This is a genomic window from Mycolicibacter hiberniae, from assembly GCF_010729485.1.
Lineage (GTDB): Bacteria > Actinomycetota > Actinomycetes > Mycobacteriales > Mycobacteriaceae > Mycobacterium > Mycobacterium hiberniae.
Genome location: NZ_AP022609.1, coordinates 3,308,427 through 3,769,799 on the forward strand (window position 1 = coordinate 3,308,427; position 461,373 = coordinate 3,769,799).

At 68.5% G+C, this 461,373-nt stretch carries 402 protein-coding genes, 3 tRNA genes and 7 pseudogenes (2 of these 412 running past the window's edge); 201 read left to right on the forward strand and 211 right to left on the reverse strand.

Going from position 1 to position 461,373, the window contains the following annotated elements; all coding sequences use genetic code 11:
- The 10 genes from panD to ftsH all read right to left on the reverse strand — a co-directional run.
- Positions 1 to 212 carry the 5' portion of an aspartate 1-decarboxylase gene (gene panD, locus G6N14_RS15670; RefSeq protein WP_085134046.1) on the reverse strand. The gene continues 205 nt to the left of window position 1, outside the view, so only the first 212 of its 417 coding nucleotides appear in the window; the start codon lies at positions 210 to 212; its stop codon lies off the left edge, out of view.
- Entirely contained in the window at positions 212 to 1,165 is a 954-nt protein-coding gene (panC, locus tag G6N14_RS15675; protein ID WP_085134047.1) for a pantoate--beta-alanine ligase, read from the reverse strand. Before panC ends, panD begins: the two co-directional genes overlap by 1 nt.
- Positions 1,162 to 2,064, reverse strand: coding sequence for a Rossmann-like and DUF2520 domain-containing protein (locus tag G6N14_RS15680; protein ID WP_085134048.1), 903 nt, complete (start codon positions 2,062 to 2,064; stop codon positions 1,162 to 1,164). Before G6N14_RS15680 ends, panC begins: the two co-directional genes overlap by 4 nt.
- A 126-nt stretch (positions 2,065 to 2,190) precedes the next feature.
- On the reverse strand, positions 2,191 to 3,513 hold the full coding sequence (locus G6N14_RS15685; RefSeq protein WP_085134049.1) for a DUF6779 domain-containing protein: 1,323 nt from the start codon (positions 3,511 to 3,513) through the stop codon (positions 2,191 to 2,193).
- Between the two features lie 105 nt (positions 3,514 to 3,618).
- Entirely contained in the window at positions 3,619 to 4,104 is a 486-nt protein-coding gene (locus G6N14_RS15690; protein ID WP_085134188.1) for a DUF3180 domain-containing protein, read from the reverse strand.
- Positions 4,104 to 4,652: a 2-amino-4-hydroxy-6-hydroxymethyldihydropteridine diphosphokinase gene (gene folK, locus G6N14_RS15695; protein ID WP_085134050.1), complete on the reverse strand. Its 549-nt coding sequence runs from the start codon at positions 4,650 to 4,652 to the stop codon at positions 4,104 to 4,106. Before folK ends, G6N14_RS15690 begins: the two co-directional genes overlap by 1 nt.
- A complete protein-coding gene (gene folB / locus G6N14_RS15700) occupies positions 4,649 to 5,038 on the reverse strand; it encodes a dihydroneopterin aldolase (protein WP_085134051.1) in 390 nt (129 codons plus the stop codon). The genes folK and folB overlap by 4 nt, the downstream gene beginning before the upstream one ends.
- Entirely contained in the window at positions 5,031 to 5,867 is an 837-nt protein-coding gene (gene folP, locus G6N14_RS15705) for a dihydropteroate synthase (protein WP_085134052.1), read from the reverse strand. Before folP ends, folB begins: the two co-directional genes overlap by 8 nt.
- Positions 5,864 to 6,442, reverse strand: coding sequence for a GTP cyclohydrolase I FolE (gene folE / locus G6N14_RS15710; protein ID WP_085134053.1), 579 nt, complete (start codon positions 6,440 to 6,442; stop codon positions 5,864 to 5,866). The genes folP and folE overlap by 4 nt, the downstream gene beginning before the upstream one ends.
- Positions 6,443 to 6,458: 16 nt before the next feature.
- Positions 6,459 to 8,861, reverse strand: a complete 2,403-nt coding sequence (gene ftsH / locus G6N14_RS15715) for an ATP-dependent zinc metalloprotease FtsH (protein WP_085134054.1) — start codon at positions 8,859 to 8,861, stop codon at positions 6,459 to 6,461.
- Between the two features lie 163 nt (positions 8,862 to 9,024).
- Between ftsH and G6N14_RS15720 the strand changes: the two genes are divergently transcribed.
- The 3 genes from G6N14_RS15720 to G6N14_RS15730 are packed head-to-tail and all read left to right on the forward strand — an operon-like array spanning position 9,025 to position 12,217.
- Entirely contained in the window at positions 9,025 to 9,999 is a 975-nt protein-coding gene (locus G6N14_RS15720; protein ID WP_109559680.1) for an alpha/beta fold hydrolase, read from the forward strand.
- A complete protein-coding gene (locus tag G6N14_RS15725) occupies positions 9,996 to 11,201 on the forward strand; it encodes an LLM class flavin-dependent oxidoreductase (protein WP_085134056.1) in 1,206 nt (401 codons plus the stop codon). Before G6N14_RS15720 ends, G6N14_RS15725 begins: the two co-directional genes overlap by 4 nt.
- A complete protein-coding gene (locus tag G6N14_RS15730; protein WP_085134057.1) occupies positions 11,201 to 12,217 on the forward strand; it encodes a zinc-binding dehydrogenase in 1,017 nt (338 codons plus the stop codon). Before G6N14_RS15725 ends, G6N14_RS15730 begins: the two co-directional genes overlap by 1 nt.
- Positions 12,218 to 12,277: 60 nt before the next feature.
- On the opposite strand, the gene G6N14_RS15735 is transcribed toward G6N14_RS15730, so the two are convergent.
- On the reverse strand, positions 12,278 to 13,132 hold the full coding sequence (locus G6N14_RS15735; RefSeq protein ID WP_085134058.1) for an SCO6745 family protein: 855 nt from the start codon (positions 13,130 to 13,132) through the stop codon (positions 12,278 to 12,280).
- Positions 13,133 to 13,197: 65 nt separating this feature from the next.
- Between G6N14_RS15735 and G6N14_RS15740 the strand changes: the two genes are divergently transcribed.
- On the forward strand, positions 13,198 to 13,938 hold the full coding sequence (locus tag G6N14_RS15740) for an SIMPL domain-containing protein (RefSeq protein ID WP_085134059.1): 741 nt from the start codon (positions 13,198 to 13,200) through the stop codon (positions 13,936 to 13,938).
- 591 nt (positions 13,939 to 14,529) lie between these two features.
- Here G6N14_RS15740 and G6N14_RS15745 read toward each other — a convergent pair.
- From G6N14_RS15745 to dacB, 7 genes are all read right to left on the reverse strand, one after another.
- On the reverse strand, positions 14,530 to 15,378 hold the full coding sequence (locus G6N14_RS15745) for a transglutaminase family protein (RefSeq protein ID WP_085134060.1): 849 nt from the start codon (positions 15,376 to 15,378) through the stop codon (positions 14,530 to 14,532).
- The gene (locus tag G6N14_RS15750; RefSeq protein WP_109559681.1) at positions 15,375 to 16,367 is read right to left on the reverse strand and encodes an alpha-E domain-containing protein; all 993 of its coding nucleotides are present in this window, start codon (positions 16,365 to 16,367) and stop codon (positions 15,375 to 15,377) included. The genes G6N14_RS15745 and G6N14_RS15750 overlap by 4 nt, the downstream gene beginning before the upstream one ends.
- A complete protein-coding gene (locus G6N14_RS15755; RefSeq protein ID WP_085134189.1) occupies positions 16,367 to 17,911 on the reverse strand; it encodes a circularly permuted type 2 ATP-grasp protein in 1,545 nt (514 codons plus the stop codon). The genes G6N14_RS15750 and G6N14_RS15755 overlap by 1 nt, the downstream gene beginning before the upstream one ends.
- A 277-nt stretch (positions 17,912 to 18,188) precedes the next feature.
- Positions 18,189 to 18,716, reverse strand: a complete 528-nt coding sequence (gene hpt, locus G6N14_RS15760; protein ID WP_234808791.1) for a hypoxanthine phosphoribosyltransferase — start codon at positions 18,714 to 18,716, stop codon at positions 18,189 to 18,191.
- A gap of 123 nt (positions 18,717 to 18,839) precedes the next feature.
- Positions 18,840 to 19,802, reverse strand: a complete 963-nt coding sequence (gene tilS / locus G6N14_RS15765) for a tRNA lysidine(34) synthetase TilS (RefSeq protein ID WP_085134063.1) — start codon at positions 19,800 to 19,802, stop codon at positions 18,840 to 18,842.
- Positions 19,781 to 20,827: an Rv3626c family coenzyme F420 biosynthesis-associated protein gene (locus G6N14_RS15770; RefSeq protein ID WP_407663127.1), complete on the reverse strand. Its 1,047-nt coding sequence runs from the start codon at positions 20,825 to 20,827 to the stop codon at positions 19,781 to 19,783. The genes tilS and G6N14_RS15770 overlap by 22 nt, the downstream gene beginning before the upstream one ends.
- The gene (gene dacB, locus G6N14_RS15775; RefSeq protein ID WP_085134064.1) at positions 20,818 to 22,194 is read right to left on the reverse strand and encodes a D-alanyl-D-alanine carboxypeptidase/D-alanyl-D-alanine endopeptidase; all 1,377 of its coding nucleotides are present in this window, start codon (positions 22,192 to 22,194) and stop codon (positions 20,818 to 20,820) included. Before dacB ends, G6N14_RS15770 begins: the two co-directional genes overlap by 10 nt.
- A gap of 80 nt (positions 22,195 to 22,274) precedes the next feature.
- Here dacB and G6N14_RS15780 point away from each other — a divergent pair, with 80 nt between their 5' ends.
- Complete coding sequence (locus G6N14_RS15780) at positions 22,275 to 22,763, forward strand: inorganic diphosphatase (protein WP_085134065.1); 489 nt, start codon at positions 22,275 to 22,277, stop codon at positions 22,761 to 22,763.
- A gap of 49 nt (positions 22,764 to 22,812) precedes the next feature.
- Here the strand turns inward: G6N14_RS15780 and G6N14_RS15785 are convergent, their stop codons facing one another.
- Positions 22,813 to 23,805 (reverse strand): TerC/Alx family metal homeostasis membrane protein, encoded by a 993-nt coding sequence (locus G6N14_RS15785; RefSeq protein WP_109559682.1) that lies wholly within the window; start codon positions 23,803 to 23,805, stop codon positions 22,813 to 22,815.
- Positions 23,806 to 23,930: 125 nt separating this feature from the next.
- Here G6N14_RS15785 and G6N14_RS15790 point away from each other — a divergent pair, with 125 nt between their 5' ends.
- The 4 genes from G6N14_RS15790 to G6N14_RS20565 all read left to right on the forward strand — a co-directional run bounded on the left by G6N14_RS15790 (position 23,931) and on the right by G6N14_RS20565 (position 26,537).
- Positions 23,931 to 25,160 (forward strand): polysaccharide biosynthesis protein, encoded by a 1,230-nt coding sequence (locus G6N14_RS15790; RefSeq protein ID WP_085134191.1) that lies wholly within the window; start codon positions 23,931 to 23,933, stop codon positions 25,158 to 25,160.
- 15 nt (positions 25,161 to 25,175) lie between these two features.
- Entirely contained in the window at positions 25,176 to 25,886 is a 711-nt protein-coding gene (locus tag G6N14_RS15795; RefSeq protein ID WP_085134067.1) for a polyprenyl-phospho-N-acetylgalactosaminyl synthase PpgS, read from the forward strand.
- 15 nt (positions 25,887 to 25,901) lie between these two features.
- Positions 25,902 to 26,291 (forward strand): DUF2304 domain-containing protein, encoded by a 390-nt coding sequence (locus tag G6N14_RS15800; protein WP_085134068.1) that lies wholly within the window; start codon positions 25,902 to 25,904, stop codon positions 26,289 to 26,291.
- A gap of 72 nt (positions 26,292 to 26,363) precedes the next feature.
- Positions 26,364 to 26,537, forward strand: a complete 174-nt coding sequence (locus tag G6N14_RS20565; protein WP_165756866.1) for an Rv1535 domain-containing protein — start codon at positions 26,364 to 26,366, stop codon at positions 26,535 to 26,537.
- On the opposite strand, the pseudogene G6N14_RS15805 reads toward G6N14_RS20565, so the two are convergent.
- Both G6N14_RS15805 and G6N14_RS15810 read right to left on the reverse strand, forming a co-directional pair.
- A pseudogene (locus tag G6N14_RS15805) lies at positions 26,455 to 30,935 on the reverse strand (cation-translocating P-type ATPase); the annotation flags it as partial. The gene G6N14_RS20565 and the pseudogene G6N14_RS15805 sit on opposite strands and share 83 nt — an antisense overlap.
- Positions 30,936 to 31,107: 172 nt before the next feature.
- Positions 31,108 to 32,046, reverse strand: coding sequence for an NAD-dependent epimerase/dehydratase family protein (locus tag G6N14_RS15810; protein ID WP_085134069.1), 939 nt, complete (start codon positions 32,044 to 32,046; stop codon positions 31,108 to 31,110).
- A 32-nt stretch (positions 32,047 to 32,078) separates the two neighbouring features.
- On the opposite strand from G6N14_RS15810, the gene G6N14_RS15815 reads away from it, so the two are divergent.
- The 3 genes from G6N14_RS15815 to G6N14_RS15825 are packed head-to-tail and all read left to right on the forward strand — an operon-like array spanning position 32,079 to position 39,270.
- Positions 32,079 to 33,947, forward strand: a complete 1,869-nt coding sequence (locus G6N14_RS15815; RefSeq protein WP_234808783.1) for a hypothetical protein — start codon at positions 32,079 to 32,081, stop codon at positions 33,945 to 33,947.
- Between the two features lie 56 nt (positions 33,948 to 34,003).
- Positions 34,004 to 37,924 (forward strand): Pls/PosA family non-ribosomal peptide synthetase, encoded by a 3,921-nt coding sequence (locus G6N14_RS15820; RefSeq protein ID WP_275986782.1) that lies wholly within the window; start codon positions 34,004 to 34,006, stop codon positions 37,922 to 37,924.
- A complete protein-coding gene (locus G6N14_RS15825) occupies positions 37,921 to 39,270 on the forward strand; it encodes a M1 family metallopeptidase (RefSeq protein ID WP_085134193.1) in 1,350 nt (449 codons plus the stop codon). Before G6N14_RS15820 ends, G6N14_RS15825 begins: the two co-directional genes overlap by 4 nt.
- A 29-nt stretch (positions 39,271 to 39,299) precedes the next feature.
- On the opposite strand, the gene G6N14_RS15830 is transcribed toward G6N14_RS15825, so the two are convergent.
- Positions 39,300 to 40,580, reverse strand: coding sequence for a TQXA domain-containing protein (locus tag G6N14_RS15830; RefSeq protein WP_085134071.1), 1,281 nt, complete (start codon positions 40,578 to 40,580; stop codon positions 39,300 to 39,302).
- Between the two features lie 288 nt (positions 40,581 to 40,868).
- Here G6N14_RS15830 and G6N14_RS15835 point away from each other — a divergent pair, with 288 nt between their 5' ends.
- The 4 genes from G6N14_RS15835 to epsC are packed head-to-tail and all read left to right on the forward strand — an operon-like array spanning position 40,869 to position 45,021.
- Positions 40,869 to 41,792, forward strand: coding sequence for a family 2A encapsulin nanocompartment shell protein (locus G6N14_RS15835; protein ID WP_085128729.1), 924 nt, complete (start codon positions 40,869 to 40,871; stop codon positions 41,790 to 41,792).
- Positions 41,737 to 43,455 (forward strand): family 2A encapsulin nanocompartment cargo protein cysteine desulfurase, encoded by a 1,719-nt coding sequence (locus G6N14_RS15840; protein WP_407663128.1) that lies wholly within the window; start codon positions 41,737 to 41,739, stop codon positions 43,453 to 43,455. Before G6N14_RS15835 ends, G6N14_RS15840 begins: the two co-directional genes overlap by 56 nt.
- Positions 43,456 to 43,489: 34 nt before the next feature.
- Positions 43,490 to 44,425, forward strand: a complete 936-nt coding sequence (gene cysK / locus G6N14_RS15845) for a cysteine synthase A (RefSeq protein ID WP_085134073.1) — start codon at positions 43,490 to 43,492, stop codon at positions 44,423 to 44,425.
- An 8-nt stretch (positions 44,426 to 44,433) separates the two neighbouring features.
- Entirely contained in the window at positions 44,434 to 45,021 is a 588-nt protein-coding gene (epsC, locus tag G6N14_RS15850; protein WP_085134194.1) for a serine O-acetyltransferase EpsC, read from the forward strand.
- Here the strand turns inward: epsC and G6N14_RS15855 are convergent.
- From G6N14_RS15855 to G6N14_RS15865, 3 genes and pseudogenes are all read right to left on the reverse strand, one after another.
- Positions 45,018 to 45,797: pseudogene (locus tag G6N14_RS15855) on the reverse strand (class I SAM-dependent methyltransferase); the annotation flags it as partial. The gene epsC and the pseudogene G6N14_RS15855 overlap by 4 nt on opposite strands.
- 218 nt (positions 45,798 to 46,015) lie before the next feature.
- Positions 46,016 to 46,091, reverse strand: a tRNA-Thr gene (locus G6N14_RS15860).
- Between the two features lie 29 nt (positions 46,092 to 46,120).
- Positions 46,121 to 47,347, reverse strand: coding sequence for a DNA polymerase III subunit delta' (locus G6N14_RS15865; protein ID WP_085134195.1), 1,227 nt, complete (start codon positions 47,345 to 47,347; stop codon positions 46,121 to 46,123).
- Between the two features lie 28 nt (positions 47,348 to 47,375).
- Between G6N14_RS15865 and G6N14_RS15870 the strand changes: the two genes are divergently transcribed.
- Complete coding sequence (locus G6N14_RS15870) at positions 47,376 to 49,052, forward strand: adenylate/guanylate cyclase domain-containing protein (RefSeq protein WP_109559665.1); 1,677 nt, start codon at positions 47,376 to 47,378, stop codon at positions 49,050 to 49,052.
- A gap of 1 nt (position 49,053) precedes the next feature.
- Here G6N14_RS15870 and topA read toward each other — a convergent pair whose 3' ends face one another.
- From topA to G6N14_RS15885, 3 genes are all read right to left on the reverse strand, one after another.
- Positions 49,054 to 51,861 carry a type I DNA topoisomerase gene (gene topA, locus G6N14_RS15875; RefSeq protein ID WP_085134075.1) on the reverse strand — a complete coding sequence of 936 codons (2,808 nt, stop codon included), beginning with the start codon at positions 51,859 to 51,861 and terminating at the stop codon, positions 49,054 to 49,056.
- 117 nt (positions 51,862 to 51,978) lie between these two features.
- Positions 51,979 to 52,590, reverse strand: coding sequence for a hypothetical protein (locus G6N14_RS15880; protein ID WP_085134076.1), 612 nt, complete (start codon positions 52,588 to 52,590; stop codon positions 51,979 to 51,981).
- Between the two features lie 135 nt (positions 52,591 to 52,725).
- The gene (locus tag G6N14_RS15885; protein ID WP_003925183.1) at positions 52,726 to 52,929 is read right to left on the reverse strand and encodes a cold-shock protein; all 204 of its coding nucleotides are present in this window, start codon (positions 52,927 to 52,929) and stop codon (positions 52,726 to 52,728) included.
- A 312-nt stretch (positions 52,930 to 53,241) separates the two neighbouring features.
- On the opposite strand from G6N14_RS15885, the gene G6N14_RS15890 reads away from it, so the two are divergent.
- Together G6N14_RS15890 and G6N14_RS15895 are read left to right on the forward strand one after the other, a co-directional pair.
- On the forward strand, positions 53,242 to 55,602 hold the full coding sequence (locus tag G6N14_RS15890) for a DNA 3'-5' helicase SftH (protein ID WP_085134077.1): 2,361 nt from the start codon (positions 53,242 to 53,244) through the stop codon (positions 55,600 to 55,602).
- A gap of 288 nt (positions 55,603 to 55,890) precedes the next feature.
- The gene (locus G6N14_RS15895) at positions 55,891 to 56,946 is read left to right on the forward strand and encodes a PAS domain-containing protein (protein ID WP_085134078.1); all 1,056 of its coding nucleotides are present in this window, start codon (positions 55,891 to 55,893) and stop codon (positions 56,944 to 56,946) included.
- A gap of 36 nt (positions 56,947 to 56,982) precedes the next feature.
- Here the strand turns inward: G6N14_RS15895 and G6N14_RS15900 are convergent, their stop codons facing one another.
- The 7 genes from G6N14_RS15900 to ssd form a co-directional block, all read right to left on the reverse strand.
- Positions 56,983 to 57,294 (reverse strand): Rv3654c family TadE-like protein, encoded by a 312-nt coding sequence (locus G6N14_RS15900; protein WP_163787199.1) that lies wholly within the window; start codon positions 57,292 to 57,294, stop codon positions 56,983 to 56,985.
- A 16-nt stretch (positions 57,295 to 57,310) separates the two neighbouring features.
- Positions 57,311 to 57,658, reverse strand: a complete 348-nt coding sequence (locus G6N14_RS15905) for a TadE family type IV pilus minor pilin (protein ID WP_109559666.1) — start codon at positions 57,656 to 57,658, stop codon at positions 57,311 to 57,313.
- Positions 57,659 to 57,664: 6 nt separating this feature from the next.
- Positions 57,665 to 57,832 (reverse strand): DUF4244 domain-containing protein, encoded by a 168-nt coding sequence (locus G6N14_RS15910; RefSeq protein ID WP_085134197.1) that lies wholly within the window; start codon positions 57,830 to 57,832, stop codon positions 57,665 to 57,667.
- A gap of 100 nt (positions 57,833 to 57,932) precedes the next feature.
- Positions 57,933 to 58,520: a type II secretion system F family protein gene (locus G6N14_RS15915; RefSeq protein WP_085134079.1), complete on the reverse strand. Its 588-nt coding sequence runs from the start codon at positions 58,518 to 58,520 to the stop codon at positions 57,933 to 57,935.
- Positions 58,517 to 59,323: a type II secretion system F family protein gene (locus G6N14_RS15920; RefSeq protein ID WP_085134080.1), complete on the reverse strand. Its 807-nt coding sequence runs from the start codon at positions 59,321 to 59,323 to the stop codon at positions 58,517 to 58,519. The genes G6N14_RS15915 and G6N14_RS15920 overlap by 4 nt, the downstream gene beginning before the upstream one ends.
- Positions 59,320 to 60,495, reverse strand: a complete 1,176-nt coding sequence (locus G6N14_RS15925) for a TadA family conjugal transfer-associated ATPase (protein ID WP_085134081.1) — start codon at positions 60,493 to 60,495, stop codon at positions 59,320 to 59,322. The genes G6N14_RS15920 and G6N14_RS15925 overlap by 4 nt, the downstream gene beginning before the upstream one ends.
- Positions 60,480 to 61,547: a septum site-determining protein Ssd gene (gene ssd / locus G6N14_RS15930; RefSeq protein ID WP_407663172.1), complete on the reverse strand. Its 1,068-nt coding sequence runs from the start codon at positions 61,545 to 61,547 to the stop codon at positions 60,480 to 60,482. Before ssd ends, G6N14_RS15925 begins: the two co-directional genes overlap by 16 nt.
- A gap of 542 nt (positions 61,548 to 62,089) precedes the next feature.
- Between ssd and G6N14_RS15935 the strand changes: the two genes are divergently transcribed.
- Positions 62,090 to 62,860 carry an HAD-IB family hydrolase gene (locus G6N14_RS15935; protein ID WP_234808792.1) on the forward strand — a complete coding sequence of 257 codons (771 nt, stop codon included), beginning with the start codon at positions 62,090 to 62,092 and terminating at the stop codon, positions 62,858 to 62,860.
- Between the two features lie 427 nt (positions 62,861 to 63,287).
- Here G6N14_RS15935 and G6N14_RS15940 read toward each other — a convergent pair whose 3' ends face one another.
- A complete protein-coding gene (locus tag G6N14_RS15940; protein ID WP_085134200.1) occupies positions 63,288 to 64,034 on the reverse strand; it encodes an oxidoreductase in 747 nt (248 codons plus the stop codon).
- Positions 64,035 to 64,074: 40 nt separating this feature from the next.
- Here G6N14_RS15940 and acs point away from each other — a divergent pair, with 40 nt between their 5' ends.
- Entirely contained in the window at positions 64,075 to 66,039 is a 1,965-nt protein-coding gene (gene acs, locus G6N14_RS15945) for an acetate--CoA ligase (protein WP_234808786.1), read from the forward strand.
- A gap of 9 nt (positions 66,040 to 66,048) precedes the next feature.
- Here acs and G6N14_RS15950 read toward each other — a convergent pair whose 3' ends face one another.
- The gene (locus G6N14_RS15950; protein WP_085134084.1) at positions 66,049 to 66,765 is read right to left on the reverse strand and encodes a chymotrypsin family serine protease; all 717 of its coding nucleotides are present in this window, start codon (positions 66,763 to 66,765) and stop codon (positions 66,049 to 66,051) included.
- A gap of 212 nt (positions 66,766 to 66,977) precedes the next feature.
- On the opposite strand from G6N14_RS15950, the gene G6N14_RS15955 reads away from it, so the two are divergent.
- Together G6N14_RS15955 and G6N14_RS15960 are read left to right on the forward strand one after the other, a co-directional pair.
- Positions 66,978 to 67,538 carry a phage holin family protein gene (locus tag G6N14_RS15955; protein ID WP_085134085.1) on the forward strand — a complete coding sequence of 187 codons (561 nt, stop codon included), beginning with the start codon at positions 66,978 to 66,980 and terminating at the stop codon, positions 67,536 to 67,538.
- A complete protein-coding gene (locus G6N14_RS15960; protein ID WP_085134086.1) occupies positions 67,538 to 68,497 on the forward strand; it encodes an alpha/beta fold hydrolase in 960 nt (319 codons plus the stop codon). The genes G6N14_RS15955 and G6N14_RS15960 overlap by 1 nt, the downstream gene beginning before the upstream one ends.
- Positions 68,498 to 68,516: 19 nt before the next feature.
- Here the strand turns inward: G6N14_RS15960 and marP are convergent, their stop codons facing one another.
- From marP to nth, 4 genes are read right to left on the reverse strand one after another with little or no spacing between them, the layout of a single operon-like run.
- Positions 68,517 to 69,710: an acid resistance serine protease MarP gene (gene marP, locus G6N14_RS15965; RefSeq protein WP_085134087.1), complete on the reverse strand. Its 1,194-nt coding sequence runs from the start codon at positions 69,708 to 69,710 to the stop codon at positions 68,517 to 68,519.
- Positions 69,707 to 70,507: an NUDIX hydrolase gene (locus G6N14_RS15970; protein WP_407663130.1), complete on the reverse strand. Its 801-nt coding sequence runs from the start codon at positions 70,505 to 70,507 to the stop codon at positions 69,707 to 69,709. The genes marP and G6N14_RS15970 overlap by 4 nt, the downstream gene beginning before the upstream one ends.
- Before the next feature lies 1 nt (position 70,508).
- Complete coding sequence (locus tag G6N14_RS15975) at positions 70,509 to 71,132, reverse strand: TlpA family protein disulfide reductase (RefSeq protein WP_085134089.1); 624 nt, start codon at positions 71,130 to 71,132, stop codon at positions 70,509 to 70,511.
- Positions 71,133 to 71,147: 15 nt separating this feature from the next.
- Entirely contained in the window at positions 71,148 to 71,828 is a 681-nt protein-coding gene (nth, locus tag G6N14_RS15980; RefSeq protein ID WP_109559667.1) for an endonuclease III, read from the reverse strand.
- Between the two features lie 132 nt (positions 71,829 to 71,960).
- Between nth and G6N14_RS20570 the strand changes: the two genes are divergently transcribed.
- Together G6N14_RS20570 and crp are read left to right on the forward strand one after the other, a co-directional pair.
- A complete protein-coding gene (locus tag G6N14_RS20570; RefSeq protein WP_165756864.1) occupies positions 71,961 to 72,101 on the forward strand; it encodes a hypothetical protein in 141 nt (46 codons plus the stop codon).
- A gap of 103 nt (positions 72,102 to 72,204) precedes the next feature.
- The gene (gene crp, locus G6N14_RS15985; RefSeq protein ID WP_013830875.1) at positions 72,205 to 72,879 is read left to right on the forward strand and encodes a cAMP-activated global transcriptional regulator CRP; all 675 of its coding nucleotides are present in this window, start codon (positions 72,205 to 72,207) and stop codon (positions 72,877 to 72,879) included.
- Between the two features lie 78 nt (positions 72,880 to 72,957).
- Here crp and G6N14_RS15990 read toward each other — a convergent pair whose 3' ends face one another.
- The 3 genes from G6N14_RS15990 to G6N14_RS16000 are packed head-to-tail and all read right to left on the reverse strand — an operon-like array spanning position 72,958 to position 74,364.
- Entirely contained in the window at positions 72,958 to 73,734 is a 777-nt protein-coding gene (locus tag G6N14_RS15990) for an MBL fold metallo-hydrolase (protein WP_085134091.1), read from the reverse strand.
- Between the two features lie 7 nt (positions 73,735 to 73,741).
- The gene (locus G6N14_RS15995) at positions 73,742 to 74,206 is read right to left on the reverse strand and encodes a RidA family protein (protein ID WP_085134092.1); all 465 of its coding nucleotides are present in this window, start codon (positions 74,204 to 74,206) and stop codon (positions 73,742 to 73,744) included.
- Positions 74,203 to 74,364 (reverse strand): Sp36 family protein, encoded by a 162-nt coding sequence (locus G6N14_RS16000; RefSeq protein WP_105295166.1) that lies wholly within the window; start codon positions 74,362 to 74,364, stop codon positions 74,203 to 74,205. Before G6N14_RS16000 ends, G6N14_RS15995 begins: the two co-directional genes overlap by 4 nt.
- Before the next feature lie 47 nt (positions 74,365 to 74,411).
- Between G6N14_RS16000 and G6N14_RS16005 the strand changes: the two genes are divergently transcribed.
- Positions 74,412 to 75,434 (forward strand): ATPase BagA, encoded by a 1,023-nt coding sequence (locus tag G6N14_RS16005; RefSeq protein WP_179960844.1) that lies wholly within the window; start codon positions 74,412 to 74,414, stop codon positions 75,432 to 75,434.
- Positions 75,431 to 76,588, forward strand: coding sequence for an ATPase BagB (locus G6N14_RS16010; protein WP_085134093.1), 1,158 nt, complete (start codon positions 75,431 to 75,433; stop codon positions 76,586 to 76,588). Before G6N14_RS16005 ends, G6N14_RS16010 begins: the two co-directional genes overlap by 4 nt.
- Before the next feature lie 30 nt (positions 76,589 to 76,618).
- Here the strand turns inward: G6N14_RS16010 and G6N14_RS16015 are convergent, their stop codons facing one another.
- Positions 76,619 to 76,954, reverse strand: coding sequence for a WhiB family transcriptional regulator (locus tag G6N14_RS16015; protein WP_085134094.1), 336 nt, complete (start codon positions 76,952 to 76,954; stop codon positions 76,619 to 76,621).
- Positions 76,955 to 77,360: 406 nt separating this feature from the next.
- Between G6N14_RS16015 and ponA2 the strand changes: the two genes are divergently transcribed.
- From ponA2 to G6N14_RS16040, 5 genes are all read left to right on the forward strand, one after another.
- On the forward strand, positions 77,361 to 79,781 hold the full coding sequence (gene ponA2, locus G6N14_RS16020) for a transglycosylase/D,D-transpeptidase PonA2 (protein ID WP_085134095.1): 2,421 nt from the start codon (positions 77,361 to 77,363) through the stop codon (positions 79,779 to 79,781).
- Positions 79,782 to 79,817: 36 nt separating this feature from the next.
- Complete coding sequence (locus tag G6N14_RS16025) at positions 79,818 to 80,783, forward strand: metallophosphoesterase (protein ID WP_085134096.1); 966 nt, start codon at positions 79,818 to 79,820, stop codon at positions 80,781 to 80,783.
- Positions 80,780 to 81,892: an L-cysteine desulfhydrase Cds1 gene (gene cds1 / locus G6N14_RS16030; protein WP_085134097.1), complete on the forward strand. Its 1,113-nt coding sequence runs from the start codon at positions 80,780 to 80,782 to the stop codon at positions 81,890 to 81,892. Before G6N14_RS16025 ends, cds1 begins: the two co-directional genes overlap by 4 nt.
- Positions 81,893 to 82,227: 335 nt before the next feature.
- Positions 82,228 to 82,301: transfer RNA gene (locus tag G6N14_RS16035), tRNA-Pro, on the forward strand.
- A 128-nt stretch (positions 82,302 to 82,429) separates the two neighbouring features.
- Positions 82,430 to 82,831 carry a hypothetical protein gene (locus tag G6N14_RS16040; RefSeq protein WP_085134201.1) on the forward strand — a complete coding sequence of 134 codons (402 nt, stop codon included), beginning with the start codon at positions 82,430 to 82,432 and terminating at the stop codon, positions 82,829 to 82,831.
- Here G6N14_RS16040 and G6N14_RS16045 read toward each other — a convergent pair.
- Entirely contained in the window at positions 82,828 to 83,292 is a 465-nt protein-coding gene (locus G6N14_RS16045) for a GatB/YqeY domain-containing protein (RefSeq protein ID WP_085134098.1), read from the reverse strand. The genes G6N14_RS16040 and G6N14_RS16045 overlap by 4 nt on opposite strands.
- Positions 83,293 to 83,317: 25 nt before the next feature.
- Between G6N14_RS16045 and G6N14_RS16050 the strand changes: the two genes are divergently transcribed.
- From G6N14_RS16050 to G6N14_RS16070, 5 genes are read left to right on the forward strand one after another with little or no spacing between them, the layout of a single operon-like run.
- Positions 83,318 to 84,649, forward strand: a complete 1,332-nt coding sequence (locus tag G6N14_RS16050; RefSeq protein ID WP_235674206.1) for a glycerophosphodiester phosphodiesterase family protein — start codon at positions 83,318 to 83,320, stop codon at positions 84,647 to 84,649.
- Positions 84,650 to 84,659: 10 nt separating this feature from the next.
- A complete protein-coding gene (locus tag G6N14_RS16055; RefSeq protein ID WP_085134100.1) occupies positions 84,660 to 85,268 on the forward strand; it encodes a DUF4129 domain-containing protein in 609 nt (202 codons plus the stop codon).
- Positions 85,269 to 85,288: 20 nt separating this feature from the next.
- Positions 85,289 to 86,374, forward strand: a complete 1,086-nt coding sequence (locus G6N14_RS16060; protein WP_085134202.1) for a DUF4350 domain-containing protein — start codon at positions 85,289 to 85,291, stop codon at positions 86,372 to 86,374.
- The gene (locus tag G6N14_RS16065; protein WP_085134101.1) at positions 86,371 to 87,348 is read left to right on the forward strand and encodes an AAA family ATPase; all 978 of its coding nucleotides are present in this window, start codon (positions 86,371 to 86,373) and stop codon (positions 87,346 to 87,348) included. The genes G6N14_RS16060 and G6N14_RS16065 overlap by 4 nt, the downstream gene beginning before the upstream one ends.
- Positions 87,345 to 88,664, forward strand: coding sequence for a DUF58 domain-containing protein (locus tag G6N14_RS16070; RefSeq protein ID WP_085134102.1), 1,320 nt, complete (start codon positions 87,345 to 87,347; stop codon positions 88,662 to 88,664). Before G6N14_RS16065 ends, G6N14_RS16070 begins: the two co-directional genes overlap by 4 nt.
- A 19-nt stretch (positions 88,665 to 88,683) precedes the next feature.
- On the opposite strand, the gene G6N14_RS16075 is transcribed toward G6N14_RS16070, so the two are convergent.
- Positions 88,684 to 89,676, reverse strand: a complete 993-nt coding sequence (locus G6N14_RS16075; protein WP_085134103.1) for a stage II sporulation protein M — start codon at positions 89,674 to 89,676, stop codon at positions 88,684 to 88,686.
- A gap of 59 nt (positions 89,677 to 89,735) precedes the next feature.
- Here G6N14_RS16075 and G6N14_RS16080 point away from each other — a divergent pair, with 59 nt between their 5' ends.
- Positions 89,736 to 90,566 carry an RDD family protein gene (locus G6N14_RS16080; RefSeq protein WP_085134104.1) on the forward strand — a complete coding sequence of 277 codons (831 nt, stop codon included), beginning with the start codon at positions 89,736 to 89,738 and terminating at the stop codon, positions 90,564 to 90,566.
- Positions 90,567 to 90,605: 39 nt separating this feature from the next.
- Here the strand turns inward: G6N14_RS16080 and G6N14_RS16085 are convergent, their stop codons facing one another.
- Positions 90,606 to 91,337 carry an HNH endonuclease family protein gene (locus tag G6N14_RS16085; RefSeq protein WP_085134105.1) on the reverse strand — a complete coding sequence of 244 codons (732 nt, stop codon included), beginning with the start codon at positions 91,335 to 91,337 and terminating at the stop codon, positions 90,606 to 90,608.
- On the reverse strand, positions 91,338 to 92,855 hold the full coding sequence (glpK, locus tag G6N14_RS16090; RefSeq protein ID WP_085134106.1) for a glycerol kinase GlpK: 1,518 nt from the start codon (positions 92,853 to 92,855) through the stop codon (positions 91,338 to 91,340).
- Positions 92,856 to 93,156: 301 nt separating this feature from the next.
- Between glpK and G6N14_RS16095 the strand changes: the two genes are divergently transcribed.
- Positions 93,157 to 95,574 (forward strand): DUF7159 family protein, encoded by a 2,418-nt coding sequence (locus G6N14_RS16095; protein WP_163787202.1) that lies wholly within the window; start codon positions 93,157 to 93,159, stop codon positions 95,572 to 95,574.
- Positions 95,575 to 95,591: 17 nt separating this feature from the next.
- On the opposite strand, the gene egtE is transcribed toward G6N14_RS16095, so the two are convergent.
- The 12 genes from egtE to G6N14_RS16155 all read right to left on the reverse strand — a co-directional run bounded on the left by egtE (position 95,592) and on the right by G6N14_RS16155 (position 107,037).
- On the reverse strand, positions 95,592 to 96,674 hold the full coding sequence (gene egtE / locus G6N14_RS16100; protein WP_085134108.1) for an ergothioneine biosynthesis PLP-dependent enzyme EgtE: 1,083 nt from the start codon (positions 96,672 to 96,674) through the stop codon (positions 95,592 to 95,594).
- Entirely contained in the window at positions 96,671 to 97,636 is a 966-nt protein-coding gene (gene egtD, locus G6N14_RS16105; RefSeq protein WP_085134109.1) for an L-histidine N(alpha)-methyltransferase, read from the reverse strand. Before egtD ends, egtE begins: the two co-directional genes overlap by 4 nt.
- Positions 97,633 to 98,325 (reverse strand): ergothioneine biosynthesis protein EgtC, encoded by a 693-nt coding sequence (gene egtC / locus G6N14_RS16110; protein WP_085134110.1) that lies wholly within the window; start codon positions 98,323 to 98,325, stop codon positions 97,633 to 97,635. The genes egtD and egtC overlap by 4 nt, the downstream gene beginning before the upstream one ends.
- Positions 98,325 to 99,605 carry an ergothioneine biosynthesis protein EgtB gene (egtB, locus tag G6N14_RS16115; RefSeq protein ID WP_085134111.1) on the reverse strand — a complete coding sequence of 427 codons (1,281 nt, stop codon included), beginning with the start codon at positions 99,603 to 99,605 and terminating at the stop codon, positions 98,325 to 98,327. Before egtB ends, egtC begins: the two co-directional genes overlap by 1 nt.
- Entirely contained in the window at positions 99,602 to 100,888 is a 1,287-nt protein-coding gene (egtA, locus tag G6N14_RS16120; protein WP_085134112.1) for an ergothioneine biosynthesis glutamate--cysteine ligase EgtA, read from the reverse strand. Before egtA ends, egtB begins: the two co-directional genes overlap by 4 nt.
- Positions 100,889 to 100,950: 62 nt before the next feature.
- The gene (locus tag G6N14_RS16125) at positions 100,951 to 101,583 is read right to left on the reverse strand and encodes a sensor domain-containing protein (RefSeq protein ID WP_109559688.1); all 633 of its coding nucleotides are present in this window, start codon (positions 101,581 to 101,583) and stop codon (positions 100,951 to 100,953) included.
- Positions 101,584 to 101,605: 22 nt separating this feature from the next.
- Positions 101,606 to 103,054: a catalase gene (locus G6N14_RS16130; protein WP_085134114.1), complete on the reverse strand. Its 1,449-nt coding sequence runs from the start codon at positions 103,052 to 103,054 to the stop codon at positions 101,606 to 101,608.
- A 121-nt stretch (positions 103,055 to 103,175) separates the two neighbouring features.
- Positions 103,176 to 103,553: a hypothetical protein gene (locus G6N14_RS16135; RefSeq protein ID WP_109559669.1), complete on the reverse strand. Its 378-nt coding sequence runs from the start codon at positions 103,551 to 103,553 to the stop codon at positions 103,176 to 103,178.
- Between the two features lie 83 nt (positions 103,554 to 103,636).
- Entirely contained in the window at positions 103,637 to 103,963 is a 327-nt protein-coding gene (locus G6N14_RS16140; RefSeq protein ID WP_085134116.1) for a hypothetical protein, read from the reverse strand.
- A 64-nt stretch (positions 103,964 to 104,027) separates the two neighbouring features.
- Complete coding sequence (gene selD / locus G6N14_RS16145; protein ID WP_085134117.1) at positions 104,028 to 105,008, reverse strand: selenide, water dikinase SelD; 981 nt, start codon at positions 105,006 to 105,008, stop codon at positions 104,028 to 104,030.
- Positions 105,005 to 106,123, reverse strand: coding sequence for a PDR/VanB family oxidoreductase (locus G6N14_RS16150; RefSeq protein ID WP_407663173.1), 1,119 nt, complete (start codon positions 106,121 to 106,123; stop codon positions 105,005 to 105,007). Before G6N14_RS16150 ends, selD begins: the two co-directional genes overlap by 4 nt.
- A gap of 17 nt (positions 106,124 to 106,140) precedes the next feature.
- Entirely contained in the window at positions 106,141 to 107,037 is an 897-nt protein-coding gene (locus G6N14_RS16155) for a metal-dependent hydrolase (RefSeq protein ID WP_085134204.1), read from the reverse strand.
- Positions 107,038 to 107,156: 119 nt separating this feature from the next.
- Between G6N14_RS16155 and G6N14_RS16160 the strand changes: the two genes are divergently transcribed.
- The 3 genes from G6N14_RS16160 to selB all read left to right on the forward strand — a co-directional run bounded on the left by G6N14_RS16160 (position 107,157) and on the right by selB (position 110,379).
- A tRNA-Sec gene (locus tag G6N14_RS16160) sits at positions 107,157 to 107,251 on the forward strand.
- A 21-nt stretch (positions 107,252 to 107,272) separates the two neighbouring features.
- Positions 107,273 to 108,580, forward strand: a complete 1,308-nt coding sequence (selA, locus tag G6N14_RS16165) for an L-seryl-tRNA(Sec) selenium transferase (RefSeq protein ID WP_085134118.1) — start codon at positions 107,273 to 107,275, stop codon at positions 108,578 to 108,580.
- Positions 108,581 to 108,582: 2 nt separating this feature from the next.
- On the forward strand, positions 108,583 to 110,379 hold the full coding sequence (gene selB / locus G6N14_RS16170; RefSeq protein WP_085134119.1) for a selenocysteine-specific translation elongation factor: 1,797 nt from the start codon (positions 108,583 to 108,585) through the stop codon (positions 110,377 to 110,379).
- An 11-nt stretch (positions 110,380 to 110,390) separates the two neighbouring features.
- On the opposite strand, the gene G6N14_RS16175 is transcribed toward selB, so the two are convergent.
- Positions 110,391 to 110,897 carry a hypothetical protein gene (locus G6N14_RS16175; protein ID WP_133054890.1) on the reverse strand — a complete coding sequence of 169 codons (507 nt, stop codon included), beginning with the start codon at positions 110,895 to 110,897 and terminating at the stop codon, positions 110,391 to 110,393.
- A 134-nt stretch (positions 110,898 to 111,031) separates the two neighbouring features.
- Positions 111,032 to 111,607 carry a VOC family protein gene (locus G6N14_RS16180; RefSeq protein ID WP_046318043.1) on the reverse strand — a complete coding sequence of 192 codons (576 nt, stop codon included), beginning with the start codon at positions 111,605 to 111,607 and terminating at the stop codon, positions 111,032 to 111,034.
- 86 nt (positions 111,608 to 111,693) lie between these two features.
- Between G6N14_RS16180 and G6N14_RS16185 the strand changes: the two genes are divergently transcribed.
- From G6N14_RS16185 to G6N14_RS16195, 3 genes are read left to right on the forward strand one after another with little or no spacing between them, the layout of a single operon-like run.
- Entirely contained in the window at positions 111,694 to 112,335 is a 642-nt protein-coding gene (locus tag G6N14_RS16185) for a TetR/AcrR family transcriptional regulator (protein ID WP_085134121.1), read from the forward strand.
- A gap of 40 nt (positions 112,336 to 112,375) precedes the next feature.
- The gene (locus G6N14_RS16190; protein ID WP_085134205.1) at positions 112,376 to 113,326 is read left to right on the forward strand and encodes a 2-hydroxyacid dehydrogenase; all 951 of its coding nucleotides are present in this window, start codon (positions 112,376 to 112,378) and stop codon (positions 113,324 to 113,326) included.
- Positions 113,327 to 113,358: 32 nt separating this feature from the next.
- Positions 113,359 to 115,566 (forward strand): acyl-CoA dehydrogenase family protein, encoded by a 2,208-nt coding sequence (locus G6N14_RS16195; protein ID WP_085134122.1) that lies wholly within the window; start codon positions 113,359 to 113,361, stop codon positions 115,564 to 115,566.
- A 90-nt stretch (positions 115,567 to 115,656) separates the two neighbouring features.
- Here G6N14_RS16195 and G6N14_RS16200 read toward each other — a convergent pair whose 3' ends face one another.
- Together G6N14_RS16200 and fadD2 are read right to left on the reverse strand one after the other, a co-directional pair.
- Complete coding sequence (locus G6N14_RS16200; RefSeq protein ID WP_085134123.1) at positions 115,657 to 116,544, reverse strand: type IV toxin-antitoxin system AbiEi family antitoxin; 888 nt, start codon at positions 116,542 to 116,544, stop codon at positions 115,657 to 115,659.
- A 159-nt stretch (positions 116,545 to 116,703) separates the two neighbouring features.
- On the reverse strand, positions 116,704 to 118,374 hold the full coding sequence (fadD2, locus tag G6N14_RS16205; protein ID WP_085134124.1) for a long-chain-fatty-acid--CoA ligase FadD2: 1,671 nt from the start codon (positions 118,372 to 118,374) through the stop codon (positions 116,704 to 116,706).
- A gap of 68 nt (positions 118,375 to 118,442) precedes the next feature.
- Here fadD2 and G6N14_RS16210 point away from each other — a divergent pair, with 68 nt between their 5' ends.
- Positions 118,443 to 119,681, forward strand: coding sequence for a DNA polymerase domain-containing protein (locus G6N14_RS16210; RefSeq protein ID WP_109559689.1), 1,239 nt, complete (start codon positions 118,443 to 118,445; stop codon positions 119,679 to 119,681).
- On the opposite strand, the pseudogene G6N14_RS16215 reads toward G6N14_RS16210, so the two are convergent.
- The 5 genes and pseudogenes from G6N14_RS16215 to G6N14_RS16235 all read right to left on the reverse strand — a co-directional run.
- A pseudogene (locus G6N14_RS16215) lies at positions 119,678 to 120,241 on the reverse strand (AMP-binding enzyme); the annotation flags it as partial. The gene G6N14_RS16210 and the pseudogene G6N14_RS16215 sit on opposite strands and share 4 nt — an antisense overlap.
- Positions 120,240 to 120,602, reverse strand: a complete 363-nt coding sequence (locus tag G6N14_RS16220; protein WP_165756865.1) for a nuclear transport factor 2 family protein — start codon at positions 120,600 to 120,602, stop codon at positions 120,240 to 120,242. The gene G6N14_RS16220 and the pseudogene G6N14_RS16215, both read right to left, overlap by 2 nt.
- A 111-nt stretch (positions 120,603 to 120,713) precedes the next feature.
- Complete coding sequence (locus G6N14_RS16225) at positions 120,714 to 121,475, reverse strand: SDR family NAD(P)-dependent oxidoreductase (protein WP_085134126.1); 762 nt, start codon at positions 121,473 to 121,475, stop codon at positions 120,714 to 120,716.
- A gap of 29 nt (positions 121,476 to 121,504) precedes the next feature.
- Positions 121,505 to 122,530, reverse strand: coding sequence for a phosphotransferase family protein (locus G6N14_RS16230; protein ID WP_085134127.1), 1,026 nt, complete (start codon positions 122,528 to 122,530; stop codon positions 121,505 to 121,507).
- On the reverse strand, positions 122,527 to 123,738 hold the full coding sequence (locus G6N14_RS16235) for an acyl-CoA dehydrogenase family protein (protein ID WP_085134128.1): 1,212 nt from the start codon (positions 123,736 to 123,738) through the stop codon (positions 122,527 to 122,529). Before G6N14_RS16235 ends, G6N14_RS16230 begins: the two co-directional genes overlap by 4 nt.
- Before the next feature lie 155 nt (positions 123,739 to 123,893).
- Here G6N14_RS16235 and G6N14_RS16240 point away from each other — a divergent pair, with 155 nt between their 5' ends.
- The 12 genes and pseudogenes from G6N14_RS16240 to G6N14_RS16295 all read left to right on the forward strand — a co-directional run bounded on the left by G6N14_RS16240 (position 123,894) and on the right by G6N14_RS16295 (position 138,682).
- Positions 123,894 to 124,796 carry a type II toxin-antitoxin system RelB family anti-toxin gene (locus tag G6N14_RS16240; RefSeq protein ID WP_109559690.1) on the forward strand — a complete coding sequence of 301 codons (903 nt, stop codon included), beginning with the start codon at positions 123,894 to 123,896 and terminating at the stop codon, positions 124,794 to 124,796.
- A gap of 3 nt (positions 124,797 to 124,799) precedes the next feature.
- Positions 124,800 to 128,408 (forward strand): hydantoinase B/oxoprolinase family protein, encoded by a 3,609-nt coding sequence (locus tag G6N14_RS16245; RefSeq protein ID WP_109559670.1) that lies wholly within the window; start codon positions 124,800 to 124,802, stop codon positions 128,406 to 128,408.
- Between the two features lie 75 nt (positions 128,409 to 128,483).
- Positions 128,484 to 129,425 (forward strand): ABC transporter substrate-binding protein, encoded by a 942-nt coding sequence (locus tag G6N14_RS16250; protein WP_085134130.1) that lies wholly within the window; start codon positions 128,484 to 128,486, stop codon positions 129,423 to 129,425.
- A gap of 96 nt (positions 129,426 to 129,521) precedes the next feature.
- Complete coding sequence (locus tag G6N14_RS16255; protein ID WP_085134131.1) at positions 129,522 to 130,172, forward strand: 5-oxoprolinase subunit B family protein; 651 nt, start codon at positions 129,522 to 129,524, stop codon at positions 130,170 to 130,172.
- Between the two features lie 34 nt (positions 130,173 to 130,206).
- The gene (locus tag G6N14_RS16260; RefSeq protein WP_085134132.1) at positions 130,207 to 131,088 is read left to right on the forward strand and encodes a 5-oxoprolinase/urea amidolyase family protein; all 882 of its coding nucleotides are present in this window, start codon (positions 130,207 to 130,209) and stop codon (positions 131,086 to 131,088) included.
- Between the two features lie 3 nt (positions 131,089 to 131,091).
- Positions 131,092 to 131,646 (forward strand): GNAT family N-acetyltransferase, encoded by a 555-nt coding sequence (locus G6N14_RS16265; RefSeq protein ID WP_085134133.1) that lies wholly within the window; start codon positions 131,092 to 131,094, stop codon positions 131,644 to 131,646.
- 442 nt (positions 131,647 to 132,088) lie between these two features.
- Positions 132,089 to 133,294, forward strand: coding sequence for a sodium-dependent bicarbonate transport family permease (locus G6N14_RS16270; RefSeq protein ID WP_085134134.1), 1,206 nt, complete (start codon positions 132,089 to 132,091; stop codon positions 133,292 to 133,294).
- Between the two features lie 238 nt (positions 133,295 to 133,532).
- Complete coding sequence (locus tag G6N14_RS16275) at positions 133,533 to 134,936, forward strand: MFS transporter (RefSeq protein WP_085134135.1); 1,404 nt, start codon at positions 133,533 to 133,535, stop codon at positions 134,934 to 134,936.
- 99 nt (positions 134,937 to 135,035) lie between these two features.
- Positions 135,036 to 135,326 (forward strand): annotated as a pseudogene (locus G6N14_RS16280) (winged helix-turn-helix domain-containing protein); the annotation flags it as partial.
- Positions 135,323 to 136,015 carry a sirohydrochlorin chelatase gene (locus tag G6N14_RS16285; RefSeq protein ID WP_085134137.1) on the forward strand — a complete coding sequence of 231 codons (693 nt, stop codon included), beginning with the start codon at positions 135,323 to 135,325 and terminating at the stop codon, positions 136,013 to 136,015. The pseudogene G6N14_RS16280 and the gene G6N14_RS16285, both read left to right, overlap by 4 nt.
- A gap of 140 nt (positions 136,016 to 136,155) precedes the next feature.
- Positions 136,156 to 137,547, forward strand: a complete 1,392-nt coding sequence (locus G6N14_RS16290) for a nitrate/nitrite transporter (RefSeq protein WP_085134208.1) — start codon at positions 136,156 to 136,158, stop codon at positions 137,545 to 137,547.
- A gap of 1 nt (position 137,548) precedes the next feature.
- Positions 137,549 to 138,682: a uroporphyrinogen-III synthase gene (locus G6N14_RS16295; RefSeq protein WP_085134138.1), complete on the forward strand. Its 1,134-nt coding sequence runs from the start codon at positions 137,549 to 137,551 to the stop codon at positions 138,680 to 138,682.
- Here G6N14_RS16295 and nirD read toward each other — a convergent pair.
- Together nirD and nirB are read right to left on the reverse strand one after the other, a co-directional pair.
- Positions 138,679 to 139,047, reverse strand: coding sequence for a nitrite reductase small subunit NirD (gene nirD, locus G6N14_RS16300; RefSeq protein WP_275986713.1), 369 nt, complete (start codon positions 139,045 to 139,047; stop codon positions 138,679 to 138,681). The two genes, G6N14_RS16295 and nirD, sit on opposite strands and share 4 nt — an antisense overlap.
- A gap of 5 nt (positions 139,048 to 139,052) precedes the next feature.
- Positions 139,053 to 141,614, reverse strand: a complete 2,562-nt coding sequence (gene nirB, locus G6N14_RS16305) for a nitrite reductase large subunit NirB (protein WP_085134140.1) — start codon at positions 141,612 to 141,614, stop codon at positions 139,053 to 139,055.
- A 227-nt stretch (positions 141,615 to 141,841) separates the two neighbouring features.
- On the opposite strand from nirB, the gene G6N14_RS16310 reads away from it, so the two are divergent.
- The 5 genes from G6N14_RS16310 to G6N14_RS16330 all read left to right on the forward strand — a co-directional run bounded on the left by G6N14_RS16310 (position 141,842) and on the right by G6N14_RS16330 (position 146,367).
- Complete coding sequence (locus G6N14_RS16310; RefSeq protein ID WP_085134141.1) at positions 141,842 to 142,285, forward strand: Hsp20/alpha crystallin family protein; 444 nt, start codon at positions 141,842 to 141,844, stop codon at positions 142,283 to 142,285.
- Positions 142,286 to 142,452: 167 nt separating this feature from the next.
- The gene (locus G6N14_RS16315) at positions 142,453 to 142,749 is read left to right on the forward strand and encodes an Rv0250c family protein (RefSeq protein WP_046319882.1); all 297 of its coding nucleotides are present in this window, start codon (positions 142,453 to 142,455) and stop codon (positions 142,747 to 142,749) included.
- Between the two features lie 70 nt (positions 142,750 to 142,819).
- Positions 142,820 to 143,650 carry a succinate dehydrogenase subunit SdhC gene (locus G6N14_RS16320; RefSeq protein ID WP_085134142.1) on the forward strand — a complete coding sequence of 277 codons (831 nt, stop codon included), beginning with the start codon at positions 142,820 to 142,822 and terminating at the stop codon, positions 143,648 to 143,650.
- Between the two features lie 42 nt (positions 143,651 to 143,692).
- Entirely contained in the window at positions 143,693 to 145,612 is a 1,920-nt protein-coding gene (locus G6N14_RS16325) for a fumarate reductase/succinate dehydrogenase flavoprotein subunit (RefSeq protein WP_085134143.1), read from the forward strand.
- Complete coding sequence (locus tag G6N14_RS16330) at positions 145,612 to 146,367, forward strand: succinate dehydrogenase/fumarate reductase iron-sulfur subunit (RefSeq protein ID WP_085134144.1); 756 nt, start codon at positions 145,612 to 145,614, stop codon at positions 146,365 to 146,367. Before G6N14_RS16325 ends, G6N14_RS16330 begins: the two co-directional genes overlap by 1 nt.
- 24 nt (positions 146,368 to 146,391) lie before the next feature.
- Here the strand turns inward: G6N14_RS16330 and G6N14_RS16335 are convergent, their stop codons facing one another.
- Positions 146,392 to 147,252, reverse strand: coding sequence for an inositol monophosphatase family protein (locus G6N14_RS16335; protein ID WP_085134145.1), 861 nt, complete (start codon positions 147,250 to 147,252; stop codon positions 146,392 to 146,394).
- A 63-nt stretch (positions 147,253 to 147,315) separates the two neighbouring features.
- Positions 147,316 to 147,792, reverse strand: coding sequence for a flavin reductase family protein (locus G6N14_RS16340; RefSeq protein ID WP_275986757.1), 477 nt, complete (start codon positions 147,790 to 147,792; stop codon positions 147,316 to 147,318).
- 280 nt (positions 147,793 to 148,072) lie between these two features.
- Here G6N14_RS16340 and G6N14_RS16345 point away from each other — a divergent pair, with 280 nt between their 5' ends.
- The 3 genes from G6N14_RS16345 (at position 148,073) to G6N14_RS16355 (ending at position 151,750) form a co-directional block, all read left to right on the forward strand.
- Positions 148,073 to 149,908, forward strand: coding sequence for an acyl-CoA dehydrogenase (locus G6N14_RS16345; protein ID WP_085134146.1), 1,836 nt, complete (start codon positions 148,073 to 148,075; stop codon positions 149,906 to 149,908).
- 134 nt (positions 149,909 to 150,042) lie between these two features.
- Positions 150,043 to 151,011 (forward strand): GlxA family transcriptional regulator, encoded by a 969-nt coding sequence (locus G6N14_RS16350; RefSeq protein WP_085134147.1) that lies wholly within the window; start codon positions 150,043 to 150,045, stop codon positions 151,009 to 151,011.
- A gap of 10 nt (positions 151,012 to 151,021) precedes the next feature.
- The gene (locus G6N14_RS16355) at positions 151,022 to 151,750 is read left to right on the forward strand and encodes a DJ-1/PfpI family protein (protein ID WP_085134148.1); all 729 of its coding nucleotides are present in this window, start codon (positions 151,022 to 151,024) and stop codon (positions 151,748 to 151,750) included.
- 138 nt (positions 151,751 to 151,888) lie between these two features.
- On the opposite strand, the gene G6N14_RS16360 is transcribed toward G6N14_RS16355, so the two are convergent.
- Complete coding sequence (locus G6N14_RS16360) at positions 151,889 to 153,223, reverse strand: acetyl-CoA C-acetyltransferase (protein ID WP_085134149.1); 1,335 nt, start codon at positions 153,221 to 153,223, stop codon at positions 151,889 to 151,891.
- Positions 153,224 to 153,359: 136 nt separating this feature from the next.
- On the opposite strand from G6N14_RS16360, the gene G6N14_RS16365 reads away from it, so the two are divergent.
- Positions 153,360 to 154,724 (forward strand): 3-oxoacyl-ACP reductase, encoded by a 1,365-nt coding sequence (locus tag G6N14_RS16365; RefSeq protein WP_085134150.1) that lies wholly within the window; start codon positions 153,360 to 153,362, stop codon positions 154,722 to 154,724.
- An 88-nt stretch (positions 154,725 to 154,812) separates the two neighbouring features.
- On the forward strand, positions 154,813 to 155,655 hold the full coding sequence (locus G6N14_RS16370) for a MaoC/PaaZ C-terminal domain-containing protein (RefSeq protein ID WP_085134210.1): 843 nt from the start codon (positions 154,813 to 154,815) through the stop codon (positions 155,653 to 155,655).
- 16 nt (positions 155,656 to 155,671) lie between these two features.
- Here G6N14_RS16370 and G6N14_RS16375 read toward each other — a convergent pair whose 3' ends face one another.
- Together G6N14_RS16375 and G6N14_RS16380 are read right to left on the reverse strand one after the other, a co-directional pair.
- A complete protein-coding gene (locus G6N14_RS16375; RefSeq protein ID WP_085134151.1) occupies positions 155,672 to 156,298 on the reverse strand; it encodes a TetR/AcrR family transcriptional regulator in 627 nt (208 codons plus the stop codon).
- A gap of 74 nt (positions 156,299 to 156,372) precedes the next feature.
- Positions 156,373 to 157,551: a glycoside hydrolase family 3 N-terminal domain-containing protein gene (locus tag G6N14_RS16380; RefSeq protein WP_085134152.1), complete on the reverse strand. Its 1,179-nt coding sequence runs from the start codon at positions 157,549 to 157,551 to the stop codon at positions 156,373 to 156,375.
- Positions 157,552 to 157,676: 125 nt separating this feature from the next.
- On the opposite strand from G6N14_RS16380, the gene G6N14_RS16385 reads away from it, so the two are divergent.
- Entirely contained in the window at positions 157,677 to 157,850 is a 174-nt protein-coding gene (locus tag G6N14_RS16385) for a DUF2613 domain-containing protein (protein WP_013827163.1), read from the forward strand.
- 109 nt (positions 157,851 to 157,959) lie between these two features.
- Positions 157,960 to 162,149 (forward strand): annotated as a pseudogene (locus G6N14_RS16390) (alpha-(1->3)-arabinofuranosyltransferase domain-containing protein).
- Here the strand turns inward: G6N14_RS16390 and G6N14_RS16395 are convergent.
- Positions 162,146 to 162,934, reverse strand: a complete 789-nt coding sequence (locus G6N14_RS16395; protein WP_234808787.1) for a hypothetical protein — start codon at positions 162,932 to 162,934, stop codon at positions 162,146 to 162,148. The pseudogene G6N14_RS16390 and the gene G6N14_RS16395 overlap by 4 nt on opposite strands.
- 245 nt (positions 162,935 to 163,179) lie before the next feature.
- On the opposite strand from G6N14_RS16395, the gene G6N14_RS16400 reads away from it, so the two are divergent.
- The gene (locus tag G6N14_RS16400; RefSeq protein ID WP_085134154.1) at positions 163,180 to 164,562 is read left to right on the forward strand and encodes an NADP-dependent succinic semialdehyde dehydrogenase; all 1,383 of its coding nucleotides are present in this window, start codon (positions 163,180 to 163,182) and stop codon (positions 164,560 to 164,562) included.
- Positions 164,563 to 164,568: 6 nt separating this feature from the next.
- Here G6N14_RS16400 and wrbA read toward each other — a convergent pair whose 3' ends face one another.
- Positions 164,569 to 165,171, reverse strand: coding sequence for an NAD(P)H:quinone oxidoreductase (wrbA, locus tag G6N14_RS16405; protein WP_085134155.1), 603 nt, complete (start codon positions 165,169 to 165,171; stop codon positions 164,569 to 164,571).
- Between the two features lie 58 nt (positions 165,172 to 165,229).
- Positions 165,230 to 166,324 carry an LLM class flavin-dependent oxidoreductase gene (locus tag G6N14_RS16410; RefSeq protein ID WP_085134212.1) on the reverse strand — a complete coding sequence of 365 codons (1,095 nt, stop codon included), beginning with the start codon at positions 166,322 to 166,324 and terminating at the stop codon, positions 165,230 to 165,232.
- Between the two features lie 150 nt (positions 166,325 to 166,474).
- On the opposite strand from G6N14_RS16410, the gene G6N14_RS16415 reads away from it, so the two are divergent.
- Entirely contained in the window at positions 166,475 to 166,933 is a 459-nt protein-coding gene (locus G6N14_RS16415; RefSeq protein ID WP_109559671.1) for a MarR family winged helix-turn-helix transcriptional regulator, read from the forward strand.
- 53 nt (positions 166,934 to 166,986) lie between these two features.
- Positions 166,987 to 167,964, forward strand: a complete 978-nt coding sequence (locus G6N14_RS16420) for a phosphotriesterase family protein (protein ID WP_085134157.1) — start codon at positions 166,987 to 166,989, stop codon at positions 167,962 to 167,964.
- A 12-nt stretch (positions 167,965 to 167,976) separates the two neighbouring features.
- On the opposite strand, the gene G6N14_RS16425 is transcribed toward G6N14_RS16420, so the two are convergent.
- On the reverse strand, positions 167,977 to 168,552 hold the full coding sequence (locus tag G6N14_RS16425) for a TetR/AcrR family transcriptional regulator (RefSeq protein ID WP_085134158.1): 576 nt from the start codon (positions 168,550 to 168,552) through the stop codon (positions 167,977 to 167,979).
- Positions 168,553 to 168,769: 217 nt separating this feature from the next.
- Positions 168,770 to 169,363 (reverse strand): TetR/AcrR family transcriptional regulator, encoded by a 594-nt coding sequence (locus G6N14_RS16430; RefSeq protein WP_109559672.1) that lies wholly within the window; start codon positions 169,361 to 169,363, stop codon positions 168,770 to 168,772.
- A 216-nt stretch (positions 169,364 to 169,579) separates the two neighbouring features.
- Between G6N14_RS16430 and G6N14_RS16435 the strand changes: the two genes are divergently transcribed.
- On the forward strand, positions 169,580 to 170,908 hold the full coding sequence (locus G6N14_RS16435) for an oxygenase MpaB family protein (protein ID WP_085134159.1): 1,329 nt from the start codon (positions 169,580 to 169,582) through the stop codon (positions 170,906 to 170,908).
- Here G6N14_RS16435 and G6N14_RS16440 read toward each other — a convergent pair.
- The gene (locus G6N14_RS16440; RefSeq protein ID WP_085134160.1) at positions 170,845 to 172,035 is read right to left on the reverse strand and encodes an acyltransferase family protein; all 1,191 of its coding nucleotides are present in this window, start codon (positions 172,033 to 172,035) and stop codon (positions 170,845 to 170,847) included. The two genes, G6N14_RS16435 and G6N14_RS16440, sit on opposite strands and share 64 nt — an antisense overlap.
- Before the next feature lie 104 nt (positions 172,036 to 172,139).
- Between G6N14_RS16440 and G6N14_RS16445 the strand changes: the two genes are divergently transcribed.
- Complete coding sequence (locus G6N14_RS16445; protein ID WP_163787204.1) at positions 172,140 to 173,408, forward strand: cell envelope lipid trafficking protein PgfA; 1,269 nt, start codon at positions 172,140 to 172,142, stop codon at positions 173,406 to 173,408.
- 7 nt (positions 173,409 to 173,415) lie between these two features.
- Complete coding sequence (locus tag G6N14_RS16450; RefSeq protein WP_085134162.1) at positions 173,416 to 175,104, forward strand: MmpA family trehalose lipid delivery protein; 1,689 nt, start codon at positions 173,416 to 173,418, stop codon at positions 175,102 to 175,104.
- On the opposite strand, the gene G6N14_RS16455 is transcribed toward G6N14_RS16450, so the two are convergent.
- Genes G6N14_RS16455 through G6N14_RS16465 form a run of 3 tightly spaced genes read right to left on the reverse strand, consistent with a single transcriptional unit; the run spans position 175,101 to position 177,486 of the window.
- The gene (locus tag G6N14_RS16455; RefSeq protein WP_264079973.1) at positions 175,101 to 175,880 is read right to left on the reverse strand and encodes a PhzF family protein; all 780 of its coding nucleotides are present in this window, start codon (positions 175,878 to 175,880) and stop codon (positions 175,101 to 175,103) included. The two genes, G6N14_RS16450 and G6N14_RS16455, sit on opposite strands and share 4 nt — an antisense overlap.
- Positions 175,881 to 176,312 (reverse strand): thiol-disulfide oxidoreductase DCC family protein, encoded by a 432-nt coding sequence (locus tag G6N14_RS16460; RefSeq protein ID WP_109559673.1) that lies wholly within the window; start codon positions 176,310 to 176,312, stop codon positions 175,881 to 175,883.
- Positions 176,313 to 176,331: 19 nt separating this feature from the next.
- Positions 176,332 to 177,486, reverse strand: coding sequence for a glycosyltransferase family 4 protein (locus G6N14_RS16465; RefSeq protein WP_085134163.1), 1,155 nt, complete (start codon positions 177,484 to 177,486; stop codon positions 176,332 to 176,334).
- Positions 177,487 to 177,599: 113 nt separating this feature from the next.
- Here G6N14_RS16465 and G6N14_RS16470 point away from each other — a divergent pair, with 113 nt between their 5' ends.
- From G6N14_RS16470 to G6N14_RS16480, 3 genes are all read left to right on the forward strand, one after another.
- Positions 177,600 to 178,370, forward strand: a complete 771-nt coding sequence (locus G6N14_RS16470) for a class I SAM-dependent methyltransferase (protein ID WP_085134164.1) — start codon at positions 177,600 to 177,602, stop codon at positions 178,368 to 178,370.
- 54 nt (positions 178,371 to 178,424) lie between these two features.
- Complete coding sequence (locus G6N14_RS16475) at positions 178,425 to 179,906, forward strand: aldehyde dehydrogenase (protein ID WP_085134165.1); 1,482 nt, start codon at positions 178,425 to 178,427, stop codon at positions 179,904 to 179,906.
- A gap of 66 nt (positions 179,907 to 179,972) precedes the next feature.
- Complete coding sequence (locus tag G6N14_RS16480; RefSeq protein WP_085134166.1) at positions 179,973 to 180,743, forward strand: hypothetical protein; 771 nt, start codon at positions 179,973 to 179,975, stop codon at positions 180,741 to 180,743.
- Between the two features lie 25 nt (positions 180,744 to 180,768).
- Here G6N14_RS16480 and G6N14_RS16485 read toward each other — a convergent pair whose 3' ends face one another.
- The 3 genes from G6N14_RS16485 to G6N14_RS16495 are packed head-to-tail and all read right to left on the reverse strand — an operon-like array spanning position 180,769 to position 184,148.
- Positions 180,769 to 182,604, reverse strand: a complete 1,836-nt coding sequence (locus tag G6N14_RS16485; RefSeq protein WP_085134167.1) for an acyl-CoA dehydrogenase — start codon at positions 182,602 to 182,604, stop codon at positions 180,769 to 180,771.
- A 51-nt stretch (positions 182,605 to 182,655) separates the two neighbouring features.
- Positions 182,656 to 183,282, reverse strand: coding sequence for a S1 family peptidase (locus tag G6N14_RS16490; protein ID WP_085134168.1), 627 nt, complete (start codon positions 183,280 to 183,282; stop codon positions 182,656 to 182,658).
- Positions 183,282 to 184,148, reverse strand: a complete 867-nt coding sequence (locus G6N14_RS16495; RefSeq protein ID WP_085134169.1) for an arylamine N-acetyltransferase family protein — start codon at positions 184,146 to 184,148, stop codon at positions 183,282 to 183,284. Before G6N14_RS16495 ends, G6N14_RS16490 begins: the two co-directional genes overlap by 1 nt.
- A 142-nt stretch (positions 184,149 to 184,290) precedes the next feature.
- Between G6N14_RS16495 and G6N14_RS16500 the strand changes: the two genes are divergently transcribed.
- Both G6N14_RS16500 and fadD12 read left to right on the forward strand, forming a co-directional pair.
- Positions 184,291 to 185,031, forward strand: coding sequence for a 1-acyl-sn-glycerol-3-phosphate acyltransferase (locus G6N14_RS16500; protein WP_234808794.1), 741 nt, complete (start codon positions 184,291 to 184,293; stop codon positions 185,029 to 185,031).
- A 5-nt stretch (positions 185,032 to 185,036) separates the two neighbouring features.
- A complete protein-coding gene (gene fadD12 / locus G6N14_RS16505) occupies positions 185,037 to 186,668 on the forward strand; it encodes an acyl-CoA ligase FadD12 (protein ID WP_085134170.1) in 1,632 nt (543 codons plus the stop codon).
- A 4-nt stretch (positions 186,669 to 186,672) separates the two neighbouring features.
- On the opposite strand, the gene G6N14_RS16510 is transcribed toward fadD12, so the two are convergent.
- Positions 186,673 to 188,091, reverse strand: a complete 1,419-nt coding sequence (locus G6N14_RS16510; RefSeq protein ID WP_085134171.1) for a WS/DGAT/MGAT family O-acyltransferase — start codon at positions 188,089 to 188,091, stop codon at positions 186,673 to 186,675.
- 51 nt (positions 188,092 to 188,142) lie between these two features.
- Positions 188,143 to 189,375 carry an alpha/beta hydrolase gene (locus G6N14_RS16515; RefSeq protein ID WP_085134172.1) on the reverse strand — a complete coding sequence of 411 codons (1,233 nt, stop codon included), beginning with the start codon at positions 189,373 to 189,375 and terminating at the stop codon, positions 188,143 to 188,145.
- Between the two features lie 89 nt (positions 189,376 to 189,464).
- On the opposite strand from G6N14_RS16515, the gene G6N14_RS16520 reads away from it, so the two are divergent.
- Genes G6N14_RS16520 through G6N14_RS16530 form a run of 3 tightly spaced genes read left to right on the forward strand, consistent with a single transcriptional unit; the run spans position 189,465 to position 192,588 of the window.
- Positions 189,465 to 190,352, forward strand: a complete 888-nt coding sequence (locus G6N14_RS16520) for an alpha/beta hydrolase (protein WP_085134173.1) — start codon at positions 189,465 to 189,467, stop codon at positions 190,350 to 190,352.
- A 3-nt stretch (positions 190,353 to 190,355) separates the two neighbouring features.
- Positions 190,356 to 191,423, forward strand: a complete 1,068-nt coding sequence (locus G6N14_RS16525; RefSeq protein WP_234808788.1) for an acyl-CoA dehydrogenase family protein — start codon at positions 190,356 to 190,358, stop codon at positions 191,421 to 191,423.
- Position 191,424: 1 nt separating this feature from the next.
- Positions 191,425 to 192,588, forward strand: a complete 1,164-nt coding sequence (locus G6N14_RS16530; RefSeq protein WP_085134174.1) for an acyl-CoA dehydrogenase family protein — start codon at positions 191,425 to 191,427, stop codon at positions 192,586 to 192,588.
- Between the two features lie 6 nt (positions 192,589 to 192,594).
- Here G6N14_RS16530 and G6N14_RS16535 read toward each other — a convergent pair whose 3' ends face one another.
- A complete protein-coding gene (locus tag G6N14_RS16535) occupies positions 192,595 to 193,563 on the reverse strand; it encodes a MaoC family dehydratase (RefSeq protein WP_085134175.1) in 969 nt (322 codons plus the stop codon).
- 27 nt (positions 193,564 to 193,590) lie between these two features.
- Here G6N14_RS16535 and G6N14_RS16540 point away from each other — a divergent pair, with 27 nt between their 5' ends.
- The gene (locus tag G6N14_RS16540) at positions 193,591 to 194,736 is read left to right on the forward strand and encodes an acyl-CoA dehydrogenase family protein (protein ID WP_109559675.1); all 1,146 of its coding nucleotides are present in this window, start codon (positions 193,591 to 193,593) and stop codon (positions 194,734 to 194,736) included.
- A 21-nt stretch (positions 194,737 to 194,757) separates the two neighbouring features.
- Here G6N14_RS16540 and fadD4 read toward each other — a convergent pair whose 3' ends face one another.
- The 4 genes from fadD4 to G6N14_RS16560 all read right to left on the reverse strand — a co-directional run bounded on the left by fadD4 (position 194,758) and on the right by G6N14_RS16560 (position 200,780).
- On the reverse strand, positions 194,758 to 196,275 hold the full coding sequence (fadD4, locus tag G6N14_RS16545) for a fatty-acid--CoA ligase FadD4 (protein ID WP_085134176.1): 1,518 nt from the start codon (positions 196,273 to 196,275) through the stop codon (positions 194,758 to 194,760).
- Between the two features lie 125 nt (positions 196,276 to 196,400).
- Complete coding sequence (locus G6N14_RS16550; protein WP_085134177.1) at positions 196,401 to 198,224, reverse strand: phosphoenolpyruvate carboxykinase (GTP); 1,824 nt, start codon at positions 198,222 to 198,224, stop codon at positions 196,401 to 196,403.
- A gap of 160 nt (positions 198,225 to 198,384) precedes the next feature.
- Positions 198,385 to 199,851, reverse strand: coding sequence for a hypothetical protein (locus tag G6N14_RS16555; protein WP_085134219.1), 1,467 nt, complete (start codon positions 199,849 to 199,851; stop codon positions 198,385 to 198,387).
- The gene (locus G6N14_RS16560; protein WP_179960845.1) at positions 199,848 to 200,780 is read right to left on the reverse strand and encodes a GTPase domain-containing protein; all 933 of its coding nucleotides are present in this window, start codon (positions 200,778 to 200,780) and stop codon (positions 199,848 to 199,850) included. The genes G6N14_RS16555 and G6N14_RS16560 overlap by 4 nt, the downstream gene beginning before the upstream one ends.
- Positions 200,781 to 200,922: 142 nt before the next feature.
- Between G6N14_RS16560 and trmB the strand changes: the two genes are divergently transcribed.
- The 3 genes from trmB to G6N14_RS16575 all read left to right on the forward strand — a co-directional run bounded on the left by trmB (position 200,923) and on the right by G6N14_RS16575 (position 205,324).
- Positions 200,923 to 201,678 carry a tRNA (guanosine(46)-N7)-methyltransferase TrmB gene (gene trmB / locus G6N14_RS16565; protein ID WP_085134221.1) on the forward strand — a complete coding sequence of 252 codons (756 nt, stop codon included), beginning with the start codon at positions 200,923 to 200,925 and terminating at the stop codon, positions 201,676 to 201,678.
- A gap of 53 nt (positions 201,679 to 201,731) precedes the next feature.
- A complete protein-coding gene (locus tag G6N14_RS16570; protein ID WP_234808795.1) occupies positions 201,732 to 202,358 on the forward strand; it encodes an NYN domain-containing protein in 627 nt (208 codons plus the stop codon).
- A 74-nt stretch (positions 202,359 to 202,432) separates the two neighbouring features.
- Positions 202,433 to 205,324, forward strand: coding sequence for a trehalose monomycolate exporter MmpL3 (locus G6N14_RS16575; RefSeq protein ID WP_163787206.1), 2,892 nt, complete (start codon positions 202,433 to 202,435; stop codon positions 205,322 to 205,324).
- Here the strand turns inward: G6N14_RS16575 and G6N14_RS16580 are convergent.
- On the reverse strand, positions 205,284 to 206,441 hold the full coding sequence (locus G6N14_RS16580; RefSeq protein ID WP_085136069.1) for an AI-2E family transporter: 1,158 nt from the start codon (positions 206,439 to 206,441) through the stop codon (positions 205,284 to 205,286). The two genes, G6N14_RS16575 and G6N14_RS16580, sit on opposite strands and share 41 nt — an antisense overlap.
- Positions 206,442 to 206,552: 111 nt before the next feature.
- Here G6N14_RS16580 and G6N14_RS16585 point away from each other — a divergent pair, with 111 nt between their 5' ends.
- A complete protein-coding gene (locus G6N14_RS16585; RefSeq protein WP_407663174.1) occupies positions 206,553 to 207,755 on the forward strand; it encodes a lysylphosphatidylglycerol synthase transmembrane domain-containing protein in 1,203 nt (400 codons plus the stop codon).
- Between the two features lie 16 nt (positions 207,756 to 207,771).
- Here G6N14_RS16585 and G6N14_RS16590 read toward each other — a convergent pair.
- Positions 207,772 to 208,128 (reverse strand): annotated as a pseudogene (locus tag G6N14_RS16590) (hemophore); the annotation flags it as partial.
- Between the two features lie 323 nt (positions 208,129 to 208,451).
- Here G6N14_RS16590 and G6N14_RS16595 point away from each other — a divergent pair.
- Positions 208,452 to 211,430 (forward strand): MMPL family transporter, encoded by a 2,979-nt coding sequence (locus tag G6N14_RS16595; protein WP_085136067.1) that lies wholly within the window; start codon positions 208,452 to 208,454, stop codon positions 211,428 to 211,430.
- The gene (locus tag G6N14_RS16600) at positions 211,427 to 211,921 is read left to right on the forward strand and encodes a transcriptional regulator (protein ID WP_085136066.1); all 495 of its coding nucleotides are present in this window, start codon (positions 211,427 to 211,429) and stop codon (positions 211,919 to 211,921) included. Before G6N14_RS16595 ends, G6N14_RS16600 begins: the two co-directional genes overlap by 4 nt.
- Positions 211,922 to 211,939: 18 nt before the next feature.
- On the opposite strand, the gene G6N14_RS16605 is transcribed toward G6N14_RS16600, so the two are convergent.
- Together G6N14_RS16605 and G6N14_RS16610 are read right to left on the reverse strand one after the other, a co-directional pair.
- Positions 211,940 to 212,653: a hypothetical protein gene (locus G6N14_RS16605; protein WP_085136065.1), complete on the reverse strand. Its 714-nt coding sequence runs from the start codon at positions 212,651 to 212,653 to the stop codon at positions 211,940 to 211,942.
- The gene (locus G6N14_RS16610) at positions 212,650 to 213,363 is read right to left on the reverse strand and encodes a hypothetical protein (RefSeq protein ID WP_085136064.1); all 714 of its coding nucleotides are present in this window, start codon (positions 213,361 to 213,363) and stop codon (positions 212,650 to 212,652) included. Before G6N14_RS16610 ends, G6N14_RS16605 begins: the two co-directional genes overlap by 4 nt.
- Positions 213,364 to 213,414: 51 nt before the next feature.
- Here G6N14_RS16610 and G6N14_RS16615 point away from each other — a divergent pair, with 51 nt between their 5' ends.
- The gene (locus G6N14_RS16615) at positions 213,415 to 215,400 is read left to right on the forward strand and encodes a M13 family metallopeptidase (protein WP_085136063.1); all 1,986 of its coding nucleotides are present in this window, start codon (positions 213,415 to 213,417) and stop codon (positions 215,398 to 215,400) included.
- 37 nt (positions 215,401 to 215,437) lie between these two features.
- Here G6N14_RS16615 and G6N14_RS16620 read toward each other — a convergent pair whose 3' ends face one another.
- The 4 genes from G6N14_RS16620 to G6N14_RS16635 all read right to left on the reverse strand — a co-directional run bounded on the left by G6N14_RS16620 (position 215,438) and on the right by G6N14_RS16635 (position 218,896).
- Positions 215,438 to 216,586, reverse strand: coding sequence for a L,D-transpeptidase (locus G6N14_RS16620; RefSeq protein WP_109559842.1), 1,149 nt, complete (start codon positions 216,584 to 216,586; stop codon positions 215,438 to 215,440).
- A 159-nt stretch (positions 216,587 to 216,745) separates the two neighbouring features.
- A complete protein-coding gene (locus tag G6N14_RS16625; protein WP_085136062.1) occupies positions 216,746 to 217,957 on the reverse strand; it encodes an MFS transporter in 1,212 nt (403 codons plus the stop codon).
- 79 nt (positions 217,958 to 218,036) lie between these two features.
- Positions 218,037 to 218,330, reverse strand: a complete 294-nt coding sequence (ricR, locus tag G6N14_RS16630; RefSeq protein ID WP_085136061.1) for a copper-sensing transcriptional repressor RicR — start codon at positions 218,328 to 218,330, stop codon at positions 218,037 to 218,039.
- A complete protein-coding gene (locus G6N14_RS16635; protein ID WP_085136060.1) occupies positions 218,327 to 218,896 on the reverse strand; it encodes a DUF305 domain-containing protein in 570 nt (189 codons plus the stop codon). The genes ricR and G6N14_RS16635 overlap by 4 nt, the downstream gene beginning before the upstream one ends.
- Positions 218,897 to 218,972: 76 nt before the next feature.
- Here G6N14_RS16635 and ilvD point away from each other — a divergent pair, with 76 nt between their 5' ends.
- Positions 218,973 to 220,694 carry a dihydroxy-acid dehydratase gene (ilvD, locus tag G6N14_RS16640; protein WP_046321651.1) on the forward strand — a complete coding sequence of 574 codons (1,722 nt, stop codon included), beginning with the start codon at positions 218,973 to 218,975 and terminating at the stop codon, positions 220,692 to 220,694.
- A gap of 286 nt (positions 220,695 to 220,980) precedes the next feature.
- Entirely contained in the window at positions 220,981 to 221,130 is a 150-nt protein-coding gene (gene mymT / locus G6N14_RS16645; protein WP_082109807.1) for a copper-binding metallothionein MymT, read from the forward strand.
- A gap of 114 nt (positions 221,131 to 221,244) precedes the next feature.
- Here mymT and G6N14_RS16650 read toward each other — a convergent pair whose 3' ends face one another.
- From G6N14_RS16650 to G6N14_RS16660, 3 genes are all read right to left on the reverse strand, one after another.
- Entirely contained in the window at positions 221,245 to 221,754 is a 510-nt protein-coding gene (locus G6N14_RS16650) for a TIGR04338 family metallohydrolase (protein ID WP_085136059.1), read from the reverse strand.
- Complete coding sequence (locus G6N14_RS16655) at positions 221,751 to 222,503, reverse strand: DUF2786 domain-containing protein (RefSeq protein WP_085136058.1); 753 nt, start codon at positions 222,501 to 222,503, stop codon at positions 221,751 to 221,753. The genes G6N14_RS16650 and G6N14_RS16655 overlap by 4 nt, the downstream gene beginning before the upstream one ends.
- Before the next feature lie 97 nt (positions 222,504 to 222,600).
- A complete protein-coding gene (locus G6N14_RS16660) occupies positions 222,601 to 223,440 on the reverse strand; it encodes an alpha/beta hydrolase (RefSeq protein WP_109559834.1) in 840 nt (279 codons plus the stop codon).
- Between the two features lie 48 nt (positions 223,441 to 223,488).
- Between G6N14_RS16660 and G6N14_RS16665 the strand changes: the two genes are divergently transcribed.
- Both G6N14_RS16665 and G6N14_RS16670 read left to right on the forward strand, forming a co-directional pair.
- Complete coding sequence (locus G6N14_RS16665) at positions 223,489 to 224,232, forward strand: glucose 1-dehydrogenase (protein ID WP_085136057.1); 744 nt, start codon at positions 223,489 to 223,491, stop codon at positions 224,230 to 224,232.
- Between the two features lie 68 nt (positions 224,233 to 224,300).
- Positions 224,301 to 225,425 carry an NDMA-dependent alcohol dehydrogenase gene (locus G6N14_RS16670; RefSeq protein ID WP_085136056.1) on the forward strand — a complete coding sequence of 375 codons (1,125 nt, stop codon included), beginning with the start codon at positions 224,301 to 224,303 and terminating at the stop codon, positions 225,423 to 225,425.
- A gap of 4 nt (positions 225,426 to 225,429) precedes the next feature.
- On the opposite strand, the gene G6N14_RS16675 is transcribed toward G6N14_RS16670, so the two are convergent.
- A complete protein-coding gene (locus G6N14_RS16675) occupies positions 225,430 to 225,903 on the reverse strand; it encodes an LppA family lipoprotein (protein WP_085136055.1) in 474 nt (157 codons plus the stop codon).
- Positions 225,904 to 225,986: 83 nt separating this feature from the next.
- Positions 225,987 to 227,900 (reverse strand): putative alpha/beta hydrolase, encoded by a 1,914-nt coding sequence (locus G6N14_RS16680; protein ID WP_085136054.1) that lies wholly within the window; start codon positions 227,898 to 227,900, stop codon positions 225,987 to 225,989.
- Between the two features lie 124 nt (positions 227,901 to 228,024).
- Here G6N14_RS16680 and G6N14_RS16685 point away from each other — a divergent pair, with 124 nt between their 5' ends.
- A complete protein-coding gene (locus G6N14_RS16685) occupies positions 228,025 to 228,747 on the forward strand; it encodes a pirin family protein (RefSeq protein ID WP_085136053.1) in 723 nt (240 codons plus the stop codon).
- A 10-nt stretch (positions 228,748 to 228,757) separates the two neighbouring features.
- Here the strand turns inward: G6N14_RS16685 and G6N14_RS16690 are convergent, their stop codons facing one another.
- Positions 228,758 to 229,456: an Rv1363c family protein gene (locus G6N14_RS16690; RefSeq protein WP_085136052.1), complete on the reverse strand. Its 699-nt coding sequence runs from the start codon at positions 229,454 to 229,456 to the stop codon at positions 228,758 to 228,760.
- 81 nt (positions 229,457 to 229,537) lie between these two features.
- Positions 229,538 to 230,083 carry a hypothetical protein gene (locus tag G6N14_RS16695; protein ID WP_085136089.1) on the reverse strand — a complete coding sequence of 182 codons (546 nt, stop codon included), beginning with the start codon at positions 230,081 to 230,083 and terminating at the stop codon, positions 229,538 to 229,540.
- 424 nt (positions 230,084 to 230,507) lie between these two features.
- Between G6N14_RS16695 and G6N14_RS16700 the strand changes: the two genes are divergently transcribed.
- Genes G6N14_RS16700 through G6N14_RS16745 form a run of 10 tightly spaced genes read left to right on the forward strand, consistent with a single transcriptional unit; the run spans position 230,508 to position 241,104 of the window.
- Positions 230,508 to 231,377 (forward strand): MlaE family ABC transporter permease, encoded by an 870-nt coding sequence (locus G6N14_RS16700; protein ID WP_085136051.1) that lies wholly within the window; start codon positions 230,508 to 230,510, stop codon positions 231,375 to 231,377.
- 1 nt (position 231,378) lies between these two features.
- Positions 231,379 to 232,236: an ABC transporter permease gene (locus tag G6N14_RS16705; protein ID WP_085136050.1), complete on the forward strand. Its 858-nt coding sequence runs from the start codon at positions 231,379 to 231,381 to the stop codon at positions 232,234 to 232,236.
- Between the two features lies 1 nt (position 232,237).
- On the forward strand, positions 232,238 to 233,830 hold the full coding sequence (locus tag G6N14_RS16710; RefSeq protein ID WP_085136049.1) for an MlaD family protein: 1,593 nt from the start codon (positions 232,238 to 232,240) through the stop codon (positions 233,828 to 233,830).
- Positions 233,827 to 234,906: an MCE family protein gene (locus G6N14_RS16715; RefSeq protein ID WP_085136048.1), complete on the forward strand. Its 1,080-nt coding sequence runs from the start codon at positions 233,827 to 233,829 to the stop codon at positions 234,904 to 234,906. The genes G6N14_RS16710 and G6N14_RS16715 overlap by 4 nt, the downstream gene beginning before the upstream one ends.
- Positions 234,899 to 235,948 (forward strand): MCE family protein, encoded by a 1,050-nt coding sequence (locus tag G6N14_RS16720; protein WP_085136047.1) that lies wholly within the window; start codon positions 234,899 to 234,901, stop codon positions 235,946 to 235,948. Before G6N14_RS16715 ends, G6N14_RS16720 begins: the two co-directional genes overlap by 8 nt.
- Positions 235,945 to 237,141, forward strand: a complete 1,197-nt coding sequence (locus G6N14_RS16725) for an MCE family protein (RefSeq protein ID WP_234808938.1) — start codon at positions 235,945 to 235,947, stop codon at positions 237,139 to 237,141. Before G6N14_RS16720 ends, G6N14_RS16725 begins: the two co-directional genes overlap by 4 nt.
- 38 nt (positions 237,142 to 237,179) lie before the next feature.
- Positions 237,180 to 238,391 carry an MCE family protein gene (locus G6N14_RS16730; RefSeq protein WP_109559833.1) on the forward strand — a complete coding sequence of 404 codons (1,212 nt, stop codon included), beginning with the start codon at positions 237,180 to 237,182 and terminating at the stop codon, positions 238,389 to 238,391.
- A complete protein-coding gene (locus G6N14_RS16735; protein ID WP_085136045.1) occupies positions 238,388 to 239,638 on the forward strand; it encodes an MlaD family protein in 1,251 nt (416 codons plus the stop codon). The genes G6N14_RS16730 and G6N14_RS16735 overlap by 4 nt, the downstream gene beginning before the upstream one ends.
- Positions 239,639 to 239,657: 19 nt before the next feature.
- Positions 239,658 to 240,308 carry an Rv1363c family protein gene (locus G6N14_RS16740; RefSeq protein ID WP_085136044.1) on the forward strand — a complete coding sequence of 217 codons (651 nt, stop codon included), beginning with the start codon at positions 239,658 to 239,660 and terminating at the stop codon, positions 240,306 to 240,308.
- Between the two features lie 10 nt (positions 240,309 to 240,318).
- The gene (locus tag G6N14_RS16745; protein ID WP_085136043.1) at positions 240,319 to 241,104 is read left to right on the forward strand and encodes a mannan-binding protein; all 786 of its coding nucleotides are present in this window, start codon (positions 240,319 to 240,321) and stop codon (positions 241,102 to 241,104) included.
- A gap of 17 nt (positions 241,105 to 241,121) precedes the next feature.
- On the opposite strand, the gene G6N14_RS16750 is transcribed toward G6N14_RS16745, so the two are convergent.
- From G6N14_RS16750 to G6N14_RS16825, 16 genes are all read right to left on the reverse strand, one after another.
- Entirely contained in the window at positions 241,122 to 241,790 is a 669-nt protein-coding gene (locus G6N14_RS16750) for a YoaK family protein (RefSeq protein WP_085136042.1), read from the reverse strand.
- Between the two features lie 31 nt (positions 241,791 to 241,821).
- Positions 241,822 to 242,574, reverse strand: coding sequence for a mammalian cell entry protein (locus tag G6N14_RS16755; RefSeq protein WP_085136041.1), 753 nt, complete (start codon positions 242,572 to 242,574; stop codon positions 241,822 to 241,824).
- Complete coding sequence (locus G6N14_RS16760) at positions 242,541 to 243,089, reverse strand: Rv1363c family protein (RefSeq protein WP_085136040.1); 549 nt, start codon at positions 243,087 to 243,089, stop codon at positions 242,541 to 242,543. The genes G6N14_RS16755 and G6N14_RS16760 overlap by 34 nt, the downstream gene beginning before the upstream one ends.
- Positions 243,086 to 244,051 carry an RDD family protein gene (locus G6N14_RS16765; RefSeq protein ID WP_085136039.1) on the reverse strand — a complete coding sequence of 322 codons (966 nt, stop codon included), beginning with the start codon at positions 244,049 to 244,051 and terminating at the stop codon, positions 243,086 to 243,088. Before G6N14_RS16765 ends, G6N14_RS16760 begins: the two co-directional genes overlap by 4 nt.
- Positions 244,048 to 244,704, reverse strand: a complete 657-nt coding sequence (locus tag G6N14_RS16770) for an Rv1363c family protein (RefSeq protein WP_165756882.1) — start codon at positions 244,702 to 244,704, stop codon at positions 244,048 to 244,050. The genes G6N14_RS16765 and G6N14_RS16770 overlap by 4 nt, the downstream gene beginning before the upstream one ends.
- The gene (locus tag G6N14_RS16775; RefSeq protein ID WP_085136038.1) at positions 244,674 to 246,266 is read right to left on the reverse strand and encodes an MCE family protein; all 1,593 of its coding nucleotides are present in this window, start codon (positions 246,264 to 246,266) and stop codon (positions 244,674 to 244,676) included. The genes G6N14_RS16770 and G6N14_RS16775 overlap by 31 nt, the downstream gene beginning before the upstream one ends.
- Positions 246,260 to 247,411, reverse strand: coding sequence for an MCE family protein (locus tag G6N14_RS16780; RefSeq protein WP_085136037.1), 1,152 nt, complete (start codon positions 247,409 to 247,411; stop codon positions 246,260 to 246,262). The genes G6N14_RS16775 and G6N14_RS16780 overlap by 7 nt, the downstream gene beginning before the upstream one ends.
- Before the next feature lie 17 nt (positions 247,412 to 247,428).
- Positions 247,429 to 248,994, reverse strand: coding sequence for an MCE family protein (locus G6N14_RS16785; RefSeq protein WP_085136036.1), 1,566 nt, complete (start codon positions 248,992 to 248,994; stop codon positions 247,429 to 247,431).
- Positions 248,991 to 250,595, reverse strand: a complete 1,605-nt coding sequence (locus G6N14_RS16790; RefSeq protein ID WP_085136086.1) for an MCE family protein — start codon at positions 250,593 to 250,595, stop codon at positions 248,991 to 248,993. The genes G6N14_RS16785 and G6N14_RS16790 overlap by 4 nt, the downstream gene beginning before the upstream one ends.
- The gene (locus G6N14_RS16795; protein ID WP_085136035.1) at positions 250,592 to 251,620 is read right to left on the reverse strand and encodes an MCE family protein; all 1,029 of its coding nucleotides are present in this window, start codon (positions 251,618 to 251,620) and stop codon (positions 250,592 to 250,594) included. Before G6N14_RS16795 ends, G6N14_RS16790 begins: the two co-directional genes overlap by 4 nt.
- Complete coding sequence (locus tag G6N14_RS16800; RefSeq protein WP_085136034.1) at positions 251,617 to 252,828, reverse strand: MCE family protein; 1,212 nt, start codon at positions 252,826 to 252,828, stop codon at positions 251,617 to 251,619. The genes G6N14_RS16795 and G6N14_RS16800 overlap by 4 nt, the downstream gene beginning before the upstream one ends.
- A gap of 5 nt (positions 252,829 to 252,833) precedes the next feature.
- A complete protein-coding gene (locus G6N14_RS16805) occupies positions 252,834 to 253,703 on the reverse strand; it encodes an ABC transporter permease (RefSeq protein WP_085136033.1) in 870 nt (289 codons plus the stop codon).
- A gap of 1 nt (position 253,704) precedes the next feature.
- Entirely contained in the window at positions 253,705 to 254,442 is a 738-nt protein-coding gene (locus G6N14_RS16810) for an MlaE family ABC transporter permease (RefSeq protein WP_109559839.1), read from the reverse strand.
- Positions 254,443 to 254,763: 321 nt separating this feature from the next.
- A complete protein-coding gene (gene fadD5 / locus G6N14_RS16815; protein ID WP_109559832.1) occupies positions 254,764 to 256,344 on the reverse strand; it encodes a fatty-acid--CoA ligase FadD5 in 1,581 nt (526 codons plus the stop codon).
- A gap of 233 nt (positions 256,345 to 256,577) precedes the next feature.
- Complete coding sequence (locus G6N14_RS16820; protein WP_085136031.1) at positions 256,578 to 257,018, reverse strand: SRPBCC family protein; 441 nt, start codon at positions 257,016 to 257,018, stop codon at positions 256,578 to 256,580.
- A gap of 36 nt (positions 257,019 to 257,054) precedes the next feature.
- Positions 257,055 to 257,537, reverse strand: coding sequence for an acyl-CoA thioesterase (locus G6N14_RS16825; protein ID WP_085136030.1), 483 nt, complete (start codon positions 257,535 to 257,537; stop codon positions 257,055 to 257,057).
- Positions 257,538 to 257,551: 14 nt separating this feature from the next.
- On the opposite strand from G6N14_RS16825, the gene G6N14_RS16830 reads away from it, so the two are divergent.
- A complete protein-coding gene (locus G6N14_RS16830; protein ID WP_085136029.1) occupies positions 257,552 to 258,667 on the forward strand; it encodes an alcohol dehydrogenase catalytic domain-containing protein in 1,116 nt (371 codons plus the stop codon).
- Here G6N14_RS16830 and G6N14_RS16835 read toward each other — a convergent pair.
- Genes G6N14_RS16835 through G6N14_RS16865 form a run of 7 tightly spaced genes read right to left on the reverse strand, consistent with a single transcriptional unit; the run spans position 258,648 to position 265,074 of the window.
- Positions 258,648 to 260,150 carry a flavin-containing monooxygenase gene (locus tag G6N14_RS16835; RefSeq protein WP_085136028.1) on the reverse strand — a complete coding sequence of 501 codons (1,503 nt, stop codon included), beginning with the start codon at positions 260,148 to 260,150 and terminating at the stop codon, positions 258,648 to 258,650. The genes G6N14_RS16830 and G6N14_RS16835 overlap by 20 nt on opposite strands.
- The gene (locus tag G6N14_RS16840; RefSeq protein ID WP_085136027.1) at positions 260,132 to 260,863 is read right to left on the reverse strand and encodes an SDR family NAD(P)-dependent oxidoreductase; all 732 of its coding nucleotides are present in this window, start codon (positions 260,861 to 260,863) and stop codon (positions 260,132 to 260,134) included. Before G6N14_RS16840 ends, G6N14_RS16835 begins: the two co-directional genes overlap by 19 nt.
- Entirely contained in the window at positions 260,860 to 261,609 is a 750-nt protein-coding gene (locus G6N14_RS16845; RefSeq protein WP_085136026.1) for an HpcH/HpaI aldolase family protein, read from the reverse strand. The genes G6N14_RS16840 and G6N14_RS16845 overlap by 4 nt, the downstream gene beginning before the upstream one ends.
- Complete coding sequence (locus tag G6N14_RS16850; protein ID WP_085136025.1) at positions 261,606 to 262,574, reverse strand: zinc-binding dehydrogenase; 969 nt, start codon at positions 262,572 to 262,574, stop codon at positions 261,606 to 261,608. Before G6N14_RS16850 ends, G6N14_RS16845 begins: the two co-directional genes overlap by 4 nt.
- A gap of 3 nt (positions 262,575 to 262,577) precedes the next feature.
- Positions 262,578 to 263,753 carry a cytochrome P450 gene (locus G6N14_RS16855; protein WP_085136085.1) on the reverse strand — a complete coding sequence of 392 codons (1,176 nt, stop codon included), beginning with the start codon at positions 263,751 to 263,753 and terminating at the stop codon, positions 262,578 to 262,580.
- A gap of 50 nt (positions 263,754 to 263,803) precedes the next feature.
- Positions 263,804 to 264,520, reverse strand: coding sequence for an NIPSNAP family protein (locus G6N14_RS16860; RefSeq protein WP_085136024.1), 717 nt, complete (start codon positions 264,518 to 264,520; stop codon positions 263,804 to 263,806).
- Complete coding sequence (locus G6N14_RS16865; RefSeq protein WP_085136084.1) at positions 264,520 to 265,074, reverse strand: hypothetical protein; 555 nt, start codon at positions 265,072 to 265,074, stop codon at positions 264,520 to 264,522. Before G6N14_RS16865 ends, G6N14_RS16860 begins: the two co-directional genes overlap by 1 nt.
- Before the next feature lie 158 nt (positions 265,075 to 265,232).
- Here G6N14_RS16865 and G6N14_RS16870 point away from each other — a divergent pair, with 158 nt between their 5' ends.
- The gene (locus G6N14_RS16870) at positions 265,233 to 265,928 is read left to right on the forward strand and encodes a DUF427 domain-containing protein (RefSeq protein ID WP_085136023.1); all 696 of its coding nucleotides are present in this window, start codon (positions 265,233 to 265,235) and stop codon (positions 265,926 to 265,928) included.
- Here G6N14_RS16870 and G6N14_RS16875 read toward each other — a convergent pair.
- Positions 265,923 to 266,822, reverse strand: a complete 900-nt coding sequence (locus tag G6N14_RS16875) for an acyl-CoA thioesterase (protein WP_085136022.1) — start codon at positions 266,820 to 266,822, stop codon at positions 265,923 to 265,925. The two genes, G6N14_RS16870 and G6N14_RS16875, sit on opposite strands and share 6 nt — an antisense overlap.
- An 82-nt stretch (positions 266,823 to 266,904) precedes the next feature.
- On the opposite strand from G6N14_RS16875, the gene G6N14_RS16880 reads away from it, so the two are divergent.
- From G6N14_RS16880 to G6N14_RS16890, 3 genes are all read left to right on the forward strand, one after another.
- Complete coding sequence (locus G6N14_RS16880) at positions 266,905 to 267,771, forward strand: SMP-30/gluconolactonase/LRE family protein (protein ID WP_407663175.1); 867 nt, start codon at positions 266,905 to 266,907, stop codon at positions 267,769 to 267,771.
- A 10-nt stretch (positions 267,772 to 267,781) separates the two neighbouring features.
- Entirely contained in the window at positions 267,782 to 268,588 is an 807-nt protein-coding gene (locus tag G6N14_RS16885; RefSeq protein ID WP_085136020.1) for a thioesterase family protein, read from the forward strand.
- A gap of 183 nt (positions 268,589 to 268,771) precedes the next feature.
- Positions 268,772 to 269,305 (forward strand): TetR/AcrR family transcriptional regulator, encoded by a 534-nt coding sequence (locus G6N14_RS16890; RefSeq protein ID WP_085136019.1) that lies wholly within the window; start codon positions 268,772 to 268,774, stop codon positions 269,303 to 269,305.
- Here G6N14_RS16890 and G6N14_RS16895 read toward each other — a convergent pair.
- Positions 269,302 to 270,642, reverse strand: coding sequence for an FAD-binding oxidoreductase (locus G6N14_RS16895; RefSeq protein WP_085136083.1), 1,341 nt, complete (start codon positions 270,640 to 270,642; stop codon positions 269,302 to 269,304). The two genes, G6N14_RS16890 and G6N14_RS16895, sit on opposite strands and share 4 nt — an antisense overlap.
- Before the next feature lie 60 nt (positions 270,643 to 270,702).
- Here G6N14_RS16895 and G6N14_RS16900 point away from each other — a divergent pair, with 60 nt between their 5' ends.
- Complete coding sequence (locus G6N14_RS16900; RefSeq protein ID WP_085136018.1) at positions 270,703 to 271,602, forward strand: alpha/beta hydrolase; 900 nt, start codon at positions 270,703 to 270,705, stop codon at positions 271,600 to 271,602.
- Here the strand turns inward: G6N14_RS16900 and G6N14_RS16905 are convergent.
- On the reverse strand, positions 271,557 to 272,246 hold the full coding sequence (locus G6N14_RS16905) for a TetR/AcrR family transcriptional regulator (RefSeq protein WP_085136082.1): 690 nt from the start codon (positions 272,244 to 272,246) through the stop codon (positions 271,557 to 271,559). The two genes, G6N14_RS16900 and G6N14_RS16905, sit on opposite strands and share 46 nt — an antisense overlap.
- Before the next feature lie 134 nt (positions 272,247 to 272,380).
- On the opposite strand from G6N14_RS16905, the gene G6N14_RS16910 reads away from it, so the two are divergent.
- A complete protein-coding gene (locus tag G6N14_RS16910; RefSeq protein WP_109559829.1) occupies positions 272,381 to 272,524 on the forward strand; it encodes a hypothetical protein in 144 nt (47 codons plus the stop codon).
- Positions 272,525 to 272,622: 98 nt separating this feature from the next.
- Complete coding sequence (locus tag G6N14_RS16915) at positions 272,623 to 273,438, forward strand: tyrosine-protein phosphatase (protein WP_085136081.1); 816 nt, start codon at positions 272,623 to 272,625, stop codon at positions 273,436 to 273,438.
- Between the two features lie 32 nt (positions 273,439 to 273,470).
- On the opposite strand, the gene G6N14_RS16920 is transcribed toward G6N14_RS16915, so the two are convergent.
- From G6N14_RS16920 to G6N14_RS16930, 3 genes are all read right to left on the reverse strand, one after another.
- Positions 273,471 to 274,334 (reverse strand): SDR family oxidoreductase, encoded by an 864-nt coding sequence (locus G6N14_RS16920; RefSeq protein WP_085136017.1) that lies wholly within the window; start codon positions 274,332 to 274,334, stop codon positions 273,471 to 273,473.
- 126 nt (positions 274,335 to 274,460) lie between these two features.
- Positions 274,461 to 275,396, reverse strand: a complete 936-nt coding sequence (locus G6N14_RS16925; RefSeq protein WP_085136016.1) for a class I SAM-dependent methyltransferase — start codon at positions 275,394 to 275,396, stop codon at positions 274,461 to 274,463.
- Between the two features lie 67 nt (positions 275,397 to 275,463).
- A complete protein-coding gene (locus G6N14_RS16930; RefSeq protein WP_234808937.1) occupies positions 275,464 to 276,033 on the reverse strand; it encodes a TetR/AcrR family transcriptional regulator in 570 nt (189 codons plus the stop codon).
- Positions 276,034 to 276,219: 186 nt separating this feature from the next.
- On the opposite strand from G6N14_RS16930, the gene G6N14_RS16935 reads away from it, so the two are divergent.
- Positions 276,220 to 276,810: a TetR/AcrR family transcriptional regulator gene (locus G6N14_RS16935; RefSeq protein WP_085136014.1), complete on the forward strand. Its 591-nt coding sequence runs from the start codon at positions 276,220 to 276,222 to the stop codon at positions 276,808 to 276,810.
- On the opposite strand, the gene G6N14_RS16940 is transcribed toward G6N14_RS16935, so the two are convergent.
- Positions 276,797 to 277,711: a DNA-3-methyladenine glycosylase family protein gene (locus tag G6N14_RS16940; protein ID WP_085136080.1), complete on the reverse strand. Its 915-nt coding sequence runs from the start codon at positions 277,709 to 277,711 to the stop codon at positions 276,797 to 276,799. The genes G6N14_RS16935 and G6N14_RS16940 overlap by 14 nt on opposite strands.
- Positions 277,712 to 277,775: 64 nt before the next feature.
- On the opposite strand from G6N14_RS16940, the gene G6N14_RS16945 reads away from it, so the two are divergent.
- Complete coding sequence (locus tag G6N14_RS16945; protein ID WP_085136013.1) at positions 277,776 to 278,165, forward strand: nuclear transport factor 2 family protein; 390 nt, start codon at positions 277,776 to 277,778, stop codon at positions 278,163 to 278,165.
- Here G6N14_RS16945 and G6N14_RS16950 read toward each other — a convergent pair.
- From G6N14_RS16950 to G6N14_RS16960, 3 genes are read right to left on the reverse strand one after another with little or no spacing between them, the layout of a single operon-like run.
- Positions 278,162 to 278,542, reverse strand: a complete 381-nt coding sequence (locus G6N14_RS16950) for a DUF427 domain-containing protein (RefSeq protein WP_085136012.1) — start codon at positions 278,540 to 278,542, stop codon at positions 278,162 to 278,164. The two genes, G6N14_RS16945 and G6N14_RS16950, sit on opposite strands and share 4 nt — an antisense overlap.
- The gene (locus G6N14_RS16955; protein WP_085136011.1) at positions 278,539 to 279,552 is read right to left on the reverse strand and encodes an NAD-dependent epimerase/dehydratase family protein; all 1,014 of its coding nucleotides are present in this window, start codon (positions 279,550 to 279,552) and stop codon (positions 278,539 to 278,541) included. The genes G6N14_RS16950 and G6N14_RS16955 overlap by 4 nt, the downstream gene beginning before the upstream one ends.
- Positions 279,549 to 280,055 carry a nuclear transport factor 2 family protein gene (locus tag G6N14_RS16960; RefSeq protein WP_085136010.1) on the reverse strand — a complete coding sequence of 169 codons (507 nt, stop codon included), beginning with the start codon at positions 280,053 to 280,055 and terminating at the stop codon, positions 279,549 to 279,551. The genes G6N14_RS16955 and G6N14_RS16960 overlap by 4 nt, the downstream gene beginning before the upstream one ends.
- A gap of 134 nt (positions 280,056 to 280,189) precedes the next feature.
- Here G6N14_RS16960 and G6N14_RS16965 point away from each other — a divergent pair, with 134 nt between their 5' ends.
- From G6N14_RS16965 to msrA, 6 genes are read left to right on the forward strand one after another with little or no spacing between them, the layout of a single operon-like run.
- Positions 280,190 to 280,729, forward strand: a complete 540-nt coding sequence (locus tag G6N14_RS16965) for a VOC family protein (protein ID WP_163787208.1) — start codon at positions 280,190 to 280,192, stop codon at positions 280,727 to 280,729.
- 11 nt (positions 280,730 to 280,740) lie between these two features.
- The gene (locus G6N14_RS16970; protein ID WP_085136008.1) at positions 280,741 to 281,574 is read left to right on the forward strand and encodes an enoyl-CoA hydratase/isomerase family protein; all 834 of its coding nucleotides are present in this window, start codon (positions 280,741 to 280,743) and stop codon (positions 281,572 to 281,574) included.
- On the forward strand, positions 281,571 to 282,224 hold the full coding sequence (locus G6N14_RS16975) for a TetR/AcrR family transcriptional regulator (protein ID WP_085136007.1): 654 nt from the start codon (positions 281,571 to 281,573) through the stop codon (positions 282,222 to 282,224). The genes G6N14_RS16970 and G6N14_RS16975 overlap by 4 nt, the downstream gene beginning before the upstream one ends.
- Positions 282,211 to 283,353: an alpha/beta hydrolase gene (locus tag G6N14_RS16980; protein WP_085136006.1), complete on the forward strand. Its 1,143-nt coding sequence runs from the start codon at positions 282,211 to 282,213 to the stop codon at positions 283,351 to 283,353. The genes G6N14_RS16975 and G6N14_RS16980 overlap by 14 nt, the downstream gene beginning before the upstream one ends.
- Positions 283,311 to 284,540, forward strand: coding sequence for a cytochrome P450 (locus tag G6N14_RS16985; RefSeq protein ID WP_133054920.1), 1,230 nt, complete (start codon positions 283,311 to 283,313; stop codon positions 284,538 to 284,540). Before G6N14_RS16980 ends, G6N14_RS16985 begins: the two co-directional genes overlap by 43 nt.
- 17 nt (positions 284,541 to 284,557) lie before the next feature.
- The gene (gene msrA, locus G6N14_RS16990; protein ID WP_085136004.1) at positions 284,558 to 285,061 is read left to right on the forward strand and encodes a peptide-methionine (S)-S-oxide reductase MsrA; all 504 of its coding nucleotides are present in this window, start codon (positions 284,558 to 284,560) and stop codon (positions 285,059 to 285,061) included.
- Positions 285,062 to 285,067: 6 nt separating this feature from the next.
- On the opposite strand, the gene G6N14_RS16995 is transcribed toward msrA, so the two are convergent.
- Positions 285,068 to 286,408: a cytochrome P450 gene (locus G6N14_RS16995; protein ID WP_407663177.1), complete on the reverse strand. Its 1,341-nt coding sequence runs from the start codon at positions 286,406 to 286,408 to the stop codon at positions 285,068 to 285,070.
- A 119-nt stretch (positions 286,409 to 286,527) separates the two neighbouring features.
- Between G6N14_RS16995 and G6N14_RS17000 the strand changes: the two genes are divergently transcribed.
- Complete coding sequence (locus G6N14_RS17000) at positions 286,528 to 287,136, forward strand: TetR/AcrR family transcriptional regulator (protein WP_085136002.1); 609 nt, start codon at positions 286,528 to 286,530, stop codon at positions 287,134 to 287,136.
- A gap of 1 nt (position 287,137) precedes the next feature.
- Here the strand turns inward: G6N14_RS17000 and G6N14_RS17005 are convergent, their stop codons facing one another.
- Both G6N14_RS17005 and G6N14_RS17010 read right to left on the reverse strand, forming a co-directional pair.
- A complete protein-coding gene (locus tag G6N14_RS17005) occupies positions 287,138 to 288,247 on the reverse strand; it encodes a fatty acid desaturase family protein (protein ID WP_234808935.1) in 1,110 nt (369 codons plus the stop codon).
- A gap of 13 nt (positions 288,248 to 288,260) precedes the next feature.
- A complete protein-coding gene (locus G6N14_RS17010) occupies positions 288,261 to 289,310 on the reverse strand; it encodes a ferredoxin reductase (protein WP_085136001.1) in 1,050 nt (349 codons plus the stop codon).
- A 69-nt stretch (positions 289,311 to 289,379) separates the two neighbouring features.
- Between G6N14_RS17010 and G6N14_RS17015 the strand changes: the two genes are divergently transcribed.
- The 6 genes from G6N14_RS17015 to G6N14_RS17040 all read left to right on the forward strand — a co-directional run bounded on the left by G6N14_RS17015 (position 289,380) and on the right by G6N14_RS17040 (position 297,169).
- Positions 289,380 to 290,099, forward strand: coding sequence for a TetR family transcriptional regulator (locus tag G6N14_RS17015; protein ID WP_234808934.1), 720 nt, complete (start codon positions 289,380 to 289,382; stop codon positions 290,097 to 290,099).
- Between the two features lie 4 nt (positions 290,100 to 290,103).
- On the forward strand, positions 290,104 to 291,150 hold the full coding sequence (locus tag G6N14_RS17020) for a glycoside hydrolase family 183 protein (RefSeq protein WP_085135999.1): 1,047 nt from the start codon (positions 290,104 to 290,106) through the stop codon (positions 291,148 to 291,150).
- Between the two features lie 161 nt (positions 291,151 to 291,311).
- On the forward strand, positions 291,312 to 292,733 hold the full coding sequence (locus G6N14_RS17025) for an alkaline phosphatase family protein (protein WP_085135998.1): 1,422 nt from the start codon (positions 291,312 to 291,314) through the stop codon (positions 292,731 to 292,733).
- A gap of 53 nt (positions 292,734 to 292,786) precedes the next feature.
- On the forward strand, positions 292,787 to 294,256 hold the full coding sequence (locus G6N14_RS17030; RefSeq protein ID WP_085135997.1) for an alkaline phosphatase family protein: 1,470 nt from the start codon (positions 292,787 to 292,789) through the stop codon (positions 294,254 to 294,256).
- 158 nt (positions 294,257 to 294,414) lie between these two features.
- Positions 294,415 to 295,860 (forward strand): alkaline phosphatase family protein, encoded by a 1,446-nt coding sequence (locus tag G6N14_RS17035; RefSeq protein WP_085135996.1) that lies wholly within the window; start codon positions 294,415 to 294,417, stop codon positions 295,858 to 295,860.
- 190 nt (positions 295,861 to 296,050) lie between these two features.
- On the forward strand, positions 296,051 to 297,169 hold the full coding sequence (locus tag G6N14_RS17040) for a nitronate monooxygenase (RefSeq protein WP_085135995.1): 1,119 nt from the start codon (positions 296,051 to 296,053) through the stop codon (positions 297,167 to 297,169).
- Positions 297,170 to 297,183: 14 nt separating this feature from the next.
- On the opposite strand, the gene G6N14_RS17045 is transcribed toward G6N14_RS17040, so the two are convergent.
- The gene (locus G6N14_RS17045; protein WP_085135994.1) at positions 297,184 to 297,795 is read right to left on the reverse strand and encodes a GNAT family N-acetyltransferase; all 612 of its coding nucleotides are present in this window, start codon (positions 297,793 to 297,795) and stop codon (positions 297,184 to 297,186) included.
- 415 nt (positions 297,796 to 298,210) lie between these two features.
- Here G6N14_RS17045 and G6N14_RS17050 point away from each other — a divergent pair, with 415 nt between their 5' ends.
- The 9 genes from G6N14_RS17050 to G6N14_RS17090 all read left to right on the forward strand — a co-directional run bounded on the left by G6N14_RS17050 (position 298,211) and on the right by G6N14_RS17090 (position 306,178).
- A complete protein-coding gene (locus G6N14_RS17050) occupies positions 298,211 to 298,543 on the forward strand; it encodes a VOC family protein (RefSeq protein ID WP_275986728.1) in 333 nt (110 codons plus the stop codon).
- A gap of 77 nt (positions 298,544 to 298,620) precedes the next feature.
- On the forward strand, positions 298,621 to 299,103 hold the full coding sequence (locus tag G6N14_RS17055; protein ID WP_109559837.1) for a hypothetical protein: 483 nt from the start codon (positions 298,621 to 298,623) through the stop codon (positions 299,101 to 299,103).
- 96 nt (positions 299,104 to 299,199) lie between these two features.
- The gene (locus G6N14_RS17060) at positions 299,200 to 299,685 is read left to right on the forward strand and encodes a hypothetical protein (RefSeq protein WP_133054919.1); all 486 of its coding nucleotides are present in this window, start codon (positions 299,200 to 299,202) and stop codon (positions 299,683 to 299,685) included.
- A 178-nt stretch (positions 299,686 to 299,863) separates the two neighbouring features.
- Positions 299,864 to 300,244: a hypothetical protein gene (locus G6N14_RS17065; RefSeq protein WP_179960846.1), complete on the forward strand. Its 381-nt coding sequence runs from the start codon at positions 299,864 to 299,866 to the stop codon at positions 300,242 to 300,244.
- A gap of 104 nt (positions 300,245 to 300,348) precedes the next feature.
- Complete coding sequence (locus G6N14_RS17070) at positions 300,349 to 300,828, forward strand: hypothetical protein (protein ID WP_179960847.1); 480 nt, start codon at positions 300,349 to 300,351, stop codon at positions 300,826 to 300,828.
- 385 nt (positions 300,829 to 301,213) lie between these two features.
- A complete protein-coding gene (locus G6N14_RS17075) occupies positions 301,214 to 301,696 on the forward strand; it encodes a hypothetical protein (RefSeq protein WP_133054918.1) in 483 nt (160 codons plus the stop codon).
- A 263-nt stretch (positions 301,697 to 301,959) separates the two neighbouring features.
- Positions 301,960 to 302,445, forward strand: coding sequence for a hypothetical protein (locus G6N14_RS17080; protein ID WP_133054917.1), 486 nt, complete (start codon positions 301,960 to 301,962; stop codon positions 302,443 to 302,445).
- A 1,709-nt stretch (positions 302,446 to 304,154) separates the two neighbouring features.
- Positions 304,155 to 305,228, forward strand: a complete 1,074-nt coding sequence (locus G6N14_RS20970) for a DUF5631 domain-containing protein (RefSeq protein ID WP_234808942.1) — start codon at positions 304,155 to 304,157, stop codon at positions 305,226 to 305,228.
- A complete protein-coding gene (locus G6N14_RS17090) occupies positions 305,225 to 306,178 on the forward strand; it encodes a hypothetical protein (RefSeq protein WP_085135988.1) in 954 nt (317 codons plus the stop codon). Before G6N14_RS20970 ends, G6N14_RS17090 begins: the two co-directional genes overlap by 4 nt.
- A gap of 20 nt (positions 306,179 to 306,198) precedes the next feature.
- Here G6N14_RS17090 and G6N14_RS17095 read toward each other — a convergent pair whose 3' ends face one another.
- The 11 genes from G6N14_RS17095 to glf all read right to left on the reverse strand — a co-directional run bounded on the left by G6N14_RS17095 (position 306,199) and on the right by glf (position 325,314).
- The gene (locus G6N14_RS17095) at positions 306,199 to 307,752 is read right to left on the reverse strand and encodes an acyl-CoA carboxylase subunit beta (protein ID WP_085135987.1); all 1,554 of its coding nucleotides are present in this window, start codon (positions 307,750 to 307,752) and stop codon (positions 306,199 to 306,201) included.
- On the reverse strand, positions 307,749 to 313,076 hold the full coding sequence (gene pks13 / locus G6N14_RS17100; protein ID WP_179960893.1) for a polyketide synthase Pks13: 5,328 nt from the start codon (positions 313,074 to 313,076) through the stop codon (positions 307,749 to 307,751). The genes G6N14_RS17095 and pks13 overlap by 4 nt, the downstream gene beginning before the upstream one ends.
- 24 nt (positions 313,077 to 313,100) lie before the next feature.
- Positions 313,101 to 315,011: a long-chain-fatty-acid--AMP ligase FadD32 gene (fadD32, locus tag G6N14_RS17105; RefSeq protein WP_085135985.1), complete on the reverse strand. Its 1,911-nt coding sequence runs from the start codon at positions 315,009 to 315,011 to the stop codon at positions 313,101 to 313,103.
- 242 nt (positions 315,012 to 315,253) lie between these two features.
- Positions 315,254 to 316,321 (reverse strand): carboxylesterase Culp6, encoded by a 1,068-nt coding sequence (culp6, locus tag G6N14_RS17110; RefSeq protein WP_085135984.1) that lies wholly within the window; start codon positions 316,319 to 316,321, stop codon positions 315,254 to 315,256.
- A 104-nt stretch (positions 316,322 to 316,425) separates the two neighbouring features.
- Positions 316,426 to 317,319: an esterase family protein gene (locus G6N14_RS17115; protein ID WP_085136078.1), complete on the reverse strand. Its 894-nt coding sequence runs from the start codon at positions 317,317 to 317,319 to the stop codon at positions 316,426 to 316,428.
- A gap of 172 nt (positions 317,320 to 317,491) precedes the next feature.
- Entirely contained in the window at positions 317,492 to 318,466 is a 975-nt protein-coding gene (locus tag G6N14_RS17120; RefSeq protein ID WP_235674207.1) for an esterase family protein, read from the reverse strand.
- 295 nt (positions 318,467 to 318,761) lie between these two features.
- On the reverse strand, positions 318,762 to 320,777 hold the full coding sequence (zomB, locus tag G6N14_RS17125) for a terminal beta-(1->2)-arabinofuranosyltransferase (protein WP_085135983.1): 2,016 nt from the start codon (positions 320,775 to 320,777) through the stop codon (positions 318,762 to 318,764).
- Positions 320,755 to 321,678, reverse strand: coding sequence for a decaprenyl-phosphate phosphoribosyltransferase (locus tag G6N14_RS17130; RefSeq protein ID WP_085135982.1), 924 nt, complete (start codon positions 321,676 to 321,678; stop codon positions 320,755 to 320,757). The genes zomB and G6N14_RS17130 overlap by 23 nt, the downstream gene beginning before the upstream one ends.
- Positions 321,675 to 322,229, reverse strand: a complete 555-nt coding sequence (locus G6N14_RS17135; protein ID WP_085135981.1) for a phosphatase PAP2 family protein — start codon at positions 322,227 to 322,229, stop codon at positions 321,675 to 321,677. Before G6N14_RS17135 ends, G6N14_RS17130 begins: the two co-directional genes overlap by 4 nt.
- Positions 322,226 to 324,121, reverse strand: coding sequence for a glycosyltransferase (locus G6N14_RS17140; RefSeq protein ID WP_085135980.1), 1,896 nt, complete (start codon positions 324,119 to 324,121; stop codon positions 322,226 to 322,228). Before G6N14_RS17140 ends, G6N14_RS17135 begins: the two co-directional genes overlap by 4 nt.
- Complete coding sequence (glf, locus tag G6N14_RS17145; protein ID WP_085135979.1) at positions 324,118 to 325,314, reverse strand: UDP-galactopyranose mutase; 1,197 nt, start codon at positions 325,312 to 325,314, stop codon at positions 324,118 to 324,120. Before glf ends, G6N14_RS17140 begins: the two co-directional genes overlap by 4 nt.
- A 277-nt stretch (positions 325,315 to 325,591) precedes the next feature.
- Between glf and G6N14_RS17150 the strand changes: the two genes are divergently transcribed.
- Positions 325,592 to 326,440 (forward strand): hypothetical protein, encoded by an 849-nt coding sequence (locus G6N14_RS17150; RefSeq protein ID WP_085135978.1) that lies wholly within the window; start codon positions 325,592 to 325,594, stop codon positions 326,438 to 326,440.
- Between the two features lie 166 nt (positions 326,441 to 326,606).
- Positions 326,607 to 328,340, forward strand: coding sequence for an N-acetylmuramoyl-L-alanine amidase (locus G6N14_RS17155; protein ID WP_085135977.1), 1,734 nt, complete (start codon positions 326,607 to 326,609; stop codon positions 328,338 to 328,340).
- A gap of 61 nt (positions 328,341 to 328,401) precedes the next feature.
- On the opposite strand, the gene G6N14_RS17160 is transcribed toward G6N14_RS17155, so the two are convergent.
- The 3 genes from G6N14_RS17160 to G6N14_RS17170 are packed head-to-tail and all read right to left on the reverse strand — an operon-like array spanning position 328,402 to position 330,840.
- The gene (locus G6N14_RS17160) at positions 328,402 to 329,232 is read right to left on the reverse strand and encodes a Cof-type HAD-IIB family hydrolase (RefSeq protein WP_085136076.1); all 831 of its coding nucleotides are present in this window, start codon (positions 329,230 to 329,232) and stop codon (positions 328,402 to 328,404) included.
- A gap of 33 nt (positions 329,233 to 329,265) precedes the next feature.
- A complete protein-coding gene (locus tag G6N14_RS17165) occupies positions 329,266 to 330,042 on the reverse strand; it encodes a lysophospholipid acyltransferase family protein (RefSeq protein ID WP_085135976.1) in 777 nt (258 codons plus the stop codon).
- A 9-nt stretch (positions 330,043 to 330,051) separates the two neighbouring features.
- Entirely contained in the window at positions 330,052 to 330,840 is a 789-nt protein-coding gene (locus G6N14_RS17170) for a lysophospholipid acyltransferase family protein (protein WP_085135975.1), read from the reverse strand.
- A gap of 83 nt (positions 330,841 to 330,923) precedes the next feature.
- On the opposite strand from G6N14_RS17170, the gene G6N14_RS17175 reads away from it, so the two are divergent.
- Together G6N14_RS17175 and G6N14_RS17180 are read left to right on the forward strand one after the other, a co-directional pair.
- Positions 330,924 to 332,483: an MBL fold metallo-hydrolase gene (locus tag G6N14_RS17175; RefSeq protein ID WP_085135974.1), complete on the forward strand. Its 1,560-nt coding sequence runs from the start codon at positions 330,924 to 330,926 to the stop codon at positions 332,481 to 332,483.
- A complete protein-coding gene (locus tag G6N14_RS17180; protein ID WP_407663134.1) occupies positions 332,480 to 332,815 on the forward strand; it encodes a PH domain-containing protein in 336 nt (111 codons plus the stop codon). Before G6N14_RS17175 ends, G6N14_RS17180 begins: the two co-directional genes overlap by 4 nt.
- 70 nt (positions 332,816 to 332,885) lie before the next feature.
- On the opposite strand, the gene G6N14_RS17185 is transcribed toward G6N14_RS17180, so the two are convergent.
- Positions 332,886 to 334,448: a phytoene desaturase family protein gene (locus G6N14_RS17185; RefSeq protein WP_085135973.1), complete on the reverse strand. Its 1,563-nt coding sequence runs from the start codon at positions 334,446 to 334,448 to the stop codon at positions 332,886 to 332,888.
- Positions 334,449 to 334,514: 66 nt separating this feature from the next.
- A complete protein-coding gene (locus tag G6N14_RS17190; RefSeq protein WP_085135972.1) occupies positions 334,515 to 335,147 on the reverse strand; it encodes a TetR/AcrR family transcriptional regulator in 633 nt (210 codons plus the stop codon).
- Positions 335,148 to 335,232: 85 nt separating this feature from the next.
- On the opposite strand from G6N14_RS17190, the gene G6N14_RS17195 reads away from it, so the two are divergent.
- Complete coding sequence (locus tag G6N14_RS17195) at positions 335,233 to 335,769, forward strand: DUF2834 domain-containing protein (RefSeq protein WP_085135971.1); 537 nt, start codon at positions 335,233 to 335,235, stop codon at positions 335,767 to 335,769.
- Here G6N14_RS17195 and serS read toward each other — a convergent pair.
- Positions 335,730 to 336,992 carry a serine--tRNA ligase gene (gene serS / locus G6N14_RS17200; protein WP_085135970.1) on the reverse strand — a complete coding sequence of 421 codons (1,263 nt, stop codon included), beginning with the start codon at positions 336,990 to 336,992 and terminating at the stop codon, positions 335,730 to 335,732. The genes G6N14_RS17195 and serS overlap by 40 nt on opposite strands.
- 74 nt (positions 336,993 to 337,066) lie before the next feature.
- Here serS and G6N14_RS17205 point away from each other — a divergent pair.
- From G6N14_RS17205 to G6N14_RS17215, 3 genes and pseudogenes are all read left to right on the forward strand, one after another.
- A pseudogene (locus G6N14_RS17205) lies at positions 337,067 to 338,164 on the forward strand (septum formation family protein); the annotation flags it as partial.
- 17 nt (positions 338,165 to 338,181) lie between these two features.
- The gene (locus G6N14_RS17210; RefSeq protein ID WP_085135968.1) at positions 338,182 to 338,532 is read left to right on the forward strand and encodes a metallopeptidase family protein; all 351 of its coding nucleotides are present in this window, start codon (positions 338,182 to 338,184) and stop codon (positions 338,530 to 338,532) included.
- A gap of 54 nt (positions 338,533 to 338,586) precedes the next feature.
- Complete coding sequence (locus G6N14_RS17215) at positions 338,587 to 338,775, forward strand: hypothetical protein (protein WP_085135967.1); 189 nt, start codon at positions 338,587 to 338,589, stop codon at positions 338,773 to 338,775.
- 2 nt (positions 338,776 to 338,777) lie between these two features.
- On the opposite strand, the gene G6N14_RS17220 is transcribed toward G6N14_RS17215, so the two are convergent.
- Complete coding sequence (locus tag G6N14_RS17220) at positions 338,778 to 339,467, reverse strand: histidine phosphatase family protein (RefSeq protein ID WP_085136074.1); 690 nt, start codon at positions 339,465 to 339,467, stop codon at positions 338,778 to 338,780.
- The gene (pheA, locus tag G6N14_RS17225; RefSeq protein ID WP_085135966.1) at positions 339,464 to 340,327 is read right to left on the reverse strand and encodes a prephenate dehydratase; all 864 of its coding nucleotides are present in this window, start codon (positions 340,325 to 340,327) and stop codon (positions 339,464 to 339,466) included. Before pheA ends, G6N14_RS17220 begins: the two co-directional genes overlap by 4 nt.
- Before the next feature lie 132 nt (positions 340,328 to 340,459).
- On the opposite strand from pheA, the gene G6N14_RS17230 reads away from it, so the two are divergent.
- The 4 genes from G6N14_RS17230 (at position 340,460) to G6N14_RS17245 (ending at position 343,929) form a co-directional block, all read left to right on the forward strand.
- Positions 340,460 to 341,299, forward strand: coding sequence for a DUF2470 domain-containing protein (locus G6N14_RS17230; RefSeq protein ID WP_085135965.1), 840 nt, complete (start codon positions 340,460 to 340,462; stop codon positions 341,297 to 341,299).
- Positions 341,300 to 341,315: 16 nt separating this feature from the next.
- Positions 341,316 to 342,068, forward strand: a complete 753-nt coding sequence (locus G6N14_RS17235; RefSeq protein ID WP_085135964.1) for a CPBP family intramembrane glutamic endopeptidase — start codon at positions 341,316 to 341,318, stop codon at positions 342,066 to 342,068.
- A gap of 26 nt (positions 342,069 to 342,094) precedes the next feature.
- Complete coding sequence (locus tag G6N14_RS17240) at positions 342,095 to 343,276, forward strand: LCP family protein (RefSeq protein ID WP_085135963.1); 1,182 nt, start codon at positions 342,095 to 342,097, stop codon at positions 343,274 to 343,276.
- 116 nt (positions 343,277 to 343,392) lie between these two features.
- The gene (locus G6N14_RS17245; protein ID WP_085135962.1) at positions 343,393 to 343,929 is read left to right on the forward strand and encodes a ferritin; all 537 of its coding nucleotides are present in this window, start codon (positions 343,393 to 343,395) and stop codon (positions 343,927 to 343,929) included.
- Positions 343,930 to 343,945: 16 nt separating this feature from the next.
- Here the strand turns inward: G6N14_RS17245 and G6N14_RS17250 are convergent, their stop codons facing one another.
- Both G6N14_RS17250 and G6N14_RS17255 read right to left on the reverse strand, forming a co-directional pair.
- Entirely contained in the window at positions 343,946 to 344,758 is an 813-nt protein-coding gene (locus G6N14_RS17250; RefSeq protein WP_085135961.1) for a glycerophosphodiester phosphodiesterase, read from the reverse strand.
- Positions 344,759 to 344,762: 4 nt separating this feature from the next.
- Positions 344,763 to 345,833 (reverse strand): DUF4328 domain-containing protein, encoded by a 1,071-nt coding sequence (locus G6N14_RS17255; protein WP_085135960.1) that lies wholly within the window; start codon positions 345,831 to 345,833, stop codon positions 344,763 to 344,765.
- A gap of 397 nt (positions 345,834 to 346,230) precedes the next feature.
- Here G6N14_RS17255 and G6N14_RS20575 point away from each other — a divergent pair, with 397 nt between their 5' ends.
- From G6N14_RS20575 to G6N14_RS17305, 11 genes are all read left to right on the forward strand, one after another.
- A complete protein-coding gene (locus G6N14_RS20575; RefSeq protein WP_165756880.1) occupies positions 346,231 to 346,389 on the forward strand; it encodes a hypothetical protein in 159 nt (52 codons plus the stop codon).
- A gap of 197 nt (positions 346,390 to 346,586) precedes the next feature.
- The gene (locus G6N14_RS17260) at positions 346,587 to 347,207 is read left to right on the forward strand and encodes a superoxide dismutase (protein ID WP_085136073.1); all 621 of its coding nucleotides are present in this window, start codon (positions 346,587 to 346,589) and stop codon (positions 347,205 to 347,207) included.
- Between the two features lie 200 nt (positions 347,208 to 347,407).
- A complete protein-coding gene (locus tag G6N14_RS17265; protein ID WP_046317289.1) occupies positions 347,408 to 347,938 on the forward strand; it encodes a hypothetical protein in 531 nt (176 codons plus the stop codon).
- 102 nt (positions 347,939 to 348,040) lie between these two features.
- A complete protein-coding gene (locus G6N14_RS17270) occupies positions 348,041 to 348,730 on the forward strand; it encodes a TMEM165/GDT1 family protein (RefSeq protein ID WP_085135959.1) in 690 nt (229 codons plus the stop codon).
- Positions 348,731 to 349,068: 338 nt separating this feature from the next.
- Positions 349,069 to 349,467, forward strand: a complete 399-nt coding sequence (locus G6N14_RS17275; protein ID WP_085135958.1) for a helix-turn-helix transcriptional regulator — start codon at positions 349,069 to 349,071, stop codon at positions 349,465 to 349,467.
- Positions 349,468 to 349,531: 64 nt separating this feature from the next.
- Positions 349,532 to 350,191, forward strand: a complete 660-nt coding sequence (locus G6N14_RS17280) for a DUF6474 family protein (RefSeq protein ID WP_085135957.1) — start codon at positions 349,532 to 349,534, stop codon at positions 350,189 to 350,191.
- The gene (locus G6N14_RS17285) at positions 350,188 to 350,862 is read left to right on the forward strand and encodes a YcnI family copper-binding membrane protein (protein WP_109559824.1); all 675 of its coding nucleotides are present in this window, start codon (positions 350,188 to 350,190) and stop codon (positions 350,860 to 350,862) included. The genes G6N14_RS17280 and G6N14_RS17285 overlap by 4 nt, the downstream gene beginning before the upstream one ends.
- Positions 350,859 to 351,395, forward strand: coding sequence for a copper resistance CopC family protein (locus tag G6N14_RS17290; protein WP_085135956.1), 537 nt, complete (start codon positions 350,859 to 350,861; stop codon positions 351,393 to 351,395). Before G6N14_RS17285 ends, G6N14_RS17290 begins: the two co-directional genes overlap by 4 nt.
- Positions 351,396 to 351,485: 90 nt before the next feature.
- Positions 351,486 to 351,950 (forward strand): hypothetical protein, encoded by a 465-nt coding sequence (locus tag G6N14_RS17295; protein WP_085135955.1) that lies wholly within the window; start codon positions 351,486 to 351,488, stop codon positions 351,948 to 351,950.
- A gap of 6 nt (positions 351,951 to 351,956) precedes the next feature.
- The gene (gene rraA, locus G6N14_RS17300; protein ID WP_085135954.1) at positions 351,957 to 352,430 is read left to right on the forward strand and encodes a ribonuclease E activity regulator RraA; all 474 of its coding nucleotides are present in this window, start codon (positions 351,957 to 351,959) and stop codon (positions 352,428 to 352,430) included.
- Positions 352,431 to 352,444: 14 nt separating this feature from the next.
- Positions 352,445 to 353,164: a YggS family pyridoxal phosphate-dependent enzyme gene (locus tag G6N14_RS17305; RefSeq protein ID WP_085135953.1), complete on the forward strand. Its 720-nt coding sequence runs from the start codon at positions 352,445 to 352,447 to the stop codon at positions 353,162 to 353,164.
- Between the two features lie 6 nt (positions 353,165 to 353,170).
- On the opposite strand, the gene G6N14_RS17310 is transcribed toward G6N14_RS17305, so the two are convergent.
- Complete coding sequence (locus G6N14_RS17310) at positions 353,171 to 354,640, reverse strand: flavin-containing monooxygenase (RefSeq protein ID WP_085135952.1); 1,470 nt, start codon at positions 354,638 to 354,640, stop codon at positions 353,171 to 353,173.
- 76 nt (positions 354,641 to 354,716) lie between these two features.
- Here G6N14_RS17310 and G6N14_RS17315 point away from each other — a divergent pair, with 76 nt between their 5' ends.
- On the forward strand, positions 354,717 to 355,352 hold the full coding sequence (locus tag G6N14_RS17315; protein ID WP_085135951.1) for a TetR/AcrR family transcriptional regulator: 636 nt from the start codon (positions 354,717 to 354,719) through the stop codon (positions 355,350 to 355,352).
- Positions 355,353 to 355,359: 7 nt separating this feature from the next.
- Here G6N14_RS17315 and G6N14_RS17320 read toward each other — a convergent pair whose 3' ends face one another.
- Entirely contained in the window at positions 355,360 to 355,782 is a 423-nt protein-coding gene (locus G6N14_RS17320; RefSeq protein ID WP_085135950.1) for a hypothetical protein, read from the reverse strand.
- Between the two features lie 113 nt (positions 355,783 to 355,895).
- Between G6N14_RS17320 and G6N14_RS17325 the strand changes: the two genes are divergently transcribed.
- Positions 355,896 to 356,765, forward strand: coding sequence for an LLM class F420-dependent oxidoreductase (locus G6N14_RS17325; protein ID WP_085135949.1), 870 nt, complete (start codon positions 355,896 to 355,898; stop codon positions 356,763 to 356,765).
- Positions 356,766 to 357,133: 368 nt separating this feature from the next.
- Here G6N14_RS17325 and G6N14_RS17330 read toward each other — a convergent pair whose 3' ends face one another.
- Positions 357,134 to 357,724, reverse strand: a complete 591-nt coding sequence (locus G6N14_RS17330; protein WP_085135947.1) for a TetR/AcrR family transcriptional regulator — start codon at positions 357,722 to 357,724, stop codon at positions 357,134 to 357,136.
- An 85-nt stretch (positions 357,725 to 357,809) separates the two neighbouring features.
- Between G6N14_RS17330 and G6N14_RS17335 the strand changes: the two genes are divergently transcribed.
- The 5 genes from G6N14_RS17335 to G6N14_RS17355 are packed head-to-tail and all read left to right on the forward strand — an operon-like array spanning position 357,810 to position 362,089.
- The gene (locus tag G6N14_RS17335) at positions 357,810 to 358,343 is read left to right on the forward strand and encodes a DUF4242 domain-containing protein (protein WP_085135946.1); all 534 of its coding nucleotides are present in this window, start codon (positions 357,810 to 357,812) and stop codon (positions 358,341 to 358,343) included.
- On the forward strand, positions 358,340 to 359,386 hold the full coding sequence (locus G6N14_RS17340) for an acyl-CoA dehydrogenase family protein (protein ID WP_179960848.1): 1,047 nt from the start codon (positions 358,340 to 358,342) through the stop codon (positions 359,384 to 359,386). The genes G6N14_RS17335 and G6N14_RS17340 overlap by 4 nt, the downstream gene beginning before the upstream one ends.
- Complete coding sequence (locus tag G6N14_RS17345) at positions 359,362 to 360,105, forward strand: ABC transporter ATP-binding protein (protein ID WP_085135945.1); 744 nt, start codon at positions 359,362 to 359,364, stop codon at positions 360,103 to 360,105. The genes G6N14_RS17340 and G6N14_RS17345 overlap by 25 nt, the downstream gene beginning before the upstream one ends.
- Positions 360,102 to 361,271, forward strand: a complete 1,170-nt coding sequence (locus tag G6N14_RS17350; RefSeq protein ID WP_109559822.1) for an ABC transporter substrate-binding protein — start codon at positions 360,102 to 360,104, stop codon at positions 361,269 to 361,271. The genes G6N14_RS17345 and G6N14_RS17350 overlap by 4 nt, the downstream gene beginning before the upstream one ends.
- Entirely contained in the window at positions 361,268 to 362,089 is an 822-nt protein-coding gene (locus G6N14_RS17355) for an ABC transporter permease (RefSeq protein ID WP_085135943.1), read from the forward strand. The genes G6N14_RS17350 and G6N14_RS17355 overlap by 4 nt, the downstream gene beginning before the upstream one ends.
- Before the next feature lie 15 nt (positions 362,090 to 362,104).
- Here the strand turns inward: G6N14_RS17355 and G6N14_RS17360 are convergent, their stop codons facing one another.
- Positions 362,105 to 363,556, reverse strand: coding sequence for a glutamate synthase subunit beta (locus tag G6N14_RS17360; protein WP_085135942.1), 1,452 nt, complete (start codon positions 363,554 to 363,556; stop codon positions 362,105 to 362,107).
- Positions 363,549 to 368,153 carry a glutamate synthase large subunit gene (gene gltB, locus G6N14_RS17365; RefSeq protein WP_085135941.1) on the reverse strand — a complete coding sequence of 1,535 codons (4,605 nt, stop codon included), beginning with the start codon at positions 368,151 to 368,153 and terminating at the stop codon, positions 363,549 to 363,551. Before gltB ends, G6N14_RS17360 begins: the two co-directional genes overlap by 8 nt.
- A 263-nt stretch (positions 368,154 to 368,416) precedes the next feature.
- Here gltB and glnA point away from each other — a divergent pair, with 263 nt between their 5' ends.
- Positions 368,417 to 369,841 carry a type I glutamate--ammonia ligase gene (glnA, locus tag G6N14_RS17370; RefSeq protein ID WP_163787212.1) on the forward strand — a complete coding sequence of 475 codons (1,425 nt, stop codon included), beginning with the start codon at positions 368,417 to 368,419 and terminating at the stop codon, positions 369,839 to 369,841.
- A gap of 118 nt (positions 369,842 to 369,959) precedes the next feature.
- Positions 369,960 to 371,000: a MinD/ParA family ATP-binding protein gene (locus G6N14_RS17375; RefSeq protein WP_179960849.1), complete on the forward strand. Its 1,041-nt coding sequence runs from the start codon at positions 369,960 to 369,962 to the stop codon at positions 370,998 to 371,000.
- Here G6N14_RS17375 and G6N14_RS17380 read toward each other — a convergent pair.
- Together G6N14_RS17380 and G6N14_RS17385 are read right to left on the reverse strand one after the other, a co-directional pair.
- Positions 370,988 to 371,443 carry a MaoC family dehydratase gene (locus G6N14_RS17380; RefSeq protein ID WP_085133862.1) on the reverse strand — a complete coding sequence of 152 codons (456 nt, stop codon included), beginning with the start codon at positions 371,441 to 371,443 and terminating at the stop codon, positions 370,988 to 370,990. The two genes, G6N14_RS17375 and G6N14_RS17380, sit on opposite strands and share 13 nt — an antisense overlap.
- Positions 371,444 to 371,459: 16 nt before the next feature.
- Entirely contained in the window at positions 371,460 to 372,674 is a 1,215-nt protein-coding gene (locus tag G6N14_RS17385; protein ID WP_085133861.1) for a CoA transferase, read from the reverse strand.
- Positions 372,675 to 372,875: 201 nt separating this feature from the next.
- On the opposite strand from G6N14_RS17385, the gene ag85C reads away from it, so the two are divergent.
- Positions 372,876 to 373,868 carry a diacylglycerol acyltransferase/mycolyltransferase Ag85C gene (ag85C, locus tag G6N14_RS17390; protein WP_085133860.1) on the forward strand — a complete coding sequence of 331 codons (993 nt, stop codon included), beginning with the start codon at positions 372,876 to 372,878 and terminating at the stop codon, positions 373,866 to 373,868.
- A 196-nt stretch (positions 373,869 to 374,064) separates the two neighbouring features.
- Here ag85C and G6N14_RS17395 read toward each other — a convergent pair whose 3' ends face one another.
- Both G6N14_RS17395 and G6N14_RS17400 read right to left on the reverse strand, forming a co-directional pair.
- Positions 374,065 to 374,742 carry a YoaK family protein gene (locus G6N14_RS17395; protein WP_085133859.1) on the reverse strand — a complete coding sequence of 226 codons (678 nt, stop codon included), beginning with the start codon at positions 374,740 to 374,742 and terminating at the stop codon, positions 374,065 to 374,067.
- 14 nt (positions 374,743 to 374,756) lie between these two features.
- Positions 374,757 to 375,803 (reverse strand): S1C family serine protease, encoded by a 1,047-nt coding sequence (locus G6N14_RS17400; RefSeq protein WP_085133858.1) that lies wholly within the window; start codon positions 375,801 to 375,803, stop codon positions 374,757 to 374,759.
- Positions 375,804 to 376,023: 220 nt separating this feature from the next.
- Between G6N14_RS17400 and G6N14_RS17405 the strand changes: the two genes are divergently transcribed.
- Genes G6N14_RS17405 through G6N14_RS17415 form a run of 3 tightly spaced genes read left to right on the forward strand, consistent with a single transcriptional unit; the run spans position 376,024 to position 379,460 of the window.
- Entirely contained in the window at positions 376,024 to 378,132 is a 2,109-nt protein-coding gene (locus tag G6N14_RS17405; protein ID WP_085133857.1) for an elongation factor G-like protein EF-G2, read from the forward strand.
- 38 nt (positions 378,133 to 378,170) lie between these two features.
- Positions 378,171 to 378,653, forward strand: a complete 483-nt coding sequence (locus G6N14_RS17410) for a hypothetical protein (RefSeq protein WP_085133868.1) — start codon at positions 378,171 to 378,173, stop codon at positions 378,651 to 378,653.
- Between the two features lie 48 nt (positions 378,654 to 378,701).
- Positions 378,702 to 379,460, forward strand: a complete 759-nt coding sequence (locus tag G6N14_RS17415) for a L,D-transpeptidase (protein ID WP_407663178.1) — start codon at positions 378,702 to 378,704, stop codon at positions 379,458 to 379,460.
- Positions 379,461 to 379,536: 76 nt separating this feature from the next.
- Here the strand turns inward: G6N14_RS17415 and G6N14_RS17420 are convergent, their stop codons facing one another.
- From G6N14_RS17420 to G6N14_RS17435, 4 genes are all read right to left on the reverse strand, one after another.
- Positions 379,537 to 379,713: a hypothetical protein gene (locus G6N14_RS17420; protein ID WP_163787214.1), complete on the reverse strand. Its 177-nt coding sequence runs from the start codon at positions 379,711 to 379,713 to the stop codon at positions 379,537 to 379,539.
- Positions 379,714 to 380,043: 330 nt separating this feature from the next.
- Positions 380,044 to 383,559 (reverse strand): carboxylic acid reductase, encoded by a 3,516-nt coding sequence (gene car / locus G6N14_RS17425; RefSeq protein ID WP_085133856.1) that lies wholly within the window; start codon positions 383,557 to 383,559, stop codon positions 380,044 to 380,046.
- 140 nt (positions 383,560 to 383,699) lie between these two features.
- Positions 383,700 to 385,691: an SGNH/GDSL hydrolase family protein gene (locus G6N14_RS17430; RefSeq protein WP_234808766.1), complete on the reverse strand. Its 1,992-nt coding sequence runs from the start codon at positions 385,689 to 385,691 to the stop codon at positions 383,700 to 383,702.
- 226 nt (positions 385,692 to 385,917) lie between these two features.
- Positions 385,918 to 386,715 (reverse strand): rhomboid family intramembrane serine protease, encoded by a 798-nt coding sequence (locus tag G6N14_RS17435; protein ID WP_085133854.1) that lies wholly within the window; start codon positions 386,713 to 386,715, stop codon positions 385,918 to 385,920.
- A 40-nt stretch (positions 386,716 to 386,755) separates the two neighbouring features.
- On the opposite strand from G6N14_RS17435, the gene G6N14_RS17440 reads away from it, so the two are divergent.
- On the forward strand, positions 386,756 to 387,403 hold the full coding sequence (locus tag G6N14_RS17440) for a class I SAM-dependent methyltransferase (RefSeq protein ID WP_234808761.1): 648 nt from the start codon (positions 386,756 to 386,758) through the stop codon (positions 387,401 to 387,403).
- 42 nt (positions 387,404 to 387,445) lie between these two features.
- The gene (locus tag G6N14_RS17445; RefSeq protein ID WP_085133852.1) at positions 387,446 to 387,883 is read left to right on the forward strand and encodes an Rv1352/Rv1906c domain-containing protein; all 438 of its coding nucleotides are present in this window, start codon (positions 387,446 to 387,448) and stop codon (positions 387,881 to 387,883) included.
- A gap of 13 nt (positions 387,884 to 387,896) precedes the next feature.
- Here G6N14_RS17445 and G6N14_RS17450 read toward each other — a convergent pair whose 3' ends face one another.
- Positions 387,897 to 388,511: a TetR/AcrR family transcriptional regulator gene (locus tag G6N14_RS17450; RefSeq protein ID WP_234808760.1), complete on the reverse strand. Its 615-nt coding sequence runs from the start codon at positions 388,509 to 388,511 to the stop codon at positions 387,897 to 387,899.
- A gap of 249 nt (positions 388,512 to 388,760) precedes the next feature.
- Between G6N14_RS17450 and G6N14_RS17455 the strand changes: the two genes are divergently transcribed.
- Positions 388,761 to 389,432: a maleylpyruvate isomerase family mycothiol-dependent enzyme gene (locus G6N14_RS17455; RefSeq protein ID WP_085133851.1), complete on the forward strand. Its 672-nt coding sequence runs from the start codon at positions 388,761 to 388,763 to the stop codon at positions 389,430 to 389,432.
- A gap of 2 nt (positions 389,433 to 389,434) precedes the next feature.
- Here G6N14_RS17455 and G6N14_RS17460 read toward each other — a convergent pair whose 3' ends face one another.
- Positions 389,435 to 390,058, reverse strand: a complete 624-nt coding sequence (locus tag G6N14_RS17460) for a hypothetical protein (protein ID WP_085133850.1) — start codon at positions 390,056 to 390,058, stop codon at positions 389,435 to 389,437.
- Positions 390,059 to 390,126: 68 nt separating this feature from the next.
- Here G6N14_RS17460 and G6N14_RS17465 point away from each other — a divergent pair, with 68 nt between their 5' ends.
- A complete protein-coding gene (locus tag G6N14_RS17465) occupies positions 390,127 to 392,226 on the forward strand; it encodes an MMPL family transporter (protein ID WP_179960850.1) in 2,100 nt (699 codons plus the stop codon).
- On the opposite strand, the gene G6N14_RS17470 is transcribed toward G6N14_RS17465, so the two are convergent.
- The 3 genes from G6N14_RS17470 to G6N14_RS17480 all read right to left on the reverse strand — a co-directional run bounded on the left by G6N14_RS17470 (position 392,190) and on the right by G6N14_RS17480 (position 395,235).
- Entirely contained in the window at positions 392,190 to 393,647 is a 1,458-nt protein-coding gene (locus G6N14_RS17470) for an aldehyde dehydrogenase family protein (protein ID WP_085133849.1), read from the reverse strand. The genes G6N14_RS17465 and G6N14_RS17470 overlap by 37 nt on opposite strands.
- Positions 393,648 to 393,775: 128 nt before the next feature.
- Positions 393,776 to 394,720, reverse strand: a complete 945-nt coding sequence (locus G6N14_RS17475) for an oxidoreductase (protein WP_085133848.1) — start codon at positions 394,718 to 394,720, stop codon at positions 393,776 to 393,778.
- Positions 394,721 to 394,731: 11 nt separating this feature from the next.
- Positions 394,732 to 395,235, reverse strand: a complete 504-nt coding sequence (locus G6N14_RS17480) for an SRPBCC family protein (RefSeq protein ID WP_085133847.1) — start codon at positions 395,233 to 395,235, stop codon at positions 394,732 to 394,734.
- 111 nt (positions 395,236 to 395,346) lie between these two features.
- Here G6N14_RS17480 and G6N14_RS17485 point away from each other — a divergent pair, with 111 nt between their 5' ends.
- Complete coding sequence (locus G6N14_RS17485) at positions 395,347 to 396,546, forward strand: epoxide hydrolase family protein (protein WP_234808759.1); 1,200 nt, start codon at positions 395,347 to 395,349, stop codon at positions 396,544 to 396,546.
- 35 nt (positions 396,547 to 396,581) lie between these two features.
- Here G6N14_RS17485 and G6N14_RS17490 read toward each other — a convergent pair whose 3' ends face one another.
- Genes G6N14_RS17490 through G6N14_RS17500 form a run of 3 tightly spaced genes read right to left on the reverse strand, consistent with a single transcriptional unit; the run spans position 396,582 to position 400,478 of the window.
- Entirely contained in the window at positions 396,582 to 397,178 is a 597-nt protein-coding gene (locus G6N14_RS17490; RefSeq protein WP_085133846.1) for a TetR/AcrR family transcriptional regulator, read from the reverse strand.
- Positions 397,179 to 397,182: 4 nt separating this feature from the next.
- A complete protein-coding gene (locus G6N14_RS17495) occupies positions 397,183 to 400,044 on the reverse strand; it encodes an MMPL/RND family transporter (protein ID WP_085133845.1) in 2,862 nt (953 codons plus the stop codon).
- Positions 400,041 to 400,478, reverse strand: a complete 438-nt coding sequence (locus G6N14_RS17500) for an MmpS family transport accessory protein (RefSeq protein WP_109559646.1) — start codon at positions 400,476 to 400,478, stop codon at positions 400,041 to 400,043. The genes G6N14_RS17495 and G6N14_RS17500 overlap by 4 nt, the downstream gene beginning before the upstream one ends.
- Positions 400,479 to 400,782: 304 nt before the next feature.
- Between G6N14_RS17500 and G6N14_RS17505 the strand changes: the two genes are divergently transcribed.
- The 10 genes from G6N14_RS17505 (at position 400,783) to G6N14_RS17550 (ending at position 412,941) form a co-directional block, all read left to right on the forward strand.
- Positions 400,783 to 401,142 carry an Rv1443c family protein gene (locus tag G6N14_RS17505; protein WP_275986888.1) on the forward strand — a complete coding sequence of 120 codons (360 nt, stop codon included), beginning with the start codon at positions 400,783 to 400,785 and terminating at the stop codon, positions 401,140 to 401,142.
- 128 nt (positions 401,143 to 401,270) lie between these two features.
- Positions 401,271 to 402,737: a cytochrome ubiquinol oxidase subunit I gene (locus tag G6N14_RS17510; protein ID WP_085133843.1), complete on the forward strand. Its 1,467-nt coding sequence runs from the start codon at positions 401,271 to 401,273 to the stop codon at positions 402,735 to 402,737.
- Positions 402,738 to 402,779: 42 nt separating this feature from the next.
- Complete coding sequence (gene cydB, locus G6N14_RS17515) at positions 402,780 to 403,820, forward strand: cytochrome d ubiquinol oxidase subunit II (RefSeq protein ID WP_085133864.1); 1,041 nt, start codon at positions 402,780 to 402,782, stop codon at positions 403,818 to 403,820.
- A gap of 80 nt (positions 403,821 to 403,900) precedes the next feature.
- The gene (gene cydD, locus G6N14_RS17520) at positions 403,901 to 405,490 is read left to right on the forward strand and encodes a thiol reductant ABC exporter subunit CydD (RefSeq protein WP_234808765.1); all 1,590 of its coding nucleotides are present in this window, start codon (positions 403,901 to 403,903) and stop codon (positions 405,488 to 405,490) included.
- Positions 405,474 to 407,117: a thiol reductant ABC exporter subunit CydC gene (cydC, locus tag G6N14_RS17525; RefSeq protein ID WP_085133841.1), complete on the forward strand. Its 1,644-nt coding sequence runs from the start codon at positions 405,474 to 405,476 to the stop codon at positions 407,115 to 407,117. Before cydD ends, cydC begins: the two co-directional genes overlap by 17 nt.
- A 71-nt stretch (positions 407,118 to 407,188) precedes the next feature.
- The gene (locus G6N14_RS17530; protein ID WP_085133840.1) at positions 407,189 to 408,217 is read left to right on the forward strand and encodes a fused (3R)-hydroxyacyl-ACP dehydratase subunits HadA/HadB; all 1,029 of its coding nucleotides are present in this window, start codon (positions 407,189 to 407,191) and stop codon (positions 408,215 to 408,217) included.
- Between the two features lie 458 nt (positions 408,218 to 408,675).
- Positions 408,676 to 409,950, forward strand: coding sequence for a PPE family protein (locus G6N14_RS17535; RefSeq protein ID WP_085133839.1), 1,275 nt, complete (start codon positions 408,676 to 408,678; stop codon positions 409,948 to 409,950).
- Between the two features lie 68 nt (positions 409,951 to 410,018).
- A complete protein-coding gene (locus G6N14_RS17540; protein ID WP_085133838.1) occupies positions 410,019 to 411,338 on the forward strand; it encodes a PPE family protein in 1,320 nt (439 codons plus the stop codon).
- Positions 411,339 to 411,386: 48 nt separating this feature from the next.
- The gene (locus G6N14_RS17545) at positions 411,387 to 412,559 is read left to right on the forward strand and encodes a sodium-dependent bicarbonate transport family permease (RefSeq protein ID WP_085133837.1); all 1,173 of its coding nucleotides are present in this window, start codon (positions 411,387 to 411,389) and stop codon (positions 412,557 to 412,559) included.
- A gap of 13 nt (positions 412,560 to 412,572) precedes the next feature.
- On the forward strand, positions 412,573 to 412,941 hold the full coding sequence (locus tag G6N14_RS17550) for a DUF732 domain-containing protein (RefSeq protein WP_085133836.1): 369 nt from the start codon (positions 412,573 to 412,575) through the stop codon (positions 412,939 to 412,941).
- An 8-nt stretch (positions 412,942 to 412,949) separates the two neighbouring features.
- Here G6N14_RS17550 and G6N14_RS17555 read toward each other — a convergent pair whose 3' ends face one another.
- The 4 genes from G6N14_RS17555 to G6N14_RS17570 all read right to left on the reverse strand — a co-directional run bounded on the left by G6N14_RS17555 (position 412,950) and on the right by G6N14_RS17570 (position 416,732).
- Entirely contained in the window at positions 412,950 to 414,074 is a 1,125-nt protein-coding gene (locus G6N14_RS17555; protein WP_085133835.1) for an acyl-CoA dehydrogenase family protein, read from the reverse strand.
- The gene (locus tag G6N14_RS17560; RefSeq protein ID WP_085133834.1) at positions 414,074 to 415,306 is read right to left on the reverse strand and encodes an acyl-CoA dehydrogenase family protein; all 1,233 of its coding nucleotides are present in this window, start codon (positions 415,304 to 415,306) and stop codon (positions 414,074 to 414,076) included. Before G6N14_RS17560 ends, G6N14_RS17555 begins: the two co-directional genes overlap by 1 nt.
- Positions 415,307 to 415,374: 68 nt before the next feature.
- The gene (locus G6N14_RS17565; protein ID WP_085133833.1) at positions 415,375 to 415,869 is read right to left on the reverse strand and encodes a nuclear transport factor 2 family protein; all 495 of its coding nucleotides are present in this window, start codon (positions 415,867 to 415,869) and stop codon (positions 415,375 to 415,377) included.
- Positions 415,866 to 416,732, reverse strand: a complete 867-nt coding sequence (locus G6N14_RS17570) for an LLM class F420-dependent oxidoreductase (protein WP_085133832.1) — start codon at positions 416,730 to 416,732, stop codon at positions 415,866 to 415,868. The genes G6N14_RS17565 and G6N14_RS17570 overlap by 4 nt, the downstream gene beginning before the upstream one ends.
- Before the next feature lie 111 nt (positions 416,733 to 416,843).
- Here G6N14_RS17570 and G6N14_RS17575 point away from each other — a divergent pair, with 111 nt between their 5' ends.
- Together G6N14_RS17575 and G6N14_RS17580 are read left to right on the forward strand one after the other, a co-directional pair.
- Positions 416,844 to 417,683, forward strand: a complete 840-nt coding sequence (locus tag G6N14_RS17575; RefSeq protein ID WP_085133831.1) for an SDR family NAD(P)-dependent oxidoreductase — start codon at positions 416,844 to 416,846, stop codon at positions 417,681 to 417,683.
- The gene (locus tag G6N14_RS17580; RefSeq protein ID WP_085133830.1) at positions 417,664 to 418,263 is read left to right on the forward strand and encodes a TetR/AcrR family transcriptional regulator; all 600 of its coding nucleotides are present in this window, start codon (positions 417,664 to 417,666) and stop codon (positions 418,261 to 418,263) included. Before G6N14_RS17575 ends, G6N14_RS17580 begins: the two co-directional genes overlap by 20 nt.
- Positions 418,264 to 418,282: 19 nt before the next feature.
- Here the strand turns inward: G6N14_RS17580 and G6N14_RS17585 are convergent, their stop codons facing one another.
- Entirely contained in the window at positions 418,283 to 419,059 is a 777-nt protein-coding gene (locus G6N14_RS17585) for a DUF1906 domain-containing protein (RefSeq protein ID WP_085133829.1), read from the reverse strand.
- A gap of 81 nt (positions 419,060 to 419,140) precedes the next feature.
- The gene (locus G6N14_RS17590; RefSeq protein ID WP_085133828.1) at positions 419,141 to 420,160 is read right to left on the reverse strand and encodes an acyl-CoA thioesterase; all 1,020 of its coding nucleotides are present in this window, start codon (positions 420,158 to 420,160) and stop codon (positions 419,141 to 419,143) included.
- Between the two features lie 180 nt (positions 420,161 to 420,340).
- Here G6N14_RS17590 and G6N14_RS17595 point away from each other — a divergent pair, with 180 nt between their 5' ends.
- Entirely contained in the window at positions 420,341 to 421,099 is a 759-nt protein-coding gene (locus G6N14_RS17595; protein ID WP_085133863.1) for a DUF1906 domain-containing protein, read from the forward strand.
- A gap of 240 nt (positions 421,100 to 421,339) precedes the next feature.
- Here the strand turns inward: G6N14_RS17595 and G6N14_RS17600 are convergent, their stop codons facing one another.
- The 3 genes from G6N14_RS17600 to G6N14_RS17610 form a co-directional block, all read right to left on the reverse strand.
- Positions 421,340 to 428,608 carry a beta-ketoacyl synthase N-terminal-like domain-containing protein gene (locus G6N14_RS17600; RefSeq protein WP_163787217.1) on the reverse strand — a complete coding sequence of 2,423 codons (7,269 nt, stop codon included), beginning with the start codon at positions 428,606 to 428,608 and terminating at the stop codon, positions 421,340 to 421,342.
- A gap of 21 nt (positions 428,609 to 428,629) precedes the next feature.
- Entirely contained in the window at positions 428,630 to 435,394 is a 6,765-nt protein-coding gene (locus G6N14_RS17605; protein WP_163787219.1) for a type I polyketide synthase, read from the reverse strand.
- 249 nt (positions 435,395 to 435,643) lie between these two features.
- Positions 435,644 to 437,296 carry a PfaD family polyunsaturated fatty acid/polyketide biosynthesis protein gene (locus tag G6N14_RS17610; protein ID WP_234808948.1) on the reverse strand — a complete coding sequence of 551 codons (1,653 nt, stop codon included), beginning with the start codon at positions 437,294 to 437,296 and terminating at the stop codon, positions 435,644 to 435,646.
- A 335-nt stretch (positions 437,297 to 437,631) separates the two neighbouring features.
- Between G6N14_RS17610 and G6N14_RS17615 the strand changes: the two genes are divergently transcribed.
- The 3 genes from G6N14_RS17615 (at position 437,632) to G6N14_RS17625 (ending at position 440,769) form a co-directional block, all read left to right on the forward strand.
- A complete protein-coding gene (locus G6N14_RS17615; RefSeq protein ID WP_085136178.1) occupies positions 437,632 to 438,513 on the forward strand; it encodes a lysophospholipid acyltransferase family protein in 882 nt (293 codons plus the stop codon).
- Positions 438,514 to 438,576: 63 nt separating this feature from the next.
- Positions 438,577 to 439,140, forward strand: a complete 564-nt coding sequence (locus G6N14_RS17620; RefSeq protein ID WP_085136177.1) for a TetR/AcrR family transcriptional regulator — start codon at positions 438,577 to 438,579, stop codon at positions 439,138 to 439,140.
- A 126-nt stretch (positions 439,141 to 439,266) separates the two neighbouring features.
- Positions 439,267 to 440,769, forward strand: a complete 1,503-nt coding sequence (locus G6N14_RS17625) for a bifunctional phosphatase PAP2/diacylglycerol kinase family protein (protein WP_085136176.1) — start codon at positions 439,267 to 439,269, stop codon at positions 440,767 to 440,769.
- Positions 440,770 to 440,774: 5 nt separating this feature from the next.
- Here the strand turns inward: G6N14_RS17625 and G6N14_RS17630 are convergent, their stop codons facing one another.
- The 6 genes from G6N14_RS17630 to G6N14_RS17655 all read right to left on the reverse strand — a co-directional run bounded on the left by G6N14_RS17630 (position 440,775) and on the right by G6N14_RS17655 (position 448,286).
- Complete coding sequence (locus G6N14_RS17630) at positions 440,775 to 442,154, reverse strand: acyl-CoA dehydrogenase family protein (protein ID WP_085136175.1); 1,380 nt, start codon at positions 442,152 to 442,154, stop codon at positions 440,775 to 440,777.
- A 173-nt stretch (positions 442,155 to 442,327) separates the two neighbouring features.
- Positions 442,328 to 443,305 (reverse strand): PE-PPE domain-containing protein, encoded by a 978-nt coding sequence (locus tag G6N14_RS17635; protein ID WP_085136174.1) that lies wholly within the window; start codon positions 443,303 to 443,305, stop codon positions 442,328 to 442,330.
- A 123-nt stretch (positions 443,306 to 443,428) separates the two neighbouring features.
- The gene (locus tag G6N14_RS17640; protein ID WP_085136173.1) at positions 443,429 to 444,619 is read right to left on the reverse strand and encodes a cytochrome P450; all 1,191 of its coding nucleotides are present in this window, start codon (positions 444,617 to 444,619) and stop codon (positions 443,429 to 443,431) included.
- Positions 444,620 to 444,629: 10 nt separating this feature from the next.
- Positions 444,630 to 446,204: a bifunctional 3-(3-hydroxy-phenyl)propionate/3-hydroxycinnamic acid hydroxylase MhpA gene (gene mhpA, locus G6N14_RS17645; RefSeq protein ID WP_085136172.1), complete on the reverse strand. Its 1,575-nt coding sequence runs from the start codon at positions 446,202 to 446,204 to the stop codon at positions 444,630 to 444,632.
- Positions 446,205 to 446,217: 13 nt separating this feature from the next.
- Positions 446,218 to 447,156, reverse strand: coding sequence for a fumarylacetoacetate hydrolase family protein (locus G6N14_RS17650; protein WP_085136171.1), 939 nt, complete (start codon positions 447,154 to 447,156; stop codon positions 446,218 to 446,220).
- The gene (locus tag G6N14_RS17655) at positions 447,153 to 448,286 is read right to left on the reverse strand and encodes a VOC family protein (protein WP_085136170.1); all 1,134 of its coding nucleotides are present in this window, start codon (positions 448,284 to 448,286) and stop codon (positions 447,153 to 447,155) included. The genes G6N14_RS17650 and G6N14_RS17655 overlap by 4 nt, the downstream gene beginning before the upstream one ends.
- 101 nt (positions 448,287 to 448,387) lie before the next feature.
- Here G6N14_RS17655 and G6N14_RS17660 point away from each other — a divergent pair, with 101 nt between their 5' ends.
- From G6N14_RS17660 to G6N14_RS17675, 4 genes are all read left to right on the forward strand, one after another.
- Positions 448,388 to 449,080, forward strand: coding sequence for a TetR/AcrR family transcriptional regulator (locus G6N14_RS17660; RefSeq protein ID WP_085136169.1), 693 nt, complete (start codon positions 448,388 to 448,390; stop codon positions 449,078 to 449,080).
- Between the two features lie 163 nt (positions 449,081 to 449,243).
- The gene (locus G6N14_RS17665; RefSeq protein ID WP_085136168.1) at positions 449,244 to 450,227 is read left to right on the forward strand and encodes a PE-PPE domain-containing protein; all 984 of its coding nucleotides are present in this window, start codon (positions 449,244 to 449,246) and stop codon (positions 450,225 to 450,227) included.
- A 32-nt stretch (positions 450,228 to 450,259) separates the two neighbouring features.
- Positions 450,260 to 451,774 carry a serine hydrolase domain-containing protein gene (locus G6N14_RS17670; protein ID WP_407663140.1) on the forward strand — a complete coding sequence of 505 codons (1,515 nt, stop codon included), beginning with the start codon at positions 450,260 to 450,262 and terminating at the stop codon, positions 451,772 to 451,774.
- 58 nt (positions 451,775 to 451,832) lie between these two features.
- Positions 451,833 to 452,852, forward strand: a complete 1,020-nt coding sequence (locus tag G6N14_RS17675; protein ID WP_085136167.1) for a CobW family GTP-binding protein — start codon at positions 451,833 to 451,835, stop codon at positions 452,850 to 452,852.
- Between the two features lie 29 nt (positions 452,853 to 452,881).
- Here G6N14_RS17675 and G6N14_RS17680 read toward each other — a convergent pair whose 3' ends face one another.
- From G6N14_RS17680 to G6N14_RS17695, 4 genes are all read right to left on the reverse strand, one after another.
- Positions 452,882 to 453,712, reverse strand: a complete 831-nt coding sequence (locus G6N14_RS17680; RefSeq protein ID WP_085136166.1) for an alpha/beta fold hydrolase — start codon at positions 453,710 to 453,712, stop codon at positions 452,882 to 452,884.
- A 9-nt stretch (positions 453,713 to 453,721) separates the two neighbouring features.
- A complete protein-coding gene (locus G6N14_RS17685; RefSeq protein WP_133054922.1) occupies positions 453,722 to 453,928 on the reverse strand; it encodes a hypothetical protein in 207 nt (68 codons plus the stop codon).
- Between the two features lie 354 nt (positions 453,929 to 454,282).
- Positions 454,283 to 455,173, reverse strand: coding sequence for an alpha/beta fold hydrolase (locus tag G6N14_RS17690; protein ID WP_085136196.1), 891 nt, complete (start codon positions 455,171 to 455,173; stop codon positions 454,283 to 454,285).
- A gap of 135 nt (positions 455,174 to 455,308) precedes the next feature.
- Complete coding sequence (locus G6N14_RS17695; RefSeq protein ID WP_085136165.1) at positions 455,309 to 456,697, reverse strand: oxygenase MpaB family protein; 1,389 nt, start codon at positions 456,695 to 456,697, stop codon at positions 455,309 to 455,311.
- A 203-nt stretch (positions 456,698 to 456,900) separates the two neighbouring features.
- Here G6N14_RS17695 and G6N14_RS17700 point away from each other — a divergent pair, with 203 nt between their 5' ends.
- Positions 456,901 to 457,878, forward strand: coding sequence for a PE-PPE domain-containing protein (locus G6N14_RS17700; RefSeq protein WP_234808947.1), 978 nt, complete (start codon positions 456,901 to 456,903; stop codon positions 457,876 to 457,878).
- A 121-nt stretch (positions 457,879 to 457,999) separates the two neighbouring features.
- On the opposite strand, the gene G6N14_RS17705 is transcribed toward G6N14_RS17700, so the two are convergent.
- Positions 458,000 to 459,628 carry a glutamate synthase-related protein gene (locus G6N14_RS17705; protein ID WP_085136164.1) on the reverse strand — a complete coding sequence of 543 codons (1,629 nt, stop codon included), beginning with the start codon at positions 459,626 to 459,628 and terminating at the stop codon, positions 458,000 to 458,002.
- Positions 459,629 to 460,076: 448 nt separating this feature from the next.
- Positions 460,077 to 461,373 carry the 3' portion of an alpha/beta hydrolase gene (locus tag G6N14_RS17710; protein WP_234808946.1) on the reverse strand. 188 nt of this gene lie beyond the right edge of the window, so the window shows 1,297 of its 1,485 coding nt (coding positions 189–1,485); its start codon lies off the right edge, out of view; it ends in the stop codon at positions 460,077 to 460,079.

The following is a 461,373-nucleotide window of genomic DNA, read 5'->3' on the forward strand; positions in this document are numbered from 1 at the left end:
ATCCCGATCACGCCGCTGCCCCGCTCGCCGGTGATGGCATAGGTCACCAGTCGGGCGCCGTTATCGATGTCGACGATCGTCACCTGTTCGCCTTCAAGCAGGTCGGCAGCGTCCATCAGGTCGGCGTCGATGGTCACCGAACCCACGTAGTGCAGATCGGCGTGGGTGACCGTGGCACGGTGAATCTTCGACTTGAGCATCGTCCGAAACATCAATTCCTCCGGGTTGATACGGGAAATACATCCGAACCGACCGACGCCACCTCTGCGTCGATGGGACATCCGAGGGTGATGGCCGCGTTGTCGAGCAGCCGGGTGGTGCCGACTCGGGCGGCGATCAGCAGCCGCCCGGGCCCGTTCACGGGCGCCGGGCCCAGGTCGGTGCCACGGACCTGCAGGTAGTCGACGTCGACGCTCTCCACCGCGGACAGCACCGCGGCCGCGGCGTCCAGCGCCGCCTGGGCGCCGTCGGCTGCCGCGCGCTCACCGGCGGCCAAGGCGGCCGACAGGGCGGTCGCGGCCTCGCGCTGGGCGGGGTCGAGGTAGCGGTTGCGCGACGACATTGCCAGGCCGTCGGCTTCGCGCACGGTGGGCACACCCACCACCGTCACGTCCAGGTTCAGATCGGTGACCATCTGGCGCACCAGCACCAGCTGCTGATAGTCCTTCTCCCCCAAGAACACCCGGTCCGGATTGACGATCGAAAGCAGTTTGGCGACCACGGTGAGCATGCCGGCGAAGTGGGTCGGGCGTGCGGCGCCTTCGAGTTCGGCTCCCAGCGCGCCCGGGTTCACCGCGGTGCGCGGGCCGTGCGGGTACATCGCCGCGGCGGTGGGGGCGAAAACCAGTTCGACGCCCGCGTCGCGCAGCGCGGCCAGATCCTGGTCCAAGGTGCGCGGATAGGCCTCCAGGTCTTCACCGGCCCCGAACTGCAGCGGATTGACGAAGATCGACACCGCCACCACCGAGCCGGGCACCCGCTGCGCCGCTGCGACCAACGACAGGTGGCCCTCGTGCAAGGCGCCCATGGTCGGCACCAACATGACCCGGCGACCGGTGGCGCGCAGGGCACGGCTGACGCGGGCGACGTCGTCGGGCCGGTCGTAGACGTTGAGTCCCCCGGCGGTGAAGGCGGGCCCCGGGCCCCGGTGCGGGTGGGAGCTCATCGCGCCAGGACCTCCAGTACGTCGTCGGGTGCACCGGCCCGGTGCGCCGTGCGTAGCGCGTTGGTCCGATAGGCCTCAGCCAGGTCCGGATCGACGCCGGTCAACGCCCGCAGATGCCCGGCCACGGTCTTGGAGTCGCCGCGGGCCACCGGCCCGGTCAGCGCTGACCGGCCGTCGCGCAGGGTGTTGGCCAGCGCTGCACGCACCAGCGGTCCGAGCACCCGCTCGGCGATGCCGTCCGGGTCTTCGGCCATACCGGAGCCCAGCCGCGCGGGCAGCGCCGCCCGCAACGCCGTCAGCGCGTCATCGATCACCGTGACCACGTGGTTTCCGCCGTGACACAACGCGGCGTGGTAGAGGGTGCGCGCGGTTTCGTCGACCCGAAACGGTTCAGCGCCGATCTCACAGGTCAGCGCCTCGGCGACGGCGAAGCCGACCTCGTCGGCGGCGGTGATGCCGAAGCAGCTTTCCGACAACCGGTCGATGTCCTCGTCGGAGCCGGTGAAGGTCATCGCTGGGTGGATGGCCAGCGGCAGGCAGCCCTGTTCGGTCAACGGCGCAAGCACCCCGATACCGGTGGCGCCGGAGGTGTGCACGACGATCGTTCCCGCCCGCACCGCGCCGGTGGCCGCCAAGCCGGAAACGATGCCGGCCAGTTCGGTGTCGGGTACGGCGAGCAGGAGCAGTTCCGCGTCGGCCGCCACGTCGGGAGCCGGCAGCACCAGGCTGTCCGGAAGGCGGCGCCCGGCCCGTTGCCGGGACTCCTCGGAGATGGCGCTGCACGCGACCACGACGTGCTCGGCGCGCTCGAGCGCTACGCCGAGTGCGGTGCCGACGCGGCCGGCCGAGATGACGCCGACCTTGAGCCGGGCGGGCCGCAGTCCGTCGAACTGCGCCATGCAGACGACCTCACAGGTTCTCTCGATATTCGTTCCAGTCCCGCTCTGCGGGTACCGGACGGTCGCCGGAATTCTATCGCGATCCGCAGCTGCCTCGGGAGTGACGTTGGTCGCAGTGCCTGCCGGTCAGTCTTCGCGGCGGCGGCGCCGACGGCCCTCGACGGGCCCCTGCTGCAGGCGGGCCAGCAGATCGGCCACCGACTGACCGCCGGTACCGGGTTCATCAGCGTGGCCGTGTCGTCCCTGGGTGGCAGCCTCGGGTTCGGCCTCCGGCGATCCGGCGGCCGCCCCTGCCGGGGACTCGACCGGCGGGAGCCGGAAGTGGTCGCCGTCCGATTCGGCAGCGTGGCGCGAGCGCGCCCGCCGGCGCCCCTGCCCCTCGGGGCCTGCCGGCTGCGCGCCGCTGTCGGAGTCGGCTGGGCCGGCGTGACGACCGTGCCTGCTCGGCCTCTCCTCGCTGCGCTCCGGCGCCGGCCGCCGGAGCGATTCTGCCGCCGCATCTGCCGACCAGTTGCTGCCCGGCGCGCCGGGGGGAAGCCACTCCCCTTCGGCACCAACAGGTTTCCAGCTGGGGGCCGAGGACGAAACCCAGGGCGGTGATGGCGGTGGCGGTGGTGGTTCGGGCTCGCGGCGTGTTTCGGCAGCGACGAAGGGCTGTGGCGGCTGCGCCCAGCCCCCGGCGGCCGGTGGCGGCGCAGTGTCCTCGGAGGCCCGGCGGGGCGACTCGTCCGCCCTGCGGCGATGCGAGCCACGGCGGCCATCGGCGTACGAGGGCGCCTGCGGGGACTCCTGGGGCGATTCCTGGGGCGGGGTGCTGCCGGCGGCCGGAATCCGCACCTCGGGTACGTCGATGATCGGATTCTCCGCGGTCTCGGTGACCGAATCCGGCGGATAGCCGGTGGCGGCCGACGACGTGGCGCGGGTGGGTCCGCCGGGAGCGGATTCCCCGCCCGAGCGCGCCCAGTCGCTGTAGGCACGAACCGGTGTGCGCTCCGGCTCGAGAGCCGGCCGCTGACTCAGATCTGCGTCGAACAGAATCTCCAGGTTGGTGCGCAGCGCGGCCAACTCGGCGCGCAGCGCCGCGACCTCGTCGGCGGCCTGCGCGCGCAGCTCGGAGGCAAGCTCGCGGCGCAGCTGGGACTCCACCGTGAGCTCGTACTCGCGCCGCGCCGAGATCTCCCGATCCAGTTGCAGGTCATAGACCAGTTTCAGGTCACGTGCGCGGGCCTGGTCGACATCGCTTTGCCGCCGATAGATCACCGAGACGAACGCCGCCGCGACCGCAGCCCACAGCGCGATGATGACCGCGAGCTTGAGCAGCTCCACCCGGTTGGTGAACACCAGTGCCGAACTGGCAGCGATCGCCAGGATCAGCAACGCCGTCATCAACGTCCAGCCCGGCCTGCGGCCTCCGCGCCGACCCGGGGCGCGGAACAGGACCGAATTCATCTGCGCGGCTCCACCTCGTCGCTTCGTCCCGTTTCGTCGCTGGCGCGCATTGCCCGACTGTACCTGGGCGAGGTCAGTCAGCGTGTCGCCCCGCACCGGCGATTCTCACCCGGGTTGATTTCCGGGCAGCTCGGTGGGCGGGCCCGGATCGTGCGGCGATTTACAGCAGTTCTGCAGCCACAACGCCGCGATGAGCAGCGCGAGGGCGCTGGCGGCCGCCACCACCGCACCCGAGGTGTCCTCGGCGGCGACCTGCAGGGTGGAACGGCGCGGCAGCAGGTAGCCGAGCACGCCCAGCCAGAAGCCCAGCACCAGCGACCCCATCCACGCCGATGCTTTGGCCACCACCACGGTGCGCGCCACCGCCAGCGGATGCAGCCGCCGCGCCCCGGCACCGATCTGACCGTCGGCGATCTTGCGTCCGACGTAGCGGCCCCAGCCGGCCTCGGCGATCGTGACCGCCAGCAGCGATATGCCGGTCCACACCGTGATCGGGGGAAACCCCCGGTACAGCAGCGGGACCGCAAGGTAACTCAGGATCGCGACGGCAACCGCCGCCGCGGTCACGTCGCGGGTGCGGGTCGGCCCCATCAGTTGCTCCCGACGCGCGCCGGCCACTCCCGGCGGTGCAGCACCAGATCCGTCAACGCCACCCCGTCCCGCTCGGCGGGATCGAGGTCATCGAGAAGGTCCTGCACCGCCCGGGACCGGTCTCCCACGGTCAAGCGCGCGTCCGGTTCCACCGACAACCAGGGCACCAGGACGAAGGCGCGCAGGTGGGCCCTGGGATGCGGCAGGGTCAGCTCCTCGTCGTCGGAGCGCACCGGCATGCCGTCGGCACGCCGGCAGCTGATCACGTCGACATCCAGGGTTCGTGGCCCCCACCGCTGCGTCCGCACACGTTCGGCCGCCTGCTCCAGTTCGTGCGCCCGGCGCAGCCAATGCCGCTCGTCGGCGGCCGGGTCATCGACGACGAGCACCGCGTTGAGGAAGGGGCCCTGTGGCACGCCGCCCCACGCCTCGGTCTCATATACCCCCGACACCGCGCGCACCGCGCTGCCCAGGCCGTCGACCGCCGACTGCATCCACGCCAGTCGGTCCCCCAGGTTGGAGCCGATGGACAGCACCGCTCGGCTCACGCCGGGACCACCCTGCCGCGCCGGTCGCCCCGCGAGCGCCGTGCCACCACCGCCACGTCGGCGAAGGTAAGGGGAATGGGCGCCTGCGGTTTGTGCAGCGTCACCTCCACGGCTTGCACCCGCATGTCGCCCATCACCTCCTCGGCGATCTCGGCGGCCACGGTTTCGATCAGATCGCGCGGCGGCCCGGCGACAATGTCCGCCGCGCGCTGCGCCAGCAAACCGTAATCGTAAGTGTCGGAAAGGTCGTCGCTGGCCGCGGCGACGGTGAGATCCATCCAGACGGTGATGTCGACGACGAAATCCTGACCGTCGGCCCGCTCATGAGCGAACACCCCGTGGTTGCCCCGCACCGTCAAGCCGCTCAACTCGATCCGATCAGTCACCGGCCCCGCCTCCTTGCCTCCAGGCTTCGACGACTCGAAGCGCATCGGCCGAGGCCCGCACATCGTGCACCCGAACGCCCCAGGCGCCGTGTAGGGCGGACAGGGCCGAGACCACCGCCGTGGCCGTTTCGCGTTCGTCAGGCGACCGCGGCGTGCCGTCCTCGCCGGACAGCAGCGTACCGAGAAACCGCTTGCGGGACGCCCCGATGAGCACCGGCATACCGAGTTCGACCAGTTGCGGCAATTGGTGCAGCAGCGCCCAATTGTGTTGCGCGGTTTTGGCGAAGCCCAGTCCGGGGTCGATGATCAGCCGGGTCGGGTCCACGCCGGCGGCCACCGCCCCGGCGACGGCGGCGAGTAGGTCCTCGCGCACCTCGGCGGCGACGTCGCGGTAACAGGGCGCGCGGTGCGGGTCTTCGGGGTCGACCGGGCGCCAGTGCATGAGCACCCATCGGGCTCCCGACGAAGCCACCAGCGGCGCCATGTCGGGGTCCGCCGCTCCCCCGGACACGTCGTTGACGATCGTGGCACCGGCGTCGAGCGCCGCCTCGGCGACGGCGGCGTTCATGGTGTCGATGCTGACGGTAATACCGTGGGCGGCGAGTTGTTTCACGACCGGAACGACGCGCTGCGCCTCTGCCCGCGGATCGACGCGCACCGCGCCGGGGCGGGTCGACTCACCCCCCACGTCGATGATCGCGGCGCCCTGGCCCGCCAGTTCCAGGCCGTGCTCGACAGCACGATCGAGGTTGAGGTAGCGCCCGCCGTCGGAGAACGAATCGGCGGTGACGTTGACCACCCCGACGATCTGGACGCGTGTCGGGCTCACTTGCGCAGGATGAGTTCCAGGGCCTCGGCGCGCGACGTGCTGTCGGATTTGAACTGCCCCCGAACCGCAGAGGTGGTGGTGATCGCACCGGGTTTGCGCACTCCCCGCATCGCCATACACAGGTGCTCGGCTTCGACCACCACGATGACTCCGCGCGGGTCGAGCTTGCGCATCAGCGCGTCGGCGACCTGCGCTGTCAGCCGCTCCTGCACCTGGGGCCGCTTGGCGTAGAGGTCGACCACCCGGGCCAGCTTGGACAGGCCGGTGATCCGGCCGTCGTGGCCCGGGATGTAGCCGACGTGTGCGACGCCGTGAAAAGCCACCAGATGGTGCTCGCAGGTCGAGTAGAGCGGGATCTCCTTGACGATCACCAGCTCCTCGTGCTGCTCGTCGAAGGTGGTCTCCAGCACCTCATCCGGATCGGTGTAGAGCCCGGCGAACATCTCCCGATAGGCCCGCGCCACCCGGGCCGGGGTGTCGAGCAGGCCCGCCCGGTCGGGATCTTCGCCGACGGCGAACAGCAGCTCGCGTACGGCAGCCTCCGCGCGCGCCTGATCGAAAATTGCCGACGACATCGTCGACCCCGCTTTCTCAGTCACCCGACGGCTGCTCGGACCGATTCTTCTCGGCGCTGCGACCGCCGCCGTCGGCCTCACCGGACGGTACCGGCGGTGCCGGCGGCTGGCCGCCACCGGGGTACGGCTGGTGCTGCTGATACGGCGGGTACTGCTGAGCGGGCGGGTAACCCTGGCGCGGCCAATGCTGGGGCGGATACCAGTAGCCGCCCTGCTGCGGGGGCTGCGGGGGCTGCGGGGGCTGCGACTGCTGCTGTGCGGGCGGCCAGCCGGGTGCCTGCCAGCCCGCCGGGGCGCCGTAGTCGGGCTGGGTGGCCGGGGGCACCGCGTCGCCGCCGGCGGGCACACCGTTGCTCCCGTTGGGGCCGGCCTCGGCCGCCCTGGCCGCCGCCTCCCGCGTCGCCTGGGCGATAGCCGCCTTGAACGCCGGTTCGGGCTTGGGCTGCGGCCACGGTTCGCCGCGCTCCATCGCCAGCTCGCCGGGTGTCTTGATCGGCGGCTTGTCCGACGGGGTACGCCCGCCGAAGTCGTCGAACGCGGTCAGCCGGGGTCGTTTGACAACGCCGTCGAAGATCTTCTCCAAGTCGGCGCGGTGCAGCGTCTCCTTCTCCAACAGCTCACCGGCCAGAATATCGAGGACGTCGCGGTATTCGGTGAGGATCTCCCAGGCCTCGGTGTGGGCCGCCTCGATCAACTTGCGGACCTCGTCGTCGATGCCGCGGGCCACCTCGTGGGAGTAGTCGGGCTGAGTGCCCATAGCCCGGCCCACGAACGGGTCGCCATGGTTGCTGCCGTAGCGCACCGCGCCGAGTTTGGCGCTCATGCCGTATTCGGTGACCATGGCGCGCGCGACCGCGGTGGCTTTCTCGATGTCGGAGACCGCTCCGGTGGTCGGCTCGCGGAACACCAGCTCCTCCGCGGCGCGCCCACCCATGGCGAAGACCAGCTGGGCGATCATCTCCGAGCGGGTGCGCAGCCCCTTGTCCTCTTCGGGAACCGCGACCGCATGCCCACCGGTACGGCCGCGGGCCAAAATGGTGACCTTATAGACCGGGTCGATGTCGGGCATCGCCCACGCCGCCAGGGTGTGGCCGCCTTCGTGGTAGGCGGTGATCTTCTTCTCGTGCTCGCTGATGATCCGGCTCTTGCGCCGGGGGCCACCGATCACCCGGTCGACAGCTTCTTCCAGCGCAGCGCCGGTGATCACGGTGCCGTTCTCGCGCGCCGTCAGCAGTGCCGCCTCGTTGATCACGTTGGCCAAATCGGCGCCGGACATCCCTACGGTCCGCTTGGCCAGGCCGTCCAGGTCGGCGTCGGGCCCGATGGGCTTGCCCTTGGCGTGCACGCGCAGCACCGCACGCCGCCCCGCGATGTCGGGGTTGGTCACCGGGATCTGGCGGTCGAAGCGGCCGGGCCGCAGCAGCGCGGGGTCGAGGATGTCGGGCCGGTTGGTGGCCGCGATCAGGATCACCCCGCCTCGATCACCGAAGCCGTCCATTTCGACCAGCAACTGGTTGAGGGTCTGTTCGCGCTCGTCGTGGCCACCGCCCATGCCGGCGCCACGCTGGCGGCCCACCGCGTCGATCTCGTCGACGAAGACGATGCACGGGCTGTTCTGTTTGGCCTGCTCGAACAGGTCCCGCACCCGGGAGGCGCCGACACCGACGAACATCTCCACGAAGTCTGAGCCGGAGATGGTGAAGAAGGGCACGCCTGCCTCACCGGCGACCGCGCGGGCCAGCAGGGTCTTGCCGGTGCCCGGCGGGCCGTAGAGCAGCACGCCCTTGGGAATCTTGGCGCCCAGGGCCTGGTAGCGCGCCGGGTTCTGCAGGAAGTCTTTGATCTCGTAGAGCTCCTCGACCGCCTCGTCGGCGCCGGCGACATCGGCGAACGTGGTCTTGGGCATGTCCTTGCCCAGCTGCTTGGCACGGGATTTGCCCATGCCGAAGCCCATCCGGGCGCCGCCCTGCATGCGGGAGAACATCACGAACAAGCCGATCAGCAGCAGCATCGGCAACATGTAGATCAGTAGTGATCCGAGCAGGCTGCCCTGGTTCACCGTGGTGTTGATCTCGGCTTTTTTGGCGGTCAACGCGGTGTAGAGCGGAACCGCGTACCCAGTCGGGTACTTGGTGATCAGTTTGTCGACCTTCTCCGACCGGCCGGACTTGTCGGCGTTGCCGGACTGACCGGTCACTTCGACGCTGGTGAGCGGGTTCTTGAGCACCAGGCGCAGCTGTTGCTCGCGGTCGTCGAGCTGAGCGCTCTTGACGTTGCCATTGTGGATCTGGGCCACCGCGACGGAGGTGTCGACCGGCTTGTAGCCGCGCGTGTCGTCACTGAAATAGAAGAACGACCAACCGAGCAGCAGGATCACTGCGATCGCGGTGACGGTTCGGATCACATTTTTGCGATTCATCAGACATCGGCCGGACGCGGCCAAATCCTTCCAATTACATGCAGCTGGGCATGTTCAGGCTACCGTCCCCCGGCACAAACGGGCCCAGGGCGGCCACCGCAGACCCACTGAACCCTGTTCCATCCCGACCGGGTTGTGGTTTGGTGTGACGGTGTCTCCGGCAATCCAGCGCGCAACCGAACGTTTCGTCGACACCAACGGCGTGACCCTGCGGGTCACCGAGGCGGGCGAGCGGGGCGCACCGGTGGTGTTGCTGGCGCACGGATTCCCCGAGCTGGCCTTTTCCTGGCGACATCAGATCCCGGCGCTGGCCGATGCGGGTTTCCATGTGCTGGCCCCCGACCAGCGCGGTTACGGCGGCTCGTCGCGGCCGGAGGAGATCGCCGCCTACGACATCGCGGCACTCACCGGCGATCTGGTCGGCCTGTTGGACGATGTCGGCGCGCAGCGTGCGATCTGGATCGGCCACGACTGGGGCGCCCCGGTGGTCTTCAGCGCCGCGCAGTTGCACCCGGACCGGGTGGCGGCGGTGGCCGGCCTCAGCGTGCCGCCGGTGCCCCGATCGCAGGTGCCGCCGACCGAGGCGTTCCGCGCCCTGTTCGGCGAGAATTTTTTCTACATGCTCTATTTCCAGGAGCCGGGGGTGGCCGACGCGGAACTGGCCGCCGACCCGGCCCGGACCATCCGCCGGATGGTGGGCGGCCTCAGTCCCAGCGACCGTGAATCGGCGCTGCTGATGACCGCTCCCGGACCGATGGGCTTCATCGAGCGGATTGCCGAGCCGGCCGGACGTCCGGACTGGATCAGCGGCGAAGAACTGGACCACTACATCGCCGAGTTCACGCGCACCGGTTTCACCGGCGGACTGAACTGGTACCGCAACCTCGACCGCAACTGGGAGATCATGTCTAATCCGACCGCCGCCACCATCGACGTACCCGCCTTGTTCATCGCCGGGACTGCCGATCCGGTGCTGACCTTCACCCGCCGCGACCGCGCAGCCGAGCTGGTGACGGGCCCCTACCGCGAGGTGCTGATCGACGGCGCCGGCCACTGGCTGCAACAGGAGCAGCCCGACGAGGTCAACGCGGCACTGCTGGAGTTCTTGGCCGGCCTTCCGACCGGAGCCGCAGCGTGACCGCCCGGCCGCTGCGCTTCGGGGTTTTCATCACCCCGTTCCATGCGCTGGGTCAATCGCCCACCGTCGCGTTGGAATACGACCTGGAACGCGTGGTCGCGCTGGACCGTCTGGGCTTCGACGAGGCGTGGTTCGGTGAGCACCACTCGGGCGGCTACGAACTGATCGCGTGCCCCGAGGTGTTCATCGCGGCGGCCGCCGAACGCACCAAGCACATTCGGCTGGGCACCGGTGTGGTATCGCTGCCCTACCACCACCCGCTGATGGTGGCCGACCGCTGGGTGCTGCTGGATCACCTGACCCGCGGGCGGGTGATGTTCGGCGCCGGCCCGGGAGCCCTGCCCACCGACGCCCACATGATGGGCATCGACCCGGTCGAGCAGCGCCGGATGATGCAGGAATCTTTGGAGGCCATCCTGGCGCTGTTCCGGGCCGAGCCGGGCGAACTGGTCACCCGGCATTCGGACTGGTTCACGCTGCGCGACGCGGCCCTGCATATTCGGCCCTACACCTGGCCGTATCCGGAGATCTCCGCCGCCGCAATGGTTTCGCCATCCGGACCCCGACTGGCCGGCGCGCTGGGAACCTCGCTGTTGTCCCTGTCGATGTCGGTGCCCGGCGGGTTTGCCGCCCTTGAGAACACCTGGGAGGTGGTGCGCGACCAGGCGGCCAAAGCCGGCCGCGACGAACCGGACCGCGACACCTGGCGGGTGCTGAGCATCATGCACATCGCCGACACCCGCGAGCAGGCGGTGGCTGACTGCACCTATGGCCTGCAGGATTTCGCGAACTACTTCGGTGCGGCCGGGTTCGTACCGCTGGCCAGCGAGGTCGAGGGCTCACCGCAGACGCCGACCGAATTCGTGGAGGCCTATGCCGCGGCCGGAAGCTGCTGCATCGGTACGCCCGATGACGCGATCGGACACATCACCGACCTGCTGGAGCGCTCCGGCGGATTCGGCACCCTGCTGTTCCTCGGGCATGACTGGGCCTCACCGGAGGCGACCTACCACAGCTACGAGCTGTTGGCCCGCAAGGTGATTCCGCATTTCAAGGGCCAACTCGCCGCACCCAAGGCCTCACACGAGTGGGCCAAGGGGATGCGCGACACGCTGTTCGGCCGGGCCGGCGAGGCGATCAAGAACGCCGTGGTCGAGCATGTGACCGAGACGGCGCCCCCCAAAACGGATAATTCACGCTGATGCGCGCAGCGGTGCTGCGCGATGGGCGGATGGTCTACCGCGACGACCTGCCGGATCCGTCTCCGGGCCCGGGCCAGGTGCTCGTGGAGGTGACCGCCTGCGGTATCTGCGGATCGGATCTGCATTTCGCATCGCACGGCGCGAAGGTGCTGGCCGCAACGCAGTCCATGTCCGGCAGCCCTTCGGCGCAGGCATCGGTCGACTTAGGCGCCGACATCTTCATGGGCCACGAGTTCAGCGCGAAGGTGCTGCAGGCCGGACCCGCCACCGACACCTTTCCCGGCGGAACGCCGGTCACCTCTATTCCGGTTCTGCTGGGAGCCACGGGCGTTGAGCCGATCGTCTACTCCAACACCACGGTCGGCGGATACGCCGAGAAGATGCTGCTGTCGGCTCCGCTGCTGCTGGCGATCCCCAACGGGCTGGACCCGCGCCACGCGGCCCTGACCGAGCCGATGGCCGTGGGGCTGCACGCGGTCAACAAGGCCGCGGTGGCCCCCGGCGAAACCGCACTGGTCTTGGGCTGCGGCCCGATCGGGATGGCGATCATCGCCGCGTTGCGAAACGCGGGCGTCCACGAGGTCGTCGCTGCCGACTATTCGGCCGCCCGGCGGAAGCTGGCGACGGCCATGGGCGCTCATCGCACCGTGGACCCGGCCCAGGGATCGCCGTTTGACACCGTGACCCCGAAAGTGATCTTCGAGGCGGTCGGCGTGCCGGGCATCATCGACGATGTGCTGCGGCGAGCGCCGGTGGGCAGCCGGCTGGTGGTCGCCGGGGTGTGTATGGAACCCGACACCGTGCACCCCTTCTACGGCATTGCCAAGGAGATCAGTGTGCAGTTCGTCTTCGCCTACGAACCGGCGGAGTTCGCCGCATCACTGCGCGCCATCGCCGAGGGCGAGATCGACGTGGCACCGCTGATCACCGGCGAGGTCGGACTCGACGGCGTGAGTGCGGCGTTCGACGAACTGGCCGACCCGGACCGGCACTGCAAAATCCTGGTCACCCCGTAGGCATACGCGACGGCCCGCTGCGCCCGGCTGCGCCGCGCTTGCGACCGCCGCCAGGGCTGATCAGCCCTTGGGGAAAGCGCCCGCGTCGACCAGCTGACCCGACCACCCGCCGACCAAATCGGCCAGCTCGCTCAGGTCGTCGCCGAGCCGGGCGACGATCGGGGCACACGCGGCATCGGTAGCGGTCTCGACGGCCTCGCGAGCGGCACGCCCCGCATCGGTGATCACGCCGTCGCGCGCCAGGCCCCGCTCGGCCAGTCGCGCCTCGCCGCCGGCCAACTCCTCTTCACTCCACGCTCTGGTCCGGACATAGCTGCGCGGCGCCAATCCGCGGTAGAGCTCGGTGATCAGCCCGATCTCGACGGCGTCGAACCCCGCTGCGACCCAGGCGTTGACGTGCGCGTCGCCGCGGAACTCCCGGAGCCGGTCGGCCAACAGCCAGGCGTCGGACAGCGGGTCGCCGGTCAGCCCGACGCCCACCAGCCCGGCGAACAGCGGCTTGCCCGCAACCGCGAGGCCCTCCGCGGCGCGGCGCAGCAATTCGACCGCCCGGTCGAGGCCCTCGGGAGCCGCCCCCAGGACGCGCCGCAACTGAGCCGTCGCGCCTTCGATTCGCGCCGCCCGGATGGTCGGCGCGTCGGTCAGCGTCCAGCCGTAGTCGACGGCGGGAACCACCACCGCAGGATTGAACACAGCGAATGCCGCGGCGATCAGCTCGCCCGGCGCCTGCCCCATCGCGGAACCGCGGCTGCAGAAGTACGCTGGCCCGTCCGGCATTTCGACCCTGTCGACGGTCGCCGGGCTGGCGCCGAAACCGAGTGCCGCATAACCGCGGTGGCACTCCGGCGAGAAGTAGACCTGGCCGACGAACGGCTCGATGGCGGCGGACAGTACTCGCGACGGATCGGAGGTCATCGCATCAGTGTGCCTCATGGATCTTTTTCCGCGGGGTGTGCGTCGACTCCGCTAGGGTTCCTAGCATGCCGACACACAGCGCCCGGACGATTCTCCGCTGGTCGATGACGCTGGCGCTGGCGGGCGTCTCCGCGCTCGCCGTGGCCGGCTGTGACGCCACACCGGGCGGCGATTCCGACATCGCGCGGCAGGTGACCGTGGTGGGCACCGGCGAGGTCCAGGGCGTCCCGGACACCCTGACCACCGAGGCGGGCATCGAGTTCGTCGCCGGCGACGTCACCAGCGCGATGAATCAGACCAGCGAGCGCCAGCAGGCGGTCATCGATGCGCTGGTGGATGCCGGCGTGGACCGCAAGGACATCAGCACCACCCAGGTCAGCCTGCAACCGCAGTACGGCAATCCCGACGCCAGCGGGTCGGCGAACATCACCGGATACCGGGCCGGCAACACCATCCGGGTCAAGGTCGAGCGCGATTCCGCCTCCCAGGTGCTCGCGGTGATCGTGCGGGCCGGTGGGGACGCCACGCGGATCAATGGGGTGTCCTACTCCATCGAGGACGATTCGGCGCTGGTGCGCGACGCCCGGGAACGGGCCTTCCACGACGCCCGTGACCGCGCCGAGCAGTACGCGCAGCTGTCGGGCCTGCGACTCGGTCAGGTGATCGCGATCTCCGAGGTGGCAGGCGAGGCGCCCCCGACGCCGGTGGGCATGCCGATGCCGCGCGCGATGGCGTCAGCTCCCCCGGTCGAGCCCGGCCAGCAGACCGTGAGCTTCACCGTGACGGCGGTGTGGGAGCTGAGCTGAGCACCGCCGTGGACTCGCTGCGTCGGCCGCAGCGAGTCTGACGGGCGGTCCGGCACCGGTTTCCTCTGAGGCGGCGTTCACCGAGATCCGCCCGCGCCGGCGAAGTCCTCGGGAACGTTCCCCGCACCGCATCCGACCCATCCAGTGGTGCGGGGTTGGTCGCCTGCGCGTGGGAAGTCCGCGTCATCGGCGCGACCGCGCCCGGCGCCGGGTCCAGTCCGCACGGCTGGCCTCACATCAAGCGGACATCAGGAAGGAATGACGTAGCGGATGGTTGGCGAGTGAGCTCGGGTGCCGCCGGTGACGCCGCCGCAGCGCACCGCTGTCGCCACCGGAATTCGCCGCCGCGCCGTCGCCATCATTCTCGGCTGGATTGCCTTCGTCGTCGTGCTGGGCACCGTGGTGCCGCCGCGCACGGCGGAAGATCCCCAGCTCTCCGGGGGGGCCGGTCAAGCGCATCGCCGGGCTCGCCCGATTCCTGTCTCGAGGCCGCCGCACCCAAGCCGCCCACCCGGCCTGAGCTTGGATGCAGGACCCGCATCGCGGCGGGTCAACCGGTGAGAAGCGCCACCGCCCGGCCAACCGCCGTCATCAGGCCAGCCGGGTGATCTCCACAATCACGTCCAAGTCCGTTGCCTCGCCGCCGATGTAGGTGCCTTTCAGCGGGGTCACATCCGAATAATCGCGGCCCAGACCCACTGACACGTGCCGTTCGGTGATCGGCATGTCATTGGTCGGGTCATAACCCGACCAGGCTCCGGTCCACGCCTCGATCCAGGCGTGGCTCTCCCCCTCTACCGTTTCCCCGATTGCACCGTCGGCCTTGGGGTGCAGGTATCCCGAGACGTAACGCGACGGGATACCCACGCTGCGTAACAAGACCAACGTCAGGTGTGCGTAGTCCTGGCAGACGCCCTTCTTCTCAGACCATGCATCGATCGCCGAGCTGTGCACTCCGGTGGTCCCGGGCACGTAATCCATCTCCGAGTAGACCCAGGAGCACACCGCTCGCACCGCCTCGCGCGGCTGTAGCCCCTTGGTCAACCGCCGGGCGGTGGCGGCCAACGTTCGGTTGCGCGGCACATATGCGGTGTAAGTGAGCAATTCGTGATATTGGTCGATCACATACCCGCCGGCCAGATCGCACCAGTCCACCGGCTCGGCGTCCTCGGGATAGACGTCGGGCTCGGTCTCCACCACCGAGGTGCCGGACACCTCGAGCTCCTCATGTGGCGCATGCAGGTCGAACGCCGTCACCGCCGTTCCCCAATAGTCGACGTATCGGTACGCCCGAGTCGCGGGAACCGTCTGCACCCGGCTGGAGATCACGTTCTGCCGGTTGCCGCTGCGGGGCGTGATTCGCGCCTCGTTGTACGACGAGGTCACCGGTGCGTTATAGGCGAACCCCGTCGAGTGCACCACCCGCAGTCGCCAGCTCACCGGTCACCCTCCGCAACCAACTGGCCGTCGTAGTCGCGGCCTCCGCTTGCTCCGGCCCCGGTCCAGGAAACATACGGGGTCACATGGAAATACTGTTGAGTCACCGCCTCGGTGACGTCCTTGCAGGTCTCCTGCAAACCGGTCAGGCGGTCGTGCAGGTCTTCTAGAAGCAGCCCCGGCGGCATGAATTCCAGCGCGCTGCGCGCGCGGCCGATCAGGCGCTGCGCTTCAGCCCGGGCGCCGACCCGACTGTCATTGCGGCTGTCGAGGGCCATCAGGCACTGCTCGGCCAGCGTGATGGCATGGAAGACCGAACGGGGAAACAACCGATCCAACAACATGAATTCCACCACCCTGTTCGCATCGAGAGCACCGCGATAGGTCCGCAGATAGGTGTCGTGGGCACCGGCCGACCGCAACACCGTGACCCAAGCCGGCGATCCGGACCGATCGCCGGCACGAGACAGCAACATCCGCACCGTCATGTCGACTCGCTCGACGGAACGCCCCAGCAGAAGAAAGCGGTAGCCGTCGTCGCGACTCATCGTCGCGTCCGTCAGGCCGGCGAACATCGCCGACCGATTCTTCACATACGACAGATACTCATAAGGCCCCAGCCGCCGAGCGGCCCGCTCGGCTTCGGTCAGGCCGTTGAAGGTGGTGTTGAGACATTCCCACATCTCGCTGGAGGTGACTTCCCGTGCACCACGCGCATTCTCACGTGCCCGCGCGATGCTGTCGGCGATCGACCCCGAGCCCGCACCCGCGTACGCCACTCGTTCGGTCAGAGTCCAGACACTTTGGACCTGACAGTCGTCAGGACAGTCGAGTCCCAGCACCTGCATCACCAGCCGACAGGTGCGGTCCGGGTCCACCGTGGCGTCTTCGAGCAACTGGTGCACGGCGACATCCAGGATGCGCGCGGTGTCGTCGGCACGCTCGACGTAGCGGCCGATCCAGAACAACGACTCAGCGTTGCGCGCCAGCATCATCGGCCATCACCCCAATCGGCCACCTGCTGCTGTTGCTGTTGTTGTTGCTGCAGGTCGGTTCCGGGCAGCGCAGGTCCCTGATCCGATGCGTTTTCGATCGCCAGATCCTGGTGGCGGACCAGCTGATCGCCGGACAACTCGTGTCCGTTGTCCGCCCTGCGGGGCGCCAGGACCCAGGTGTCCTTGGAACCTCCGCCCTGGCTCGAGTTCACCACCATCGAACCCTCCGTCAGCGCCACCCGGGTCAGGCCCCCGGGCAGCACCCACACGTCGTCACCGTCGTTGACGGCAAAAGGACGCAGATCAACATGCCTGGGGGCCAGTCGATCTCCCACCTTGGTGGGTACGGTGGACAGCTGCACCACCGGCTGCGCGATCCAGTCGCGCGGACTTGCCTTGATCCTCTTCGCCAGAGCGTTGAGTTCCCGGCGGGATGCCTGCGGACCGAACACGATGCCGTACCCGCCGGAACCCTCGACCGGCTTGATCACCAACTCGTGGATCCGATCCAGGACTTCCTCGCACTCGTCGTCCAGCCAGCAGCGCAGCGTGTCGACGTTGGAAAGAATCGGCCTCTCGCCCAGGTAATACCGGATGATCTGCGGAACGTAGGTGTAGATGAGCTTGTCGTCGCCCACCCCGTTGCCCACCGCGCTACTGATCACCACGTTTCCTGCGCGGGCAGCGTTGACCAGGCCCGGCACGCCGAGCACCGAATCGGGCCGGAACTGCAGCGGATCCAGATACTCGTCGTCAATACGCCGGTAGATGACGTCGACGCGCTGTTCCCCCTCCGTGGTGCTCATGTACACGAAGTTGTCGCGGCAGAACAGGTCTCGTCCCTCGACAAGTTCGACGCCCATTTGACGGGCCAACAGCGAATGCTCGAAGTAGGCCGAGTTCGACGCCCCGGGCGTCATCACCGCCACGGTGGGATCGGCCTCGTTGGACGCCGCGGCCGCCCGCAACGCCCGCAACAGGTGAGTGGCGTAGTCACCGACCTGCCGCACCCGGTGCGTGGCGAACAGATCAGGAAAGACCCGGGCCATAGTGCGACGGTTCTCCATCACATAGGACACGCCGGACGGCGACCGCAGGTTGTCCTCGAGAACCCGGAATTCGCCCTGATGATCGCGCACCAAGTCGATTCCCGCGACATGGATTCGCACGCCGTTCGGCGGCTTGATGCCGGCGGCCTGACGGTGGAAGTGGGCGCACGAGGTAACCACGCGCTTGGGGACCACCCCATCACGCAGGATCTCCTGATCGTCATAGATGTCGTCCAGGAACCGCTCCAGGGCGCGCACCCGCTGCGCTATCCCGCGCTCCAGTTTGGTCCACTCGGTCGCCGAAATCACCCGTGGCACAAGGTCAAGCGGGAAGGGCCGTTCTTGTCCGGACAGCGAGAAGGTGACACCCTGCTCGATGAATGCGCGGCCCAGCGCATCGACGCGGGCCTGCAGCTCCTCGTTGTCGGCGGGAGCCAACGCGTTGAAGATGCCCCGATAGGCGGTCCGGGGATTGCCGTTGTTGTCGAACATCTCGTCGAAGCTGTCACGATAGCTGTCGTCGGTCCGCTGATAGCCCGAGAAGATCGACTTACCATTGCGGGCCCGGGCACTTCGCGTTGATGTCGACACAGCCTTCACACCTACCGATCTGTCACAGATCCGCTACCGGGACAGCCCGGAGCTCTGAACGCGGCATCGTTGGCGTGTTGGGTGATCCTATCGACACGGCCTTCGTCGGGCCGGTCAGGGCTTCCCATGCGTTTGCGTCTGCGGCGGCGATCCGTTCGCGCCGATGGGAATCGGCCGCTCAGCCCTGGTAGACCCGCGGGTCCAGCATCCCGATGTAGGGCAGGTCGCGGTAGCGCTCGGCATAGTCCAGGCCGTAGCCGACCACGAATTCGTTGGGGATGTCGAAACCCACGTAGGCGATGTCGACGCCGGCACCCAGCGCGTCGGGTTTGCGCAGCAGGGTGCAGACCCGCAGCGACCGGGGCCGGCGCGCCGCCAGGTTGCGCAGCAGCCACGACAAGGTCAGTCCGGAGTCCACCACATCCTCGACGATCAACACGTCGCGGCCGCTGATGTCGCGGTCGAGGTCCTTGAGGATGCGCACCACTCCCGACGACGAGGTCGACGAGCCGTACGAGCTGACCGCCATGAACTCGAACTGGGTGGGCAGCGGGATCGCCCGGGCCAGGTCGGTGACGAACAGCACCGCACCCTTGAGCACGGTGATCAGCAGCAGGTCGCCGCTCTCGCGGCTCTCGGCGTAGTCGGCGGCGATCTGGCCGCCGAGTTCGGCGGTGCGGGCCCGGATCTGCTCTTCGGTCAGCATCACCGATTTGATGTCACCGGGATACAACTCGGGTCCCTGCCCAGGCGAGATCGCAGCCACCCGAACAGCGTGCCATGGCGGGAGTTCGACAACCAACTGCGGCGGCCAATTCGCGACCCGGGCTCAGACCGGTTCGTAACGCAATTGCAGCAGGCCGTCACCGCGTACCGCGAACAGCCGCTGGCCGGGCTGGTCCGACCCGACCGCCACGCCGCCCTGCCCCCGCCATGCGGTGATCAGCCGGTCCACCGCGCGAATCTGCAGGTCGGTCAGACCGCGCCCGCCCCCGCCGAGCAGCCAGCGCCGGATGACGGCGCGGCGCACCGGCCCCGCCAGCACCGCCAGCTCCGCGACAGCCAGGCCGGCGCCGGATCCGGCGCCGGTCAGGGCCTGCTCGGCCAGGCCGTCGATCAGGTCGGTGTTCTCCCGCAGGGCTCTGGCGGTGCGGGCCAGGGCCTCGGGCACCCCGCCGCCCAGCACGTCCTCCAGCAGCGGCAGGACCTCGGCACGCAGCCGCACCCGGGTGAAGCGGGGGTCGCTGTTGTGCGGGTCCAGCCACGGTGTCACCCCCAGTTCGGCGCAGGCCTGGGCGGTCACGGAGCGCCGCACTCCCAGCAGCGGCCGGCACCAGGGCGGGTCATGCGGCCGCATGCCGGCCATCGACCGTGCGCCCGAACCGCGGCCGAGACCGAGGAGCACCGTCTCGGCCTGATCGTCGAGGGTGTGTCCCAGCAGGACGGGGTCGCAGCCGCCGGATTCGGCCAGCGCGGCGTAGCGCGCGGTGCGGGCCGCGGCCTCGGGGCCGCCCTGAGTTCCCACCGTCACCGCGATGACCTGCGCATCGACGCAGCCCAATTCCAGGGCCTGGCGACGCGCGGTGGCGGCGACCTGCGCCGAGCCGGGCTGCAGACCATGGTCGACGATCAGCGCGGTGGTGGGCCGCATCCGGGCGGCCACGGCGGTCAGCGCCAGCGAGTCCGGCCCACCGGACAGGGCCACCGACCAGCGGCCGCCCGGCGTCAGATACTGCTCGGCGAACGCCCCCAGCGCGCCGCGCAGGCGGGCTACAGCACCCGGTCGATCCACGCTTGCGGCTCTTCGATCTCGGCGGGCAGGGGAAGTGTCTGTGGACCCGTCCACACCGCGTTGAACCGCGCCATGCCGACCCGGCCGACCACGGCGTCGACGAATGCCTTGCCCCGGGTGTACTGGCTCAGCTTGGCGTCTAGGCCCAGCAACGCACGCAGCAGTCGTTGCAACGGCGGTTGGCTGCGCTGCCGGCGTTCCTCGAAACGACTGCGGATCGTCGTCACCGTCGGTACTGCCGACCCGACCGCGTCCATCACATGGTCGGCATGGCCCTCGAGCAGTGTGCCCAGCATCAGCAGCTGGTCCAGCGCGGTGCGCTGCGGTTCGGACTGCACCGCCCGCACCAGGCCCAGGATTCCCGGCGGGCCCGTCTCCCCGGATTCGCCGTGGTTGCCCCGCAGGTAGCCGACCAGCCGGCCCACCACCTGGGTGAGATCCGGGCTGGTCTGGCCGGTCAGCACCGCCAGCGCATCGGACATGTAGCCGGCCAGCCATGGGTTGACCGTGAACTGCACGCGGTGCGTGACCTCGTGCAGGCACACCCACAGCCGGAAGTCCGCCGGCGTAACCCGAAGCTGGCGCTCGACGGCGACCACGTTGGGATACACCAGCAGCAGCTCGCCGCCGCCGGGGAAGAACGGGTCGTACTGGCCGAGGATGCTCGAGGACACGAACGCCAGGACCGCACCGGTCTGCGCCCCGGTCAGCCGGCTGGCGAGGAAGCCGGCGGGCCGGTCGGTGCCGCCCATCATCACCTTCATCGATTCCGCCGCGGCGGTGATCCACTGCCGCCGGTCGACGACCCTGGCCTCGGGGATGGCGGCGCTCGCCGCCGCGGCGCCCAGGCCGGTGACCTCGCGTACCAGGGGTTCTGCCGCGCGGGCGCTGGCGTAGAGCTCCTCGACGACCTGGCGGCGCGTGTACTCGGTCATCGGCGGCGCCGGGCGTGCCAGCCGGCCCCCGACCGTCGCGGCGAACTCCCAGTCCACCGCACTCCCGACCTCGGATCCGCTCATCGGCATCCGCAGGTTCGCAGCACCGCTGCCAGCGCGTCGATCGCCGTCCGCCCGGTGGGGCCGGCGTCGTTGGAGATGAAGGCGAACGTCAGCACGCGCTGGTCGCGGTCGGTGACGATGCCGGCCAGCGCGTTCGTGCGGCTCAGCGAGCCGGTCTTGGCGCGCAGCCAGCCGGCCGCACCACGCCCGGTTTGCGGATTGAGGAACCGCTCGGACAGCGTGCCGCTCCCGCCGGCGACCGGCAGCATGTCCAGCAGCGGCCGCAACTCCGGTAGGTCCGGCCCGGCCGCCGCCTGAATCACCGCGTCGAGGATCCGGGCCGACAACCGGTCATCGACCGACAGTCCGCTGGAATCGGACAGCCTCGCCCCGCTGACCGCGATGTGGGCAGTGGCCAGCCGGTTGGTCACCGCGTCGACCGCACCGGCGAAGGATCGGGGGCGGCCCATCGCCGCGGCCACCTCCCGCCCGATGCATTCGGCCATCACATTGTCCGAGGCGTTCATCATCTCGCCGAGGCGGACCACCAGCGGCGCCGATCGGACCGCGCCCAGCTCCCGGCCTGTCACCGGCGCCGAGGCGATGCTCACCCGGTCGGGGTCGACGCCCAGGGCGGCGGCCAGCACCCGGCCGGCGTCCAGCGCCGGTGTCAGCGACCGGCGGGACTCGACGGTGGTGGGCTGGACGCGGCCGCCGTCGACCATCACCGCCTCGATGGGGGCGATGTCGCCGCCTTCGATGTCCGCGGAATCCCAGCCGGCCGCCATGGTGGGGCCGGTGAACGCCGACACGTCGACCTGAACCTCGGTGACGTCGACCCCGCTGTTGCGGACCTGTTCGGCCAGATCGTCGATGCGGGCGGCTTCGCGATACCAGGTGTCCGCACCGGCCTCGGCCGTCGACAGCGTCGGATCGCCGCCGCCGACCAGCACCACAACCCCGGGCGCAGCGCCGGCCGTCACCCGGGTGGTGACCCGGGCGTCGCGGTCCAGCGCCAGCAGGGCGGCGGCCGCGGTCAGCACCTTGTTGGTCGATGCCGGCAGCACCGGAAGGTCTTCCTGCTGCGTCCACAGGGCTTTGCCGGTCAACGCATCGGTGATCCGGCCGGTGAGCCGGCCCAGGTTGGGGTCGGCCAGTGGCCCGGCCAGGGCTGCGGCCAGGCCGCTGCCGGCCGGCACCGGGGCGTCCTCGGAGACCGGAACCACCCCGGGAGCAGCGGTCGCCGTCGGCGTCGGCGCGACCACTCGCGCACCGGCACCGGACTCGTCCGGAAGCACGACCGCCGCCATGACCACCACCGCGCCGGCCAGCGCCAGGACCGCGGCCGCGATACCCAGATGCGTGGTGGAGTGTCGCCACCGAGTGGGTTGCATGTCTCTCCTGCCTTCTCAGGCGCAATTGTGCCCGACGGGCGGTCTCCGGGCGGCAATGCGACCCGCTCTACACTGACCCGGTGCAATTCGACGTGACCATCGAAATCCCCAAGGGCCAGCGCAACAAGTACGAGGTCGACCACGCCACCGGGCGGGTCCGTCTCGACCGGTACCTGTACACGCCGATGGGCTACCCCACCGACTACGGGTTCATCGAAGACACCCTCGGCGAGGACGGCGACCCGCTGGACGCGATGCTGCTGCTGCCGCAGTCGGTGTTCCCTGGTGTGCTGGTCGAGGCACGGCCGGTCGGCATGTTCCGGATGACCGACGAGGCCGGCGGTGACGACAAGGTGCTCTGCGTGCCGGCCGGCGACCACCGCTGGAACCACATCACCGACATCGGCGACGTGCCGTCGCACGAACTGGACGCCATCAAGCACTTCTTCGTGCACTACAAGGACCTGGAGCCCGGCAAATTCGTCAAGGCCGCCGACTGGGTGGGCCGGGCCGAAGCCGAGGCCGAGATCACCCGGTCGATCGAGCGGTTCAAGTCCTCCGGTCACTGAGCGGCACGGCTCCGGCCGCTCGATCCCTGGCGGCGCAGACGCCGGCGGCTTAGGCCGCTGTGGCGGACCCGCGGGTCCGGTACAGGCTGGCCGCCGTCGTCAGCGCCAGCACGCCCACCACGACGCCCAGGCTGACCGGGGTGGGAATCTCCGGCACGTTGAAGGGCCGCCCGGAGTGGATGAACCACACATCGTTGGTGCGCAGCGCGTGCAGCACCATCCGCACCCCGATGAATCCCAGGATGACCGCCAGCCCCTGGGACAGATACACCAGCCGGCCCAGCATGTGACCGAGGATGAAGAACAGCTGCCGCAATCCCATCAGGGCGAATGCGTTGGCGGTGAACACCAGGTAGGGCTGGCGCGTCAGCCCGTAGATCGCCGGGATGGAATCCATCGCGAACACCAGATCGGTGGTGCCCAAGGCCAGCGCGACCAGAAACATCGGGGTGATGGCCCACGCCCCGGCTTTGTCCCGGACGAAGAACCGCACCCCCGAACCCCATCCGTCGGTGGCGTTGAGGTGGGTGCGGGCAAAGCGCACCACGGCGTTGTTGCCCCCCTCGCGCTCGCCGTCGCCGGTGGGATCGTCGTGGCGCAGCAGTTTGATGGCGGTGTAGGCCATGAAAGCGCCGAAGACGTAGAACGTCCAGGACAGCCGCTGCACCGCGACCCCACCCAGAGCGATGAACACCGCCCGCAGCGACAGCGCCATGACGATGCCGACGAACAGCGCTTCCTGCCGGAACTTCCTGGGGACGTTGAAGCTGTTCATGATGATGACGAACACGAACAGGTTGTCCACCGACAGGCTGTACTCGGTCAGCCAGCCGGCGAAGAACTGCATGCCGTACTTCGGGCCGTGGTAGTTCCAGACCCACACCCCGAAAGCCACTGCGAGGCTGAGGTAAAACGTCAGCCACCCGGCGATCTCCCGGATCGAAGGCTCGCGCACCCGCCGGCCGATGATGAGCAGGTCGAACCCGAGCACCGCCCCCAGACCCGCGAATGTCAGCAGCCATTCCAGCAGCGACGGGTCCAACGGCGCGCCTCCGATCATCAGTGGTTAGTTCAGTGGGCCGCCCGACCGTACCCCGCCCCCCGCTTAGTATTTTCGCCGTGGTGACCGATGTCGGGGGTACCGGATCCGCCGGGTTTCCCGGTGGCATGACCACCGGCCCCGTCGGCCGGGCCAGTATGGCCCGGGTCGGCACCGCGACCCTACTCAGCGCCCTGTGCGGCTACGCGGTGCTGTACCTGGCCGCGCGGGACTTGGACCCCGCCGGATTCTCGGTGTTCGGCGTGTTCTGGGGCGCGTTCGGACTGGTCAACGGCGCTGCCAACGGTTTGCTGCAGGAGACCACCCGCGAAATCCGGTTCGCCCGGGAGATCCAGGCCGACCGCGCCTCCACGCCGCACACCCATCCGTTGCGGGTAGCCGGGCTCAGCGGGCTGGTGGCCGCGGCGCTGGTGGCCGCCAGTTCGCCGCTGTGGAGCGGGCACGTGTTCGTCGAGGCGCGCTGGCTGTCGGTGGGCCTGCTCAGTTTCGGCCTGGCCAACTTCGCGGTGCACGCCACGTTGCTCGGCACCCTGGCCGGGGCCGACCGATGGACGCCGTACGGCGCACTGATGGTCACCGATGCGGGCATCCGGGTGGCCGTGGCCGCCGCGACCTTCCTGATCGGCTGGGGTCTGGTCGGGTTTCTGTGGGCGACTGTGGCCGGTGCGCTGGCCTGGCTGCTGCTGCTGGCGGCCTCACCCACGGCACGCTCGGCGGCTCGGCTGCTGACCCCGGTGAGTACCGCGGGGTTCCTGCGTGGCGCGGCGCATTCGATCACCGCGGCCGGGGCGAGCGCGATCCTGGTGATGGGATTCCCGGTGTTGCTGCAGGCCACCTACGGTGAATTGGGCGCCGCGGGCGGTGTGGTGATCCTGGCTGTCACGGTGACCCGGGCACCGCTGTTGGTGCCGTTGACCGCCATGCAGGGCAACCTGATCGCGCACTTCGTGGATCAGCGCGGCCGCCGCCTGCGGGCGCTGCGAACACCGGCGGCGGCGGTGGCCGCGCTGGGCGCGGCCGGAGCGGTGGCGGCGGGCCTGCTCGGTCCGTGGCTGCTGCGCACGGTCTTCGGCCCGGAATACCACGCCGGGGGGTGGCTGCTGGCCGAACTGACCGTGGCCGCCACGGCGATAGCGCTGCTGACGCTGACCGGCGCGGCAACGGTCGCCGCGGCCCTGCACCGCGCGTACGCGCTGGGCTGGGTGGGGGCGGCCGTGGCCTCGACCCTGCTCCTGTTGCTCCCGCTGGATCTGCCCACCCGGGCGGTGGTGGCCCTGTTGTGCGGGCCCGTGGTGGGAATCGCGGTACACCTGGCCGCGTTGCGCACCGATTCCTGACCCCGGTGAGCGTGTATTTTCTCCGATATAGACAACCGCTACCCCGATGTCTGGATCATCGTTCCGGCGTTCAACGAGGCGACCGTCGTCGGTGACGTGATCGCCGGGATTCGCGCGGTGTTCGACTTCGTGGTCTGTGTGGACGACGGAAGCACCGACAACACCGCCGAGGCCGCCCGGAGCGCGGGCGGCTACGTGGTGCGCCATCCGATCAACCTCGGCCAGGGCGCCGCCATCCAGACCGGCGTCGAGTTTGCGCGCGCCCAGCCGGGCGCCCGGCTTTTCGCCACGTTCGACGCGGACGGCCAGCACCGGGTGGGCGACCTGGTGCGCCTGGTCGACCGTCTCGACACCGCCGGCCTGGACATCGTGATCGGCACCCGGTTTGCCGCTCCCGCTGCCGCCACGACGGTGCCGCCGCTCAAACGGCTGGTGCTGCGCGCCGCGGTGGTCCTCAGTCCGCGAATCCGCCGGCTGGGACTCTCCGACGCCCACAACGGGCTGCGGGTGTTCAACCGCCGGGTCGCCGACCGACTCGACCTCACCATGACCGGGATGAGCCACGCCGGGGAGTTCATCGCTCTGATCGCCGAGAACCGCTGGCGGGTGGGGGAAGAACCGGTCGAGGTGCTCTACACCGACTATTCGAAGTCGAAGGGACAACCACTGCTCAACGGCGTCAACATCTTGTTCGACGGTCTGCTGCGCAGGAGGATGTCGCGATGAGGGGGATATTCACCGATGAACTGGATCAAGGTGCTGCTGATCGCGGCGGTCTTGGGGCTGTTGATCTACCTGCTGTTATCGCGCAGGTCGGCGCAGTCGCGGGCGTGGGTGAAAGTGGGCTACCTGATGTTCGTGGTGGCCGGCATCTATGCGGTGCTGCGCCCGGATGACACCACGGTGGTGGCCAATTGGCTGGGGGTGCGCCGCGGCACCGATCTGATGCTCTATGTGCTGGTCATCGCGTTCGCGTTCACCACCCTGAGCACCTATATGCGGTTCCGCGACATGGAGCTGCGATACGCCCGGCTGGCACGGTTGATCGCGCTCGCCGCGGCCCAGCCGCCCGAGTCCAGCCCAGCGGGGCTTACCGGCGAGGCGAAGCTGCCGCCGCGCAAAACACAGTAATTCGGCAACAGTTGTCTTGGGGGTCACGACGGGTTTGCCGCCCGTCCGATTTGTACCCGCACCGTGGCAGGTATGCGGGCCAAAACAGTCCTGGCAGAACCCCTGGCGGAAGTGACGGCGTTGCTGCTGACCAAGCCGACCCGACACCTCTACGCCGCGTTGTGGCGGGCGGGCCTGCTCGAGGTCGTTCTGGCCGCCCGGGCCAGCCCACCGGCCGAGGAGACATCGCTACGGCCGACCGGTTGATGCGCGCGCTCAGCGCACCAGTTCCAGCCGCCGGGGCTGCTCCACCGCGGGGGTCTGCGTTACCGGCTCGGGGGGAGCCTGCTCGGTCGACAGCCGGCTCGCCACAGCCACCGCGGCAGTGGCAGCCGCGGCGGTGCCGACACCCTGCGCCCAACCGATCGGACCGACCGGTGTGCAGCCCAACAGCTGACTGACCCCGGGCGTGGAGACCATCGCCGCGAACAGCACGAAGGAGCCCGCCGCGGTCGCCAGCACCATCGGCGCCCGCGAGTCGACCACGGTCTGACCGAGTTCGGTGCTCACCAGCGAGATCAGCGCCACCGTCGCGGCCCGCTGCGGGCTGCCCGGCAGTCCGGAGAAGTTCGCCATCGCCCACGCGGCGGTGCCCGCCGCGGCGGTGACTCCGCCGCGGAACGCGACCGCCCGCCACAGGCTGCCTTCGTCGAGTCCGCGCACCGCGCCGCCGATCGGACCGGCCGGGGTGCTCACCGCCACGGCGGTGGCCGGCAGGGCGTCGGTCAGCGTGTTCATCAGCAGCAGCTGCCGGGTGTTCAGCGGCGAGTTCCCGGTGACCGCGGTGCCGATGACCGAGAACAACACTTCCCCGACGTTGCCGCCGAGCAGGCCGGAGATGGCCAGTTGCACGCCGCGCCACAGCCGCCGGCCCTCGTCGATGGCGTCGACCAGCGCACCGATCTTGCCGTCGGTCAGGACGACGTCGGCGGTGGCGTGCGCCGAGTCGCTGCCGTGCGCGACGACACCGAGCCCCACCGTGGCGGCCCGGATCGCGGCGGCGTCGTTGGCGCCGTCGCCCACCATCGCCGAAACCCGGCCGGCGCGCTCCAGCGTCTGGACGATCTGCACCTTGTTCTCCGGCGACATCCGGGCGAAGATCACCCGCTCGCGCACCACGCGTTCTTGTTCCTTGCGGTTCAGCGCGTTCCATTCCGAGCCGGTGATGACCTGCTCGGCGTCCACGCTCACGCCCATCTCGGCGGCGATCGCGGTGGCGGTGATCGGATGGTCGCCGGTGATCATCCGGATGTCGACGCCGCGGGCGGCCAAATCGGCGAGCAGCTTCGGGGCGTCCGCGCGCGGGGTGTCGGCCAGGCCGAGGAACCCGATGAGCGTCAGCCCAGAAGAACTGAGCTCGGTGATCCGGTCGGTTCCCTCGCGGTCATCCCCGACCGAACGCGCTTGGGCGGCAGTTAATTTGGCCTGGGCGACCGCGATCACCCGCAGTCCCTGGGCGGCCATGGCGGCCACCTGCTTCTCCACCTGAGCTCCGGCGTTCCTGCAGGCTCCCAGCACCACCTCCGGTGCGCCCTTGACCAGCAGCTCCGACCCGACGACCGATGCCGAGAAGGCCCGGCCGGAACGGAACGGAAGGTGTGCGTCGGGTTCGGTCCAGGGCCGGGCACCGGGCGCGGCCGCCGCGCCCTCGACGATCGCCTGGTCGGTGGCGTGCGCGTGCGCCGCCCCGTCAGGCGCCGGCGCCGCCTGCGCGGCCGTGCCGAGGACGTCGTCGTCGGTGTATCCGGCCAGCGGGCGCACCGTGGTGACCCGCAAGCGGTTCTCGCTGAGCGTTCCGGTCTTGTCGAAGCAGACCACGTCGACCCGGCCGAGCGCCTCCACAGAACGCGGGATCCGCACCAGCGCACCGGATTTGCTCAACCTCTGCGACGACGCATGCTGGGCCAGGGTGGCCATCAACGGCATGCCCTCCGGGACGGCGGCGATCGCGACGGCGATGGCGTTGCCGAGCGCCTGCCGAAGGCCGCCCTGGCGCAGCAGCCCGAGCGCCCCGACGGCCACCCCGCCGGCGGCACTGTAGGGGAAGGTCCGGTGTACCAGCTGGGACAAGTGGTGCTGCAGTCCGACTTCGGGCAGCTCCCCGGAGGCCAATTCGGCGGCCCGGCGGGTCTGGGTGTCTGCCCCCACGGCGGTCACCAGCGCGATGGCCTTGCCGGCAATCACCGTGGTGCCCGCATAGAGCATGCAGCTGCGCTCGGCCAGTTCGGCGCCGGGAGTCGGGTCCAGCTGCTTGCCGACCGACAGCGATTCACCGGTCAACGACGACTCGTCGACCTCGACGTCGGACACCTCGATGACCCGGGCGTCGGCGGGAACCACCTCGTTGCTGCGAACCTCGATCAGGTCCCCGGGCAGCAGCTGCTCGGCGGGGATCTCGTGATAGGTCGGGTTCCCGTCGGCATCCATCAGCACGACCCGGGCCGGCGGGGCTTGACGCGCCAGCAGGTCGTTCAGCCGGCTTTCGGCCCGCAGCCGCTGGTAGGCGGCCAGCATGGCGTTGCCGGTGAGCACCGTCCCCACCATCACGGCGTCGATCGGTGAGCCCAGCATGGCGGTCGCCACCGAGCACAACGCCAGGATCGGAGTCATCGGGTCGGACAGTTCGGCGCGCACCGCGTGGACGTAGGGCCAGAACGTGCCGTGCGATTCCACGTCGGCCGGCGCACGTTCGGTCAGCGACGCAGGCGATTCGCCGCCCTGCGACGTCCCCAGCAGTTCGCGCACCTGCTCGACCGACATGGCGTGCCACTCGTAGGCCGGGGCCGGCTTCGGCGCGTGGGCGCGCAGCACCCGGCGGGCCAGCAGGTACCCCGACAGCATCCCGGCGCCGGCGCCGATGGTGACCGGGCCCGGGCCGCGGCTCTGTCCTGCCCCCACACCCGGAATGGTCGCCCGAACCCCACGGACGAGTAGCAGCCCGGCGATGGTCGAGGCCCCGATCGAGATCGCGACACCGCGCTCGGTGGCGTCCCGGGCCGCCGGAAGCGCACGAAGCACCTGCCACGCCCCGGCCAGATCGGCCAGCAGCAGGTCGGCATAGAAAGGCGGAGGCAGGGTGTCCTCTTCGCTCGTCGGCATGACCCCCAGCGCCAGATCCGCCGACGCCAGCGCCTGTGCCGCTTCGGTCGACAGCACCGCCACGGTGCGACCGGCCTGCTGCAGGTCGGTGACGGCGTCCGCCAGCGCGGCGTCCATGTCGGCGGTCTCGCCGCCGTGCACCGGGCGGATGTCGTCGAAGGCGGGACGCAGCTCGCCGAGGATTTCGGTGTCCACCGTGACCAGCTCCACCCCCGCGGCACGCCCCTGGAGAATCACCGCGGAGGCCAGCGCATGGTGGGCGGGCAGGATCAGCGCTTCCACCGGCTGTTTGCGGGTGGTCCCCCGCGCTGTCATCCGGGGCACCCGGTGCCAGCCCGGGCGCAGAGCCGCCTTATCAAGCAGGCTCTGCGCGTTCTCCCAGGCCTGCGGCAGTTCGTGTTCGGTCGCGCCGCGAATCTGCACCACGCGGCGTTGCTCGCCGGTCAGCGCCCGCGGATCGATGACCACGGTGTCGATCTTGTCGAGGCGGCGCAGGCTGTCCGGCCGCAGCGGCAGCACCCCGTGCGCATCGGCCAGTCCCTGCCCCAACGTCGCGGCGAACGATTCGCAGCTGGTGCGCACCGCCTTGGGCGAGGTGGCCAGAATCGCGCTCGACGTCATGTCCAGGTTGCGGGTCACAGCGGCCACCGCGGCTGCGGCGGCCGCCTGCGCCAGCGCGGTGCGCCTCAGGTGGCGCTCTGCCGGGCCGTCGGCGGGCGGAATCGGGCGCGCCGTGGCAAACGCCTCGGAGACGTCGCTGAAGCGCGCCAGTTGCGGTTCGTAGCGACTCCACGCCAGCGCCGCAGCCCGGGTTTCGGAGGCTTTGAGGCCCTCCACCAACAGGTCGACCGCCAGGATCGCCGGGGACATGGTGATGACGTGCGATCCCAGCGAGACCAGTGAGAGCACCGTGTCGGCTCGCCCGGGACCGATCCAGCTTTCCAGCGTCTCCCGGGCCAGCGGCTGGTACCGGGCCACCGACGCGGCTGCGTCGAAGATCTTGGGCGCGGCGGGCCAGCGCAGCAGCGTGCCCGCGGTGGCGATCGCCAGGCCCACCGCGTTGACGCCGAACGTGGCGCCCTTGGCGGCCAGCAGCAGACCGTCACCGGGCAGTGCGGCGGTTTCGGTTGCGGACAGTTCAAGGCCCTGTTCGACGGCCGCCACGGCGGCACACAGCTCGGCCAGCGATGCCTGTTCGCCGATCTCGACGATCACCCGCGACAGCGGACGGTTCAGCCGTACCGAGTTGACCTCGGGCCGGGCCTGCAGCGCCTCGAGCACCGCGGATCCGACATCGCGACCGATCTCCGGGTCGTCGAGCCCACGGACCTCGATCCAGGCACGGCCCGCGCCGCGCCAACTGCGCCGGCTGGTGGTCAGATCGCTGCGCTCGCCGGACAGCCGCTTGGCGCCTTCACGCAGGGGAATCGCCGCGAGGTCCAGGCCGGCAGATGCCACCGCGCCGACTGCGCCGATGCCGAAACGGCCAAGTGCGAAAACGTCCATCGACTTCCTCCAGCGTAACTGCGGCGCTGGAGGTCTCTTCCGCCGGGGAGACCGGCCCACAGCCCCGGCCACCCGATGACGGGTGACGTGATGACGACACTGCGATTTGGGGAATACTCCCCTCCGACAGGCCAGTATGCCACAACGGCGGACCAGATCGCCGCAGCGAAAGTCAGGTCGCAGACCGGAAATAGGCCACCGTGCGGGCCACTCCGTCGGCCAGCGCCACCTGCGGTTGCCAACCGAGCACCCGCCGCGCCCGATCGATGTCCAGGCAGGAGCGTCGCAGGTCGCCCAGCCGGGCCGGGTGGAACTCCGGGTCATCCGGTGCGCCCACCGCGGCTGCCACCGCTGAATGCAGTTGGCGGTCCGAGGTTTCCACGCCGGTGCCGACGTTGAAGCGCTGCCGGTCGCCGGCCTCGCCCGAGGCCCGCACGAAGGCGTCCACCACGTCGTCGACGAACACATAGTCACGGGTGTTGGAGCCGTCCCCGAACACCTTGGTCGGCGTTCCGTTCAGCAGGGCCTGAGCGAAGATCGCCACCACACCCGCCTCGCCGTGCGGGTCCTGGCGGGGCCCGTAGACGTTGGCCGGCGCGATGTGGGAACACTGCAGCCCGTAGAGGTGGCCGAAGGTGTTGAGGTAGATCTCCCCGGCCACCTTGCCGGCGGCGTACGGCGAAGCCGGGTCGGTCGGGACGTCTTCGCTGGTCGGATAGCTCGGCGGGGTGCCGTAGATCGACCCGCCGGAGGAAGTGTGCACGATCTTGCGCACCCCAGCGGCCCGGGCCGCCTCAGCGAGGCGGATCGTTCCGAGGACGTTGACCGAGCCGTCGAAGGCCGGGTCGGCCACCGAGTGGCGCACATCGATCTGGGCGGCCAGGTGAAAGATCACCTCGGGCCGGTGTTGGGCCAGGGCGGCACCGAGGTCCGCGCTGACGATGTCGGCCTCGACGAAGCGGAAGCCGGTGTCGTCGGCCAGATGCTCGAGGTTGGTGGCTCGACCGGTGGCGAAATTGTCCAGCCCGATCACCTCGTGCCCGTCCGCCCGCAGGCGGTCGACCAACGTCGATCCGATGAACCCGGCTGCCCCGGTTACCAGTGCTCGCACGCGCCCACCATACCGACAGGTAAGAAAGACAGATGACCGCCGGCGACGACACAGCAGTGCCGGCCCGGCGCGCAGCACCCGACGATGCGGGTGGCACGGGCCGGTACCTGCGCCCGGGGCTGACCGCCCTGCCGTGGGTCTACTGGGCAGCCGTGGCATTGATCGCCGCCCAACTGGCGGTCCGGGCAGTGGTCGCCTTCGGAGGCTATTTCTATTGGGACGACCTGATCCTGATCGGCCGGGCCGGCACTCACCCCCTGTGGTCGCCGGCCTATCTGTTCGACGACCACGACGGTCATGTGATGCCGGGCGCCTACCTGGTAGCCGGCGCCCTGTCGCGTCTGTGGCCGCTGCAGTGGGCTGCGCCGGCGGTCAGCCTGGTGCTGCTGCAACTGCTGTTCTCCGGAGCGCTGTTGCGCGTGCTGTGGGTGATTCTCGGCTGGCGGCCGGTGTTGCTGGTGCCGCTGACCTTTGCACTGTGGTCCCCGCTGGGCCTGCCGGCCTTCGCCTGGTGGGCGGCAGCGCTGAACTCGTTACCGTTGTGCGCGGCTCTGTCTTGGGTGTGTGCGGACGCGATTGCCTTGGCACGCACCGGAAAACAGCGCTACCTGCACACTGCGATTGCGGTCTACCTGGGCGGGCTGCTGTTCTTCGAGAAGGCCGCCATCATCCCGTTCGTCGCGTTCACCGTGACAGCACTGCTGGGCTACGTCCGCGGAGCGCCGCTGACCGGCGCGATCACCGGGGCGTGGCGCTCCAGTGCCCGGTTGTGGACGGCCGCGCTCGCGGTGACCGCGGCGTGGATCGGGGTCTATGTGTCGGTGGTCAATCAGAAGCGCTGGAGTTTCGACCTCGAGATGACCGGCGACCTGCTGTGGCGGTCGATCACCCACGGCGTGGTCCCAAGCCTGGCCGGCGGCCCGTGGACGTGGGCCCGCTGGGCGCCGGCCTCGCCCTGGGCCCTGCCGGGACCGGTGACGATGGCACTGGGCTGGCTGGTGCTGGCCGGACTTGTCGCGGTGTCGCTGGCGGGCAAAAGGCGCCTGGGTCCGGTGTGGCTGGCCGCGGCCGGCTACCTGGCGGCCTGCCAGGTGCCGATCTATCTGATGCGGTCTTCGGCGTTCACCGCGCTGGAACTGGCCCAGACCCTGCGCTATCTGGCCGACTTCGTGGTGGTGCTGGCGATCCTGGGCGCCGTCGGACTGTGCGCCCCCAACCGGGAATCCGCGCGGTGGCTGGCCCCCTCCCGCGCGCGCACTGTGGCGGTGACGGCCCTGGCGGCGGCGTTCACCGCCAGCAGCCTGTATTCGACGGCGACCTTCCTGGCCTGCTGGCGTGACGATCCGGCCCGTGCTTATCTGCAGAACGCCCGGCAGGCTCTGGCCGCCGCCCGGGTCGCCTCGGACGCGCCGCTGCTGGACCAGGAGGTGGACCCGTTGGTGCTGGGACAGGTCGTCTACCCGGAGAACCTGGCCAGCCACATGTTCGCCCTGTTGCACGACCGGCCGGAATTCGCCTCGACGACAACGCAGTTGCGGATGCTGACCAGTTCGGGGTCGCTGACCGACGCCCAGGTGACCTGGGTCCGTGCCCTGGTGCCCGGGCCGGTGCCGCATTGCGGATACCTGGTGCAGCCGGACCGGCCGGTGACCTTGCCACTCGACGGTCCGCTGTTGCCCGCGGACTGGACGGCCGAGATCAACTACCTGGCCAATGTCGACGGCGCCATGACGATGTCGTTGTCCGAGGGACCGCAGGTCCGGGTCCGGGTGCGACCGGGTCTCAACCGTGTCTTCGTCCGGCTCCCCGGCGCCGGAGACGGGCTCAGGGTGGGCGCCGACACCGCGGCGCTGTCGGTGTGTATTGCCGTCGGCCCGGTCGGCTACGTCGCGCCGAGGTGACGATGTCATGCTGCACGCCGCCACCGCGCTCGGTACGTTCTACAGGCGTGCCCGCACTGCAAGTTCCCGCACAGTTTCTGCGCGGTTCCGCTGCGCCGTCTCCCCGCACCCTGATCGACATTCTGTGGGAGACCGCTGCCCGCTACCCCGATGCGCCCGCCATCGATGACGGCAAGGTGGTGTTGACCTACGGCGAGCTGATCGAGGACGTCCAGGACAGCGTCGCCTGGCTCGCCGCCCGCGGCCTGGGCCGCGGTGACCGTATCGGCATCCGGATGCCGTCGGGCAATTACGCGCTCTACGTGGCGATTCTGGCCACGCTGGCCACCGGTGCGGCCTACGTTCCGGTGGATGCCGACGATCCCCCCGAGCGCGCCGAGCTGGTGTTCGGCGAGGCGCAGGTGGCGGCGGTGCTCACCGAGGCGGGGCTGACACGTGGGCCCGGGGCGTCGCGCGGCTGGCGGGCCACGGCGCCGCAGCCCAGCGACGATGCCTGGATCATCTTCACCTCGGGGTCCACCGGCACGCCTAAGGGCGTGGCGATCACGCACCGCAACGCCGCGGCCTTCGTCGACGCCGAAGCGCAGCTGTTCTTGCAGGACAACCCGATCGGGCCGGGCGACCGGGTGCTGGCCGGTCTGTCGGTCGCGTTCGATGCGTCCTGCGAGGAGATGTGGCTGGCATGGCGCTACGGCGCCTGCCTGGTGCCGGCACCGCGGTCGCTGGTGCGCAGCGGCATGGATCTGGGTCCCTGGCTGGTGGCCCGGGACGTGACGGTGGTGTCCACCGTGCCCACCCTGGCCGCACTGTGGCCGGCCGAGGCCCTGGAAGCGGTCCGGCTGCTGATCTTCGGGGGCGAGGCCTGCCCGCCGGAGCTGGCGGCCCGGCTGGCGGTGGACGGCCGCGAGGTGTGGAACACCTACGGCCCCACCGAGACCACCGTGGTGGCCTGTGCCGCGCAGCTCGACGGCAGCGGTCCGGTTCGGATCGGGCTGCCGCTGGTCGGCTGGGACCTGGCGGTACTGGGCGCCGACGGAGCGCCGGTGGGCGACGGGGAGACCGGCGAACTGGTGATCGGCGGGGTGGGGTTGGGCCGCTACCTGGATCCCGACCGGGATGCCGAGAAGTTTGCGCCGCTGCCCGCCCTGGGCTGGTCGCGGGCCTACCGCAGCGGGGACCTGGTGCGACTGGACGCCGCAGGGCTCACCTTCTGCGGCCGGGCCGATGATCAGGTCAAGATCGGCGGGCGACGCATCGAATTGGGCGAGGTGGACAGCGCACTGGTGACGCTGCCCGGTGTCAGCGGCGGTGCCGCGGCCGTGCGGACCAGCGCCACCGGCGCCCCGCTGCTGGTCGGTTACCTGGTCAGCACCGACCCGGACTTCGACCTGGGGGCAGCACGCGCGGAGCTGACCCGTCGGCTGCCCGCCGCGTTGGTTCCCCGGCTGGTTCTGGTCGACGAGCTGCCCACCCGCACCTCGGGCAAGGTGGACCGCGACGCACTGCCCTGGCCCGTCGGGCCGGAGTCCGCCGGGCCGGGCATGACCGGTGCCGACGATCCGGACAGCACCCTGGGCTGGCTGGCCGGATTGTGGCGCGACGTGCTGGGCGCCCCGGCCGATGACGAACAGGCCGATTTCTTCGCCCTGGGCGGTGGATCGCTGCAAGCCGCACAGCTGGTGGCCGCGGTGCGGCAGCGCTACCCGCAGACCACCGTCGCCCAGCTCTACGACCGTCCCCGGCTCGGTTCGCTTGCGGGGTTCCTCGATGACCTGGGCCGCGGCGACCGCGGGCCGCAGGCCGCTCCGGCGTCGCGCGCGGTGGCCCCTACCCCGCCGTTGACCCAGGCCGCGCAAGTGCTGCTGTCGGTGCCGCTGGCAACGCTGTCCGGCCTGCAGTGGGTCACCTGGCTGGCGCTGATCAACAACATCGTGGCGGCGGTGCACCCGTTGCCCTGGCTGGTGCGGCTCGACTGGTGGTGGGTGGTGGCCGCCTTCGTGCTGTTCGTCACCCCGTTGGGCCGGATGGGTATCGCCGCGCTGGGGGCGCGCCTGTTGCTGGCCCGCCTGGAGCCGGGGACCTACCGGCGCGGCGGACCGGAGCATCTGCGGGTCTGGATCGCCGAGCGGCTCGCCACCGCCAGCGGCGCCGAGAACCTTTCCGGCGCACCGTGGCTGGTGTACTACGCACGGGCGCTGGGCAACAAGATCGGCGAGGGTGTGGATCTGCACTCGACCCCGCCGGTGACCGGGATGTTGACGCTGGGCAACCGCTGTTCCATCGAGCCGGAGGTGGACCTGTGCGGGCATTGGATCGACGGCGACCGGTTCCACGTCGGCCGGATCGCGGTCGGCAATGACGCCAGCATCGGCGCCCGCACCACGCTGCTGCCGGGCGCTTCCGTGGGCAAGGACGCCGACGTGGCACCGGGGTCCGGAGTGATCGGCGAGGTGAAGAAAGGCCAGTACTGGACCGGCTCGCCGGCTATGAAATCCGGTAAGGCGCACCACCCTTGGCCGGATCACCGGCCGCCGACGCGCCCGCTGTGGGTCGCGGTGTACGGACTGACCTCGCTGCTGCTCGGCGCTTTGCCGCTACTGGCGGTGGGCGCCGGACTGGCGGTGGTGGGCCGTGCCGTGCGGGACTGCGCCAGTCTGGCCGATGCCGTTCGGCCGGCGCTGCTCGCGACCCCGCCGGCCGCGTTGGTCGCGATGTTGAGCTACGCCGCCCTGACCGTGATCGGGGTGCGGCTGTTGTCGATCGGTCTGCACAGCGGCTACCACCCGGTGCGCAGCCGGGTCGGCTGGCAGCTGTGGGCCACCGAACGCCTGATGGACGCCGCGCGCGACTACCTCTTTCCGCTCTATGCGGGGCTGATAACACCGTGGTGGCTGCGACTGCTGGGCGCGAAAGTCGGTCGGGGAACCGAGATCTCCACCGCATTGCTGATCCCGAAGTACACCACGATCGCCGACGGCGCTTTTCTCGCCGACGACACCATGGTCGCCTCCTATGAGCTGGGCGGCGGCTGGATTCATGTCGCACCGGCAACAATCGGCAAGCGCGCGTTCCTGGGGAATTCCGGGATCACCCAGCCGGGCCGGCAGGTACCCGACAATGCCCTGGTGGCGGTGCTGTCGACTGCGCCGCACAAGGCCAAGACCGGCTCGTCGTGGCTAGGCAGCCCACCGGTGCGGTTGCGCCGCAAGGCCGCCGACCTCGATGTCGAACGGACCTTCCGCGCACCGCGCAGACTGTGGGTGATGCGCGCGGTGGTCGAGACCTTCCGGTTGATCCCTGTCATCGTCACATTCGCGATCGGTGTCGCCGTGCTGGGCGTGCTGCAGTGGGGAGCAACACGATTCGGCTACGGCTGGACCGCACTGGGAAGCGGCGTGGCGCTGCTGGCCGCGGGCGCCGGGGCCGGGGCCAGCGCAGTGCTGGCGAAATGGCTCATCGTGGGCCGGATCCGGGCTTGCCAGCGGCCCCTGTGGTCGTCGTTCGTGTGGCGCAACGAGGTCTCCGACGCGTTCGTGGAGACGGTCGCCGCCCCATGGTTCGCCCGGGCCGCCACCGGCACCCCGGTGATGAACCTGTGGTTGCGCGCTCTGGGAGCCACCATCGGCCGGGGCGTGTGGTGCGAAACGTACTGGCTGCCCGAAGCCGACCTGGTCACCCTTGACGCCGGCGCAACGGTGAACCGGGGTTGTGTGGTGCAGACCCACCTATTCCACGATCGCATCATGCAGATGGACACCGTCACGCTGGAGGCGGGCGCCACATTGGGACCCAACTGTGTGGCATTGCCCGCGGCCCGGCTGGGCGCCGGGGCCACCGTGGGGCCGGCCTCGTTGGTGATGCGCGGCGACCAGGTGCCCCCCGCCACCCGCTGGCAGGGCAATCCGATCGCGCCGTGGCCGTTGCCGGGCAAGAAGCCCGGCTCTGCGGCATCGGCGAGGCAGGAGCCGGCGGCGTGAGCAAACCGGCCAAGATTCCCGCGACGCCGGCCCCGGCCGCGGTGGGCGATCCCTACCTGCCCGACAGCGGAAACGGCGGCTACCGGGTATCGCGTTACGAACTGGACTTGGAGTACAGGGTCAGCAGTAACCGGCTGGCGGGCACCGCGACCATCACCGCGGTTGCACTGGCCGCGCTGCGCGAAATCACCCTGGACCTCGCCGACACGCTGTCGGTGGCAAAGGTATGGATCAACGGCAGGCCGCCGGCCCGGTTCGCCACCTCGGCGGCCAAGCTGCGAATCACCCTGGCCGCCACGGTGCCAGCCGGTGCCGCCCTGGTGATCTCGGTCCGGTATTCCGGATCGCCGCGTCCCAGCGAAACCGTTTGGGGGGAAGTAGGTTTCGAGGAGCTCTCCGATGGCGCCCTGGTCTCGGGTCAGCCCAATGGCGCACCGACATGGTTTCCCTGCGACGACCATCCCTGCGCCAAGGCCAGCTACCGGATCCAGATCAGCACCGAAAGCTCCTACTACGCGCTCGCCAACGGCGAACTGATCTCGCGGCGGGTCCGCGCCACCCGCACCACCTGGACCTACGACCAGCCGGAGCCCACGCCCACCTATCTGATCACCCTGCAGATCGGCCGGTACGTGACCCGCCGGGTACCCGGGTCGGCCGTAGCCATTCGGGCGGTGCTGCCCGCCCGCCTGCAGACCGAGTTCGAGCGGGATTTCGCACGCCAGTCGCAGATGATGCAGCTGTTTGTGCAACTGTTCGGGCCCTACCCGCTGGCGGCCGGCTACACGGTGCTGGTGACCGACGACGACCTGGAGATCCCCCTGGAGGCCCAAGGGATTTCGATCTTCGGCGCCAACCACTGCAACGGCCGCGGCTCGTCGACGCGGCTGATCGCCCACGAGTTGGCCCACCAGTGGTTCGGAAACAGCGTCACCGTGCGGCGCTGGAGCGACATCTGGCTGCACGAAGGATTCGCCTGCTACGCCGAGTGGCTGTGGTCAGAGCATTCCGGTGGGCCGAGCGCCGACCAACTGGCCCGGCGCTACCACCGACAGTTGACCGGCTTGCCGCAGGATCTGCTGTTGGCCGATCCCGGACCGGTCGAGATGTTCGACGACCGGGTGTACAAACGCGGCGCGCTCACCCTGCACGTGCTGCGCGGCCGACTGGGCGACGACGCCTTCTTCGCCTTACTGCGCGACTGGACCTCGCGCTACCGCCACAGCAACGCCGGCACTGAGGATTTCACCGCGCTGGCCGCCGGATACAGCGCACAACCGCTGCAGTCGTTCTGGCAGGCCTGGCTGTATTCCACTGCCGTTCCCGGGCTGTCGGCACTCCGCTGACAGCCCGGGCGGGTCCTATCCCCCGCGCCCTATCGGCGCGGGTAGCGCCGGGCCCGCAGGGCGCCGGTCTGCCGCGGCGCCCAGGCGACCTGGAAGTCGACCACCAGTGCAGCCGGGACCGCCAGCGCCACCGGGGTGTAGTTCTGCGACTGCTCGTCGCCGGCTATGCCGGTGAGAACCCGGCCGCCGTAGCCGTCCTCGGTGCCGGGCACCGTGACGCGGACCCGCGCCGAGACCGCGCCAGGCCGCGCACGCAGGAAGAAGACGCCGCCGGGCGGTACCGGATCGGCCAGCTCGGCACCGTCGGCGTCCAGGACAACGGCGCCCTCGGCACTGACTGCGGCGGAGTCCGCGACGGCCAGGCGCAACGGCCCCACCACCCCGTCGGCCACGGTGGCCGCCGAGACGTCCAATCCGGGTGCTGTGGTACGCGCCCGTGCCGCCCCCGCCACCAGATAGCGGTAGAGGGCCACGATCCGGTCGGGATTGCGGTAGGTGCTGGTGCCGTCGGGCCAGAATCCGACGTCGCCGATGGTGGCTGCCCCCGATCCGGCCACCGCCAGGCGGTAGTACCGATGTCCGCCGGCGGTGGCCCCGACGCCGAGCGCCTTGCGCTGGATCCCAGGGGTTTGGGCGGTCAGCCGCGACGACAGCACCTCGCGCCAGGTCTGGCCGTCGTCGGATTTGTGCAGCGTCACCTCCACCGGCTGCGCGGCGACCAGTTCGACGGTGTACCCGCCCAGTTCGAGGGCCTCGTCGAACTCGACCGTCACCCCGTCGGGCTGGCGCAGCACCCGCGCGGGCTCGGTGCGGGCACGGGTGTCCAGCTCTAAACCGTTGGTCAGCCGCCAGATCGCCGCCTGGGTGGCCGCTATCGCCTCGTGCTCGGCGATGTTCCCGCGGCCCAGATACCCGGCCTCCCGCAACCGCCGGCTCACCTCGACGGTGTTCAGCCGCGGCACGGAGTTGCGCAGGATCCAGTCGACCTGAACCTCGCGGGCGTCCCGTTCGGCGGCCCCCAGGTGGGGAACAGCCGACCAGGTGTCGATCCGGTAGGCCGAGGGGCGGGTCGGCGCAATACCGTGAAAGTCCAGCGAATACGCCGCGATACCGGGGTTGAGCCGAATCAGATCGGTGCGCGCGCTCGTGCCGTCGGTGAACACGATGCGGTCCACGGTGTGCGAATAGGTGCCGCCGTGGTAGCGGGTCATCCGGTCGATATCGACCGCCGGTCGCGGATGGACCCTGCGGCGCACAGTCACCGCGGGCTGGGTATCGGGCAGCGGAAGAACGGAGGCAGAAACGGTCATGCCGAGTCGACTTTCTGGTCTGATGCGCGCACGGCAGCACCTGACCGGAAACCGGGGACGGGCTGCGACGCTAAGGAATCAGGGCGTCAGAGAATCAACGACAACAACACGCGGCAAGGCGGCACGAAACGTGCGGCTGCGGCTGCGTGATGTTCGACATACACATACCCTACGACATGTACCGCAGCGGCGCGAGTTGCCATGATTTCAATTCGCCATGAGCGCAACTGGTGGGCAAAACCGACCGATGGTCCATGATTGGCGCCGTTACTCATCAGGAGGAAATCAATGACGTCCGCGCAGAACGAATCTCAGGCCCTGGGGGACCTTGCCGCACGGCAACTGGCCAATGCGACCAAGACTGTCCCGCAGCTGGCCACCATCACGCCGCGCTGGCTGTTGCACCTGCTGAACTGGGTTCCGGTGGAAGCCGGCATCTACCGGGTCAACCGAGTGGTCAACCCCGGTCAGGTGGCCATTCATGCCGAGCAGGGGGCGGGCTCTGCAGAACCGCTGCCGCAGACTTTCGTGGACTACGAGACCAGCCCGCGCGAATACACGCTGCGGTCCATCTCGACGATTCTCGATGTGCACACCCGGGTCTCCGACCTGTACTCCAGCCCGCACGACCAGGTCGCGCAGCAGCTGCGGCTCACCATCGAGACCATCAAGGAACGCCAGGAGTTCGAACTGGTCAACAACCCGGAGTACGGCCTGCTGGCCCAGGTGACCCCGGAGCAGACCATCTCGACCATCACCGGGCCGCCCACTCCCGACGACCTGGACTCGCTGATCACCAAGGTGTGGAAGACGCCCGGGTTCTTCCTGACCCACCCGCTGGGCGTGGCCGCCTTCGGCCGCGAGGCCACCCGCCGCGGCGTGCCCCCGGTGGTGGTGAACCTGTTCGGCGCGCAGTTCATCACCTGGCGCGGCATCCCGATCGTGCCCAGCGACAAGGTTCCGGTGGAAGACTCCAAGACCAAGATCCTGCTGGTGCGAACCGGCGAGGAGCGCCAGGGCGTCGTCGGGTTGTTCCAGCCCGGCCTGGTCGGCGAGCAGGCCCCGGGTCTGTCGGTCCGGTTCACCGGGATCAACCGGTCGGCGATCGCGTCCTATCTGGTCACGCTGTACAACTCGCTGGCCGTGCTCACCGACGATGCGCTCGCTGTGCTCGACGACGTCTCGGTGGACCGTTTCCATGAGTACGAGTGACCCCGGGCCGGTAGCTGCCGGGGGAAACCCGCCGATCAGCGCGGCCGAGCTGGAGATCTTGGCCAATCAGCTCTACGCCCTCGGCGCTCAGCCCGGTCCGGACTCACCCCCGCAGACCACCGCGGTGGCACCGCGGGGCGGGGCGGGCGATCCGAGCGGACTGCTGCCGGCCGGCGTGGGCGACCTCGCGGCGTTCGCGGTGCCGTCCGGCATCGTGCCGACCGTGCCGGGGGTCCTGTCCGGTTATCCGGCCGCCGGCCCGGCCGTCCCGGTCGCTCCGCGCGGATCGGCCCCGGACTGGCCGGCCGGCAGTTCGGCGGTTCCCCACCTGGAGCTGCCCGCGGCTCCGGCGCCGGCAACCGGCGGCGACGAGGCGAACTACTACTTCTTGTCGCGCCCGGCGCCGGCCACCCAGCCGGTTCCGGTGACGCCGGACACCCATGAGGTTTTCGACGTCAACGCGGTGCGGGCCGACTTCCCGATTCTGCGTGAGACCGTCAACGGCAAACCGCTGATCTGGTTCGACAACGCCGCCACCACGCAGAAGCCGCAGGCCGTGATCGACCGGCTGGCGTACTTCTACGCCCACGAGAACTCCAACATCCACCGGGCCGCGCACGAGCTTGCGGCCCGCGCCACCGATGCCTACGAGGATGCCCGCGACACCGTCCGGCGGTTTGTGGGTGCGCCCCGCAGCGAAGACATCGTGTTCGTGCGGGGCACCACCGAAGCGATCAACCTGGTCGCTTACGCATGGGGCGGCAAGCATCTGCGCCCCGGTGACGAGATCGTCATCACGCACCTGGAGCATCACGCGAATATCGTTCCGTGGCAGATGATCTCGAAACAGACCGGCGCGATTCTGCGGGTGGCCCCGGTGGATGACGCGGGCAACCTACTGTTGGGCGGGTTCGAGGATCTGCTGGGTCCGCGGACCAAACTGGTTGCCGCCACGCACGTCTCCAACGCGTTGGGGACCGTCACCCCGGTGCACGAGATCGTCGAACTCGGGCACCGCTACGGCGCCCGGGTGCTGATCGACGGGGCGCAGTCGATCCCCCACATCCCGATCGACGTACAGTCGTTGGGAGCGGACTTCTTCGCGTTTTCCGGGCACAAGATCTTCGGCCCCACCGGGATCGGTGTGCTGTACGGGACCGAAGAGGCCCTGGCAGAGACGCCGCCATGGCAGGGTGGAGGCAACATGATCGCCGACGTCACCGTTGAGCGTTCGCTGTACCAGCAACCGCCCAACAAATTCGAGGCGGGCACCGGCAATATCGCCGACGCCGTCGGCCTCGGTGCGGCGCTGCGCTATGTGGAGCGGGTGGGGGTCGAACGTATCGCCGCCTACGAACACGCGCTGCTGGAGTACGCCACGCCGCGGTTGGCCGCTATACCGGGCGTGCGGATCGTCGGGACCGCCGACGAGAAGGCCAGCGTGTTGTCGTTCGTGTTGGCCGGCCACGACCCGGCCGACGTCGGCAAGGCCCTCAACGCCGAGGGCATCGCGGTGCGCGCCGGGCACCACTGCGCGCAACCCATCCTGCGCCATTACGGGCTGGAGGCCACCGTGCGTCCGTCGTTCGCGTTCTACAACACCTTCGAAGAGATCGACGTGTTCATCAGGGCCGTCCGGCGCATCGCCGAGGGGAGCGCGTAGCACCGATGGCGGTTTCGGCGAGAAAGGGCAATTGATGGGCAGGATCTATGACAACGTCACCGAGCTGGTCGGCCACACGCCACTCGTGCGGCTCAATCGGCTGACCGAGGGTTTGGGCGCCCAGGTGGCGGCCAAACTCGAGTTCTACAACCCCGCCAACAGCGTCAAGGACCGCATCGGCGTCGCGATCATCGACGCCGCGGAGAAATCCGGCCAGCTTCGCCCCGGCGGCACCATCGTCGAGGCCACCAGTGGCAACACCGGTATCGCCCTGGCGATGGTCGGTGCCGCGCGCGGCTACAAGGTGATCCTGACCATGCCGGACACCATGTCGACCGAACGGCGGGTGATGCTGCGGGCCTACGGCGCCGAGATCGTCCTGACGCCCGGCTCCGAGGGGATGGCCGGCGCGGTGGCCAAGGCCAAGCAGATCGTCGCCGACACGCACAACGCCTTGTCCGCGAATCAGTTCGCCAACCCGGCCAACCCGGCCATCCACGAACGCACCACCGCAGAAGAGGTGTGGAAGGACACCGACGGCGCGGTGGACATCTTCGTCGCCGGTATCGGTACCGGCGGCACGCTTACCGGCGTCTCGCACGTCCTCAAGTCACGCAAGCCGGAAGTCCAGATCGTCGGGGTGGAACCCAAGGACTCGGCGATCCTGAACGGCGCCGACCCCGGTCCGCACAAGATCCAGGGTCTGGGACCCAATTTCATCCCCGAGGTGCTCGACCGCAATGCCTACGACGAGATCATCGACGCGCAGTTCGACGACGCCATCCGGGTGGCTCGCGCACTAGGCACCCAGGAGGGCATTCTCGGCGGCATTTCGGCCGGCGCCAATGTGTGGGCTGCCCTGGAGCTGGCCAAACGCCCCGAGAACGCGGGGAAGCTGATCGTGGTGGTGATCCCCGACTTCGGTGAGCGCTACATCTCGACGCCACTGTTCGAACACATTAGGGAATGATCACGCCCATGACAGGCGTGTGGAAGACGTTGCGCGAGGACCTGCGCAACGCGCGAGACCATGACCCGGCCGCGCGCGGGGACGTCGAGAACGCCCTGGTCTATTCCGGCCTGCACGCGATCTGGTCGCATCGGCTCGCGCACCGACTGTGGGCCAGACCGGCACTGCGCGGGGTGGCTCGCGTGCTGGCACAGGCCACCCGGTTCGCCACCGGCATCGAGATCCACCCGGGTGCGACCATCGGCCGGCGCTTCTTCATCGACCATGGCATGGGCGTGGTGATCGGCGAGACCACCCAGATCGGCGATGACGTCATGGTCTACCACGGGGTGACCCTCGGCGGGCGCTCGCTGAGCCACGGCAAGCGCCACCCGACCATCGGCAACGGCGTCACCGTGGGCGCCGGAGCCAAGGTGCTGGGCCCGATCACCATCGGGGACGGCAGCGCCATCGGGGCCAATGCGGTGGTCACCCAGGACGTCCCGGCGGACTGCATCGCCACGGGCATTCCGGCTTCGGTGCGGCACCGCACCGAGAAGCAGCGGGAGCCGCTGGTCGACCCGACGAGCTACATCGACCCGGCGATGTATATCTAAGACCCGGCACCTGCGCCGGGTATGGGCTCCGCGGCGATCACATAGTCGCGACCGTGCCGCAGGCCGCCCTCGCGCTCGTGCAGAGCCAGCGCTCGCTGCTGCAGATCGTCGACGTAGCGCAGCATCGAGGCGGCCAGCTCCGGCGAGCCGAACCGTTCGGCCCGCCGCCGGCACATGTCGAGCTGGCCGTGGACGTGCCGGGGGCCGTAACGGATGGGGAAACGGCGGAACTGCACCGTGCGCAGGCCCGCCAGAGCCAGCTGCCGCAGCACCCACTCCAGCGGATACTCCCGGTAGGGCCGTTCGCCGGCCAGCAGCAGGCACGCGTCGCGAACGCGGCCGATCTCCCAGATGATCCGGCCGCTTTCGGTGTTCGGCGGGTACTGCACGTAGGGCTCCAGGCCGGTGACGTAGAGCCGGCCGCCGTCGGCGACCAGGGGCCGCAGCCGCTGGAAGACGTGGTCCTGCCAGTAGGGCGCGAAGCCCTCGATGGCGCCGACGAGGTAGTCGGCCAGCACCGTGTCGAACGTCTCGCCGGCGAGCAGGCCGCCATCGATCCAGTTGCCCACCAGTATCCGATCCTGCGGCCGGACGCTGTCCCCGAGTGCGGCGCGGCTGGCGTCGGCCATCCCGGAAGCGGCGGTGATCGCGGTCCAGCTTTCGGTCGGCAGCGTCTGGATCCATTGCAGGGACTTCACGCCGGCACCGGAATCGAGCATGCTGCCCCAGGGGCGGTCGCCATGCAGTGTCTCGATGTAGCGAAACAGTGCGGACACTGCGGGTGCGGGGTTGGCGGACAACGGAATTGCTCACCTTCCGCGGCGTCGCGCGCACGTGCAACGCCGGTTGGTCCCGCCTGGGTGTGTGCGCGTGACTGAGCCTAGCGTCGCCACCCGGCTAATGAAAATCATTGTCATCAAAAGCGCGCCGTGTCATCCAGCTGACCAAAGCGGGTGAGGCGCCCGGGGCACGGTGCCTACTGGACCTGCCATTGTGGAGCCACCTAGGAGAATCGAACTCCTGACCTATTCATTACGAGTGAATTGCTCTACCGACTGAGCTAAGGTGGCGCGCCCGGCCTGAACCGGGCCGGGTCAGTCTACAGGTCGTCTCGCAGTGCTTGTCCGACGGTGGCCACCATGGCGCCCACAGCGAAGCGGGGCTTGACGTTGGCCGCAAGCGCCTCGCGGCATTCGAGCACTGCCTCGATGCAGCGCAACAACCGGTCCGGCGGTGCGTGAGCCGCGATCGCGGCGGCCGCGTCGGTCATGTCCGGGTGGCTGGGCCGGGCCACGCCGGCCGGGGCCATGGCGACCAGCAGGGCGTCGCGGAAATAGGTGGCCAGGTCGATCAGCGCGCGGTCCAGCGCATCCCGCGAAGCCCGCTTGTGGCGGGAATTCTGCCGGCGCTCCAGGTCCTTGATCAGTCCGGCGGTGCCACGCAGGGTTCCAGCGGTGCCCTTGCCGGTGCCACCAGCCCCCAACGCAGTGCGCAGCTCATCGGTCTCGGCCTCCGAGCGTTCGGCGGTCAGGTCCCGGGCCTCGGATTCCGCCGCGGCCACCAGGTCATCGACCGCGGCGAAGGCCCGCGACGGAGTCGCGGCGTCCCGTGCCAGCGAAAGCGCCCGCTGCCGGCGCTGCCGGGCTTCGGAATCGGTGGCCAGCCGCCGAGCCCGCCCCACATGGCCGCCGCTGACCGCCGCCGCCCACTCCGCGGTCGCCGAGTCCAGGCCGTCGACCTCCATCAGCACCTGAGCGACCGCCGCCAGCGGTGGGGTCACCAACGCGACATGACGGCACCGGGACCGCAACGTGATCGCGATGTCCTCAGGATCCACCGAGGGCGCGCACAACAGGAACACCGTCGAAGGCGGCGGCTCCTCGACCACCTTGAGCAGGGCGTTGGCCGCGCCCTCGGTGAGCCGGTCGGCGTCCTCGATCACCACGATCTGCCAGCGCCCGGTCCCGGGCCGCCGCGAGGCGGCCTGCACGATGGCCCGCATCTCGTCGACACCGATGGACAGCCCCTCCGGCACGACACGCCGGACGTCGGCGTGGGTGCCGGCCATCGTCGTGGTGCAGGCCCGGCACCGGCCGCAACCGGGGCCGCCCTGCTCCTCCTCGGCGGTGCATTGCAGCGCCGAGGCGAAACACACCGCCGCGATGGACCGGCCCGAGCCGGGCGGGCCGGTGATCAGCCACGCGTGCGACATACCGCCCGCGGACATCGCCCCGGGCGCCCCGGGCTGCCGGGATGCCCGCACGGCTGACAGCAGTTCGGCCTCCACCGTCTGCTGACCCACCAAGCGGGTGAAAACTCCGGACATCACGGTCACAGTAGTGCCTGAACCGGACATGCCAACGCCATCAGCCTCGGTCATTCCTCGTCTCGCCCGATACGGTGTGCTGGTGAGCACCACGACCCTGGTCGGGCGGATCGAGCGATTCGTCCGCTGGGTTGTGCGCACACCCTGGCCCGTTTTCACGCTGAGCATGCTGCAGGCCGACATCATCGGCGCACTGTTCGTGTTCGGCTTCCTGCGGTTCGGCCTGCCCGACGAGGACCGGATCAACCTGCAGGACCTGCCGCGGCTGAATCTGGTGCTCTTCGGCGTCGTGCTGTTGTTCCTGTTCGGGCTCGGCTTTTCGATCAGCACCGCGTTGCTGATGCCGGTGTTCCGCTGGCAGCGCCGGGAGGCGCTGCTGGCCGATCTGGACACCCATGGCGACTCCGATCCCGCGGACACCGAACTGGCGCGATCCCGGGCGCTGCGGATGCCGTTCTACCGGTCCTTGATCAGCATCGGCTACTGGGCGGTGGGCGGGGTGGTGTTCGTCGCCATCAGCTGGCCGGTGGTGCACCACGTCGTGCCCGTGGTGGTCACCGCCACGGCCCTGGGGGCAGCGGCCACCGCGATCATCGGCTACCTGCAGTCCGAGCGGGTGCTGCGGCCGGTGGCCGTCGCCGCCCTGCGCGACGGCACCCCGGAGAACCTGCGGGCACCCGGTGTCATCCTCCGCCAGCTGCTGACCTGGCTGCTGTCCACGGGCGTGCCGGTGCTGGCGATCGTGCTGTCGGTGTTGGCCGGCAAGGCATCCCTGCTCAACGCCTCACCGGACAAGTTGTTCACCCCGATCCTGCTGATGGCACTGGCCGCCCTAGTCATCGGGCTGGCCGGCACCGTCCTGGTGTCCATGTCGATCGCCGACCCGCTGCGACAGTTGCGGTGGGCGCTGGGCGAGGTGCAGCGCGGCAACTACAACGCGCACATGCAGATCTATGACGCCAGCGAGCTGGGCCTGCTGCAGGCCGGTTTCAACGACATGGTGCGCGACCTCGCCGAGCGGCAGCGGCTGCGCGACCTGTTCGGGCGCTATGTGGGCGAGGATGTGGCCCGGCGTGCCCTGGAGCGCGGCACCGAATTGGGCGGCCAGGAACGCGACGTGGCGGTGCTGTTCATCGACCTGGTGGGTTCCACGCAGCTGGCCGCCACCCGGCCGCCCAGCGAGGTCGTCAACCTGCTCAACGAGTTCTTCCGGGTGGTGGTCGAAGCGGTGGGGCGCCATGGCGGTTTCGTCAACAAGTTCCAGGGTGATGCCGCACTGGCCATCTTCGGTGCGCCCATCGAGCACCCGGACGCCTCCAGTGCCGCCCTGGCGGCGGCCCGCGAGCTGCACGACGGCCTGCTGCCGGTGCTCGGTTCCGAGGAGTTCGGCATCGGGGTGTCGGCCGGGCGGGCGATCGCCGGGCACATCGGCGCCCGGGCCCGTTTCGAGTACACCGTGATCGGCGACCCGGTCAACGAGGCCGCCCGGCTGACCGAACTGGCGAAGTTGGACGACGGCCACGTGCTGGCGTCGGCGGTCGCGGTCAGCGGCGCGGTGGACGCCGAGGCGTTGTGCTGGGAGGTCGGCGAGATCGTCGAACTGCGCGGACGCACCGTACCGACGCAGCTGGCACGGCCGTTGAACCTGGCAACGCTGGAAACCATCCCGGCCGAAGACGCCGAGGCCTCGGCAGCCGCCGACTGAATCAGCGCTTGGCGGCCTTCTTGGCGGTTGCCTTCTTCGCGGGCGCCTTTTTCGCAGGCGCCTTGCGGACGGCCTTCTTCGCAGCCTTCTTGACCGGGCCCCGCGCCCGCCGATCGGCGAGCAGCTCGGCGGCACGCCCATCGGTGATCGAAGCCACCTCATCGCCCTTGCGCAGGCTGGCGTTGGTCTCGCCGTCGGTCACGTACGGACCGAACCGGCCGTCCTTGATCACCATCGGCTTGCCGCTCGCGGGGTCGGCACCGAGCTCGCGCAGCGGCGGAGCCGCCGCGGACTGGCGCCCCCTGCGTTTGGGCTCGGCGTAGATCTTCAGCGCCTCCTCCAGGGAGATGTCGAAGATCTGCTCCTCGCTCGCCAGCGACCGGGAATCGGTGCCGCGCTTGAGGTACGGCCCATAGCGACCGTTCTGTGCGGTGATCTCGTCGCCGGACTCGGGATCGACGCCCACCACCCGCGGCAACGAGAGCAGCTTCAGCGCATCCTCGAGCGTCACGGTGTCCAGACTCATGCTGCGCAGCAGCGAGCCGGTGCGCGGCTTCGGACCGGTCGGCTTCTTCCCCTTCTTGGCCGTCGCGCCGGACTCGTCGTCCGGGGGCGGCGGCAGAACTTCGGTGACGTAGGGGCCGTAGCGGCCGTCCTTGGCGACGATCTCGTGACCGCTGTCGGGGTCGATGCCCAGCGATCGGCCCTCTTGCGGGGTGGCGAAGCGTTCTTCGGCCAGCGCCAGGGTCAGTTCGTCGGGCGGCAGGGAGTCGTCCAGGTTGGCCCGCTGCGGGGTCGGCTCGCCGTCGTCGCCGGTGACCATGCGCTCCAGGTAGGGGCCGTTCTTGCCCACCCGCACATAGATCGGCCTGCCCTGCGCGTCGTCGAACAGCCGGATCGAGTTGATCTCACGGGCGTCGATGCCCTCCAGGTTCACCCCGACCAGCTTCTTGAGTCCCCCGGCCCGGGCGATGGAGTCCTCGACCCCGTAGTCGCCACCGAAGTAGAAGTTGTGCAGCCAGTCGACACGGCGCTGACGCCCCGCGGCGATCCCGTCGAGTTCGTCTTCCATCGCCGCGGTGAAGTCGTAGTCGACAAGCCGGCCGAAATGCTGTTCGAGCAGCCCGATGACGGCGAACGCCACCCAGGTCGGGACCAGCGCGCTGCCCTTCTTGTAGACGTAGCCGCGGTCTTGGATGGTCTTGATGATCGAGGAGTAGGTCGACGGCCGGCCGATGCCCAACTCCTCGAGCGACTTGACCAGCGACGCCTCGGTGTAGCGCGCCGGCGGGTTGGTGGCGTGGCCATCCGGGGTGGCCTCGGCGGCGTCCACCCGCTGCCCCTGGGTCAACTGCGGCAGCCGCCGCTCCGCGTCGTCGGCTTCACCGCCGGCCAACTCGTCGACGGTCTCCACGTAGGCCTTGAGGAAGCCCGGGAAGGTGATGGTCCGGCCGCTGGCGGCGAACGTCACCTGCTTGTCGCGCGATTGGCCGCCGATCCGCAGGCTCAGCGTCGTGCCGCGGGCGTCGGCCATCTGCGAGGCGACGGTGCGCTGCCAGATCAGCTCGTAGAGCCGGAACTCGTCGCTGCCCAGTTCGTTGCGCACCGCGTCGGGGGTGGCGAACGTCTCGCCGGCCGGCCGGATCGCCTCGTGGGCTTCCTGGGCGTTCTTGACCTTGCGGGTGTACTGCCGCGGCGACGGCGAGACGTACTCCTCGCCGTAGAGCTGACGGGCCTGGGTGCGCGCGGCGTCGATTGCCGACTGCGACAGCGTGGTCGAGTCGGTACGCATATAGGTGATGTAGCCGTTCTCGTAGAGCCGCTGGGCGATGCTCATCGTCCGTTCGGCGGAGAACCGCATTTTGCGGCCGGCTTCCTGCTGCAACGTCGAGGTCATGAAGGGTGCGTAGGGCCGCCGGGTGTAGGGCTTTTCCTCCACCGACGTCACCGACAGGGATGCACCGGCCAGCCCGGCCGCCAGTGCGGTGGCCGCCGCTTCGTCGAGCACCCGCACCTCGGTGGGCTTGCGCAGTGCCCCCAGCGAGTCGAAATCACGACCGCTGGCCACCCGGAGGTCGTCCACGGCGACCAGTCGGGCGGTGAAGATGGGCGGCGAGGCAGTGGGGTCGGAGACGCTGGCGTCCAGTTGAGCCACCACGTCCCAGTAGGAGGCGCTGCGGAACGCCATCCGCTCGCGTTCGCGCTGCACGATGATGCGGGTGGCCACCGACTGGACCCGGCCGGCCGACAGCTTCGGCGCGACCTTCTTCCACAGCACGGGGCTGACCTCGTAGCCGTACAGCCGGTCCAGCACGCGCCGGGTCTCCTGGGCGTCCACCAGGTCGATGTCCAGGTCGCGCGGGTTCTCCGCGGCGTTGCGGATCGCCGGCTCGGTGATCTCGTGGAACACCATCCGTTTGACCGGAATGCGCGGTTTGAGCGTCTCCAGCAGGTGCCAGGCGATCGCCTCGCCCTCCCGGTCACCATCGGTGGCCAGGTAGAGCTCGTCGACGTCCTTGAGCAGACCCTTGAGCTCGGTGACGGTGCTCTTCTTATCGGGGCTCACGATGTAGAGCGGTTCGAAGTCGGCGTCGACATTGACACCCAGGCGCGCCCAGGGTTCGGTCTTGTACTTCGCCGGCACATCGGCGGCATTGCGCGGCAGGTCCCGAATGTGCCCCCGCGAGGACTCGACTACATAGTTACTGCCCAGGTAGCCCGCAATTTTCCGTGCCTTGGTGGGCGACTCGACAATGACGAGCCGCCGCACGGGTGAACTTGTGCCGCCGTTGCGGCCGGGGTCAGCCAACTGCGCTTACACTCCACTTCTGTCCGCACCGCCACGTCACGCCGCCGGTGGCGGACAACTGACAATCTCGCACTCACTCCCGTGCCGATGCAAACTGGCGCTGCGCAGTGCATTCTCTCAAAACCCGTCCGCGTGGCCCGGGATGACGGCTCCGACACGCGGCCACTGACTCAATGCGTCGGGGTCTGGGGGCGATTCCCCGACGTTTTCGACCAGTCGCATCAACCGGCGCCGGCCGGTGATCCGCAACGCCGGGCGGCCCCCACGGCTGCCGATCAGCGTGGGCGCGATCCCAGCCCGCATCAGGGCCGAGGCCAACGGCGCGAAGGTGTCCGGCGCGTGCGGGTCGAGCCCGAGCAGGTACCGGTCGCCTTCCGCGGTTCCCGCCGCCAGCGTCCACGCCCGCAATTCACGCGGACCCGGCAGCCATTGCGGCGGAACGGTCTTGACCGCCCCGCGGGTCCACGCCGAAGCCAAAGCACGCAACCTCGGGTCGACCGCGGTCCGCACCAGCGGGGTGTCTTCGTCGGTGCGGGTGACTTCGGGCCGTAGACCGGCCTCCTCGATCAACTCGGCCAGGGCCGCCGCTCGCCATTGAGCTTCGACCACAACCGAGACCCGCGCGCCGTCCCCCGACACGACGATCTGCCCCGGACCAGCCAGCACCCCGGTGAGGTCGGCGACGCTGGGCGGCACCGACTCGGCCGAGAAGAAGGAAAGCTGGCTCACGTCACCGACAGTAAGCCGGTCGACCGTCCGGCGGCCTCCGGGTCGGGCTTTGCGGCCCGACCCGCCCGAAACGAAACCCCCCGGCGGTGCTCCGTTCGCGGGAGCTGCCCGGGGGGTGTCGTCGAATCCAGTGGCTTAGATGGAGCGGACGCCCGTGGCCTGGGGGCCCTTAGGGCTCTGTCCGACCTCGAACTCCACCCGCTGGTTTTCCTCGAGGGTGCGAAAGCCGGACCCTTGGATTTCCGTGTAGTGGACAAAGACGTCCGCCGACCCGTCCTCGGGCGCGATGAAGCCGAAGCCCTTCTCTGCGTTGAACCACTTCACAGTTCCCTGTGGCATTTGTCGATCTTTCCTTACTCTTCTTGCCCGGTGCAGTGCACACCGTTGTTCGGGGCACCGATTTTCGCTGCCCCGGGCCTGTTCCGACCGCCCTACCCTGGCGGTCGGTCGGTGCTGCCACTGACGTCCCCCGCGGGTACTGCGGCCGCAACCACAGATCCTGCGAAGGCTTAACACGAACACAGAAGCTACGACCGTCCATCAGTCAACCACGTTCATCGCCCTGAGGACAGACTGCGGTGCCGAAATTTCGGCCGAAGGGTGAACAATACGGCGGCGGGCAATGGCAGCGGGCAATGGAGGAAGTGACATATGACGGCGAATTTCGGCGGCGAATTGCTGGCCTCCGCGCTCGCCGGGGTCGAGGCGGGAGAAGATCCGCTGCGTCACGTCGCCAACCTGCCGGCATCGTCAGGCCGTGCGTGCGGCTGGCCGGACTGGGCCGATCCCGATGTGGTCGCCGCCTTCACCGGGCGCGGGATCGAGGCCCTGTGGTCGCACCAGTCGGCGGCCGCCGATCTGGCACACGCCGGACGTCATGTGGTGATCAGCACCGGCACCGCGTCGGGGAAATCCCTGGCCTACCAGCTGCCGGTACTGCAGGCCCTGGCGGCCGATCCCCGTGCCCGGGCGCTCTATCTGTCGCCGACCAAGGCGCTGGGCCACGATCAGCTGCGCACGGCGAACGCGCTGACCACGGCGATTCCGCGCCTGTGCGCTGCGGGCGGCGCCGTGGCACCGGTGGCCTACGACGGCGACAGCGCCGCCGAGATCCGCCGGTTCGCCCGCGAGCGGTCCCGCTGGGTGTTCTCCAATCCGGACATGATTCATCTGTCGCTGCTGCGCAACCACACTCGCTGGGCAGCGTTCCTGCGCGGGCTGCGGTTCGTGATCGTCGACGAATGCCACTACTACCGGGGGATCTTCGGATCGCACGTCGCGATGGTGCTGCGACGGCTGCTGCGCCTGTGCGAGCGGTACGCCCCGCCGGGGGCCACGCTGCCCGCGGGCCCGACGGTGATCTTCGCCAGTGCCACCACGGCGGCTCCGGGCGCCAGCGCGTCCGCGCTGATCGGGCAACCCGTCGCCGAGGTCACCGAGGACGGCTCGCCGCACGGGGCCCGGACGGTGGCCCTGTGGGAGCCGGCCCTGCGCACCGACCTGACCGGTGAGAACGGCGCGCCGGTGCGCCGCGCCGCCGGTAGCGAGGCAGCCCGCGTGATGGCCGACCTGATCGCCGAGGGGGCCCGCACCCTGACCTTCGTGCGGTCGCGGCGGGGCGCGGAACTGACCGCGCTCGCGGCGCGCACCCGGTTGGAGTCGATCGCCCCGGCCCTGGCCGGCAAGGTCGCCTCTTACCGCGCGGGGTATCTGGCCGAGGATCGCCGCGCCCTGGAGCGCGCATTGGCCGACGGTCAGTTGTACGGCCTGGCCACCACCAACGCCTTGGAGCTCGGAGTGGACATCGCCGGGTTGGACGCGGTGGTGATCGCCGGGTTTCCGGGCACCGTGACGTCGTTCTGGCAGCAGGCCGGCCGATCGGGCCGGCGGGGTCAGACGGCGCTGATCGTGCTGGTCGCCCGCGACGACCCCCTGGACACCTATCTGGTGCACCACCCCGAGGCGCTGCTGGGCCGGCCCATCGAGCAGGTGGTGATCGATCCGGCCAACCCGTATGTGTTGGGGCCGCAGCTGCTGTGCGCTGCCGCCGAATTGCCGCTGACGGCCCGCGAAGTGGCCCGGCTGGGGGCCGAGCAGGTGGCCGACGCCCTGGTGGCCGACGGGCTGTTGCGGCGGCGATCCGACCGCTACTTCCCCGCCCCCGGACTCGAGCCGCATGCCGCGGTGGAGATCCGCGGCTCGGCCGGTGGTCAGGTCGCGATCGTGGAGGCCGACACCGGCCGGCTGCTGGGTGGCGTCGACGCCGGGCAGGCGCCCGCGACGGTGCACACCGGCGCGGTGTATTTGCATCAGGGCGAGAGTTATCTGGTCGATTCACTCGACACCGAGCGGCAGATCGCGTTCGTGCACGCCGAGGACCCGGGTTACGCCACCTTCGCTCGCGAGATCACCGACATCGCCGTGACCGGCGAGGGCGAACGCGCCTGGTTCGGGCCGGTCAGCCTCGGCCTGCTGCCGGTGACGGTGACCCGGCAGATCGTCGGATATCTCCGGCGGCTACCGACCGGGGAGGTGCTGGACTTCATCGACCTGGACGTGCCCCCGGCGACGCTGCCGACCACGGCGGTGGTCTACAGCATCACCCCCCAGGCGCTGGCCGACTGCGGAGTCGCCGAGAACGCCATCCCCGGGGCGTTGCACGCCGCCGAACATGCGGCCATCGGCCTGCTGCCCCTGGTGGCCAGCTGCGACCGCGGCGACATCGGCGGACTGTCCACCGCCCTGGGACCCGACTCGCTGGGCAGCCTGCCCAGCGTCTTCGTCTACGACGGCCATCCGGGCGGGGCGGGTTTCGCCGAGCGGGGGTTCCGCGCTGCGGCGACCTGGCTGACCGCCACCGCGGAGGCCATTGAATCCTGCGAATGCCCGCATGGTTGTCCTTCGTGCGTGCAATCGCCCAAGTGCGGCAACGGAAACGATCCCTTGGACAAGGACGGCGCGGTACGTGTGCTGCGCCTGGTGCTGGGCGCGCTCGACGGTCCCACCGGGTGACTCTGGGAGTCGGCCGACCCCCCGAACGGCCGACTCCCCCGAGCCCTCACCCGACAGTGGCGCCGCGCAGGCGTCACCACGCAAGAACAAGCGGGACAGTAAGACGAACGGTCGAGAAAAGCGATCCGCTCCCAATCCGGCAGATACCGGATGCGCTGCTAAGTTACCGCCTGCGCCGGACGCTGTGCAACTCGGACGAGCGGCGGACGGTGTGATACTTACGCAGAAGTAGGAAAATAGTTCGCTAATAGCGCAGGTAAAGCCACGCTAGTCGTACTATTTTCGATTATGACGCGCGATTGGCTGCTGGTGGAGACGCTCGGAAGTGAACCGTCAGTCGTCGCACAGGGTCGCCAGCTCAAGAACCTGGTACCGCTCACCCAGTTCCTGCGGCGCAGCCCTCACCTGGCGGCGATCCAGACCGCGATCGCGGAATCGGCGCGCAGCGGGCAGAGTCTGGCCAGCATCACACCGCGACGCGATCGGGTCATCCGCACCGAACCCGTGGTGATGTCCGACGGCCGCGTGCACGGCATCCACGTGTGGGCCGGGCCGGCGGACACCGAACCGTCCGAGCGGCCCATCCCCGGCCCCTTGAAGTGGGACCTGACTCTGGGGGTGGCCACCGACACCCGCGAATCCCTGGCCAACAGCGGCAAGGACCCGGACGTGGAGGCCACCCAGGATCGGGCCTTCGTCGAGGAACTGCCCACCCGCGAGTTCAGCCCCAATGAGAACAAGGTGCTGGCGTTGGCGATCCGCGCCGAGCCCGGCCAGAGCATCTGCAGCAGTTGGGATGTCACCGATTATCACGGCGACTTGATCCGGGTGGGGTTCGTGGTTCGCACCGCACGCGAAACCGTCGGCGGGCGTGAGCATCTGGTGACACGCGGAATGAACTGGCGGGCCCAGTTCGACGGCTCGGTGCAGCGCCCGGACTTCCTGGCTCAACAGATTCTGCGCGCCCTGGCGCAGCCGGGCGTGCACCGGGCCATGGTCGATCTGTCCAACCGGCGGTTGCTGAAGTGGCTGGACGACCCGTGCCCGTTCTACGACTGGCGCAGCCCCGCGGGCGTGCCACGGGTTCACCCCGATGACCACGCGCAGATCGCCTGCATGGAGAGCACGCTGTCCCGGTCGCAGTCACCGGTGAGCGGAGTGCTGCGCCTGCGCCAGGCGGACGGGGGCTGGGCGCCGGTCCACGTCACCGTCAACCGGGTGGAGCTCGATGCGGACACGGTTGCCGGGCTGATCGCACTGCGCCTGCCCACCGCCGCCGAGCTCGCCGAGGCGGGGCACGATGCGGAAAGCTCCGGGACGCGTTACGCGCTCGACGCGCCTTAGCGGTCGCGCCCGCGCACCGGCGACCGCCGTGGCCCCTCAATCGGGCGGCCCCGCGCGGGCCGCTGCACGGGCGGACCCGAGGCGCCACGCGGGAACCGGTATCGCGATGACGACCACCACATCGAGTCCGTCTGTGGTGCAGCTGATCTCGGCGGCGTGCATCCGACGGGCCAGCGCGCCGGCCTGCGCACAGGCGGTCACGGGACCGCCGGGAGCCGATGCCGCACCGGTCAGCGCGGCCAGGTCGGCGATTGCCTGCGCTTGATGCCGGGCGATCACCGCCGAGCCGAGCAGAACGCCGCCGCCGGTGACGCTGAGCAGCACCGCGACCATGCCAGCGGCGGCCACGGTAGCCCCGCCTGCCTCACCCCACCGGCTCGGCCACCGAGATCGCCTCGGCGGTGATCGCCAAGCCCGGCAACAGAACCGGTCGCGCGGTGACCATCGCGACCACCACGTCGCCCTCGGTGCGCAGCCGGATCGTCGCGCCGGCCGGAGCGATCTGCCGCGCCACCGCTGCGGCCGCCGGGGTGTCGCCGCGGGCCGCCAGCCGGGCGGCTTCCCGCGCCGCGTCGATGCACCGCACCTGGGCCGACACCGCGCTGATCCCGGCCAGGGACAGCACCAGCGCCGAAACCAGGGCCGCCAACGCGAACGCCGCCTCGGCGGTGCTGGCGCCGGTGTCCCGCCCAAGGCGCGCACGGCCGGTCACGGCCCTTCAGACCTTGGTGTTCAGCGCACGCCCGATGACACGGCTCAATGCCGACACGATCGAATCGCCGGTCACCACGGCGTAAAGAATCGCGCCGAACGCCGCGGCGGCGATCGTCCCGATCGCGTACTCCACCGTGGACATCCCGGATTCGTCGGACGCCAGCAGCGCCATCCTCAGCGCGATGATGCGGAACCTGTTGCGTGCCTGCACTACCGGTGTTCTCACAGATCCTCCTTCATCGGTTTCCTCTTCAGGTCTGTCGCGGTGGCGATCACAGCAAGCCCGACCGCAGTACGTCGCCGGCCAGGCCGGCCACCACCGGCACGATGCCCAGGCATACGAACGCGGGCAGGAAGCACAGCCCGAGTGGCCCGGCAATCAGCACCGCGGCTCGCTCCGCGGCGGCGGTAGCCCTGTCGGAGGCCTCTGCTCGGCACTGCGCGGCGAGTTGGCCGAGCCCGGCGGCCAGCGCGGTACCCGATGACCCCGACCGGCGGGCCAGGCGCAGCACCGCCGCGACGACCGGGTCGATTGCCGCGCCGGCCGGACCGCCTGGCGCCGACCAGGCAATGCGCGGTTCGGCACCCAACGCCAGCAGATCCGCGCCGCGGCGCAACGCCTGCGCCAACGGCGGCGGCGCGTGCGCAGCGGTGGCTGCCGCCGCGCCGGACACCGACATGCCCGCGGTCAGGCACAGGGCGAACACGTCCATGTCCGCGGCGAGCGCCAGCGCGTCGATCCCCGGGCCCCTCGGGGCCGGCCGGCCGCTGCCCGGGCGGGGCGCGACCCGCGACCGGGCCGTCTGCGGGCCGGCGGCGGCCAGCACTGCCGCTGCCAGCAGGAGCGCGGCCGTGGTCATGCGCCGGCACCTGCGGTGATCCGGTCAGACCACAACAGCCCGGCGCACACCAGGCTCACCCCGATCAGCGTGAGCGTGCCGCCGCCGCCGGCGCCCAGCAGATATCCGATCGGTCGGGCTCCGATCAGCTGGCCCAGCACCACTCCGAGCACCGGCAGGCCGGCCAAGAGTGCCGCCGAGGCGCGGGCCCCGGCCATACCGGCTTCGGCGCGCGCCGAGAACCTGTGCCGGGCGGTGATGTCGCGTTGCGCGGCTTGCATCAGGGCCGCGATCGCCAGGCCGTGCTGTTCGCCGAGTTGCCAATACGCGGCGAGCCGTTCCCACTGTGCGGGCAGCGCCGAGGCTGCGGCGGCATCGCGCAGGCCGGTCGCGACGTCGGCGCCCAACCGGGCCCGGGCCGCGACGCCGCCCAGGCCGGCGGCCACCACACGGTGGCCGGCTTCCGCGGCGCCGACGGCGAAGGCCCGCACCGGATGCGCTCCCACGCGCAACTCACCGACCAGGGCATCGAGCGCGGTTTCCAGGGCGCGTGATTCCGCACTCGCTCGGCGGCGCCGCAGGTGGCGGCGCCGGCGCACGGCGGCGGTGATTCCGAACACGGCTCCGGCCAGCCACGCGCAGGGCGGCAGGACCAGGGTGGCCGCCACCCCGGCGCCGGCGGCCACCCCGAGCACGCTCCAGCGGCCGGCCGTCTCGGCGAACCGGCCGCCCGGGCGGCCGGTCGCCGCGAGACGGCGGCGCGGCGAAGCACCGAGCAGTGCCGCCGCGGCCAGCGCAAGTGCGGCGGTCGCCGGGCCGGTCATGCGGCGCGCCGATCGCGCAGCAGAGCCCGGAGTTCGGCGGCGTGGCCGGTCAGCCCGCGGTCGGCCTGCCACACCGGTTCGGCCTGCACCAGGCCGGCTGAACTGCGGCGCAGCACCGCGATGTCGGTGAGGCGCCGCTGGCCGTCGCCGCCGCGCGCGACGTGCAGCACCACCTGGACGGCTGCCGCCAACTGGCTGTGCAGGCCCGACCGGTCCAGGCCGCCCAGGGCGGCGAGGGCTTCCAGCCGGGCGGGCACGTCGCTGGGACGGTTGGCGTGCACTGTTCCCGCACCTCCTTCGTGGCCGGTGTTCAAGGCGGCGAGCAGGTCGACCACTTCGGCACCGCGAACCTCGCCGACCACCAACCGGTCCGGCCGCATCCGCAGCGCCTGCCGGACCAGTTCGCGCAGCCCCACCTCGCCGATGCCTTCAACGTTCGGCGCGCGCGCCACCAGCCTGACCAGATGCGGATGCCGGGGCAGCAGTTCCGGTGCGTCCTCGACGCAGACCAGCCGCTCGCGCTCGTCTACCGCCCCGAGCAGGGCGGCCAACATCGTGGTTTTTCCGGCGCCGGTGCCGCCGGAGATCAGGAACGCCAAGCGGCCGTCGATGATGTCGGCGAGCAGGGCCGCCGCGGCCGGCGCGATGGCCCCCGCGGCGATCAACGCGGCGAGGTTCTGGGTGGCCGGCCGCAGCACCCGCAGGGAAAGGCACGTGCCACCGGCGGCGAGGGGCGGCAGGATCGCGTGCAGGCGCACGGCGAACTCGCCGGTTCCGATGCCGCGCAGCTGCCCGTCGACCCACGGCTGGGCGTCGTCGAGCCGGCGCCCGGCGGCCACCGCCAGGCGTTGGGCCAGCCGGCGCACCGCCGCTTCGTCGGGGAAACGGATCTCGGTGCGCCGCAAGCCCGCGCCGTCGTCGACCCACACGGCATCGGGTGCGGTGACCAGCACGTCGGTGGTTCCCGCCGCACACAGCAGCGGTTCGAGCACCCCGGCTCCGGTCAGCTCGGTCTGCAAGATCCGCAGGCTGGCCAGCATCTCGGTGTCGCCGAGCACGCCGCCCGACTCGGCCCGCAGGGCAGCGGCAACGGCCTGGGGACGCAACGCCGAGGGCTCTCCGGCCTCGGCGGCCAGCCGTTCGCGGACCCGGTCTATCAGCGAGTCCGGCACGTGACCACGTCCTTGCGCTGCGGCAGCGCTTCCAGAACCCGCCCGGCGGCCACCGCCAGCGCGGAGCGGCGCTGCAGCCGCAGACCGGCGTGCTCGAGCCGCTCGGCAAGGCCTGGCTCGGCCCGCATCGCGGCCAACAGGGGCAGTCCGAGGATCTGGGCCACGTCGTCGGCCCGGAGGCCGCCGGGCGCCGGGCCGCGTACCACCACGCCGACGTTGGGGTTCAGTGCCCGCAGCCGGGGTGCGATCGCCGCGCCGGCCGCGCACGCCCGCACGTCGCACGGGCTGACCACGGCGACGAGGTCGGCGAGGCTCAGGGCAGTCTCGGTGGGTTCGGCCAGCGCCCGGGGCAGATCGCAGATGACGGTGACCCCGCCGCGACGGCCCGCGTCGATGACGGCGTCGAGGGCCCCGGATTCGGCGTCCGGCCCTTGCGCGGCGCGGTGGCCGCGGCCCGGGCCCGACAGCACACTGACTCCGTGCCGGCGGGGTAGCGCCGCACGCAGTGCCGGCCAGGTCAGTCGTCCGCTGTGCTGAGCCAAGTCGCTCCAGCGCAGGCCGGCGGCATTCTCGGTACCCGCCAGCAGGTCGATGCCGGCGCCGCTGGTGTCCAGATCGATCAACAGCGCAGCGCCGGCGCGCTGCGCCAACGCCGTGGCCAGCAGCGAGGTTCCTGCTCCCCCGCATGCGCCGATCACCGCGACGACGGCACCGCGGCCGTGCCCGTCACCGGCCGACTCACCGGCCTCGGCCAGCGCAGCCACCAACTCGTTGCCCTCGGCGGGCAGCGCCAGGACCCGTTGCGCGCCGACGGCGACGCCGGTTCGCCAGGACGCCGCGCTCGGCTGGGCGGCCGTGAGCACGATGACGCCGGCCCGGCGCGGCAGCCGGGCCCTGCCGCAGCGGGCGGCAGCGTCCTCGTCGAGCACGACCGCCGCGGCAGCCGACCAGGTGCTGCGGCTCGGCAGGGTCGCGCCGAGATGGCGGACGTGCGTACCGACCGCCGCGGCCACCCGGTCCACCTCGTCGCGCAGGGTGGCCTGGGCGACCAGGGACAGCAGGCCGGCGGATGAACTCACCGCTTCACCGTCACGCTGGGGTCCCGGCAGCGCCACCCCATCCCAGGCGTGTGTGGATGAATTGTTCGCCTGTGGACAACTCCGGTTGAGCGTTGCCGGAAAAAACCGGACAAATGGCATGAAAAACCGGATCTGTAACACGTTCCAGTCGGCGCAGAGGGGGTCCCGGCGAACACATTGCCGGAGAAAAAAGACGACCCCCGCCAGGGGGGGAGGAGGCGGAGGTCGTCGCGTATCAACCCCGGGGGGTCGGGCCGATACACCCTCGACATAAGCCGAGTGATGTCCACTATACACATGACAGGGCGGTGGGGCGCAAGTATCACTTTGGAAGCATTTTCATTATGTCGGACTACGTGTGAAGTGCTGTTTCGGGCGTAGCACCGGTCCGGCCGGCCGCTCGGACCTATGCTGAGCCGGTGACCGCCCCCACCCCGCAGCCGCAGTCACCACCCACGCCGGCGCCGGCCTCCCCGGCCCTCTCGGCGACCGGGCCAACCCGCACAGCGGCCTTCCTGGACCTCGACCAGACGGTGATCGCGAAGTCCAGCGCCCTGGCCTTCAGCAAACCCTTCATGGCTCAGGGACTGATCAACCGCCGCACGGTTCTCAAGTCGAGCTATGCGCAATTCCTGATGCTGCTTTCCGGCGCCGACCACGATCAGATGGAGCGGATGCGCGCCCACCTGACCAACATGTGCACCGGCTGGAACGTCGAACAGGTCAAGGCGATCGTCAACGAGACCATCCACGACATCGTCACCCCGCTGATCTTCGCGGAGGCGGCGGAGCTGATCGCCGACCACAAACTCTGCGGCCGCGACGTCGTGGTGGTCTCAGCCTCCGGCGAGGAGATCGTGGCGCCCATCGCCCGGGCGCTCGGCGCCACCCATGCCATGGCCACGCGGATGGTCGTGGCCGACGGCAAGTACACCGGCGAGATCGCGTTCTACTGCTACGGCGAAGGCAAGGTGCAGGCCATCCGCGAACTGGCCGCTCGCGAGGGCTATCCGCTCGAGCACTGCTACGCCTACTCGGACTCGATCACCGACCTGCCGATGCTGCAGGCAGTCGGTCACCCCTCGGCGGTGAACCCCGACCGCGCCCTGCGCAAAGAGGCGCTCGCCAACGGCTGGCCGGTGCTGACCTTCTCTCGGCCGGTGTCGCTGCGGGACCGCATCCCGGCACCGTCCGGCGCGGCACTGGCCACCACCGCCGCGGTGGGCATCAGCGCGCTGGCCGCCGGCGCGCTGACCTATTCCCTGTTGCGCCGGCTGGCACCCTGACCGACCAGCCAGCAAACAACCCCGGTCACAATCCGATGACACGCGAGCCGGCCGCGCCTATTACCCCTTGCTGTGGCGTGCGTCACGTAGTACAAAGGAACCACGGAAGCCGGCAAGGCCAGGGTCGACCCGGAAGAGAAGGATCGACCTCCCGAACCGTACTTCCGGAGTGCGGAAAGCGGTACCCACGCGCAGCCATAGCCGCGAAGATGGCAGAAGTGTTGCGGGCCTGCGTAATTCCGGTACGTGATCGGTGATGCCAGCCCTTTGGGTGGGGCTGCAGCCGAAGAACGCCGTAGGAGCGCCGAGGCCACCCACGCAGCCCATGTTGGACGCCTGGTAACCGTGTACCGTGCTAGCGGGCGGCGAGCCGAATCCTTCGGAGCGCCGCCCGCTTTGTTCCCCCCAAAGTAGCTGGAACCGGCGCTTAGCGCCCCGCCTCAGCAATCTCCAGCGCATCGAGCGCCCCGGTGCGCATCGCGCCGCAACACAGCAGCAGCCACCCGGTGACACCCTCGCGCGAACCGGTCGCGAAACCCTCCGCCGCGCGCCGGTAGTCGCGCGCCTTGCGCATCCAGGCCACCTCCGGAACGCCCAGTCCATGGCGGTCCAGGCCGCTGGCGATCGTGACCAGGCGGGCCGCGCCCCGGGCCACCACCCCATCGGCGCTGCCGAACGGCGCCAGCGTCAGAAGTTCGCCGTGCACCACCGCGGCGAAAACCGGGGCGGCCACCGAGGTGCCCCCGGTGGCCAGGTCGGCCAGCATCTCCAGCCGGCGCCCCACGGCCGCACCGCCCTCCGGCCGACCGAGCCGCTCCTCGTCGACCAAGTCCGCGGCGGCCAACACGTGCAACCGGGCCAACGCCTGCAGCGGAGCACGGCGCCACACCTCGACCAGCGCGGTCTCCCCGCCTTCTAACGCTTGGGCCACCCGCAGCGCGCCGGCGAACACCGGGTCGGACGTCGCGTCGGCGTCCACGGCAGCGGGCCCCCCGTCAAGAACCGACGAGGCCCGCGCCGCCCGCAGGGACGCCTCCGCGGCGCTGACCGGCCAGCCGCGCATGTTGGTCTTATGCCGATGCACCCGGGCCAGGCCGTCGCGGACCTGCTCGCTGGCTTCGGCAACGCCCGGAAGATCGAGCAACGGGGCCAGGGGATCCTGCGCAGTGGTCACATGCTGTGACACTACCGTCGAGGTGATTAGGCTCCTGACGGTGAGCAGCAACTCAGACACCGCCCCCGCCCCGTCCGCGTCGTCGTACCCGCCCTCGGCCGAGTTCGCCGCCCGGGCCAACGCGGGTCCGGAGTTGTATCGCGCCGCCGCCGACGATCGGCTCGGCTTCTGGGCCGCGCAGGCCAACCGGCTGAGCTGGGCAAAACCGTTCACCGAAGTGCTGGACTACTCCGACGCCCCGTTCGCCCGCTGGTTCGCCGACGGCAAGCTCAACGTCGCCTACAACTGCGTGGATCGCCACGTGGAAGCCGGCCACGGCGAGCGGGTGGCGATCCATTGGGAGGGCGAGCCCGACGGGGACGCCCGCACCATCACCTATGCCGACCTACTGGCCGACGTCTGTCGGGCGGCCAACGCGCTGACCGGCCTGGGCCTGGTCGCCGGTGACCGGGTGGCGATCTATCTGCCGATGATCCCCGAAGCGGTGGTCGCGATGCTGGCGTGCGCCCGGTTGGGCGTCCTGCACACCGTGGTGTTCGCCGGGTTCTCCGCGCACGCGCTGCGGTCGCGCATCGATGACGCCCAGGCCAAGGTGGTGATCACCTCCGACGGCCAGTTCCGCCGTGGCCAGCCGGCACCGCTCAAGCCCGCTGTCGACGAGGCGGTGGCTGAGGCTCCCAGCGTCGAGCACGTACTGGTGGTGCGGCGCACCGGCGGCGAGATGTCCTGGAACCCCGACCGCGACCTGTGGTGGCACGAGGTGGTGGAGCCGGCCGCCGCGCAGCACACGCCCGAGGCCTTCGACGCCGAGCAGCCGCTGTTTCTGCTGTACACGTCGGGGACCACCGGCAAACCGAAGGGCATCGTGCACACCAGCGGTGGTTACCTGACCCAGGCCGCCTACACCCACCACTACGTTTTCGACCTCAAGGCCACATCCGACGTCTTCTGGTGCACCGCCGACGTCGGCTGGGTCACCGGGCACACCTATGCCGTGTACGGACCGCTGGCCAACGGCGCCACCGAGGTGATCTACGAGGGCACCCCGGACTTCCCGGACCACCACCGACACTTCCAGATCATCGAAAAATACGGTGTCACAATCTATTACACCGCACCGACGTTGATCCGCACCTTCATGAAGTGGGGCCGCGAGGTCCCCGACGCCCACAATCTGTCCAGTCTGCGGTTGCTGGGCTCGGTGGGTGAGCCGATCAACCCGGAGGCGTGGCGCTGGTACCGGCGGGTGATCGGTAAGGACGCGGTTCCGGTGGTCGACACCTGGTGGCAGACCGAGACCGGTGCGGCGATGATCTCCCCGCTGCCCGGGGTTTCCGCGGCCAAACCGGGTGCGGCGATGACGCCGCTGCCGGGGATCTCCGCGCGCATCGTCGACGATCACGGTGACCAGTTGGCGCCGGATCAGTCCTCCGGCGAGCCGGTCTCGGGATACCTGGTCATCGACCAGCCCTGGCCGGCGATGACCCGGGGCATCTGGGGCGACCGGCAGCGCTTCATCGACACCTACTGGTCGCGCTTCGCCGAGCAGGGCTGGTACTTCGCCGGCGACGGCGCCCGCTACGACGCCGACGGCGACATCTGGGTGCTGGGCCGCATCGACGACGTGATGAATGTGTCCGGGCACCGCATCTCCACCGCCGAGGTGGAGTCGGCACTGGTCAGTCACGAGGCGGTGGCCGAGGCCGCCGTGGTCGGCGCCATCGACGAGCAGACCGGTCAGCGGATCTGCGCGTTCGTGGTACTGGCGGCCTCCCACAGCCACGTCGGCGGGACTATCGTCGACGAGCTGCGCGAGCGCGTCACCGTGGAGATCTCGCCGATCGCCAAACCGCGTAACGTCCATATCGTCCCGGAGTTGCCCAAGACCCGCAGCGGCAAGATCATGCGGCGCCTGCTGCGCGACATCGCCGACGGCCGCGAACTCGGCGACACCTCAACCCTGGTGGACCCCAGCGTGTTCGACGCGATCCGGGCGGCCGACTAGGACGGGCGCCTAGCCGATCGGCACGAATCCGGCTCCGGGGCGGCCATTTTCGGCGATGTCGCCCAGTACGGCGTTGATCGACACCACGACCGCAGGAGTGTGCAACGGGATGTACTTGATCACGCAGGTGGGCAACGCGTCGCTGAACGCCCCGTGGATCATGCCGACCAGCATGTTGTTCACCACGACCGGCCCGCCGGAGTCGCCGGGGCGTCCGCAGACCTGCATCACGATGGTGCCGGGATCCTGGCCGGGCCCCCAGGTGACACCACACGAGTTGCCCGTGGTGCGGCCCTGCTTGCACGCGATCTGGCCGAACAAGGGGTCCGGCCCGATCCCGCCGATCACAAAGCCGCCGAAGTTGGGCACCGGGGTCACCTTGTCCGGGTCGAACTCGATCACCGCGTAGTCCAAGGCGTCGTTACCGGCCACCATGTGACCGATCGTGCCGCTGCGCTCTGCGCCCTCAGCGGCCACCCGGGCGCCCGGGCCGCCGCAGTGCGCGGAGGTGAAACCGATCAGGGCGCCGGTCCTGTCGTGACCGATCGAGGTCAGCGTGCACAGCGTGTCCTCATCGACCACCAGGCCCGCGCCCCCGCCGAGCACCACCTTGTCGTCGGCGGCTACTCGGACCGCCGGTACGGCGACCGTGGCCAGGGCGACACCAGTCACTCCTGCCAGCAGCGCCATCACGGCGCGCGGCGACCAGCGGTGTGCGATCTGCACTGCGGTTCTCCCGTCGGTTAACTCCACCTCAGTGGTAAATAAACAGCGTAGCGGCGCTGGCGGCTCACCGCGGGTCTGGGCGCGCCGCGACCCGCCCCCACCCACCTCCGCTGAGCTGTCTCCATCGGCCGCGGCTTTACCGGGGTCACTCGTGGGGCCGGCCAGCGCATGGCAACATTAAGCCGCGACGACGGCGAACGGGAGGACAGCCAGTGAGCAAGGCCGATCGCAGGAATGCATCACGCGCCTCGAACAGATCCGCCAGGACGGACCGCAACGGCGTACCCAACGGCTTGGCGACCATCCCGCTTGCCGACCCGCACGCGCTACCGGCCGACCCGTCGCTGGGCGATCTGGTCAAGGACGCCACAGCGCAGATTTCGACGCTGGTGCGCGCGGAGGTCGAACTCGCCCGCGCCGAGATCACCCGCGACGTCAAGAAGGGCCTGACCGGCAGCGTGTTCTTCATCGCGGCCCTGGTCGTGCTGTTCTACTCCACCTTCTTTTTCTTCTTCTTCGTCGCCGAGCTGCTCAACGTGTGGCTGCAGTCCTGGGCTGCCTACCTGATCGTGTTCGGGCTGATGCTGGTGTTCACGGTGGCCCTTGCCCTGATCGGCTACTTGCGGGTTCGCCGCATCCGCGGGCCGCGCAAGACCATCGAGACGGTGCGCGAGGCACGCGATGCGCTGCGCCCCGACCCGGACCGCCTGCACGGCGCGTCGGCGACGGCCGCCACCGACGGCAAGCCGACCACCGATCCGTCGGGCTGGTAGTGCCACCACCGGATCCGTCGATCACCCGCATCGACGGGCCGTGGCGACACTGGGACATCCACGCCAACGGCATTCGCTTCCATGTCGTCGAGGCGGTTCCGGACGGCGACATCGCCGCCGACGGCCCGCCGACGGCACGGCCGCTGGTGATGCTGCTGCACGGGTTCGGGGCGTTCTGGTGGACGTGGCGTCATCAACTGCGCGGGCTGCGCGGCTTTCGAGTCGTCGCGGTCGACCTGCGCGGCTACGGCGGCAGCGACAAGCCGCCCCGCGGCTACGACGGTTGGACGCTGGCCGGCGACACGGCCGGGCTGATCCGGGCCCTGGGACACTCCTCGGCGACCCTGGTGGGCCACGCCGACGGCGGCCTGGTGTGCTGGGCGACCGCGCTGCTGCACCCCCGCTTGGTGCGCGACATCGCGGTGGTCAGCTCGCCGCACCCGGCAGCGCTGCGCAACTCGGCGCTGACCCACGCCGATCAGGGCCGGGCACTGTTGCCGTGGCTGCTGCGCTACCAGGTTCCGTTCTGGCCGGAGCGCACCCTGACCCGGCGGGACGGAGCCGAGATCGAGCGGCTGGTGCGCAGCCGGGCCGGGGCGAGATGGCAGGCAAGCGCCGATTTCACCGAGACGATCGGGCATTTGCGCACCGCGGTGCGCATCCCGTCGGCGGCCCACTGCGCGCTGGAGTACCAGCGCTGGGCGGTGCGCAGCCAACTGCGCGCCGAGGGCCGGCGGTTCATGAAGGCGCTGGACCTGCGCACCTTGGGGATTCCGCTGCTGCATCTCCGCGGCGAGCACGACCCCTACGTGTTGACCGATCCGGTTGAGAAGACCCGGCGGTACGCCCCGCACGGCCGGTATGTGTCGGTGCCCGACGCCGGACACTTCGCTCACGAAGAGTCGCCCGCAGTGGTCAACGAGCACCTGACGCGGTTCCTGCGGGGCGAATCCGGGTGAAACGGGCTGCGGCCCTGGGTTACTCGCCCCCGACACAGGTCTGGGTGGAGACCGGCTGAGTGTTGCCGATGCGGGCCAGTTGGCCCGCCACCTCCTCAGCGGTCATGACGAACCCGGTGTCCGGGTCGTCGACCGCCGCGCCGAACACCACGCCCAGCACCCGGCCGTCCATGCCGATCATGGGACCACCGGAGTTTCCTTGCAGCACAGTGCCTCTGATGGTGTAGACCCGGCGTGTGACCGTCGCGCTGCGGTAGATGTCGGGGCCCTCGAGGTTGATGACGTCGCGGATTCGGGCCGGGGTGGCCTCGAAGACGCCGCCGCCGGGGTAGCCCAGCACCAGCGCGTCGGTGTCGGCATCGGCGGGCGAGGAGGCGAACGTCAACGGCTGCAACGGCAGATCGGGCACGGCCAGGATGGAGATGTCTTCCCTGGGGTCGAAGGAGATCACCGTGGCCTCGTACGATTTGGACCCGCTCTCCACGGTGACGCTGTCCGACCCGGCCACCACGTGCGCGTTCGTCATCACCCGGGTGGGCGCGATCACGAATCCGGTGCCCTCCAGAACCTTCTGGCAGTCCGGCGCCACGCCCCGGATTCTCAGCACGCTCGGCGCAGTGGTTTCCACCACCGGGCTGGCGGCCAGCGCCGGGTCCGGCGCATCCACCGCCGCGATCGGCGTACGGCTGAAGGGCTCCAGTACGGCGGGCAGCCCGGAATCGTCGAGCACGGCCGACAGCCGCCGCGGGACGTTCTTGAGCCATTGCGGCGCGATGTCGTCGACCTGACGCAGCACCCGTGAGTCGTTGACGGCGGCGGCCAGGGCCGGCTGATCCGACGCCGTCAGCGGGGTGGCCAGCAGCCAGGCCGCGATCAGCACCACCCCCAGCTGCAAGACCACCCCGACGACCGAATCCATGGTCCGGACGCCGGGACTGCGGATCGCTCCCCGCACCGCTCGGCCCAGGACCACCCCCGCGACCTCACCGACGACGACCATGGCCAGGATCAGGAACAGCGCGGCGAACAGCTTCAGGCGGGGTCCGGAGACGCTATCGATCAGGTGCGGCGCCAGCAGCACCCCGGCCATCGCACCCAGCGCGACGCCGACGAAGGACAGCAGGGAGCCCAGCGCACCCGAACGCCAGCCGGACACTGCGGCAACGAAGGCGATCGCCAGCACGGCGATGTCCAGCCACTGCGACGACGTCATATTCCGCCTTCTCCTCCAACCTGCGCCATGGCCTCGTCGAGCCCCAGCACCTCGGTGGTGTCCCAGGGCTGCGCCCAGCCAGCCACGTCCAGCATCGCCGAGATCACCTGGGCGGTGAATCCCCAGACCAGCATCTGGTTGAGCCGGAACGCCGGCATGGCCCAACGCCGGCTGCGCGCATCACGGTAAACCATCAACCGGTTCTCGGGGTTGATGAATGCCCGGACTGGAACGCGCGCCACGATTGCGGTCTCGCCCGGGTCCACCACGGTCACCGGCCCGGGATCCTCGGAGTACGCCAGCACCGGCACCACCTGGAATCCCGACGGCGCGATGAAAATCTTCTCCAGCGCCACCAGCGGGTGGATCCGGGCCGGGTCGATCCCGGTCTCCTCGTTGGCCTCCCGCAGCGCGGTGGCAACCGGCCCGTCGTCGCCGGGATCGACCGCTCCGCCCGGGAAGGCGGCCTGCCCCGCGTGATGGCGCAGCGTCGAGGCCCGCACCGTGACCAGCAGGTCAGCCGATTCCGATATCGCCTCCGGCGGGTCGCCAGGCGGCCCGGAGAACAGCACCAGGACCGCGGCGTCTCGCCGCGCGCCGGTGACGCGTGCCTTGGCGTCGGCCGCGGCGATCATGGCCCGAACGTCGGCCGGCACCCGCCGCAGATACGCCGTGGGCACCTTGTCCACATTGTCGACCAGCGGCCGCAGCCAAGACGGGGCACGCGACGGGACCCACGCTCGGGACTCGCCAGCGCTCACCGCGCCTCCCTCTGTGCCGGAACCTGACCGTCCCACATCAGCGGCCGCTGTTCTCGACGGCGGCGGCGATCTCCTCGGCGGTGGCGAAGGGCTGCGGCAGGATGCGGGCAACGCTACCGTCCGCGGCGAGAACCACGGTCGCGGGCATCACGTTGGGCACCTGCAACGCCGCAGCAAGTTGGCGCCGGCCGTCTTGGAGGGTGGGCAGGCGCACGCCCAGTTCGGCCAGCAGTGCCAGCCCCGCGGCTTCGTTGTCGTCTTGATGCACCGTCACCACCGTGACGCCCGCGCCGGCTCGGCGCTGGTATTCGGCGAAGGCCCGCAACTCGTCGCGGCATGGCCGGCACCAGTACGCCCAGAGGTTGAGCACCACCGGCCGGTCGGCCACCATCGCAGCAACGTCTACCGGCGCCCCGTCGGCGGCGCACTCGAGGACGACGCCGCGCAGGGCACTCGGGCCGAGGCCGCCAGGACCCGCCTGGCAGGGCGGCAGGTCGGCGCGCCGGCGCAGAGCAGCAACATCCTGCCCGGCACCGGCCACCGCCCCGCCGCCGCCGGGCGCCACTGCAGCCGGCTCGCGGCGTAGCTCGGCGACCAACCCGGCCAGCAGCGCAACCAGCACCGCAACTATCGCGACGGTCCATCGAGTCGATCTGGTCATCGGTGCGGCGACTCGCTACAACCCGGCCAGCGCCAACAGGTGCTCGGTCTCGGGGCCCTTGACCAGCGCGGCCGCCTCCATCGGGGAGGTGGGCCCGATCCCGAAGGACGGGCAGTCCTTGGCCACTACGCACACCCCGCAGGCCGGTTTGCGGGCGTGGCAGACCCGCCGGCCGTGAAAGATCACCCGATGGCTGAGCAGGGTCCATTCCTTGCGCTCGATGAGCTCACCGACCGCGTGCTCGACCTTGACCGGGTCTTCTTCGCTGGTCCAGGCCCAGCGCCGCACCAGGCGACCGAAGTGCGTGTCGACGGTTATGCCCGGGACGCCGAAAGCGTTGCCCAGGATCACGTTGGCGGTCTTGCGGCCGACGCCGGGCAGCTGCACCAGTTCTTCCATGGTGCGGGGCACTTCCCCGTCGTAGCGTTCCACCAGCGCCTGGCCCAGCTTGATCAGCGCCGCGGCCTTGTTGCGGTAGAAGCCGGTGGGCCTGATCAGCTCTTCGAGCTCGGTGCGGTCGGCCTGGGCGTAGTCCAGCGCCGTGGGGTAACGGGCGAACACCGCCGGCGTCGTCAGGTTCACCCGGACGTCGGTGCACTGGGCCGAGAGCACCGTGGCGACGGCCAGTTCCAGGGGTGTGGTGAAGTCCAGCTCGCAGTGGGCGTCCGGAAACGCCTGAGCCAGAGTCCGATTCATGCGGCGAGCGCGCCGGATGAGTCCCGTCCGGGTCTCCGTCCGTGCCGCACGGGGCGTTTTGTCCACTGTCACCTCCGACAGGGTACTAATTTGTGACCCCAACGAGACCTTGCCCAGGTTTACTGGCGACTTGTGTCCTGGTTGCTGATCACCGCCATCCCGACGCTGCTGATGCTGTCGGCAGTCGGGCTGGAACGCATCGAAACCGGGCTGAGCCAGCGCGACGATGCCAATCCGCAGTTTCCCCCGAATTCCCATGCCGATCGTGTGTAGCGTTGTAACGTCTCTTGACGCCTGGCTCTAGACTCAGGTGGCTGGCCGGTTCAGCGGCCGACGATTATGCATTAAACCTTCATCAAAACATCTAAGGGGCATCGTGGACGAGATCCTGGCCAGGGCCGGAATCTTCCAGGGAGTTGAGCCCAGCGCCGTAGCCGCGCTGACCAAGCAGCTTCAGCCCGTGGACTTTCCGCGCGGACACACTGTGTTCGCCGAGGGAGAGCCCGGCGACCGGCTGTACATCATTGTCTCCGGAAAAGTGAAAATCGGTCGGCGCTCCCCCGATGGCCGGGAGAACCTCCTGACCATCATGGGCCCCTCGGACATGTTCGGCGAGCTGTCGATCTTCGACCCCGGCCCCCGGACCTCCAGCGCGACCACCATCACCGAGGTGCGCGCGGTGTCGATGGACCGCGACGCCTTGCGGTCGTGGATCTCTGATCGCCCCGAGATCGCCGAGCAGCTGCTGCGGGTGCTGGCCCGCCGGTTGCGGCGCACCAACAACAACCTGGCGGACCTGATCTTCACCGACGTGCCCGGCCGGGTGGCCAAGCAGCTGCTGCAGCTCGCGCAGCGGTTCGGCACCCAGGAAGGCGGGGCCCTGCGGGTCACCCACGACCTGACTCAGGAAGAGATCGCTCAGCTGGTCGGAGCCTCCCGCGAGACGGTCAACAAGGCGCTGGCCGACTTCGCTCACCGCGGCTGGATTCGGCTCGAGGGCAAGAGCGTGCTGATCTCGGACTCCGAGCGTCTGGCGCGGCGCGCGCGCTAAGCACCGTCGTATCGACTCCGGCGTCGTGCAGGTACCGGCGCGTGCTTTCCCATCCACAACGTGGGCTGCACGCGTAGGTCAGCGACGCAGGTAGTCCAGCTGGGCCTGCACCGACCATTCGGCGGCACTCCAGAGCTCCTCGTCGACGTCGGTGTAGACGTGTTCGACAACCTGGCGGGCGGTGGCGTCGTCGCCCAGCGCGGCCAACGCGGCGCGCACCTGGTCGAGCCGCTGTTCGCGGTGCCGCAGGTAGCCTTCGGCCACCGCTTCGATGTTCGGCAGCTCCGGACCGTGACCCGGCAGCACCGTACGCCCGCCCAGGCCGCGCAGCCGCCGCAGCGAGTCCAGGTAGCGCGTCAGGTCGCCGTCTTCGGAGTCGATGACGGTGGTGCCCCGGCCCAGTACGGTGTCGGCGGTCAGCACGGCGTCGTCGAGCACGAACGACAGCGAGTCCGCGGTGTGTCCGGGCGTGGCGAAGACGGTGATGCGCAGCCCGGCCGCGTCGATCACCTGACCGTCGGTCAGCCCGCCGCCCAGCCTCCGCTGAAATCCGCTGCCCGCCGAGTACACCGGGGCGCCGACGGCCTCGACCAGCTTGTCGATCCCATCGGTGTGATCGAAATGCCGGTGGCTGATCAGGACCAAGGCGATCCGGCCGAGCTCTGCGAGCCGGCCGATGTGCTCGTCGTCGTCGGGCCCCGGGTCGACGAGCACCAGCTCGTCACTTCCCGGCCCCCGCAGCACCCAAGTATTGGTGCCTTCCAGGGTCATCAGCCCGGGATTGTCGGCCAGCAGCACCGACGCGGTCTCGGTGACGGGCCGCAGCCGGCCGTAGGCGGGATGACTGGCCGACACGACTCGGTTACTCCGCCGCGGCCTTCAGCTCGACGATCAGCTCGACCTCCACCGGCGCATCCAGCGGCAGTTCGGAGACCCCGACCGCGGAGCGGGCGTGTTTGCCGGCGTCGCCGAACACCTCACCCAACAATTCGGAGGCCCCGTTGACCACGGCGGGCTGCCCGTTGAAACCTGGCGCCGACGCGACGAATCCCACCACCTTGACCACGCGAGCCACCGCGTCGAGCCCGACCAGGGCATCCACGGCGGCCAGCGCGTTCAGAGCACAGATCCGGGCCAGCGCCCGCCCGTCTTGCGGGCTGACTGCGGCGCCCACCTTGCCGGTGCGCAAGGCGCCGTCCTGCATCGGCAGCTGACCGGAGGTGTAGACCAGGTCGCCGGTTCGGACCGCCGGAACGTAGTCCGCCAGCGGCGCGACCACCTGGGGCAAGACGATTCCGAGCTCGTCCAGCCGGGCTCGCCAGCTCATCGCGGGCGCTTCAGGAAGGCGATGAGCTGCTCACCGGAAGGCCCCGGCAGCACCGAAACCAACTCCCAGCCGTCTTCTCCCCACTGGTCGAGGATCTGCTTGGTGGCATGCGTGATCAAGGGGACGGTGGCGTACTCCCAGACCGTGCGTTGACTCATAGCAGCGAGCTTATCGCTAGGGCACCCGAGCACTTGGTTAGCATGCAGTGGTGACAGCGACATCCCGCAGCGAGCCGCTTCTCGGCTGGCCTTCGCGATTGACGAAGGCCCGGCTACATTTCGTAACCGGTAAGGGCGGTACCGGCAAGTCCACGGTGGCAGCCGCGCTGGCGTTGTCGCTGGCGGCCGGCGGGCGCCGGGTCTTGCTGGTGGAAGTGGAAGAGCGCCAAGGCATTGCGCAGCTCTTCGACGTGCCACCGCTACCCATTGAGCCGGTCAAAATCGCGACCGCCGAGGGCGGCGGGCACGTCGATGCCCTGGCGATGGACATCGAGGCCGCGTTCCTGGAATACCTCGACCTGTTCTACAACCTGGGTCTGGCCGGGCGGGCGATGCGGCGCGTCGGTGCCGTCGAGTTCGCGACCACCATCGCGCCCGGGCTGCGTGACGTGATCCTCACCGGCAAGATCAAGTACCACGTGATCCAGGTCGACAAGAACAACAAGCCGGTCTACGACGCCATCGTGGTGGACGCACCGCCGACCGGCCGGATCTCGCGGTTCCTCGACGTCACCAAGGCGGTGTCGCAACTGGCCAAGGGTGGCCCAGTGCACTCGCAGGCCGAGGGCGTGGTGAAGCTGCTGCACTCCGATGAGACCGCGATCCATCTGGTGACGCTGCTGGAAGCCCTGCCGATGCAGGAGACCCTCGAGGCCATTGAGGAGCTGCGGCAACTGGACCTGCCGATCGGTAGCGTGATCGTCAACCGCGACATCCCCGCGCACCTGCAACCCGCCGACCTGGCTAAGGCAGCCGAAGGGGTCGTCGACGCCGATGCGATGCGGGCCGGGCTGGCCGCGGCGGGCATAACGCTCGACGACGACGATTTCGCCGGCCTGCTGACCGAGACCATTCAGCACGCCACCCGCATCAGCGCCCGGACGGAGACGGCCGAGCAGCTGGAGCAGTTGGATGTGCCGCGCCTGCACCTGCCGACGATCCCCGACGGGATCGACCTCGGCAGTCTCTACGAGCTGTCCGAGATTCTCGGCCAACAGGGGGTTCGATGACACCCGACACGACCGGCAAACCGCTGGCTCTGGACTTGGCGGCGATCCTGGCCGACACCGCCAACCGCGTGGTGGTGTGCTGCGGCGCCGGGGGCGTCGGCAAGACCACCACGGCGGCGTCGATGGCGCTGCGGGCTGCTGAATACGGCCGCACCGTGGTGGTGCTGACCATCGACCCGGCCCGGCGGCTGGCACAGGCGCTGGGTATCGACGACTTGGGCAACCACCCGCAGCGGGTGCCGCTGTCCCCCGAGGTGCCCGGCCAGCTTTACGCGATGATGCTCGACATGCGCCGCACCTTCGATGAGATGGTGACGCAGTACTCCGGCCCGGAGCGGGCCGAGGCGATCCTGGACAACCAGTTCTACCAAACTGTGGCCACCTCGCTATCCGGCACGCAGGAATACATGGCGATGGAGAAACTGGGCCAGCTGCTGAGCGAGGACCGCTGGGACCTGGTGGTCGTCGACACGCCTCCGTCGCGCAACGCCCTGGACTTCCTGGACGCGCCCAAGCGGCTGGGCAGCTTTATGGACAGCCGGCTGTGGAAGTTGCTGCTGGGCCCCGGCCGCGGCATCGGCAAACTGGTCGCGGGCGCGGTGGGCCTGGCAATGAAAGCCCTCTCGACCGTGCTGGGCTCTCAAATGCTTTCCGACGCAGCGAATTTCGTGCAGTCACTGGACTCCACTTTCGGCGGCTTCCGGGAGAAGGCGGAGCGCACCTACGATCTGCTCAAACGCCACGGCACTCAGTTCGTGGTGGTGTCGGCCGCCGAGCCCGACGCTTTGCGGGAGGCATCGTTCTTCGTCGACCGGCTCTCGAGCGAGCGGATGCCGCTGGCGGGTCTGATCCTCAACCGGACGCACCCGATGTTGTGCAACCTGCCGATGGAGCGCGCGATCGACGCCATCGAGACGCTGCGGGAGCCCGAGGTCGGCGCGTCGCTGGCCGAGGGAGCCAAGGCGCTCACCACCGCTGCGCTGCAGATCCATGCCGAACGCGGCGCGACGTCCAAGCGCGAAATCCGGTTGCTGTCCCGTTTCACCCGGGCCAACCCACGGGTTCCTATCGTCGGGGTGCCGTCCCTGCCGTTCGACGTCTCCGACCTGGAGGCGCTGGGCGCGATCGCCGATCAGCTCACGAACAAAAAGTAGAAGTAAGGGCGAAGAGGTCTCAGCCGCGCGTCAGCCGGCGTCGCGCTGCTTGCGCTGGGCGGCGAAGTACTCGCCCCAGGAGGTCACTTCGGGGTGTTGCTTGAGCAGCGCCCGGCGCTGCCGTTCGGTCATACCGCCCCAGACCCCGAACTCGACCCGGTTGTCCAGAGCATCGGCCAGGCATTCGAGCACGACCGGGCAGTGCCGACAGATCACCGCGGCTTTGCGTTGTGCCGCACCGCGCACGAAGAGTTCATCGGGGTCTGCGCCGCGACACACAGCCTTGGAGACCCAGGCGATCCTGCCCTCGTCCTGCACGCCGCGCAGCACGGTTCGGGGAGTTTGGGATACTGACGCCGCTGGCATGCTGGTGCTGCGAACCGCTGTCCCTGCAACAGACACTGACGATCCTCCGTCCCGGCCGCCCCGGCAGCCACCTATCCAACCTCGGCGCCGGACCCGCCATTGCGACCTACGCCACATACTGTCATCAGTGTTACCTGAATCGCACTTGATATCCAAGTTAGGTGGTCAGGTGGCCTTTGCGCAACAGGTTGACCGGCACTTTTTTGGGACAAACGTGCAGTCCGATCATGATTTGGGTCCCAATCAGGCCGTTTGCTCCACGTCGACGTCAATTACCTGGGCGGGCCGGGACGGGCCGCGTTCGGGGTCTTCGGTGAGCACCCCCTGCCGTCGGGGTCGCCGTTGATGGCGGTGGCCCGCTTCTCCCGACTTCGCCGCGCTTGCGAGCACCGCTAGTGTGTTAGCCATGTCGGAGCGTCCCCCGACCGGTCCTACGGTGCTCAAACTGGCCGGGTGTTGTCTGCTCGCCGCCGTCCTGCTCGCGGCGCTGCTGTTTCCCGTTGCCGGCGGGATCGGCCTGATGTCCAACCGCGCCTCGGACGTGGTGGCCAACGGGTCGGCCCAACTGGTCAGCGGCGATGTCCCCGCGGTGTCGACCATGGTGGACGCCAAGGGCAACACGATCGCCTGGTTGTACTCGCAGCGCCGGTTCGAGGTGACCAGCGACAAGATCGCCGACACCATGAAGCTGGCGATCGTGTCCATCGAGGACAAGCGGTTCGCCGAGCACAGCGGGGTGGACTGGAAGGGCACGCTGACCGGGTTGGCCGGCTACGCGTCCGGGGACATCGACACCCGCGGCGGCTCCACCCTCGAGCAGCAGTACATCAAGAACTACCAACTGCTGGTGCTGGCCCAGACCGATGCCGAAAAGCGCGCCGCCATCGAGACCACCCCCGCGCGCAAGCTCCGGGAGATCCGGATGGCGCTCACCTTGGACCGGACCTTCACCAAGCCGCAGATCCTGACCCGGTACCTGAACCTGGTCTCGTTCGGCAACAACTCCTTCGGCGTCCAAGACGCCGCCCAGACGTACTTCGGTGTCGATGCCGCTGACCTGAACTGGCAGCAGGCCGCGCTGCTGGCCGGCATGGTGCAGTCCACCAGCACACTCAACCCCTACACCAATCCCGAGGGCGCGCTGGCGCGACGGAATCTGGTGCTGGACACCATGATCGAGAACCTGCCCGCCGAGGCGGACGCGCTGCGGGCGGCCAAGCAGGAGCCGCTGGGCATCCTGCCGCAGCCCAACGAGCTGCCGCGGGGCTGCATCGCGGCCGGAGACCGGGCCTTCTTCTGCGACTACGTGCAGGAGTATCTGACCAGGGCCGGAATCAGCAAGGAACAGGTGGCCCGCGGCGGCTATGTCATCCGCACCACGCTGGACCCCGACGTGCAGGCGCCGGTCAAAGAGGCCATCGACAGCTTCGCCAACCCCAACGTGCAGGGCGTCGCCAGCGTGATGAGCGTGATCAAACCGGGCACCGACGCCCACCCGGTGCTGGCGATGGCCAGCAACCGCACCTACGGGCTCAACGCCGACGTGGGCGAAACCATGCGGCCGCAACCGTTCTCCCTGGTCGGCGACGGCGCCGGTTCGATCTTCAAGACGTTCACCGTGGCGGCGGCACTGGAGATGGGCATGGGTATCAACGCCGATCTCGAAGTCCCCGGCAGGTTCCAGACCAAGGGCATGGGCAGCGGCGGCGCCAAGGGCTGTCCCAAGGAGACCTGGTGCGTGGTCAACGTCGCCCCCTACCGGTCACCGATGAATGTCTCGACCGCGCTGGCGACCTCGCCGAACACCGCGTTCGCCAAACTCATCTCCCAGGTGGGGGTGGGCCGCACCGTGGACATGGCGATCAAACTGGGCCTGCGTTCCTACGCCGATCCGGGCACCGCCCGCGACTACGACCCGGACAGTAACGAGAGCCTGGCCGATTTCGTCAAACGCCAGAACCTGGGCTCGTTCACCCTGGGCCCGATCGAGGTCAACGCGCTGGAGCTGTCCAACGTCGCCGCCACGTTGGCCTCCGGTGGGGTCTGGTGCCCGCCGAACCCGATCGACAAGGTCTTCGACCGCAACGGCAACGAGGTAGCCGTCACCACCGAGACCTGCGAACGCGTGGTGCCCGAAGGACTGGCGAACACCCTGGCCAACGCGTTGGGCAAGGACATCCAGGGCGGCGGCACCGCGGCGCCGGCAGCCGGTTCGGTCGGCTGGGATCTGCCCATGGCAGGCAAGACGGGCACCACCGAGGCGCACCGCTCGTCGGGTTTTCTGGGCTTCACCAACCGCTACGCGGCCGCCAACTACGTCTTCGACGACTCCAGTTCGCCGTCCGACCTGTGCTCGTTCCCGCTGCGGCACTGCGGGGACGGCGACCTCTTCGGCGGTAACGAGCCGGCCCGGACCTGGTTCGCGGCGATGAAACCGATCGCAACGGACTTCGGCGACGTCATCATGCCGCCGACCGATCCGCGCTACGTGGACGGCGGCCCCAACTCCCGGGTGCCCAGCGTGGTCGGCCTGGAGGTCGACGCCGCGCGCCAGCGCATCAAGGACTCCGGCTTCCAGGTCGCCGACCAGCCGAACTGGGTCAACAGCAGCGCCCGATCGGGCGCGGTGGTGGGAACATCGCCCAGCGGGCAGACCATTCCCGGGTCGATCGTGACCATCGAGGTCAGCAACGGTATCCCGCCACCACCACCGCCGCCGCCGGAGGGCATGCCGCCGCCGGTGGGTTCGACGGTCGTGGAGATTCCGGGGCTGCCGCCGATCACCATTCCGCTGCTGCCCCCCCCGGCGCCTCCGCCGCCGCCGTAGCCGCGGTACCGAAGTCCGGGCAGTAGTCTGAATCTCATGGTCCCTTCACCCGCCCTGACCCGGTCCGTTCTCGCCGCCTCGGCGGCGTTGGGGCCGGCGGCACTGGCCATCGGTTACGGCGCGGCCATCGAGCGCAACGCATTCGTGGTGCGCGAGGCGACGATGCCGGTGCTGGCCCCCGGATCGTCTCCGCTGCGGGTGCTGCACATCAGCGACATCCACATGCGTCCCGGCCAGCGCCGCAAGCAGGCCTGGCTGCGGGAACTGGTGCGCCTGGAACCCGACCTGGTGGTCAACACCGGCGACAACCTGGCGCACCCCAAGGCGGTGCCGGCGGTGGTGCAGGCCCTGGGTGATCTGCTGTCGGTGCCGGGCGTGTTCGTGTTCGGCAGCAACGACTACTTCGGGCCACGGCTGAAGAATCCGGCGAAGTACCTGACCAAGCCGACGCATCGGATCCACGGCGTCCCGCTGCCCTGGCAGGACCTACGAGCGGCGTTCACCGAGCGCGGCTGGCTGGACCTGACCCACAACCGCCGCGAGTTCGACGTGGCCGGGCATCGCATCGCGGCGGCCGGCGTCGACGACCCGCACATCGAGCGGGACCGCTACGACACCATCGCCGGGCCGGCCGACCTGACCGCCGACCTGCGCCTCGGTCTCACCCATTCGCCGGAGCCACGCGTGCTCGACCGCTTCGCCGCCGACGGCTATCAGCTGGTGATGGCCGGCCACACCCACGGCGGTCAGCTGTGCGTGCCGTTCTACGGCGCCCTGGTGACCAACTGCGGGCTGGACCGCTCACGGGTCAAGGGCCCGTCGCAATGGGGCGCCCAGATGCGACTGCACGTCTCGGCGGGGATCGGCACCTCGCCGTTCGCGCCGGTGCGGTTCGCCTGCCGCCCCGAGGCCAGCCTGTTGACCCTGGTGGCGGCACCGACCGGCGGTGACGACTCCCGGCTCACCCGCGGTTCGACCCAGCCTTCCGTCTCGGCGCGTTGACCGAACGGTTTGCCGACCACCAGCATCCCCGCCGCTGGGCCGACAATGCGATCCGCCTGATCGAGGCCGACGCGCGGCGCAGCGCCGACACGCACCTGCTGCGTTACCCGTTGCCGGCATGGGCGGACGACGGCTCGGGTCCCCAGGTGGCGCTCTACCTCAAAGACGAGTCCACCCACATCACCGGCAGCCTCAAGCACCGGCTGGCCCGCTCGCTGTTTCTCTACGGGCTGTGCAACGGCTGGATCGCAGAGGGCACCACGGTGGTCGAGGCGTCGTCGGGCTCCACGGCGGTGTCCGAGGCCTATTTCGCGGCCCTGCTGGGCCTGCCGTTCGTCGCGGTGATGCCGGCCGCCACCAGCGCGTCGAAAGTGGCCCTGATCGAGGCGCAGGGCGGCCGCTGTCATTTCGTGGCGCATTCGGCCGATGTGTACGCCGAAGCGGCGCGCATCGCCGCCGACACCGGTGGGCACTACCTGGATCAGTTCACCAACGCCGAGCGGGCCACCGACTGGCGCGGCAACAACAACATCGCCGAGTCGATATTCGACCAGATGCGGGACGAAACCCACCCCGTCCCGGAGTGGATCGTGGTCGGAGCCGGTACCGGCGGAACCAGTGCGACGATCGGCCGCTACCTCCGCTACCGGCGGCACGCGAGCCGGTTGTGTGTGGTGGACCCGGAGAATTCGGCCTTCTACCCCGCCTACACGCAGCGCCGGTATGACCTGGTGGTCGAGGAGTCGTCGCGCATCGAGGGCATCGGCCGGCCGCGCGTGGAACCGTCGTTTCTGCCCGAGGTCGTGGATCGGATGATCCAGGTGCCCGACGCCGCCTCGGTGGCCACCGCGCGGCACGTCAGCGCCGTCTTGGGCCGCCGGGTGGGCCCTTCGACCGGGACCAATGTCTGGGGGGCGTTCGCGCTGCTGGCCGAGATGGTTGCCACCGGCCGCAGCGGATCGGTGGTCACAGTGCTGGCCGACAACGGTGATCGCTACGCCGACACCTATTACGACGACGACTGGCTGGCGCAGCAGGGGGTCGATCCGACCGGCCCCGCGGCGGTGTTGGCCGAGTTCGAGCGATCCGGCCTGTTCGCCTTCGCCTGAACCCGCTGCTCAGCGGCGTCGGGGTTGGTCACCGCGAGCCACAGCGCGGCCAGAGCGAAGAATCCGGCGTACACCGCTCCGCCTAACAGCGTCATGATTTGACTCCCTTTGCGCGAAAACCTGGTTACTCAGTCTGCCTAGGTCGGCCCGCGTTTTCAGCCCCCCACGCCGGATTGTGGGGCGTTTCATGGTGCTGCGGCGTCGGTGACCCAGGCCTCGCCCGTGGGGGGTGTGCGCGGTATCCGGCGACCGCGGTGCAGCCGCGCCCAGTCGTGGCTCTCACCAGCCGTTTGGGTGAGCAGCGGCCCGGTGCGATACGCTGTCGTGGCTTCACACGGGGTGTGGCGCAGCTTGGTAGCGTGCTTCGTTCGGGACGAAGAGGTCGTGGGTTCGAATCCCGCCACCCCGACTCAGGTTGTAGGTAGAGGGCTCTGACCGGTCAATCCGGTCGGGGCCTTTTTTCCGTTGTGGGCTGCCTTGACCCGCCAATTCGCCAAAGCGGTCCACCAACCGTATCGGCCGTAGACAATGTCGATCGTGGACTTCGCGATGCGCTACGACCGGTGGTATCGCCCGCTGGCGACCGTGCTCGGCCTGGGTCCTCGCCGGGCGAGCATCCGGGTGGTCGACGGGCTTCTGCAGGTCCGCAGCGGCTGGGCCTTCGCCATGGACATCGCGCTGAGCAACATCGTTTCCGCCCGTCCGGCGCCGGAACGCATGTGGGGCTGGGGCGTCCATCAGGCGTGCAACGGCTGGCTGGTCAACGGTTCACGTGACGGCCTGGTCGAGATCCTGTTGGGCCAGCCCGTCAAGCCGACGAAGGCGCCCACGGCCGGGCTGTTCAACAGGCCGGTTCGCCGCCTCTACGTCAGCGTCACCGATCCCGATGCGTTCATCGATGCTCTGCTGAGCCGGCAGTTGCCGAAGACCGGTTCCTAGAGCCGTTCCCGGACCGCGGCCGAGAGCCGAGAGCCGTCTGCCTTGCCCGCGGCGATCACGGTGGCGGCCTTCATCACCTGGCCCATGTGCTTGGCGTGCGGCCGCTCCCCGATCTCCTCGGCCACCTGGGCCAGAGCGGTGTCGACGACGTCGGCCAATTCGGCGTCGGTGAGCGGCGCAGGCAGGTACTCGTCGATGATCCGGGCCTCGGCGTGTTCCTGGGCGGCCAGTTCGCCCCGGCCGTTCTGGGTGTAGATCGCTGCGGACTCCGCACGCTTGCGGGCTTCTCGGGCCAGTACCTTCAAAACCTCTGCGTCCGTGAGTTCCCGGGCCTGCTTGCCGGAGACCTCTTCGGCCTGGATCGCCGACAGCAGCATTCGCAGGGTCGCCGTGCGCAGCTTGTCCTGCGACTTCATCGCCGTCGTCAGATCCGCCCGCAACTGGGATTTGAGTTCCGCCATGCCGTATAACGCTACGCTCAGCCACATGGTGAATACGCCGCCGCCCGGCTATCCCCAGCCTGGCTTTCCGCCGCCCGGCTACGGCCCGCCGCCCGGATATGGCCCCCCGCTTCCGGGCTACGCCACGCCTACGGGCTATGGCCCCCCGCCTGTGCCGCCGGGCTATGGTCCTCCGCCCGGCCCGCCGCCGGGCTGGGGTCCCCCGCCCGGCCCGCCGCCGGGCTACGGTCCCCCACCCGGCCCGCCGCCGGGCTGGGGTCCCCCACCCGGCCCGCCGCCGGGCTGGGGGCCGCCACCGGGCCCCCCACCCGGCTATGGTCCCCCGCCGAGCGCGCCGGGCTACGGTCCCTCGGGCTACGGGCCCAATCCGGGATACCCGCAGCCCGAACTCAAACCGGGCATCATTCCCCTGCGCCCGCTGAGCCTGACCGACATCTACAACGGCGCCGTCGGCTACATTCGGGCCAATCCCAAGACCGTGCTCGGTCTCACCACCGTCGTTGTGGTGGCCACCCAGATCATCAGCGGGATCGCCATGTACGGCCTGCTGACTTCGATCGGCGCCTCGGGTTCGGGTCGATCGTCTGCGGAACTCTCCGGCGCTGATGTGCTGGCGTGGCTGACCGGTTACGCCGGCGCCGGCATCGTGACCGCGCTGGGCACCATCGTGCTGACCGGAATGCTGACGGTCGTGGTCGGGCGCGCGGTATTCGGCTCGCCCACCACCATCACCGAAGCCTGGGACACCGTGCGGGGCCGCTTCGGCCCGCTGATCGGATTGACCGCCCTTGTCGGTTTGGCCGTGGTGCTGCTGTGCGGCTTTGTCGCGGTGACCATCGCGTTTGCCGCCCGCGTGGGCGGGACCGGCGCCGCGGTGCTGATCGGCCTGCCCATGGCGCTCGCTTTGATCGCGGCACTCGGTTACGGCTACGTGGTGCTGGTCTTCGCCCCGACCGTGATCGTGCTGGAGCGGCAGCCGATATTCGAGGCGATGCGGCGCTCGTTCTTCTTGGCGCGCAACAACTTCTGGCGGGTGCTGGGCATCCTGGCGCTCACCGCCCTGATCACCGCCCTGGTCAGCAGCGCGGTCGGGTTTCCGTTCAACATCGTCGGGATGGTGGCCAGCGACGGCGCGGACGCCCTGGCCGGCGGTGCGCAGTTGAGCCTGTTCACCCGGATCGGCGCGACGATCGGTCAGATCATCGTGCTGCCGTTCACCGCCGGCGTTTCGGTCCTGCTGTACGCCGACCGCCGTATCCGGGGCGAGGCGTTCGACTTGGTGCTGCGAACCGGCGTAGCCAGCGGATACGTCGGTGGATGGACCGACAACCTGTGGCTGACCCGGCCGCCTGGCTGAGGAACCCCGGGTGCCCATCGTCGACGTCGACCGGGAGACCGCCCGCGAGGCGGCCGAACGTGAACTGGCAAAACCGATGTACCCACGGCCGTCACCCAAGGATCAGCTCCTTGACTTCATCGAGACTCTGTTCCGGCGCCTGGTGGTCAAAGGAGCGGAGTTGCCCGGCGGCTGGTTCACCATCAGCCTGTTGCTGATACTCCTCGCGGCGGCCGTGGCCGCTGCCATCCACGTCAGTCGGCGGATGCTGCGCGACGGCCACCGCGACGCCGCGCTGTACGGCCCGACGCAACACAGCGCCGCCGAACATCGCGCCACCGCACAACTGCATGCCACCGCCGGTGACTGGGGCGCGGCGATCCGGCACCGACTGCGAGCGGTGGCCCGCGAACTCGAAGAGGCCGGGCTCATTCGCCCTGCCCCCGGCCGGACCGCTACCGAACTGGCCCGCGACGCCGGCGCGGCGCTACCCGGCCTGGCCGGTGAACTGATGCGGGCCGCCGAGACGTTCAACGATGTCAGCTACGGCGAACTGCCCGCCACCGCGCAGGGGTATCGGATCGTGGCGGACCTCGACGATCGGCTACAGTCCGTGACCCGGGTCCGGCAGTACGGGTGACGACCGTGCGGCGAACATGGATGTGGGCGGCATTGGCCCTGGCGGTGATCGTCGTGGTCGCGGCGGTGGGCGCCTACCTGACCGCGCAGCGGCCCGGCGGCCGGATGGATCCGAACGCCACCGGCCCGGACGGCGCGCACGCGGTGGTCGCCCTGCTGCGTCACCGCGGCGTCGAGGTGATAACCGCGGGCACCGTCGATGACGTCGTCCACCAGGCCCGTCCCCACGGGCTGGTGCTGGTGGCCCGGACGCCGCGCATCGCCGATGACGAGCTGCTGAACCGGTTGGCCAGGCTGCCGGGCGACCTGCTGCTGATGGCACCGGACACCCCGGCCCGCCGCATCCTGGCGCCCGGCATTCGGTCAGGTCCCGCTCGGGCGTTCACCCACCAGCCGGATTGCGGCCTGCGCGAGGCCCAACGGGCGGGGCCGGTCGACCTGCGGACCACGCAGACCTACATCGCCCTCCCGGGTCAGCCGGCGGACAGCTGCTACGACGGGGCGCTGGTGCGCTACCGCCAGGGCGAGCGGACCATCACCGTGATCGGCAGCGAGTCCTTCATGACCAATGCCGACCTGGCTCGGGATGGCAACGCGGCGCTGGCGATGAATCTGGCCGGTACCACCGACCGCCTGGTTTGGTTTGCGCCCCAGCATGTTCAGGGAGCCCGTTCGGGCCAGACCGAACTCGCCGATCTGATCCCGTCGAACGTCCGATGGCTGGTGTGGCAACTGTGCGTCGCCCTGGCACTGGCCGCGCTGTGGAAGGGCCGCCGCCTCGGTCCGCTGGTCGCCGAACAGCTGCCCGTCGTCGTGCGCGCATCCGAGACCGTCGAGGGCCTTGGCCGGCTCTACCGCGCGCACCGGGCTCGCGACCGAGCCGCCGCCGCCCTGCGCGCCGCGACCCTGCGCCGGCTGACACCGCTGCTGGGATTGGGGCCGGCGCCCGCACCGTCCGCGGTGGTCGCCGCAATGGCGCCGCGCGTGGGAGCCCACCCGGACTGGTTGTGGCACTTACTGTTCGGCCCTCCCCCGGACTCCGACGACGCCCTCGTCGCCCTGGCCAATGCACTCGATGACATCGAAAGGCAGGTCACCTACTCGTGACTCACACTCCTGCAGACAATCCCGCGGCTGCCGCGGCCCGTGAAGCGCTGGCCGCGTTGCGCAGCGAAGTCGCCAAGGTGGTGGTCGGCCAGGACGCCGTGGTCAGCGGCCTGGTGATCGCCCTGCTGTGTCGCGGCCATGTGCTGCTCGAAGGTGTGCCCGGTGTGGCGAAGACGCTGCTGGTCCGCACCCTGAGCGCGGCGTTGCAGCTCGACTTCAAGCGGGTCCAGTTCACTCCGGACCTGATGCCCGGGGACATCACCGGATCGCTGGTCTATGACACCCACACCGCCGAGTTCGCGTTCCGTCCCGGCCCGGTCTTCACCAATCTGCTGCTGGCCGATGAGATCAATCGCACCCCGCCCAAGACCCAGGCGGCGCTGCTGGAGGCGATGGAGGAAGGCCAGGTCAGTGTGGACGGCTCGACCAAACCGCTGCCCGACCCGTTTATCGTCGCCGCCACTGCGAACCCCATCGAGTACGAGGGCACCTACCGGCTGCCGGAGGCCCAGCTCGACCGGTTCCTGCTCAAGTTGGCGGTGCCGCTGCCGGCGCGCGAGGCCGAGATCGACATCTTGTCTCGGCATGCGCAGGGCTTCGACCCTCACGACCTGTCCGCCGTGACGCAGGTGGCCGGAGCCGGGGACCTGGCTGCCGGCCGCGCCGCGGTGCGCCAGGTGCTGGTGGCCGACCAGGTGCTGGGCTACATCGTCGACGTGGTCACCGCGACCCGGCATTCACCTGCGCTGCAGCTCGGGGTCTCGCCCCGCGGTGCGACCGCGTTGCTGGCCACCTCGCGATCATGGGCGTGGCTGTCGGGACGCAACTACGTGACTCCTGACGACGTCAAGGCGATGGCCCGCTCGACGCTTCGTCACCGGGTGATGCTGCGCCCCGAGGCCGAACTCGAAGGCGCCACCGCCGACGGCGTTCTCGACGCCATCTTGGCCTCGGTTCCGGTGCCGCGCTGGTGATTCTGACTGGCCGCGCTGCGTTGATCGCACTGCTGGGCGCAGTGCCGGTCGCGTTGGCCCCGTGGCCCACGGTGGCTTTCGTGCTGCTGCTGTGCGGTCTCACAGCGGCCGTGGCGCTCGATATCGCGTTGACGACAGATCCCGCGGCGCTGCGCATCGAGCGGTCCATGCAGGGCGCGGTCCGGCTCGGCCAGACAATGACCACCTCGTTGTGGATTGTCAACGGCGGCCGCCGATTCCACGGGCAGATCCGGGATGCGTGGCCGCCCAGCGCCTGTGCCACCCCACGCTCGCAGCCCCTTGTGCTGGCGACCGGTCAGCAATGTCAGTTGGTCACCGAGTTGCGGCCGATCCGCCGCGGTGACCAGCACGCCGCCCGAGTCACTGTGCGATCTTTGGGTCCGCTGGGCCTGGCGGGGCGGCAGCGTTCCCGACACGTACCCGGGCAGGTGCGGGTGCTCCCGCCGTTTCTGTCCCGCCGGCATCTGCCGGCACGGCTGGCCCGACTGCGGGAGGTCGACGGAAATCTGCCGGCGCTGGTGCGCGGTCAGGGCAGCGAGTTCGACTCGCTGCGCGAATACGTCGCCGGAGACGACGTCCGCTCCATCGACTGGCGCGCGACCGCGCGGCGATGTGATGTGGTGGTGCGCACCTGGCGACCCGAGCGGGACCGCCGCGTCGTGATCGTCCTCGACACCGGCCGGACATCCGCCGGCCGGATCGGAGTGGACCCGACCGCGCGCGACCCGGCGGGCTGGCCGCGGCTGGATTGGTCGATGGATGCCGCACTCCTGCTGGCCGCGTTGGCATTGCGTGCCGGTGACCACGTCGATCTGCTCGCCCACGATCAGGTGACGCGGGCCGGGGTGTTCGGGGCGTCCCGGACCCGGTTGTTCGCCCAGTTGGTGGATGCGATGGCGCCGCTGCAGCCGGCATTGGTCGAATCCGACGCCGCGGCGATGGTGGCCACCCTGGCCCGGAGGGCACGTCGCCAGAACCTGGTGGTGTTGTTGACCGATCTCAACGCCTCCGCCCTGGAGGAGGGCCTGCTGCCGGTGTTGCCGACACTGACGGTCGCACACCAGGTGATCCTTGCCGCGGTCGCCGATCCGCGCGTGGAACGGTTGGCTCACGGACGCGGCGACGCGGCCGCCGTCTACGACGCGGGCGCCGCCGAACGCGCCCGCAACGACCGCCATGCCGTGGCGTCGCGGTTGCGGCGCGGCGGTGTGCACGTCATCGATGCCCCGCCCGATGAGCTGGCACCCGCGCTGGCCGACGCCTATCTGGCACTCAAAGCCGCCGGCAGGCTTTAGCGGGGCACCGCCGTCCACCTCAGCGGGTGGGGACGATATCGGGCGCGTCGGCGATGTCGCCCGACTCGCCGGCGGCCACCGCTTTGCGCCCGAACACCACCACGTAAGCCAGGAACACCGCTTCTACCAGCGCACCGATGCCGATCCGCATCCACGTCGGCAGGGGCGACGGTGTCACCACGGCCTCGAGGAACCCGGCCACGGCGAAAACCACCACCAAGCCGGCGGCGACCGCCACCACCGCCCGGCCCTGTTCGGCAAGCACCTGGCCTCGGGGCCGATCGCCCGGGGCGATCACCGTCCAGCCCAGGCGCATCCCCACCGCCCCGGCGAGGAACACCGCGGTCAGCTCCAACAGCCCATGCGGTGCGAGCAGACCCAGCATGAAACCGCCGCGGCCCGCGTGGAACATCAGCCCCAGAGCAACCCCGACGTTGGCGGCGTTGGCGAACAGCATCACCGGGATCGGCAGGCCCAGCAGAACCGAGAAGGCGATGGCACGTGCAGCCACCCAGGCGTTGTTCACCCAGACCTGCAGGGCAAACGACGCCGCCGGGTGATCGCTGTAGTAGGCGGCGAAATCGTGGCTGACCAACCGATCGATCTCCGCGGGGGTACCGATCACCGCCTGGACATCGGGATTGCCGGCCACCCAGCAGGCTATGAGCGCCGAGACCGTGAAAAACGCCACCGCGGTTGCCAGCCACCATCGCCACGCCCGGTAGGCCACCACCGGAAACGAGACCGTGACGAAACGGGCCAATTCCGAAGCCAGGGGGGCGTGGGCACCGGTGACCGCGCCCCGCGACCGCGCCACCAGGCTGGAGAGCCGGCCGATGAGCGCCGCATCCGGCGACGATGCCCGCACCATCGACAGGTGGGTCGACACCCGTTGGTAGAGGTCGACCAGTTCGTCCACCTCGGCACCGGTGAGCCGCCGCCGACGCCTGACCAGCGTTTCCAGCCGCTCCCAGGTCGGTCGATGGGTCAGCACGAAGGCATCGACATCCACATCGCCGAGCCTAGCGGCGAGCACGCCGATGGCACCGGTTCGCGAGTAGCGTCAGAGCCATGTCGTATCGCAGCCCTGAGCTGGTGACCGGCGACGCCGTCGTCCTCGACATCGCGATTGCGCAGCTGCCGGTACGCGCGGTCAGCGCGCTGATCGACATCGGTGTCGTCCTGGTGGGGTACATCTGCGCGATCGTCCTGTGGGCCAGCACCCTTGGCCGGTTCGACGACGCGCTGACCACTGCCATCATGATCATCTTCGCCGTCTTGCTCCTGGTCGGTTACCCGGTCACGATGGAGGCGGTCACCCGGGGGCGCTCGCTGGGCAAGATGGCGATGGGACTGCGGGTGGTTTCCGATGACGGCAGCCCGGAACGCTTTCGGCAGGCACTCGTACGAGCGCTGGCTGCGGTCATCGAAATCTGGGCCCTCACCGGCAGTCCCGCGGTGATCTGCAGCCTGCTGTCGCCACGCGGAAAGCGCCTGGGCGACATCTTCGCCGGTACGGTGGTCGTCAGCGAACGCGCTCCGGCTTCGGCGCCGCCGCCGGTCATGCCGCCCGGGCTGGCCTGGTGGGCCTCGACCCTGCAGTTGTCCGGACTTCGTGCCGAATCCGCGGAGCTGGCAAGGCAGTTCCTGGGTCGCGCCGCACAGCTGGACCCGCACACCCGGCAGATGATGGCCTACCGGATCTCCGGGGAGGTGCTCGCGCACATCTCTCCGCCGCCGCCACCGGACGCCCCGCCGGAGCTGGTGCTGGCCGCGGTGTTGGCCGAGCGGCACCGACGCGAGATGACGCGGCTGCAGGCCGTGCCGTCCGGCCCGTATGTTCCGGGCCCGCCGGCGCCCTGGCCGCCACCGAACGTCGGCGGATTCTTCCCCCCGAACTGACGGCGATTGCCGCGATCCGTCAGTGCGACCGGTCGATGGTCAACAGCGATGCAGGACCTGTTCCATCGCGGTCTTTTCGTTGGAGGAAACCCACAGTCGGTAAACCGTTTTGACCGCGACCTGGCGCGCCACGAATTCGCATCGGAACGCGGTGTTCGTCGGCAGCCAGCCGGCCGCGTCGCGGAACGCCTTATCGAAGTTCGACTGTGCGCTGACGGCGAGCAGGTTTTGCGGGTCGTTGGCGAAATCGCGGCGGCGCCGGTCGTCCCAGGACCGCGCCCCTTTGTACCAAGCGTCGGCCAACGACACCAGATGGTCGACCTGCACGGTCTGGGATGTCTCGGGACCACGGACGAATGCGATGGTCTCCCCGGAGTACGGGTCATGCAGGATGCCGCTCTGCACCAGGCAGGTGCCCCGCCGCAGTTCGATCCGAGCCAGATCGCGGCGCAAGATATCGTCGCGGGTGTTACAGCCGTTGTGGCCGAACTCGACGTCGACATCGTCGCTCCACCGCTCACCGAACCGGTAGCGCTTGAAGTCTTGCTGCCGATCCCATGCCTTGACCGGGAGCGTTTGAAGCATCCGACGAGCGTCGTCGTAGCCCGGGTCGGGTGTCACGTTCGGCGCAGGCGAAACCCCCGGGGACCCGGGGCCCGGTGGCTGCCAGCCCCCTGCCATCCCCTCGCGCTGGCACCACGCCCAGCCAACCGCCACCACCACGACCAGCGCAACCAGTGCGGCGGGCACCCACCGCTTGCGTGCGGCCATTCAGGGAAGCTCGACCCAATCCAGCGTGCGCTGCACAGCCTTTCGCCATCCGGCATAACCCTCGGCGCGCTGCTCGTCCGACCAGTTCGGCGTCCAGCGCTTGCCTTCGCGCCAATTGGCACGAAGGTCCTCAGGCCCCTTCCAGAACCCGACGCCGAGTCCGGCGGCGTAGGCCGCACCCAGTGCGGTGGTTTCTGGCACCACCGGCTTGACCACGTCGACGCCAAGAACATCAGCCTGAATCTGCATACACAGGTCATTGGCGGTGATACCGCCGTCGACCTTCAAAACGCCAAGGTGCACACCGGAATCGGCTTCCATCGCCTCAGCCACGTCCCGGCTCTGGTAGCAGATGGCCTCCAGCGTGGCGCGGGCAAGGTGCGCGTTGGTGTTGAACCGGGACAGCCCGACGATCGCGCCGCGCGCATCGGACCGCCAGTACGGCGCGAACAGCCCGGAGAACGCCGGCACGAAGTACATTCCTCCGTTATCGGCCACCTGGCGCGCCAGTGTCTCGACCTGCGTGGCGCCGCTGATGATGCCCAACTGGTCGCGCAGCCATTGCACCGCGGAGCCGGTGACAGCGATCGACCCCTCTAGCGCGTAAACGGGCTTGGCGTCGCCGAACTGGTAGCAGACCGTGGTCAGCAAGCCGTTGTCGGAGCGGACGATCTGCTCACCGGTGTTGAGCAGCAAGAAGTTTCCGGTCCCGTAGGTGTTCTTCGCCTCGCCCGCCGACAGGCACACCTGACCGACCATGGCGCTCTGCTGGTCGCCGAGAATCCCGGCGATCGGTACTTCGCCACGTATCGGTCCGGTGCTGGAGGTGACAGGATGCCGGCGTCGCGTCGATGACGCCGTGACGCGCGGCAGCATCGACCGCGGGATGGAGAACAACGCCAGCAGCTCGTCGTCCCAGTCCAGCGTTTCGAGGTTCATCAGCATGGTGCGGCTGGCGTTGGTGACGTCGGTCTGGTGCACGCCTCCGCGCGGCCCCCCCGTCAGGTTCCACAGCACCCAGCTGTCGCAGGTGCCGAACAGCGCGTCTCCGCGTTCGGCATCGGCGCGCACCCCCTCGACGTTGTCCAGAATCCACTGCAGCTTGCCCGCGGAGAAATAGGTAGCCGGCGGCAGGCCCGCCTTGCGCCGGATCAACTCGCCGTGGCCGTCGCGCTCGAGTGCCGCCGCGATGCCGTCGGTGCGAGTGTCCTGCCAGACGATCGCATTGTGGTAAGGCTGGCCGGTCTTTTTGTTCCAGACCACCGTCGTTTCGCGCTGGTTGGCGATGCCCAGGGCCGCCAGATCCGACGGGTGGAGCTTGGTGGTGTTGAGTGCCGAGACGAGCACCGCCGCGGTGTGGTTCCACAGTTCGAACGGATCGTGCTCCACCCAGCCCGCACGCGGCAGAATCTGCTCATGCTCAAGCTGGTGACGGCCCACCTCGGCACCGTCGTGGTCGAAGATGATGCAGCGGGTGCTGGTGGTGCCCTGGTCGATCGACGCGACGAAATCGGCCAAGTCTGACTCCTGTCCCTGTCCCTACCGGTGCTGGTCGGTGCCGCGTCCATCATGGCCCAGGTTGTCCGCTCGAGTGGCGGTACGAGCCAGGATCGCGGCGGCCGTGCCCACCAGCGCACAAAATTAGGCTTTCTTCACGAAGCCATCAGTCGCTATTCATTCACCTAGACGCATATTTCGAGATATCGCGAGTAGATGTCATGTTGGTGAACAAACGGTGTCGCAACGCCGCCGATGAGTTCGCTGAACAGCCCGCCCGCGAACCCCCCGCGTGCAGGTCAGAACTGAATCCGGAGGATCAATGGACGTCGTCCTTGGTGTGGCACTTGCGTCGAGCGAACCCACCACCATCCACACCGTCCTGGTCTGCGGCGAGCGCGGGGACGGCGTCACGCTGCAGGAGCTCAGCATCGACGTTCCCTCCGAGAACTCCGCACGGTTCGCCGCCGTCGACGCCTTGATCGCGGCGATCCTGCGGGCCCGCGACACCGCCGAGACGGCCGGCCATCACCTGGTATCGACCGGGGTTACCGCGACTGACGCACTGGACGCAGCCGCCCTGAGTTCGCGGCTCTCCAGCGGTGCCCTCGCCGGCATGGAGAACGTTGCGTTGATCTCCCCGGTGCTTGCGGCGGCGAGCCTGACCCACAACCTGGGCCAGACGGTCGGCTGCGACCGGATGGGCCTGTTGTCCGTGGAACCGGAAGCGGCCACCCTCGCCATGATCGACTGCACCGACGGCACCGTCACCCGGATCTTCCGCCGGCATCTCGATGACGGGGACGCCACCGCCGCGGTCGACACCGCTGCCGACCGCCTGAACGCGGCGCCGACGTGCCCGGACGGCCTGTTCCTGATCTGCTCCGAGGGCGATTCGACCGCATTGCGGCCGCGGCTGGAGGCGACCGTGCCCCACGAGGTGTGCGAGCCCGAGCAGCCCCACGCGGCCCTGGCTCGGGGCGCGGCGCTGGCCTCGGCACGCCTGATCGGTGCCGGCACGCCTACCTCAGCCGCGGCCCTGGCCTACACCCGAGAGCCCGCATCCGATGCTCTGGGCCTGAGCTACTACGACTTTCCCGGTTTCGCCGCCGACGACATGGCTTACAGCGCTGTGCCCGACGAGGAGGCCGAAGCCGTCACCGAAATCCTGCCGCCCGCAGAGCAGCCGCCCCGTCGCCCGCTGCTGGTGGCCGGTGCGGCGCTGGCGTCGGCCACCTTTGCGGCGGCATCGGCGCTGATGGTGGCGATGACGCTGGACATCACCCCGAACCTGGTTGCGTTGCGGCCGGAACTGGGCCGGGCGTTGACGATTCCGCACCGGGCACCGCACCTTCAGGTGCCGGCCAGCGAACCCTTCGGGGGAGCACCTCCGGTGATGGGCCCGGCGCCGGCGAACCCGATTCCGCTTCCGCCGGTGGATCTCCCGGCGCCGCTGGACGTGCCGGCGCCGCCGGACCTGCCGGTGGCGGTCCCCGCGAGCGTCCCATTGCCGGGGCTGCCCGCACCGATCGCGGTTGCTGCCGAGGCAGTGATCGGGCCGGAGTCCGTGCCGGCCCCCGTGTTCGGCCCGCCGGTGGGGCTTCCGACGCCGGCGGTGCAAGCTCCCTTGCCGTTCCTGCTGGCGCCGCTCCCACGACCGGCCCCGCACCGGCCTGTCCTTGCGGGCCTGTCCGGATTGTCATTCCTGTGGGGGTCGCCCGGGAAGAAGCCCGCGGCGCCAATCCCGCCGGTGGTGAAGCCCGATCCTCCGGAGGTCAATCCGCAACCCCCGATCGAGCTGCCCGATCCTCCGGTGGTCAAACCCAACCCGCCAGTCGTCATGCCCATTCCGCCGGTCATCAAACCCAACCCGCCGATCGAACTGCCCGACCCACCCGTGGTCAAACCCAACCCCCCAGTCGTCAAACCCATTCCGCCGATCATCAAACCCAACCCGCCGATCGAACTGCCCGACCCACCCGTCGTCAAACCCAACCCCCCGGTGATCAAGCCCGACCTGCCCGTCATCAAACCCAACCCCCCGATCCGATTGCCCGACCCGCCGGCCAACGTGCCGAACGCCCCGATCACGTTGCCGGAGTTGCCGGTCAAGCTGCCCGACCCACCTGCCGCGGTTCCCGACGTGCCGGTCAAGCTGCCTGAGGCGCCGTTCCAGCTGCCCAGCCCGCCGGTGGCCAACCCGAGCCCGCCGCTGCAGCTGCCGAACCTGCCTATTGCGCCCCCGAACTCGGCTCCGCCCGTCGGCCTACCTTCCCTTCCGGCACCCAGCGCGCCGACCTTCCCTGGGCTGCCTGCAATCCCGGCGCCCAGCGCGCCGACCTTCCCTGGGCTGCCTGCGATCCCGGCGCCGAGCGCGCCGGCGATTCCAGCGGCACCCAGCATTCCGGCGTTCAAGCCGCCGGCGCTGCCCAGCCTCCCGGTGCCCAACTCCCCGGCGCTTCCGGCCCTGCCGTCACTTCCGGCACCACAGGCGCCGTCGCTGCCCTCGCTTCCCGCGCCGGGCGCGCCCTCCCTGCCTAAGCTGGGCGGCGGCAACCCGGGCGGTATCTTCGGCGGCGGCAAGCCCGGCGGCATCTTCGGCGGCGGCAAGCCCGGCGGCATCTTCGGCGGCGGCAAGCCCGGCGGCATCTTCGGCGGCGGCAAGCCGGGCGGCGGGCTGTTCGGCGGCGGAGGCGGTGGCCTGTTCGGCGGTCGCGGCGGCGGCCTGTTCGGCCACTAGCACCGTAGGTACGGCGCTCAGCCCGCGCCCGCACCGCCGGCCAACGCCGCCGCGAACACCTCCAGATCCCCCTGGGTGGCGTCTACGTGCGGTGAGATCCGCAGCACGGGAGCGGTGAGTTCGCCTGGTGCGCGTTCGACCCCGGCCGCCGTGGTGACGATCCCGTGCTCGGCGATCAGCCGGGCACGCACCGCCACCGGGTCGGCCCCGCCGAGCGGGGCCAGGGTGGTGATGGCGCTCGGTTCGTCGGCAGGTTCGACCACCCGCCAGCCGGGCAGCTGAGCCAGCACCCGGCGACTGCGGGCGCCCGCTGCGGCCAGCGCGGTGCGCACCGCTGCCGGGCCGGCTGTCAGGTATTCCCCCAGCGCCACGCAGAACCCCACCTGTGCGGCCACATTCGCATCACCGACCGCCGGTCCGGGCGCCACCAGTTCGGCCAGATCGGACCGAACCGCCAGAGCTCCGACACCACGCGGACCGGCAAGCCACTTGCGTGACGACGAATAGACGGCGTCCGCACCGACCGCGCAGTCGATCTGGCCCAGCGCCTGCGCGGCATCCACCACCAGGGGAATGCCGAGCCCGCGGCACATCGCGACCATCTCCGCCAGCGGTTGAACCAGCCCACGGTGACTGCCGATCGGGGTCAGGTGGACCAGATCGGGCGGGTCGGCGCCCAGTGTTGCTGCCGCCTCGTCGAGCTGCAGCCGGCCGTCCCGGTCCACCGGCAGCATCCACCGGGTGAAACCCTGGGCGGCCATCACCGCCAAATTGGGCCCGTACTCGCCGGGCAGGCAGGCCAGCGTGCGATGAGTACCCGGCCAGCGGGACAGCAGTAGCTCCAGCGCGTTTCGCGAGCCGGTGGTGAACACCACCGCACCGTCGGGGATGCCGGTCAATGCCGCGAAAGCTGCCCGGCCGGCATCGAGCACCGGTGCGGCCGCCTCGGCAGCTACGTAGCCACCGACCTCGGCTTCGTGACGGGCGTGGCGGGCGGCGGCGTCCAGCGCTGCGTAGCTCTGCCTCGAGCAGGCCGCGCTGTCCAGGTGCAGTCCCGCGGCCGGTGGGCGCGCCGCGCGCCAGGTTGCGGCCAGACTCATTTGATGGACAGTGACAAGCCGAAATCACCGGCGGTGTCGGTCCACCATCGCCGGCGCCGCAGTCCCGCGGCGGCCAGCTCCGCGGCCACCTGGTCCGGGTGAAACTTGCACGACACCTCGGTCAGCATCTCCTCGGCCGCGGCGAAGTCGACAGCCAGGTCCAAGTCGCCGATGGCCACGTGCTGCGCGCGGCGGGCACGCAGCCACATCTCGATCCGCTGTTCGCTGTGGTTCCACCGCGCCACATGGGCGAAGGCGTCCAGATCGAAGTCAGCATGCAGTTCGCGGTTCACCACCGCGAGTACGTTGCGGTTGAACGCCGCGGTGACGCCGGCTGCATCGTCATAGGCGCGCACCAGCCTGTCGGTGTCCTTGACCAGGTCCGTGCCCAGCAGCAGGGCATCGCCGTCGCGCATGACGGCCGCCAGATCCGCCAGGAAGTCAGCACGCGGTCCGGGTGTCAGATTGCCGATGGTCGAACCCAGGAACACGAACAGCCTTACGCCGCCGTCGGGGATCTGCGCCAGATGATGTTCGAAGTCGCCGCAGACGCCGTGCACCTGCACCCCGGGATAGTCCCGGGCGATCGCCTCCCCGGCCTTCTCCAGCACGCCGGCGTCCACATCGAACGGGACGAACCGTTGCAGCGTCCGGTTGTCGCGCAACGCATCCAGCAGCATGCGGGTTTTTTCCGAGGTTCCGCTGCCCAGCTCCACCAGGGTGTCCGCGCCGGACAGGGCCGCGACCTCCGCAGAACGAGTCCGCAGGATCTGCGCCTCGGCGCGGGTGGGATAGTACTCGGGCAGTCGGGTGATCCTGTCGAACAGCTCGCTGCCCACGTCGTCGTAGAACCACTTGGGCGGCAGCGACTTCGGGACTTGCGCCAGGCCGTGCCGGACGTCTTGCCGCAGCGCGCTGCGCGCCGCGTCGGCAGCCAGATGGTTGGCGATCGAGACGGTCACGGGGCCGTGTCCAACGCGGTGAGGCGGACCTCGCCGCCGGAAGTCTCGATCAGATGCCGGTCGGGTATGTCCACCCAGCGGGGGTCGTCGTCGTAGGGCTCACTGGCCAGCACCACGCCGTCCGCACTGTGCAACATCGACAAGGTGTCCCCCCAGGTCGTGGCCAACATTCGAGTGCCGTTGGCGACCAGGATGTTCAGTCGGGCCGCCGGGTCGGACGCGCCCACCTCGGCGACCACGGCACCCAACGACTCCACCCCGCTTTCGAATATCGCCGCGGCCAACAGTGCACTGTCACACACCGATTCCGCCGCCGTGACGCCTGGTAACGCCGTGCGGTCGACCACGCCGTTGTGCGACAGCAGCCACGTGCCGTCGGTGAAGGGTGCGGCGGCACTGGCTTCGATGGGCATGCCGACGGTGGCCGAACGCACCGCGGCCACGACGCAATGGCTGGCCAGCGCCGGGGCCACTGAGGCGAACGAGGCGTCACCCCACAGCGGAGCCGCGCTGCGCCACCGCCGCGGCGTCGTGCCGTCGAAAAAGCCCGCGCCCCAACCGTCGGCGTTGAGTAAGCCGTGCTTCTGCCGCCGCGGCGCATAGGACTGCACCAGCAGCCCGTATGGCGGTTGCAGGACCAGCTCGGCCAGTGTTCGCGGCCGTCCCAGCCAGCCCAGGTGCCGGCACATCAGGCGTCCCAGGCCAGTCGCACACCGGCGAAGATCTGCCGCCGATAGGGGTGGTCCCAGTTGCGAAAGCTCGGCCGCAGGATCTCGCCCGCAACCGCCCACGATCCGCCACGCAGAACCCGGTAGTCGCCGCCGAAGAACGGTTCGGAATATCGCTGGTAGATCATAGGGCGAAAGCCGGGCCACGGTTGCAGGGGCGAACTGGTCCACTCCCAGACATCGCCGAGCAGTTGTTGGGCTCCGTACGCCGAGGCCCCGTCGGGATATGCCCCCACCGGCGCCGGACGCAGCGCCGTGCCGCCGAGGTTGGCCAGTGCGGCCGACGGTTCGGCGCTGCCCCAGGGATAGCGCCGGCGCGTCGCTGTCGCCGGATCCCAGGCACAGGCCTTCTCCCATTCGATCTCGGTGGGCAGCCGAGCGCCCGCCCATGCGGCATACGCCTGCGCCTCGAAGTAACTGACATGCTGGACCGGCTCGTCGTCTGGCAGCTCCTCGGTGTGACCAAACCGTACCCGAGACCGCAGGTCGGGACACCAGAACTGCGGGGCCGTCAGCCCGGCCTCTACGCAGTGGCGCCAACCGCGTTCGCTCCACCACTGCCGTTGCCGATAGCCGCCGTCGGCGATGAATGCCCGCCATTCCCGGTTGGTCACCGGCACCCGGCCGATCCGGAACGCCGCCACATCGACACGGTGCGCGGGGCGCTCGTTGTCCAGCGACGAGGGCTCGTCGGCGGCGTCGACGCCGAGCACGAACTCGCCGCCGGGCACCAGCACCGAGGTGCCCTCCAGATCGGGCCGGCCGGTGGGTACTGCGCCGCCCGGGCTCAGGACGGGCACGCCGGCACGCAGGTTCAGCGCCTGCAGCATGGTCTCGTCGTGCTGGTGCTCGTGGCTGAGCACCATCGCGAAGACGAACCCGTCCCCGTTCTCAACGGATAGCGCACCGATCTTGTCGAGAACTTTGGAACGCACTGTGGCGCAGTACTTCCGGGCCCGCTGTGGCGCCAGCAGCGGTAGGTCGACCCGACTGACACGCGGGTGGGTGAAGGCGTCGTAGAGGCCCTCGACATCCGCGGGCAGCATGCCAGGCCGTGCGGGGTCTCCACCGCGCAGCAGCCACAGCTCCTCCTGCTGGCCGATGTGGGCCAGGTCCCACACCAGCGGGCTCATCAGCGGGTCGTACTGGCGCAGCAACTCGGTGTCATCGAGGGCCACGAGCGCCAGCGTGCGCTCACGCGCCCGCGTCAGGTCGCGGACCAAGGTCTCCCGTGCGGTCATGACTGTCCGCGGGCCAACCGGGTCACCAGAGCCGGGACGCCGGCCTCGGCCGCGTGCTGGGTGACGTCGTCGGCCGGGCAGCGGCCGCGCTCGACCATGGCGGCCAGCCGTTGCATACCCTCGCGCAGCGACTCCGGCGCCCGCTCGGCCGCCAGGCGAACGCAGTGCCCGGCGGCCGCATGCAGCCGCGGGTCGCCCAGGCCGACTCGCGCGGCGACATCCCAGGCAGTTGCGACGGGTTCGACGGCTTCGGCGGCACTGTTGGCGGCGGCGGGGTCGTCGAGCAGGGTGGCCAGCATAAAGACCAGCGCCGGCCAGAGCGTGTCGCCGACGCTGTCGAGGTAACGGATCTCCAGCCAGCCCCGCGGGCGCACCGGCGGGAACAGGGTGGTCAGGTGGTAGTCGAGGTCTTCGATGCCGGCGCGGCGCCCGCCGAGGCGAATCCGCCCGTCGGCCCAGTCGGCGAACGGCACGTACCTGCTGACCGGAATCGCTTCGGGTGTGTGCACCAGCATGACCGGCGCCTTGAGCGCGTAGCGCGCCCAGTCGGTGGCGGGGTCGGTGCCGTCAAGGCCCAGGACCGGACCGCAGCGGGCCGAATCCAGCCGGCTCCACACCCGCTGCCGAGTGGAGCACCAACCGGAGAAGACACCGCTGAGCAGCGGCGAGTTCGCGGCGATCGCGACCATCGTCGGTCCCAGCGCGTGGGCCAGCCGGACCCGGTCAGCCCAACCCGCCCGGGCGCCGGCGTCCAGATTGACTTGGACGGACGCCGTCGCCGTCATCATCGCCGCTCCAGCCGAACCGGTGTGACTGGCGGCGAAGAACTGTTCCATGGCGGCGTAACGCTCGCCCGGGTTGACCCGCCCGGTTGGCCGCAGCGGGTCGGCGCCCAGTTGCACCAGACCGAGCCCGGCGTCGGCGAACGTGGACCGCAGCACCGCCTGATCGGCGGTCATCGCCTCGATCGCGGCGAGGGCACCGTCCAACGGCGGGCCGGAGAGTTCCACCGCGCCGCCCGGTTCGACGGTGACGGCACTTCCTCCGGGTAATTCCGGAACGTGACGCAAGACGTCACCGATCTCGGCCCAACCGGGGCGCCGGTGCGGATCGGCCGGGTCGAAGCAGTGTGCCTCGATTTCCAGGCCTACCCGGCCATGCGGGGCGTCGGTGAGGCAACGTTGGATGATGTAGTCGGCCGCGTCGGAAGCACCCGACAGTTCCGGCCCGCCCAGGCACGGTTCATCGCCGCGGGACAATTGCGTCGCCGCGGCGAAACCCATCTCAACCCCTCCCCCGTCGATCCTCCGACGCTACCGGAGTGCACCGACACGTTGTCCGGCGTTTACTGACCCAAAGAGTTCTGCATGGCGCCGGCCAGCACATTCACCGCCGGGCCGGCGTTGCCCGACTGGCAGACTTTGGCTTGCAGCAACACATTGGCCCGCAATCGGGTCTGGTTGAAACAGCGCCGGGCGGTGCCGGCCTCCTGCTTGGTCCAGGCCGCGTCGGTTGCGGTGGCCGGTCCGCCGCCGAATGCCCAGACCTGCGTGACTCCACTCGCCAGGTGCATCGCGGTGGTCCGGCCCGAGCAGCCCACGGTTCGGTCCACGACACGGCGGAAGGCGCCGGTGGCCGCCTCGTTGCTGGCGAACACCCCCACCGCCTGCTTGACGAAATGGCCCTGATCGGTGGCCGACGTCTGGGTGACGGCGCTGTTGAAGGACGCCAGGTCAGGATCGTTGAAGACCTCGGGCAGGCCGATGTCAGCCCAGTTGTTGCACGCCGGGTCGTCGACCCAGAACGCCTGGAACGGCTCGCCCGAGACGGCCTCGAACGTCATCGGGGAGCCGACGATGTTGCCCACCGAACCCCGGGGCAGTACCGCATAGGACACCACGCCCGGCTCCGAGGGGCCGGCGCCGGCCACCGGAGCGACCGCCCCGCCGGCGGCAACCAGGCCCAGCACCACCCGCAGGGTTGCGGTGGCCCGCCGGCCGTCAAGCAAGGTTGGCCCGCACCCCGGCCTCGACCGCGCTGCCCAGATCGGGGTCGACGTTGTGCCAGTATTCGAATACCCGCGACAGCACCGGTTCGGTGACACCCGCCGAGACGTGCCCAATGATGTTGGCCGCCAACCGCTTGCGTTCATCGTCGTCGAGGACGTCACGGACCAGGGTGCGCGCCTGGCTGAAATCGTCGTCGTCGGGGCGCAGGGTGTAGGCGGCGCGCACCATATCCCCGTCGGAGTACCACCGGACTTCGGCGGCCCGGGCCGGGTCGGCCTTGGGACCGCCCATCGAGTTCGGCGCGTACACCGGGTCCGTCGCGTTGACGAACCGCATGGCACCGTCTTTGGAATAGCTGTGCACCTCGACTTTCGGTGCGTTGACCGGCAATTGACTGTAGTTCGTCCCGATCCGGGCCCGGTGGGCGTCGGCGTAGGAGAAACCTCGGGCCAGCAGCATCTTGTCCGGGCTCAAGCCGGTTCCGGGAACCGTGTTGTTGGGCTGAAACGCCGCCTGCTCGATCTCGCTGTGATAGTCGGTGACGTTGCGGTCCAGCGTCAGCTTGCCCACATCGATCAGCGGGTAGTCGCCGTGCGGCCAGACCTTGGTGAGATCGAATGGGTTGTAGCGATAGGTCTTCGCCTCCTCAAACGGCATGATCTGCATCTTCAGCGTCCAACTCGGATGCTCGCCGCGCTCGATCGCGTCGTAGAGGTCACGCTGGTGGTAGTCGGCGTCAACGCCGGCCAGCCGGTCGGCCTCGTCCTGCGTAAGACACTCAACGCCCTGATCGCTGATGAAGTGGTATTTCACCCAGAAGATCTCGCCGGCCGCGTTGATCCAGCTGTAGGTATGGCTGGAGTAGCCGTTCATCTGGCGCCAGCTTTTCGGAATCCCGCGATCACCCATCAACCAGGTGACCTGGTGGGCGGATTCGGGTGACAGCGTCCAAAAGTCCCACTGCATGTTGTGGTCGCGCAGATTGTTGGCCGCGCGGCGCTTCTGGGAACGGATGAAGTGCTGGAACTTCAGCGGATCACGCAGGAAAAAGATCGGCGTGTTGTTGCCGACCATGTCGAAGTTGCCCTCCGAGGTGTAGAACTTGGTCGCGAAACCGCGCGGGTCCCGCCAGGTGTCGGGGCTGCCCCGCTCGCCCGCGACGGTGGAGAACCGGGTCAGGGTTTCGGTCCTGGCGCCGGGCGCAAAGACCGCCGCCCTGGTGTAGCGGGTGACGTCCGCGGTGACTTCGAAACGCCCATACGCTCCACCGCCCTTGGCATGCGGCTGCCGTTCCGGGATCCGCTCCCGGTTGAACATCGCCATCTGCTCGATCAGATAGTGGTCTTGCAACAGAATGGGCCCGTCCGGGCCGACGGTCAGCGATTCGTCGTCGCTGGGCGCCGGAATTCCGGCATCGGTGGTGGTGTGGTGCTCGGTCATCTGCTTGTCTCCTCTTGCCGTTCAAGAGCTGTTGACGCAAAGCGTGTGACTAAAACCTGACGAGCGTGCGTTTTTCCTTCTCGGCCGGCCGGCTGCTGGTGCGACGGCACGCCGACGCCGATCAGCGATGCGGCGGGACAGACGGCGGGGGCGGTGGCGGGGGCGGTCCTCCGGGCCCGCCCGGCCCGTTGCCCGGGCCAGCCGGACGGAAGCCGGGCCACGGCGACTCCTCGCCGGGGCCCGCCGGCCCGAAGCCGGGACCCATGGGCGGCCCGTGATGCATCATGCAGGGCCCGTGATGGTGGTGTCGCGGCCCGTACCAGCCGCCACCGCTGAGGTAAGCGCCCGTACCGAAGATGACGGCGGCGATGAAGACGGTTCCGGCGACGATCACCACCCAGGCCGCGATTTGGTAGAGCCGGTTCGGCGCTGCCTGCGGAGGAGGAGGCGGCGCTGCCGGCGCAGGCGGCGGGGGGGCGGAGACTGGCGGCTCGCTCATACCGATCCATCATGCCCCAGAACGACGCCGGCCGCCGCCCTTCGCCGAGGAGGCGGCGGCCGCGCGGTCGGTGCCGGTCGGGCTCAGCGGCCCGGCGTGGGCGCCGTGGTGGTCACCGGCGGTGGCAGTTCCTCAGGGCCCGGCCGATCCGGCCCCCACCACATCGGCCCCGGACGGTGCGGGCCCTTGTGGAGCATCGCGTGCTGGGCATGATGCCCGTGCCCACCGGGACAGTGGTGGCCACGCGGTCCGCCGTGACTGACCCACACGCCGGCGAAAAAGATCGACGACACGATGAAGACAGTCCCGGCGACGATCGCGACCCAGGCGGCAAGCCGGTAGAGCCAGTAGGGCTTGAACTCGGCGGGCGCCGCCGGCGAGGCGGCTGTGTTCTCGGGTACTTCGCTCATGTAGGGCATCTTGCCGGGGCGAACACCAGCCACCGCTAGGTCCTGGCTATGCACCAGCTATGGGCTAGCGCACCTCGATGCCACTGCCGGCCACGGTGTGCCCGATCACCGGATGTCCGGGAAGCTCGCCCACCACCAGCAGGCCTCCGGAGGTCTGGGCGTCGGCCAACAGCAGCAGATCGTCCTCGGTGACCCCGGATCCGGTGCGTACGTGCGGGCGCACCCACTCCAGATTGCGGCGGGTGCCGCCGGACACGAAGCCGGCGTCCAACGCCTCGCGCGCTGCCTCCAGCAGCGGCACCGCGGCACGGTCGATCACCGCGCCGACCCCCGACGCGCGGCACATCTTGTAGAGATGGCCCAGCAGCCCGAAGCCGGTGACATCGGTGGCCGCCCGCACCCCATGGGACACCGCTGCTTCGGCGGCGTCGCGGTTGAGCGCGACCATGGTGGCGATCGCCTCGTCGAAGACCTCGCCGGTGCGTTTGTGCCTGTTGTTGAGCAGGCCCACCCCCAGCGGCTTGGTCAGCGTCAACGACAGTCCGGGCTCGGCCGCGTCGTTGCGCAGCAGCTTCGACGGGTCGGCCACTCCGGTGACGGCCATGCCGTACTTGGGTTCGGGATCGTCGATGGAATGCCCGCCGATCACCGGGCAGCCCGCCTGTTCGGCCACCGCCAGCCCGCCGCGCAGCACTTCGGTCATCAACTCCATCGGCAGCTTCTCCCGCGGCCAGCCGACCAGGTTGATCGCGACCACCGGGCGCCCGCCCATCGCGTAGATGTCCGACAGCGCGTTGGCGGCAGCAATCCGGCCCCAGTCGTACGCATCGTCGACGACGGGAGTGAAGAAGTCCGCGGTGGACAGCACGGCAAGGTCGTCGCGCACCAGCACCGCCGCGGCGTCGTCGCCGTCGTCGAGGCCCACCAAGACACCCTTGCCGGACTGCCCGGTCAGGCCGCGCACCGCGTCTTCCAGTTCGCCAGGGGGGATTTTGCACGCGCAGCCGCCGCCGTGGGCGAAGCCGGTCAGTCGCAGTTCGGTCATACGTCAATCATGAGGTGGTCGCCGGCCGCCCGGGACACGCAGACCAGCATGTCGCCGCGGGAACGTTCGGTATCGGTCAGGGTCTGATCCCGGTGGTCGACCGTCCCGTCGACCACCCGGACGCGGCAGGTGCCGCAGAACCCCTGCTTGCAGGAGTAGGGGGTGGCGGGCTCGACCGCCAGGATGGCGGCCAGCGCGCTCTGGTCTGCGCCGACGGTGACGGTGGTGCCGCTGCGGGCGAGCGTCACCGTGAACGCCTTGCCGTCGAGAACAGGTGGCGCAGAGAAGCGTTCGTAATGCAGCTCCACGTCGGTACGGTCCATCAGGCCTTGCCGGAGGACCTCGAGCATCGCCGGAGGCCCGCAGGCGTACAGCGCTGTGGCACCGGGTACGTCACCGATCAGGTCGGCAGCCCTGGGCAGCCCTTGCGTGTCGTCGGTGCGCACCCTCACCTTGGCGCCGAACTGCTGCACCTCAGCGATGAACGGGATGCTGTCCGCGCTGCGGCCGGTGTAGACCATGGACCAGTCCAGGCCCAGGCGCTCGGCGGCGCGCAGCATCGGCAGGATGGGCGTGATCCCGATGCCGCCGGCGACGAACCGCAGATGCCGCGCCGGCGAACCGAAGCCGGGAACGGCCATGGGCATGCCGTTGCGGGGTCCCTTGACGGTGACCGTGGCGCCGGGCAGCAACGTGTCGTGCACTTCGATCGACCCGCCGCCGCCGTCGGGGATGCGACGCACCGCGATGCGGTAACTGCCGGAATCGGCCGGATCCCCGCACAGCGAGTACTCCCGCATCCGCCCCGAGGGCAACAGCAGGTCCAGGTGCGCACCGGGGGTCCAGCGGGCCAGCGGCTTGTCGTCGACGGCGGCCAGCGTCAGCGCCACCACGTCCTTGTCGTGCGCGACGATCTCGCGTCCTACCACCCGCAGTTGGCGCGTCTGCTCCGGTTCGGCCAGCCTGCGGCGCCGCATCAACACGCTGAACGTGGGGATCGCGACCTTGGCCAGCAGGTCCGACAGCCACAGGAGCGGGTCGTGACGCCATCGGCCGTACAGGTGCGGCGGAACCTCCCCCGGCATTTCGTCCAGCGGCCGGAATCGCGAGCCCACCCCGTCGTGTGCTGCGCTCAACGCCGAGCCCTGCGTGCCGCCGGCGAGGTGGCCAGGTAGGCGACGGCCTGCGCCGTGGAGCCGATCGACGCCGGGTGAAACGACGGCTTGAAGTAGACGGCCGTGTATTTGAGCACCTGCCGCAGCTGGGGCAGGATGTTGCGCCGCGACCCGCGCAGGTACTCACACCAGAGTCCGAAATAGGAGTGGCTGATGCTGGGGTCGGAGCGGCACATGAATCCGATCGCCCGGTGAATCATCAACCCCAGGTAGACCAATGCGGTGACCATGGCTCGGCAGCGGTTGAGGTAGCCGGGGTGAAAGTAGTTCGCCACGTCGTGGGCAACGCAGCGGTGCTCAATCTCCTCGGCGCCGTGCCAGCGGCAGATGTCGGCCATCGTCGGGTCGACGTCGTAGTCGTCCCACGAGCAGTTCAGGACGAAGTCACCCAGAATGGCGGTGTAATGCTCGATCGCCGCGATCAGCCACAACCGTTGCACCATGTCGTTGTATCGGGTGCGGGCAAAGCGCTGACTGCGCGGCGCCAGCAGCCGCCGGAACAGGTACTCGAACTGGCGCAGCGCGGGCCCGGTGTCCACACCCCGCGCTTCCAGGAACTCCGTCACCGCTTTGTCGTGCGCCTCGGCGTGTATCGCCTCCTGGCCGATGAAACCACGCATCGCGCGGGCCAGATCTTCGTCTTTGACGTAGGGCAGTGCCTCGTTGAACACCTTGCAGAACCACCGCTCGCCTTCGGGAAGCAGCACGTGCAGGATGCACACGATGTCGGAGGCCACCGGCTCACCCTTTATCCAGTGCAGCGGGGTCGCCGACCAGTCGAACTCGACGTCGCGGGCGCGGATCTCCACCCCTGCCGGCTCATAGATCTGGCCGCCGAGGGCTTGGCTGGTCATGGTCACGGCCTCCTTCAGGCGTCATGCTACCCACAGCGGTGTGCGCCCGATCCTTCGTCGACCCCTGGTTCTCGGACCGAAACAGGCCGCCGACCACGGCATTGACTAGGTTGATCAACGGAGGCGTCTGAGTCCTGGTGGGCTCCCCGGTCTTCAAAACCGGTGAGGCCGAGTAGCTCGGCCTGGCGGGTTCGATTCCCGTCCGCCTCCGCCAGCTGCACATCCAGGAGGAGCTGTGACCGAAGCCGATCCGCGCCGCGCCATTCCGCGCACCGATGCGCTGCTGATGTTGCCACCGGTTCGAGCGGCCCGCGCACGGCTCGGCGAGCATGTCGTGCGGGGTGTGGTTCGTGACGCACAGGATCAGGCCAGACGCGGCGAGTTGAACCCAGACGAAGTCGAAAAGGCTGTCCTGGAAACCCTTTCACGCTGTCGAGCGACGGCGCTGCGACCGGTGCTCAATGCCACGGGAGTGGTGGTGCACACCAACCTGGGCCGAGCGCCGCTGTCGGCAGCAGCGACCGAGGCGCTGCTGGCAGCCAGCGGCTACGTGGACGTCGAGCTGGATCTGGCCACCGGCGCGCGCTCGGCACGGGGGGTGGCGGCCCGCGCCGCTTTGCTGGCGGCGTGCCCGGCAGCCGAGGACTCCCTGGTGGTCAACAATGGCGCCGCGGCACTGGTGCTGGCCACCACCGCATTGGCCGCCGGCCGTGAGGTGGTCGTCAGCCGGGGTGAGCTCATCGAGATCGGGGCGGGCTTTCGCCTGCCGGACCTGATCGCCTCGACCGGGGCCCGGTTGCGGGAGGTCGGCACGACCAACCGCACCCATCTGCGCGATTATGCCGAGGCGCTCGGCCCGCAGACCGGGTGCATTCTGAAGGTGCACCCCAGCAATTTCGCCGTACACGGTTTCACGGCGGCGGTCGATGTTTCGGCATTACGGGCCTTGGCGACCGAACACGATGTGGCATTGGTGGCCGATCTCGGCAGCGGGCTGCTGGCGCCGGATCCGCTGCTGCCCGGCGAACCGGATGCGGCCACCACACTGAGCGCCGGTGCCGACATCGTGACCGCCAGCGGCGACAAGCTGCTCGGCGGTCCGCAGGCCGGAGTCGTCTTGGGACGTTCCGATGTCGTCGCCCGGTTGGCGCGGCACCCGCTGGCGCGCGCAGTACGCGCCGACAAGCTCACGCTCGCCGCCCTAGAAGCCACCGTGTCCGGCGCCGACGCACCTGTGACCAGGGCTCTGCACGCCGACCCCGCCCGGTTGCGCTCCCGGGCCGCGCAACTGGCCGCCGCGGTGGGTGGCACCGTGGTGGCACACGACGGCCGGGTCGGCGGCGGCGGAGCGCCGGGCGTTCCACTGCCGGGCTGGGCGGTCCGGCTGCCCGAGGCGGCGGCCGGTCCGCTGCGCGGCGGCGATCCCGCGGTGCTGCCCCGCGTGCATGACGGCGCCTGCCTGGTGGACCTGCGCTGCGTGCCGGAAACCGACGACCCTGCACTGCTGGATGCGGTGCGGACCGCACTCGCCCGGATCTCCTGAGCATGTTCGTCGTCGCCACCGCCGGCCACGTCGACCACGGGAAGTCGACCCTGGTGCGCGCGCTCACCGGGATGGAACCCGACCGGTGGGCCGAGGAACGTCGGCGCGGACTCACCATCGATCTGGGTTTCGCCTGGACCGCGCTGCCGTCGGGCCGGCGGGTGGCCTTCGTCGACGTCCCGGGCCACGAACGTTTCTTCCCCAATACGCTGGCCGGTCTGGGTCCCGCGACAGTGGTCTGTTTCGTGGTCGCGGCCGACGAGGGCTGGTGTGCGCAGTCGTCCGATCATCGCGACGCCATTGCCGCCCTGGGCATATCACATGCGGTGGTGGCGCTCACCCGCGCGGACCGGGCCACCTCTGAGCGCGTCGCCGAGGTGTCGGCGCAGGTCCGAGCCAAGCTGGCGCACACCGGTATCCACAATGCCCCGATCGTCGCGGTGTCTGCTGCCCAAGGGTCCGGTCTCGACACCCTGCGGGCGGTTTTGGACAAGCTGCTGGCCGGTATCCCCGCGCCGTCAGAAGACGAGCGGGTTCGGCTCTGGGTCGACCGGTCGTTCAGCATCACCGGGGCCGGAACGGTGGTGACCGGCACTTTGACCGCGGGGACCCTGGCCGTCGGCGAGCACCTGCTGCTGCTGTGTCGCGGCCAGCCTCGCCCGGTGGCCATCCGGGGATTGCAGAGCTGCGGCGAGCCGCATCCGGCCCTGGGGCCGACCGCGCGGGTGGCCGTCAATCTGCGCGGCGTGGCTTCCGGTGAGGTACGCCGCGGAGACGTCCTGGTGCGGCCCGACGAGTGGCTGACCACCGCGGTGGCCGACGTTCGCCACGCCGCCGGCCGCCCGCTGGCCGAGGCACCCGAGCAACTGGTGGTGCATGTGGGCACTGCGGCGACCCCGGCCCGACTGCGGCGCCTTGATGCCGGTCACGCCCGCCTCAGCTTGGCCTGTGCCCTGCCGCTGACGTTTTCGGATCGGCTCTTGGTACGCGACCCGGGAGCCGGCCGGGTGCTGGGCGGGGTGTGGGTGCTCGACCCAGATCCTCCTGCGCTGCGGCGGCGCGGTGCCGCGGCCCGCCGCGCCGAAGAGCTGGCCGGTGCCGATCCCACCGACCGCAGCCGATGGGTGCTCGCCGAGGTGGCGCGGCGGGGCGCGGTGTCAGAGCGGCGGCTGCGGTTGCTGGGTTACCAGCTCACCTCCCCGCCCCCGCAGGTGACGGTGATCCGCGGCTGGTGGGTCCACGCCCCGACGTATCGATCGTGGCGGGACCGGCTGCGGTGCGCGGTGCGCGAGCTGCGGGAGCGTGATCCGTTGTCTGCCGGGCTCTCCCGGGGCGCGGCCGTGGATCTGCTCGCGCTACCGGGACCGGAACTGCTCGACGAGCTGGTGGGCCATGCGGGGCTGATCCAGCGCGACGGACTGATCGGACTGCCGGACGACCCCGGCGACCTCGGCCCAGCCGAAGCGGCGATTGCCGACCTGGAATCCCGGCTGGCCGCGTCTCCGTTTCATGCCCCGGAGGCCGACGATCTGGCCGCCCTGGGACTGGGGGTGCGCGAGCTGGCGGCAGCCGCACGACTCGGGCGACTGTTGCGCCTCAACGACAATCTGGTGCTGCTGCCGAGTGCACCCGCCTTGGCTATGCGCGAATTGGCTCGGCTGCGGCAGCCTTTCACCGCGACGCAAGCCAAACAGGCGCTGAACACCACACGGCGGGTAGTGATCCCGCTGCTGGAATACCTCGACTCCCGGGGCTGGACCCGTCGGCTCGACGCCGTCCACCGGGAAGTGGTGCGCTGAACCTCGCGCGCTCAGACGTTGTCGCTGAACTCCGCAGCGGAGTCCAACCGCGCAATTGCCGTGCGGACACCGGCGCGTACCGCCCTCGCGGTCTGTACCGCAACGGAATCCATGGCTCCATCCACCGTCTGCCATGCCTCGACGACAAGCGATCCCGAGGTCCCGCCGCCGGACGGGGTGAGCACGACCGTCTGCTCCATGACACATCGCGGCCCGAATTCCGCAGGAGTCCTAAATATCAGCACAAACGCCGCGCTGTCCTCGACAGGCTCGGCGGCTGCCAGGTAGAGCTGTTGGGTACCGGGGTCCTGCCGGTATGGGGTGATATCGGAGATCAGCCGCTCGGCGACCGATTCCAATGCGGCGCAGGTGCGGAAGCTCAGCGGATTGTTGAGCAGCTCCTCGCCCTGTTGTTTGCCCGGCGGCGGGATGATCCGCCCCCGGGCCCTTCGCGGGCGGGTATTTCTGCTGTATAGATAGATCGCAATAGCGCCGCAGCCCAACAAAAGTCCGGCCACGGGCGCGATAACATTCATACCGTCGCACCGTACTAGCGCACCGCACGATGCAGTATCGACCGTTCGGTCGACAACGAGGCCGCCGGCCCGCCGGACTCGCATCCGGCCACCAGCAGCGCGTGGACCCGGGGCGCCTAAGTGCTCGCCGGAACCCGGCGGTCCGCGGCGGTCTTGGGCTTGACGTGCTCGACATCGCCGGTGAACTCTTTTGTCCAGCAGGCGAATTCCAACGTAATACCGTCGGGGTCCTGGAAGTAGAACGATCGGACATACACCCCCGGGTGCACCGTGGGGCTCGCCTGCCACTCGGACTCGTCGTGATTGAGGATCGGGCCGACCCGCACGCCCTTTTCCTTGAGCCGTTGACGGTAGGCGTCGAACTTGTCCGCCGGCACGTGGAATGCCAGGTGGTTGAGCGTGCTGACGGCACTCGTGATCTCGCCGATTCCGGGTATGTGGGCCGGCGCGGAGATGCCGGGCACCCCATCCGGGGCGTCACGGAACCAGAAGAACGCCACGCAGTCGCCGTTACCGGCGTCGAAGAAGAAGTGCTGGCCGATACCTGCGGGCAAGTCCAGCGATTTGACCAGCGGCATGCCCAGGATGTTGCTGTAGAAGTCGACGGTGCGTTCCATGTCGGAGCACACCATCGCCACGTGATTGATCCCGCTGATTTCGAATTCGGTGTTCACACCGTGCGGTTTGATCATTGTGACACTCCTCTGGCGAAGATCAGAAACTGAATCTAACATCAGATTCAGATTTCAGCCAGACCCGAGACAGGAAGTCCGATCCGGTGTCTACCCACCCCGAGCAGCCCGGCCACCGCGGCCCGCTGCCCACCGAGCGGGGCCGACGCACCCAGGCCGCGATCGACTCCGCCGCCCGCGCAGTCATCACCCGGAAGGGGGTTCTGGCCGCCACCATCGCCGACATCGCCGCTGAGGCCGGCCGTTCGGCGGCGTCGTTCTACAACTACTACGAGTCCAAAGAGGCGATGGTCCGGGAGTGGGCGCTGCGGTTCCGCGACGAGGCCAGCCGGCGAGCGGCCACCGTGACCCGGCACGGGCTGACCAATCGGGAACGCATCGAGCAGGCCACCGCCGCGCACTGGTACACCTACCGCAATCGGCTGGCCGAGATGGTCGGCGTGTCTCAGCTCGCGATGGTCAACGACGACTTCGCCCGGTACTGGGCGGAGATCTGCGCGGTGCCCGTCGGCCACATCACCGAAACGGTGAAGCGCGCCCAGGCCGAGGGCTACTGCACCGACGACGACCCCGCCCTGCTCGCGGTGGCGCTCGTCTCGATGCTCAACCAGTTCTGTTACGTCCAACTCGCCACGCCTCGCGACGACGACGGCCCCGACGACGAGGCCTGCATCCGCACCCTGGCCAACGTGATCTACCGGGCCATCTACCCCGAGGAGAGTTCCTGAGCATGTGGTGCCCGCCCGCCCCCGAGGCAAAGCCGTGACCGTGCGCGTGCTGGCCCACTTCATTCCCGGCCCGAAGGTCTCGGCGTTCGTGGCGCCCGAATCCGACTGGCTCGACATCCGGTGGTGCGCCGCCGACGACGACGCCACCTTCTACCGCGAATTGGCCGAGGCGGAGGTGCTCTGGCACGTGCTGCGTCCGCTCTCCGGTGATGACCTGCGACGCGGACCGCGGTTGCGCCTGGTGCACAAGTTCGGCGTGGGAATCAACACCATCGACGTCGATGTCGCCACCCAGCGCGGCATAGCGGTGGCCAATATGCCGGGTGCCAACGCCGCCTCGGTCGCCGAGGGCACCGTGATGCTGATGCTGGCGGTGCTGCGCCGGCTGCTGCCGCTGGACCGAGCGACCCGGGCGATACACGGTTGGCCGACCGATCCCGACCTGGGCGAACACTGCCGGGACATCGGCGGCTGCGTCGTCGGGCTGGTCGGCTTCGGCAGCATCGCCCAACGGGTGGCCGATATCGTGAGTGCCATGGGTGCGCAGGTCATCCACACCAGTACCCGCGACGACGGCACGCCGGGCTGGCGGCCCCTGCCGGAGCTGCTGGCCGCGGCCGACATCGTCTCGCTGCACCTTCCCCTGACCGATGCCACCGAGGGATTGATCGACGAGGCGGCCCTGCAGCAGATGAAGCCCGAGGCGGTGCTGGTCAACACCTCGCGCGGACCGATCGTCGACGAGGCCGCGCTGGCGGCCGCGCTGAGCCGCGGGCGGCTGGCCGGCGCGGGCCTCGACGTGTTCGCCGTCGAGCCGGTGACCGCGGACAATCCCCTGCTCGGTTTGGACAATGTCGTGCTGACGCCGCACGTGAGCTGGTACACCGCGGACACCATGCGGCGCTACCTGGCCGCGGCCGTCGACAACTGCCGCCGGCTGCGTGACGGGCAGCCAATGTCCTACGTAGTCAACCAACCGACTGGTTGTTAGATTCACCTCACGTACAACCGAAAGGCGTATCGATGCCGATAGCGATCACCTCCGAGCACCAGGACCTGGCCGATTCCGTGCGGTCCTTGCTGACCCGCGCTGTGCCCTCCGAGATGCTGCATGGCGCGATGGACAGCCCCATCGAGAACCCGCCCCCGTATTGGCGGGCCGCCGCCGAACAGGGCCTGGCGGGTGTGCACCTGGCCGAGGAGGTCGGCGGCCAGGGCTTCGGAATCCTGGAACTGGCGGTGGTGCTCGCCGAGTTCGGCTACGGCGCAGTGCCGGGGCCGTTCGTCCCGTCCGCAGTTGCCAGCGCCCTGATCGCCGCCCACGATCCGGCCGCCGCCGAGCTGAGCGGACTGGCCAGCGGCGAGGTGATCGCCACGTACAGCGTCAACCCCGGGCTGACCGCCACCGCTTCGGGATCGGGTCTGGTGATCCGCGGCCAGGCCCGCGCCGTGGCCGCCGCCGCCCAGGCGTCGCTGCTGCTACTGCCCGTGGCGACCGACGGCGGAGCGCTGTGGGTGGCGCTGCGCGCCGACCAGCTCGAGATCGAGCCGGTGGCTAGCGTGGACCCGCTGCGCCCCATCGCCCACGTGCGCGCCGACGGCGTCGAAGTCGACGACGCCGCGGTTCTGCGCAACCTCACCGAGGTACGGGCGCGGGCGCTCATCGCCACGCTGCTGTCCGCGGAGGCGATCGGTGTCGCCCGGTGGGCCACCGACACCGCCGCCGAATACGCCAAGATCCGCGAGCAGTTCGGCCGGCCGATCGGTCAATTCCAGGCCATCAAGCACAAGTGTGCGGAGATGATCGCCGACACCGAGCGGGCCACCGCGGCGGTGTGGGACGCCGCCCGGGCCATCGACGAGGCGACCGAGGGCGGGGCGCCCGGTTGGCAAGCCGCGGCGCCGACCGTCGCGTTCGCCACGGCCGTGGCCGCCACCCTGGCCCCCAGCGCCGCCCAGCGCTGCACCCAGGACTGCATCCAGGTGCACGGCGGCATCGGATTCACCTGGGAGCACGACGCCGGGGTGTACTACCGGCGCGCGCTGATCCTCGCCGCCTCCTTCGGCGACCGCTCGGCCTACCCCCAGCAGGTGGTCGACACCGCCACCGCCGGCGGTATCCGCAAGATCGACATCGACTTGGATCCCGACACCGAGAAGCTGCGCGCCGAGATCAGGGCTGAGGTCGCAGCCCTCAAGGCCATGCCGCACGACCAGCGCACGGTCGCCATCGCCGAGGGCGGCTGGGTGCTGCCCTACCTGCCCAAGCCGTGGGGACGCGCCGCCGAGCCGATCGAGCAGATCATCATCGAGCAGGAGTTCACCACCGGCCGGGTGCGTCGCCAGTCGATGGGTATCGCCGCGTGGCTCATCCCATCGATCGTGACGTTCGGCACCGAGGAGCAGAAGCAGCGTTTCCTGCCCCCCACGTTCCGCGGGGAGCAGATCTGGTGCCAGCTGTTCTCCGAGCCCGGTGCGGGTTCCGACCTGGCCAGCCTGACCACGAAGGCGACCAAGGTCGACGGCGGCTGGCGGATCAGCGGCCAGAAGATCTGGACCTCGGCCGCGCAGTTCTCCTCCTGGGGAGCCCTGCTGGCCAGGACTGACCCGAGCGCCCCGAAACACGACGGCATCACGTACTTCCTGCTGGACATGAAGAGCGAAGGCGTGACCGTCAGCCCGCTGCGTGAACTCACCGGCGGGGCGATGTTCAACACCGTGTTCATCGACGACGTGTTCATCCCGGACGAGCTGGTGCTCGGCGAGGTGAACCGCGGCTGGGAGGTCAGCCGTAACACGCTGACGGCCGAGCGGGTTTCCATCGGCGGCTCCGAGATGCCGTTCCTGGCCAGCCTGGACGGCTTCGTGGAGTTCATGCGCGACGGGCAGTTCGACCACGGCGCGCAGCGCCGGGCCGGCCAGCTGATCGCCGAGGGGCACGCCGCCAAGCTGCTCAACCTGCGCTCGACCCTGCTGACCCTGGCGGGCAAGGATCCGATGCCGGCAGCGGCGGTGTCCAAGCTGCTGTCGATGCGCACGGGTCAGGGTTACGCCGAGTTCGCGGTGGGCACGTTCGGCGGGGATGCCGCGATCGGCGACCGCGACCAGCTTCCCGGCAAGTGGGCCGAGTTCCTGTTGATGAGCCGCGCCACCACCATCTACGGCGGCACCTCAGAGGTTCAGCTCAACATCATCGCCGAGCGTCTGCTGGGCCTGCCCCGCGACCCGTAGGCGGTCACCCTTTCCCGCGAGCAGACACAGAATCGCACGCAGGCACGCCTGCGGATGCGATTCTGTGTCTGCTCAGCGGTGGCGCGCACCTCAACTTGCCAGCCGTGAGCGCACCAGCTGGCGTTTGATTCGCGCGGCCGTGCGCGCGGGATGGCGTCGGACGTCTTCGGCAACGATCGGAATCGACGTCCAGCCGACGTCTTGGATACCTGCACTGCGCTTCTTGTCGCGCAACATCGCTGGACCGCCGGCATGCCAGTCGACGCTTTCGTACTCCGCGGCCACCTTCACATCAGGCCACGCGAAGTCGGCACGCCACAACTGGCCGTCGCGGCCGTAGATCGGATATTGAAGCTCAGGCGTCGGGACGCCGTAATCGATCATCACCAGTCGCGCTTCGCTTTCCATCGCCGACTCTGCGCGCCCGTCGACGTAGGGCATCAGTTCACGCACCGCGACGATGCCGCGGCGGCCGCCCTGCTCCAGCACCGCCCGGTCCAACTCTGGTGGAGTGCACCGGCCCGAGTGCACTGCTGCATCAAGCGTTGCGAGCGCGCGGGGGCGTTGCAGCTGTCGCGCGATCTCCACCGCTGTCCACGCCGGCGCGATAGCGAGACGCCCTGCAACCGAACGCAACTGGGCACCAACCCGCTGATGCACCATGAGTCCGAGGGTCGGACGCATCCGCACGCCGGGATCCAGAACGTGTACTGCGGTCGTGTCCTCGGTATCGAAGCCGTAGAGCCGAGCGGCCGTCCCCAGACATGCGATCGCACGCTGCCCCATGAACAGATCGAGCGCCCGCAGCCGGCCCAGCAGATCCGGCTCCCCCACGCCGTAGACGCCGTACCAGATCCGGGACAGCCCTCCGGTGTTCACCTGAACGTCGAGCTGCTGGCGTGTCATGACCGTCAGCAACTGTCGCGTCGTGGCAAACCCGCCGAGTTCGTCAAGGAGCTTCAAGGCACCCGCATGCATGCCCGCAGTCTGCGAAGGCGTGCCGACTGCGGCCAATCACCCCTGGGGATAACCCGCGAGCAGACGCAGAATCGCACTCGCGGGGACTCCCGCGTGCGATTCTGTGTCTGCTCGCGGCGGGAACCGCAGCCTCGATCGCAGCGCGGCGGGAACCGCGATCTACAGGTCGCGCAGCTCGCGCTTGAGGATCTTGCCGGTGGGGTTGCGGGGCAGCTCGTCGAGGAAGATCACCTCACGCGGCACCTTGTAGCGGGCCAGGTGCTCCTTGACGTAGACCTTGATGGTGTCCTCGTCGACGCTGGAGCCTTCCTTTCTCACCACAAAGGCCCGCAGCCGTGCGCCCCATTCCTTGTCATCGACGCCCAGGGCGGTCGCCTCGATCACGTCGGGGTGTCCGCTGATCAGATCCTCGACCTCCGCCGGGAAGACGTTCTCGCCGCCGGAGACGATCATCTCGTCGTCGCGACCGCTGACATAGAGCAGGCCCCGCTCGTCGAAGTAGCCGACATCGCCCGAAGACAGCAGTCCGTCGATGATCTGCTTGCCGCCGCCACCGGTGTAGCCCTGGAACGGGAAGAAGTTGCCGACGAAGATTCGCCCGACCTCACCCTGCGGCACTTCGTTGCCGTTGTCGTCGAGGATCCTGACCTTGACGCCCTTGACCACCGGGCCGACCGTCGCCGGGTTGTGCTGAAGGTCGGCGGGTCCGGCAATGGTGGCGAAGGCGACCTCGGTGGACCCGTACATGTTGTAGATGATCGGTCCGAGGTCCTTCATGGCCCGGCTCGCCAGTTCCCCGCCGAGCTGCGACCCGGAGACGAAGACGATCCGCAGGTGCGACAGATCCGGTTTGGGACTGGTCTTCTCCAGCTCGTCGAGGATCCGGGACAGCATGACCGGCACGACGACCATCGCGGTCACCTTGTGCTTCTCCAGGTCAGCCAACACGGTCGCGGGCTTGAAGCGGCGCCGCAACACCAGGGTAGAGCCGAAGAACATCGCCAGGGTGCCGTGCAGATAGCCCAGGGCGTGGAACATCGGTGACGGTAACGACGTCACTTCCCCGGCCCGGAACGGGACGTGGGACAAAATGCCGCCGATGGGCGCCAGCGTCGGCGGGGTGGCGCGGTTGGCGCCCTTGGGGGTCCCGGTGGTGCCGGACGTCAGGATGATGATCGAGGAGTGCTTGGTGACCTTGGGCGCCGGCGCCTTGCTGCTGCGCGCGATCAGCTGAGCCAACGTCTCGTCGACGCTGCCCGACGGCTCGTCGCTGTCGGGGTTGACCCCCAGTGCGCGCAACTTGCCCAGCTCCGGCGTGGCCTGCGCGACGGCGGCGGTGTACTCGTCGTCGTAGATGATCAGTTTGGCGCCTTCGCGCTCGGAGACGTCCTTGATCTGCGGGCCGGAGAACTCACTGTTCAGCAGGATCAGCCGGGCACCGACCCGGGCGCAGCCGTAGTTGGCGATCAGGAACCAGCGGTGGTTGCGGGCCAAGATCGCCACCCCGTCGCCGCCGCGGACTCCCATCGCGAGCAGGCCGTTGGCCACGGCGTTGACGGCATCGTCGAGTTCCTTGAACGTGATGCTGCCGTCGTCGTCGATGACGGCGATGCCGTTCGGGTTGCGCCGGGCGTTGAGCGCCGGAATCATCCCCAACTCACCCCAGCGCGCTCCGTCGGAGAGTGCGCTGGCGATGACCTTCGGCGATTCCAGCTTCAGCGCCCCGGACTGCAGGATCTTGCGCAGATAATGCAACTCGGCCCCGCCGCGTTCGAGATAGCGACCGAGCTTGGTTACAGCCTGGCTGGGCAGGTCGGTGAGCTTAGCCATGGCACAACCTTATGTGACGCAGATCGCCGTCGGGCGGGGGACGGTGCGCTCTCGTTAATATGGCGCTCATGGCCGGCGGGTTGTCGCTGGACGTGGCGGGACGGCGGGTGGTGGTGACCCACCCGGACAAGACGGTGTTCCCGGGCGGACGAGGCCGGCCGCCGCGGACCAAGCTCGATCTGATCCGCTACTACCTGTCGGTGGCCGACGGTGCGCTGCGCGGCGTGGCCGGGCGGCCGATGATTCTCAAGCGCTTCGTGCAGGGCATCGACGCCGAGGCCATCTTCCAGAAGCGGGCGCCGGCCAACCGGCCGGATTGGGTGTCGGTCGCCGAGTTGCACTATGCGTCGGGCCGTTCTGCGCACGAAGTCGTCGTCGACGACGCGGCCGGGCTGACCTGGGTGATCAACCTGGGCTGTGTGGATCTCAATCCGCACCCGGTGCTCTCCGACGACCTCGACCATCCCGATGAGCTGCGAATCGATCTCGACCCGATGCCCGGAGTCGACTGGGCACAGATCGTCGAGGTGACGCTGCTGGCCCGCGAGGTGCTCACCGAGCACGGATTGACCGCCTGGCCCAAGACCTCGGGTTCGCGCGGTATGCACATCTATGCGCGCATCGCACCCCAGTGGCAGTTCGGCCAGGTGCGGCTGGCCGCACAGGCGGTGGCCCGCGAGATCGAGCGCCGCGCACCGCGGTTGGCCACCAGCCGGTGGTGGAAGGAAGAGCGGCACGGCGTCTTCGTCGACTTCAACCAGAACGCCAAGGACCGGACGGTCGCCTCGGCGTACTCGGTGCGAGCCACCGTCGACGCCCGGGTGTCTACGCCGCTGAATTGGGACGAGGTCGCCTACTGCGACCCGGCGTCGTTCACCATCGACACCGTGCCGGACCGGTTCGCCGCGATCGGTGATCCATGGGCGGGCATGGACGACGCCTTCGGCTCCCTGCAGGAGCTGTTGGCCTTGGCGCAAGCGCAGGGCCCCGCTCCGAAGGCGCCACGCGGCACCCGTAAGAGCGTCGACGGCCGGCGCACCTCGCCGCTGCCGTTGATCGAGATCGCCCGCACCAAGACCCGCGACGAGGCGATGGCCGCCCTCGACGTGTGGCGGGAGCGGCACGCCGCCGCCGCGAACCGGCTGGCGCCGGAAGACGTTCTGCTTGACGGCATGCGCGGTCCGAGTTCGATCTGGTACCGCGTGCGGATCAACCTGCAGCACGTGCCGGATGCGCACCGCCCGCCCCAGGAAGAGCTGATCGCCGACTACAGCCCCTGGCCGAGCCGCGACGACGACCCGGACTAGCCGCCGGTCGGCCGGTGGCCCGGTAGGTGGCTTTGCCGGCCGTAGGAGTCGAATGCGGCGTCCAGCGAACTTTTGTCGTCGGCGCTCATGCGGGTGTATGAGGGCCGACCCCGCCCGGCCCAGCGATATACCGGCTCCTCGGTGTGCCAGGCCTCGGCCTGCAGTTGGCGTTTGAGCACCTTGTTCGAGCCCGTCACCGGCAGGCTGGCCGTGATCCGCAGGAGGCGCGGAAAACCCTTGCTGCCCAGATCGGGCTGATCGGTCAGGTAGCCGGCGAAGGCCTCCACGTCGAAGCGGTCGGGGTCGGCCACCTCGATGGCGCCCATCACCTGATCACCGGAGCGGGGATCGGGCACCGCGTAGACGCCGGCACTGATGACCAGCGGATGCCGGCGCAGCACCTGTTCGATGGTCAGCGCGGAGGTGTTCTCCCCGTCCACGCGTATCCAGTCGCCCCGACGGCCGGCGAAGTACAGGAACCCGGCCTCGTCGCGGTAGCCGAGGTCGCCGGTCCGATACCAGCCGTCGCGTACCTTTTCGGAGTCCGCGGCGTCGTTGCTATTCAGGCGGGTTGAGCACCGTCCACATCCGGATGATGCGTTCGTCCGCTATCTCGGCCACATCGAAGCCGGACGCCACGGTGACCTCGTCGTGGGTGCGGACCTCCCAGGCCAGGAAACCAAGGCCGCGGGTTTGACGAACCGGCCCGGCCTTCACGAAATGCAGACCGCGCAGCTTCTCCTGCAGTTCAGCGGCCTTGGCGTTCAGTTCGTCGTGACCCGTGGCGACGCCCTCGTCGTCTATCCACTGCACCTGCGCCGAATAGGTCGCTGCGATCGCCGCGGCGCGGCGCTGCGGGTCGCGTTCGTTGAACACGTCCAGCAGGTTGGCTTCCATCAGACCGGTGATGGTGTCCGTCATGGTGCTCTCCTAGATGAGGTTGTCTTCTCCACGACAAACCTCAAGCCTTACAAGACACCACCTGTACCGCAGCAGATACACGCAACCGTAACGGCGATTGCACCCGCCGATTCAGTTGATGGTGAAGCCGCCGTCCACCGCGATGGTCTGTCCGGTGACGTAGCCGCCGGCATCGGAAGCCAGCCACAGCACCGAGGCCGCGAGCTCTTCGGGGTCTCCCATCCGGCCCAGCACGATTCGGTGCGCGACGCTTTCCAGGTAACCCGGGCGGTACTGCTCGGTCATCTCCGATTCGAAGAACCCCGGCGCGATCGCGTTGACCCGGATGCCCTTCCGGCTTCCCCACTGCTGCGCCAGGTCGCGCGTCAGACCGATCAGCCCGGCTTTGCTGGCGGCGTATGCCGCCTGCGGCAGGCCCGCCGTCGTCAGACCCAGGATGCTGGAGATGTTGACGATCGACGATCCCGGCTCCATCACCCGTCCGCAGGCCTGCGCAGCCCAGTAGGCCCCGTTGAGGTTGATGTCGATCACCTCACGGAACTGCTCCGGGGTTTCCCGGGTGGCCGGGTGCGCGGTGCCGATCCCGGCGTTGTTGATCAACACATCGACCCGGCCGAACCGCTCGATCGCGGCCTGGACCATTCTGGTCGCCGCCTCCGGGTCCGCGACATCGGTCGCGACCGGCAGTGCGGCGCGTCCGGTGGCGCTGACGAGATCGGCTGCCTCCGCGAGCTTCTCCACCCTCCGCGCCGCCAGCACCACATCCGCGCCGGCCTCGGCGAAGGCCCGGGCAAAATATACGCCGAGGCCCGAGGACGCCCCGGTCACCACGGCGACCTTGCCGTCCATGCGGAACTTGTCCAATACGCTCACGCGACTCACCTTTCTCGACTTCTCACGGGTTAGGGCAAAGCTTTCAGCGCCGCAGCGATGAATTCCGGCGTGGCCTGCGCTGCTGCACCGGCGTTCTGCACGTCCTTTGCGCCGTGCTGGGCTCGGTGGGTGATGCCTTCGGCGATCACCCCGATCTTGAAGTTCGCCAGGGCTAGGTAGAAATTCCAGTCGCTGAGGTCGCGGCCGGAGCGCCGTGCATACTCCTGCGCCAGCGCATCCGACGACGGCAGGCGCGTACTGGTCCACGCGGCGGGGTGACCGAAGACCCCGTCGAACGCCGGCGATCGATAGACGCACATCAGGGCGATATCGGTGAGCGGGTCACCGAGAGTGGACAGCTCCCAGTCCACGACCGCCCGGATGACGTCCGCCCGCTCGGGATCGCAGATCGTGTTGTCGATGCGGAAATCGCCGTGCACCACCGACGGTTGCGTCGCCTGGGGGATGGCCGCGGACAGCGCGGCGGCCAACTTGGCCACGTCGTTCGACAGTGCGCTGTCGTTGTGCGGCGTCTTGACCAGTTCCCACTGGCGGGCCCACAGCCGCACCTGGCGCTCCAGGAATCCATCCGGCCTGCCGAAGGACTCCAGCCCGACGGCGCGGTAGTCCACGGCGTGCAGGTCCACCAGCACCCGAACCAGCGCCGCGGCATTCGCCGCCAGCTCAGCGTCGGTGAGTGTGCTCAGATCGTCTTTGTGCCGGTAGACCCGACCCGTCACGAACTCCGTGACGGTCAACGGCGCGCCGCAGACCGTGCCCTCGGCGTCCAGGGCCACCGGCCGGGCGATCGGAACACCGGTGCCGTAGAGCTTTTCGGTCACCACGAACTCGCGGCCCACATCGTGCGCCGACGGGGTCAGGCCACCCAGCGGCGGGCGGCGAACGACCCACGCCGAGGATTCGTCGCTGACTTTGAAGGTGAGATTGGAGCGGCCGCCGGCGATCAGTTCGACGGTGAGTTCACCCTGAACCGGAACGCCGTTGTCGATGAGGTACTGCCGCAGGGCAACCGGATTCAGGGCATCGGCCGTCACTGCGAAGCATCCTTGAGCGCGCGACGGGCCGCCCCGACCCGCCGTTTGGCGATGGCCCAGCGGTGCACCTCCGAGGGACCGTCGTATACCCGGAACGGACGCACCTCGCGGGAGAGTCGCGCCGGGGGCAGATCTTCGGAGACGCCGAGCCCACCACACATCTGCACGCTGCGGTCGACGATCCGGAAGATCGCCTCGGCGGCGAACGTCTTGGCGATCGACGTCGCATCGCCGGCGGTGCTGCCCTGGTCCAGTTCCCAGCACGCGCGAACCAGCAACGCCCGGGTGGCGGCGATGTCGATCTCGTTGTCGGCCACCATCTGCTGGATCATGCCCAGGTCGGCGAGCGCCGATCCGAATGCCTGACGCTGCACCACGTGCGACAGCGCGGTGTCGTGACCCCGGCGCGCGGCGCCGAGCCACCGCATGACGTGCGTCATCCGCGCGGGCCCGAGCCGCACCTGGGCGTACTCGAATCCACGGTCCACCTCGCCGAGCACCGCTTCGTCGGGAACCCGGACATCCTCGAAGAACACTTCGCAGTGGCCGCCCACCATCGACCGGTCCAGCGTGGAGATGTGCCGGCCGACGGTCAGGCCCGGGGTGTCGGCGGGAACCAGGAACATGGTGGCGCCGCCACGCTGACCGGGTTCCCCGGAGGTGCGGGCCATGACGATGAAGAACCCGGCCCCGTCGGCACCGGTGATGAACCACTTGTGACCGGTGATGTACCAGTCCCCCGACCGGCGTTCAGCCCTGGTCGTCAGCGCGGCCGGGTCCGAGCCGGCGCCGGGCCCCGGCTCGGTCATCGCGAATGCCGAGCGCATCTCGCCGGCTGCCAGCGGCGCCAGGTAGCGAGCCTTCTGCTCGGGGCTGGCCACCTCCGCCAGCAGATGCACGTTGCCCTCATCGGGGGCCGCGATGTTCACCGCCGCCGGACCGAACAGGGAGTAACCGGCGGCCTCGAACACCGGCGCGCGGTCGGACATGTTCAAGCCCAGCCCGCCGTATTCCACCGGGGCGTGGGGGGCGAATACCCCGGCCTGCCGCGCGGCGGCCTGCAGTTCCTGTATCGCGGCGTCGCCGCCCGCGGCGGCGATGTCCCCGCCGAAGCGGTCCTCCACCGGCAGGACCACGTCTTCGACGAACGCCCGTGTCTTTTCGACGAGCTCCGACACTTCCGGCGAGTAGCTCAATTCGATCGCCATGTCACCCCATCACCACACTCGCATTGACCGACCGATCACTCGGCCCGAACACTACGGACTGTGGCACAAATGGCCGCTAACCGTCAAAAACATCTCCGAGCGGCGACTTTCGCTGCGGTATAGTTCAGAATTCCTGAACAAAATCGGAGGTGGCCGTGACCGAGGCGCAATCCGACTGTGGCACCGCGATCCGCGCCGCCCGACGGGCCCGGGGACTGACGGTCCGGGATCTGGCCCGACACCTGCGAGTCAGTCCGGCCACCGTCAGCGCTATCGAAAACGGCAAGACCGGGATCTCGGTGTCGCGGCTGCAGGAGTGCGCCGGCGCGTTGGACGTCACGCCCGCCCAGATCTTGGCCGGCACCGTCGGTGCACCGGTCCCCGGACCGCAGCACAGCCGGCCCGCGCACCTCGACCCAGAGAACCGCGACTGGCGATGCTTTCCACCCTTGGCCCACGACAGCGTCTTGGCGGCGGCCATCGACGCCTTCGTCGAGACGGGCTATCACGGCAGCACCATGCGAGACATCTCGGCGCGGGCAGGCATGAGTGTGCCCGGGATCTACCACCACTACCCGGACAAGCAGACCCTGTTGGTCGCGATACTGGATCTGACCATGACCGAACTGCACTGGCGGGTGAACGCCGCCCGTGCCGAAGCCGCTACCGGCCTGCAGGAGGTGCGACTGGTGGTGGAAGCCTTGGCGCTGTTCCACACCCACCGCCAGAAGCTGGCCTTCATCGGCGCCAGCGAGATGCGCAGCCTCACCGCGACGAACCGGCAACGGATCGCCGATTCCCGCAATCAGCTGCAGCACACACTTGACGGTGCCCTGGACCGCGCCGCGCGGGAGGGCGACATCGACGTCGACGACCGCCGGATGGCCGGCCGGGCGATCGCCACGATGTGCACCGCACTGCCGCAGTGGTTCAACGCCGACGGTCCGGCCACGCCGGAGGAGACCGCGCGCACCTACGCCGATTTCGCGGTCTCGCTGCTGACCAAGCCCCACGGTTCCCGAGTGGTTTGTCCACCGCTTCCCGAAGGCAGGAGATGACCCGTGCCGGGTAGCTGGCAGTTCTGGATCGACCGCGGCGGCACGTTCACCGACATCGTGGCGCGCCGGCCCGACGGGCGCCTACTCACCCACAAGCTGCTCTCGGAGAATCCGGGCCGGTACCGCGATGCAGCCGTGGCCGGAATCCGGGCCCTGCTGCAGATCGAGGGCGATGCACCGGTTCCGGCCGAGCAGATCGACACGGTGCGGATGGGCACGACGGTGGCGACCAACGCGCTGCTGGAGCGCGCCGGGGAACGCACTGTACTGGTCATCACCCGCGGTTTCGGCGACGCGCTGCGCATCGGCTATCAGAATCGGCCGCGGATCTTCGACCGGCACATCGTGACGGCCGAACAACTCTATGAACGCACGCTCGAGGTCGACGAACGTATCGCCGCCGACGGGACGGTGATGCGGCCCGCAGACCTGGATGCCCTTGCCCCACAGCTTGCCGCCGCTCACGCCGACGGCATCCGCGCGTGCGCGGTGGTCTGCCTGCACAGCTACCGCAATCCAGCGCACGAGAAGGCGATCGGCGACCTGGCCCGGGAGATCGGATTCACCCAGGTCTCGTTGTCGTGCGAAGTCAGTCCGCTACCGAAACTGATCCCCCGCGGGGACACCGCCGTCGTCGACGCCTATCTGTCCCCGGTACTGCGCCGCTACGTGCAGCAGGTGGCCGACCAGCTCGCCGGCGTGCGGCTGATGTTCATGCAGTCCAACGGCGGCCTGGCGGCGGCCGATCACTTCCGCGGGAAGGACGCGATCCTGTCCGGTCCGGCGGGTGGCATCGTCGGCATGGTCCGCATGTCGGCACTGGCGGGCTTTGACTCGGTCATCGGTTTCGACATGGGCGGAACCTCTACCGACGTTTCGCATTACACCGCTGCGGGCGGGTACGAGCGGGTGTTCAGCACGGAGGTCGCCGGTGTGCGGCTACGGGCACCGATGCTGCATATCCACACGGTCGCGGCCGGCGGCGGTTCGATCCTGCACTTCGACGGCAGCCGATATCGGGTGGGGCCGGAGTCTGCCGGCGCCGACCCCGGCCCCGCCTGCTACCGCCGCGGTGGTCCGTTGACCGTCACCGACGCCAACATCATGCTCGGGCGCATCCAGCCGGCTCATTTCCCGGCCGTGTTCGGACCCGGCGGCGACGAGCCGCTGGATTCGGCGACGGTGGCGCGGTCCTTCGCCGCCCTTGCCGAGGACATCCGTGCGGCCACCGGAGATGACCGCACCCCCGAGCAGGTCGCCGAAGGATTCCTGCGGATCGCCGTGTCGAACATGGCCAATGCGGTCAAGAAGATCTCCGTGGCCAAGGGCTATGACATCACCCGCTACGCCCTGACCACCTTCGGCGGTGCCGGGGGGCAGCACGCCTGCGCGGTAGCCGACGAGCTGGGCATCCGCACCGTCTTGGTGCCGCCGATGGCGGGCGTGCTCTCCGCATTGGGAATCGGCCTGGCCGACACCACGGTGATACGCGAACGCGCCATCGAGACCCAGCTGGACGCCGTCGCGCTGGCCGGGCTGCGCGAGGCAGCCGCCGACCTGGAGCGCCAAGCTCGCTCCGACCTCGCCGGCCAGGACGTCGCGGCGGAGCGAACGCGGGTGGCCCACCGCGTTCACCTGCGCTATCAGGGCACCGACACCTCGATCGCCGTCGAACTCGACAGCGTGGCCGCGATGACCAAGGCGTTCGAAGACATCCACCTCGGCATGTATTCGTTCCTCATGGAGCGCCCCCTGATCGCCGAAGCGGTCTCCGTCGAGGCAACCGGGCTCACCGAGCAGCCCGAATTGTTCGCGCGGCGCGATGCCGGCGCCTCCGGTGCCACCGGCGAGATGGTCCGCCTCTATACCGGCGGATCATGGCGCGACGCGCCTTTGTACCGGCGGGAAGCGATCTGCGACGTGGTGCTCGGACCGGCGATCATCGCCGAAGACAACGCCACCACCGTCGTCGACGACGGCTGGCAGGCGCAGTTGACCGCCGACGGCCAACTGGTGCTGCGACGACTGGCCGAGGCCACCGTGTCCGCGGCGGGAACCGCCGCCGATCCGGTTCTGCTGGAGATCTTCAACAACCTGTTCATGGCCATCGCCGAGCAGATGGGCGCCCGGTTGGCGGCCACGGCTCAGTCGGTGAACATCCGTGAGCGACTGGACTTCTCCTGCGCTCTGTTCGACGCCGAGGGCAATCTGGTGGCCAATGCTCCGCATATCCCGGTGCATCTGGGATCGATGGGCGCCACCGTCAAGGAGGTGATCGCCCGCCGGGCGCCGACCATGCGACCCGGGCAGGTCTATGCGGTCAACGACCCGTATCACGGCGGCACCCACCTGCCCGACGTCACCGTCGTCACCCCGGTCTACGCCGAGTCCGCGGGCCCCGGCGACCCGGTGCTGTTCTTCGTGGCCTCGCGTGGGCATCACGCCGAGATCGGCGGAATCACGCCGGGTTCCATGCCGGCCGACAGCACGTCGGTGGTGCAGGAGGGCGTCCTGTTCGACAACTGGCTGCTGGTCGACGACGGGCGCTTCCGCGAAGCTCAGACCCGCGACCTGCTCACCGGTGCGACGTACCCGTCGCGCAATCCGGATGCCAACCTCGCCGATCTGCGTGCACAGGTTGCCGCGAACCAGAAGGGCATTGACGAGATCCACGCCATGATCCGGCATTTCGGGCCGGAAGTGGTGCGGTCCTACATGGGTCACGTCCAGGACAATGCCGAGGAAGCGGTGCGCCGGGTGATCGACTCCTTACATGACGGCGCGTTTCGCTATGAGATGGACTCCGGCGCGACCATCGCCGTGCGCGTCACCCTGGACCGCGGGGCCCGCAGCGCCACCATCGATTTCGACGGAACGTCGGCCCAGTTGCCGACGAACTTCAATGCTCCGTCCTCGGTGGCCACCGCCGCCGCGCTTTATGTGTTCCGGACTCTGGTTGCCGACGACATTCCGCTCAATGACGGGTGCCTGCGTCCGTTGCACATCACGATTCCGCGCGGAACCTTCCTGTCCCCCGACTACCCGGCCGCTGTGGTCGCCGGCAATGTGGAGACCTCCCAAGCGATCACCGGCGCACTGCTGGCGGCGCTGAAGGTACAGGCCGAAGGCTCCGGCACCATGAACAACGTCACGTTCGGCAACGCCGGCCACCAGTACTACGAGACGCTCGGCAGCGGGTCCGGCGCGGGCGAGGGGTTCGACGGGGCCTCGGTGGTGCAGACCCATATGACCAACTCGCGTCTCACCGACCCCGAAATCCTCGAGATGCGATTGCCGGTGTGGGTTCGTGAGTTCTCGATCCGGCGCGGCAGCGGTGGGGCCGGACGATGGCACGGCGGAGACGGCGGCCTGCGCAGGATCGAATTCCGTGAGCCGATGACGGTCAGCGTGCTGTCCGGGCACCGCCGGGTCGCGCCCTACGGTATGGCCGGCGGCCAAACCGGCCAGTTGGGGCGCAACCGGATAGCCCACGGGGACGGCGCGGTGACGGAGTTGGCCGGCTGCGATTCCGCCGCTGTTCGCCCCGGCGACGTGCTGGAGATCGAAACACCGGGCGGCGGCGGGTACGGCGAACCCGGCGAAGACCGGTAGGGCCGACCGGCCGTGGCCGGCGCGGTGTGTGCATACACCTGGCCCGGCCCTGCCACCAGCGGTTAGTCTCACGCGATGGGAGACCAGAGCCGACGCGGTTTCTTGCGCATGAGCGGCGTTGCCGCCGCCGCGCTGCTGGCATCCTGCTCGTCCGGCGAGCGCGGCGGCGACGGCGAGGCCGGACCGGTCACCGTCACCCACATCTTCGGCCAGACCACTGTCGTCCAGCCGCCCCAGCGGGTGGTGTGCGCCGGCTACACCGGGCAGGACGACCTGCTGGCGCTCGGGGTGGTTCCGGTGGCGGTCACCGACTGGTTCGGCGAGCAGCCCTTCGCGGTCTGGCCCTGGGCGCGGCAGCAACTCGGGGACGCCAAGCCGGTTGTTCTGAGCTTGGACAACGGCATCGCGGTTTCGCAGATCGCGGACCTCAAGCCGGATCTGATCATCGCGACCAACGCCGGCGTGGACGCCGAGACCTATCAGAAGCTGTCGGCGATCGCGCCGACGGTGCCGCAGTCGGGCGGCGAGGCATTCTTCGAGCCGTGGAAGGTTCAGGCCGCCGCTATCGGCATGGCCGTCCACCGCAGCCAGCAGATGCAGGCTCTGATCGACGAGGTCGACACCGCGTTCACCGATGTCGCATCCGCCCACCCGGGTTTCAAAGACAAGAAGGTGCTGCTGCTGTCGGGGCGACTCGACCGCGGCAATGTCAGCGCCGCCACCGGATGGCGAACCGCCTTTCTCACCCAGATGGGTCTGAACGTCCCAGAGGTGCCCGCGGTGATCGAACGCGATCGGATCGGTTCGGTGCTCGGCGAAGCGGACGTTCTGATCTGGACCACCGAGAGCGAAGACGAGCGCGCGGCGTTACTGGCCGACCCCGTCATCGTCAGGTGCGAACCGCGCAGCGTTTTCACCACCAGGGACCAGGCCGGCGCGATAGCGTTCGCCTCCCCGCTCAGCTACCGGTTGGTCGCCGGGCAGCTGCCGGGGCTGATCGCGAAGATCACGGGATAGACCAAACTCTGCACGTTCGGTAAGGCCCCTCTGGCATACCCCGCAGAATTGTGTTCTGCATCACTATTCGATGCGAGACGGGGTTACCGTCAAGACATGAGCGTGGCATTGGATTCCACCACGATCGACACCGTCCTCAACTACGGCGACACCGCCCTGCTGCTGCAATGCGAGTCGACTGTCGATGTCCTCGCGTGGACCGCAGCACTTCGTTCCGCCGCCCTGCCCGGGGTGGTCGACGTCGTCCCGGCATCGCACACGGTGCTGGTGACGTTGGCCGCGCCCCGTCACCAGGCGGGCGTCCGACGCGCGCTGCGCCGAATAGAGGTCGACACCGCTGCCGTGCGGACCCGGGCGCCGCGCGGCAGGGCCGACGTGGTGATCGACGTCGTCTATGACGGGCCGGACCTGGCCGAGGTTGCCGAGCGCACCGGCCTGAGCGTCGCCCAGGTCATCAACGCCCATACCGCGACACCGTGGTTGGTGGGTTTCGGCGGATCCACGCCCGGTTTCGCCTACCTGCTCGGCGGCGACCCGCGACTTCAGGTGCCGCGCCGCCCGGAGTTGCGGGCCGCAGTTCCGGCCGGCGCGGTTGCGCTGGCGGGCCGATTCAGCGGCATCTATCCGCGTCAGTGGCCGGGTGGCTGGCAACTGATCGGCCATACCGACGCCGTGTTGTGGGACCTCGACCTTCCCGAACCGGCCTTGCTGACCCCGGGCCTGTCGGTGCAGTTCCGCGCCGCGTGACGGCCCACAAAGGGAAAGGACACCGCGAGTGGCCATGACAACCACCCTGGAGATTGTGCACACCGGCCCGCTGGCCCTGGTCGAGGATCTGGGACGGGCCGGGCTGGGGCACCTCGGCGTCAGCCCGTCCGGCGCTGCCGATCGTCGCTCGCATACCTTGGCCAACCGGTTGCTGGGCAATCCCGCCGACCGGGCCACCATCGAAGTGACGTACGGCGGGTTTTCCGCTCGAGTCCGCGGCGGCGACATCGACATCGCGGTGACCGGCGCCGACACCGGCCCCGAAGTTGACGGAGTCGCCTTCGGATCCAACAGCATTCAGCGGGTCCACGACGGTCAGGTGGTTTCGCTGGGCACACCGCAGTCGGGTCTGCGCAGCTACCTGGCGGTGCGGGGCGGCATTTCCGTGACCCCGGTGCTGGGTTCACGCAGTTATGACGTGATGAGCGAGATCGGCCCGGCGCCGCTGCACGACGGCGATGTACTGGCGATCGGGGAACGGACCGGCCACTTCCCCGAGATCGACCAAGCGCCGGTGGCCAGCATTGCACGTGATGCGGTCGAGTTACGGGTGGCCCCGGGGCCCCGCGACGACTGGTTCGTCGACCCCGACATCATGGTGCGCACCAACTGGCTGGTGAGCAACCGTAGCGACCGGGTCGGCATGCGACTGGTGGGGATGCCGCTGGAATACCGTTGGCCGGGTAGGCAATTGCCTGCAGAAGGTGCGACCCGGGGTGCGATTCAGATCCTGCCGAACGGCTTTCCGATAATCCTGGGGCCCGACCACCCGGTGACCGGCGCCTACCCGGTGGTCGGGGTCGTGGTCGATGAGGATGTGGACACGCTGGGCCAGGTCAGGCCCGGCCAGACGGTGCGGATGCAATGGTCGCGGCCCCGTCAGCGCACGGCCTGACAGGTGCCCGGCCAGGTACATACCGCACGCCTGATCCACACCAGCGATCTGGATCCCGCGACGCGCCTCGGCGCCCATCGGCTGGTCGCCGAGGCCTCCGGAGGCGCACTCTCTGATGCCGACTGGCAGCACGCGCTCGGCGGCATGCACGCCCTGATCTGGCACCACGGCGTCCTGATCGCCCACGGTTCGGTGATTCGGCGGCAGTTGCTCTATCGCGGCAGCTCGCTGCGATGCGGCTACGTCGAAGCCGTCACCGTTCACCCGGACCACCAGGGCAAGGGACTGGGGACCGCGGTGCTGGCCGCCTGCGAGCAGGTGATCCGCGGCGCCTTCGAACTCGGAGCCCTCAGTTCGCCGGGCTTCAGCCGGCGGCTCTACACCGCGCGCGGATGGTTGCTGTGGCACGGACCGACGGCCACGCTGTCCCCGACCGGAACCCGGCGCACCCCGGAAGCGGACGGCACCGTGTTCGTCATGCCGGTCGGACCCGAAATGGATGCCGCCGACCCGACCGCAGAGCTGGCGTGCGACTGGCGCGACGGCAAGCTCTGGTAGCCACGCGGTTAACGAACGGTTGACATCAGGTAGACCCAGTGAAAACGGAACGGTTGCCGGGTGCGACCCGCCCGGCCCCTGCCGCAAACCTAAGAACCAGCCGTACCGCGGAGCAACTACTCAGATTCACCGTTAACTTAATGATTCGTCATTCTCACCTTCGCGGCCGTCCCCCGGCGCACACGGCAGCCCCGGGCTAACCCCACCGATCGTTTCACAGGGCTCTGAGCTGTGTATTCGGGGCGAATCAGGCGGAGTCAAACCCAGCCGCACCCGGAGCGAACGCCTCGAGCCCCGGCGCGGCGACGCGCCCCTTTCTGCCACTTGCCTGCCAATCCCCGCCGGAGCCCGGCTTCGGGGCGACGCGGGTCAAATGTCGCCCTATGGTTTGACGGTCACGGCTTCCCCGGCCGGAACGGACCCCCTTCGGAAAGACACCCGCATGCTGTACGAGTTCTGGCACAACTTCACCCACAACTTGTTCAGACCGCTGCTGCTTTTCTTCTACATGGGGTTCCTCATCCCGCTGCTGAGGATCCAGTTCGAGTTCCCCTATGTGCTCTACCAAGGCCTGACGTTGTATTTGCTGCTGGCCATCGGTTGGCGCGGCGGCGAAGAGCTGGCGACCATCGACGCATCGAGCATCGGGGGCGTCCTGGGCTTCATCGTGCTGGGCTTCGCGACCAACCTGCTGATCGGGTTCGCCGCCTACTGGCTGCTCTCCCGGATGACCAAGATGAGACGTATCGACCGTGCCACCGTGGCCGGGTACTACGGGTCGGACTCAGCGGGCACCTTCGCCACCTGCCTGGGCGTACTGGTCACGCTGGACATCGCGGTCGACGCCTTCATGCCGGTGATGCTGGCCGTCATGGAGATCCCGGGCTGCATCGTGGCATTGGTCCTGGTGGCCCGACTGCGCGCCCGCGGAATGGACGCACAGGGCACCATGGCCGACGAGCCCGGCTACAACCCGAGGGCCAGCCGTCGGCTGGTCGCCGCCGCCGTGGGCGACGCGCACACGGCGACGCGGCACGGATCGGACTCCCCGAGCCATCCCGCCCACGAGCGCGAGCACAGCCCGCCGCACGAGACCGCGCCGGCCGCTTCGCCACCGCCGAATGCGGCGCTGCTGCGGGAGGTGCTGCTCAACCCAGGGCTCTACCTGCTGTTCGGCGGCATCCTCATCGGCCTTGTCAGCCGTCTGCAGGGGGCCTCGGTCATCGCCGACGGCGACCACGTCTTCGTCGCCCCATTCCAGGGAATCCTGTGTATCTTCCTGCTCGAGATGGGCATGACGGCGTCGCGCAAGCTCAAAGACCTACGAGCCGCCGGGCGCGGTCTGATCGCCTTCGGTCTGCTGGCCCCCAATCTCTTTGCGCTGGGCGGCATTCTCATCATCCACACTTACTCACAAGTCACCGGAACCCATTTCGAGGCCGGTAGCTATGTGTTGTTCGCAGTGCTGTGCGGAGCGGCGTCCTACATCGCGGTTCCGGCGGTGCAGCGCATGGCAATCCCCGAGGCCAGCCCAACACTTCCCCTGGCCGCGTCGCTGGGCTTGACGTTCTCCTACAACGTGACCATCGGCATTCCGCTGTATCTGCAACTCGCGAAGTCGATCAACGCCTGGTTTCCAGTCAGCTGACAGCACGTTCCAACCCAACACAAGGGTTCGGTTCGCATCCGATCCACCAGGTGAAATGCGCGTGAAATACGCTGTGCGAACGGCTAATACGTGACCTACCCCACTCGTTTTCGGCCCGAGCCACCGCATTTTCAGGTTGCGCTGCGTCACTTGCCAGATCAGATCGGTAGCTTCGCAGACTGTCCATCGTGCTGCGAGGTATATCGCATAACGGTGGGCCTGAGCCCGAGGAGATCGCATGGCGCACGGCCACATCAGCAATTTCGATCCGGAGGACTGCGCGGCCTGGGAGGCCGGCAACGCCGCCGTCGCGCGCCGCAACCTGATCTGGTCCACGGCCACCACGCATGTCGCATTCTCCATCTGGTCGCTGTGGTCGGTGGTGGTGCTGTTCATGCCCGAGTCGGTCTATGGCATCAAGCCCGCCGACAAGTTGCTGCTGGCCGCGGTCGCCACGCTGGTTGGCGGCTGCGTCCGCATCCCGTATGTCCAGGCGAACGCGAAGTTCGGCGGCCGGAACTGGGCGGTAGCGTCCTCGCTGGTCCTGCTGGTCCCGACCCTCGGCACCCTGGCGTTGCTCCTGCATCCCGGTCAACCGCTGTGGATGCACGTGGTCTGCGCGGCTTTGACCGGCCTGGGCGGCGGCAACTATGCGGCGTCGCTGGCCAATGTGGACGCCTTCTATCCGCAGCGCCTCAAGGGAGTCGCCCTCGGCCTGTGCGGCGGCATCGGCAACCTCGGGGTGGCCGCCATCCAGCTGGTCGGGCTGCTGGTCCTGGCCACCTTCGGTAACACCAGGCCGGAGCTGGTCTGCTCGGTGTATCTGGTCCTGTTGGCCGTGATCGGCACCTGCGCAGCGCTGTGGATGGACAACCTCGATCACGGCAGGGAAGAGGTCGGCAGTATCCGGTCGATCCTGTCCGTCCCGGACAGTTGGGTCGTCTCGGCGTTGTACTGCGCCGCATTCGGATCGTTCATCGGCTTTGCGTTCGCGTTCGCCCAGGTATTGCACGTCACCTTCGAGAAGGCCGGCCACAGCCCCGCCCAGGCTGCGCTGTACGCCGCGCGGATAGCCTTCCTGGGCCCGCTGTTAGGCGCCCTGGCCCGCATCTACGGCGGTCGGGTGGCTGACCGGCGGGGCGGTGGGCGCGTGACCCTGGTGGTGTTCGCCGGCATGATCCTGGCCTCTGCAGTGCTGGTGGCGACCAGCACCGCCGACGACCACGACAGCCGCGCCACCACCTCGACGATCGTGGCCTACACGGCCGCGTTCATGGTGCTGTTCGTCCTGGCAGGCATGGGCAATGGGTCGGTGCTGAAGATGATCCCGTCGATCTTCGAGGCGCGCAGTCGTTCCCTGGCGGCCAGCGAATCCGACCGCCGGCACTGGGCACGCTCGCACTCGGGCGCACTGATCGGGTTCGCCACCGCCGTCGGCGCGCTCGGCGGAGTCGCCATCAACCTGACCTTGCGACAGGCCTACGCGAGCACCGGAACCGAGACGCCGGCGTTCTGGGTCTTCCTGGTGTCGTATTGCCTTGCCGCGGGCCTCACCTGGGCCCGGTACGTCCGGCGTCCGCCGCGCACCCCGGGCTCGCGAATCTCCCGCGCTACGGTGGGCACCGAGAAGCTCTCTGCATGATCAAAAGTACTGGTCAGCGGGGCAACCGTTCTGAAATCGGCCGGTAACACAGCGGCAATGGATCGGGTCTACACCTCATACATGGGTATCGCCGTATATGCCGCCGGTCACCGCATCGAGATCGAAGAGGACCGGGTCCTGGTCGACGGAATCGTCAGGCCGGTCTCTCCCGCCGGTCTGGCGGCGTTGCGTGTGTTGGCCCACCGCCCGGGCAACGTGGTGGACCGGGAGACCTTGTTACGGGCACTCCCGGGGCGGGGCAACAACATGCACGCCGTGGAGTCGGCCGTATTGCGGCTGCGGGCGGCGCTGGGCGACAGCCAGATCGTGGCCACGGTGATCAAGCGCGGGTACCGGCTGGCGGTCGACCGCGAGCAGGGAGTGGCATGATCCCCGTGCTGGTGGCGCACGGCACCCGCCGGCCCGAGGGAATCGCCATGATCGGCGAGCTCGCGCAACGGGTCGGCGCCGTGTTGGGGCAACCGGTCAAAGTGGCGTTCGTCGACGTCCTGGGCCCCAGCCCGGCGGAAGTCCTTGCCGCCGAGGCCGACACCGGTTGCCCAGCCGTCCTGGTGCCCGCCTTTCTGTCCCGCGGCTACCACGTCGGGGTCGATGTGCCCACCCAGATCCTGACCAGCGGGCACCCGGATGTGACGATGACACCGGCATTGGGACCTGACCCGCGCGTCGCCGCGGTGGTTGCCGCCCGGCTGGCCGAATCAGGCTGGCGCCCTGGCGACTCGGTCGTTCTGGCCGCAGCCGGGTCATCGGACCCGCGGGCCCGGGGTGATCTGTACACCGCCGCGAAGATGCTCAGCGGTCTGCTCGGCTCGCCGGTCGCCACGGCGTTCGCCGCCACCGGCCGCCCCGGTGTGCCCGACGCGGTTGCCGCCTTGCGTCGCCGGAGCACCGCCCGAGTGGTGATCGCGTCATACCTGATGGCCGACGGCCGGTTCCAGCGTGGCCTTCATGCCGCCGGCGCGGATCTGGTCACCGCGCCCCTGGGAGCGCACCCCGGGATCGTCGGAGTGGTCGCCGACCGATTCGTCAGCGCCGCGTCCCGTACACCGGTGCCCTGAACCGCCGATCGATCACGGCGCCCCGCGCCGCCCGCGCCGCGCCGGAAGCTGATATTCCCCTCATAGGACGGTGAGCAGAAGTTCACGGGCGGGTCACTTCGTGCAGCATGGCGGTAACGAAAGATTTCTACGGTGACCACATGGCTCGCTCGCACCTGATCACCCAGTGGAATCCTGAGGACGCCGCGGCATGGGCAGCCGGTAACGACAAGATCGCACGGCGCAACCTGGTGTGGTCGACTGTCGCCGAACACGCCGGCTTCTCGATCTGGTCCATCTGGTCGGTGATGGTGCTGTTCATGCCGGAGTCGGTATACGGCTTCACCGCCGGCGACAAGTTCCTGCTGGCCGCCACGGCCACCCTGGCCGGCGGCGTACTGCGCATCCCCTACTCGCTGGCCACCGCGGCATTCGGCGGCCGCAACTGGACGATGTTCTCCGCGCTGGTGCTGCTGATCCCGACCACCGCAATGATGGTCCTGCTGGCCCACCCGGGCCTACCGCTGTGGCCGTACCTGCTGTGTGCGGCGCTCACCGGTCTGGGCGGCGGCAACTTTGCGGCATCGATGACCAACGTCAACGCCTTCTATCCGCACCGGCTCAAGGGCTGGGCGCTGGCGGTCAATGCCGGCGGGGGCAACTTGGGCGTACCGCTGATCCAGCTGGTGGGGCTGGGAGTCCTTGCCACCGCGGGCAACCGGGAACCCTATTGGGTGTGCGCGATCTACCTCGTGGTGCTCGCGGTCGCCGCCGTCGGTGCGGCGCTGTTCATGGACAACCTCGACGGGCAGCGGGCCGACCTGACGGCCATGCGCTCCATTCTTCCCGAACCCGACACGTGGATCGTCGCGCTGCTCTACATCGGCACCTTCGGTTCGTTCATCGGGTTCTCGTTCGCGTTCGGCCAGGTACTACAGATCAACTTCGCCGGCAGCGGTCAGAGCCCCGCGCAGGCCTCTTTGCACGCCGCTCAGATCGCCTTCCTGGGGCCGCTTCTGGGCTCGTTGTCCCGGATCGTCGGCGGCCGTCTGGCCGATCGGCTCGGCGGTAGCCGGGTCACGCTGGCCGCGTTCGGCGGCCTGTTCGCCGCCGCCGGGCTGCTCGTCGGGGTCAGCACGTTGGACGACAGCCGCAGCGGTCCCACGACGGGCGCCATCATGGCGGGCTACGTCCTCGGCTTCGTGGTGCTGTTCATCGTCTCCGGAATCGGCAACGGATCGGTGTACAAGATGATCCCGTCGGTCTTCGAGGCGCGCAGTCACCGACTGGGCCTGCCGGAGCGCGACCGGCGGAACTGGGCACGGGCGATGTCGGGAGCGCTGATCGGATTCGCCGGCGCGGTGGGCGCACTGGGCGGCGTGGCAATCAATCTGGCGTTGCGCCAGTCATATATGTCCAGCGGCTCGGCCACGCCCGCATTCTGGATCTTCCTGGTGGGATACGTCGGTGCCGCGGCGCTGACCTGGCGCAGATATCTACGCCGGTCTGACTTCGCGCCGCAACCGGCCCGGGCTGCTCTGGCACCGGCGTAACGTGTCGGCCTCACTGAGCGGTTACCAGGTCGCGGTCACCTCAGCGCGCCGCGCCGACGAGCTGTGCACAATGCTGCGGCGCCACGGCGCCACGGTATGCGCCGCACCGGCCATCACGATGATCGACCTGACCGACGATGTCGCGCTACGCGCGCGTACCGAATCGTTGATCCTGGCACCGCCCGACGTCCTGGTGGTGACGACTGCTGTGGGCTTCCGCGGCTGGATCTCCGCCGCCGAGCGGTGGGGCCTCGCCGAGAAGCTGATCGCGGCCGTGACCGCCGGCCGGATCGTGGCCCGTGGCCCGAAGGCGGTCGGCGCGCTGCGCAACCTGGGGCTGCCGGAGAAGTGGTCCAACGGCGCCGAGTCATCAGCCGCGATGTTCCATTATCTGAAGTCCGATATCGCCGGTTCGCGCGTCGCCGTACAGCTGCACGGAACCACCGGCGACTGGGATCCGGCGCCCGAGTTGCTGACGCAGCTTCGCAGCGCGGGCGCCGAGGTGATACCCATCCCGGTCTATCGGTGGCGGCCTGCGGCGCGCGGCGGCGAGTTCGATCAGCTCACCACTGCGATCGCCCAGCGGCAATTCGACGCCGTCAGCTTCACCTCGGCCGCAGCCGTGCTGGCCACGCTGACGCGGGCAGCCGATCTCGGCATCTCCGATGAGCTCCTGCAGGCGTTGCGGTCAGATGTTCACGCGATGTGCGTCGGGCCGTTGACGGCTCGGCCGCTCACGCTGCTGGACGTGCCGACGTCTTCACCGAAGGTGATGCGGCTGGCGGCGTTGGCTCATCACATCGCCGAGGAACTGCCGCGACTGCGCACCCACACCGTTCATGCCGCCGGCCATCGCATCGAGGTCCGGGGCAGCTGCGTCACGGTGGACGGTGCACCCAAGGTGTTGTCGCCGTCATGTATGGCAACCCTGCGAGCACTGGCGCACCAGCCCGGCCGAGTCGTCTCCCGCGAGACGCTGCTGAAGACGCTTCCGGGGCACGGCACCAACACCCACGCGGTGGAGACCGCCATCCTGCGCCTGCGAAACGCCTTAGGCGACAAACACATTGTCGCCACAGTGGTCAAACGGGGTTACCGGCTCGCGGTCGACCACCTAGACCGCGAAGCCGGCTAGGCGACCGCCCGCTTCGGGGCGGTCAGGCCGATCTGCACGTAGCCGTCCGCGGTGATCCGCGTCGGGTACACCCGCACCGACACGCCCGGGTCTTCCAGGCAGCTGCCGTCGTCCAGGGCGAAAGCCTGCTTCTGCAGAGGCGAGATGACCGAGAGCCGACCACCGCGGTCGCCGACGATCCCCCTCGACAGGACCGCCGCCCGGAAGAACGGATCGATATTGCAGACCGCGCGGACCGCGCCGTCGTCAAGCCGGAACAGCGCAGCCTGCGCACCGTTGGCGAGCAAGACTCCCACTCCAAGGCCGGGAATCAGGCTGTCATAGCGGCAGGCCGTGGTCCATGACGCGATGTTGTTGTCTGTCATCGTGATTACTCCTTAGCTGAGCGCAAGGCCGGGACCGGAAGCGGGACTTTGCGGCCGTCGCGCTCGGCGAATGCGACAGTCGGATCTTCGGCTTCGGGGGCGTTGACGAACGAAACGAACCGCGCCAGCTTCTCCGGATCGTCGAGTACGCCTTTCCACTCGTCGGTGTAGTTCTCGACGTGCCGGGCCATCTCCGCTTCGAACTCCTGGGCCAGCCCCAGGGAGTCGTCACAGACAACCTCGCGGACGTGGTCGAGCCCGCCTTCCATCGACTCGATCCACGGCGCGGTGCGTTGCAACCGGTCGGCAGTGCGGATGTAGAACATCAGGAACCGGTCGATGTAGCGGAAGACCGTCTCGGTGTCGAGGTCGGCGGCGAGCAGCTGGGCGTGCTTGGGCGACATGCCGCCGTTTCCGCCGACGTAGAGGTTCCAGCCGATTTCGGTGGCGATCACACCGACATCCTTGGCGCGCGCCTCGGCGCACTCCCGGGCACAGCCCGACACCCCCATCTTGATCTTGTGCGGCGCACGCAGACCGCGGTAGCGCAACTCCAGGTCGATGGCCAGCTTCACCGAATCCTGTTGCCCGTAGCGGCACCAATCGCTGCCTACGCAACTTTTCACGGTCCGCAGCGCCTTGCCGTACGCCTGGCCGGATTCCATGCCGGCATCGACCAGTTTGCGCCAGATATCAGGCAGCTGATCGACCCGGGCGCCGAACATGTCGATCCGCTGCCCGCCGGTGATCTTGGTGTAGAGGCCGAATTCCTGGGCGATCTGGCCGATCAGGATCAGATGCTCTGGTTTGATCTCGCCGCCGGGGACCCGCGGAACCACCGAATAGCTGCCGTTGCGCTGAATGTTGGCCAGGAAGTGGTCGTTGGTGTCCTGCAGCGCGGCCTGCTCGCCCTCGAGGATGTGCTCGAATCCGGTGGAGGCCAGGATCGACGCGACGGTCGGCTTGCAGATGTCGCACCCGTGGCCCGTGCCGAAGCGGCCCAGCAGTTCGGAGAAGGTGCGGATCCGGGTGGCCTGGACCACCTCGAAGAGCTCTGCGCGTGACTGGATGAAGTGCTCGCACAGCGCCTTGGACTGCTCCACTCCTTCGGCGATCAGCAAGTCTTTGAGCAGCGGAACGCACGACCCGCACGAGGTGCCCGCTTTCGTGTGGACCTTCAAGCTCTGCACATCGTGACAACCACCGGCGATCGCCTCGCACAGTTGCGCTTTGCTCACGTTGTTGCACGAGCAGATCTGCGCCGCGCCCGGCAGTGCCCGAATTCCCAGGCCGGTCTTCCCGTCGCCCGGGCCGGCGGGGGCGATCAGCTCCAGGGGATCGCCGGGCAACTCGGCACCGACCATCGGACGCAGCACCCCGTATGCCGAGGCGTCGCCGACCAGGATTCCGCCGAGCAGGGTCTTGGCGTCGTCGGAGAGCACCAGTTTGGCGTAGGTCCGCTTGACCGGGTCGTTGACGACGACCGACAGCGAGTTCTCGGTCGCTCCCATCGCGTCGCCGAAGCTGGCCACATCCACACCGAGCAGCTTGAGCTTGGTGGACATATCGGCCTCGCCGAATTCGGCGGCACCTTCCAGAAGCCGGTCGGCGACCACCTCGGCACTGCTGTAACCGGGCCCGACCAGTCCGTAGCAGACCCCGTCGATGGCAGCCACCTCGCCGATCGCGTACACATCGGGATCGCTTGTGCGGCAAGTTAGATCGGTCAATACGCCGCCCCGCTCGGCGATTTGCAGGCCGGCCTCGCGAGCCAGTTCGTCACGTGGCCGCACGCCGGCGGCGAAGATCACCAATCCGGCCTCGATCACCGTGCCGTCACCCAGTCGCACCGCAAGAGTGGGGGCGCCGTGCTGGTGAGTCAACTGTTGGATCGACTCGGTTCCCACGCCGACGTGGACCGCGATGCCCAGGTCCGCGATCATCCGGATCAACAACACGCCGCCGGCGTCGTCGAGTTGCTGCGGCATCAACCGCGGGGCCATCTCGACGATGTGCGGCTCGATGCCGGACCTGCGCAGTGCGTTCGCCGCTTCCAGGCCCAGCAACCCGCCGCCGATCACCACTCCGGCCCGGGTGTTGCCCGCCTCCAGCATGCATTCGATGTCCGCACGGATTCCGTCCAGGTCGTCGAGGGTCCGGTAGACATGGCACCCGGGCAGATCATGACCCGGGACCGGGGGGACGAAGGCGCGCGAGCCGGTGGCGAGCACCAGGGTGTCATAGCCGTAGCGCCGCCCATCGGCTGCGAGGACCGATTTGGCGGCCAGGTCGACTTTCGTGACGCGGGTGCTCAGCATCAAGTTCACGCGCTCGTCCCCGGCGTAATCGTTACCCGGCAGCGCAAGCCGGGAGCGATCCCAGCCGTCGGCGTAGGAGGTCAAGCCGACCCGGTCGTACGCCGGGTCGGCTTCCTCGGCGAGCACCGTGACCCGCCAGCTCCGGTCTGCAGACCTGCCGCGCAGCGCCTCCACCAGACGGTGACCCACCATGCCGTGACCAACCACGACAAGGTCCCTCATGTCACGCGGGGTCTCAACAGTGGTCATGCGTAACACGTTAGGAAGCCGATATTTCGCAAATATCGCCACACGTTACAACGGTGTGACGGTGTGCCCACACCCCGGCTCGGGGCCCGGGCGGGCACCGAGCCGCTGCTCATGTTCGCCGACGGCGAACGCGGAACTTTAGCGCGCGCGACTCAAGTTCTAACGAGTGACGGACCGGCACCCACCGGCACGTAAAGCAACCGCCCCCAAGAAAGGTATGGAGACCCATGAGCACCCTGACTCTGTGGCACCGCCCGTTCGACACCGACCGCTGGGTCCGCGACTTCTTCGGACCGGCCACCGCCAACGACTGGCGGACGCCGCCGGTGAGCGGCTTCCGCCCGGCCGCCGAGATCACCAAGGACGGCGACGACGCGGTGGTCCGCCTGGAGCTGCCCGGCATCGATGTCGACAACGACGTGACGGTCGAGCTCGACGGCGGCCGGCTGGTGGTGCACGGCGAACGCCGCGACCACCACGCCGACACCGACGCCCAAGCCGGCCGCACCCTACGCGAGGTTCGCTACGGCGCGTTTCGCCGCTCCTTCGCGGTACCGGCGCACGTCACCGGCGAGGCCGTCTCGGCGTCGTACGACGCGGGCGTCCTGACGGTCCGAGTGGCCGGTGTCTACGCCGGCCCGCAACCACAGCGAATCGCCATCTCCCGCTAAATCGCCGTACCCCCTCGGCAAGCGAAAACCCCCACACACCATGGGTGTGTGGGGGTTTTGCGCATCGGGCGCTTCCCGCCACTAACGTGATCTGTCTCACGTTCGGTTCCCGATGTGATTAGCATCGGGTGAACGTACTGTGAGCCGTACCACCCGAGGAGGCCCTGGTGTCGAGCACAACCGAACTCGCCGAACTGCACACCCTGATCGGTGACCTGCGGCGCTGCGTGCTGGGGCTCAAGACCCGGTTAGGCGACATACCCGGCATGCGCCGCATCGAGATGGACGCCGAGCGCATCCTGACCGACGTCCAGCTCCTGGAATCCGACGCCGGAGAACTCGACCTGCAACGCTGGGCCGCCGAGCGCGCCCAGGAGAAGATCACGATCCCCGACACCGAATACGACAGCGAATTCTGGCGTGACGTCGACGACGAAGGCGTCGGCGGCCAGGGCAGGTACTGAAACCCACCGGGTGCTGCTTGTCGCTAAGGGGCGCCCTCCGACGAACTTAAGCCGAAGGGAACCCCATTAGATGAGTGCACCCGCCGCGTCCCGTCCCGGCCCCGGCGTCTTCTCGGCGACGCGCGCCCGGATCGCCGACCGCACGCTGCGCACCGACCGCTGGTGGATGTCGCCGCTGCGAATCGATCTGGGCTTCGCCGCCTTCCTCATCTATGCGACGGCCCGTGGGTTCCAGCAGAACCACTACTTCGTCGAGAAGTACCACTACCTGACACCGTTCTACTCACCGTGCGTGAGCAAGGGCTGCGTCGCCGAGGCCAGTGAGTTCTGGCCGCAATTCCTGCCCGATGTGTGGTGGCTGCCCTACGCGGCGATGTCGCTGCCGTTCCTGTTGCTCTTTCGGCTGACCTGCTACTACTACCGCGGCGCCTACTACCGGACCGTCTGGCAGTCGCCGACATCATGTGCGGTCCCGGAGCCGCGCGCCCATTACACCGGGGAGACCCGGTTTCCGCTGATCGTCCAGAACACCCACCGTTACTTCTTCTACATCGCCGCCGTCATCTCGGTCATCAACACCAACGATGCGATCGCGGCGTTCCACTCCGACACCGGTCCGCACGGCTTCGGATTCGGGCTGGGCAATCTGATCTTGGTCGGAAACGTCGCCATGCTGTGGGCCTACACCCTGTCCTGCCACTCCTGCCGGCACGTGTTCGGTGGCCGGCTCAAGCATTTCTCCAAAAACCCCGTGCGGTATTGGATGTGGTCGCAGATCAGCAAGATCAACGTGCATCACAAGCGGTTCGCCTGGATCACCCTGGGCACGCTGATGCTGACCGACTTCTACATCATGCTGGTCGCCAGCGGCACCATCAGCGACCTGCGTTTCATTGGCTGACAGGCATTTTCGAAGTGTCAACTCATAGACGAGTGAGGATTCATGGTTGAAGTCGAACGGCACTCCTACGACGTGGTCGTGATCGGTGCCGGCGGCGCTGGGCTGCGCGCGGTGATCGAAGCGCGCGAGCAGGGCCTGAGCGTTGCGGTGGTGTGTAAGTCCCTGTTCGGCAAGGCACACACCGTGATGGCCGAAGGCGGCTGCGCGGCATCGATGGGCAATGTCAACTCCAAGGACAACTGGCAGGTGCACTTCCGCGACACCATGCGTGGCGGAAAGTTCCTGAACAACTGGCGCATGGCCGAGTTGCACGCCCGGGAAGCCCCGGAGCGGGTGTGGGAGCTGGAGACCTACGGGGCACTGTTCGACCGGACGCCCGACGGAAAGATCAACCAGCGCAACTTCGGCGGCCACACCTACCCGCGTTTGGCCCACGTCGGTGACCGCACCGGCTTGGAGTTGATCCGCACCATGCAGCAGAAAGTGGTTTCGCTGCAACAGGACGACTACGCCGAGTTCGGTGATTACGAGGCGCGAATCAAGATCTTCCACGAGTGCACCATCACCGAACTGGTCAAAGACGAGGCCACCGGTGCCATCGCGGGTGCGTTCGGCTACTGGCGCGAAAGCGGCGACTTCGTGTTGTTCGAAGCGCCGGCGATCGTCCTGGCCACCGGCGGCATCGGAAAGTCGTTCAAGGTGACCTCCAACTCCTGGGAGTACACCGGCGACGGTCACGCGCTGGCGCTGCGCGCCGGTGCCACCCTGATCAACATGGAGTTCGTCCAGTTCCACCCGACCGGCATGGTGTGGCCCCCCAGCGTGAAGGGAATTCTGGTCACCGAGGGCGTCCGCGGCGACGGCGGGGTGCTCAAGAACTCCGACGGCACCCGGTTCATGTTCGACTACATCCCGCCGGTGTTCAAAGGCCAGTACGCCGAGACCGAGCAAGAGGCCGACCAGTGGCTCAAGGACAACGACTCGGCCCGCCGCACCCCTGACCTGCTGCCCCGCGACGAGGTGGCCCGCGCCATCAACTCCGAGGTGAAGGCCGGACGGGGATCGCCGCACGGCGGGGTGTTCCTCGACATCGCCTCCCGGCTGACGCCGGAAGAGATCAAGCGCCGGCTGCCCTCGATGTACCACCAGTTCATGCAGCTCGCTGAGGTCGACATCACCAAGGACGCAATGGAAGTCGGGCCGACCTGCCACTACGTGATGGGCGGGATCGAGGTCGACCCCGACACCGCTGCGTCGGTGGTTCCCGGCCTGTTCGCCGCCGGCGAGTGCTCCGGTGGGATGCACGGCTCCAACCGGCTGGGCGGCAACTCCCTGTCGGACCTGCTGGTGTTCGGCCGCCGCGCCGGTCTGGGCGCCGCCGAATACGTGCGGAGCCTGGAGACCAGGCCGACGGTGACACCGGCGACGCTGAACGCCGCAGCCCAGCTGGCGCTCGCGCCGTTCGACGGCCCCTCCGGCGGCGGCACTCCGGAGAATCCGTACACCCTGCAGGCCGAGCTGCAACAGTCGATGAACGACCTGGTCGGCATCATCCGCAACTCCGGCGAGCTGGAGCAGGCGCTGGTCCGCCTCGAGCAGTTCAAGGCCCGGTTCGCCGCTCTGGCCGTCGAGGGCGGACGACACTACAACCCGGGCTGGCACCTGGCCATCGATCTGCGCAACATGTTGCTGGTCAGCGAATGTGTGGCCAAGGCCGCGCTGCAGCGCACCGAGAGCCGGGGCGGGCACACCCGCGACGACCATCCGGGGATGGACCCGGACTGGCGTAAGACCCTGCTGGTCTGCCGGGTCTCGGACGACAGCACGGTCCCCGACATCACGATCACTCCGGAACCCCAGGTCGGGATGCGCGAGGACTTGCTCGAGCTGTTCGAGATCTCCGAGTTGGAGAAGTACTACACCGACCAAGAGCTGGCGCAACATCCGGGACGGAGAGCGTAATGACATACAACGCCCAGTTGCGAGTCTGGCGCGGTGACCTCGACGGCGGTGGTCTGCACGCCTTCGAGGTCGAGGTCAACGAGGGCGAGGTCGTACTCGACGTCATCCACCGCCTGCAGGCGACCCAGGCCCCGGACCTGGCGGTCCGCTGGAACTGCAAGGCCGGCAAATGCGGATCGTGTTCGGCGGAGATCAATGGCCTGCCGCGGTTGCTGTGCATGACGCGGATGTCGGTGTTCGACCCGGCTGAGACGATCACGGTGACCCCGGTGCGGACCTTCCCCGTGATCCGCGACCTGGTTACCGACGTCTCTTTCAACTACCAGAAGGCCCGCGAGATGCCGGCTTTCAAGCCTCCGGCCGGTCTCAAGCCCGGCGAGTACCGGATGCAGCAGGTCGATGTGGAACGCTCCCAGGAGTTCCGCAAGTGCATCGAATGCTTCCTGTGCCAAAACGTCTGCCACGTCATCCGGGACCACGAGGAGAACAAGGAGCGGTTCTCCGGGCCGCGGATGTTCATCCGGCTCGCCGAGTTGGACATGCACCCGCTGGACGCCGCCGACCGACGTGACTTGGCCCAGGACGAAGCCGGCCTGGGATTGTGCAACATCACCAAGTGCTGCACCGAGGTCTGCCCGGAGCACATCACGATCACCGACAACGCCATCATCCCGATGAAGGAACGGGTGGCGGGCAACCGCTACGACCCGGTGGTCTGGCTCGGCCGAAAGATCTTCCGCCGCAAGTCCGACTGACGCCACGGTGAGCTGCCCACCGGGCTACTCGGGAATCGGCTCCCAGCCGCCCGCACCCCGCAGCGATGCGATCAGCGCATCGGCGATACCCGGCGCCGCGGCCACGATCACGTCTCCTGCGTCGATCGCCGGGCCGGGCAGCACCAACCGTGCGCCCGCTTCGACCGCGATCAGCGCACCCGCGGCGTAGTCCCATCGCTTGATCCCGTGCTCGTAGTAGGCGTCTAGGCGTCCGGCGGCGACCATGCACAGATCCAGTGCGGCCGACCCGATCCGGCGGACGTCGCGCACCGTCGGCAGCAACCGGGCCAGCAACGCCGCCTGCGCGGCCCGGCGCCGGGGCGAATAGCCGAAGCCGGTGCCCAGCAGCGCCAGCGACAGCTCGCCGACATCGGTGCAGCGCAGCGGGGCTGTGCCCTGCGAATCGGCGACCTGCGCGCCCAATCCGGCACCGGCCGAATAGAGCCGGCCGCCGGCCACGTCGGCGACCGCGCCGGCCACCGAGACCCCGCCGATCTGCGCCGCCACCGAAACCGCGTAGGCCGGGATGTCGTACATGAAGTTCACGGTGCCGTCGATCGGGTCGACCACCCAGGTGACGACGCCCGGCTCGTGGCGGCCCGGACCTCCGCCTTCCTCACCGAGCACCGGATCGCCGGGCCGCAATCGGGTCAGTCGATCACGGATCAGGCTTTCGGTCTCGGTGTCGACCACGGTCACCGGATCGGTCGGGCTGCTTTTCGTCTGGACCACGCCGGCGGCAGGGTCGGCTCCGTGCGCACCGAACACCTCGGCACGTCGCCGCCGGACGAAGGCCGCCGCCTCGGCCACCAGCGTCTCGGCGGTGATTCGCAGCTGTAGGGGGTCGCTGGTGAGTGGCGCCATCAGCCCATAGCAGCACACCGGCGGCGGTTGTCGCACCCCCGGCGCGGGGGCGGCGGCCCGGCTTCAGCTACCGAGCCGGCGGAAACCGCTGCGGTGAAACACGATCGGCGCGATCTCGGAGTCTACGGTCAGTTCGCAGACCCGCAGCACCACGATGGTGTGATCCCCTGCCGGAACCAGCTGCTCGATCGCGCTGCCCAGCCAGACCCCGGTGCCCTTGATGAACACGGCCCCTTCGCTGGTCACCGTCTCCAGCCCGGCGAACCGATCGCCCGTCTTTGCCGCCAGGGTCCGCGCCGCCACGTCGTGCGCCTCACCGAGCACGCTGATCCCCAACCGGGGAGCGTCCTTGAGTTTGGGCCAGGTGGTCGAGGTGTTCTGCACACAGAAGGACACCAGAGGCGGCTCCAGGGAGACCGGCACGAAAGTACTGGCGGCCAGGCCGACCCGAACGCCGTCGATCTCGGCGGCCACCGCCACCACACCGGTGGGGAAATGCCCGAAGGCCTCCCGCAGCGACGCCGGTGTCAGCGGGGTCAGTTTGCTCGCGGAGCTCACGTGAGAATTCACCGGGGAACCATTCGCCTCGTCTGGTCTGATCTGGTCGCTGAGCACCCTACCCGCCGACGGCTGGCCTCGGCAGATCGACCGTCTGTGGCCCGCCACCGCGGGGAGACCAACCGGTTGGTTATCCGGAAAAAGGACGTAGCTCACATCAGCTTGCACTATGGCTACCGGCGAGTATATTTCAGGTTACGTTACTGGTGGGTAACTTAAGCCTGAGTACCCAACCACAGGTGGCATTCCATGAGGAGGAAGAGTGAGCCACTACAAGAGCAATGTCCGCGACCAGGTCTTCAACCTCTTTGAGGTATTCGGCCTGGACCAGGTCTTCGGCGAGGGCGACTACGCCGACCTGGACCTCGACACCGCTCAGGAGATGCTCGGCGAGATGGTTCGCCTGGCCGAGGGGCCGATTGCCGCATCGTTCGTCGAGGGCGACCGCAACCCCCCGGTGTTCAACCCGGAGACCCATTCGGTCACCCTGCCCGAGTCGTTCAAGAAGTCGGTGCGCGCCAATCTGGAAGGCGGCTGGGACCGGGTCGGTGTCATCGAAGAGCTGGGCGGCGTGCCGATGCCCAAGGCGCTGATGTGGGCCCTGCAGGAGCACATCCTGGGCGCCAACCCGGCGGTGTGGATGTACGGCGGCGGCGCCGGCTTCGCCAACATCTTCTACAACATCGCCACCGAGGAGCAGAAGAAGTGGGCCGTCCTCGCCGCAGAGCGCGGTTGGGGTTCGACCATGGTGCTCACCGAGCCGGACGCCGGCTCGGACGTGGGCGCCGGCCGCACCAAGGCCGTGCAGCAGCCCGACGGCTCGTGGCACATCGAGGGCGTCAAGCGATTCATCACCTCGGCCGACTCCGACGACCTGTTCGAGAACATCTTCCACCTGGTGCTGGCCCGCCCCGAGGGCGCCAAGCCGGGCACCAAGGGCCTCTCGTTGTTCTTCGTGCCGAAGTTCTTGTTCGACTTCGAGACCGGCGAACTCGGTGAGCGCAACGGGGCGTTCGTCACCAACGTCGAACACAAGATGGGCCTGAAGGTCTCGGCCACCTGCGAGTTGACCTTCGGTCAGCACGGAGTGCCGGCCAAGGGCTGGCTGGTCGGCGACGTCCACAACGGAATCGCGCAGATGTTCGAGGTCATCGAGCAGGCCCGCATGATGGTGGGCACCAAGGCCATCGCCACACTGTCCACCGGCTACCTCAACGCGCTGGCATACGCCAAGGAACGGGTGCAGGGCGCCGACCTGACCCAGATGACCGACAAGACCGCGCCGCGGGTGACCATCACCCACCACCCGGACGTCCGTCGGTCCCTGATGACCCAGAAGGCCTACGCCGAGGGCCTGCGGGCGCTCTACATGTACACCGCGACCTTCCAGGACGCCCCGGTGGCCAAGGCGCTGCACGGGGTGGACGCCGACCTCGCGGTCCGGATCAACGACCTGATGCTGCCGGTCGTCAAGGGCGTCGGCTCCGAGCAGGCCTACGCCAAGCTCACCGAGAGCCTTCAGACCCTGGGTGGCTCGGGCTTCCTCCAGGACTACCCGATCGAGCAGTACATCCGGGACGCCAAGATCGACTCCCTCTACGAGGGCACCACGGCAATTCAGGCCCAGGACTTCTTCTTCCGCAAGATCATCCGCGACAAGGGTGTCGCCCTGGGCCACCTGGCCGGCGAGATCGAGACGTTCATCAAGAACGAGACCGGCAACGGCCGGTTGAAGGCCGAACGGGAACTGCTGGCCTCCGCCCTGGCCGACGTGCAGGGCATGGCGGCGGCGCTGACCGGCTACCTGATGGCCGCGCAGGAAGATGCCTCCAGCATCTACAAGGTGGGCCTCGGCTCGGTGCGCTTCCTGATGAGCGTCGGCGACCTGATGATCGGCTGGTTGCTGACCCGCCAGGCCGCCGTGGCAGTGGCCAAGCTCGACGCCGGCGCGCAGGGGGCCGACCGGTCCTTCTACGAGGGCAAGATCGCGGTGGCGTCGTTCTTCACCAAGAACTTCCTGCCGTTGCTGACCAGCACTCGCTCGGTGATCGAGGCCATCGACAACGACATCATGGAGCTCGACGAAGCAGCGTTCTAAGCGCTGACCGCAGGCCGCGCAGGCCCCCGGGGAGACCCCCTGGGGGCCTGCTGCCGTTGGGGCACCGGCGGGTTGTCCTGATTTGTGGGATGTATGGCGTAGACGCCACCGCCCGTGCGCCGGAGACTGATCGCATGGCACGCAAGGTCGTCATCCTGGGCTACGCCGGGATTCAGGCGCTGGACGTGTTCGGGCCGTCCGAAGTGTTCGCCACCGCCACGTTGGCGGCGCTCGCCCTGGGCGGCGACCACGATGGCTACGAGGTCACGGTGGCCAGCGCCGACGGCGCGCCGATCGCCACCAGCAGCGGACTCACGCTGCAGCCCAGCCCCCTGCCCGCACCCGACGAGTCCATCGACACCCTGCTGCTGCCCGGCGGGGTGGGCATCCATGCCGCACAGGCAGACCCGGCCACCATCGCCTGGATCCGCCGCGCCTCCGCCCACGCCCGGCGGGTGGTCAGCGTGTGCACCGGTGCGTTCCTGGCCGCCCAGGCGGGCCTGCTCGACGGATGCCGGGCCACCACGCATTGGGCGTTCGCCGAGGCCCTGGCCCGGCAGTTCCCGGCCGTCACCGTCGACCCGGAGCCGATCTTCCTGCGTAGTTCGGACACGGTCTGGACCGCGGCCGGAGTCACCGCCGGCATCGATCTGTCCCTGACGCTGGTCGAAGAGGACCTGGGGACCGAGGTGGCACAGACGGCGGCCCGCTGGCTGGTGCTGTATCTGCGCCGACCCGGCGGTCAGTCCCAGTTCGCGGCGCCCGGGTGGCTCCCGCGCGCCCGCCGGGCGCCCATCCGCGAGGTGCAGGAACTGATCGACTCGCAACCGGGTGGGCCACACCGGCTCACCGAGCTGGCCGCCCACGCCGCGATGAGCCCCCGCCACTTCACCCGGGTCTTCACCGGCGAGGTGGGCATGACGCCGGCCGCCTACGTCGAGCGCGTACGCACCGAGGCCGCGCGCCGGCAACTCGAGGAGACCGACGACACCGTCGTGGCGATCGCCGGCCGCTGCGGGTTCGGCACCGCAGAGACGCTGCGGCGCACGTTTCTTCGCCGACTCGGCGTCTCACCCGATCACTACCGCAAGACGTTCGCCTGAAAGGAAAGCCATGCAGATCGCCGTCGTGCTCTACCCCGGCTTCACCGCCCTGGACTTCATCGGCCCCTACGAGGTGCTGCGCTGGCTTCCGGACGCCCACGTGCGGTTCGTCTGGCACACACCGGGTCCGGTCACGGCGGACTCCGGCGTCCTGGTTGTCGGCGCGACCCATTCCTTCGACGAGACCCCCTCCCCCGACCTGATCGTGATCCCCGGCGGGATGACGACCATGGAGCACGCCCGCGACGAGAAGCTGCTGGACTGGGTCCGGACCGCTCACCGCACGGCGGCCTGGACAACATCGGTGTGTTCGGGTTCGATCGTCCTGGGCGCAGCCGGGTTGCTGGCCGGCAAGCGGGCCACCTCGCACTGGATGGCGCTGCCCGCCCTGAAAGCCTTCGGCGCCACCGCGATCGGCGACGAGCGCATCGTCCACGACGGGGACATCGTCACCTGCGCGGGCGTGTCGGCCGGCATCGACCTCGGCCTGTGGCTGGCCGGCCAGATCGGCGGGGAAGGTCGCGCCAAGGCCATTCAACTGTCGATCGAATACGACCCGCAGCCGCCGTTCGACTCCGGCCACACCTCCAAGGCATCGGTGCCGACCAAGACGGCGGCCACCGCTCTGATGGCGCGTGAACTGGCGAAGCCGGCCCGGCTGAAAGCCAGCGCCCTGCTGTTGTGGGATCAGGCACTCGGCGCGGTGCGCGGCCGTAGTGCCGAAACGGTCCGCCGTTGAATCCCCTCAGTTCAACGGCGGACCGGAGCAGGCGGCTCGGCTACGGTCACCGGTTCGGGTGACCACGGCGGAACAGGGCCCGTGCCCGGTCTACCCGGCGACGCCGCAACTCAAACGTCGCATGGCGGCGCCGGTCGTCTAACCCTCGAGGATGGCGGCCACGCCCTGGCCTCCGGCGGCACAGATCGAGATCAGCGCACGCACCGGCTTGTTCTTCGCGGCACCCTTCTTGGCTGCCTTCGCCTCCGCGATCTGCTTTGCCGCCTGTGCCACGATCCGGCCGCCGGTGGCCGCGAACGGGTGCCCGGACGCCAGCGACGACCCGTTGACGTTGAGCTTCGACCGATCGATGGCCCCCAGCGCCGCATCCAGCCCGAGCCGCTGCTTGCAGTACTCCGGCGACTCCCAGGCCGCCAGATGGCACAGAACCGTGGCCGCGAAAGCCTCGTGGATCTCGTAGAAGTCGAAGTCCTGCAGGGTCAGCCCGTTGCGCGCCAGCAGACGCGGCACCGCGTAGGTCGGGGCCATCAGCAGGCCGTCGGCGCCGTTGACGTAGTCGACCGCCGCCGTCTCGGCGTCCACGAAGTAGGCCAGCGGAGTCAGGCCGCGCGCCGCGGCCCACTCCTCGCTGGCAAACAGCGCCACCGAGGCTCCATCGGTGAGCGGAGTGGAGTTGCCCGCCGTCATGGTGGCGTCGCCGGCCTTCGTGCCGAACACCGGCTTGAGCGTGGCGAGCTTCTCCGGGCTGGACTGCGGCCGCAGGTTGTCGTCGCGGTAGAGCCCCTGGAAGGGCGTGACGAGGTCGTCGAAGAAGCCGCGATCGTAGGCGGCCGCCATGTTGCGGTGACTGGCCGCGGCGAGCTCGTCCTGGTCGATCCGCTTGATTCCCATCGCCTTGGTGGTGATGGCCTGGTGCTCGCCCATCGACAGACCGGTGCGGGCCTCCTTGTTGGCCGGAATTTCGACACCCAGCGCTGCGGGCAGCTTGCCGACCAGCTTCAACCGCTGCGTGGTGGACTTGGCCCGGCGCAGCGCGAGCAGCGTGCGGCGCAGTTCGTTGCCGATCGCCAGCGGCGCATCGGAGGTGGTGTCCACTCCCCCGGCGGCGGCGATCTCGTAGCGGCCGGCAGCGATCCCGTCTGCGGCGCAGATCGCTGCCTGCAGCCCGGTGCCGCAGGCCTGCTGCAGGTCGAACGCCGGGGTGTAGGGCGACAGCGCCGAACCCAGGACGCACTCGCGAATCAGGTTGAAGTCACGGCTGTGCTTGAGCACCGCCCCGCCGACCACCGCGTCCAGCTTCTCGCCGGACAGGCTGAAACGGTCGACGAGACCGCCCAGCGCCGCGGTGAACATGTCCTGGTTGGACGCGTTGGCGTAGGCGCCGTCCGAACGCGCGAAAGGAATGCGATTGCCGCCGAGAACAGCGACGCGACGACGCGTACCGGCGGGTTGAGCAGCAGATGCAGATGACACGGTCTCTCCGATGTGATGCTGGGTCCCCCCGCGTTGCCGGGGACGGTCGGACTGATACTACCCAGTATTCTTACTCTGGAGTAAGTTCGTTGTCGACACCGCGCACCAGGCACGTCCTCACACGGAAGGCAGCTCAGTGGCCCCGAAGTTCTCGTCGGACCTGTTGTCCCAGATCCTCAACTCCGCCCCCGGATCGTTCCTGTCCAAGCAGCTCGGCGTACCGCAGGCCGAGAACCTGCGCCGTTACCGGGTCGGCGAACCCGCGCTGGCCGGACCGCTGCTGATCGGCGGCGCGGGCCGGGTCGCCGAGCCGCTGCGGGCCGCGCTGGCCGACGACTACCAGCTTGTCGGCGACAACCTCGGCGGCCGGTGGGCCGACTCCTTCGGCGGGCTGGTCTTCGATGCGACCGGCATCACCGCGCCCGCGGGGCTGACCGCACTGCACGAGTTCTTCACCCCACTGCTGCGCAACGTCGGCCGCTGCGGCCGGCTGGTGGTCGTGGGCACCACGCCGGAGGCGGCCGGCAGCGTCGATGAGCGGATCGCCCAGCGGGCGCTGGAAGGCTTCACCCGCTCACTGGGCAAGGAATTGCAGCGCGGCGCCACGGTGCAGCTGGTGTATCTGTCGCCGGACGCCAAGCCCGGCGCCACCGGTCTGGAATCGACGCTGCGATTCATTCTCTCGGCCCGCTCGGCGTACGTCGACGGCCAGGTGTTCTACGTGGGCGCCGACGACGCGACCGCCCCAGCCGACTGGGACAAGCCGCTGGAGGGCAAGGTCGCGATCATCACCGGCGCGGCCCGCGGCATCGGTGCCACCATCGCCGAGGTGTTCGCCCGTGACGGCGCCACGGTGGTGGCGATCGACGTTCCGGCCGCCGCCGAGGCACTCAACGCGACCGCCGCCCGGGTGGGCGGCACCGCGCTGGCGCTGGACGTCACCGCCGACGACGCCGTGGAGCAGATCACCGCCCACCTCAAGCAGCACCACGACGGCAGGGCCGAGGTACTGGTCAACAACGCCGGCATCACCCGCGACAAGTTGCTGGCCAACATGGACGACAGCCGCTGGAACGCTGTCCTGGCGGTCAACCTGCTTGCCCCGCAACGCCTTACCGAGGGGCTGGTCGCCAACGGCAGCATCGGTGCGGGCGGCCGGGTGATCGGCCTGTCATCGATGGCCGGGATCGCGGGCAACCGGGGTCAGACGAACTACGCGGCCACCAAGGCCGGGATGATCGGCCTGACCGAGGCGTTGGCTCCGGCGCTGGCGGAGAAGGGCATCACGATCAACGCGGTGGCCCCGGGCTTCATCGAAACGGAGATGACGGCGGCGATCCCGCTGGCCACCCGCGAGGTCGGCCGCCGGCTGAACTCACTGTTCCAGGGCGGCCAGCCCGTCGACGTCGCCGAGCTGATCGGCTACTTCGCCAGCCCGGCCTCCAATGCGGTGACCGGCAACACCATCCGGGTCTGCGGCCAAGCCATGCTGGGCGCCTGACCCCCACCCCGACAACGATGCCGTGGGACCGTCGGCCGCGCTGCGGCGGGGACTCCCGTGATGAAAAGGAAGGGCAGCTGTGAGTGAAGTGACGCAGCCGAGCGGGTTGAGAAACATGGTGCGCGCGGTCGCCGGGGCACTGCCCTTCGTCCCGCGCAGTGAGACCCTGCCGAACCGGACACTGCGGGTCGACGAGCTGACCATCGATCCCGAACACGTAGCCGCCTACGCGGCCGTCACCGGATTACGGTTCGCCGACCAGGTCCCGCTGACTTATCCCTTCGCGCTGACGTTTCCGATGGTGATGGCGCTGGCGACCGGGTTCGACTTCCCCTTCGCGGCAATGGGCTCGGTGCACACCGAGAACCGCATCACGCGCCACCGCCCGATCGCGGTCACCGACACGGTCGGGGTGACGGTTCGGGCGGCGAACCTGCGGGAGCACCGCAAGGGTTTGTTGGTCGACATCCTCACCGACATCAACGTCGGCAACGAACCGGTCTGGAATCAGGTGACCACGTTCTTGCATCAGCAGCGCACCAGCCTGTCCGATGAGCCCAAGCCCGAACCGGCCAAGCCGCCCAAACTGGGCCCGCCCAACGCGGTGCTACGGGTCACCCCCGGGCAGATTCGGCGCTACGCATCGGTGAGCGGAGACCACAACCCGATCCACACCAGCTCGATCGGCGCCAAGTTGTTCGGGTTTCCGACCGCTATCGCGCACGGGATGTTCTCGGCGGCCACGGTGCTGGCCAACATCGAAGGCGTGCTTCCCGATGCGGTCGATTACTCGGTGCGGTTCGGCAAGCCGATGCTGCTACCGGCCAGCCCAGGCCTTTACGTCGACAAGGTCGACGGCGGCTGGGATCTGGCGCTGCGCAACATCGCCAAGGGCTACCCGTATCTGACCGGGGCGGTGCGGGCGCTGTAGCCGGCGCAACCCCGGCTCAGCCGGCGGCGACGGCGTCGGTGCCGTCGCGGCCGCCGGGGGCTTCTTTGAGGCCGCGCCAGAACAGATCGATCATCAGTTCGCCGGCTTCGTCCACGCCGGTGTCGCCGGTGCTGACGCGGCTGGCGATGGCCTCGCCGGCACCCACCAGCGCGACCGCCATGAGTTCGAAGTCGACGCCCGGTTCGGGTTTGCGGGTGCCGGCGCGCAGCAACCGGCCGACCAGTTCGATGATGCGCTCGCGGCCCTCGCGAACGGTGTGGGCGAACGCCTGCGAACTGGTGGCCTGGGTGTACATCACGATCCACGACGCCCGGTTGGCATCGATATAGTGCAGGAACGCCCGAATCGTGTTGCTCAGCATCTCTTTCGGCGGCTGCTGAAAATCGATCCCGGTACGCAGCGTCTCGACGAAACGGCGCAGTTCCCGGTCCAGGCAGGCCCCGAACAGTTCTTCTTTGGAGCCGTAATACAGGTAGAGCATCGGCTTGGAGATCTGGGCGGCAGCGGCGATCGAATCCATCGAGGTCTCGTGATAGCCGTTGATCGAGAACATCTGGACCGCGGCGTCGAGCATCTGCTGTTCACGCACGGCCCGCGGTAACCGTTTGCTACCAGCTGCCATCGCCTCGAGGTCCTTCCACGTTCCCCCTCCGGCGCGATCTTACCGAAGAGTAACTTGGCTTCCTGCTGCCGGGATCACCCGTGGCAGTGCGTACCTGGCCGCTTGACCGCAGCCACCCGGGCCAACGAGGCGTCGATGGCCTCCTGCTTGAGCTCACCGGCCGACACCGCCTGCTCCAACCGATCGAGCACCGCCGGCACCTCGTCGGTGGTGACCCACAGCGCCACGTCGACACCGGCCGCAAGGCTGCGCAGCACCGCCTCGGCGACCCCGTAGTGCTCGGTGATCGCCGCCATCGACGACAGATCGTCGCTGAACACCGGACCGTCGAAAGCCGGTGCGCGATAACCGGTGCCGGTGCGCAGCAGCTCGACGGCCGCCGGGCTCAGGCTGGCCGGGTCCTCGGTGAGCCCGGGGACCTCCAGGTGGCCCATCATGACCGCTACCGGGGCCTGGGTCACTAGCGTGCGGTAGGGAATCAGGTCGTTCTCCTGCAACTGCGGCAGGTCCGGCGTGATCACCACGCCGGCGGTGTGCGAGTCGCCGGAGCCGTGGCCGTGGCCGGGGAAGTGTTTGAGCACCGGCAGCAGCCCGGCGTCCCGCAATCCCTGGGCGTATGCGCCGGCGTACTCGGTGACCTTGGCCGGGTCCGCCCCGAAGGACCGGTCACCGATCACGGTGTCGTCATCGGTGTCGGCGTCCACGACGTCGACCACCGGCGCGAAGTCGACGGTGATGCCCAGCTCGGCCATCTTGCGGCCGCGCTGCGCCGCCAGCTCGCGGACCTGCTCGGCGCTGTTGGTCTGCGCGAGTTCCTTGGCCGACGGCGACGATCCGATCAGCGACGACAGCCGCGACACCCGACCGCCCTCCTCGTCCACGCTGACCGCCAGCGGCAGCGGGCCGGTGGGGGCCTGGCTCTCCTTGATCTCCTTCAGCGAACCATCGGTGAGGATGGACAACTCAGTCCAGCTGCCGATGAAGATGCCGCCGACGTGGTGATCGGTGACGACCGCGCGGGCGTCGGCCGCGTCGCGGATGCCCACCATCACCAGCTGCGCCAGCTTGTCGCGCACCGACAGGGCGGACAGCTGCTCACACACCGGGTCCGCTGCCGGGGAGGCGGCCGTCGGGGCGGCCTCAGACGACGGCGCGGGCGTCTCGTCGCGGTGCGAGCACGACGTGACAAGTGCCGGCAGCGCTACGGCGGCCAGCAACAGACCGGGCAGTTGTCGAGTCAGCGTTCCAGGCATCGCACCATGCTGTCACGGGCGGAACAACCGGGCACACAAGGCCCACATGCTAGTTTGGCGGGCGGGGGCCAGCGGGGGTGATGGCCCCGACGAACACGTCACGAGAGTGCAGAAGGAGCCTGACCATGCCTCGGTTCGTGGTACCGGCCGCCATCAGCATCGTCGTGGGGGTGTTACTCGGTGCCGCCGCCGTCTTCGGGGTCACGCTCATGGTGCAGCAGGACACCAAGCCGCAGATCGCTGGAGGGGACCCGCAGTCTTCGGTGCTGAACAGGGTTGAATACGGCAACCGCGGCTGACCTGCGCTCGCCGGCAACGCTCGACCAACTGCCGGCAACGTCGCAGGCGCTGACTCCGCTGTCCCGGCGCTGGCTCTGGCTGGTGGGAGCCGCCGCGCTGGCCTGCAGCATGCTGCAGGCGCCCGGGCGGATCTCGCCGGACACCAAGCTTGATCTCACACTGGCTCCGCTGCGGTTCCTGGCGCGGGCCGCCAACCTGTGGAGCAGTGAGCTGCCGTTCGGCCAGGTGCAGAACCAGGCGTACGGCTACCTGTTTCCGCACGGCGCCTTTTTCCTGGCCGGTGATCTGCTGGGCCTGCCGGGCTGGCTGGTTCAGCGACTGTGGTGGGCCGTGCTGCTCACGGTGGCGTTCTGGGGCCTGCTGCGCGTCGCCGAGGCGTTGCGGATCGGCAGCCCCACGGCACGGCTGATCGGCGCCGCCGCGTTCGCCCTGTCACCGCGGGTGCTCACGACCTTGGGTTCGATCTCGTCGGAGACACTGCCCATGGCGCTGGCGCCGTGGGTGCTGCTGCCGGTCATCCGGGCGCTGGGCGGGCCCGGCGATCCGGATCGGCAGGCACCGCAACGGTCCGCGCGGAAGCTGGCCGGGCAGGCCGGCGTCGCGGTGGCGCTGATGGGCGCCGTCAATGCCGTCGCGACGCTGGCGGGTTGCCTGCCGGCCCTGATCTGGTGGCTGTGCCACCGCCCGAACCGCCGCTGGTGGCGCTTCAGCGGTTGGTGGCTGCTAGCGCTGACTCTGGCGGTGGCCTGGTGGCTGGTGGCCCTGGTGTTGCTGGGCCGGGTCAGCCCGCCGTTCTTGGATTTCATCGAATCGGCCGGTGTGACCACCCGGTGGACGTCGCTGACCGAGATGCTGCGCGGCACACACAGTTGGACGCCGTTCGTCGCGCCGAACGCCACCGCGGGGTCCCCGCTGGTCACCCGCCCGGTGCTGATCCTGGGGACCTGCTTGGTGGCCGCCGCCGGGCTGGCCGGTCTGACCGGCTTGCTCGTCCGGCGCACACCGGGCGCCGGACGGCTGGTCACCATGCTGCTGATCGGCGTGACACTGCTGGCCATCGGCTATGCGGGCGGACTGGGCTCCCCGCTGGCCCATCCGGTGCAGTCCTTCCTCGACGGGGCCGGCGCCCCGCTGCGCAACCTGCACAAGCTCGAGTCGGTGATCCGGATCCCGCTGGTCTTGGGGCTCGTCCACCTGCTGGGCCGCATCCCGCTGCCGGGCAGCGCCCCCCGGCCGGTGTGGCGGCGCGCGTTCGCCCACCCCGAGCACCACAAGTCAGCCGCGGTGGGCCTGGTGATCCTGACGGCCCTGCTGGTCAGCACCTCGCTGGCCTGGACCGGCCGGCTCACGCCGTCGGGGACCTTCAGCGCCCTGCCGCAATATTGGCGTGACGCCGCGGCGTGGCTCTCCGAACACAACGCCGGCGGGCCCACCCCGGGCCGCGTGCTCGTGGCACCGGGCGCGCCGTTCGCCACCCAGACCTGGGGAAACAGCCACGACGAGCCGCTGCAGGTCCTCGAGGCCGGCCCGTGGGGGGTGCGCGACTCGATCCCGCTGACACCGCCGCAGACCATCCGCGCGCTCGACTCAGTGCAGCGCCTGTTCGCCTCCGGCCGGCCGTCCGCCGGCCTGGCCGACACCCTGATCCGGCAGGGCATCTCCTACTTGGTGGTGCGCAACGACCTCGATCCCGACACCTCCCGCTCGGCGCGGCCACTGCTGGTGCACCGTGCCGTCGACGGCTCACCGGGGCTGCGGCGGGTGGCCCAGTTCGGCGATCCCGTCGGCTCGGGCTCGGTCCCGGGCTTCGTCGCCGACAGCGGACTGCGGCCCGCGTATCCGGCGATCGAGATCTACCGGGTCGGTGATCCCGCGGCCGACGCAAACCCGGGCGCGCCCTATCTGACCGATCTCGACGCGATGCCGCGCGTCGACGGCGGCCCCGAGGTGTTGCTGCGCCTCGACGAGCACCGCCGGCTGCGCGGCGAGCCGGCCCTGGGCCCGGTGTTGCTGACCGGGGACGCCCGGCGTGCGGGACTGCCCACCCCCGTGGTGACCGTCACCGACACCCCGCTGGCCCGCGAGACCGACTACGGCCGGGTGGACGACCACTCTTCGACGATCCGGGCCGCCGGCGACGCCCGGCACACCCTGAGCCGGGTCCCGGACTATCCGACGCCCGGCGCCAGCACCGTGTTCGGCGGTTGGCTCGGCGGCCGGCTCACCGCCTCCAGTTCGTCCTCGGACGCCACCACGCTGCCCGACGTGGCGCCGTCGACCTCCCCCGCCGCCGCCATCGACGGCGACTCCGGAACAGCCTGGGTCTCCAGCGCGCTGCAGTCGGCGGTCGGGCAATGGCTGCAGGTGGACTTCGACCATCCGCTGACCAACGGCATTATCACCGTGACACCCAGCGCGACGGCCGTGGGCGCGCAGGTGCGGCGGATACAGATCTCCACCGTCAACGGCACCACCACGCTGCGCTTCGACCGGGCCGGCGAGCCGCTCACCGCCGCCCTGCCCTACGGCGAAACGCCGTGGGTGCGCATCACGGCGTCGGGCACCGACGACGGCTCGCCGGGCGTGCAGTTCGGCATCACCGATATGGCTGTCACCCAGTACGACGCCTCGGGTTTCGCCCATCCGGTCGACCTGCGTCACACCGCGCTGGTTCCAGCGCCACCGGCGGGCGCACAGGTGACGCAGTGGGACCTGGGGGCGGGACTGCCGGGCCGGGCAGGCTGCGCACCGGTCGACGGCGCGGTGCGCTGCGCGGCGTCGATGATGCTGGAGCCCGAGGAGCCCGCCACCTTCAGCCGCACCCTGAACGTTCCACGGGCCATGTCGGTGACCCCGACGGTCTGGGTACGGCCACGGCAGAGCCCGCACCTGGTCGACCTGATCGCCGAACCGGGTGCCGCGCGGGCCCACGGTGACGCCGACGTGCTCGATGTGCTCGGTTCGGCCTACGCCGCCGCCGACGGCGATCCGGGCACGGCGTGGACGGCGTCGCAGCGGGTGGTCGCGCATCGGTCGCCGCCCACCCTGACCGTCACCTTGCCGCGGCCGGTCCAAGTGACCGGAGTGCGGTTCACCGCTAGCCGGTCTCCGCTGCCGGCGCAGCCCACCCTGGTCGCGATCGATCTGGGGTCGGGGCCTCAGGTTCGGGAGGTAGCCGAATCCGGTGAGCAGCAGGTAAGCCTGCTACCGCGCGTCACCGATAAGGTCCGGATCAGCCTGCTGGGCTGGGAGGACGTGATCGACCGCACGGCGATCGGCTTCGATCAGCTCAAACCACCGGGCCTGGCCGAGGTCAGCGTGCTCGGCGCCGGCGGACGTCCGGTCGCCCCGCCGATCCCGCCCGCAACCGCTCGCGTGCGGTGCACGTCGGCTGCGGGCACGGACCGATCATCGCGATCGCCGGGCGGTTTGTGCACACCACGATCACCACGACTGTCGGAGCGTTGCTCGACGATCAGCCGGTGGCGGCCAAGGCGTGCGACCAACGTCCGATCGCGTTGCCGCCGGGCGCCCAGGAGTTGTTGGTCAGTCCGGGCCCGGCGTTCGTGGTCGACAGCGCCACCTTGTCCGGTGCGTCTGCGACCGTCGGCACCACCGAGACGACGCCGGCGGTATTGGGGTCGTGGGGCGCGGGCCGGCGCGAGGTGACGGTGCCCGGTGCGGCGGCCGGGCGGGTGCTGGTGGTTCCGGAGAGCATCAACAGCGGGTGGGTGGCTCGCAGTTCGGACGGCACCCGGTTGGCGCCGGTGGCGGTCAACGGATGGCAGCAGGGTTTCGTGCTGCCCGCCGGCACCGACGGCGCGATCACCCTGACCTTCGGGCCCAATCGGTTCTACCGGTTCGGGATGGCCGGCGGGCTGGCGCTGCTGCCGCTGCTGGCCTTGCTGGCCTGGTGGCCGGCGCGGCGCGCTCGCGATCCCGGTCCCCCGGCGCTGCCGTGGCAGCCGGGCCGCCGCGTGGTTTCCGGGGGCGCACTGGCAGTCGGCTTCTTGATCGCCGGGCCCGCCGGAGCGGCGGTGTTCGGCGCGGCGATGGTCTTGCTGTGGGCGTTGCGGCATCGGCAACGGGCCTTCGATGCGGTCCGGCTGGGGTTGAGTACCGGTGGGCTGACCGCCGCGGGGGCGATGCTGTGCCGGCATCCCTGGCGGTCGGTGGACGGCTACGCCGGCCACTCCGCCGGCGTCCAGCTGGCGGCACTGATCTCCCTCGCTGTCCTGTCAGCCACCGCCATGGTGGTGACAGGCACCGCTGGTCGCACGCAGCGCCGTGCGAGCTAGGGCGCGGCTTCGAGCTTCTCGATCTGGGTGTTGAAGAGCCGCACCAGGTCCTCGGTGTGGGTGGCATCACCGGAATCGTCGGCATCGGGACGCAGTCCGATGTCGTTGCTGGTGGCAACGACCAGCACGCCGCGGTAGTAGCCGGAAATGGTGGACGCGGTGATCGAGATCGGCAGCCGGACAGTGGCCTTGCTGGCGCTCGTGATCACCGTCGCGACCGCCCACGGCGGTACCCCGTCGGCCTCCAACGGTTCCAGCTGGATATCGGTGGTCACCGAACGTCCGCCCTGCTCGAAGGTCTGCGTGAAGGTTTTGCACTTCTCCACGAACCGTTTGAGGTTGGGGTGGTCCGGCGTCAGCGCCAGCCGCACCCGCATCGTGTGCAGGCCGCCGGGCTGAAACTTGGCCAAGGTCGCCGTCGCCGTCTGGGTGGCAGAAGCCGGGCTGGAGTAGAAGTCGGCACATTCGGGCGGGTCGACGGTCAGATTCGGCATATCCGACGGGGTGTCGCCGGCACTGTCGACGCCGCTGATCCACTTGCCGCCGGACGGGTCTGGGAAGGCGGAGCGCTCGACCAGGATCTCCGACGACAGATTCGTGATGTCGGGCTTGCGCGACGGCTTGTCCTCGGCCGCGAACCGGCCGCCGAGCACCAGTACCAGTCCGGCGATCACCACGACCGCCACCGCGGCCAGCGACAGCCACAGCACTTTGCGCGGCTTGGGCTCGGGCGGACCCGGCACCGGCCACGGCGCACCGTAGGGCGGGACGCCGCCGGGGGCCATGCCAGGTTCATCGTGGACCCACAGTTGCCAGCCGGGAGGTGGGGGCGGCCAGGTCGGATCAGGCGCCCAGTTGGCATCCGGCGCCCAGCCAGGCGGCGGAGGCGGCCAGGTGGGCGGTGGGTTGAAACGCATCGGGCGGCTCCCGTATCGACGTACTGATGCTGGCTCGTGGCGAGCCTACGCGGTTCGATGGTGGCAGGCTGGACATGTAGTCGTCACACTGCAGCCACCGAAGGGGGTTCCGCGTGCCCGCAACACCGATAGCGACGATCAACCCGGCAACCGGGGAAACGGTCAAGACGTTCACCGCCGCCAGCGACGCCGAAGTCGACGCCGCGATCACCCGCGCGGCGAATAGGTTCGTCACATACCGTCGCACCGGTTTCGACGAGCGCGCCCGGTGGATGCACGCCGCGGCCGGCCTGCTCGAAACCGAGGCCGACGAGGTCGCCGCCATGATGACCCTGGAGATGGGCAAGACCCTGGCAGCGGCAAAGGCCGAAGCACTCAAGTGCGTCAAGGGCTTCCGCTACTACGCCGACCACAGCGAGCAACTGCTGGCCGACGAGATCGCCGACGCGCCGAAGGTCAACGCGTCCAAGGCGTTCGCGCGCTATCAGCCGCTCGGGGTGGTACTGGCGGTGATGCCGTGGAACTTCCCGCTGTGGCAGGCCGTGCGGTTTGCCGCCCCGGCCTTGATGGCCGGCAACGTGGGACTGCTCAAGCACGCCTCGAACGTGCCCCAGACCGCCCTGTACCTCGCCGACCTCTTGTCCCGGGCCGGCTTTCCCGAGGGTTGCTTCCAGACCCTGCTGATCCCGTCGGGGGCGGTCGAGCGTGTGCTGCGTGATCCGCGGGTGGCCGCGGCGACGCTGACCGGTAGCGAACCCGCCGGCCGTTCGGTAGCCGCCATCGCCGGCGATGAGATCAAACGCACCGTGCTGGAACTGGGCGGCAGCGACCCGTTCATCGTGATGCCCTCGGCCGACCTGGCCTCGGCGGTTGCAACCGCGGTTACCGCCAGGGTGCAGAACAACGGTCAATCATGTATCGCAGCAAAGCGATTCATCGTCCACGCCGACATCTACAAGGAATTCACCTCCCAGTTCGTCAGTCAGATGTCAGCTCTTCGGGTCGGCGATCCGACCGATCCGGACACCGACATCGGGCCGCTGGCAACCGAGGCGGGCCGCGACGAGGTCGCGCAACAGGTGGACGCCGCCGCGGCCGCCGGGGCAGTGATCCGTTGCGGCGGAAAGCGGCTGAACCGGCCCGGGTGGTTCTACCCGCCCACCGTGATCACCGACATCACCCGCGACATGGCGATTTTCACCGAGGAGGTGTTCGGCCCGGTGGCGTCGGTGTACTGCGCCGCAGACATCGATGAGGCCATCGAGATCGCCAACGCCAGCCCGTTCGGCCTGGGCTCCAACGCCTGGACCCGCGACGAAGCCGAGATCAGCCGTTTCACCGACGAGATCGAGGCCGGCCAGGTGTTCATCAACGGGATGACGGTGTCCTATCCGGAGTTGCCGTTCGGCGGGATCAAGCGGTCCGGCTACGGCCGCGAGCTCTCGGGCCACGGCATTCGGGAGTTCTGCAACCTCAAGACGGTGTGGGTGGCCTGAGGCGGGTCAGGAGCCCGCGATCTTGGCGGCGATGCCCACCGCCCGGGTGGCCAGGTGGTCCAGTGCGGCAAGGGTGGGCTTGTCCAGCTGATTCTGGTTGTCCGCACCGGTGACGTGCCCGACGCCGTAGGGGTTGCCGTCGGCGAACTTGATCGGGTCGGTGTAGCCCGGCGGCACCAGGATCCCGCCGAAATGCATCAGCGACACGTAGAGGTTCAGCAACGTGGCCTCCTGCCCGCCGTGCGCGGTCTGACTCGAGGTGAACCCGGCGTAGACCTTGTCGGCCAGTTGGCCCTTGGCCCACAGCCCGCCCAGCCCATCGATGAAGTTCCGGAATTGCGCCGCGGGGGAGCCGAATCGGGTGGGCGAGCCGAAGATGACGGCATCCGCCCACACAATGTCGTCGCCGGTAGCCGCGGGCAGGTCTTTGGTGGCCGCGTAGTTGGCGGTCCACGCCGGGTTGTGGGCGAAGCTCGCCGGATCGCGCGTCTCCTCGATGTGCCGCACACGGACCTCCGCGCCGGCGGCCTCACCTGCCCGGGCCACTCGCTGGGCCATCGCGGTGCCGTGTCCGGTAGCCGAGTAGTAGATAACCGCCAGCTTCGTCATTGCCTTCTCTCCTTGGTTGTTGTGCGTGTCAGTTCCTGCCGGTCAGCAGGACTTGCCTTCACGATGCCTCCCGGATCGGTGTGCGCCCGGCCGCGATGAGGGACTGGTGAGTGGGCGCTGCGGGAACGTGGGCGGGCCGGCCGACGGCGAACTCTTTGCGCAACACCGGCACAACGTGCTCCCCCAGCAGATCGAGCTGTTCGAGCACGGTCTTCAATGGCAGCCCCGCATGGTCGATCAGGAAGAGCTGGCGCTGGTAGTCGCCGACGTATTCCCGGAACCCCAGAGTCTTGTCGATCACCTGCTGGGGCGAACCGACCGTCAGGGGCGTCTGGGTGCTGAACTCCTCGAGGCTGGGCCCGTGGCCGTACACCGGGGCGTTGTCGAAGTACGGCCGGAACTCGTTCACCGCGTCTTGGCTGTTGGGCCGCAGGAACACCTGGCCGCCAAGACCCACGATCGCCTGGTCTGCACCACCGTGGCCGTGGTGTTCGAAACGCTCGCGGTAGAGCTGCACCATCCGCTGGGTGTGCGATGCCGGCCAGAAGATGTGGTTGGCGAAGAAGCCGTCGCCGTAAAACGCGGCGAGTTCGGCGATTTCGGGACTGCGGATCGACCCGTGCCAGACGAACGGCGCAACTCCGTCCAGCGGGCGCGGCGCCAGGGTGAAACCGCGCAACGGAGCACGGTACTCACCGGTCCAGTCGACGACCTCCTCGCGCCACAACCGGCGCAACAGCTGGTAGTTCTCCACGGTCAGCGGCAGCGCGGACCGGATGTCCCTGCCGAACCAGGGGTACACCGGTCCGGTGTTTCCGCGACCCAGCATCAGATCCACCCGGCCATCGGCGAGGTGTTGCAGCACGCTGTAGTCCTCGGCGATCTTCACCGGGTCGTTGGTGGTGATCAGCGTGGTCGCGGTGCTGAGCACGATGTGCTCGGTCTGCGCTGCGAGGTAGCCCAGCAGCGTGGTCGGCGACGATGGCACGAATGGCGGGTTGTGGTGCTCGCCGGTGGCGAACACGTCCAGACCGACCTCCTCGGCCTTTCTCGCGATCGCCACGGTCGCCCGGATCCGCTCCGCCTCAGTCGGCGTACGACCGGTGGTCGGGTCGGCGGTGACATCGCCGACGGTGAAGATGCCGAACTGCATACCGGTGTTGGTCACGCGAAGCCCTCCTTGTTGTTCACTCTAGCTGATAGTTGCAAACGCAACTAGTTTTCGATTCATTCCTGGGATGGATTGCACATATAGCGAGCACCTCGCCGGTCCAGTGATGCTCGAAGCAACTACATTGAGAGCATGGACACGCGCTGGCTCAGTCAGAAGGAACAACGCATGTGGCGCGGCTATCTCGACAGCACACGCCTGCTGCTGCGCAGCCTGGACCGGCAATTGACCGCCGACTCAGGACTGAGCCTGGCCGACTTCGAGATTCTGGCGCTGTTGTCCGAGGCGCCGGAGCGCCGGCTGCGCATGAACGAGCTGGCCGACATCACCGTGACCACCCGCAGCGGGGTCACCCGTGCGGTCAAACGGCTGACCGACGCCGGCTGGGTCCGCCAGGTCAGGTGCGAGGAAGACAAGCGCGGGCAATACGCCGCACTCACCGAGTCGGGCATCAACAAACTGCGAACGGCCGCGCCGGGTCATGTCGCAGCGGTGCGCGCCGGCCTGTTCGATTCCCTGAGCCCTCGCGAGGTGGAGCTGTTCAGCCACTCCTACGCCCGCATCCGCGACAATCTGCTGGAGCACCCGTAGGCATTATCGGCGAAGACGATCGGCCGTCGCCGCAAGGTCCATACGATCGGTCCATGTCGCAATGCCAGACCGCGCGCGGTCCCATCAACACCGCCGACCTCGGCGTCACGCTGATGCACGAGCACGTGTTCATCATGACCACCGAGCTCGCCCAGAACTATCCGGAAGTCTGGGGCGACGAGGACGCCCGGGTGGCCGACGCGATCGCCCGGCTCAATGAGCTCAAAGCCGCCGGCGTGGACACCATCGTCGATCTGACGGTGATCGGGCTGGGCCGCTACATTCCGCGGATCGCCCGGGTCGCGGCCGGAACCGAGCTCAACATCGTGGTGGCGACCGGGCTCTACACCTATAACGACATCCCGTTCTTCTACCACTTCCGCGGCCCCGGCACCCTGCTGGACGGCCCGGAGCTGATGGCCGACATGTTCGTCCGCGACATCGAGTCCGGCATCGCCGACACGGGGATCAAGGCTGGAATCCTCAAGTGCGCCACCGACGAACCGGGCGTCACTCCCGGCGTCGAGCGGGTGCTGCGCGCCGTGGCCAACGCCCACCGGCGTACCGGCGTTCCGATCTCCACCCACACCCATGCCGGCACCCGGCGCGGCCTGGAACAGCAGCGGATCTTTGAAGAAGAAGGCGTCGACCTGTCCCGGGTGGTGATCGGCCACTCCGGCGACAGCACCGATCTGGGCTACCTGGAGGAACTGATCGCGGCGGGATCGTATCTGGGTATGGACCGCTTCGGCATCGACATGTTCCTGCCGTTCGAGGAGCGGGTGAACACCGTGGCGGCCATGTGCGAGCGCGGCCACGCCGACAAAATGGTGCTCTCCCACGACGCCAACTGCTACTTCGACGCCCTACCCGGCGACCTGAGCGCGACGGCCGCACCCAACTGGCACTACCTGCACATCCACAATGACGTGCTGCCCGCGCTGCGCCAGCGCGGCGTCACCGAGGACCAGTTGCACACCATGCTGGTCGACAACCCGCGCAAGATCTTCGAGCACTCCGGGGCCTACTGACGGCCCCGGAGGTCACCCCACCAACGAACCGGCGCGCACGGCCAAGGTCCGCACCAGGGCCTGCAGCCGCTCGCGGGTCGCCGATTGGGGATCGCTGAGGCGCAACTGCAGAAGCTCGCGGGCGGCCGCCTGAAACATGCGGGCGGTGTAGTCGGGGTCGGGCAGGCCGGGGTAGCTGCGCTGCAACTCGCCCACCAGATAGGCGCGCACCACTTCCTGCGCCTGGGCAAGCCGCTCATGCAGTTCCGGCGGCGCCCCCTGCGGCGGCGACAGAAACAGTCGCCACGTGGCGGGCTGGGCATCGACGGCCTCGACCACGCTGTCGAACCGGCTGACCAGCACCCCGTCCGCGTAGGCCTCGGTGGTCGCGGAGATCACCTCGGCGAACTGGGCGCCCGCCCGCGCAGCCTCGCGATCGATCAACGCGACGAACAAGCCTGCGGGGTCACCGAACTGCTGATAGATCAGCGATCGGTTGATACCGGCCTCGCGGGCTATCCGGTTCGGAGTGGCGGCGTGAAACCCCTCGGCGTCGACGATGGCGTGCGTGACATCGAGGATCTGGTTCCGCCGGGCCTCCGCCGTCATCCGCCGCCGCGACGGCCCCGAAGTCATGGCTGAAAGCATAAGTAGCTTCCTGTTGCTGGAGGTACCAGCAACCTGTGAGTTTGTGAAGTCCGGCGGCCATGCGGGCCGACTCCGGGGCAACAGACCTACAGCGGATCTGAATCTCACGGCATCGCAATCGATTACACACCGACCGGGAGACCCGGCACAGCACAGAAGCGGCGATCGGGCCCGCACCTCACCAGACCAGGCGCGCAAGGTGCGTTTCCGCGTAGTCGCGGACCGCCACGGTGTCGTTGATGTCGAGCACTCCGCCTCGGTTGGTGAGCAGCGATCCGACCAGGCGCACCAAGATCTCCGCGGTGGTCTGCACGGCTTCGTCGGGCATGGTGACTCCGCACAGTCGCAGCGTCGCGGCAACCAGATTGCTGGCGCGCATCAAAGCCCGCTCCCCCTTGGGCGTGTTGAGCCCGATGAGAAGCTCCGGCTCGTTGGCGATCACCGCGGTGGCCAGCGGGCTCTCGGTGATACGCCGCATGGCAAGGGTGAAGCATTCCACGATGGCGCCGGCAGCATCCTGGGCGCGGGCGGCGTGACCGAGCTCGACGAACAACACTTGGGTGTCGGCCTCGACGAGTTCCTCGAAGAGCGCCTCTTTGGTGGGGAAATGCCGGTACAGCGTGCGGCGGCTCACACCGGCTCGCTGAGCCACGGCATCGATGTTGGTCCGGCGAAAGCCGTGCCTGGCGAACTCAACCCGTGCCGCCTCGAGGATCGCGCCTGCCGTGCCGCCCATGGCATCGCCCACCGTGACCGATGCCGGACTGGCCATGGCGCCCTTCCTGTCCTGTGCGGCGGTGAGCCGAGCCGATACGCGGCGGCCGCCTCCTTCAGCGGGGACTTCCCGCGTGCTATCGTGACACAATTACATAAGTTTGTGCCATTGTGCGGGGTTCGTGATGCGCGGCCCGGTGTCGCCACCGAATTCACCGCCGGCCGGCACGCCAGACCGATCACTCGGAATCTGCTAGTCATCGGAGGTTCTTGGATGCCCACGCACTACCCGGAGCTGTACGAGCGCGTCCGCCGCCAGGCCGAGCTGCTCCCGGCTCTTTACGGCGACCTGAACTTCGATGTGCAGCCCTACCGCACCACGACCGACCCCGACGACGTGTCATCGCTGCGCGCCAAGCCCGCCACCCGCGCCAAGCTGCTGGCCGATGAAGCTGCCGTCGAACTGATCTCGACCGCGACCTGGCTCGGCGACGTGGTGGCGGACTCCTACGCCGCCCTGATGGGCCAGTACAGCGTCACCAGCTTGATCAGCATGCTCAAGACCGCCTGCCGCAAGGGCCTCGAGGCAGTGCCCGACGCGCCGCCCGAACTGGCTGCGCTCATCGCCGATATGGAAGCCACCCCGGACTGGCTGGACATGGACTTGGTCCGAAAGGGCGCCGAGGAGTCTCAGGTGCCGATGGCCCTCTTGGCGCCGTTCGTGGTGCGGGGATCGTTCATCGCGACCTTCCTCAACACCTACGCAGCACTTCCGATGGCGTTGACCGGCGCGCTGACCGGCAAACGCGCGGCCCGGCGAGTCAACGAGACCACCAGCTTCTTCACCGTCACCACCCTGCCCGGCGCGCTGGACCGGCACGGGCCGGGATTCGAGGCGGCGGCGATGGTGCGCCTGATGCACTCGATGGTCCGTTTCAACGCCCTGAAGCGTTCCCCGAAATGGGACATCGGCATCTACGGGCTGCCGATCCCGCAGATCGACCAGATGCCCGCCGGGATGATCAATCTCTTCGTGCTGGCGATGGACGCCCACCGCAAGGGCCGCACCGAATTCACCCCGAGTGAACGTGCCGTCGTCGAGTTCACCCATTACCGCAACTTCCTGCTCGGACTGCCCCAAGAGTTGCTGCCGACCACACCCGCCGAGATCATCCGGGTGTTCAGTGCCCGCGCGGCACTGCTGCGCGACGACTTCGACGACGCCACCTGCGGAGAGATGGTGCGCTCAACGATGGCCGCCTACCTGCGGCCGAAAGAAACGCTGCGCGAACGCATCGCCGACGCGGTCGAGAAGAGCTACAGCAAGGTGTTTTTCGTCCGGATGTTCAGCGGCGGCCAGCGCGACGTGGCCGCGAAGATGGGTGTCACGCTCGGTCTCGGCGATTACGCCCGGGTGGCGCTGACGACTCCGTTCGTGGTCGGCCGCCTCATGCTGGTGCAGCGCGCCGCCCGCATCCCCGGGCTGCGGCGCATCACAGGAGCCTACGTCCTCCGGCTGCTCAAACGGCGCCTGCAGACCTACGGCACGCCCGAGTTCACCAGCGACGCATCCGAGTACACCCCGTCGGGTCGGGCTGCCTGAGGCGAGCCCGGGCGTTGCGGCGCGTGCCGGTTCTCCCAGCCGCGCAGCTTCTCCCGACACGGTTGCTCCACCAGGGCGTAGCTGACCGCGGCGATCGCGACGGTGAAAACCATCGTCAGCGCCAGCACCACCGCCATGTCCCCGGTGAATGCGAAGCGCCCGATCACCGGAAAGACCATGTCCAGTGCCGCCAGGTGCCAGATGAAGATCCCGTAGGACCAGCGGCCCAGGGTCACCATCGGCGCGCTGGCCAAGAACCGGTGCGCGGTGTCGGGCCGGTCCAGCACCAGTGGGGCCAACAGCGACCACGCCAGCACCCCGCCCATCGCGGTCCGCACGATGAACTGCTCGACGGTTGCCGAGGTGAGCCCTTCCGGGCCTGCCAGCGGTGAGGCCGCCACCAGAAACGCCACCAGGGTCACGCCCGCCATCGGCAGCCGCCGTCGGGCCAGCCGGTGCACCCAGCCGACCGGGCTGTAGGTCCACTCCGCGAGCAGCATGCCCGCACCGAACCAGCAGCCGTAGGCCGGCGCCCAGTTCAGCGGGTTCACCCCGTAGGGCGTATGGATCGGCAGGTATCCCCAGCCGAGGCTGAGCAGCGCCACGGCCGCGATCGCCGGAATTCGCGCGCGCACCGGCAACCAGCGCGCCGCCAGCGCCAGCAGCGGCAGCGCGAGGTAGAAGCTGACCTCCACCGCCAGACTCCACATCTGGGTCAGTCCCGGGGTCAGCGTCAGCGGCACATAGATCTGCGTCATGGTGAGGTTGGCCAGCCAGACCGTCAGACTGGCTCCCTCGGCGTCGGGGAGCAGCGCCAGCACCACCACCACCGCCACGAGGTAGGCCGGGATGATCCGCACCAGCCGCGACCGCAGGTAATGGCCGGTCTGCGGCGCCGGACGCAGCCCGCGCGCGGCGGCTGCATGCCCCCGCCACAACAAGAATCCGCTCAAGGCGAAGAACACCGCGACAGCCATGTCGAACCGGCCCCACAAGCGGCCGCTGATCCCCGACGAGTGCCCGGTCTGAAATGCGACATGGGTGATCACCACGCCGATGGCCGCGCAGGCGCGCATACCCTCGACAGCGGGCAGGAAGCTGCGAACGCCACCCACCTGCTGGTTCATCTGATTAGGGACCGAAGCTTCGATGGACACACAGTAGCTGTTTCATCTGCTGCTGTTAGGGTCGAACAAATTTAGATGCGGGCTCAACTGGAGGGTGCGGCGACGTGAACCGAGCAATCATGATGCGTATCGCGGCATGCGCAGTCATGGGCCTCGGCGCCGCCCTGCTGATCGCGGCTCTGTTGCTGTCCACCTATACCGCGGGCAAGATCGCCAAGATCCCACTCGATCTCGACGTCACGCTGGTCGGCAACGGCAGCGGCGCCGCCCTGGACCCCGAGTCCCTCGGCCGGGAACACGCCGCCGTGGACCACGACGTGCCGCTGGTGTCACAGGAGCAGATCACAGTCGAGTCGCCGGCCAACGCCGACGTGGTGACCCTGCAGGTCGGATCGTCGCTGCGGCGCGGGGATCGGCAGAAGGACACCGGCCTGCTGTTGGCCATCGTCGACACCGTGACCCTCAACCGCACAACCGCCCGGGCGATTTCCGATGACACCCACCCGGGCGGCTCGGTGCAGCGACCGCGCAATTTCGGGGACGAGAACCCGCCCACCAATATCGCGCTGCCCCACGAGGGGCTGTCCTACCGGTTCCCCTTCGACACCAAGAAGCAGTCCTACCAGTACTTCGACCCGATCGCCCAGAAGGCCTACGAGGCCAACTACGAGGGCGAAGACGACGTCAACGGGCTGACCACCTACCGCTTCCTGCAGAACGTGGGCTACGACGAAGACGGCAGCCTCAACGAGCCGATCCGCTACCCGTCGCTGTACGGCCACGACGAAGACGGCGAGATCACCGCGCCGGCCCGGATGTGGAACATCGAAGGCGCCGATCCCGACGAGGACATCACGATGACGCGGTACTACGCCGCGCAGCGCACGATGTGGGTCGACCCCGTCTCGGGCACCATCGTCAAGTCGAAAGTGCACGCCAACCACTACTACGCGCGTGACCCGCTCAAGCCGGAGGTCGCGCTGGTGGACTACACGATCACCAGCTCCGAGGAGACCATCGAGGCGCAGGTCGACGCCGCCCGCAACGAGCGGGATCGCTTAGCCCTGTGGTCGCGGGTCCTGCCGATCACCTTCACCGCCGCGGGTCTGATCTGTCTGCTCAGCGGTGTCCTGGTCGGCTGGTTCAGCCTGCCCGCCGAGGCCGCTCTGGGACGCCCCGGCCGCCTGGGCTCCGAGGAGGGGTTCTTCGGCGGGTTCGCGCCCAAGTCGCCGACCGCCCAGCAACCGTCGGGAGCTGAGGCCGAGACCGAGAAGCTGCCGACGCAACGTCCCCAACTGGACCGGCCCTCGGCGCCACCCGAGCCGAGCGCCCCGGATCGCGGCACCCCGGATTCGGCGCCCGACCAGCCGTAGTTCCGCGGTGGTGCAAGCCAGGCGCTGGTGGGCGCCGTGCTATGCACTCGGCCTGACGCTGCTGATTCTGGCGCCCCTGCTGCGGCCTGGGTATCTGCTGCTGCGAGACGCGGTTTCCACGCCGCGGTCCTACCTGACCGGAGCTGCCCTCGGGTTGAGCGAGTCGGCACCACGAGCGATTCCGCAGGACTTCGCCGTCGCCCTGGCCTCCCGGCTGGCCGACGGCGGCATCGTGGTCAAAGCACTGCTGGTGGTGGGTCTATGGCTGGCTGGCTGGGGAGCCGCACGCCTGGTGGCCATCGTCCTGCCCGAAGCCGGGCTGCCCGGTCAGCTGATCGCGGTCACCGTGGCGATCTGGAACCCCTATGTGGCTGAGCGGTTGCTGCAGGGCCATTGGAGTCTGCTGGTGGGCTATGGCTGCCTGCCGTGGGCGGCGGTGGCGATGCTGGGGCTGCGCTCCGGGGCGACCGGACTGTTCGGCTTGGTGTTCTTTCTGGCGTTGGCCGGGCTGACCCCGACCGGCCTGGTGCTGGCGACCGTGGTGGCGCTGGTGTGTGTCGCGGCACCCGGCGACGGACCGCCGCGCTGGTGGTGTGCCCTCAGCGCCATGGCGATCGCTACGGCAGCCGCCCTGCCCTGGCTCACGGCGCTGGTGCTGAGCCCGGGGTCGGCGCACGGCGAATCGGCCGGGGCGGCGGCGTTCGCGGCCCGCGCCGAGCCGGGTCTGGGCACCCTGGGAAGCCTCGCCGGGCTCGGCGGAATCTGGAACTCCGAAGCGGTCCCGGCATCACGTACCACCTTCGCACTGCTGGCCACCGTGGTGTTCCTGGCCGTGCTGGGTTTGGGCTGGTCGTCGGTGCGGGACCTGCCTGCGGTACGGCCGCTGCTGGCCCTGGCCGCAACGACGGTGCTGGCCTTCGCCCTGCTGGCCACGGGCCCCGGTGTGGCCCTGCTGCGCTGGGCTACCGACATCGCGCCCGGACTCGGAATGCTGCGCGACGGCCAGAAGTGGGTGGCGCTGGCGGTGCCGGGCTACGCGCTGGCCGGAGCGGGGGCGGTGGTGGGCCTGCGCAAGCGGCTGCCGCCGGCCCGAGCCGCGCTGGCCTGCTGCGTCGCGCTGATCGTCGTCCTGCCGGACCTGGCCTGGGGCGTGGCCGGCCGGGTGACACCGGTGCACTACCCACCGGGGTGGGCGGCGGTGGCGGCCAAGATCAACGCCGATCCTCGTCCGGTGGCCGTGCTGCCCGCCGACGCCATCCGCCGGTTCCCCTGGGCGGGTACCGCCCCGGTACTGGACCCGCTGCCCCGTTGGGTGCGCGCCGAGGTACTCACCACCGGCGATCTGATGGTCGGCGGGCAAACCGTGCCCGGAGAGGGCACTCGCGCGCGGACGGTGCAGGAGGCGCTGTTGTCCGGCGCCGAACCGGCTGCGCTCGGCGTCAAGGGCGTGGGCTGGGTTGTTCGAGAGACCGATGCGCAGGGCGAGATCGGTGCTGCCGAAAAGACTCTGACTCGGCTTCCGGTGGCCTATCGGGATGCGGATCTGACGGTGTACCGGGTTGGCGGCCATGCACCGAAGGTGCCGACCGGGCCGCGGCGGGCTGCGATAGCTGCGCATCTGGTCTGGCTGGCGATGCTGGTGGCGGGCGCGGCAGGTCTGGCGGCGGCGCCGCTGCGACGACGCCTGCGCGGTTAACGGCGAAGTTCCCCACTGAAGACGGTCACCGCGTGCCCGATCAGCAGGACACGGTCGCCGTCACGGCGCACCCGCAATCGCCCACCTCGCGGCGAGGCCTGTTCCGCCGAGAATTCCTCGACTCCGAGACGCCCGCCCCACAGCGCGGCAAGAGTGCAGTGCGCCGAGCCGGTCACCGGATCCTCGGACAGCCCGAAGCGGGGTGCGAACACCCGGCTCACGATGTCGGCGTCGCCGTCACCGACTGCCGTAACCACGACGGCACGCGCGGCTACCTTCGCCAGCGACGCCGTGTCCGGCGCCAGCGCCCGGACTTCGGCAGCTGACCCCGCTTCCACGACCACGTCCAGGCTGCCCCGCCACACCGAGCGGATGCTCACCCCGGGCAGGCCTGCCACCAGCTCCGCAGTCGGCGCCGCGCCGCGCACGGGGTCCGCCGGAAACGTCATCCTGATCGCGCCATCGGAATCCGTCGTGCAAGCCAGCAAGCGATCGCCCGCCCGGAAGGATTGGTCCCCGCCCAATACATGAGCACTGGCCAGGGTTCCGGAGCCGCACAACGCCAATTCGGCCACCGGACTGAACCACCGCAGACTTCGCGGGCCGGGATCCCCGTGAGCCAGATCGATGAATGCTGTTGCGGGGCAGTTGAACTCTGCTGCCACAGCCTGCATCCACGAAGCGTCGGCGGGACCGTCCAGCAGCACTACACCGGTGGGGTTCCCCCGGAACCTCACCGATGTGAACGTGTCGACTAGGTAAGCAGCGATGGGCACTTAGGCGTCCAGGAAGCGGGCCCGCACAGCCGGCCCGGGGACGGGGCAGGTGTCGTGCCGACCGCCCAACCGATAGCGCACCGCGGCGAAACGGTCGTAGAGCCAGTCGCGCAGCCCCGCCGGGATGATGCGGGCGGCGAGCAGCAGCCGGAACGGGCCACCCAGATAGCTCAGAACCCGCAGGGCGGCCGCCGAGCGCACGTCGATGCGCTCGTCGGGCCGGCCCGGGTTGTGCACGAAGATCATCGAGTCGATGTCGCCCAGCCCCGGGTGGCGCGCGATGACCGCGCGCGCGAAATCGCTGTCCAACGCTGCGAATCGCAGCGTGCCGCGCCGGTCGAACCGGAGAATGGTCTGTACGGATCGATTGCAGATCCCGCAGACGCCGTCGTAGAGCAGCACCGGACTCGTGGGTTGGTCAGTCACCGGCATCGCCTCCCGCGCAAGCTTTTCAGACCACGCCGCTGACGTAGCGACGTTCCTGTACCGCTCTCAATACCGCATGCAGCCCCTCGGCGCTTTGCCCCCAGGAGAATTCGGCACTGCGGGCCTGCGCCTTGGCGCCGAGTTGCTCGCGCAGCACCGCGTCGGCCAGCAATCGCCTGAGTTGCTCGACCAGCCCGTCACGGTCGTCGACCAGCATCCCGGTGACCCCGTCGACTATCGAGTCCGACAACCCGCCGGAGGCCCGGTAGCCGATGGTGGGCACGCCGTGCTGGCCCGCTTCGATGACCGCCAACCCCCAACCCTCCTTGCGGGAGGGCAGGACATGGACCCAGGCCCGTTGCACCAGTTCGTGCTTGGTGACCTCATCGACATGGCCATGGAAGGTCACCACGTCGGTGATCTCGAGCTCCGCGGCGTACTGCACCAGCCGGTCTGCCCACCACCCCCCGCCGATGACGTCGAGGTGCAGGTCCGGGATACGGGCGCGCAGCGCCGCCACGGCCTCCAACGCATCCTCGATCTGCTTGTGCGGAACCAGGCGCGACAACACCACCACCCGCGGCGCCGGCGAGCGCGGGTGTGTCAGCGTGGCGGGCGGCGCCTCGTCGAGGCCGTTGCGCACCACCGCGATGCGCTCGGCGCCCACACCCAGTTCGACCAGGTCGCGCAGCGACGGCAACGACACCGTCACGTACTGATTGCGCCGGTTGAGCCACGGCGACAGCCTCGACTCGACCATCCAGCCGATCCGGCTCAGCACCGGCCCGGCTACCGGCCACTGTTCGCGGTGGCAGTGATGCACCAGCATCGCGACCCGGCGTCCGTAGATGAGGCGCGCCAAAAAGGGCAGCCCGTTCTGGGTGTCGATCACCACGTCGGGCCGCACGCCCCGCAGAGGACCCAGGCCGACGCGAGCCGCCGCCATCACGGCCAACGCCCAGAGGTACACCGTGTACGGGCCGCCCCGGCGGCTGATGCGCACCCCGTCGACGACCTCGTGCTTGGGCGCCCCGGGATAGTGGGCGGTACGCAGGGTGACCGCCACGCCGGCAGCGGCCAGCTCGGCACCGATGCGCTGCAGGTAGGTCTCACTGCCGCCGCCCTGCGGATGCCCGGTGTCACGCCAGCACAGCAGCAGGACCGACCGCACAGCAGACACGCCGACCAGCGTAGTCGGCCCGCTCGCCGCGTCCCGCCGAATATGCGGGCAGGAGGGCGGGGGCGGACCGGTGGGCGCCGGGGTCGGGCGGTGGCGGGGCCTACGCTGGCCCGGTGGCTGCCACCGACCTGTTCGCGCGACACGCGACGCTGGGCCGTTCGGTGCGCCTGCTTTCCCAGTTCCGCTACGAGCAGACCGCACCGGCACGGTTCTACGGTGCGCTGGCCACAGACACCGCGGCCATGGTCGCCGAGCTGTGGCGGGGGGTCCACGGCGACGAGCCGGCCGGAAAGACACTGCTCGACGTCGGGGGCGGACCGGGCTACTTCGCCAGCGCGTTCGCCGGCGCCGGGTTGCGTTACATCGGCGTGGAACCCGACCCCGGGGAAGTCCACGCCATGCATGCCGCACGGGCCGCGTCTTCCCCGGGCAGGTTCGTGCGGGCCTCCGGGATGGCCCTGCCGTTCGCGGATGCCAGCGTGGACATCTGCCTGTCCTCCAACGTCGCCGAGCATGTGCCGCGGCCCTGGCGACTCGGCAATGAGATGCTGCGGGTCACCCGGCCAGGCGGCCTGGCGGTGCTCTCCTACACCGTGTGGCTGGGTCCGTTCGGCGGCCACGAAATGGGGCTCAGTCACTATCTGGGCGGGCACCGGGCCGCCCGGCGCTATACCCGCCGGCACGGCCACCCGCCGAAGAACAACTACGGCTCGTCATTGTTCGCGGTGTCGGCCGCCGCGGGGCTGGACTGGGCCCGCCACACCGGCACATTGGTGGCGGCTTTCCCCCGTTATCACCCGCGATGGGCGTGGCCCATGACGAAGGCGCCGGGCATTCGCGAGTTCGGCGTGAGCAACCTGGTGCTGGTACTGCGACCGAACTGAACGATTGACTGCAACGTGTTCTAATCAGTGCGCCGGCTAGGTAGGGTGGCGCCCATGACCGACTCCAGCATCACCGAATACGACACCCTCTTCATCGGCGGCAAGTGGACCGCCCCGTCCACCGATCAGGTGATCGAGGTTCGCAGCCCGGCCACCGGCGAGTATGTCGGCAAGGTGCCGCTGGCGGCCAAGGCGGACGTTGACAACGCAGTCGCGGCGGCGCGTCGCGCGTTCGACTCCGGCCCGTGGCCGTCGACCCCGCCGGCCGAACGCGCTGCCGTGATCGTCGCCGCAATCAAGCTCATGGAAGAGCGCAAGGACCAGTTCACCCGCCTGTTGGGCGCCGAGACCGGCCAGCCCCCCATGAGTGTCGAGACCATGCACTGGATGAGCTCGCTGGGCGCCCTGAACTTCTTCGCCGGTCCCGCCGTGGACGAGGTCAGCTGGGAAGAGGTTCGCACCGGCGCCTACGGTCAGACGATTGTGCGCCGCGAGCCGATCGGGGTGGTCGGTGCGATCGTCGCGTGGAACGTGCCGCTGTTCCTTGCGGTCAACAAGCTGGGTCCGGCCCTGCTGGCCGGCTGCACGGTGGTGCTCAAGCCGGCTGCCGAGACGCCGTTCAGCGCGAACCTGCTGGCGCAGACGTTCGCCGACGCGGGTCTGCCCGAAGGTGTGCTGTCGGTGGTGCCGGGCGGCGCCGAGACAGGTCAGGCGCTGACCTCCAACCCGGACGTGGACATCTTCTCCTTCACCGGCAGCTCGGCGGTCGGCAAGGAGATCGGCAAGCGCGCCGCGGAACTGCTCAAGCCGTGCACGCTGGAACTGGGCGGAAAGTCGGCGTCCATCGTGCTCGAGGACGTCGACCTGGCATCGGCGATCCCGATGCTGGTGTTCTCCGGGATCATGAACACCGGGCAGGCGTGCGTTGCCCAAACCCGCATCCTGGCGCCGCGGTCTCGCTACGAGGAAGTCGTCGAGGCCGTCAAGAACTTCGTCGCCGCGCTGCCGGTCGGTCTGCCGGACGACCCGGCCGCCCAGATCGGTGCGCTGATCAGCGAAAAGCAGCGGGAGCGCGTGGAGGGCTACATCGCCAAGGGCATCGAGGAGGGGGCGCGGCTGGTCTGCGGCGGCTCACGCCCCACGGGGCGCGAGGAGCTGGCCTCCGGCTTCTTCGTCGAGCCGACCGTCTTCGCCGACGTGGACAACTCCATGACCATCGCCCAGGAGGAGATCTTCGGACCGGTGCTGTCGATCATCGCCTACGACACCGAGGACGACGCGGTCGCGATCGCCAACGACTCGGTGTACGGACTCGCCGGCAGCGTGTGGACCTCCAACGTCGAGCGCGGGATCGAGATCGCCAAGAAGATCCGCACCGGGACGTACGGAATCAACTGGTACGCCTTCGACCCGTGCTGCCCCTTCGGCGGTTACAAGAACTCCGGGATCGGCCGGGAGAACGGCAAAGAGGGTGTCGAGCACTTCACCCAGCAGAAGAGCGTGCTGATGCCGATGGGCTACACCCTGGACGCCTGATCCGGCGCCGGCCCGCCCGGGTTCACCTGCTGTTGCTACAACGGTAAGCCCCTATACTGCCGTTCTGTGGGCGTGCTGTCGCGGTTTGCACCATGGGGGCTGTACTGGGTGCTGGTGGGAAATGCTCCGCCGGTGATCGCCGCGGCGGTGGCGCTGGCCGCAGCGTTGGCCGCCGCGGCCACCGGTCGTGAGCCGTCGCTACGGGTCCTGGCGGGCGGGGCCCTGGCGACGTTCACACTGCTGGCAGTGCTGCCGTGGGGATTTGCCGCAACACGCAGCTGGCTGCTGCCGTTGAGTTTCGCCGGCCTGCTCGGGACGCTGCTCACCGGCGTCGCCCTGCGCAGATCCGCGGTGGAAGCCGTCGTCACGGCCGACGTGGCGGCGCCGGTGGCGCAATCCGAGCTGTTCGCGCCCCTGGTGAAGCGGATGACGTGGGGCTGGCTGGGTGTGCTCGCGGCGATGACGGTCTGCGCGGCGGTGCCCCCGATCGCACTGGCCGATGCCGCCGTGCGCCAACCGCACGATCCGCTGATCTATCTGTGCCACTGGGTGATTCCGTTTGGGATTCTCAGTGCGGCGGCGATCGGGTCGCGCCTCCTGACCGACCGGATGACCGCCGGGTTCGGCGATGCGGTGCGTAAGACGAGCTTCGTCGCCTTCATCGACCTGGAGATCGACCAGCTGTATTACCTTGCCGCCGAACACGCCAACCGCGAGGTCGGCCCCGGCGAGGAGGCCTACAACGTCACCGTCGGCACCAAGGGGACACCGTTGGTCGGTGACGAGACCCGCGTGTCGTGGCCGTCGACCTACAAGGTGCGCCAACGGCGCGGCTGAACCCCGGCCGCGCTGACCGATCGCTTCAGAAGGCTTCCTCGGGCAGGTCCATGAGTGCGAGGTCCTCGGTCTCCACGATGCGTCGATCCACCCCGAGGCGGGGTAACACGTTGACGGCGAAGAACTTTGCCGCACCCACTTTCCCCTGGTAGAAGTGCGCGTGCTCGCCGGAGGCCCCGTGGTCGAGGGCAGTCAGGGCGACCTCGGCCTGGCGCAACAGCAGCCACCCGATCACCAGGTCGCCGACTGCCAGCAGGAATCGCACCGAACCCAGGCCCACCCGGTAGAGCTCGCGGGCCTGCTGCTGCGAGCCGAACATGTATCCGGTCATGGCGGTCACCATGGCCCGCGTGTCATCGAGCGCGACGGCCAGCTGCTTTCGGGATTCGGTCAGTTCCTCTCGGCCGTCGGCACTGTCGAGGAATTCCTCGATCTGAGCGATCAGGTGAGCCAGGGCCACACCGCGATCGCGGGCGATCTTGCGGAAGAAGAAGTCCTGGGCCTGGATGGCGGTGGTGCCCTCGTAGAGCGAGTCGATCTTCGCGTCCCGGATGTACTGTTCGATCGGATAGTCCTGCAGGAAACCGGAACCACCGAAAGTCTGCAGTGCATCGGTCAGATACTGGTAGGCCCGTTCGGATCCGACGCCCTTGACGATCGGTAGCAGCAAGTCGTTGACTCGTGCTGCCATCTCGGCGTCGGCGCCCGAAACCTGCAACGCCACCTCATCGTTCTGGTGCGCCGCGGTGTAGAGGTACAGGGCCCGCATCCCCTCGGCGTAGATCTTCTGCATCATCAGAGCACGCCGCACATCCGGGTGGTGGATGATCGTCACCCGCGGCGCGGTCTTGTCGGTCATCTGCGTCATGTCCGCACCCTGAATACGGGTTTTGGCGTATTCCAGCGCATTGAGATATCCGGTGGACAGCGTAGCGATTGCCTTGGTACCCACCATCATTCGCGCGTACTCGATGACATGGAACATCTGCGCTATGCCGTTGCGGGTGTCTCCGACCAACCAGCCTTTCGCCGGGACGCCGTGCTGGCCGAAGGTCAGCTCGCAGGTGGTCGAAACCTTCAGTCCCATCTTGTGTTCCAGTCCGGTGACGAACACCCCGTTACGCTCGCCGGGTTCCCCGGTCTGGGGATCGGGCAGGAATTTCGGCACCAGGAACAGGCTCAGCCCCTTGGTACCCGGCCCGGCGCCCTCGGGACGGGCCAGGGTCATATGCATGATGTTCTCGAACATGTCGTCGGTGTCGCCGTTGGTGATGAACCGCTTCACCCCGTCGATATGCCAACTGCCGTCGGGCTGCTCGACGGCCTTGGTGCGGCCCGCACCGACATCGGAGCCGGCGTCCGGTTCGGTGAGAACCATGGTGGCGGCCCAGTTCCGGTCGACCACCATCGACGCCCAGTGCCGTTGCTGCTCGTTGCCCAGGTCGTAGAGGATGTTGGCGAAGATCGGACCGGCCATGAACATGAACACGGCGGGGTTGGCGCCCAACGCCAGTTCGTTGATCGCCCAGGACACCATCGATGGCGCCGGCACCCCACCGACTTCCTCGCGCAGGCCGATGCGGAACCATTCGCCCTCCCGCCAGGCCCGCAACGACTCCTTGAAGGGTTCCGGCAGCGACACGCTGTGCGTGGCCGGGTCGAACACCGGCGGGTGACGGTCGCTGTCGGCGAATGACGCCGCCACGGGCCCCTCGGCCAGCCGGGCGGCTTCTGACAGCATCTGGCGGACGGTGTCGCCGTCGAGATCGCCGAACGCGTCGCCGGCCAGGCATTTCTCCAGGTCGAGCATCTCGAAGAGGTTGAATTCCAGGTCGCGCACATTGCTCTTGTAGTGACCCATAGCTCCAGAATGCACCTGCAGGCGCGCAGGCCGGGTGGAATTGGGCAGCTTCTAACGCACTACGTGTAATCCCCACTGGCGAAGGAATGGGTCCAGCAGGACGAAGTCGGTGGAGTAGTCGTCGTCCACCGGTCCGCCCATCAGCAGACCGACCGCGCTGACGGTGCCGTCCGGGTTGACCACATAACCGGGACTGCCGCTGTCGCCGATGGTGCTGTATACATCCGTCTCCACAAGGTTGCCGATGATGGCGCTGACAGGACCGCAGGTTTCACCGGTCTGGGCACCGATCTTGCAGATCGTCATCCCTACGTGAATCTGGTCGGCGGTCAGCACGTTGGCCACCAGGTAACGGCCGGCGATTTTGGGGTTAGGTCGACCGGCCGCCGGGTCGAGCCGGATGATGGCGGCGTCGCGGTCCTCGCCGTTGTCTTCGCTCGCGGTGATACGTCCCAGCGGCGTCTCGAAGGCGTCGGTCCATTCCGACCCGTCGTGCGAGTCGCAGTGACCGCTGGTCAGCAGGTAATAGTCACCCTCGTCGTTTTGGGTGACGAAACCCGCTGTGCAGCTGCTGTTGTCGTCCAGCAGTTCGATGCCCGGCATCGGGGCGGCCGAGGCCACACCGGCCAACGCCAATCCCGCCCACGCCACCGCGCCCGCCGCTACGAACCTCGCCATCAGGTGTCCAACACCGCGGCCACGGTGGCTTCGATGTCGCCCAGTCCGGTCAGATCGATACCGAAGCGTTCGCTCAGCGCGGCACACACCTGTGCGGCGTCGCTGAACCTGACCCGCTCGGTACCGCCGCCGGCGTGGACGGCCAGGTTGCGCCCCCGCAGGTTCCAGCGCGCGTCATCGGTGACCAGTGCCGCGCTGAGGCCGACGACGAAGTTCGACTCGGGGTAGGTGGACACGTACCAGCTGCCCACCTGCATGTCGATCAGTGGCCTCGGCTGCATCGCCAGGACATACAGCGGCCGCCAGCGCTGGCCGATCATGGTCTCCAACACGTATTCGGCACCGTGTTCGCGCAGCCGAAACGGCTCATGGGAGGTCTGCTGGACGGCATCGGGGACCAGGGGGATCGGGGCCGTCGGCGTCTGTCCGCCGAAGCCGACGTCGACCAGATACCGCTGATCCGAGCCGGGGATGGTCACCGCCAGAGCCTGGTGGGTCTGGGGGCGCGGCGGGCCGTCCAACCCTTCGGGTGTCATCCACACCACCCGTGCGGCCAACCGCTGGGGGGCGAACCCGAGCTCGTCGAGCACCTCGAACATCAGGTTGTTGTGCTCGTAGCAGTAGCCGCCCCGCGCCCGGGTCACCAGCTTGGCGGTCAGCGCCGCTGCGCTGAGGTCGACCACCGGGACACCGGTCAACGGGTCGAGATTCTCGAACGGGATGCGTCGGACATGTGCGGCCACCAGGGCGGCCAGGGTCTCCAACGTCGGCTCGGTTGCACCGCGGTAGGAGACACGGTCGAAGTACGCCTGCAGGTTGATACGGAACTCCCCTCGGGGGCCGGACAGTGCGCTGATGTTATCCATTCGCGGGTCAGAGCCGGTAGCATGGGCAAAACTAGAACACGTTCCAATTAAGGGGGTCGGGGTGGACACGCCGGACAACGACTGGTCGCACGACTCTGCCAGGCCTGTCACGAAATGGGATCCGGGCCTGACCGAACGCGTCATGGGTCTGCTGCGGCCGTTCATCAAGGGCTATCACCGCGCCGAGATACGGGGCTTGGAGTCGTTCCCCAACGGCGGCGCCCTGGTGGTCTCGAACCATTCCGGCGGCCTGTTCCCGATGGACGTGCCGGTGTTCGCCACCGGGTTCTACGACACCTTCGGCTATGAGCGTCCGGTGTACACGCTGAGCCATGACCTGATCTTCACCGGGTACACCGCCGACTTCTTCCGCAAGACCGGCTTCATCCCGGCAAACCATGCCAACGCCGACGAAGCCCTGCGCTCCGGTGGTGTGGTGGTGGTCTTCCCGGGCGGTGACTACGACGTCTACCGGCCCACCCTGGCTGAGAACACGGTCGACTTCGGCGGGCGCAAAGGCTATATCCGCGCTGCGATCAACGCCGGAGTGCCCCTTGTGCCGACCGTCGCGATCGGCGGCCAGGAAAGCCAGCTCTACCTGTCGCGCGGCACCGGGCTGGCCAAGGCCCTGCGGCTGGACAAGCTGATGCGGGTCAAGATTCTGCCGATCTCGTTCGGTTTCCCCTTCGGTCTTTCCGCGGTGTTGCCGGTCAATGTGCCGCTGCCCACCAAGATCGTCATGCAGGTGTGTGAGCCGATCGACATTGTCGCCGAGTTCGGACAGGACCCGGACATCGACGTCGTCGACGCCTATGTGCGTGCCGTCATGCAAGACGCGCTGGATCGGCTCGCCCGCGAGCGCCGTCTCCCGATCCTGGGCTGACCGGTATGGCCCCGTTGGACTCTCTGAACCGGGTCGGCTCGATGCTGGCCACTTTCACCCGCGTCGGGCTGCTGGCGCCGATGCGCCCCGACAAGTACGTCCGGATCGCCGCCGCGGCCGTCCGCGAGGGCGGCACCACCACCACCGGAATCGCCATGGCGGCCCAACGGTGCGGTGACCGGCCGGCGGTCATCGACGAGCGCGGCATGTGCACCTACGCCGAACTCGACCGGCGCTGCGACGCGCTGGCCGTCGGCCTGCGCGGGCTGGGGGGCCAGCCGCCGCGAGCGGTCGCGCTGATGTGCCGTAACCATCGCGGGTTCATCGAGGCGCTGGCGGCCGCCAACCGGATCGGCGCCGACGTACTGCTGCTCAATACCAGTTTCGCCGGGCCCGCCCTGGCTGAAGTCGTCGCCCGCGAGAACGTGGACCTGATCGTCTACGACGAAGAGTTCACCCCGGCAGTGGATCTGGCCGTTCCCGCCGACTCGGGTTGCACACGGGTGGTGAGCTGGGCCGATGGCGCGATCGCCGGATTGACCACCGACGAGCTGATCGACGCGAACGCCGGACGCCGGCCGGCAAAGCCATCCCGCTCGGGCAAACTGGTGATGCTCACCTCTGGAACCACCGGCACACCCAAGGGGGCGCGCCGCTCCGGTCGCGGCGGTGGCGGCGTCGCCGACCTGCAGGCCATCTTCGACCGGATCCCCTGGCACACCGAGGAAGCCGTGGTCATCGCCGCCCCGATGTTCCACGCCTGGGGGTTCTCCCAGCTGGCATTGGCGCTGACCATGGCCTGCACGATCGTCACCCGCCGCAAGTTCGATCCCGAGGCCACTCTGGCGTTGATCGAGCGGCATCAGGCGACCGGGCTGTGTGTGGTACCGGTGATGTTCGACCGGATCATGGCACTGCCCGACGAAGTTCGCGCCCAATACCCTTGCAGGTCACTGCGCTTCGCCACAGCATCCGGTTCGCGGATGCGGCCCGACGTGGTGACGGCGTTCATGGACGCCTTCGGCGACGTGGTTTACAACAACTACAACGCGACCGAGGCCGGCATGATCGCGCTGGCCACCCCGCAAGACCTGCGGCACTGTCCCGACACCGCCGGACGGCCCGCGCCGGGCACCGAGATCCGGATTCTGGACGGCGAACTCGCCGAAATCCCGCCGGGATCGACCGGGCAGATCTTCGTTCGCAACTCCTCGCAGTTCGACGGCTACACCGGCGGGGAGTCCAAGATGTTCCACGACGGATTCATGGCATCCGGCGACCTGGGCTACATCGACGACGCCGGAAGGCTGTTCGTGGTGGGCCGAGACGACGAGATGATCGTCTCCGGCGGCGAGAACGTCTATCCGATCGAGACCGAGAAGGCCCTGACCAACCATCCCGCCGTGGCCGAGGCCGCCGTCCTGGGTGTCGACGACGCCGAATACGGGCAGCGCCTGGTGGCCTTCGTGGTGCTGGAGCCCGGCGCCGCGGCCTCGGTTGAGGAACTCAAACAGCACGTCCGCGACAACCTGGCCGGGTACAAGGTTCCGCGGGCCATCACCATCATGGACGCGTTGCCGCGCAACAACACCGGCAAGGTCGTGCGTCGCGAGCTGCAAGCCCTCGCCGCCGACTAGGCCCCTAGGCCGGGGCCATCGCCGTCTCTACCGTGGTCAGCTGCTCGGAAAGTCCTGCTGCACGGCGTATCTCGATGAACTCATCGACCAGCGCGGTGGTCACCTCGTGCGGATCCTCAAAGGTGACCGCATCGGTCAACACCGAGATGTTGAGCTGATCCACATAGCTCCACACGGTGATGTTCAAGCCGCTGCCGGCGGTCAACGGACCCACCGAGTAGATCTCGGTGACCAGGGCACCGCCCACCCTGCCCCGCTCCCGCGGTCCGGGGACGTTGGAGATGTTGAGGTTGAGCACCTTGTTCTGGCCGTCCTTGCCCGACAGCCAGCGAAACAGCGACTCCGCCGGAGCCGGTGGCAGGTAGGCCGACCACCTACTGATCAGCTCGGGCCCCACCAGGTGGTGGGCCTCCTTGGCCAGGTTCGCCGCCTCTCGGGCCTTGGCGACCCGATCGCGGACGTCAGCCACCTCGACGGGCAACGCGACCAGCACCCCGGAGAACCGGTTACCGGAGATCCGGTCGGCCGAGAAGTCGAAGCTCATCGGCACCGACGCCAGCAGCGGGTGCTCCGCGGTCCCGTCGTAGCGCAGCAGCAGGGTGCGCAGCGCTCCGGCGGCGATCGCCAGCACCAGGTCATTGAGGGTGACACCCAACTGCTTGCTGGTCTCCTTGATGTCGGCCAGTGCCAGGGTGGCCGTGGCGAATCGGCGTTGCGGGGTCAGTACGTGGTTGAGGAAGCACGGCGGCGGGGTGAACGGCCGGGTGAGATCGGCGGAGAGTCTGCGGGTGCTGCCCCGGACCCGGCGGATTCCGGCCGCGGTATAGGCAACGGTCGCCGGGATCCGGCCGATCTGCCGGAGATGGTCGCGGAACGCCGAGCGCACCAACTGCCCGCCGGTCGGGGCGGGATCGGTCTCGTAGGTGTCGCTCTCGGGCTGCGGGTCGGTGACCAGGTCCATGCCACGCGCCATCAGATTCGCCGACGCGATCCCATCGGCGAGCGCGTGGTGGATCTTGCCGACCACCGCGATCCGGTTGTTCGCCAGGCCGTCGACGAAGTACATCTCCCACAGCGGCCGGCTGCGATCCAGAGCAGTGCTGCCGATCTCGCCGATCGCCTCGTCGAGTTCGCGACGGCCGCCCGGCGCGGGCAGCGACCACTGGCGGATGTGATAGGCCAGGTCGACTTCGCAGTTCTCCCGCCACATCGGGTGGTGGAATTTTCCGGGGATGTCCACCAGCTGATACCGAAACGGGTCCAGCTTGTAGAGCCGGCCATGGATCACCCGGCGGAAGGCCTCGACGTCGAACCCCCGCCGATCGGCATCCAGCTCGATCACCGCGATCTTGAGGGTGTGCATGTGCACGTTCGCCGTCTCGCTGTAGAGCAGGAGCGCATCCCACCCGCTGAGCCGCTTCACCCCAGTCCCCTCTCCATGCACGGACCATAGCGTGGTGTCACGGCTGCGGCTTCAGATGATCTGTCTGCGCCCGACTGTAGTGCGGTCGCGATGAATCTGGTTGAGGAACAAGCCGATTGCCGTACTCATCGCGCCGGTGCGGGCCCCGTCGGTCATATCGAAGCCGTGTCCGGCTCCCGGAAACTCCAGATACCCGACCTTGGCGTGCGACACCGCCTGTAGGCGGTCGGCGAAGCTACGGGCCTGCTGTACCGGGATGACGCTGTCGGCGCTGCCGTGCACGATCAAGAACGGCGGCGCATCCCGATGGACCCGGGAGATCGGGGACGCCTGCCGGAAGACGTCGGGCCGGCGCCGCATCGACCGGCCCACCACCACCCGCTCCAGGAAGTCGACGAACGCGGCCCGTTCCGGGGTGGAGCGGTCTTCCCAGTCGTAGCGGCCGTAGATCCCCACCACGGCATCCACCGAAGTGTCAGCGCCCGGCGGCAGCTGGTCGGCGAAGTCACGGTCGCCGGCAGTGCTTCCGGTCAGCCCAGCCAGAGCGGCCAGATGCCCGCCGGCAGAGGCGCCTGCCACGGCTACGAAGTTGCGGTCGCCGCCGAACTTGTCGACGTTGGCGTGCGCCCAGGCGATCGCGGTCTTGACGTCGATGATGTGGCTGGGCCACCGGTTGTGCGGCGCCACCCGGTAATCGATGGATAGGCACACCCAGCCGCGCGAGGCCAGGTGCGACAGCATCGCGTAGCCCTGCAGCATGCGGCTGCCGTGCACCCAGGCACCGCCGGGCACATAGATGAGCACCGGCGCTGGGCCGTCCGCCAGGTCGCGGGACCGCCAGACGTCGAGGACCTGCGTGGGATCGCTGCCGTACTGCACGCCGGAGCGGTAGAGCTGCCGGCGGTGCTGCAGCGCCTTCCAGACCGGCGGCGCCTGCTCGGGCTCGGGCCAGTCGATGTCGAGATCGGCTGCGCTGACGACTCCCCGCAACGCCGCGTCGCTGACCACAGGGGTCTGCTCGCGGGCCTGCCTGCGGGCGGTGGCGGCCCCGGGGGCCAGCCAGGACTTGGCGGCGCCGGCGAAGAACTCCGGCATGTGACGCGTTCCCCAGATCCCCATCGCGGTCATCCCGCCCAGCGGTTCCAGGCGCTTGCCCACCACCGGCAGGGCGGCGGAGGCGGCGCTGAGGGCCAGCAGGTAGTCGCTGGTCTGCGCTCTCGCAAGCCACCGCAGTCGGCCGGCCAGGTTGAGTCCGAACTCCCGGGTTTGCGATGGTCCCGCCATTGCCGCAGGGTACCCCGCGCGGGCGGCTTTGGGCCCGCAATCGGCGGGCTGGTGGCCGAACCGCTCCGGCCCCCCGCGATACTGAGCCGATGGTGAGCAGCGGGTTCCACCCAGATCTGCGGCGCGCCGCCCGCGTACTCCCGCGCGGCGGTATCGGGCCGGCCACCCTGCCCGTGATGCGAGGGCTCATGGGCCTGCAGGGCCGTCGTACGCCCGCTGGCGTCGAGGTGCTCGACCTGCCCTCGGGCGCCAATCTCCGGGTCTTTCGCCCGCCGAACGCCGATCCGGCTCCGGCGCTGCTGTGGATTCACGGCGGGGGCTATGTCCTGGGCCAGGCGGCTCAGGACGACCGGCTCTGCCGCAGGTTCAGCGCGCAACTGGGCGCCGCCGTCGCGTCGGTGGACTACCGCTTGGCGCCGCAGCACCCCTACCCCGCCGCGCTGGAGGACTGCTGGGCCGCGCTGACCCGACTGGCCGCGCTGCCCGGCGTCGATCCGGCGCGCATCGCGATCGGGGGCGCCAGTGCCGGCGGCGGGCTGGCCGCCGCCCTTGCCCAGCTGGCGGCCGACCGCGGTGAAGTCGCCCCCGTGCTGCAGCTGCTGGTGTATCCGATGCTCGACGATCGCAGCGCCACCTTGCCGGCCCATCGCCACTACCGGCTGTGGAGTCCTCGCAGCAACCGGTTCGGCTGGACGTCCTATCTGGGCGACGCCGAACCCCAGATGGCGGTGCCGGCCCGGCGCGCCGACCTGAGCGGGCTGGCCCCGGCCTGGATCGGGGTGGGCACCCTGGATCTGTTCTATGACGAGGACCTGGCCTACGCTGGGCGACTGCGGCAAGCCGGGGTGCCCTGCGACGTCGAGACGGTGTCCGGCGCATTCCACGGTTTCGACCTGTTGATGCCCAAGGCGCCGGTCTCGCAGAAGTTCTTTGCCAGCCAATGCGCGAGCTTGCGCGACGCCTACGAGAAAGGCTGAGAAGTGCCTGCACCCACCCGGGACGAACTGCGTGCCCTGCGCACCGCGGTCGCAGAGCTGATGGCCAAACGCTCGCCCGACGACGACGTCTGGAGCGAGCTGGCTCAGATGGGCCTACTCGGTCTGCTGGTGCCCGAACAGTACGGCGGCGCCGGGGCCGGACTGATCGAGCTGGGCGTGGTTGCCGAGGAGCTCGGCCGCGTCCTTTTCCCGGGCCCGTATCTGTCCACCGCGGTACTCGGAGTCAATCTGCTGCTGGCGCTCGACGACCGGCAGGAGTGCGAGGCGGTGCTGCCGGAGATCGCCGCCGGCCGCACGCGAGTCGCGGTCGCCTTCGCCGAGGGCAACTCCACCCGGCCCCCCGAGCAGCCGGCCACCGCGGCCCGCGGTGGGGCGGCGCCGGTGGTTTCCGGCGAGAAGCGGTTCGTGCTCAACGCCGGCACCGCCCAGCGGCTCTACGTGATGGCCGACTCCGAGGAAGGCCCCTCGATCTTCGCCGTCGACCCGGCCGGCCCGGGCGTCACGGTGGAACCGCTGACCACGGTCGATCTGTCCCGTCGGCTGTGTCGCGTCCGGTTCGACGAGGCCCCGGCGACGCTGGTGGGCCCGGCTGGCCAGGGAGTCGCCGCGTTGACCGCGGCGCTGGATCGCTCGGCGGTGGCGCTGCTGGGCGAGCAGGCCGGCGCTGCCCGGTCCGCGATGGAGATGGCCCGCGACTACGCCAAGACCCGCTTCCAGTTCGGCCGCGCCATCGGCAGCTTCCAGGCCGTCAAGCACATGTGCGCCGACATGTTGCTGGAGGCTGAATCTGCGGTGTCGGCAGCTCGCCATGTGGCCGCGGCCGGCGCCCAGGAAGCGCCGGGCTGGACCGCTGACCTCGCGCTGGCTCAGGCCTACTGTTCGGATGCCTTCGTCTACGTGGGTGCCACCAACATTCAGGTGCACGGCGGAATCGGATTCACCTGGGAGCACCCCGCGCATCGGTATCTGCGCCGGGCGCGCAGTGATGCACAGCTTTTCGGCAGCCCCTCCTGGCACCGGGAGCGTTACCTGCAAGAGATCGGAGCCTGAGATGACGCGTCCCGACGCTCGAGACGACGATGCCCTGCGCCAGGAAGTTCGGGAGTGGTTGGCGGCCAACTGGTCGCCGGGCACCGACCGTGCCACGTTCGCGGCGGCGATCCTCGCGGCGGGCTGGACCGCCCCGAGCTGGGAGCCCGAGTGGTACGGCCGCGGCTTGACCGACCGTCAGTCTCGTTTGGTGGCCGCAGAATTCGCTGCCGTCGGGGCACCGGGCAGCGGCCGTGACCGCACCGACTTGTTCGCCTGCACGGTGCACGACCGCGGCACCGACGAGCAGAAGCGTCGCCTGCTGCCCCCGGCGCTGCGCGGGGAGAGCAAATGGTGCCTGCTCTACAGCGAGCCCGGCGCCGGCTCGGACCTGGCCGGCCTGCGCACCCGCGCCGAACGCGACGGCGACGACTGGATCGTCAACGGCCAGAAGGTGTGGACGTCCTTTGCCACCACCGCCGACTACGGCATGCTGGTGGCGCGCACCGACCCGGACGTGCCGAAGCACAATGGACTCACCTTTTTCATGCTGCCGATGCGCCAGCCCGGCGTGGAGGTCCGGCCGATCCACCAGATCACCGGCGAGTCGGAGTTCAACGAGGTCTTCCTGACCGACGCCAGGGTCCCCGACGCCAACCGGATCGGCGAACCGGGCGAGGGCTGGTCAGTGCTGCAGGTGGCGCTGGCCTACGAGCGGCGCCTGATGGGCGATGTCGCGCGCACCGCTCGCCGCAAGGAGAAGTCCAGCGGCGTGGTCGATTTGGCGCGGGAGGCGGGCTGCCTGCAGGACAGCAACATTCGCCAACAGATCGCTCGGGTAGAGGCTCTGGCCACGGTGAACCGGTGGAACACCCAGCGCGCCAAGACCAGCTCCGACCGCGCCGAGGCGGCCACTCTGCTGGCGCTGGGCAAGATCGCGATGTCGCGCATCCTGCACGAGACGGCCCGGGTGCAGACCGAGATCGTCGGTGCCGAGTCGATGCTCAGCGGTCCGGAGAATCCGGTCGGCGACGCCGTGACGTTCCGGGCGCTCAACGCCTACTTCACCTCGATCGGCGGCGGCACCGACCAGATCCAGCGCAACATCATCGGCGAACGGGTGCTGGGCCTGCCCAAGGAGCCGGACCCCTACCGCGACGCCCCGTTCCGGGATCTGCCGCACTAGCCTGACTCAGAACAGCAACGCAGTGAAACGCCAGTCCAGCACCTGGCGATCCGGTTCACCGGCGGCACCGGCGGCGTAGACCAGCGACCGTAGCTCGAGGATGTTGTCGCGGGCGGATTCGACCTGCAGTTCGCTGTAGAGGGTGTCGCCTTCGTGCACCGGCGCGGTGTGATCGCACGAGTGCCAGCCCAGCACGGTGGCCAGGTTGGGCAACAGCCGCGACGCCTGCGCCAGCGCCAATCCGATGGTGTGACCGCCATAGACCAGACGCTGCCCGGAGACCCGCGAATCATGGTGGGTGGCAGCGACGTTGAGAGTCAAGCGGGCCAGCTCCGGGGCCGATGAGACGACGTCGCCGGTGCTGGTCAGCACCGTACCGGCCAGACCCGGGTCGAAGTGCGGCCCCGGGACCCGCTGGCGATACTCCGCCGCCGACCAGTCCGCGGTCACATCCGGCGGCGCTGCGAGCCCCGCGCCCACGGCGGACAGGTCGTCACTGTGCCCGGTGTCGGGGGCACCGGGCGACAACGGCAGCATCGCGCAGCGGTAGAAGTCGAGAACCAGCCGGTCCACCTGGTCGATGGTGGTGACCCGCAGCGCCACCAGCCCGGTCGCCTCCCGCCCCGGCTTGGCCGAATTCTGCTTCAAACCAACGACTTCGGTGCGGGTGAACAGGGTGTCTCCGATCACCGGATACCGGAAGAACGCCAGGCCGCGGTAGAAGAGGTTGGCCTTGACCTGCCTCGTGACCACCGTCGACTGCCCGATCGCGACATCGCAGACCAGCCCCGGGTGGGCCAGCGGCGTCGTCGCCCCGGTCACCGCCCGCGACAACTCGGCGTCCAGCGGCAGGCGCAGCCGGTCGCCGAGAATCGCCTGATGCAGCGCCGCGGCACCGGCCGTCAGCGTCATCGCCGGTGCCCCGTCGAACACCTGGCCGACCTGAAGATCATCAAAGTAGGGGCCGCTGGTCATGGGAAAATCCTGACATACGGTGTAGCGGTGACCCCTGAAGAGTCGATCCTGGTCGAAACCGTCCGGCAGTTCATCGACCGCGAGGTGAAACCGAGTGTCCGCGACGTCGAGCACGCCAACACCTACCCGCAGGCGTGGATCGAACAGATGAAGCACCTCGGCATCTTCGGTCTCGCGGTTCCCGAGGAGTACGGCGGCACACCGGTGTCGATGCCGTGCTACGTGCTTGTCACGCAGGAGCTGGCCCGCGGCTGGATGAGCCTGGCCGGGGCGATGGGCGGCCACACCGTCGTCGCCAAGCTGCTGACGCTGTTCGGCACCGAGGAGCAGAAGCAGCGCTACCTGCCCGCCATGGCCACCGGGGCACTGCGGGCCACCATGGCCCTGACCGAGCCCGGCGGCGGCAGCGACCTGCAGAACATGACGACGACGGCCCTGCCGGCCGGTGACGATCTGGTGATCAACGGTGCCAAAACGTGGATCTCCAACGCCCGGCACTCCGGGTTGATCGCCCTGCTGGCCAAGACCGATCCCAAGGCCGAGCCCAAGCACCGGGGTATCTCCGTGGTGCTGGTGGACAACCCCACCGCCGGGCTGACGATCTCCCGGGATCTGCCGAAGCTGGGCTACAAGGGCGTGGAGAGCTGCGAACTGAGCTTCGACGGCTGCCGGGTGCCGGCGACCGCGGTGCTCGGCGGGGCACCCGGCGGCGGCTTCGCCCAGATGATGAAAGGACTGGAGACCGGCCGCATCCAGGTGGCGTCCCGGGCGTTGGGGGTGGCGACCGCCGCACTCGAAGACGCCCTCGCCTACGCACAGCAACGGGAGAGCTTCGGCCAGCCGATCTGGAAGCACCAGAGTGTGGGCAACTACCTGGCCGATATGGCCACCAAACTGACCGCGGCCCGCCAGCTCACCCGGTACGCCGCCGAACGCTATGACAGTGGTCAGCGCTGCGACATGGAGGCCGGCATGGCCAAGTTGTTCGCCTCGGAGGCCGCGATGGAGATCGCGCTCAACGCGGTGCGCATCCACGGCGGCTACGGCTATTCGACCGAATACGACGTGGAACGCTACTTCCGCGATGCGCCGCTGATGATCGTCGGGGAAGGCACCAACGAGATCCAGCGCAACGTGATCGCGGCGCAGCTGGTGGCCCGCGGCGGGATTTAGCCCGCCCGCGGGCCCGGCCCGCTACGCCGAGTACTTGGCCACCAGTTCGTTCTTGTAGAGCTTGCCGGTGTCGGTACGCGGCAGCTGCTCCTCGAATGCGATCGATCGAGGACACTTGTAGTGCGCCAACCGATCCCGTACCCACGCCAGCAGTTCCGCCGCAAACTCCGGTGTGGCGTCGGCGGGGTCCACGGTCTGCACCGCCGCTTTCACGCTCTGGCCCATCTCGTCGTCGGGAATTCCGAACACGGCGGCGTCGAGCACCTTCGGGTGGGTGATCAACAGGTTCTCGGCTTCCTGCGGATAGATGTTCACACCGCCGGAGATGATCATGTGGTGGCGGCGGTCGGTGAGGTACAGGTAACCCTCGTCGTCGAGGTAGCCGACGTCGCCGACCGTGGCCCAGCCCTGGGGATGGCGGGACTTGGCCGTCTTGTCCGGATCGTTGAGGTATTCAAAGGCGTTGCCGCCCTCGAAATAGATCTCGCCCGGCTGGCCGGGCGGCAGCTCGTTGCCGTCCTCGTCGAGGATGTGCACGGCACCGAACATGGCTTTGCCGACCGAGCCGGGGTGCTTCAGCCACTCCTCGGCACTGATCAGCGTGGAGCCGTGCGCTTCCGATGAGGCGTAGTACTCATCGACGATCGGACCCCACCAGTCGATCATCTGCTGCTTGATCTCCACCGGGCACGGCGCGGCGGCGTGCATGACCCGCTTGAGGCTCGACACGTCGTAGGAAGCACGCACGTCGGCAGCCAGTTTCAGCATCCGGGTGAAGTGTGCGGGCACGAACTGGGCGTGGGTGACCCCATAGCGCTGGATCGCGTCGAGTGCGGACTCGGCGTCGAATTTCTCCATGACGACGGTGGTCAGGCCGGCCGCCTGCACCTGCATCGACCACACCGAGGGCGCGGTGTGATACAGCGGCGCGGGGCTCAGGTAGACCGAGCCCGGGCCCATCCACACCGAGACCAGCATGGCCATCAGTCCCGGCACCTCGCTCGGGGGCAGGTGCGGCAGCGGACGCTTGATGCCCTTCGGACGACCGGTGGTACCCGAGGAGTACTGCAGCAGATCGCCCTCGATCTCGTCGTCGATGGGCGTGGCCGGTTGGTCGGCGAGGCATTGCGGGTAGCTCTGCCAGCCGTCCAGGTCGTCATCGGCGATGAGCAGCAGATCGGGCAGGCCGGCCGGCAGGTTCTCGGCGAGGCTCGCGCAGGTTTCGCGCAGCGCGGCCGAGCCGATGATCGCTTGGGCGTTGCTGTTGTCGATGATGTAGGCGGCTTCGGCGGCGGTCAGGTGGGTGTTGATCGGTACGTAGTACAGACCGCTGCGTCGCGCGCCCCACATCGCGGCGTGGATGTGCTCGTTGTTCTCCATGAGAATCGCCACGACATCGCCCTCGACCAGACCTGCGGCCCGGAAGAAGTGCGCCAGTCTGTTCGCCCGGGCTTCCAGCTCACCGAAACTGACGACGGTGCCCGAGGGGTGCAGGATGATGGCCGGGTTGTCAGCATCGACGTGTTCACGAATCTGCATGGGCTGACTGTACTGTGACCAAACTTGACGGCTGTCAAGCGGTGCCCTCCTGGCGCGGGCGCCCAAACAGAACCGCACCCGGGGAGACCCCGAGTGCGGTTTCTGTACGTGGTGGAGACGGGCTGCTAGCCCAGTCGCTGCTTGAGGGCGTCGAACTCGTCGCGCAGGCCGCTGGGCAGCTTGTCGCCGACGAACTCGAACCACTCCTCGATCAGCGGCAGCTCGGCGCGCCACTCGTCGGCGTCGACGATCAACGCCTGGTCGACATCGGCGGCAGAGACGTCCAATCCGTTCAGATCCAGGTCGGCAGCGCTCGGCACGGCCCCGATCGGGGTTTCCCGGCCGCCGGCGTTGCCCTCGACCCGCTCGATGATCCACTTGAGCACCCGGCTGTTCTCGCCGAAGCCCGGCCACAGGAAACGGCCGTCCTCGCCACGCCGGAACCAGTTGACGAAGAACACCTTCGGCAGCTTCGACTCATCGGCGTTCTTGCCGGTGTCGATCCAGTGCTGCATGTAGTCGCCCACGTTGTAGCCGATGAACGGCAGCATGGCCATCGGGTCGCGGCGAACCTTGCCGACCGTGCCCTCGGCGGCAGCGGTCTGCTCGCTGCCCATGGTCGCGCCGATGAAGACGCCGTGCTGCCAGTCGCGGGCTTCGCTCACCAGCGGAACCGTGGTCTTGCGGCGGGCGCCGAACAGGATCGCCGAGATCGGCACACCGGCCGGGTCGTCCCACTCCGGAGCCAGGATGGGGCACTGCGACATCGGCGTGCAGTACCGCGAATTCGGGTGGGCCGCAGGAGTTTCGGTCTTACCCCCGTACCAGTCGTTACCCTTCCAGTCGATCAGGTGCTCGGGGACGTCGCCGTCGATGCCCTCCCACCACACGTCGTTGTCGTCGGTGCGGGCGACGTTGGTGTAGACGGTGTTGCCGGCTTCCAGCGTGACCATGGCGTTGGGGTTGGAGCTGCGACTGGTGCCCGGCGCCACCCCGAAGAAACCGAACTCGGGGTTCACCGCGTAGAGCCGGCCGTCCTCGCCGAACCGCATCCAGGCGATGTCGTCACCGAGGGTCTCGGCGCGCCACCCCGGGATGGTCGGCTGGATCATCGCCAGGTTGGTCTTGCCACACGCCGAGGGGAACGCGGCCGCAATGTAGTAGGCCTTGTTCTCCGGCGAGATCAGCTTGAGGATGAGCATGTGCTCGGCCAGCCAGCCCTCGTCGTGGGCCATCGCCGAGGCGATCCGCAGCGCGTAGCACTTCTTTCCCAGCAGGGCGTTGCCGCCGTATCCCGAGCCGTAGCTCCAGATCTCACGGGTCTCCGGGAAGTGGGTGATGTACTTCTCGGTGTTGCAGGGCCACGGCACATCCTGCTCTCCGTCGGCCAGCGGCGCACCCACCGAGTGCAGACCCTTGACGTACGCCCCGTCGGTGCCGATCTTCTCCAGCGCCGCGGTGCCCATCCGGGTCATCACCTTCATCGACGCCACCACGTAAGGCGAGTCGGTGATCTCGACACCCAGCTTGGGGTCTTCGGCACCCAAGGGCCCCATGCAGAACGGGATGACGTACATGGTGCGCCCGCGCATGCAGCCCCGGTACAGCTCAGTCATGGTGGCCCGCATCTCGTCGGGGTCCACCCAGTTGTTGGTGGGTCCGGCGTCTTCCTTGGTGCGGCTGCAGATGTAGGTCCGCGACTCGACGCGGGCCACATCGGCCGGGTCGGACAGCGCCAGGTAGGAGTTGGGCCGCTTCTCCTCGTCGAGCTTGACCGCCGCACCGGACTCCACCAGCATGGCCATCAACCGGTTCCACTCTTCTTCGGAGCCGTCCGGCCACTCCACCCGGTCGGGCTGAGTCAGTTCCGCGACCTCCCGCACCCAGGCCAGCAACCCGCTGTGTTTCGTCGGGGCGGCGTCCAGACCGGGAATGGTCGCTGAGGTCATTGAGCTCTCCTGTGTAACCTGTGTCACTTGGTGGCGTTGCCGCAGATGCGCGCCGCTGCTCACCTCTTATACCGTCATTAGATAAGAGATTACCGTGGATAGCTTCGCGGGTCGAAGCGGCCACATCCGGCGGTCCGCGCGCTGGGCCGGCGACACCGGATCACGAGGATTCTCCCAGCTCAGCACGCACCCTATCCAGCGCCCGCTGCAACTCCGGCAGCGCACGTTCGGCCATCGCCGCCGCCCGGGCCGCGGCGGCCGCGTGCCCGCGCAGTTCCCGGTCCAGCCCCGCTACCCGGCCGGCGACGCGCGCGGCGTCAGCTTCGTTGCGAACAGCCAGCTCGGCCGAGAGTGCCGCCTCGGCGGACACCAGCCGCAGGGCCACCAGATCCCGTAGCTCGCAGCGCAGCACGCCGGTGACCGCGCCGACCCAGCGTTCCAGCACCGCCCGCTCGCGCAGGATCCCCCGAATCCGCACCACCCACACGGCGATCGCCACTCCGGCGACGGCACAGCCGGCCGCCCCGACCGCCGCCAGACCCGGCGCCAAATTCGCCAGGACCCGGCTCAATGTCAACGCCGTGCCCAGCCCGAAACCGATGCCCAGCACCGCCATCAGTTGAGTCTCCAGCCGCCGGGACTCCAGCGGAGGCGTACCGGGGTCGGCCGCACGCAGCGGTGGACTGTCTCCCGCCGACCACGAACCCCCGGTCAGACCCAGTCCCTCAGCGACGCCGGCCACCTGGTCGCCGATCGCATCCTCGACCTCGGCCACCGCCTCGGTCAGCCGGTCGCCGACATAGGTCTGGAACTCGGCCGAGCTGCGTCGCGTCATGCCCGCGGCGTCTTCGGCGAGTTCACCGCGCAGCGCGGCACACCGCTTGTCGGCGAAGTGGGACAGGTGGACCCGCGCCTGGGCGAGGCGACTGCGCAGCGAGATCACCCGCTCCGCCTTCGTGATCCGCTGCCCGCGCACCCATTGCTCACGCCGCTCCCGCAGCAGTTTCACCCGAGCGCGCCGCCCTTCGGCGCGTACCTCGCGATCGGTGCGGTCGGCGTCGGCGCGCAACTGGCACTCCCAGGCGCGCAGCCGGTTGCGCCGGTGGGCATCGCCGGTGCCGAGCGCGGTGGCCAGGGCCGCGATTACGTCGTCAACCCGCGGTGCGCCTCGCTCGGGTGCGGCGGCCGCTCCCACCCAGACCACGTCGCGATAGCGCGCGGCGTGGCCGGCGAGGGCCTCGCGGGCCGCCGCCCGCATCTGCGGCCACTGCCGGTGCACGTCGATCTTGGACACGACGCCGATCACCACGTCGGTGCGGGCCGCGGCGGTATCGAGCAACGCACAGTCCGACTGCGTCAAAGCCGCTGCTGCCGACACCACGAACACCACCGCCAAGGGCACTTCCCCGGGCGTCAGATCACCGGCCTCCCGCACGGCGCACTGCGGCATCCGATCGGCCAGCGCGGCGGTCATCGCACTGACTCCGGCCAGCCACGGCCCGGTCACCACCACCACGTCGCACCGCCGGGCCGCCGGCGGGCGCAGCCCGGGGGCGATCTCGGCGATCAGGGCATCCACCCCGGCGGCCGGGCCCGGGTCTCCCGGCCCCGGTTGCGGGCCGGTCACGCTGAGCTCCGGGCCGACGCCCAAGCCCGTAGCGACCCCCGGGCGATATCGGCCGCACACGCCCGCTGCGTGGCACCGACCGGCGCGCTGCGCAGGGCGTGCCAGCGACGGGCCCGCGCCAGCACCGGTTCGTCCGGCGCGGCGACCGCGGCGGCCGCGGCCACCAGCCGAGCGGCCACCGTCGCATCGCGAACCAGGAAAGCGTCGATGCGATCGTCGGCCACCGCCATCGCCGCCAAGCGGGTCACCGCCTCCGCCATGCGCCGGTGGTAAACAGCGGCACCCAGCGCCGCCAGCCGGGCCGCAACGCCGTCGACGTTGCTCAGCCGGCCCAGCAGCGCCCGCGCCTGCGCCGCGGTGCCGCACTGCCCGGCCGGGCCGAGCAGTGCCGCGACCCCGGACACGTCGATGACGGCGCACAACCGCTCCCGCGTTGCGCGCGGCACCGGGTGCGGACAGCTCACGAAGTGCTCGGCCGAGCGCAGATCGGCGGGCCGGGATGCAAGGCAGCGCAGCGCCTCCCACAAGGGACCGTCCAGCCCACCGGGTTGCGCCGCCAGCGCGAAGAGCGCCGAGAGGGGTTCGACCGGGATCGGCATCGCCGCCCCGCCACGACCCGGCAGGTCAGCCTTGTTCAGCACCACCAGCACCGGCTCGCGCGCGGCGCGCACCGCGGCGATGTCCTCCGGCTTGACCACCTCGGCGACCACACGGACGGTCAAGTCGGCGGCATCGGCTCGCTCGGCGATGCGCAGCCCGGTGGCGGCCAGCGCCGCAGCCACGGTCCGTCGGCCGACGCCTGGCCTGCCGTGGACGGCGACCCGCAGCGGCGCGGTGACGCCGGCGGCAAGCATCGCCAGCCGCGAGTCACAGCTTTGGGCGGCCAAGCCGGTCAGCTCGGCGGCGAAGAGCTGGTGTCCCGGTGTCACGACCATGCCTCCCCGCAATCGGTCCGGGGCCATGGTCTCAGCTGCGCAGCCTGGGCGCGAGTCACCGTCGCGAGGCAACTGTTGCGTATCAATGTGGACCGCGAAGTGGGTACTCACGGGTCTATGGGCCACCATGGACTGCATGCATTCGCCGCGCGACGTCGAAACGGCACCAGACGTCCCTGGCGTCCAAGCCTCCGCTCCACGCCGTTTCCGCAACTTCAGCGTCCGCTATCGGCACTCGGCTCTGTCGGCTGGCCAACGCCAGACCTGGGAGCGGCTCTGGCCGGAGCTGGGCGCCGACGTCGCGCCCCCGCAGGGGTCCGAGCGTCCTCAGCCGCTGGATCTACGCCGCTGGTTCGGCCGCGAGGCTCCGGTCGTGCTCGAGATCGGCTGCGGAGCCGGCACCTCGACCGTCGCGATGGCACAGGCCGAGCCGGACTTGGACGTGCTGGCCGTGGAGGTCTACGAACGCGGGCTGGCGCAGCTGCTGTGCGCGATCGAACGCGAGCAGCTGGGCAACATCCGATTGTTGCGCGGCGATGGTCTCGACGTGCTTGAGTACCTGATCGCCCCGGCATCGCTGACCGGGGTACGCGTGTTCTTCCCCGACCCGTGGCCCAAGGCACGCCACCACAAGCGGCGGCTGCTGCAACCTGCCACCATGGCCCTGATCGCCGATCGGTTGCGGCCCGGCGGGGTGCTGCACGCGGCGACCGACCATGCCGACTACGCCCTGCAGATCGCCGAGGCCGGCGACGGCGAGCCGGGCCTGCGCCGGGTGTCCCGGGCCGCGGCACTGCCGATCTCGATCGACCGCCCCACCACCAAGTACGAGGCCAAGGGCCGGGAGGCGGGCAGCGTGATCAACGAGTTCGTCTGGGAGCGGCTCCCATGACCGCCGCCGAGCTGGCCGCCGAGCCGACCGGAGCCGATCCGGGCAGCGAGGAGATGCCCGCCCAGCGGGTGTTGCTGGTGTGGGACGCCCCGAACCTGGACATGGGGCTGGGGGCCATCCTGGGCCGCCGCCCGACCGGCGTGGAGCGGCCCCGCTTCGACGCCCTGGGCCGCTGGCTGCTCCAGCGCACCGCCGACGTGGCGGCGGCACACCCGCAGATCCGCGTCGAGCCCGAGGCCACGGTGTTCACCAACATCGCTCCGGGCAGCGCCGACGTTGTCCGCCCGTGGGTCGAAGCGTTGCGTAATGTGGGTTTCGCAGTCTTTGCCAAGCCGAAGATCGATGAGGACAGCGATGTCGATTCCGACATGCTCGAACACATCGCACTGCGCAAGGACCAGGGACTGGTGGCGGTGGCTGTGGCCTCCGCCGACGGTCAGGCGTTCCGGGAACCGCTGGAAGAACTCAGCGAACTCGGCATAGCCGTTACCGTGCTCGGATTTCGCGAACATGCGAGCTGGGCGCTAGCCTCGGATACCTTGGAGTTCGTCGACCTCGAGGACATCCCTGGTGTGTTTCGGGAGCGGCTGCCGCGGATCAGCTTGGATTCGCTGCCGGAACAGGGGGCGTGGCTCCAGCCGTTCCGGCCGCTGAGTTCACTGCTGAACTCACGAGAGTGACAACTGGAGAACCCGAAGTCAGCGAAGCGCGGGTCCGAAAGATGTCTCCACAGACTTTAGTAAGGAGCGTATAGGTGTTCGCCTGGTGGGGTCGAACTGTATACCGCTACCGGTTCATCGTAATCGGCGTGATGGTGGCGCTCTGCCTGGGTGGCGGCGTGTATGGGATGAGTCTGGGCGACCACGTCACCCAGAGCGGCTTCTACGACGACGGCAGCCAGTCGGTGCGGGCATCGATCGTCGGCGACGAGGTCTACGGGCGAGACCGCACCAGCCATGTGGTGGCGGTCTTCACCGCTCCCAAAGGCGAGACAGTCGACGATGAGGAATGGTTCGATTCGGTCAAGGGTGGGCTGAACAAGGTCAAGGAAGATCACCCCGACGAGATTCTGAGCTGGGTCGGCTACTTCACCAATCCCGAAGCGCTGTCTTCGATGGCCGACCCGCAGAAAAAACATGCCTTCGCGTCGATCCAGCTCCAGGGCGACGACGACGACACGATCTTGAAGAACTACCAGGCGGTCGAGCCCGACCTGCAGAAACTCGACGGCGGCAAGGTCGAGCTCGGCGGCCTGCAACCGATTGCCAACGCGTTGACCGGCACCATCGCCAGCGACCAGAAACGGATGGAAGTCCTGGCGCTGCCGCTGGTGGCGGTGGTGCTGTTCTTCGTGTTCGGCGGGGTGATCGCCGCCAGCCTGCCCGTTATCGTCGGTGGGCTCAGCATCGCCGGGGCGACCGGCATCCTGCAGCTCACCACGCACTTCGGACCGGTGCACTTCTTTGCCCAGCCGGTGGTGTCGCTGATCGGCCTGGGCATCGCGATCGACTACGGACTGTTCGTGGTGAGCCGGTTCCGCGAAGAGATCGCCGAGGGCTACGACACCGAGGCGGCGGTCCGGCGCTCGGTGATGACCGCGGGGCGCACGGTGGTGTTCTCTGCGGTGCTGATCATCGTGTCGTGTGCCAGCCTGCTGGTACTTCCGCAGGGCTTTGTGCACTCGCTGACCTACGCGTTCTTCGCCTCGGTGGGATTGGCTGCCCTGCTGTCCATCACCCTGCTGCCGGCCATTCTGGGCGTGCTGGGCACCAACGTCGACGCGCTCGGGGTTCGCACCCTGTACCGCATTCCGTTCCTGCGGGAATGGGAATTCTCCAACCGCATCATCGCCTGGTTCGCCGAGAAGACGCAGAAGACCAAGACTCGTGAAGAGGTCGAGGCCGGCTTCTGGGGCAAGCTGGTCAACTTCGTCATGCAGCGGCCGCTGGCATTCGCCATCCCCATCGTGGTGGCGATGATCCTGCTGATCATCCCGCTGGGGAAGCTGTCGTTCGGCGGGATGAGCGAGAAGTATCTGCCGCCGGACAACACCGCCCGGGTGGCCCAGGAGCACTTCGACGACATCTTCCCCGGCTTCCGCACCGAGAAGCTGACGCTGGTGATCGAGAGCGACGCCGGCAAGCCGGTGACCGACCAGCAGGTTGCCGACATCCGCAACCGGGCGATGTCGATCGGCGGGTTTGTCGTGCCCGACGACGACCCCGGCGAAATGTGGAAGGAACGCCCGTACCTTCCCGGCGCGTCCAAGGATCCCTCGGTGCGGGTGATCGAGAACGGCCTGATCAACCGCAACGATGCGGCTCAGAAGATCAAGGCGTTGCGCGCGATGAGCACGCCCAAGGGCCTCACCGTGCTCGTCGGCGGCACCCCGGCACTCGAGCAGGACAGCATCCACGCCATGGTGGACAAGGGCCCGCTGATGCTGGTGATCTTGCTGACCACCACCACGCTGCTGATGTTCCTGGCCTTCGGGTCCTTGGTGCTGCCGTTGAAGGCCGCGGTCATGAGCGCGCTGACCATCGGCTCGACCATGGGCATCTTGACCTGGATGTTCGTCGACGGCCATGGCGCGGACCTGCTGAACTTCACGCCCACACCACTGATGGTGGTGGTGATCGCCCTGGTTGTGGCGGTCGGCTGGGGCCTGGCCACCGACTATGAGGTCTTCCTGGTCTCCCGAATGGTGGAGGCACGCGAATCGGGAATGTCGACCACCGAGGCGATCCGGATCGGTACGGCCACCACCGGCCGGCTGATCACCGCCGCCGCGTTGATCCTCGCGGTGGTCGCCGCGTCGTTCGTGTTCTCCGACTTGGTGATGATGAAGTACCTGGCGTTCGGCCTGATGGCGGCGTTGCTGCTCGACGCCACCGTCATCCGGATGTTCCTGGTGCCCGCGGTGATGAAGCTTCTCGGCGACGACTGTTGGTGGGCGCCGCGCTGGATGAAACGCCTCCAGAACCGGATCGGGCTCGGCGAGATCCGGCTGCCCGACGAGCGGCGCCCGGTGGCCCGCCGTCCCGCGACCGCCACGGTCGGGCCGACCCCGGTGGGTGCGGCGGCAGCGCGCCCGACACATGACCCCACCCACCCGGCCCCCGGCCGCGCCGCCCCGGCCCGGTCACGAGTCGCCGAGCAGTTGCCCACCCGGCCGGTCAGCGGCGATCCGTCCAGCGCCCGGACCAACCGGATCAATGCCGGCCCGGCCGAGCCGCCCACCACCCGCTTCACAGCAGCCGATCCGGCCACCGAGCGGGTGGCGTCTCCCGGCGAGGGAGACGAACGCGAGATCGAGTCGTGGCTGGGCGAGCTGCGCTCCGGCCGGGAGGCAACGCCGCCTCGGCGCGGGCGAGCGGCGCAACCTCCGGCAGATGCGGCCGAAGAGCGGACTCGGGCACTGCCCCAGCCCGCCGACGACCTCGGTGCCACGGAGAACGCCCCCACCACCGCCATCCCGGTGCCGGGCACGCAAGGCGACTCCGATGCCCCGGAGACCGAGAAGTTCACCGCTGTCGGCGAGCAGCCCGGCGACGACGCCGCGGACACATCGCAGAGCCCCCAGCGCCGCGGCGCCTCAGGCGGTCTCAGCGCTGCTGAACTGCTGCGCCGGGAGGGTCGGTACTGACCTCGTCGGTGCCGGCCTCGCCGGTTTCCGGAGCCTCGGCATCCTCGATCTCCGGTGCTGGCGGCGCAGAGCTGCCGATCAGCACCCGTACCGCCCGGTCGATGAATGCGATTGCCGGGACGGCGAGCAGCGCGCCGACGATGCCGGCCAGGACCCCGCCCGTGGAGATGCCCAGCACCACCGCCAAGGGGTGCATCGAGACGGCGCGCCCCATGACCAGGGGCTGCAATACGTGGGCTTCGAGCTGGTTGACCGCGATGATCAGACCCAGGGTGACCAGCGCATAGATCCAGCCCTTGGCGATCAGCGCAACCAGCACGGCCAGTAACCCGGTGAGCACCGCACCGACAAGCGGGATGAACGCCCCCAGGAACACCAACGATGCCAGCGGGAGCGCCAGTGGCACGGCCATGACCGCCAGACCGATGCCGATACCGAGGGCGTCGACCAGCGCAACCAGGAACGTGGCCCGCACGTAGCCGATCAGCGACTCGAACCCCGCGACACCGGCCGCGTACACGGTGTCGCGTACCTGGCTCGGGAAGGCCTTCACGGTGAACCGCCAGATGTTGCGGCCGCCGTAGAGGAAGAAGATCAGCGTGAACAGCACCACGAAGGTGCCGGTGAAGATCTTCGTGACGGTCTCTGCCGTCGACAGCGCGCCGCTGGTCAGCTTGGCCTGGTTGTTGCGCAGGCCGTTGACCACCGTGTCGCCGATACTGTCGATCTGTTCGGCACTGAGGTGCAGTGGTCCTACGACCAGCCAGCGCTGGGTCGAGTTGATCACCTGGGTGACCTGTTCGACCAACTCGGGCACCCCGTCGATGAACTGGTCGACCACGAAGGTCAGCAGCCCGGCCAGTACTGCCAGGCCGCCCAACAGCAGCATGAACACCGCCAGCCCCCGCTGCACACCGTGCGCCGACAGCCAGTCCACGCCGGGCAGCAGCAAGGCCGACACCATCATTGCGATCGCCACCGGGACGAAAATCACTTCGAGGCGCCGGATGACCAGCAGCACCACCAGCACCGCGGCGAACAGCACCAGCAGGCGCCAGGCCCACGCCGCCGCCTTGCGAACGGTCGGATGTACGGATTCGTCTGCGCTGGCTGACATCCCGGTAGCGTAACGATGCCGCAGCGGGTCTACATCAGGTAGCGGAATATCGATGTCCCGCGATTAGCCTCTGAATTCGTGGCTCAGCCTCTCCTTTCTTCCGAATGCGTCATTCCTGACGCGCCCGGAAGCCGGGCTGTGGCGGGGCGTCCGGGCGGTCGATACCGGTGGGTGCGCCCGGCACTGGTGGCACTGGTGGCAGTGATACTGGCCGTCGAGATGGTGCTGGTGTGGGACCAGGTGTCTGCCGCGTGGTGCAGCCTGTGCCGCGCCGAGGGCCGGTGGCTGTTCGGGGCGATCATCGCCGCGGCGGCTTCCATGCACAGCTTCGCCCACATTCAGCGGACCCTGCTGGGCTCGGCCGGCGTTCACGTGACGCAGGCGCAGTCCGAGGCGGTGTTCTACGCCGCCAACTCACTGAGCACCACCCTGCCCGGGGGGCCGGTGCTGTCGACGACCTTTCTGTACCGGCAGCAGCGACGCTGGGGGGCATCGCCGGTGGTGGCGTCCTGGCAGTTGGTGATGTCGGGGGTGCTGCAGGCGGTGGGCCTGGCCGTACTGGGCCTCGGCGGCGCATTTCTGCTGGGCGCCCGCGGCAACCCCTTCTCGCTGCTGTTCACGGTGGGCGGTTTTATCGCACTGCTGCTGCTGGCGCAGGCAGTCGCTTCGCGGCCGGAGCTGATCGACGGCATAGGCGTGCGGGTGCTGTCCTGGGCCAACTCGGTGCGTGACCGGCCCGCTGACACCGGCCTGGCGACGTGGCGCAGGATGCTGGGCCAGCTGGAGTCGGTGAGCCTGAGCCGGCGCGCGGCGTCGATGGCGTTCGGCTGGTCCTTGTTCAACTGGGTCGCCGACGTCGCCTGCCTGGCGTGCGCGGCCTACGCGACCGGCGGACAGGCGTCGGTTGCCGGTTTGACGGTGGCCTACGCCGCCGCCCGGGCGGCGGGAACCATTCCCCTGATTCCCGGTGGCCTGCTGGTGGTGGAGGCAGTGCTGGTGCCGGGGCTGGTATCGAGCGGACTGGCTTTGCCGGACGCGATCTCGGCGGTGCTGATCTACCGGATGATCAGCTGGCTGCTGGTCTCAGCGGCCGGCTGGGTGGTGTTCTTCTTCCTGTTCCGCACCGACAACGCGGACCACGCCGCCGCGGGGCACGCCCCGGCCCTCAGCGAATGGCTACCGGCTGAGTCACCGAGCCCGCGGGCGGGCCGCTCACCGGCAGGCCGTTCATCGGCAGGCCGCCACCCGGCAGACCGGCGCCCGGCAGCGCGCCCTGGGCGGCCTGCAGCAGCCCGAGCACCTGCGGCAGGCTGATCGCCAGCCTGCATTCCTCGGTGACTTCGGCCACCGGCGCGGTGATCTTGGCCAGGTCGTCCTGGACCTTCGGATTGGCGTCGAAATGCGCCTTGAGGTTTGCCAGGGTCTGCGGGCCGGGCTGCTGCTGCAGGGCACCGGTCATCACCTGATTGGTGTCCGGGTGCGAATCCAGGTAGTCACCGGTGGCGGTGACCACCTTGCCCACCGTGCGGGCGATCTCGCTGGCCACGCAGGGATCTTTGGCCGCGGTCGCCGACGGGGTGGCCACCAGCGTCGCCGCGACGGCGCTGCCCAGGACGACGGGCAGGGCGGCCACGGCGCCCCACCTCAGCACACGGCGGCGCTGGGCGGCGGCATGGGTGCTGTTCACGAGCTCTCCTCACGACGGGCGGGATTCCTGATCCGCGCCGACGGGCCTTATCGCAGCCCGCCCGATGCGCGGTCCGGTGCGCCTGCGATGCCCCCCGGCAACGACCGCGGATCGATCGGCGGTCTTTCGGCCCATCCTGACAGTAACCATCACCCCTCGCCACTCCAGCGCAGGTCTCCCCTGGTCACAGAGTGATTCCCGGCGTGCATCGGAGCAGTTCACCGGCGAGCGAACCGACCGGCACGACACTTTGCTGCGGTAGGCTCGCAGCACGCGACGCACCAGTGCGGGCGAGAGCGGGGAGAGCCGAAATCCAGCAGTTCATGATGCGCCTAAGCAGCAACCTGCGCAGATTCCGCTGGGTGGTCTTCACAGGTTGGCTACTGGCTGTCATCCCCTCGCTCTACCTGGCCGCAACCCAGTCCGGTCACCTCACAGGTGGCGGCTTCGAGGTGCAGGGATCGCAGTCGCTGCATGTGCAGTATCAGCTCGAGGAGCACTTTCCCGAGCAGGGCGCGTCTCCGCTGGCTCTGGTGGCCGCACCGCGCGCCGACGCCACCTACCGAGACATGACCGACGCCGTCGCCCTGCTCCAGCGGACGGCCGCCGAGGTTCCCAGCGTGACGGTGCTGCCGAACACGACGCAGCCACCGCCACGGCCTGATCGGCCCTACGTCGTGTTGCTGCGGGTGGACTTCAACAACACCGGCGCGGTCGACGTCGCCAAGAAGCTCCGCACCCGCCTGGGGGTGGAAGGCGAACATCCCGGCCGGATCGAGAACGGCTCGGTCAACCTGTACGTGATCGGCCAGGGCGCGCTGGGCGCCGCCGCGTCGGCGAAGACCAAGCAGGACATCGGCGCAGCCGAGCGGTGGAATCTGCCGATCGTGCTGATCGTGTTGCTCGCCGTCTTCGGCTCACTGGCGGCCGCCGCGATCCCGCTCGCGCTCGGGATCGGCACGGTGATCGTCACCATGGGGCTGGTCTATCTGCTGTCGCTGTTCACCACGATGTCGGTGTTCGTCACCTCGACGGTGTCGATGTTCGGCATCGCACTGGCGATCGACTATTCGCTGTTCATCCTGATGCGTTACCGGGAGGAACTACGGTCCGGCCGCCAACCGCAGGAGGCAGCCGACGCGGCGATGGCGACGTCCGGGCTGGCGGTGGTGCTCTCGGGTCTGACGGTCGTGGCCTCGCTCACCGGGATCTATCTGATCAACACACCAGTGCTGGCGTCGATGGCCACCGGAGCGATCCTGGCTGTCTCGGTGGCCGTGCTCGCCTCGGTCACCCTGACCCCGGCGGTGCTGGCCGTGCTGGGCCGGTCGGTGGCCAAACGCTCGGCCATGCTGCACTGGGCGAGGGGTCCACAAGCCGCCCAGTCGCGGTTCTGGACCAGGTGGACGGCGTCGGTGATGCGGCGCCCCTGGGTCTCGGCGCTGATGGCGGCAGGCTTCCTGCTCACGCTCGCAGCACCGGCAATGTCGCTGTCGCTCGGCAACAGCATGCTGCGCCAGTTCGACTCCTCCCACGAGATCCGGGGCGGGGTGGCCGCGGCGTCGCAAGCCCTCGGGCCCGGTGCGATGGGACCGATTCGGGTACTGGTGACCATCCCCGGCGCGAATGCGTCGGCACCCGCTCACGCCGAGACGTTCGCGGCGATCCGCCGAGAGATGGCCGCGGCGCCCGACATCGCTTCGGTGTCGCCACCGGTGTTCGGCAACGACGACAGCAGCGGTCTGCTGTCCGCCGTGCTGTCGGTCGATCCCGAGGACATGGCCGCCCGCACCACCGTCGACTGGATGCGCGAACACCTGCCGGCAGCGGCCGGATCGCCGGCGGTGCAGGTGGACGTCGGCGGACCGACCGCGTTGATCAAGGACTTCGACGACCGGGTTGAGACGGCCGAACCCCTGGTGCTGGTGTTCGTCGCGCTGATCGCCTTCCTGATGCTGCTGGTTTCGATCCAGTCCGTCTTACTTGCGCTCAAGGGCGTGGTGATGACGGTGCTGTCGGTGGCGGCCGCCTACGGCAGCCTGGTGATGGTGTTCCAGTGGGGATGGCTGGAACGGCTGGGGTTCGCTGCGACCGGCTCGATCGACACGTTCATCCCGCCCCTGGTACTGGCCATGACGTTCGGCCTGTCGATGGACTACGAGATCTTCCTGCTGACCCGCATCCGCGAGCGTTTCCTGCAGACCGGCAACACCCACGACGCGGTCGCGTACGGGGTGAGCACCAGCGCGCGCACCATCACCAGCGCCGCCCTGATCATGATCGCGGTGTTCATCGGTTTCGCGTTTGCCGGAATGCCGCTGGTCGCCGAGCTGGGGGTGGCGTGCGCGGTGGCGATCGCGGTCGACGCCACCGTGGTGCGGCTGGTGCTGGTTCCCGCCCTGATGGCGGTGTTCGCCGAGTGGAACTGGTGGCTGCCACGCTGGTTGGCGCGTCTCCTGCCGTCTGTTGACTTCGAAAAGCCATTGCCCACAGTCGATCTGGGCGATGTCGTGGTGATCCCCGATGACATCTCGGCGCTGATCACCCCGAGCGCCGACCTGCGTGTGGTGGTCAAGTCGGCGGCCCGGCTCAAAGGCCTGGCACCGGACGCCGTCTGCGTCAGCGACCCGTTGGCGCTGCGTGGCTGCGGCATGGCCGAGGTGTCCACCAGCAGGATCGAAGCGCTGCCGGGCGCAACCGAGTCTGCCCCGGCCGGCGGCACCATGGTCGGCCATGCCCTGGCCCGGCTGACCGGTGGACGGCAATCCCGTGCCGACCGGGCGCAGCCGCGCGCGCTGCGGCCGGTACACCCGGTCACCGTCTGGCGACGCCGGCTCGCGATCGCGCTCGACGCGCTGGAAACCGAGTCGTGGGCGGCCAACGAGATCGGCCTGGAAGGACAACCGCTTGCCCGGCGCCTGCCGATGGAGACCGCCGCCGTCCAACTGCCCACCGGCGACCGGCTGCAGATCCCGACCGGCGCCGAGACCCTGCGCCTGGCCGGCTACCTGGCCCTGATCCGCAACCACGGCCGGGACTACGCCGAGCTTGCCGACCTCGCCGACGCATTCGGCCTGAAAACCGTCGCTGGGGAACTCTGCGGAATCGACAGGTATTACTCTGGTCAACCGACCGAAGGACAATGGATGGCCACGCAGCTTGTCCGTCGGCTCGCCGATCCGGAGCTCACCACGGGCAGCGACCACGCTGGCGAGGAGGCACCGGAAGCGGGTACGGACTGGGAGCATGTCGCAGGACGCTGCCTGGCTGTTGCGGTGGCGATGCTGGAGGAGGCGAGGTGACGTTGGCCGCGGACCGACGCCGTGGGTCGCTGCCCCGGCAGCCGGCCGGCGACTCCGACCGGCAGGTCGAATTCTGGCCCACGTCGGCTATCCGCGCTGCGCTGCAGAACGGTGACATCGCCACCTGGCAGCGCATCGTGGTGGCACTCAAACGCGACCCCTACGGCCGCACCGCGCGCCAGGTCGAAGAAGTGCTGGCCGGCACCGAGTCCTTCGGCATAGCCAAGGCACTGTCGGAAGTCCTGGCCCGCACCCGCACGCATCTGGAGGCCAACGAACGTGCAGAGGTCGCCCGCCACATGCGGGTACTGATCGAACGCTCGGGCCTGAGCCGGCAGGAGTTCGCCTCGCGGGTCGGGATTCCAGCCGACAGCCTCGATGAGTACCTCGGCGGCTCGGTCAGCCCGCCGGCCTCCCTGATGATCCGGATGCGCCGGCTGTCCGATCGTTTCGTCAAGCTCAACACCCGCGAAGCGCCCGACGCCGTGTGACGCCGGCCACCGGTGGGGTCACCGGGCGTGGATCGGCGACATCTCCAGGACCAACCACTGCCCGCCGCGCTTGGTCAAGGTGACCCGAACCGGGACCACCGACTGCTTGACCTGCTGGCTCGCCACCGTCTGGACGCTGCGCATCACAACCGCGACCCGCGCGGCCGAAGGCCCCAGTGCCTCGACGCCGGCACTGAGCGTCTGCGCATCGACGGCGATGTTGCGGTTTGCCATCTCCGTGGCGGTCCGGCCGATGCTCTCCCGGAACGCGCTGACCCGGTCCGGGACCATGTAGGTGGCGGCTTTGTCGATCGATGCGTCCGGGTTGGCCGGCGCGACCGTCGCCGCGGCCTCGGCCATGGCGACGGCGGTCTTGACCGCCTCACTGGCGTCGGCTTCCAGGTCGCGGTCGGGCACGGTCCAGCGCAGATACCCCAGCACCGCCGCCGCGATAAGCGCCGCAGCAGCCAACCCGACGACTCCGAATCGCAGACCTGGCCGCTCATTGTCGGTGCCGACCGTGACCGCGTCGCGGCGCAGCAGCAGGAAGTTCACCACCATGCCCTCGACGATGAGCAGCACCAGAACCGAGCACAGCGAGACGTACCAGACCGGCCAGTCGAGCGAGAGCCCCACCAGCAACAGGCCGCCGATCGCGCCCAGGGGAGCCACGATATCGACGGCCAGAACCCGCCACAGCGTGCGCGATTTGAGGACTTCCAGCTTGCTCATCGAATCGACCTCAATCGGGAGACCATGAGGTTGCCCGCGACGTCGGTGACGTCGAGGTGCAGGGCCCAGTGCACGGTCTGGGGCCGGCCGCCGACGTTCTCGGCGATCGAGGTTGCTATCACCATCACGGGGTCGGTGCGGCCCGGGTTGGACGGCTTCTCGTTGCCCACGCCGGCCGGCTCGTCGAGATCGTGGTGTTCCTCTTCGATGGCGACCGCTTCGATACGGCCGCTGCTGCGCGACTGGATCCGCTGCACCACGTCACGGTAGGGCGCCAATGCCGCGTCGAACTCGCTGTTGAGTTCCCCGACGGTCTTGTCGCGCAACCGGGCCATGCCCTTCTCGACGTTCTCGGCGTTCAAGTTGATCAGCACGCTGGTCCAGCTCGCGGCGGTCTGCAGCACCTGGCTGCGATAAGCGCGTTCCTTGATGTCGGCGCGGTGCGCCGACCAGGTGACCAGGCTGAAGACCAACGCGGCCACCGCGAGAAGGCCGACGCCGACCGACGCCCACCCGTAACCGGACAGGACGTTGCGCGAGTCCGCGGCGGCGGGCTTGCTGTGGGCACTCTTCTTGGGCTTCTTCTCCGGAGCCTTGTCGCGGGACTCCGCTACGGCGTCCTGGCTCGTGTCGCTGTCAGTTGTGCCGGCGCCGGGTTCGATTCCGCCGTCCGCCTCGGTGGAGGCGTCAGGTTGTTCCTCGTCAGGCATGGCGGTGACGCTACAGGAGAGCTATATCGTTCGCCGTGGAAGGATGGACCGGTGACCTCAGCAGCCACCGGATCCGGCCTCGATCTCGCCTACATCGACAGTGCCGTCCGACCGCAGGACGATCTGTTCGGCCATGTCAACGGTGAGTGGCTCGAGGGGTATCAGATGCCACCGGACCGGGCCACCGACGGCGCCTTTCGCGCCCTGTTCGACCGGGCCGAGATTCAGGTCCGGGAGTTGCTGACCGCGGCCAGTGCAGCCGCCGCGGGGGTGGATCCCGACCAGCGCCGCATCGGCGATCTCTACGCGAGCTTCCTCGACGAGCAGACCGTGCGCGAGCGCGGAGTAGCGCCACTGCGCCACGAACTGTCCGCCATCGACGAGGCCGGTGACCGCGAGGCGCTGGCACGGGCGCTCGGGGCGTATCAGCGCAGCGGGGTCGGGGGCGGCGTCGGGTTGTACGTGGACACCGACTCCAAGGACTCGACCCGCTACCTGCTGCACCTGACCCAGTCGGGGCTGGGCCTGCCCGATGAGTCCTACTACCGCGACGATCAGTACGCCGAGATCCTGACCGCCTACCCCGAGCACATCGCGGCGATGTTCGCCCTGGTCTACGGCGGGCAGGTGCACGATCACGCGGGGGCGGCGGCGCGCATCGTGGCGCTCGAGACGCGGCTCGCGCAGGCGCACTGGGACGTGGTCAAGCGCCGCGACGCCGAGCTGACCTACAACCTGCGCACCTTCGCCGGGCTGCCCGCCGAGGCGCCCGGCTTCGACTGGGCGGGCTGGCGGGAGGCCCTGGGCGCCGCCACCGGGGCAGCCGACGAATTGGTGGTTCGGCAACCGGACTTCCTGACGGCGTTCGCCGCCCTGTGGGACAGCGCGGAGCTGGCCGATTGGCAGGACTGGGCTCGGTGGCGGGTCATTCACGCTCGGGCCGGACTGCTCAGCGAGGAGTTGGTCGCCGAAGACTTCGAGTTCTACGGACGCCGGCTCTCGGGCACCGAACAGATTCGCGACCGCTGGAAGCGCGGCGTGTCGGTGGTCGAGTCCCTGATGGGTGACGCGGTCGGAAAGCTTTACGTGGAAAGGCATTTCCCGCCGGCAGCCAAGGCGCGCATCGACGAGCTGGTCCGCAATCTGCGCGAGGCCTACCGGGTGAGCATCACCAACCTGGACTGGATGACTCCGCCGACCCGAGAGCGGGCACTGGCCAAGCTGGACAAGTTCACCGCCAAGATCGGCTACCCGGCGAGGTGGCGGGACTACTCCGCGCTGGTCACCGACCGAGCCGATCTATACGGCAACTACCTGCGCGGCTACGCGGTCAACTATGACCGCGAACTGGCCAAGTTGGGCCAGCCGGTGGACCGCGACGAATGGTTCATGACACCGCAGACCGTCAACGCCTACTACAACCCGGGGATGAACGAGATCGTCTTCCCCGCCGCGATTCTGCAGCCGCCGTTCTTCGACGCCGACGCCGACGACGCGGCCAACTACGGTGGTATCGGCGCCGTGATCGGCCATGAGATCGGGCACGGTTTCGACGACCAGGGCGCGAAGTACGACGGCGACGGCAACCTGATCGACTGGTGGACCGATGCCGACCGTGCCGAATTCGGTTCCCGCACCGGCGCGTTGATCGCCCAGTACGACGCCTACGTGCCACGCCAGCTAGACGGTGACCGACACGTCAACGGCGCGTTCACCGTCGGGGAGAACATCGGCGATCTCGGCGGGCTCTCCATTGCCCTGCTGGCCTACCAGTTGTCGCTGGGCGGGGCCGAGGCCCCGGTGATCGACGGCTTGACCGGCACCCAGCGGGTGTTCTTCGGCTGGGCGCAGGTGTGGCGCACCAAGTCCCGGGATGCCGAGGCCATCCGGCGCCTGGCGGTGGATCCGCATTCACCGCCGGAGTTCCGCTGCAACGGAGTGGTCCGCAACATGGACGCGTTCTACCACGCCTTCGACGTCACACCCGTGGACGCGCTCTACCTGGAACCGGCCTCGCGAGTCCGCATCTGGAACTGACCACCGCCGGGGCCAGCGGACACAGACCCCGGCTGCTCTAGAGCTGCCAGTCCTGGGAGCCGTCGTTCTTGGTGTAGCTGCCCACCGAATTCTTCACCACGACGGGATCGCCGCTACCGAAGTTCTCGTAGAACCACTTTGCATTGGCCGGGCTGAGGTTGATGCAGCCATGGCTGACGTTGCGCTTGCCCTGATCGGCCACCGACCAAGGCGCGCTGTGCACGAAGCCGCCGCTGTTGTCGATCCGGACCGCGTCCTGCACGGTGAGCTTGTATCCCCAACTGGAGTTCACCGGAACCCCGTAGGTGGAGGAGTCCATCACCACGGTCGGGAACTTCTCGAGCACGTAGTAGGTGCCGTTGGGAGTCTCGTGCCCACCGGCGCTCATCCCCATCGACATGGGGAAGACCTTCTCCACCTTGCCGTCGCGGGTGATCGTCATCTGGTGCGTCTTGTCATCGGCGGTGGCCACCAGGGAATCACCGACGCGGAAGCTCGACTTGGTGCCGCCCGCGTCGATGTTGACCACGGTGTGGGCCGGCCAGAAGTTGAGCGGCCGCCACCGCACCTGGCTGGGCGTCATCCAGTAGAACTTGCCCGATACCGGCGGGGTCGATGAAATGTGGATCGCCTGCTCCGCCGCAGCCTTGTCGGCGACGGGCCGCTGGAAGTCGATGATGATCGGCTTGGCGACACCCACCATCGAGCCGTTGACCGGGTTGAAGGTGGGCGGCTGGAACGGCGACGTCCCGGTGAACGGCTCGGGGTTCTGCCCGACAACCGGCCCCGCAGCGGTCGCCGACCCAGCACCGTGGTGCACCGGCTCGCCCGGCACCTCAGGCACCGTCTGCGAATCGGGGCCGGGTGGGATGCCCTCGGGCGCGCCGGGCGGCCCGGCCTCCGCGGGTGGCGGGAACGCCGCCGGGTCCCCCGGCGGCGGCGGGGGCAGCTCCGGCGGGAACGGCTGGAACGGCGGGAACGGCTGGAACGGCTGGAAGGGCGGCGGAGGAAAGTCGGCCGGGGGCGGCGGCGCACCCGGGTCAGGCGCACCGGCGTCGGCCGGCGCGGGGTCGCCGGGCTGCTGCGGCGGGTCGGCCAGCGCCGATCCGCAACCGAGCGTGAGACCCGCGGCCAATCCAGCGGTGCTGAGCCACGCACCGACCCGCGCGAGTTTCCATCCCGACATCGACACACCTCCGGTCGCCATAGTGATCCCAGTGTCGCACAGGGCGGTTGCCAGCTAACTCCGAAAACCGGCTTCAGCGGCCGCAGCTCAGCGAGGGCGCCTCGCTGACCAGCGACTTCTCTCGGCGGCGGGGTGGCGAACGTTACCGCGCGGTTACCATCAGGGAACGACAAACAGGCGCTTGCTGGCCACGATACCCACCGCGGCGATGCCGACCAGCGCCGCCGACGCGGTCAGCATCGCCGAGGTTCCGGCCCGCTCGAACAGCAGGCCACCGGCCAGCGAGCCCCCCGTGATCCCGACCTGAAACGCCGTCACGTACAGCCCCGAAGCGCCGTCGGGATCGTCTGGCGCGGTGCGCATGGCCGCCGACTGCAGCATCGGCGACACGGCCATGGCCATCGCTCCCCACAACACGATGGCCGCCGACCCCAGCAGCGTCGTTCCGGTGGTGTGATGCCCGCCGATCGACAGGGCCGCCAAGACGACGAAGGCTGCCGACATGGCGGCCATGCAGGTGCCGGTGACCAGCTTGGGCCGGTGGTCTACCGGCCGGGCCAACAACGGCATCGCGATCAGACCGGCCGCGCCGAACGCGGCAAGCAGCCAGGCCAGGCGAGCCCCCGGAACGCCGACCACATCGCCGATGATCACCGCGATGAACGTGTAGGAGATGAAGTGCCCGGTGACCGCGACCAGCATCAGCACGCTCACCGCCACCAGTCGCCCGTTGCGGTGATGGTGGTTGCCCACCAGTGCGAGTTGATCGGTGCTGAGCACCAGTGCCGGCAGCGCGATCCGGGCCGCCACCGTGATGGCGGCCGCCGCCGCGGTGATCACCACGACGGCCAGCCGCCATCCCCAGAGCAGGCTCATCGCCGAGGTCAGCGGGATACCGACCACCAGAGCCAGACTGGTGCCGACGTAGATCGCCGTCGTCGCGCGCCCGGAATGACTGGCCGGCACCAGCCGGGTGGCGATGGGCGCCAGCACCGACCACATCAGGCCGTGCGTGACCGCGCAGAGCGCTCGCCCCCCGGCCAGCACGGCGAAGTTCGGCGCCATCGCCGAAATCACCTGGGAGGCGGTGAGGCAGAACAGGGTGATCAGCAGCACCCGCCGGCGCGGCCAGTGCGCGGTCCAGCGCACCAAGGGCAGCGTTGTCGCCGCCGCCACCACCGCATACCAGGCCAGCAGGGTCCCGACCAGCGCCTCGCTGACGTTCAGGCCGACCGAGATCGCGGGCAGCGCGCCCACCGGCAGGATCTCTGCGGTGGCGTAGATGAAGGCGGCAGCGGCCAGGATCGCCAACTGTGCCGTGGTCTGCGGCGTCCACGGCCTCGATCGGGTACTTCCGGCTTCGACAGTCATGTGTTGAGGGCAGCGCCGAGTGGTACGTGGCGCCTAGCGCTCCCGGTTACTGCCGGGTCACATGGTAACGGCGTGCGGGTCAGGAACGAACCAACCGAGCAATGGCCGCCGACGCCTCGGTGAGTTTGGCGTCCGCCTCGACACCACCGGAGGCGACGGCGCCGCTGACGCAGTGCACGAGATGCTCGTCGAGCAGGTTCAGCGCCACCGCCCGCAGCGCGCTGTTGACGGCACTGATCTGGGTGAGGACGTCGATGCAGTACTTGTCCTCGTCGATCATCTTGGCGATGCCGCGCACCTGCCCCTCGATGCGGCGCAGCCGTTTGGCGTAGTTGTCCTTGTGCGGGGAGTACCCCGGCGCCTCGGCGGTCATGCGGCTCCCAACAGTTGGTTCATCTGAACGATCTCGGCTTGCTGAAACGGCATGAGAGACTGCGCGATGCTGATGGCCTCGGGACTTTCGCCGTGTTCGATTTCGTTCTGCGCCAGCGCAATCGCCCCGCGGTGATGGGCGATCATGGTCTGCAGCCAGAAGGTGTCGAACGCCGCTCCCCGCAAGCCGCGCAGTTTTTCCGCGGTGGCCGGATCCACCATTCCGGGAATAGCGGCCGGATCGTCGCCAGAACGCCCGCCGGGAACCTCCCACTGAAGCAATTGCGCCTGGCAGCCCTGCAGTTCGGTGCGCCGCTGCGCCGCACTCTGGTCGGCGAACGCCACCAGCGCGGGACTGGCGCTCTGGCCGGGCACGAGGGCGGCCAGTTCCAGGGCCTGTTGGTGGTGGATCACCATGTCTTCCAGAAACGCCACATCGACTGCGCTGCCGGCGTTCATTCCCACCGAACTGGGCGACGCCTGTGGCGCCGGCGCGGGCGCGTGGTGGCACCCCCCGCCCACCATGCTGACGACGCCGGCGGCGGCGACGGCCAGAACCCATCTCATGCGCCCACTTTAACCCATACCCCCGCGGGGTATTTATTCGTTTGGTCCGGTCAAGCCGTAGCGGCATACTGGGCGGGTGAATTCTGGGAGCACCACCCCCACCGGGGCGTCCGTCGACATCAAACCGCGCAGTCGTGACGTCACCGACGGCCTGGAGAAGACCGCCGCTCGCGGGATGCTGCGCGCCGTCGGCATGGGCGACGACGACTTCGCCAAACCCCAGATCGGCGTGGCCTCGTCATGGAACGAGATCACGCCCTGCAACCTCTCGCTGGACCGGCTGGCCAAAGCCGCCAAGGAAGGCGTGCTGGAGGCCGGCGGCTACCCGCTGGAGTTCGGCACCATCTCGGTCTCCGACGGCATCTCCATGGGCCATGAGGGCATGCACTTCTCCCTGGTGTCCCGCGAGGTGATCGCCGACAGCGTCGAGACGGTGATGTGCGCCGAGCGGCTGGACGGCTCGGTGCTGCTGGCCGGCTGCGACAAGTCGCTGCCCGGGATGCTGATGGCCGCGGCCCGCCTCGACCTGGCCTCGGTGTTCCTCTACGCGGGATCGACCATGCCGGGCTACGCGAAGCTGTCCGACGGGACCGAGCGCGAGGTGACGATCATCGACGCGTTCGAGGCGGTGGGCGCCTGTTCGCGCGGACTGATGTCTGCCGAGGACGTCGACATCATCGAGCGATCGATCTGCCCCGGCGAGGGCGCCTGCGGCGGTATGTACACCGCCAACACGATGGCCAGTGCGGCTGAGGCGCTGGGGATGTCCCTGCCGGGCAGCGCGTCTCCGCCGGCGATCGACCGGCGCCGCGACGGGTATGCGCGTGCCAGCGGGGCCGCTGTGGTGGAGCTGCTGCGCCGGGGGATCACCGCCCGGGACATCTTGACCAAGGAGGCGTTCGAGAACGCGATCGCGGTGGTGATGGCGTTCGGCGGATCGACCAATGCGGTGCTGCACCTGCTGGCGATCGCCCACGAGGCGCAGGTGGATCTGACCCTGGCCGACTTCTCCCGAGTCGGGGCAAAGGTCCCGCATCTGGCGGACGTCAAGCCATTCGGCGCGCACGTCATGTACGACATCGACAAGATCGGCGGCGTTCCGGTCATGCTCAAGACGCTGCTGGAAGCGGGCCTGTTGCACGGCGACTGCCTGACGGTCACCGGCAAGACGATGGCGGAGAACATCGCCGAGCTCAATCCGCCGGTCGTGGACGGCAAGGTGCTGCACGCGCTGACCAACCCGATCCACCCGACCGGCGGTATCACGATTCTGCGCGGGTCGTTGGCGCCGGAGGGCGCAGTGGTCAAGTCCGCGGGCTTTGACACCGACGTGTTCGAGGGCACCGCACGGGTTTTCGATGGCGAGCGTGCAGCCCTCGACGCCCTGGAAGACGGCACGATCAGCGCCGGCGATGCGGTGGTGATCCGCTACGAGGGCCCCAAGGGCGGCCCGGGGATGCGGGAGATGCTGGCGATCACCGGCGCGATCAAGGGCGCCGGCCTCGGCAAAGACGTGCTGCTGCTGACCGACGGCCGCTTCTCCGGTGGCACCACCGGTTTGTGCGTCGGCCACATCGCCCCCGAGGCGGTGGACGGCGGACCGGTGGCGTTCCTGCGGGACGGCGACAAGATCCGCCTGGACGTCGCCAACGCGACGCTGGACGTGGTTGCCGACCCCGAGGAATTCGCGTCCCGCGCGGCCGGCTTTACGCCGCCGCCGCCGCGCTACACCACCGGCGTACTGGCCAAGTACCGCAAGCTGGTGGGCTCTGCGGCCATCGGCGCGGTCTGCGGCTGACCTGCCGGCGCTGACGGCGCCCCACGGGGACCTCGGGAGGTCTTCGGCACCCTCTGGAACCCTCCGGCCCTGCCACGGCCGCGGGCCTGCCCCGCCCTGCCCTGCAGCCCGTACATCGATGGCGATCCCCGGCGCCTCCTGCCCTGAAACCGGCTCAGATCCGCACCCACTCCCCGATCGGCAAGCGCCGATTCCGGTGCCGTTCAGCCCTTTACCGCATACCCCCATGGGGTATACAGTCAGGGAACCCGGTTGCCGCCGGGTACGCAGAGAGAGGTGTGAAAACATGGCGAATTACGAGGATGGAGCCGTGTTGACGTGTGGTCATGACGGCTGCGGATGCCGCGTCCGGGTCGAGTCCGCGTGTCACTGCCCGGGCGCCGACGTCAGCTACCGATGCACCTGCGGTGAGGAGTTGGTTCCGATCAGCGAATAAGGGGGCGGCGCCGGTGACGCACAACCTCGACCGTTGTGCGTCACCGGACGCCTGTCCTTTATCTACACCACCCGGCACCCGAGGTGCTCGGGCGGCTGCCGCCCTGCGCGCCCCTCAGCGCACCCCTTCCTTGGCAAACACCACCCGCAGCACGTAGCCCGACTCCGGGCCCATCACCATCTCGGCCAACTCGCAGAACGTCGCAACGAACTGCGGGCCGTGCGCCGGCCGGGCGTCACACAGGTGATGCGCGATCTCGTGCAGCACCACCAGTTCCCGCAGCGCCCAGTCCCCGCCACGCTGGTCCGGCACGGCGATAATGCCGGCCGCCCCGACCTTTTCGTAATGTGCGGCAGTGGTGCCGCGGCGAGTACGCACGGCCAGGCCCGCCGCGTCCTTCCACCGGTCACGCACGCCCGGCAGGGCCATGACGTCCTCGACGTACCGCTCAACCGCCGCCACCGTCGCGAAACGGGCCTCCGGTGGCAGCGTCAGCGCGGCGCCGAAGAAGTCGATGCTGCGCGTACCGGTCTCGGCAGCGCGGTCGAACAAGGTGCGCACGAACAGTTCCGCGGCATAGACCTTGGCGCGCTGACCGTCGCGCTCCGCGGCGTTGCCGCTCACCGCTCCAGCGCGGACCGCGCCACCGACAGCTCGGCCTCACCGCCCAGTCGAGCTTGACGTCCGGCCCGATCGCCGGCCCGTCGCGCCGCCGAGGAGTACCCCGCCGCCGCCCGAGTGGCCCGCCAGGTACCACGCGCCTTGGAGGTGCCGCGGTAGAAGTCCTGCAGTTCGATCTCTTTGTTGCGCAACGCGATCGCAGTCCCGGGAGTTCTTTTCCGGCCGGACTCGGCCTCGCGCCGGGCCTCGTCTCGCGCCTCGGCCAGCCGCTGGGCGACCCGGGCCCCGAACGCCAGGTGAAAGTTGAGCCGGGCGGTGATGGTGGGAGTCGGGCGGTGCGCACCCGTGGCGATGTAGGCGTCGGAGGCCCGCACCATCTGAACGACCAGACTCGCGTAGAGGGCGTGGGTGGCGTCGATGTCCTCGGCGAACCCGTAGGCGTAGACGTAGGTGGAGTTCATTGCCACGTCGCATCGCACGTCGTTGGCGGCGGCGATCCCCACGAACAGCTGCACATAGGTGCGCAATCCCTTGGTTCCGGGCGATCCGATGGTGATGGTGCGCTGCACCGGTGCCGTCGCAGCGGTCCGGTTGGCGGAGTGGGCCCGCGCCACCGCCAGATCGATGGAGGTGGCGGTGGCCAGCCGTTGTGCCGCCGCCATGAAAGCGTCCGCCTCATGGGCGTTGTCGGTGCCCTCCGCCTGACGTAACAGCGCGGCGATCCGCGCCAGCATCTTGTCGTCGGGGCTCATGACCGCCGCTCCTCGGCATCGCTGCGCTCTGCCTCGTCAACGTCGGGGCTCATGGGCGCCACGCTAGCCGACGCCGGCGACACCCGGCGCCGGTGACTCACAGGTGCGCGTCGATCCAGCCGACGACCTCGTCGAGCACCTGCGCGCGCTGCGGTTCGTTGAATACTTCGTGGTAGAGACCCGGATAGACGGTCAACTGCACGTCGCTGGAGCCGGCGTGCTCCGCCAGGCGCCTGCTGCCCGCAGCGGGCACCAGCCCATCGTCTTCGCCATGCACCACCAGCAGCGGCGCAGTGAGCGCCTGCGCCCGCGTCGGCATGGTCTCGCCGACCTTGATCAGCGCCCGGGCCACACCGGCCGGCACCCGCCCGTGGTGGACCAGCGGGTCCGCGTCGTACGCCGCCACCACCGCCGGGTCACGCGAGACCAGGGCACTGTCGAGCTTCTCCACCGGCAGGCCCGGCGCGACCACCCCGAGCGCTTTGGCCACCCAGGCCAATCCCGGTGAGACGACGTCGGCCATGCCAACCGCCGGTCCGGACAGCACCATCAGTTGGTAGTCGTCGGGCCGGTCCACGCCGTAGCTGAACACGATCGCCCCGCCCATGCTGTGCCCGAGCACCACGCGCGGCACTCCGGGGTGCTCCCGGGCGGCGATTCCGGTCAGCGTGTGGAAGTCGGCGGTGTACTCGGCGATGTCGCGGCACAGCACTCGACGGCCACCCGAGCGAGCGTGCCCCCGGTGGTCGAGGGCATAGGTCACCAGACCCGCCGCACCGAAACGGTCCGCGACATGGTCATACCGCCGGGCGTGTTCGCCGAATCCGTGCGCAAGCACCACCACCGCGCGCGGCGCGTCCGGCGGTGTCCACGTGTCGTAGACGATCGGCACCTGGCGGACACCCTCGAAGGTTCGTTCGGTGCGGGTCACGGCCATCAGGGCAGCGTAACGGGCGGCAAGTGCGTCGAGGTAACCTCGCCAGCCATGGGACGAGTCGAGGGCAAAGTTGCGCTGATCAGCGGCGGCGCGCGGGGAATGGGCGCAGCACACACCCGGGCACTGGCCGCCGAGGGAGCGAAGGTCGTGATCGGTGACGTCCTCGAGGACGAGGGCAATCGGCTGGCCGACGAATTGGGGGCCGACACCGCACGGTTCGTCCGTCTCGACGTCACCCAGGCCGAGCAGTGGCAGGCGGCTGTACAGACCGCAGTCGACGCCTTCGGCAGCCTCGACGTGCTGGTGAACAACGCCGGGATCGCCAAGTACAACGCCCTGGAGAACTTCGACCTGGCCACCTGGCAACAGGTCCTGGACGTCAACCTGACCGGGACCATGCTGGGTATGCACGCGGCCGTCGCCCCGATGAAGGCCGCCGGCGGCGGCTCCATCATCAACATCTCCTCGGTGGAGGGGATGCGCGGCACCGCAGGCCTCTACGGCTACGTCGCATCGAAGTGGGGGGTGCGCGGGCTGGCCAAGGCCGCGGCCGTCGAACTCGCCCCGCACAACATCCGGATCAACAGCGTGTTGCCCGGGCTGATCCGCACCAGGATGACGATCGCCATCCCCGATGACTCGCTGCAGATCCCGCTGGGCCGCGGCGCCAAGTCGGCAGAGGTGTCCACCGCGGTGGTGTTTCTGGCCTCCGACGAGTCCTCCTACATGACCGGGTCCGACCTGGTCATCGACGGCGGGCTGTCCGCGGGCATTCCGCACAAGACGGGCTAAGGCGGCATTTTCCCAGCTGAGGACACCTACCAGAGGCACTTCTGGAACGTGTTCTATGATGGCCGGTCATGAAGACCAAGGGCGCATTGCTGTGGGAGCTGAACTCGCCGTGGCGGGTCGACGAGATCGAGTTGGGCGACCCTGTCGAAGGCGAAGTCCAGGTCCGGATGCACGCCGCGGGAATGTGCCACTCCGACTACCACGTCACCACCGGGGCCACCCCGATCGGTCTGCCGGCGCTGGGCGGCCACGAGGGTGCCGGGGTGATCACCAAGGTCGGCAAGTCGGTGACGGGCCTGGAAGAGGGCGACCATGTCGTGATGGCCTTCATCCCGGCGTGCGGTGCCTGCCCGCCGTGCATGAAGGGCTTCCGCTCGCTGTGTGATCGCGGCGCGGTGCTGCTGGGCGGCAAAGCCATCGCCGACGGCACGAACCGAATCCACGCCGGCTCCCACGCGGTCTCCCCGATGAACCTGCTCGGCACGTTCGCGCCCTACATGACCGTGCATCAGGACTCCGTCGTCAAGATCGACAAGGACATCCCGTTCCAGACCGCCGCGATCATGGGTTGCGCGGTGCCTACCGGGTTCGGCTCGGCCACCAACGTCGCGGAGGTGAAGCCCGGCGAGACCGTCATCATCGTCGGGGTCGGCGGGATCGGCATGAGCGCCCTGCAGGGTGCGGTGCTCTCGGGCGCCCGGCGGGTGATCGCCATCGACCCGGTTCCCTTCAAGCGCGATCAAGCCGTCAAGTTCGGCGCCACCGGTGTGTATCCGTCGATGGCCGAGGCGATCATGCCGGTGATGGAGGAGACCTGGGGCCTGATGGCCGACAAGGTGATCATTGCCGTCGGGGACATGAAGGGCGAGTACATCGAAGAGGCGATGACACTGACCGCCAAGACCGGCACCTGCGTGGTGACCGGAATGGGCGCGATGGCCGACGCCGACGTCAAGCTGAACCTTTTCCTGTTCACCATGCTGCAGAAGACGTTGAAGGGCAACATCTTCGGCGGCGGTAGCTCGCACATCGAGACGCCCCGGCTGGCGGCCCTGTACAAGTCCGGCCTGCTCAAGCTCGACGAGATGATCACCACGACCTACAAGCTCGAAGACGTCAACGCCGGCTACCAGGACATGGTGGACGGCAAGAACATCCGCGGCGTGATCACCTACGACGAGTCGGACTGGTAGGCCATCACTGCTTGTCTCGGGGCAGCCGGCAGCCGGTGTAACCGGACACCACGAGGTTTCCCCGGTAACCGATTTTGATGAAAAGCCCGGTGGGGCCGTAGAAACCGACGTCGTGATTGCCCGGCTGGTTCGCCATCACCTGTACCTCGGTGGCGTCCAGCTTCGCAGCCGCCTCTTTGGCGATCTTTTCGAGCTTTGCCCAGGCCTGCTCTGACACGTCGACATTCTGCGCAATGGCGTTGGGGAGGAAGTACCGTTTGCCGTCGGTCTGCTCATAGGGCCGCTCGCATCGACCGCCCGAACCCTCGTGGATGGTCTCCCAGCTGACAGATGAGATGACCTCGCTTGCGGCCGTGGTTATCTCGTCCATCGCCGCCTGTACCTGGGTTTGGGTCTCCTCGAAGGACGGCAGAGATCTGAGCACGTCCAGGGCCTCTGCGGCCACGCTGGGCGGAGTGGGTTCATAAGGTTGAGACACGTGACATCCTGCGGTTAGTGCGGCGATGGCCAAGACAGCGGACAGGCATCGTCGCGGCTGGGGTGGGGATATGTGGTGATCCGTCAATTTCCTCGAACCGCCTTGTCGCCGAGACCGGCCAGGACCGCGGCGATGTTGTAGTTGGTCGTCCGAATTCCTCCTCCGTCGGGGAAGCGCGGGTAATCGCTGTGGCCGTGCGCTTCCTGCAGCACGATGGCGCCGCCATGCCCGTCGGGCACGCTAGCGGCACCGGTGGCCAGTCGGGTGAATTCGGGGTTGGTGGCCGGGTTCGATCCGAAATCGCCGAATTCGTTGTTGAGGTAGGTGCCCAGGATCGGAATGCCCTGGCCCACCGCCCTGGCGTCGTAGGCCCATTGGATGGGGTCATCGGGGGTTTCCATCGCGTAGACCTGGCCGGCGTGCAGCTGCAGTTGCTCCGGCGTGGAGGCTGCGATTCCGGGGGACCCGTAGAACAGCGCCCGCGATACCCCGTGATCACCGGCCTCCTGCAGCGCCAGCCCGGTGGTCAGTGAACCGTAGGAATGCCCGATCGCGGTCAGATCGGCGGGACCGCCGAGGTGCGAGGCCTGTATCCCGTCGTAGAAGCGGGCCAGATCGCGGGCGCCGGCCCGGGCAAGCTCGTCGTGGGCGACGCCCCAGATCCCGGACAGGGAAGCGGTTTTGTCGTCGAAGCCGGGCACCTGCGGCGGGTCGTAACCGATCCAGGCGATCGTCGAAACGGAATCTGTTGCGTGCCCGGGGGTAAGTCCCAACTGCCGCAGGGCCTCTTGCTGGAGGTTGGTCGCCTCTTCGGTCATTCCCCCGATGCTGCCGTGCACCGTGGTGTTGAGTCCGGGGGCGGTGACCGATACGTGGGTCGCCTTATCCGGATCGCCGACCGCGATGGCGGCACGGGCCTGCGTGCCGCTTTCGGTGTCCAACAGCATCAGCTTGCGGTCCGGGCTGGCACTGACAGCCGAATCGACGGCCTGCAGGTCGGCCAGATACTTCGAGCCATCGCGCGCGGCGTCGTACTGGCGCTGCCAGTTCTCGTAGGCCACCCGGTCGTCGAATATTGCGCCCGGCTTGTTGGGACGCGGAATATTCTCGCCGGCAGCCCAGTCCGGGTGCTGGTTCTGCAACGCCTGCGCCTGCGCCGCGGCGGACTGTGCGCGCGCGAGTTCCTCGGCCAGGTGCCGCTTGTTGTAGTGGTCGTAGCCCAGGCCGTCCGGCGGGTCACAGGGCATCCCCGGATGGTTGCCGATGTTGTTGTCGGAGTTGTAGAGCCACTCCTTCTGTCCGGGCGTCAGGCTGTTCCAGAAGTCGTGGAACTGCTGTGGATCGTCGGGCACCGGTCCCGGTGGCGGCGCCGGAGCATCCGCGTCGAACCCGTCCAGGGCGTCGGCGGCGTCGTAGCCACCCTTCTCCCGCAGGTTCGTCAGGCCCTGCTGCAGTGTTTTGGCATAGGTGGTGCGGATGACGGTGCCGTTGTGCAGGGCGGTCGCGGTGTCGTCCTGAGCAAGCCGGCGGCACTGGGCGATCTCGGCGGCGTAGTCGTGGCCCTGGCTCTCCAGTTCCAGGCACTGCCCGATGCGGGCGTCCAGGACGATCAGGTTGGCGTTGAGTGCGGTGATGTTGGCCTGGGATGCGGCGCGGGCTTGGGCCAGGGTTGCGGCGATGACGCCCAGGTCGGCGGCGATCTGGCCGAGTTGCGCGTTGGTGGCGTGCAGGCCGTCTTTGACGCGCTGGACTTCGGCGCCGTCGTTGATGGGTTGCTCGCCGTTTTCGCGGTTGTACTGCGTGAAGTGTTCTTGGGCGGCTTGGAAGGCATCTTCGGCGGCGGTGGCCGAGCCGGCAGCGGAGTGAAAGGCCTTGGCCAGGAAGTTGATCTGGGTGGGGCTGCCCGCCTGCAGGCTGTCGTCGATCGCCCACGGGTCACCGCCGGCCTGTCCGATGAGGTCGCCGATCTGCAGGTGCGCGAGGGCGGGACGGCTCACGCGGAGCCACCGGCGGCAGCACCGGCGCCGGTGTCGACCGACATCGCCTCCCACCTCCGTATCACCTCGGCGGTTGCAGTGAGACTACCGGCACCCACCGGGTCGCGCGCTAGCCTTGAGAGCCATGACCGGCCTGCTCGATGTGCGACGGGCCGCCGAACGCGCCGCCACCCGCACTCCGTGGCTGACCTCGCGGCATTCGTTTTCGTTCAACGACTACTACGACCCGGACAACACCCATCACGGCTTGCTGCTGGTCAACAACGATGACCTCGTCGCGCCGTCCGCCGGATTCGACACCCATCCCCACCGTGACGCCGAGATCGTCACGTGGGTGTTGTCCGGGGCGTTGAGTCATCGCGATTCGATCGGCAACGCCGGCGTCATCCATCCCGGCCTGGCGCAGCGCATGTCGGCGGGCACCGGAATTCTGCATTCGGAGCGCAACGAATCAGCTTCCGAGCCGGTGCATTTCGTCCAGATGTGGGTCATGCCGGACGCGCCGGGACGCGAACCGGCCTACCAGCAGCGCGAGATCGGGGACGCGCTGGCGGGCGGGCGCCTGGTAACGGTCGCCTCAGGCCGCGATCCGGACGCCATGATCGGCGTGGGCAACGCCGACGCCACCTTTTACGCCGCTCGCCTGCGTCCCGGCGACCGCATCGCGGTGCCCGATGCGCCGTACACGCATCTGTTCGTCGCGCTGGGCCGGGCCGAACTCGAGGGTGCCGGAGCCCTGGGGGCCGGTGACGCGGTCCGTTTCAGCGGCGGCGGCGGTCAGCGCCTGTCTGCGATCACGGCGGCCGAAGTGCTCATCTGGGCGATGGCAGCTCGCCTGGGCGGCTGACCCAGCGCACTCAGGGCATGTCCACCTTGGCGGCCAGCCAGCGCCCGTTCACCTTTTCCATGGTGATCACGATGCGACTGCGGTCGATCTGCACCTGTGGGCTGGCTTTGTTGCTCACCGCCTGATCGACGAACAGCAGCACCTCGACCTTGTTCTTGGTGGCGGATTTGACCGCGGATTCGATGACGGTGCCGTGCGCCGTCGCCTTGTTGTCGATCAGCAGTTGGCGGAGCTGCTCACTGGATGTGCTGTAGAGGTCCTTGAACTCGCCGGTGGCACCGTCGAGGATCTCGGCGAAGTTCTTGTCGATCGCCGTGGGGTCCACACTGGTGAGCGCCAGGGTGTACTTCTCGGCTGTCTCCAGTGCCTGCGCGGCGGCCACGTTGCGCTGGTGGTGGGCGTACAGCAGCCAGCCCTCGTAGGCCGCCCCGATCACACCCAGCGCCAGCACCGCCACCGCGATCCATCGCCGCTTGGGAACACCGGCCTTGGACCGGTCCGGCTCTGCGGCGGCCTCGTCATCGGCGGCATCGGCTGCGCCGGTGTCCTGTGCGTCGTCGGCCGGCGGTGTTGGTGCCCCACCGTCCGCGGACTCGCCGTCGGCAGATTCGGCGTCAGCAGACGGGGCTTCGGTCTCGGCATCGGCGGTCTCGGCCGCCGGTTCGACGGCGTCGGCTTCCTGCTGGTCCTCACGGTCCGGCACCTGCACTACCTCTCGTCGTCCGCAGCGCGGGGCCGTTCGGCCCACAACGCACCCCGAACCTACCAACCCGCTCGGGCGGGCACGTCGTTAGATGCAGGCCCCGGAACTCCGCAGGGCGTCGCCCCACCCGAACGCGGAATCGATGTGGGGACGGGTGAAGCCCGCCAGCTGCTTCTTACGGATGCTGTCGGCGATCCGCGACAGCTGGAACAGCACGCCGGTAATCTGTTCGCCACCGTAAATCGGGGAGTACGCGCCGTAGTTGTCCGGGGTGTTGCGAATCGTCAGCGGCTGCACCCGCGGCCCAAGAAAGCCGGTCGAGCGGTCGAGGTTGGCCACCACCGCATCCGCCTGCGACTGCAGGCCGTCGTAGACGTCATGGCGATCGGCAAGAGAGCGGTTGAAAGCGGCGACCTGCCCCATCAGCGGGTCGAACTGCGCGTTGAACCACTGGCACGAGTCCGACATGCCACTGATCATCTCCGGCGTCACCTGGTAGGTGAAGGTGGTGTAGGGCCAGATGTCCATGCGCGGCGACCAGTCGCTGGGCGCGGGCGCGAACTCCGGGAGTGCCGGTGCCGTGTCCGGTTCGGCGGCCGCGAAGCCCGGGGTCAACACGGCGGCCGCCGCCATCACGCCCACGACAACGGACGCAATCTGAGTCCAGCCTCCCTGTATCGGCACCGTCCCGACTCCCTTCCACTCGTTGCGCTCGTCCCGGAGCGTATCGCCATAGAACCCCATGTGGGGGCGCCAAAACCGCGAAACTGGGGGCTACCCGCCAGTAACCCACCCATAACCGATGTCATGTTGCCCGAAGCACCCTTGCCAGGGCATTGTGTCCGACATCATGTCCGGATGAAAGGACTCGGCGGATACCCATGTGCTCTACCCCGACCGCCGCGATGCGTATCCTTTCTGCCAACCCACCAGTTGGTCCGAGAAGCACAGAACCGAACAGCGGAGTAAGAACCCTGACTATGGTGCCCGCAATGGATCATCAGCCACGCGCACAATCGGCTACCCACGGTGATCTCCCGACCCCGAACGGCGATCGATGACTCCCCCGGACAACCGCGATCTCACCGATGCGGCCCCACTCGACGGCGTCGCCGCCATCCAGGACTGGACCGCCGGCTATGTCGATCGCCACCCGCTGGCATCCCTGACCACCGTGGGCGAGCAGTGCGTGCTGGCCGTGCGCACCGTGCAGTACTTCTTCTCCGACCTGTTCGGCGGTCGTTTCCAATGGGGTGAGTTCGTCCGGCAGAGCGCGTTCATGGCCAACACCGCGGTGTTGCCCACCATCCTGGTGGCACTGCCCATCGGGGTCACCCTCTCCGTTCAGTTCGCCCTGCTGGCCAATCAGGTCGGCGCGACCTCGCTGGCCGGCGCGGCCGCTGGACTGGCCGTCATCCGGCAGGCCGCCTCGCTGGTCGCGGCCATGCTGATGGCCGCCGCGGTCGGCTCGGCCATCACTGCCGACCTGGGTTCGCGAACCATGCGCGAGGAGACCGACGCCATGGAAGTCATGGGCGTCTCGGTGATCCGCCGACTGGTGGTCCCCCGCTTCGCGGCGGCCATCATGATCGGTGTCGCGCTGACCGGAATCACCTGCTTCGTCGGCTTTTTGGCCAGCTACCTGTTCAACGTGTACTTCCAAAAAGGTGCGCCCGGCAGCTTCGTGGCCACCTTCTCATCATTCGCCACCACCGGTGACATGATCGTCGCGTTGCTCAAGGCCGTGGTGTACGGCGCGATCGTGGCGGTGGTCTCGTGCCAGAAGGGGCTGTCCACCCGAGGCGGTCCGGCCGGCGTGGCCAACTCCGTGAACGCCTCAGTGGTGGAGTCGATCCTGGTGCTGATGATCGTCAACGTCGGTATCAGCGAGCTCTACAACGTGCTGTTCCCCCGGACGGGACTGTGACATGACTGCCTCTTCGTACGTCCCGGCATTCGCACGCCCACTGCTGCGCGTCTACCGGATCGCGACAGAGCCGACCATACGGCTGGGGCACATGCTGGTGTTCTTCGGGCGCGCCGCGGCCGGCGTCCCGACGGTGCTGCGCCATTACCGCAAGGAATTCCTGCGGCTGCTGTCCGACATCGCCTGGGGCAACGGGTCCATCGTGGTCGGTGGCGGCACCGCCGGGGTGGCCGTGGTGCTCGGCTTCACCGCCGGCGCGCTGGTCGCCATCGAGGGCTACAACTTCCTGAACCTGCTGGGGCTCGGACCGGCCACCGGAATCATCTCCTCGCTGGTCAACACCCGCGAACTGGCGCCGATCATGGCGTCGCTGGCATTCGCGATGCAGGCCGGCTGCCGTTTCACCGCGCAGCTGGGCGCCATGCGGATCTCCGAGGAGATCGACGCGCTCGAATCGATCGCGATCCGGCCGATCCCGTTCCTGGTCACCACCCGCCTGCTGGCCTCGACCATCGCCGTGATCCCGCTCTACGTTGCATGCCTGGCGATCACCTACCTGACCTGCCAACTGGTCACGGGCCTGATCGGCGGGGGTTCGATCGGCCCCTACCTGCACTACTTCACGATGATGCTCAGCGGCCAGGACATCCTCTACTCGGTGCTCAAGTGTGTGGTGTTCGTCTGGCTGGCCTCGACTGTGCAGTGCTACTACGGCTTCTACGCCTCCGGCGGACCCGAGGGCGTCGGGGTGGCCGCCGGCCGAGCTATGCGTGCCAGCATCACCGTCGTGATCATGGTCAACATGCTGCTGACGATGGCTCTGTGGAGCATCGACGCCGGCGCAAGGTTCGGAGGCTGACATGGCCAATTCCCTGGATACCGACGGACGCGGACCTTCCGAGCAACAGCTGCTGGGCGCGGGAATCGCGGTCCTGCTGGTGATAGCCCTGACCACCGCCGGTCTGCTGGCCAAGTCCACCGGCATGCTCAACTCCTACGTCCGCGTTATCGCCGACTTGATCAACGTCGGCGACGGACTGCCCGCGCAGTCCGACGTCAAATATCACGGGCTGCTGGTCGGCAGCGTCACCGACGTGATTCCCGCCGCCTACGGCAAGCCCAACTACGTCCACATCAACCTCAAACCCGAATACGCCAAGGACATTCCGGGGTCGGTGACGGCGCGGGTGGTGCCGTCCAACGTGTTCGCCGTGTCTTCGATCCAACTGGTGGACTCCGGAGACGGCGGCCAGACCATCCGCGACGGCGCCCACATCGCTGAGAACGGCGAGCTGTCGACGGTGATCTTCCAGACCACGGTGTCGAAGCTGCGGGACATCCTGGCCGCCACCGGCCGCGGGCGCGAAGACCACAGTCTGGGCATTCTGGCCGCGGTCGGCGCGGCTACCGACAACCGGCGCGTCAAACTGCTCAATGCCGGCGCGCACATGTCCCGGCTGCTGGATCAGCTCAACGGGATCGTCGCCACCGAGCCGGGGCCGTCCACCGTCTCGGCGCTGCTCGACGCCACCCACGGACTGCAGGCCACCGCGCCCGACCTCGTCGACGCGCTGCACCAGGCCGTCGAACCGATGCGGGCGTTCGCCGAGAAGCGCGCCGAGTTGGCTTCACTGGTCACCGGCGGTCAGCACACCGTGGGGGTCACTCGCGCGGCGTTCGACAACCACATCGACCAGTTGATTCAGATCACCCACGACTTCACGCCCGTGGTAGGCGTGCTGGCCAACAACGCCGACAAGTTCGTCCCGATCTTCACCCGGGTCAACCAGCTCAACGAGAAGTTCTTCGAAAACCTCTACCACCCCAAGTTGATCACCAAGAACATGCGGGCCAATCTGTCCTTCACCCCGCTGCACACCTACACCAGAGCGGACTGTCCGCAGTATGGCGAGGTGAAGGGACCGAGCTGCTTCACCGCGCCGATGATCTCCGTGCGGTCCGAACTGCCCGAGAACTTGCTGCCGCAGAACTACCGCTTCCCCGCCGGCCTCGAACCACCGCCCGGTACCGAGATCGGCCCCGATGGAAACCTGCATGCGGTCGGGCCACCCGTGATCAACCCGAATCGCAGCCTGGAGGACACCAACCCGCCGCTGCCGTGGTGGACCGGGCCGTTCCCCCGGGTACCCGGCACTGCCGATCCGCTCGACCCGGCTCCCCCGCCCCCACCGAGCCCTCCCATCCCGGTGCAGCCCCATGCGCCGGAGTGGCGGCCGGCTGCGCCGGTGGCCCCGGCGTCCTACGGCGGCAACGTGGGTCCCGTCGGCAGCCAAACCGAACGTACCCAGCTCGGCCTGCTCACCGGACAGGGCGGACCGGCATCGGTGGCGACTCAGCTGCTGCTCGGCCCCGTCGCGCGCGGAAACGCCGTCTCCGTCTCCGTCTCCACGGCGGCCGAACCCGACCCGCCGAAAGCAGGTGGCAACAAATGAGATTCCGGGGTCCCTTGATCGGACTGTCGTTGTTCATGGTCGTCTCGATGGCACTGACCTGGCTGGTCTACGCCACCTTGCGCCGCGACGTGGCCGGAGCCACCACGCCCTACGCCGCGATGTTCACCGACGTCTTCGGGCTGCGCGAAGGCGACGACGTCCGGATGGCCGGAGTCCGGGTGGGCCGGGTGGAGAAGGTCGCACTGGACGGAAAGTTGGCGAAGGTCTCCTTCATCGTCCAAAGCGATCAGAGGCTGTACGGCAACACCGTCGCATCGGTCACCTACCAAAACATCATCGGTCAGCGCTATCTCGGGCTGTCGTTGGGTAGCACCGGAAGTACCGAAGAACTGCCCCGCGGCAGCGTGATCGGGGTGGAACAGACCGACCCCTCTTTCGACGTCGGCACCCTGCTCAACGGCTTCAAACCGCTGATGTCGCTGCTGGACCCCAAACAGGCCGACGATCTGACCAAGGGTGTCATTCAGTCGCTACAGGGCGATCAGGACTCGATGGCCACGTTGGTGGAACAGTCGTCAACGCTCACCGCGACGCTGGCCGGGCGCGACGAGGTACTCGGAGACCTCATCACCAGCCTCAACAAGGTGACTGGGACCATCGCCGGGCAGAACGACCAGTTGGATCACGCGCTGACACAGGCGCGCCGGGCAGTCGCCGACCTGGACTCCCGGCGACCGGCGTTGCAGTCCTCGGTCGGGTCGCTGGCCCAGGTGACGCGACAGCTCGCGAACATCACCGATGAGGTCTTCCCGTCCTTCGAAGAGATGATCAACCGCGAACCCGGTTTCACCAAGCACCTGGCCAGCATCGAACCGCAGCTGGCATTCAACGGCGCCAACCTGCCCCTGCTGCTCAAGGGCTTCGCCCGAATGTTCGGAGAAGGGGCCTACGGCATCGCCTACCTGTGTGATTTGAACGCCACCGGTTTCCTGCCGGGGCAAAACGACCTCACCACGATGATCATCAACGCTGCGACTCCCGGCAACGCACGCCCGCTCACCGCAGAGAATCTCGCCTGGTTCACTCCGAGATGCAGGAATACCGTCGATGGCTAACATCAAACGACTTGTCCGTCAGTGGCGCAGTCGGCCGCTGGAGTCCTACAACACCACCTGGCTGGGGTTCGGAGCACTGGCCGTGGTGGCCGTGGTCGTGGCTGCGGCACTGTTCGTCAAGGTCGTCGGCTTCGGCTACACCCGCTATACCGCGGAGTTCGCCCAAGCCGCCGCGCTGACACCCGGAAACCCGATCATGGTGGCCGGCATTGAGGTGGGTCGGGTGTCGAGCATGCGGCTCGCCGGTGACCACGTCGAGGCCGGTCTCACAGTTCGCAACGACGTCGCGCTGGGCAAGGACACCCGGGCGAAGATCCAGGTGATGACGATCCTCGGTTCGCGCTACCTCAAGCTCGAGCCCGAGGGGACGGGATCGCTGCCCGGTAAGCGGATTCCCCTGGCCCACACCGAAGTCCCCTACGACCTCGAGTCACTGCTGGAAGACGCCACCACCACGTTCGACCAGATCGACTCCGACCAATTCGCCCAGTCCCTGGCAGTGCTCGGCCGACAGATGAGCGGCCTTCCGCCGGTGGTTCCCCAGGCGATGGCCAATCTGCACGCACTCGCGAAGGTCACCGCCGATCGACGCGACGAACTCGGCACCTTGTTGGCCAGCACCCAGCGGGTGGCCAATACGCTGCACAACCAGCAGGCCAGCCTGGGCAACCTGGTCGATCAGGGCCAGGATTTCCTGGGGGAACTGGTGGCGCGGCAGAACACCTTCCACGCCATGTTGGCGGCCCTGACCACGCTGGCAGGCCAACTCAACAACGTTGTGGTCAAGGACCGGTCGATGCTCGACGACATGCTGGTCAACATTCGTGCGCTTTCGGACATGCTCGGTCAGCATGACGACCTGGTGCGCAGCCTGCTCCAAGCCGCACCACCGGCGTTACGGGGTGCGACGAACGCGACCGGCTACGGGCCCGGTATCGAGTTCTTCGCCGGAAACGGGCTCCTGAACGACTCGTGGATGTGTGCGATCAGCGGACGTGCCAAGCAATTCGGCATGATCGAATACTTTAAGGACTGCAAATGAGCGCGCCTCCGACTACCGCCGACGATCCGATCGAAGATCCGGCCGACACAGAGCCCACGCCAACTCAGCCCGTCACGGCGCCCAAGAAGAGGCGCAGCGTCAAGGGGTTGACCACAGCGCTGATCGTCGGTGCAGCGGTTGCCGTCGCCGTGACCGTCTCCCAGTTCAGTCCGTTCGGCGGGCACATCACCGTCACCGCTCAGTTCGACAGTGCCGCGGGGCTTTACGAGGACAATGTGGTCGCGGTTCTCGGCATGCCGGTCGGCAAAGTCAAGAAGGTCACTCCCAAGGGCGAATACGTCGAGGCGGAATTCACCGTCGACCGGCGAGTGAAGATCCCCGCCGACGTGAACGCCGTGACCATCAACACCTCGATTCTGACCGCACGTCAGATCGAGCTGACCCCGGCCTACGCCGGGGGGCCGGTGCTGGCCAACCACTCCACGATCGGCCTCAACCGCACCCGGACGCCGGTCGCGTTCGACCGCGTTCTGGACATGCTGGACAAGGTCTCCAAATCCCTCGGCGGCGACGGCAAGGGCAACGGGCCGGTGGCCGACGTGATCAACGCCGGCGCCGACATCGCCGACGGCAACGGCGAGCAGATCAAATCAGCGTTGGGCGAACTGTCGCGCGCGCTACGACTCAGCTCCGACCGCGGCGAGGCGACCGGCGATCAGCTGACCACCATCATCACCAACCTCAGCTCCCTGATGGACGCCGCGTCGCGCAATGACGAGAAACTGCGGCAGTTCGGTTCCACCACCCGGCAGCTGAGTCAGATGCTCGCCGACGAGGACTTCGGCACCGGGCGCACCGGCCGGATGTTCAACGAGATCGTGACCCAGGCGACGTCGTTGATGCAGGCCAACCGGGACCACCTCAAGCAGAGTGTGCTCAACGGCGACACCACCCTGACCACCATGGTGGACAAGCGGCGCGAGTTGACCGAGCTCATCGATGTGCTGCCGATGACGTTGGAGAACCTCTACAACGCCATCGACCGCGACAACGGCGCAGTCCGCCTGCATGCGCTGGTCGACAAGATCCTCGTCGAGACCCAAAGCACCAAAGAAATGTGCAACATGATGCACCTGCGGCAATTGGGTTGCGGTACGGGGACTTTGGCCGACTACGGACCGGACTTCGGCCTCACCTATATCCTCGACGGACTTTCGATGATGGGACAGTAGACGTGACATCACGATCGCGAAGAGCACCGAGGACTGCCGTGGCGCTGCTGTGCAGCGCGGTCATCGCCTCGTCGGTGGCCGGCTGCGGCACCAGTGGGCTGGACAGCCTGCCGCTTCCGGCGCCAGGGATCGGCCGCGGCGGTTATCTGATCACCGCGGTGTTCTCCAATGCCCTGAACCTGCCCGGGCGCGCCAAGGTCAAGCTTGCCGGCGCCGACATCGGTCAGATGGAGTCGATGGTCGCCCGCAACTACACGGCCGTCACCACGCTGCGCATCATGGACGGTGTCCGGATTCCCGCGGGCAGCACTGCCGAGTTGCGTTCGGCGACTCCGCTCGGTGACGTGTTCGTGTCGATCAAGCCGCCGGTACCGGTAGATCCCTCGGCGCCGCTGCTCAAGGGTGGCGACGCTATCGGCCTGGATTCCACCTCCTCGGCCGCCACCGTCGAGTCGGTGTTGAGTTCGGCGGCGCTGCTGGTCAACGGCGGCGCAGTGCAGAACTTCACCAACATCGTCAACGGCGCCGGTAAGGCGACCGGTGACCAGGGCCAGGCGTTCGGCAGACTCATCACCCAGTCGAACGACCTGCTGCGAAAGCTCAACGCCCGGTCGGGTGAGATCGAGACATCGCTGCGCGAAACCAGTCAGCTCGCCGAGCGGCTCGATTCCCGCAGCGCTGCGCTGACCGAGGTGCTCAACGTCGCGGGTCCCGCCACCGACACCATGGTCGACAACACCGGCCAGATCGCCGACCTCGTCGAACAACTCGGTGCCACCAGCCGACAGCTGGCGCGGTTCCCGTCGATTGCCGGGACCGACGACTCCGGGCACAGTTTCATCAAGGACGCCAACGTGCTCGCCAGCGCCTGGAATGACATGGCAACCGATCCCAACACCAGCCTGTACGCACTGAACCGGCTGATGGCACCGATGATCAAGATCACGGCCGGCAGCGGGGCGGCGGTGCACGCCAGCATCGACCGTCTGGTGTGGGGTTCGATGCCCGACGCCGGGTTTAAGGGCGACCCCGCGTTCCACGGCCCGAAGCGCTACGACTGGGCCAAGATGGCCGGATCGATCAAATACGCGCTGTGGCGACTGCAGGAGCGCGTCGTCGGGCGCGGGCCGGACTCTGACATGGGTCAGGCACCGTGGACCGCGATCGGACCGCCGATGCCGCCCACGCCTGCCGAGCTTGAGATGGAAGCCGCACAGGCCGGCCTGGTCGAACCGGGGCCGCGGCCATGATCGACGCGCTGAGCCGGCGAGTTGTCGCCCTGGTCCGAGCTGGTTACCGCCGCAAGAACCTGCTCTCGAGCATCGCTCTCGTGATGACTCTGGTGGTCGCGTCCGGGTATCTGCTGGTGGGTGCACTGCGGGTGAATCCGGCGCGGTCTACGTACCAGATCACCATTGCACTACCCGATTCCGGCGGACTACTCGCCAATCAGGACGTGTCGGTGCGCGGCGTGCCGGTGGGCCGCATCGAGTCGCTGCGCGTCACCAGTGGTGGCGTCGATGCGGTCATCAACATCGACTCCAAGGTCAAGATTCCCGCCGCCAGCGCGGTGCGCGTCTCCGGCCTCTCGGCTGCCGGTGAGCAGTACATCGACTTCGAGCCGCCGTCGAGTTCCGGGCCTTACCTGGCGCGCGGCAGCGTGGTCTCGCGGGATCGCGCCACCACCCCGATCCCGATTTCGCAGTTACTCGCCGACGCGGACGGCATGCTGGCCCAGACCGACACCCGCAAGATGGAACTGATCAAGAAGGAACTCAGCCTTTCCGACGAAGGACCGAGCAAACTCGCAGACCTGTTCGACGGTGGCGCTTTCCTGCTGTCAACGCTGGACTCGGTGCTGCCGGAGACGGTGAGCCTGCTCAGATCGAGCCGCGTGGTGCTGACCATGCTCAGCGACGTCAACAACGGCATGGCCGCAACCGCCGCGAACCTGGACAAGGTGTTTCGGGGAATCACTCCGATGATCGGCGGTTACAGCCGCCTGCTCGATCAGGGGCCCGGAATGTTGTCGGCCGTCGACACCGTCTTCGACGACAACTCCGACGTCATGGTGGGCCTGTTGGGTAACCTGGCCACCGCGTCTCAGCTGCTCTACGTCCGCGTACCGGCGCTCAACGCGCTGTTCCCCAACTACCGCGGTTCGACGTTGGAAGCGCTCAGTTCGGTGATCCGCGAGGATGGGATGTGGGCCACCGTCGACATCTACCCCCGCTATACGTGCGACTACGGCTTGCCGCGGCATCCACCTTCAGCGGCGGACTTCCCCGAGCCGTACCTGTACGGCTACTGCCGCGACACCGACCAGTCCGTGTTGGTGCGGGGCGCCCACAATGCCCCACGCCCACCGGGAGACGACACCGCCGGTCCCCCGCCGGGTGCTGACCTCGTGGCGACTACAGATCCCACCCCCAAGGGCAGGTACACGATTCCGACCCCATACGGCGGCCCGCCGCTGTTGATCGAACCGCCACGCTGATGTTCAAGGAGACACCGCGGTGAGCACCGCTGATGAACCGACGTCGGACCGCGCCGAGACCGAGGAACCGACCGCCGATGAAACAGATGTGTCGGTGTCGCTGACGGTAACCGAGTCCGCTGACGCCGAAGTTGCCGATGGTGACGAAGCCGGCGACGCCGCACCGGCGACGGCCACGGTGCCGCTGTGGAAGCGCCGGCAGCTGTGGCGGGCCGTGGCCGTCGCGGCGGTCTACGGCGTGGTGTTCGGGTCGGTTACCGGGCTGGGCTGGAAGCTGTGGCAACAGCATCAGGTGTCCTCAGCGGAGGCGGTCGGGCGAGCGGCAGCCGTGGACTACGCCCAGGTGTTGACCAGCATTGACGCCAACCAGGTCGATGATGACTTCTCCGCTGTGCTCAACGGCGCCACCGGCGAGTTCAAGGACACCTACACCAAGGCCAGCGTGCAGCTGCGGCAGTTGCTGATCGACAACAAGGCCGCGGCGCACGGCACCGTGGTGGAGTCGGCGGTGCAGTCCGGTTCCAAGGACAAGGTGGTGGTGCTGCTGATGGTCAACCAGACGATCACCAACTCCACCCGCCCGGACCCCCGGGTGGACCGGAGCCGGATGAAGATGACGATGGAAAAGGTCGACGGCCGTTGGCTGGCGAGCAAAGTCGAATTGCCGTAGGAGGGAAGCTATGTGGGCGACGCGGCTCTTGACGGGCATGCTTGCCGCAACGTTTGCGGTGTCTGCGGCCCCGGCGGCCGGCGCTTCGGCGCCGTCGTTCTGCAGCGGGTTGGGCGGCAACTGGGACGGGCACTACTGCACCTCTGAGGTGCACTCGGAACGGTTGGCCACCCGCTACATCCGGATGGCGGTACCCGGCGACCTCGTCGACCACCCCGTCGCCGGTCCCCCGATCCGCGAGTACCTGTCGAAGTTGTTCACCAACTGGCGCACCAAGGGCGCCTCGATGGTCGCCGACAGCTGGGGCAACGAGAACTACGAGGTGTTCCAGCACGGCAAGGCCCTGAGCGTGGTCTTCCACGAGGACTACCACTCCGACGGGCCCTACATCAACAACGCCTACCGGACGTTTACCTTCGATATGGGCGCGGGCGGCCGGCAGCTGCAATTGGCGGACATCACCAAACCCGGAGTCGACCCGCTCGCGGTGATCCCGCAACTGGGTGAGCCCTACATCGTAGAGGCGCTGGACCGGGCGTTCTGGGAGCACCGTCCGGGGGACTACCCGTTCGTCGCGGAGCGCTTCACACCCGACAAGGTCTTCTCGGGCGGATACCGGTCCTGGGCTCTGACCCCCGATGAGCTGATTCTGTACATGCCCGACTATCCGGTCGGCCACGACAGTCCGATTCAGTACAACCAGATGCAGTGGTTCATGGACGGCGGCAACGTGCAGGCGCACATTCCGCTGTCGGCACTGAGTCCGATCCTGCGTCCGGAGTACGGCGGTTCCTAAAAGACGCTGGCGGCGGTCTATCCGTAGCGAAAGAGGGCCAGGCTCACCAGCACCACCGCACCTGCCATCGCGATGATGGGCGCCACGAACACGTGCGTGAGTGTCGCGCCGACTACGGCGCCCAGGATCATCACGAAAACGACTGCGTAGCGCAGGTTTTGGCGGTCCGCCGTCCCCCCGGCCAGCCGGCTGTCCACACCGATGCCGACGATCGTCGAGGTGAGCACCGTGGTGTAGAGCTCCTGGATGCCGAATTGGCGGGCAGTCGAGTTCTGTACGCCGAACGCCACGGCCAGGCCGGCGATCAACACGAACTTGCTGGTGTCGGCGTAGCGCAACACCCCGAGGCCGGCCACGGCGGCCAGTAGCAGGAGCAGTACCGCCTCCAGACTCAAAGCAACCGTCAGCCAATGGCGGGGGTTGGGGTTGCCGTACCTCCGGAACAGACGGCCGCTGATCACCGCGCCGGTGAGGAATCCGCCAATCGCGACAACCGCGGCGGTCAGGTCGAAGCCGGTGCCGGGCACGAACAGAAAACCCAGGAAGATCGCGTTGCCGGTCATATTCGCCACGAAGACGCGTCCGAGCACCAGCACACTGACCGCGTCGACAAGGCCGGTGGCGAACGTCAGCAACAGCAGGGCCACCATGGTGCGCCGTCGCGACAACGGCGACGCGATCGGCATGCTCCCCGCTACCTCCGCCCGGCGCCCGCGCTCAGCCCTGCAGACGGGGGGTGAGGTCCAGTGAGGTGATGGTGGGCATCCTGGTGACCACCCAGCGGTTCTGGTCCCGCTTCATGTAGAGCCGGTAGGTCAGGTACTTGATCTGCGGGATCGATCTGCTCAGCTCACTGGTGGCCGTGGTGTTGGTGTAGACGATCACGGTGGCCTCGGGCCCGTCGAGGGTCTCGACGGCCGCACCGACGATCTCGGTGGTGTCGGTGACGCGGGCCTGCTTATTGCTGTCGGCGATGGCGTCGATGAACTTGCGGTACTGGGCTTCCAGATCACCGCTGAGGTAGACCGCGGCCCGATCCGGCAGCGAGTCCATGTTCTCGGGCGTGTAGTTCCACAGCGTGTGGATCGCCCTGGCCGCTGTCCGGGCGATGTCGAGCTTGATGGCCACCTCCGCACGGTCGCGCAAGTAGGGTTGCGCTGCGGCACCCGCGAACGCCGCGGCGCCGATGAATGCCGCGGCCGAAACGGCGACGGCTACCCGGACGCCGATACCGCGCCGGCGCACCGGCGTACCCGCGGCCTGGGGCTGATCCTGCTCTCCGGTGTCGGCTTCGGCTTCGGCTTCGGCTTCGGCTTCGGCCGCAGCGTCCACATCGGCGTCTGCCCCGGTGGCGTCGCCTGCCGGCTCGCTTTCCGGTGTCGCCTCGCCCGCCGGATCGGCCTGCCGATCGATCGGCGCACCCGAGGACGCGTCGGTCACAGCACCTGGTTCAGATTGCTGATCTTCCACTGGTCCCCTTCCTTCTGCGCCGTCGCCAGCCATCGGGTGGCGACCCGGGCATCGTGCTTGCCGTCCGGCGACTTGCCGCTGTTCTCCACGGCCACCAGCATGGTCACGCTGCCCTCGTCGTTCCACCGTTCGACACCCGCCGCGGTCACCGTTCCGGTGGTCGGCTCACTGCGGGCCACGGCGATCAGGATCTGATTGGCCTTCTCCTGATACTGCTGAGCGAAATCCCCGGTGGCATTGTCCAGCACATGGGCCAGATAGTCATTGGCGTGGAACGGATCCGGCGAGGTAAACATCGTCATGAACGACTCCACGGCCGCCAGCGCCTCGACATCACGCAAGGCCGCACGACGGTGCTGCTCATGGGTCACCAAGGTCACCGCGCAGATGGCGATCGCCGCGGCGGCCACCACCAGCGAACCGACGATCACCATCGGAAACCGCCGACGGCGCGGCACCGCACGCTCGACGTAGAGCGGCTGATCCTGCGGCTGCACGCGGCGGCGCGGGCTCATCTGTCCCCCTCGGCGGGCAGCGGCTTACTGACGACGATCAGATCGTCGACCCGCCACGTTCCCGACTGGGCAGCGAAGGCCACCCGCACGGTGGCACTGATCAACCGCTCGTCGCCGGCGACGCCCCGCTGGCCCTGCAGGAACAGCAACATCGTGGCCCGGCGCGGCGCGGCGTCGAGCACCGCGGCATCGGTCACCCGGTAGAAGTTGGGCACCGGTTTGGAATTGCGGATCGCATCCTGCTGCGGCAGCAGTTGCTCACGATACTTGTCGGTGACCAACGACTGCGCGCGCTCGAAATCGTCCTGCAATGTCTCCGGGTCGTAGGACAGCATGTCCGCCACGATCTTCGGGCCTTGGCGGGCGATCTGCGATCGTGCCTGGTCGGTTTCTTGGTCGCGCTGGTAGACCATCCCATAGGCGCCGGCGGCACTGAGAAGCGACAGGGCGGCCGATCCGATGAAGACAGCCATGGTCCACCGTCTGATGTCGGCGGGCCGCTCCCGTGTCGCCGGGCGTACCTGGGTACGCGCCACCATGTCGGCAAAGGTACGTCCGCGCTTGTCGCGCAGCGGCCACAACCAGCCGAGCGGAACCGGGATCGTGTCGAGAAGATGCGCCAATTCCCGGACGAGAAAGCGTCTGGGTCCCACACCCGGTCCCGGCTCCGCGGCGGCATCGGTGGCCACGCGGGCCACCTCGATCCCGGTGAGCGCCCGGCCCAGACTCCAGCCGGTGATTGCGGGCAGCAGAATCCGGTTGACCGTAGTCGCCAGGAACGCCAACGCGGCAACAATTGTTGCGGCCCAGCGCCACACGCTGTCGCCCGGCAAGGACAGGGCAAGCATGCCCATGCTGGCCACCACCACCGCCCCGGGCAGCAGGTCGATCGCCAGGGCCGTCGCGCGGGTACGCCAACGGGCCGGTTCGCTGTGCGGCACCGTGGCCACGGGATCGGTCACCGGGCCACCTGGTCGAGCTTGGCGATTCGGTATTGACCGTCTTCGCGCATCATCTTCGCGCGCAACCGGTATCCCACCTCTTTGCCCTGCGTCTCGATGTTGTCGATCCTGACCCGGAAGGCCACCAGGATGTCCACCGAGCCGTCTGGATTGTTGCGCTCCACCGCGGCGCCCATCTCGGTGAGCTCGACCTGGACCTTCGCCGCCTGATAGGCGTGGACGAACATCTCGGCGTACAGGGCCACCTGGGTGCGGAACTCGCCGGCCGTGCAGTTCAGGATCTTCTGCTGCGCCAGCGCGATATCACGCCCGTCCGGCGCCTGAGTGGCCAAGACGCATTCCTTGGCCGCGGCGATCGCTTCGGCGTTGTCCCGCGCCAGCGCCTGGCTTGCCGCGTGGTCCCGCAGACCCACCAGGCCGGCGGCCACCAATCCGGCAGCCAGCAGCAGCAACAGCGCACAGATACCCACCTGCTGGCGACGGCCGAGACGCGACGGTGCCGGCCCGGTGAGTCCTTCCGCCGAGCCGGCCGCCTCCTGCGGAGCGTCCGCCTCGATGTCCGTCACCGCGTCTTCAGCGTCCTTCGCCGAGGTATCTGCGGTCTGCTGGTCCTCGTCCGTGCTCAGCGGAACGGTGCCAGCATCCCCTTCCATCCGTCGTCTCCTAGGTTCATCGAGTTCTCGACGGAGTATTCGACGCCGTCTGGCCCCACCGCCTGGCCACTCTGCGGATTGTAGATCGCGGCAGGCCCCCCACCGGGGGTGTAGATGCAGGGGTTGGGTTGTTGCCCGTTGCACTGCACGGTACCCGTCCCGGGCCGCGTGAGTGGATCGTTGCGCGGCGGCGGCGACGCCGGCACCATGTCTGCCGGCAGCGGGTTGAGGCCGGTGTTGACCGACGGGGCCGGAATCACGTGGCCCGGTTCGATCGGCTGGTCACAGCGCGCACCCAGGGCCGGGCAGTTCCGGATCTGGTTCGGGTCGCCGTACCACGGGTTGGTACCCAGCGGAACGTACGGCTTGTCGCTGCGGCACTCCTTGGGCGTGGGAGCCCGCTTACCCGGCACGTCCACACACGGGATGTTGCGAACACCGCGAACATTGTTGGCCGGAGTGTCCTGCGGAATACGGCACGACACGTCCGGGAGCTCTGCCGGGCTGGTGTCGGCGAACGCCCGCCACTCAGATGCCGGCAGGTACCCGGTCAGACACGGCGCCGGGTAATTCAGGCTCAAGCCCGGAATCGGAACCGGGAAGACCGGGCCCGGGAAGGCACCCAACGCCACGCCCAGCGACGCCCGGCCCGGGAAGGTCGAGCTCACCGTCTGGATGATCGAGCCGGCTTGCGGCAGGAAGACCAGGATCTGCTCGGTGTTGCGGTTGTAGCGCTTGGCCATCTCGGTCAGGATCGCCATGTTGGCCATCAGCTGCGGCAGGCTGTCCCTGGTCTCGCTGAACACGGTGTGCACCTGGTCGATCAGCGGGGGCAGGTCGGAGATGATGTGCTTGACTGTTTCGTCTCGGCTGGCCGCTTGGCCCGCCAAGATATTCAGGTTGCGCGCCCATTGGTGGATGGCATCGCCGGAATCGACCTGACTCTCGATGATCGGCGCCGCCTTCTCCACGATGTCGTCGACGTCGGCGAGGTTCTCCTTGAAGTCGCCGGCTATCGCCTGCGTCGCGTCGACGAGCCGCTGTAGTGACGGGCCCAGCCCGCCGACGGCTGTCGCCGTCTCGTCGAGCAGGGCAGAGATCTTGCCGGCCGGCAACGCCGCCAGACCCCGGTTGGCGGTGTCCAGCGCCGGTCCGATCGCCGCCGGGACCGTTCCCGTGGTGATCGTCTGGCCCTGCTTGAGGTATTGGCCCGAGTTGCCCGACGACACCAGATCCAGGTACTGCTCACCGATGGCTGACACCGAATGCACGTTGGCGCTGGCGTCGACGGGGATCTTGTACTTGCTGGAGATCTGGAAGGTCGCCTGCGCACCGTTCTCGGTCGGTTCCACACTGGTGACCCGCCCGATGATAGTGCCGCGGTAGGTGACGTTCGCCGTCTTGTACAGGCCGCCCGCTTCGGGCAGGTCGGCCTTGAGGGTGTACTGCCCCAGTCCCGCCATGGTCGGCAGCCGCAGGTAGTAGACGCCCAACACCAGCAGCGCCGCCGCGGTCAGGACGCTGAAGATGACGAGTTGACGCTTGATCTGTGGTTTCAGCAATTCCGGTCAGCCCTTTCCACATACGGACCGCCGGGTGCGGTAGCCGGGTTCGGTGTGTACCGAACGTCCGGGATCATCTTCTCCGGGTCGTGACCGAAGGACTGCTCCAGTGCCCGCAGCATGCCGGAGAATCCGGTACCGGTCAGGATCGCGTTGTCGATGGACGCGTAGGTGAGGTCGACCACCAACGAGGTATTGATGAAGTCACCACGCACGGCCTTGAAGGCACCGTCGACGTGGTACGGCGCGGTGATCATCACCTGCAACAGGTCGGGCAGGTAAGGCGAGGACTTCCGCAGCTCCCGCGCCGGGCACTGGAAGGAGGTCAACACCTGGTGCAGGTCCGACCGCGCGGGCGCGATCTGCTGGTTGACCTGGGTGCCCATCGCCCCCAACCCGTCCACGGCGTTGATGAAGATCGCCTGCTGGGTGTTGAAGTACTTGAACAGCGGCGGGAAGTCGGTCAGCGCCTTCTCGATGGTGTCGTTGTGCGCACCGAAGTAGCTCAGCAGCCGGTTGCTCGAGTCGATCGCCCGGGTGATGTCCTCACGCTGGTCGTTGAGGTTGCCGATGAACGTGTCCAGCTTGGTCAGGAAGGCGCGGATCTGGTCGCCCCGGCCATAGGACAGGGCGGCGAACTCGGTGGTGATGGTGTCCAGGTCCGACAGGCCGCCGCGCTGCAGCAGCAGCGCCAAACCCGCCAGGGTGCGTTCGATGGTCGGGTACGACGTCGAGTTGTTCAGGGCGATCGTGTCGCCGTTGCGCAGTTCGCCCTCGGCGTCCGCCGGGGCGGTCAGCTCGATGTGCTGCGATCCCAGCAAGCTGGTCTGGCCGATCTTCGCGGTGGCGTTGCGCGGCAGGTGAACGTCCTTGTTCAGCCGCAGCTTCAGCGTGGCGATCCAGTTCTTCAGCTCGATCCGCTCGACCGCACCGACGAAGACGTCGGCGACCAGGACGCGGCTGTTGCCGTTGAGCGCCAGCGTGTCGGGCACCTGGACGTACACCGTGTAGGCGCCCGGTCCGCTGCCCGGTCCGCCCGGCAACGGCACGTTGGCGATACCGCGCCAGCTGCTGCACGACGAGAGCGTCAGGGCGGCCATCAGCAGCACCAGAGCCTGCCAGCCGCGCCGGCTGACCGTCTTCATTGCTGTCCTCCGTCTCATCAGCCTTGACCCCGCGGGGGAAGCGGCGCCACGGGACCCGGAATGACGTTCGGTCCCGGCGGCGGCGGCGCTATCGGTCCCACCCCGGGCGGCTGGCCGATGAACGGCAGCGGACCGGGTGCCTCGTCGTAGGAGTTCGGCGGACCAGGCGGCGTCTGGTACTGCGAGTCGACCGGCGCCGGGTCCGGGCCGCCCATCAGCTGCGCGAGAGACTCCGGGGTGAGCAGTCGCGCCGTGTCATGTCCAGGCTCCACACCCTGCATGCCGGGCGCGGTGATCCATCCGGGCTGGGTGTTGCGGTGCGAGAACGGGGTGTCGGGAACCCAGATACCCGGGACGGTGGTGTCCTTGTACCCCGGCGGCGGCTGAAGCCGCGGCTCGGAGTAGGCGATCTGCTTGGGCAGGGTGTACGCGCTGGTCCAGATGTTGATACCGAACGGCAGGTAGTTGAACTTGATCGCGTCGGCCACCGGAGCCAGGTACTCCGCGCACAGCTCGGCGGAGTCCTGGTAACCGAGCCTGCTGCCGGCCTGGATGGCGCTGCAGATGAACTCCATCGGGTTCGCGAAGTTCACCAGCACCGGAGAGCCGAGCACCATGCCCTGCGCCGGGTGGTAGATCTCGCCGACGGCGGACAACACGTTCGGCAGGATGTGCAGCGCGGTCTCGAAGCCGTCGAGGGCGTCGGGCTGGGTGATGGCGGTGGTCGTCTCTGCCACATTGTTGATGGTCTGCACCAACGGCTTTGCGTTCTGGCTGAGGAACGCCTTGATGATCGTCATGGTGGCATAGAACTGGTCGGTGGCCGTCGCCAGCGCCTGGTCGGTGCTGTTGAGGTTGCTGGTGAATTTCGCCAGGTCCCGGTTCAGCGTGACGAACTGCTGGTCGTTGTGGTCGAGCGCCTTGACGAACAGCGACAGGCTGCGCACCACCGCGAAGAAGTCGCCGCGGCCCTTGTTCAGGGCGGTCAGGGCCTCCGACAGGTTGTCGAACGCCGTGTTGATCTCCTGGCCCTTCCCGGCCAGCCCGTCGGCGAACGATTCGATGACCTCGCCGATCGGCCCGGTCGGCTGCTCGGCGGTCGGACCGAGCTTGTTGATGATGTTGGTGACATCGTTGCGCAGCGTGTCCCACTCCACCGGAACCTCGGTCCGGTCCTCGGGGATCACCGCATTGTTGGCCAGCACCGCGCCGCCGCGGTACGGCGGCTCCAACTGGATGGTGCGCGACGCGACCAGAGTCGGGTTCAAGATGATCGCCTTGGCCTCGGCGGGCACCTTGTACTTGTTGTTGTAGTGCAGGGTGACCTTCATCTTGTCGCCCGCCGGCTCGATCTTGTCGATCGCGCCGACGCGGACGCCCATGATCTGCACCGCGTCGCCGGGGTACAAAGCGTCGGTCTGCGGGAAGTACGCCACGACGGTGTTGCTGTTCAGCTTGCGGAACAGCTGCACTCCCCCGAAGGCGGCCACCAAAGCCAGGGCCAGCAGCAGGGATCCGATGATCACCGCCTTCCGGGAGCGCTCCGGCAGTCGCAGGTTGCGAACATCAAAGACGGTACTCACGGCCGCTCACTCCCTCTTGCGCCGCCGCCGCCACCCGGCTGGCTGTTCCCGCCTTCGCCGGGCGTGATGAACGGTGCCGGCAGCTGGTTTCCGGGGCCGGGCGGGGCCGGCGGACCGGGTGCCCGCGGTGCCGGCGGTGGTGCCGCGCCCGGGTTTGCCGGTGCCGGACCGGCGACCGGGCCCATGGGCTCCGATCGTGCTCCGGGGTTGGCGTCGGGCATCGGAACCGGGGTGCCCGGCACCACCGGCGGAGTCTCGCCGGGGCGACCCGCGATCGAGATGCCCGGCGACGCCGGCAGACCGTCGGGGTTGGGCGGCGAGAACAGCACATCGGTCGGCCCGGGGTAAGGACCGCTCGGCCCGAAGGGACCGGCGCTGGGGTCGACGTTCGCACACGGCAGCGGGTTGCCCGGGGTCGGGAACATGCCGGCTGCGGGCGCATAGGAGCAGGGCGATCCGGGTGCGACGGCAGGCCCGGGGTGCTCGGGCGTGCCCTCGATCACCTGCGGAGCAGGCGGCGGCGCACCGTTGGCGAACCTCGTCCCGTTGGGGTCGGGGTAGCGGAACTCCGGCAGGCCCGCGTTGCGCCAGAACTCCTCCGGTGAGATGCCGCGCTTCTTGAACGCGGCGTCGACCCAGGGCTGCAGGATCCAGAACGGGACCAGGTTCAGAGTCGACACCTTGAAGTACGGGCCCGACGCGACCGCGTCGTTCACGATCGTCAGGTAGCGGCCCAAGATGGTGAACATCTCCATCAGGTCTTCTTTACGGCGCACCAACATGTCGGTGATGTTGGATGCCTCTTCGAACACATGGTTCAGGTCCAGGTTGGGGTTGTCCCGGACTAGGCCTTGAACCTGCTCGCCGAAGTACGCGATGTTGCCCAGCAACGCCGAGATCGCCTGGCTGCGCTGGTTGACCGCGGCCGACAGGGTCTGGGTGTTACGCAGCAGGGCGTCGATCTGCTCGCTGCGGGCGCCGATGACGCTGGCCACCTGGTTCGTCTGCGCCAGCAGGTGGGTGATCTCCTCGTCGCGTTTGCCGATGGTGTCGGAGAACTTCGCGACACCGTCGAGGGCGGAGCTCAGCTCGGGGTAGGTCTGATCGACGGTTTCCGCGAGCACCTTCAGCGACTTCTTGACCGTGTCGATGTCCCAGCCCGAGGCGGCCTTGGTGGCGTCGAAGACCGCGTCGTAGAGCTGGTAGGGCGTGGTGCTCTGGCCCAGGGGCAGCACGCTCTGCGGGGTCAGCCGACGCTCGCCCTTGGGCTCGATGGACAACACCTTCTTGCCCAGGATGGTGTCGGTCTTGACGCCGATCCGGCTGTCGCCGCCGATCGGGTTGGCCCCCACCGAGAATTTCACCAGGACGTGGTCGCCGGCGATCGACAGGTCCTGGACCTTGCCGACGTCGACACCTGAGATGCGCACCTTGTCGCCGGCGGTCAGGCCGCCGGTGTCGGAGAGCTCGCCGTAGTAGCTCGGCTCGGCGAAGAGCATCGGCACCGTGGTGAAGCTCTGCCCCACCAGCGTCACCAAGATGACCGAGGCAACGCCGATGATGCCGATCCGTGCCCGGTTGGGCGGTTCCAGGGTCCTCACTGCGGCGTGCACCTCCCGGTCGGCTGCTGCCACAATCGGACGTTTCGCACCGGTCCGCCTGGCTGCAAGCCGGGAAGCTTGATGGTCGCGTCGCAGATGTAGAAGTTGAAGAAGTCACCGTAGACACCGGTGCGGCCAATCAGCTTCAAGGCCTTCGGAATCTTCTGGAACAGCTCGTCGACGTCGTTGAGCCGGTCCGGTGGCTCGGGGCCTGCCACCGGGAACAGGCTGTGCAGCTGCGTGCGGTTGTCGGCCAGCAGGTCTGCCAGATTGCCCGCGGCGTTGCCGAACTCCGCGGTCCCGTTGGCCAGGCCGTCGGCGTGGTTGTTCAAGCCCTTGACCAGCTTGTCGAAATTGTCGACCGTCTCGTCGAATGTCTGGCGGTGCCGGACCGCGGTGTCGAGCACCACGTTCAGATTCCGGACAACCTCGCCGATGGCCGCATCACGGTCGGCGATGTGGGCGGTCAGCTGGGCGGTCTGCTCCAGGATGTCGTTGATGGTTCCGCCCTGGCCCTGGAACACCGTGACGATGGTCGAGGCAATGGTGTTGATCTTTTCCGGGTCCAACGCCCGAAAGACCGGCTTGAAGCCGCCGATCAACGCGTCCAGGTCCAGCGCCGGCTCGGTCCGGGAGGCGGGAATGAACCCGCCCATGGGCAACCGCTCGTCGGCGCCCTGACCCTCGCCCCGCTTGAGCTCCAGGTAGCGGTTGCCGATGAGGTCGGCGTACCGGATCTGTGCGGTGGTCGAATGGAAGAGCGGCAAGGATCGGTCGACGTCGAAATCCACCACGGCGCGTCGGCCGCCGTCGACCAGACGGATCCGTTTGACCTTGCCGATCTCCACACCGGAGGCGCGGACGAACTGGCCTGGGCGCAGCCCGCTGGCATTGCTGAATTCCGCGGAGTAGCGGGCAGTCCGGTCGAACCGGATCTGCCCGAACACCACGACGAGGCCGACCGTGAAGAGCAGCAGCACCGAGCCGACGGCGCCGAGTTTGATAGCGGTTCTGGTGATGTTCATGGGTTGATCGTGTTATCCCCGACTTGGCGACCCCAGACGTAATCAACGGCCAGGGGCGATCCGGTATCAAAGTGGTTGTACGGCGCTTGGCTGACTCCCGTGTCGGCCACCAGGTAAGGCGCCGGCCAGAAATCGTGGGTGATCTCCTGCCAGCAACCCGGCGCGCCGCCAGGACCACCGCGGGCGTTGTACCGCGGCAGGTTCTCGGGGTAGATGTACGGGTTGGCCGGGCCGACCAGTTCACTGACGGTGTCGAGCGCGTAGCCGTCGCCGCCGAGGAACTCGTAGACCTTGGGCGCGCCCTCGGCAAGGTTGCGGATGGCGCAGAACAACTCCGGGCTGTACTCGTCCAGCAGCGCCGAGACCGGAACCAGATCGGCGAACTGGGCCCGGAAGTACGGACCGAACCGCCCGGTGATGTCCGCCCCGAGGTTGCCCACCCCGGCGGCGCCCAGCAACGCGGCGTCCAGTTCCTTCTGCTGGTTGGTGATCGTCTTGACGGTCACCACCGAGCTGTCCAAGAAGCCGATCAGATCCGGCGCCCCGTCGGCGTAAACCTCGCCCAAGTTGGCGAAACCCTTGAGGTCGCGCCGGAACAACGGCATCCGCTCATTGGCGTCATCGAGGATCGTATTGGCGTTGACCAGGGATTCGCCGAGCTTGTCGCCCAGCCCGGTCAGTGCCTCCGCCGCGGCGTGCAGCGTCAGGTTCAGTTTGATCGGGTCGATGTGTTCGGACAGGTTGTTGATCGTCTCGAACAGCGTGTTGAGCTCGGTAGTCACCGAGGTCGCGATGATGTTCTTGCTGGTGATGCGTTCCCGCGCAGGGTGTTCCGGCGCGGTCAGCGAGACGTACTTGTTGCCGAACAGCGTGGTCGCCATGATGTCGGCCTTGACGTTCGACGGAATGAGCTTGAGGTACTTCGGGTTCACGTCGAGGGCGAACTTGGCGGCCGGCTTGCTCTCGTACTCGGTCGGCGTGATGCTCGAGACGCGCCCGATCTGGACCCCGTTGTAGGTCACCGGGCCGCCCGGATCCATCACCAGACCGGCGCGCGGGGCCACCATGGTCAATGTCGTCGTCTTGGTGAAAGCGCCACGGAACTGGCCGTAGACGAGGCCGGCGATGAGCGCCAGGACCGCGAAGGTCACCAGGCCCGCGAGCCGGTACGGCGGGTTGTGGACTTTGTTCTGCTTCCCGTTTGCCATCCGCGTCACATCGTTAGGTTGAAGTTGGGGTCGACGCCGTAGAGCGCCAACGCGGCGAGCAGCACGACAGTGGGCACGGTGATCAGGGACAGGCGCATCGACTGGCCGACCGCGCTGCCCACGCCGACCGGACCGCCGCTGGCGTTGAAGCCGTAATAGCAGTGGGTGATCATGACCACCACCGCGATCAATATGGTCTCGATGAAGGACCAGAACACGTCATCTGGCCGCAGGAACGTTCGGAAGTAGTGCTCGTAGGTGCCCGAGGACTGGCCGAAGAACAATGTGGTGACGATCTGCGGTGCAGCGAACGCCATGATCAGTGCGAGCGCGTAGAGCGGAATGATCACGGTGAAACCGGCCACCACCCGCGTCGACACCAGGTAGGCGATCGAGTTGATCCCCATCACTTCGAGGGCGTCGATCTCCTCGCTGATGCGCATCGCGCCCAACTCAGCGGTCGCGCCCGCTCCCACGGTGGCCGCCAAGGCGATTCCGGCGTTGACCGGGCCGACCACGCGAACGTTGACCAGGGCCGCGGCGAAGCCGGTGTAGGTCTCGACCCCGATGTTGCCCAGCGAGGTGAAGCCCTGGATGGCGATCAGCGAGCCGCCGGCCAGCATCACGAAGCCCATGATCGCGACGGTGCCGCCGATCACCGCCATGGCTCCGGTGCCCATCCCCAATTCGGCGACCAGACGCAGCGTCTCGGTGCGGTACCGGCGCAGCGCCCACGGAATCTGCCGAAGGGCGGCCACCGAGAACCAACCGAGCCGACCGCTCTTCTCCAGCGCGCCGCCGGCTACCCCGACGTAGCGCTGATAGTTGGCGACCAGTCCGGGAAAGCGACCTCGCACCACCGCTGATGTCGACATGTCAGGTCCCCGTTCCGAACTTCACGCCGATGGTGGTCAGCACCACGTTCACGGCGAACAACGCAAGCACGCACAGCACGACGGTCTCGTTCACGGCGGTGCCCAGGCCTTTGGATCCGCCTCGGACGGTAAGACCTCGATAGCAACCGACTAAGCCGGCGATGAGTCCGAACACACTCGCCTTCACCGTCGAGATGATCACCTCGGGCAACCCGGTCAGCAGAGTCAACGTCGACAGGTAGGCGCCGCCGGACACGTTCTGCAGATAGACACCGAACAGGAAGCCGCCGGCCAGGCCGATCACGATCACCAGCGCGTTGAGCAGCAGGGCCACCACGGTCGCGGCGATCACCCTGGGGACCACCAGGCGATGGATGGGGTCGATACCGAGGACCTCCATCGCGTCGATCTCCTCGCGAATGGTCCGGGCCCCCAGGTCGGCGCAGATCGCGGTAGACCCGGCGCCGGCAACCACCAGCACGGTGACCAGCGGCCCCAACTGGGTGACGGCCGCGATACCTGCGCCGGCACCGGACACATCTGCGGCACCGAACTGCGCCAACAAGATATTGAGCGTGAAGACCAGCAGCACGGTCAGCGGGATGGCGACCGCGATGGTCGGGATGATGGCGACGCTGGTGATGAACCAGCCCTGTTGCAGCGTCTCGCGCCACTGGAAGGGCCGGACGAACAGGGCCCGGGCAGTCAGGGCACACATCCGGAAGAAACCGCCGACCATGATCAGCGGCGGCAGCACTCGATCCCGGAGGAAGTCGGCGACACGGGGACGCGCTGGAGCGGTCACACCACCCCCCTCACCAAAGATCCCGCCGCACGACTCAGCAACAAACCGCGTCGCACAGTGTCTTCTCCCGTCCGTCGATCAGCGAGACCGGCGTCACCTTTTCGGCCCCAAGTGCCTTTGGCGACCATCGGACCATACCTGATGGCTCCGTGAGAGGAACATTGAACGGGCGGAACCTACGCGCGTTTCCTACCGGGCAGTAACGCCCTGCCACCTCACTGATCGCCATAGTGAAAGCCCGTGCACCTATTCGGTTCAGCGGCCCGAACCGAACTGTGTTCGCAGTTCGGTTTTGAGCACCTTGCCCGCCGGGTTGCGGGGCAGGGCCACCACGATCTCCAGTGCCTTGGGGTGCTTGTAGCGCGCCAAGCGCTCGGTCATGAACACCTCGAGCTCGGCTAGGGTCAGCCCCTCGCGGGACAATGCAGCGACCGCCACCGGCACCTCGCCCCACCGTTCGTCCGGGCGGCCGATGACGGCCACCTCGACGATGTCCGGGTGATCGGCCAGCACGTTCTCCACTTCGGCGCAGTACACGTTCTCGCCGCCGGAGATGATCATGTCCTTCTTGCGGTCGACCACCCAGACGTAGCCTTCCTCGTCCATGCGGACCAGGTCTCCGGAGTGGAACCAGCCGCCGGCGAAGGCCTCTGCGGTGGCCTGCGGGTTGTTCCAATAGCCGCTCATCAGGGTGGGCGCCCGGTACACGATCTCGCCGACTTCACCGATGGGCACGTCGTTCATCTGCTCGTCGACAACGCGGGCGCTGACCGTCGGGATCACGGTGCCGACCGAACCGAGCTTTCTGATGGCGTCCTCGCCCAGCAGGATGCAGGTCACCGGCGACATCTCGGTCTGCCCGAAGGCCGCCAGGATCTTGGTGCCCGGGAAGGTCTCCGCCATCTGCCGCAGCAGGGCATCCGAGGCCGGCGCCGCGCCCCACGACATGGTTCGCAGACAGATGTCTCGCGGGTTGGCCTGCTGCTCGGCGCAGACCGCCTGCCACTGGGCCGGCACCAGGAAGATCCCGGTCACCCGCTCGGCGGCCAGCACGTCGAGCAGTTGGCCGGCGTCGAACGCCCCGAGCGGGTTGATGACGGTCGGGATGCCCAGCCACATGCCGGGCAGCAGGTTGCCCACCCCGGCGATGTGGAAGAACGGCACCCCGATGAACGCCACGTCGCCGGTGCCGGTCCCGGAGGTGTGCAGCGCCGTCATCGTCTGGCCCAGCAGGTTGGTGTGGGTGAGCACCGCGCCCTTGGGCAGGCCGGTGGTCCCCGAGGTGTAGATGATCAGGGCCGGGGAGTCGTTGGGGATGTCGACCGGCGCGTGCGGTTCGCCGGTCTCGTCGATGAGGTCTTCGTAACCGATCAGACCCGCATCGATGTCACTGGGAGCACCGGCCACCACCACGGTCTCCAGCAGCTCGGTCAGCTCGCGCACGCCGGTGGCGACCGGCACCAGCGCCGGTTCGGTGATCAACACCCTGGCTTCGCAGTCGCTGACCAGGTAGGCGATCTCCGGCGGGGTGAGCCGGAAGTTCACCGGGACCGCGATTCCGCCGAGCATGTTGGCGGCCAGCACCGACTCGACGAACTCGGTGCGGTTGAGCATCAGGATCATCACCCGATCGCCGGCGCGGACCCCGCGACGGCTCAGAGCGTCGGCCAGCGCCGCGACCCGGTCCCGCAACTGGGCCCAGGTGGTGGTCTGGCCGAGGAAGCGCAGCGCCGTCGCGTTCGGCTGCATCAGCGCGTGCCGGTCCAACTGGTTGACCCAGTTCTGTCGACGAGCACGGTACGGCTGCTCGGCGGGATCGACGGTTGCGTGGCTCAATTCGGATCTCCCGCTTCGTGTTGACGACGACACACGGCTTCGCCGCTTAATCGACGCTGAGGGTACGGCGCCGACCCGCTGCGCCCGGCTTCGCCGCGCTTGCGATCGACGCTGAGGGTACGGCGCCGACCCGCTGCGCCCGGCTTCGCCGCGCTTGCGATCGACGCTGAGGGTACGGGTACGGCGCCGACCCGCTGCGCCCGGCTTCGCCGCGCTTGCGATCGACGCTGAGGCTAGCCTGCCGCGAGTGCTTCGGCGCGCCGTTTGAGATTGTCGGCCAGATAGTCCAGGGCGTTGTTGAAGGCCTTCTTGAGCATCGGCTTGGGCACCGGCATCTCGGTCTCGACATTCATGTCGACGGTGAGCAACGTCGTGGGACCGATCTCGACCACGGAGAACAGCTGCTCCTGCTTGCTGAACAGGTCACCCTGCTGCAGGACGGTCTGGATTTGGGTCTCGCTGGGGTAGTACACGGCCTGGATGAAGGTTCCGTCGAAGCCGGAGTAGGACGCGTCCAGGCGCAGCTGGCTGGGCCGGCCGTCGTCGTAACGGGCCAGCACCCAAATCCCTTTGACCTCTTCGTTCCATTGTGGATACGCCTCGAAGTCGGCCACGATACCCATGATCGTGGCGGCGTCGGCGGCGACTTCAACGGTCTTGCTCACGAGCGGCACCCGCCGAGCATAGCCACCGGCCGGACAACCGCCGAGCTAAACCTGGGCGGTGGTCAGCAGCGCGCGGATACCGTCGGGAATCGGCACGGGCCGCCGGGTGGTGCGGTCGACATAGACGTGGACCCAGTGCCCGAGCGCGGCAAGCGGCTCCCCCGCTGCGGTCTCGGCGCCGCGGTCGTCCGGGGCCCGGAACACCGCGAGCCGGTAGGTGACGCTGCTCCGCCCGAGCCGGGTCACGGCCAGCCCGACCGCCAGCCGGTCCGGGAAGGCGAGTTCGCCCAGAAAGCGGCAACCCGACTCGGCCACCACCCCCAGCTGCGGTGCGGCGACCGGATCGATGTCCACATGGGCGGCGATCCAGCCGTTGATGGCGGTGTCGAACAGCTGGTAGTACACCGCGTTGTTGAGATGGCCGAACATGTCGTTGTCGGCCCAGCGGGTCAGCACCGGCCAGTGCACCGGGAAGTCCTGGCTGGTCAAGCCTTCCGGCGCGGGCGGGACCGCTGCGTCCGAACTCATGGTTGTATTCCAGCATGACCACGATCCGCGGGGCGGTGCTGGAGCGGATCGGGGCGCCGCGCCCGTATGCCGCCTCACGCCCGCTGACGGTGGCACAGGTGGAGCTGGACCCGCCCGGGCCGGGCGAACTGCTGGTGCGGATCGAGGCCGCCGGAGTCTGTCACTCCGATCTGTCGGTGGTCGACGGGAACCGGGTGCGACCGGTGCCGATGCTGCTCGGCCACGAGGCCGCCGGCATCGTCGATGCGGTCGGTGCGGGAGTCACCGCGGTGCGAATCGGACAGCGGGTGGTACTGGCCTTCCTGCCCCGCTGCGGCGCCTGCCCGGCGTGCGCCACCGACGGCATGGCGCCGTGTGAGCCCGGCAGCGCCGCCAACGGCGCGGGAACCCTGCTCGGCGGTGGGCTGCGCCTGCACCGCGGCGACCAGACCGTCTATCACCACCTCGGGGTCTCCGGGTTCGCCACGCATGCGGTGGTCAACCAGGCGAGCGCGGTGCCGGTCCCCGACGACGTACCTCCGGCGGTGGCGGCCCTCCTGGGCTGCGCGGTGCTGACTGGTGGCGGTGCCGTGCTCAACGTGGGCCGTCCGGGCCCCGGTGAGACCGTCGTGGTGGTCGGGCTCGGCGGGGTGGGGATGGCCGCGGTGCTGACCGCACTGGCCTACGACGAGGTGCAGGTGGTCGCCGTCGACCGGCTGCCGGACAAGCTGACGGCCGCGGCCGAGCTGGGCGCGCACCGGACGTACACCCCCGAGCAGGCCCTCGCCGCCGGCGTGCGCGCCCCGGTGGTGATCGAGGCGGCGGGGCACCCCGCCGCGTTGGAGGCCGCGATCGGCCTGACCGCGCCCGGCGGGCGCACCATCACCGTCGGCCTGCCGGCTCCGGACGCCCGGATCAGCGTGTCGCCGCTGGGGCTGGTCGCCGAGGGCCGCTCGCTGATCGGCAGCTATCTGGGGTCAGCGGTTCCCGCGCGCGACATCCCCCGTTTCGTCCAAATGTGGCGGGCCGGCCGGCTTCCGGTGGAGCGCTTGGTGTCGTCCATCTTGCCCCTGGAGCGGATCAACGAGGCCATGGACGCACTCGCCGACGGCGTCGCTGTGCGGCAGATCATCACCTTCGGTCGGCCCTGACCGCCGGTTCGAAGGTGAAGTCGGCGGGCCGGAACCTGCGGGTCATGGCCCAGAAGGCACCGGCGCTACGCGGCCACTGCGTCACCACGCGTCCGTTTGCCGCCCGAAAATAGTTGCTGCATCGGGAGGTCCACACCGTGTTGCGCATCCACCGGTCGACTTTGGCGATGAATTCCGTCAGCGCGGGGGGCCGCACGGCGACATAGGACTTGCGGGTACGCCGCAGATGCTTGAACACCCGCACGATGTACCGCGCCTGGGCTTCCAGCACGAAGATCACGCTGTTGGACCCGACGTTGGTGTTGGGTCCGTAGAGCATGAAGAAGTTGGGGAAACCGGGCATCGCCATACCCAGATAGGCGCGCGGCCCGTCGCGCCAGGCCTGCTTGAGCGTGGTTCCCCCCTCACCGGTCACCTCGATCTGACCCAGGTAGTCCGCGGCCGCGTACCCGGTGGCGCAGACCACCACGTCGACTTCGCATTCGGTGCCGTCCTCGGCGACCACCGATCGGGCACGCAACGCTGCGGCCGGGCTGTTCACCACTTCGACGTTGGCGCGGGCCAGCGCCGGCAGGTACTCCGAGGAGAAGACCAGACGCTTGCAGCCCAACGGGTGATCGGGCGTGAGCTCCGCGCGCAGGCTCGCGTCGGAGATGTTGGTGTCCAGCAGTTTTCGCGCGACATCGGTCAGCTCCCGGGTCCTGTCGCTGCCGCTCTCGATCACCGAGATGTTCGCTTCGCTGCGCAGCCACAGCCGCAGCCGATACAGCCGCTTGGCCAAGGGGACGCGGGCGAATACCCAACGCTGCAGCGGCGTGTAGGGACGGTCGGGCTTGGGCAGGATCCAGGTGGGCGACCGCTGCAGCGAGTACACCTTCTCGGCAACCTCGGCCAGCTCCGGCAGCAGTTGCGCCGCAGTCGAACCGGTCCCCAGCACGGCGACCTTCGCCCCGGCGATCGGCACCGAATGGTCCCACCGCGCCGAGTGCATGACGGTGCCGGTGAAGGGCTGCTCTTCGAGCAGATCCGGCAGCACCGGCCGGGTGAACAGGCCGACCGCCGAGACCACCGCGTCGAACCGGTACTCGGCGCCGTCGCGGGCACCCAGGCACCACTGGCGCCGGTCTTCCTCCCAGCGGGCCGAACAGATCTCCGTGCGCAGCCGCAGGTGTTCGGTCAGCCCGTGCTCGGCGGCGCAACGCTCGAAGTAGGCGAGGATCTCCGGCTGCTGCGACCATTGCCGCGACCAATGGGCGTTCAGGTCGAAAGAGTAGGAGTACAGGTGCGACCTGACATCGCATGCCAACCCCGGATAGGTGTTGATCCGCCAGGTTCCCCCGACCCCGTCCTCCCGGTCGAAAATGGTGAAGTCGAAAAAGCCCGCACGCCGCAACAGGATTCCCAATGCCAGGCCGCCCGGACCGGCGCCGATGACGCCGATCGACAGCCCCTTTCCGGGCAGCCTCACCGGATCTGCAGACATTGGCCGCCGTCCACGATCAGTTCGGCCCCGGTGATGAACGACGCGGCCTGCGAGACCAGAAATGCCACCGCATCGGCCACCTCGCCGGGGCGGCCGATCCGGCCACTGGCCGCCACCGCGGCCAGTCGCTGTTGCGTGACGTCGTCGAGCATCGGGGTGGAGATCGGCCCGGGAAACACCGCGTTGACCCGGATTCCCGCCGGGGCCAGTTCGGCGGCGACGGTCTGGGTCAGCCCGCGCAGCGCCCATTTCGACGAACCATAGGCACTGTGCTGGGGGAACGGGCGGATCGCCCCGGTGCTGCAGGTGTTGACTATGGCGGCACCTTCGCACTGCCGCAGCTGCCCCAGAACCGCTTGGATGCCCAGAAAGGGGCCGAGGCAGTTGACCCGCCAGGCCCTTTCGAAGTCCTCGGGGGTCTCGTCGGCGATCGGCGCCCGGTGCAGGGTCCCGGCGTTGTTGATCAGCGTCGTCAACGCGCCGAACCGGCGCACAGTGGCGGCCACGGCAGCGTCCCACTGCTCGGGGCAGGTCACGTCCAGCTCAATGCCGATCAGCGCGTCGTCGTTGCGCGCGGCGACGGCGGCATCGAGCTCGGCCCGGTTCACGTCGCACGCGGCCACCGCGAATCCTTCCGCCCGTAGCCGTTCTGCGATCGCCCAGCCCTGGCCGCGGGCCGCACCGGTGACCAGGGCCACGCGTGGTTGACTCATCGGCCCCTCGCCTCGTCGAGGTGGTCGGCGGCTCCGCGCCGCAGTGCCTGCGACTCCGCGGCCAGCGTGATCATCTGGTATCCCAGGCCGGCCAGCGCCGCACCAGCGGTGCCCGAGCCGGCGTGAATCGCCGCTGTCACGCCCGCCTCGGATGCGGCGCGCTGAATCCGGGCCATCGCTGTCAGCATGCCGGGATCCGTGGTGGCCCGGCCGACGTCGACCCCCATCGAGATGGCCAGGTCGGCGGGCCCGACGTAGACACCGGCCAGTCCGGGGACCGCGCAGATCCGCTCCAGGTCGGCCAATGCCGCTGCGGTCTCGATCATGGCGAACACGTCCGCGCGCGCCTCCAGGGCACCCAGGTCGCGGCCCAATGCGGCCCGCAGGGGCCCGAAGCTGCGGTTGCCCGCCGGCGGATAGCGGGTCGCGGCGACCGCGGCCGCTGCCTGTTCGGCCGTCTCGATGAGCGCCACGATGACTGCGTCGGCTCCGGCGTCGAGCACCCGGCCGATGGGGGCCGGATCGGCGTTGGGCACCCGGACCGCCGTCGCGATCGGCAGGTGCTCGGTGTACCGCAGCATCGAGGCGATCCGGGCGTCGTCGAGGTAGCTGTGCTGGGCGTCGAAGCCCACGTAGTCGTATCCGGCGCGGGCGAACTCCTCGGGCCCCAACACCGTTGGACCGGTGATCCAGCCGCCCCAGAGCGGTGCCCGCTGCGCCAGCGCGTCGCCCAACGCCGACATCATGCGACCATCGCAATCTTGACGCGGCCTGGAACCGGTCGTGCCGCCAGCTCGAAGGCGTCCTGCGCTTGGTGGCAACCGAAGACATGGGTGACGTAGTCGCCCAGCAGTTCGGGATGGTCGGCGGCGAAGCGGGCTGCGGCCGACAGCATCCGCCGACGGTCGTGGGTGATCCCGGAGATCAACGTCAGATTGTTGCGCAGCATGGCGCGCATGTTGATCGGATAACTGTCGTCGTCGGGGACTCCGAAGTAGAACACCGTCCCGCCGGGTGCGGCGGCCTCGATGGCGTGGCCCAGGGTGGCGACCTGGTGGCCCACCGCCTCGATCACGATCTCCGGCCGGTCGGCGGGGTCCAGGTGGCGCAGCCAGCGGTCGCTGGTCGCCTGGACGACGGAGTCGACGCCGAACGCGGCGGCCACATCGCGGCGGTCGACCGGGTCCACCCCGGTGACCCGACGTGCGCCGGCGGCTTTGGCCACGACGCTGAACAGCAGGCCGATCGAGCCCTGACCGATCACCGCGACGTGGCGCCCGGCGAGGTCGGGCAGCTGTTCGACGGCGTAGAGCACACAGGCCAGCGGCTGCAGACCCACCGCGCGGGCGGGATCCAGTGCTGGGTCATAGCCCAGCAGCCCGTCGCCGTCACTGACCACCCGCTCCATCAGGCCGTCGAAGCCCGACGCCCAGCCGACGACGCGGTCTCCGGGCCGATGCTGTGGATGCCGGCTGACGATGACGTCGCCGACGATCTCGTGGATCGGGAAGCCGAGCTTCTCGGCGGCGCCGGCACCGTCGTCACCGGGCAGCCTGCCCTGTGCGCCGCGAAAGGCCGGCAGGTCGCTGCCGCACACTCCGGCAGCGACGAACCGCAGCAGCACCTGGCCCGGGCCGATCTGTTGTTCGGCGGGTTCGGCAACCTCGACCCGCTCGAACTGATACGGCGCGATCAACCGGTGTGCCCACATGTCCTACACCTCCACCGGAATGCTGTTCCAGCCCCACTGGAAGCTGGACGGCAGCCTGGTCGCGCCGTCCTCGATGATGCGGTACTCCCCGACACGGCGCAGCCATTCCTGCACCAGGACCGTGACTTCCAGCCGGGCCAGGTGATAACCGATACAGAAATGCTGTCCGCGCCCGAAAGCCAGCGACCTTTCTATCTTTCGGTCCCAATGGAATTCGTCGGGATCGGGGTACTGGCGCTCGTCCCGGTTGGCCGATGCCAACAGGGCGATGATGCGCTGACCGGGCCCGATCGTCCTGCCGTGCAATGCGAAGGGTTTGCGGGCGGTGCGGGCGAACCATTGCGCGGGGGCGCAGTAGCGGATCATCTCCTCGCGTGCGCGCGGCACGGCGCTGGTGGGATCCGACCGCACCGCGGCCAGTTGGTCCGGCCGGCGGGCCAGCTCCCACAGTCCGTGCGCCACGATTTTGGGTACCGTTTCGGTGCCGCCGATGAAGATGCACAGCAGTTGCGTGGCGGCTTCGACATCGTCGAGGTCGCTGCCGTCCGGTAAGCGGTAGGACAGCATTCCGTCGACGATCGGCAGTGCGCCGCGATCCCGCGCGGCGCGGCGGCGCTGCACGGCCGGGATGAGGTACTGCAGATAGTTGGGCCGCGCCGCGGCCGTGTCCACCCCGCTGCCGGCCTGCGCGAGGCTGCCGGCGTTGACCGCGGCCAGCACCTCCGCGGCGAGGTCGGTGGGAATGCCCAGTAGTTCGCACACCACCTGGGCCACCACTATTCCGCCATAGTCACAGGTCAAGTCGAAGCGGCCGCGCGGAAGCAGTTCATCGAGCCGCTGGTTGGCCAGGGCACGCACGCGGTCTTGCCAGTCGGCCACCGACCGGGGCCGGAATGCCGGCGACTGCAGCCGACGGATGTCGTCATAGATCGGCTTGTCGAAGACGGCGTGAAAGGGCAGCGGATGCAGGGGCGGGTCGGGTACCGGACCGCTGTTGTGGTGTGCCAACACACTAGCCGCCGGCAGGGTGCCCTCGGAGGCCACGAAGGTTCCGTCGCCGACCGCCAGCGCCTCCCAGATGTCGTCGAATCGGGATAGTGCGTAGAGATCCCACTGCGGCACGTAGTAGAGCGGGTGGCGGTCGCGCAGCACGCGATAGTACGGCAGCGGGTCGGCCATCACCGCCGGATCGAAGGGGTCATAGGAGAACTCCGGGGCCGCAACGCTTGTCACGTGTTGTCTCGCTGTAGCGGCGAGGGGGGCAAGGCCTGCAGGATCGAGTCCTCCCAGCCGTCACGCAAGGCGGGGGCCACACTCATCCAGGTCACGATCTCGGCCGGCGGATGGTCTTTCCACGACGGGTAGTGCTCGGCGAAGCAATCCCATCCGCCGTCGAGCGCCCAGTAGTGGATGACCTCGTTGAAGCGGAACGTGGTGGTGAACGAACCGAGCCAGCGCTTTCCGGTGCGCTCCGACCACGGCACGTACAGCCGCTCCAGCTCGCGAATGTAGTCGTCCTGGCGACCGGGCTTGGTCTGCATGATTTCCTGAATCACCACGGTCGCGTCGAAGCCGGATTCGCACAACGCAGACAGCGTCTTGTTGCGCGGCCCCGGATACATGATGCGGCCCTCCCCCGAGGCACCGATGCCGGCCAGGTAAGCCGACCAATCGGCCGCGGGTTGGGCGTGGCTGCCGCCCCGGCTCTGTGCCCGCCCGATCCGGGCGTAGTCGGCGAACGCGTCGATCTCCCAGATGACGGTGACCTGCGGCCAATGCCCGTTGTAGGCGGTGGACTCCCACAGTCCGAAGAGGCGGGCGCCGAGCTCGGTCATCATGGGCTGGTAGGTCTCGGTGAAGTTGCGGGTGAAGTCGCCGCTGGTGCCGCGGCCCAGATCGATCGTCTCGTGCAGATACAGCAGGGTGTGGTCGTAGTACTTGCGCATCAGCCGACCGAGACCAGATCGGAAGTCACCGGCAGGCAATGACTCTGGTCGCTACGGAATCTCTCCGGTCCGTCGATGCGCGCCACCTCCCCGCCGGCGGCGGCAAGCGCCCGACGTTTGAACGCCCGTCCCGCCACGGAGGGCGTGTGCTGGACCGTGCGCAGCCGGCGATCCAGCTCCAGCGTCGCGGGCCGCCCCCACACCACGAGCTCCGTCAGGCTGCAACGCAGCGCCTGCTGCACCCGCTGGTGGATCCGCGCGTCAGCGCGGAGCGCATCGGCGGCCACCGCCAGGGCGTGCCCGGGCGGCTCGCACTCGGGCGCGGCAAGGTGGGCCTCCAGGTCGTCGGCGGTCAGACCGAGGATCTGCAACGGCCGCAGGTCCAGGTGCGCGGGCACCAGCACGCGCACGTCCCAGCCGGTCGCCGCCCGCTGATACAGCCAGCCGCCGGCGCTGTGCACCAGGCCGGCGACGTCGCGGGCGATGACGTCGAGTCGGTAGCGCAGACACTGATCGCGCGCCGAGGAACCAAGGGCCGCAGCGGTACTCGTCATCACATCTTCCCAGCTCGTCGCGAGGACCATCAGACGGTGCCGCCGGTCCGACGAGCCCGGTCCGTCCGCGCAGCACAACTTCCGGTGATATTACAGTTGGAGCAGAATTTGTAAAGTCGAATTCGGCGGAACACGACTGGGGCGAGGGGTGAGGGCACGTGAGTCTGGTTGCCGGAGATGGTCCGCTCAGCACTGAGCGGGCCGGTTGGTTCGCGCCGGAGATCACCGGCGCTTTGGTCTACGTCGAGCCGCATCCGCGCCGGGTGCAGGCGATCCGCGCACAGCGCTGCGTGATCGACACCGAAGAGGTGCTGCTGGTCCATCGCCAGGGCGAGCCGTTGAGCTACGCCTTTCGCGAGGACGCCGTTCGCGGGCTGCCGTATCGGGCGCTGCCGGAGGCGCCCGGCTTCGTGCAGGTCGCCTGGGACGCCGTGGACACCTGGTTCGAGGAGGGCCGTCAGCTGGTGCACTACCCGCCGAACCCCTATCACCGGATCGATTGCCGCCCTACCCGGCGAGCCTTGCGGGTCGAGGTCGCCGGCATGGCACTGGTGGACACCGACGACACGGTCATCCTGTTCGAGACCGCCCTGGCCCCACGGCTCTACGTCACCGCGAACCACGTGCGCACCGACCTGCTGCAGGCATCGACGACGTCGACGTATTGCAACTACAAGGGCTACGCCAGCTACTGGAGCGCGGTCGTCGGCGACACCGTCATACCGGACCTGGCGTGGGCCTACCTGGACCCGCTCCCCGAAAGTGCAGCCATTTCCGGGCTTTTCAGCTTCGATCTGTCACGGGCAGCCGGTTTCGCCGAGTTGCCGAAACCGGCTGGGCGTCTGCCGCTATAGCCGCGAGTGCTCGGCGATGGTGTTGTCGCTGGTACGCAATGGCCGGATCAGGCCATCCTGGGCGAAGGAGGCGATGAGTTCGCCCTCCTCGGTGTGCACCGTTCCGCGAACGTAGGACATGCCCGCGCCCACCTGCGTGCTCTCGTGACTGTAGAGGAGCCAGCCGTCCCAGCGCACCTGCTCGTGGAAGCTCACCGTGACGGTCATGGGAGCCGTCGACACCGTCACGTGCGACTGGCTCGTTCCGATCCCGGCATGCGCGCGCATCGTGGTTGAGATCCCCAAATGTCCTGTGAAGTAAGCGATCAGCGCCTTGGCGAGATCATCACGGGCAGGAATAGGGTCATAGTGCAGCCAGGCGTAGAGCTCCGGGGGCCCAACCTCGTCAGGACTGTTGACGTCCACCACGTCGACAAGGCGCACCTCTCGTCCAGCCATCGGCATGGCGCAGGGGTTGGCCTCCGCCGGGGCGGTGACGTCCGGGCGGGGAAGGTGGTGGGTGATGATGTCGGCCGACGGCACATCGGCGAGCACCGTGATGGTTGCGCAGCGTTTGCCGTTCTGCAGGACCGAGATCACCGCGGCGGCCGTGGAGCGCCCCTCGCTGACGACATCGATGGCGTATTCCGCCGGCGGCCCCACCAGAACAGCCCGGGCGAACACCGCGTGCACCGATCGGATCGACTTGTCCGCGAACCGTTGCGCCGCCGCCATGATGGCCTGCGCGACCAACTGGGTGCCCTCCACCACCTGGCGCTCGTCCCCACCGGCCAGCCCGGTGGCGCCGACGAAGCGGTCCGGACCGTCGGCAACCACCTCGAACAGGTCCAGCAGGCCGCTTACCGACCAGTGCGTCGCAGGGGAAGTCTCGGTTGTCGCGGATATTTCAGACATTCCGCGAGCGTGACATTTTGGGCGCATTTTGTAAAGTGTGTGCAAGCCGCGCCCAGGGCGGCCGGACAGGAGGGCGACAGTGTTGGGTTTCGCCGAGACGGGTTCGCAGCCAGCCGTGGACGCCTCGTCGTCGACGCCGGCGCCCCTGGCGGGCGGCTTCTGCTTCGGGGAAGGGCCCCGCTGGTTCGAGGGCTTGTTGTGGTTTTCGGACATGCTCGGCGAGGCGATCCACACCGTCACGCTGAACGGCTCGATGACAACGGTTCCCCTGCCGGGCCACAGCCCCAGCGGGTTGGGCTTCCGGCCGGACGGCACCCTGCTGGTCGCCTCGGCCGCAGATCGTCAGGTGCTCTGCTACGACGGCGACTCGGTCACCACGCTGGTCGATCTGGCTGACCGCGTGCCGGCCGATCTCGGCGACATGGTGGTGGACGCGGCCGGCCGCAGCTACATCGGGTCACAGGCCCCCTCCGGTGGGGTGCTCGTACGCGTGGATCCGGACGCGAGCGTGCGCATAGTCGCCGAGGACCTCGACTTTCCGAATGGGATGGTGATCTCCCCGGACGGGACCACGCTGACCGTCGCCGAATCGATGGGCCGTCGGCTCACCCGGTTCACCATCGACGCCGACGGCGGACTGCAAGCCCGCCGCACCTTCGCCGACGGGCTGGACGGACCACCGGATGGCATCGCGCTCGACGCCGCCGGAGGGGTCTGGACGGCGATGACGCTGGCGAATCAGTTCGAACGCATCGTCGAGGGCGGCATCGTGACCGACCGCATTGCGACCGGCGGCCGGGCCGCGATCGCCTGCGCGCTGGGCGGCCGCCAGCGCCGCACCCTGTTTCTGCTGACAAGTCCCAGCGCCTACCCCAAGCGGCTGATGGGGACCCGCGACTCACGGCTGGACACGGTGACCGTGGAGATTCCCGGCGCCGGATTGCCCTGAAAGAGATGCCATGACCGACGCCTACTACGAGCTGCTGGACCCCGACGACTCCCGCGGCGAGAGGTTCGCGGCCACCGATTTCGTCCGAGGAACCTGGTCAGCTCAGATTCAGCACGCCGCGCCGGTGTCGGCGCTGCTGGTCCGGGCGCTGGAGCGCCTGGATGCCCGCGACGACACCCGGCTCAGCCGGGTCACCATCGACCTGCTGGGACCGGTACCGGCCGAGGGTGACCTGTGGGTGCGCTGCCAGGTGGACCGCCCCGGCAAGCAGATCGAACTGGTCAGCGCTCAAATGCTGGCAGCGGGGCCTGACCGGCTCCTGCGGCCGGTCGCCCGGGCGACCGGTTGGCGGCTCCAGAAACTGGACACCTCCGAGGTGCAGCACGCCTCGGCGCCTCCCCTGCGGCCGGTCCACGAGGCGCGCGGCATGGACATGCAGCGCAAGTGGGACCGCAACTACGTGCACAGCCTGGATTGGCGGTGGTTGACCACGCCGCTGGCACCGGGGGCCGGCGAGTCGTGGATCTCGCCGATCGTCGACCTGGTCAACGGCGAGGCGATGACACCACTGCAGCGGCTGTTCGCGGTGGCCGACGACGCCAACGGCGTCGGCACCAAGCTCGACATCACCACGTGGACGTTCCTCAACACCGACCTGGTGGTGCACGTGCACCGGATTCCCGACGGCGAATGGATCGGGATCCGCGCCGAGACCAACTACGGCCCGGACGGCATCGGGACGACCATCGGCACGCTGTTCGACCAGCGCGGCGCGGTTGCCGGCATCCAGCAGTCGGTCCTGGTGCGCCGTCGTTGACCGCCCCCGGCAGTCCTGCCTATCCCCGGTCATCGCGACAGCTCCCGCTTATCGGATGTGACGCCAGGCGCCTCGATCGCGATAATCGACTCACGGTCCGGCCCGGGACCCACGACGGCGAGGAACGATGTCCAAGCACCGAACTCCCGTGACACTCGCTCCCTACTTTGTAAAGTTTGCGCAATGACCCCTTCGGTGGACCCCCCCGACAACTCGACGCGGCAGCGGATCCTCGCGGCCACCGCCGAGGTGCTCGGGCGCAACGGGATGACCAAACTCAGCCTGTCCGAGGTGGCCGCCCAGGCCGGGGTCTCCCGCCCGACCCTGTATCGGTGGTTCCCGTCGAAGGAAGAACTGATCTCAGCGTTCTCCCGCTACGAGCGGCACATCTTCGACAGCGGTCTGGCGAGCGCCACCGAAGGACTTAAGGGAGCCGAAAAACTCGACGCTGCACTGCGTTTCATCGTCGACTACCAGCACTCCTCGACGGGCGTGCGAATGATCGACATCGAACCCAAGCACGTGCTGGCCGATTTCTCCCGGATCATCGTGCCGATGCGCGAGGGCCTGCAGCGCATGCTGACCGGACCTGATGCCGCAGTGAAGGCGGCCGCGGCCATCCGGATCGCCATCTCGCACTACATCATTCGCAGCGACGACTCTGAGCAGTTCCTCGCTCAGCTGCGCCAGGCCGTCGGCAGCAGGCACCGCGACTAGTCGAAGAGCACCGCGGCATTGAGATACCCGGTCGGATCGAACGCTGCCTTGATCGTCTGCATCGCCGCGATGTCGGCCGGCCCGCGCGACATCGACAGGTAGGCCCGTTTTCGGCTTCCCACCCCGTGTTCGGAGCTGACGTTGCCGCCGCACCCGGCGATGAGCTCCATCATCGCCGCATACAGGGCAGCCTCGGCTGATTCCGAGCAGCGCAGCACGTTGAAATGCAGGTTTCCCTCGCCGATATGACCGAACAGCAACGGAAGCGCCTCCGGTGCATGGCGCTGCACCAGCGTGCTCGCCGCCGCAGCGAATCCGGCGACGGCCGCCAGGGGCAGCGAGACATCGAACTTCAGTGGGGGGCCGAACGCTCCCAGTACGTCGGCCACCGCTTCGCGCACCCGCCAGAGTCGCTGCTGGGTCGCGAGGTCAGACCCCACCGCCGGCTCCGCGCAGGATCGCACCCGTGCCAGCAGGCCCTCGAGGCGATCGGTCTGGTCATGATCGCCGGTCAGCTCCGCCACCAACAACCACTCGCCGGCAACCGGCGCGGGCACGCCGAGCCGCTCCCCCGTCAAGGCCGCGGCGCGGGCATCGATCACTTCGAGGGCGGCGACGCCGTCCAGGTCGCGAAAGACCCGGGCGGCCTCGACCAGGGCCTCGAGCTCGGCAAAGCCGCAGACGACGGTCACCCGGTGCGCCGGAATGGGATGCAGTCTCAGGTCGAGTCCGGTGATGACACCCAACGTCCCTTCGGCCCCCACGAACAGCGCCGGCAGGTTGTAGCCGGTGTTGTCGCTTCGCACCGAGCTGTGCCGGTTCACCAGCGTGCCGTCCGGCAGTGCCACCTGCAGGCCCAGCACCTGTTCGCCCATGTTGCCGTAGTGCACCGTGTACAGCCCGCCGGCATTGGTGGAGGCCATTCCGCCGACGGTGGCGCTGTCGCGGGCGCTCAGATCGACCCCGAAGATCAGCCCGGCGCCGGCCGCGGCGCGCTGGACCGCCGACAGGGTCGCACCGGCGCCCGCCTGCACCCGGCGCTCGACGGCATCGACCTCACCGACGGTGTTCAGCCGCTCGGTGGACAGCAGCACGTCGTCGTACTCCGGGACGGTGCCGGCCACCAGGGAGGTACGCCCGCCCTGAATGGTGACGTGGGCGCCGGCGTCGCGGCAGAGCCGCAGCACCGCGGCAACATGCTCCGGCGATCCGGGCCGCACCAGCGCGCCGGCCCGGCCCCGGTAGCGGCCGGTGTAGTCGACGCTGCGGCCGGCCAGTACGTCGCGATCGTCGGTGACGTGGGCGGGACCCACCACCTCTGCCAGATTCCGCATCAGGCTCGCGGTCACCGTCCCGGTCACGAAGCCGGTCTATCACACACCGGGCTACCTTGAAGCATGGCTACCCGCGAAGACATCTCGTTCCGTTCCGGCGCGGACCGCATCAGCGCATGGTTGTACCGCCCCGATGACTCCGGCCCGAACGGCGCACCGCTGCTGGTCATGGCGCATGGCCTGGGCGCGGTGCGGACCATGCGCCTGGACGCCTATGCCGAGCGATTCGCCGCGGCCGGTTACGCCTGCCTGGTATTCGACTACCGCAACTTCGGCGACAGCGACGGCGCTCCGCGCCAGTTGCTCGACGTGGGCATGCAGCTGGCGGACTGGTCGGCCGCGGTCGACTTCGCGCATACCCTGCGCGGCGTCGACCGCAACCGGATCGGCCTGTGGGGCACCTCGTTCGGCGGTGGGCACGTGATCGCCACCGCGGCCCGGCTGCCGGTGGCGGCGGTGGTGGCGCAATGCCCGTTCACCGATGGAATCGCTTCGGCGCGCTGCATTCCGCCGTTGACCACCGCGCGGATCAGCGTGCTGGCCTTGCGTGATCTGGCCGCGGCCCGGCTGGGCAATCCGCCGGTGATGGTGGCAACCGCCGGTCGCCCCGGCGATGTCGCGCTGATGAGTACGCCCGACTCCTACCCGGGTTACCTGAAGCTGGCTCCGCCGGGACAGAACCTGCGCAACGAGGTTGCCGCCCGCATCGGGATGAAGATCCTGGCCTACCGCCCAGGCCGGCTGGCAGCCAAGGTGTCATGCCCGATTCTGTTCTGCGTCTGCGACACCGATTCGGTCGCCCCGCCGGGGCCGACCCTGCGCTACGCCGCAAAAGCCCCCCGCGGCATCGTCAAGAGATATCCCGAGGGCCACTTCGACATCTACGTCGGCGATGCCTTCGAGCGGGTGGTCGCCGATCAGCTGGAGTTCTTGGACCGCAACCTCGCCTCGCCGTCGGGGTAAACCCCCAGCGGCGACTCGACCCGGATCGTCTCGTCGCGGATCAGGCCACGCAGCAGCGCGGTGCTGAACTCCGCGGCGATCTCCTTGGCACTGCGGCGCCCGCTGGGCCGCAACCATCGATAGGCCCCCAGCGTCATGCCGATGTAGCCCAGTGCCAGCACGTGCGAATCGCAGGGGTAGAACTCGCCGCTGGCGATACCACGGTCGATCAGGCCGTGCACGTGCTCGTAGACCTGGGCTTCCTTCTCCCGGATCGCGGCCACCTGCTCCTCGGTGAACCACTCGGTGATGTAGGGCTGCTCCTGGAAGTAGACCGCCGCGCCTTCTGGATTGACCGCGATCTGGTCGAGCAGGCGCACCGTGTACTGGTACAACGCCTCACGCGCGGTCCAGGACGGGTCGTCGTGCACGGCTGCCAGCGTCCGTTCCGCGGCCCCCTGGTAGATGTCGTACAGGATCAACGACTTGCTGGCGTAGTAGTGGTAGACGGTCGCTTTGTTGAGCCCCACCACCTCGGCGACGTCATCCATGCGGGTGCCGTGGTAACCACGGGCGGCGAACAACTTGGTGGCGACCGCGAGCAGCTCTTCGCGACGGGAAGGGCTCTGGGTCGACCCCCCGGACGTGGCCTTGCCGTTTGTCATGTCCACTCACTCTTCGGCCAGGCCGGTGTCATCGGCGAATCAATCAACTGGTTGGAAGGATTCTAGGCAGTCCGCTGTGGTGGTGTTGACCGGCCGACTAAACTTGGTGGAATCCAAGCTAAGGGGTTGACGACATGGGTCCTGGTTACGGTTACGATCCGAATCCGGATTACGAGATGAGCGATGAAGCCGAGTTCTTCTTCAAATATCTGACCTGGGGCCTGCGCGGCGTCGAGAGCGGTGGCGGCTACCCCCCGCAGAACTACCCGCCGATCTAAGCCTGAAAACCGACCCGACGGCCCCTGATCCAGCTGGATCGGGGGTCGTTTGACGTCTGCCCACGAAGTCCGGCGGCCCGGTGTCCTATCGTGGCCGGGTGACCTCCCAGCCGAATCTGCCCGGGGCCTGGAATTTCCGCGACGTCTCGGAGTCGACCGGCGCGCTACGCCCGGGCCGCCTGTTCCGCTCCAGCGAACTGAGCCGCCTGGAGCAGGGCGGCCGCGAGGAACTGTTGCGCCTGGGGGTGGCCGACGTGGCCGACCTGCGATCGCCGCGCGAAGTCACCCGCCGCGGACCCGGCCTGGTGCCCGACGGCATCGGCATCCACCTGCTGCCCTTCCCGGATCTGGCCGGCGACCAGTCACCGGACAGCTCGGCGCCACACGAGGACGCGTTCCGCAACATGATGGCCCAGAAGCCTGACGAGGACTCCGCGGCCGACGTCGCCGCCCGCTACATGACCGAGGAGTACGCGCGGTTCCCCACTCTCGCCGGATCTCGCCGCGCGGTGCAGCGGGTGGTGTCCCTGCTGGCCCAGGGCCGGCCGGTTCTGACGCACTGCTTCGCCGGAAAGGACCGCACCGGATTCGTCGTCTCGGTGGTGCTGCGGGCGGCCGGGGTGGACCAGGACGCCGTCATCGAGGACTACCTGCGCAGCAATGCCGCGGTCCCGGCGTTGCGCGACCGGCTCATGGAAATCATCCGGCAGCGACCCGAGTCCGAGATCACGCCGGAGATGCTGACCTTCACCGAGGCGCGCCTCTCCGACGAAGTGCTCGGTGTGCGGACCGACTATCTGGATGCCGCCGATCGCTCGATTGCCGAGAACTTCGGGACGCTGGACGGTTTCCTGCAGGCCGCCGGAGTCACCGACACCGACCTCGACGCGCTGCGCAGGGCGCTTCGCGACTGAGGCGGGCGACGGTAACTCCGGCGCTCGAACCGCTACTGCAGGGAGAAGTTGGCTGCCTTGGCTTGCGACAGGTCGGCGATGTCCGACCACGCAGCCGCGATGTCGTCGACCGACGGCGGGTTCTCGAACACCGCGCCCGCGTTCTCAAACAGGGCCGCCCGCTGCACCTTGCCGCCGCCGGCGATGAACACCGAGCCGGTCTCGGCAACTTCTTCGGTGCACAGGTAGGCCACCACCGGGGCCACGTATTCGGGCTTGAGCTTGGCCAGCACCTCTGGGGGCAGGATGTCTTCGGTCATCCGGGTAGCCGCGATGGGAGCGATGGCGTTGGCCTTGATGTTGTACTTGGCACCCTCGATGGCCAGCGTGTTGATCAGGCCGACCAGGCCGAGCTTGGCCGCGCCGTAGTTGGCCTGGCCGAAGTTGCCGAACAGCCCACTGGTGGACGTGGCAACCACCACGCGGCCGAAGCTCTGCTCACGGAAGTGCGGCCACGCCGCCCGCACCACGTTGTAGCCACCGTAGAGGTGCACCTGCAGTACGGCGTCCCAGTTCTCCGACGTCATCTTGTGGAAGGTGCCGTCGCGCAGGATTCCGGCGTTGCTGACCACGCCGTCGACCTTGCCGAACTCCTCGACTGCGGTCTTGATGATGTTGGCGGCGCCCTCGGCGTCGGCGACACTGTCGTAGTTGGCGACGGCCCGGCCGCCTGCCTCTTTGATCTCAGCGACCACCTGGTCAGCCATGTTGTGCCCGGCCCCGGTGCCGTCGCGGGCACCACCGAGATCGTTGACCACCACAGCGGCACCTTCGCGAGCCAGGGTCAGGGCGTACTCACGACCCAGCCCACCACCGGCCCCGGTGACGACGACAACACGATCCTGCACTCCGGACATCAGTTTCCTTCCTCGATTCCATCGCCACGCTAGAACAGCCCTCGGAAGGGCCTAGCGCCAACTTCCAGGTCTTCTCTGTATACGGGGGACGAATCGAGTCCGCTATGCCGGGTCGACTGTGACCGGTCAGGTCCGCACCGCGGTGACGAATTCGGAGAATGCATCCTCGTCTTCGCCCATCGGCACGTCCACCCAGCGGTTCAGCCGGCGCATCTCGGCGGTGGAGGACTGCGCGGTGGCCTGCCAGCCGTGCTCATCGAGCCAGCTCCGGACGTCCGCGCGGTCGTCATCGTGGTAGACGAGGTCTTGGATGTCGATCGTCTCCGACAGCCCGATCGCCGCGGCGATCTTCTTGAACCGCTCCGACATCTGCTGCCGGCGCTCATCGGAATGGTTGCCCGCGGTTTCGGCCGCTATCCGGCTGCCGGGTGCGCTGAGCGTGGTGATCTGGTCGAACAGCCGGTCCTGGCCCTCGGCGGGCAGGTACATCAACAAGCCTTCTGCCAGCCACGCCGTGGGCGCCGCCGGATCGAAGCCGGCCGCGGTCAGCGCAGCAGGCCAGTCCTGACGCAAATCGATCGCCACGGTGCGCCGGTCAGCCGCCGGCGTCACGTTGTGCGCGGCCAAGGTCTGTTCCTTGTAGGCCAGGACTTTCGGCTGGTCGATCTCATAGACGACGGTGCCGGCCGGCCACTGCAGTCGGTACGCCCGTGAGTCCAAGCCGGAAGCAAGAATCACGATCTGCCGAATACCCGACGCGGCAGCATCGTTGAAGTAGGCGTCGAAGAAATGCGTGCGGACCGCCTGGTAGTTGCGCATGTGGTGGTACATCGCGGCGACCTCGGGGTCGATGGCCTCCACCTTGGCGACCAACTCCTCGTCGAGCAGCATCTCCCAGACGCCGGTACCGGCCCCGGCAACCAGCAGTTGGGCGTAGGGGTCGCGGATCAGCGGGTCGGGGCCGGCGGTCTCGGCTGCGCGGGCGGCAGCGACCATCACCGCCGTGGAACCGACACTGGTGGCGATATCCCAGGTGTCGTTGTGGGTACGCAGAGCGCTCATGGTGTTACCTCGTTCGGGTCACGGCCGATGTCGAAGACCATGCTACCGACGAAAGTTAGCCGGGCTATTAACCCCGCCTGTCCACCGGCTGACGCAACCGCCAGAGATCCTGCGCCAGCAGCGCCTGAAAACTGTCCACCACGCCCGCCGAGGCACCCACCAGGGAGATGTAGGACGTGACCCCCCACAACACGGCCAGCAGCATCTCGGTCAACTCGGCGACGCCCGAGTCGGTGACCAGCTCTCCCCGCTCGATCGCCTCGCTGAGCGCCTCGACCAGGAATGATTGCGTCGGCAGTTGAATGGCACCGACCAGCGACCGCAAGGCGGGATCACGCTGGGCGTCCACCACGGCGGTGACCACGAACGCCGCCACCGTGTGGTTTTCTTCGGCGAGCCGGACGAACGACGCCACCACCGACGACAGCTGCCCCACCAGGGTGCGTTGCGAACGCGCCTCCTCGACGGCCTTCTGGAGCAGGGCCGCCGCCTGGGTCAGAACCTCCTGATAGAGCAGCTGCTTGCGCGGGAAGTAATGGTTGACGGCCGGCCGGGTGACCTGCGCGCGTTCCGCCACGGCCTGAAACGTCGTTGCGTGGTAACCGACTTCGCCGAACACACCGCTGGCGGCGGACACGATGCGCTCACGCGTCACGCCGGAGCGCGCCCCCCGAGGCCGCCCCACTCTGCGGAATGCAGAATTCGGCACCGGACAAGTGTTTCACGGGCAGGGCTGGTGTCCACCCGGAATTGCAAAATGCAGATTAACTTAATAGTTCGCTGTGCTGTATACCAATGGCGTCCGGCCAACTAAAGTCAACTTATGGCCGCGATTCTCTCCCGTCAGGCGTACTTCGAGACAGGACTCGAGGTGCTTGCCGAGCTTGGCCACGGGGGCCTCAAGCTGGCCGAAGTGTGCAATCGGCTCGGCGTGACGACGGGCTCGTTCTACCACTACTTCACCAGTTGGCCGGTGTACACGCGCGAGCTGGTCCAGCACTGGCGGGAAGTCCGCACGATCCAGCAGGCGGAGTCCGCGCGGGCGATACCCGATCCCCGGCAGCGCCTCGACACCCTGATCCAGCTCGGACTGACGTTGCCGCACAGCGCCGAATCCGCGATCCGCGCCTGGGGCTCGGCGGATCCCCGAGTCCATGCGGTGCAGGCCGAGGTGGATCAGCACCGCTACGACATCGTCTTCGAGTCGGCCCTGGAAATCCTGCATAACCAGCGCTCGGCGCATCTGTTCGCCAGCTGCGCGATGTACCTGCTGGTGGGCTACGAGCAGGCTCTGCTGCCCCGCGACAACTCCACGATGGCGTGGATCACCGCACAGTTGCTCACTGCGCTCGACACCGGCCGGTTTCCCGCCGGCATCGACAGCCCCCGCGGGGCGTCGTCTACAACGAGCTGATGCGTTGTAGCGCCAATCGCGGGCCACGTCGTTGACTCACAGCCAGACCGCTTTCGATCAGCAACCGCACCACCCGGTGCCGGTGCGGCCGCATCGGCTCCAGAAGTTCGGTCATCGCGGCGTCATCGATCGGATGCCCGAGTAGCGTACGGCCGACCATCGTTGCCAGGTGATAGTCGCCGACCGACAGGGCATCGGCATCGCCGAATGCCCGCTGCGCGGTTTCGGCCGCGGTCCACTGCCCCACGCCGGGCAGCGACATCAGCGCCGCACGGGCCTGGGCGGCGGGGCGGCTCGCCAGCTTTTCCAAGGCGACCGCACGTTGCGCGCAACCCACGATGGTGCGGGCCCGTCCCCCATCAACGTTGGCGCGGTGGAACTTCCACGATGGGATGCTCCGCCAGGTCTGCGCCGGCGGCGGCACCCGCATGAGTTCCGGCGCCGGGCCGGGTGCCGGCGAGCCGAACTCGGTGACCAGCATCCGCCAGGCCTGAAAGGCATCGACCCCGGGCACTCGTTGCTCGAGCACCGCGGGGATGAGCGACTCGAGCACTCGGCCGGTGCGGCCGAGCCGCAGGTGCGGCACCCGCCGGTGGGCGGCACGCACCGTCGGCTCGGTCGGGGCGAAGTCCGCCGCCTCGTCATGGACGCCCAGCAAACCCGGTAACCCTTCGAGGAACTCCGCGGCACCGGCGCCCCACGCAGCACAGTCCACCGCGTCGGGAGCCGCTCGGGTGATGCGCGCAGTCACCGGCCCGCTGGGCATCAGGCTGGTTCGCCAGATCGCGCCGTCGGCCATCTGCAGGCACGGGTCGCCCGGCCCGCGGCGCAGCGGGGCCAACGTCAGCCCGGGACTGGCCGGGCCGGGGAAGACGACGGTGCGGCAAAGCGAAGTACTGATGACGCGATCATAAGGATTGCCGGCCCGCGTTGACCGCCGCGCGCGGCCACGCCACGATGGTGTGGTGTCCACCCCTTTTGATGATCCGCAGGCGGAACTGGCATGGATGTTTCTGCAGGGCCTTTGTGGCGACGATGACCTCGATGAGATCTTCACGCTGGTCAGTGACGATTTCACCTACTGGAGCATCCTGACCCGCGAGGCCATCGACAAGGACGCGCTGCGGCTGCAGGTCGAGCAGCGCCGAATGGGCCTGCGGGTGGGCCTGGACCTGCTGCGCTGCATCAACGAACACGAAACAGTCGTGATCGAAGCGTTGGGTGACTGTGTGACCGCCGACGGTTCGCACTATGACAGTCCGGTGGTGTTCATCATCGACACCCATGATGGGCGGATCGTCTCGGTCCGCGAGTTCACCGATACCCGGTACGCCGGCCAGGTGCTGGGCCTCTAGGCGTCGGCGACGGCGATATCTGCCTTGGCCGGGTAGAACGCGATGTGTCCGGCGATATCCGCGACCGCCGGAAACGGCTGTTCGTAGGTCCACGCCGCATCGGCGACGGTCTGGCCGTCCGGGGTGTTCACGCTGTAGTAGGCGGCATCGCCCTTGAACGGGCAGTAGCTGGTGGTCGCGGTCCGAGTGAGCATGTCGCGCCGCACATCGGCCAGCGGAATGTACTGGACGGCAGGACGCGTGGATTCCTGCAGCGTCAGGGCGTCGGCGCTGTCGGCGACGAGCTCGCCGCCGATGCGCACCGTGACCCGTCGACCCGTCGGGGTCACGGTGATCGGATATTCGGCGGTCGGGGTGTGGATCGGTCGTGGGGTCATGCGGGGCTACCTCGCTTTCTGGCATCGCGCAGCTTCACCCAGAAACGCGCCGCCTCCCGGATCGATTCCTCGACCGGTCGTGGCTGCCAGCCGAGCTCACGTACCGCCTTGCTGTGATCCACCGGCGCCTCGGCGCGCATCATCTGAACCGACTTCAGGCTCAGCTCGGCGTCCTTGCCCGTCAACCGCGCCCGAAGGCTGCCCAGTGCGCCCAGCGCATACAGGACCGGCACCGAGATCGAGCGCGCCGGCGGGGGCACACCGGCTTCGTCGGCCGCGATCTCTACCACCTCCTGCAGCGCAATCAGCCGCTCGGAGATCAGGTAGCGCTGTCCATTGCGGCCCCGCTCGGCGGCCAGAATCATTGCGCGGGCGGCGTCGTCGACCCCGACCACTTCAAGCTCGATCCCCTTCATGAGAAACGGCAGTTTGCCGAAGGCCGCCCCGGCGATGAACGCCCCGTGCGGCGTCCGGCCCCAGTCGCCGTCGCCGTAGGTGGTCGACACGCACATCGCCACCGCGGGCACGCCCGCCTCGGCGACGCTGCGCAGCACCAGTTCCTCGGCCTGTACCCGGGACTGCACATAGGGCGTCAGGCCAGGCTGGTCGATGATGTCGTCCTCGGTGGCCACGCGGCCGCGGCGCCGGCCCACCGTGGCGTAGCTGCTGGTGAACACGAACCGGCGCAGCCCGGCGTCTTTGGCGACCGCCAGCACGTTGCGGGTGCCCTCAACGTTGGTGCGAAACAGCGGGCTGGGATCGCGCAGCCAGGCGCGCGTGTCGACCACGCAGTAGTAGACGTCGTCGCAACCGGCCATCGCCTGCGCCAACGTGGCGGAGTCGAAGACGTCGCCGTGGAACCGGGTGACGTCGAGGTGGTCGATGGCGATGGTGTTGGCGTTCGGACGCACCATGACCCGCACGTCTTCGCCGGCGTCGACAAGCTGCCGCGTGACGTGCGACCCCAAAAATCCGTTGGCGCCGATGACCAGCTTGGGCTTGGGGCTCACGCGTTGCCTCCGAACTGCCGCATCCAGGCGGCCGCTTCATCGTCGAGGGTGCCCAGTTCCTGGGCTTTGCGGCACCACTTCATCGTCGCGGAGACGAAGCGCAGTGGGTTGTAGACGTCCTCCTGGCGGCGCCACAGGCCGTCACCGGCGTAGGTGATGATCGAGATGTTGGTCGCGCTGATGATGGTGCCGTCGCCCGGATCGCGCATCGGATTGTCCAGTTCGCAGATGATGCGGCCGCCGGCCTCGTCGATGACCGACCACACTGACGGAAATTCGGTCATGTGGCTGCCCGGGAAGCTGGACATGGTCTTGCGGATCCAGCTGCGCACCTCGTCGCGCCCGTGCATGGTTCCCATCGCATGCTCGACATATTCGACGTCAGGGGTGTAATGGCCGGCCCAGGCGTCCCAGTCCTTGGTTTCGGCGGCGCGGGCGACGGTCTGCTCGAACACATCGAATGCGGCCGCCAGTTCTGCACGGCTGAACTGCGGATTCGTCATGCGATGAACTAGAACACGTTCTAGCAGTGTTGTCGAGAGCGGACGCCACCGAAATCGAATCTGGGTTTAAATTCGAAACGGTGTTACGGTGGCGCCGCCGGCCCACCGCGGGCCGTGAGGAGGTAACCGCCCACGTGACTGCCCCCAAACCCGCCGTCGGCCTGCATCACGCGGCCTACGCCTGCGCAGACCTGGAAGCCACTCACCATTTCTACGAGGACCTGCTGGGATTCCCGCTGGTGCACACCGAGGTCGAGCACCTGCAGGACGGCTACTTCCGGCATGTGTTCTACGACCTCGGCGACGGATCCTGCATCGCCTTCTTCGACCTGCACGGAGTCGGCGAGAAGCCCGACTGGTCGAGTTCGCTCTCACGCCCGAACGGGCTGCCGGTCTGGGTGAATCACGTGGCCTTCCGGGCAACCGAGGAGAAGCAGAACGAAGTCCGGGCCCGCATGGACGCCGCCGGGGTCAAGGCGTTGATGGATGTCGACCACGGCTGGTGCCACTCGCTGTACTACCTGGATCCCAACGGGATCATGGTCGAATTGTGCCGCGACACACCCGGTTTCGAAAGCGACCCGGAGAAGGCGCGCGCCTTGCTGACAAGCACCGCCCGAGCGGCGGATCCCAAAGTGGTCACGTCGAGCTCGACCACCACCCGCCTCGGCTGAGCCCGCACCCCATGGGCCTGGATTCGCTGACCACGCTGGCCGTCACCCGCACCGGGCCGGCGGTTCGAGTGCTCATCGATCACGGCGAGATCAACATGATGGACGCCGCGATGATGGGCGACCTGTGGCGCCTGGTGAATTGGTTGCGGTCACCGGCCGGCCGGGACATCCGGGTGGTGGTACTGGAAAGTGCAAACCCCGACTTCTTCATCGCCCACGTCGACCTGGCTCTGCTGGCCGCCTCGGTCGACGACCCCGAGGCGGCCGTCGGCTCTTTTCAAGACCTGGCCGGCGCCTTCCGTGCACTCGACCAGGTCACCGTGGGGGTGGTCGCCGGGCGGGTGGCCGGCGGCGGGATGGAGCTGCTGGTCAACCTCGATCTGCGGTTCGCTGTCACCGGCCGGGCGGTGTTCAATCAGATCGAGACCGGGATCGGGGTCATCCCGGCCGGTTCGGGTCCGCAGCACCTGCTTCGGCTGCTGGGACGGGGCCGCGCGTTGGAGGTCATCCTCGCCCATGACGACCTCGATGCCGGGCTGGCCGAACGCTACGGGCTGGTCAACCGGGCACTGGCCCCCGACGCCGTCGCACCGTTCCTCGACCGGCTGGTGACCCGGATCGCCACGGTGCCGCTGGCCGACATCGCCGACATCAAGACCACCCTGGCCGCCCCGGACGTCGCCGCGGGCCTGGCGGCGGAGCGCTCGGCGTTCGCGTCGGTGCTCGGCCGTGGTGCCGCGCTGCCGAAGATGCGGCGTTTCCTGGCCGCGGGCGGTCAGACACCCGCCGGTGAACGCCGGCTGGCGGACCTGGTAGCCGACCTGGACCGGACGGAACCGGGATGACACCGTCCGACGGCGCGCCCCCGGACGTCACGGCCGCCCGTCCCACCGTCCGCGGTCGCGACACCCAGGCGCGCCTGGAGCAGGCGGCCCGTGAGGTGATCGCCCGCAAAGGCTTCTTCAAGACGACCATCACCGACATCACCTCGACGGCCAGGCGCTCGCCGGCGTCGTTCTATCACTATTTCGAATCCAAGGAAGACCTGCTGGCGTCGCTGGCCGAGGATTTTCGCGCGTTGGCCAAAAGCCGTGCGGTGCAGGCCTTGCACCCGGGTCAGGATCTGCGCGAGATCATCGAGGAGTCGGTACGGGCGCACTGGAACACCTACCGCGAACATCGCGGCGTCATGGTCGGGGTGTTCCAGCTGGCAATGATCAACGACGAGTTCGCCCAGCGCTGGCGCGACATGTGCGCCGATGCGATCGACTGGGTGGCGCAGACGGTACGGATGGCGCAGCGCAAGGGCTTTGCCTCCGATGCGGACCCGGAGCTGGTCGGCTCGGCCATCGTCGCCATGCTCAACAACTTCACCTACGTCTGGCTGGTGGCGGGCGGCGACGTCGCCGGGCGCGAACTGGACGAAGAAGCAGCAATCAAGACGCTCACCGACACGTGGTACCGCTCGGTGACCTGGCGTGATGACGGTTCATGATCGAAGGAGTGATGTAGTGGCAGTAACCCGCGAATTCGTTTCGCTCACCTCGGCGTCGGGAGTGGTCAACCCCGCCGGTTATCACCCCGCCCAGGGGTTGTACTGGACGCCGAGCGGTGCCGCTCCGAAGGTGGCGGTGATCGCCAGCCACTACAACGTGGACTTCGCCGAGCACTACCTGGCGCCGCTCATCGCCGAGCGCGGCTACGGCTTCCTGGGTTGGAACACCCGCTACCGCAGCGGCGAGTCGCTGTTTCTGCTCGAACATGCCCTGCTGGACATCGCGGCCGGGGTGCGCTGGCTGCGCGAAGAACGCGGTGTGGACGTGGTCGTCCTGCTCGGCAACTCCGGCGGCGGCTCTTTGATGGCCGCCTACCAGTCTCAGTCCGTCGACCCGCACATCACCGCCGTGGGCGGCGGCCCGGTTCCCGACGCGGTCAACGCCCTGCCCCCCGGCGACCTGTACGTCTCCACCCAGGCCCACGCCGGACGGCCGGAGGTGTTGACCGCGTGGATCGACCCCTCGGTGACCGACGAGTCCGACCCGCTGTCGTGTGATCCGTCTTTGGACATGTACGCCGAGGAGAACGCACCGCCCTACACCCCGGAATTCATCGCCCGTTACCGCCAGGCCCAGCGGGACCGCAACGACCGGATCACCGCGTGGGCGCAGGCAGAGTTGAAGCGGCTGAAGGCAGGCGGCGCCTACGACCGCGCCTTCTCGGTGCACCGGGTGTGGGCGGACCCGCGCTACCTCGACCCCTCGCTGGACCCGTCGGACCGCCCGCTCAACCAGTGCTACCTGGGTGATCCGCGCCGCGCGAACCGCTCCCCGTACAACATCGCCGCGCACTGCACGCTGCGGACCTGGCTGTCCATGTGGAGCCTGCAGACCTCCTTCTGCCAGGGCGCCCCGCATCTAGGACGGATTACGTTGCCCTCCTTGGTGATCCAGGGCACCGCCGACACCGGAGTCTTCCCCAGCGACGCCCACCACATCCACGACTCGCTGGCCAGCACCGACAAGCAACTCCACTTCATCGCCGGCGATCACTACCTCGAACAACCGACGGACAGCCGGGCCGTGTGCGCGGATCTGGTGGCGTCCTGGATCGCCGAACGCACCTGATGGGGGAACTCGACTTCGACTTCCGGGACCCGGACCTGCATGCTGATCCGCTGGCCTACCAGCGGCGGTTCGCCGAAGCCGATCCGGTCCACCGCAACAGCCAAGGCCTGTGGGTGCTTACCCGCTACGCCGACGTGCTGGCGATGCTGCGCGATGACCGGGTGAGCACCGATCGGCGAAATCTGTACCGCGGCAAGCTCGATCCGGGACGCCCGTACCTGGCGCACGTGGAGCACAATTTGTTCTACCGCTCCGGAGACGATCACCGCCGGCTGCGGGCACCGCTGTCCCGGGCGTTCACACCGCGGGCGCTGGCGTCCTTCGAAGCCGAAGTCGCGGCCCGCGCCCGGTCCTTGGCGGCGGGGCTGGATCGGGACGGCTTCGACTTGGTGGCGCAGTTCGCCAAGCCCTTGCCGCTGGGGGCGATCGCCACCCTGCTGGGGGTGCCCGACAGCGAACTGGACAATTTGGCGGCCTGGTCGCTGGCGCTGATCGCGGCACTGGAGCCGGCCGCACCGCGCGCGGTGTTCACCGCCGCCGATGACGCCGCCGCGGGGATGAAGGCCCTGCTCGCCGACCTGCTGGCGCTGCGCCGCACCGACCCGGGCCACGACCTGCTGTCGGTGGTGGCCACCAGCGGATTGCCGGTGTCCGATGACGAACTGCTGCACAACGCCATCTTCTTGCTGTCGGCCGGCCATGACACCACTACGGCCGTCTTGACCGGGGCGGCCGCGCTGCTGATCGGCAGCCCTGGGCAGCGCAACCTGCTGGCCGACTCCGCCGCCGCTCCGCACGCCGTCGATGAACTGGTGCGGATGATCAGTCCGGCGCTGATGATCTCCCGGGTGGCGGGCGCACCCATCGAGATCGCCCGCGGGAACGAGACGGTGGTGATCGACACCGGCGCGCCGATCCTGCTCGGATTGGCTGCCGCCAACCGAGACCCGGCGGTCTTCCCCGAACCGGATCGGCTCGACCTGACCCGATCTCAAACCGGCCACCTGGGGTTCGGCTTCGGTCCCCACGTCTGCCTGGGCGCCCCACTGGCCCGCATGCAGATCCGGTTGGGGCTGCTGGCGCTGTTCGACCGGTTCCCGCAGCTGACAGCACAGGCCCCGCCGTATCGGGAGCCGAGCGCGGTGTTGACCAGCTACCGCTCCTATCCGCTGGCGGCACGGGGATAGCCGCGGATAATCGAGGCATGACCAACTACGACAGAGCGATACTGGCCGGCGGCTGCTTCTGGGGCATGCAGGACCTGATCCGCAAGCTGCCCGGGGTGGTGTCCACCCGGGTTGGCTACACCGGCGGCGACGTGCCCAACGCCACCTACCGCAATCACGGCACCCACGCCGAAGCCATCGAGATCACCTTCGATCCCGCGGCGACCGACTACCGCAGCCTGTTGGAGTTCTTCTTCGCCATTCACGACCCGACCACCCCCAATCGGCAGGGCAATGACATCGGGACCAGCTACCGGTCGGCGATCTTCTACCTCAATGAGCAGCAGCGCCAGATCGCGCTCGACACCATCGCCGACGTAGAGGCGTCGGGCCGATGGCCGGGCAAGGTGGTGACCGAGGTCAGCCCGGCCGGTGAGTTCTGGGAGGCCGAACCCGAGCACCAGGACTACCTGGAACGTTTCCCGGGCGGCTACACCTGTCACTACATCCGTCCGGACTGGCAGCTGGCGCCCCAGCGCTAAGCGGCGTCAGTCGCGGCGGCGCACGGTGATCCGGCCGCCGTTCTTGGGTGTGAAGGCCACACCCCGGGAGTGGAACTTCTCGCCCGGCGCTGTGGTGGGCTCGATGGCCAGGCGCTGCAGCACCGTGCGCAGCACCAGATCCATCTCCACGTTGGCGAATGTCGAGCCCGGGCACCGTCGGGTTCCGCCGCCGTAGGGCAGCCACTCGAACGCCGACGGGCTGGCGGTGAGGTAGCGCTGGGGATCGAACCCGTCGGGGTCGTCGAATGCGCCGGGGTTTCGGTGGATCTCGTTGATCGCCACGATCACCGAGTACCCCCGCGGGATCACCCACTCGCCGATCGTGACGCTGGGTGCGTAGACATGCCGTCCCGAGAAGTCGATCACGGTGCGCACCCGCTGCACCTCGCGAATGGCGGCACGCCGCAACGCGTTACCGCCGGCATCTGCCTCAGCGGTCAGTTCGTCGAGGAGCCCTGGATGGCGACTCAGCCGCTCGAAGACCCAGGCCATCGTCGATGCCGTGGTCTCGTGCCCGGCGGCCAGCAGGGTCAGCAACTCGTCGCCGATCTCCTTGCGGGTCATGGCCGTGCCGTCTTCGTAGGTGCTGCCCAAGAGCAGGGTCAGCACATCCGAACGGTTCTCGAAGTCGGGATCGGCGCGAACGTCGGCGATCAGCTTGTCCAAGACGACCTCGTACTCGGCGCGCCAGGCGGCCAGCCGGCCCCATGGGGTGAACCGGCCGTAGTGGCGGATCGGAATCGGCAGTGCCGCAAGGCGCGAACCCAGCGTCACCCACTTGGGCAGGCCGATCCGCAGCTTGTCCAGGTCGGCGCCTTGCGCCCCGAAGATCGCCCGCAGGATCACGTTGATGGTGATCCTGTTCATCGGCCGAAAGGTGTCGAACGGCTCTCCGATGGGCCAGGTGGCCATCTCGCGCAGAGTCTCCTCGACGATGATCTGCTCGTAGGCCCGCACCCGCTTGCCGTGAAACGGCGGGCTCAACAGGTTGCGCCGCCGCCGATGTGCCGCACCGTCCAGGGCGAACACCGACCCTTCCCCCAGGATCCGCGACAGGTTGGGCTGGATGTTGCCCAGATCCTCCGGGCTGGTCAGCAGGACCTGCCTGGCCAATTCGGGATCGGTCACAAAGACCGTCGGCCCGAACATCGGAACGTCGAGGGTGAAGGCGGCGCCGTAGCGCCGGGTCAGACCCAGCAGGGCCCGGCGGCGGGACACGATGAACAGCAGTCCCGCCGTCAGCTTGGAGTTACGCGGACCGGGCGGCAGGTTGATCGCCGGGGGGTCGGGGGGCTCGATGGCGTCCGCGGCCGTCCCGGCAACCATATGGGTCATGCGACGCCTCCCGACGTGAGCCGTGGTACTGGGGCGTACCAAATCGGTGAGGGACACGGTACTCTCAAGTGCCAGTCAGCGGCAAGGCTTACCCGCGGGGAGGTGGGGCGATGACGATCCCGGCAATCGATGCCCCGGCGACCGACGCCGTCGACCCGTTCCGCCGCCGACTGCTCGACGGGCTGGCCGATTCGATCACCGAGCGCGGGTACCGGGCCAGCACCGTCGCTGAGATCGTGCGCGCCGCCCGCACCTCCAAGCGCACCTTCTACGACCACTTCGCCAGCAAGGAGGAGTGCTTCCTGGAGCTGCTGCGCGTGGACAACGAGGAATTGGCTCTGCGAATCCAGACCGCGGTGGACCCCCAGGCCGAATGGCAGGTCCAGATCCGTCAGGCGGTCCAGGCCTACGTCGCCAAGATCCGCGCGCGACCGGCGATCACCTTGAGCTGGATTCGCGATATGCCGTCGCTGGGCGAGGTTGCCCGGCCGGCCCAGCGCCACGGTCTGGAGTTGATGTCGAACCTGCTGATCGAGCTCAGCGGCAGTCCCGGGTTTCGCCGGGCGAACCTTCCGCCGTTGAGTCCGGCCCTGGCGGTGATTCTGCTGGGCGGCCTGCGCGAGCTCACCGCCCTGGCTGTCGAGGACGGCACCGATATCGGCGTGATCACCGAGCCGGCCATCGACGCGTCGATCGCACTACTGGGCCCCCGGGGCTGACTCAGCTCCAGGGCAGTGCCAGTTTGCAGATCTTGCGGACCACGCTGCCGAACTGCTTGAGCAACGGCCCGGCGTTGTAGGGCACGCCGTAGCGCTCGCAGATCTCGCGTACCTGCGGTGCGATTTCGGCATACCGGTGCGCCGGCAGGTCGGGAAACAGGTGATGCTCGACCTGAAACGACAGGTTGCCGGTCAGGACGTGAAACCACTTGCCGCCGGTCAGGTTTGCCGAACCGAGGATCTGGCGGTAGTACCACATGCCCCGCGACTCGTTCACGGCCTCTTCGACGGTGAACTCCTGGGTGCCCTCGGGAAAGTGCCCGCAGAAAATGATCATGTAGGCCCACACGTTGCGCATCAGGTTGGCGGTCAGGTTTCCGGCAAACACCAGCGGCGCGAACGGCCCCGCCAACAGCGGGAAGGCTACATAGTCCTTGAGGGTCTGGCGCCGCACCTTCTGCCAGGTCTCCCGCAGCATTTCCCGCTTGTCGGCCAACCCGATCTCACCGGCGCGGATGCGTTCGGCTTCCAGTTCGTGCACCGCGACTCCGTACTGGAACAGCACCATCAGCAAGAAGGCGTACAGCGGGTTGCCCAGGAAGTAGGGCTCCCAGGGCTGCTTGTCGCTCATCCGCAGGATGCCGTAGCCGACGTCGCGGTCCATCCCGACGATGTTGGTGTAGGTGTGGTGCATGTAGTTGTGCGAGTGCCGCCACTGATCGGCGGGGCAGGCAGTGTCCCACTCGAAATGCTTGCCGTACAACGCCGGTTCGCCCATCCAGTCGTACTGGCCGTGCATGACGTTGTGACCGATCTCCATGTTGTCGAGGATCTTCGACAAGCCGAGCATGGCCGTGCCGGCCAGCCAGGCCGGCGGGAGGATGCCGAAGAACAGCAGGGCGCGCCCGCCGACCTCCAAGGCGCGCTGCGCCTTGATGACGCGATGGATGTAGTCGGCGTCACGCTCGCCGAGGTCGTCGAGGACACGCTGACGCAGGGCGTCGAGTTCGGCGCCGAAGGCGTCGAGCCGCGCGGGCTGGTCGGTGCGAACAACCTCGGTGAGCTGTTCGGGCGCCGTCACCTGGTCGGGGGTCAGAACTGATACGGACATGGTTGGCTCCTTTCTAGAGGTCGATCTCAACGTCACCGACGGGCACCGAAACGCAGATCTGGATGTCTTCGCTCTCCGCACTGGAAAGCGCTCCCGTGATCAGGTTGCGAACCGTGCCCACGGATTTGCGGCACGTGCAGCTGTGGCAGATGCCCATCCGGCAGCCGCTGGCCGGTTTCAGTCCGGCGGCTTCGGCCTGTTCCAACAGGGGCCGGCCGTCATCGACCACCGCGACGGTGCTGTCGAGGAATGTCACCCGCCCACCGGAGGCGCCGGCCGGCGCGAACTCCGGCGGCACGAAGCTCTCCGAGATCGCGTCGGGGCGCTGCTCGCGCACCGCTGCCACCAGGCTGGGTGGACCGCACACATAGACCGCCTCGGCGTCTGGCATGGCGGCCTGCAGGTGTTCGGCACCGAAATGGCCCCGCAGGTCGCCGGCGTCGGGCATGCGGGTGTAACCGTGCAGGACGCGGACTCGCGGCATGGCCGAGAGTTCGTCGCGGTAGCAGGCCTCCTCACTACTGCGGGCGTAGTGCAGGAACGCCACCCGGCCCGCGTATCGCTCGGCGTTGAGCGTGCGCAGCATCGACATCACCGGGGTGATGCCGCTGCCACCGGAGATCAGCAGAATCCGGCGGGGGCGGATCGCGGGAAGTACGAAGTCACCGGCGGGCCGGTCCAGGCCGACGACCATCCCGGGCCGGGCGTTGCGGTAGAGGTGCTCCGAGACCAGGCCCCCTTCGTGGCGGCCGATGGTGAGCTCGAGCAGCCGCTGGCCCTCGGCGCTTGCCGGCGAGTAGCAGCGGGTGCGCCGGCGCCCGTCAATGTCGACGGACAGGTTGACGTGTTGGCCGGCCTTGAAACCAGCGAACGCGTCGTTGGGTTGCAGGAGCAGCGTCACGCTGCGCGGGGTACTGCGGCGGACCTCCACCACCCGGGCGCGGGCATGTCGCGACCATGTCGGCGACACCAGTTCGGTGTAGCGGTCGACCCCGTGGGGGCCGGTGAGCAGATCGACCAGGCTGGAACCCAGGACCCGCCGCGTCAACGTTTGAGTGAACATATGTACACAGTGAACACTCGTTCACAACGAGTCAAGGCTTCTTTGCCCGATGTGTTACGCTTCACAACAGTGAACAGTCGTACGCCGAATTCCAGAAGTGGGCGCACGCGGCCACCGCGGACCGAGCGTGCAGCCCGCCCTGAGCGTCCGCCGCGCCCCGAGCAGCAGCCGGAGCGGGTTTCCCGCGAGGAACGCAAGGAGGTCACCCGCCGGGCCATCATCGGCGCGGCGCTGACCCTGGTGGACGAACGTAGCTTCAGTGCGCTGAGCCTGCGCGAGGTGACACGGGCTGCGCACATCGTTCCGGCCGCTTTCTATCGCCATTTCGAGTCGATGGACGCCCTGGGTCTGGTGCTCATCGACGAGTCGTTTCGGGCACTGCGTGAGACTCTGCGCGAGGCCCGGGCCGGCGGCGTGGACCCCAGCCGGATCATCGAGTCCTCCGTGGATGTCCTGGTCGAAAGCGTCAGCTCCCGCCGGGAGTACTGGCGGTTCATCAACCGGGAGCGCTTCGGCGGAATGACCGTGCTGCGCTACGCGATCCGCACCGAGATCCGGCTGATCACCTCCGAACTTGCCACCGACCTGGCGCGCTTCCCCGCATTCAGTGCCTGGAGCTCCGAGGATCTCAACATCCTGGCGGGACTGTTCGTCAACGCGATGATCGTCACCGCCGAAGCCATCGAAGACTCCCCCGATCCCGAGACGCTCACCGAGATCAAAAGCGTTGCGGTCAAACAACTTCGAATGATCGCAGTGGGCGCCGGCGGCTGGCGCAGCAAGCCCTGAACCCGTGCGCCCCGCCGCTCGGAATGCCCCTGGGAAGCTGGCCGACGTCACCGGCCCGGGCATCACCGACAGGTGGGGCGCGACCTGCGCAGACCTCGGCGCGTCGGTGCTGGCGCCTAACGGAACGCTGGTGTCGGTGTTCGGCGACACCTTCGCCGGCGACCGTGTCGGCCAGGGCGATTGGCGCTCCCCGGTGATCCTGATCGGCACCGGCGACGCCACCCATCGGATCCGTTACCACCGGGCCGGCGGCATTGAGGCGCACTACGCCCGCCAACTGTGGCACTACCGGCACCGCGAACCGGTCTCGTGGCGCGACCGCGACGCCATCAGCACCGTGATCCCGTCGGATCTGCTCCGAGTGGAGCAGATGCTCTACTTGCACGCGATCGTCAACCGCGGCTTTGGCCACGTGGCGTGGACTGAGATCTGGCAGTCGGCCGACAACGGCGTCTCCTGGCACAACGTCGGAACACGGTTTGCAGCCCGACTGCATCGCGGACACGCCCAGTGCTGGTCCTGGGACTACGACCCCGAAGACGGTTGGGTGTATGTGGTCTCGACCGGGTTCCAGCGCGACAAAGGCGTCATCCTGCAGCGCGTGCGCCCCGCACATCTCGGGGATCCTCGCAAGTACTCCGGCTGGGGCTATCGCGGCGAGCGCCGCGCATGGGGCCGCCCCCCGGTTCCGGTCACCCCACCCGGCGAGACCTGGGGAGAGCTGTCCCTGCGCCGGCTGGCCCCGCGCACCTGGGTTCTCGGCGGGTTCATCTCGTCGCACTATGCCCTGGGTTACCGGGTGCTGGAGTCGCCCGCGGCGGATCTGGCCGGGGCACGGCTGCAGCTTCCGCTGCTCGGTTGCGGCTGGGAGGACGAAGACCACGCACGCGGCATCGCCCAGCTCTACGGGGGCTACGTGCTGCCGCGTTCCCGGGTGGATCACCCCGGCGGGGTGGGCCTGATGGTCTCGCAGTGGCACACCGCGCGGGGCTGGCCCTACCGGGCGATGCAGTTCCGCGCGACATTGGTCAGCGACAGGGACGTTCCCTAGTCCACAGGCGCCTGGACCCGCCGACCCCTCGACGACAACGTTGATTCCTCAGTAACTTACTGGGCAAATGAGCGAACCGGGACGCTAAGCTTAATTTTTCCTGGGGGCTAGCTGCTAGCATCACCGCCAAGTGTCCGCAGACTCCGGTGAGGGAATTGATCGTGACAAAGGTGAAGCAGTTTCTGTGCGGTGCGGCCGTCGCCAGCCTGGTTGCGGGCTCGGGAGCAGCGGTAGGGGCCCAGGTGGGCCTGTCGTCAGTGACCGCCGACTGGATGCTCACCGCCGAGCACGTGTTGCTGATCGGTCTCGACGGCGTCAACCTCTCCAAGGTCTTGGAATACGCCTACAACGACGACAGCGGGTTCAAGACGGCCATGGAACAGGGCGTCACCGGAACCGCAAGCATCATCAACCACACGACGCTCTCCGGACCGTCCTGGTCGACGGTCCTCACCGGCGTGTGGGACGACAAGCACGGCGTCTTCAACAACATTTTCCGGTCCGAGCCGTACAACGCCTGGCCGTCGGTGTTCAACCTGATCGAGTACAACAAGCCCGAGATCAACACCACGATCATCAGCAACTGGGGATACCTCAACCAGCTGGCCGAGTCCGGGGGATACCCGGTCGACAACAACGTCTTCGTCCCGGCCGGGGACAGCCCGGCCGACAGTGACGCGGAAGTCACCGCGCTCACCATCGCCCAGATCCTGGGCACCGCGGACAACCCCGATGACATCTCCAATTTCCTGTTCTCCTACCAGAGCCAGGCCGACCACGCCGGACACGAGTTCGCCGGCGGGTCGGAGGAGTACATGCAGGCCATCATGAATCTCGGAGGCAACCTCCAGCAGATCCTGGCCGCAATCGCCCAGGTGCAGGCGATCACCGGGGACGACTGGTCGATCATCGTGACCACCGACCACGGCCACCAGCAGACGGTGACCCTGCCCGGTCTGAGCATCGGCCACGGCTTCCAATCACCCAACGAGACGTCGTCGTTCGTCATCTTCGATCAAGCCGGCAACGATGCGACCGACGGCAGCCAGAACCTGAACTACTCGATCGCCGACATCACGCCGACGATCTTGTCGCTGTTCGGCATCTCGCTGCGCTCGGACTTCGACGGCGTCTCGCTGACAGACGACCCGGCCGTGCTGAACAGCCACGTCACGCCCGTCGATCTGGAACAGGCACTCCTGTCTGCGCTGGCGATGTATGGCTACCCGAACATCGGCAACGACATCGAGCTCGCCATCCGGACTGTGGTCGGGTCCGTGCCGTACTTCATCGACAAGTTCATGACCGGGATCGACACATTCCTGCAGGGAATCGTCGACCAGGACATCTTCCTGATCAGTGGGCTGGCCGAGGGCGCTCAGCTGATCAACGGTTTCTTCGGCGGCCTGACCGTGGATGTCACCAACACGCTGGCGCACGGTGTTGCGTACCTGCTCGGCTCGGGCGTAGTCGCGCCCACGGACGCACCGCTGCCGCTGCCGGGCAGCGCCGAGTTCTCCGACCCGTCCCTGCTGGATATCGACCTGGCTGAGCTGTTCGACTTCGAGGCCCTGTTGGGCTGATCCGCCGAAGCCGGCGGCGCCAACACCAACCACTTCGACCTGGAGACCCGATCGTGACAACAATCAAGAGATTCCTCTGTGGTGCGGCCGTCGCCAGCCTGGTCGCCGGCACGGGTTCGGTGGTGGGCACGCAGGTGGGCATGTCCACCGTGACCGCCGATTGGCTGCTGGCCGCCGAGAACGTGCTGCTGCTCGGCACCGACGGAACCCGCATCGACAAGGTCCTCGAGTACGCCTTCAACGACGACAGCGGCTTCAAGATGCTGGCGGACCGGGGCATTACCGCTGTCACCAGCCTCACCGGCCACCAGACGCTGTCCACGCCGTCATGGTCGACCATCCTCACCGGGGTGTGGGACGACAAGCATGGGATCGTCACCAACATCTACCGTCCGGAGCCGTACACAACCTGGCCGTCGGTGTTCAACCTGATCGAGTACAACAAGCCGGAAATCGAGACCACGGTCATCTCCGGCCGGGGCCTGTTCACCGAGATCGCCTCCACGGGCAACTACCCTGCCGACAACATCGTCGCCATATCCGGCGGTTCCTCGTCGGCCGAGATGGATGCGCTGACAACCGGCGAGACCATCTCCCGGATTCTGGCGACCACCACCAATCCTGAGCTCTCGAACTTCATGTTCGCCTACCAGTCCCAGGTCGACCATGCCGGACACTCCTACGGCGCCGAGTCGGACGAGTACACGCAGGCCATCATCAACGTCGGCGGCAACCTCAAACTGATCCTGGAGGCAGTGGCCCAGGCCGAGGCGGCCACCGGTGACAAGTGGACCATCATCCTGACCACCGACCACGGCCACCAGGCGAATCCGGAGCTGCCCGGTTTCAGCCTCGGACACGGACTCCAGTCACCTCATGAGACGACGAGTTTCATCATGTTCTCGCTGGCCGGGAACGAGGAGCAGGCCGGTGCCCAGAACTTGGCCTACCAGACCGTCGACATCGTGCCCACGATTCTTCAGGCCTTCGGGATTCCCATGCGGTCGGACTTCGACGGCACCCCCATGCAGCTCGACCCGGAATTGCTCAACAGCACCGTCTTCCCCGATGACCTGAAAGCGGCGCTGCAGGCCGCAATCAACACCTACGGCTACCCGGACATCGGTACCCACCTCATGCTGGGACTTCGTGCGCTGGCGGGCGGTGCCGGCTACTTCATGCGGGACTGGGCCTTCCCCCCCGTCAACAACTTCCTGCAGTCGATCATCGACCAGGACATCTTCCTGATCAGCGGGCTGGCCCAGGGCGCCCAGTGGGTGTTCAACACCGTCGGCGGGTTCGTGATCGACGTGGCAAACGACTTGGGCCGCGCTGTCGCATACCTGACCGGAGCCGGCGCCACCCCGCCGAACGACGCACCGCTGCCGCTGCCGGCCGATTTCACCGGTTCCCTGGAGGCGTTGCTGGCCGACCAGACCTTGGCCGCCGTCGACCTCGGGGTCCCCGACCTGGTCGAGGTCGATGTGCCGCCGGTGCTCGACCTCGACGTGTTGGTGGACTGACGCGGTCCACTCACGAAGCTTGGGCTTCCCGCTCTGCCGCGGGTTTTTCCACGGTTCCCTCGCGTGAGGAGACCTACCGAGAAACCTGAGTTTTCGCTGGGTAACTGCTAGTATCTTCGAGCATCAGCCCCATCACTGCTGACAAAGGGGAACCGATCGTGATATCCGCCAAGAAGTTTCTGTCGGGAGTGGCCGTTGCAACCCTGGTTGCCGGCACCGGGGCCGCCGTCGGGACCCCGGTAGGGCTGTCGGCGACCACCGCCGACTGGTTGTTGGCCGCCGAGAACGTGCTGCTGATCGGTACCGACGGCACCAACCTGTCCAAGATCCTGGAATTGGCCTACGACGAGGGCAGCGGCTTCCGGACCCTGATGGACCAGGGCATCACCGGGGCGGCAACCGAGGTCAACCACACCACGATTTCCGGCCCCTCCTGGTCGACGATTCTGACCGGCGTGTGGGACGACAAGCACGGCGTGATCAACAACGTGTTCTCGGCCGAGCCGTACAACTCGTGGCCCACGGTGTTCAACCTGCTCGAGTACTACCGCCCCGAGGTCAACACCTCGGTGATCGCCGACTGGGACTACATCAACGACATCGGCGAGGCCGGCGGCTACCCGGCCGACAACAACCTCTTCGTCCCCTTCCAGGGGTCCTGGGCCGACACCGATGCCGAGGTCACCGCACAGACCATCTCCCAGATCCTCGCGACCACGACCAACCCGGACATTCCGAACTTCATCTTCTCCTACCAGGTACAGGTCGATGAGGCCGGACACTCGTTCGGGGGCGGCTCCGCGGAGTACGCGCAGGCCGTCGTCAATGTCGGCGGGAACATCCAGCAGATCATGGATGCGATCGCGGCGGCCCAGGCCGAAACCGGCGACGGGTGGACCGTCATCGTCACCACCGACCACGGCCACCAGCAGTCGCTGGGATTCGGTCACGGCTTCCAATCGCCCAATGAGACTTCGCAGTTCGTCATCTTCTCCCTCGCCGGAAATGAGGCGCAGGCGGGCAGCCAGAACCTGAACTACTCGATTGCCGACATCACGCCGACAATCCTGCAGATCTTCGGCGTTCCGCTGCGGTCGGACTTCGACGGTTCCCCGATGTTCACCGACCCGGAGATCACCGGAAGCCTGGTGGAGCCCGTCGACCTCAAGCAGGCACTGCTGTCGGCGATCTCGATGTACGGCTACCCCAACATCGGCAACGACCTGGCGCTGGGCCTTCGCACCGTGGTCGGCACGATTCCCTACGTGCTCAACGGGCTGGTCACCGAGATCGACAAGTTCCTGCAGGGCATCGTCGACCAGGACATCTTCCTGATCAGCGGGCTGGCCGCTGTCGGCCAACAGATCAATGACTTCTTCGGCGGCCTGACTGTGGACGTGACGCAGTTGATGGCGCGCGGCGTCGCCTACCTGACGGGATCCGGGGTGATCGCGCCGACCGACGCTCCGCTGCCCCCGCCGGGAAGCGCGGAGTTCTCCTGGCTGGATGCTCTGCTGACCGACCAGGGCTTCGGCGGCGGGGACCTGGTCGACGCCGACGTGACTCCGCTGCTCGACCTCGATCTGGACGCACTGGCGGCCTGACCCGCCCGACAACACGCACGTTGTGCCGCCAGGCGAGAGCATCTTGCCTGGCGGCACAACGCGTTTTGCGGTAATTCCGCACCCCTCGCCGAGGGCGCAGAGCGCTGCGATAGCGTCCTGACAGTCACCTGGGCCCTCGCCGGGCCAGGTCCCGGTCAGTGATCTCGTCCCCTGAAGGAGCGGTGGAACCGTGAAGACCCCCATCTGCGAGCAGTACGGCATCGACTTTCCGCTGTTCGCCTTCAGCCACTGCCGCGACGTGGTGGCGGCGGTGACGAACGCGGGCGGCTTCGGTGTGCTCGGCGGCGCCGCCTACACCCCCGAACAGCTGGATCAGGAGCTGACCTGGATCGATGAGCAGGTCAAGGGGAAGCCGTACGGCATCGACATCATCGTCCCGGCAAAGTTCGAGGGCAAGGGCGAGAACCTGTCCGGCCGCCAACTCTCCGGCCGGATCCCCGACGAGTACAAGTCATTCATCGCAGATCTGCTGGCCCAACACGACATCGAGCCCGACGAGACCCCCCGCCTGGGATCGGCGTTGCTGGCCGGCAGCGCCGGCGAGCAACTGCTCGAAGTTGCCGTCTCCCATCCCATCCGCCTCATGGCCAACGCGCTCGGCGTCCCGCCGGACTACATGATCAAGTCCGGAAAAGACAACGGCATCCCGGTTGCGGCCCTGGTGGGCGCCAAGGAGCACGCCATCAAACAGGTGGCCCACGGCGTCGACCTCATCGTCGCTCAAGGCACCGAGGCCGGCGGGCACTGCGGCGAAGTATCGACGCTGGTCGTGGTCCCCGAAGTCATCGAGGCCATCGATGACGCCGTGCCCGTGCTCGCCGCCGGGGGGATCGTCACCGGCCGCCAGATGGCGGCGTGCGTGGCGCTGGGCGCCGCCGGTGCCTGGACCGGTTCGGTGTGGCTCACCACCGAGGAAGCCGAAACCGCGCCGCACACCGTGCAGAAGATGCTCGCGGCCAGCTCGCGGGACACCATCCGCTCCACGGGGCGCACCGGCAAGCCCGCTCGCCAGCTGGTCTCGGACTGGACGGACGCGTGGCGGCCCAACGAGAAGGGCCATCCGACGTTGCCGTTGCCGCTGCAGTCCATGCTGGCCGAGCCGACGCTTCGTCGCATCGACAAGCTGGCGGCCACCGGGCATCAGGGCGCGCAGGCCCTCTCGACCTACTTCGTCGGCCAAGGCGTGGGCCTGATGAACAAGGTGAAGCCGGCGCGCGACGTCGTGTTCGAGTTCGCCCGGGACTACCTCGCCGCCGCTGAACGCCTCGGCGACACCGTCAGCGACTGAGCCGCACCGGCCGGCTAGGGCGTCTGCGGCTCCCGCCACATCTTCCACAACGTCGGGCCGCCGTTGGGCACCTTGATCTCGCCGATCACACGGAAACCGAACCGCTCGTAGTACGGCACGTTCTCCGCTTTGCTCGACTCGAGGTAGGCCGGGCACAACTCGGCGTCACAGCGATCCAGCCGCGGCTGCATGACGGCCTGCCCGAAGCCGCGCCCCCGCACCGCGGGGTCGCTGCCGATCACCGCCAGGTACCAGTGCGGCTCGTCGGGGTGGTTGGCATCCAGCAGATCGGTCAGGGCGCGGCCCTGGGAGAGCCGAAAGCCCAGAGACAAGAGCAACGACGGCACCATCCGCAGCTGCGACCACACCGACTGTTTCCAGCGGTTGGGCGGATCCCACAGCGCAGCCGCCCCGACATCCGCACCGTCGTACGCCACCTCGACTCCGCCGCCGGCCAGGTGGTGGAAGCGGGTCGAGGTGCCGAAGAACGTCGTCAGCTGTCCGGTGCGGGCGTCGTCATCGGGTAACAACCACATCGACACCGGGTCGTCGTAAAACGCCCGCCCCAAGGCCTGCGCCAGTGGTGTGATGTCCGGTTTGAGCGCGGGCCGCGCTTCGATTGCCATGCGGTTAGATTAATGTCTCGGGTCCGGCGGGTGCGCAGATTATTTGCGCGCGGGGGCGCTGGGCAGCGGCGTTCACGCCGGGCTTGCTTGCCGCACGCAGCCGATCCATCGGCTGCGGCCGCCTCGGTCCGCCGGTGATCCGCAGGCGAAATCCGGTACTGCACTAAGGAACTCATTCGGCTGTCCACCAAGGGGCTATGCCCCATCCGGCGACGACCACGGGCGCCAGGCCCGCCTTGCGGTGGGGGCGACGTTCTGGGCGGTCGGGACCAACACATCGGTTTCGCTCCCGCCCCACCAGCACCGGGGCCAACCAAACAGCCCGGGCGTTTACCCACCCGGTGACGGTATCCCTGGCTTAGCCTGGACCGAGATCGAACCACAGGAGGAAGTAGTGAGCGACCACGACATCCGGATGATCGTCTTGTCCACCGACAACCTGGACGAATCGATCAAGTTCTACAGCGAGACCCTGGGCATGCCGCTGAAGTTTCGCGACGGGGCGCACTTCGCCGCCCTTGACGGCGGTTCGGTGACCCTGGCTCTGGCGACCGCGGTCGACCACCCCATCCACGGGCAGGTGGTGGTCGGCATCAAGACCGACGACGTCGACGGTGCGGCAAAGGCCATCGAAGCCAGCGGCGGCGGCATTGTGAAAGGCCCCTACGACGATGCCCATGAGCGTCGGGCCGTGGTCTACGACAACAAGGGCAACGGACTGGTTTTCTATAAGCCGTTGGCGCGGTAGGGGGATTTCCCTTTAGTCGCCGCGCTGCATTCGACCGGTGTGTCGCCGGATTCGAGTTTAACATCCGGATTGTGACGATGACACCGCCACCGTGGCCTGCGCCGCCGCCCGCCCAGTCACGGGGGCGGTCAACAGCGATAGTTGCGGTGGTTGCTGCGTTGTTGGCCGCAGCCGCGTTGATAGTGGCAGTTGTTTCTCTGACCCGATCGGCGCCGGCCGCACTACCGGGTTTCACATCAGCACAGAAGGCCGATGCGAAGGACCGGCTCTGCGCTCGTTACAAGCTTGCAGCCAACGCGGAGCACATCGAGACGAACACGTCCAATAACATTGCGCTCGCGCGCCTCTCGGCAACCAATGGTGCACTGATCCTTGAGACGGCTGCGATGGACCCCGCCTTGGACCTCCAGTACCGCGACGCGGCAAAAGCTCTGGCACTCAGTTATCAGACTCTCGTCGCCGTGGCCACTGGCAGCGAGGAGGATGACCCGCAGCTAGGTGCAGCGATCAACGACGCGAACGCTAAAGTTCGCGTGATGCATGAGCTCTGCGGCGATTAATCCAGCGCCCCAGGTCTCTGTAATTGCGCTGGCGACTAAACGCGGTTCTAGCCCGGATGTAAACGCAGAATCGCGTCGCGGGCTACCATCCGCACTGTGACGATGACACCACCGCCTTGGCCCGCGCCGCCGCCTGGTCGACCCAGTGGCCGGCCGATCGCCGCGCTAACCATCGGCCTTATCGCCACCGCTGTAGTGGCTATAGCGGGCGTTCTCATTAGCCTCAACCGGCCCGCCCCGCCCGTGGCCACGTACTCCACCGGCGAGAGGGCTGCGGCAAAAGTACAGTTCTGCGAGAGATACCGACTGGCTGTTCGCGCTTCCCAAATCGATACAGCCCCAGGCGGCGAGATTGCTTTGGCGCGTATTGCCATGGTCAATGGTGCCCAGATACTCGAAACGGCGGTTGCCGATCCATCGCTTGACGCCAGTCTCCGCGACGCTGGACAAGCGTTGGCACTGTCCTTCCAAACCCAGGCAGCATTGGCCAGCATCGAAACCGGCATGTCGGCGACATGGCAGCAAATAGTTGACGACACGAACGCTAAAGATCGAGCGGTGAAGGCGCTGTGCGGTGAGTGAGCACATAGATGGCCAGCTACGGCAGGTCGTGTAATGAGCAGTTCTCGGCTCCGGCGCCGGCACATCGAGTTACGATCCGCGATGTGAGCGTCTCGCCGCAGCCCTGGTCTGCAGCGCCACCAGCGCCCCCGCCCCGCCAGCTGGGTATCGTTTTCCCCTACTCAGTACCGCCTTGACGGTGGTGGCCCTGGTGGTAGCCGTCGCGGCATTTGCCCGGGCTACGCCCCGCCCGACTTATACCGCTGCAGAGAAGGCGGCAGCTGGGGAAAAGCTATGCAACCAGTACAAACTCGCGGGGCGCGCTGCGCACGTCGAAACCCGAGCCGACGGGGATACCGCACTGGCGAGGATTTCCATGGTCAACGGAGCGCTCATCCTTGAGACTGCCGCCTCAGACCCGGCCATAGACTCAAAATACCGCGAAGCCGCCCGCGAACTGGCGGATTCCTACCGAACAATGGCAGCTTCAGGCAGCATTGGCGGTCCGGACGAATACCAGGATCTGATTAACATCACGAACGCCAAGTTATCAACAATGAAATCCCTGTGCGGCGACTGAGCGAACCAGCCGCCCACGCCGCGTGGACCAGGATTTCTTCAGCCGCGCTGCGCGCCACCAAATGAACGTGAGCGCGGTGCCCGGGCGCAGTCTATATTCGCGACGTGAACACGAATTCGCCGCATTTGCCTGCATCACTTCCCCCCGCCCGCGCGGGGCGCCCGGCCATAGCGCTCGCGGCGTTAGCGGTCCTGATTTCAGCCACGGCATTGATGGTCGCGCTCACCCGGCCGTCAGAAGGTGCGGAGCGGCCCTTCACGGCTACTCAGAGGGCTGACGCGAAGGACCATCTCTGCCGCAGTTACAGGCTGGCAGCCCACGCGGAACATATCGAGACCAATATGCCGGACAACGCAGCACTCGGGCGTCTGTCTGCTACCAATGGCGCATTGATCCTTCAAACTGCCGCAGCCGACCCAGCTGTTGAAACCAAATATCGCGATGCAGCCCGCAACCTCGCACTCAGCTATCAAAAGCTCGTTGCGATTGCTACCGGTAGAAACGCTAATGACCCGGAAATCACTGATGCGATCGCGGACGCGAACGCCAAAGACAGAGTGATGGTGGAGCTGTGTGGAGAGTGACGCCACTTAACGGCCAATCGGCCTTCGCCAGGGCTACGCTTCTGTTGATCGGCGCAACGCGCTAATCGCAATCGACGCTTCTGGCGGGATCCCGCTGTAGACCGCACGCGCCGACAGACGCTAACACGCCATGCCGGAGGTTGATCTCCTGACGGTTGCCTTAATTGTAGAGAGCAGTACGTGGCCTCAGTTGACGACATGAACGCCAAGGACCTGGTCATGCTGCGGATATGCGGCAGGTAGCCAAGGCGTATCTGGCAGGTATCGAATTCCTCAAAATACAATAGCGGGGTTTGCAGACCACTCGTTCGAGCTTAACCCTGATAGGTGCCGGCACTAAAGCGGCCGCCCCTTCCTAGCAAGGGGCGGCGATACCCTCCGAAAGGTGACCATGTTGCCGCCCTCCTGGCCTGAGACGTCCCCCGTTTGTGCGCACAGCCGGTCCACACTGCTAGTACAGACCTTCACGGTGATCATTTCGTTGGCCGCGCTTACCCTGGGAATTGTGGCGGTCAATCGGCCCTCTTCCTCACCTGCCTACACCGAGGCGCATAGAGCTGCGGCGCTGTCGATGCTTTGCGAGCGATACAGGCTTGCCGCCGAGAGCGTGAAAATTGAGACGACGACCCCCGACAACGCTGCTTTGGCGCGAATTGCTCTAACAAACGGTGCCGTTATGCTCGAGACCGCTGGAGCAGACCCTGCACTCGACGCATCCGTGCGTGATGCTGTTCGTGAACTGGCGCTGGGGTACCAGGATTTAACGGCGATGGGAACCGCCGGCATTGTGAATGAATCTCAGTTCGAGTCCCGCATGGACGCCGTCAATGACAAAAATCGCGTGCTGAAGGAGGTCTGCAGACGGTGATCGGCGCCCAACGGACTGGTACGTCACCTACGCCACTTCAAGCAGGTTCACTGAACGGAGCGAGGCTAAACAGCCGGGCGGCCCTCATTTCCAGCGACAGGCGGCGCTGTTCGAATACCGCGCGGTGCTCGGCATCGCAGCGGGAACAAAGTCGGTGATCGACAATCTCCCGGTGTAGATAGGTATAGGGTCGGGCCAAAGGTGGGATCAGGCTTCTCGGAGACAACGATGGCGCTCGTCGTGGCTATGGAAGGGCTTCCCGCATGACTTCCAAACTGGCCCTTAGCGCTACACCGCCCCATGAGATTGCGCCGCCCCACCGGTCGTCACGCCTTCTCATCCCAATTCTCGTTGCACTTTCGGTTTCCGCTTTGGTCGTGGCAATCGTGGCGCTAGTCCGGCCAACCCAACCTTTGACTTCCGTTCATACGGAGCAGCAACGCATCGCCGCGAAGGCACACCTGTGCGAGACGTACAGCCTCGCGGCGGACGCTGAGCACGTTGAAACCAACGGCGACGACCCCGCTTTGGCACGCATTTCACTGGTGAACGGGGCCGGCATGCTCGAATCGGCGACTTCTGACCCTGCGCTCGAGGCCGAATATGGCGCCGCTGCAAAAGCGCTGGCGCAGTCGTATCGGGCGATGGCAGCCGGAGCGTCACTGGGCTCTGAAGACTCCGTGTATAAGTCGGCACTCAAAGCTGTGATTGCCCAAGAGAGCGTGCTGAAGCTTTTTTGCGGGCAGTGAACTGATTTTTCGCCGGCATCTTTGAACCAGCCCTTGGCGTCGCGTGCCGTTGGTCGCGGTGGCGTCCCCCGCGGTCAGCCGCTTTAGGGCTAGGCCGTCCGCATCCGACGGAGGCCTGTGGGTGGCCGCCCCCGCAGGCCCCACACATAGCGTTTGCCTGTCGGTACTTCCATCCCCGCTGCACATAGGGCGGATCCACGAGCCCACCTGGGGCTAGCAAATTTCGCGCGCAGACCCTGCAGTCACACGATGTAAGCGAGAATTCGGCAGGAAGATTAACATCCGCACTATGGCCACCCCAGAACCGGACCGGCTGGCAACGTCGGATGTCCCTCCCCGGCGCGACGGGCGCGGCTTAACTCTCAGTGGGTATGTGGCTTCGGCCGCTGCGGCTAACGCCGAAGAGCGCAACCCGAAAGCTTCCTGCTGTGACTGATCTACCCCCCGGCAAATGGTCGACTTACCTAGTTGGAGCGTGGTGGCCCGCGCCTCCAACCGAGGTGACTAACAGTGTCCAGCACTGGTCGTTTCAGTCGAGCGCTAAGGAGCAGGAGGCCGTCGAACTCCAGTCTTTTACGCAGAGCGTTAGCGCTAGGAACAGCGGGCTGACGACCGAAGACGAGTTGATTCGCCTCCGAATCGGCTACAACCGTCTTGCGAGCGCCGCTGAGCACTGTCGCAGCAAGAGCGTCGCGTGCGACAGCGTCGCCAGGGCCGTTATCGAACTGCGCCGAAATCTGACCAACGTCGCCAACCGCTATAACCCGCTCATCGACAACCTGGTAGCGAAGAACACCCCCGAGTCGCTAGCCGAAGCTGTCAGTCTCACCTCCGACGCCAATGCCGAATCTGGCAAGCACAGTGCCGATGCCATCAGCAAGATCACGGCGGCCACCGAGCAAATGTTCGTAGATTTGGGCATCGAGGGGGAAGCCCAGCGATGGTTGCAAGACAACGGCGCAAAGATGACTCCGGAGAGCTCCCCCATACCCTCCAGCGACGAATTGGTCAGAGCAGCTGCTGGGACGTCGGATCTTCCTTTTCCGTTCGGTACCGGAGACATGAACGATCACGCCGAGACCAGCGGGCTACCGTTCCCGTTCGGCATGCTGGAGCGGTCAAACACATCAAAACCTGCTGACAGCAGCAGTTTAGAGTCGAGTGCCTACGACGTCAGCCGAACACCCGCCACACTCGATAACAGCGGAGGCGTAGTTGGCGGAACCGGCACCAAAGGAACACCCACCCCACCCGCCACCAGTGCCATAACAGCCGGCGGAATCGGCACCAAAGGAACACCCACCCCACCCGCCACCAGTGCCATAACAGCCGGCGGAATCGGCACCAAAGGAACACCCACCCCACCCGCCACCAGTGCCACAGCAGCCGGCGGAACCGACATAGGTCCGCCGCCCTTGTCCACCCCCGGCGCTCCCACCCCCGGCGTAACGGGCGGCATCACTTCCGGGGGCGCCATGCCGCCGCCCATGGCCTCTGCCATGCCGGGCGTCGGCGCCCCTGGCGGCTCGCCTGAGGGTGCGATGTCGCCCGGGCTTGCCACCGGCGGGCAAGCCCAGGCGTTTGCGTCGGGCATGCCCGGCGGTCCATCGGGACCCGGCGGGTCGCCCCCGCCGCTGCCGCCCGGCGGACCCGGGCCGGCAGGCCTGGGCCAACCGCCGCAGCTTCCACCCTCCCCGCCGGTGACACCGATGGCAGGCGGTGCGCTGGGCAACCTGGCCCAACTGGCCACTTCAGGCGCCGAGGCCGCCCCTGCGGCCCCGGCCGGGAGCTCTGCCCCGCTACCGCCGGCGGCGCCACCGCCGGTCACAGCCGGCTCGGCCGCCGTACCGGCGGGGCCGTTTGCCGCCGCCCCGGTAGCCCCGTCGGGACCGTTGCCCGGCTACGGCGCGGACCTGCGCCCGGCCGCCGCGGCGATCCCCACCACACCCACCGCGCCTGCGGGACCGGCCGGTCCAGCGGTCCAGCCGGCGCCCGGTAGCGCGCCTGCACCGGGTGGTCCGGCCGTGGCCCCCTCCGGCAGGCCCAGCGGTGTCGGCGGGCAGTCCGGCGCATCGGTGGCCGGCGGGATTGCCGCCGGCAGCACCGCCGGAGCCGGGGCCGGCACCGCCGCTCGGCGCCTGGCCGAGCACCAGGATCTGCAGCGCAAAGTCGACGCCGTGGCCCGCCAGGCTCCGCACCTGGCCTGGGCGGTCGGCCTGCGCGACGACGAGACCACCGTCGTAGTCGCGACCGACCTGGCCGGCGGCTGGATTCCGCCGACCGTCCTACTCCCCCAAGGGTTGACGCTGCTGGATCCCGCCCAGCGCCGCCGCGACACCGGCGCGGTTGATCTGCTGGGTGCCGTGATCGCAGCCGTTGCCCACCACCCGAATACCTACGTCGGCGAGGCGGGACCCGAGGACCCGATTCCCGGAAGCGGGGAGCGTGCTCGCTTCGGCCACCACGTCGAGGAACTCGGCCCCACTCTGATCGATCTCGCGACAACCAACAGCCGCCTGCCCCGGATCGTGCAGACCGTCGCGCGCGCCGTCGCCCGCCGATCCGGGGTCGCGGACAACGAGATCGAGCTGTTTCGGCAGGTCCTGACCGACACCGAGGCGCGCATCAAGGCGTCCTACCCGCACCATGCGCCCCGAGACGTAACCGACTGGATGTTGTTGGCGGCCATCGACGCCCTGATCGACGGGAGTCAAGAACTGGCCGGCTACCACCTGGCCTGGTACCAGGCCACCGCGGTGCGACCGGGAGGGGTAACGCCATGACCGATGACTTCGTTCGGCATTACGGCGAGGATTTCTTGCGCATCGCACTGTCGCGTCCCCCAGCGGCTATCCCGCCGGGCCCGGTCCATCCCGGCGGGTCATCGCCCGTGGATGCCACGATGGCGGCCTTCGGGGCCGCGACCAACCTGAACCTGGTCGAGACCAACACCGGACTCGCCGAAGACCACGCGGACCGCGCCGGCCACGCCGCCGACGCTGCGCAAAAGTTCGCCAACCACGAGGCCGACGCGGCGGCGCGATTTCGCAGCGTCGCCGCCGAAGCCGGCCCCGCGATGGCCGGGCAGGGACCGCAGGAGTCCATGGGCGGGGCCATGCAGGGCGTCACCAGTGCCATGCAGGGCATTACCGGAGCGCTCGGCGGGGCACTCGGCGCCGTGGGCAAACTGCCGCAGGAGCTGATGCAGGCCGGTCAAGGAGCGTTGTCGCCGCTGATGAGCGCGGCGCAGTCGTTGAGCAAAGGCGGGCTTGGCGGCGCCACATTGGCTTCCGACTTCGATGCCGATCCCGGGTTGGAAGGCGGTGGCTTCGGCTCCGGAGGAACCGGCGGCGGGCTGGGCGCGGGCACCACGCCGGCCAGCAACCTGGGCCCGCCCCCGGTTCCGGGAACGTCGGCGCCCACTACCCCCACCGGCTCCCTGCGCGGCACGACAATGGCCGGGCCGGCAGGCGGCGCTCCGGCAACGGGTGGGGCCGGCGGCGGAATGATGCCGATGATGCCCGGCGGGGCAGGTGCCGGCGCAAAGGGCAAAGAGGACAAGACCGACGCGAAGCGTATTGCCGCTCCCGGCGTGCCGAACGGTCAACCCGTCAAGGGCCGCACCACAGCTCCGCCCAATGTTCCGGTGACCAAGTCCGTCGCCAAAGACGTCGGACATCCCGGCATCACGCCACTCAAACGCATTGTCGACAAGGACGATTCAGCGACGTGATACGTCCCCGTCGACGGGGGCTAGATGGGCAGCAGGCCGTGCTTGCGCTGCACCTTGGGGTAGTTCTGCTTGTCGCGCAGCAGGCGGAGCGACTTCCGCAGCAACAACCGCGTCTCGTGCGGCTGAATCACGGCGTCGATGTAGCCACGTTCGGCTGCGGTCCACGGAATCGCCATGTTCTCGTTGTAACCGTCGATGAAGTCCTGCTTGATCTTCTGCACCTCGGGCGCGGTCGGATCCGGGAAGCGCTTGACCAGCAGCTGGGCCGCGCCGTCGGCGCCGATGACGGCGATGCGGGCCGTCGGCCAGGCGAAGTTCAGATCGGCCGACAGCTGCTTGGAGCCCATGACCGCGTAACCGCCGCCGTAGGCCTTGCGGATGATCACCGTCACCTTGGGCACGTCGGCCTCGACGATCGCGTTGAAGAACCTGCCCCCACGCTTGATGATCCCGTTCTTCTCCTCCGACACCCCGGGCATCGCACCGGGAGTATCGACGACGAAAACCAGTGGGAGATTGAAGGAGTCGCAGAAACGAATGAAGCTGGCCGCCTTGTCGGAGGCCTCGGTGTCGACGGCCCCGGACATGTACATCGGCTGGTTGGCGATCACCCCGACCGGATGCCCGTCGACGCGGGCGAAAGCGGTGATCATCGCGCGCCCGCGCTGCTCGGCGATCTCGAAGACGTCGCCGTCGTCGAAGATCCGCAACAGGATCTCGTTCATGTCGTAGGCGACGTTGTCCGCGTCCGGAACGATGGAGTCCAATTCCAGGTCGTGCGGGGTGATTTCGGGCTCGAGGCCCGGGTTGATGACCGGCGCGTCGTCGAAGTGGTTGGCCGGCAGGAACGACAGGTAGTCGCGCACGTACTGGAACGCCGCGGCTTCGTCGTCGACCACCTTGTGAATGTTGCCGCGCTGCGCCTGGACGTCGGCGCCGCCGAGTTCGTCGAAGGTCACGTCCTCGCCGGTGACGTCCTTGATCACGTCGGGCCCGGTGATGAACATGTAGCCCTGGTCGCGCACAGCCACCAGCAGGTCGGTCTGGATCGGCGAATAGACCGCTCCCCCAGCACATTTACCCAAGATGATGGAGATCTCCGGGACCAGGCCGCGCAGCATCTCGTGGCGCCGTCCCAGCTCGGCGTACCACGCCAGCGACGTCACCGCGTCCTGGATGCGCGCGCCCGCGGAGTCGTTGATGCCGATGATCGGGCAGCCGACCATGGCCACCCACTCCATCAGCTTGGCCACCTTGCGGCCGAACATCTCCCCGACCGAGCCCTGGAACACGGTCTGGTCGTGGCTGAACACCCCGACGGGTCGGCCGTTGATCCGGCCGTGGCCAGTGACCACGCCGTCGCCATAGAGCGCGTTCGGGTCACCGGGGGTCTTGCACAGCGCACCGATCTCCAAAAAGGTGCCGGGGTCCAGCAGGGCATGAATGCGTTCGCGGGCGCTGGGGATTCCCTTCTTCGCACGCTTGGCGACAGCTGCCTCACCCGCAGGTTCCTTTGCCAGCTCCAGCTTTTCGCGGAGCTCGGCCAACAGTTCAGCGGTGGTCTTGTTCGTCACGCGCTCTCGCTCCCGGCTTGGATGCGGCTGATCGCCTCACTCATGTGGGCGCCCACCTTGGCAATGTATGGCTCATCGATGGCCTGAATGTGCTCACCCCCGATGTGCACGATCTCCAGGTCAGAGATGTACTCGCCCCAGCCTCCGTCGGGCTTGCGGGTCGCGTAGGCGGGCTCGAACACGATGGCGTCATCGTGGTAGCGGTCGGCCATGTACAGGGTGACGTGACCGTCGTACGGCTGGATCTCGATGGTGTCCAGCGCGCGGTTGTCCAGGTATGACGTGCGCTGGTGCTCGATGATCCCGCCCGGGATCTGCACGCCACTCTGCGCGACGACCTCGAGGACGAACTTGACCTGGCCCTCATCGTCGAGCTTCTCCAGTTCCTCGTAGGGAATCTCGGGAACCTCGACATTGAAGGTGCGCTCGGCGAACCGGGCGTAGCGGTCCCAGCGGGCCCGCATGCCTTCCTTGCTCTGATCGATCGGCTCACCCGGCAGCACCAGGTCGATCAGCCCGACGAAACGCACGTCGGCGCCGGCCTGCTTGAGCCCGATCGCACAGGCGTAGGCCAGCGCCCCGCCCAGCGACCAGCCCGCCAGAAGGAACGGACCGGAGTGCAACTCCAGCAGCTTGGGCACGTACTCGGCGGCGCGCTCTTCTATGGAGCCCTCCACCCGTTCGAAGCCGTAGATCGGGGTGTCGGCCGGCAGCCGCTTCATCAGCGGCTCGTAGACCACGGTCGAACCGCCCGCCGGGTGGAACACGAACAGCGGCAGACTCGGCGAGCCTTCCTTTGGCGCCCGCAGGGTGCGGACGAAACCGTCCACCACCCCTTCCTCGAGTTGGTCGCGCACGACGGTCGCCAGGCCCTCGATGGTGGTGGCCGTCGTGACGTCGTCGACGGTGATGATTCCCTCAGCCCGCTCCGACAGCCGTGCGGCGAGCTTCTCGGCCACTTCATCGTCCAGCGCGGGCAATTCGTTGAAGATGCCGCCCGGCGACTTCCCGGTGACGATCGCCCAGGTGGCGAACGTGACCCGCTCAGCGGCGTCACGCGGTGGCACGTCGGCGCCCAGCGCCTCGGTCACCGCCTCCTGGGTTAGCACCTTGGCAGCCGCAGCGGCAGCAGTCTTGGTGCTCACGCCGCTGTTGGCCCCCGGGCCCGACGGGTCGGTGGGCGGCGGCGGAACAGCAGGCCCCGCCGGGTTGGTCGGCGGCGGCGGGATCGGGATGTCCGACGGCGGTGGGGTGGCCGCGGGCTCGGCCACCGGAGCCGGCGCAGCTTCCGCCGACTCGGCTGCCTTGGCCGCCGCCAGGATCGCGGCCTGCTCGGCGGCGATCTCGTCAGCGGTTTGGGTCTTCTGGTGCTCGTGCAGCGCCTCGACCTCTTCGCGGTGCTCGATGGCGTAGCGAATCATTTCCTCGACGTTGTAGAGGTTCGCGTCGCGCACCGCCGTCAGCTGGATCGGCGGCAGGTCGAAGTCGTATTCGACCCGGTTCTTGATTCGCACAGCCATCAGCGAATCCAGACCCAGCTCGATCAGCGGTACCTCCCACGGCAGGTCCTCGGGCTCGTAGCCCATCGCACCGCCGACGATCGCGCCCAACCGGTCGGCAATGGTCTCACCGGATTCCGGCGACCATTTGGCGAAGCTCGCGGCTAGGCCGGCGCCGGCGGTCAGGTTGTCGCGCAGGATCTCCGCGTCGTCGACCTGTTCCTCAACCGGCGCAACCGAAGTCGTAGCCGACTCGGCCACTGCGGTGCCCGCGCCGACGGCGACCGGCAACACCGCGGCTGCGCCGCCGCGGGACACCAGCGCGTCGTAGACCAGCGTGAACGATTCGCCGATGCGTGCGTGCACCTGCACTGCTGCGCCACCGGGGTGCCGGGTCAGCGTGGTCACCAGCCGAGAGCCCTCGGCCGGGACCGCACGCTGCTCACTGGCCACCAGTGTCGCATCCGGAAGCACCGCTGCCGCTGCGGCTTTCACCAGGGCAGCCAGGTCGGTCTCACCGCGACCGGCGTACTCGAAGACGTGCCGGCCGTCCGGTGTCGCGACGTGCGAGCCGGGCATGACACCGGTGGCGTCGCCGGAGAAGCGGGCGTCGAGCCAGTACGGCTTGCGCCGGAAGTGGGTCGGGGGGATGTTGGCGAACTCCGCCGGACTGATCGGCCCCTGCTCCTCGCGCGGGAACAACGTCCGGAAGTCGAGGTCGTGGCCGTAGACGTAGAGCTGCGCCATCGCCATGGTCATCGCGTCGACGTCGTCTTGCTTGCGGGCCAGCGTCGCGATCAGCTGCGCGTCGTGCAATCCGGCGTCGGCGGTGGTCAGACCCACCTGCATCAGGGCGACCGGGTTGGGCGCCAGCTCCAAGAAGGTGGTGTAGCCATTGTCGACGGCGTTGCGGACACCGTGGGTGAAGTAGACGCTGTGCCGCATCCCCTTCTTCCAGTAGTCCACGTCGTGGATCGGTGTACCGCCGGGCTTGAGGTAGCTGCCCTCATGCACCGTCGAGAAGATGGCGATGTTCGGCGTGCGCGGCTCGATGCCCTGCAGCTCGGCGGAGAACTCGCCGAGCAACGGGTCCATCTGCGACGTGTGGCCGGCGCCCTTGGTCTGCAGCTTGCGAGCAAAGCGGCCCTCGGACTCGGCGCGGGCGACGATCTCATCGATCTGCTCGGGCGGACCGCCGATCACGGTCTGGCTCGGGGCGGCGTAGACGCACACCTCCAGGCCCGGGAAGTCGGCGAATACCGTCTTGAGCTCCTCGGCGGAGTACTCCACGAGCGCCATGAACCGGATGTACTCGCCGAACAGCATCGCTTCGCCCTCACCCATCAGGTGCGCGCGCGAGCAGATCACCCGGGTGGCGTCGGCCAGTGACAGGCCGCCGGAGAAGTAGGCCGAGGCCGGTTCACCCAGCGACTGACCGATGACGGCGGTCGGGCGCGCCCCGTGATGCTTGAGCATCTCGCCGAGCGCGATCTGGATGGCGAAAATGGCGATGTTGGAGGTCTCGATGCCGTACTCGTGCGAGTCGTCGAGGATCAGTTCCAGCACCGAGTAGCCGCGCTCGTCCTGGACCAGGGCGTCGACCTTCTCGATCCACTCGGCGAACACCGGATTGCGCAGGTAGAGGTTCTTGCCCATCTTGCGGTGCTGGGCGCCGAAGCCGGCCATCACCCACACCGGCCCGTTGGTGACCGGGCCGTCGGCGGAGTAGACGTTGGGCTTCTGCTTGCCCTCGGCGACGGCGCGCAGGCCGGCGACGGCCTCATCGTGATCGTGGGCCAAGACCACAGCCCGCGACCGGCCGTGGTTGCGCCGCGACAGTGCGCGGCCGATGGATGTCAGCGGCGTGGCCCGGCCCTCTTCGCTGTCGATCCAGTCGGCCAACTCGGCCGCGGCGGCCTTCTTGCGGGAGGTCAGGAACGCCGAGATCGCCAGGGGGATCAAGGGTTGCACGGGTTCTTCGGCGGCCAGTTCGGCCAGCGCCTCATCCCGCAGGCGCAATGCCTCATCAGTCAGGCCCGGCAGTTCGTACTCGGGCTCGTCGCCGTAGCCGTGCGCACCCTCGGGGGCGATGAACTCGCCGTACTCGTCGAAGCGGGGCGACTCGTGCTCGGCGGCCTCTTCGGCCTGCTGCTCTGGGGCGGCAGGCTCTTGGGGCTGCGGTTCGCGTTCGATCACGTCACGCGGCAGCACCTCGCGCACCACCAGGTGGGCGTTGGCGCCACCGAATCCGAAGCCGGAGACACCGGCCACCGCATAGCCGCCGTAGCGCGGCCAATCGGAGACGGTGTCGGCGACCTTCAGGCGGCTGCCGGCGAAGTCGATGTAGGGGTTCGGGCCCGCGTAGTTGATCGACGGCGGGATCTTGTCGTGCTGCAGGGCCAGCACGACCTTGGCCAGGCTGGCAGCCCCGGCAGCCGACTCCAGGTGTCCGACATTGGATTTCACCGCCCCCAGCAGTGCGGGCTTGTCGGCGGCGCGGCCGCGGCCGACCACGCGGCCCAACGCCTCGGCCTCGATCGGGTCACCCAGGATGGTCCCGGTGCCGTGCGCCTCGATGTAGTCAACGGTGCGCGGGTCGATCCCGGCGTTCTTGTACGCCTTGCGCAGCACGGCGGCCTGGGCATCGGGGTTGGGGGCGAGCAGACCGTTGGAGCGGCCGTCGTGGTTGACCGCAGACCCGGCGATCACCGCCAGAATCTGGTCGCCGTCGCGGCGCGCGTCGTCCACCCGCTTGAGCACCAGTACGCCGCCACCCTCGGAACGGGCGTAGCCGTCGGCGTCCGACGAGAACGACTTGATCCGGCCATCGGGCGAGAGCACCCCGCCGACCTCGTCGAAACCGACTGTCACCAGCGGGGTGATCAGCGCGTTGACCCCGCCGGCCACCGCCACGTCGGCCTCACCGTTGCGCAACGCCTGCACAGCCTGGTGCACCGCCACCAGCGACGACGAGCAGGCGGTGTCGATGGCCACCGAGGGGCCGCGGAAGTCGAAGAAGTAGCTCACCCGGTTGGCGATGATCGAACTCGCGTTGCCGGTGATGGCATACGGGTGGGTGATGCTCGGGTCCGACAGCGCCAGATTCTGGTAGTCGGCGTTCGACGAGCCCAGGTACACCGCCACGGATTCACCGCGCAGCGCCGACGCCGGAATGCGGGCGTGCTCCAGGGCTTCCCAGGTCAGTTCCAGCGCCATCCGCTGCTGGGGGTCGATGTTGTCGGCTTCCATCTTCGACAGCGCGAAGAACTCGGCGTCGAAACCCTTGATGTCGGACAGGTAGCCGCCGCGGGTGCGCGCCTTGGCGACTCGCTCGGCGACCCGGGGCTCCTCCAGGAACTCCGACCAGCGGCCCTCGGGCAGGTCGGTGATCGCGTCGAAGCCCTCCAGCAGCTTGCGCCAGGTCTCCTCCGGGGTGTTCATGTCGCCCGGGAGGCGGGTGGCCAGACCCACCACCGCGATGTCGTCGACGTCGGCGTTGCGCGACCAGTCCTCGCCGTCGGAATCGTCGACAACCACCGGCTCGCCCTCGACGATCACCGTGGCCAGCGCCTCGATTGTCGGGTGCCGGAACGCCACCGTCGCCGACAACGTCACGCCGGCGAAGTCCTCGATGTCCGACGCCATCGCCACCGCGTCGCGCGAGGACAGCCCCAGCTCGATCAGCGGTGCCGTCTCGTTGATCTTCTCCGGCGACTGGCCGGTGGCGTTGGACACCCAGTTGCGCAGCCAGGCCCGCATGTCGGCGACGGTCAGGTCGGTGCGGCTGGTGCCGCGCAGGATTGCGTCGTCGCCGTCGCCGGTCATCTGCGGAGCCTCGCTCATCTGGGGTTAGACCTCGTCGGGGTAGGCGTTTGGGCCGGTCGTGCCGCCACGCAGGCTGCCGTCGAGATAGGCGGCCCGGCAGGCACTGCGACCGATCTTGCCGCTGGACGTCCGGGGCACGGTGCCCGCCGACACCAACAGCACGTCGCGCACGGTCACCCCGTGGCGCACCGCGATGGCGGCGCGGATGTCGTCGGCGATGGGCTGGTAGTCCAGCTTGTGGGCGCCCGGGGCGCGCTCGGCCACGATCACCAGCTGTTCGGAGCTGTCCTCGGGGTCAAACTTCAGCCCGGAATGCGGGTTGTCGAACGCGGACTGCGGCAACTGGTTGGCCGGCACCGAGAACGCCGCCACATAGCCGGCCCGCAACGCGCGGCTGGCCTCCTGGGCGGAGTACTCGAGGTCCTGCGGGTAGTGGTTGCGGCCGTCGACGATCACCAGGTCCTTGACGCGGCCGGTGATGTAGAGGTCGTCCTTGTAGTAGGCGCCGTAGTCGCCGGTGCGCACCCAGAAGCCGTCCGGGTCGGCTCCCTCGGCGCGCGAGGGGCTGGTCCGCGACTTGAGCACGTTCTGGAACGTATCGGCCGTCTCCTCATCACGGTTCCAGTAACCGACGCCCATGTTGTTGCCCTGCAGCCAGATCTCACCGATCTGGCCGTCGGGCAGCTCGGCGCCGGTCTCGTAGTCGACGATCACCGCCCACTGGTCCACCGAGACCCGGCCGGCCGAAGCCTGGGCGACCGCGTTGGGGGCGTCGGCGGGAACCTCGATGAAGCGGTTGCCGTTGTTGAGCTCCTCGCGATCGACATAGACGATGCTCGGGCCCTCGTCGGGCGGGGTGGTGGACACGAACAGGGTGGCCTCGGCCAGTCCGTAGGACGGCTTGATCGCCTCCTCGCGGAAGCCGTACGGACCGAACGCCTCGTTGAACCTGCGCACCGACGCTGCGGACACCGGCTCGCTGCCGTTGAGGATCGCCCGGACGTTGCTCAGGTCCAGCGGCGGGTCGCCCTCCTTGGGCAGGCCGCGGGCGGCGGCGTGCTCGAAGGCGAAGTTGGGGGCCACCGAGAAGCACTCTCCGGTGTCGCCCTCCTTGCGGGCCATCTCCTTGATCCACCGGTAGGGCCGGCGGACGAAGGCGGCCGGTGTCATGAAGGTGAACTGCTGGCCCATGACACACGACAGCAAGATGGTGACCAGGCCCATGTCGTGGAAGAACGGCAGCCAGGTCACACCGCGGTCGCCCTCGCGCCCCTTGAGCGAGTCCAGCAGCTGGACGACGTTGGTCGGCAGGTTCAGGTGGGTGATCTTCACGCCGGTGGGCGTGCGCGTGGACCCGGAGGTGTACTGCAGGTAGGCGATGGAGTCACGGGTGACTTCGGGCATCTCCCACGTCGAGCCGACCTCGACCGGCACCGCGTCGACCGCGATCACGCGCGGGCGGGCATTGGCCGGGCGGCTGCGGAAGAACTTCCGAACGCCCTCGGCCGAGTCGCTGGTGGTGAGCACCGCCGAGGGGGTGCAGTCGTCGAGCACCGCGTGCAGCCGGCCCACGTGACCGGGTTCGCTCGGGTCGAACAGCGGCACCGCGATGCGGCCGGAGTACATGATCCCGAAGAACGACACCAGATAGTCCAGGTTCTGCGGGCACAGAATCGCGATGCGGTCGCCGGGCTGGGTGACCTGCTGCAGCCGGGCGCCCAGGGCGCGGTTGCGGGCACCGAATTCCGACCAGGACAGCTCCCGGGCCACGCCGTCGCGCTCGGTGGAGTAGTCGAGGAACCGGTACGCCACCTTCTCACCGCGAAGCGCAGCCCAGCGCTCGACGGTCTTCACCAGGTTGGCGTTGTCCGGGAACCGGATCTTGCCGTCCTTGACAAAGGGGTTGTGGTAGGCGGCCTGTGTTACCGGGGCCATCAAAATCTCCTGTCGCGAACATACGTTCAGTCAACTGCCGGGCGCGTCGGGTCGCGCTGGTGCGCTACATCACGGGCCCGGGACCTCACAGATGGTAGTGGGTTACCGCAACCCGGCGATGCGCTGCTGCCGTGCGACCATGAGCCGCCGCTCTTAAATTGCTCTTAATGTTAGAGGCCGGTGCGCCCCATGCCAAATCACACGGTACCGCGTGTGACGCCGGTCTCCGGGTACACGCGGCGTCAGCCGTGCGGCGGATGCGGCGCATTGGCGACCATGTCCCGTGCCCAGTTCAGGGTCCACTCGGTGGCGGACGCGCCGTCGCTGCTCCAGAAGTCCGGGGTGGCGTACATCGCGTGCACGGGCTGGCCGGCCCCGCCGGCCAGCGCCTCGAGCGTGGCGGGCAGCTTGCCGACGCTGAACGCCTCGCGGGGCGCGGCGCAGATCAGGTCACCGCGCGCGCAAATCTCGTTCGTGCGCTTCGCGAGGTCACCGAACCCGCCGTCGCGCGCACCGGTCATGGTCAGGCCCATCCCGGACAGGATCGGCAGCTCGTGCAACGTGACCTCCGCACCCTGCCCCGGCGGGGTCGGCGGCACATTGACGCCGCCGGCGCTGCCGTCCTGGCGGCGGCCGTCGGCGATCAGCGTGACGCCCAGGACCAGATCCTCGTCGACCGGGCCGCGTCCGTTGCCGATGTCACTGGCGACGTCGCCGGCGATCACCGCGCCCTGCGAAAAGCCGATCAGCACGTAGCTGGTCAGCGGGCAGCGGTCATTCATCTCGGTCAGCGCCTTGACCGTGGCACGCGTGCCTTCGGCACGGCTGTCGTTGTAGCTCATCTGCTTGTCGGCCGACAGCGGATTGTGGAACTGCGCGGTGTAGGGGACGGTGTAGGTCTGCAGCCGCGCCCCGTCGAACTGATCGGCCAGCGGGCGGGTGACGGTGAGCAACAGCGCCCGGGGGAACTCGGTGGGGTTCAGCGGGTCATCGGTCAGTGAGGACTCCCAGGTGCCGGGCACCGCCACCAGCTGCACATCGGGGCAGCTGGCGTCCTGGAAGGCCGGGCGCGGCTTCTTGGGCCGCGACGGCACCGAGCTGGTCGGCGGGACGCCCGCGCCGGGCTGGTCGGCGATCGGCGGAGTGGCCGGGCGCCTGATCCAGATCACCACAGCCACAATCACCAGGGCCACCACCAAAGCCATCGCGCCAGCGGCGATCCAGGCAAGGACGCGGCGGCGGTTCGCCGGCGACTTACGGGCTGACTTGCGGGGAGACTTCCGCGGGGACTTCCGTGCTTTGTTGGCCATATCGCCTATCACGGTACAGATCGGCGACGGCGCGCACCGACTCTGCGCCCACCAGGCGAACTACTCGAACTTGGGACTGGTGGGCGCAGAGTCAACGCCGAAAGTCAGCGGATTGCACCGACGATGTCGCCGACCATCGCACCCAGCTGCGACGACCACGAGCCCCAGCCGTTGTCCCCGGGCGAGAAGTCGAAGTGCGCGTTCTTGCCGCGCACCTGGCGATACTGCGCATGGAAGTAGCGGCCACTGCCGGCCGCCTCGGCGGGGTCGCCGATCATCGCGGCCGGGTTCGAGGCACCACCGCTCGGGCTGTAGATCCAGACCCGGGTGTTGTTCTGCGCCAGCAGGGTGGCGTGCACGGTCGGGTCATGCCACTTCCACCGGCCCAGCTGGGGCGCTCCCCACATGCCGTTGGGGTCCAGTCCGCCGAAGTTCTGCAGGCCGGCGCTGATCACGCCGCTCTCGGTGGTGTTGGCCGGCCCCAGGAAGCCTGACATCGCTCCGGCGAACCCGAACCGGTCGGGGTGGAACGTGGCCAGCGCTAGGGCCCCGTAGCCACCCTGGGACGCACCGACCACGGCATGGCCGCCCGGCGCCAGGCCCCGGTTGGCCGCCAGCCAGTCCGGCAGCTCCGTGGACAGGAACGTGTCCCACTGCTTGCTGCCGTCCTGCTCCCAGTTGGTGTACATGCTGTAGGCGCCGCCCGCCGGGGCGACGACCGAGACGCCCTTACCGGCCAGTGTGTTCATCGCGTTGCCCGCGGTCACCCAGTTGCTCAGGTCGGGGTGGGCGTCGAACGCGTCGAGCAGGTACACCGCATGCGGGCCCTGGTTCAGGAACGCCACCGGAATGTCGCGGCCCATCGCCGGCGACGGGACCATCAAGTTCTCGAACTGTGCGGCGTGCGCGGTCGAGCCGACGATTGCGCCCCCGCCCCACAGGCCCAGCATCAGTACGGCCACACACAGCGCCCGCAACACCTTCGACAGTCCGCTCATCTCCACCTCGCTCGTCGGCACAGCTTTTGTGATGGTTCGACCCACTGGTCGCACACGCCCTGACCCCGGGGGTAGTCAACCACACGACGCTTGCTGCCAGGACGGGAAACGACCGACGGCGGCGACCCAGGAGGTCGCCGCCGTCGGCGGTACTTCTATGTGCGTTGCGGGACTACTCGCCGCTGTCGCCACCACCCGGCGTGGCGCCCAAGTGCGCCTGCAGGTCGGGCTTCATGGCCTGCAGCTGCTGGCCCCAGTACTCCCAGCTGTGCGTGCCGTACTCCGGGAAGTTGAAGATGGCGTTGTGGCCGCCGGCCGCGGTGTAGAGCTCCTGGAACTTCTTGTTCGCACCGATCATGAAGTTCTGCTCGAGGAACACGGCCGGGATGTTGTCGCCGCCCAGCTCGTTGGCCTTGCCGTTACCGCAGAACACCCACAGGCGGGTGTTGTTGGCCACCAGCTTCTCGACGTTGACGGTCGGGTCGTTGCGCAACCAGGCCGGGTCGTTGTCGTCGCCCCACATGTCGTTCTTCTTGTAGCCGCCGGCGTCGCCCATCGACAGGCCGATCCAGCCCTTACCGGTGGACGGGTTGAGGTAACCCGACAGCGAGCCCGCGTAGGTGAACTGGTTGGGGTGGTAGATCGCCAGCGTCAGCGCCGACGAACCGGCCATCGACAGGCCGACCGCGGCGTTGCGGCTCTGGCTCACGCCGTACTCCGAGGCCAGGTAGGCCGGCAGCTCGCGGGTGAGGAAGGTCTCCCACTTGTAGGTGGAGCAGCCCGCCTTGCCGCACGCCGGCTTGTACCAGTCGCTGTAGAAGCTGGACTGGCCGCCGACGGGCATGATCACCGAGATGCCGGAGTTCAGGTACCACTCGAACGCCGGGGTGTTGATGTCCCAGCCGTTGAAGTCGTCCTGGGCCCGCATCCCGTCAAGCAGGTACAGGCCCGGGGAGTCCGAACCGCCGGACTGGAACTGGACCTTGATGTCACGGCCCATACCGGCCGAAGGCACCTGCAGGTATTCCACCGGCAGACCGGGCCGGGAGAACGCGCTCGCCTCTGGGGTACCCCCGACGGCACCGACCAATCCCGCCAGCAAGGCCGCGCCACCGGCGACGACCATCAACCTGTCAAGCAACTTCATCCTTGGCATCCTCATTCGTTCATTGCCGTATTTGCCTATAACGTGGTCCGACTCGGACCCGATCTGTGCGTGAAAACGCAACAGTGCCGATGTAGTCAACCACAAAATGGGCGACATCGAAGGCTCTGGGTTGCGTCAGCGGGCCCGCTACCGGGCCCCCGAACAGCTTTTGTGACAACCGGCGCTGGTGCTCCACCCCGGCATTCCAGCCGGTGAGACCGGCCAAAAGGGGGTGGCTGGCCGGTCCGCATAATGACGTCCGTCACAATTTCGCGCAGGCGGAGACCAGCACGTCTCAGGGCACCTCCGGCGGCATCCCGGTGTATTGCGGTCGCGTCGGTTCCGGCACGGCCAGCCCGCAGCGGATCAGTTCGTCGCGCGGGACTCGCTCGATCCGGTATCGGGTGTAGCTCGGCGAGTGCAACAGATTGGACAGGAACCGGCGCGGCCCCATCGGCGCGCGCACCGAGCCCAGCACCGCCGCGGTGTCCGGGCAGCGTAGGGCGGCCTCCGCCTGGGCGATCCAGTCCTGGTCCAAGTAGCCCGGGATGAGCGGATACCACTTGACCCACGGCCCGTCGGCCACCACCCAGTCCCGGAACAGGTCCTTGTCATGGCCGATCCGGCCGTGCTCCAACCGCCCGGTGTGCGCCGCGATCGGGTTGGCCAACCCGATCTGGTCCAGCAACCGCACGTCGAGGCCGGTGTTCATGCCCAGCATGCCCAAGTTGGTGAAGAAGACGGTGTGGGGTCCGGTTGCGCCCGGACCCGGATCGGTCTCAACGCCGAGACCGGGGGGCACCGGCAAGATCGCGGGCACCACGTCCCATTGGTCGTAATTGCCCGACGGCAGCAACAGGGCGCCGTCGGGGGTGGCGGCGATCGTGGTCAGGACGGCGCGCATGCGCGGATAGCCGAGATAGTCCGCGCCGGTCAGCGGGTGGGCCTGGCCGGTCGCCTGGGAGTAGAACCGGCGCTCGTCGACGATTCCGGAGTAGGTGACGCGGGTGGCGTCATAACCCATACCCGGTGAATTGGCCGCCCACAACGCCCATCCGGCCACCGCCAGCCACAGCAGGCCGACGGCGCCGCTGAGCGGGTAACCGGCCTCCCGGCGATAGCGGGCACCGTCGGGCAGCAGCACCGGAATGACCGCCACCGGGGCCACCATGCAGAACAGCGGCGCCAGCAGCACCCGGCCGTGCATGAAGTCCCCGCCCTGACGCACCCAGTAGAGGGCCTGGACCAGTCCGCTGGCCACGAAGAAACAGACCACCGCCCCGGGACTTTGCACCAGCCGGGCCCACGGGCCGACACCGGGGGGAACCGGACGCCGGGGCCGATGACGGACCGCGGAACCGACCCACAGCGCCGCACCCAGCGCGGCGAGCAGCACGGTAGGCACCCACAGCGCGTAGGGAGCGTTGAAGTTCGCCAGGTAGATCATGCCCTGCGACCACTTGTCCCCGGCTGCATCCTTGGCCAGTGCGGTTCCCGGCACCAGGAGGCCGTAGTAGCCCATCCGGAAGATCTGATACGCCACCGGCAGCGCCCCGCCGGCCAGCAGGATCTGCAACCGGCGGCGCCAGTCGGGCGCGGCCACCAGCAGCATGACCAGGGCGCCGCCGCCGATCAGCGCCAACTCGGGACGCACCAGCACACTGAAGCCGGCCACGAACGCCAGGCAGGCGGTGAACCACGCGCCCCGGGCCCGCGAGCGCGGCATGCGCAACGCCTGCGACCAGCAGACCAACATCCACCACAGCAAGCCCAGGTAGGCCAGCACCAGACCGGTCTCCAGACCGGAGGTGGCGAAGTCCCGCGCTGGGGGCAGGGCGATGTAGACCAGCGCCCCGGCCGGCAACAGCAAAGCGCGGCGGCCCTGCAGGCCGGGCGCGTACAGCCGGGCGGCGCCCAGCATCAGCATGGCCACCCCGGCCAGACTCAGTGCCAGCGCAAAGGCCAGTGCCACGTATTCCATCCGCAACGGCCCGCCGAGCCAACTGCCCACATACATCAGGTACGTCCAGGCCGTGGAGGTATTGGCCTCCACCCGCTCTCCGGCGTTGAACACCGGCCCGTTGCCGGCCAGCAGGTTGCGCACGGTGCGCAGCACGATCAGCCCGTCGTCGGAGATCCAGCGTCGCCGCCACGCTCCGATGGCGAACATCGCCAGCACCACCGCCAGTCCGGCCCAGGAGCTCAGCCGCACCGACGGGCTGTAGGCGATCGCCGGCCAGCCCAGCGGCCGGACCCTACGGTCCGGTGTCGCTCCTGGTGGGAGTCGGCTAGCCGAAGGCGACGGCAACACCGATGGTTCCGATCCAGGCCAGCGCCATCAGCTGCATCACCCGGTCACGACGCAGGATGTCTTCGGGCTCGCCGGCCATGCCGCCGTCGACGTCGACGGCGTATCGCAGGATGGCGATGGTGATCGGAATGATCGACACCGCGTACCAGGAGCCCGAACCGCTGTCGCGTTCGAAGGCGAAGAGGCTGTAACAGACCAGCATGGCGGTGGCCGACGCCGTCCATACGAAGCGCAGGTAGGTGCCGGTGTAGCTCTCCAGCGATTTGCGGATCTTGGCACCGGTCTGCTCGGCGATCTGCAGTTCGGCGTAGCGCTTGCCGGCCGCCATGAAAAGCGATCCGAATGCCATCACCAGCAGGAACCATTGGGACAGCGGGATGCTGGCGGCCACGCCTCCGGCGATGGCCCGAATCAGGAATCCCGAGGAGACGATGCAGATGTCCAGCACCGCTTGGTGTTTGAGACCGAAGCAGTAGGCCAGCTGGATGGCCAGGTAGATAGCCATCACCAGCGCCAGGTTCGGGGTCAGCCACCAGGAGATGCCCAGCGAGACCGCGCTCAGCGCCACCGCCAGGACGTAGGCCAGCCCCACCGGAACCACTCCGGCGGCGATCGGCCGGAACCGCTTGGTGGGATGCGCCCGATCGGCCTCGACGTCCTGGGCGTCGTTGACCAGATACACCGCGGAGGCGGCCAGGGAGAACACCACGAAGGCGATCAGCGACTTGCGCGCCAGGTCGGCGTAGTCGTAGTGGACGCCGCCGCCGAGCGCGGCCAGTGGGGCCGCGACCACCAACACGTTCTTGACCCACTGGCGGGGCCGGATCGCCTTGATGACGCCGGACAGCAGGTTCCCCGGCGGGCCGAGCTCGGAGGTTCGATCTTGGGTGTCTGCGCTCATCGCGAGTCTCCAGAGTCGTCCAGGCGGATTGCCGCGGCGGCGACCGCGGCGCCCACCAGCGCGCCGGTGGCGACGTCACTGGGGTAATGCACGCCGAGCACCATCCGCGACAGCGCCATCGGCGGCACCACCAGGGCCGGAAGGGCCCGCGCCGGAAGCCCGGCCGCCCGGCCCAGCAGGATGGCCGCCGCCGCGGTGGAGGTGGCGTGCGCCGAGGGGAAGCTCAACGCGCTGGGAGTCCCGACGTTGATGGCGATCGCCGGATGGTTCGGGCGCTTGCGGCGCACGATGCGCTTGATGATCACCGCGGCAGCGTGCGCGGCCAGGGTGCCGGCGCCGGCCAGCAACCACGACCGGCGCCGCTGCGGCTGCGCCAGCGCGCCGAGCGCCGCTACCGCCAGCCAGCCCAGACTGTGTTCGCCGAAGTGCGACAACGCCCGCGCAGCGGGCAGCACGCCGGGCCGCCCGGCCAACGCCGACTGCACGGCGACCAGCACGGCGTCCTCGCCGTGCGGGGGAATCGCGTCGGGGTCCAGGGCGTGTTCCCTCATGCCGACGTGACACCGTCGGGAAGCAGCACAGTCTCCCACTGCTGTTTGCTGGCCAGCGTGGGCAGCGCCCGGCGGTAGGTCCGGCGCAGCGCGTCGAACCGGCGGGCCAGTTGGTACTGGCGCCGCAGCGATTCGCGCAGCAGCGACAACATCTTCTCCCGGTCGCGCTGGCGGTACACCACTCCGCGCCCGTCGGCGGTGGTGACGGTGACACCGTCCTGGGTGCACAGCAGGAACCAGCGGGCGTCCTGGGTGGGCACGTTGAGCTGCGGGCGCCGGTGATGCTCCGGCTCGGCCTCCTTGAGGTTGTGCAGGATGCCGCGCGCGAGCCGGTAGCCGATGGTCAGCGGCTGCACCGGCGGCCGCATCGGCCTGCGCCGCTGCGACGGGGCGGGCAGCTCGCTGGCGGCCGGCAGCACCACCGCGTCGGGGTAGGTCTTGCGCAGCGCGTGGATATCCGGCAGCGCCGACTCCAGGATCGAGAAGATGTGCTCGGGTCCGGCCATGAAGTCGTCCAACGCCTTGTTCTGCACGGCCACTGTCGAATATTCAAGGCAGGCAAGGTGCTTCAGAGTTGCCTTGAGGTGGCTGCGAATCAGCCCGGAGATGTTGCCGTCCCAGTGCAGGGCCGCGACCATCAACCGGTTGCGCAGGTGGAAGTACGCCTGCCAGTCGATCGCATCGTCTTTGTCGCTCCAGGCCATGTGCCAGATCGCCGCCCCGGGCAGCGTGACGGTCGGGTAGCCGTGCTTACCGGCGCGCAGCCCGTACTCGGCGTCGTCCCACTTGATGAACGACGGGATTGGCTGGCCGATCTCCTCGGCCACGGCGCGCGGGATCATGCACATCCACCAGCCGTTGAAGTCGACGTCGATGCGCCGATGCAGGTCCGGCGACTCGGCCAGCGCGTCGGTGGCGAAGTTGTGGTCGTACTCGGTGTGCGGGGCGTTGGTCCACATGAACACGCCCGCATCGACGACCTCGCCCATGATGTGCAGGTGCGAGGGCTCCTGCAGGTTGAGCATGTGCCCGCCGATCAGGGTGGGCGTCTTGGCGAACCGGTTCAGGGCCAGGGCGCGCAGAATCGAGTCCGGCTCGATGCGGATGTCGTCGTCCATGAACAGGATCTGCTCGCAGCCGGTGTTCTTCAGCGCCTCATACATGACCCGGCTGTAGCCGCCGGAACCGCCGAGGTTGGGCTGGTCGTGCATCGACAGCCGGTCGCCCAGCGCGGCGGCGGCTTCCGGGAAGCCGGGATGGTCGCGCACCTTCGCCGTGCCCTGGTCGGGAACGATGACCGCACTGATGACCTCGTCGACCTCGGCGTCGGAGGTCAGCGCCAACAGCGCGTTGACGCAGTCGTCGGGCCGATTGAAGGTCGGGATGCCGATGGCGATGTCCGCCCGGCCGGGAGCCTCGATCGGGGCGTACCAGCCGCCGCGGTCCAGCGTCACCGGGGTGTCGGTGGTGATGTCGAACCAGATCCAGCCACCGTCTTCGAACGGCTGCAGACCTACCTCGAACTCCACGACCGACGGGGTGTCATGGTTCTCGGCAGATCCGAAAGGCTTGCCGTCCACCGCGATACGCGCACCGGTCGCCTTGGAGCGGTAGACATCTACCCGTCCCGATCCGGTCAGCTCCAGGCGCAGCACCACCGAGCCGAGGATCGACCAGCGCCGCCAGTAGGAAGCCGGGAAGGCGTTGAAGTAGGTGGCGAACGAGACTTCCGACTCCTCGCCGATCTCCAGGCTGGTGCGGGTCAGCGGGTGCGCCCGCCGGCTGTTGGTCTCGGATTCCTCGATGTAGAGCTTGCGCACATCCAGCGGCTCACCCTGGCGCGGCAGGATGATCCGCGAAAGCCGGCTCACCGCGCGCGAACTGTCGGTCATGCCTTACTGCCCTCCCCCAGCGGCACCCCGTCGAGCAGGTGCGGCGCCAGGACGTTGTCGTACATGTTCAGCGCACTGGCGATGGCCATGTGCATGTCCAGATATTGGTAGGTGCCCAGCCGCCCACCGAAGAGCACCTTCGCCGAGTCCATCTCCGCCTTGGCGCGCGCCCGGTAAGCCGTCAGCACCGCCCGGTCCGCCTCGGTGTTGATCGGGTAATAGGGCTCGTCGGCGTCGTCGGCGAACCGCGAGTACTCCCGCATGATCACCGTCTTGTCCGCGGGGTAGTAGTCCCGCTCCGGGTGGAAGTGCCGGAACTCGTGGATGCGGGTGAACGGCACGTCGTCGTCGTTGTAGTTCATCACCGGGGTGCCCTGGAAATCTCCGGTGTCGAGAACTTCGAGCTCGAAATCCAGGGTGCGCCAGCCCAGCTTGCCTTCGGCGTAGTCGAAGTAGCGGTCCAGCGGTCCGGTGTAGACGACGGGAGCCGACGGGTTCGCCTTCCGCAGCTCGTCGCGGACGTCGAACCAGTCGGTGTCCAGGCGCACCTCGATGCGCTCGTCGGCCGCCATGTTCTCCAGCCACGCGGTGTAGCCGTCGACCGGCAATCCCTCGTAGGTGTCGTTGAAGTAGCGGTTGTCGAAGGTGTAGCGCACCGGCAGCCGCGTGATGTTGGACGCCGGCAGTTCCTTGGGGTCGGTCTGCCACTGCTTGGCCGTGTAGTCCTTGACGAACGCCTCGTACAGCGGGCGGCCGATCAGGCTGATCGCCTTCTCCTCGAGGTTCTGCGCCTCGGCGGTGTCGATCTCCGCGGACTGCTCGGCGATCAGCGCCCGGGCCTCGTCCGGCGAGAAATAGCGGCCGAAGAATTGCGACACCAGGCCCAGCCCCATCGGGAACTGGTAGGCCTGGCCGTTGTGCATGGCGAAGACCCGATGCTGGTAGCCGGTGAACTCGGTGAACTGCCGCACGTAGTCCCAGACCCGCCTATTAGAGGTATGGAACAGGTGCGCGCCGTACTTGTGGACTTCGATGCCGGTTTGCGGCTCCGCCTCGGAGTAGGCGTTGCCGCCGATGTGCGGACGCCTCTCGACGACGAGAACACGCTTGCCGAGCTGCGTGGCAACGCGCTCGGCGATGGTCAGGCCGAAGAAGCCGGAACCCACGACAAAGAGGTCAAAACGAGCGGTCATCGGCGCCAAGGGTAGCCGACCAGCGCCCGCCCGCATCGTCGGCGCCCCGCCGCCCCTGCTCGCAGCTCGACTTCGCCCGCCGATTCGAGTGCTCTCCGGCCCGGGCACGTCGGGGAACGGTTGATCGCAGTTTCCTCACGATTCGATCTCGTCACTCTTTTCACACAAGTCACACGCGTACCGTCAGTCACGTAGGGCAGATATCAAGTGCAGTAAACGCCACGACGGCCGCGGCAGAACCGCAGGTTGACGGGCAAAACACATTGAGGAGACTTCCGTGCCGAACCGACGTCGACGCAGGCTCTCGACAACCATGAGCGCAGTCGCCGCCCTGGCGGTCGCGAGTCCGTTCGCAGTTATCGCTGTATCTGAGCTGGTCGCTCACGACAGCGCCCCTCAACACCACGACTTCGTCGCGGCCTCGTCCGTGGCCGACTTGCCCGGTGAGCTGATCACCGCTCTCTCGCAGGGCCTGTCCCAGTTCGGGGTCAACCTCCCGCCGGTGCCGGGATTCACCAACGGCGCCGCCTCGACCGGGCTCTACCCGAGCGCCACGACCGGGACCTATCCCGGCCTGACGTCGCCGGGCCTGGGCACACCGGGACTCACCTCGCCGGGCCTGGGCACACCGGGGCTCACCGACCCGTCGCTGACCACCCCGTCGCTGTCGACGCCGCCGCTGGGCACGCCGGGAGTGTCGACCACCTCCGGCCTGACCACGCCCCCGCTGTTGACCGACTCGTCGCTGACCAGCCCGGGTCTGACCAGTCCCGGCCTCACCAGCCCCGGATTGACCAGCCCCGGTCTCACCAGCCCCGGCCTGACCAGCCCGGGTCTGACCACTCCGGACACCGGCCTGCTCGGGTCCGACGGTCTGCCGCTCACCTCGCCGGTGGGCCTGGACCCCGGCCTGGACGGCACGTACCCGATCCTCGGCGACCCGTCGCTGGGGATGCCGGAGCCCGCCAGCGGCGGACTGGTCAGTGACCTGATGAGCGCGGCCAACCAGTTGGGCGCCGGCCAGGCCATCGACTTGATCAAGGGTGTGGTGATTCCCTCGATCGCACAGGCAGCGCAGGGCGCTGGGCCGGCGGTCGCCGCCCCGCCCCCGCCGCCGTTGCCCTAACCGGACACACAGCGGAGCTGTTCCGCCCGACGGCACCGCAGAGTCGGCCCGCACCTGGCGGGCACCGGAAGACTCTGCGGTGCCGTTAACCCTGTCCGGGTACCGGCCGGGCACCCGTCGCGTGTCGCATCATCTACAACACGTGACACATACGTAACATCAGTGCGTGCCAACCCGTCGTCGTCCCCCGCCGACGATCAAGCTGACCGCGACTCTCGCGACCGTGCTGATCCTGCCGTGGACACTGAACTCCGGGGCAGCTACGAAGGCGCCGCGAGCTTCGGAGGCCGCCCCGAGCGCCGCCGCGACCAAGCTGAGCCAACAACCCCTGGACGAACTGGAACCGGGCGTCACCGTCCGAGAGATCACCCAGGACGAACCGTTCACCATGGTGGCCCTCACCGGCGCTGACCTCAGCGGGACCTCGGCCCGCATCCGCGCCAAGCGCCCCGACGGGACCTGGGGTCCCTGGTATGCGACCGCGCACGAGACCAAACACGAGGCACCGGGGTCCCGCCGGCCCGACGCGCCCGCCCCCGGCCCGGAGGGCACCGAACCGGTATTCGTCGGCCGAACCACCGCCGTACAGATCGCGGTGACCCGGACCGCTCCGATCGCGCCCAGCACCGGGTCGACGGCCAAACCCCGCGGCGCCGGTCCGTCCGCCCCGGGCGAGGCGGCCAGGGCGCACCCGCCCGCGAAGAAATCCGCGCCGGCCGATCTCGGCTACGTGCCGGCCACCGCCGCGCAGCCGCTTGCCCAGAACATCTCCGCGGTGCTGATCACGCCGCCGAAAACCCCCGCCGACGCCCAGTGGCAACCGCCGCGGGCCGTACTGGCGCCGGGCCAGCCGCCGAACATCATTCCGCGCAGCCACTGGGGCGCCGGGGCCTATGGCCGGTGCGGCAAACCCGTGGAGAGTGGGCCGGTCCACGCGGCCGTGGTGCACCACACCGCAGGTTCCAACGACTACGCCCCCGAAGACTCCGCGGAGATCATCCGGGCGATCTACGCCTACCACACCCGCACCCTGGGCTGGTGCGACATCGGCTACAACGCACTGGTGGACAAGTACGGCCAGGTTTTCGAGGGCCGGGCCGGCGGCCTCACCCGCGGCATCATGGGCAGCCACGCAGGAGGGTTCAACAGCAACACCTGGGGGGTGACCTTGATCGGCACCTTCGACGACGCACCTCCCCCGCCGATCCAGCTCGAGTCCGTTGGCCGGCTGCTGGGCTGGCGGCTGGGACTGGACCGCACCGACCCGCGCGGCATGGCCCAACTGACCTCCGCCGGTGGTTCTTTCACCAACGTTCCGCGGGGTGCATCGCTGACGTTGCCCTCGATCATCGGCCACCGCGACCTCGACGCCACCGAATGCCCTGGCAACCAGGGATACATCGCTCTCAACGCGATCCGCGAGATCGCCGCCCGATTCAACGAACCACCCGGGCCCGAAGACCTCGCCCGGGTGATGGAGGGCGGCGCCATCCACACCCGCTGGCTGGAGTTGGGCGGCGCGGAGGGCATGCTCGGAGCGCCCACCTCGCCGGAGGCGATCGGCGAGGGCTCCACCAAGTACGCCACGTTCGAACACGGCGCGGTGTACTGGTCGCCGGAGACCGGCGCACAGCCCATCACCGGGGCGATCTACGACGCCTGGGCGTCGCTGGGCTATGAGCGCGGCGTGCTCGGCCTGCCGACCAGCGCCGAGATCCCTGAACCGGAGTGGGTGGGGCAGAACTTCCAGCACGGCACGTTGAACTACAACTGGGCCAGCGGAGCGGTGATCCGAGTCGTCGACGGTGTCGCCGAAGAGCTGCCCCCGCCGCCGCCGGAGGGACCACCGGTGCAGCTCGAGCGCTTCTCTCGGGTGATCGATCCCTTCGCCGGCGAGTAGCCCTCGTTGACTCTGCGCCTACCAGGAAGAAGTTCGAGTGCAGTGCCTGGTGGACGCAGAGTCAGCGAAGGAAAATCCGTTCCAGCACCCGCGCCAGGCCGTCTTCGCTGTTGGGGGCGGTGATCTCGGCCGCGGCCGCCAGGACGTCGGGGTGGGCGTTGCCCATCGCCACACCGTGGCCCGCGCGAACCAGCATCGGCAGGTCGTTGGGCATGTCACCGAACGCCACCACCTGCTCGACGTCGATCCCCAGCGGAGCGATCAGCTCCTCGAGCCCGCTGGCCTTGGTGATCCCCGCCGGCACCACTTCGAGCAGTCCGTTGTTGGTGGAGTAGGTGATTTCGGCTGCGGTTCCGACGTGCGCCGCAAGCTGCGCCGCCATGTCGGCGCTGGACGCCCCCGCCTTGCGGACCAGCAGCTTGATCGCGGGCTGGGACAGTAGGTCCTCCAGGGACACCTCGGTGTTGTCGGGGTTCAGCCAGGCGTGTTCATAGCCGGGCGAGCTGACGAACTGCGGGGTTGCCGCGTCATGCGCGCGCTCGCCGATACGCTCCACCGCCAGGCCCGCTCCCGGCAGCGCACGGCCGACGACTTCGGCCAGCTTGACCAGGTTGTCGGCCGACAGCGTCCGCGCCGACACCACCCGGTCGGTGGCCGGGTCGTAGATCACCGCCCCGTTGGCGCACACCGCCATCGGTGCGAACCCGAGCGCGTCGACCACCGGCGCGATCCACCGCGGCGGGCGACCGGTTGCCAGCACGAAATGCGCGCCGGAGTCCACGGCCGCGTGCACCGCGGCCCGGGTCCGGGCGGTGATGGCTTCGTTGTCGTCGAGCAGGGTGCCGTCGACATCGCTGGCGATCAGCGCGGGGCGGCCGCTGCGGCCAGTCATCGACACGGCCTCGGCCACGGTGCGCGCACTGCCTTACAGCTCCGTGCCGGGAGGGTCGGCCCGATGGCCACCTGCACTCTTACGCTTCCGTTCCGCCAGTTCCTGCTCTTCCAAAATCCTAGCCTCCTCCGGGGTGGGCGCTGCTCCGCCGAGTCGTCGGGGCACCCAGAATTCACCGGCCGGATGCGGGTAGTCCTGCTGCACCGCAGCCAGTATCGGCGACATGTGCTCGCGCAGCCGGGCGGTGAGCGCCGCGGCGTCCCCGCAGGGGGCCAGTGGCTCCCCCACCTGCACGGTGACCGGTACCTTGCTGGCCACCAACCGCGCGCGCGGGTGATCCTTGGTCCAGAGCCGGTGCGCACCCCACACGATCAGCGGGATTATCGGCACCTGCGCCTCCAGGGCCATCCGGGCCGCCCCGGATTTGAACCGCTTGAGCTCGAAGCTGCGGCTGATGGTGGCCTCGGGATACACGCCCACCAACTCTCCCGAGCGCAACGCGGCGACCGCATGCCGGTAGGCGTCGGCGCCGGCCGCCCGGTCCACCGGGATGGTGCGGGTGTGGCGGATCAGATAGTTCACCACCGGCACCCGCTGCATCTCGGCCTTGATCATGAACCGCATCCGGCGGCCCCGGTAATACGCCGCCAACCCGGCCGGCAGGAAGTCCACGTAACCGGTGTGGTTGATCGCGATCACCGCGCCGCCCCGGGCCGGAATGCGTTCCAGTCCCCGATAGTCGATCCGAGCGCCGGCGATCTTCACCGCGCTCAACGCCGTGAACTCCAACGCTCGGAAGACGGGCTCCATGGCAGGGCGTTATTCAGCGGCGCCCGTCGGGCTCGGCGGCTGCTGCTGGCGGGCGGCCCGCTGCTCGGCTTTGCGGGCTGCTTCGGCGGCGTCGAGTTCGAGCGCTTCGGCCGGGGTGGGGGCACCGCCACCGAGCCGGGCCGGCACCCAGAAGGCTCCAGCAGGGTGCTCGGGGTAGGCGTCCTGGGCCTGCTCCAGCAGGTGCTGCATGCGGGTCTGCAACAGAGCGCGCAGATCTTCGACCGGCGGGGTCGGGGGAATCGGCTCGCCGATCGTCACCGAGATGGGCACCTTGCTGCGACCGAGCCGCTTCGGGTGATCCTTGGTCCAGACCCGCTGGGCGCCCCACACGATGTGCGGGATGATCGGCACCTGCGCCTCGATCGCCATCCGCGCGGCGCCGCTCTTGAACTCCTTGAGCTCGAAACTGCGGCTGATCGTCGCCTCCGGATAGACCCCCACCAGTTCACCGGCCTTGAGGTACTCCACGGCGGTGGCATAGGACTCCGCCCCCTGGCTGCGATCCACCGCAATGTGGCGGCAGCCGCGCATGATCGGGCGGGTCAACCGGTTGTCGAAGGTTTCCTTCTTGGCCATGAATCGCACCCGCCGGCGCGGCTTCGCGTCATAGGAGGCAACCCCAGCAAAGAGGAAGTCGAGGTATCCGGTGTGGTTGATGGCAATCACCGCGCCGCCGGTCGCGGGCAGGTGCTCTCTGCCGGTGACGGTGATTTTCAGGCCCTCATAACGCCACAACGTGTGCGCGGCGAACGCGATAGTCCCATACCAAGGCTCCACAGCACCAAAGCCTAGGCGATGGGGCCGGCTGCGCCGCCGGTAAGCTCGGATGGGATCTCTTTGAGCGTCGGGAGAAGAATCACGTGCAGGTCACCAGCGTCGGGCACGCCGGCTTCCGGATCGAGACCGCTGCCGGCAGCATCTTGTGCGACCCCTGGGTGAATCCGGCCTACTTCGGATCATGGTTCCCCTTCCCGGATAACTCTTCGCTCGACTGGGACGCCCTCGGCGACTGCGATTACCTCTATATCTCGCATCTGCACCACGATCACTTCGATCCGCGCCACCTGGCGGCCCACGTCAACAAGGACGCGGTGGTGCTGTTGCCCGATTACCCGGTGCCCGACCTGCGCCGGGAGCTCGAAGCTCTGGGTTTTCACCGCTTCTTCGAGACGGCCGATTCGCAACGGCACACGGTGCACGGCCCCAGGGGCGACCTCGACGTGATGATCATCGCGCTGCGGGCCCCCGCCGACGGCCCGATCGGCGACTCGGGGCTGGTGGTCTCCGACGGGGTGACCACCGTGTTCAACATGAACGATTCCCGCCCGATCGACCTGGATGTGCTCCAGGCCTTCGGCACCGTCGACGTGCACCTGCTGCAGTACTCCGGGGCGATCTGGTACCCGATGGTCTACGACATGCCGGCCCGGGCCAAGGAGGCGTTCGGGATCCAGAAGCGGCAGCGGCAGATGGACCGCGCCCGCCAATACGTCGCCCACGTCGGAGCCACCTGGGTGGTGCCCTCGGCGGGTCCGCCGTGCTTCCTGGACCCAGAGCTGCGCTATCTCAACGACGATCACGACGATCCGGCGAACATCTTTCCCGACGAGGTGGTGTTCCTCGATCAGTTGCGTCGCAACGGCCACGACGGCGGGTTGCTGATGATTCCCGGCAGTACCGCCAGCTTCACCGGTTCGCAGTTGGATTCGCTGACACACCCGTTGCCGCAGGCAGACGTCGAGGCGATCTTCACCACCGGCAAGGCGGACTACATCGCCGACTACGCGCAGCGGATGGCGCCGGCGCTGGCCGCCGAGAAGGCCTCCTGGGCGCCGGCTGCCGGTCCGGCAATGCTCGAACCGCTACGGGACCTGTTCGAGCCGATCATGGCGCGCAGCAACGAGATCTGCGACGGCATCGGCTATCCGGTCGAGCTGGTGCTCGACGGCCCCGGGCACACCGAGACGGTGGTGCTGGACTTCCCCAAACGGATGGTGCGCGAGCCGATTCCGGGTGAGAAGTTCCGGTACGGCTTCGGCATTCCGCCCGAGCTGGTGCGCACCGTGCTGCGTGACGGCGAGCCGGACTGGGTCAACACCATCTTCTTGTCCACGCGGTTCTCCGCGTGGCGGGTCGGCGGCTACAACGAGTACCTCTACACGTTCTTCAAGTGCCTGACCGAGGACCGCATCGTCTACGCCGAAGGCTGGTTCGGTGAAAGTCATGACGACTCGGCGACCATCACCTTGGGCGACTGGCAGATTCAGCGCCGCTGCCCGCACATGAAGGCCGATCTGTCGAAGGTGGGCGTGGTGGAGGGCGACATCTTGACCTGCAATCAGCACGGCTGGGAGTGGGACCTCAAATCGGGGCGCTGCCTGACCGCCAAGGGCCACGAACTGCGCTGCGAGAAACTGTGAGCGGCGACTCCTACGACGACGGCCTGGTGGCGCTGGATCGCCGGGCAATCACGTTGCGCCGCTACCACTTCCCTTCCGGAACCGCCAAGGTGATCCCGCTGTCGGCGATCCGCCGTTATCGCACCGAGCCACTGGGCATGTTCACCCACCGCTTCCGGATCTGGGGCAGTTCGGATCTGCGGCGCTGGCTGCCGCTGGACGTCCGACGGCCGGTGCGGTCCACGCTGATCACCCTGGATCTGCAGGGCGACCCGTGGCCCCGGCCGGCCTTCACGCCGGCGGACCCGGAGAAGTTCCTGGCGCTGCTCGACGAACTGCGCGCCGACCGCTAACTCGCCCAACGTGCGCTCAGCCCGAATTTCAGGGGGATTTTTCGCGCTGGTTACACGCTCGGCGTCCTGGTCAGCGGTCGGCCAGGACCTGATGGGCGGCGTTATAGCCCGGGATGAAGGTGATCCCGGGCCCGCCGTGACAGCCCGCGCTGCCCAGATACAGGCCCTGCACGGGTAACGGCTGTCCCAAGAACCCGGTGGGCCCGGGACGATTCGGGCCGATCTGGTCGGGGTTGAGCAGGCCGTGGCAGTAATCGCCGCCGGGGGCACCGAACATGGTGCCCATGTGGCGCGGCGTGAAGGTGGTGTGCCGGGTGATGCTGCGCTCGAAATTCGGCGCCAGCCGGGTGATCTTGTCGATCACCCGTTGGCCCATTTCCGCTTTCATCTGGCCGTAGTTCCCGTTGCCCTCGATGGGGAACCACAGCGCGAAGGCCGACGCGGCGTGCTTGCCGGGCGGTGCCAGTTCCGGGTCGTGCAGTGACGGGATCTGCAACACCACAGTCGGGTCGGCCGGAACGACACCGCGACGGGCCTGCTCCCATTGCTGCTGCACCTCCTCGGGTGTGCAGAAGATGCCCAGCGAAGCCTGCATCGCGGGCTCGTTGAGCATCTCGTAGGGAGCGGCGAACTCCGGTGCCTCGTCCAGGGCGAAATGCATCTGCAGATAACTGCCCCGGTGGTCGATTCCGGCGTAGCGGGCGCGGATGTCCTCAGGCACCGAAGCCGCGTCGAGCAGCCGGGTGACGGTGACGTCGGGGGCGACGGCCGATACCACCACCGGCGCGCTCACGGTGTCGCCGCGTTCGGTGCGCACGCCGCTGACCCGCGATCCGGATTCCTCGACCAGGATCTCGGCCACCGCGGTGCGCAGCCGCAGCTGTCCCCCCAGTGCGGTGAACGCCCCGCAGAGGTGTCCGGTAAGGGCCCCGATCCCCCCGCGCAGCTTCTTCATCAGGACGGTGTTCTCGTCGGGCACCCCCAGGCCGAAGGCCAGGGCGGCGGCACTGCCGGGGGTGGCCGGTCCGCGGTAGAGGGTGTTGACCGCCAGCACGGTGAAGGAGCCGCGCAACGCCGCATGCTTCTCCCGGTCAGGCAGATACCGGTCCAGCACGTCGGTGACCGAGCCGAACAGCATGTCGTCGATGGCGGAGCGTTCGAATTCGTTTGCGGCGCAGGCATACATTTCGTCAAGCGACTTCGGCGGGCGGCCCGCCTCGAAACGGCCCAGCGCCCGGGTGGGGGCTTGGCTCCAGGCCAACAGGCCGGCCATGCCGTTGACCGCCTCGGCGCCGTGCACCTCACTGAGGTGGGTGAACATCTTCATCGGATCGGCGTATTGGATCAGCGGGGCGTCGCCGATGCCCCGCATTGCCACCGACATGACCTCGAGATCGACGGCGTCCAGACCGTCCAGGCCCAGCTCCGCACTGACCACGGCCGACGTCGGGAACTGCACCGAGCCGGCGATCTCGAACCGGTAGCCGTCGAACAGCTCCACCGTCGACGCCATCCCCCCGGCGTAGCGCCCGGCCTCCAGGCACAGCGTGCGCAGTCCGGCGCGCTGCAGGATGACCGCCGCGGCCAGACCGTTATGCCCGGCCCCTATGACGATCGCGTCGTAATCGGTCATCGATCCGCCCTTCCCGCTTTCCGGGAACGCTGGCAGGCGGGCCTAGTTTTGTCAATATTGACGTAACTAGAGGTTGCGCAGCGAGTTCAGGGCCGCGCGGCACATCCGGGCCAGCTCGGCCAGTGAGCGGTCCTGCCCGAGCATCCAGACCTCCATCGCGGCGAACACGGCCGCCGCGATGCAGCGCGCGGTCACCGCCACCGGCAGCGGATCGCCTGCTTGCTGCGCCGGCCCGGGCCGCGCCTCGCCGTCGGCGGTCCGCGCCGCGCCGCCGGGTGCGGTGGCCCGCAGCCGCTCAGCCACGGCGTCTGCGAAGTCGGTCTCCACCTGTCGCATGTGGCGCACGATGCGTTCCGGATCGAGCTCCTCGGCGCGCAGCGCGGCGATGCGCGTCACCGCTTCGACGTCATAGGGAAACGCGAAGATCGCCGCCTGGACCGACTCGATCATCGGCTCACCCGGCGGGCGCGCGGCCAGGGCGCTGCGAAACCACTGCAGCCCGGCGTCGTAGTCGGCGAACAGAAGGTCGTGCTTGGAGGTGAAGTGCCGATAAAACGTTCGCAGCGACACGCCGGCGTCGGCGGCGATCTGTTCGGCGCAGGTGTCCTCGACGCCTTGGGCCAAAAAGCGCACGAGCGCGGCCTGGCGCAACGCTTCACGGGTGCGTTCGCTGCGCGCAGTCTGGGGCGCTCGGGGCATGCGGGTAAACGTACCGCAGCGCGCCACGGCCGCCGGTAACGGCAATTTTGACAAAACTGAGCGCGGGCGGTGAGAGACTGCCCGCATGATCTCGCTCATCGTGCATGCGGTCCTCGGCCTGGCGACCATCTGGTGGATCGTGTCTTCCAACCGGTCCGTTTTTGCGAAACCGTCTGGCGGCGAACTCTTCTCGCCGCTGGAGATGGTGTTCTACGCGGTCGGAATCGCCCCGATCGTGCTGGGGTGGTACTTCAACATCCGGTTCGTCAACGAGTACGCGCACGGGCCCAACCACAATCCGATCTGGGGACCGGGCAGTTGGACGCACTACATCCAGCTGATGTACACCAATCCAGCGGCCGGATCGGCCAGCCAGGACTACACGATCATCAATGTCGTTCTGCTGCCGCTGTTCACCATCGTCGACGGCTACCGCCGCGGGCTGCGGCGGCCGTGGCTCTACTTCGTTTCGAGCCTGTTCACCAGTTGCGCGTTCGCCTATGCCTTCTACTTCGCCACCATCCAGCGCCAGCACCGGCACGCCAAGGCCGCGGCGTCGCGCGCGACGAATCCGGTTACCGCTCAGCGACCGGGCGGCTCCAGCACGTCCACCCCGACGTAGGGCACCAGTGCCTGCGGGACCCGCACGCTGCCGTCGGGCTGCTGGTGGTTCTCCAGGATCGCCACCAGCCACCGGGTGGTGGCCAGCGTGCCGTTGAGCGTGGCGGCGGTCTGCGGCTTGCCGTTCTCGTCGCGGTAGCGGGTTGCCAGCCTGCGGGCCTGGAAGGTGGTGCAGTTCGAGGTGGACGTCAGCTCCCGGTAGGTGCCCTGCGAGGGCACCCACGCCTCACAGTCGAACTTGCGGGCGGCCGAGGATCCCAAATCTCCTGCGGCCACATCGATCACCCGGTAGGGCACTTCGATGCGGGCCAGCATCTCGCGCTGCCAGCCGAGCAGCCGTTCATGCTCGGCTTCGGCGTCTTCGGGTCGGCAGTAGACGAAGCCCTCCACCTTGTCGAACTGGTGCACCCGAATGATGCCCCGGGTGTCCTTGCCGTAGCTGCCGGCTTCCCGCCGGAAACACGACGACCACCCGGCGTAGCGCAACGGCCCGCCGGACAGATCCAGAATCTCGTCGGAGTGATAGCCGGCCAGCGGCACCTCGGAGGTGCCCACCAGGTAGAGGTCGTCGGCCTCCAGCCGATACACCTCGTCGGCGTGGGCGCCCAGGAAGCCGGTGCCCGACATGACCTCCGGGCGGACCAGGGCCGGAGTGATCATCGGGGTGAACCCGTTGTCGACCGCCACGCGCACGGCCAGCTGCAACAGGCCCAGCTGCAACAGGGCGCCGCGGCCGGTGAGGAAGTAGAAGCGCGAGCCGGAGACCTTGGCTCCGCGACCCATGTCGATCAGGCCCAGCGCCTCGCCCAGCTCGAGGTGGTCACGCGGGCGCTCGATGGCCGGGGGCTCGCCGACGGTGTCGATCACGGCGAAGTCGTCCTCACCGCCCGGGGGCACTCCGTCGATCACGACGTTGGCGATCGCCATGTGCGCGGCGGTGAGGGCCGCTTCGGCTTCGCCTTGGGCTGCTTCGGCAGCCTTGACCTGCTCAGCGAGTTCCTTGGCCCGGGCCAGCAGGGCGGGGCGTTCCTCAGCGGACGCGGCCCCCACGGAGCGGCTGGCCGTCTTCTGTTCGGCACGCAACGCATCGGCCGACGCGATGGCGGCGCGTCGTGCGGAGTCGGCGGCCAGCAGGGCGTCCACCAGGGCCGGGTCCTCGCCGCGAGCCACCTGAGAGCGTCGGACACGGTCGGGGTCTTCACGCAGCAGCTTCAGGTCGATCACGGCAAAACCCTACAACCACAGCTGGTGGCATCACTTTCGCATCATTTGTCACGCCGCCGCGGCTGCCTGTCAGAATGGACGCGATGTCACAGGCAGTCGACCAGGAGAGTCCCCCCGCCAAGCGGGGACCTTGGCGACGGGTGCTTCCGGCCACCGCGACCCGGCGCGCCCTGCTGTTGACCGCCCTGGGCGGGCTGCTGATCGCCGGTTTCGTCACCGTTGTCCCGGTGTTGGGCGAGGGCAGCGGCGGGTTGCTGGGCCGTCTGAATGCGCAGCCGGCGCCCGGAACGGGGGGCAAAGGGACCGGCCCCGCCTTGGGCCTGGGCACGGTCAAGGGCAACGAGGCGATCGATCGCGCAGTTGCCGGTGACTGCCTGAACTGGCCGGAGGACGACCTGGACGCGGCGACGATCGTCAGCTGCGCCGAGGAACACAAGTTCGAGGTGGCCGGGCCCGTGGACATGAAGATGTTCCCGGGCTCGGAGTACGGCCCGGACGCACCACCGCCGTCGATGGCCCGTATCGAGCAGATCACCCAGGAACAGTGCGAGTCCTCGGTGCGCCGGTACCTGGGCGTCAAGTTCGACCCGCACAGCAAGTTCGTCGCCAGCATGCTGTGGGCCGGCGAGCGGGCGTGGCGGCAGCACGGTGAGCGACGCATGCTGTGCGGCCTGCAGCTGCCCGGCGTGGGTGGGCGGCAGACCGCGTTCGTCGGCAAGGTGGCCGACATCAACCAGTCGAAGGTGTGGCCGCCGGGCACCTGCCTGGGTATCGATCCGGCCACCAACCAGCCCAACGACGTTCCCGTCGACTGCGCGGCGCCGCATACCAAGGAGGTCACCGGCACGGTCAACCTGGCCGAACGGTTCCCCGACGCCCTGCCGTCCGAGCCCGAGCAGGATGCGTTCATCAAAGAGGCCTGCACCCGGCTCACCGACGCCTACCTGGACCCGGTCCAGCTGCGCGACACGACGCTGACGCTGACTTATGCCACCGTCTCGCTGCCCAGCTGGGCGGCGGGCAGCCGCGAGGTGGCCTGCAGCCTCGGGGCCACGTTGGGTAACGGGGGCTGGGCCGCGCTGATCAACAGTGCCCGCGGCCCGCTGCTGATCAACGGTCAGCCGCCGGTCCCGCCGCCGTCCATCCCCGCGGAGCGGCTGAACCAACTGCCCGCCGGTAGCCAGCCGCGGTGAGTGTCCAGATGGACCCGGGCCGGTTCGACGATCTGGTCGCCGACGCGCTGGACCTGATCCCTGCGCCGCTGGCCAATGCCTTCGACAACGTCGTGATCCTGGTGGAGGACCGCAATCCCGAGGAGCCCGACCTGCTGGGACTCTACGAAGGGATCGCACTGACCGAGCGCGATTCGAGCTACGCCGGCTCGCTGCCCGACACCATCACCATCTACCGCGACGCGCTGTTGGAGATGTGCGAATCCGAGGAGGAGGTCGTCGACGAAGTCCGGATCACGGTGATCCACGAGATCGCTCATCACTTCGGCATCGACGACGACCGGCTGCACCAGCTCGGCTGGAGCTGATGCCGCTCGGCGCGCCGGTTCGGTGTTGTCGGCGCCCAGTGCTAAGAACGATCCATGGATGACCACTGCCGAGACTGCCGGGCAGGGCTGGAGCACTGCCACGGCTCACTCATCCACCATCTGCACCAGGCGGCGGAGTGCACCGAGGACGGGTGCCCGGGTGAGGTGCTGCCCCACGCGCTCGCCCTGGACTGCGAGGCGGTCGGATGCCGCTGCGCTCAGGTGCACGCGCTGGCGGTCTAGCTCTAGCCCATCGGATCGGTGTCGGAACGCAACGCGTCGCCCACCGGGTCGGCGCCGGGCTCGGGGTAGAACGGCGGCGTCAGCGATCCCCACTGCACGCAGCTCCAGCGGCCGTCGGTGATCGGCGCCAGCACCACGGCGGTGGCGTTGTCCAGGTGATGATCCAGGGCGAAGGAGCCGTCCACGCCGGCGAGCGTGGCCGCGGCCAGCCGGATCGCCGCGCCGTGGCTGACCACCACGATGTCGCCGGTCCAGTCGTCATCGTCGAGGTAACGCCTGCGCAGGTCGGTCACCACCGGCAGGTAGCGGTCGAGAACCTGCTCGGCCGACTCGCCACCGGGCAACGCGATGTCCGGCTCGCCGGAGTGCCAGCGCTGGTAGATCGCGTTGAACTCGGCGATCGCCTGATCGTCACTGCGGTTCTCCAGGACGCCGGCCTGAACCTCGTGGATGCCTTCGACGACGCGGGCCGTCACGCCCAGCCGGCCACTGATCTCGGCGGCGGTCTGCACCGCGCGGGTCGCCACCGAATGGGCCACCAGCATCGGGCGGTGCACACCTTGAGCCGCGAACCCCCTGGCCTGGTCGCGGCCCAGCGGGGTGAGCTCGGAACCGGGCGGGCGGGTGTCCAGGCGGCGGTCCACGTTGCCATAGGACTGGCCGTGCCGTAACAGCACCAATCGCCCGCTCATGCCCGCGCCCCGCATGTCGCCGGTCCGACAGGCCACGATCCCAGGTAGCGGACCTCGGCGCAGCTCTGGCGCAGCGCCTGCAGGGCCTGCGCGACCGCCGCGTCCTCGATGTGGCCCACGCAGTCCAGGAAGAACAGGTAGGTACCCAGCTCGGTGCGCGTCGGCCGGGACTCGATTCGGGTCAGATCGATTCCGCGGCTTCCGAACTCGGTCAGGGCGGCCGCCAAAGCTCCGGGCGCGTTCTCCAGGCGCAGCACCACCGACGTCCGGTCGGCGCCGGTGCGCGGCGGGGGCGCCGCCGGGACGCCCACCAACACGAAGCGCGTGCGGGCGTTGGGTTCGTCGATGACGCCCTGAGCCAGGGCGGCCAACCCGCGCTGCTCGGCGGCCAGCGCGGTACTCACCCCGGCGTCCGCCTCGCCCTCGCAGACTTGTTGCGCGGCCGCCGCATTGGAATTCGCCGGCACCACCTGGGCCAGCGGAAGATGCTCGGCCAGCCAGTGCCGAACTTGAGCGGCGGCAACCGGGTGAGCGGCCACCGTGCGGATATCGCCCGTCTTGCGTCCGGGCGCGACAACGATGGAAAACGCCACGCCCAAGGCCGTTTCGGCGAAGATCTGCAACGGCGACCCGGAAGCGAGCCCATCGAGGGTGGGTGTCACGCCGCCCTCGATCGAATTTTCGATCGGCACGCACGCATAGTCGGCGGCGCCGGTACGCACCGCGTCGAGGGCAGCCGGGGTGCTCTCGACCGGTAGCGGAACAGGGTCGGCGCCGGGAACCCGTCCGGCGCCGGTCAACGCGAGCAGCGCCGCTTCGGTGAAGGTCCCCGCCGGGCCGAGATAGCTGATGCGGGTCACCGGACAACCCTATCGGCCACACCACGCCAACGCGTCAACGTGCGGGTGGACTCGCGCACCGGCTTCGCTTTTCCGGTTGCGGCCACCCGCGTCATTAATTAAGTTAGGCTTACCTCACTTGAAAGGGGATCGATGCGCACCACCGCCGTAGCAACCGTCCCGACCTCCGCCGAGCGGATTCGCAGCGCCTGCATCCGAGGCCAAGCACTCCTGGCGATCGCCGATCGCGCCGACGCCGCGCCCGTCACTGCGCCGGTCTGCCACCTGATGAGCGACGGGAACGTGGTGGTCACCGTTCCGGTCGGGGATCCCGTCGTCGACGCCGCCGCCGGCTCCGGCGTGCCGGCGATGCTCGAACTGACCGACCATGCACCGTTGCGGCTACGCGAGCGGGTCCGCGCCCTGGCGTGGATCCGGGGCCTGCTGCGCCCGGTGCCCGGCCACGAGATCCCCGCGGTGCTCGACCGGATCGCCGCGGTCGCCCCGGATCCGGCGCTGCTGCAGGTGGTCTCGCCGCGCTCGGCAGGCCGGTTCCGCGACACGACCGGACCGGACGGCAACGAGTCGGAGATCACCTACACGCTGTTACGGCTGAGTCCGGAGTCGGCCGTGCTGGCCGACGCCACGGGCGCCGAGGCGGTCGACGTGCGCGACCTGCTGGCCGCCCGCCCGGACCCGTTCTGCGCAATCGAGGCGCACTGGCTGCAGCACCTGGACTCGGCGCACCCGGAGATGGTGGCCCGGCTCGCCGCCGCCAAACTCCCGCCACAGCTGCGACGCGGACAGGTGCGCCCGCTGGCCGTCGACCGCTATGGCATATGGCTGCGGGTGGAGGCCCACGACGAAGACCGCGACGTCCGGCTGACCTTTCTGCGGCCGGTCGCCGATGTGTCGAGCCTGAACCGCGCGGTCCGCGCGCTGCTGGGCTGCCCGTTTCTCAACGGGCTGCACCCCCGCCGCCCAACGCGGTAGCGGCTACCGTGGCGAGGTGACCGAGCCGGCGACCGCGCGACGCGTCCTGCGTCTGGAAATCGTCCTGGTCCTGGCGGTCACCTACGGACTGAGCGCCCTGACGGCAGTTCTGCAGCTCGCCGACGCGGTGCTGCGAGACCTCAGCGCGCAGCGGATCCCGCTGAACCCGCGCCGGTCGTATTTCGACTGGGTCGACCTGGGCCTCAACGCCGCGTGGGCACTGCAACTGATTGCCTGGGGAGCGCTGGCGCTCTACCTGCTGTGGCGAAGCGGATTCGGGCCCGGCCGCATCGGGCTGAACGGTTGGCCCCGCCGCGTCGACCTGGCCGGCGGGCTCGGGCTGGCCGCCCTGATCGGTCTGCCCGGGCTGGGGCTGTACCTACTGGCACGCACTCTGGGCCTCAATGCCGACGTCGTTCCCGCGGCACTCAACGACACGTGGTGGCGCGCCCCGATGCTGACCGTGATCGCGTTCGCCAACGGGTTCGCCGAGGAAGTGATCGTCGTCGGTTACCTGCTGACCCGGTTACGCCAGCTGCGGGTCTCGCCATGGGTGGCCTTGACCTGCTCGGCCCTGCTGCGGGGCACCTACCACCTCTACCAGGGCTTCGGCGCCGGGCTGGGCAACATCGCCATGGGGCTGGTGTTCGGTTACGCCTGGCAACGCAGCGGCCGGCTGTGGCCGCTGATCCTCGCCCACGGCCTGATCGACACCGTGGCGTTCGTCGGGTATGCGCTGTTCGCCGGGAAGCTGGGCTGGCTGCGCTGATGGCGCGCGGTACGTAGATTGGGCAGGTGAACGGCGATCGCAGGCAGGGCCAGCCCTGGCACTCCGCACCGCCGCGCCGGGAGCCGCCGCCGCTGCTGTATCGCGACGCCGCCCCCCGCCCGGGCTCGCCGGGACATCCGGCAGCGGGCTACCAAAGGTCGGCGCCTGGGAGCGTGCCGCGCCCGGCCACGCCGCCGGCGCGACCTGCGGGTGCGCGAACCCCGGCCGCACGCCCTCGCACCGCGCACCGGCGCCGATCCTGGCCGCGCCGCCTGGCGGTGCTCGCGCTGCTGGTGGTGCTGCTCGGGGCGGCGGGCCTGCTGAGCGCCGCGGCGTGGCTCGACACCACGCTGCAGCGGACCGTGGCGTTCTCCGCCTATGACGACCGCCCGGCACCGGGCCGCGGGACGACCTGGCTGCTCGCGGGCTCGGACAGCCGCGCCGATCTGAGCCCGCGCGAGCAGCAGGACCTCAGTACCGGTGGCAACATCGGCGACGGGCGGACCGACACGTTGCTGGTCGTCCATCTGCCCAGCCCGGGGTCGGGCTCGCCGGCCACCGTGGTGTCGCTGCCCCGTGACTCCTACGTCACGATCCCCGGCTACGGCCAGGACAAGATCAACGCCGCATATCCCCTCGGCGGCGCTCCCCTGCTGACCCGGACGGTTGAGCAAGCCACCGGGATCCGACTGGACCACTATCTCGAGATCGGTTTCGGCGGCTTCGCCGCGCTCGTCGACGCACTCGGCGGCGTCACGATGTGCCCACCAGAACCGATCGACGACGCGCTGGCCGGCCTCGAGCTGCCCGCCGGGTGCCAGACCCTGGACGGCGCGGCTGCCCTGGGGTATGTGCGGAGCCGGGCCACCCCGCGCGCCGACCTGGACCGGATGGAGCACCAGCGACTGTTTCTGTCGGCGCTGTCGGCCCGCCTCGCCGATCCGGTCGTGTGGCTCGATCCGCTGCGCTGGTACACCGTGCCCCGCGCCGCCGCACACGCGGTGCGCCTCGACGACGGTTCGGGCGTCATGGACCTGACCGCCTTGGGCTGGGCGCTGCGCGGCACCGCCGTCACCCTCACCGTGCCGATCGGAGGCTTCGTTCAGACCGCCGCCGGGGACGCGGTCGTGTGGGACCGCCCCGAGGCCGCGACGCTATTCGATGCTTTACGCCGGGATATGCCACCTTCGGAGGGGCCGGAGAATTAAGTACTACCTAATTCTCCAGCGGCTTTATGCAACCCTATCTTTACTTAGGGAAAGCTGACCTGAGTAAGCCTCGCCTTGGGTGCGCACCCCACTTGACCAGGGGTAGCATCGCGATCATGATCGAGACCGACCTTCACACAACGAAATTCCACGCGCTGCTTCAAGAGCAGATCTACCACGAATTCACCGCGGCGCAGCAATACGTTGCGGTCGCGGTATATTTCGACGGCGAGGATTTGCCGCAATTGGCGAAGTTCTTTTACGCCCAGGCCGTCGAGGAACGTAACCACGCGATGATGCTGGTGCAGTACCTGCTCGACCGCGACATCCGGGTCGAGATTCCCGGCGTCGACGCGGTGCGTAACAACTTCGACGGCCCGCGGGATGCGCTGGCGCTGACGCTCGAGCAGGAGCGCAGTGTCACCGAGCAGATCAGCCGGCTCACCAGCGCCGCCCGCGATGAGGGTGATCACCTCGGCGAACAGTTCATGCAGTGGTTCCTGCGCGAGCAGGTCGAAGAGGTGGCCCTGATGACCCGCTTGCTCCGGGTCGCCGACCGTGCCGGGCACAACCTGTTCGAGCTGGAGAACTTCATCGCCCGCGAGATCACCGTGGGCCAGGAGGCCGGCGCGCCGCGTATCGCCGGCGCCTGATCCCCGCGCTGATCCGTCAGCCCGCCCGCAACCGCGCCTTGGTTCGGGCGGGCTGATTGGTCGCGATCCAGGCGACGCCGACGTCGCGACAGAAATCGACGTCCTCTGCGCGGTCCACGGTCCAGCAGTACAGCGCGCGGCCCCGCGCGGCGGCCTGATCCACCAACTCGGGGCGTTCCCGCAGCGTCTCGATCGAGGGACCGATCGCCGTCGCTCCCACCGTCGTCGCCGCCCCGCCGCCTAAATACCGGGCACCGGACCCGAGCAGCACGGTCGGCAGCAGGGGCGCGGCGCGACGAATCCGCCACACCGCCGCCGCCGAAAATGACATGACCACCGCCCGGGACCGCGAGGCCGATGCCGGCGCGGCGAGCCCATAACGCTGGAGCAGCGCGAGCACCTCGCGCTCGACCATCGAGCCGTACCGCACCGGATGCTTGGTCTCGATGAAGATCTTCACCGGCCGGCGCCAGTCCAGAACCAACGCCACCAGCGCGTCGAGCGTGAGCAGGCCGGTATCGCCGATGGCGGGCTCGGACGTACCGGCTTGCCCGCCGGGGTGCCAAGCGCCGAAATCGAGGCTCTGCAGCTGCGACAGCGTCATCTCGCTGACCAGGCCGGCACCGCTGGAGGTCCGATCCACCCGCCGATCGTGCACACAGACCAGGTGGCCGTCACTGGTCAGCCGTACGTCGCACTCGACGCCGTCCGCGCCCTCCCGCAACGCCAAGTCGTAGGCGGCCAGCGTGTGTTCCGGCCGGTCGGCAGAGGCACCCCGGTGCGCGACCACAAACGGGTGCTCCGAGACGACATCGGCGGCCGGGGTCATGGGCCTATGCTGCCGGTTCCCGCCCGTCGGGCTCAAGAGTCGGCGCCGGCGTTTTCTGCGGTGGCTGCTGCGCCGCCCGCCGCGTCACCGCGGGCTCGGTGGCGCCACCGTCTGCCACCACCACCCAATGGTGCGAGGGCCGGCCGATCGACCGCCGCTCGAATCCCTCGACCACCCGGGCGGCGGCCACCACCGCCGCCAGACCGAGCAGATATGCGAGCACCGTGGCCACGATGTTGTTGGCAATGCCCTGGGCGCCGTCGGCCCAGCTGGTTGCCGTGGCGAAGATCGCGACGGCGGTGCTGGCCCCCCACACGGCCCACCACACCACAATGGGCTTGCGCAGTCGGGCCAGCCGGTGCTCCCGCTTGGCCAGTTCCAGAACGAAGACCGGAGCCCAGGCCAGGTTGACCACCGGCACCAGACACCCGGCCCACAGCGCCCAAGCGGGGCGCGTCTCAGGCCGATGCAGCCGCGCGAAGGTCGCCGATCGGCGGGCCAGCAGCCAGCGGGTCAGCACCACGGCGCAGCCGACCACCGCCGCGATCGCGGCGAGCCCGGCCAACCGTCCCAGCCACACCGCCCCGCCCGCGAGCAGGGGATTGAGCAGCCTGGTGCGATTGACGATCATCAAGACGTAGATCAGCGCGTGAACCAGGGCCGCCACTCCCAAAGCCGCAACGGCTGCGCCGAACGCCCGCTCCAGAGAACGTGTCGTGGGCACGGGCCGCTCTCCCGAGTGCGCCTGTGCAGCAGCGCGAACCGGCGCGCCCATCAGCGTCCAGCGCGGCATCACCTCATAACGCGGCGTCGGTCCGAGCGGGCGGCGCTGCGCAGGCAGCGGAGGCGGCGGGCCGGGCCGCACCGCGATCCAGCGGTACCGCAGACCCGGCTTCGGTGCCGCCGGCGCGGGCGCGGCCGGCGGTGCGGGTGGCCCCGGCGGGGTCCACTGCAACTGGGCTTCCTGCTCGGGTGTCAGCGGCGCCCACAGTGCGCCGTTGCAGCGCGGGCACCAGGCCCGTTGACGGTCGCGCACGTTCCACCGCGTGTTGCAGCGGGAACACACCTGGATCACCGCACCAGCCTAATGGGTGCCGACGTGTCAGTCCGGGTTTGCCCGACCACCGGCCTACTCGGCACCCGGTCAGCTACCACTGGCTATCCACAGTTTCCACAGGGTTATCCACATCCGCGGCGCGGGTCGCAGGCCTCGTGATGTGCCCGTTATATAGGGCACGGCGCATCGATTGTGGATAACGCGCCGCCGAACGAGGGCAGCGACTAACAGCACCGAGCGAAATCGCTTGATCGGCTAAGCGTCGCCGACGGGCCGCAAACACATCGACGCAGGTAAGTAGGGTTATCGTAGGGAATTTTTCCACGGGCCGCACAAAGCGCTATGATCGCCGTCACAGTAGCGGTGTGATGCGCCTCACGCGGGTGGGCGCGCGGCGAAGTAGGGGGCTGGAAGCATGACGGCACGCCCGATCGGATCCGGATCCGTGGTGTCGGGGTCCGCTTGGCATTCGGGATCGTCGACCTACAAGCGCGCCTACCTGTTGGCGTCGTTGCGCGCCGGACTGATCGCTTTGGTACTGCTGTCCTTCCTGCTTGCGCTCGTCCTGACCTGAACCCCGCTGCCAGGCACTGGCCCCCCGGCCGGCGTGCCCGGTTGTTGCGGTACGTGCAGTGTTAGAGCAGTGTTGGACGAGGTGGGTCACCACACCGCGACCCTGGTCCGGTGGGGTGGCGCCAGACCATCAGCACCTGTCGACAATGATCAACGGTGATCGACACCGGATCAGCACTGACCGAAGGAAGGAACCCCGTGGCCGACTACACCTTGCCGGACTTGGACTGGGATTACGGAGCCCTTGAGCCGCACATCTCGGGTCAGATCAACGAACTGCACCACAGCAAGCACCACGCCGCCTACGTGGCCGGCGTCAACAGCGCGCTGGCGAAGCTCGAAGAGGCTCGCGCCAACGACGACCACGCCGCCATCTTCTTGAACGAGAAGAACCTGGCCTTCCACCTCGGCGGCCACGTCAACCACTCGATCTGGTGGAAGAACCTGTCCCCCAACGGCGGCGACAAGCCGACCGGCGAGCTGGCCGCCGCCCTCGATGACGCGTTCGGCTCGTTCGACAAGTTCCGTGCGCAGTTCACCGCAGCCGCCAACGGCCTGCAGGGTTCGGGCTGGGCGGTACTGGGCTACGACACCCTCGGCAAGAAGCTGCTGACCTTCCAGCTCTACGACCAGCAGGCCAACGTGCCGCTGGGCATCATTCCGCTGTTGCAGGTCGACATGTGGGAGCACGCCTTCTACCTGCAGTACAAGAACGTCAAGGCCGACTACGTCAAGGCATTCTGGAACGTGGTCAACTGGGCCGACGTGCAGTCTCGCTTCGAGGCCGCCACGTCGAAGACCTCGGGGCTGATCTTCTAAGTCGTATCAACGGCCCGGCTGGGGCGTCGCGCCATCGGCGCGGCGCCCCGCCTAGTCTCTATACCGTCTCAATTCCCACTCGTCCGCCGTGTCCGCTTGAATCGCCCTGACCGGTGCCGCATGCTGGCAGACAACCCACCCGCTGAAAATGCGAGCAGGCGCGTCAAGCCAACAAGCCACAATGTCGCGGAGGGTGCGCGATGGAGACGACAGGACCCGGACGGGCGATCGAAGTTGCCCCTTTCCACTCCGGGGGCGAGCTTCACGGATTCGTGGTGTTCGGCCGGTGGCCGGATTCGACCAAGGAATGGGCTCAACTGCTCAGTGTCGCGGTCCGGGTAGCATCGATGCCTGGATTACTCACTACCACAACGATTTTCGGCACACACGAAGATTTCCCGGACAACCCGGGCGCAGTCGGGTTACTGCTGGCCGAGGGCACCGTCACCGGCGAGTCGGCGATCCCCCCGGGGTGTTTCGCCGGTCGCCAGCCGTCCGCGTTGCTGATGCTGCATCCGCCGTCGGAAACCATTCCCTCACTGCCCGAATGCCGGGGGGCGGCCTCGGGATGCGTACTGCTTCCGGGCCTGCCCCACCTGGGACTGCAGCATCGGGCGGCCTGGGTCGAAGCCGATGCCGACGGCACCGTCACCTCGCTGGTGAGCCGAGTCGGTGTCGACCCCGTCAGCCATCCCGATACCGCGATACTGGCCATGCTGCTTGCCGCATAAGGGGTTTTGCACTCAAGATTTCGGCTTGCCGAAATCGCCCGGCGGCTGGCGAACCGGCCCGCAGCGTCACTAGCCTCGGCAGCTGACGAAAGGTCGTCGCGCATGCTCGCCGCCGCTCTGATCAGCTTGGCCGTGGTGTTCGCCGCTGAGCTCGGCGACAAGTCGCAGCTGATCACCTTGACCTACGCCCTGCGGCACCGGTGGTGGGTGGTGCTCAGCGGGGTGGCCATTGCCGCGTTCGCCGTGCACGGAATCTCGGTGACGGTCGGGCACTTCCTCGGCCTGACGTTGCCGGCCCGCCCGATCGCAGCCCTCGCCGGCGTGGCCTTCATCGGTTTCGCGGCCTGGACGTGGCGCGACGGTACCCGCCCCGGCTCCGGGCAGGCCACCGTCGGTGAGCCGCGCTTCGCGCTGTTGGCGGTCGTGTCCTCGGTGCTGCTGGCCGAGCTGGGCGACAAGACGATGCTGGCCACGGTCGCGCTGGCCAGCGACCGTGACTGGCTGGGCGTGTGGCTGGGCGCGACGGTGGGAATGGTGCTGGCCGATGCGGTGGCGATCGCCGCCGGAGCGGTGCTGCACCGCCGGTTGCCCGAACACTCCCTGCATGCCGCGGCGAGCCTGCTGTTCCTGGCGTGCGGGTTGTGGATTCTGTTCGACGAGGCGCTCGGCTGGCGGACGGTGGCCGTCGCCGTGGTCGCCGCGCTGGCGGCCGTGGCGTCGGCGTCCGCACTGTGGCGGGCGTCGCGCCGCCGTTCCGCAGCGGCCGCCGGAGACGATTCCACCGGCCGGTAGCAAATCCCCCTGACGGCCTAATCGGCGGGGCAGCTTGCGCTTGGCCGGAGCGCCTTCCGACGACGCGGACCCGCCGACTAAGCTTGCCGTTGCGCTTCGTTCGCCAACGAGGCCGCAATTGTGCTTGGTACTACACGAGAATTGGACTGCAGCGACCGCTAAGGCCAACGATTGGGCTGCGCCAAACCCTTTCTCGTACATCAAGATCGAATTCGCTACGCGAACACTCTTGGTTGTGTCGGTAACTATCGCTACGATGATCAGCAAATCATCAGGCGTTTCTGCTCCGCCCGCGCAGAGCGCCTCGACCGCCTGCCTACCCCATGGAGGTCCTATCGATGAGCGCGTCGTTCGCCGTCCGCTTGAACCGCCTTTTCGATGTGGTCTATCCACCCGGACGTGGACCGCACACGTCCGCGGAGGTGATCGCGGCGCTCAAAGCGGAGGGCGTAACGATGTCGGCCCCTTACCTGTCTCAGCTCCGCTCGGGTAACCGGACGAACCCGTCCACCGCCACCATGGCCGCATTGGCCAACTTCTTCCGGATCAAGCCTGCGTTCTTCACCGACGACGAGTACTACGCCAAGCTCGACGCGGAGCTGTCCTGGCTGGACAGCATCCGCGATGCCGGGGTACGCCGCATCGCAACCCACGCCGTCGGCCTCTCCCCCGAGGCCCAGGAAGACGTTCTGGCCCACATCGACGAACTGCGCCGCAAGGAGCACCTCAGCGCCTGAGGCGCCGGCGGCGCGATTAGGGTGACTTGATCGGTTTCAGCGAGACACCGGGGAGGCGGCCGGGATGGGCCTGTTCAGAAAACGCAAGAGCCGCGCGACCCGGCGGGCCGAGGCCCGCGCGCTGAAAGCCGGCGCCAAGCTCGAGGCTCGGCTCGCAGCCAAGGGCGAGGCGAAACGCTTCAAGGCTGCCCAGCGCGCCCAGGACCGCGCACTCAAAGCGCAGATCAAGTCGGACCGCACCCGCGACCGCACCGCGCTCAAAGCGGCCGAGAGTCAACTCAAAGCCGCCCGCGACGGCCGGCTGCTGTCCCCGGCCCGAGTCCGCCGGACCCTGGTGGTCGCCAGGATGCTGGCTCCCGTCCTCGTACCGCTGGTGTATCGAGCCGCGATGGCGGTACGCGGACTGATCGACGAGCAGCGGGCCGCCGGGCTTGGGGTGCCGCTGGCCCGCATCGGCGAATTCTCCGGCAACCTGGCCCCGCTCTCGGCACGGATCGCGGGCGCGGAGAAGACCCTGCGGCTGGTGCAGGACCGCAAACCCAAGGACCCCGAGACCAAGCAGTTCGTCGCGGCGATCACCGAACGGCTGTCGGACCTGTCGACGGCGGTGACCGCTGCGGAGACCATGCCGGTTGATCGGCGCCGGGTCGCCGCCGCGGCCATCGGCGACCAGCTCGATGGCATCGACGCCGATCTGATGGCCCGGCTGGGGCTGCCGGTATGAGCGGCGGGATGCGCGCCCTGGCGCTGGCCGTCGCGATCGCCGCGGGTTCGTTCGCCGGCGCCGGTTCCGCGTGGGCACACGTGCACGCCAGCAGTCCCGGCGCGGTGCGGGGCGCGGTCGCAATGGTGACGTTCGAGGTGCCCAATGAGTCTCCGAACGGTTCGTCCACAACGGAACTCACCGTCACACTGCCCGACGTCGCCTCAGCTCGCACCGAAACCAAGCCCGGCTGGACGGCGCGCCTGGACCGCGACCCGAAATCGGGGGCGGTGCGCTCGGTGACCTGGACGGCCACCGACGGCGGCATCGGTGTTGACCAGTTCGGGCTGTTCCGGATAGCGATGCGGCTGCCGGACGCCGACACGGTGAACTTCCCGTCGGCGCAGCGATACGCCGACGGCACCGAGGTGCGCTGGGATCAGCCTCCCCCGGCCGGTGGGGGCCAGGCAGAGCACCCGGTGCCCACCCTGGCGCTGGGGTCTGGACCGGCGCCCAGTTCTGAACACCACGCCCAACATCCGGAGCCCGCGGTGTCGGCCGGCCCGGCGCCCGGCGCCGGAACCGAGGCCACGCAGCATTCCGCCGATAACTCGGCCCGCCTGCTCGGCGGCGCAGCCCTGCTGGTCGCCGCGCTGGCCGCCGCGATCGCCCTGGCCAGGCGGCGGGCATGAGGCGGGTGCTGCACACCGTGCTGGCGGCGGTGTTTGCGCTGGGCATGCTGTCGGCAAGCGTCGGCGTCGCCGCGGCGCACGCCGTGCTGGTCTCGACCGACCCGCCGCGCGATGCGGAGCTGTCGCGCGGACCCGACCGGGTCAGCGCCACCTTCAACGAGCAACTGCAGGCCGACTTCGCCGCCATGACCGTCGTGGGGCCCGACGGTCACCTGTGGTCCACCGGGGAAACCCAGGTGACCGGCGCGGTCGCCAGCGTCGCGGTGCGCCCGCTGGGACCGGCCGGCACCTACACCGTCCACTTTCGGGTCACCTCCGCAGACGGGCACGTGGTGTCCGGATCGTGGCCGTTCCAGCTGACGGAAGCCGGCACCGGGGAGCCGGGACCGGCGGTCGGCGACCGCTCGGACGCCGCACCCGCCGTGGGACACCGCGACGCCGACGCGCCCGCTGACATGCCCGTTTGGCCTTTCGTCGCCGGCGCGGTGGCGCTCGTCGCGGCCGGTCTGTGGTTCAGCCGCTCCCGCTCCTGATTGTTCGGGCCGGCGGTCACCGAGGGCAGATGCTGGCATGATGGGAACGTTGCCGGTTTCCGCGACCAGAACCCGCAGAGGAGCTGCCGTATGACCGAACCGCAAGGCCAGCCCGATCCCGATCCCACCGCCTCGGCTCCCGAGTCGGTGACCCCCGCTGGCGCAGACAAGCCCGCAGACCCGCCGGCGGCGCCACCGAAAGCGCCCGCCAAGAAAGCCCCGGCTAAAAAGGCCGTCGCCAAGAAGGCTCCGGCCAAAGCCACAAAAAAGGCGCCTGCGAAGAAGGCGCCCACCAAGAGCGCCCCTGCGGCGCCTGCCCCCGCCCCCGCTGCCCCGGCCGCGGCGGCCGTGGCCACCAACGGCGCGGCGCAACCGTCCAATGGCGCCAAGGAAACGGCCGCCCAGGCCAAGACCACGGTGGACACCGCCCACAACCCGCTGAGCCCGCCGGTGCCGCGGTCACCACGGCCCCCGAGCCCGCTGTTGGCTGCCGGAGTGCTCGGCGTGCTCGCTTTGCTGTTGCTCCGCCGGCGGCGCCGCGCGCGCCGAGGCTGACCCGCGGTGAGTGCTCGCTTCCGGCCCACCGCCGACTTGGTCGATGAGATCGGTCCCGTCGTACGCAGCTGCGATGTCCAATTCCGCCAGCTCGGCGGCCGCAGGGAGTTCGCCGGACGCATCAGCACGGTGCGCTGCTTTCAAGACAACGCGCTGCTCAAATCGGTGCTCTCAGAACCGGGCGACGGCGGCGTGCTGGTGATCGACGGCGGCGGCTCCCTGCATACCGCGCTGGTGGGTGACGTCATCGCCGAGCTGGCCCGCGGCAACGGCTGGGCGGGGCTGATCGTGCACGGCGCGGTGCGCGACGCAGCGACCTTGCGCACCCTCGACCTGGGGATCAAGGCGCTGGGCACCAATCCACGCAAGAGCGGCAAAACCGGTGCCGGCGAGCGCGACGTCGTGGTCGATTTCGGCGGTGTCGCGTTCGTGCCCGGCGCGACGGCGCACAGCGACGACGACGGCATCGTCGTCGTCTGAGGTCCGGCGCACCGATGGAAGCCACATTGCGGGCACGCTGGGAGCTGCTGCGCGCACGAGTCGACGACGCATGCCGCGCTGCGGGCCGTTCACCCGGGGACGTCGAGGTGCTGCCCGTGAGCAAGACCTTCGGTCCCGACCTGATCCGGCAAGCCGTCGATCTGGGCCTGCGACGGTTCGGCGAGAACAAGGTCCAGGAGATCAAGGACAAGTACGAGCCGCTGGCCGACTGCGGGATCGACTGGGTGATGATCGGCCACCTGCAGACCAACAAAGCCGGCGTGGTCGCGCGGCTGGCCGCCGAGGTGCAGTCGGTGGACCGGTCCAGATTGGCTGCGACCCTGGACCGCCACCTGCGCGCCGAAGGCCGTGTCATGGACGTGCTGGTGCAGGTCAAAACCTCTGACGAGCCCAGCAAGTACGGTCTGGACCCCGGCCGGCTGCTGCCCTTCCTCGATGAGCTGGCCGGCTACCCCAGCCTGCGGGTCCGCGGCCTGATGACCCTGGCCATCAACACCGACAATCCGGATGCGGTTCGCGGGTGCTTTCGCCGGCTCCGCGAACTGCGGGACGACGCCGTGGCGCGCGGCCACGACCTTCCGCGACTGTCGATGGGGATGAGCGGCGACTTTCCCCTGGCGATCGCCGAGGGCGCCACCGAGGTGCGGATCGGGACCGCCCTGTTCGGCGCCCGACCCCACCCGGATTCCTTCTATTGGCCGGAGAACGGCTAGCGCAGGCTAGGCGTTCACCGGGGCCCGGTGCTTGCTGAACCGCAGGGATTCCTCGTCGACCTTGCCGTACCGGATCAGCTGCAGGTCCAGCAGATAGTTCTGCTTGAGCCGCCACGGCGCCACCGCCCCGGACCGGGGCAGGCTGTCCATCGACCGGCGGAAGTATCCGGGATTGAAGTCCATGAAGGGCCGTTCCTCCACGGTGCCGCCGGGGTGCTGCGGCTCGACCCGGTCAAAGCCGTGCTCGTCCATGTAGTTGAGCACCCGGCAGACGAATTCCGAGACCAGGTCGGCCTTGAGGGTCCACGACGCATTGGTGTAGCCGAAGGTGACCGCCGCGTTGGGAACACCGGAGAACATCAGGCCCTTGTAGGTCATCGACTTGGGCAGGTCGATCGGCTGACCGTTGCGCGACAGGGTCGCACCGCCCAGCAGCTGCATGTTCAGCCCCGTCGCGGTGACGATGATGTCGGCGTCGAGCTCCTGCCCGGAGTTGAGCCGGATCCCGGTCTTGGTGAAGGTGTCGATCGTGTCGGTGACGACGTCGGCCTTGCCGTCGCGGATGGTCTTGAACAGATCCCCGTTGGGGGCCAGGCACAGCCGCTCGTCCCACGGGTTGTACCGCGGGCCGAAGTGCTTTTGCACGTCATAACCCTTGGGCAGGCGGTGCTTGGCCATGGTCATCAGCGTCTTGCGCATGTACTTCGGGAAGGTCCGCGCCAGCTGGTACTGCACGGTGCTGAAGCCGATGGCCTTCCACCGGTTTACAAAGTGCGCCGCCTTCTCCGGCAGGTAGCGGTTGGCCTTCTCCGCGATCGGGTCGACCAGCGGGAGCGCGCCGACGTAGGTCGGCGACCGCTGCAGCATGGTCACATGCCCGGCCCCGGAATTGGCGAGCGCGGGGATCAGGGTCACCGCGGTGGCGCCGCTGCCGATCACCACGATCTTCTTGCCGGCGTAGTCCAGATCCTCCGGCCAGTGCTGCGGGTGCACGATGGTTCCGGCGAAGTCGTCGGCGCCGGGGAACTCCGGCGAGTAGCCCTGCTCGTAGTTGTAGTAGCCGCTGCAGGCGAACACGAACGATGCGGTGATCTGCTCCTGCTTGCCGTCGTTGTCCACGGTGACCGTCCACTGGTTGTCGGCATCAGACCAGTCGGCGGCCGTCACCCGGTGCCGGTAACGGATGTGCTTGTCGATGCCGTTCTCGGCGGCGGCCTCGTTGATGTAGTTCCAGATGGAGGCGCCGTCGGCGATGCTGTGCGCCGAGCGCCACGGCTTGAACCGGAAGCCCAGGGTGAACATGTCCGAATCCGAGCGAATGCCCGGGTACTTGAACAGATCCCAGGTGCCGCCGAGGTTTTCCCGGGCCTCCAGGACGGCGTAGCTCTTGTTCGGGCAACGATCCTGCAGGTGCCAGGCAGCGCTGATACCGGAGATCCCCGCGCCGACGATCACAACATCGAGGTGTTCAGTCATGCCGCCAGGTTATCAACGGTGCGTCGAGACAGTCAACACCCTGTTGATTAAGTCGACATGGTGTAAAGTAACTGCCATGGCCAGCCCCAATGCGACCCGTCACGGACGCCGTGGGACCCGGCCGTCCGGAGACGATCGCGAACAGGCGATCCTGGCCACCGCCGAACGGCTGCTGCAACAGCGCCCACTCGGCGACATCTCCGTCGACGACCTGGCCAGGGGCGCGGGCATCTCGCGGCCGACCTTCTACTTCTATTTCAAGTCGAAGGACGCCGTGCTGCTCTCCCTGCTGGAGCCGCTCATCGCCGCCGCCGACTCGGAGTTTGAGGGGGCGGTGCAACGCCTGCCCGGCGACCCGCGCCGAATCTGGCGCAACGGCATCAAGGCCTTCTTCCTCGCGTTCAGCTCGCACCGGGCGATAGCTCGCGCCGGCACCGAGGCGCTGGCAACCAGCCCGGAGTTCCGGGCCATGTGGAACGGCTTCATGCAGAAGTGGATCCAGCAGACCGCTGCGATGATCACCGCCGAACGTGATCGCGGTGCCGCACCGGCGACCATCGACGCCGTAGACCTCGCCACGTCCCTGAACCAGATGAACGAACGCACCATGATGGCCGCGTTACTGGCCGAGGAGCCGTCGGTGCCGCATGACCAGGTGGTCGACACGCTGACCCACGTCTGGATCAACAGCATCTACGGCCAGGCGTACTGAGCCCCGCTCAGAACTGGGAAGCGCCGAAACCGGCCAGCAACACCGAGAATCCGCCTATCTCGCCAACGATGAGCAACACCATCCCCAGGCGCAACTGCCAGCTGCCCGACCGGAATTGGTTTGTGGTGTCGCGCAATACGCCGTGCAACATGTAGCTGCCGATGGCGGCGACAAAGAAGGTCACCATCACCATCGCCGCGGTCATGTTGACCCAGGTCGGCCAGCCGCTCAGTTCGACGAAGACCGCCACCAGCAACGCGGCAAAGGAATACATCAGCGCCGCCCGATGCGCGATGTCGACGTATACGTGCGCCTGACCATCCTCCGAGGCGGCGATCTGCTGGTACTTCCAGACCCCCAGCACCAGCGCCAGGAGAAAGATCAGACCGGCCGACAACAAGGTCACCTTGGTGTCGATGTCCAGACTCATAACCACCGGGTGAGCCTACTTCTCCTTCCGATGGTTTTGCGCCGAGGCGAAGAATCGCCGTGTGCCCGCCGTGACCGGGCCCCAACCACAATGACACCGCTAGGCTCGGCGAGATGCGCTTTGCGTTCAAGACCTCGCCGCAGAACACCACCTGGGCCGACATGCTGGCTGTCTGGCGGGCCGCGGACGACATCGACGTCTACGAGTCCGGTTGGACCTTCGACCACTTCTACCCGATCTTCTCCGACCCGACCGGTCCGTGCCTGGAGGGCTGGACCACCCTGACGGCCCTGGCGCAGGCAACCACACGGCTACGCCTGGGAACCCTGGTGACCGGTGTGCACTACCGCCATCCCGCCGTGCTGGCCAACATGGCCTCCGCCGTCGACATCATCTCCGCCGGCCGGCTCGAGCTCGGTATCGGCGCGGGCTGGAACGAGGAGGAATCCGGCGCCTACGGGATCGAGTTGGGCACCATCGGCGAGCGCTTCGACCGCTTCGACCGCTTCGAGGAAGCCTGCCAGGTTCTCGTCGGCTTATTGAGCGCGCCGACCACCACGTTTTCCGGCACCTACTACCGACTCACCGACGCCCGCAATGAACCCAAGGGCCCGCAGCGTCCCCATCCACCGATCTGCATCGGCGGCAACGGCGAGAGGCGCACTCTGAAGATCGCGGCGCGTTACGCCCAGCATTGGAATTTCGTCGGGGGCACGCCGGCCGAGTTCTCCCGAAAGCGCGAGGTGCTGGCCGCCCACTGCGCCGACATCGGGCGCGAACCGGACCACCTCCTGTCGGCGCACGTGCGATTGCAGCCGGACTTGGACTACCGCCGCGCACTCGACGAAGCCGCCGCCCTGGGCGCGGTGGGACTCGACCTGGCGATCATCTATCTGCCGGCGCCCCATGACCCGGCGGTGCTGGAACCGTTGGCCGAAGCGATCCGAGATTCCGGGTTATTGAGTTCGGTTACGAATCGATAACGCCTAGCAAACCCTGGCGGGGGAAGTCCGGAGACTGAATCCCACGGTTCGCGGCACCGCCTAAGTGGCGAAGCGGACGAGTTCGTCAGCGGTGACCAGGCGCTCGTGCTTGGCCGGGAACTCTCGGCTTCGACGTGGATGCCGCAGCAATGACCAGGCCATACGGCCCATCCGGTATCGGTATATCGGGTTTGTGTACACGGCGCTGTCCCCCGCCCCGGATCGGAACCAGATTGGAATCAATGTGATCCAGGTTAACACTTTGTTAACGTGGATCACATAGCTGTCCATTAGACACCCGGCCCATGGCAAACAATCCGCGACGCGCCGATCGTTGGGGCAGAAGTTGAAAAAGTGACTCATGGGATCTAGTGGCCGAGGAGCTGGAGAGCCAGCCGGCGCGCCCGCAGGATCGGCGCAACCGACCGCTCGACCTTGGATCCGACAAGAGCGCCGTCATAGAGCAGCTGCACCTCACCGGCCCGCTGCTCCGCTTCGCCGACCCCGGCCTGCTCGAGTAAGCCCGCCAGCGTCTCGTGCATCCAACGGCGGTGGGCCACCACCGGCTCGAGATCGACGCCCGCGTAAGCCCCCGCGGCGTTGACGTAGAGGCATCCGCGATAGCGGCGCCTTCTGGCCGCTGCCGCGGCCAGATCGAAGAACAGCACGATCTGCTCGACCGGATCGCGCAACCGGGCCGCAGCGCGGTCGTATCGCTTGCGATCAGCCTGATCCAAAGCATTGAGATACGCCAGAACCAGTGCGTCCTTCGAGCCGTAGAGGTTGTAGAGACTGGCTTTCGCCACCCCCGCCTCCGCCAGGATACGGTCGATGCCGACTTCCCGAATGTCCTGTGCGGCAAACAGTTCCGTTGCAGTATCGAGAAGCCGCTGAGCCGCAGACGTGCCGCGAGCGGCGCCGATGGCGTCCCCGCTCCGGGATCCGGTCATGCCCGTCATGGCAGCAGACTAACCCAGCATCTTCAATAGACAGGGCTGTCTATCACTGGCACCGTCATGGCCATCGACGGCGAAAGGACACCCCATGACTCTGTACCTCTACGAGATCGCCCCGCTGCGCCACGACCGCGCCGATGCCGACCGCGCGATCAAGGAACTCGACACCCTCGTCCAGCGGGACGGCGGTGAGCTGATCGAGGCCCAGGTGACCGGTGCGGCCGGACGGATCTTCGCCATCACCGAATTCGGCACCTGCCAGGCCCCATCGGTCGACGCGGCGACGTTGTCGGCGGCCGAGGTCAGTGGCCCCCACCCGGTACGGCTGGTCGGCGCCGACCTCGCGCAGCTCAAGGCCATCCGCCCCGCCGCCGGTTACCTCGTCGAATGGGACCTGCCCGCCGATCTGGACATGGACACCTACCTTGCCCGCAAGAAGGCGAAGGCACCGAAGTACGCCGATGTCCCGGAGGTGACCTTCCTGCGTACCTACGTGCGCGAAGACATGGACAAGTGCCTGTGCTTCTACGACGCCCCCGACGAGGCCGCCGTCCGCCGCGCCCGCGAGGCCGTGACCACCCCCATCGACCGGCTCTACCGCCTCGAAGGCGGACCACGGTGAGCACACCGGTGCGTCATGTGCCCGCCGCGCTGGCCGATCTCACCGCGACCGTGGCAGACCGTGCCGAGGGACTCGATGCCGGAGAATTCGACGTCCGCGCCGACTTGGCCCGGTTCGGCTCGGCAGGCTTGTTCGCCGCGGCGCTGCGCGACGACGGCCTGCCCGAGTTGGTTTCGACCATCGAACGCACCGCGGCGGCAAGTCTGGCAGTCGGATTCTCGTTATGGGCGCACACCATGGCGGTCACCTACTTGGCCCACGCGCCGGCTCCGGCGCGCGAGGGCCGCCTGGTCCAGTTGAGCAACGGCGACCGAGCGGGAGTGACGGCGATGGCCGCCGGACTCAAACAGGTCGCCGGACTGGGCCCCGTGCCGCTGATCGCCGACGGTGCCGACGACGACCTGCGAATCTCCGGACCGATTCACTGGGCCTCCAACGTCTTCGACGATTCCCTGATCGTGTTGCCGGCACGTCGGCCCGATGGAGCCACCCTCGTCGCGGTCGTCGATGCGGATACTCCCGGTATCACGGTCAACCCGGCACCCACCTTGATGGCCCTGGGTGCCACGGCCTCCACATCCCTGCACCTCGACGACGTTGCCGTGCGGCCCGAGCAGATCCTGACCTGGAACATGGCGGGCTTCGTCAGCACAATTCGGCCGGCTTTTCTGTTGTTGCAGACCGCATTCTGCGTCGGAGTGGCCGACGCCGCGCTCGACGGGGCGCACCAGAGCCGAGGCAAACTGGCACAACTGTTTTCCCTCGAAAGCACCGAGCTCGGCCGGCAGCTCCACCAGCTGCGCGCCACGCTGTACACGCTGGCCGGCAGATCGCCCGACGCGGACCTGGCCGACATCATCCGGCTGCGCCTGGACGCCGCGACCACCGCGGTCAACGCCACCCGGCTGGAATCGACCTTGGCCGGTGGCGCCGGCTATGCAGCCCGCAGCGCAGCCAACCGGCGCTTTCGGGAAGCGGCTTTTCTCCCCATCCAATCGCCATCGGAAGGACAACTGCGGTGGGAACTGAGTCGGTTCGAGTAACCCAGGGCAGCAAGCGATTCGGTTCCGTCGCAGTACTGCGCAATATCGACTTCTCGGTCGGTGAGGGAGAGTTCGTCGCCGTCCTGGGCGCCAGTGGCAGCGGCAAGTCGACGCTACTGCGGGTACTGGCCGGCCTCGAGACGCTGGATGGCGGCACCGTCACCTGGAATTCCGCCGGCAACCGGCCACGCACGGGTGTCGTATTCCAGCGACCGCTCCTGATGCCCTGGCTGCGCGTCGCCGACAACGTCACCTACGCTCGGCGCTTCGCCGCGCACCGGGCGGAGTTCGACCAGGCGCGCGCCGCGGAGTTGATGGCGCGCTTCGGCGTCGACCAGCTGGCCGATCGCTATCCCGATCAGCTTTCGGGAGGGCAGGCGCAGCGGGTGGCCATCCTGCGCGCGGTTGCCACCAATCCGCGGCTGCTGCTGCTCGACGAGCCGTTCAGTGCACTGGACCCGACCACCCGCACCGACCTGCAGGGCTGGCTGGGCCAGCTGGCCGCCGAGCTGCGCGTGACCGTGGTACTGGTCACCCACGATGTCGATGAGGCGCTGCGGCTGGCCGAGCGAATCGTACTGCTGGGCGCCGATGGACAGCTGCGCGACGAATGGACGATCGGCACCGGCACCCCCGACCGCCTGGGCATGGTGCGCCAGGAGATTCTGGCGCGCTACGACGCCGACCGCAGCACCGTCGCCGGTGGAGTGCCGTCGTGACAGCGTTGACACGCCGTCGTCTGCTGCTCGGCGCCGCCTCGGCCGCCGCGGCCGGCGGCCTCCTCGGGATCGGCGATCTGGCCCGCAGCGCCACCGCCGCGCGCGCGTCCGACACCGGTGGTCCGCTGCGCATCGGTTACCTGCCGATCACCGACGCGGCGCCCTTGCTGCTGGCGCACAGCGCCGCGTTGTATCCGACCGGGGTGGTCAGTTCCGCCAAGCCGGTGCTGTTCCGCAGCTGGGCAGCACTGGCCGAGGCGTTCGTCACCGGCAGGGTGGACGTGGTCCACCTGCTGATGCCGATGGCCGTGCAATTGCGCTACGCCCTAGGCGGCGGCGTGCGGGTACTGGGCTGGAATCACACCAACGGCTCGGCGCTGACCGTGGCGCCCGACATCGAAGACCTGACCGACCTGGCCGGCACCCAGGTGGCCATCCCGTTCTGGTGGTCCATTCACAACATCGTTGTGCAGCAGCTGCTACGCGCACACGGACTCCGTCCAGTTTTGCGGCGCAGCGCTTCTCGGGCGGCACGCACCGTCGAATTGATCGTGATGAGCCCGTCGGACATGGTGCCCGCACTGGCCAACCGTTCGATCGGCGGCTACGTGGTCGCAGATCCGTTCAACGCGGTCGCCTCGATCAAGAAGATCGGCCGCATCCACACCTTTCTCGGCGACGTCTGGCGTGATCACGCCTGCTGCGCGCTGATCACCCGTGAGGACGTAATCGCCCAGCGGCCCAACGCTATTGCGCAGGTGACCGATGCCGTCGTCGGCGCGCAGCTGCTGCTGAACTCCGACCGGGCCGGCGCGGCCAAGGCCCTGGGCGGCGGGCGCTACCTGCCGCAACCCGTGCCGGCGGTGCAGCTGGCCCTGACCTACCCCACTCCGCCGTATCCGCTGATCCACCCCGACTGGCAACCGCAGCGGCTGGGCTACACCCCGTTTCCCTTCCCCAGCTTCACCCACCGCCTGGTGGAAGCCATGGGCGAGACGATCATCGACGGCGATCGGCGTTTCCTGGATCGACTGGATCCCGCCCAGGTGCACGACGACCTCGTCGACGACCAGTTCGTCCGGGACGCGCTGGCGCGACGCGGCGGGCCGGCGGCGTTCGGACTGCCCGAATCACTGCATCGAGAAGAACAGGTGGCCACCTCATGACGAGCATCGCAGTGCCGCGCAGCGACCGCCCGGAGCCGGCCTCCGACGCCGGCGGACGGTCGCGGTGGTGGCAGAGGTTCTGGCCGCCGGTCGCCAGCGTGGGCGTCGCGATCACGCTGTGGTGGGCGGCGACATCCGCGCTGTGCGCCCCGCAGTCCCTGCTGCGCCAGACCGCGCCCCAGCACGTGCTGGCGGCGCTGGGAGACCTGCTCGGCCGGGGTGTGCTGGTGCCCGACACCGCCGTGAGCCTCTACCGGCTGGTGATCGGCCTGCTGATCGCGGCACTGGTCGGTATCCCGGCGGGCCTGCTCATCGGACTGAGCCGCACCGCCGAGCGCGCGGCGGGTCCCCTGGTGGCGTTCCTGCGGATGATCTCTCCCCTGTCGTGGACGCCGATCACCGTGGCGGTGTTCGGCATCGGCAGCCAGCCGGTGATCTTCCTGATCGCCGCGGCGGCGGTCTGGCCGGTGCTATTGGGAACAGTCGCCGGCGTGCACGCCATCGACCCGGGATACCTGCACGTCGCGCAGTCGCTGCACGCCAGCCGGTTCGAGCAGCTGACCGCAGTGGTGTTGCCTGGGGTCCGCGTGCAGGTACAGAACGGTCTGCGCCTGGCCCTGGGCATCGCCTGGGTGGTGCTGGTGCCGGCCGAGATGCTCGGCGTGCGGTCCGGCCTGGGGTACCAGATCCTCAACGCCCGCGATCAGCTCGACTACGCGTCCGTGGTCGCGGTGATCGCCGTCATCGGCGTTCTGGGCTACCTGCTCGACCTGGCGGCCCGGCTGCTTCTCGCACCGCGGCGCGCCACCGCCGGCTGACGCCGCGGCGCCGATTCAGCGAATCGGCGCCGCGGTGGCCGTGATGGGGGCCGGCAATGCCGTCCGGCCCATCAGGTAGCGGTCCACCGATGCTGCGGCAGCCCGTCCTTCGGCGATGGCCCAGACGATCAGCGACTGGCCCCGGCCCATGTCGCCGGCGACGTACACACCGGGCACCCCGGTGGCGAACTCCTCGTTGCGCGCCACGCTGCCGCGTTCGGTGAACTCGACTCCCAGATCGGCCAGCAGCGGGGAGCGTTCCGGCCCGACGAAGCCCATGGCGAGCAGCACCAGGTCGGCTTCGAGTTCGAAGTCGGTGCCCTCCACCTTCTCGAACCCGCCGTTTCGGCGCCGCACCTCGTGGGCCCGCAAACCCGTCACGCGACCGTCGCGACCGAGGAATGCCTCGGTGTTGACCGAGAACACGCGCTCCCCGCCCTCCTCGTGCGCCGAGGTGGTCCGCATGATCAGCGGGTAGGTCGGCCACGGAGTGGAGGGGTCCCGGATCTCCGGCGGGCGAGGCATGATCTCGAACTGGTGCACGCAGGTCCCGCCCTGGCGGTGCGCAGTCCCCAGGCAGTCGGCTCCGGTGTCGCCGCCGCCGATGATGATCACCTTCTTGCCCTCGGCGGTGATCGGCGGCTCGGTCAGGTCACCGGCCTGAACGCGGTTGGCCCAAGGCAGGTATTCCATCGCCTGATGGATGCCGTCGAGCTCCCGGCCCGGGATGGGCAGGTCCCGCCAGGCGGTGGCGCCGCCGGCCAGCACCACTGCGTCGAAATCGGCGCGCAGCTGCTCGACCGTCAGATCCACACCGACATTCACACCTGTCTTGAATGTCGTTCCCTCGCCGGCCATCTGCTCCAGACGCCGGTCCAGGATGCGCTTCTCCATCTTGAATTCCGGGATGCCGTAACGCAGCAGACCTCCGATGCGGTCGTCGCGCTCGAAAACCGTCACATCGTGGCCACCGCGCGTGAGTTGCTGGGCCGCGGCCAGACCCGCCGGCCCGGAGCCCACCACCGCAACCGACTTTCCGGTACGGACCGATGGCCGGATCGGCTCCACCCAGCCTTCCCGGAAGCCGCGTTCGATGATCTCGTACTCGACCTGCTTGATGGTCACCGGCGGCTGGTTGATGCCCAGCACACAAGCCGGCTCACACGGCGCGGGACACAGGCGACCCGTGAAATCCGGGAAGTTGTTGGTGGCGTGCAGCCTGTCGAAGGCCTCCCGCCACCGACCCGTGCGCACCAGGTCGTTCCACTCCGGGATCAGGTTTCCCAGGGGGCATCCATTGTGGCAGAACGGAATACCACAATCCATGCAGCGTCCGGCCTGCTGACGCACCGTGTCTTCGGCGAAGTCCTGATACACCTCGTTCCAGTCCTGCAACCGCTCGGAAACAGGCCGGCGCAACGGCAGGATGCGCTGGGTGTTGTTCAGAAATCCTCTCGGGTCAGCCATGAGCCGCCGCCATAATCGCCTCCTCTGGATCTGTGCCGCTGGCTTTCGCCTCGGCGACCGCGGCGAGCACCCGCCGGTAGTCGCGCGGCATCACTTTGACGAAGTCCCGTCGACGGTTGGCCCAGTCGGCCAGGATCGTCTGTGCCGGGACCGAGTCGGTAGCCGTGGCATGCGCGTTCAGCACCGAACGCAGCCACTCCACATCTTCGGCGTCGAAATCGTCGAACGTGTCGAGGTCCACCATCTCGGTGTTCAGGCGGCCACCCAGTTCGCGGTCCGGGTCGTAGACATAGGCCACTCCCCCGGACATCCCGGCGGCGAAGTTGCGGCCGGTTTTGCCCAGCACCACAACCTTGCCTCCGGTCATGTACTCACAGCCATGGTCGCCGACGCCCTCGACCACCGCCACCGCACCGGAGTTGCGGACCGCGAACCGCTCGCCGACCACCCCCCGCAGGAACAGTTCACCGGAAGTGGCACCGAACAGAATCACGTTGCCGCCGATGATGTTGTCCTCCGCGGCGTAGCCCTCGGGCGAGTCCAGCGGGGGCCGGACCACGATCCGGCCGCCGGACAGACCCTTGCCGACATAGTCGTTGGCGTCACCGAAGACCCGCAGGGTGATACCGGACGGAAGGAACGCGCCGAAGCTGTTGCCGGCCGAACCGGTGAAGGTGATGTTGATGGTGTCCGAAGGCAGACCTTGGGCGCCGTAGGCCTTCGTCACCTCGTAGCCGAGCATGGTGCCGACCGTCCGATTGACGTTGGAGATATCGCTGGTGAACTCGACCCGGGTGCCGGAATCGAGAGCCTCGCGGCTCATGACGATCAGCTGCTGGTCCAAGGCCTTGTCCAGTCCATGGTCTTGAGCCGAAGTGCAGTACAGGTCCTGGTTCATGAACGCCGAGTCCGGCTGGTACAGAACCGGTGCGAGGTCCAGCTTGTGGGCCTTCCAGTGCGCCCGAGCCAAAGTGGTGTCCAGCGCCTCCACCTGGCCGACGGCCTCGTTGATGCTGCGGAATCCCAGCGCGGCCAGATACTCGCGAACCTCTTCGGCGATGAACCAGAAGAAGTTCTCGACGAACTCGGGCTGGCCGGTGAACCGCCGGCGCAGCTCCGGGTTCTGGGTTGCCACCCCGACGGGGCAGGTGTCCAGGTGGCAGACCCGCATCATGATGCAGCCCGACACCACCAAAGGCGCGGTGGCGAAACCGAATTCCTCGGCACCCAGCAGCGCGGCGATCACCACGTCGCGGCCGGTCTTGAGCTGGCCGTCCACCTGGACCACGATGCGGTCCCGAAGGCCGTTGAGCAGCAATGTCTGCTGGGTTTCTGCCAGCCCGAGTTCCCACGGCGCACCGGCATGCTTGAGCGAGGTGAGCGGTGCCGCACCGGTACCTCCGTCGTGCCCGGAGATCAGGACCACGTCTGCGTGGGCTTTGGAGACCCCGGCCGCCACCGTGCCGACACCGTTCTCGGCGACCAGCTTCACGTGAATACGCGCCTCGGGGTTGGCGTTCTTCAGGTCGTGGATCAGCTGCTTGAGATCTTCGATGGAGTAGATGTCGTGGTGCGGGGGTGGCGAGATCAGTCCGACACCAGGCGTGGCATGCCGAACCTCGGCAACCCACGGATACACCTTGTTGCCCGGAAGCTGGCCGCCCTCACCGGGTTTGGCCCCCTGCGCGATCTTGATCTGAAGATCGGTGCAGTTGACCAGGTAGTCGCTGGTCACGCCGAATCGGCCCGAGGCGACCTGCTTGATCGCGCTGCGCCGCCAGGAACCGTCTGCGTCGGGCAGGAAGCGGTCGGAGTGCTCGCCGCCCTCGCCACAGTTGGACCGCCCGCCGATGCGGTTCATTGCGATCGCCAGTGTCTCGTGCGCCTCGGCTGAGATCGATCCGTAGCTCATCGCGCCCGTGGCGAACCGTTTGACGATCTCGGTGGCCGGCTCGACCTCGTCGATCGGAACAGGCGGACGCTGGCCGGCTTTGAAGCGCAGCAGGCCGCGCAGGGTCGCCAACCGCTCGCTCTGGTCGTCGACCAGCTTGGTGTATTCCTTGAACACCTCGTACTGCCCGGTGCGGGTGGAGTGCTGCAGTTTGAACACCGTCTCCGGGTTGAACAGGTGGTATTCACCCTCGCGGCGCCATTGGTATTCGCCGCCGACCGGCAGCTCCCGGTGCGCCCGTTCTTCCGGACGGTCGAGGTAGGCCAACTCGTGCCGGACCGCGACATCGGCGGCGATGTCGTCGAGCGTGATGCCGCCGATCGGGCAGTACAACCCGGTGAAGTACTCGTCGAGCACGTCCTGGGAGATACCGATCGGCTGGAACAACTGGGCGCCGGTGTAGGAGGCCCGCGTCGAGATGCCCATCTTGGACATCACCTTCAGCACGCCCTTGGCCGCCGCCTTGGCGTAGTTGGCCAGTGCCTTTTCCCGGTCCAGACCCTCGATGAGGCCCCGGTCGAGCATGTCCTCGACGGACTCGAACGCCAGGTACGGGTTGATGGCGGCAGCGCCGAACCCGATCAGGGCCGCCATGTGATGCACCTCGCGGGCGTCACCGGCCTCCACGACCAGGCCCACCTTGGTACGGGTGCGCTCGGCGACCAGATGGTGGTGTATCGCGGCGGTGGCCAACAGCGACGGGATGGGAGCCAGGGTCTCGTCGGACTCCCGGTCGGAGATCACCAGGAAGCTGGCGCCTTCGGCGATGGCCGCCGACGCACGCTCGCACACCTGCCGCAGCGCCGTGCGCAGGCCGGCCCCGCCGGCGGCGGGCGGGTACAGGCACCTGATGACCGCGGTGGACAGGCCGTGCGGCCCCCGAGAGCCGATTCCCTGGTCCGGCTGCAGCTTCAACAGCTTCGCCAGGTCGGCGTTGCTCAAGATCGGCTGGGACAGCACCACCTGACGCCACGTGGGTTCGCCGGTGTTGAGCAGGTCGCCCTCCGGCCCGAGCGCACCTTGCAGGCTGGTGATCACCTCTTCGCGGATGGCATCCAACGGCGGGTTGGTCACCTGGGCGAACAGCTGCTGGAAGTAGTCGAACAGCAGGCGCGGACGAGCCGACAGCGCGGCCACCGGGGTGTCGGTGCCCATCGATCCGATCGGCTCCGCTCCGGTGCGTGCCATCGGGGCGAGCACCAGGTTGAGCTCTTCGTTGGTGTAACCGAACATCTGCTGGCGCAGCAGAACCCGGTGATGCTCCATCCGGGGCGCGTCACCGGCGGGAAGCTCGTCGATCCCGATCAGGCACTCATCGATCCACTGCTGGTAAGGCCGCTCGGCGGCCAGCGTCGACTTGATCTCCTGGTCGGAGATGATCCGCCCGGCGGCCGTGTCCACCAAGAACATCCGGCCGGGTTGCAGCCGCCGGCGCTCGACGACGGTGGCGGGGTCCAGGTCGAGCACCCCGGCCTCGGAGGCCATCACGACCAGCCCGTCATCGGTGACCCAGATCCGGGACGGCCGCAGGCCGTTGCGGTCCAACACCGCCCCCACCACGGTTCCATCGGTGAAGGTCATCGAGGCGGGGCCGTCCCACGGCTCCATCAGCGAGTCGTGGTACTCGTAGAACGCCCGGGTCGGGCCGTCCATGCTTTCGTGCCGTTCCCAGGCCTCCGGGATCATCATCAGCACCGCGTGCGGCAGGCTGCGGCCGCCCAGGTGCAGCAGCTCGAGTACCTCGTCGAAGCGGGCTGTGTCGGACGCCCCCGGCGTGCAGATCGGGAACAGTTTGTCGGCACTGCGGTGGCTGCCGTCGGCGCCGAAGACATCGGTGCGGATCAGCGCCTCCCGGGCCCGCATCCAGTTCTCGTTGCCGGTCACGGTGTTGATCTCGCCGTTGTGCGCGATACGGCGGAACGGATGCGCCAGCGGCCACGACGGGAAGGTGTTGGTGGAGAACCGCGAATGCACGAGGCCCAAGGCGCTTTCCATGCGCTCATCGGCCAGATCGAGATAGAACGCCTTGAGCTGCGGCGTGGTCAACATGCCCTTGTAGACGATCGTGCGACCGGAAAGGCTTGGGAAGTAAACGGATTCCCGTCCCGGACCGTCCTGCCCGGGACCCTTGCTGCCCAGCTCGTGTTCGGCGCGCTTGCGCACCACATAGGCGCGGCGCTCCAGAGTCATCCCGGACGCTCCGCCGATGAACAGCTGGCGGAAACCTGGCATCGCGTCACGGGCCAGGGCGCCCAGCGACGAGTCGTCGATCGGAACCTCGCGCCAGCCGAGCACCTGTAGGCCCTCGGCCTCGACGATCTTCTCCAGGCCGACACAGGCTGCCGCGGACTCCTTGGCCGACTGCGGCAAGAAGGCGATCCCGGTTGCGTAGCTGCCCTCGGGCGGCAGTTCGAAGTCGGTTACTGCACGAAAGAACCGGTCGGGAATCTGGATGAGGATCCCGGCCCCGTCACCACTGTTCGGTTCGGCTCCGGCAGCACCTCGATGCTCCAGGTTGAGCAGCGCCGTGATCGACTTGTCCACGATGTCGCGACTGCGCCGGCCATGGATGTCCACCACCATGGCAACCCCACACGCGTCATGTTCGAACGCGGGGTTGTAGAGCCCCACCCGACTGGGTGCCATTTCACCTGACCCTTCGCACGGCCTTACCCGCTCACCCGTAGGGACAAGCGGTCAAGGGGATTGATCCGTGCGACGTTGAACGGCGTTCTGCCTGAAAAATCTCGACAGGCAACGCAACGATATACCCCTACCCAGCAAACGTGCTAGTTCGCTGGACAGTGATGCTGTCGTGAAGGTTGCGTAACGCCGTCGCAATGACTGGATGATGTCCAGGAAATGTGTGCTGCTTATGGTTTGGCTGCCTGCACCCGAAGGAGACCCACATGGCCGCAGATATTTTCAAGCTCGTCGCCGACGAGTCGGTTGAGTACGTTGACATTCGATTCTGCGACCTGCCCGGGGTCATGCAGCACTTTTCGATCCCGGCGTCGGCGCTTGATGAGAGCGTCTTCGAGGACGGGCTGGCCTTCGACGGGTCGTCGATCCGCGGATTCCAGTCCATCCACGAATCGGACATGCTGCTGCTGCCCGACCCGGAGACCGCCCGCATCGACCCCTTCCGGGCCGCCAAGACACTGAACCTGAACTTCTTCGTCCACGACCCGTTCACCCGCGAGCCCTACTCGCGTGACCCGCGCAACATCGCCCGCAAAGCCGAGAACTACCTCACCAGCACCGGCATCGCCGACACCGCCTACTTCGGCGCCGAAGCCGAGTTCTACATCTTCGACTCGGTGCGCTTCGACTCCCAGATCAACGGCTCGTTCTACAAGGTGGACTCGGGCGCCGGCTGGTGGAACACCGGCCGCACCACCGAAGCCGACGGCAGCCCCAACCTCGGCTACAAGGTCCGCCCCAAGGGCGGCTACTTCCCCGTCGCCCCCACCGACCAGTACGTCGACCTGCGCGACGCCATGTCGACCAACCTCACCAACGCCGGCTTCACCGTCGAACGCGGCCACCACGAGGTCGGCACCGGCGGGCAGACCGAGATCAACTACAAGTTCAACACCCTGCTGCACGCCGCCGACGACCTGATGCTGTTCAAGTACATCATCAAGAACACCGCCTGGGCCCACGGCAAGACCGTCACCTTCATGCCCAAGCCCCTGTTCGGCGACAACGGGTCGGGCATGCACGTGCACCAGTCGGTCTGGCAGGACGGCGAGCCGCTGTTCTACGACGAGATCGGCTATGGCGGACTGTCGGACACCGCACGCCACTACATCGGCGGGATCTTGCACCACGCCCCGTCGCTGCTGGCGTTCACCAACCCCACCATCAACTCCTACAAGCGCCTGGTTCCCGGCTACGAGGCCCCGATCAACCTGGTCTACAGCCAGCGCAACCGCTCGGCCTGCGTGCGCATCCCGATCACCGGCACCAACCCCAAGGCCAAGCGCCTGGAGTTCCGCTGCCCGGACTCCTCGGGCAACCCCTACCTGGCGTTCGCCGCCATGCTGATGGCCGGCATCGACGGCATCAAGAACAAGATCGAACCGGCAGCCCCGGTCGACAAAGACCTCTACGAACTGCCCGCCGACGAGGCCGCCAACATCGCCCAGGCTCCGACATCGCTTTCCGAGGTGATCGACAATCTGGAAGCCGACCACGAATACCTCACCGAGGGCGGCGTGTTCACCCCGGACGTGATCGAGACCTGGATCAACTACAAGCGCGACAACGAGATCGCCCCGGTGAACCTGCGCCCGCACCCCTACGAGTTCGCGCTGTACTACGACTGCTGATTGGGGCGGCCGCCGGCTGCTTCGGACTGGGCTCGCCTGAGGCGGGGACCTGCGCGACTAAGCTGCAGTGTTGTCGGGCCACCCGGCCGTGCCGCTTGTCGTATGCCTCGAGGAGCCCATGAACGCAGCCGACGACTTCCTGCGAAAGCGGGTGCCGCCGCCACAGCAACCGCCGCCGTTCGGGCCGGCTCAGCAGCAGCCGCTGCGGCCGCCGCCGTTCCCCCAGCCGGGGCCGGTGCCGCGGCCGCAGCCCACCCGCGGCTGGCGGCGTGTGGTGTTGTCGGCGACGCTGGGGCTGATCAACCTGGGCCCCTCGCCGGACGAGCGTGAAGAAGCGGCCTACCAGATGGCCATCCGGTCGATGCCCAACGGCGTCTACAAGGTCGGCGTGCTGGGCAAGGGCGGCGTGGGCAAGACGACCGTGGCCGCCAGCGTCGGGTCCATATTCGCGGCACTGCGCCGGGCGGATCACGTGCTGGCCGTCGACGCCGACACCGCATTCGGTCGGCTCGGCAGCCGCATCGATCCCCGCGCCACCAGTTCCTACTGGGACGTGGCGGCCGATCAGGGCTTGCAGTCCTTTGCCGACATCAGCAGCCGGGTGGGCGCCAACGCGGCGGGGCTTTACGTCCTGGTGGGTGAGCCGGCCGCGGGACGGCGCCGGATCTTGGACGCGGCGTTGTACCGCGAGGCCGCGCTGCGCCTGGACCGGCACTTCACCATCTCGATCGTCGACTGCGGCTCGACCATGGATTCACCGGTGACCCAGGAGGCGCTGCGTGATCTCGACGCACTGATCGTGGTGTCCTCGCCGTGGGCTGACGGCGCCGGCGCGGCCGCCAAGACCATGGAGTGGCTGGCCGACCGTGGCCAGGGCGGGTTGCTGCAGCGCACTGTGGTGGTGCTCAACGACTCCGACGGCCACGCCGACAAGCGCACCCGCGCGGCACTGGTCGCGCAGTTCTTACAGCACGGGCAGGCGGTGGTGGAGGTACCGTTCGACCCGCACCTGCGGCCCGGCGGCGTGATCGACGTGATGACCGAGATGGCGCCGGCCACCCGCCGCCGATTCCTGCAGATCGCGGCGATCCTGGCCCACTACTTCGCGTCCCGCCCGCGAGGCCGGGACGCGAAGCCGGGCCGCCCTCAGAACATGTAGCGCACGACACTCTCGGCGACGCAGGCCGGCTTGGCGCCGCCTTCGATGGACACCGTCGTCGAGTACGTCACCTGGTGCGCTCCGCCGCCGACTTCGGTCACCTCGACCACCGAGGTCTGCGCCTGGATCCGGGAGCCCACCGGGACCGGGGCCGGGAAGCGCACCTTGTTCAGCCCGTAGTTGATCGCCAGCTTGACCCCTTCGACGCGGCTGATCTGGTGCATCAACTGCGGCAGCATGGCCAGCGTCATGTACCCGTGGGCGATGGTGGTTCCGAAGGGCCCGGTGGCCGCCCGCTCGGGGTCGACGTGAATCCACTGATGGTCACCGGTCGCGTCGGCGAACAGGTTGACGGCCTCCTGGGTGATGGTCACCCAATCGCTGTGGCCGATCACCTCGCCCTGGCAAGCGGCAAGCTCGTCGATCGATCCGAATGTACGCATCTACCCTGCTTCCTCGTTATTCCGTAGCCACCGCGCCACTTTGGCGCAGTTCGTTGATCTCTTCGCCGCTCATTCCCAGCCGGTCGGCAAGCATCGCGGCGGTGTCGGCGCCCAGCGTGGGTGCCGCGACGGCGGGCGGGTGGGCGCCGTCGATGGACGCCGGCAGCCCGGCCGCCAGGTACTGCCCCACCGATGGCTGATCCAGCGCGGTGAACATCGGGTTGTCGCGCAGGCGCTCGTCGGCCGCCACCTCGGCAAAGCTGCGGTAGCGGTCCCACAACAGCGACGTCTGCGCCAGCGCGGCTTGCACCTGCGCCGCGGGGCGCTCGGCGAACCAGCCGCTGAACAGCCCGGTCAGCAGATCGCGGTGGCGATAACGCTGGCCTTCGTCACCGAAATCGATGCCCCGCGCCTGCGCCAGGGCGGCAATGACTTCAGTCGATCCGGTCAACTCGGCCAGATCGCGGAAGTGCCGGTCGGTCAGCGTCACCACCATGAACGACACGCCATCGGCGCTGGCGAAACTCTGGCCGTACTGGCCGTAGACGGCGTTGCCGATGCGCTCGCGGCGCGCGCCGTTCACCATGGCCTCGGTGAGGAAGCCCAGGGCGCTGGCGGTGCCCAGCGCGACGTCCTCGAGCGCCAGCCGGATGCGGCAGCCCTCGCCGGTGTGGTCGCGGCGATGCACCGCAGCCGACACCGCCAGCGCGGCGTGCAGACCGCAGGCGATATCCCAGGCCGGCAGCACGTGGTTGATCGGCGCGGCGTAGTCGCTGGGCCCGGTGACCAACGGAAAGCCGACCCCCGCGTTGATCGTGTAGTCGACCGCTGTCGAACCGTCAGCGCGTCCGAGCACCTCGAGGTGGATCAGGTCGGGGCGCTCCGCCGCCAGCGTTTCGTAGGAGAGCCATTGCCGGCCAGCCATATTCGTCAGCAGAACACCGCCGTCGGCGATCAGGCGCTGCACCACACGCTGACCCGCCGGCGCGCGCAGATCGGCAACCACCGAGCGCTTTCCCTTGTTCAGGCCGGTCCAATAGATCGAGTTGCCGTCGTCGGTGACCGGCCAGCGCCGGTAGTCGGCCGCACCGCCGATCGGATCGATGCGCACCACGTCGCAACCCAGCTGCGCCAACGTCATTCCGGCGAGCGGCACGGCGACGAAGCTGCCGATCTCGATCACCCGCACCCCGGCCAATGGGCCCGCGGCGTTCCCAGCACCGGCCTGCATGACCTGCCTCTCCGTCGATGATTACGTCGACTATATGCCTACCCAAACATCGCACCCGGCCGGCGCGAGTCCGCTCCGAATCTCAATCGTTGCCGAACCGCGATATGAAAACCCGTGGCGGCGAACGGGACACGGTGCCGGCTCGTGTTTGACTCCGTGCACAAGGGCTAGACAGCACGACATTGGGATGGGAAAACAGCTATGAAGAGCGTTGGAAAGTTGCGTCACGCGGCGAGCCGGCTACCGCGCCGGCTGATGGTCGCGGCGGTGGGGGCCGCGCTGCTGAGCGGCCTCGTCGGGGTGGTCGGTGGTTCGGGCAATGCGTCGGCGTTCTCCCGTCCCGGCCTGCCGGTGGAATACCTGCAGATTCCCTCCGCGGCGATGGGCCGCGACATCAAAGTGCAGTTCCAGCCGGGCGGCACGCACGCGGTGTACCTGCTCGACGGGCTGCGCGCCCAGGACGACTTCAACGGCTGGGACATCAACACCCCGGCGTTCGAGGAGTTCTACCAGTCCGGTCTGTCGGTGATCATGCCGGTCGGCGGGCAGTCCAGCTTCTACTCGGACTGGTACCAGCCGTCGCAGGGCAACGGTCAGAACTACACCTACAAGTGGGAGACCTTCCTGACCCGGGAGATGCCCACCTGGCTGGAGGCCAACAAGAGCGTGTCGCCGTATGGCAACGCCGTGGTGGGGCTGTCGATGGCGGGCGGTTCAGCGCTGATCCTGGCGTCCTACTACCCGCAGCAGTTCCCTTATGCGGCAGCGCTTTCGGGATTCCTGAACCCGTCGGAGGGCTGGTGGCCGACGCTGATCGGGTTGGCGATGAACGATGCCGGCGGTTTCAACGCCAACAGCATGTGGGGCCCGTCGTCCGACCCCGCCTGGCGGCGTAACGACGCCATGGTGCAGATCCCGCGGCTGGTGGCCAACCGCACCCGCATCTGGGTGTACTGCGGCAACGGCACACCGAGCGACCTCGGCGGCAACAACCTGCCCGCCAAGTTCCTGGAGAGCCTGACGCTGCGCACCAACCAGCAGTTCCAGCAGAACTACGCGGCGGCCGGCGGCAACAACGGCGTGTTCAACTTCCCGGCCAACGGCACGCACGACTGGCCGTACTGGAACGAGCAGCTGCTCGCGATGAAGCCGGACATCCAGCGCACCCTCGGGGTCGGCATCGACCCCACCTGATCGATCCCCATCCCGTCGGCAGCAGTGCGAACCAGCACTGCTGCCGACGTGTATGTGGGGTCAGTACAGACCAACGGCAGCAGTGTCCACGACACCGGCAAGCCCTGCGGCGCGTGCACGAGAGCGGCTACCGCCGGGTGTCAGCGGTCCGGGTCCCGTTGCGTGTGTGCGGTCGCCAGTTAGCTGGGGCGAGCGGTCAGCGCCAGAGTCCGCGACGGTCGACGTAGCGGTGGCTGTACCAGGTTGCCATCAGACAGACGCAGGTGGCGGTGGCCAACATCCAGGTACCACCGACGAAGATGCTGACGACGCCACCGACTGCCGCCCCGGACATATAGCCGAACAGCAGCATGAAATGGCCCAGCCAGTCGTGCAGCGTGCCGCCACTGATGTGGCGCTCGATGCCCTGGCCGAGCTTCACCACCGTTCCGGTCACGTAGCTCAACGGGATCGACACTTCGCCGTCTCGGACGAACGTGGTGTTCAGCGCGCCCACCCCGAACGCCACCAGCAGGATCGGCAGCAGCGGCACCGGCAGCGCCGGCCCGCCCTCGATCCAGTCGGTCACGGTCGCGGCCAGCAGCGACGCCCCGGTCAGTCGCAGCGCGCCGTGCGGCCGGCTACGCCAGGCATGGCGATGGCACAGGGAGGCGACCACCACCCCGGAGATGAAGGACACCAACAGGGCCGCAGCCGAAATCGACATCCACTGGCTGTCGGTGAAAACCCCGAGCACCGCCCGCCCGGCGTTGCCGGTCATGAAGGTGACGAAGTAGCCCTCGGAATGGGTGAAGGCCGTGGCGGCCAGTACCCCGGCCAGGCCGGCCAGCACCCAGGACAGCCGTGCTTCGCTGTTGTAACGCTTAGAGATCACGTGGGCCTATGGCGTCAGCCGACCGGGCCCGGAACCAGCGTGACGGTGGCAGTGTGCTCCCCGCCGCCCGGATTCCGCCACGTCAGCGTGACGGTGTCACCGGGGTGACGCTGGTCCAGTACATCGGTCAGGTCAGTGGGCGAGTTGACGGGCTGGCCGTCGACCGAGGTGATGACGTCGTCGCGGGCGATGCCGGTGGCCGCCGCCGGGGTGCCGTCGAGCACCTGGGCCACCCGCGCGCCGCCGTTGCTGTCGACCACCCCGACACCCATGAACGCCGTCTCCCCGATGTGCACGGTGGCCGACGGGATACCTGCCCGGATCTGGTTGGCGATGGCCATGGCCTGGTCGATCGGAATCGCGTAGCCCTCACCGCCCGGCTGCGCGAACTTGTAGTTGTCCGAGGCCGCGGTGTTCATCCCGATCACCTGGCCGGCGGCGTTCACCATCGGACCGCCGGAGTCGCCGGGCCGAATCGCCGTGTCCGCCTTGATCATGTTGGTCAGGGTCTCGGTGCTACCGGTGAGCTCGTCGACCGCCGAGACGGTCTGGTTCAGGCCGATCACCCGGCCGGGTACCGCGCTGGGGGTGCCGCCGTGACCGCCGGCGTTGCCCATCGCGACCACCGGGTCACCGATGGCGACCCGCGATGAGTTGCCGATGTTGGCCGCGGGCAGACCGTCGGCACCGCGAAGCTGCACCACCGCCACGTCGTGGCTGCGGTCGAAGCCGAGCACGTCGACGTCATAGGCCTGGCCGTTGGCCACCGAGACCGCCGTGAGGCTGGTGGCACCGGCGATGACGTGGTTGTTGGTCAGGACCACGCCGCTCGGGTCCAAGACGATGCCCGTTCCGGCGCCGACGGCGCTCTGGTAGCCCATCTGAGCGTCGATGTTCACCACTGCGGGACCGACCTGCGCAACCATCGCCGACGGGTCGAGCGGAAAAGCGGGCAAACTGGGTACGGCCCCAACCGGCGCGGCGACCAGTCCCGCGGTAGCGATTGCGCCAGATATCACGCTGAGCAGCCGCCACCGGCCCGGGCGATGCGCTCTGCTCATACGTCATACCTCCTGCGGTTGGGCCGTGGTCGAGGCAGCTCGGACCCGGCACGTCTTCGGGATGTCGCACACGCTGTACTCGCTAAACAAGAATGCCAAGCTTACCGGAACCGCCAATCCGGCTGGCAAACGCTACTCATCAGCTCGGCAAACGCAGCCGGGCCGCAGCCCTTGTGCTCAGCGCCCGTTGAGGGAAGGCTGAACTGCGGAGGAGGCTGCCATGGCAGACAAGACCGGGACGTCACGGGGTACGAGCGCCGCCCCGACTGCGGCCACTCCGGCCGCCATTCGCAATGTCGTCCTGGTCGGTCCGCCCGGTTCGGGCAAAACCACGTTGGTGGAGGCAATGCTGGTATCCGCCGGGATGTTGCCGCGGGCCGGCTGCATTGCCGAGGGCACCACGGTCTGCGACTACGACGAGTCGGAACTTCGGCAGCAGCGATCGGTCGCGGTCGCCTGCGCCTCACTGGCCCACCACGGCGTCAAGGTGAACCTGATCGACACCCCGGGTTATGCCGATTTCCTCGGCGACCTGCGCGCCGGGTTGCGGGCCGCCGACTGTGCGCTGTTCGTGATCGCAGCCAACGACCACCTCGACGACACGGCCGCCGCACTGTGGCGCGAGTGCGGCCGGGCCGCCATGCCGCGCGCTGTGGTGGTGACCAAACTGGACCACCCGCGGGCCGACTTCCCCGGGCAGCTTCAAGCCGCCCGCACCGCGTTCGGTCACGAGGTGCTGCCCCTGTATGTGCCCGGGCCGGCGGGCGGCTCCGGATTGATCGGGCTGCTGACCGCCGACACCTGTCCGGTACCCGGCGCCGAGGACCAGCGCAGCGCGCTGATCGAGGCGATCATCGAGGCATCCGAGGACGAGTCGCTGTTGGACCGTTATCTGGCCGGCGAGCCGATCGACCCCGCGGTACTGGCCGCCGACCTGCATCGGGCGGTGGCGCGTGGTTCGTTTTTCCCGGTCATCCCGGTGTGCAGCAACACCGGCGCCGGCATAGGCGAACTGCTCAACGTCGTCACGACCGGCTTCCCCGCGCCTGCGGAGCATCCGCTGCCGGAGGTGTACAGGCCTAGCGGCGTGGCACGCTCCGGGCTCAGCTGCGATCCGGACGGGCCGCTGGTGGCCGAAGTCGTCCGGACCACCTCGGATCCCTACCTCGGGCGGATCAGCCTGGTCCGGGTGTTCTCCGGAACCATCCAGCAGGACAGCGGGATTCACGTCAGCGGTCATTGCGCCGGATTCTTCGGCGACGCCGCCGGCCGTGCCGATCACGACGAAGACGATCGGATCGGGACGCTGGCGTTTCCGTTCGGCAGGCAACAGCGCCCCGCCACCGTCGCGATCGCCGGGGACATCTGCAACGTCGGCCGCCTCAGCCATGCCGAGACCGGCGACACCCTGTCCGGCAAGGACGAACCTCTGGTGTGCAAACCCTGGCCGACGCCGCATCCGCTGCTTCCCGTCGCCGTCATGCCGCACACCAAGTCCGACGAGGAGAAGCTGGCCGTGGGACTGGCCCGGCTGGCCGCCGAGGATGCGAGCCTGCGCATCGAGCGGAATCCGGAGACCCATCAGATCGTGCTGTGGTGCATGGGCGAAGCGCACTCGGGCATCGTCCTGGACGCGCTGGCCCACCGCTACGCGGTATCGGTGGACACGGTTGCGCTGCGGGTGGCACTGCGGGAAACGTTCTGCGCCACGGCCAAAGGCCATGGCCGGCACGTCAAGCAGTCCGGCGGTCACGGCCAATACGCCATTTGCGATATCGAAGTCGAGCCATTGGCGCCGGGCAGCGGCTTCGAATTCGTCGACCGTGTGGTCGGCGGTGTCGTGCCCCGGCAGTTCATCCCGAGCGTGGCCAAGGGCGTCCGCGCGCAGATGGAGCGTGGCCTGACCACCGACACCGGTGGCTATCCGGTGGTCGACATCCGGGTCACCCTGGTCGACGGTAAGGCGCACAGTGTCGACTCCTCCGATGTCGCGTTCCAGCTGGCCGGCGCCGCCGCCCTGCGCGACGCCGCCGCGCCCGGCGCGGTGCGTTTGCTCGAGCCTCTCGACGCTGTCAGCGTGCTGATTCCCGACGACCTGGTGGGCGCGGTGCTGGGCGATCTGTCCGCCCGCCGCGCCCGAGTGCTCGGCACCGATACGGCCGGCACCGGCCGCAGCCGCGTGAAGGCCGAAGTGCCCCAGATCGAGCTCATCCGGTACGCGGTCGACTTACGCTCGTTGACGCATGGTGCCGGTTCGTTCACCCGCGAGTTCGCCCGCTACGAACCGCTGCCGGAATCGGCGGCGGCCCACGCCGCCCGCACCGCCTGACCGCCGGACCACCGGACCACCGGACCGAGAGGATGCCGATGTCGACGATCGCCGGGTTGCCCGCGCACATGCTGTTGCTGCACGTGGTGGTGGCGCTGGTGCCGATCACCGCCGTACTGCTGATCGTGTGCGCGTTGTGGCCGGCGGCCAGGCGGCGGCTGGTCTGGCTGCTGGTGGTCTTCTCCGCCATCACGCTGCTGGTGACTCCGCTGACGGTGACGGCCGGCGAATGGCTGGCCGACACCGGCAAATTCGCCGGCTCGCCCGAGCTGGACGCGCACATGGCCGCCGGGGGTTACGGCCTCTACATGGCCGTGGGTCTGGCGATCGCCACCGCGCTGCTCGTCGGCCTGCACGTAGCACTGTCCCGCGGCAGCAAAGTCGGCCCGCTGCTACGGGCCGGGGTCGTGGCCGTGGTGATCGCGCTGGCCAGCGGGGCGATGTTGGCGATCCACAACATCGGCTCGACGGGGACCGAGGCGGCCTGGGGAAACCTCCTCACCGCGTCGGATACCGACTGACCCTGCACTGACCGCGCCGCAGTTGGCACAATGGACGCCATGCGCAATGTGTGGCGGGGAATCGTGGCGATTGCCGGGTCGGTGGGCCTGGTGTTCGGATCCTTGGGGGCAGCAACGGCCGGCGTCAGCCAGGCCGCTCTGACGTCGCCGGCGAGCGGGCCGGCCGTCGCCGCGATCGAACCTGCCGCCGGCTCGGTCGTCGGGGTGGCCTACCCGGTGATCGTGACGTTCGCCGGACCGGTTCGCGACCGCGCGGCCGCAGAACGGGGCATCCGGATCGACACCCCGGGCAAGCCGGTCGGCCATTTCGAGTGGACGGACAGCGACGTCGTGCAGTGGGTCCCCGACAGCTATTGGGCGCCGCACAGCAAGATCAGCGTCGACGCCCACGGGATGTCGACCGGCTTCGAGACCGGCGACGCGGTGGTGGGGCTCGCCGACATCTCCGACCACACCTTCACCGTCAGCATCAACGGCGATGTCCAGCGGATCATGGCCGCATCGATGGGCAAGCCGAAGCGTCCCACCCCGACCGGCTCGTTCACCGCGCTGTCGAAAGAGCGCACCATCAAGTTCGATTCACGAACCATCGGCATTCCACTCAATGACCCCGAGGGCTATCTGCTCAACGGCGAGTACGCCGTTCGGGTCACATGGAGCGGCGTATACGTGCATTCCGCTCCCTGGTCGGTGGGCTCGCAGGGTTACTCCAACGTCAGCCACGGCTGCATCAACCTCAGCCCCGACGACGCCGCGTGGTACTTCAACACGGTGCGTCTCGGCGACCCGATCATCGTCCAGGCCTAGCCGACCACAAACGCGACGCAACTGCAGTGGGCAAGCGCCCCGTTGCGTCGCGTTTGCGCTCGGCTCGCCTCGGGCCTCAGCAGGCGCCGAGCACCGCGGTGGGCATGTGTGCGACGTAGCGCTCGGCGCGCTGGTCGCGACCCATCTCGCGGCGAGCGGCCAGGTGCCGACGCAGCCGGTTCGGCCGACGGCTACCCCCCGAACGCGCGGTCGAGCCGTCGAGAGCAAGAACACCGGTGATAAAGGGACCCATGATTTTCTCCTGCCGGGAAGGTCACCGGCCGGCCCAACCGCCAGGGTTTGGCGGAACTGAGATTCAGACCGCAGCGCAGGAGCCGGAGCCGGTGAGGAACAGATCGGTCATCGAACACGGATACGGATGTGGACCGTCACTAGAACTCACTTCGCCCTCACCTCCTTCCGGCCAGGACACACGGGCATGTCGGGGCAATTGCCACCATGGTCGCATCGAAACACCGGACCGTCAAACGCAAATGGGCTGCGACGACATCGGACGCTCTACCGATGGCCCCTGGCGGTTACCCGAAACCCCTTTGCGGTAAACGCTATTCGCGCGTTTCCCTCACAGCAGGCCGAGCAGTTGCAGATCCGTGACGTACTTGACGATCACTGCCGGGGTCACGTGCGGGATGTCGGCATGCTCGGGATCCGGCCCGATTCCGGCGGACTGGACCGCAGCCCGGAATCTGTCCGTCGGCGCAATCGACCCGCAGATCGGCGGCTGCGGCTTCTGATAGTTGTGCAGCAGCGGCAGCAGTGACGCCTGGCGCTGGCGTTCGGGCAGCGCCCGCAGCGTGGTCTCGAACCGCTGCAGCCAGTCGCCGTAGTCGGCGATCCGCCGGATCGGGTAGCCGGCCTCGATGAGCCAGTCGACGAACTCATCCATGCCCAGCCCGTCGTCGTAGGGGTTCATCACGTGGTAGGTGGTGTAGTCCCCGCCTGCCGCCGCGGCCAGGGTTGTGGACGCCTCGGCGATGAACTCCACCGGCAGGCCGTCGTAGTGGGCGCGCTGCCGGTGGCCGTCGTGACTCAACTCGTAGAAGGATCCGGGCGCCACCCCGGTGGCCACCAGGCTGAACATCATCCGGCTGAACATGTCGGGCAGGTTGAGCTGGCCGGCGTAGCTGGTGTCGGCCAGGATCATGTCGCAGCGGAACACCGCCACCGGCAGGCCGCACAGGTCGTTGGCCTCGCGCAGCAGCACCTCACCGGCCCACTTGCTGGTGCCGTACCCGTTGGCGTAGGCGTCGTTGATCGCCCGAACCGGGCTCATCACGCGCACGTCGGCGTCTTCGGTGAACGCGCCATTCGGGACCTGGTCGCCGACAGCGATGGTGGAGAAGTAGGTGAACGGCTTGATCTTGCCGGTGAGCGCGAGCCGGATGAGCTCTGCGGTGCCAAGCGCGTTCGGCCCGAACAGTTCGCTGTAGGGCAGCACGTGGTTGACCAAGGCGGCCGGGTCGATGATGACATCGACCGTGTCTGCCAGGCGCTGCCAAACCTCTTGTTCCAGGCCGAGATTGGCCTCACCCTTGTCCCCGGCGACAACCTCCAGATGCCCGTCGGCCAGCTCTGTGTAGCGGGCCAGCAACTGCCGGTCTCCGCTGTCGAAGACGCTGTCGAGGCGCCGGCGGGCTTCCCGGTCGGACTTCGCCCGCACCAGGCAGATCAGCTTGCCGCCCACCGGTGCCAACCGCTGCAGCCACTGCAGCGCCAAGTAGCGACCGAGGAAGCCGGTCGCACCGGTCAACAGCACGGTGCGCACCTCTTCGGACGGTCCGGGCAGCGTCGCCGCCGCGGCCAGCGTGGCCTCGCCAACGAATTTGTCCAGGGTCAGGTCGGCTGCGGCCACATGGTCGGCGTCACGACCGTGCACCGAAGCAAACGTCGGCCGCTTGGCACCGGCTTGCTCGGCACTGCGCTGCACGTCGATGTAGTCGGCTATTGCAGCCAGATCGTTTGCCGGACTGACGATTACGCCGACCGGTACATCGACGTCGAAGATGTCCCGCAGCAGATTTCCGAACGTCAGAGCGGACAGTGAGTCGCCGCCCAGGTCGGTGAAGTGCACATCGGGCGCCAGGTCGCCGGCGGCGGCTCCCAACAACGCCGCAGCGGCCCGCGCGACCGTCTCCAGCACCGGCCGCTGCGCGCCGTGGTGGCGCAGGTCGCTCAGCTCATCGGCCTGACCCGCGGCCAGTTCCGCGTAGCGGCGTTCCAGGCGCTGGCCGTAATGCGCCTTCAGCTTGGGCCAGGCCAGTTTGCGGATCCCGGTCAGCAGTCCGTTCTCGAGCGTGAACGGCTCGGTCTCGATGAGGAAGTCACGGGGCACCTCGTAGGACTGCAAGTCGGCGTCTCTTGCCACCTGCTGCAGCGACTCGCCGATCGCCGCCTTCAGGTCGGCCTCGGAGTCGAAGCGCGCCTGGGCCTGCGGGGTGGGGACCACCACGGCCAGCAGGTAGGGCTGTGCGCTGTTGCCGTAGACGTAGACCTGGTTGACCAGCGGGCTGTTGCCGAACACGGCCTCCAGCTTCGCCAGGGTGACGAATTCGCCCTGCGCAAGCTTGAGGACGTTGTTGCGGCGGTCGACGTAGACCAGCCGGTCGGGCGCGATCTCGGCGACCACGTCGCCGGTGCGGTAGTAGCCGTCGGCGTCGAAGACCTCGGCGGTCACGTCGGGCCGCTTGTAGTAGCCGGGGAACAGGTTCTCGGTCTTGAGCAGCAGCTCGCCGCGCGGGTGCGGGGTGTCGCTGCCGAAATAGCCCAGATCCGGCACGTCGACCAGTTTGTAGTCGATAACCGGGGGACGTCGCACCGCACCGTCCATGAGCACCATGCCCGCTTCGGTGGACCCGTAGCCGTTGCTGACGTGCAGCTCGGTCAGCTCATCGACCCAGGACCGCAGTTCGTCGGAGATCGGCGCGGAGCCGGTCATCGCGAAGATGCACCGCCCGCCGAGCAGTTCTGCCCTCATCTGCGCCAAGACCCCCGCTTCGGCGTCCGCCCGCGCTGCGCCCATGCCGTCGACTTCACTGCGGAAGTGCTGGTAGAGCATCTCCCAGATCCGGGGGACGAAGTTCAGCTCGGTCGGCCGCACCAACGCGAGGTCTTCGAGGAACGTGGACAGATCGCTGCGCGCGCTGAAGTAGGCGGTTCCGCCGTTGCCCAGGGTGCCGTACAGGATGCCGCGCCCCATGATGTGGCTCATCGGCATGAAGTTCAGGGTGATCGAGACAGCGGTCGGGCCGAACCAGTTCTTGGCCGACCGCACCCACATCCGGGTCACATTGCCCTCCGGGTACATCGCGCCCTTGGGGGCTCCGGTGCTGCCGGAGGTGTAGACCAACAGGGCCAGCCGGTCGGGCTCGCCGCCGAAGTCGTTGGGCAGCGACAAAGAGCGGCCGCGGGTCAGCAGGTCGCCCAGCGGCTCGACCACCACCTCGTACCCCGTCAGGCGTGCCCGCGCCGCGGCCAGCGCGTCGCGGTGGTCGTCGAGCTGTTCGTGGTAGTCGAAGACCACCAGCCGGGTGGGGACCGGCCCGGTCAGGGCCAGCGCGACCGCGTCGTCCAGCGAGTCGACACTGGCGGCGATGACACGGGGCTCGGTCTCGGCGGCGATGGGCACCAGAGCGCTGAGGGCCGCCGACGTCTGCAGCGGCACCGAGACGGCACCGATCATGCCCAGCGCCACATCGATGACGGTGTAGTCGACGCTGGTGAAGCCCAGCACCGCGACCCGGTCACCGGGGCGCACAGCGCCGGCGGCCAGGGCGGCCGCCGCAGCGCGGACCCGCTGCCCCAGTTCGCCGTAGGTGATGGTGTCGTAACGCGGAAGCAGCACGGCGGTGGTGCGCCCGGTGGCGGGATCGGTCACGTAGTCGACGGCGCGTTGCCCCAGCGCGGGGCGCTCGGCGTAGCCGTCGAAGACGGTCTGGATCACCTGCGCCAACCGCGGCAGACGTTCGAGCTCGGCGGAGATGGCCGGGTCGGGTCGGGCGGCGGCGAACTGCGGGTCGGTGGCGACCAACTCGGCAACGCGGCGGGTGAGGCGCTCCTCGGATTCGATAACAGTGGACATGGTCAACCTCTAATGGGATATCGCGTGAAATTGCTTTATGACGTGCGCGGGCACGATCCGCACCCACACAACTACGTTAGCAAAACTAAGTTAATGGATAATCCCGGCGCGGGTGTGACGTTGCACTCACGCCACGGCAGCTAGCTCAGCGACTCTTCCAGCCACGGGAGCAGCCACTTGACCCCCTCGGGCGTCAGGTGGATGCCGTCGCTGCGAACCTTGATGCCGTCCACCTTGGCGGTGTAGGTGCCCGTCGGTCCCAGCTTCTTGTTCAGGTCCATCACCGTCACAGCCTCACGGCCGGCGACCTCCCGGCGCAGCAACGCGTTCCAGCGATCGACACGCTCGGGTTTGTCCTCGGGCCACAGACCGCCGTCGGGCCGCTCGCCATACCGGCTGTAGGGCACGGTAGTGACAACCACCCGGCTGCCGGCAGATTCCAGCACGTCCAGGGCGCGGCGCAGCTCGGCGGTCAGGTAGGCGTCGAAAGTCGGGGCCCCGATGTGCGACCACCGGCCCTCATTGACGCGATCCACGGTCTCCCAGCGTCCGACGAACAACAGCACGACGTCGGGCCGGTCGGCCTTGACCTGCCGCGCCCAGCGCGCCGGCCACCCGTCGCACTCGGAGCCCTGATCGATGGTCTTGCCGGCCCAGCGGTAGGGGCCGGCTCGCACGATGCTGCACCCGACGACGGTGTGATCGATGAAGTGGTAGCCGGGAGTTTCGGGCAGATAGTGCATCAAGGTCCAGCCGATCGAATCGCCGAACACCGACACGGTGCGCGGGCGTTTGGGATCGTGCCGCACCGCCTGCGGGGGCGGCAGCCGGCGTGCCGGTGGCGACGGTGACACCGCGGCGGCGGCGGCCACGTCCGGCGTCAGGCCGTTCTCGGCCCGGGGCCTGTCGACGACGGGCACCACCAGCAGCGTGACGGCAACGGCGCTGCCGCTGACCGCCGCCCCCAGCGGTAGCAGCGACACCCGCGCCGGCCGCCAGCGGCGGATCGGCTCCTCGATGACCCACCACGACACGGCCGCCAGCAGCAGGGTGGCCGCGCACCGCACGCCGAACAGCGCCCAGCCCGACCAGCCGGTGCGCTCACCGTTGAGGACCAGAAAGACCGGCCAGTGCCACAGGTACACGCCGTAGGAGATGGCCCCCAGCCACACCAGCGGAGACCAGGCCAGCGCCCGGGCGACCAGGCCGCTCTGGTGCAGCGCCACCGGGGCGATCACGGCTATCGCGGCGACGGCCACCAGCGTGAGCAGGCCGCCGCGGAACTCCTCGACACTGCCGGTCGCACGGTGCGCCGCCATCGCCAGCACCGCCAGCCCGGCCAGCGGCAGCAGCCGGGCAACCCACAGCGCGCGCCGGGTGCGCACCACCGACCAGCCTGCCGTCAGCGCCGGCCAGTCCGCCACCAGCAGGGCCGCCGCGGCGGCGCCGATCAGCAGCGCCTGCGCCCGGGTGTCTGTGCCGAAGTAGACGCGGTCGCGGGCGTCCCCGTACGCCGGGGAGGCCAGAACCTCGGCCAGCGTCGCCGAGGCCGCCGCACCCGCGCTGGCAAGCAGGAAAACAGTCAGCCGCACGCCGCCGACCGTGGCCCAGCCGCCACGGCGCCGGGCGCGGGCGCCCCACGCCACGGCGATCGCGATCAGCAGCAGTGGCCACAGGAAGTAGTACTGCTCCTCGACGCCCAGCGACCAGGTGTGTTGCAGCGGCGAGGCGGTGCCGGCCTCGGTGAAGTAGTCGGTGTGCTGGGCCACGAATCGCCAGTTCGCCACCCAGAAGAAGGCGGCGATCGCATCCTCCCGCAGGCCCGCCACGGCCTGCTGTGGCAGTAGTTCGTGGGCTATCGCGACGGTCAGCACCATGAGCACCAGCGCCGGCAGCAGCCGGCGGATACGCCGGATCCAGAACCCGGCGAGATCGATCCGGCCGGTCCGCCCCAGTTCGTCGATGAGCAGCGACGTGATGAGGAACCCGCTCAGCACGAAGAACAGGTCCACGCCGATAAATCCGCCCGACAGCCCGGGAATGCCGCCGTGGTTGGCCAGCACCAGCGCCACAGCCAGGGCGCGCAGTCCGTCCAGAGCGTGGATGCCCGGTCGTCGTTGCTCTCGGCGCATCCGGTCCGCGGCGCGCGCGGTCGCCAACCGGGCGGCCCGCGGGGCCGGCGCAACCCAGCGGGATCTGCCCGAGGTGCGCGTCGAGGTGGCCCTGCGAGTCCGGTTCCCGGCCGGTCGACTCATGTCAGGGTGGTCGCCGTGGGCGCCGATTGGTCGATCCTCTCGCTGGTGGACCACCGAAATCTTAGGGGCGACCGGGGGCCTGCAGCGGATGACACGCTCGTGATCAGGAGACCAATTCGGCAGTGCGCCACCAGATCAGCGCGACGAACAGCGCCAGCAGCGCAAGACCGGCCGCCGCCTGGATCCGGGGACGGTTCGCCGTCGGGGGGTAGGCATAGGCACACGCGATCACCAGCCCGGTGATCAGACCGCCGACGTGCCCCTGCCAGCTGATCCTGGGCACGGTGAAGGTGAAGACCAGGTTGATGACGATCAGTGCGCCGATCCAGCCGACGTCGACATTCAGCCGCCGTCCGACGATCAGCGCGGCGCCGAACAGCCCGAAGATGGCGCCCGAGGCGCCGGCGGTGGCGGAGGTCAGCGGCGCCAACAGGTAGACCGTCACCGAACCTCCCAGGGCGCTGAGCAGGTACAGCGCTAGGTAGCGCGCACGACCCAGGCTGCCTTCGAGTGCGGGACCCACCACATAGAGCGCCCACATGTTCAGCAGCAGATGCATGGCGCCGTAGTGCAGGAACGCCGAGGTCAGCAGTCGGTAGGTCTGCCCCTCGGCCACTGCCGGGGGCCAGAGCACGAGTTCGGACTCGAACTGGTGCGACGACAGCTGTCCGACAAAGGCCAGCACGCTCAACGCGATCAGCGCGTAGGTGGCCACCGGCGTGTTGGTGACGGCGCGCACCAGCGAGTTTGTCCGGCGCACCGTGCCGCCATCCGCGTGCGCGCAATCCACACAGTGCTGGCCGACGGCGGCGCCACGCATGCATTCACCGCAGATGGGGCGCTCGCACCTGGTGCAGCGCAGCGCGGTTGCCCGATCGGGGTGCCGGTAGCAGACGGTCATGGTTACACCTTGTCAGAGCGCTGACGGTAGATTTCACGCTGTGCCGTCTCCCGCTCCGCGCCGAGCATTCAATGACGCCGTCACCCGGTTCTGGAGCTTTGCCGCTCCGGCCTATGACGCTGGGTTCCTGCAGCGTTGGGTCTACCGTCCCGCGCAGGACGAGCTGATCGCCGCGCTGCGGTCTCACCGGCCGGACCGGGTGGCCGACATCGCCTGCGGCACCGGCATCCTGGCCGACCGCATCGAACGCGAACTGTCCCCGGCGGCGGTCTATGGAGTGGACATGTCCGAGGGCATGCTGAAGGAGGCTTCCAGCCGCTCATCGCGGGTGCAGTGGTTGACCGGTCCCGCAGAACAGTTGCCGTTCGATGACGGGTCGCTTGATGCGGTGGTCACCAGCTCGGCGTTCCACTTCTTCAATCAGCCGGCCGCCGTGCGCGAGTTCTACCGGGTACTGGCGCCGGGCGGGATGGCAGCGGTCACCGCGATGAGTCCCCGGCTGCCCGATCCCCTCGAGCGGCTGTCGGGCCTTCGCTGGAACCCGGCGAAACAGCCGACCCCCAGCGAGATGAGCACGCTGTTCACCGATGCCGGCTTCACCGTCACCGACCAGCATCGGGTGGCGCGCCCCGCTTGGACGCTGGTGGTGTCGGATCTGATCACCGTCGGGGTCAAGCGCTCGCCGTAACCGGCGGCCGCCCGCGATTGGGTCGCGGTACCTTCGTTAGGTATGAGAGTGCTCCATCTGGCCGCGGCGGCGGCGATCGCGCTGGCTGCCTGCGGGCCGGCCGCCGGGGTCGCCGGGGCTGATCCGACCCCTGCTCCCCCACCGGCGCCCAAGCAGGTGATCGACGGCGACGGCACCTTCGCCGTCGGCACCGACATTGCGCCGGGCACCTACCGTTCGGACGGGCCGCGTGACGGCCAAGCCTGCTATTGGCGCCGGATCAGCGGCGAGAAGACCCTCGACAGCGCCATGACCAAGAAACCGCAGGTCGTGCTGATCGAGCCGAGCGACACCGCGTTCCGAACGGATCGCTGCCAGACCTGGCAGCTGGCCCAGTGCCCGCCGACCTGCGCGCCGGCGCCGCAACAGCCCGCCAGCCTGCCCGACGTGCTCAAAGGATTCGTGCCGCAGGCACGGCCACCGGCCTCCAGCGGCGGTTAGCGCTCGCCGCAGCTCAGACGCGTTCGGCTTCGGCCAGCTGCAGGGTCGCGCTGTCGACCAGCGTCGCGATCACGTCGTCCGTGCTGAAGTCATTGAGCCACAGGCTCGGCGCGTCGCTGCGGTGCAGCATCGCCACGCCGTGCAACGCCACGGACAACGCGGCGGCGATCCGGTCGCAATCGCTGTCGGAAGCATCGGATCCCTGCCCCCGGCAGGCCAGCAGTCCTCTGGTCACCACCGCCAGCGCCCGCCGGGCAGCCGGCGGGATCTGACCCTTCTGGGTCATCAGGGTGTAGCGCAGCGGATGGCGTTTGGCAAAGGCCACATAGATCCGGCAACCGATGAGCAGGCATTCCCGGGGGCTGGTGGCGTGCTGCACGTATTCGGCGATCTCGTCGGAGACCTGGATCCAGCTCGACTCGGCGACGGCCTCGAGCACCCGCTCCAGGTCGGCGAAGTGCGCATACACCGATGGAGCGGCGATACCGGCCTCCCGGGCGATACGGCGCAGTGAGACCTCGGCCTCACTCTCGGCGCCATCGATGACCCGCACGGCCGCGGCCAGGATCTCGTCGCGCAGCAGCGCGCCGTGACCTCGCAAATTGCGCCGGCGCGGGGGAGGGGGCACGGGGTGATCCTAACGGCCTGTTAGTTGTCCCCACTTGGGTTCTGAATAACATTTTCTGTTGTTTGTGTTAGCTGACACCTATCCTAACGCCAGTTTCTTTACAGTTGTAAGCCCATAAATCGCGGCAAAGGGGCGGTATACCGGTCTAAATCTTATTCCTGTGCCACTGATCCCTTATTTTTCTTAAATTAACGGGTATGGTGAAACCCGTCGGTCGCCAGTCCGTCTGACTCGCCAGGAGGTTTTCTGATGCTTGACGCCATCTACCGCGCCACTCGCGCCCGGATCAGCGAACTGGCCGAGGGGCTCAGCGGGAGCCAGCTACGGCTGCCGGTTCCGGCGACGCCCGGATGGTCGGTGCATGAGGTGTTGGCTCACCTGACCGGTGGCGCCGCGGATGCCCGGGCCCAGCGACTCGACGGGGCGCCGGGTCCGTCCTGGACCGCGCGGCACGTCGCCGAGCGCCGCGACCGTACAGTCGGCGAGCTGCTCAAGGAGTGGGAACTCGCCTCCCCGGCGGTGGAAGCAAGCCTGCCCGAACGGTTCGCCGGGCCCAACCTGGCAGCCGATGCGATCTGTCATGAGGCCGATCTGCATGAGGCGCTCGGCCTGGGCCGCGTCGATCGTGAGCATTGGCAGCCCTTCCTGGACGCCATGGGCCACCTGCCCGGCCGGAGGCTTCCCGAAGCCGAAAGCCTGGTGATCACCGACGAGCTGGGCCGGGAATGGCGGTGCGGATCCGACGACGCCGTCACCGAATTGCGCGCCGACGGCTATGAGCTGTTGCGTGGACTGTTGAGCAGGCGCTCCCGCCGTCAGATCGCCGGGTGGGACTGGTCCCCTGCGCCGTCTCCCCAACTGGTGGACGGCTTCGGGGTTTTCGGCCACCGCGACGACGACCAGCCGATCCCGGGCCGCTGACATCAGAGGCCGCAGGACGCGAGCTGCGGCACAGAGAACGCCACCGATCCGACCCCGCCCGCAGCGGCACGGTTGTGGGCGAGCCGCATTGTCGTCACGTACGTGCACGTTTGAATCTCGGTCGCCGCGTTCAGGTAGACCACGTTGTAGGTGTAGTCGAAGGTGCGGACCAGCTGCTTGGGATCCCACGGTGCGTCCAGCACGAAACCGAGCGACGAGTCCGACCGAATCCAGATGGCGCGTGAACCGCTCTCGCCCACCGACGGCGCCACAGAGAACGCCGAACCTTCGGGCGAGGTACCGGCGATGCGCAGACTGTCGATGCGGTAGCCGGTGGCGTCCGCCGGTACCGGCGGACCCGGCGTGATCCTGGTGGTGAACTGGATTGCGTAGTTAGTGCCTCCGCCGACGGCGGGGCTGGTGGAGAAGCTGGTCCAGCTGAACTCCTGCGGCAGCGCCACAACGCAATCGTCCATCACGTGGTTCGGATCATCGCACCCGCCGGAGCGAGCCGGCGCCGCCAGCGCGCGGGGGCTGGCCAGCACAGCTGCGGCGACCGGTACCGCCCAGACAGCATCGCGCAGGAAGACACGGCGCGAGCACTCGGTATTCGCACCGCCGGTCACCGGCCTACAGTATCGGCTCACGGTCGCATTCGGTTGTCCACTCGCGGAATCGGTGCCATGCTCACCGAATGGTCTGGGACCGCTTGTCCGCCGCCGTGACCGGCCGCCGCTCCTGGCTCATCGCGCTGGTTCCGTTGCTGGTCGCCGTCGCGCTGTTGGCGCTCAGCGGGGGCGATGACTCCGCGACGCGATCGCCGGAGTCTCTTCCGGCCAGCGCCGAATCCGCCCGCGTCGCCGCAGCACTGCCCACCTTCGCCGGCGGGGAACAGGCCACGGCGCTGTTGGTCGCCACCCGCACCGACGGAAAGCCGCTGACGCCCGAAGACCTCGCCGCACTCAATGCGGCCCGCGATCGGCTTGCGCGGGTGCCCCAGGTGCTCCCCGGTCCGGCTGTGCCGGTGCAGGTCTCCGCCGACCGCGAAGCGGCCGTGGCCGCGGTGCCGTTGAACGCCGGGTTATCCGGTTTCGCGCTCACCGACACGGTCAAGGCGTTGCGCGCCGCTGCCGACGACGGTCTGCCGGCCGGGCTGTCCACGCACATCACCGGCGGGCCGGCGTTCGGCGCCGATATCGCCGATGCCTTCACCGGCGCCAATGTCACCTTGTTGGTGGTCACCGCCCTGGTGGTGGCGCTGCTGTTGATCGTCACCTACCGGTCGCCGGTGCTGTGGCTGGTGCCCCTGCTGGTGATCGCGCTGGCCGACCGGGTGGCCACCGTGGCCGGGTCCGCCGTCGCGAACGCCGCGGGTGTGACCCTGGACGGTTCGACCGCCGGGATCACCAGCGTTCTGGTCTTCGGCGCCGGCACCAACTACGCGCTGCTGCTGATCTCGCGCTACCGCGAGGAACTCCGCGTGGCCCCCGACCACCGCGCTGCGCTCCGCCGCGCGGTGGCCGCCGCCGCCCCGGCGATCCTGGCCAGCAATGCCACCGTGGTGCTGGCCCTGCTGACGCTGATCCTGGCGGTCACCCCGAGCACCCGCAGCCTGGGGGTCTGCGCCGGCTGCGGGCTGGTGGTGGCCGCCGCGTTCGTCCTGCTGCTGCTGCCCCCACCGCTGGCACTGTTCGGGCGGAAACTGTTCTGGCCGTTCATTCCCCGGCCCACCGGAGACGCGGTGCCGACCCTGTCAGGCCCATGGCACCGCGTCGCCGACGCCGTCTCGCGCCACCCGGCAGTGGTGTGCACGGCGGCGGTTGCCGTCCTGGCGGTATCGGCGGCCGGCCTGCTGGGCACCGGGGTCGGGTTGTCGCAGACCGAGCAGTTCCGGTTACAAGCCGACTCGGTGACCGGATTCGACCGGCTGGCAGAACACTTCCCGGAGGGCGCTGCGAGTCCGGCCGTCGTGATCGGCCCGACCGCCCGCTCTGCACAGCTCAACCGGGCGATCACCGCGGTACCGGGCGTCGCCTCGGCGATGCAGACCGGTGTTTCCGAGACCGGACGGACCATGTGGTCGGTGGTTCTCGACGCCGCACCGGCGACCGACGCGGCTTTTAAGATTGTTTCCGGACTTCGTGATTCGGTGCGCGCCGTGGATTTCCGCGCGTTGGTCGGCGGCGCGGACGCCGAGGCCCTCGACATCCGCGACGCCGCCATCCGCGATCGCACGGTGCTGATTCCGCTCATCCTGCTGGTGGTTCTCGCGGTGCTGTTCGTCCTGCTTCGGGCGGCGCTGGCGCCGCCGGTCCTGGTGGCGGCGACGGTGCTCAGTGCCCTGGCGGCGCTCGGCTTGGGCGGCTGGGCCAGCCTGCACCTGTTCGGATTTCCGGCTCTGGACAACAGCACTCCCCTGTTCGCGTTCCTGTTCCTGGTTGCGCTGGGAGTGGACTACACCATCTTCCTGGTGACCAGGGCCCGCGAGGAGACCCGCGGACACGGCACCCGCGAAGGGATGGTGCGCGCGGTGTCGGCGACCGGTGGGGTCATCACCAGCGCCGGGATCGTGCTGGCCGCGGTGTTCTGCGTCCTGGGGGTGCTGCCCCTGATCGTGCTGACCCAGCTGGGCATCATTGTCGGTCTCGGAATCCTGTTGGACACCTTTGTTGTTCGCACACTGGTGATTCCAGCGCTCTTCGCACTGATCGGCGACCGGATCTGGTGGCCGAACCCGCCGGTCGAGCAGGCCGGGACTCAGAGCGCCGCCCAGACCGACTTGGTCTTCAGGTAGCCATCGATGCCCTCGTAGCCGAACTCCTTGCCCATTCCGGACTGCTTGTAGCCTCCGAACGGGACGTTGTGGTCGAAGGTCAGCTGGCAGTTCAACCCGACCATGCCGGCCTGCAGTCGCTTGCCCAGGTTGTGGGCGCGAGCCAGGTTGGTGGTCCAGACCGTGGCAGCCAATCCGTAGTTGGTGTCGTTGGCCATCGCCACGGCCTCGTCGTCGTCGTCGAACGGCAAGATGGTGACGACCGGACCGAAGATCTCCTCCTTGTAGAGCCGGCTGGTGGCCGGGTCCACGTTGGTGATCACGGTGGGCTTGACGAAGTAGCCTTTGCGGTCCAGCCGGTAACCGCCGCTGACGATCTCGACGCCGTCCTGCTTGCCCTGCTCGATGTAGCCCATGACGCGCTGCAGTTGTTTGGCGCTGACCAGCGGGCTGATCATCGATCCCTCGTCCTTGGGCCCGCCGAGCACCAGGTTCTCGCCGATCATCGCGATGCCCGCCACCACACGCTCATAGACGCTGCGCTGCACGAAGACCCGCGAACCGCACACGCATCCCTGGCCGGAATGCACGAAGATGCCCATCGCGGCCATCATGATCGCCATGTCCAGGTCGGCGTCCTCGTAGATCAGCACCGGGGACTTCCCGCCCAGCTCGAGCGTGACCTTCTTCAGGTTGTCCGCGGCATTGCGCATGATCTCCTTGCCGACCTCCGTGGAACCGGTGAAGGCGACCTTCTCCACATCGGGATGGCTGGTGATCGCCGCGCCTGCGGTGGCGCCATAGCCGATGACGAAGTTCGTGACGCCGTCGGGCACCCCGGCCTGGGCGATCAGGCGTTCCAGCAAGACCGCCGACAGGGGTGTCTCCTCGGCCGGCTTGACCACGCTGCTGCAACCGGCCGCCAGCGCCGGGGCGATCTTGGCGCAGGCGTTGAACAGCGGACCGTTCCAGGGATAGATCAAGCCCACCACGGAATAGGGTTCCTTCACCGTGTAGGCATGCATATTGGCGTAGGTGCCGGTGACGCCGCCCTCCATCTGCACCTGGTAACTGCTGCCGTTGAGCTTCGTGCACCACCCCGCGTAATAGCGGTAGAACTCCGCACAGGTCGACACGATCATGGCGGACTGGGCCGGTGGCATGCCCGAGTCCAGCGACTCCAGCTCGGCGAACTCCTCGGCGTGCTCGTCGATCAGGTCTGCGAGTTTCCACAGCACCCTGGCGCGCTGGCGAGCCGGCAGGTCGGTCCACACGCCGGACTGGTAAGCCGCCTTGGCGCGGGCGACGGCTTCGTCGACGGCTTCGGGACCGGCGTCACGGAACTCGGTGATCTGTTCCTCGGTCGCGGGGTCGATGACGGCGATGACGTCACCGGTGCCCGGCCGCTTCGCAAGATCGTTGATTACCGACTGCACTGTCATGCACAGATTCCTTCTGGTCGCCGCGGCAGGTGATGCTGTGCACCTGCTTAGCATCACGGGCGCGCGATGGTCAACACCCGGCCGCTCCGTCGGTCCGGCTGCTCGGCCGGTGGAACCGGCGGCCAGTGCTATGCCGGACCGCCCGGCAGCGAGTAGGTGACCCCGGTGAATTCTTCGGCGATCGCCCACAGCCGCCGCTGCGCATCGACGTCGAGCGCTCGGGCGGCGGCCCGTACCGGTACCGGCGGCCCGATCTGCTCGAAACGCCCTCCCGGGCCGTAGAACTGGCCTCCGGTGGCGGCCGGATCGGTCGCAGCCCGCAGCATGGGCAGCGCCCCCTGCGCAGGCCCCTGGGTGAACCAGCCGGTCAGATAGCGGAAGCGGCTGTCGAACACCCAGCGGATCGCTCCCGGCTGCTCGCGCAGGATCGAGGTGCGGGTACCCCCGGGGTGCGCGGCGAGCGCAATAGCCGCGCTGCCCGCGGATTCCAGCCGCCGCTGCAGCTCGTAGGTGGCCATCAACTGGGCCAGCTTGGACTGCGCGTAGGCCTTGGCCATGGTGAAGACCTTCTCCGACTGCAGATCCTCGAAGGCGATCCGGCCGCTGCGGTGGGTCTTGCTGCTCACCGCGACGATCCGGCCCGCGGGGGATGCGCGCAGGCGATCGAGCAGCAGGCCGGTCAGGGCGAACGGGCCGAGGAAATTCGTGCCGAGATCGCCCTCGAAGCCGTCGGGGGTCACCTGACGGCTCTGGTGCATGACACCGGCGTTGTTGACCAGGATGTCGATGACGGGATAGCCGGCCCGCAGCACGTCCGCGCAGGCACGCACCGAGGTCAGGTCGCTGACATCGAGATGAACGACCTCGACGCGCGCTTCCGGAGCCGACCGGCGGATGTCGCTCCGCGCCTGCGCTGCGGCGGCGCTGTTGCGGCAGGCCAGTACGACAGTGGCCCCCAGCACCGCCAATCCCCGGGCCACTTCAAGGCCGACCCCGGTGTTGGCCCCGGTGACCACCGCGGTGCGGCCGGCCTGAGGCGCGCCCTGCTCCAACGACCAATGGGCCGCGTCCATGCCCGGCTGCCCTATCCGCGGCTCGCCGTCGCGAAACGCTTGTCGGTATACCGGCGCAGGTTGGACAGGAAGCGGCGGAACCCCAGGTTCATCAGCGGGCCACTGACCGGGGACGCCCACCGGGCCGGGCCGGTCAGCTGGTTGGCCACCGTCCAGGTCAGCCGGCACCCCTGCGCGGTGGGCTCGATGCGATAGTCCTCGACGAACACCGCCAACGCCGAAGTCGAGCTCGCGTTGAAACGAAAAGCCATGTGCTGCCCGGGTTCCCAGGCCAGGAACTCCTCGTCGCCGACAATCCCGCCACGCATGTCGACCACGCGGGTGGTGCCGACTCCGTGCGGTTCGGGGCTGGTCCAGGTCACGTTGGTGATCACGCTGGCCCAGCGCGGCCACGCATCGGCGTCCACCAGCACCTCCCAGACCTGGCCCGGCGTCACGGCGAGGTCGACGCTGTTGCTGAACCGCTGTGGGGCCTGCTCCAGATAGTCGAGGCCGACCTTCGCGCACGGATACATCCGGGGCAACTGGCACTTCCTTTCAGGACATTTCGGCGGGCCGGCGACGACATTCGGCGACCGGCGCGATAGGCGTTGATCAGTTTGTACACATCTCGATAGGGTGTGCAAGTGCCTGAGCCGAAGGCGGCTTCCGCCGACAGGCTCGGTCCCCCGGCAATCGAAGCGGAGGCGGCCCTGAACAGACCTGAACCCTGGCCGCTGTGCGTCAGCGAGCCCGAGCTGGATGATCTGCGCCGCCGGCTCGCCAACACCCGATGGCCGGCTGAGATCGACGGGGCCGGATGGGATTACGGAACCGACCAAGCCTTCCTCAAGGCGGTCGTAGATCACTGGCTGCACACCTACGACTGGCGGCCAGTGGAAGCCGAGGTCAATGCATTCGGCTCGTTCCTCACCGTTGCCGCCGGTCAGCGCGTGCACTTTCTGCACGCCCGGTCGCCCGAACGCGACGCCATCCCCTTGGTTGTGACGCACGGGTGGCCCGGTTCGATCGTGGAGTTCCTCGACGTACTTCCGCTGCTGCGTCAGCGATTCCATGTCGTCGTCGTCTCGATGCCCGGCTACGGGTTCTCCGGTCCGACCCGCCGTCCCGGTGTCGACGTCGCGGCCGTGGCGGCTGCCGTCGACGATGTGATGGGCCAACTGGGCTATCACCGGTATGTCGCCCAAGGCGGCGACTGGGGGGCACTGGTCGCCCGCCGGCTCGGTGAGCATTACCCAGAACGGGTCGCGGCCATCCACACCAACATGTGCTTCGCCCCGCCGGACCGCGACGACCCCGGTCTGATGGCCGCGGTGACGGCCGCCGAGCAGGCGGCTGTCGCTGCCTCGGTGCAGCGTACTGCCGACGGCAGGGCGTATATGAATCAGCAAGCGACGCGGCCGCATTCGGTGGGATATGGACTCGACGACTCACCCGTCGGACTGGCGGGCTGGATTCTGGAGAAGTTCCACGCCTGGTGCGACATCCGCGACGGGATGCCGATCAGCACCGACCGGCTCATCGACAACCTGATGTTCTACTGGCTGACCGCGACCGGGACCTCCTCGGCCCGCCTGTATTGCGAGTCCGCCCGCTCCGGCGCGCTCGGCTCATGGCGGGGTCGTGTCACGGTGCCCACCGGCTACGCGGTCTACCCCTACGAGCTGGTGCAGACACCGCGGGCGTGGGCCGCCCGTCGCTACAACCTGGTCCACTACAGCGTCCAGGAACGCGGCGGGCACTTCGCCGCTTTCGAGCAGCCCGGACTGTTCGCCGCGGACCTGGCGGACTTCGCCGATGTGCTGGCGGACCTGGCCGTGTTGTGAGGTTCCGACCTGCGGCGCTGGGTTGCCGGCTCTCACTACGGGCGCAATGCAGGCAGAACAAGCGTGTCGATGACAGCCCGGACGAAGGCTGCGTCGATGGTCTGACCGCGGACCACCTGCAGCAGACCCATCGCCAGCACCACGTCGGCGACCAGCGACCAGTCCCGGTCGGCGTCGATCTCGCCGCGCGCCACGGCCTGCGCGACGATCTTGGCGACCAGTCCCTTGCCCTTGACCAGGAGTAGGTCATCGACCGCGGCCGCCAGGTCCGGGTCCTGCGCAGCCTCCAAGGCGACACGCAGCACCAGGTCGTTGGGGAACGGCTCGTTGTCGTTGCGGCCGATCTGCGCCACGAGTGCGTCGAGATCGCCGGTCAGACTCCCGGTGTCGGGGGTGTCCTTGGTGAGCAGATCGGGCCGCCAATAGATGAGCGCGTCGGTGACCAGCGCCGCTTTCGACGACCAGCGGCGGTAGATGGCCGCCTTTCCGACACCGGCGCGTGCCGCGATGTCGTTCATATTCGCTGCGTCGTAGCCGTTTTCCGAGACGACAGCCAGTGCGGCGTCCAAGATCGCGGGATCGCGAGAGCGATCCAGCCTCCCGTCGGTGCGGTGCCGCAGTCGTGACTCCATAGCCTCACACCATCGTCGGCTGCGGTATCGGTTCGGCGTCGGTAGCCGGCGCGGGCGCCGGCCGGTCCCGCATGCTGAAGGTGTCCAGCGGCCACCAGAACCACCGGCCCAGCGCCGCCGCGATCGCGGGCGTCATGAAGGCGCGGACGATGAACGTGTCCACCAGGAGCCCCAGCGCGATCGCGGTGCCCAACTGCCCGATCACCCGCAGATCACTGACCATCATCGACGCCATGGTCGCCGCGAACACCAAGCCCGCCGCGGTGACCACCCGGCCGGATGCGCCCATGCCGCGGATGATCCCGGTGTTCAGGCCCGCGCCGATCTCCTCTTTGAGCCGCGAGACCAGCAGCAGGTTGTAGTCCGATCCCACCGCCAGCAGGATGATCACCGTCAGCGGCAACACGATCCACTGCAGGCCCACCCCGAGGATGTCCTGCCACAGCAGCACCGACAGCCCGCAGGCGGTGCCCAGCGAGGCCAGCACCGTGCCGACGATCACCAGCGACGCCACCAGGCTGCGGGTGATCAGCAGCATGATCGAGAAGATCAGGATCAGCGTGGACAACCCGGCGATCATCAGGTCGATCTTCACGCCGTCCTGCATGTCGCTGTACATCGACGCGGTGCCGGCCAGCGACACCTTCGAGCCTTCCAGCGGAGTTCCCTTGATCGCGTCCGCGACGGCGTCCCGGATGCCCTGGACATGCTCGATGCCTTCGACCGATGCGGGGTCGCCCTGGTGGGTGATGATGAATCGCACGGCGTGGCCGTCGGGCGAGACGAACATCTTCAGCCCGCGGATGAAGTCGGGGTTGTCGAAGACTTCCGGCGGCAGGTAGAAGGAGTCGTCGTTTTTGGCCTCGTCGAAGAACTTGCCCATCAGCGTCGAGCCTTCGGCGTTCTCCTGCAGATGGTGCTGGATGCCCGACATCGAACTGTGGGTGGCGAGCATGAAGCCGCGCATCTTTTTCATCGAGTCGATGGTCTTGGGCAGGTCTTCGAGCATCTGCGGCATCAAGACGTCGAGCCGGTCGACGTCTTTGATGGTGGTGCCCATGTCATCGGTCATGGCGTCGACGTCGTCGAGCATGTCGAACATCGACCGCGTGGAAGCGCAGATGGGGATGTCGAAACAGTGCGGCTCCCAATAGAAGTAACTGCGCAGCGGGCGGAAGAAGTCGTCGAAGTCCGACACGTGCTGGCGTACCGTCTCGATGTCGACCTGCAGCTCGTGCATGTGGGCGGTCATGTCGTGGGTGGTGTCGACGACCTGCTGCATCACCCCGTACATGTGCTCCATGGTGGCCACGGTCCGGCCCATCTCATCGGCCTGTTCCAGCATCGAGGCCATGCTGTCGTTCATGAACTTCGCGGTCTGTAGCTGACCAGAGGCCTGCATGGCGATCTGAAACGGAATGGAGCTGTGCTCGATCGGCGCGCCGAGCGGACGGGTGATGGTCTGCACCCGCCCGATACCGCGCTCGTGGAAGACGGTCTTGGCGATCCGATCGATGACCAGCATGTCCGCCGGATTGCGCAGGTCGTGCCCGGCATCGACCATGAGCAGTTCGGGATTCATGCGGGCCTGGGAGAAGTGCCGTTCGGCCGCCGTCTGGGCGACGTTGGCCGCGATGGTCTCGGGGGTGAAGTGCCGGTCGTTGTAGTTGGGCACGTAGGTCGCCAGGGCAACGAACCCGATCGCCGCGATGAAGGTGGTCACCACGATGATCGGCTTCGGCCACCGCGTCACCAGGGTGCCGATACGGCGCCAGCCCCGTTCGGAAACTTGACGTTTGGGGTCGAAGATCCCGAATTTGGATGCGACCACCAGCACCGCCGGAGCCAGGGTCAGGCCCGCCACCATGGTGGCCACCAGCGCGATGGCGCACGGCACACCCATGGTCTGGAAGTACGGCAGCTTGGTCGCGGTCAGACACAGGCAGGCGCCGACGATGGTCAGGCCGGAGCCCACGATCACGTGGACCACGCCGTTGTAGGCGGTATGGAACGCCTCTTCGCGGTCCTGGCCGCCGGAGCGTGCCTCGTGATAGCGGCCCAGCAGGAAGATGAAGTAGTCGGTGCCGGCGGCAATGGTCAGCATCGTGACCATGCTGACCGCGTACGGGGTCAGGCCGATGATGTCCAGGTTGCCGGCTGTGGCCACAATGCCTTCTGCCGCATACAGTTCGAAGCGCACCAGGATCAGCGCGACGATCGCCGACCGCAGCGATCGGTAGATGACGAGCAGCATCACGAAGATGACGCCGATGGTGACCGCCGTCATCAGCTCCATGCTGTTGTGTGCGGCGATCAGGGTGTCGGTGTTGAGCACCGTGTTGCCGGCCACGTGCGCCTGCACGCCCGGCGGGGCGGGTACACCCTCGACGATCTTGCGCACCGCGGCCACCGAGGCGTGGCTGGGCGTGGTGCCCTGGGCTCCGTCGAGGAAGACCTGCACGTAAGCGGCCTTGCCGTCCGGGCTCTGGGAACCGGCGGCGGTGAGCGGATCGCTCCAGAAGTCCTGCACGTTCTGGACATGCCGGTCGGCTTTGAGCTTGGCGACTATCTCGTTGTAGTACTCGTGCGCGCTGTCGCCTAGCTTGTCGTCGCCCTCGAGCACGACCATCGCGGTGGAGTCGGTGTCGAACTCCTCGAACTTGTGGCCGATGCCCATCATGTCCTTGAACGCCGGCGCGTCCAGCGGTGCCATGGGCACCGAGTGCTTGCCCGCCACCACGCCCAGTTTCGGGGTGAACACCGTCGTTCCGATCGCAATGAGCAGCCAGAAGATGATGATGGGCACGGCCAGCACCCAGAGCAGCCGGGCGATGCGGGAGCGCGGCTGGCCTACGCGGTTGCTCATACGGACTTCACCAAGCAGTAGATGAAGGGCTTGTACTCGTCGATGCTGCGGTCGTCGCGGACGTTGTCGTCGACGATGATCCGGCAGCGCAGGTGGTCCATGGCGGTGTCGCCCTGCGCGACGATGTTGGCCGACATCGACGGCAACGTGGTGACGATGGTGTGCGACCACGGCAACGGCGCGTCCTCGATCAGGTGCGGTTGCCCGTTCTCGTCGAGAAAGTTGATGTTGACGGTGCCACCCGAGGGGGCCGTCAGTTCATAGGTGATGTGTTTGGGATTGAAGGGCTTGGTCTCGTCGGCGTTGGGGTCGGCGGTGGCCACCCGGGCGCCGGCGCCGAAACTGTTGCGGACCCGGACCACCACGTAGGCGCCCAGCGCGATCACCACCACCAGGAGCAGCGGTATCCACAGCCTGCGGACCAGTGCGAACACCACGCCTCCTTGCCCGCTGCTGCCGCGAGGATCTGGGCCGCGGCACACAGACGTGCGCTACAGGCGGAACCCGGGTTCCGTCTGGGCCGGGACGCAGAGTACCGCATCGCGAGCAGCCCGCGGAAGGTCGGCCGCTGGTAGGTTCCACCTGGATGTTCGCGGCCGGCAACGGCCGCCGCCGCAACCCCTCACTCACCCGTCCGCGCGTGAACCCCGGGAGCCCGCCGTGAGCATTGTCGCCCTGCACACCGACCTACCGATCTCCGCGCAGCACGCTGCGGCACTGGCACGCAAACCCGCCCTGATGCAATACGTGCTCGCCCCGCTGGTCACCCTGCCCAGGCTGACCGCACCGGAGCACCTCGAAGTCGGGACCCGCCTGTCGGCGCGGCTGTGGTGGTTCGGGGTCATCCCCGCCTGGACCCATCACCTCGAAATCCGGCAGCTCGACGAGCTGACGATCTATACCAACGAGCGCAGCGGGCCGGTCCGCACCTGGAACCACCGGTTGACGTTCACGCCCCTCGACGAGCAGCGCTGCCGCTACACCGACGAGATCGAGACCGATGACGGCATCATCGGCGCGGTCACTCGCATGTTCATCCGGCTGCTGTTCACCCACCGGCATCGCCGCTGGCGCACCCTCGCCGCCATCCTGGCTTAGCCGCGTGCGCGCCCGGCATTTCCCCACCGGCCCGCCTCCGGCGGACGTCCGAGAAATCTCTACCGGTTACCGGCCTTAACTACTACCCTTGGTCGTAGCATCGGCTGCGCAGCCCCGGGAGATGGCCCATGGACGTCGTTGACTTATCGCGGTGGCAGTTCGGGATCACCACTGTCTATCACTTCATCTTCGTGCCGCTGACCATCGGTTTGGCTCCGTTGGTCGCGGTCATGCAGACGGTGTGGTTCCGAACGAACAACCCCGCCTGGTACCGGCTCACCAAGTTCTTCGGCAAGCTCTTCTTGATCAACTTCGCCCTGGGCGTGGCCACCGGAATCGTCCAGGAGTTCCAGTTCGGCATGAACTGGAGCGAATACTCCCGCTTTGTCGGCGATGTGTTCGGTGCCCCCCTGGCGATGGAGGGCCTGGCCGCCTTCTTCTTGGAGTCCACCTTCATCGGGCTGTGGATCTTCGGCTGGGACCGCTTGCCGCGGGCAATACATCTGCTGTGCATCTGGATTGTCGCGATCGCCACGAACCTCTCGGCGTTCTTCATCATCGCCGCCAACTCGTTCATGCAGCATCCGGTCGGCGCGCACTTCAATCCGGAGACCAAACGCGCCGAACTGGACAGCATCGTGGCGCTGTTCACCAACAACACCGCCCAGGCCGCGCTGTCGCACGCGATAACCGGCGCCTTCTTGACGGCCGGTACATTCGTCGCCGCGGTGTGCGCCTGGTGGATGGTCCGGTCCCGCGCCGACGGCTCGCCCGCGGCCGCCGTGGACGCCGGCACCATGTACCGGCCGGCAGCCGTTCTGGGATGTTGGGTCGCGCTGGTCGCCGCGGTGGGGTTGTTCTTGACCGGCGACGTGCAGGGCAAGCTGATGTTCGTCCAGCAACCGATGAAGATGGCGTCGGCGGAATCGTTGTGCGACACCGCAACCGACCCGAACTTCTCGGTTCTGACCATCGGGCGGCAGAACAACTGCGACCACCTCACCCGGGTGATCGAGGTGCCCTATCTGCTACCGCTGCTGGCCCAGGGCCGGATCAGCGGTGTTCGGCTCGACGGGGTCCGCGACATCCAGCAGAACTTCGAGCAGAAGTTCGGGCCCGGCGACTACCGGCCGAATCTGTTCGTCACCTATTGGTCGTTCCGCGTGATGATCGGCCTGCTGCTGGTGCCGGTGCTGTTCGCGATGGTCGCCCTGTGGCTGACGCGGCGCGGGCAGATCCCCGGCCAGCGCTGGCTCGCCTGGTTCGCGCTGCTGACCATTCCCACCCCCTTCCTGGCCAACATCTCCGGCTGGGTCTTCACCGAAATGGGCCGTCAGCCCTGGGTCGTGGTCCCCAATCCGACCGGTGATCCCGGGGTACGGCAGACCGTCGCGCAAGGCGTCTCGGCAAACAGCGCAGGTGTGGTGGTCACCTCCCTGGTGATGTTCACGCTGGTCTATGCCGTGCTCGCGGTGATCTGGTTCTGGTTGATCAGCCGCTATGTGGCCCAAGGGCCGACCGACCACGATGCCGAACCTGCGCCGCCGGCACCGCTGGACGAAAACGATGTGGCGCCACTGTCATTCGCCTACTAGGGCCGGGTCGAACGGATAGCACCGGATAAGGAGGTGGCCGCGGTGAACCTACAACAGCTGTGGTTTGTGCTGGTCGCGGTGCTGTTCACCGGCTTCTTCATCCTGGAGGGCTTCGACTTCGGGGTGGGCATGCTGATGGCGCCGTTCGGCCGCGTCAGCGCCGGCGACCCCGAGGCACACCGACGGGCCGCGCTGAACACGATCGGACCGTTCTGGGACGGCAACGAGGTCTGGCTGATCACCGCAGGCGGGGCGATGTTCGCCGCGTTCCCGAACTGGTACGCCACGGTGTTCTCCACGCTGTACCTGCCCCTGCTGGCCATCCTGTTCGGCATGATCGTGCGCGCCGTCGCGATCGAATGGCGGGGCAAAGTCAATGACTCCCGGTGGCGCGCCTGGGCCGATGCCGGTATCGCCGCCGGCTCCTGGCTGCCGGCGATCCTGTGGGGCGTGGCGTTCGCCGTGCTGGTCCGGGGCCTGCCGGTGGACGCCGACCACCACGTCCGCCTGGCGTTCGGCGATGTGATCAACGCCTACACGCTGCTGGGCGGCCTGGCCACCGGCGGCTTGTTCCTGTTCTACGGCGCGGTGTTCACCGGCCTGAAAACCGCCGGGGCGATTCGCGACGACGCGCACCGTTTCGCCAACCTCTTGGCGCTTCCGGTGACCGCGCTGGTCGCCGCGTTCGGAGTCTGGACCCAGCTCGCCCACGGCACCGGTTGGACCTGGCTGGTGCTGGGCGTCGCGCTGGTCGCGCAGTTGGCCGCGGTGGCGCTGGTGTGGCGCCGGGTGTCCGACGGCTGGGCGTTCACGTGCTCGGCAATCGTCGTCGCGGCCGTGGTGGTCCTGCTGTTCGGCGCCCTGTATCCGGCGCTGCTGCCCTCCACGTTGGATCCGCAGTGGAGCCTGACGATCTACAACGCCTCATCGACTCCCTACACGTTGAAGATCATGACCTGGGCGGCGGTGATCTTCGCGCCGCTGGCAATCGCCTACCAGGGTTGGACGTACTGGGTGTTTCGACAGCGAATCTCCGCCGAGCAGATTCCACAGTCCATTGGGCTGGTGAGGCAGCCGTCCTGAGCGCCCGGGGTTCCCGGGCGCCGCTGGACCCGCGCCTGTGGCGGGCCTCGGCCGCCGTGCGCCGCTTCCTGGTCGCCATGGTGGGCTGCGGAGTGGTGATCTCCGGCTGCGCACTCGGCTCCGCGATAGTGTTGGGCCACATCGTGTCTGGAGTGATCACGCAACCGTCGACACGCAGCGTCACGCACTGGACGCCCCTGTTGGCCGCCCTTGCAGCGTTGTTCGCCCTACGCACGCTGGCGCACTGGCTGCAGGCCAGGCTGGGGCAGCGCGGGGCCAGCGCGGTGATCGCCGAACTCAGCGGGCAGGTGCTGCGCGCGGTGACTGCACGCGCTCCCGGCCGGCTGGCCGCCGAACGCGACGCCGCGGCGGCGGTGGTCACCCGCGGCCTGGACGGTCTGCGCTCCTACTTCACCGCCTATCTGCCCGCGCTGCTGCTGGCCGCGATCCTGACCCCGATCACCGTCGCGGTGATCGCCGCGTTCGACCGGCGGTCAGCGGTCCTGGCGTTCATCACGTTGCCCCTGATCCCGGTGTTCATGGTGTTGATCGGCCTGGCCACCGCGGACAGGTCGGTGGCGGCCCTGGCGGCCCAGACGACGTTGCAGGCGCGTCTGATGGACCTGATCGCCGGCATCCCCACCCTGCGCGCGCTCGGGCGGGCGAGCGGACCGCAGGACCGCATCGCCGAACTGTCCCGCGCGCAGCGCCGGTCGATCATGGCCAGCCTGCGCGTCGCGTTCTTGTCGGCACTGGTCCTCGAACTGCTGGCCACGCTGAGCGTGGCCGTGGTCGCCGTCAGCATCGGTCTGCGGCTGGTGTTCGGCGAGATGAGCCTGACCGCCGGGCTGACCGTGTTGCTGCTGGTGCCCGACGTGTACTGGCCGCTGCGCCGGATCGGCGTGGAGTTTCACGCCGCCCAGGACGGGCGCGCTGCCGCAGACAAGGCTTTCGCCCTGATCGGCGAGACGGCTGCACGGGTTCCGGGAGACCGCGCGGTGGCTGCGCGGGGGGCACCGATACGGCTCGAGGGCCTCAGCGTGGCCGGCCGGGACGGTGCGGCGCCGGCCGGCCTGGACGCAGTGCTCGAGCCCGGTCAGGTGACGGTACTGACCGGAGCCAACGGCGCGGGCAAGAGTACGACGCTGGCGGCCATCGCAGGACTGACCAGTCCGTCCTCCGGACGCATCACGGTGGGCGGCGTAGACGTGGCGACGCTCGACTTGCCCAGCTGGTGGGCCCAACTGTCGTGGCTGCCGCAGCGCCCGGCGCTGATCCCGGGCACGGTGGCGGACAACCTCGCGTTGTTCGGCGACCTGGTCGATGCGCAGGATGCCTGCGCGGCAGCCGGATTCGACGCGGTGCTCGCGGAGTTGCCCGACGGTGCGCGCACCCGGGTGGGCCGCGGCGGGCTGGGGTTGTCGTTGGGGCAACGGCAGCGGCTCGGGCTGGCTCGCGCACTGGGCTCGCCGGCCCCGGTGTTGTTGCTCGACGAACCGACCGCGCATCTGGACCCCGCGGCAGAACAACGCGTGCTGGCGGCCCTGGTGGACCGCGCGCACGCCGGAGCGACGGTGGTGGTGGTGGGCCACCGCGCCCCCGTGCTGGCGATCGCCGATCAGGTCGTCACCGTTCACAGCGAGGGAGTCGCCCGTGCGGTGCCGGTCTGATCCACTGGTGGCGGCCCTGCGGCTGCTGCGACCACGCCTGTCCCGGCTGCTGCTGGCCGGTCTGCTCGCGATCCTGTCGCTGTGCAGCGCGCTGGCGTTGGCCGCGGTCTCGGCCTGGCTGATCACCCGGGCCTGGCAGATGCCACCGGTGCTGGACCTGTCGATCGCAGTGGTGGCGGTGCGGGCGCTGGCGATCTCGCGCGGGGTGCTGCATTACTGCGAGCGGCTGGTGAGCCATGACACCGCCCTGGCGGCGGCGGGCACCGCCCGTGTGCAGCTCTACCGGCGCCTGGCCCACGGCCCGGTGCAGACCGCGGTGCGGTTGCGCAGCGGAGAACTGGTGGCCCGCCTTGGCTCCGACGTCGATGAACTCTCCGACGTCTTGGTCCGCGCCGTCCTTCCGATCGGGGTGGCAGCGGTACTGGGTGTCGTTGCCACCGCGGCGATCGCGGCGATCTCCCCGGCGGCCGCGGCGGTACTGGCCGCCTGCCTGCTGGCCGCCGGAGTGGTGGCACCGTGGCTGGCCGCGCGGGCCGCCGCGGCACAGCAGAACAGCGCCCGCGAGCACCTCGGCGAGCGTGACGTCGCGGCGCTCCATGCGCTCGACCACGCCCCGGAGCTGCGGATCGCCGGTCTGCTGCCCGCCGTCATCGCCGAGTCCCAGCGTCGCCAGCAGGCCTGGGGCGCGGCGCTGGACGCAGCGGCCAAGCCGGCCGCACTGGCCGCAGCCCTGCCCACCGCCGCGGTCGGGGTCAGCGTGCTCGGCGCCGCGGTAGCCGGAATCGGGCTCGCCGACTTCCTGGCGCCCACCACGGTGGCGGTCCTGATGTTGCTGCCGCTGTCGGCCTTCGAGGCGACCACCGCACTGCCGGGGGCCGCCGTCGCGCTGACCCGTGCGCGGATCGCGGCGCGGCGGCTGGTCGATCTGGCGCCCGAAGAACCCCCGAGCGAGCCTGCGCCGGCGCTGCATCGCCCGCCGCCGGGCGCGACCCCGGCGCTGCACGCCGATCTGGTCTCGGGATTCCGCGACGAGCGATCCGTGCGGGTCGACTTCGATCTGGCGCCCGGGGATCGGCTGGCGGTCACCGGCCCCAGCGGGGCCGGCAAGACGACCCTGTTGATGACGTTGGCGGGCCTGGTGACGCCGCTGGCCGGTGGCGTTCGGGTCGGCGACCGTGCGGTGCAGGAGCTGGCCGAGTCCGACCTGCGATCAGCCGTCGGTTTCTTTGCCGAGGACGCCCACATCTTCGCGACCACCGTCCGGGACAACCTGCTGGTGGCGCGGGGCGACTGCCACGACGACGAGCTGCGCACGGCCTTGAGCCGGGTGGGCCTGCAGCCCTGGCTGGCCGGTCTGCCCGACGGCCTGGCCACCGTCCTCGCCGGTGGCGCCCAGGCATTGTCGGCGGGACAGCGGCGGCGGCTGCTGCTGGCCAGGGCCATGTTGTCGCCTGCGGCCATCGTGGCGCTCGACGAGCCCACCGAGCATCTCGACGCCGCCGACGCCGACGACCTCCTGCGGGCGATTCTCGCGGTGCCCGGCCTGTTCGGCGCCGACCGGACGGTGGTGATGGCCACCCACCACCTGTGTGGGGAGGGCCCGTTCCGGCGACTCGTCCTGGGATAGGCGCCGGCGCGCACGCTAGGGTGCTGTGGTCGGCTTCCGCAACCAGCCCGATAGAACGGTTGAGTCACCTCATGACCGCAGCACAGACATCCCCGATGCAAGCCCGGGTCGGCCATTACTACCAAATGGACGGCACCTACCTGGTGGGTCGGGAGAAGGTCCGCGAGTACGCGCGCGCCGTGCAGGACTACCACCCCGCGCACTGGGACGTCGCCGCCGCCGCCGAAATGGGTTACTCGGGTCTGGTCGCGCCGCTCACGTTCACCTCGGTACCGGGCATGACCTGCAACCGCCGCATGTTCGAATCAGTGGTCGTCGGTTACGACACCTTCATGCAGACCGAAGAGGTCTTCGAGCAACACCGGCCCATCGTCGACGGTGACGAACTGCACATCGACGTGGAGCTGACCGCGGTGCGCCGCGTCGCGGGCCACGACCTGATCACGGTGACCAACACCTTCACCGACACTGCCGGAGAGCGGGTACACACCCTGCACACCACTGTGGTCGGGGTGACAGCCGAGGACATCGATCCGACGGTCAAAATCGCCGTACACAACGCGATGATGCACGACGTCAACATTCTCGACGTGGGTGACGCCGACGCCGCTTACCACAAGACCGTGCGGCCCGAAGGGCAGGTGCGGATCTCCGAGGGCGGTCTGACCCGTACCCCGGGGACCCCGTCGTTCGACGACGTGCGGGTCGGTGACGAACTCCCGGTGCGCCACACCCGGCTGGCTCGCGGCGATCTGGTGAACTATGCCGGCGTCGCCGGCGACGCCAACCCCATCCACTGGGACGAAGACATCGCCAAGCTGGCCGGACTCCCCGACGTGATCGCGCACGGCATGCTCACCATGGGGCTGGGCGCCGGTTTCGCCTCCGCCTGGACCGGCGACCCGGGTGCCGTCACCCGCTACGCGGTGCGACTGTCCGCACCGGCGATCGTGTCCGCCAAGGAAGGCGCCGACATCGAGTTCAACGGCCGGATCAAGTCGCTGGACCCGGCTACCCGCAGCGGCGTCATCCTGGTGTCCGCGAAGTCCGACAGCCGGAAGATCTTCGGCTTGGCGACCTTGCACGTCCGCTTCCGCTGACCAGTCCCTGAGCCGGCCGGGCCGGCTGCCAGGACTTGTGCAGCGCAGCGACAGCCAAGACCCAGTCCACTGCCAGCTGCTGTCCAGAAGGACTGCGTAGCATCGGTCGACTGAGATGGCGAATGGTGCGGAATTCACGCCCCGACGATGTGGCGTTTCCGCGGCTTTCCGGGGCGGCTGTTGCTCTGGCCGGCGAAATGAACCGGCCACCAATTGTGTTCCTTGGAATTAATTGCCAGCGGGCCGCCAAATTGCTTAAGTAAGCCGGCGACCACCATGGATAGCCTTATGCCAGCTGTCTCACAACACTTTTCAATAGTCCACTGCTACCACTATCAACGGATAGTCCCAAGCTTGTTACATCGCTGGCACCCCGAATAGCCAACCGCCGTCTAGGGTTTAGTTGACGGCGATTTGCCGGCGCCGGCACCGACGTGTGACGTGAGGAGTCACCCGAGATGGATTTCGCAGCACTGCCGCCGGAGGTCAACTCCGGCCGGATGTACGCGGGGGCAGGCTCCGGCCCCCTGCTGGCGGCCGCTTCGGCGTGGGACGCGCTCGCCGCGGAACTCAGTTCTACGGCGTCGTCCTACGAGTCCGTGGTCTCAAGCCTCGCCGGGGAATGGTCCGGGCCCTCCTCTGGCTCGATGGCCAGCGCGGTCGAGCCCTACGTGACGTGGATGGCCGCCACCGCCGCTCAAGCCGAGCAGTCCGCCAACCAGGCCCGCGCCGCGGCAGCCGCCTACGAGGCGGCGTTCGCCGCCACCGTGCCGCCACCGGTGATCGCCCTGAATCGGACTCAGCTGGCGACCCTGATCGCGACCAACTTCCTCGGCCAGAACACGCCCGCCATCGCCGCCACCGAGATCGAGTACGCCGAGATGTGGGCACAGGACGCGGCGGCCATGTACGGCTACGCCGGATCGTCGGCAGCGGCAACGGCGCTCGCACCGTTCAGCCAGCCGCCGGAGACCACGAACGCGGCCGGGATCGCCAACCAGGAGGCCGCCTCCGCAGAGGCGACCGCGAACTCGTCGGCGTCCAACATCGCCCAACAGGTCTCCCAGATGCTCACGGCGATGCCCCAGGTGCTGCAGACGCTCGGGTCCAACCCGGCCGCGGCGACACTGCCCCCGTCCTTCGCGACGGACTTGGCCAACTGGAACACGATCTGGGGCACGCTCACCGGGGCCTACAGTCCGCTGTTGGGCTGGACGTCACTGCCCGGCGGTCTGTTCCTGTCCGCCGGCCAGATCTACTCCTGGCCGATCAATGCCATGGCTGTGCAGTCCTACTTAGCCGGCCCCAAAGCCATCACCGGGGCACTGCTGCCGCTGGCGCCTCTGACAAATACCGCGGTACCGGCAGCGACAACCCTCAGCAGTGCCACCGGTGCGCTGGGCAACGCGGCGACAGTCGGCAAGTTGTCGGTGCCTGCTTCCTGGGCAGTCGCAGCGCCTGCCACCAAGCTGGTCAGCATGGCGTCGTCCCTGCCGGCGACGCTGGAGGCCGCTCCGATGGCCGCGGTCGCCGGCCAAGACGCCATGTTCGGCCAGATGGCCCTGTCCAGCCTGCTGGGCCGCGGCATGGGAACCACCGCCACCCAGGGTGTCGGCGCGGCCACCCGGTCCCTGCGAAACAGCGGCGGGGCCGACGCCTTCGGTCCCATTCCGCCCGGTGAAGCCGATCCCGCGGCGGCCACCATCATCGTGATCCCGGCACTGGATGAGTGAGACCGCGATGAGCAAACCCGGCCACTGCCCGCTGACCCAGTCGCACTCGACCAGATAAGGGTGTCGAAATGTACTTCTCATTGCTCCCCCCGGAGATCAACTCGGGCAACATGTACGCCGGCGCCGGGTCGGCGTCGTTGATCGAAGCCGCCACCGCATGGGGTCGACTGGCCGGCGAATTGAGTTCGGCGGCAGCCGAATACAACGCGGTGCTCACCTCGCTCGCGAGCGAAGCATGGACCGGCCCTTCAGCGGCGGCGATGATCGCCGCCGCCGAGCCGTATATCGCCTGGATGTCGGCGACCGCGGCCACGGCCGCCCAGGCCGCCGCCCAGGCGCAGGCCGCCGCTACCGCCTACGAAACCGCTCGCGCGGCCACCGTGCCCCCGGAAGCCGTGGCCGCCAACCGCACCCAGCAGGCGATGCTGCAGGCAACGAACTTCCTCGGCCAGAATCTGGCGGCCATCGCGGCCAATGAAGCCCAGTACATGCAGATGTGGGCCCAAGACGCCGCGGCCATGGAGACCTACGCCGCGGCGGCGAGCGCTGCCACCAAGGTCACCGCGTTCACCGAGCCGCCGCCGACCACCACCGGGGGCGCCGGGGCAGCAGCGGCGAGCAGTGTCGGTTCGGCGGCGACCACTGCGGCCGGCAACCCGCTCCTGCAGTTCTTCGCCGACATAGCAACCCAGTACAACACCTTCATCAACAGCGCCCTGGCCGCCCTGACCGGGAACCCGACAGCCGGCGCGACGTTCTCCGCGTTGTTCGCCGCGGCCAAGGCTCCACTCGGCCTGACCACGCAGTTCAACGACGTCTCACTGCTGGTCAACTGGCCGATCGGGGCCTTCACCAAGTTTGCTACTCCGCTGGGCCGGGCTTTCGAAGGTCTGCCGGTCAGCGGTCTCGGCGCCGGGCTTCGGGTGGGAACCGCCGCCGGGCTTTCCTCGACGGTGTCGGCCACCATGTCGGAGGCGAACCTGGTGGGCAACCTGTCCGTCCCGCCGAGCTGGGCCTCTGCCAGCCCGGCGATCCGGCTGGCGGCCACCGGCGGTCCCGCCGCGGGCCTGGCCGCTGCCCCCGCCTCGGGGATGGCCGGTGGCCTGCTCAACCAGGCGGCGCTGGGCGCTATGGCCGGCGGAGCCCTGGGCAGCGCCACCCCGCGCTCCGCCGGCAGCGGGCGTATCCGGATTCAGGGCGGTAAGGCCAAGACCCCCGTCAAGCTCGACGCGGTGATCGCCAAGCTGCAGAGCCAGCCCGAGGCGGTCCAGCACTGGAACGTCGACCAGGCCGGACTCGACGACCTGCTTGAGGAGTTGTCCCGCAAGCCGGGTGTCCATGCCGTGCACCTCAAGGGCTCGAAGAAGACCGGTACCCCGCTGAGCTGACGCCCGCCGGCGGCGCTTGATCTCCTCCCCCGCGAAAGAGAGACGAACATGCTTGTCGAGTTTTGGCAGAACTTCACGCACAACCTGTTCAAGCCGTTGCTGCTGTTCTTCTACTTCGGCTTCCTGATCGCCATCGCCAAGGTCCCCTTCGAGTTCCCGAACGCGTTGTATCAGGGGTTGACGATGTACCTGTTGCTGGCCATCGGCTGGCACGGCGGCGAAGAGCTCGCCGAGATCGACCTCTCGCAGATCGGCGGAATCCTCGGATTCGTCGTCGTCGGATTCGTCTTGAACTTCCTGATCGGCATGCTGGCCTACCTGCTTCTGAAGTACATGACGAAAATGCGGGAGGTCGACCGGGCAACGGTCGCCGGATACTACGGCTCCGACTCGGCCGGAACCTTCGCCACCTGCATGGGCGTGCTGGCCACCGTGGGGATGGCCTTCGACGCCTACATGCCCGTGATGCTGGCCATCATGGAGATCCCCGGCTGCCTGGTGGCGCTGTTCCTGGTCGCCCGGTTACGCCATAAAGGCATGGACGCCGACGGGAACATGCCCCACGAGCCGGGCTACACGGTGCCGGCGGGCGCGCGGCCCACCGTGGTGGCAGCCCACGGCGCCGACCCCACGGGCGGGTTGTCGCTGGAGATGACGCCGCAGCGCCGCGCGGAGACCGAGGGGACCCCCAACGGCCGCCTGATCAACCGGGAACTGGTGCGGGAGGTCTTCCTCAACCCGGGCATCTGCCTGCTGCTCGGCGGCATCGTCATCGGTTTCGTCAGCGGCCTACAGGGCTCCAAGGTCACCGGTGTCGACGACCCGGTGTTCGTCACCGCATTCCAGGGTGTGCTGTGCCTGTTCCTGCTGGAGATGGGTCTGACCGCCGCACGCAAGCTCAAGGACCTGCGCGCCGCGGGCCGGGGTTTCGTCTTCTTCGGCCTGCTGGCTCCCAACCTTTTCGCCACCCTGGGGCTGTTCGTGGCGCACACCTACTCGCAGCTGACCGGCGTCCACTTCCAGTTGGGCACCTACGTCTTGTTCGCGGTGCTGTGCGGTGCGGCGTCGTATATCGCTGTCCCGGCGATTCAGCGGCTGGTGATTCCGGAGGCCAGTCCCAGCCTCCCGCTGGCCGCATCACTGGGCCTGACGTTCTCCTACAACGTGACCATCGGTATCCCCCTGTACATCGAGCTCGCACACCTCGTCACCTCGCAGTAAGGGATTACGCAGCATGCAGACCCCAGGAACTCGAGTGGGCAGGATCGGCAACGTCGCGCGCGGCGTCCTGTCGGCATGGGTTGTTGCCGCCGTCGTCGGCGCTCCGGCCTACGCGGACCCCGGTGCCGGCGACGGGGGCGACGACGGTGCCGGCGACGCCGCCTTCCTGACGGCCTTACGGGCCGCGGGGCTCACCTTCGCCAGTGAAGAACAGGCCATTGTGGCCGGCCATGCCGTGTGCAGCATGGCCAACAACGGCGAGACGGGATTGCAGGTCGTCAAACAACTCACGACCGACAACCCGGGGCTGACCATGGACGCCGCCGCACGCTTCGCAGCCGCCGCCGCGAACGCCTACTGCCCGCACCAGCTGAGGCAGTAACCCACGGGCTAGGGCTTTGTCAGCTCTGCGTAACGGGACAGGTGCTGGTCGGTGGTGCCGAACTCGTATTGCAGTGCGGTGAGCCGTTTGAAGTAGTGGCCGATGGCCAACTCCTCGGTCATGCCCATCCCACCGTGCAGCTGTACCGCCTGCTCGCCGACGAAGCGGGCCGCGCGGCCGATGGTGGCCTTGCCGGCCGAGACCGCACGGGCCCGGGTGGCTTCGTCGGCCTCGAGGTTGAGCATCGCCAGGTACACCGCTGCAGCGGACTGCTCGACTTCCATGAACATGTCCACCATGCGGTGTTGCAGCACCTGGAAACTACCGATCGGCTGGCCGAACTGCTGGCGCTGTTTGCAGTATTCGACGGTGTCCGCCAGCACTTTTCGCATGCACCCGACCGCTTCGGAGCAGACCGCCGCCGCACCCTCGTCGCGGGCCTGCGCCAACGACGGCCATGCCCGGCCCCGCTCGCCCAGCAGTGCGTCGGCGCCAAGCCGCAGATCGGTCAGGGTGACATCGGCGGCGCTGCGATCGTCGATGGTCCGGTACGGGTGCATCGCGATACCCGCGGCACCGGCCTCGGTGAGGAACAACGAGACGCCCTCGTCGCCCTCGACGCGCGCAGTGACCAGCAGATGCGTGGCCAGTGGTGCCGCCACCACCGTGATCTTGGAGCCGTTGAGCACCCAGCCGTCGCCATCGGGCCGGGCGGTCGTCTGCGCGTCCTGCCACCGGTCCGCCGATTCCGGTTCCGTGGCGGCCAATGCCACTACGGCGTTGCCGGCCACCAGTTCCTTGAGAACCTCCGCAGCCCGCGGACTCCCGGAACGCTGCAGCAGGCCGCCGGCGACGACAACGGCGTCGACGTAGGGTTCGATCACCAGCGCATGCCCGAGCGCCTCGGTGATGACCATGAGTTCCACGGCGCCGCCGCCGATTCCGTCGAACTCCTCGGGCAGCGTCGCACCCAGGATGCCCAGTTCCTCGGCGAAGGCGCGCCAGGTGCCGGGCTGCCAGCCGGCGCCGGTCTTGACCGCCGCACGGCTGGTCTCGAGGTCGTAGCGCGCGGCAAGGAACTTGGTGATGCCGTCGCGCAGCATCTGCTGCTCATTGTTCAAGGTGAAGTCCATCAGAGCCCCAATGCCGCTTTGGCCAGAATGTTTCGCTGAATTTCGTTGCTGCCGGCGTAGATCGAGCCGGCGCGGTCGTTGAAGTAGCGCAACGGCGCCACCGCCTGCCACGGCTCGCCGGAAGAGTAGCCGTCGGCCGGCGGTTGGTAATCGGCGATCGGCCCCCCGGGCGCGGTGACGTGCGGCTGATAGATCCGCCCGCGCGGTCCGGCCGCCTCCAACGCCAGTGCGGTCAGCTCCTGGCTCAGCTCCGTTCCCAGGACTTTGAGCATCGATGACGACGCCCCGGGGTTGCGTCCCTCGGCCACCGCCGCCAGCACCTGGTACTCCAGGATCTCCAGCACCTCGGCGCGGATCCGCGCGTCGGCGAGCTTGCGCATGAACGCGTGGTCGTCGGCGAGTCTGCCGCCGGCCGGTCCCGGCTGATCCTTGGCGGCCTCGGCGATCTCCTCGGCCACCACCTGCAGGGCCGGCGCCACCGCGCCGCCGCCGCGCTCGAACTCGAGCAGATACTTCGCCACCGTCCAGCCGCTGTCGATCTCCCCGATGACATTGGTCTTGGGGACCCGCACGTCGTCGAAGAAGACCTGGTTCTGGATCTCTTCGCCGGAGGTCATCACCAGCGGACGGATCTCGATGCCGGGCGAGGCCATGTCGATCAGCACGAACGTGATGCCCTGCTGCTTCTTGGCGGCACGGGTTGTGCGCACCAAGGCGAACATCCAGTTCGCCTCGCCGGCGTGGGTGGTCCAGATCTTGCTGCCGGTGCAGACCAGGTCGTCGCCGTCGACGGTGGCCGCCATCGACAGGGCCGCCAGGTCCGAGCCCGCCTCCGGCTCGGAGTAGCCCTGGCAGAAGAACACTTCGCCGGTGAGAATCCGCGGCAGGAAGTAATCCTTCTGTGCATCGGTGCCGAACCGGATGATGGCGTGGGCGACCATCCGGATTCCCATCGGCGACAGCGACGGGGCACCGGCGAGCGTCGACTCCCGGCTGAAGATGTAGTGCTGGGTCAGGCTCCAGTCACAGCCCCCGTGCTTGACCGGCCAGGCCGGGGCGGCCCAACCCCGCTCGTGCAGAATCGCCTGCCAGGCCATGCTCGCCTCGTGGTCGGCGTAGACACTGGTCATCAGCCTGCCCGCGCGGCGCAGCTCAGGGGTGAGTTTCTCGGCCAGAAACTGCCGTACCTCAGCCTGAAATGCCCGGTCTTCCTCCGACCACCGCAGATCCATTCATCTCCCCTGCCGTGTCGGCGGATTGCGTTTCCGCGGAGTCTAACCGCAGCGCCGAGTGCTCCGGACTAACGGATGCGGCCCGCGATGCCATCCGCCAACAGGGCGCGGCCCTCGGCCGCGCCGTCGAGCAACCGGGTGATCCGCGTGTGGATCTGCCAGCGCCGCGACGGCTCGCCGGTTCGTCGCAGGTGAAAGTAGTTGGCGGCGCCGCGCGCCACGCGGTATTCGGATCCCTGTTTGACCAACAGCGTCGACTCGCACACGGCCACCGCCTCGTCACCGTGCACGGTGACCACCGCCGGGCCCAGGAAGTGCGTACAGCCCCGGGCGATCAGCTCCTGGTGACCACGAGAGCGCACCATCGCGGCGATGTCCTCGCGCCCGTTCATCAGCCAGTTTTCGACGTCGTAGACGCCGTCTTCCTGCCACAGCGCTGCCACGGCCTCGTCGTCGCCGACGTCGACCAGCGGGCCGTAGGACGCGATCAGCCGCTCGATCGCCCGCTCGTCTTCGATCTGCTGCAGACGCCGCTCCAGATCGGCCAGCCGTTGCTCGTTCATCGCTGCTCCCGTGCCGGCAGATCGGCCAGTTCGGCCAGGGCGCTCAACTGGTCGCAGAAGTGCGCCGCCGAGCGCGCCGCGACCGCGCAGGTGACATCGGTGGCGCCGAGCTCGGCCAGTCTGGCCAATCGGTCCCGGGTCTGCTGGCCCGCGCCGATCGGGTCCAGCGGCGCCGTCGACAACACGACCGCGAAACCGTCGGGCAGGTCCACGCCGGCAAGGTGTTGGGCCAGTTGGTCGCCGGAAAGACCGAACGGCATCCAGCCGTCGCCCAAGTCCACCGCCCGCCGCAGCGAGCGGCGCGTGTGTCCCCCGACCCAGATCGGCACCCGCTGCTGCAGGGCACAGGGCTGCACCACCATCGAGTCGAAGCGGTAGTAGGTGCCGGCGTAGCTGGGCCGCTCGGTCGACAGCGATGCCCGCAGCGCCTTCATCGCATCGTCGGCCCGGGCGCCGCGGTCTTCCCAGGCGCAGTCGAGTAGGTCGAATTCCTCACGCAGCGAGCCGACCCCGACTCCCAGCGTCAGCCGTCCGGCACTGAGCCGGTCCAGGGTGCCGTAGCGTTTGGCTATCTCGAGCGGGTGGTGATAGCCCAGCACCACAACCGATGGCACCAAGCGAATCGCGCTGGTGCGGGCGGCCAGGAACGACAGTGTGGCGACCGGATCCCAATAGGTGGTGCCGCGGCCGGCCGCCGCGTCGTCGGGCACCGCGACATGCTCCGAACAGGTCAGGTAGGCGAATCCGAGCTTGTCGGCTGCCGCCGCGATCAGACCGAGGTCCTCGGCCCCGGCCTGCGCTTCCCAGTTCGACGCCACACCGGGGATCTGAATCACCACCGGCGTGGCCAGGCCGAGCCGCATCAACGCGCCCGAGCAGTGTTGTGTCGCATGGATTCTGCGCCTTCCGTTGCGCCGCGGGGGTGGGGTAGCCTGGCCACAAACTAAAGTGAATTTTAGTTATGGAGGCGCCCCGTGTCCAGCAATGATCACACTCAATGGGCGCACCAGTACGGCCCCTGGGCTGTCGTCGCGGGCGGTTCCGAAGGCGTCGGCGCCGAGTTCGCGGCGCAGCTGGCCGCGGCCGGTGTCAATCTGGTGCTGATCGCACGTAAGCCAGAGCCGTTGCGCCAAACCGCCGATCGATGCCGCGCGCGCGGCGTGCTCGTCCGGGAACTCGCCCTGGACCTGTCCGGCGGGGACGCCGCGGCCCGCGTCATCGAGGCGACGTCGGACCTCGAGGTCGGGCTGCTGATCTACAACGCCGGCGCCAACACCCACAGCGCGGCATTCCTCGACGGGGATCTCGCGGCGTTCGGCGGTGTCCTCGCCCTCAACGTCACGACCCCGCTGGCGCTCATTCACCACTTCGGGCGCCCGATGCGTGTCCGGCGGCGCGGCGGTCTGCTGCTGGTCGGCTCGCTGACCGGCTATCTCGGTTCGGCGCGGCAGACGGTGTACGGCGGCGCAAAGGCGTTCACCCGGATCTACGCCGAGGGCCTGTGGCTGGAGTTGCGCGACGACAACGTGCACGTGCTGGAATTGGTGCTCGGCGTCACCAGAACGCCGGCCATGCAGCGGGCCGGACTCAACTTCGACGTGCCGGGGTTGCGGATCTCCGACCCGGCGGACGTCGCCCGCGAAGGCCTCGACCGGCTCCCCCACGGACCGGTGCATGTCATGTCCGATCACGCCGCCAGTCCGGCACTGCGTGCGGGCCCGGATCGGGCCGAGGCGGTGCTCGCCTCGCATCGGCTGATGCAGAAGTTGCTCCGCACCGATCCCGGGAACACCGATGCCCCGGCCACCCGTTGATCGCGAGGCCGCAACGCCCAGCACCCCGGCCCAGCGGCAACGCTGCGAGCGGATCCTCGCCGCGGCCGCGCGACTCGGTGCGCGCGATGGGCTGGAGGCCGTACGGATGCAGGACGTGGCCGATCAGGCGTCGGTTTCGATCGCGACGGTGTACCGCTACTACCCCACCAAGCATCACCTGTTCAGCGCACTGTTGTTGCACTACACCCAGGCCGGCGTTCCGCCGCGCCGGCCGACGGGATGTCCGGTCTCCGACGTCACGGAGCTGATGGCCGGCCTCTGCCGATCCATGTTGGCCCGCCCACGGCTGGCCCGCGCGATGATCACCTCGGTCAACGCGCGCAGGTCCGAGTCGGCGGCCACCGGTGATGTCGGTCTGCGCGCCACGATCCTGGCCGTCGCCGGGATCTCGCACCCCACGCCCCAGGACATCCAGTTGGCGCTGCTGGTCGAGCAGTGCGCCTACGGCATCCTGTCCTGGGCGGTGATGGGTGAGACGACACCCGAGCAGGCCGAACAGGACATGCGGCGGGCCGGTGAACTCCTGCTGGCACCGTGGCGTGGCGGACCCCGGCGGTGACCGATGCCGCGGTCTGCGATCACGCGGCTCCCCGGCGCCCGCGGGGCAGGTCCCACTGACCGAAGTCGGCGGCGAGCACATCATTGACGTCGACATGCACGTCGTCGATGACAAAGCCCGGCTGGGTCGCGGTGACGATCTCGCGCTGGAACAGGACGGCCGCCGGTTCCCGGTCTCCGTGCGACCACGCCCCGGTCTGCCACGCCCATCGGTGGCCCGGGCTGGTCGATTCTCCGACGACTCCGTCGCGAATGGCCCAGGAGCATTGCCGCGCACCGCCGTAGATGCCGGTGCGGTCCACCCCGATCACCGAGTTGATGCCGCGGAACCATGCGACGGCCAGGCTTTTCCAGGTGGCGGCGTCGATGTCTTCATCGACGCTGAAGAAGATCGGCGCCGACGGTGGGCCGCCGGCATCGGTGTGCAGCCGCATCGCGGTCCGGGCATCCGCGACGCCGCCGTCGTAGCCCCGGGTGAAGTCCGACGGGGACTGCGGCCAGCCGGGTTTGCCGAACTGGTAGCAACTGGCGACCTGCAGTCCGGCGGCGCGTAGCCCGTCGGCATAGTCGCGGCTGACCGGCTTGAAATCGAAAGTGGCCCCGGGGCGCAACTCGGAGACGTAGACCAGCGCGCCGTCCAAACCGGCGGCCTTGATCTGTTCGGGTGACACCAGGCGGTGGGCGAAGTCGATGACCCGCAGACCCCCGGCAGCAACTCGTGGGGCGGGCACCGCCAGTGCCAGCCCCAGTAACGCGGCATACCTGAGCACGTCGCGCCGCGAAGCGGAACGCGTCACAACCGAAAAGGCTACCGGGCAGCAGTCCCTGGAGCCCGCTGATCAGCCAATCCCGTCGCCGCGGCCTGCACGGCGGATCTGCTAACCGGAGCCGGCCGGCGCGATGCGCTGCCGGATCAGGACTTCCTGGGCGGTGCTGGCCACATGCCTACCGGTTGAATCCACGATGGTGCCGTGCACCAGAGCACGGTGCCCGGAGGTGGCGACGGTGTGCTGGGTGTAGAGGTGCCAGCGCTGGAAATGCACTGGGCGGTGGATCCACACGGTGTGGTCGAGGGTCAGCCCGAGGTGCGTGGCGACGTCCAGCGGCTGAGGGTGGGCGCGGAACGCGGCGTCCACCAACAGGTAGTCGCTGGCGTAGGCGAGCAACACCGCCTGCAGCTGCGCATCGCCGTCGACCGGTCGCGGCAACCGCATCCAATGCGCCGAAGGGCCCGGCGCCTGGGCGCCGCTGAGGAAAACCGGCGCCTGATCGGTGCGGATCTCCACCGGCGGTGGCCGCTTGATCCAGGCGCTGCCCCACAGGGCCTGGGACGGCGACGCCTGCGTTACCCAGTGCTGTAGCAGCGGAAGGGATTCGGGCTCGGTTCCCGACGGCGGGGTGGGGTCGGTGGCGGCGCTGTCAAGGCTGGTGTCGAAGGACACCGTCGCAACCATGAGGGTCTTACCGCCCTGTTCCACCCGGACCTGCCGCGCCGACATCGAGCGCCCGTCGCGAGTGCGGTCCACGGCGATATCCAGCGGTACGGCGGAGTCGCCGGGCCGCAGAAAGGACGCGTGGATCGAGTGGGCGGTGAGTTCGGGGGCGGTGGCCGCTGCGGCGGCCATCGCCTGTCCGATGAGCTGCCCCCCGAAGATCCGGCCGAACCGGTCGGCCTCGTTGTCCGCCCGGAATCGGTCGGTTCCCACCGGATGCAGCGCCATCACCGCTTGCAGGCGGTCCAGTGCCTCGAGCGTGGCGTGCTCCAGCGGGCTGCCCGAGCCCAGCAACGGACCGCGGAAATCGGGGCGGGCGGCAACCTCCGGCGCCGGCGTCTGCACAAGTTCCTCCTGACCCACCAGCGGCCGTCCGCGCCGGACCGCCGAATCGGGTAGCGACATAACTGCTAGCTCATATAAGTAAACGTCTGCATGAGGTTAGCGCATCGGCCTGTCGGCTCCCGCCGGGCTTACGACGGCCGGGCCGCCCGGCGCGTACAACACGTTTAACACCAGCCCCATTGTTAACATCGGCCCGTGTCCGACTCCCCCTCCAGCGACCACCCGTCGCTTTCCCGCCCGGTGTCCCGGCGTACCGCGCTGCGGTACGCCTCTGCGCTCTCGGCGGTGGCCGGCCTGGGCGCTGCCGCCTCGGCGGTGCCCCGGGCGTCGGCCGCGGCCCCGATGCTGATCGACTACGCCATGCGCCAGATCCCGGCCGAGGCCATCCGGGCCGCCGGTTACGCCGGGGTGATCAACTACGTGTCGATGTCGCGGCCCGGCTCGTCCTTCGGCGCCAAGCCGATCACCCGCCCCTATGCCGAGTCTCTGGCCGCGGCGGGCCTGGTGATCGTCAGCAACTACCAGTACGGCAAGCCTGGCGGTACCGCACCGTCGGACTTCACCCGCGGGTTCGCCGGAGGGGTCGCCGACGCGCAGACCGCCTGGCAACTGCACACCGCTGCCGGCGGGGGCCGCAGCGCTCCGATCTTCTTCAGCGTCGACGACGACATCGACCGCAACACCTGGAATTCCGTCGCACTCCAGTGGTTCCGGGGAATCAACTCGGTTCTGGGAGTCCAGCGCACCGGGGTCTACGGTGGCGTGAACGTGTGTCAGTGGGCGGGCGCCGACGGTGTCATCGGCAACTCCAGCACCCCCGGCCATCGCTGGGCCTGGCAGACGCGGTCCTGGTCGCGGGGGCAGCGTGACCCCGCAGCAGTGCTGTTCCAGCGAGTGGTGAGTACCGCATCGAGCCCCGGCCCGATAGTCGGCGGGATCGAGGTCGACGTCAACGACGTGCTGGCCCCGGACTGCGGCCAGTGGAACCTGCACCCCTGAGCCTCAGGTGAGGATCAGGACCTGCTGGCGAGGAAGAACACCACAGTGAGCATTACGACAGACGCGAGGCACGTGTACACGCCCAGGGTCGCTGACGACATAAAGGGGCTCCTGTCTGCGAGGGCTTGGTATGCGGCCGATCCACACCAGCCGCGTAGCTGGACGGCTGTGCCGCGATCGTGACTAAGTTAGTCGCCGCGCAGCGCCGCCGTCAACAACACCACCGGGGCCGTCGGCTGGTCAGGACGCGCTGAGCTCGGCTGCCTTGAGCGTTTCCCAGTCCTCGGCCGCGATCATGCTGCGCCAGTCGACGGGCAAAGAGTCCAGGGCGTCCTCGATGCAGTGCCACACCGACTCCAGCGGCGAGGCGCCGGGGGCTGCGGCCGTGACCCGGCTCTCGACGTCGTAGTTCGGTGCATGCGGTGCGTCGCTGAACGGTGCGAGCTCGTTGATCGCGTCGATGACAAAGCGTCGCAGCTCCGCGTAGGGCCGGCCGCGCAGCTCCTCGGGCTCGATCGGGCGACCGAAGATGTAGTCCTGGGCGGTATGGCCGTAGGGCACCTCGAGTTTGTGGGGCAACGGCTCCTCGGGCAGGCCTCCGGCGAAATACAGCGGGACGATGGGCATCGACATCTCCAACGCCATGTCCAGCAACGTCGAGGTCAGCCGCTGGACTCGCTGTCCGGAGCTGACGCTGCGGGTGCCGTCGGCGTGCACCATGACAGATATCCCGCGGTCGGCGATATCACGCTTGAGGTCGTCGACCAGGCCGAAGAACTCCTGTGGCTGTTGCTGGTCGAAATAACGCAGGTGGCCGAGTTGCTTGCCCGCCGCCGTGTCGATCATCTGTAAAAGGTTGCCCACCCAGCCGGTTTCGTGTTTGGCGTGGCCGATGGTGACGACTTTGGTGCCGGTCAGCCACGACCCCACGGTGGTGCCCAGCAATGATTCGACCTGCACCTGGTGGTTCGCCAGGAGCAGGACCGGCCGGCCGTGCACCGCCGCCATGGCATCGGGGTCCGTGACGACGACGTGCCGTACGTAGCGCGACAACACGGCACCCAGCGCCAGCTCGCCGAACCAGCCCTGCGTCATTCCCGCGCTCTCAGTCCACCAGGCGCGGACCGGCTCCCAATCGGTTGTGCTCGATGCGCTCGCGCGGGATGAGCCCGGCCCGAGCTTTTCGATCTCGACGGTGATCCGCTCCAGCGGCAGCGCCGGGCAGCTCACCTGACCGTCGACGATCTGGACCTTCGACGGGTGGACGGCGTTGTGCACGGCGTCGGCGACCGCCTCCTTGGTCACGATGTCGCGCAACAGCGAATCACCTTGGCCCGCCGTGTCGTACACGGCCTGCAGGGTGCCCTTGAACCAGTCGAGCGTTGCCATGCGTGCGGTGTCGAGTTCGAGCACGCCGCGTCCCAGCCGCTCGCTGAGCGACAGCCCGGGCACCGCCCGCCGCTGCGCCATGAATGCGCGCCGTTGCGGACCGCCGACCTCGGCCAGCGGCCCCTTGCTCAGCAGAAACTCGGCCATTCGGATTCGGGCCCATGGCTTTCCGCCGGAGCTCAGCCACAGGTCGAACGTCGGCATCCGGCCCTCGTCGTCGTCGAATCCCACGAAGCGGGCCTCGACATCGACAGTTCCCGCCTCGGGCGTATCGGCGTAGAAGCGGGCCGAGAGGATACGGCGCGGAAACCCGACGTCGGGGTCGCGCGCTTCGGCATACGATGCGGGATCGGCGGCGTCGGTGGTCCACACGCTCATCGCGGTATGCGGCACCACGTGCAGCGCCCCGTCGAGCAATCCGGGCTGCAAAGCACCGGCCGGTACCGCACACCGGTCGATCGCGAGCGTGCCGGTCGAGCCGTTGCGGCCGATCTGTGCACCGTCGATCAGGGTCGCGAAGGCCGGGCCGTGAAACACCGTTCCGTCATAGGGGTTGGCGTAAGGCACCGCATCCTCCAGCGGAGCCGGCGGCTCGGGCTCTCCGGAATACGCCGCCGCGGTGCGCACAACAGCATGGGCATGAATCTCCCAGCGAGACAGCTCCGCTCGGGGGGCATCGCGCCAGACCTCCAGCCGGCCGCGAAAAAGCCCGGGCTCCTGCTCAGGCTCCAGCACCACCCGCAGTTGCTGCGGAGAGTCGACGACCACCCACCGCACCATCTGCACATCGGTGATCTCGACGACTTTGGCTCCGCCGGACGCCCGGATCGCCGCCTGGGCGAACAGGTCCATGACCGACATCATCGGCAGCGACGGAATCACATACGTCGGGCAGTGATCGACAACCCAGGCGTCACTGACCGGGTCCAGCGCGACGTCCATCGTGGTGGCCTGCCCCGGCGCGGCCGGCGCTGCAGGGTCCGCGGGTACAGGTGCCTGCTGGGCGGCCGTGCCGGTGCCGGCCTGCGACGCCGGGGCACTCCCCCCGGCCACGATGCGCATACCCAGGTTGCTCGCGGTGTAGATGCGCTTGTTATCGACCCACAGGGACGCCTCGGCCACCGCGAGAATCCCGGCGTCCTCACGATCGATCCGGGTGATCTCGACCTGCGCGGTGATCTGCTTGTTGGTGGGCACGATCTGACCGCGGTAGCGCCAGGTCATCGCGTCGTGCAGCGCCACCGGCTCGAAGCGAGCCGCCGGGCCGGCTTCCTTACCGAGTCCGAGGTCCAGCATCCCGAACTGCAGGAGCTGCAACAGCATCTCGATGCCCAGGGACCCCGGTTGCACCGGGTCCTGGAAGAAGTGCGCCTTGAAATACCACTCGCCCGGGTTGACGTCTTTGACGCCGCGCCACTGGCCCAGCCCGGCGCTGCCCGCGTCGGGCCAGCGACCGGTGACCCGATCCACCATCAGCAGCATCGGGTCCGCCAGCCGCGCCCCGGGGCCGAAGTACTCGGCCGGCCGCGCAGTCAGGTCCACGACCGGCGCCGCGCAGGGCTGCGTCAGCGACGCCCGCTGGGCATCGCTGACCGGGAGACCCACCTGGTTCTGCAGCGCTTCGCGTTTGAAGTAGCCGAACACGGTGTCGAAGGTGTAGACCGGTCCGTCGTCGGCGGTGATCTCGCCGTCGAAGCCGACGATGATGGTTCCCGCGGCCTTGGCGAGGCTCTTCAGCTTCACCTTGATTCGCAGCGTTCCGGTCGACGGGGTCACCTCGCGGTGTTGGGTTCCCGTCCCGTCCAGGTTGCGGAAGAACAGGTCGGCCTCACCGTCCAGCGGACAACCGACGTAGCTGGCAAGCCAGCCGCAGGGCTGCAGTGCAACCTCCATGAGTACCGCGTTGGGCATCGTCTCGTCCCCGTCGCCGGCACCGTTCTCGGCGAAATACCAAGCATCGGCGGGAACGTCGTACTCCACGACGACTTCGGCGCCGGCCTTCATCACCCCGGTCTCACCGACCAGCTCGGCCACCCGGGACATGAAGTGATACGGCGGTCCGGGCAGGCGGGCCGCCTTGCGGGGGGAGTCGAACTTCTCGAACAGCGGGCCAAAGGCCATGGACGGCTTGGCGATGGCGCTGGCGAGCATGGCCTGGTAGTCGTAGCGGAATCCGTTGACCTCGGCGACTTCCTTGGGCTCGACGTAGCCCTCGAGCTCCGCGACTCCGAGATCCATCGGCCATCCGGGCGAGAGCTTCAGTCCCATCCGCTCGCAGTGGAAGGCGGGCAGCCCGTCGACGGTGCAGAGCAGGTCGGCGAACAGTGTCGGCTCGGGTCCGGCGATCACCTCGCGGACGAACACCTCATAGACCACCTCGCGGGACTGCGGTGTCACCTGGCCCCGGCAGCGCAGCTTGTAGGTCTCGAAGGGCACCGGTTCGAATCGCCAGCCGTCGCAGTCGAGCGTCATGCCCAGGGCGGTCATGTAGATGGCCATGGTCTGCATGGTCGCCTCGTACATGAGGGTTCCGGGCATGCAGGGGTCGTTCTTGAAATGGCCGGCGAAGAAACAGTTCTCGGCGGTGACGGGGGCAACGGCCCGCAGGTAGCCGCGACCCCAGGGCCCGCCGGTGAAGTCGATGTCGGTCACCTCGTCGACGAAGAGCATGTCGCCGGCGTGAATGCGGGGGGTGCGGGTGTGGCTGGCGGCCCGCTCGAAGCCGTCGCCGAAGGTCGCCCAGATCTCCCCGGACGCCATCGCCTCCAGATCCGCCCGCTGCAGCGAGGTGCGCGAGGTCTGGGCGGCGGTCACCTCCATCGGTCCGCTGACGGTGTGATCCTCGGGACGCCACAGGACTCCGCCGGACGCCGCCAGCTCCTCATCGGTGAAGAAACCCGCCTGGCCGTTACGCATCGACATCCGCTCGACGCCGTCGATGGTGCAGTCGTAGTGGAAGAAGAACAGCCGGACATCGCCCTGGCGGGCGTGACCGTCGACATGGATGTCGAACCGCAGGGTGTCGCCGATCTCGGGCAGGCCACCCAGGTAGGTCACCTCGCAGCCCAGCAGCCGGTAGACCCGTTCGCCCTTGTTGAGCAGGTCCGCGCCCATCCAGGAGATGAGCATCAAGTCGGCCTGGCCGCTTTCGATCATGATGCCGGCGGGCATCCGGCCCTGCTGCAGCCACCAGGAGTCCGCATTGACGTCGGTTTCGGTCCACAGCGTTCCGGTCCCGTTCTTGGCCGGCTCGGCGTCGATACCCAGCAACCGATCCGCCAGCAGCAGCGGCGGTTCGGGCATCCGGACCTGCCGCGGGTACTGGTCCTGCTCGGCGAACGCCGGGCCGAAGATCTCCGAGATGTTCCCGGAGGCGTGCACGCGCAAACCGTCCTTGTCGAGCTGCAGACCGACCGGTTCGCGTTTGACCGTCGGCGCCGGGACCACCTTGTCGGCCGGCTTGACCGGCTGGATGGACCGGCTGGCGCCGGCGGAGGTCTGCGGGGTGCCGGGCACAGCGCCGCTGCCGGTCGCCACCGGGATGGGTGCCGGCGGAGGTGCGGGGGTGATTGGTGCCGCGCCCAGCGGCAGCCGGGCCAACGACTCCGCGACGGTTGCCAAAGCCGGCGGCATTGGAAGTTGTGTTGGCATGAATCGCTCCAGTTGATGAGGGGGGTTCGGCCCGGCGTCCGGTGGGCGTTGGGGCAGCACGACAGCGGGCAGGTGCGCGGGAAAGTTGAGTCGGATGGCCTTGCCACCGCCGGCCGGGGCTTCCGGCGCCGTCAATGCCGCGGCCTCCGGCGCTGTGGCAGACGACACCAGCACGATCTGCTGCCGCTGTTCGGCCATCCCGGTGAGTTCCACAGCGACGCATCGGCGCTCGGATGTCCAGGGCTCGCCGTCGGGCCAGACGCCCAGGGCGCCGTAGAGCACGCCCGCCGCCACGTGCAGCAGCCCCGAGGCGGCGTGCGCGTGGCCCAGCAGCGCCGAGAGGTTCACCGCACCGGGGACGGTGCCCAGGTGCAGGCATTCGGTATCGGCCTGCTGATCGGCGGGCAGGGTGGCATAGATCGTGTCGTTGTCGCGACGCGCATCGGCGGCGCGCTTGAGGATGAGCACCACCGCGGCGTCGCCGGGTATCTGTTCGTCCGCGTGCAGCAGGACCCGAGCCGCTGCCTCGTGCACGGGCTCGCAGCTGAGATCGACCGCGCCCACCACGGCCGCGTCGATCTCGCCGCGACGCAGGGCTCGCGCGGCCATCTCCAGGGCCGTGGTCCCCGAGAGCTGTTCGCGCGACACGGTGAAACTGGGCCCGCGCAAGTCGAATTGGCTGTTCAGCCGGTTGGCGACGATGTTCGGCATGGCACCGACGACACCGGCGGCGGTCCATCCGCCGACGACACCGTCGCGGGCCGCACGCAGCTGTTCGGGGTCGTCGACGTCGTCGGCCAGCCGCCAGCGCAGGCCGAAGCGGGTGACCTCGGCGTCGCAACCCATCCCGACGATGACGCTCGTGGAATCGGGCGGCAGGCTCCTGATCTGGTCGCCGATGTGCAGCGCGGAGCCCAGCAGGGCAAGTTGTTGAGGCTGGGTCTGTTTGAGATCCGCAGGCGGGAAACGGGTTTGGGTCAGATCGAGGCAGATTTCCTGCATTCGGGCGCCTCGAATACCGTCGGTGTCAGCCGGTATCGGCCGACATGACTTCAAGTGCTCGGCGACCGACGCGGTCCCGTGTCCATCGCCGACCAGCAGACTCAGGCCCACGATGGCGATCTCCGGGTCGGGCAGCGGTGCGGTGACCGGGGAGGCCGTTGTGCCGCCGTGCCCTTCGACCCACTCTTCGAGAAGCAGGTGGGCATTGTTGCCGCCGAAGCCGAAGTTGTTGACCGCGGCGCGGCGCGGGCCGTCGCTCTCCCACGGCTCGGCTTCGGTGAGCAGCCGGAACGGCGAGTCGGCGAGGAACGGCAGCGGATCTTCGGCGTGCAGGGTGGGGGGACGTATCCCCGCCCGCATCGCCGCGAGTACCTTGATGGCTCCTGCCGCGCCGGACGCGGTGATCGAGTGGCCCAGATTGGATTTCAGCGAGCCGATGGGTACACCCGTCATGCCGCCGAAGATGCGGGCCATGCTCATCAGTTCGGTCAGATCGCCGCGCGACGTCCCGGTGGCATGGCACTCGATGAGGGAGATGTCTCGCGGATCGAGCCCGGCCATCTCATAGGCCAGCCGCATCGCCCGTTCCTGCCCGTCCTGGGAGGGCACCAGGAAGCCGTGTCCCCGGCCGTCATTGCTCAGGCCCACACCCCGGATGACGCCCAGGATGGTGTTGCCGTCGGCGACGGCGTCGTCGAGACGGCGCAGCACCAGGATGGCCGCGCCTTCGGCTGGGACCAGCCCGTCGGCGCCGTTGTTGAACGGCCGGGACCGTCCCGTTCGGCTCAGCGCCTGCAGGGCGGTGAAGCCGACGTGCAGCAGAAGATCACTGGCGCCGTTGATGCCGCCGGCGAACATGACATCGGCGGTCCGGTCATGCAGGCGATCACATGCCAGTTTGATGGCGTAGAGCGACGAGGCGCAGGCGGCGTCGAGCGCCGTGGCGACTCCGGTGAGGCCCAGCGCCGCGGCGATCAGGTGCGCCGGCAGTCCGGACATGAACCGGTTGCGCCAGTCGACGCCTTGCCCTGCCCGCCAGACCGATTCGGCCAGGTCGGTCATCTTCTTGGTCGGGTAGCTCAGGTTGCCCAGGACTATGCCCGCCGAACCCTGGACCTCCCCGGCCCGCCAGCCCGCACTGTCGAGGGCTTGTCTGGCCGCCTCGATGCCCCACCGGTAGAGCGGATCCAATCCGGCGAGATCGTCGGCGTCGAGGAACAGCCCGCGCGGATCGAAGACCTCGTCGAACCCGCGGACGTAGCCGCCGCGATCTGACCAGGTTCGGTCCAGTTCAGGCGCATCAGTGGGCGCGCACAGCACCCGGTGCGGGGAGACGCCCCAGTGATTTGGGTCCGGCGAGCCCAGGGTGTCGTGGCCGTCGCGGACCGTGGTCCACAGCTGTGCCGCGTTGAGCCCTCCGGGCAGGACGCAGCCCTGCCCGACGATGGCGATGGGATCAAACTTCACGTCGAATCAACCGTTGTCGAGTCAGCCGCCGTACGGGTACAGCTCGAGCCGTCGCAGGCTGCAGACCAATTGGTTGTCGGAGTCGAGAAGGTCGAGGTCGCAGATAGCGCGACTGGTCTTGGCGTCACCGTTGGACAGCACGCAGCGCAATCCCGAGCCCAGCGCACCGGACTGGTATCGCACGATCTCGCCCACCCGCAGTGGCAGGACGTTGCGGCCCAGCAGCTCGTAGCTCCAGACCAGGGCGGCCTGCAGGCATCCGTCGAGGGCGGCCGGGTCGGTAGCCCAGCCCTGCCCGGCCCAGCCCACCGACAGCAGACCGGACAGGTCGGCGGTGGCGGTCGACTCCGCGCTGTCCATGCCGTCGAGCACCTGGAACGCCGGTCCGTGGAACAGTGCCCCGCCGGTGTAGCACGCGTTGCGGTCCAGCCTGCGATGCCCGGGCGCCGACGCCGCGATGGTCGGGACCGCCGCTGCGCCCGAACGCATCTCGATTCTCGCCGAGTAGTACGCGGTGGATCCGTCGGCATCGGCCAGTGTCATGGTCAACGCCTGCGGCTGATCCTCGTGCGGCACGCAACGCACCGTCAGGACGCTGCCGTGCTTCTCGAACTCGTGCAGTGTCACGCCCCGCAACACCTTGAGATCGAGAACACGATCCACGTAGTGCCCGGGCCGGCACGCCTCGGCCATCCGCATGAACCATTCGAGGGCCTGCACGACGGGCAGGACGACATTGCCCTGAACCCGGTGGTCGAGCAGGTACGGCTGCGCAGTCACATGTGCCAGCACCCTTGCCACACGACCCTCGGGTGGTAGCGGATGGGTGGGCAGTCCGGCCAGCACACCGTCACCGAGAGTCACCTCGGGACTTCCCGTCTCGCCGTCGAGGACCTCGGCGACGAACGCCTGCGCACCGTCGGCGAGCGGGATCAACGAGATTCCGCGGGACTCGAACATCGCTTTGAGGCCGGGGGTCACCATTCCGGAATCCCAGGGACCCCAGCCCAACGCCCGCACCAGGCAGGACGGTCCGCGCCGCGCCTGTTCGGCCAGTGCCACCTTGTTGAGGATCTCGTTGGCCATGGCGTAGTCGCTTTGTCCCACGTTGCCGCTGCGCGCGGCCACCGACGAGAACAGCACGATCACCTTGAGCGCATCGTTGGCCGTCGCGTCCAGCAGCGCACACGCGCCGCCGACCTTGGTCTCGAAGACCCGGTCGAACCCGTCGAGGGTTTTCTTGTGCAGCGGCGCGTCGGCGAGCACGCCGGCACCGTGGACCAGGCCGGTGATCGGGCCGAATTCGCGGCGCACACTGTCGAGCAACGCGCCCAGCTGGGTGGCGTCGCGGACATCGGCGGCGGCGTAGCGGACCCGGGAACCCGCGGCAGTCAGCGCCGCCAGCGTCGCCCGCACCTCGCGGTCGGCCAGGATGCGCTGGGTCTGCTGCTCCAGGTCCTTCGGGGTGACCTTGAGCCCTTGGGCCGCCGCGCTGGCCAACAGGGCCCGCTTGAGTTCGGCGCCGGTGGTCAGCCCGTGGGCTTCCGGCGGCTCATCGCGCAGCTCGGTGCGCCCGATCAGCACGAAAGCCGCCTGGGTCTGCTGAGCCAGGGCGATCACCGATCCGGCGGTCACGCCGCGGGCGCCCCCCGAAACGAGGATCACGTCGTGCTGGCCGATGCGGGGCGTGCGGGTGGCCACCTGCCTGGGGCCGGCGACGACGGTGATCCGTCCGTGGGAACTTCCCAGGCCCACTTCCAGTTCGACGCCACCGGACAAGACCTCGGCGGCCAGCTGCTCGGCGACCGCGGCGGGAGACTGCTGCCCCACGGCGATGTCGATCGCCTTGACCTGCGCGCTGGTCCACTCCTGGGCGGCGGTCTTGGCCAGCGCACCGATCCCGCCCGACCAGGCCCGCTGGCCGGGGTCGGTGAGCAGCCCGAAGGTGCCGCCGGTGTCCTGGACGGTGACGAAGACACCGCCGCGCTCGGAGAATTGCGCCGCGATGCGGTGGGCGTCGGCGAACAGCACCCGGTTGACGGCCAGCGCCTCCGCACGGGTGGGCGCTTGCCGCAGGCCGCCGAGATGGATGACCGCCTCGGTGTCGGCACTGGGTTGGGGCACGGTGATCGCGCGGATCCCGTGGCTGACCAGAATCGCGGCCAGGGCCTGGGCTGTCTGCGTCAGCGCGTCCTCGGCGGCCTGTGCGGTCACGATCTCGACGGTTCTGGCCGCGTACAGGCCGGGCATCCCCATCCCGCTCACCGGAGCGGCGGTGGCGCGTACCGCGTAGCGCGCCACCCCCGCTCCGGCTAACTCAAAAGGGGCGCGATCACCTGCCGACAAGCCGTTGTGCGCCACCAGATCCGGTGGTGGTGCATTCATCAGGGATTGGAGGTAGTCGACGATCTCGCGCAGCGTCACCAACGACGCCATGGTCGCGGTGTCGACCTCCGGCAACGACGGCACCCGCTCCTGCACCGACGACAAGATCTCCACCCGCTTGATCGAGTCGATCCCCAGATCGGCTTCCAGCGCCATCGACAGTTCCAGCATCTCCGCCGGATAGCCGGTCTTGTCGGCGACCACCGCCAGCATGTCGGCGACCAGATCCACTCCCGCAGCCGCAGCGACCGGCGCAGCAGGCGCAGGCGCCACCGGCGCAGGTGCGGCAGGTGCGGCGGCGGCCACCGGCGCGGGCGCCGGACCCAACAGCGACTGCAGGTAGTCGACGATCTCGCCCAGCGTCACCAGCGAGGCCATGGTCGCGGTGTCCACCTCCGGCAACGACGGCACCCGCTCCTGCACCGACGACAAGATCTCCACCCGCTTGATCGAGTCGATCCCCAGATCGGCTTCCAGCGCCATCGACAGTTCCAGCATCTCCACCGGATAGCCGGTCTTGTCAGCAACCACCGCCAGCATCTCGGCGACCAGATCCACTCCCGCAGCCGCAGCGACCGGCGCAGCAGGCGCAGGCGCCACCGGCGCAGCAGGCGCCACCGGCGCAGCGGGCGCAGGTGCGGCAGGTGCGGCGGCGGCCACCGGCGCGGGCGCCGGACCCAACAGCGACTGCAGGTAGTCGACGATCTCGCCCAGCGTCACCAGCGAGGCCATAGTCGCGGTGTCCACCTCCGGCAACGACGGCACCCGCTCCTGCACCGACGACAAGATCTCCACCCGCTTGATCGAGTCGATCCCCAGATCGGCTTCCAGCGCCATCGACAGTTCCAGCATCTCCACCGGATAGCCGGTCTTGTCAGCAACCACCGCCAGCATGTCCCCGACCAGATCCACTCCCGCAGCCGCAGCGACCGGCGCAGCAGGCGCAGGCGCCACCGGCGCAACCGGAGGAGCCGGCACCGGCGGAGCGCCGTTGCGGAACGCCGGCGCTGTGGGCGGCGCGGGCATCGGCGCCGGCGCAGCAACCGGGGGCGCCGGAACTGGGGGCGCCGTGGCGGTGCCGTTGTGGACCGCGGGCGCCGCGGGCATCACCGACGCGCCGTTCGCGGCCGGTGCGGGAGGCGGGGCCGGCACGGTGGGCGCCGCGTGGTGCGGGGCCGCCGGCGGAGCAGGCGCCGCCGCGACGGCGGGCACCGGCTGTGGCTGCACCACCGCGGGCGCGGCGGGATAGGCCAGCTGGGTGACCGGCGCGATTCCGGTACTGGAGACCAGCGTCTGCAGCAGGCCCTGCAGGTGGGCAATGGTCTGCTGCATGCTGCCCAGCGCTCCGACCATGTGCGTCACCATCTCGGCGCCGGGGCCGGACATCAGCGGTGACGTGACCATGGGGACCTGCGCTGCCTGAACCGGCACCGGAACGTGCGTCGGGACATGTGCCGGCAACCCGTTCGCCGCGGGAACGGTCGGGTCAGCTGGTGTCATGGTGGGCTCCGATACGGTCGCGTGGCCGTTGTGGTCACTACGGGGGGTGGGTTTGTCGACGGCTCGGCGCACCGGCTCGTCGTTGATCTCGGGTCGGCCGAAGTTGGTGCCGTTGAGCTTCAGGGTCAGCTTGGGCACCGGCCGGGTCCGCGGGTCGTCGCCGAGACGATAGTCCGCCCACAAGGCTCCGAAGTTCATCGGGACGCCGGCGGCCACGAGCTGGGCCAGGCCCATCCACAGTGAGCGGATCCCGTTGCGGCCCTTGGCGTCCAGGGAGACCGCGACATGCTCCTGGCCGGACAGGCATTTGCCGACGAGGTTGGTGAGCACCTGGCCGGGGCCGACCTCGACGAAGGTGCGGGCGCCGGCGGACCACATGGCCTGGATCTGTTCGACGAACCGCACCGGCTGCGCGATCTGGTTGGCCAGCGTGGCCTGCATCTGCTCGGCGCTGCCGGCGTACGTCGCGGCCGTCGCGTTGGCGTAGACGGGCACCTGCGGCACCCCGAACGGAATGCCCGCGAGGTACGCGGCGAACGGGGTGGCCGCGGCGCTGACGATCTCGGAGTGGAAGGCTGTTGCCACATCCAGCAGCCGCGCGTTGATGCCCGCGGCGCTGAAACGCTGCGCGGCATCGGCGATCGCCGCGCTGTCGCCGGAGAGCACCACCTGGTTGGGCGCGTTGTGGTTGGCGATGACCACCGGCAGCCCCCACTCGCCGAGCAGCCGGCTGACCTGGTCGGCGGGGGCGGTCACCGCGCACATGGCTCCATCGCTGCTGGCGGCGGCCTGGGCCATCAGCGCACCCCGAGCGCGGGCGATCAGCAGCGCGACGTCGTCACTGATGACGCCCGCCGCGCACAGGGCGCTGACCTCGCCGAAGCTGTGCCCGCCGACCGCGACCGGCGCGATGCCCAGCGAGCGGACGATCGACAGCAGGCTCAGGCTGTGCGCGCCGATGCCCGGCTGCGCCCATTCGGTCTTGGTCAGCTCGGCGGCCTGCGCGGTCCGCTCGTCGTCGGAGAACGCCGTCTTGGGCCAGACCACCTCGTGGAGATCGCGGTCGGCGTTGAGCAGGCCGGCGCGCGCGAGCTCCCACGGTGCCAGTGCCGGCTCGAAGAGCTGCGGGATGTCCGCACCCATGCCGACGTACTGGCTGCCCTGGCCGGGAAACAGCAACGCGACGGGGCCGGCCTGCTGGCACGAGTAGTAGTAGCCCTTCGGCGAGCTGAACGCTTGGGCGCCCGGTTCCGCCAGCTTGCCCGCGGCTTCGCCCAGCATGGTCCGCAGGTTCTCCACGCTGTCGGCGACGACGGCCAGGCGGTGCGGGCGCGTGGCGTCGTATGCCGCTTGGGTGCTCTGCGCCAGGTAGCCCAGCATGTCCGGGGAGTCGACCAGGGATGCGGCCAGCTCGGCGGCTTGAGCCGACAGCGCCGCCGCGGAGTCCGCCCCGAGGATGACCAGTTCGGAGTCCCAGGACCGGAAGCGCGGTGCGTGCTTGCCGGCGCCGGTGTACTCCTCGAGGGTGATGTGGAAGTTGGTGCCGCCGAAGCCGAACGCGCTGACCGCTGCCCGCCGCGGCACATTCTGGTCGGCGATCCAGGGCTTGGTCTGCGTCGACAGGTAGAACGGCGACGATTCGATCTCCAGGCCTGGGTTGGGCCGGTCGACCTTGATGGTGGGGGGCAGCACCTTGTGGTGCAGCGCCATCACGGTCTTGAACAGGCCGCAGGCGCCCGCTGCGCCCTTGGTGTGACCGACCTGCGACTTGACCGAGCCGACGGCGCACCATTGACGGTCGGCGCGGCCGGACTCGTCGAACACCTGGCGCAGCGCGGCAAACTCGGCGACGTCGCCGGCCTTGGTGCCGGTGCCGTGGGCTTCGACCAGTCCGACCGTCTCCGGTCCGTACCCGGCGGCCTGGTAGGCACGGCGCAGGGCCTTGGCCTGACCGTCGGGGCTCGGGGCGTAGATGCTCTTGGCCCGACCGTCCGAGGAGGTGCCGATGCCGCGGATCACGGCGTAGATGCGGTCGCCGTCCCGTTCCGCGTCGTCCAGGCGCTTGAGGGCCAGCATCGACAGGCCCTCGCCCAGCATGGTCCCGTCCGACTGGTCGGAGAACGGGCGGCAGTCACCGGTGCGTGACAGGGCGGTGACCTTGGCAAAGCACATGAACATGAAGATGTCGTTGAAGGCGTCGACGCCTCCGGCGATCACCATGTCGGCCTCGCGCAGATACAGCTCGTGCAGGGCGATCTCGATCGCCGCCAGGGAGCTGGCGCACGCGGCGTCGACGACGCAGTTCGTGCCGCCCAGGTCGAAGCGGTTGGCGATGCGGCCGGCGATGACGTTGCCGAGCAGACCCGGGAAGGTGTTCTCCTGCCAGGGGGTGTAACCGGCGGCCACGCTCTCGCTGAAGGCGGCCAGCTCGTCGCCGGAGAGCCCGGCGGCGCGCAGTCCCCGCTCCCAGGTCGGGCGGTGCAGGCGGCCGCTCATGTATCCGGACATCTCGGTGCCCCCGGAGGAGCCCAGGACCACGCTGACGCGGTCCCGGTTGATGCTGGAGATGTCGCCGCCGGCGTAGTCCTCCAGAACCTGCTGCGCGACCCTCAGGGCCAGCAGTTGGGCGGTGTCGGTCGCGGGCACCACGTTGGGCGGGATGCCGAAATCCATCGGTGCGAAGTCGACGGGCGGCAAGAACCCGCCGCGGCTGGCATATACCTTGTCCGGCGTGCGCGGGTCGGCGTCGAAGTAGTCCTCGACGCGCCAGTGCGACTCCGGCACTTCGGAGAACAGGTCGGCACCCTCGACGATGTTGCGCCAGAATCGCTCGGCCTCGGGAGACCCGGGAAACAGTGCGCTGACGCCGACAACTGCGACAGGTGGGTGTTTGGCTTCCACAGATCTCCTTAACGAGGGCTTTGATGCAATGCATCGAATGCCTATGTTCTGCCATCAGTGACGTGAGTCACAGGTAGGAGGTCACTGATCGTCCCCGATGGGCAAGCGTTGCCGGGACACTATCAGAGAGTCGCAGGTCTCACACAGGATGCGTGCTGACCTGGGCCGACGCATAGGCTACAGTCATCTGCCCAAACGTGACGCTGTTAACCCTGCCGCTCCTCCGGCGCGTCAGTGGCTGAGCCCGCATCACACAGCCAACGGGCGCGGAGCGAAGGCGAAGGCCTTGGCCGGAACGGGCACGCCGCAGGAACGCGCCGCGCTGGCGCGGCTCACCTGAGCCGCCCCCTCGAGCAGGTTGAGCGCGACCTGCACGGCCTGGCGGTTCTCGCACGGCTCCAGGTAGCTGCCCGCCACCCAGCTGTTGAATGCGCCCATGGCCGGGCCGCACCAGATCTGGTAGTCCAGAGCCCGCTCGGGGATGCCGCTGATCGCCCACCGGCTGGACTGACCCAGATACCAGCGGAAGACCAGCGCCATCTGATACTTCGGATCCCGTGACGCCAGCTCCAGCACCGCCGGGTCACGCTGCTGCCAGTACCGCTGGGTGTCCTCCCATACCTCGGCGACCGAGGCGCCCAGGATCTTCTCCAGCTCCGGGCCGTGCTTGGCGACCACGCTGGACAGGTCGGGATTGCCCGCATACCACTCGTAGAGCTTCTTGCCGCGCGGAGCGAACATCGTTCCCCGCTTGAGCACCTGCAGGTTGACGCCCATTTCGAACATGTCGGACGCGGGAGCCATCATCACGTCGGCGATGCCCGCCTTGGCCAGCATGGCGCGCCCGGCGGGCGACAGTCCGGACTCCACGCAGGCCTGGTTGACCGTCCCGGTCAGGACATAGGCCGCACCCATCGCGAAGGCCCCGGCCACCGCCTGCGGTGCGCCCAGGCCGCCGGCGGCGCCCACCCGCACCCGGCGGTGCAGCGCGTGCTGCTGGGCCAGCTCGTCGCGGAGCATGACGATTTCGGAGAACAGTGCCGGCAACGGCCGGTTGTCGGTGTGCCCGCCGCTGTCGGATTCGACGGTGACGTCCTCGGCAACCGGCACATACTGGGCCAGTTCGGCTTCCCGTTCGGTCAGCTTTCCGGACGCCACCAGGGCGGAGACCAGCGCCGCGGGCGCCGGTTGCATGAACATGCGCGCCACCTCGGGCCGGGACACCTTGGCCATCACATGGTTGCGCCGCACGATGTTGCCGGCTGGGTCGGTGTCCAGGCCGGCCAGTGCGCAGTGCACCACCGCCGGGGTCAACTTCATGAAGGCCGAGGCCTCGATGACGGGCACCCGGCGCTGGATGAACAGTTCCGCCACTCGTGTCTCCAGCGAGACCTCGTTGGGCGAGTGGATCAGGTTGGCGCCCCAGGCAAGGCCCGGCCGGCCGGCCAGGGCGGCCTGGATCTCGTCCAGCCCGCGTTCCACCGCTTCGTAGGAGAGCCCGCCCGCGCCGAAGATGCCCATCATTCCGGCTTCGGCCATCGCGATGACCAGCGCCGGCGTCGCGATACCGTTCGCCATCGCCCCGGTCACATAGGGAAAGCGAACCCCGTGTGCCTCGCAGAACTCGCGGTCTCCGAGCCACTCGGGGTAGATCGGGGGCAGGGTTCCCACCAGCGACAATTCGGATTCGCCGGCGCCGACCACCGCACCGCCCAGGGCCAGGCCCAGCATCCCGGTGGCTGTTTCGCGCACCACATGAACGGGGTGGCGCACGTTGCCGATGATGTCGGCGATGTCGTCGGGAGCAAATGCGGCCGGCGCGGCGGTGGGGCGCCACCCCAGGCCGGGGCTGCCGCCCGGCCCGCTCCGTTGCTCCAGTACGGCGCCAGGTCGCTCGTTCACAGTAGGTTCCTCTCCATCACCGGAATGGATTGCGAGCGGCGCAGAGCTGTCCACGCGCACAGACCGGGAAAACGAAGCGATTTTCTCACGGACCGGTCCCGCGCCGGCGGTGGGCGCTTACCCAGTGGGAAAACAGCGCCCACCGGGTCACGCACGGCGCCCGAGCAGCCTGGCCGGACGGCCACGCGTCTTAGGAGCATTCCCGGCCCCACTTTCCAGACAAACTAGTTCGTTCGGCTTTGTGCTAGTCTGCTTCCATACGGACCGGCGCCATACAGGCTTCCCGCCCACCCCGGGGCGTCCATCCGCCCGGACCCAGAAAGGACCCCACGCAGATGACCGGCACCGCCGTGATCGATTCACCCGAAGAGCTCGCCCAACGCTCGCCGCGCACCCCGCGGGAGCGGCTGCTGCGGACGGTGCTGACGGCCGCGGCCGACGGCCTGGAACCGGTGATGAGCCTGTATCAGCCCTACGTCGAGGGTTTGGAGCACCTGCCGGCCGACGGGCGCTTTCTGCTGGTGGGCAACCACACGCAGGTCCCGGCCGCCGAAATAATCCTGATCCCCTATTTCGTGCGCCAAGCCCTCGGAAAACAGGTGCGCGCCCTGGCCGACCGCCAGTTCGGCAAGGGCGGCAAGCTGCAGGCAGACCTGCTGGCCGCCTACGGCGCCGTCATCGGGTCTCCCGAGGCCGCCGCCGCGCTCATGGCGGCCAACGAGCCGATTCTGGTGTTCCCGGGCGGCGGGCGGGAGATCGCGAAATTCAAAGGCGAGCAGTACCAGCTGCGGTGGGACAACCGCTACGGATTCGCCCGGGTGGCCATCGAGCACCAGTACCCGATCGTGACCGCCGCCCTCATCGGGGGGGACGACCTCTACACCAGCATGACCACCCGCGACGGGCTCTACGGCCGGGCCAGCGAGTGGATCAGTCGGCGCCTGGACGGCCGGCCCGACATGGCAATGCCGCTGCTGCGCGGTGTCGGCCCCACCCTGCTGCCCCGCGCGCAACGGATGTACCTGCGTTTCGGACCGGCGATCACCACCACCCGGCCCGCGGACGTCAGCCCGGACGCCTGGATCGCGCAGGTCAAAGAGGACACCGCGGCACAGTTGGAGGCCGATCTGCTCGACCTGCAGAACATCCGTGCCGCCGACCCCTACCGCGCGCTCAATCCGCTGGCGTGGCGATCAGCTGCTCGGCCGGCCTCATGACCGGGGTCCCTGCGCGTCGTTTCAACGGCCCTCGACGCCGCACCGCTCGCTAGGATTCCCTCGATGCGCAACCGAGCGGAATTACGCGACGAGATCTTCGCCGCGGCTCGCGCAGAGTTTGCCCGGTACGGCCTGGCCGGCGCCCGCATCGACCGGGTGGCCAAGGAAGCCCGGGCCAGCAAGGAGCGGCTCTACGCCCACTTCGGGGATAAGGAGAACCTGTTCCGCGAAGTGGTCGCCGCCGACACCGCGCAGTTCCTGGGTGCCGTCGTCCCACGACCCGAAGCGCTGCCCGAGTTCGTCGGCGACATCTTCGATCTCGCCCGCACCCATCCCGAACACATCCGCATGATCACCTGGGCGCGGCTGGAGCAGCTCGAACTCATCCCGCCCGACCCGGACAAGTTGCCGGCGATCGGATCCGCCGTCATCGCCGCCGCGCAGGCCGGCGGCCATGTCGATCCCCGTTGGGATCCCGACGAGCTTTTGGTCATGCTTTTCGGCATCGGCATGGCCTGGGCCACCTGGCTGGACCCCGACGCCGCCACCGACGACGCGGCCACCGTCGCAGCACGCCGGGCGGCCGCTGTCGAAGCCGCTACCCGGCTGATCACCGTGCGCAGCTGAGGCTCCCCCGCCGGTGGGCGAGCACCGGGCGAGTTTCTCGATCGCCAAATGGGTATAGGGCTCCCGGTACGGCGCCTGCGACGGCGCCTCTCAGACCCCAGGAGCACTGCCGTGGCCGAACTAGCGATGACACCGTTTCCCCGCCGTCGTTCCGGCCTCGAGCAGATCACCGAAGGTCTCGCCGAACTCGACGCCGAGGTGTTCGAGGCGATCGCACATTCGCCGAGCCGACTGCTCGACACCGCCATGCCCGCGCTGACCCGCGCGGCCGACCACTCCAAACTGTGGCTGGCGCTGGCCGCAGCCATGTCGGTGACCGGTGGCCAGGCCACGCAGCGCGCCGCAGCCCGCGGCGTGGTCAGCCTGGCGCTCACCAGCTTGGTGACCAACCAGGTGATCAAGCGCATCCAGCCGCGGGAGCGGCCAAACATTCTGCTGGTGCCCCTGCTGCGGCGCGCCCGCCGGCGCCCGCTGTCGAACTCGCTGCCCTCCGGGCACGCCGCGAGCGCAGCGGCGTTCGCCATCGGGGTCGGTCTGGAGAATTCTCTGTTGGGTCTGCCGGTGGCCGGGCTGGCCGCCCTGGTCGGACTGTCCCGGATCGCCACCGGAGCCCACTACCCCGGTGATGTGCTGGCCGGGTTCAGCATCGGCGCCTCGATCGCGGTCTTGGGGGCAAAGCTGGTGCCGCCGATTGCCGCTCCGCCGCCACAGCGCGCCACCGCGCTGCGTGTCCCCGCGACCGGGCGCCCCGACGGAGCCGGCGTGACGATGGTGGTCAATCCCGAATCGGGCGGCGGGCGCGCCGCCAAGGTGGCAGCGCAGGTGCGCAAAGCCCTGCCGGCCCTGTCCGTCGTCGAAGTGAACTCCTGCGACGACTTGGCGGAGGCGTTGCGGCGCGCCGCCGATACCGCCGAGGTGCTCGCGATCGCCGGGGGCGACGGGTCGGTCGCCACAGCCGCTCACGTGGCGGTAGAACACGACATGCCGCTGGCGGTGTTTCCCGGGGGCACCCTGAACCACTTTGCCCGCGACATCGGCTGCGACACCACCGCCAAAACCATCCGTGCCATCGCCGAGGGCAGCCTCTCGCGCGTGGACGTGGTGCGCTTCAACTCCGAAACCACCGTGATCAACACCGCCAGCATCGGCGCCTACCCGAGCTTCGTCCGGCGTCGAGACCGGTTGCAGGGCAAGCTCGGCAAGCCGATGGCCAGCGCGTACGCAATGCTGATGACGCTGCGCCGCGAGCAGCCCGTACGTATCGAATTCGACAACCAGACCGTGCAGACGTCGCTGTTCTTTCTCGGCAACTCGGCGTATCAGCCCGACGGCTTCGCCCCGGCGGTGCGGCAACGGATGGACGACGGGCTGCTGGACGTACGCATCCTGGAAGCCGGGCGGCGGTGGTCCACCCTGCGGGTCCTGGGGGCGGTGCTGACCGGACGGCTGCAGCGCAGCCGGCTCTATCACGAGCTGCGGGTCCCGCAGTTCCGCTTCACCGCCGTCGAGGGACCGGTACCGATCGCGCATGACGGCGAGGTCGACACTGACTGCAGCCAAGCAGATTTCACCGTCTGCTACCGCGCCCTGCAGGTGTATCGTCCCCTGCCCTCAGCCGGGCGCCGATAGCCGACTCATCTCGGTGGCTGCAGCACCTTCATGGCTGCCCGCAGCACCGGTGCGGGGATACGGTGCTGCATCGCCAACGCGCCGGCAGCCGCCCGAGTGCGTAACGGCGTACCGCGACCGAACATCCGGTTCAACGGTCCACCCGACGGCTCGATCTCGACGTGCAGTGGCGGTGTGCCCACCGACGCACCCAGCGCTTGAGCGATCACCATCTGCTGAATCTCACTGGTTCCCTCGAAGATGGTGTACAGCTTGGCGTCTCGGTACCACTTTCCCACCGGGTGGTCGTTGATGTAACCCCATCCGCCCAGGGTCTGCACGGCGCGCTCGGTGACGCGCACCGCGGTCTCGCTGGCTGCCAGCTTGGCCATCGATCCCTCGCCGCGGGAGAACTCGATGCCGCTGGCCGCCATCCACGACGCCCGCCAGGTCAGCAGCCGCGCCGCGTCGACCGCGGTGGCGAGCTCGGCCAGCGGGAAGGCGATGCCCTGGTTGTCGATGATCGGCCCGCCGAAGGCGTGGCGCCGGGTGGCGTAATCAGTCGCGTATTCCAGTGCGGCACGCGCGATCCCGATTGCCTGCGCAGCCACCATCGGCCGGGTCTGCTCGAAGGTGCTCAGTGTCGCCGAGTCTGGCCGCACAGCCCCGGCGGCGAGTTCGCGGGCCCTGGCGAGTTTGTGGTCAAGTTTGTCTTGGCCGCCGAGCAGATTCTCGCCCGGAACGCGCACCCCGTCGAACCGCAGTTCTGCGGTGTGGGAGGCCCGGCAGCCCAGCTTGTCGAGTTTGCGCACCATTTCCAGCCCGGGCACGCCGCCGGGGACGACGAACAAGGCCTGGCCGCGGTGGCCCAGTTCCGGGTCGACGACGGCGTTGACCACGTGCACGTTGGCGATGCCGCCGTTGCCGATCCACATCTTGTGCCCGTCAATGATCCAGTCGTCGCCGTCGCGGCGGGCGGTGGTGCGCAGATTGCGCACATCGCTACCGCCTTCGGGTTCGGAGATCGCCAGCGCCGCGAGCTTGAGATCGCCGGGCGTACCGAAGCATTCGGGCGCCCACTGCAACATCTGTTCGGGTGTGGCGGCCTGCCCGATCGCCGAGAGCGCCAACGCCGGCATCACGATCGCCAGACCGATCCCGGCGCAGCCCCAGAACAGTTCTTCCATGAACATCGGCAGCGACAGTCCCGTCGCGTCGCCGATGAGATCCCGGTAGAACAGCGGGCTGTAGAACCCGCGGGCGGCCGCCTCCTGCAGAACCGGCCACGGAAATTCCTGGCGCTGGTCGTAGTCCAGGGCGACCGGCCGGATAACCGACTCGGCGAACTGATGGGTACGGCGCGCCAGATCATGCTGCGCCGCTGTCGGAGTCAGGTCGAAGGCCATGCACCGTCCCCTACCGTCTGCTGCGGTCGGCATCGATGTCGCCGGCCCGACGGCCTCTGGATTGCCGCTTCGCCGGTGTGTCAAACACCTTGCCGCGCGGTGCGCACGGTCGTCTGCGCCGGGCTGTGAGAGATCGGGGAGTCAGGAGCAGGGACTGCGGGGCCCTGACCGGATCAGACCAGCGGGAACCAGTAGTCCAGGGTGTCCTCGACACCACCCCAGTCGATGCCCATCCAGTCGGTGAAGAAGTCTTCGATCCTGCCGAAACCGGCGTAGACCATCTCCACGATCGAGTTGAACATGCTGACCCACCAGCCGCTGTCGATCAACCCGTTGCCCAACGCGGTGATCCAGGCGCTGAACTGGTCGATGTCGCCGGAGATGCCGATGTTGGTGATCAAGCCGTCGGCGGTGGCCGTATGGTCGGCGACCTGTTCGGGGGTGAGCCCCAGATACATGACGTGTCCCCAGAACGTACCGAGGATGGAGGTGGACGTGTAGTCGTCGACGGGGTCACCGGGGAAGCTGTAGACGGTGGTGGTGAACGCGTTGTTCGGGGTCAGATTTCCGTACAACAGCGAGGTGTCGTTGGCCAGCGACACCTCACCGACGGAATTGGCCCACACGCCGTTGGGGCTCGACGGGTTGCCGATGAACACGAAGTGCAGCGCCTCGGGGTCCACGCCGTCGTCGGCGAGCTGAGCCATCGCGATCGAACTGGCCGTGGCGCCCTGCGAGTAGCCGAACACCCACAGCGGGTTGTCGGCGTCGTAGGCGTCCGGGTTGGCGTTGAGCTCGGCGTGCACCGCTCGGACGATCTCGGCGGCCCCGGCGTAACTGCTGTAACCCTGCAGGAACAGTTGCGGGGTGGTCAGCACCCGCAGCGCGCCGTCGCAATCACCGGCACCGATCACGCACACCGTCGGGTCGTCGCCGGCATCGAAGCCCAGCGGTTGCAGGAAGAGATCGGCCGCGGTCTGGGCGAAGGTGGGCGACGGCGTGGGCAGCATGGTGCCGCCGACGAAGATGGCGGTGTCCGCCAGCAGGGTGACTTCAGGCGCGTGGGCGGCCCGGACGACCGGGGTTCCGGCGATACCGGCGGCGATCACGCTCGCGGCGGCGATCGGCGCCAGGGCTTTCCTTGGTTGCATCCGCACTCCCCGCGATACCTGGATAAATACTCAGGAAACCTTAAAAGGTCACTGTGGCGATCATGGCAGGGGCGCCCCGGGTGCGTCAACGCGCAGCGACTGCGCGAAGACGACCCGAGCCGCTCAGGCCGGGACGAGCCGCACCGGCAGGTGCCGATGGCGGCGGATGATGTTGTTGACCGCCCAGGTCGGTTCGCCGGTCACCTCGATGCGGTCCACGAGATCGAGCAGGGCTGTCAGGATGGCGGCGGTCTCCAGCCGGGCCAGGCCCTGGCCGGCGCACGCGTGAGCGCCGTTGCCGAACCCGATGTGGCGTCCCGCGTCGTTGCGAATGTCGAAGACATCCGGGGCGTTCCATTCGCGTTCGTCGCGGTTGGCCGAGGCGTAGATCAGCAGTACCCGGGCGCCCGCGGGCAGGCGGACGCCGGCGACCGCATGGCTGTGCGCCACTTTGCGGGTGAAGGCCCGCAACGGCGATTCGAAGCGCACCACCTCGTTGACCGCGTTGGGAATCAATGCCGGGTCGGCCTTGAGCATCGCCCACTGATCGGGGTGGGTGGCCAAGAGGTGGATCGCGCTGGCGATGGCGCTGATCGTGGTGTCCAGCGACGGTCCGAGGTAGTCGATCAGCAGTGGTGCGACCTCTTCCATGCCCAGTGCGCCTTCGTCGACGAAGCTGAGCAGGTCGTGGGCCATGCTGTCGGGCAGCACGTCGCGCCGGGCGGCGATCCGGCGGGCGAAGCGCAGCATCTGCAGGCTGCGGGGAACAGCTTTGGCGGCCTGCCAGTTGATTGGCCCGAGGACATCGAATGTCGCTGCCGCCCAGTCGAGGAGGTGGTCGCGCTGATCGTGGGGCCAGCCCACCAGATCGGGGACGAAGGCCAGCGGCAGGGCGGTGGCCAGATCGGGGACCGCATCGACGTTTCCGCGGCGCACGGCGCGCTCGACGATGTCCCGGGCCCGCTGATCGACGTTGTCGGCCAGGGCGCGCAGCGCTCGGGGCATCATCCGGTGGGCGAGGAGTTTGCGCCGCCGGTCGTGTTCGGCGCCGTCGCTGTTGAGGGTGGTGCCTCGGGAGAGGCGATTGGTGGGCGGGTTGATCGCGACCCCGTGCCCGGATTTGTAGAGTGCGTCGTTGCGCAGCGCGGCCTTGCATTCGGCGTAGCGGGGCAGGGCGTAGACCCGCTGCCGCGGCAACCAGACCACGGGGCCGAGGGCGCGCAAAGCCTGGTAATGCGGATAGGGGTCGAGGATCGCCGACCGGCTGTAGACGCTGCGGCGGTACACCGGTACGTCACTGGAGCGCGCGGGCACAGTGTGGTTCCTATTCGTCCGGGTGCGCATGGGCAGATCCCTGCGCGGGTCGGTCATCGGCGAAGCGCGGCACCGCCCGGCACAGTGCGGTGACGTCGCGTCCGGCCACCAGGACGGTGCCGTCGGGCCGCACCACGGCGGCGCTCACCCGATGCCGGCTCAGCCAGCAGGCCAGTTCGGTTCCCGGGGCCGCGAACACCGTCCGGGCTCCCCGGCTGGCGACCAGGCACTGCTGATCCGGTGTGAGCCGCGCCGTAGTCACGACACCGAATCCCCGGCCCACCTCCTCATCGAGGCGGCGCCCCGTCTCAAGCAGCACGTTGGGGCACAGCCGCCCGGCGATGCGGCGGGTGTTCGCGGTCCGGCGCACCATCGGCGAAGAACGCAGCGGCGGGGTCTGGGAGTCGGTGATCTTGGCGCGCAGCCCCGGCACCAGGTGCACCCTCGGCAGCGTCAGGCGCCGCAACGCAGTGCCGAGTTCGCCGCCGGCGGTCATGGCATGTCCGACGGTGAGCGCCAAGGAGATCAGCTGTCGGGTATGGCGGGCCCGTTCGGTCTCGTAGCTGTCCAGCACCCTCGACGTCCAACTGCCGCGGTGGTGTCCGGCGATCTTCCAGGCCAGGTTCATCGCGTCGCGCAGTCCCGCGCCCATCCCCTGCCCGATGAAGGGCGGGGTCAGGTGCGCGGCGTCACCGAGCAGGAACACGCGCCCGGCTCTCCACCGGTCGGCGATCTGGGCCCGGAAGGTGTACTCGGCGACCCGCAGCAGCCGCAGGTCGGCGTCGGCGACCCCGCGCGTCCAGGGTGCGATCAACGGCCGCAGCGCGGGCAGATCCGGGAAGTCGGCGACCGACTCGTGTTCTGCCAAGGCGAATTCCCACCGATACCGGTCCTGGCCGATGCGCATGTAGGTGCCGGCGCGCCGGCTGTCGCAGACCTGATGCACGCCCTCCCACTGATGCAGGTCCATCGAGCACCCGATGTCGATCACCAGCCAACGCTGGTCGAACTTTCCACTGCGCATCCGCGCACCGATCGCCTCGCGCACCATGCTGTTGGCGCCGTCGCAGCCCAGCACATAGTCGGCGGTGATTCGCGACTCCCGGCCACCGGCCCGCTCCCGGATCCGCAGTTCCACACCGCCGGCGGCCTCGGCGATCTCCAGCACCTCGGTGTCGCCGCGGAATCGGGCATTCGGAAAGCGGGTCAGGTTCTGCCGCAGCAGCTTTTCCAGCTCGGGTTGGTCGAACATGTTCGCCGCCGGAAAGCCGTTGCGGGTCAATGCGGTGTCGCGGCTGAACTCGGCCAGCACGGTCTGTTGCCGGTCGATGAGCCGCAGCCCCTTGGCCGGGCGGGAGATCGCGGCGAATGCGTCGGCGACACCGAGCCGCGCCAGGATTCGGTAGACCTCGTCGTCGAGGTGGACGGCCCGGGGCTGGGGGTAGACCTGCGCCCACCGCTCGAGCACCAGGGTGTCGATGCCGTACTGGGCCAGCAGCGTGGCAGCGGTGATACCGGTGGGGCCCCCACCCACGATCGCGACCGTGACTCGGTCGCCACCGCGGTGCGCGTCAGGCACCGTCATGGCATGCCGCGGGTCACGTGTGACACACCGTCAGCCGCTGGGACCCCAAGTCGATGGCACCGTCGTCGGTGGCGATGGAGGCTTCGACGATATCGCCGTGCTGCAGGTACTTGCGGTTCTTGGCCTGCCGGGCGAAGAAGGCCTTCCATTTGACCGCGGGCGGCAGCAGGTTGCCGATCAGCTCGATCGGCTTGGCCGGGGCGCGCAGCGCGGTTCCCGCCGGCGTGCCGGTCAGGATGAGGTCGCCGGGGGCCAGCTGCTGGAACCGGGTCAGTGCCTGAAGCGCCTGCAGGGGGCGGTACAGCATGTCGCCTTCCACCAGGCTGTTCTGGCGTTCCTCACCGTTGACGCTCAATCGCAGCCGCAGGTCGCCGAACCGGGCCAGCTCGGCGGCGTCGACGAGCACCAGCGCCGGCCCCACGGGGGTGAAGGTCGGGTAGGACTTGGCTTCGTAGAACTGGGTCTGCGGCAGTTGGACGTCGCGGGCGGAGACATCGTTGGTGATGGTCAGGGCGGCGACATAGTCGGCCAGGTTCGCCTCGGTGATCACGGTGCCGACCGGGATGTCCCGGCCGATGATCAGGCCGATCTCCACCTCGTAGTCCAGCAGGCGCACGTGCGGCGGCCGGATGATCTGGGCGTAGGGATCATTCACCGACGCCGACGATTTGCGAAAGAAGGTCAGCGGAATGGACTTGGGATCCATTCCGGAGTCGATCACGTGGGATTCGAAATTGGTCATCTGCGCCACGACGCGGCACGGCGCGGTGACCGGCGCCAGCAAGTCCAGGTCTTCAACGGCGACGGTGCCTCCGGCGGCGGCGGCCGCCTCGATCGCGGCCCGGTCGGCGAGCAGCTCGGCGGTGCTGGTAGCCGCGGTGGCGATCTTGGCGGCACCCGTGGGCGTGCGCACCCACCAGGCGTCGGAGGTGCGCAGGACGGAAACGGTCATGAGACAGCTACTTTCAGCAGGCCGATGAGGCGGTTGAGGTCGAACTCGTTGTCGTGCCGCAGGGCGGTGAGCATGGCAGCCGCCTGGCGTCCTGCCGAGCGGGGACCGGCGTCGAGAAAGTCCTTGGTGGCCGGCGGGCCCCATTGGGCCAGGCCTGAGGCGGTGAACGGCGCCCATCCGGGCTCCACAGAGCTGTCGAAGACGTCGCCGTCGGCGTAGTGCTCGACCAGGAAGCCGTCGGGATCGCGCCAGTAGTCGAAGAGCTGGCTGCCCTGGATATGGCGCCCGATGCCCCAGGACCGGACGTAGCCGCGCTCGTGCAGGTATTCACCGCCGGCGGCCAACGCGTCCAGGTCGGCGACTTCATAGGCCGAGTGCACATACCGGTTCGCCGGGCCCAGCGCCAGGGCCAGGGTGTGGTGGTCGGTGGGGATGCTGCCGCGGTCGCAGCGGATGAAGCTCATGGCCGGCCCGCGGTCGCGCTGCCCGGGAAAGTAGAGGAAGTCGCTGACGATCATCCCCAGCGTTTCCAGGTACCAGTTCAGCGTCTGCAGATAGCGGGTGGACTGCAGGACGACGTGCCCCAGACGCTGCACCCGGGCCGGTGTCCGCAGCGGGCGCACTCCGGTGTTGATCCGCGCCGTGGCGCCCCCGATGTTGGCGAGCTGCGGGGCTTGGGTGGGCGCAGCCGGCAGCGTGTGCATGCCCGCGACGACCGTGACGGCGGTCCCGCTGGGATCGGCCAGCGGGACTCCCACGCCGCCGACCGATTCGGGCAGGCGGCGCACGGGCACCCCGAGCTTGTCGGCCAACCGGCGGACGTCGGCCTCATCGGCGGCGCGCAGCGCGTAGCCGGCAAAGCGGGTTTGGGGCCCACGCCGCAGGAACACGCAGGGCGCTCCGGGATCGGTGCCGCGCAGGTGCACCTGACCGGGATCGCTGTAGGCGACGCTGAATCCGAAGGCTCGGGCGAATGCCTCGGCGCGCAGCAGGTCGGGTTTGTCGAACTCCAGCCAGGCGATGTCGACCACGCGGATGAGCGGGTCGCGGGCGCGGCCGGGGTGTTCGCCCCGAACCGCGCCGCGTTCGCTGTGCAGATGCCTGTGCCCGTCGTCCACGTCTTGCACCATCGCCCCTCACCTAAGCTGACGAAATCGTCACATACGACCAAAGCATCAGTCAACAGTGTTGACGAAATCATCAGGACTGAATTGCCTGCTAGCCTGCACCCATGGATGCGCCCCCGCGCGACGTCGCCGAACCGGCGACCGGCCCTCCCAACAGACTCCAACGACGCAAGCTGCGTACCCGCGCCGCCCTGATCCGGGCAGCGCAGGGCTTCATCGCCCAAGGCCGGCTCGCGGTGCCCGTGCTCGAGATCACCCAGGCGGCCGACGTGGGCATGGGTTCCTTCTACAACCATTTCGACAGCAAGGAAGAACTCTTCGCCGCAGCGGTCACCGACGCCCTCGACAACATCGGGGCCCTGCTGGACAGCTACACCGAAGACATCGCCGACCCCGCCGAGGCGTTCGCGGCCAACTACCGCCTCACCGGTCGGCTGTTTCGCCAACGCCCCCAAGAGACCGCGCTGCTGCTGGCCAACAGCGGCACGCTGATCCTGTCCGACCGCGGCCTGTCGCCGCGCGCACTGCGCGATATCACCGCGGCTGTCCAGCAGGGACGCTTCACACTCTCCGATCCCGAACTGGGCCTGGCCATCGCCGGAGGGGTGCTGGTCGGACTGGGAACGCTGCTGAGTCACCGGCCCGACCGCGACACCGAAGCGGCCGTCGATGAGGCCACCGAGCATTTGCTGATGACCTTCGGCATGAGTCCCGAACAAGCCCGTGAGATCTGCGGCAAGCCGTTACCCGATCTGTCGGCGCTGCGCGATTCGCCGGCGCTCGGGGCCCCGCTCTAGCCGCGGCGAGCTCGCCGGCGCCTGCACGACCCGGCTGTATTGACGGAGGTCCATTGACTTCGGTCGAGTGCCCCTGCGATGATCGCGCTCAGCTGGAACTTTGGATTTACTCGTCTCATTTTTAGCTACAGGTGACTGTGTGCCCCCGTCGGAAGGCCGCTCCGTGAAGCTCACCCAGGCCCTCGCGCCGATCGCACTCGCCGGCACGGTTGCCGGCGGGGTGCTCGCCACACCGGTCGCGCAGGCCACCCATGTCGACGTGGCCCTGCTCTCCGGTACCGCGTTCTTCGTCGGACCCACGACGCTGTCCACCCCCTCGCCCACGTTCGCCCAGACCGCAGCGGATCTGTTCTTGCAGCCGCTGGGTTTCGACGGCGGCGACGATCTGGACACCTGCGTCGTCGGCGCCGCGGTGTGCGACGCTCCGCTGCGCATCCTGTCCACCCCGGCGCTGATCCAGCAGGACCACAGCAGTTTCGTCGGGGCCGCCGAGATCGTCCGGGCGGTGCACGCCGAACTGGCCGCCAATCCCGACGCCTACGACGCCGAGAACCCGCTGTGGATCTTCGGCTGGTCGCAGGGCGCCACGGCCGGTTCGATCGCGATGGCCCAGCTGGCGCACGACGGCGTGGACCCGCAGGCGCTGCATTTCGTCTTCATCGGGAACCCGGTGGGCGCCGACGGTATATCGCCCGGTGCAGGCGGCGACGGGCCGCTCCCCGATTTCCTGGGCACCTCGCTGCTGTCCGGCGTGCAGACCCCGAACGACCTGTTCGCGACCACGTCCTACACCATCCCCGGCGACCCGGTCGCCGACAACACCTCGACCTCGCCGCTCGGCCTGCTCTACGAGCACATGATGTATCTGGGGCTCACCCCCGAGCAGGTGGCCAACCACACCGCCACCGCCGACGGCCTGATCACCGACATCGACATCTCGTCCGACTTCGACCAGTTCGGCGCCTGGCTCAACGCCTGGAGCCACGGCCTGGTGGACAGCAGCTGGTGGGAGGGCATCTTCTACTCCGTCGTGGCCTCGTTCTACAGCGCCTTCGGCAACATCGAGGACTTCTTCGGCGACTGGCTGGGCATCGATTGGGGTGGGGTGGAGCAGACGCTCGACTTCTGGTTCCCGGTGGACGCCTAACAATCAGAGAACGGCTGGCTACCGTCGATGCTGTGACAGTGTCGCGCTCGAGCATCACCCGGGCCTGCGCCCTGGGAAGCGTCGCGCTCATCGTCGGCGCGGTGCCGTCGTGCAGCCACCCGGATCATCCGCCGCCGGCCACCCTCCCAGCCGTCACGGCGCCCGCCCCACCCCGTGTCGATACGCCCTACCTCCCGCGCGCGGAACTGGTCGCGCCGGTCGCTCAGCTGATCAACGACGCGATCGCGGTGCCCCGACTGCCGGGTGCGGTGGTCCGGATCGGACACGCCGGCACGGTCGTGTTCAGCCAGGCCTTCGGCGCGCGCAAGCTCGACGGCGAACCCGCTCTCGACGGCTCACCCGCGCCGGCCGAACCGATGACCGAGGACACGATCTTCGACCTCGCGTCGTTGACGAAGTGCCTCGCGACGGCCGTCGCGGTCCTGCAACTCTATGAACAGGGCCGGGTCCAGATCGACGAACCCGTCCAGACCTACCTGCCGGAGTTCAACGAGACCAACGACCCCCGACGCGCCCAGGTGACCTTGCGCATGCTGCTCACCCACACCTCGGGGATCGGTGGCGATCTGAGCCACCAGGGCCCGTGGGGCCTGACCGAGGCCGACAAGGCCGGTGGTGTGCATCGGGCACTGACCGCACCGCTGGAGTTCGGCCCCGGCGAAATATTCCACTACTCGGACATCGGTTTCATCATCCTGGGTGCGCTGGTCGAGACCATGACCGGCCAACCGCTGGATACCTACGTGCGGGACAACGTCTTTGCGCCACTGAGCATGGCCGACACCCGCTACCTGCCCGCCGCCAACGCCTGCGGCCCACACCAGCTCCGCGGTACCGCCATCGCATTCGATGCGAACGCATCCCCGGACGGCGAGTGTCCGGCAGGCGCCTGGAGCACCGACCTGCTGGCCCGCATCGCTCCGACGGCGCACGACGAAGACACCCCCGGGATCAACCCCGACTACGACCAACTGCTGCGCGGCACCGTGCAGGACCCGACGGCACGCCGCATGGGAGGGGTGGCCGGCAGCGCCGGCGTGTTCTCGACCGCCGGCGATATCGGCAGGTACGCCCAGGCCCTGCTCGATCGGCTCGCCGGGCGCCCGAGCCCGTTTCCGCTGCGGCAGTCGACCCTGGAACTGATGACCACACCCCAGCAACCCGGACACGACGCCGCCCAGGTCGTGGCCGCGAACGCCGCTGCACAACAGGCGAATGCAAGCTCACCCGATAGGACCGATCCCCTGCTCGCCGTGAACTATCCGGCGATCGGCGGACAGGACCTCCGCGGCCTCGGCTGGGACATCGACACGCCCCACTCCCGGCCGCGCGGCATGATCTTTCCGATCGGCAGCTTCGGGCACACCGGGTTCACCGGAGTGACGCTGTGGATCGACCCGGGGTCGGACACCTACGTGATAGTGCTCGCCAACGTGATCCACCAGCGCGGGGGCCCGCCCATCGCGGGGCTCAGCGGCGACGTGGCCACCGTGACCGCCCGGACACTGCATCTGTACGGCAGCTGAACAGCCACCACTCCCCCCTTGGTGACACCCCCGCCCGGGCACCGCCGATAATGGCCAGGTGGCCGACCGCAACACGCCCGCTATCCCCGTCATCGCGCTGACCGGGTACCTCGGGGCGGGCAAGACCACCCTGCTCAACCATGTGCTGCGCGCGCCGGGAGCTCGAATCGGCGTGGTTATCAACGACTTCGGCGAACTCAACGTCGACGCAGGCCTGGTCACGGGCCAGGTCGATGAGCCGGTGTCAATCGCCGGTGGGTGCATCTGCCACCTGCCGGACGACGGCGGGCTCGACGAGGCACTGGAGAAGCTGTCCGACCCGAAGCTCGCACTGGACGCGATCATCGTCGAGGCCAGCGGGGTGGCCGAGCCGGGGGCGGTTTCGCGCGTGATCCGCTTCAGCGGGGTGGAACGCATCCGCCACGGCGGCGTTGTCGATGTCGTGGACGCCGTGGAACACTTCGCGACCGTCGACACGGGCTCGGTACCGCCCCCGCGTTACGGCGCGGCCTCCCTGGTGGTGGTCAACAAACTGGATCGGGTCGCCGAGGACGCGCGTGCCGAGACCCTTCGCCGGGTGCAGGACCGGGTGCGCGAACTCAACCCCGACGCCCACGTGGTGGGCGCGGTGGCAGGTCGGGTGGATCCGCGCTTGCTGTTCGACGCAGACGACGGCGGTGAGTCCGGGCAGATGTCGTTTCGGGAGCTGCTCCTCGACGAGCCTGCCGAGGAGCACCACGACCACGTGCACGCGTCGTCGGTCACCGTCGTCGGCACCGCAGCGGTCGATCCCGGCCCGCTCATCGACCTGCTCGAACAGCCGCCGCAAGGCGTCTACCGGATGAAGGGCACCGTCGCGATCGGCAAGCGCCACTACCTGGTCAACGTCGTCGGCACATCCGTGCACGTCGCGACCGCCCCCGCGGGAGCGGGCGGCAGCCACCTCGTCGCGATCGGCACAGGTCTGGACACCGAGGACGTTCGCGCACGGCTGGAAGTGGCCCTGCGCCCGGCGCCGGAGAAGGTGGCCGCCGCCGGCATGCGACGGTTACAGCGGCTGCGGCAGTACAGCATTTAGGCGCCGGAGTGTGATCGGACCGGTGGCTCCTAGGGCTGAGACTGCAGGAACGCCAGCAGGTCCGCGTTGATGATGTCGGCGTGTGTGGTTGGCATGCCATGGGGAAAGGCGCTGTAGGACTTCAGCGTTCCGTTCTTGAGCAGCGCGGCGGACTTCGGACCGGAGGCGATGTACGGCACGATCTGGTCGTCCCTGCTGTGCATCACCAGCGTCGGAATGGTGATCTTCTTGAGGTCCTCAGTGAAGTCGGTCTGGGAGAAAACGACGATCCCGTCGTAGTGCGACAGCGCGTCGCCCATCATCCCTTGGCGCCACCAATTGTCGATGATGGCCGCCGACGCCGGAACACCCGGTTTGTCGAAGTTGTAGAACGGGCCCGCGGGCAGCGCCCGGTAGAACTCCGATCGGTTGGCTGCGAGTTGGGCCTGCAGACCGTCGAACACCGACTTCGGGAGACCGTCGGGATTGGCGTCGGTCTGCACCATCAATGGCGGTACGGCCGAGATCAACGCGGCCTTCGCGGCTCGGTCTTCGCCGTGGCGCCCCAGATACCGGACCACCTCGCCGCCACCTGTCGAATGCCCCACATGGATGGCGTCACGCAGGTCGAGGTGCTCGACTACCGCGAGCAAGTCGTCGGCGTAGTGGTCCGCGTCGTGGCCGTCGGGGGTCTGCGTCGAGCGCCCGTGGCCGCGCCGGTCGTGGGCTACGACGCGATACCCCTGTTGCAGGAAGAACAACATCTGGTTGTCCCAGTCGTCAGAACACAGCGGCCAGCCGTGGCTGAAAACGATCGGCTGACCCGAACCCCAGTCCTTGTAGAAGATCTCCACTCCGTCAACGGTGGTGAGTGTGGGCATGTCGACTCCTCAGGCCGGCCCGGTGCCGGGCGTCAGTAGGGGCTTGTCCTTGCGTATGGCCTCGACCGTGGCCGCGTTGGCCGAGAGATCCTCGAAGTGCTCGCTGCGGAAGAGCTCGAGATCGACATCAACAAGCCGACCGAGGGTCATGGTTTCGTCACGACGCCCGATCAATTCGTCCGCGGGTAAGTCCCCGTGACGAGCGTTGACCCGCACACGGGCAGGATAATGGCCACCACGTGAATGTGCGGCTTGTCGCGGTTTTCATGGCAGAGTTTCGGACCGATTGGTCCGCAGATGCCCGTCAGCGGAAGATTGCGAATACTGGCGTGGAGGCCGGAAGGTCATCGCCGATATTTGCTGCGAGGCCGCTTCTCAGGTGGGGCGCATCGTTTCAATCCGGCTAAGTTTAATTCGGAAATTGGCATCACGCCTTAAACCGTCAGCTGTGCAAACGGTTTCGCGCTTCCAGGAAGAGGAACCGTACGGAAACCTCGGCGTCGGCTTCCGCCGATGGGGGGATGAAATTCGGCGGTCGCCGGTCGTATGCGCCCCGCCTGCTCTACGCCATCAACGCGCTGCCGGCCCGATGAAGTCGACACCCGCGCGAATCGCTGGGCGGTGCCTCAAGATTCGGAAGTGTGCCAGCTTGCCGAGTCCCGAGGTCGTCATCAAACGCGCGCCGGGCCAGGACGCGACGATCTTCTCGCTGGTCGCATAGGGCGTTTCGGGGTCATCGGGGTCGTGGATGAGCAACAGCGGCGGATAGTCGGTGCGCTCGGCGATCCGGACCATGTTGGTGTCCTCGAGCGACATCCCGATACGGCGCTCCAGGCGTCGATGCAGACCGGCGAGTATCCGTCGACCGAAGTTATGGCGCGCGGCGAACAGATCCAGGTAGATCGGGAACTCACCCATGGGCGCCAAGAACACCAACCGCCCCACCGTCGTGCCCCACGATGCGGCGAACGCGGTCGCGTTAGCCCCCAGGGAGTGGGCGACCACGGCACGGGCCGGCCCGTGTGTCCGGATCATGGCGGCAACCGCTTCGGCGCACTCGATCGCGGTGGTGCGGCCCGGTGCCAGTACGCCCGGCTCTGACTCGTTATGACTGGGCAGGTCGAACGCGATAACGCGGTGGCCGGAGGCGACCAGGGGTTTGATGAACATGCCGAGGTGTGGGCGACGCCCGCCCCAGCCGTGCACCAGATAGACCGGCGGCCCCTCGCCCCACGACTCGCCTACGATGCGATGCCCGTCCCAGTGCGCCTCCAGCGGTTGGCCGGGCGGGATGCCGGGCGGCATGCGCAGGCTGGACTCGAGGACCGGCGGGGTGCACCACAGCTCCAGCGCCCAGCGCGACCCGACGGCGGGCGCGACTCGCTCCAGCAGCCAGAACAACCGACGAACCCGCGGGGCCACCGGCGGTTGGACACCGGAGCCCTCTACATCGAGCACGATGGGACTCGCCGAACCGCCACCGTCAGAACTGGCTAGATCTCGGCGAGGCCGTCCCCGAGTAGGCGGGGGCTCATGTGTCTCCGACACATAGCGAGATTAGCGAGAAGGTGCGGCTTGGAGCCATCATTTGGCGTCCTAGCCGGTGAAGCCCTCACCCGATGTCGACCGGTCGTGATGGGAATAGGTCAGCGAGAGCTGGCGTGCGGCGGCAATCTTGTTCAGCATCGTGATCCGTTCACGCGCGACCGCTCCCGCCCTCTTCCGGCGCTCCCGAATCGGGTTGGACCATGGCACCCAGTCGGCCAGCATGGCGATGCGCACGTTGAGCCTGGTGAGCCTTTCAAAGTTCTTTACCTGGCGCTTGAAGTTGTAGCCCAGCGGCTCAAAGATGGTGCCTTCGATCATGGCGTCGATCTGCTCGTAGCCGAAGACGACGCCGGCCGGCGCAAACGCGATCATCGACGTGATCTGGTGCGCGTACTTGGAAATCACCTTCTGCAGCGGGCCCGGCAGCGTCCCAGTCAGGGTCTCCAGGTGTTCGGGACCCGCGATCGCGTCGACGAGCTCGGCACGCCAGGGAGAGGGGTTGCCGCCCCGGGAGAGCACGTAGTTCAACGACTTGATCAGCTCCAACCCGTTGGCGGAGTGCAGCCGCTCGGGCGCACCCCACAGCCGGCCGGAGAACGAGGAGTACTCAGCCAGGTCCTCCAGCTGATCCGGTGTGAGCTTGCGCCCGAATGCATGGTCGATGAGACGGCTGAGCAGCAGGCCACTGCCGAATCCCAGCAGTGACGTCACCGGAATGGGCTCGCCGAACTTGAGGTAGAGCTCGTCGCCCCACTTCCGACGCAGTCCACGACTGGCCAGCGCGTGCATCAACCGCACCCGCACCACATCCTGGAAGGCCTCCGAGTGCCGGTCGAAGATGTCCGGCAACGTGAACTCGGCGAAGACGCGGGCCGTTTCAATGAAGCGGCGCGGTCCGTCGTCGGCGAAACGGCCGGTGGCCCCGGTCGCCGCGGAGATGTCGCCGGTCATCGCGGTCTCGTATAACGCCCAACCGCGGATGATCGTGGTGGCCGCGACCGTGGCGGACATCGCCAGCATCCGGCCGCGTTCGGCGGCGGCCAGGTCGAACTGACCGGGCAGCTGATCGAGGTGCTCGAAGAGGTCGACGAGCTCCTGGGGCGGGTCTTGCACCGTTTCGATGCCCTGGGTCAAGGCCTGCTCGAACATCGCGCGGCCCTTTTCATGGCCCAAGCGTTCGAAGGCGTCGACGGCGCCGATCATGTGTTCGTCGCGCTGCCAGAAGTAGTCGTCGCGCATCCGGGTGATGTCGTTGGGTTCGACCTCTTTGTCGATGTCGATCCACGGCCCGAAGATGCTCTCGCGCATCTTGCGCCACTGGGCGGCGAAGTGGTCCCGCCCTGGCGGGATGGGCCGCAACGGCCGGTCCGGGTGGTCGCGTCGGTTGAAATCGACGTCCTCGATCTGGATCTTCGGACGTTCACCGGTCACAGTCATGCGGCAGCCCAATCTCACAATAGGATACTGATTTACGAAGCTATCACATGCCGGCGTCGATCAGACCCGAGGTTCTCCGACTGATGCCGCCATGTTTGCCCACGTAGAGCAGCCTATGACAAACCGCGGACTGCGCCGGCGCCGTTCCTGCGAGTGTCGGGGAAACCCGGTTCGTTCTCGGGCAACGATGAAAGGATCCGACCGTGCACAGATACCGGACGTTTGCCCACGCCACCGCCGTTGCGGCACTCGTCGGAGCCGCCACTGCACCGATCGCTTGGGCCGCAGACTCCCAGGTGACCTTGTTGGCTGCCGAGGGTCCGCTCTCCGGCAGCCAGACGGCGATCATCATCGGGGGCACGTTCGAGCCCACCCCGTCACTGGACTTCGCGCGGGCCGCCCAGTCGCTGTATCTGAATGCGCTGGGCTTCGACATCGAAGCGAACGGCTCGACGGTCTGTTACATGGACGGCACCGACCCGTGCAGCGCTGCGCTGCAGGTACTGACCACACCGCAGCTGATGCAACAGGGCCACAGCACCCTCACCGGAGCATCGAACCTGGTTCTGGCCGTGCAGAACTCCCTGGCGGCGAATCCGGGCGCCTACAGCGCCGAGCAGCCGTTGACGGTGTTCGGCTACTCGCAGGGCGCTGCGGTCGGCTCGATCGCCATGACCCAGCTCGCCGAAGCCGGCGTCCCCAGCGAACTGCTGCACTTCGTCTTCATCGGCAGCCCCGCCACCGCAGACGGAATATGGCCCAATATCCTGGCCACCCTCGACGCGGTGTTCGGTCCGGACATCACGAACTTCCTGATCGACTTTCTCGATCTCGAAGGCGTTCTTGGCCTGGTGACTCCGAATGATCTTTACCCGGCGACCATCTACTCGATCGACAACGACTTCGCCTCGGACTGGCAGGGGAATTTCGACACGTGGGGCCTGTGGGGCGAGTTGGTGCCCGGACTGATCCGGCACGGCGAGTACCTGGGGCTGACCCCTGAGCAGATCGCCGATGCGACCGTGTCGACCGACGGGTATCTCACCTACGTCGACATCTCCGACGACATCGACAACTTCAGCGCGGCGCTCAATGCCATTACGTTCGGGGGCGTTCTCAACAGCGGGCTGTTGCAGGCGATGTACGACTCGCTGGTGTTCGCCCTGACCAATTCGTTCTAAACGGCAGTCCCCTACTTCGCCTCGCGGAAGAACGGTTCAACCGTGCCGCTGAGCTGACAATCATGGGGTTTGCGCGGCGATCCTTCGCGGTGGGGATGCGGGTTTGCGGTCTGGCCCGTGCTCACAGTGGGATCACCCCTGCGTAGGGCACTCCGGACAGGTAGGCAAAGTCACGGTCGAAGGTCACCAGGTCGCTGAGTTGGAAGTCGGCCAGCCGCCCATGCCCGCAGGCCCGGGCGAGTACCGCCATCAACTCCACCACGGAGCGCAGGTAGCGGTCTAACCGTTTGGCGGCCAGATCAATCGGCAGCCGTGATCGCAGCTGCGGATTCTGAGTCGCGATGCCCACCGGACAGGCATTCGTGTGGCAGGCACGCATCCCGACACATCCGATCGCTTGAAGCGCGGCGTTGGACAGCGCGATGGCGTCGGCTCCCAGGCCCAGCGCTTTGACCATGTCCGCGGGTGTGCGGATGCCGCCGGCGATCACCAACGTGACGTCGCGGGCCTGCGCCCGGTCGAGGTGCCGTCGTGCTCGGGCCAGGGCCGGTATCGTCGGGACCGAAATGTTGTCGCGGAAAAGCGTTGGCGCCGACCCGGTTCCCCCGCCACGGCCATCGAGGATGATGTAGTCCACCCCGATTTCCAGCGCCGCGTCGATGTCTTCTTCAATGTGCTGGGCGCTCATCTTGTAGCCGATCGGAATTCCGCCGGAGACCTGCCGGATCTGCGCCGCGAAGTCCGCGAACTGGTTCAGCGATGTCCAGTCCGGGAATCGGGCGGGTGAGATCGCCGCCGTGCCCGGCGCCAAGCCGCGGACCTCGGCGATCTTGCCGACGACCTTGGCACCGGGAAGATGGCCGCCGGTGCCGGTTTTGGCTCCCTGCCCGCCCTTGAAGTGGAAAGCCTGCACCTTGCGGGCGTGCTGGATGTCCCCGCCGAAGCGCCCGGAGGCCAGTTCGTAGAGGTAGCGGGTATTGGCCGCCTGCTCCTCCGGCAGCATTCCCCCTTCGCCGGAACAGATGCCGGTACCGGCCAGCTCGGCGCCCGTCGCCAGGGCCGTCTTGGCCTCCTCGGACAACGCGCCGAAGCTCATGTCGCTGACGAACAGGGGGATGTCGAGGACCAGCGGGCGTCGAGCGCCCGGCCCGATGACGGTCTGGGTGCTGACCGGCTCATCATCGAGCAGTGGCGGACGGGCAAGCTGGGCAGTGATCAGCTGAATCGAATCCCACGACGGCAGTCGGCCGCGCTCGACACCCATGGCGGCGGACGAACCGTGCTTACCAACCCGGCTCAGCCCGTGGGCGGCGAGTTCGTGGATCTCGGCGACGTGGGGTTCATCTGCCGTTCCCGTCGGCTGGATCCACTGACCCTGATATCCGTCATCGAAGTACGGCTGTGGGTTGCGCTGGGCGAAGGCAGCCACCGCGGCGCGGTCCACGTAGACCGCATCGTCGGATATCCAGGCCGGGAACTTCGCCAGGCCGACCGCCGGATTGACCGGTGCGACTCCGGTCTCGAGCTCGTAGCGCCATCCGTGGACGTCGCATATGAGCAGGTCGCCGTCGACGTGACCGTCGGCCATCAGCGCCCCCCGGTGTGCGCACCGGCCGTACAGCGCCGAAATATCGTCCCCGCGGCGCACCAGGACCACGTCCACACCGTCGACTTGCGCAGCGAAGGGCTCGCCATCGCGAAGTTCTGACCATTTCGCGACTTCGAGTGCGGCAGTTGAATCGACGGACATGGCTCTCGTGGCCTCCTTGCTGCCGTGGCAGCCTGTTGCACACGCGCTGGACGAACACGGCCGCACTGTAGTTGGATTCAATTATCTGAACAGAGGTGCGGCCCACCCATGACCGGTCGCGCAACACCCTTGACCGCTAGCGCTTTTCATACAAACCAACGTTGTTACGGGCACCCTACTTGATGCCCCGCAGTTCCTGCCGTAGGGACATCGCGCGACGAACGTTTCCGCTGCAACCAATGGCTCGGCGCTGCTGCTTTCGGGCGAGGCATGCCGGGATATCTCCGATCGGGGCCTGCTCGAATCCAGGCGACGTACCGAGGGCCCAGTGTCCGCAGCATCTGGGTTCCCGCCGGGGTCCTGCGAGGGATACAGCTCTCTCGGATGACTCGAAGGTTTGCTGCCCTCAGAACATTGGATCGATCCCCCACCTGCAGCCAGGACGGCCTCACAGCGCGCAGGATGCACCGGCCGGCGGCACGGTGAGGTCGACCAGGTAATCGGCGGCCATCTCGTTGACGCAGTGATTGGTTCCGGCCATCACGATGGTGTGGCCTTCGCCTTCCACGGTGAGCAAGGCACTGCCGAGCGCCGTTGCCAGCTCAATGCCGCCGGCGTGCGGAGTGCTGGGGTCGCCGGTGATCGACACAACCAGCGTGGGCGATAACCCGACGATGTCGGTCGCGTACGGAATCCCCAGCGTGGGCTCGGCCGGCCAGTGTTCGCAGCCGTCACGCGCGCCGCTGAGCGCGACTCCAGGATCCATGAACGGAGCGGCCTCAAAGATCCGCTCACGCAGGCGGTTACCCTGCTCCTCGGTGAGCCTTTCCTCGTCCATACAGTTGATCGCGTACAGCGCCTCGGCAAAGTTGGGCCAGCGCCCTTCGGCGTCGCGGAGCGAGAAATCGTAGCCGAGCTGCAGCAGTTCGTCGCCTCTCCCCCGTTGTAATTGCGCTATCCCCGTGATGATTCGGGGCCAAGCGGCTGCGCTGTAGAGACCGGAGATCACCCCGCCGATCGCTTCGTCGAATCCCAGATCGGAACGCAACGCCGGCACGGGCTGTCGGTAGAGCGGACGCACGATCTGCTGGAACTGTTGGGTAGCCCCGGCCGGGTCGTCGCCTAATGGGCAGGCGGTCTGGGCGGCGCAGAACGCGGCCATCTGTTCGAAGGAGCGCTGGAACCCCGCGTACGCGTCCACCCGTCGGGCCACAGTTCCCTTTTTCGGGTCGAGGGCGCCATCGAGCAGCATCGCGCGCACGTTCTGCGGGAACTGCTCGGCGTAGACCGCACCCAGCCTCGTCCCGTAACTCTGCCCCAAGAAGGTCAGCTTCTCATCACCGAGCACGGCCCGCAGGACGTCCATATCGCGCGCCGCATCGCGGGTGCCGACACTGGCCAGCACGTCGACGCCGCCCGAGCGTTGGGCGCACCGATCCACGATGTCCTGCGTTTCCTGTTCGGTCCATTGCACAGTGGTGCCCTGGGTGCTCAACACGAACTCGCCCCGATCCGCCTCGGCATCGGTGAAGCACTCGATGGCCGGTTTCGAGCTGCCGACCCCGCGCGGGTCGAAACCCACAAGGTCGAAGCGTTCGGGCAGCCGCGTGGCCGCGGCACTGGCCGTTGCCGCGGTGGCGAACAGTCCAGAACCGCCGGGCCCTCCGGGGTTGATGACCAACGAACCGATGGACTCGCCGCGCGCCGGAACTCGTGCGATCGCGATGAGCGCGGTCTTGCCCAGC

Bases quoted from the DNA above. Each gene is read 5' to 3' on its own strand.
- panC (WP_085134047.1), bottom strand. From the start codon at position 1,165: ATGAGCTCCCACCCGCACCGGGGCCCGGGGCCCGCCTTCACCGCCGGG.
- G6N14_RS15680 (WP_085134048.1), bottom strand. From the start codon at position 2,064: ATGGCGCAGTTCGACGGACTGCGGCCCGCCCGGCTCAAGGTCGGCGTC.
- G6N14_RS15685 (WP_085134049.1), bottom strand. From the start codon at position 3,513: ATGAATTCGGTCCTGTTCCGCGCCCCGGGTCGGCGCGGAGGCCGCAGG.
- G6N14_RS15690 (WP_085134188.1), bottom strand. From the start codon at position 4,104: ATGGGGCCGACCCGCACCCGCGACGTGACCGCGGCGGCGGTTGCCGTC.
- folE (WP_085134053.1), bottom strand. From the start codon at position 6,442: ATGTCGTCGGCAATTTTCGATCAGGCGCGCGCGGAGGCTGCCGTACGC.
- ftsH (WP_085134054.1), bottom strand. From the start codon at position 8,861: ATGAATCGCAAAAATGTGATCCGAACCGTCACCGCGATCGCAGTGATC.
- G6N14_RS15730 (WP_085134057.1), top strand. From the start codon at position 11,201: ATGCGCGCAGCGGTGCTGCGCGATGGGCGGATGGTCTACCGCGACGAC.
- G6N14_RS15735 (WP_085134058.1), bottom strand. From the start codon at position 13,132: ATGACCTCCGATCCGTCGCGAGTACTGTCCGCCGCCATCGAGCCGTTC.
- G6N14_RS15740 (WP_085134059.1), top strand. From the start codon at position 13,198: ATGCCGACACACAGCGCCCGGACGATTCTCCGCTGGTCGATGACGCTG.
- G6N14_RS15750 (WP_109559681.1), bottom strand. From the start codon at position 16,367: ATGCTGGCGCGCAACGCTGAGTCGTTGTTCTGGATCGGCCGCTACGTC.
- G6N14_RS15755 (WP_085134189.1), bottom strand. From the start codon at position 17,911: ATGTTCGACAACAACGGCAATCCCCGGACCGCCTATCGGGGCATCTTC.
- hpt (WP_234808791.1), bottom strand. From the start codon at position 18,716: ATGCTGACCGAAGAGCAGATCCGGGCCCGCACCGCCGAACTCGGCGGC.
- G6N14_RS15770 (WP_407663127.1), bottom strand. From the start codon at position 20,827: ATGCCGATGAGCGGATCCGAGGTCGGGAGTGCGGTGGACTGGGAGTTC.
- dacB (WP_085134064.1), bottom strand. From the start codon at position 22,194: ATGCAACCCACTCGGTGGCGACACTCCACCACGCATCTGGGTATCGCG.
- G6N14_RS15790 (WP_085134191.1), top strand. From the start codon at position 23,931: ATGACCACCGGCCCCGTCGGCCGGGCCAGTATGGCCCGGGTCGGCACC.
- G6N14_RS15800 (WP_085134068.1), top strand. From the start codon at position 25,902: ATGAACTGGATCAAGGTGCTGCTGATCGCGGCGGTCTTGGGGCTGTTG.
- G6N14_RS20565 (WP_165756866.1), top strand. From the start codon at position 26,364: ATGCGGGCCAAAACAGTCCTGGCAGAACCCCTGGCGGAAGTGACGGCG.
- G6N14_RS15815 (WP_234808783.1), top strand. From the start codon at position 32,079: ATGACCGCCGGCGACGACACAGCAGTGCCGGCCCGGCGCGCAGCACCC.
- G6N14_RS15830 (WP_085134071.1), bottom strand. From the start codon at position 40,580: ATGACCGTTTCTGCCTCCGTTCTTCCGCTGCCCGATACCCAGCCCGCG.
- G6N14_RS15835 (WP_085128729.1), top strand. From the start codon at position 40,869: ATGACGTCCGCGCAGAACGAATCTCAGGCCCTGGGGGACCTTGCCGCA.
- G6N14_RS15840 (WP_407663128.1), top strand. From the start codon at position 41,737: ATGCGCTCGCTGTGCTCGACGACGTCTCGGTGGACCGTTTCCATGAGT.
- cysK (WP_085134073.1), top strand. From the start codon at position 43,490: ATGGGCAGGATCTATGACAACGTCACCGAGCTGGTCGGCCACACGCCA.
- epsC (WP_085134194.1), top strand. From the start codon at position 44,434: ATGACAGGCGTGTGGAAGACGTTGCGCGAGGACCTGCGCAACGCGCGA.
- G6N14_RS15865 (WP_085134195.1), bottom strand. From the start codon at position 47,347: ATGTCCGGAGTTTTCACCCGCTTGGTGGGTCAGCAGACGGTGGAGGCC.
- G6N14_RS15870 (WP_109559665.1), top strand. From the start codon at position 47,376: ATGCCAACGCCATCAGCCTCGGTCATTCCTCGTCTCGCCCGATACGGT.
- G6N14_RS15885 (WP_003925183.1), bottom strand. From the start codon at position 52,929: ATGCCACAGGGAACTGTGAAGTGGTTCAACGCAGAGAAGGGCTTCGGC.
- G6N14_RS15890 (WP_085134077.1), top strand. From the start codon at position 53,242: ATGACGGCGAATTTCGGCGGCGAATTGCTGGCCTCCGCGCTCGCCGGG.
- G6N14_RS15895 (WP_085134078.1), top strand. From the start codon at position 55,891: ATGACGCGCGATTGGCTGCTGGTGGAGACGCTCGGAAGTGAACCGTCA.
- G6N14_RS15910 (WP_085134197.1), bottom strand. From the start codon at position 57,832: ATGGCGCTGCTGGCGTCCGACGAATCCGGGATGTCCACGGTGGAGTAC.
- G6N14_RS15915 (WP_085134079.1), bottom strand. From the start codon at position 58,520: ATGACCACGGCCGCGCTCCTGCTGGCAGCGGCAGTGCTGGCCGCCGCC.
- G6N14_RS15920 (WP_085134080.1), bottom strand. From the start codon at position 59,323: ATGACCGGCCCGGCGACCGCCGCACTTGCGCTGGCCGCGGCGGCACTG.
- marP (WP_085134087.1), bottom strand. From the start codon at position 69,710: ATGACGTCGTCGCAGTGGCTGGACATCGCCGTGCTGGCGATCGCCTTC.
- G6N14_RS15975 (WP_085134089.1), bottom strand. From the start codon at position 71,132: ATGACCAGATCGACTCGATGGACCGTCGCGATAGTTGCGGTGCTGGTT.
- nth (WP_109559667.1), bottom strand. From the start codon at position 71,828: ATGAATCGGACTCTGGCTCAGGCGTTTCCGGACGCCCACTGCGAGCTG.
- G6N14_RS15995 (WP_085134092.1), bottom strand. From the start codon at position 74,206: ATGAGCTGGCGAGCCCGGCTGGACGAGCTCGGAATCGTCTTGCCCCAG.
- G6N14_RS16000 (WP_105295166.1), bottom strand. From the start codon at position 74,364: ATGAGTCAACGCACGGTCTGGGAGTACGCCACCGTCCCCTTGATCACG.
- G6N14_RS16010 (WP_085134093.1), top strand. From the start codon at position 75,431: ATGACACCCGACACGACCGGCAAACCGCTGGCTCTGGACTTGGCGGCG.
- G6N14_RS16015 (WP_085134094.1), bottom strand. From the start codon at position 76,954: ATGCCAGCGGCGTCAGTATCCCAAACTCCCCGAACCGTGCTGCGCGGC.
- ponA2 (WP_085134095.1), top strand. From the start codon at position 77,361: ATGTCGGAGCGTCCCCCGACCGGTCCTACGGTGCTCAAACTGGCCGGG.
- G6N14_RS16025 (WP_085134096.1), top strand. From the start codon at position 79,818: ATGGTCCCTTCACCCGCCCTGACCCGGTCCGTTCTCGCCGCCTCGGCG.
- G6N14_RS16045 (WP_085134098.1), bottom strand. From the start codon at position 83,292: ATGGCGGAACTCAAATCCCAGTTGCGGGCGGATCTGACGACGGCGATG.
- G6N14_RS16050 (WP_235674206.1), top strand. From the start codon at position 83,318: ATGGTGAATACGCCGCCGCCCGGCTATCCCCAGCCTGGCTTTCCGCCG.
- G6N14_RS16060 (WP_085134202.1), top strand. From the start codon at position 85,289: ATGTGGGCGGCATTGGCCCTGGCGGTGATCGTCGTGGTCGCGGCGGTG.
- G6N14_RS16080 (WP_085134104.1), top strand. From the start codon at position 89,736: ATGTCGTATCGCAGCCCTGAGCTGGTGACCGGCGACGCCGTCGTCCTC.
- G6N14_RS16085 (WP_085134105.1), bottom strand. From the start codon at position 91,337: ATGGCCGCACGCAAGCGGTGGGTGCCCGCCGCACTGGTTGCGCTGGTC.
- G6N14_RS16095 (WP_163787202.1), top strand. From the start codon at position 93,157: ATGGACGTCGTCCTTGGTGTGGCACTTGCGTCGAGCGAACCCACCACC.
- egtE (WP_085134108.1), bottom strand. From the start codon at position 96,674: ATGAGTCTGGCCGCAACCTGGCGCGCGGCGCGCCCACCGGCCGCGGGA.
- egtC (WP_085134110.1), bottom strand. From the start codon at position 98,325: ATGTGCCGGCACCTGGGCTGGCTGGGACGGCCGCGAACACTGGCCGAG.
- egtB (WP_085134111.1), bottom strand. From the start codon at position 99,605: ATGACCGCACGGGAGACCTTGGTCCGCGACCTGACGCGGGCGCGTGAG.
- egtA (WP_085134112.1), bottom strand. From the start codon at position 100,888: ATGGGTTTCGCCGCGGCGACGCAATTGTCCCGCGGCGATGAACCGTGC.
- G6N14_RS16130 (WP_085134114.1), bottom strand. From the start codon at position 103,054: ATGACCGAGCACCACACCACCACCGATGCCGGAATTCCGGCGCCCAGC.
- G6N14_RS16135 (WP_109559669.1), bottom strand. From the start codon at position 103,553: ATGAGCGAGCCGCCAGTCTCCGCCCCCCCGCCGCCTGCGCCGGCAGCG.
- G6N14_RS16140 (WP_085134116.1), bottom strand. From the start codon at position 103,963: ATGAGCGAAGTACCCGAGAACACAGCCGCCTCGCCGGCGGCGCCCGCC.
- selD (WP_085134117.1), bottom strand. From the start codon at position 105,008: ATGACCGAACTGCGACTGACCGGCTTCGCCCACGGCGGCGGCTGCGCG.
- G6N14_RS16155 (WP_085134204.1), bottom strand. From the start codon at position 107,037: ATGACCAGCCAAGCCCTCGGCGGCCAGATCTATGAGCCGGCAGGGGTG.
- selB (WP_085134119.1), top strand. From the start codon at position 108,583: ATGTTCGTCGTCGCCACCGCCGGCCACGTCGACCACGGGAAGTCGACC.
- G6N14_RS16180 (WP_046318043.1), bottom strand. From the start codon at position 111,607: ATGATCAAACCGCACGGTGTGAACACCGAATTCGAAATCAGCGGGATC.
- G6N14_RS16195 (WP_085134122.1), top strand. From the start codon at position 113,359: ATGCCGATAGCGATCACCTCCGAGCACCAGGACCTGGCCGATTCCGTG.
- G6N14_RS16200 (WP_085134123.1), bottom strand. From the start codon at position 116,544: ATGCATGCGGGTGCCTTGAAGCTCCTTGACGAACTCGGCGGGTTTGCC.
- fadD2 (WP_085134124.1), bottom strand. From the start codon at position 118,374: ATGGCTAAGCTCACCGACCTGCCCAGCCAGGCTGTAACCAAGCTCGGT.
- G6N14_RS16210 (WP_109559689.1), top strand. From the start codon at position 118,443: ATGGCCGGCGGGTTGTCGCTGGACGTGGCGGGACGGCGGGTGGTGGTG.
- G6N14_RS16220 (WP_165756865.1), bottom strand. From the start codon at position 120,602: ATGACGGACACCATCACCGGTCTGATGGAAGCCAACCTGCTGGACGTG.
- G6N14_RS16235 (WP_085134128.1), bottom strand. From the start codon at position 123,738: ATGGCGATCGAATTGAGCTACTCGCCGGAAGTGTCGGAGCTCGTCGAA.
- G6N14_RS16250 (WP_085134130.1), top strand. From the start codon at position 128,484: ATGGGAGACCAGAGCCGACGCGGTTTCTTGCGCATGAGCGGCGTTGCC.
- G6N14_RS16255 (WP_085134131.1), top strand. From the start codon at position 129,522: ATGAGCGTGGCATTGGATTCCACCACGATCGACACCGTCCTCAACTAC.
- G6N14_RS16260 (WP_085134132.1), top strand. From the start codon at position 130,207: ATGACAACCACCCTGGAGATTGTGCACACCGGCCCGCTGGCCCTGGTC.
- G6N14_RS16270 (WP_085134134.1), top strand. From the start codon at position 132,089: ATGCTGTACGAGTTCTGGCACAACTTCACCCACAACTTGTTCAGACCG.
- G6N14_RS16275 (WP_085134135.1), top strand. From the start codon at position 133,533: ATGGCGCACGGCCACATCAGCAATTTCGATCCGGAGGACTGCGCGGCC.
- G6N14_RS16285 (WP_085134137.1), top strand. From the start codon at position 135,323: ATGATCCCCGTGCTGGTGGCGCACGGCACCCGCCGGCCCGAGGGAATC.
- G6N14_RS16290 (WP_085134208.1), top strand. From the start codon at position 136,156: ATGGCTCGCTCGCACCTGATCACCCAGTGGAATCCTGAGGACGCCGCG.
- nirD (WP_275986713.1), bottom strand. From the start codon at position 139,047: ATGACAGACAACAACATCGCGTCATGGACCACGGCCTGCCGCTATGAC.
- nirB (WP_085134140.1), bottom strand. From the start codon at position 141,614: ATGACCACTGTTGAGACCCCGCGTGACATGAGGGACCTTGTCGTGGTT.
- G6N14_RS16310 (WP_085134141.1), top strand. From the start codon at position 141,842: ATGAGCACCCTGACTCTGTGGCACCGCCCGTTCGACACCGACCGCTGG.
- G6N14_RS16320 (WP_085134142.1), top strand. From the start codon at position 142,820: ATGAGTGCACCCGCCGCGTCCCGTCCCGGCCCCGGCGTCTTCTCGGCG.
- G6N14_RS16325 (WP_085134143.1), top strand. From the start codon at position 143,693: ATGGTTGAAGTCGAACGGCACTCCTACGACGTGGTCGTGATCGGTGCC.
- G6N14_RS16330 (WP_085134144.1), top strand. From the start codon at position 145,612: ATGACATACAACGCCCAGTTGCGAGTCTGGCGCGGTGACCTCGACGGC.
- G6N14_RS16335 (WP_085134145.1), bottom strand. From the start codon at position 147,252: ATGGCGCCACTCACCAGCGACCCCCTACAGCTGCGAATCACCGCCGAG.
- G6N14_RS16350 (WP_085134147.1), top strand. From the start codon at position 150,043: ATGGCACGCAAGGTCGTCATCCTGGGCTACGCCGGGATTCAGGCGCTG.
- G6N14_RS16355 (WP_085134148.1), top strand. From the start codon at position 151,022: ATGCAGATCGCCGTCGTGCTCTACCCCGGCTTCACCGCCCTGGACTTC.
- G6N14_RS16375 (WP_085134151.1), bottom strand. From the start codon at position 156,298: ATGGCAGCTGGTAGCAAACGGTTACCGCGGGCCGTGCGTGAACAGCAG.
- G6N14_RS16380 (WP_085134152.1), bottom strand. From the start codon at position 157,551: ATGCCTGGAACGCTGACTCGACAACTGCCCGGTCTGTTGCTGGCCGCC.
- G6N14_RS16385 (WP_013827163.1), top strand. From the start codon at position 157,677: ATGCCTCGGTTCGTGGTACCGGCCGCCATCAGCATCGTCGTGGGGGTG.
- G6N14_RS16395 (WP_234808787.1), bottom strand. From the start codon at position 162,934: ATGGCCCCCGGCGGCGTCCCGCCCTACGGTGCGCCGTGGCCGGTGCCG.
- wrbA (WP_085134155.1), bottom strand. From the start codon at position 165,171: ATGACGAAGCTGGCGGTTATCTACTACTCGGCTACCGGACACGGCACC.
- G6N14_RS16410 (WP_085134212.1), bottom strand. From the start codon at position 166,324: ATGCAGTTCGGCATCTTCACCGTCGGCGATGTCACCGCCGACCCGACC.
- G6N14_RS16415 (WP_109559671.1), top strand. From the start codon at position 166,475: ATGGACACGCGCTGGCTCAGTCAGAAGGAACAACGCATGTGGCGCGGC.
- G6N14_RS16420 (WP_085134157.1), top strand. From the start codon at position 166,987: ATGTCGCAATGCCAGACCGCGCGCGGTCCCATCAACACCGCCGACCTC.
- G6N14_RS16425 (WP_085134158.1), bottom strand. From the start codon at position 168,552: ATGACGGCGGAGGCCCGGCGGAACCAGATCCTCGATGTCACGCACGCC.
- G6N14_RS16430 (WP_109559672.1), bottom strand. From the start codon at position 169,363: ATGGCCAGTCCGGCATCGGTCACGGTGGGCGATGCCATGGGCGGCACG.
- G6N14_RS16435 (WP_085134159.1), top strand. From the start codon at position 169,580: ATGCCCACGCACTACCCGGAGCTGTACGAGCGCGTCCGCCGCCAGGCC.
- G6N14_RS16440 (WP_085134160.1), bottom strand. From the start codon at position 172,035: ATGAACCAGCAGGTGGGTGGCGTTCGCAGCTTCCTGCCCGCTGTCGAG.
- G6N14_RS16460 (WP_109559673.1), bottom strand. From the start codon at position 176,312: ATGCCGGTGACTGACCAACCCACGAGTCCGGTGCTGCTCTACGACGGC.
- G6N14_RS16475 (WP_085134165.1), top strand. From the start codon at position 178,425: ATGACCGACTCCAGCATCACCGAATACGACACCCTCTTCATCGGCGGC.
- G6N14_RS16485 (WP_085134167.1), bottom strand. From the start codon at position 182,604: ATGGGTCACTACAAGAGCAATGTGCGCGACCTGGAATTCAACCTCTTC.
- G6N14_RS16490 (WP_085134168.1), bottom strand. From the start codon at position 183,282: ATGGCGAGGTTCGTAGCGGCGGGCGCGGTGGCGTGGGCGGGATTGGCG.
- G6N14_RS16495 (WP_085134169.1), bottom strand. From the start codon at position 184,148: ATGGATAACATCAGCGCACTGTCCGGCCCCCGAGGGGAGTTCCGTATC.
- G6N14_RS16500 (WP_234808794.1), top strand. From the start codon at position 184,291: ATGGGTCTGCTGCGGCCGTTCATCAAGGGCTATCACCGCGCCGAGATA.
- fadD12 (WP_085134170.1), top strand. From the start codon at position 185,037: ATGGCCCCGTTGGACTCTCTGAACCGGGTCGGCTCGATGCTGGCCACT.
- G6N14_RS16515 (WP_085134172.1), bottom strand. From the start codon at position 189,375: ATGGCGGGACCATCGCAAACCCGGGAGTTCGGACTCAACCTGGCCGGC.
- G6N14_RS16520 (WP_085134173.1), top strand. From the start codon at position 189,465: ATGGTGAGCAGCGGGTTCCACCCAGATCTGCGGCGCGCCGCCCGCGTA.
- G6N14_RS16530 (WP_085134174.1), top strand. From the start codon at position 191,425: ATGACGCGTCCCGACGCTCGAGACGACGATGCCCTGCGCCAGGAAGTT.
- G6N14_RS16535 (WP_085134175.1), bottom strand. From the start codon at position 193,563: ATGACCAGCGGCCCCTACTTTGATGATCTTCAGGTCGGCCAGGTGTTC.
- fadD4 (WP_085134176.1), bottom strand. From the start codon at position 196,275: ATGCAGATTCGTGAACACGTCGATGCTGACAACCCGGCCATCATCCTG.
- G6N14_RS16550 (WP_085134177.1), bottom strand. From the start codon at position 198,224: ATGACCTCAGCGACCATTCCCGGTCTGGACGCCGCCCCGACGAAACAC.
- trmB (WP_085134221.1), top strand. From the start codon at position 200,923: ATGCATTCGCCGCGCGACGTCGAAACGGCACCAGACGTCCCTGGCGTC.
- G6N14_RS16570 (WP_234808795.1), top strand. From the start codon at position 201,732: ATGCCCGCCCAGCGGGTGTTGCTGGTGTGGGACGCCCCGAACCTGGAC.
- G6N14_RS16580 (WP_085136069.1), bottom strand. From the start codon at position 206,441: ATGTCAGCCAGCGCAGACGAATCCGTACATCCGACCGTTCGCAAGGCG.
- G6N14_RS16595 (WP_085136067.1), top strand. From the start codon at position 208,452: ATGATGCGCCTAAGCAGCAACCTGCGCAGATTCCGCTGGGTGGTCTTC.
- G6N14_RS16605 (WP_085136065.1), bottom strand. From the start codon at position 212,653: ATGAGCAAGCTGGAAGTCCTCAAATCGCGCACGCTGTGGCGGGTTCTG.
- G6N14_RS16610 (WP_085136064.1), bottom strand. From the start codon at position 213,363: ATGCCTGACGAGGAACAACCTGACGCCTCCACCGAGGCGGACGGCGGA.
- G6N14_RS16620 (WP_109559842.1), bottom strand. From the start codon at position 216,586: ATGTCGGGATGGAAACTCGCGCGGGTCGGTGCGTGGCTCAGCACCGCT.
- G6N14_RS16625 (WP_085136062.1), bottom strand. From the start codon at position 217,957: ATGACTGTCGAAGCCGGAAGTACCCGATCGAGGCCGTGGACGCCGCAG.
- ricR (WP_085136061.1), bottom strand. From the start codon at position 218,330: ATGACCGCCGAGGCGCCGGGGTACTCCCCGCACAAGGACAACTACGCC.
- G6N14_RS16635 (WP_085136060.1), bottom strand. From the start codon at position 218,896: ATGAGATGGGTTCTGGCCGTCGCCGCCGCCGGCGTCGTCAGCATGGTG.
- mymT (WP_082109807.1), top strand. From the start codon at position 220,981: ATGGCGAATTACGAGGATGGAGCCGTGTTGACGTGTGGTCATGACGGC.
- G6N14_RS16655 (WP_085136058.1), bottom strand. From the start codon at position 222,503: ATGAGCCCCGACGACAAGATGCTGGCGCGGATCGCCGCGCTGTTACGT.
- G6N14_RS16660 (WP_109559834.1), bottom strand. From the start codon at position 223,440: ATGGCCGTGACCCGCACCGAACGAACCTTCGAGGGTGTCCGCCAGGTG.
- G6N14_RS16665 (WP_085136057.1), top strand. From the start codon at position 223,489: ATGGGACGAGTCGAGGGCAAAGTTGCGCTGATCAGCGGCGGCGCGCGG.
- G6N14_RS16670 (WP_085136056.1), top strand. From the start codon at position 224,301: ATGAAGACCAAGGGCGCATTGCTGTGGGAGCTGAACTCGCCGTGGCGG.
- G6N14_RS16685 (WP_085136053.1), top strand. From the start codon at position 228,025: ATGACCGGCCTGCTCGATGTGCGACGGGCCGCCGAACGCGCCGCCACC.
- G6N14_RS16695 (WP_085136089.1), bottom strand. From the start codon at position 230,083: ATGGCGGCGGCCGCCGTGTTGACCCCGGGCTTCGCGGCCGCCGAACCG.
- G6N14_RS16700 (WP_085136051.1), top strand. From the start codon at position 230,508: ATGACTCCCCCGGACAACCGCGATCTCACCGATGCGGCCCCACTCGAC.
- G6N14_RS16705 (WP_085136050.1), top strand. From the start codon at position 231,379: ATGACTGCCTCTTCGTACGTCCCGGCATTCGCACGCCCACTGCTGCGC.
- G6N14_RS16710 (WP_085136049.1), top strand. From the start codon at position 232,238: ATGGCCAATTCCCTGGATACCGACGGACGCGGACCTTCCGAGCAACAG.
- G6N14_RS16715 (WP_085136048.1), top strand. From the start codon at position 233,827: ATGAGATTCCGGGGTCCCTTGATCGGACTGTCGTTGTTCATGGTCGTC.
- G6N14_RS16720 (WP_085136047.1), top strand. From the start codon at position 234,899: ATGGCTAACATCAAACGACTTGTCCGTCAGTGGCGCAGTCGGCCGCTG.
- G6N14_RS16725 (WP_234808938.1), top strand. From the start codon at position 235,945: ATGAGCGCGCCTCCGACTACCGCCGACGATCCGATCGAAGATCCGGCC.
- G6N14_RS16735 (WP_085136045.1), top strand. From the start codon at position 238,388: ATGATCGACGCGCTGAGCCGGCGAGTTGTCGCCCTGGTCCGAGCTGGT.
- G6N14_RS16745 (WP_085136043.1), top strand. From the start codon at position 240,319: ATGTGGGCGACGCGGCTCTTGACGGGCATGCTTGCCGCAACGTTTGCG.
- G6N14_RS16750 (WP_085136042.1), bottom strand. From the start codon at position 241,790: ATGCCGATCGCGTCGCCGTTGTCGCGACGGCGCACCATGGTGGCCCTG.
- G6N14_RS16760 (WP_085136040.1), bottom strand. From the start codon at position 243,089: ATGAGCCCGCGCCGCCGCGTGCAGCCGCAGGATCAGCCGCTCTACGTC.
- G6N14_RS16770 (WP_165756882.1), bottom strand. From the start codon at position 244,704: ATGGAAGGGGATGCTGGCACCGTTCCGCTGAGCACGGACGAGGACCAG.
- G6N14_RS16780 (WP_085136037.1), bottom strand. From the start codon at position 247,411: ATGAAGACGGTCAGCCGGCGCGGCTGGCAGGCTCTGGTGCTGCTGATG.
- G6N14_RS16795 (WP_085136035.1), bottom strand. From the start codon at position 251,620: ATGAACATCACCAGAACCGCTATCAAACTCGGCGCCGTCGGCTCGGTG.
- G6N14_RS16800 (WP_085136034.1), bottom strand. From the start codon at position 252,828: ATGGCAAACGGGAAGCAGAACAAAGTCCACAACCCGCCGTACCGGCTC.
- G6N14_RS16805 (WP_085136033.1), bottom strand. From the start codon at position 253,703: ATGTCGACATCAGCGGTGGTGCGAGGTCGCTTTCCCGGACTGGTCGCC.
- G6N14_RS16810 (WP_109559839.1), bottom strand. From the start codon at position 254,442: ATGGTCGGCGGTTTCTTCCGGATGTGTGCCCTGACTGCCCGGGCCCTG.
- G6N14_RS16825 (WP_085136030.1), bottom strand. From the start codon at position 257,537: ATGAGTTCGGACGCAGCGGTCCCGCCCGCGCCGGAAGGCTTGACCAGC.
- G6N14_RS16830 (WP_085136029.1), top strand. From the start codon at position 257,552: ATGACCACGATCCGCGGGGCGGTGCTGGAGCGGATCGGGGCGCCGCGC.
- G6N14_RS16835 (WP_085136028.1), bottom strand. From the start codon at position 260,150: ATGTCTGCAGATCCGGTGAGGCTGCCCGGAAAGGGGCTGTCGATCGGC.
- G6N14_RS16840 (WP_085136027.1), bottom strand. From the start codon at position 260,863: ATGAGTCAACCACGCGTGGCCCTGGTCACCGGTGCGGCCCGCGGCCAG.
- G6N14_RS16845 (WP_085136026.1), bottom strand. From the start codon at position 261,609: ATGATGTCGGCGTTGGGCGACGCGCTGGCGCAGCGGGCACCGCTCTGG.
- G6N14_RS16850 (WP_085136025.1), bottom strand. From the start codon at position 262,574: ATGTGGGCACACCGGTTGATCGCGCCGTATCAGTTCGAGCGGGTCGAG.
- G6N14_RS16855 (WP_085136085.1), bottom strand. From the start codon at position 263,753: ATGGCCGACCCGCTGCCGTACTATCGCGTGCTGCGCGACCGCCACCCG.
- G6N14_RS16860 (WP_085136024.1), bottom strand. From the start codon at position 264,520: ATGCGCAAGTACTACGACCACACCCTGCTGTATCTGCACGAGACGATC.
- G6N14_RS16865 (WP_085136084.1), bottom strand. From the start codon at position 265,074: ATGACGAGTACCGCTGCGGCCCTTGGTTCCTCGGCGCGCGATCAGTGT.
- G6N14_RS16875 (WP_085136022.1), bottom strand. From the start codon at position 266,822: ATGTCTGAAATATCCGCGACAACCGAGACTTCCCCTGCGACGCACTGG.
- G6N14_RS16885 (WP_085136020.1), top strand. From the start codon at position 267,782: ATGACCGACGCCTACTACGAGCTGCTGGACCCCGACGACTCCCGCGGC.
- G6N14_RS16890 (WP_085136019.1), top strand. From the start codon at position 268,772: ATGACCCCTTCGGTGGACCCCCCCGACAACTCGACGCGGCAGCGGATC.
- G6N14_RS16900 (WP_085136018.1), top strand. From the start codon at position 270,703: ATGGCTACCCGCGAAGACATCTCGTTCCGTTCCGGCGCGGACCGCATC.
- G6N14_RS16905 (WP_085136082.1), bottom strand. From the start codon at position 272,246: ATGACAAACGGCAAGGCCACGTCCGGGGGGTCGACCCAGAGCCCTTCC.
- G6N14_RS16910 (WP_109559829.1), top strand. From the start codon at position 272,381: ATGGGTCCTGGTTACGGTTACGATCCGAATCCGGATTACGAGATGAGC.
- G6N14_RS16920 (WP_085136017.1), bottom strand. From the start codon at position 274,334: ATGTCCGGAGTGCAGGATCGTGTTGTCGTCGTCACCGGGGCCGGTGGT.
- G6N14_RS16925 (WP_085136016.1), bottom strand. From the start codon at position 275,396: ATGAGCGCTCTGCGTACCCACAACGACACCTGGGATATCGCCACCAGT.
- G6N14_RS16935 (WP_085136014.1), top strand. From the start codon at position 276,220: ATGGCCGCGATTCTCTCCCGTCAGGCGTACTTCGAGACAGGACTCGAG.
- G6N14_RS16950 (WP_085136012.1), bottom strand. From the start codon at position 278,542: ATGACCCCACGACCGATCCACACCCCGACCGCCGAATATCCGATCACC.
- G6N14_RS16960 (WP_085136010.1), bottom strand. From the start codon at position 280,055: ATGACGAATCCGCAGTTCAGCCGTGCAGAACTGGCGGCCGCATTCGAT.
- G6N14_RS16970 (WP_085136008.1), top strand. From the start codon at position 280,741: ATGGGCCTGGATTCGCTGACCACGCTGGCCGTCACCCGCACCGGGCCG.
- G6N14_RS16975 (WP_085136007.1), top strand. From the start codon at position 281,571: ATGACACCGTCCGACGGCGCGCCCCCGGACGTCACGGCCGCCCGTCCC.
- G6N14_RS16980 (WP_085136006.1), top strand. From the start codon at position 282,211: ATGACGGTTCATGATCGAAGGAGTGATGTAGTGGCAGTAACCCGCGAA.
- msrA (WP_085136004.1), top strand. From the start codon at position 284,558: ATGACCAACTACGACAGAGCGATACTGGCCGGCGGCTGCTTCTGGGGC.
- G6N14_RS16995 (WP_407663177.1), bottom strand. From the start codon at position 286,408: ATGGTTGCCGGGACGGCCGCGGACGCCATCGAGCCCCCCGACCCCCCG.
- G6N14_RS17000 (WP_085136002.1), top strand. From the start codon at position 286,528: ATGACGATCCCGGCAATCGATGCCCCGGCGACCGACGCCGTCGACCCG.
- G6N14_RS17005 (WP_234808935.1), bottom strand. From the start codon at position 288,247: ATGTCCGTATCAGTTCTGACCCCCGACCAGGTGACGGCGCCCGAACAG.
- G6N14_RS17010 (WP_085136001.1), bottom strand. From the start codon at position 289,310: ATGTTCACTCAAACGTTGACGCGGCGGGTCCTGGGTTCCAGCCTGGTC.
- G6N14_RS17045 (WP_085135994.1), bottom strand. From the start codon at position 297,795: ATGGCAATCGAAGCGCGGCCCGCGCTCAAACCGGACATCACACCACTG.
- G6N14_RS17050 (WP_275986728.1), top strand. From the start codon at position 298,211: ATGATCGTCTTGTCCACCGACAACCTGGACGAATCGATCAAGTTCTAC.
- G6N14_RS17055 (WP_109559837.1), top strand. From the start codon at position 298,621: ATGACACCGCCACCGTGGCCTGCGCCGCCGCCCGCCCAGTCACGGGGG.
- G6N14_RS17080 (WP_133054917.1), top strand. From the start codon at position 301,960: ATGACTTCCAAACTGGCCCTTAGCGCTACACCGCCCCATGAGATTGCG.
- G6N14_RS20970 (WP_234808942.1), top strand. From the start codon at position 304,155: ATGGCAGGCGGTGCGCTGGGCAACCTGGCCCAACTGGCCACTTCAGGC.
- G6N14_RS17090 (WP_085135988.1), top strand. From the start codon at position 305,225: ATGACCGATGACTTCGTTCGGCATTACGGCGAGGATTTCTTGCGCATC.
- pks13 (WP_179960893.1), bottom strand. From the start codon at position 313,076: ATGACCGGCGACGGCGACGACGCAATCCTGCGCGGCACCAGCCGCACC.
- fadD32 (WP_085135985.1), bottom strand. From the start codon at position 315,011: ATGGCCCCGGTAACACAGGCCGCCTACCACAACCCCTTTGTCAAGGAC.
- culp6 (WP_085135984.1), bottom strand. From the start codon at position 316,321: ATGGCCAACAAAGCACGGAAGTCCCCGCGGAAGTCTCCCCGCAAGTCA.
- G6N14_RS17115 (WP_085136078.1), bottom strand. From the start codon at position 317,319: ATGAGCGGACTGTCGAAGGTGTTGCGGGCGCTGTGTGTGGCCGTACTG.
- G6N14_RS17120 (WP_235674207.1), bottom strand. From the start codon at position 318,466: ATGAAGTTGCTTGACAGGTTGATGGTCGTCGCCGGTGGCGCGGCCTTG.
- G6N14_RS17130 (WP_085135982.1), bottom strand. From the start codon at position 321,678: ATGAGCGCAGACACCCAAGATCGAACCTCCGAGCTCGGCCCGCCGGGG.
- G6N14_RS17135 (WP_085135981.1), bottom strand. From the start codon at position 322,229: ATGAGGGAACACGCCCTGGACCCCGACGCGATTCCCCCGCACGGCGAG.
- G6N14_RS17140 (WP_085135980.1), bottom strand. From the start codon at position 324,121: ATGACCGACAGTTCGCGCGCGGTGAGCCGGCTTTCGCGGATCATCCTG.
- glf (WP_085135979.1), bottom strand. From the start codon at position 325,314: ATGACCGCTCGTTTTGACCTCTTTGTCGTGGGTTCCGGCTTCTTCGGC.
- G6N14_RS17160 (WP_085136076.1), bottom strand. From the start codon at position 329,232: ATGACTGGCCGCAGCGGCCGCCCCGCGCTGATCGCCAGCGATGTCGAC.
- G6N14_RS17165 (WP_085135976.1), bottom strand. From the start codon at position 330,042: ATGGAGCCCGTCTTCCGAGCGTTGGAGTTCACGGCGTTGAGCGCGGTG.
- G6N14_RS17185 (WP_085135973.1), bottom strand. From the start codon at position 334,448: ATGACCGATTACGACGCGATCGTCATAGGGGCCGGGCATAACGGTCTG.
- G6N14_RS17190 (WP_085135972.1), bottom strand. From the start codon at position 335,147: ATGCCCCGAGCGCCCCAGACTGCGCGCAGCGAACGCACCCGTGAAGCG.
- G6N14_RS17195 (WP_085135971.1), top strand. From the start codon at position 335,233: ATGATCTCGCTCATCGTGCATGCGGTCCTCGGCCTGGCGACCATCTGG.
- G6N14_RS17215 (WP_085135967.1), top strand. From the start codon at position 338,587: ATGGATGACCACTGCCGAGACTGCCGGGCAGGGCTGGAGCACTGCCAC.
- G6N14_RS17220 (WP_085136074.1), bottom strand. From the start codon at position 339,467: ATGAGCGGGCGATTGGTGCTGTTACGGCACGGCCAGTCCTATGGCAAC.
- G6N14_RS17230 (WP_085135965.1), top strand. From the start codon at position 340,460: ATGCGCACCACCGCCGTAGCAACCGTCCCGACCTCCGCCGAGCGGATT.
- G6N14_RS17245 (WP_085135962.1), top strand. From the start codon at position 343,393: ATGATCGAGACCGACCTTCACACAACGAAATTCCACGCGCTGCTTCAA.
- G6N14_RS17250 (WP_085135961.1), bottom strand. From the start codon at position 344,758: ATGACCCCGGCCGCCGATGTCGTCTCGGAGCACCCGTTTGTGGTCGCG.
- G6N14_RS20575 (WP_165756880.1), top strand. From the start codon at position 346,231: ATGACGGCACGCCCGATCGGATCCGGATCCGTGGTGTCGGGGTCCGCT.
- G6N14_RS17265 (WP_046317289.1), top strand. From the start codon at position 347,408: ATGGAGACGACAGGACCCGGACGGGCGATCGAAGTTGCCCCTTTCCAC.
- G6N14_RS17270 (WP_085135959.1), top strand. From the start codon at position 348,041: ATGCTCGCCGCCGCTCTGATCAGCTTGGCCGTGGTGTTCGCCGCTGAG.
- G6N14_RS17275 (WP_085135958.1), top strand. From the start codon at position 349,069: ATGAGCGCGTCGTTCGCCGTCCGCTTGAACCGCCTTTTCGATGTGGTC.
- G6N14_RS17280 (WP_085135957.1), top strand. From the start codon at position 349,532: ATGGGCCTGTTCAGAAAACGCAAGAGCCGCGCGACCCGGCGGGCCGAG.
- G6N14_RS17285 (WP_109559824.1), top strand. From the start codon at position 350,188: ATGAGCGGCGGGATGCGCGCCCTGGCGCTGGCCGTCGCGATCGCCGCG.
- G6N14_RS17290 (WP_085135956.1), top strand. From the start codon at position 350,859: ATGAGGCGGGTGCTGCACACCGTGCTGGCGGCGGTGTTTGCGCTGGGC.
- G6N14_RS17295 (WP_085135955.1), top strand. From the start codon at position 351,486: ATGACCGAACCGCAAGGCCAGCCCGATCCCGATCCCACCGCCTCGGCT.
- G6N14_RS17305 (WP_085135953.1), top strand. From the start codon at position 352,445: ATGGAAGCCACATTGCGGGCACGCTGGGAGCTGCTGCGCGCACGAGTC.
- G6N14_RS17310 (WP_085135952.1), bottom strand. From the start codon at position 354,640: ATGACTGAACACCTCGATGTTGTGATCGTCGGCGCGGGGATCTCCGGT.
- G6N14_RS17315 (WP_085135951.1), top strand. From the start codon at position 354,717: ATGGCCAGCCCCAATGCGACCCGTCACGGACGCCGTGGGACCCGGCCG.
- G6N14_RS17320 (WP_085135950.1), bottom strand. From the start codon at position 355,782: ATGAGTCTGGACATCGACACCAAGGTGACCTTGTTGTCGGCCGGTCTG.
- G6N14_RS17325 (WP_085135949.1), top strand. From the start codon at position 355,896: ATGCGCTTTGCGTTCAAGACCTCGCCGCAGAACACCACCTGGGCCGAC.
- G6N14_RS17330 (WP_085135947.1), bottom strand. From the start codon at position 357,724: ATGACGGGCATGACCGGATCCCGGAGCGGGGACGCCATCGGCGCCGCT.
- G6N14_RS17335 (WP_085135946.1), top strand. From the start codon at position 357,810: ATGACTCTGTACCTCTACGAGATCGCCCCGCTGCGCCACGACCGCGCC.
- G6N14_RS17355 (WP_085135943.1), top strand. From the start codon at position 361,268: ATGACGAGCATCGCAGTGCCGCGCAGCGACCGCCCGGAGCCGGCCTCC.
- G6N14_RS17360 (WP_085135942.1), bottom strand. From the start codon at position 363,556: ATGGCTGACCCGAGAGGATTTCTGAACAACACCCAGCGCATCCTGCCG.
- gltB (WP_085135941.1), bottom strand. From the start codon at position 368,153: ATGGCACCCAGTCGGGTGGGGCTCTACAACCCCGCGTTCGAACATGAC.
- glnA (WP_163787212.1), top strand. From the start codon at position 368,417: ATGGCCGCAGATATTTTCAAGCTCGTCGCCGACGAGTCGGTTGAGTAC.
- G6N14_RS17375 (WP_179960849.1), top strand. From the start codon at position 369,960: ATGAACGCAGCCGACGACTTCCTGCGAAAGCGGGTGCCGCCGCCACAG.
- G6N14_RS17380 (WP_085133862.1), bottom strand. From the start codon at position 371,443: ATGCGTACATTCGGATCGATCGACGAGCTTGCCGCTTGCCAGGGCGAG.
- G6N14_RS17385 (WP_085133861.1), bottom strand. From the start codon at position 372,674: ATGCAGGCCGGTGCTGGGAACGCCGCGGGCCCATTGGCCGGGGTGCGG.
- ag85C (WP_085133860.1), top strand. From the start codon at position 372,876: ATGAAGAGCGTTGGAAAGTTGCGTCACGCGGCGAGCCGGCTACCGCGC.
- G6N14_RS17400 (WP_085133858.1), bottom strand. From the start codon at position 375,803: ATGAGCAGAGCGCATCGCCCGGGCCGGTGGCGGCTGCTCAGCGTGATA.
- G6N14_RS17405 (WP_085133857.1), top strand. From the start codon at position 376,024: ATGGCAGACAAGACCGGGACGTCACGGGGTACGAGCGCCGCCCCGACT.
- G6N14_RS17410 (WP_085133868.1), top strand. From the start codon at position 378,171: ATGTCGACGATCGCCGGGTTGCCCGCGCACATGCTGTTGCTGCACGTG.
- G6N14_RS17420 (WP_163787214.1), bottom strand. From the start codon at position 379,713: ATGGGTCCCTTTATCACCGGTGTTCTTGCTCTCGACGGCTCGACCGCG.
- car (WP_085133856.1), bottom strand. From the start codon at position 383,559: ATGTCCACTGTTATCGAATCCGAGGAGCGCCTCACCCGCCGCGTTGCC.
- G6N14_RS17430 (WP_234808766.1), bottom strand. From the start codon at position 385,691: ATGCGCCGAGAGCAACGACGACCGGGCATCCACGCTCTGGACGGACTG.
- G6N14_RS17435 (WP_085133854.1), bottom strand. From the start codon at position 386,715: ATGACCGTCTGCTACCGGCACCCCGATCGGGCAACCGCGCTGCGCTGC.
- G6N14_RS17445 (WP_085133852.1), top strand. From the start codon at position 387,446: ATGAGAGTGCTCCATCTGGCCGCGGCGGCGGCGATCGCGCTGGCTGCC.
- G6N14_RS17455 (WP_085133851.1), top strand. From the start codon at position 388,761: ATGCTTGACGCCATCTACCGCGCCACTCGCGCCCGGATCAGCGAACTG.
- G6N14_RS17465 (WP_179960850.1), top strand. From the start codon at position 390,127: ATGGTCTGGGACCGCTTGTCCGCCGCCGTGACCGGCCGCCGCTCCTGG.
- G6N14_RS17470 (WP_085133849.1), bottom strand. From the start codon at position 393,647: ATGACAGTGCAGTCGGTAATCAACGATCTTGCGAAGCGGCCGGGCACC.
- G6N14_RS17475 (WP_085133848.1), bottom strand. From the start codon at position 394,720: ATGGACGCGGCCCATTGGTCGTTGGAGCAGGGCGCGCCTCAGGCCGGC.
- G6N14_RS17480 (WP_085133847.1), bottom strand. From the start codon at position 395,235: ATGTATCCGTGCGCGAAGGTCGGCCTCGACTATCTGGAGCAGGCCCCA.
- G6N14_RS17490 (WP_085133846.1), bottom strand. From the start codon at position 397,178: ATGGAGTCACGACTGCGGCACCGCACCGACGGGAGGCTGGATCGCTCT.
- G6N14_RS17495 (WP_085133845.1), bottom strand. From the start codon at position 400,044: ATGAGCAACCGCGTAGGCCAGCCGCGCTCCCGCATCGCCCGGCTGCTC.
- G6N14_RS17505 (WP_275986888.1), top strand. From the start codon at position 400,783: ATGCAATACGTGCTCGCCCCGCTGGTCACCCTGCCCAGGCTGACCGCA.
- G6N14_RS17510 (WP_085133843.1), top strand. From the start codon at position 401,271: ATGGACGTCGTTGACTTATCGCGGTGGCAGTTCGGGATCACCACTGTC.
- G6N14_RS17530 (WP_085133840.1), top strand. From the start codon at position 407,189: ATGACCGCAGCACAGACATCCCCGATGCAAGCCCGGGTCGGCCATTAC.
- G6N14_RS17535 (WP_085133839.1), top strand. From the start codon at position 408,676: ATGGATTTCGCAGCACTGCCGCCGGAGGTCAACTCCGGCCGGATGTAC.
- G6N14_RS17540 (WP_085133838.1), top strand. From the start codon at position 410,019: ATGTACTTCTCATTGCTCCCCCCGGAGATCAACTCGGGCAACATGTAC.
- G6N14_RS17545 (WP_085133837.1), top strand. From the start codon at position 411,387: ATGCTTGTCGAGTTTTGGCAGAACTTCACGCACAACCTGTTCAAGCCG.
- G6N14_RS17550 (WP_085133836.1), top strand. From the start codon at position 412,573: ATGCAGACCCCAGGAACTCGAGTGGGCAGGATCGGCAACGTCGCGCGC.
- G6N14_RS17555 (WP_085133835.1), bottom strand. From the start codon at position 414,074: ATGGACTTCACCTTGAACAATGAGCAGCAGATGCTGCGCGACGGCATC.
- G6N14_RS17560 (WP_085133834.1), bottom strand. From the start codon at position 415,306: ATGGATCTGCGGTGGTCGGAGGAAGACCGGGCATTTCAGGCTGAGGTA.
- G6N14_RS17565 (WP_085133833.1), bottom strand. From the start codon at position 415,869: ATGAACGAGCAACGGCTGGCCGATCTGGAGCGGCGTCTGCAGCAGATC.
- G6N14_RS17570 (WP_085133832.1), bottom strand. From the start codon at position 416,732: ATGCGGCTCGGCCTGGCCACGCCGGTGGTGATTCAGATCCCCGGTGTG.
- G6N14_RS17580 (WP_085133830.1), top strand. From the start codon at position 417,664: ATGCCCCGGCCACCCGTTGATCGCGAGGCCGCAACGCCCAGCACCCCG.
- G6N14_RS17590 (WP_085133828.1), bottom strand. From the start codon at position 420,160: ATGTCGCTACCCGATTCGGCGGTCCGGCGCGGACGGCCGCTGGTGGGT.
- G6N14_RS17615 (WP_085136178.1), top strand. From the start codon at position 437,632: ATGACCGGCACCGCCGTGATCGATTCACCCGAAGAGCTCGCCCAACGC.
- G6N14_RS17620 (WP_085136177.1), top strand. From the start codon at position 438,577: ATGCGCAACCGAGCGGAATTACGCGACGAGATCTTCGCCGCGGCTCGC.
- G6N14_RS17625 (WP_085136176.1), top strand. From the start codon at position 439,267: ATGACACCGTTTCCCCGCCGTCGTTCCGGCCTCGAGCAGATCACCGAA.
- G6N14_RS17630 (WP_085136175.1), bottom strand. From the start codon at position 442,154: ATGGCCTTCGACCTGACTCCGACAGCGGCGCAGCATGATCTGGCGCGC.
- G6N14_RS17635 (WP_085136174.1), bottom strand. From the start codon at position 443,305: ATGCAACCAAGGAAAGCCCTGGCGCCGATCGCCGCCGCGAGCGTGATC.
- mhpA (WP_085136172.1), bottom strand. From the start codon at position 446,204: ATGACGGTGCCTGACGCGCACCGCGGTGGCGACCGAGTCACGGTCGCG.
- G6N14_RS17650 (WP_085136171.1), bottom strand. From the start codon at position 447,156: ATGACCGTTTCCGTCCTGCGCACCTCCGACGCCTGGTGGGTGCGCACG.
- G6N14_RS17655 (WP_085136170.1), bottom strand. From the start codon at position 448,286: ATGGTGCAAGACGTGGACGACGGGCACAGGCATCTGCACAGCGAACGC.
- G6N14_RS17660 (WP_085136169.1), top strand. From the start codon at position 448,388: ATGGATGCGCCCCCGCGCGACGTCGCCGAACCGGCGACCGGCCCTCCC.
- G6N14_RS17680 (WP_085136166.1), bottom strand. From the start codon at position 453,712: ATGCCCACACTCACCACCGTTGACGGAGTGGAGATCTTCTACAAGGAC.
- G6N14_RS17695 (WP_085136165.1), bottom strand. From the start codon at position 456,697: ATGACTGTGACCGGTGAACGTCCGAAGATCCAGATCGAGGACGTCGAT.
- G6N14_RS17705 (WP_085136164.1), bottom strand. From the start codon at position 459,628: ATGTCCGTCGATTCAACTGCCGCACTCGAAGTCGCGAAATGGTCAGAA.